This window comes from Rhodococcus sp. P-2 (assembly GCF_016598535.1).
Taxonomy (GTDB): domain Bacteria; phylum Actinomycetota; class Actinomycetes; order Mycobacteriales; family Mycobacteriaceae; genus Rhodococcus_F; species Rhodococcus_F baikonurensis.
In genome coordinates, this window is the sequence record NZ_CP066779.1 from 3,765,296 (window position 1) to 4,226,668 (window position 461,373).

General features: G+C 62.8%; 414 protein-coding genes, 10 tRNA genes, 1 other RNA gene, 6 pseudogenes and 1 riboswitch (2 of these 432 only partly in view). Of the genes and pseudogenes, 245 read left to right on the forward strand and 186 right to left on the reverse strand.

Translation table 11 applies throughout. From position 1 onward, the window contains the following. The 3 genes in view from I7X09_RS17890 to I7X09_RS17900 are tightly spaced (at most 45 nt apart) and all read right to left on the reverse strand, a layout consistent with a single transcriptional unit that may run on beyond the window. On the reverse strand, positions 1-758 hold the beginning of the coding sequence (locus I7X09_RS17890; RefSeq protein WP_200313173.1) for an AMP-binding protein. Its footprint begins 886 nt before the window's first position; the window shows 758 of its 1,644 coding nt (coding positions 1-758); the start codon lies at positions 756-758; the stop codon falls past the left edge of the window. 14 nt (positions 759-772) lie between these two features. Then, entirely contained in the window at positions 773-1,651 is an 879-nt protein-coding gene (locus I7X09_RS17895; protein ID WP_200313174.1) for a crotonase/enoyl-CoA hydratase family protein, read from the reverse strand. Positions 1,652-1,696: 45 nt separating this feature from the next. Beyond that, positions 1,697-2,290 carry a TetR/AcrR family transcriptional regulator gene (locus I7X09_RS17900; RefSeq protein ID WP_095972387.1) on the reverse strand — a complete coding sequence of 198 codons (594 nt, stop codon included), beginning with the start codon at positions 2,288-2,290 and terminating at the stop codon, positions 1,697-1,699. A gap of 123 nt (positions 2,291-2,413) precedes the next feature. Between I7X09_RS17900 and I7X09_RS17905 the strand changes: the two genes are divergently transcribed. Further along, positions 2,414-3,067, forward strand: coding sequence for a nucleoside/nucleotide kinase family protein (locus I7X09_RS17905; RefSeq protein WP_200313175.1), 654 nt, complete (start codon positions 2,414-2,416; stop codon positions 3,065-3,067). 257 nt (positions 3,068-3,324) lie between these two features. Here the strand turns inward: I7X09_RS17905 and I7X09_RS17910 are convergent, their stop codons facing one another. The 4 genes from I7X09_RS17910 to I7X09_RS17925 are packed head-to-tail and all read right to left on the reverse strand — an operon-like array spanning position 3,325 to position 8,186. After that, the gene (locus tag I7X09_RS17910; RefSeq protein ID WP_200317907.1) at positions 3,325-4,752 is read right to left on the reverse strand and encodes an aminobutyraldehyde dehydrogenase; all 1,428 of its coding nucleotides are present in this window, start codon (positions 4,750-4,752) and stop codon (positions 3,325-3,327) included. 14 nt (positions 4,753-4,766) lie between these two features. Beyond that, a complete protein-coding gene (locus tag I7X09_RS17915) occupies positions 4,767-5,129 on the reverse strand; it encodes a cupin domain-containing protein (RefSeq protein ID WP_095972354.1) in 363 nt (120 codons plus the stop codon). Between the two features lies 1 nt (position 5,130). Next, complete coding sequence (locus I7X09_RS17920) at positions 5,131-6,735, reverse strand: N,N-dimethylformamidase beta subunit family domain-containing protein (protein WP_200313176.1); 1,605 nt, start codon at positions 6,733-6,735, stop codon at positions 5,131-5,133. Beyond that, entirely contained in the window at positions 6,732-8,186 is a 1,455-nt protein-coding gene (locus I7X09_RS17925; RefSeq protein WP_200313177.1) for an APC family permease, read from the reverse strand. Before I7X09_RS17925 ends, I7X09_RS17920 begins: the two co-directional genes overlap by 4 nt. A 253-nt stretch (positions 8,187-8,439) precedes the next feature. Between I7X09_RS17925 and I7X09_RS17930 the strand changes: the two genes are divergently transcribed. From I7X09_RS17930 to I7X09_RS17940, 3 genes are all read left to right on the forward strand, one after another. Continuing rightward, positions 8,440-9,486, forward strand: coding sequence for a LacI family DNA-binding transcriptional regulator (locus tag I7X09_RS17930; protein WP_200313178.1), 1,047 nt, complete (start codon positions 8,440-8,442; stop codon positions 9,484-9,486). 90 nt (positions 9,487-9,576) lie between these two features. Further along, entirely contained in the window at positions 9,577-10,443 is an 867-nt protein-coding gene (locus I7X09_RS17935) for an alpha/beta hydrolase family protein (RefSeq protein ID WP_234036620.1), read from the forward strand. A 168-nt stretch (positions 10,444-10,611) separates the two neighbouring features. After that, positions 10,612-11,145, forward strand: coding sequence for an ANTAR domain-containing protein (locus I7X09_RS17940; RefSeq protein ID WP_232508961.1), 534 nt, complete (start codon positions 10,612-10,614; stop codon positions 11,143-11,145). Between the two features lie 86 nt (positions 11,146-11,231). Here the strand turns inward: I7X09_RS17940 and I7X09_RS17945 are convergent, their stop codons facing one another. Beyond that, entirely contained in the window at positions 11,232-12,581 is a 1,350-nt protein-coding gene (locus I7X09_RS17945) for an MFS transporter (protein ID WP_054831673.1), read from the reverse strand. Beyond that, the gene (locus I7X09_RS17950) at positions 12,581-14,296 is read right to left on the reverse strand and encodes an amidohydrolase (protein WP_200313179.1); all 1,716 of its coding nucleotides are present in this window, start codon (positions 14,294-14,296) and stop codon (positions 12,581-12,583) included. The genes I7X09_RS17945 and I7X09_RS17950 overlap by 1 nt, the downstream gene beginning before the upstream one ends. Before the next feature lie 224 nt (positions 14,297-14,520). On the opposite strand from I7X09_RS17950, the gene I7X09_RS17955 reads away from it, so the two are divergent. The 7 genes from I7X09_RS17955 (at position 14,521) to I7X09_RS17985 (ending at position 20,788) form a co-directional block, all read left to right on the forward strand. Beyond that, complete coding sequence (locus I7X09_RS17955; protein ID WP_095972349.1) at positions 14,521-15,423, forward strand: Lrp/AsnC family transcriptional regulator; 903 nt, start codon at positions 14,521-14,523, stop codon at positions 15,421-15,423. 78 nt (positions 15,424-15,501) lie between these two features. Beyond that, positions 15,502-16,158 (forward strand): FadR/GntR family transcriptional regulator, encoded by a 657-nt coding sequence (locus I7X09_RS17960; protein WP_200313180.1) that lies wholly within the window; start codon positions 15,502-15,504, stop codon positions 16,156-16,158. Next, on the forward strand, positions 16,155-16,958 hold the full coding sequence (locus I7X09_RS17965; protein WP_200313181.1) for a class I SAM-dependent methyltransferase: 804 nt from the start codon (positions 16,155-16,157) through the stop codon (positions 16,956-16,958). The genes I7X09_RS17960 and I7X09_RS17965 overlap by 4 nt, the downstream gene beginning before the upstream one ends. A gap of 56 nt (positions 16,959-17,014) precedes the next feature. Beyond that, on the forward strand, positions 17,015-17,566 hold the full coding sequence (locus I7X09_RS17970; RefSeq protein WP_095972346.1) for an acyl-CoA thioesterase: 552 nt from the start codon (positions 17,015-17,017) through the stop codon (positions 17,564-17,566). Between the two features lie 46 nt (positions 17,567-17,612). Next, positions 17,613-18,893, forward strand: coding sequence for an NAD(P)/FAD-dependent oxidoreductase (locus tag I7X09_RS17975; RefSeq protein ID WP_234036621.1), 1,281 nt, complete (start codon positions 17,613-17,615; stop codon positions 18,891-18,893). 69 nt (positions 18,894-18,962) lie between these two features. Continuing rightward, positions 18,963-19,286, forward strand: coding sequence for a DUF6292 family protein (locus I7X09_RS17980; protein WP_095972344.1), 324 nt, complete (start codon positions 18,963-18,965; stop codon positions 19,284-19,286). Positions 19,287-19,366: 80 nt separating this feature from the next. Further along, positions 19,367-20,788 (forward strand): DUF2252 domain-containing protein, encoded by a 1,422-nt coding sequence (locus tag I7X09_RS17985; RefSeq protein ID WP_200313182.1) that lies wholly within the window; start codon positions 19,367-19,369, stop codon positions 20,786-20,788. 4 nt (positions 20,789-20,792) lie between these two features. Here I7X09_RS17985 and I7X09_RS17990 read toward each other — a convergent pair whose 3' ends face one another. Both I7X09_RS17990 and I7X09_RS17995 read right to left on the reverse strand, forming a co-directional pair. Next, positions 20,793-21,050, reverse strand: coding sequence for a WhiB family transcriptional regulator (locus tag I7X09_RS17990; RefSeq protein ID WP_095972342.1), 258 nt, complete (start codon positions 21,048-21,050; stop codon positions 20,793-20,795). A gap of 19 nt (positions 21,051-21,069) precedes the next feature. Beyond that, the gene (locus I7X09_RS17995) at positions 21,070-21,609 is read right to left on the reverse strand and encodes an HNH endonuclease (protein ID WP_200313183.1); all 540 of its coding nucleotides are present in this window, start codon (positions 21,607-21,609) and stop codon (positions 21,070-21,072) included. A 335-nt stretch (positions 21,610-21,944) separates the two neighbouring features. Between I7X09_RS17995 and I7X09_RS18000 the strand changes: the two genes are divergently transcribed. Beyond that, positions 21,945-22,955, forward strand: coding sequence for a threonine aldolase family protein (locus I7X09_RS18000; RefSeq protein WP_095972340.1), 1,011 nt, complete (start codon positions 21,945-21,947; stop codon positions 22,953-22,955). Between the two features lies 1 nt (position 22,956). Here the strand turns inward: I7X09_RS18000 and I7X09_RS18005 are convergent, their stop codons facing one another. Both I7X09_RS18005 and I7X09_RS18010 read right to left on the reverse strand, forming a co-directional pair. Continuing rightward, complete coding sequence (locus I7X09_RS18005; RefSeq protein ID WP_200313184.1) at positions 22,957-23,811, reverse strand: LLM class flavin-dependent oxidoreductase; 855 nt, start codon at positions 23,809-23,811, stop codon at positions 22,957-22,959. Beyond that, positions 23,808-24,671: a patatin-like phospholipase family protein gene (locus I7X09_RS18010; RefSeq protein WP_200313185.1), complete on the reverse strand. Its 864-nt coding sequence runs from the start codon at positions 24,669-24,671 to the stop codon at positions 23,808-23,810. Before I7X09_RS18010 ends, I7X09_RS18005 begins: the two co-directional genes overlap by 4 nt. A 54-nt stretch (positions 24,672-24,725) precedes the next feature. Here I7X09_RS18010 and I7X09_RS18015 point away from each other — a divergent pair, with 54 nt between their 5' ends. Next, entirely contained in the window at positions 24,726-26,411 is a 1,686-nt protein-coding gene (locus I7X09_RS18015) for a dihydroxyacetone kinase family protein (protein ID WP_200313186.1), read from the forward strand. A gap of 101 nt (positions 26,412-26,512) precedes the next feature. Further along, positions 26,513-28,135, forward strand: a complete 1,623-nt coding sequence (locus I7X09_RS18020; RefSeq protein WP_200313187.1) for a long-chain fatty acid--CoA ligase — start codon at positions 26,513-26,515, stop codon at positions 28,133-28,135. An 87-nt stretch (positions 28,136-28,222) separates the two neighbouring features. Here I7X09_RS18020 and I7X09_RS18025 read toward each other — a convergent pair whose 3' ends face one another. The 5 genes from I7X09_RS18025 to I7X09_RS18045 form a co-directional block, all read right to left on the reverse strand. After that, positions 28,223-28,849 (reverse strand): TetR/AcrR family transcriptional regulator, encoded by a 627-nt coding sequence (locus I7X09_RS18025; protein ID WP_200313188.1) that lies wholly within the window; start codon positions 28,847-28,849, stop codon positions 28,223-28,225. 13 nt (positions 28,850-28,862) lie between these two features. Further along, entirely contained in the window at positions 28,863-29,624 is a 762-nt protein-coding gene (locus I7X09_RS18030) for a 3-hydroxyacyl-CoA dehydrogenase (protein ID WP_200313189.1), read from the reverse strand. Positions 29,625-29,653: 29 nt separating this feature from the next. Next, entirely contained in the window at positions 29,654-30,847 is a 1,194-nt protein-coding gene (locus I7X09_RS18035; protein ID WP_095972333.1) for a thiolase family protein, read from the reverse strand. Positions 30,848-31,155: 308 nt separating this feature from the next. Next, on the reverse strand, positions 31,156-31,806 hold the full coding sequence (locus tag I7X09_RS18040) for a hypothetical protein (RefSeq protein WP_200313190.1): 651 nt from the start codon (positions 31,804-31,806) through the stop codon (positions 31,156-31,158). Between the two features lie 28 nt (positions 31,807-31,834). Then, the gene (locus I7X09_RS18045; protein ID WP_200313191.1) at positions 31,835-32,332 is read right to left on the reverse strand and encodes a hypothetical protein; all 498 of its coding nucleotides are present in this window, start codon (positions 32,330-32,332) and stop codon (positions 31,835-31,837) included. Positions 32,333-32,629: 297 nt separating this feature from the next. Between I7X09_RS18045 and lanKC the strand changes: the two genes are divergently transcribed. The 3 genes and pseudogenes from lanKC to I7X09_RS18060 all read left to right on the forward strand — a co-directional run bounded on the left by lanKC (position 32,630) and on the right by I7X09_RS18060 (position 37,961). Continuing rightward, positions 32,630-35,248, forward strand: coding sequence for a class III lanthionine synthetase LanKC (gene lanKC, locus I7X09_RS18050; protein ID WP_234036622.1), 2,619 nt, complete (start codon positions 32,630-32,632; stop codon positions 35,246-35,248). A gap of 427 nt (positions 35,249-35,675) precedes the next feature. Continuing rightward, positions 35,676-36,659 (forward strand): hypothetical protein, encoded by a 984-nt coding sequence (locus I7X09_RS18055; RefSeq protein WP_200313193.1) that lies wholly within the window; start codon positions 35,676-35,678, stop codon positions 36,657-36,659. Between the two features lie 62 nt (positions 36,660-36,721). Then, positions 36,722-37,961 (forward strand): annotated as a pseudogene (locus tag I7X09_RS18060) (DUF222 domain-containing protein). A gap of 81 nt (positions 37,962-38,042) precedes the next feature. On the opposite strand, the gene I7X09_RS18065 reads toward I7X09_RS18060, so the two are convergent. Further along, positions 38,043-38,930 carry an SDR family oxidoreductase gene (locus I7X09_RS18065; RefSeq protein WP_200313194.1) on the reverse strand — a complete coding sequence of 296 codons (888 nt, stop codon included), beginning with the start codon at positions 38,928-38,930 and terminating at the stop codon, positions 38,043-38,045. A gap of 232 nt (positions 38,931-39,162) precedes the next feature. Here I7X09_RS18065 and I7X09_RS18070 point away from each other — a divergent pair, with 232 nt between their 5' ends. The 4 genes from I7X09_RS18070 (at position 39,163) to I7X09_RS18085 (ending at position 43,804) form a co-directional block, all read left to right on the forward strand. Beyond that, the gene (locus I7X09_RS18070) at positions 39,163-40,170 is read left to right on the forward strand and encodes an AurF N-oxygenase family protein (RefSeq protein ID WP_124568020.1); all 1,008 of its coding nucleotides are present in this window, start codon (positions 39,163-39,165) and stop codon (positions 40,168-40,170) included. A gap of 33 nt (positions 40,171-40,203) precedes the next feature. Beyond that, complete coding sequence (locus tag I7X09_RS18075; protein ID WP_200313195.1) at positions 40,204-41,931, forward strand: FAD-dependent oxidoreductase; 1,728 nt, start codon at positions 40,204-40,206, stop codon at positions 41,929-41,931. Between the two features lie 212 nt (positions 41,932-42,143). After that, entirely contained in the window at positions 42,144-42,617 is a 474-nt protein-coding gene (locus I7X09_RS18080; RefSeq protein WP_095972327.1) for a Zn-ribbon domain-containing OB-fold protein, read from the forward strand. Next, complete coding sequence (locus tag I7X09_RS18085; RefSeq protein WP_020909545.1) at positions 42,614-43,804, forward strand: lipid-transfer protein; 1,191 nt, start codon at positions 42,614-42,616, stop codon at positions 43,802-43,804. The genes I7X09_RS18080 and I7X09_RS18085 overlap by 4 nt, the downstream gene beginning before the upstream one ends. A gap of 31 nt (positions 43,805-43,835) precedes the next feature. Here I7X09_RS18085 and I7X09_RS18090 read toward each other — a convergent pair whose 3' ends face one another. Then, positions 43,836-44,642: an alpha/beta fold hydrolase gene (locus I7X09_RS18090; protein WP_095972325.1), complete on the reverse strand. Its 807-nt coding sequence runs from the start codon at positions 44,640-44,642 to the stop codon at positions 43,836-43,838. A gap of 168 nt (positions 44,643-44,810) precedes the next feature. Between I7X09_RS18090 and I7X09_RS18095 the strand changes: the two genes are divergently transcribed. Beyond that, positions 44,811-45,758: a helix-turn-helix domain-containing protein gene (locus I7X09_RS18095; protein WP_200313196.1), complete on the forward strand. Its 948-nt coding sequence runs from the start codon at positions 44,811-44,813 to the stop codon at positions 45,756-45,758. On the opposite strand, the gene I7X09_RS18100 is transcribed toward I7X09_RS18095, so the two are convergent. Genes I7X09_RS18100 through I7X09_RS18115 form a run of 4 tightly spaced genes read right to left on the reverse strand, consistent with a single transcriptional unit; the run spans position 45,743 to position 49,375 of the window. Next, a complete protein-coding gene (locus I7X09_RS18100) occupies positions 45,743-46,516 on the reverse strand; it encodes an ankyrin repeat domain-containing protein (protein ID WP_200313197.1) in 774 nt (257 codons plus the stop codon). The genes I7X09_RS18095 and I7X09_RS18100 overlap by 16 nt on opposite strands. A gap of 38 nt (positions 46,517-46,554) precedes the next feature. Continuing rightward, entirely contained in the window at positions 46,555-47,490 is a 936-nt protein-coding gene (locus I7X09_RS18105; RefSeq protein WP_200313198.1) for an NAD-dependent epimerase/dehydratase family protein, read from the reverse strand. Then, entirely contained in the window at positions 47,487-48,554 is a 1,068-nt protein-coding gene (locus I7X09_RS18110) for an NAD(P)H-dependent amine dehydrogenase family protein (RefSeq protein WP_200313199.1), read from the reverse strand. The genes I7X09_RS18105 and I7X09_RS18110 overlap by 4 nt, the downstream gene beginning before the upstream one ends. A 38-nt stretch (positions 48,555-48,592) precedes the next feature. Then, on the reverse strand, positions 48,593-49,375 hold the full coding sequence (locus I7X09_RS18115) for an SDR family oxidoreductase (protein WP_124568011.1): 783 nt from the start codon (positions 49,373-49,375) through the stop codon (positions 48,593-48,595). Between the two features lie 88 nt (positions 49,376-49,463). On the opposite strand from I7X09_RS18115, the gene I7X09_RS29675 reads away from it, so the two are divergent. The 4 genes from I7X09_RS29675 (at position 49,464) to I7X09_RS18135 (ending at position 54,059) form a co-directional block, all read left to right on the forward strand. Then, a complete protein-coding gene (locus tag I7X09_RS29675) occupies positions 49,464-50,102 on the forward strand; it encodes a TetR/AcrR family transcriptional regulator (protein WP_200313200.1) in 639 nt (212 codons plus the stop codon). Further along, a complete protein-coding gene (locus I7X09_RS18125; RefSeq protein WP_200313201.1) occupies positions 50,099-50,389 on the forward strand; it encodes a cupin domain-containing protein in 291 nt (96 codons plus the stop codon). Before I7X09_RS29675 ends, I7X09_RS18125 begins: the two co-directional genes overlap by 4 nt. Positions 50,390-50,523: 134 nt before the next feature. Then, complete coding sequence (locus tag I7X09_RS18130; RefSeq protein ID WP_200313202.1) at positions 50,524-53,223, forward strand: LuxR C-terminal-related transcriptional regulator; 2,700 nt, start codon at positions 50,524-50,526, stop codon at positions 53,221-53,223. A gap of 14 nt (positions 53,224-53,237) precedes the next feature. Beyond that, the gene (locus I7X09_RS18135; protein ID WP_124568007.1) at positions 53,238-54,059 is read left to right on the forward strand and encodes a hypothetical protein; all 822 of its coding nucleotides are present in this window, start codon (positions 53,238-53,240) and stop codon (positions 54,057-54,059) included. On the opposite strand, the gene I7X09_RS18140 is transcribed toward I7X09_RS18135, so the two are convergent. The 3 genes from I7X09_RS18140 to I7X09_RS18150 are packed head-to-tail and all read right to left on the reverse strand — an operon-like array spanning position 54,051 to position 57,136. After that, entirely contained in the window at positions 54,051-55,751 is a 1,701-nt protein-coding gene (locus I7X09_RS18140) for a SulP family inorganic anion transporter (RefSeq protein ID WP_166809871.1), read from the reverse strand. The genes I7X09_RS18135 and I7X09_RS18140 overlap by 9 nt on opposite strands. Next, positions 55,748-56,461 (reverse strand): GAP family protein, encoded by a 714-nt coding sequence (locus I7X09_RS18145; RefSeq protein ID WP_166809872.1) that lies wholly within the window; start codon positions 56,459-56,461, stop codon positions 55,748-55,750. Before I7X09_RS18145 ends, I7X09_RS18140 begins: the two co-directional genes overlap by 4 nt. Positions 56,462-56,476: 15 nt before the next feature. Beyond that, on the reverse strand, positions 56,477-57,136 hold the full coding sequence (locus tag I7X09_RS18150; RefSeq protein WP_095972315.1) for a GAP family protein: 660 nt from the start codon (positions 57,134-57,136) through the stop codon (positions 56,477-56,479). Positions 57,137-57,394: 258 nt separating this feature from the next. Here I7X09_RS18150 and I7X09_RS18155 point away from each other — a divergent pair, with 258 nt between their 5' ends. Further along, complete coding sequence (locus I7X09_RS18155; RefSeq protein WP_095972384.1) at positions 57,395-57,607, forward strand: hypothetical protein; 213 nt, start codon at positions 57,395-57,397, stop codon at positions 57,605-57,607. A gap of 97 nt (positions 57,608-57,704) precedes the next feature. Here the strand turns inward: I7X09_RS18155 and I7X09_RS18160 are convergent, their stop codons facing one another. Further along, positions 57,705-58,121, reverse strand: a complete 417-nt coding sequence (locus tag I7X09_RS18160) for a DUF7144 family membrane protein (protein ID WP_020909554.1) — start codon at positions 58,119-58,121, stop codon at positions 57,705-57,707. A gap of 145 nt (positions 58,122-58,266) precedes the next feature. On the opposite strand from I7X09_RS18160, the gene I7X09_RS18165 reads away from it, so the two are divergent. Then, on the forward strand, positions 58,267-58,440 hold the full coding sequence (locus I7X09_RS18165; RefSeq protein ID WP_200313203.1) for a hypothetical protein: 174 nt from the start codon (positions 58,267-58,269) through the stop codon (positions 58,438-58,440). A gap of 41 nt (positions 58,441-58,481) precedes the next feature. Here the strand turns inward: I7X09_RS18165 and I7X09_RS18170 are convergent, their stop codons facing one another. Then, positions 58,482-59,153 (reverse strand): cation transporter, encoded by a 672-nt coding sequence (locus tag I7X09_RS18170; RefSeq protein ID WP_200313204.1) that lies wholly within the window; start codon positions 59,151-59,153, stop codon positions 58,482-58,484. After that, positions 59,153-59,497, reverse strand: coding sequence for an ArsR/SmtB family transcription factor (locus I7X09_RS18175; RefSeq protein ID WP_200313205.1), 345 nt, complete (start codon positions 59,495-59,497; stop codon positions 59,153-59,155). Before I7X09_RS18175 ends, I7X09_RS18170 begins: the two co-directional genes overlap by 1 nt. Before the next feature lie 128 nt (positions 59,498-59,625). On the opposite strand from I7X09_RS18175, the gene I7X09_RS18180 reads away from it, so the two are divergent. Beyond that, positions 59,626-60,396, forward strand: a complete 771-nt coding sequence (locus I7X09_RS18180; RefSeq protein WP_200313206.1) for an acyl-[acyl-carrier-protein] thioesterase — start codon at positions 59,626-59,628, stop codon at positions 60,394-60,396. Here the strand turns inward: I7X09_RS18180 and I7X09_RS18185 are convergent. Beyond that, positions 60,387-60,983, reverse strand: coding sequence for a CHAP domain-containing protein (locus I7X09_RS18185; RefSeq protein ID WP_200313207.1), 597 nt, complete (start codon positions 60,981-60,983; stop codon positions 60,387-60,389). The genes I7X09_RS18180 and I7X09_RS18185 overlap by 10 nt on opposite strands. A gap of 131 nt (positions 60,984-61,114) precedes the next feature. Between I7X09_RS18185 and I7X09_RS18190 the strand changes: the two genes are divergently transcribed. The 4 genes from I7X09_RS18190 (at position 61,115) to I7X09_RS18205 (ending at position 64,314) form a co-directional block, all read left to right on the forward strand. Beyond that, a complete protein-coding gene (locus I7X09_RS18190) occupies positions 61,115-61,630 on the forward strand; it encodes a toxin-antitoxin system HicB family antitoxin (protein WP_200313208.1) in 516 nt (171 codons plus the stop codon). Positions 61,631-61,694: 64 nt separating this feature from the next. Next, a complete protein-coding gene (locus I7X09_RS18195; protein WP_095972308.1) occupies positions 61,695-62,570 on the forward strand; it encodes a DUF4097 family beta strand repeat-containing protein in 876 nt (291 codons plus the stop codon). 14 nt (positions 62,571-62,584) lie between these two features. Next, positions 62,585-63,526, forward strand: coding sequence for an ATP-binding cassette domain-containing protein (locus I7X09_RS18200; RefSeq protein WP_200313209.1), 942 nt, complete (start codon positions 62,585-62,587; stop codon positions 63,524-63,526). Further along, entirely contained in the window at positions 63,523-64,314 is a 792-nt protein-coding gene (locus I7X09_RS18205; RefSeq protein WP_166809878.1) for an ABC transporter permease, read from the forward strand. Before I7X09_RS18200 ends, I7X09_RS18205 begins: the two co-directional genes overlap by 4 nt. Here I7X09_RS18205 and I7X09_RS18210 read toward each other — a convergent pair. Both I7X09_RS18210 and I7X09_RS18215 read right to left on the reverse strand, forming a co-directional pair. Next, positions 64,269-65,063 carry a 2-phosphosulfolactate phosphatase gene (locus I7X09_RS18210; RefSeq protein WP_200313210.1) on the reverse strand — a complete coding sequence of 265 codons (795 nt, stop codon included), beginning with the start codon at positions 65,061-65,063 and terminating at the stop codon, positions 64,269-64,271. The two genes, I7X09_RS18205 and I7X09_RS18210, sit on opposite strands and share 46 nt — an antisense overlap. Positions 65,064-65,076: 13 nt before the next feature. After that, a complete protein-coding gene (locus I7X09_RS18215) occupies positions 65,077-65,904 on the reverse strand; it encodes a transglutaminase domain-containing protein (protein ID WP_200313211.1) in 828 nt (275 codons plus the stop codon). A 61-nt stretch (positions 65,905-65,965) separates the two neighbouring features. On the opposite strand from I7X09_RS18215, the gene I7X09_RS18220 reads away from it, so the two are divergent. Next, complete coding sequence (locus I7X09_RS18220; RefSeq protein WP_200313212.1) at positions 65,966-67,006, forward strand: ABC transporter substrate-binding protein; 1,041 nt, start codon at positions 65,966-65,968, stop codon at positions 67,004-67,006. Here the strand turns inward: I7X09_RS18220 and I7X09_RS18225 are convergent. After that, complete coding sequence (locus I7X09_RS18225) at positions 66,981-68,273, reverse strand: MFS transporter (protein WP_200313213.1); 1,293 nt, start codon at positions 68,271-68,273, stop codon at positions 66,981-66,983. The two genes, I7X09_RS18220 and I7X09_RS18225, sit on opposite strands and share 26 nt — an antisense overlap. A gap of 132 nt (positions 68,274-68,405) precedes the next feature. Between I7X09_RS18225 and I7X09_RS18230 the strand changes: the two genes are divergently transcribed. After that, positions 68,406-69,527, forward strand: coding sequence for an endonuclease/exonuclease/phosphatase family protein (locus I7X09_RS18230; protein ID WP_200313214.1), 1,122 nt, complete (start codon positions 68,406-68,408; stop codon positions 69,525-69,527). On the opposite strand, the gene I7X09_RS18235 is transcribed toward I7X09_RS18230, so the two are convergent. Then, positions 69,498-70,577 (reverse strand): alpha/beta fold hydrolase, encoded by a 1,080-nt coding sequence (locus I7X09_RS18235; RefSeq protein ID WP_166809884.1) that lies wholly within the window; start codon positions 70,575-70,577, stop codon positions 69,498-69,500. The two genes, I7X09_RS18230 and I7X09_RS18235, sit on opposite strands and share 30 nt — an antisense overlap. A 106-nt stretch (positions 70,578-70,683) precedes the next feature. Between I7X09_RS18235 and I7X09_RS18240 the strand changes: the two genes are divergently transcribed. Beyond that, positions 70,684-71,286, forward strand: coding sequence for a TetR/AcrR family transcriptional regulator (locus tag I7X09_RS18240; protein WP_206029122.1), 603 nt, complete (start codon positions 70,684-70,686; stop codon positions 71,284-71,286). Here I7X09_RS18240 and pip (I7X09_RS18245) read toward each other — a convergent pair. Then, positions 71,274-72,233, reverse strand: a complete 960-nt coding sequence (gene pip, locus I7X09_RS18245) for a prolyl aminopeptidase (protein ID WP_200313215.1) — start codon at positions 72,231-72,233, stop codon at positions 71,274-71,276. The two genes, I7X09_RS18240 and pip (I7X09_RS18245), sit on opposite strands and share 13 nt — an antisense overlap. Positions 72,234-72,333: 100 nt before the next feature. Between pip (I7X09_RS18245) and I7X09_RS18250 the strand changes: the two genes are divergently transcribed. From I7X09_RS18250 to I7X09_RS18300, 10 genes and pseudogenes are all read left to right on the forward strand, one after another. After that, the gene (locus tag I7X09_RS18250; RefSeq protein WP_019745870.1) at positions 72,334-72,792 is read left to right on the forward strand and encodes a hypothetical protein; all 459 of its coding nucleotides are present in this window, start codon (positions 72,334-72,336) and stop codon (positions 72,790-72,792) included. Positions 72,793-72,796: 4 nt separating this feature from the next. Then, positions 72,797-73,393: a hypothetical protein gene (locus I7X09_RS18255; protein ID WP_124567990.1), complete on the forward strand. Its 597-nt coding sequence runs from the start codon at positions 72,797-72,799 to the stop codon at positions 73,391-73,393. An 84-nt stretch (positions 73,394-73,477) separates the two neighbouring features. Continuing rightward, positions 73,478-74,092 carry a TetR/AcrR family transcriptional regulator gene (locus I7X09_RS18260; RefSeq protein WP_200313216.1) on the forward strand — a complete coding sequence of 205 codons (615 nt, stop codon included), beginning with the start codon at positions 73,478-73,480 and terminating at the stop codon, positions 74,090-74,092. Between the two features lie 15 nt (positions 74,093-74,107). Then, on the forward strand, positions 74,108-74,968 hold the full coding sequence (locus I7X09_RS18265) for a 3-hydroxyacyl-CoA dehydrogenase (protein ID WP_095972294.1): 861 nt from the start codon (positions 74,108-74,110) through the stop codon (positions 74,966-74,968). 152 nt (positions 74,969-75,120) lie between these two features. Beyond that, positions 75,121-76,164, forward strand: a complete 1,044-nt coding sequence (locus tag I7X09_RS18270; protein ID WP_200313217.1) for a ParB/Srx family N-terminal domain-containing protein — start codon at positions 75,121-75,123, stop codon at positions 76,162-76,164. 182 nt (positions 76,165-76,346) lie between these two features. Further along, positions 76,347-80,871, forward strand: a pseudogene (locus tag I7X09_RS29445) (glutamate synthase-related protein). A 32-nt stretch (positions 80,872-80,903) separates the two neighbouring features. Beyond that, positions 80,904-82,694, forward strand: a complete 1,791-nt coding sequence (locus I7X09_RS18285) for a sulfite reductase subunit alpha (protein WP_200313218.1) — start codon at positions 80,904-80,906, stop codon at positions 82,692-82,694. A 46-nt stretch (positions 82,695-82,740) separates the two neighbouring features. After that, the gene (locus I7X09_RS18290) at positions 82,741-83,634 is read left to right on the forward strand and encodes a hypothetical protein (RefSeq protein WP_124567985.1); all 894 of its coding nucleotides are present in this window, start codon (positions 82,741-82,743) and stop codon (positions 83,632-83,634) included. 129 nt (positions 83,635-83,763) lie between these two features. Next, positions 83,764-85,383 carry an ATP-binding cassette domain-containing protein gene (locus I7X09_RS18295; RefSeq protein ID WP_200313219.1) on the forward strand — a complete coding sequence of 540 codons (1,620 nt, stop codon included), beginning with the start codon at positions 83,764-83,766 and terminating at the stop codon, positions 85,381-85,383. Continuing rightward, on the forward strand, positions 85,380-86,927 hold the full coding sequence (locus I7X09_RS18300; RefSeq protein WP_200313220.1) for an ATP-binding cassette domain-containing protein: 1,548 nt from the start codon (positions 85,380-85,382) through the stop codon (positions 86,925-86,927). The genes I7X09_RS18295 and I7X09_RS18300 overlap by 4 nt, the downstream gene beginning before the upstream one ends. A gap of 60 nt (positions 86,928-86,987) precedes the next feature. On the opposite strand, the gene I7X09_RS18305 is transcribed toward I7X09_RS18300, so the two are convergent. Next, positions 86,988-88,145, reverse strand: a complete 1,158-nt coding sequence (locus I7X09_RS18305; RefSeq protein WP_200313221.1) for an acetyl-CoA C-acetyltransferase — start codon at positions 88,143-88,145, stop codon at positions 86,988-86,990. A gap of 667 nt (positions 88,146-88,812) precedes the next feature. On the opposite strand from I7X09_RS18305, the gene I7X09_RS18310 reads away from it, so the two are divergent. Continuing rightward, positions 88,813-89,232: a hypothetical protein gene (locus I7X09_RS18310; RefSeq protein WP_124567981.1), complete on the forward strand. Its 420-nt coding sequence runs from the start codon at positions 88,813-88,815 to the stop codon at positions 89,230-89,232. Between the two features lie 96 nt (positions 89,233-89,328). Here I7X09_RS18310 and I7X09_RS18315 read toward each other — a convergent pair whose 3' ends face one another. Both I7X09_RS18315 and I7X09_RS18320 read right to left on the reverse strand, forming a co-directional pair. Then, on the reverse strand, positions 89,329-90,414 hold the full coding sequence (locus I7X09_RS18315) for an ABC transporter substrate-binding protein (RefSeq protein WP_200313222.1): 1,086 nt from the start codon (positions 90,412-90,414) through the stop codon (positions 89,329-89,331). Between the two features lie 72 nt (positions 90,415-90,486). Then, complete coding sequence (locus I7X09_RS18320; RefSeq protein WP_124567979.1) at positions 90,487-91,317, reverse strand: siderophore-interacting protein; 831 nt, start codon at positions 91,315-91,317, stop codon at positions 90,487-90,489. Between the two features lie 169 nt (positions 91,318-91,486). Between I7X09_RS18320 and I7X09_RS18325 the strand changes: the two genes are divergently transcribed. Then, positions 91,487-93,073 carry a helix-turn-helix domain-containing protein gene (locus I7X09_RS18325; RefSeq protein WP_200313223.1) on the forward strand — a complete coding sequence of 529 codons (1,587 nt, stop codon included), beginning with the start codon at positions 91,487-91,489 and terminating at the stop codon, positions 93,071-93,073. A gap of 20 nt (positions 93,074-93,093) precedes the next feature. Here the strand turns inward: I7X09_RS18325 and I7X09_RS18330 are convergent, their stop codons facing one another. Next, positions 93,094-93,741, reverse strand: a complete 648-nt coding sequence (locus tag I7X09_RS18330; RefSeq protein ID WP_200313224.1) for a TetR/AcrR family transcriptional regulator — start codon at positions 93,739-93,741, stop codon at positions 93,094-93,096. Between the two features lie 176 nt (positions 93,742-93,917). Here I7X09_RS18330 and I7X09_RS18335 point away from each other — a divergent pair, with 176 nt between their 5' ends. Genes I7X09_RS18335 through I7X09_RS18360 form a run of 6 tightly spaced genes read left to right on the forward strand, consistent with a single transcriptional unit; the run spans position 93,918 to position 101,695 of the window. After that, positions 93,918-95,306, forward strand: coding sequence for a flavin-containing monooxygenase (locus tag I7X09_RS18335; protein ID WP_200313225.1), 1,389 nt, complete (start codon positions 93,918-93,920; stop codon positions 95,304-95,306). After that, a complete protein-coding gene (locus tag I7X09_RS18340; RefSeq protein WP_200313226.1) occupies positions 95,303-96,457 on the forward strand; it encodes a serine hydrolase domain-containing protein in 1,155 nt (384 codons plus the stop codon). Before I7X09_RS18335 ends, I7X09_RS18340 begins: the two co-directional genes overlap by 4 nt. Continuing rightward, positions 96,454-97,494 carry an NAD(P)-dependent alcohol dehydrogenase gene (locus tag I7X09_RS18345; protein ID WP_095972282.1) on the forward strand — a complete coding sequence of 347 codons (1,041 nt, stop codon included), beginning with the start codon at positions 96,454-96,456 and terminating at the stop codon, positions 97,492-97,494. The genes I7X09_RS18340 and I7X09_RS18345 overlap by 4 nt, the downstream gene beginning before the upstream one ends. 19 nt (positions 97,495-97,513) lie before the next feature. Next, positions 97,514-99,175, forward strand: a complete 1,662-nt coding sequence (locus I7X09_RS18350) for a class I adenylate-forming enzyme family protein (protein WP_200313227.1) — start codon at positions 97,514-97,516, stop codon at positions 99,173-99,175. Continuing rightward, positions 99,172-100,917, forward strand: coding sequence for an N-acyl-D-amino-acid deacylase family protein (locus tag I7X09_RS18355; protein ID WP_124567970.1), 1,746 nt, complete (start codon positions 99,172-99,174; stop codon positions 100,915-100,917). The genes I7X09_RS18350 and I7X09_RS18355 overlap by 4 nt, the downstream gene beginning before the upstream one ends. Further along, positions 100,907-101,695, forward strand: coding sequence for an SDR family NAD(P)-dependent oxidoreductase (locus I7X09_RS18360; protein WP_200313228.1), 789 nt, complete (start codon positions 100,907-100,909; stop codon positions 101,693-101,695). Before I7X09_RS18355 ends, I7X09_RS18360 begins: the two co-directional genes overlap by 11 nt. Position 101,696: 1 nt before the next feature. On the opposite strand, the gene I7X09_RS18365 is transcribed toward I7X09_RS18360, so the two are convergent. The 3 genes from I7X09_RS18365 to I7X09_RS18375 form a co-directional block, all read right to left on the reverse strand. Further along, positions 101,697-102,176: a carboxymuconolactone decarboxylase family protein gene (locus tag I7X09_RS18365; protein ID WP_019745891.1), complete on the reverse strand. Its 480-nt coding sequence runs from the start codon at positions 102,174-102,176 to the stop codon at positions 101,697-101,699. Further along, positions 102,173-103,297, reverse strand: a complete 1,125-nt coding sequence (locus tag I7X09_RS18370; RefSeq protein WP_200313229.1) for an NAD(P)H-dependent amine dehydrogenase family protein — start codon at positions 103,295-103,297, stop codon at positions 102,173-102,175. Before I7X09_RS18370 ends, I7X09_RS18365 begins: the two co-directional genes overlap by 4 nt. A gap of 61 nt (positions 103,298-103,358) precedes the next feature. Then, entirely contained in the window at positions 103,359-104,039 is a 681-nt protein-coding gene (locus I7X09_RS18375) for an NUDIX hydrolase (protein ID WP_200313230.1), read from the reverse strand. A 79-nt stretch (positions 104,040-104,118) separates the two neighbouring features. On the opposite strand from I7X09_RS18375, the pseudogene I7X09_RS29450 reads away from it, so the two are divergent. Continuing rightward, positions 104,119-104,913: pseudogene (locus I7X09_RS29450) on the forward strand (ADP-ribosylglycohydrolase family protein); the annotation flags it as partial. Positions 104,914-105,531: 618 nt separating this feature from the next. Continuing rightward, positions 105,532-106,041, forward strand: coding sequence for an O-acetyl-ADP-ribose deacetylase (locus I7X09_RS29455; protein WP_042922970.1), 510 nt, complete (start codon positions 105,532-105,534; stop codon positions 106,039-106,041). Between the two features lie 98 nt (positions 106,042-106,139). Here I7X09_RS29455 and I7X09_RS29770 read toward each other — a convergent pair. Further along, positions 106,140-106,364: pseudogene (locus tag I7X09_RS29770) on the reverse strand (LuxR C-terminal-related transcriptional regulator); the annotation flags it as partial. Positions 106,365-106,563: 199 nt separating this feature from the next. Between I7X09_RS29770 and I7X09_RS18385 the strand changes: the two are divergent. The 8 genes from I7X09_RS18385 to I7X09_RS18425 all read left to right on the forward strand — a co-directional run bounded on the left by I7X09_RS18385 (position 106,564) and on the right by I7X09_RS18425 (position 117,437). Beyond that, positions 106,564-106,971, forward strand: a complete 408-nt coding sequence (locus I7X09_RS18385) for a hypothetical protein (RefSeq protein WP_200313232.1) — start codon at positions 106,564-106,566, stop codon at positions 106,969-106,971. A 1,203-nt stretch (positions 106,972-108,174) separates the two neighbouring features. Then, the gene (locus I7X09_RS18395) at positions 108,175-108,672 is read left to right on the forward strand and encodes a universal stress protein (RefSeq protein WP_200313233.1); all 498 of its coding nucleotides are present in this window, start codon (positions 108,175-108,177) and stop codon (positions 108,670-108,672) included. Between the two features lie 541 nt (positions 108,673-109,213). Beyond that, positions 109,214-109,357: a hypothetical protein gene (locus I7X09_RS18400; protein ID WP_200313234.1), complete on the forward strand. Its 144-nt coding sequence runs from the start codon at positions 109,214-109,216 to the stop codon at positions 109,355-109,357. A gap of 238 nt (positions 109,358-109,595) precedes the next feature. Beyond that, the gene (locus I7X09_RS18405; RefSeq protein ID WP_200313235.1) at positions 109,596-110,738 is read left to right on the forward strand and encodes an Ig-like domain-containing protein; all 1,143 of its coding nucleotides are present in this window, start codon (positions 109,596-109,598) and stop codon (positions 110,736-110,738) included. Between the two features lie 29 nt (positions 110,739-110,767). Then, positions 110,768-112,513 carry an Ig-like domain-containing protein gene (locus I7X09_RS18410; protein WP_234036623.1) on the forward strand — a complete coding sequence of 582 codons (1,746 nt, stop codon included), beginning with the start codon at positions 110,768-110,770 and terminating at the stop codon, positions 112,511-112,513. A gap of 104 nt (positions 112,514-112,617) precedes the next feature. Continuing rightward, positions 112,618-114,741, forward strand: coding sequence for a phosphocholine-specific phospholipase C (locus I7X09_RS18415; RefSeq protein ID WP_200313237.1), 2,124 nt, complete (start codon positions 112,618-112,620; stop codon positions 114,739-114,741). Positions 114,742-114,822: 81 nt separating this feature from the next. Then, positions 114,823-116,292, forward strand: coding sequence for a cellulase family glycosylhydrolase (locus I7X09_RS18420; RefSeq protein ID WP_200313238.1), 1,470 nt, complete (start codon positions 114,823-114,825; stop codon positions 116,290-116,292). Between the two features lie 83 nt (positions 116,293-116,375). Next, positions 116,376-117,437, forward strand: coding sequence for an alpha/beta hydrolase (locus I7X09_RS18425; protein ID WP_200313239.1), 1,062 nt, complete (start codon positions 116,376-116,378; stop codon positions 117,435-117,437). 7 nt (positions 117,438-117,444) lie between these two features. Here I7X09_RS18425 and I7X09_RS18430 read toward each other — a convergent pair whose 3' ends face one another. After that, positions 117,445-117,771, reverse strand: a complete 327-nt coding sequence (locus I7X09_RS18430; RefSeq protein ID WP_200313240.1) for a winged helix-turn-helix transcriptional regulator — start codon at positions 117,769-117,771, stop codon at positions 117,445-117,447. A 56-nt stretch (positions 117,772-117,827) separates the two neighbouring features. Here I7X09_RS18430 and I7X09_RS18435 point away from each other — a divergent pair, with 56 nt between their 5' ends. Next, positions 117,828-118,712, forward strand: a complete 885-nt coding sequence (locus I7X09_RS18435; protein WP_200313241.1) for an SDR family oxidoreductase — start codon at positions 117,828-117,830, stop codon at positions 118,710-118,712. 61 nt (positions 118,713-118,773) lie between these two features. Here the strand turns inward: I7X09_RS18435 and I7X09_RS29600 are convergent, their stop codons facing one another. Together I7X09_RS29600 and I7X09_RS18440 are read right to left on the reverse strand one after the other, a co-directional pair. Next, positions 118,774-118,902, reverse strand: a complete 129-nt coding sequence (locus tag I7X09_RS29600) for a hypothetical protein (RefSeq protein ID WP_003943237.1) — start codon at positions 118,900-118,902, stop codon at positions 118,774-118,776. Between the two features lie 179 nt (positions 118,903-119,081). Beyond that, a complete protein-coding gene (locus I7X09_RS18440; RefSeq protein ID WP_200313242.1) occupies positions 119,082-119,654 on the reverse strand; it encodes a TetR/AcrR family transcriptional regulator in 573 nt (190 codons plus the stop codon). Between the two features lie 53 nt (positions 119,655-119,707). Between I7X09_RS18440 and I7X09_RS18445 the strand changes: the two genes are divergently transcribed. Beyond that, positions 119,708-120,145, forward strand: coding sequence for a DUF2867 domain-containing protein (locus tag I7X09_RS18445; protein ID WP_200313243.1), 438 nt, complete (start codon positions 119,708-119,710; stop codon positions 120,143-120,145). Here I7X09_RS18445 and I7X09_RS18450 read toward each other — a convergent pair whose 3' ends face one another. The 3 genes from I7X09_RS18450 to I7X09_RS18460 are packed head-to-tail and all read right to left on the reverse strand — an operon-like array spanning position 120,146 to position 124,047. Next, positions 120,146-121,774: a cation:proton antiporter gene (locus I7X09_RS18450; RefSeq protein ID WP_200313244.1), complete on the reverse strand. Its 1,629-nt coding sequence runs from the start codon at positions 121,772-121,774 to the stop codon at positions 120,146-120,148. Between the two features lie 39 nt (positions 121,775-121,813). Next, the gene (locus I7X09_RS18455; RefSeq protein ID WP_124567166.1) at positions 121,814-122,479 is read right to left on the reverse strand and encodes a YoaK family protein; all 666 of its coding nucleotides are present in this window, start codon (positions 122,477-122,479) and stop codon (positions 121,814-121,816) included. A gap of 14 nt (positions 122,480-122,493) precedes the next feature. Continuing rightward, on the reverse strand, positions 122,494-124,047 hold the full coding sequence (locus I7X09_RS18460) for an MBL fold metallo-hydrolase (protein WP_200313245.1): 1,554 nt from the start codon (positions 124,045-124,047) through the stop codon (positions 122,494-122,496). A 244-nt stretch (positions 124,048-124,291) separates the two neighbouring features. On the opposite strand from I7X09_RS18460, the gene I7X09_RS18465 reads away from it, so the two are divergent. After that, positions 124,292-125,269: an ABC transporter substrate-binding protein gene (locus tag I7X09_RS18465; protein WP_095972266.1), complete on the forward strand. Its 978-nt coding sequence runs from the start codon at positions 124,292-124,294 to the stop codon at positions 125,267-125,269. A 2-nt stretch (positions 125,270-125,271) separates the two neighbouring features. Here I7X09_RS18465 and I7X09_RS18470 read toward each other — a convergent pair whose 3' ends face one another. Further along, positions 125,272-126,150 (reverse strand): alpha/beta fold hydrolase, encoded by an 879-nt coding sequence (locus I7X09_RS18470; RefSeq protein WP_124567169.1) that lies wholly within the window; start codon positions 126,148-126,150, stop codon positions 125,272-125,274. A gap of 114 nt (positions 126,151-126,264) precedes the next feature. On the opposite strand from I7X09_RS18470, the gene I7X09_RS18475 reads away from it, so the two are divergent. Next, positions 126,265-128,205, forward strand: coding sequence for an AfsR/SARP family transcriptional regulator (locus I7X09_RS18475; RefSeq protein WP_200313246.1), 1,941 nt, complete (start codon positions 126,265-126,267; stop codon positions 128,203-128,205). Positions 128,206-128,215: 10 nt separating this feature from the next. On the opposite strand, the gene I7X09_RS18480 is transcribed toward I7X09_RS18475, so the two are convergent. The 4 genes from I7X09_RS18480 to I7X09_RS18495 form a co-directional block, all read right to left on the reverse strand. Next, complete coding sequence (locus tag I7X09_RS18480; protein WP_200313247.1) at positions 128,216-129,793, reverse strand: carboxylesterase/lipase family protein; 1,578 nt, start codon at positions 129,791-129,793, stop codon at positions 128,216-128,218. 26 nt (positions 129,794-129,819) lie between these two features. Further along, complete coding sequence (locus tag I7X09_RS18485; RefSeq protein ID WP_200313248.1) at positions 129,820-130,497, reverse strand: GAP family protein; 678 nt, start codon at positions 130,495-130,497, stop codon at positions 129,820-129,822. Positions 130,498-130,571: 74 nt separating this feature from the next. Further along, complete coding sequence (locus tag I7X09_RS18490; protein WP_200313249.1) at positions 130,572-132,260, reverse strand: two-component system, sensor protein; 1,689 nt, start codon at positions 132,258-132,260, stop codon at positions 130,572-130,574. Further along, complete coding sequence (locus I7X09_RS18495; RefSeq protein ID WP_166809926.1) at positions 132,257-132,916, reverse strand: response regulator; 660 nt, start codon at positions 132,914-132,916, stop codon at positions 132,257-132,259. The genes I7X09_RS18490 and I7X09_RS18495 overlap by 4 nt, the downstream gene beginning before the upstream one ends. 173 nt (positions 132,917-133,089) lie before the next feature. On the opposite strand from I7X09_RS18495, the gene I7X09_RS18500 reads away from it, so the two are divergent. From I7X09_RS18500 to I7X09_RS18510, 4 genes and pseudogenes are all read left to right on the forward strand, one after another. Then, on the forward strand, positions 133,090-134,550 hold the full coding sequence (locus I7X09_RS18500; RefSeq protein ID WP_200313250.1) for an MFS transporter: 1,461 nt from the start codon (positions 133,090-133,092) through the stop codon (positions 134,548-134,550). Positions 134,551-134,732: 182 nt separating this feature from the next. Beyond that, positions 134,733-134,810, forward strand: a pseudogene (locus tag I7X09_RS29680) (hypothetical protein); the annotation flags it as partial. Continuing rightward, positions 134,811-138,023 (forward strand): ATP-binding protein, encoded by a 3,213-nt coding sequence (locus I7X09_RS18505; protein WP_325100588.1) that lies wholly within the window; start codon positions 134,811-134,813, stop codon positions 138,021-138,023. Between the two features lie 119 nt (positions 138,024-138,142). Beyond that, positions 138,143-139,528, forward strand: coding sequence for an FAD-binding oxidoreductase (locus I7X09_RS18510; protein WP_200313251.1), 1,386 nt, complete (start codon positions 138,143-138,145; stop codon positions 139,526-139,528). Here I7X09_RS18510 and I7X09_RS18515 read toward each other — a convergent pair. After that, the gene (locus I7X09_RS18515) at positions 139,509-140,837 is read right to left on the reverse strand and encodes a diacylglycerol/lipid kinase family protein (RefSeq protein WP_200313252.1); all 1,329 of its coding nucleotides are present in this window, start codon (positions 140,835-140,837) and stop codon (positions 139,509-139,511) included. The genes I7X09_RS18510 and I7X09_RS18515 overlap by 20 nt on opposite strands. A 143-nt stretch (positions 140,838-140,980) precedes the next feature. On the opposite strand from I7X09_RS18515, the gene I7X09_RS18520 reads away from it, so the two are divergent. Genes I7X09_RS18520 through I7X09_RS18535 form a run of 4 tightly spaced genes read left to right on the forward strand, consistent with a single transcriptional unit; the run spans position 140,981 to position 142,956 of the window. Continuing rightward, entirely contained in the window at positions 140,981-141,415 is a 435-nt protein-coding gene (locus I7X09_RS18520) for a hypothetical protein (protein ID WP_200313253.1), read from the forward strand. Continuing rightward, a complete protein-coding gene (locus I7X09_RS18525; RefSeq protein WP_124567178.1) occupies positions 141,412-141,675 on the forward strand; it encodes a hypothetical protein in 264 nt (87 codons plus the stop codon). The genes I7X09_RS18520 and I7X09_RS18525 overlap by 4 nt, the downstream gene beginning before the upstream one ends. Beyond that, entirely contained in the window at positions 141,663-142,307 is a 645-nt protein-coding gene (locus tag I7X09_RS18530) for a TetR/AcrR family transcriptional regulator (RefSeq protein ID WP_124567179.1), read from the forward strand. Before I7X09_RS18525 ends, I7X09_RS18530 begins: the two co-directional genes overlap by 13 nt. Positions 142,308-142,317: 10 nt before the next feature. Continuing rightward, complete coding sequence (locus I7X09_RS18535; protein WP_200313254.1) at positions 142,318-142,956, forward strand: DUF5701 family protein; 639 nt, start codon at positions 142,318-142,320, stop codon at positions 142,954-142,956. Here the strand turns inward: I7X09_RS18535 and I7X09_RS18540 are convergent. Then, positions 142,953-144,386: an amidase gene (locus tag I7X09_RS18540; protein ID WP_095972381.1), complete on the reverse strand. Its 1,434-nt coding sequence runs from the start codon at positions 144,384-144,386 to the stop codon at positions 142,953-142,955. The genes I7X09_RS18535 and I7X09_RS18540 overlap by 4 nt on opposite strands. Positions 144,387-144,454: 68 nt before the next feature. Between I7X09_RS18540 and I7X09_RS18545 the strand changes: the two genes are divergently transcribed. The 5 genes from I7X09_RS18545 (at position 144,455) to I7X09_RS18570 (ending at position 148,679) form a co-directional block, all read left to right on the forward strand. Next, positions 144,455-145,087 carry a TetR/AcrR family transcriptional regulator gene (locus tag I7X09_RS18545; protein ID WP_234036624.1) on the forward strand — a complete coding sequence of 211 codons (633 nt, stop codon included), beginning with the start codon at positions 144,455-144,457 and terminating at the stop codon, positions 145,085-145,087. After that, positions 145,084-145,938, forward strand: a complete 855-nt coding sequence (locus I7X09_RS18550) for an alpha/beta fold hydrolase (RefSeq protein ID WP_200313255.1) — start codon at positions 145,084-145,086, stop codon at positions 145,936-145,938. Before I7X09_RS18545 ends, I7X09_RS18550 begins: the two co-directional genes overlap by 4 nt. Positions 145,939-145,996: 58 nt before the next feature. Further along, on the forward strand, positions 145,997-147,214 hold the full coding sequence (locus tag I7X09_RS18555; RefSeq protein ID WP_234036625.1) for a DUF222 domain-containing protein: 1,218 nt from the start codon (positions 145,997-145,999) through the stop codon (positions 147,212-147,214). Between the two features lie 100 nt (positions 147,215-147,314). Then, positions 147,315-147,677 (forward strand): DUF3817 domain-containing protein, encoded by a 363-nt coding sequence (locus tag I7X09_RS18565; protein WP_020908283.1) that lies wholly within the window; start codon positions 147,315-147,317, stop codon positions 147,675-147,677. Between the two features lie 105 nt (positions 147,678-147,782). Further along, positions 147,783-148,679 (forward strand): tetratricopeptide repeat protein, encoded by an 897-nt coding sequence (locus tag I7X09_RS18570; protein WP_200317917.1) that lies wholly within the window; start codon positions 147,783-147,785, stop codon positions 148,677-148,679. A gap of 18 nt (positions 148,680-148,697) precedes the next feature. Here I7X09_RS18570 and I7X09_RS18575 read toward each other — a convergent pair whose 3' ends face one another. The 3 genes from I7X09_RS18575 to I7X09_RS18585 are packed head-to-tail and all read right to left on the reverse strand — an operon-like array spanning position 148,698 to position 154,371. Further along, the gene (locus I7X09_RS18575) at positions 148,698-150,146 is read right to left on the reverse strand and encodes a neutral zinc metallopeptidase (RefSeq protein WP_095973024.1); all 1,449 of its coding nucleotides are present in this window, start codon (positions 150,144-150,146) and stop codon (positions 148,698-148,700) included. Then, positions 150,146-152,347 (reverse strand): 1,4-alpha-glucan branching protein GlgB, encoded by a 2,202-nt coding sequence (gene glgB / locus I7X09_RS18580; RefSeq protein WP_200313256.1) that lies wholly within the window; start codon positions 152,345-152,347, stop codon positions 150,146-150,148. The genes I7X09_RS18575 and glgB overlap by 1 nt, the downstream gene beginning before the upstream one ends. Continuing rightward, positions 152,347-154,371 carry an alpha-1,4-glucan--maltose-1-phosphate maltosyltransferase gene (locus I7X09_RS18585; RefSeq protein WP_095973096.1) on the reverse strand — a complete coding sequence of 675 codons (2,025 nt, stop codon included), beginning with the start codon at positions 154,369-154,371 and terminating at the stop codon, positions 152,347-152,349. The genes glgB and I7X09_RS18585 overlap by 1 nt, the downstream gene beginning before the upstream one ends. Before the next feature lie 225 nt (positions 154,372-154,596). Here I7X09_RS18585 and glgP point away from each other — a divergent pair, with 225 nt between their 5' ends. Next, complete coding sequence (glgP, locus tag I7X09_RS18590; RefSeq protein WP_200313257.1) at positions 154,597-157,197, forward strand: alpha-glucan family phosphorylase; 2,601 nt, start codon at positions 154,597-154,599, stop codon at positions 157,195-157,197. A 67-nt stretch (positions 157,198-157,264) separates the two neighbouring features. On the opposite strand, the gene I7X09_RS18595 is transcribed toward glgP, so the two are convergent. From I7X09_RS18595 to I7X09_RS18605, 3 genes are read right to left on the reverse strand one after another with little or no spacing between them, the layout of a single operon-like run. Next, on the reverse strand, positions 157,265-159,313 hold the full coding sequence (locus tag I7X09_RS18595) for an ATP-dependent DNA helicase (RefSeq protein ID WP_200313258.1): 2,049 nt from the start codon (positions 159,311-159,313) through the stop codon (positions 157,265-157,267). A gap of 9 nt (positions 159,314-159,322) precedes the next feature. Continuing rightward, the gene (locus I7X09_RS18600) at positions 159,323-159,970 is read right to left on the reverse strand and encodes an isochorismatase family protein (RefSeq protein ID WP_200313259.1); all 648 of its coding nucleotides are present in this window, start codon (positions 159,968-159,970) and stop codon (positions 159,323-159,325) included. Further along, the gene (locus I7X09_RS18605; RefSeq protein ID WP_442800600.1) at positions 159,967-161,232 is read right to left on the reverse strand and encodes a nicotinate phosphoribosyltransferase; all 1,266 of its coding nucleotides are present in this window, start codon (positions 161,230-161,232) and stop codon (positions 159,967-159,969) included. The genes I7X09_RS18600 and I7X09_RS18605 overlap by 4 nt, the downstream gene beginning before the upstream one ends. Before the next feature lie 196 nt (positions 161,233-161,428). Between I7X09_RS18605 and clpS the strand changes: the two genes are divergently transcribed. The 7 genes from clpS (at position 161,429) to rdgB (ending at position 166,509) form a co-directional block, all read left to right on the forward strand. After that, on the forward strand, positions 161,429-161,740 hold the full coding sequence (gene clpS, locus I7X09_RS18610) for an ATP-dependent Clp protease adapter ClpS (RefSeq protein WP_029255695.1): 312 nt from the start codon (positions 161,429-161,431) through the stop codon (positions 161,738-161,740). Positions 161,741-161,795: 55 nt separating this feature from the next. Further along, a complete protein-coding gene (gene aosR, locus I7X09_RS18615) occupies positions 161,796-162,386 on the forward strand; it encodes an oxidative stress transcriptional regulator AosR (RefSeq protein WP_003945318.1) in 591 nt (196 codons plus the stop codon). After that, positions 162,383-163,450, forward strand: a complete 1,068-nt coding sequence (locus tag I7X09_RS18620; protein WP_200313261.1) for a P1 family peptidase — start codon at positions 162,383-162,385, stop codon at positions 163,448-163,450. The genes aosR and I7X09_RS18620 overlap by 4 nt, the downstream gene beginning before the upstream one ends. Positions 163,451-163,543: 93 nt before the next feature. Next, the gene (locus I7X09_RS18625; RefSeq protein ID WP_200313262.1) at positions 163,544-164,203 is read left to right on the forward strand and encodes a rhomboid family intramembrane serine protease; all 660 of its coding nucleotides are present in this window, start codon (positions 163,544-163,546) and stop codon (positions 164,201-164,203) included. Positions 164,204-164,300: 97 nt separating this feature from the next. Further along, positions 164,301-165,059, forward strand: a complete 759-nt coding sequence (locus I7X09_RS18630) for a cyclic nucleotide-degrading phosphodiesterase (RefSeq protein WP_166813671.1) — start codon at positions 164,301-164,303, stop codon at positions 165,057-165,059. A gap of 52 nt (positions 165,060-165,111) precedes the next feature. Then, positions 165,112-165,897: a ribonuclease PH gene (rph, locus tag I7X09_RS18635; protein WP_003945332.1), complete on the forward strand. Its 786-nt coding sequence runs from the start codon at positions 165,112-165,114 to the stop codon at positions 165,895-165,897. Positions 165,898-165,900: 3 nt separating this feature from the next. Continuing rightward, positions 165,901-166,509: an RdgB/HAM1 family non-canonical purine NTP pyrophosphatase gene (rdgB, locus tag I7X09_RS18640; RefSeq protein WP_095973031.1), complete on the forward strand. Its 609-nt coding sequence runs from the start codon at positions 165,901-165,903 to the stop codon at positions 166,507-166,509. A 62-nt stretch (positions 166,510-166,571) separates the two neighbouring features. On the opposite strand, the gene I7X09_RS18645 is transcribed toward rdgB, so the two are convergent. After that, positions 166,572-166,952: a DUF3817 domain-containing protein gene (locus I7X09_RS18645; RefSeq protein WP_003945334.1), complete on the reverse strand. Its 381-nt coding sequence runs from the start codon at positions 166,950-166,952 to the stop codon at positions 166,572-166,574. Then, complete coding sequence (locus I7X09_RS18650; RefSeq protein WP_021333455.1) at positions 166,949-167,356, reverse strand: hypothetical protein; 408 nt, start codon at positions 167,354-167,356, stop codon at positions 166,949-166,951. Before I7X09_RS18650 ends, I7X09_RS18645 begins: the two co-directional genes overlap by 4 nt. A 293-nt stretch (positions 167,357-167,649) precedes the next feature. Between I7X09_RS18650 and I7X09_RS18655 the strand changes: the two genes are divergently transcribed. Beyond that, on the forward strand, positions 167,650-168,369 hold the full coding sequence (locus I7X09_RS18655) for an aspartate/glutamate racemase family protein (protein ID WP_200313263.1): 720 nt from the start codon (positions 167,650-167,652) through the stop codon (positions 168,367-168,369). A 56-nt stretch (positions 168,370-168,425) separates the two neighbouring features. Here I7X09_RS18655 and I7X09_RS18660 read toward each other — a convergent pair. Beyond that, positions 168,426-168,507 (reverse strand) — tRNA-Leu (locus tag I7X09_RS18660). 73 nt (positions 168,508-168,580) lie between these two features. Beyond that, entirely contained in the window at positions 168,581-169,297 is a 717-nt protein-coding gene (locus I7X09_RS18665) for a hypothetical protein (protein ID WP_200313264.1), read from the reverse strand. Positions 169,298-169,716: 419 nt separating this feature from the next. Here I7X09_RS18665 and I7X09_RS18670 point away from each other — a divergent pair, with 419 nt between their 5' ends. Both I7X09_RS18670 and acpS read left to right on the forward strand, forming a co-directional pair. After that, positions 169,717-179,058 (forward strand): type I polyketide synthase, encoded by a 9,342-nt coding sequence (locus I7X09_RS18670; protein ID WP_200313265.1) that lies wholly within the window; start codon positions 169,717-169,719, stop codon positions 179,056-179,058. Positions 179,059-179,068: 10 nt separating this feature from the next. Beyond that, entirely contained in the window at positions 179,069-179,467 is a 399-nt protein-coding gene (gene acpS / locus I7X09_RS18675) for a holo-ACP synthase AcpS (protein ID WP_021333452.1), read from the forward strand. A gap of 59 nt (positions 179,468-179,526) precedes the next feature. Here the strand turns inward: acpS and I7X09_RS18680 are convergent, their stop codons facing one another. Next, positions 179,527-180,228 carry a TetR family transcriptional regulator gene (locus I7X09_RS18680; RefSeq protein ID WP_019749142.1) on the reverse strand — a complete coding sequence of 234 codons (702 nt, stop codon included), beginning with the start codon at positions 180,226-180,228 and terminating at the stop codon, positions 179,527-179,529. Positions 180,229-180,519: 291 nt separating this feature from the next. Here I7X09_RS18680 and I7X09_RS18685 point away from each other — a divergent pair, with 291 nt between their 5' ends. Next, a complete protein-coding gene (locus tag I7X09_RS18685; protein WP_200313266.1) occupies positions 180,520-181,863 on the forward strand; it encodes a dipeptidase in 1,344 nt (447 codons plus the stop codon). Between the two features lie 2 nt (positions 181,864-181,865). Here the strand turns inward: I7X09_RS18685 and bcp are convergent, their stop codons facing one another. Beyond that, a complete protein-coding gene (gene bcp, locus I7X09_RS18690; protein WP_007733290.1) occupies positions 181,866-182,339 on the reverse strand; it encodes a thioredoxin-dependent thiol peroxidase in 474 nt (157 codons plus the stop codon). A 145-nt stretch (positions 182,340-182,484) separates the two neighbouring features. Between bcp and I7X09_RS18695 the strand changes: the two genes are divergently transcribed. Next, positions 182,485-182,706, forward strand: a complete 222-nt coding sequence (locus tag I7X09_RS18695; protein WP_003945299.1) for a DUF3618 domain-containing protein — start codon at positions 182,485-182,487, stop codon at positions 182,704-182,706. A gap of 66 nt (positions 182,707-182,772) precedes the next feature. On the opposite strand, the gene I7X09_RS18700 is transcribed toward I7X09_RS18695, so the two are convergent. From I7X09_RS18700 to I7X09_RS18710, 3 genes are all read right to left on the reverse strand, one after another. After that, positions 182,773-182,845: transfer RNA gene (locus I7X09_RS18700), tRNA-Lys, on the reverse strand. A gap of 93 nt (positions 182,846-182,938) precedes the next feature. Beyond that, positions 182,939-184,369, reverse strand: a complete 1,431-nt coding sequence (locus I7X09_RS18705; protein ID WP_200313267.1) for an amidase — start codon at positions 184,367-184,369, stop codon at positions 182,939-182,941. 111 nt (positions 184,370-184,480) lie between these two features. After that, positions 184,481-184,553, reverse strand: a tRNA-Lys gene (locus tag I7X09_RS18710). Between the two features lie 368 nt (positions 184,554-184,921). On the opposite strand from I7X09_RS18710, the gene I7X09_RS18715 reads away from it, so the two are divergent. After that, positions 184,922-186,091, forward strand: a complete 1,170-nt coding sequence (locus I7X09_RS18715; protein WP_378504792.1) for a L,D-transpeptidase — start codon at positions 184,922-184,924, stop codon at positions 186,089-186,091. Positions 186,092-186,225: 134 nt separating this feature from the next. Here I7X09_RS18715 and I7X09_RS29460 read toward each other — a convergent pair whose 3' ends face one another. Together I7X09_RS29460 and I7X09_RS29465 are read right to left on the reverse strand one after the other, a co-directional pair. Further along, positions 186,226-186,465 carry a hypothetical protein gene (locus I7X09_RS29460; protein ID WP_234036626.1) on the reverse strand — a complete coding sequence of 80 codons (240 nt, stop codon included), beginning with the start codon at positions 186,463-186,465 and terminating at the stop codon, positions 186,226-186,228. A 183-nt stretch (positions 186,466-186,648) separates the two neighbouring features. Next, positions 186,649-187,188: an SDR family NAD(P)-dependent oxidoreductase gene (locus tag I7X09_RS29465; RefSeq protein WP_234036627.1), complete on the reverse strand. Its 540-nt coding sequence runs from the start codon at positions 187,186-187,188 to the stop codon at positions 186,649-186,651. A gap of 54 nt (positions 187,189-187,242) precedes the next feature. On the opposite strand from I7X09_RS29465, the gene I7X09_RS18725 reads away from it, so the two are divergent. Next, the gene (locus I7X09_RS18725; protein WP_200313268.1) at positions 187,243-187,653 is read left to right on the forward strand and encodes a MerR family transcriptional regulator; all 411 of its coding nucleotides are present in this window, start codon (positions 187,243-187,245) and stop codon (positions 187,651-187,653) included. A gap of 238 nt (positions 187,654-187,891) precedes the next feature. On the opposite strand, the gene I7X09_RS18730 is transcribed toward I7X09_RS18725, so the two are convergent. After that, positions 187,892-187,964, reverse strand: a tRNA-His gene (locus tag I7X09_RS18730). 84 nt (positions 187,965-188,048) lie between these two features. Then, entirely contained in the window at positions 188,049-188,648 is a 600-nt protein-coding gene (orn, locus tag I7X09_RS18735; protein WP_024487359.1) for an oligoribonuclease, read from the reverse strand. 121 nt (positions 188,649-188,769) lie between these two features. On the opposite strand from orn, the gene I7X09_RS18740 reads away from it, so the two are divergent. Then, on the forward strand, positions 188,770-190,509 hold the full coding sequence (locus I7X09_RS18740) for a helicase HerA-like domain-containing protein (RefSeq protein WP_166811329.1): 1,740 nt from the start codon (positions 188,770-188,772) through the stop codon (positions 190,507-190,509). A gap of 19 nt (positions 190,510-190,528) precedes the next feature. Here I7X09_RS18740 and lysA read toward each other — a convergent pair whose 3' ends face one another. The 5 genes from lysA to I7X09_RS18765 all read right to left on the reverse strand — a co-directional run bounded on the left by lysA (position 190,529) and on the right by I7X09_RS18765 (position 196,075). Next, a complete protein-coding gene (gene lysA / locus I7X09_RS18745; protein WP_200313269.1) occupies positions 190,529-191,872 on the reverse strand; it encodes a diaminopimelate decarboxylase in 1,344 nt (447 codons plus the stop codon). Positions 191,873-192,024: 152 nt separating this feature from the next. Then, positions 192,025-192,462 (reverse strand): hypothetical protein, encoded by a 438-nt coding sequence (locus tag I7X09_RS18750; protein WP_200313270.1) that lies wholly within the window; start codon positions 192,460-192,462, stop codon positions 192,025-192,027. 172 nt (positions 192,463-192,634) lie between these two features. Beyond that, the gene (gene cmrA, locus I7X09_RS18755; protein WP_200313271.1) at positions 192,635-193,438 is read right to left on the reverse strand and encodes a mycolate reductase; all 804 of its coding nucleotides are present in this window, start codon (positions 193,436-193,438) and stop codon (positions 192,635-192,637) included. 19 nt (positions 193,439-193,457) lie between these two features. Beyond that, complete coding sequence (locus I7X09_RS18760; RefSeq protein WP_200313272.1) at positions 193,458-195,488, reverse strand: NADPH-dependent 2,4-dienoyl-CoA reductase; 2,031 nt, start codon at positions 195,486-195,488, stop codon at positions 193,458-193,460. Continuing rightward, positions 195,485-196,075 carry a PadR family transcriptional regulator gene (locus I7X09_RS18765; RefSeq protein WP_020970016.1) on the reverse strand — a complete coding sequence of 197 codons (591 nt, stop codon included), beginning with the start codon at positions 196,073-196,075 and terminating at the stop codon, positions 195,485-195,487. The genes I7X09_RS18760 and I7X09_RS18765 overlap by 4 nt, the downstream gene beginning before the upstream one ends. A gap of 128 nt (positions 196,076-196,203) precedes the next feature. Between I7X09_RS18765 and I7X09_RS18770 the strand changes: the two genes are divergently transcribed. Continuing rightward, the gene (locus I7X09_RS18770; protein ID WP_166811337.1) at positions 196,204-197,565 is read left to right on the forward strand and encodes an MFS transporter; all 1,362 of its coding nucleotides are present in this window, start codon (positions 196,204-196,206) and stop codon (positions 197,563-197,565) included. Here the strand turns inward: I7X09_RS18770 and I7X09_RS18775 are convergent. The 3 genes from I7X09_RS18775 to I7X09_RS18785 form a co-directional block, all read right to left on the reverse strand. After that, complete coding sequence (locus tag I7X09_RS18775) at positions 197,555-198,376, reverse strand: acyl-CoA thioesterase (protein WP_200313273.1); 822 nt, start codon at positions 198,374-198,376, stop codon at positions 197,555-197,557. The two genes, I7X09_RS18770 and I7X09_RS18775, sit on opposite strands and share 11 nt — an antisense overlap. Positions 198,377-198,451: 75 nt before the next feature. Beyond that, positions 198,452-199,291, reverse strand: a complete 840-nt coding sequence (locus tag I7X09_RS18780; RefSeq protein ID WP_124570049.1) for an alpha/beta fold hydrolase — start codon at positions 199,289-199,291, stop codon at positions 198,452-198,454. A gap of 35 nt (positions 199,292-199,326) precedes the next feature. Beyond that, the gene (locus I7X09_RS18785; RefSeq protein WP_095973057.1) at positions 199,327-200,022 is read right to left on the reverse strand and encodes a TetR family transcriptional regulator; all 696 of its coding nucleotides are present in this window, start codon (positions 200,020-200,022) and stop codon (positions 199,327-199,329) included. A 168-nt stretch (positions 200,023-200,190) separates the two neighbouring features. On the opposite strand from I7X09_RS18785, the gene I7X09_RS18790 reads away from it, so the two are divergent. Genes I7X09_RS18790 through I7X09_RS18800 form a run of 3 tightly spaced genes read left to right on the forward strand, consistent with a single transcriptional unit; the run spans position 200,191 to position 202,791 of the window. Further along, entirely contained in the window at positions 200,191-201,324 is a 1,134-nt protein-coding gene (locus tag I7X09_RS18790; protein ID WP_166811345.1) for a ferredoxin reductase, read from the forward strand. A gap of 35 nt (positions 201,325-201,359) precedes the next feature. Continuing rightward, positions 201,360-202,532, forward strand: a complete 1,173-nt coding sequence (locus I7X09_RS18795; protein WP_095973059.1) for a fatty acid desaturase family protein — start codon at positions 201,360-201,362, stop codon at positions 202,530-202,532. A gap of 13 nt (positions 202,533-202,545) precedes the next feature. Beyond that, positions 202,546-202,791: a hypothetical protein gene (locus tag I7X09_RS18800; RefSeq protein WP_124570053.1), complete on the forward strand. Its 246-nt coding sequence runs from the start codon at positions 202,546-202,548 to the stop codon at positions 202,789-202,791. 180 nt (positions 202,792-202,971) lie between these two features. Here I7X09_RS18800 and I7X09_RS18805 read toward each other — a convergent pair whose 3' ends face one another. From I7X09_RS18805 to gdhA, 4 genes are all read right to left on the reverse strand, one after another. Then, the gene (locus I7X09_RS18805) at positions 202,972-203,139 is read right to left on the reverse strand and encodes a hypothetical protein (RefSeq protein ID WP_003945367.1); all 168 of its coding nucleotides are present in this window, start codon (positions 203,137-203,139) and stop codon (positions 202,972-202,974) included. A gap of 243 nt (positions 203,140-203,382) precedes the next feature. Continuing rightward, positions 203,383-203,526, reverse strand: coding sequence for a hypothetical protein (locus tag I7X09_RS18810; protein WP_003945326.1), 144 nt, complete (start codon positions 203,524-203,526; stop codon positions 203,383-203,385). A gap of 363 nt (positions 203,527-203,889) precedes the next feature. Next, positions 203,890-205,149, reverse strand: a complete 1,260-nt coding sequence (locus I7X09_RS18815; protein ID WP_095973061.1) for a PucR family transcriptional regulator — start codon at positions 205,147-205,149, stop codon at positions 203,890-203,892. Positions 205,150-205,635: 486 nt separating this feature from the next. Next, the gene (gene gdhA / locus I7X09_RS18820) at positions 205,636-206,979 is read right to left on the reverse strand and encodes an NADP-specific glutamate dehydrogenase (protein WP_095973062.1); all 1,344 of its coding nucleotides are present in this window, start codon (positions 206,977-206,979) and stop codon (positions 205,636-205,638) included. Between the two features lie 270 nt (positions 206,980-207,249). Here gdhA and I7X09_RS18825 point away from each other — a divergent pair, with 270 nt between their 5' ends. Beyond that, on the forward strand, positions 207,250-208,584 hold the full coding sequence (locus I7X09_RS18825) for a DUF4185 domain-containing protein (protein WP_124570055.1): 1,335 nt from the start codon (positions 207,250-207,252) through the stop codon (positions 208,582-208,584). A gap of 82 nt (positions 208,585-208,666) precedes the next feature. On the opposite strand, the gene I7X09_RS18830 is transcribed toward I7X09_RS18825, so the two are convergent. Beyond that, positions 208,667-210,844, reverse strand: coding sequence for a glutamine synthetase III family protein (locus I7X09_RS18830; RefSeq protein ID WP_200313274.1), 2,178 nt, complete (start codon positions 210,842-210,844; stop codon positions 208,667-208,669). A 225-nt stretch (positions 210,845-211,069) separates the two neighbouring features. Here I7X09_RS18830 and I7X09_RS18835 point away from each other — a divergent pair, with 225 nt between their 5' ends. Continuing rightward, positions 211,070-211,339: a putative quinol monooxygenase gene (locus I7X09_RS18835; RefSeq protein WP_234036628.1), complete on the forward strand. Its 270-nt coding sequence runs from the start codon at positions 211,070-211,072 to the stop codon at positions 211,337-211,339. A gap of 161 nt (positions 211,340-211,500) precedes the next feature. Here I7X09_RS18835 and I7X09_RS18840 read toward each other — a convergent pair whose 3' ends face one another. The 6 genes from I7X09_RS18840 to I7X09_RS18865 all read right to left on the reverse strand — a co-directional run bounded on the left by I7X09_RS18840 (position 211,501) and on the right by I7X09_RS18865 (position 220,425). After that, the gene (locus tag I7X09_RS18840) at positions 211,501-211,653 is read right to left on the reverse strand and encodes a hypothetical protein (protein ID WP_095973066.1); all 153 of its coding nucleotides are present in this window, start codon (positions 211,651-211,653) and stop codon (positions 211,501-211,503) included. Position 211,654: 1 nt separating this feature from the next. After that, positions 211,655-212,470 (reverse strand): class E sortase, encoded by an 816-nt coding sequence (locus I7X09_RS18845; protein WP_124570059.1) that lies wholly within the window; start codon positions 212,468-212,470, stop codon positions 211,655-211,657. A gap of 27 nt (positions 212,471-212,497) precedes the next feature. Continuing rightward, on the reverse strand, positions 212,498-212,641 hold the full coding sequence (locus I7X09_RS18850; RefSeq protein ID WP_166811358.1) for a hypothetical protein: 144 nt from the start codon (positions 212,639-212,641) through the stop codon (positions 212,498-212,500). A 126-nt stretch (positions 212,642-212,767) separates the two neighbouring features. Continuing rightward, entirely contained in the window at positions 212,768-217,375 is a 4,608-nt protein-coding gene (locus tag I7X09_RS18855; protein WP_200317921.1) for a DUF5979 domain-containing protein, read from the reverse strand. Positions 217,376-219,103: 1,728 nt separating this feature from the next. Then, complete coding sequence (locus I7X09_RS18860) at positions 219,104-219,262, reverse strand: hypothetical protein (protein ID WP_003945304.1); 159 nt, start codon at positions 219,260-219,262, stop codon at positions 219,104-219,106. A 404-nt stretch (positions 219,263-219,666) separates the two neighbouring features. Then, complete coding sequence (locus I7X09_RS18865) at positions 219,667-220,425, reverse strand: hypothetical protein (RefSeq protein ID WP_124570061.1); 759 nt, start codon at positions 220,423-220,425, stop codon at positions 219,667-219,669. 342 nt (positions 220,426-220,767) lie between these two features. Between I7X09_RS18865 and I7X09_RS29775 the strand changes: the two are divergent. Beyond that, positions 220,768-220,892 (forward strand): annotated as a pseudogene (locus I7X09_RS29775) (chloramphenicol efflux MFS transporter); the annotation flags it as partial. 152 nt (positions 220,893-221,044) lie between these two features. Here I7X09_RS29775 and I7X09_RS18870 read toward each other — a convergent pair. Further along, entirely contained in the window at positions 221,045-221,515 is a 471-nt protein-coding gene (locus I7X09_RS18870) for a GNAT family N-acetyltransferase (protein ID WP_234036629.1), read from the reverse strand. 138 nt (positions 221,516-221,653) lie between these two features. Then, positions 221,654-221,917: a hypothetical protein gene (locus I7X09_RS18875; protein ID WP_124570062.1), complete on the reverse strand. Its 264-nt coding sequence runs from the start codon at positions 221,915-221,917 to the stop codon at positions 221,654-221,656. Positions 221,918-222,447: 530 nt separating this feature from the next. Here I7X09_RS18875 and I7X09_RS18880 point away from each other — a divergent pair. Continuing rightward, entirely contained in the window at positions 222,448-222,867 is a 420-nt protein-coding gene (locus I7X09_RS18880) for an SMI1/KNR4 family protein (RefSeq protein ID WP_200313275.1), read from the forward strand. Between the two features lie 302 nt (positions 222,868-223,169). Here I7X09_RS18880 and I7X09_RS18885 read toward each other — a convergent pair. Beyond that, positions 223,170-223,242, reverse strand: a tRNA-Arg gene (locus tag I7X09_RS18885). Between the two features lie 97 nt (positions 223,243-223,339). Here I7X09_RS18885 and I7X09_RS18890 point away from each other — a divergent pair. Beyond that, complete coding sequence (locus I7X09_RS18890; protein WP_200313276.1) at positions 223,340-225,490, forward strand: cytochrome c oxidase assembly protein; 2,151 nt, start codon at positions 223,340-223,342, stop codon at positions 225,488-225,490. A 181-nt stretch (positions 225,491-225,671) separates the two neighbouring features. Beyond that, positions 225,672-226,085 (forward strand): single-stranded DNA-binding protein, encoded by a 414-nt coding sequence (gene ssb, locus I7X09_RS18895; protein WP_007733347.1) that lies wholly within the window; start codon positions 225,672-225,674, stop codon positions 226,083-226,085. Positions 226,086-226,089: 4 nt separating this feature from the next. Here the strand turns inward: ssb and I7X09_RS18900 are convergent, their stop codons facing one another. Next, complete coding sequence (locus I7X09_RS18900) at positions 226,090-226,548, reverse strand: MarR family winged helix-turn-helix transcriptional regulator (RefSeq protein ID WP_095973080.1); 459 nt, start codon at positions 226,546-226,548, stop codon at positions 226,090-226,092. 105 nt (positions 226,549-226,653) lie between these two features. On the opposite strand from I7X09_RS18900, the gene I7X09_RS18905 reads away from it, so the two are divergent. The 7 genes from I7X09_RS18905 (at position 226,654) to I7X09_RS18935 (ending at position 238,056) form a co-directional block, all read left to right on the forward strand. Further along, positions 226,654-228,471, forward strand: coding sequence for an ABC transporter ATP-binding protein (locus I7X09_RS18905; RefSeq protein ID WP_200317923.1), 1,818 nt, complete (start codon positions 226,654-226,656; stop codon positions 228,469-228,471). Positions 228,472-228,565: 94 nt separating this feature from the next. Further along, complete coding sequence (locus tag I7X09_RS18910) at positions 228,566-229,744, forward strand: acyl-CoA dehydrogenase family protein (protein ID WP_200313277.1); 1,179 nt, start codon at positions 228,566-228,568, stop codon at positions 229,742-229,744. A 166-nt stretch (positions 229,745-229,910) separates the two neighbouring features. Beyond that, the gene (gene ettA / locus I7X09_RS18915) at positions 229,911-231,590 is read left to right on the forward strand and encodes an energy-dependent translational throttle protein EttA (RefSeq protein WP_007730925.1); all 1,680 of its coding nucleotides are present in this window, start codon (positions 229,911-229,913) and stop codon (positions 231,588-231,590) included. Positions 231,591-231,594: 4 nt separating this feature from the next. After that, positions 231,595-232,014, forward strand: a complete 420-nt coding sequence (locus I7X09_RS18920) for an acyl-CoA thioesterase (RefSeq protein WP_003944475.1) — start codon at positions 231,595-231,597, stop codon at positions 232,012-232,014. Between the two features lie 99 nt (positions 232,015-232,113). Beyond that, positions 232,114-236,961 carry an NAD-glutamate dehydrogenase gene (locus I7X09_RS18925; RefSeq protein ID WP_200313278.1) on the forward strand — a complete coding sequence of 1,616 codons (4,848 nt, stop codon included), beginning with the start codon at positions 232,114-232,116 and terminating at the stop codon, positions 236,959-236,961. 41 nt (positions 236,962-237,002) lie between these two features. Next, complete coding sequence (locus tag I7X09_RS18930) at positions 237,003-237,377, forward strand: acyl-CoA thioesterase (protein ID WP_042450296.1); 375 nt, start codon at positions 237,003-237,005, stop codon at positions 237,375-237,377. Then, a complete protein-coding gene (locus tag I7X09_RS18935; protein WP_200313279.1) occupies positions 237,370-238,056 on the forward strand; it encodes a hypothetical protein in 687 nt (228 codons plus the stop codon). The genes I7X09_RS18930 and I7X09_RS18935 overlap by 8 nt, the downstream gene beginning before the upstream one ends. Before the next feature lie 66 nt (positions 238,057-238,122). Here the strand turns inward: I7X09_RS18935 and I7X09_RS18940 are convergent, their stop codons facing one another. Continuing rightward, the gene (locus I7X09_RS18940; protein WP_200313280.1) at positions 238,123-239,721 is read right to left on the reverse strand and encodes a glycoside hydrolase family 13 protein; all 1,599 of its coding nucleotides are present in this window, start codon (positions 239,719-239,721) and stop codon (positions 238,123-238,125) included. Positions 239,722-239,827: 106 nt separating this feature from the next. Here I7X09_RS18940 and I7X09_RS18945 point away from each other — a divergent pair, with 106 nt between their 5' ends. Next, the gene (locus I7X09_RS18945) at positions 239,828-240,319 is read left to right on the forward strand and encodes a cupin domain-containing protein (protein ID WP_166811399.1); all 492 of its coding nucleotides are present in this window, start codon (positions 239,828-239,830) and stop codon (positions 240,317-240,319) included. 4 nt (positions 240,320-240,323) lie between these two features. Here I7X09_RS18945 and I7X09_RS18950 read toward each other — a convergent pair whose 3' ends face one another. After that, positions 240,324-240,731: a globin gene (locus tag I7X09_RS18950; protein ID WP_003944464.1), complete on the reverse strand. Its 408-nt coding sequence runs from the start codon at positions 240,729-240,731 to the stop codon at positions 240,324-240,326. A 182-nt stretch (positions 240,732-240,913) separates the two neighbouring features. On the opposite strand from I7X09_RS18950, the gene I7X09_RS18955 reads away from it, so the two are divergent. From I7X09_RS18955 to I7X09_RS18965, 3 genes are all read left to right on the forward strand, one after another. Next, positions 240,914-241,612, forward strand: coding sequence for an HNH endonuclease (locus tag I7X09_RS18955; protein WP_172436519.1), 699 nt, complete (start codon positions 240,914-240,916; stop codon positions 241,610-241,612). Positions 241,613-241,758: 146 nt separating this feature from the next. After that, positions 241,759-242,022 (forward strand): aa3-type cytochrome oxidase subunit CtaJ, encoded by a 264-nt coding sequence (gene ctaJ / locus I7X09_RS18960; RefSeq protein WP_007730943.1) that lies wholly within the window; start codon positions 241,759-241,761, stop codon positions 242,020-242,022. After that, the gene (locus I7X09_RS18965) at positions 242,009-242,488 is read left to right on the forward strand and encodes a DUF5130 domain-containing protein (RefSeq protein WP_095969711.1); all 480 of its coding nucleotides are present in this window, start codon (positions 242,009-242,011) and stop codon (positions 242,486-242,488) included. The genes ctaJ and I7X09_RS18965 overlap by 14 nt, the downstream gene beginning before the upstream one ends. Before the next feature lie 71 nt (positions 242,489-242,559). On the opposite strand, the gene pepN is transcribed toward I7X09_RS18965, so the two are convergent. After that, positions 242,560-245,139 (reverse strand): aminopeptidase N, encoded by a 2,580-nt coding sequence (gene pepN / locus I7X09_RS18970; protein ID WP_200313281.1) that lies wholly within the window; start codon positions 245,137-245,139, stop codon positions 242,560-242,562. A gap of 65 nt (positions 245,140-245,204) precedes the next feature. After that, positions 245,205-246,440, reverse strand: a complete 1,236-nt coding sequence (locus tag I7X09_RS18975; protein ID WP_095969713.1) for an NAD(P)/FAD-dependent oxidoreductase — start codon at positions 246,438-246,440, stop codon at positions 245,205-245,207. 166 nt (positions 246,441-246,606) lie between these two features. Between I7X09_RS18975 and I7X09_RS18980 the strand changes: the two genes are divergently transcribed. Next, the gene (locus I7X09_RS18980) at positions 246,607-247,230 is read left to right on the forward strand and encodes a DsbA family oxidoreductase (RefSeq protein WP_200313282.1); all 624 of its coding nucleotides are present in this window, start codon (positions 246,607-246,609) and stop codon (positions 247,228-247,230) included. Here I7X09_RS18980 and I7X09_RS18985 read toward each other — a convergent pair. Continuing rightward, a complete protein-coding gene (locus tag I7X09_RS18985; RefSeq protein ID WP_166811405.1) occupies positions 247,218-248,096 on the reverse strand; it encodes a M48 family metallopeptidase in 879 nt (292 codons plus the stop codon). The genes I7X09_RS18980 and I7X09_RS18985 overlap by 13 nt on opposite strands. Positions 248,097-248,196: 100 nt before the next feature. Between I7X09_RS18985 and I7X09_RS18990 the strand changes: the two genes are divergently transcribed. Together I7X09_RS18990 and I7X09_RS18995 are read left to right on the forward strand one after the other, a co-directional pair. Next, complete coding sequence (locus I7X09_RS18990; protein ID WP_003944571.1) at positions 248,197-248,670, forward strand: ribose-5-phosphate isomerase; 474 nt, start codon at positions 248,197-248,199, stop codon at positions 248,668-248,670. 15 nt (positions 248,671-248,685) lie between these two features. After that, on the forward strand, positions 248,686-249,483 hold the full coding sequence (locus tag I7X09_RS18995) for an Fpg/Nei family DNA glycosylase (protein ID WP_095969715.1): 798 nt from the start codon (positions 248,686-248,688) through the stop codon (positions 249,481-249,483). Here I7X09_RS18995 and I7X09_RS19000 read toward each other — a convergent pair. After that, positions 249,480-250,268, reverse strand: coding sequence for a DUF1542 domain-containing protein (locus I7X09_RS19000; protein WP_200317927.1), 789 nt, complete (start codon positions 250,266-250,268; stop codon positions 249,480-249,482). The genes I7X09_RS18995 and I7X09_RS19000 overlap by 4 nt on opposite strands. Before the next feature lie 193 nt (positions 250,269-250,461). Further along, a tRNA-Gly gene (locus I7X09_RS19005) sits at positions 250,462-250,535 on the reverse strand. 407 nt (positions 250,536-250,942) lie between these two features. Here I7X09_RS19005 and I7X09_RS19010 point away from each other — a divergent pair. The 5 genes from I7X09_RS19010 to clpX all read left to right on the forward strand — a co-directional run bounded on the left by I7X09_RS19010 (position 250,943) and on the right by clpX (position 255,659). Next, positions 250,943-251,016: transfer RNA gene (locus I7X09_RS19010), tRNA-Pro, on the forward strand. A 114-nt stretch (positions 251,017-251,130) separates the two neighbouring features. Continuing rightward, entirely contained in the window at positions 251,131-252,504 is a 1,374-nt protein-coding gene (tig, locus tag I7X09_RS19015) for a trigger factor (protein ID WP_095969716.1), read from the forward strand. A 216-nt stretch (positions 252,505-252,720) separates the two neighbouring features. Then, positions 252,721-253,308, forward strand: a complete 588-nt coding sequence (locus tag I7X09_RS19020; protein ID WP_007730960.1) for an ATP-dependent Clp protease proteolytic subunit — start codon at positions 252,721-252,723, stop codon at positions 253,306-253,308. Positions 253,309-253,356: 48 nt separating this feature from the next. After that, on the forward strand, positions 253,357-254,019 hold the full coding sequence (locus I7X09_RS19025; protein WP_003944539.1) for an ATP-dependent Clp protease proteolytic subunit: 663 nt from the start codon (positions 253,357-253,359) through the stop codon (positions 254,017-254,019). 359 nt (positions 254,020-254,378) lie between these two features. Then, positions 254,379-255,659, forward strand: a complete 1,281-nt coding sequence (gene clpX, locus I7X09_RS19030) for an ATP-dependent Clp protease ATP-binding subunit ClpX (RefSeq protein ID WP_003944582.1) — start codon at positions 254,379-254,381, stop codon at positions 255,657-255,659. Between the two features lie 87 nt (positions 255,660-255,746). Here clpX and I7X09_RS19035 read toward each other — a convergent pair whose 3' ends face one another. From I7X09_RS19035 to I7X09_RS19045, 3 genes are all read right to left on the reverse strand, one after another. After that, positions 255,747-257,084, reverse strand: coding sequence for an MFS transporter (locus I7X09_RS19035; RefSeq protein ID WP_200313283.1), 1,338 nt, complete (start codon positions 257,082-257,084; stop codon positions 255,747-255,749). Positions 257,085-257,287: 203 nt separating this feature from the next. Further along, entirely contained in the window at positions 257,288-259,510 is a 2,223-nt protein-coding gene (locus I7X09_RS19040; RefSeq protein ID WP_200313284.1) for a glycoside hydrolase family 3 C-terminal domain-containing protein, read from the reverse strand. Positions 259,511-259,581: 71 nt separating this feature from the next. Continuing rightward, complete coding sequence (locus I7X09_RS19045) at positions 259,582-260,256, reverse strand: TetR family transcriptional regulator (RefSeq protein WP_166811411.1); 675 nt, start codon at positions 260,254-260,256, stop codon at positions 259,582-259,584. Between the two features lie 127 nt (positions 260,257-260,383). Here I7X09_RS19045 and aroQ point away from each other — a divergent pair, with 127 nt between their 5' ends. Genes aroQ through I7X09_RS19060 form a run of 3 tightly spaced genes read left to right on the forward strand, consistent with a single transcriptional unit; the run spans position 260,384 to position 263,618 of the window. Continuing rightward, positions 260,384-260,833 carry a type II 3-dehydroquinate dehydratase gene (gene aroQ, locus I7X09_RS19050; protein WP_200313285.1) on the forward strand — a complete coding sequence of 150 codons (450 nt, stop codon included), beginning with the start codon at positions 260,384-260,386 and terminating at the stop codon, positions 260,831-260,833. Next, positions 260,833-261,711: a shikimate dehydrogenase gene (locus I7X09_RS19055; protein WP_200313286.1), complete on the forward strand. Its 879-nt coding sequence runs from the start codon at positions 260,833-260,835 to the stop codon at positions 261,709-261,711. Before aroQ ends, I7X09_RS19055 begins: the two co-directional genes overlap by 1 nt. Then, on the forward strand, positions 261,708-263,618 hold the full coding sequence (locus I7X09_RS19060; RefSeq protein ID WP_200313287.1) for a sugar phosphate isomerase/epimerase and 4-hydroxyphenylpyruvate domain-containing protein: 1,911 nt from the start codon (positions 261,708-261,710) through the stop codon (positions 263,616-263,618). Before I7X09_RS19055 ends, I7X09_RS19060 begins: the two co-directional genes overlap by 4 nt. On the opposite strand, the gene fdhD is transcribed toward I7X09_RS19060, so the two are convergent. Both fdhD and I7X09_RS19070 read right to left on the reverse strand, forming a co-directional pair. Continuing rightward, complete coding sequence (gene fdhD / locus I7X09_RS19065) at positions 263,572-264,438, reverse strand: formate dehydrogenase accessory sulfurtransferase FdhD (RefSeq protein WP_095969722.1); 867 nt, start codon at positions 264,436-264,438, stop codon at positions 263,572-263,574. The genes I7X09_RS19060 and fdhD overlap by 47 nt on opposite strands. Before the next feature lies 1 nt (position 264,439). Continuing rightward, complete coding sequence (locus tag I7X09_RS19070) at positions 264,440-266,749, reverse strand: FdhF/YdeP family oxidoreductase (protein WP_200313288.1); 2,310 nt, start codon at positions 266,747-266,749, stop codon at positions 264,440-264,442. A gap of 120 nt (positions 266,750-266,869) precedes the next feature. Here I7X09_RS19070 and I7X09_RS19075 point away from each other — a divergent pair, with 120 nt between their 5' ends. From I7X09_RS19075 to proB, 12 genes are all read left to right on the forward strand, one after another. Next, positions 266,870-267,877, forward strand: a complete 1,008-nt coding sequence (locus tag I7X09_RS19075; protein ID WP_095969724.1) for an iron-siderophore ABC transporter substrate-binding protein — start codon at positions 266,870-266,872, stop codon at positions 267,875-267,877. A gap of 47 nt (positions 267,878-267,924) precedes the next feature. Then, the gene (locus I7X09_RS19080) at positions 267,925-268,539 is read left to right on the forward strand and encodes a GNAT family N-acetyltransferase (protein ID WP_095969725.1); all 615 of its coding nucleotides are present in this window, start codon (positions 267,925-267,927) and stop codon (positions 268,537-268,539) included. A gap of 12 nt (positions 268,540-268,551) precedes the next feature. After that, positions 268,552-270,585 (forward strand): S9 family peptidase, encoded by a 2,034-nt coding sequence (locus I7X09_RS19085; RefSeq protein ID WP_200313289.1) that lies wholly within the window; start codon positions 268,552-268,554, stop codon positions 270,583-270,585. A gap of 947 nt (positions 270,586-271,532) precedes the next feature. Further along, positions 271,533-274,214, forward strand: a complete 2,682-nt coding sequence (locus I7X09_RS19095) for a valine--tRNA ligase (protein ID WP_166811424.1) — start codon at positions 271,533-271,535, stop codon at positions 274,212-274,214. Beyond that, on the forward strand, positions 274,211-275,650 hold the full coding sequence (folC, locus tag I7X09_RS19100) for a bifunctional tetrahydrofolate synthase/dihydrofolate synthase (RefSeq protein WP_003944455.1): 1,440 nt from the start codon (positions 274,211-274,213) through the stop codon (positions 275,648-275,650). The genes I7X09_RS19095 and folC overlap by 4 nt, the downstream gene beginning before the upstream one ends. Then, complete coding sequence (locus I7X09_RS19105) at positions 275,647-276,117, forward strand: DUF4233 domain-containing protein (RefSeq protein WP_200313290.1); 471 nt, start codon at positions 275,647-275,649, stop codon at positions 276,115-276,117. Before folC ends, I7X09_RS19105 begins: the two co-directional genes overlap by 4 nt. Before the next feature lie 18 nt (positions 276,118-276,135). After that, positions 276,136-276,555 (forward strand): nucleoside-diphosphate kinase, encoded by a 420-nt coding sequence (gene ndk, locus I7X09_RS19110; RefSeq protein WP_003944527.1) that lies wholly within the window; start codon positions 276,136-276,138, stop codon positions 276,553-276,555. Positions 276,556-277,004: 449 nt separating this feature from the next. After that, positions 277,005-280,262 carry a translation initiation factor IF-2 N-terminal domain-containing protein gene (locus tag I7X09_RS19115; protein ID WP_200313291.1) on the forward strand — a complete coding sequence of 1,086 codons (3,258 nt, stop codon included), beginning with the start codon at positions 277,005-277,007 and terminating at the stop codon, positions 280,260-280,262. Positions 280,263-280,580: 318 nt separating this feature from the next. After that, complete coding sequence (gene rplU, locus I7X09_RS19120; protein ID WP_003944533.1) at positions 280,581-280,892, forward strand: 50S ribosomal protein L21; 312 nt, start codon at positions 280,581-280,583, stop codon at positions 280,890-280,892. Positions 280,893-280,934: 42 nt separating this feature from the next. After that, positions 280,935-281,204: a 50S ribosomal protein L27 gene (gene rpmA, locus I7X09_RS19125; RefSeq protein ID WP_003944532.1), complete on the forward strand. Its 270-nt coding sequence runs from the start codon at positions 280,935-280,937 to the stop codon at positions 281,202-281,204. 209 nt (positions 281,205-281,413) lie between these two features. Next, entirely contained in the window at positions 281,414-282,865 is a 1,452-nt protein-coding gene (gene obgE, locus I7X09_RS19130; protein ID WP_019749068.1) for a GTPase ObgE, read from the forward strand. A 44-nt stretch (positions 282,866-282,909) separates the two neighbouring features. Then, a complete protein-coding gene (proB, locus tag I7X09_RS19135; RefSeq protein WP_166811430.1) occupies positions 282,910-284,013 on the forward strand; it encodes a glutamate 5-kinase in 1,104 nt (367 codons plus the stop codon). Here the strand turns inward: proB and I7X09_RS19140 are convergent. Then, a complete protein-coding gene (locus I7X09_RS19140) occupies positions 283,986-284,843 on the reverse strand; it encodes an NAD-dependent protein deacetylase (RefSeq protein WP_200313292.1) in 858 nt (285 codons plus the stop codon). The two genes, proB and I7X09_RS19140, sit on opposite strands and share 28 nt — an antisense overlap. Positions 284,844-284,893: 50 nt before the next feature. Between I7X09_RS19140 and I7X09_RS19145 the strand changes: the two genes are divergently transcribed. Next, a complete protein-coding gene (locus tag I7X09_RS19145; RefSeq protein ID WP_200313293.1) occupies positions 284,894-285,415 on the forward strand; it encodes a VOC family protein in 522 nt (173 codons plus the stop codon). Between the two features lie 44 nt (positions 285,416-285,459). On the opposite strand, the gene I7X09_RS19150 is transcribed toward I7X09_RS19145, so the two are convergent. The 9 genes from I7X09_RS19150 to I7X09_RS19185 form a co-directional block, all read right to left on the reverse strand. Continuing rightward, the gene (locus tag I7X09_RS19150; protein WP_200313294.1) at positions 285,460-286,392 is read right to left on the reverse strand and encodes a D-isomer specific 2-hydroxyacid dehydrogenase family protein; all 933 of its coding nucleotides are present in this window, start codon (positions 286,390-286,392) and stop codon (positions 285,460-285,462) included. Between the two features lie 9 nt (positions 286,393-286,401). Beyond that, positions 286,402-286,800, reverse strand: a complete 399-nt coding sequence (locus tag I7X09_RS19155; RefSeq protein WP_095969734.1) for an ectoine synthase — start codon at positions 286,798-286,800, stop codon at positions 286,402-286,404. Between the two features lie 15 nt (positions 286,801-286,815). Then, positions 286,816-288,078: a diaminobutyrate--2-oxoglutarate transaminase gene (gene ectB, locus I7X09_RS19160; RefSeq protein WP_234036631.1), complete on the reverse strand. Its 1,263-nt coding sequence runs from the start codon at positions 288,076-288,078 to the stop codon at positions 286,816-286,818. Between the two features lie 48 nt (positions 288,079-288,126). Then, positions 288,127-288,642 carry a diaminobutyrate acetyltransferase gene (ectA, locus tag I7X09_RS29470; RefSeq protein WP_234036632.1) on the reverse strand — a complete coding sequence of 172 codons (516 nt, stop codon included), beginning with the start codon at positions 288,640-288,642 and terminating at the stop codon, positions 288,127-288,129. A gap of 160 nt (positions 288,643-288,802) precedes the next feature. Then, positions 288,803-290,902, reverse strand: coding sequence for a RecQ family ATP-dependent DNA helicase (locus tag I7X09_RS19165; RefSeq protein WP_200313295.1), 2,100 nt, complete (start codon positions 290,900-290,902; stop codon positions 288,803-288,805). Between the two features lie 39 nt (positions 290,903-290,941). Continuing rightward, a complete protein-coding gene (locus tag I7X09_RS19170; RefSeq protein ID WP_200313296.1) occupies positions 290,942-291,763 on the reverse strand; it encodes a MerR family transcriptional regulator in 822 nt (273 codons plus the stop codon). A gap of 69 nt (positions 291,764-291,832) precedes the next feature. Continuing rightward, entirely contained in the window at positions 291,833-292,723 is an 891-nt protein-coding gene (locus I7X09_RS19175; RefSeq protein ID WP_200313297.1) for a ribokinase, read from the reverse strand. Further along, positions 292,720-294,162, reverse strand: coding sequence for an MFS transporter (locus tag I7X09_RS19180; RefSeq protein WP_095969738.1), 1,443 nt, complete (start codon positions 294,160-294,162; stop codon positions 292,720-292,722). The genes I7X09_RS19175 and I7X09_RS19180 overlap by 4 nt, the downstream gene beginning before the upstream one ends. Positions 294,163-294,405: 243 nt before the next feature. Further along, positions 294,406-295,509 carry an NADH:flavin oxidoreductase/NADH oxidase gene (locus tag I7X09_RS19185; RefSeq protein WP_200313298.1) on the reverse strand — a complete coding sequence of 368 codons (1,104 nt, stop codon included), beginning with the start codon at positions 295,507-295,509 and terminating at the stop codon, positions 294,406-294,408. 241 nt (positions 295,510-295,750) lie between these two features. Between I7X09_RS19185 and I7X09_RS19190 the strand changes: the two genes are divergently transcribed. The 11 genes from I7X09_RS19190 (at position 295,751) to holA (ending at position 307,268) form a co-directional block, all read left to right on the forward strand. Further along, complete coding sequence (locus I7X09_RS19190; RefSeq protein WP_200313299.1) at positions 295,751-297,037, forward strand: glutamate-5-semialdehyde dehydrogenase; 1,287 nt, start codon at positions 295,751-295,753, stop codon at positions 297,035-297,037. Between the two features lie 41 nt (positions 297,038-297,078). Then, the gene (locus tag I7X09_RS19195) at positions 297,079-297,960 is read left to right on the forward strand and encodes an AAA family ATPase (protein ID WP_200313300.1); all 882 of its coding nucleotides are present in this window, start codon (positions 297,079-297,081) and stop codon (positions 297,958-297,960) included. Positions 297,961-297,968: 8 nt separating this feature from the next. Next, positions 297,969-299,438 carry a vWA domain-containing protein gene (locus I7X09_RS19200; protein WP_200313301.1) on the forward strand — a complete coding sequence of 490 codons (1,470 nt, stop codon included), beginning with the start codon at positions 297,969-297,971 and terminating at the stop codon, positions 299,436-299,438. Between the two features lie 63 nt (positions 299,439-299,501). Then, positions 299,502-300,176: a nicotinate-nucleotide adenylyltransferase gene (nadD, locus tag I7X09_RS19205; protein ID WP_234036962.1), complete on the forward strand. Its 675-nt coding sequence runs from the start codon at positions 299,502-299,504 to the stop codon at positions 300,174-300,176. A gap of 46 nt (positions 300,177-300,222) precedes the next feature. After that, positions 300,223-300,669, forward strand: coding sequence for a ribosome silencing factor (gene rsfS / locus I7X09_RS19210; protein ID WP_003944502.1), 447 nt, complete (start codon positions 300,223-300,225; stop codon positions 300,667-300,669). Further along, positions 300,666-301,340, forward strand: a complete 675-nt coding sequence (locus I7X09_RS19215; RefSeq protein ID WP_095969743.1) for a histidine phosphatase family protein — start codon at positions 300,666-300,668, stop codon at positions 301,338-301,340. The genes rsfS and I7X09_RS19215 overlap by 4 nt, the downstream gene beginning before the upstream one ends. Then, positions 301,327-302,109, forward strand: a complete 783-nt coding sequence (gene octT, locus I7X09_RS19220) for a diglucosylglycerate octanoyltransferase (RefSeq protein WP_064689237.1) — start codon at positions 301,327-301,329, stop codon at positions 302,107-302,109. Before I7X09_RS19215 ends, octT begins: the two co-directional genes overlap by 14 nt. 4 nt (positions 302,110-302,113) lie before the next feature. After that, positions 302,114-302,956 (forward strand): DegV family protein, encoded by an 843-nt coding sequence (locus I7X09_RS19225; protein ID WP_124569245.1) that lies wholly within the window; start codon positions 302,114-302,116, stop codon positions 302,954-302,956. 81 nt (positions 302,957-303,037) lie between these two features. Further along, complete coding sequence (locus I7X09_RS19230; RefSeq protein ID WP_200313303.1) at positions 303,038-303,937, forward strand: ComEA family DNA-binding protein; 900 nt, start codon at positions 303,038-303,040, stop codon at positions 303,935-303,937. Next, entirely contained in the window at positions 303,934-306,294 is a 2,361-nt protein-coding gene (locus I7X09_RS19235) for a ComEC/Rec2 family competence protein (protein WP_200313304.1), read from the forward strand. The genes I7X09_RS19230 and I7X09_RS19235 overlap by 4 nt, the downstream gene beginning before the upstream one ends. Then, complete coding sequence (gene holA, locus I7X09_RS19240; protein WP_095969746.1) at positions 306,291-307,268, forward strand: DNA polymerase III subunit delta; 978 nt, start codon at positions 306,291-306,293, stop codon at positions 307,266-307,268. The genes I7X09_RS19235 and holA overlap by 4 nt, the downstream gene beginning before the upstream one ends. A gap of 140 nt (positions 307,269-307,408) precedes the next feature. Here holA and rpsT read toward each other — a convergent pair whose 3' ends face one another. Continuing rightward, positions 307,409-307,669 carry a 30S ribosomal protein S20 gene (gene rpsT / locus I7X09_RS19245; protein ID WP_003944567.1) on the reverse strand — a complete coding sequence of 87 codons (261 nt, stop codon included), beginning with the start codon at positions 307,667-307,669 and terminating at the stop codon, positions 307,409-307,411. A 197-nt stretch (positions 307,670-307,866) separates the two neighbouring features. On the opposite strand from rpsT, the gene I7X09_RS19250 reads away from it, so the two are divergent. The 4 genes from I7X09_RS19250 to I7X09_RS19265 are packed head-to-tail and all read left to right on the forward strand — an operon-like array spanning position 307,867 to position 312,192. Then, a complete protein-coding gene (locus I7X09_RS19250; RefSeq protein ID WP_166811456.1) occupies positions 307,867-309,492 on the forward strand; it encodes a circularly permuted type 2 ATP-grasp protein in 1,626 nt (541 codons plus the stop codon). Positions 309,493-309,548: 56 nt separating this feature from the next. Continuing rightward, on the forward strand, positions 309,549-310,520 hold the full coding sequence (locus I7X09_RS19255; protein ID WP_095969748.1) for an alpha-E domain-containing protein: 972 nt from the start codon (positions 309,549-309,551) through the stop codon (positions 310,518-310,520). A gap of 8 nt (positions 310,521-310,528) precedes the next feature. Next, a complete protein-coding gene (locus tag I7X09_RS19260; RefSeq protein ID WP_200317929.1) occupies positions 310,529-311,359 on the forward strand; it encodes a transglutaminase family protein in 831 nt (276 codons plus the stop codon). A 59-nt stretch (positions 311,360-311,418) separates the two neighbouring features. After that, complete coding sequence (locus I7X09_RS19265; RefSeq protein WP_042952240.1) at positions 311,419-312,192, forward strand: aquaporin; 774 nt, start codon at positions 311,419-311,421, stop codon at positions 312,190-312,192. Positions 312,193-312,222: 30 nt separating this feature from the next. Here the strand turns inward: I7X09_RS19265 and I7X09_RS19270 are convergent, their stop codons facing one another. Further along, positions 312,223-312,756: a type II toxin-antitoxin system PemK/MazF family toxin gene (locus I7X09_RS19270; RefSeq protein ID WP_030536620.1), complete on the reverse strand. Its 534-nt coding sequence runs from the start codon at positions 312,754-312,756 to the stop codon at positions 312,223-312,225. Between the two features lie 72 nt (positions 312,757-312,828). Between I7X09_RS19270 and lepA the strand changes: the two genes are divergently transcribed. From lepA to I7X09_RS19285, 3 genes are all read left to right on the forward strand, one after another. Next, positions 312,829-314,721 (forward strand): translation elongation factor 4, encoded by a 1,893-nt coding sequence (gene lepA, locus I7X09_RS19275; protein WP_003944564.1) that lies wholly within the window; start codon positions 312,829-312,831, stop codon positions 314,719-314,721. A gap of 6 nt (positions 314,722-314,727) precedes the next feature. After that, entirely contained in the window at positions 314,728-315,657 is a 930-nt protein-coding gene (locus I7X09_RS19280; protein ID WP_200313305.1) for an NAD(P)H-dependent flavin oxidoreductase, read from the forward strand. An 80-nt stretch (positions 315,658-315,737) separates the two neighbouring features. Then, on the forward strand, positions 315,738-316,718 hold the full coding sequence (locus I7X09_RS19285) for an ABC transporter substrate-binding protein (protein WP_234036964.1): 981 nt from the start codon (positions 315,738-315,740) through the stop codon (positions 316,716-316,718). A gap of 56 nt (positions 316,719-316,774) precedes the next feature. On the opposite strand, the gene I7X09_RS19290 is transcribed toward I7X09_RS19285, so the two are convergent. After that, on the reverse strand, positions 316,775-318,733 hold the full coding sequence (locus tag I7X09_RS19290) for a glycoside hydrolase family 15 protein (protein ID WP_003944557.1): 1,959 nt from the start codon (positions 318,731-318,733) through the stop codon (positions 316,775-316,777). A gap of 82 nt (positions 318,734-318,815) precedes the next feature. Between I7X09_RS19290 and I7X09_RS19295 the strand changes: the two genes are divergently transcribed. From I7X09_RS19295 to I7X09_RS19315, 6 genes are all read left to right on the forward strand, one after another. Then, complete coding sequence (locus tag I7X09_RS19295; RefSeq protein WP_095969753.1) at positions 318,816-319,022, forward strand: hypothetical protein; 207 nt, start codon at positions 318,816-318,818, stop codon at positions 319,020-319,022. 123 nt (positions 319,023-319,145) lie between these two features. After that, entirely contained in the window at positions 319,146-319,235 is a 90-nt protein-coding gene (locus I7X09_RS29685; RefSeq protein WP_309599318.1) for an Ms4533A family Cys-rich leader peptide, read from the forward strand. Positions 319,236-319,432: 197 nt separating this feature from the next. Next, positions 319,433-320,464: a sulfate ABC transporter substrate-binding protein gene (locus I7X09_RS19300; protein ID WP_003944569.1), complete on the forward strand. Its 1,032-nt coding sequence runs from the start codon at positions 319,433-319,435 to the stop codon at positions 320,462-320,464. A 7-nt stretch (positions 320,465-320,471) separates the two neighbouring features. Next, positions 320,472-321,320 (forward strand): sulfate ABC transporter permease subunit CysT, encoded by an 849-nt coding sequence (gene cysT / locus I7X09_RS19305; RefSeq protein WP_200313307.1) that lies wholly within the window; start codon positions 320,472-320,474, stop codon positions 321,318-321,320. Further along, positions 321,317-322,123: a sulfate ABC transporter permease subunit CysW gene (gene cysW / locus I7X09_RS19310; RefSeq protein ID WP_003944503.1), complete on the forward strand. Its 807-nt coding sequence runs from the start codon at positions 321,317-321,319 to the stop codon at positions 322,121-322,123. The genes cysT and cysW overlap by 4 nt, the downstream gene beginning before the upstream one ends. Further along, positions 322,120-323,169 carry a sulfate/molybdate ABC transporter ATP-binding protein gene (locus I7X09_RS19315; protein ID WP_007731046.1) on the forward strand — a complete coding sequence of 350 codons (1,050 nt, stop codon included), beginning with the start codon at positions 322,120-322,122 and terminating at the stop codon, positions 323,167-323,169. The genes cysW and I7X09_RS19315 overlap by 4 nt, the downstream gene beginning before the upstream one ends. Before the next feature lie 125 nt (positions 323,170-323,294). Here I7X09_RS19315 and I7X09_RS19320 read toward each other — a convergent pair whose 3' ends face one another. The 7 genes from I7X09_RS19320 to I7X09_RS19350 form a co-directional block, all read right to left on the reverse strand. After that, positions 323,295-324,191, reverse strand: a complete 897-nt coding sequence (locus tag I7X09_RS19320; RefSeq protein ID WP_095969755.1) for a universal stress protein — start codon at positions 324,189-324,191, stop codon at positions 323,295-323,297. A gap of 55 nt (positions 324,192-324,246) precedes the next feature. Continuing rightward, positions 324,247-325,023 (reverse strand): DUF998 domain-containing protein, encoded by a 777-nt coding sequence (locus tag I7X09_RS19325; RefSeq protein WP_200313308.1) that lies wholly within the window; start codon positions 325,021-325,023, stop codon positions 324,247-324,249. 94 nt (positions 325,024-325,117) lie between these two features. Beyond that, the gene (locus I7X09_RS19330) at positions 325,118-325,873 is read right to left on the reverse strand and encodes a sirohydrochlorin chelatase (RefSeq protein ID WP_095969757.1); all 756 of its coding nucleotides are present in this window, start codon (positions 325,871-325,873) and stop codon (positions 325,118-325,120) included. Between the two features lie 4 nt (positions 325,874-325,877). Continuing rightward, positions 325,878-327,164 carry a sulfate adenylyltransferase subunit 1 gene (locus I7X09_RS19335; RefSeq protein ID WP_095969758.1) on the reverse strand — a complete coding sequence of 429 codons (1,287 nt, stop codon included), beginning with the start codon at positions 327,162-327,164 and terminating at the stop codon, positions 325,878-325,880. Further along, complete coding sequence (cysD, locus tag I7X09_RS19340; protein WP_020908199.1) at positions 327,164-328,099, reverse strand: sulfate adenylyltransferase subunit CysD; 936 nt, start codon at positions 328,097-328,099, stop codon at positions 327,164-327,166. Before cysD ends, I7X09_RS19335 begins: the two co-directional genes overlap by 1 nt. Further along, on the reverse strand, positions 328,096-328,809 hold the full coding sequence (locus I7X09_RS19345; protein WP_042924073.1) for a phosphoadenylyl-sulfate reductase: 714 nt from the start codon (positions 328,807-328,809) through the stop codon (positions 328,096-328,098). The genes cysD and I7X09_RS19345 overlap by 4 nt, the downstream gene beginning before the upstream one ends. Further along, positions 328,806-330,536, reverse strand: a complete 1,731-nt coding sequence (locus tag I7X09_RS19350) for a nitrite/sulfite reductase (protein WP_200313309.1) — start codon at positions 330,534-330,536, stop codon at positions 328,806-328,808. Before I7X09_RS19350 ends, I7X09_RS19345 begins: the two co-directional genes overlap by 4 nt. 518 nt (positions 330,537-331,054) lie before the next feature. On the opposite strand from I7X09_RS19350, the gene hemW reads away from it, so the two are divergent. Then, entirely contained in the window at positions 331,055-332,281 is a 1,227-nt protein-coding gene (hemW, locus tag I7X09_RS19355; protein ID WP_200313310.1) for a radical SAM family heme chaperone HemW, read from the forward strand. Between the two features lie 35 nt (positions 332,282-332,316). Further along, positions 332,317-332,937: a CG0192-related protein gene (locus tag I7X09_RS19360; protein ID WP_166811462.1), complete on the forward strand. Its 621-nt coding sequence runs from the start codon at positions 332,317-332,319 to the stop codon at positions 332,935-332,937. 26 nt (positions 332,938-332,963) lie between these two features. Here I7X09_RS19360 and I7X09_RS19365 read toward each other — a convergent pair whose 3' ends face one another. Next, complete coding sequence (locus I7X09_RS19365) at positions 332,964-333,287, reverse strand: type II toxin-antitoxin system VapB family antitoxin (RefSeq protein WP_003944521.1); 324 nt, start codon at positions 333,285-333,287, stop codon at positions 332,964-332,966. A 157-nt stretch (positions 333,288-333,444) separates the two neighbouring features. Between I7X09_RS19365 and hrcA the strand changes: the two genes are divergently transcribed. The 5 genes from hrcA (at position 333,445) to I7X09_RS19390 (ending at position 338,637) form a co-directional block, all read left to right on the forward strand. Further along, on the forward strand, positions 333,445-334,488 hold the full coding sequence (gene hrcA / locus I7X09_RS19370) for a heat-inducible transcriptional repressor HrcA (protein ID WP_003944583.1): 1,044 nt from the start codon (positions 333,445-333,447) through the stop codon (positions 334,486-334,488). A gap of 80 nt (positions 334,489-334,568) precedes the next feature. After that, positions 334,569-335,720: a molecular chaperone DnaJ gene (gene dnaJ, locus I7X09_RS19375; protein WP_003944460.1), complete on the forward strand. Its 1,152-nt coding sequence runs from the start codon at positions 334,569-334,571 to the stop codon at positions 335,718-335,720. Between the two features lie 2 nt (positions 335,721-335,722). After that, on the forward strand, positions 335,723-336,484 hold the full coding sequence (locus I7X09_RS19380) for a 16S rRNA (uracil(1498)-N(3))-methyltransferase (RefSeq protein ID WP_095969764.1): 762 nt from the start codon (positions 335,723-335,725) through the stop codon (positions 336,482-336,484). A gap of 123 nt (positions 336,485-336,607) precedes the next feature. After that, the gene (locus I7X09_RS19385; RefSeq protein ID WP_095969765.1) at positions 336,608-337,846 is read left to right on the forward strand and encodes a L,D-transpeptidase; all 1,239 of its coding nucleotides are present in this window, start codon (positions 336,608-336,610) and stop codon (positions 337,844-337,846) included. A 14-nt stretch (positions 337,847-337,860) separates the two neighbouring features. Beyond that, a complete protein-coding gene (locus I7X09_RS19390; RefSeq protein ID WP_200313311.1) occupies positions 337,861-338,637 on the forward strand; it encodes an alpha/beta hydrolase family protein in 777 nt (258 codons plus the stop codon). Here I7X09_RS19390 and I7X09_RS19395 read toward each other — a convergent pair. Further along, positions 338,629-340,233: an MFS transporter gene (locus I7X09_RS19395; protein WP_200313312.1), complete on the reverse strand. Its 1,605-nt coding sequence runs from the start codon at positions 340,231-340,233 to the stop codon at positions 338,629-338,631. The genes I7X09_RS19390 and I7X09_RS19395 overlap by 9 nt on opposite strands. Positions 340,234-340,361: 128 nt before the next feature. On the opposite strand from I7X09_RS19395, the gene I7X09_RS19400 reads away from it, so the two are divergent. The 5 genes from I7X09_RS19400 (at position 340,362) to era (ending at position 345,117) form a co-directional block, all read left to right on the forward strand. Continuing rightward, positions 340,362-341,057, forward strand: coding sequence for a TetR/AcrR family transcriptional regulator (locus tag I7X09_RS19400; RefSeq protein ID WP_019749021.1), 696 nt, complete (start codon positions 340,362-340,364; stop codon positions 341,055-341,057). 112 nt (positions 341,058-341,169) lie between these two features. After that, positions 341,170-342,258: a PhoH family protein gene (locus I7X09_RS19405; RefSeq protein ID WP_003944580.1), complete on the forward strand. Its 1,089-nt coding sequence runs from the start codon at positions 341,170-341,172 to the stop codon at positions 342,256-342,258. 48 nt (positions 342,259-342,306) lie between these two features. Continuing rightward, positions 342,307-342,849, forward strand: a complete 543-nt coding sequence (ybeY, locus tag I7X09_RS19410; protein WP_003944525.1) for an rRNA maturation RNase YbeY — start codon at positions 342,307-342,309, stop codon at positions 342,847-342,849. A 21-nt stretch (positions 342,850-342,870) separates the two neighbouring features. After that, positions 342,871-344,175, forward strand: a complete 1,305-nt coding sequence (locus tag I7X09_RS19415) for a hemolysin family protein (RefSeq protein WP_019749019.1) — start codon at positions 342,871-342,873, stop codon at positions 344,173-344,175. 24 nt (positions 344,176-344,199) lie between these two features. After that, the gene (gene era / locus I7X09_RS19420) at positions 344,200-345,117 is read left to right on the forward strand and encodes a GTPase Era (protein ID WP_003944451.1); all 918 of its coding nucleotides are present in this window, start codon (positions 344,200-344,202) and stop codon (positions 345,115-345,117) included. 49 nt (positions 345,118-345,166) lie between these two features. Here era and I7X09_RS19425 read toward each other — a convergent pair whose 3' ends face one another. Then, positions 345,167-345,721 (reverse strand): TetR/AcrR family transcriptional regulator, encoded by a 555-nt coding sequence (locus tag I7X09_RS19425; protein ID WP_019749017.1) that lies wholly within the window; start codon positions 345,719-345,721, stop codon positions 345,167-345,169. A gap of 4 nt (positions 345,722-345,725) precedes the next feature. Further along, positions 345,726-347,144, reverse strand: coding sequence for an amidase (locus I7X09_RS19430; protein ID WP_095969768.1), 1,419 nt, complete (start codon positions 347,142-347,144; stop codon positions 345,726-345,728). 329 nt (positions 347,145-347,473) lie between these two features. On the opposite strand from I7X09_RS19430, the gene kdpF reads away from it, so the two are divergent. Genes kdpF through I7X09_RS19460 form a run of 6 tightly spaced genes read left to right on the forward strand, consistent with a single transcriptional unit; the run spans position 347,474 to position 355,241 of the window. Further along, the gene (kdpF, locus tag I7X09_RS19435; protein WP_007731078.1) at positions 347,474-347,572 is read left to right on the forward strand and encodes a K(+)-transporting ATPase subunit F; all 99 of its coding nucleotides are present in this window, start codon (positions 347,474-347,476) and stop codon (positions 347,570-347,572) included. Beyond that, positions 347,572-349,257, forward strand: a complete 1,686-nt coding sequence (gene kdpA / locus I7X09_RS19440; RefSeq protein WP_200313313.1) for a potassium-transporting ATPase subunit KdpA — start codon at positions 347,572-347,574, stop codon at positions 349,255-349,257. Before kdpF ends, kdpA begins: the two co-directional genes overlap by 1 nt. Beyond that, a complete protein-coding gene (gene kdpB, locus I7X09_RS19445) occupies positions 349,254-351,359 on the forward strand; it encodes a potassium-transporting ATPase subunit KdpB (protein ID WP_095969770.1) in 2,106 nt (701 codons plus the stop codon). The genes kdpA and kdpB overlap by 4 nt, the downstream gene beginning before the upstream one ends. 6 nt (positions 351,360-351,365) lie before the next feature. Continuing rightward, positions 351,366-352,016: a potassium-transporting ATPase subunit C gene (locus tag I7X09_RS19450; protein ID WP_200313314.1), complete on the forward strand. Its 651-nt coding sequence runs from the start codon at positions 351,366-351,368 to the stop codon at positions 352,014-352,016. 7 nt (positions 352,017-352,023) lie between these two features. Further along, positions 352,024-354,564, forward strand: coding sequence for a sensor histidine kinase (locus tag I7X09_RS19455; RefSeq protein WP_095969772.1), 2,541 nt, complete (start codon positions 352,024-352,026; stop codon positions 354,562-354,564). After that, positions 354,561-355,241: a response regulator gene (locus I7X09_RS19460; RefSeq protein WP_003944545.1), complete on the forward strand. Its 681-nt coding sequence runs from the start codon at positions 354,561-354,563 to the stop codon at positions 355,239-355,241. The genes I7X09_RS19455 and I7X09_RS19460 overlap by 4 nt, the downstream gene beginning before the upstream one ends. 23 nt (positions 355,242-355,264) lie before the next feature. Here I7X09_RS19460 and I7X09_RS19465 read toward each other — a convergent pair whose 3' ends face one another. Together I7X09_RS19465 and I7X09_RS19470 are read right to left on the reverse strand one after the other, a co-directional pair. Then, the gene (locus I7X09_RS19465) at positions 355,265-356,245 is read right to left on the reverse strand and encodes a zinc-binding alcohol dehydrogenase family protein (protein WP_200313315.1); all 981 of its coding nucleotides are present in this window, start codon (positions 356,243-356,245) and stop codon (positions 355,265-355,267) included. After that, positions 356,242-356,703 (reverse strand): MarR family winged helix-turn-helix transcriptional regulator, encoded by a 462-nt coding sequence (locus tag I7X09_RS19470; RefSeq protein WP_200313316.1) that lies wholly within the window; start codon positions 356,701-356,703, stop codon positions 356,242-356,244. Before I7X09_RS19470 ends, I7X09_RS19465 begins: the two co-directional genes overlap by 4 nt. 122 nt (positions 356,704-356,825) lie before the next feature. Between I7X09_RS19470 and dinB the strand changes: the two genes are divergently transcribed. Then, complete coding sequence (gene dinB, locus I7X09_RS19475; RefSeq protein WP_234036633.1) at positions 356,826-358,109, forward strand: DNA polymerase IV; 1,284 nt, start codon at positions 356,826-356,828, stop codon at positions 358,107-358,109. Here dinB and I7X09_RS19480 read toward each other — a convergent pair. Beyond that, positions 358,106-359,386, reverse strand: coding sequence for an LLM class flavin-dependent oxidoreductase (locus I7X09_RS19480; protein WP_200313317.1), 1,281 nt, complete (start codon positions 359,384-359,386; stop codon positions 358,106-358,108). The genes dinB and I7X09_RS19480 overlap by 4 nt on opposite strands. Beyond that, positions 359,386-360,150: a 3-oxoacyl-ACP reductase gene (locus tag I7X09_RS19485; RefSeq protein ID WP_437127566.1), complete on the reverse strand. Its 765-nt coding sequence runs from the start codon at positions 360,148-360,150 to the stop codon at positions 359,386-359,388. The genes I7X09_RS19480 and I7X09_RS19485 overlap by 1 nt, the downstream gene beginning before the upstream one ends. Positions 360,151-360,167: 17 nt before the next feature. Beyond that, a riboswitch (TPP riboswitch) is annotated at positions 360,168-360,261 on the reverse strand. A gap of 138 nt (positions 360,262-360,399) precedes the next feature. Between I7X09_RS19485 and I7X09_RS19490 the strand changes: the two genes are divergently transcribed. Both I7X09_RS19490 and I7X09_RS19495 read left to right on the forward strand, forming a co-directional pair. Continuing rightward, on the forward strand, positions 360,400-360,837 hold the full coding sequence (locus I7X09_RS19490) for a DoxX family protein (RefSeq protein WP_095969983.1): 438 nt from the start codon (positions 360,400-360,402) through the stop codon (positions 360,835-360,837). A 104-nt stretch (positions 360,838-360,941) separates the two neighbouring features. Then, entirely contained in the window at positions 360,942-361,931 is a 990-nt protein-coding gene (locus tag I7X09_RS19495) for an AurF N-oxygenase family protein (protein ID WP_095969777.1), read from the forward strand. Here I7X09_RS19495 and I7X09_RS19500 read toward each other — a convergent pair. Continuing rightward, complete coding sequence (locus I7X09_RS19500; RefSeq protein WP_095969778.1) at positions 361,928-362,674, reverse strand: TetR/AcrR family transcriptional regulator; 747 nt, start codon at positions 362,672-362,674, stop codon at positions 361,928-361,930. The two genes, I7X09_RS19495 and I7X09_RS19500, sit on opposite strands and share 4 nt — an antisense overlap. 86 nt (positions 362,675-362,760) lie before the next feature. On the opposite strand from I7X09_RS19500, the gene recO reads away from it, so the two are divergent. Genes recO through I7X09_RS19515 form a run of 3 tightly spaced genes read left to right on the forward strand, consistent with a single transcriptional unit; the run spans position 362,761 to position 364,770 of the window. Next, the gene (gene recO / locus I7X09_RS19505; RefSeq protein WP_029255636.1) at positions 362,761-363,576 is read left to right on the forward strand and encodes a DNA repair protein RecO; all 816 of its coding nucleotides are present in this window, start codon (positions 362,761-362,763) and stop codon (positions 363,574-363,576) included. After that, complete coding sequence (locus tag I7X09_RS19510) at positions 363,533-364,351, forward strand: isoprenyl transferase (RefSeq protein ID WP_003944543.1); 819 nt, start codon at positions 363,533-363,535, stop codon at positions 364,349-364,351. The genes recO and I7X09_RS19510 overlap by 44 nt, the downstream gene beginning before the upstream one ends. Further along, positions 364,348-364,770 carry a YbjN domain-containing protein gene (locus tag I7X09_RS19515; RefSeq protein ID WP_019749000.1) on the forward strand — a complete coding sequence of 141 codons (423 nt, stop codon included), beginning with the start codon at positions 364,348-364,350 and terminating at the stop codon, positions 364,768-364,770. Before I7X09_RS19510 ends, I7X09_RS19515 begins: the two co-directional genes overlap by 4 nt. 33 nt (positions 364,771-364,803) lie before the next feature. On the opposite strand, the gene I7X09_RS19520 is transcribed toward I7X09_RS19515, so the two are convergent. Both I7X09_RS19520 and I7X09_RS19525 read right to left on the reverse strand, forming a co-directional pair. Continuing rightward, a complete protein-coding gene (locus I7X09_RS19520; protein WP_095969984.1) occupies positions 364,804-365,235 on the reverse strand; it encodes a Fur family transcriptional regulator in 432 nt (143 codons plus the stop codon). Between the two features lie 11 nt (positions 365,236-365,246). Beyond that, a complete protein-coding gene (locus I7X09_RS19525) occupies positions 365,247-365,630 on the reverse strand; it encodes an ArsR/SmtB family transcription factor (protein WP_003944457.1) in 384 nt (127 codons plus the stop codon). A 198-nt stretch (positions 365,631-365,828) separates the two neighbouring features. Between I7X09_RS19525 and I7X09_RS19530 the strand changes: the two genes are divergently transcribed. Together I7X09_RS19530 and I7X09_RS19535 are read left to right on the forward strand one after the other, a co-directional pair. Beyond that, entirely contained in the window at positions 365,829-367,220 is a 1,392-nt protein-coding gene (locus I7X09_RS19530; RefSeq protein ID WP_003944491.1) for a glycine--tRNA ligase, read from the forward strand. A 92-nt stretch (positions 367,221-367,312) separates the two neighbouring features. After that, on the forward strand, positions 367,313-367,906 hold the full coding sequence (locus tag I7X09_RS19535; protein WP_124569272.1) for a dihydrofolate reductase family protein: 594 nt from the start codon (positions 367,313-367,315) through the stop codon (positions 367,904-367,906). Here I7X09_RS19535 and I7X09_RS19540 read toward each other — a convergent pair. Then, complete coding sequence (locus I7X09_RS19540) at positions 367,882-368,364, reverse strand: MepB family protein (RefSeq protein WP_200313318.1); 483 nt, start codon at positions 368,362-368,364, stop codon at positions 367,882-367,884. The genes I7X09_RS19535 and I7X09_RS19540 overlap by 25 nt on opposite strands. A gap of 48 nt (positions 368,365-368,412) precedes the next feature. Then, positions 368,413-368,778 (reverse strand): nuclear transport factor 2 family protein, encoded by a 366-nt coding sequence (locus I7X09_RS19545; protein ID WP_095969781.1) that lies wholly within the window; start codon positions 368,776-368,778, stop codon positions 368,413-368,415. A gap of 138 nt (positions 368,779-368,916) precedes the next feature. Here I7X09_RS19545 and I7X09_RS19550 point away from each other — a divergent pair, with 138 nt between their 5' ends. Next, positions 368,917-369,723, forward strand: coding sequence for a helix-turn-helix domain-containing protein (locus tag I7X09_RS19550; RefSeq protein WP_200313319.1), 807 nt, complete (start codon positions 368,917-368,919; stop codon positions 369,721-369,723). On the opposite strand, the gene I7X09_RS19555 is transcribed toward I7X09_RS19550, so the two are convergent. Together I7X09_RS19555 and I7X09_RS19560 are read right to left on the reverse strand one after the other, a co-directional pair. After that, positions 369,698-370,435: a polyprenol monophosphomannose synthase gene (locus I7X09_RS19555; RefSeq protein ID WP_003944487.1), complete on the reverse strand. Its 738-nt coding sequence runs from the start codon at positions 370,433-370,435 to the stop codon at positions 369,698-369,700. The two genes, I7X09_RS19550 and I7X09_RS19555, sit on opposite strands and share 26 nt — an antisense overlap. Before the next feature lie 99 nt (positions 370,436-370,534). Further along, positions 370,535-372,601, reverse strand: a complete 2,067-nt coding sequence (locus I7X09_RS19560; protein WP_166811488.1) for a TPM domain-containing protein — start codon at positions 372,599-372,601, stop codon at positions 370,535-370,537. Between the two features lie 69 nt (positions 372,602-372,670). On the opposite strand from I7X09_RS19560, the gene I7X09_RS19565 reads away from it, so the two are divergent. Both I7X09_RS19565 and I7X09_RS19570 read left to right on the forward strand, forming a co-directional pair. Next, complete coding sequence (locus I7X09_RS19565; protein WP_095969784.1) at positions 372,671-373,360, forward strand: YdcF family protein; 690 nt, start codon at positions 372,671-372,673, stop codon at positions 373,358-373,360. A 4-nt stretch (positions 373,361-373,364) separates the two neighbouring features. Next, positions 373,365-374,663, forward strand: coding sequence for a deoxyguanosinetriphosphate triphosphohydrolase (locus tag I7X09_RS19570; protein WP_200313320.1), 1,299 nt, complete (start codon positions 373,365-373,367; stop codon positions 374,661-374,663). A 13-nt stretch (positions 374,664-374,676) separates the two neighbouring features. On the opposite strand, the gene I7X09_RS19575 is transcribed toward I7X09_RS19570, so the two are convergent. After that, positions 374,677-376,227, reverse strand: a complete 1,551-nt coding sequence (locus I7X09_RS19575) for a serine/threonine-protein kinase (RefSeq protein WP_200313321.1) — start codon at positions 376,225-376,227, stop codon at positions 374,677-374,679. 72 nt (positions 376,228-376,299) lie between these two features. On the opposite strand from I7X09_RS19575, the gene dnaG reads away from it, so the two are divergent. Then, entirely contained in the window at positions 376,300-378,219 is a 1,920-nt protein-coding gene (dnaG, locus tag I7X09_RS19580; protein WP_200313322.1) for a DNA primase, read from the forward strand. Position 378,220: 1 nt separating this feature from the next. Here dnaG and I7X09_RS19585 read toward each other — a convergent pair whose 3' ends face one another. Continuing rightward, a complete protein-coding gene (locus I7X09_RS19585) occupies positions 378,221-378,472 on the reverse strand; it encodes a hypothetical protein (protein ID WP_003941570.1) in 252 nt (83 codons plus the stop codon). 136 nt (positions 378,473-378,608) lie between these two features. On the opposite strand from I7X09_RS19585, the gene I7X09_RS19590 reads away from it, so the two are divergent. Then, positions 378,609-378,681: transfer RNA gene (locus I7X09_RS19590), tRNA-Asn, on the forward strand. Positions 378,682-378,737: 56 nt separating this feature from the next. Here the strand turns inward: I7X09_RS19590 and I7X09_RS19595 are convergent. Next, a complete protein-coding gene (locus tag I7X09_RS19595; RefSeq protein WP_234036634.1) occupies positions 378,738-379,361 on the reverse strand; it encodes an HAD family hydrolase in 624 nt (207 codons plus the stop codon). Positions 379,362-379,493: 132 nt separating this feature from the next. Continuing rightward, a complete protein-coding gene (locus tag I7X09_RS29475; protein ID WP_003941659.1) occupies positions 379,494-379,691 on the reverse strand; it encodes a hypothetical protein in 198 nt (65 codons plus the stop codon). A gap of 177 nt (positions 379,692-379,868) precedes the next feature. On the opposite strand from I7X09_RS29475, the gene I7X09_RS19605 reads away from it, so the two are divergent. Beyond that, a tRNA-Ile gene (locus I7X09_RS19605) sits at positions 379,869-379,942 on the forward strand. Between the two features lie 938 nt (positions 379,943-380,880). Further along, positions 380,881-381,477, forward strand: coding sequence for a hypothetical protein (locus tag I7X09_RS29480; RefSeq protein ID WP_234036635.1), 597 nt, complete (start codon positions 380,881-380,883; stop codon positions 381,475-381,477). A gap of 98 nt (positions 381,478-381,575) precedes the next feature. On the opposite strand, the gene I7X09_RS19615 is transcribed toward I7X09_RS29480, so the two are convergent. Then, a complete protein-coding gene (locus I7X09_RS19615; RefSeq protein ID WP_200313324.1) occupies positions 381,576-381,866 on the reverse strand; it encodes a hypothetical protein in 291 nt (96 codons plus the stop codon). A 49-nt stretch (positions 381,867-381,915) separates the two neighbouring features. Between I7X09_RS19615 and I7X09_RS19620 the strand changes: the two genes are divergently transcribed. Then, positions 381,916-382,434, forward strand: a complete 519-nt coding sequence (locus tag I7X09_RS19620) for a DinB family protein (protein WP_200313325.1) — start codon at positions 381,916-381,918, stop codon at positions 382,432-382,434. Here the strand turns inward: I7X09_RS19620 and I7X09_RS19625 are convergent, their stop codons facing one another. Together I7X09_RS19625 and I7X09_RS19630 are read right to left on the reverse strand one after the other, a co-directional pair. Beyond that, a complete protein-coding gene (locus tag I7X09_RS19625) occupies positions 382,435-383,907 on the reverse strand; it encodes a mannitol dehydrogenase family protein (protein ID WP_200313326.1) in 1,473 nt (490 codons plus the stop codon). Between the two features lie 7 nt (positions 383,908-383,914). After that, positions 383,915-384,925 (reverse strand): NAD(P)-dependent alcohol dehydrogenase, encoded by a 1,011-nt coding sequence (locus I7X09_RS19630; protein ID WP_200317940.1) that lies wholly within the window; start codon positions 384,923-384,925, stop codon positions 383,915-383,917. 139 nt (positions 384,926-385,064) lie between these two features. Here I7X09_RS19630 and I7X09_RS19635 point away from each other — a divergent pair, with 139 nt between their 5' ends. The 13 genes from I7X09_RS19635 to I7X09_RS19695 all read left to right on the forward strand — a co-directional run bounded on the left by I7X09_RS19635 (position 385,065) and on the right by I7X09_RS19695 (position 399,973). Further along, a complete protein-coding gene (locus I7X09_RS19635; RefSeq protein WP_095969792.1) occupies positions 385,065-386,063 on the forward strand; it encodes a sugar-binding transcriptional regulator in 999 nt (332 codons plus the stop codon). 63 nt (positions 386,064-386,126) lie between these two features. Beyond that, positions 386,127-387,479: an ABC transporter substrate-binding protein gene (locus I7X09_RS19640; RefSeq protein WP_234036636.1), complete on the forward strand. Its 1,353-nt coding sequence runs from the start codon at positions 386,127-386,129 to the stop codon at positions 387,477-387,479. Then, complete coding sequence (locus I7X09_RS19645; protein WP_200313327.1) at positions 387,476-388,426, forward strand: carbohydrate ABC transporter permease; 951 nt, start codon at positions 387,476-387,478, stop codon at positions 388,424-388,426. Before I7X09_RS19640 ends, I7X09_RS19645 begins: the two co-directional genes overlap by 4 nt. Further along, positions 388,426-389,292, forward strand: a complete 867-nt coding sequence (locus I7X09_RS19650; protein ID WP_003941600.1) for a carbohydrate ABC transporter permease — start codon at positions 388,426-388,428, stop codon at positions 389,290-389,292. The genes I7X09_RS19645 and I7X09_RS19650 overlap by 1 nt, the downstream gene beginning before the upstream one ends. A 27-nt stretch (positions 389,293-389,319) precedes the next feature. Further along, complete coding sequence (locus I7X09_RS19655; protein ID WP_200313328.1) at positions 389,320-390,414, forward strand: ABC transporter ATP-binding protein; 1,095 nt, start codon at positions 389,320-389,322, stop codon at positions 390,412-390,414. 95 nt (positions 390,415-390,509) lie between these two features. After that, positions 390,510-391,427: a carbohydrate kinase family protein gene (locus tag I7X09_RS19660; RefSeq protein ID WP_200313329.1), complete on the forward strand. Its 918-nt coding sequence runs from the start codon at positions 390,510-390,512 to the stop codon at positions 391,425-391,427. Between the two features lie 95 nt (positions 391,428-391,522). Continuing rightward, positions 391,523-393,739, forward strand: coding sequence for an MMPL family transporter (locus I7X09_RS19665; RefSeq protein WP_200313330.1), 2,217 nt, complete (start codon positions 391,523-391,525; stop codon positions 393,737-393,739). An 18-nt stretch (positions 393,740-393,757) separates the two neighbouring features. Beyond that, entirely contained in the window at positions 393,758-394,960 is a 1,203-nt protein-coding gene (locus tag I7X09_RS19670; RefSeq protein ID WP_200313331.1) for a sensor histidine kinase, read from the forward strand. Continuing rightward, positions 394,957-395,631, forward strand: a complete 675-nt coding sequence (locus tag I7X09_RS19675; RefSeq protein ID WP_200313332.1) for a response regulator transcription factor — start codon at positions 394,957-394,959, stop codon at positions 395,629-395,631. The genes I7X09_RS19670 and I7X09_RS19675 overlap by 4 nt, the downstream gene beginning before the upstream one ends. A gap of 72 nt (positions 395,632-395,703) precedes the next feature. Beyond that, positions 395,704-396,999 carry an HNH endonuclease signature motif containing protein gene (locus I7X09_RS19680; protein ID WP_200313333.1) on the forward strand — a complete coding sequence of 432 codons (1,296 nt, stop codon included), beginning with the start codon at positions 395,704-395,706 and terminating at the stop codon, positions 396,997-396,999. 330 nt (positions 397,000-397,329) lie between these two features. Then, entirely contained in the window at positions 397,330-398,457 is a 1,128-nt protein-coding gene (locus I7X09_RS19685) for an NDMA-dependent alcohol dehydrogenase (RefSeq protein ID WP_019748970.1), read from the forward strand. A 38-nt stretch (positions 398,458-398,495) separates the two neighbouring features. Then, entirely contained in the window at positions 398,496-399,335 is an 840-nt protein-coding gene (locus I7X09_RS19690; RefSeq protein ID WP_200313334.1) for a serine hydrolase domain-containing protein, read from the forward strand. Positions 399,336-399,463: 128 nt separating this feature from the next. Further along, positions 399,464-399,973, forward strand: coding sequence for a DUF3145 domain-containing protein (locus I7X09_RS19695; RefSeq protein ID WP_003941617.1), 510 nt, complete (start codon positions 399,464-399,466; stop codon positions 399,971-399,973). A 110-nt stretch (positions 399,974-400,083) separates the two neighbouring features. On the opposite strand, the gene I7X09_RS19700 is transcribed toward I7X09_RS19695, so the two are convergent. From I7X09_RS19700 to aceE, 6 genes are all read right to left on the reverse strand, one after another. Then, a complete protein-coding gene (locus I7X09_RS19700) occupies positions 400,084-401,517 on the reverse strand; it encodes an acyl-CoA carboxylase subunit beta (RefSeq protein WP_200313335.1) in 1,434 nt (477 codons plus the stop codon). Between the two features lie 108 nt (positions 401,518-401,625). Beyond that, entirely contained in the window at positions 401,626-402,876 is a 1,251-nt protein-coding gene (locus tag I7X09_RS19705) for a KasA/KasB family beta-ketoacyl-ACP synthase (protein ID WP_200313336.1), read from the reverse strand. 7 nt (positions 402,877-402,883) lie between these two features. Further along, positions 402,884-403,159: a meromycolate extension acyl carrier protein AcpM gene (gene acpM / locus I7X09_RS19710; protein WP_003941649.1), complete on the reverse strand. Its 276-nt coding sequence runs from the start codon at positions 403,157-403,159 to the stop codon at positions 402,884-402,886. 84 nt (positions 403,160-403,243) lie between these two features. Continuing rightward, positions 403,244-404,152, reverse strand: a complete 909-nt coding sequence (locus I7X09_RS19715) for an ACP S-malonyltransferase (protein ID WP_200313337.1) — start codon at positions 404,150-404,152, stop codon at positions 403,244-403,246. Positions 404,153-404,279: 127 nt separating this feature from the next. Continuing rightward, entirely contained in the window at positions 404,280-405,608 is a 1,329-nt protein-coding gene (locus I7X09_RS19720) for a PucR family transcriptional regulator (protein ID WP_003941635.1), read from the reverse strand. A 99-nt stretch (positions 405,609-405,707) separates the two neighbouring features. Further along, on the reverse strand, positions 405,708-408,563 hold the full coding sequence (gene aceE, locus I7X09_RS19725; RefSeq protein WP_095969802.1) for a pyruvate dehydrogenase (acetyl-transferring), homodimeric type: 2,856 nt from the start codon (positions 408,561-408,563) through the stop codon (positions 405,708-405,710). 311 nt (positions 408,564-408,874) lie between these two features. Here aceE and I7X09_RS19730 point away from each other — a divergent pair, with 311 nt between their 5' ends. From I7X09_RS19730 to I7X09_RS19755, 6 genes are all read left to right on the forward strand, one after another. Continuing rightward, positions 408,875-409,357, forward strand: coding sequence for a hypothetical protein (locus I7X09_RS19730; RefSeq protein WP_234036637.1), 483 nt, complete (start codon positions 408,875-408,877; stop codon positions 409,355-409,357). 177 nt (positions 409,358-409,534) lie between these two features. Then, a complete protein-coding gene (locus I7X09_RS19735; protein ID WP_003941575.1) occupies positions 409,535-409,960 on the forward strand; it encodes a DUF3052 domain-containing protein in 426 nt (141 codons plus the stop codon). A 35-nt stretch (positions 409,961-409,995) separates the two neighbouring features. Continuing rightward, positions 409,996-410,460: a peroxiredoxin gene (locus I7X09_RS19740; protein WP_003941619.1), complete on the forward strand. Its 465-nt coding sequence runs from the start codon at positions 409,996-409,998 to the stop codon at positions 410,458-410,460. A gap of 32 nt (positions 410,461-410,492) precedes the next feature. Then, positions 410,493-410,564 (forward strand) — tRNA-Val (locus I7X09_RS19745). Between the two features lie 92 nt (positions 410,565-410,656). Then, positions 410,657-410,881, forward strand: coding sequence for a hypothetical protein (locus I7X09_RS19750; RefSeq protein ID WP_081558012.1), 225 nt, complete (start codon positions 410,657-410,659; stop codon positions 410,879-410,881). Positions 410,882-410,946: 65 nt separating this feature from the next. Further along, positions 410,947-411,966 (forward strand): cobalamin biosynthesis protein, encoded by a 1,020-nt coding sequence (locus tag I7X09_RS19755; RefSeq protein ID WP_200313338.1) that lies wholly within the window; start codon positions 410,947-410,949, stop codon positions 411,964-411,966. Here the strand turns inward: I7X09_RS19755 and I7X09_RS19760 are convergent. Genes I7X09_RS19760 through I7X09_RS19770 form a run of 3 tightly spaced genes read right to left on the reverse strand, consistent with a single transcriptional unit; the run spans position 411,907 to position 414,058 of the window. After that, on the reverse strand, positions 411,907-412,836 hold the full coding sequence (locus I7X09_RS19760) for an SURF1 family cytochrome oxidase biogenesis protein (RefSeq protein WP_200313339.1): 930 nt from the start codon (positions 412,834-412,836) through the stop codon (positions 411,907-411,909). The two genes, I7X09_RS19755 and I7X09_RS19760, sit on opposite strands and share 60 nt — an antisense overlap. Before the next feature lie 48 nt (positions 412,837-412,884). After that, positions 412,885-413,376 (reverse strand): low molecular weight protein-tyrosine-phosphatase, encoded by a 492-nt coding sequence (locus I7X09_RS19765; protein ID WP_325100589.1) that lies wholly within the window; start codon positions 413,374-413,376, stop codon positions 412,885-412,887. Next, entirely contained in the window at positions 413,363-414,058 is a 696-nt protein-coding gene (locus I7X09_RS19770) for an HAD hydrolase-like protein (RefSeq protein WP_019748958.1), read from the reverse strand. The genes I7X09_RS19765 and I7X09_RS19770 overlap by 14 nt, the downstream gene beginning before the upstream one ends. Positions 414,059-414,114: 56 nt before the next feature. Here I7X09_RS19770 and cobC point away from each other — a divergent pair, with 56 nt between their 5' ends. The 4 genes from cobC (at position 414,115) to I7X09_RS19790 (ending at position 418,246) form a co-directional block, all read left to right on the forward strand. Beyond that, the gene (gene cobC, locus I7X09_RS19775; RefSeq protein WP_200313341.1) at positions 414,115-415,149 is read left to right on the forward strand and encodes an Rv2231c family pyridoxal phosphate-dependent protein CobC; all 1,035 of its coding nucleotides are present in this window, start codon (positions 414,115-414,117) and stop codon (positions 415,147-415,149) included. 23 nt (positions 415,150-415,172) lie between these two features. Then, the gene (locus I7X09_RS19780; RefSeq protein WP_442800601.1) at positions 415,173-416,279 is read left to right on the forward strand and encodes a Nif3-like dinuclear metal center hexameric protein; all 1,107 of its coding nucleotides are present in this window, start codon (positions 415,173-415,175) and stop codon (positions 416,277-416,279) included. 108 nt (positions 416,280-416,387) lie between these two features. Next, positions 416,388-417,125 (forward strand): zinc ribbon domain-containing protein, encoded by a 738-nt coding sequence (locus tag I7X09_RS19785; RefSeq protein ID WP_019748955.1) that lies wholly within the window; start codon positions 416,388-416,390, stop codon positions 417,123-417,125. Beyond that, complete coding sequence (locus I7X09_RS19790) at positions 417,122-418,246, forward strand: bifunctional RNase H/acid phosphatase (RefSeq protein WP_166810546.1); 1,125 nt, start codon at positions 417,122-417,124, stop codon at positions 418,244-418,246. The genes I7X09_RS19785 and I7X09_RS19790 overlap by 4 nt, the downstream gene beginning before the upstream one ends. Positions 418,247-418,275: 29 nt before the next feature. On the opposite strand, the gene I7X09_RS19795 is transcribed toward I7X09_RS19790, so the two are convergent. Continuing rightward, entirely contained in the window at positions 418,276-419,511 is a 1,236-nt protein-coding gene (locus I7X09_RS19795; protein ID WP_200313343.1) for an SLC13 family permease, read from the reverse strand. A 28-nt stretch (positions 419,512-419,539) separates the two neighbouring features. Further along, entirely contained in the window at positions 419,540-420,067 is a 528-nt protein-coding gene (locus I7X09_RS19800; protein ID WP_200313344.1) for a DUF1697 domain-containing protein, read from the reverse strand. A gap of 54 nt (positions 420,068-420,121) precedes the next feature. On the opposite strand from I7X09_RS19800, the gene rnpB reads away from it, so the two are divergent. From rnpB to I7X09_RS19815, 3 genes are all read left to right on the forward strand, one after another. Next, an RNA gene (gene rnpB / locus I7X09_RS19805) (RNase P RNA component class A) lies at positions 420,122-420,536 on the forward strand. Positions 420,537-420,858: 322 nt separating this feature from the next. After that, positions 420,859-421,044, forward strand: a complete 186-nt coding sequence (locus tag I7X09_RS19810) for a hypothetical protein (protein WP_007735457.1) — start codon at positions 420,859-420,861, stop codon at positions 421,042-421,044. Between the two features lie 76 nt (positions 421,045-421,120). Then, positions 421,121-422,530: an RNB domain-containing ribonuclease gene (locus I7X09_RS19815; protein WP_095969812.1), complete on the forward strand. Its 1,410-nt coding sequence runs from the start codon at positions 421,121-421,123 to the stop codon at positions 422,528-422,530. A gap of 4 nt (positions 422,531-422,534) precedes the next feature. Here I7X09_RS19815 and pip (I7X09_RS19820) read toward each other — a convergent pair whose 3' ends face one another. The 3 genes from pip (I7X09_RS19820) to panB are packed head-to-tail and all read right to left on the reverse strand — an operon-like array spanning position 422,535 to position 424,888. Beyond that, complete coding sequence (gene pip, locus I7X09_RS19820) at positions 422,535-423,527, reverse strand: prolyl aminopeptidase (protein WP_075833467.1); 993 nt, start codon at positions 423,525-423,527, stop codon at positions 422,535-422,537. Further along, the gene (locus tag I7X09_RS19825) at positions 423,527-423,967 is read right to left on the reverse strand and encodes a hypothetical protein (protein WP_172436525.1); all 441 of its coding nucleotides are present in this window, start codon (positions 423,965-423,967) and stop codon (positions 423,527-423,529) included. The genes pip (I7X09_RS19820) and I7X09_RS19825 overlap by 1 nt, the downstream gene beginning before the upstream one ends. A 51-nt stretch (positions 423,968-424,018) precedes the next feature. Continuing rightward, positions 424,019-424,888: a 3-methyl-2-oxobutanoate hydroxymethyltransferase gene (panB, locus tag I7X09_RS19830; protein WP_095969815.1), complete on the reverse strand. Its 870-nt coding sequence runs from the start codon at positions 424,886-424,888 to the stop codon at positions 424,019-424,021. Positions 424,889-425,095: 207 nt separating this feature from the next. Between panB and I7X09_RS19835 the strand changes: the two genes are divergently transcribed. From I7X09_RS19835 to I7X09_RS19845, 3 genes are all read left to right on the forward strand, one after another. Continuing rightward, the gene (locus I7X09_RS19835; protein WP_200313345.1) at positions 425,096-426,667 is read left to right on the forward strand and encodes an alpha/beta hydrolase; all 1,572 of its coding nucleotides are present in this window, start codon (positions 425,096-425,098) and stop codon (positions 426,665-426,667) included. 107 nt (positions 426,668-426,774) lie between these two features. After that, the gene (locus tag I7X09_RS19840) at positions 426,775-428,115 is read left to right on the forward strand and encodes a glutamine synthetase family protein (RefSeq protein WP_003941637.1); all 1,341 of its coding nucleotides are present in this window, start codon (positions 426,775-426,777) and stop codon (positions 428,113-428,115) included. Continuing rightward, positions 428,112-431,126 carry a bifunctional [glutamine synthetase] adenylyltransferase/[glutamine synthetase]-adenylyl-L-tyrosine phosphorylase gene (locus I7X09_RS19845; protein ID WP_200313346.1) on the forward strand — a complete coding sequence of 1,005 codons (3,015 nt, stop codon included), beginning with the start codon at positions 428,112-428,114 and terminating at the stop codon, positions 431,124-431,126. The genes I7X09_RS19840 and I7X09_RS19845 overlap by 4 nt, the downstream gene beginning before the upstream one ends. A gap of 9 nt (positions 431,127-431,135) precedes the next feature. Here I7X09_RS19845 and I7X09_RS19850 read toward each other — a convergent pair whose 3' ends face one another. Continuing rightward, positions 431,136-431,996, reverse strand: coding sequence for a spermidine synthase (locus I7X09_RS19850; RefSeq protein WP_200313347.1), 861 nt, complete (start codon positions 431,994-431,996; stop codon positions 431,136-431,138). A 166-nt stretch (positions 431,997-432,162) separates the two neighbouring features. Here I7X09_RS19850 and I7X09_RS19855 point away from each other — a divergent pair, with 166 nt between their 5' ends. The 4 genes from I7X09_RS19855 to I7X09_RS19870 all read left to right on the forward strand — a co-directional run bounded on the left by I7X09_RS19855 (position 432,163) and on the right by I7X09_RS19870 (position 435,915). After that, positions 432,163-433,290, forward strand: a complete 1,128-nt coding sequence (locus tag I7X09_RS19855; protein ID WP_095969992.1) for an NDMA-dependent alcohol dehydrogenase — start codon at positions 432,163-432,165, stop codon at positions 433,288-433,290. Between the two features lie 188 nt (positions 433,291-433,478). Continuing rightward, positions 433,479-434,300: an alpha/beta fold hydrolase gene (locus I7X09_RS19860; protein WP_095969819.1), complete on the forward strand. Its 822-nt coding sequence runs from the start codon at positions 433,479-433,481 to the stop codon at positions 434,298-434,300. 43 nt (positions 434,301-434,343) lie between these two features. Next, positions 434,344-435,375, forward strand: a complete 1,032-nt coding sequence (locus I7X09_RS19865; RefSeq protein WP_200313348.1) for a cupin domain-containing protein — start codon at positions 434,344-434,346, stop codon at positions 435,373-435,375. Positions 435,376-435,393: 18 nt separating this feature from the next. Further along, positions 435,394-435,915 carry a hypothetical protein gene (locus tag I7X09_RS19870; RefSeq protein ID WP_200313349.1) on the forward strand — a complete coding sequence of 174 codons (522 nt, stop codon included), beginning with the start codon at positions 435,394-435,396 and terminating at the stop codon, positions 435,913-435,915. Positions 435,916-435,961: 46 nt separating this feature from the next. Here the strand turns inward: I7X09_RS19870 and I7X09_RS19875 are convergent, their stop codons facing one another. After that, the gene (locus I7X09_RS19875; RefSeq protein WP_200313350.1) at positions 435,962-436,648 is read right to left on the reverse strand and encodes a GntR family transcriptional regulator; all 687 of its coding nucleotides are present in this window, start codon (positions 436,646-436,648) and stop codon (positions 435,962-435,964) included. Positions 436,649-436,776: 128 nt separating this feature from the next. Between I7X09_RS19875 and I7X09_RS19880 the strand changes: the two genes are divergently transcribed. Genes I7X09_RS19880 through I7X09_RS19890 form a run of 3 tightly spaced genes read left to right on the forward strand, consistent with a single transcriptional unit; the run spans position 436,777 to position 439,696 of the window. After that, positions 436,777-437,697, forward strand: a complete 921-nt coding sequence (locus tag I7X09_RS19880) for a sulfurtransferase (RefSeq protein ID WP_200313351.1) — start codon at positions 436,777-436,779, stop codon at positions 437,695-437,697. Positions 437,698-437,741: 44 nt separating this feature from the next. Next, a complete protein-coding gene (gene thiM / locus I7X09_RS19885; protein ID WP_200313352.1) occupies positions 437,742-438,587 on the forward strand; it encodes a hydroxyethylthiazole kinase in 846 nt (281 codons plus the stop codon). Then, complete coding sequence (locus I7X09_RS19890; RefSeq protein WP_124569303.1) at positions 438,587-439,696, forward strand: LLM class flavin-dependent oxidoreductase; 1,110 nt, start codon at positions 438,587-438,589, stop codon at positions 439,694-439,696. The genes thiM and I7X09_RS19890 overlap by 1 nt, the downstream gene beginning before the upstream one ends. On the opposite strand, the gene I7X09_RS19895 is transcribed toward I7X09_RS19890, so the two are convergent. Together I7X09_RS19895 and I7X09_RS19900 are read right to left on the reverse strand one after the other, a co-directional pair. Next, positions 439,689-440,039: an inorganic pyrophosphatase gene (locus I7X09_RS19895; protein WP_200313353.1), complete on the reverse strand. Its 351-nt coding sequence runs from the start codon at positions 440,037-440,039 to the stop codon at positions 439,689-439,691. The genes I7X09_RS19890 and I7X09_RS19895 overlap by 8 nt on opposite strands. A gap of 2 nt (positions 440,040-440,041) precedes the next feature. Next, positions 440,042-440,821: a helix-turn-helix domain-containing protein gene (locus tag I7X09_RS19900; protein ID WP_234036638.1), complete on the reverse strand. Its 780-nt coding sequence runs from the start codon at positions 440,819-440,821 to the stop codon at positions 440,042-440,044. A 56-nt stretch (positions 440,822-440,877) separates the two neighbouring features. Here I7X09_RS19900 and I7X09_RS19905 point away from each other — a divergent pair, with 56 nt between their 5' ends. Continuing rightward, positions 440,878-441,270: a VOC family protein gene (locus I7X09_RS19905; RefSeq protein WP_124569305.1), complete on the forward strand. Its 393-nt coding sequence runs from the start codon at positions 440,878-440,880 to the stop codon at positions 441,268-441,270. Positions 441,271-441,342: 72 nt separating this feature from the next. Here the strand turns inward: I7X09_RS19905 and I7X09_RS19910 are convergent, their stop codons facing one another. From I7X09_RS19910 to I7X09_RS19930, 5 genes are all read right to left on the reverse strand, one after another. Continuing rightward, positions 441,343-442,371: an alpha/beta hydrolase gene (locus tag I7X09_RS19910; RefSeq protein ID WP_200313355.1), complete on the reverse strand. Its 1,029-nt coding sequence runs from the start codon at positions 442,369-442,371 to the stop codon at positions 441,343-441,345. Positions 442,372-442,521: 150 nt separating this feature from the next. Next, a complete protein-coding gene (locus I7X09_RS19915) occupies positions 442,522-442,833 on the reverse strand; it encodes a DUF3349 domain-containing protein (protein WP_095969827.1) in 312 nt (103 codons plus the stop codon). 11 nt (positions 442,834-442,844) lie between these two features. Then, entirely contained in the window at positions 442,845-443,171 is a 327-nt protein-coding gene (locus tag I7X09_RS19920) for a DUF3349 domain-containing protein (protein WP_234036639.1), read from the reverse strand. Positions 443,172-443,205: 34 nt separating this feature from the next. After that, positions 443,206-443,487 carry a hypothetical protein gene (locus I7X09_RS19925; protein ID WP_003941641.1) on the reverse strand — a complete coding sequence of 94 codons (282 nt, stop codon included), beginning with the start codon at positions 443,485-443,487 and terminating at the stop codon, positions 443,206-443,208. 14 nt (positions 443,488-443,501) lie between these two features. Next, positions 443,502-444,689, reverse strand: a complete 1,188-nt coding sequence (locus I7X09_RS19930; protein ID WP_003941590.1) for an inorganic phosphate transporter — start codon at positions 444,687-444,689, stop codon at positions 443,502-443,504. A 187-nt stretch (positions 444,690-444,876) separates the two neighbouring features. Here I7X09_RS19930 and I7X09_RS19935 point away from each other — a divergent pair, with 187 nt between their 5' ends. From I7X09_RS19935 to I7X09_RS19960, 6 genes are all read left to right on the forward strand, one after another. Next, entirely contained in the window at positions 444,877-445,272 is a 396-nt protein-coding gene (locus tag I7X09_RS19935) for a PPOX class F420-dependent oxidoreductase (RefSeq protein ID WP_166810532.1), read from the forward strand. A gap of 96 nt (positions 445,273-445,368) precedes the next feature. Further along, positions 445,369-445,827, forward strand: coding sequence for a DUF5994 family protein (locus I7X09_RS19940; protein WP_124569307.1), 459 nt, complete (start codon positions 445,369-445,371; stop codon positions 445,825-445,827). A gap of 782 nt (positions 445,828-446,609) precedes the next feature. After that, on the forward strand, positions 446,610-446,822 hold the full coding sequence (locus tag I7X09_RS19945; protein WP_200313357.1) for a hypothetical protein: 213 nt from the start codon (positions 446,610-446,612) through the stop codon (positions 446,820-446,822). After that, positions 446,809-447,771 (forward strand): SMI1/KNR4 family protein, encoded by a 963-nt coding sequence (locus I7X09_RS19950; RefSeq protein ID WP_200313358.1) that lies wholly within the window; start codon positions 446,809-446,811, stop codon positions 447,769-447,771. Before I7X09_RS19945 ends, I7X09_RS19950 begins: the two co-directional genes overlap by 14 nt. Positions 447,772-447,877: 106 nt before the next feature. Beyond that, entirely contained in the window at positions 447,878-449,005 is a 1,128-nt protein-coding gene (locus I7X09_RS19955) for a hypothetical protein (protein ID WP_325100590.1), read from the forward strand. A gap of 327 nt (positions 449,006-449,332) precedes the next feature. Next, positions 449,333-450,559: an MFS transporter gene (locus I7X09_RS19960; RefSeq protein ID WP_200313359.1), complete on the forward strand. Its 1,227-nt coding sequence runs from the start codon at positions 449,333-449,335 to the stop codon at positions 450,557-450,559. A gap of 129 nt (positions 450,560-450,688) precedes the next feature. Here the strand turns inward: I7X09_RS19960 and I7X09_RS19965 are convergent, their stop codons facing one another. From I7X09_RS19965 to glnA, 4 genes are all read right to left on the reverse strand, one after another. Then, positions 450,689-450,982 carry a hypothetical protein gene (locus I7X09_RS19965; protein WP_200318149.1) on the reverse strand — a complete coding sequence of 98 codons (294 nt, stop codon included), beginning with the start codon at positions 450,980-450,982 and terminating at the stop codon, positions 450,689-450,691. Continuing rightward, positions 450,879-451,307, reverse strand: coding sequence for an IS110 family transposase (locus I7X09_RS29780; RefSeq protein ID WP_200313360.1), 429 nt, complete (start codon positions 451,305-451,307; stop codon positions 450,879-450,881). The genes I7X09_RS19965 and I7X09_RS29780 overlap by 104 nt, the downstream gene beginning before the upstream one ends. Positions 451,308-451,394: 87 nt before the next feature. Next, complete coding sequence (locus tag I7X09_RS19975) at positions 451,395-451,946, reverse strand: hypothetical protein (RefSeq protein WP_200313361.1); 552 nt, start codon at positions 451,944-451,946, stop codon at positions 451,395-451,397. Positions 451,947-452,130: 184 nt separating this feature from the next. Continuing rightward, positions 452,131-453,567 carry a type I glutamate--ammonia ligase gene (glnA, locus tag I7X09_RS19980; RefSeq protein WP_003941609.1) on the reverse strand — a complete coding sequence of 479 codons (1,437 nt, stop codon included), beginning with the start codon at positions 453,565-453,567 and terminating at the stop codon, positions 452,131-452,133. Between the two features lie 213 nt (positions 453,568-453,780). On the opposite strand from glnA, the gene I7X09_RS19985 reads away from it, so the two are divergent. Then, positions 453,781-454,254 (forward strand): RDD family protein, encoded by a 474-nt coding sequence (locus I7X09_RS19985; RefSeq protein ID WP_124569331.1) that lies wholly within the window; start codon positions 453,781-453,783, stop codon positions 454,252-454,254. A 72-nt stretch (positions 454,255-454,326) separates the two neighbouring features. On the opposite strand, the gene I7X09_RS19990 is transcribed toward I7X09_RS19985, so the two are convergent. The 5 genes from I7X09_RS19990 to sucB form a co-directional block, all read right to left on the reverse strand. Next, positions 454,327-455,082 carry a DUF4191 domain-containing protein gene (locus tag I7X09_RS19990; protein ID WP_003941625.1) on the reverse strand — a complete coding sequence of 252 codons (756 nt, stop codon included), beginning with the start codon at positions 455,080-455,082 and terminating at the stop codon, positions 454,327-454,329. Between the two features lie 76 nt (positions 455,083-455,158). After that, entirely contained in the window at positions 455,159-456,169 is a 1,011-nt protein-coding gene (gene lipA / locus I7X09_RS19995) for a lipoyl synthase (RefSeq protein ID WP_003941610.1), read from the reverse strand. Positions 456,170-456,220: 51 nt separating this feature from the next. Further along, positions 456,221-456,982 (reverse strand): lipoyl(octanoyl) transferase LipB, encoded by a 762-nt coding sequence (gene lipB, locus I7X09_RS20000; protein ID WP_200313362.1) that lies wholly within the window; start codon positions 456,980-456,982, stop codon positions 456,221-456,223. Positions 456,983-457,011: 29 nt separating this feature from the next. After that, positions 457,012-457,899: a TIGR01777 family oxidoreductase gene (locus tag I7X09_RS20005; protein WP_200313363.1), complete on the reverse strand. Its 888-nt coding sequence runs from the start codon at positions 457,897-457,899 to the stop codon at positions 457,012-457,014. Positions 457,900-458,019: 120 nt separating this feature from the next. Then, positions 458,020-459,786 carry a 2-oxoglutarate dehydrogenase, E2 component, dihydrolipoamide succinyltransferase gene (gene sucB, locus I7X09_RS20010; protein WP_200313364.1) on the reverse strand — a complete coding sequence of 589 codons (1,767 nt, stop codon included), beginning with the start codon at positions 459,784-459,786 and terminating at the stop codon, positions 458,020-458,022. Positions 459,787-460,151: 365 nt separating this feature from the next. Between sucB and I7X09_RS20015 the strand changes: the two genes are divergently transcribed. Then, positions 460,152-460,502 (forward strand): hypothetical protein, encoded by a 351-nt coding sequence (locus I7X09_RS20015; RefSeq protein WP_003941713.1) that lies wholly within the window; start codon positions 460,152-460,154, stop codon positions 460,500-460,502. Positions 460,503-460,557: 55 nt separating this feature from the next. On the opposite strand, the gene I7X09_RS20020 is transcribed toward I7X09_RS20015, so the two are convergent. Further along, positions 460,558-461,373: the 3' portion of a leucyl aminopeptidase gene (locus I7X09_RS20020; protein WP_095969848.1), read on the reverse strand. The gene runs 702 nt beyond the window's last position; the window shows 816 of its 1,518 coding nt (coding positions 703-1,518); its start codon lies beyond the right edge, outside the window — the gene reads right to left on this strand; its stop codon occupies positions 460,558-460,560.

Below are 461,373 nucleotides of genomic sequence, written 5' to 3' on the forward strand. Positions count from 1 at the left end.
GCCGCGCCGAGAACCAGGATGCCGCACCCGGCGGTGTGGAACAGCGGCATGGCCGAAACCACCGAACCGCGTTCGGGGAATTTGCCTCGCCGACTGACGAAATCGGCATTGTTGACCAAACCTCGGTGGTGCAGCAGCGCCCCCTTGGGCGCGCCGGTGGTCCCCGACGTGTACTGAATCTGCGCATTGTCGTCAGGAGAGACTTCGGGCAGTACGCCCCGTTCGCCCGCCCAACCTCGAACCTGACGATCCCAATCCTCGAAGTTGACTGCGAGAACTTCCTCTCCCGAAATCGAAATCGCCTCGGATGCAACGGCCGTCATATCGCCGCCGCGGAACTTTCCGGTGTGGAAGAGCCCGCGAGACTGCGATTGCGACAAGACGTACGCCAGCTCCTCCGCACCCAACGCAGGATTGGCAGTCACCAGAACCATCCCGGCGAGCGCAGCGCCGTATTGCAGAATCATCCATTCCGGAACGTTCGGTGCCCAAACGGTGATCCGGTCGCCGCGGTCGAACTGCGACAAGAGGTAGTGCGCACATCCCTCCGCTTCCGCCAGAAGTTCGGCGAAGGTCCAGGTGCGATCTGTTTCAGCGGCCCCGGACAGCGAATGCGATTGCGCCGGAACCACTTCTCTGATTGCTGTCAGGTTCGGCGAGTCCGCGGCGCACTCTCGCAGCAGCCCACCCACCGTTTGTTCCGCAATCGGGTCCGACACGTCAGCAGGGAAGTACGACGTTTCGAGAACACTGCTCATCTCACATCCACTTTCTATCGAGGAGGGGTGTCGGATGCGGGGAGCGGCCCGCCTCCGTCTGGAATCTTGCGGCCGGAATCGCGGTACTTCACCGCGGCGTGGAATCCGTCACGTTCGGCAAAATCCTTGAACCAGCGCCCTTCCGGAGAGTGACGCGTGATTCCGTCGAACAGGGTTGCCAGCACCTGGGTGCCCTGCAATCCCATGTTGTCGTATGCCTGATTGATCATCATCTTCTGCATTGCCAATTGATTGAGCGGGACACCGGCGATGCGATCCGCCAAGGCCTCCACCGCAGCGTCCAATTCGTCGGCGGGCACCGATTCGAGTGCCAACCCCCAATCGGCGGCGGTGACACCGTCAATGGTGTCTCCCGTCAACAACATTCGCTTGGCACGTTGGGCCCCGAGGCGGTACACCCACATCGCTGTTGTCGGGCAACCCCAGACACGCGCGGGTGGATACCCGATGCGGGCGTCGTCGGCCATGATCAGCATGTCGCAGGACAGCGCAATGTCGCTCCCGCCGGCGATCGCGTATCCCTGGACCTTGCAGATCGTCGGCTTGAGCGATCGCCAGAGCGTGAAGAAGTCGTCGGTATTCTGCTTCATCCCGCGAAAGTCCTTGATGGGATCCCACACCGGGCCCTGGTTCCACTTTCCGTCGAGATCGCCCTCGGCAAACTTCTTGAGGTCGTATCCGGCACAAAACGCCGTACCCGCACCTTGCAAGATGATCACGCGAACATCGTCGTCGTCATTGGCCGCTGCCACCGCATGCCGAATGTCCGACGGCATTCGGTCGTCGATCGCGTTGAGCCGGTCGGGGCGGTTGAGCGTGATATATGCCTTACCGCTCGAGGTCTCGTATTTCAGAGTCGCAAAATCCGTCATCTTCGGTCCTGTCGACAGAGCGCACCTCGATCGAAACGAGTTGCGCTAGTTCTGGGTGAGGAGCAGGCGAACGACGCCTGCCCATTGACTGATCGAACGACGCGCAGATGCGTCGCTCTTCTGCACTGCCCGGGACAGCGCCAAACCACGGAGCATCAGCACCGTCAGATCTGCAATCTGGGAATAGTTCTCGGAAGCAACAATTTCGGGACCGAAAGCGTCGTGGACAACTCGCCGTAGATCCCGTCCGGCGATTCGCTCCGATTCCCGGAGTACCTCCGCCAAGACCGGATCCGTGCGAGCCGCCGACCACAGTTCGAGTTCCGCTTGAAACGGCGGCTGAGTCAACGCCGAATACAGAGCGGAGATCGAGTTCTCGATCGTGTCCACCGACGAATCCTGCCGAGACATGGCAACTCGTACCGCCGCCTCGTTCCGCACGACGATATTCGACACCAACGCCGCAGTGAGCTCCTGCATGTTCGGAAAGTGGTGGAGCAGAGCGCCCCGACTGACTCCGGCAGCGGTTTGCACCGACTGCGTCGTCAGCGACGAATACCCGTCCGCTATCAATAAATCCGTTGCCGCATCGAGAATCCGGTGGCGCGTCGCTTCGCGCTGCGCATCGCGCAGGGTCACGGTCTCACCTCCAACTTCTCGAGTGGCATGGCTCACAGTTTCACAGTCCATTCAGACTGTCAACGGTCGAAACCTCCGGCGTACCCTCGATGCACCCGTCCTTCGGATTGATCGGAGCAACAAGTGAGGACCTCACCGCCGACCGTCTCGCTGACGCTCGACCAACTTGCTTCGCGCGCTGCTTCCCTGATCACCGACGACGGCCCGAGAATCCTCGGCATCACGGGCGCACCGGGAGCCGGAAAATCGACGGCATCACAGGCCATTGTGCGGAGATTGGGTTCTCGTTGCGCCATCGTCGAGATGGACGGTTTCCATCTTGCCAATCGGGAACTCGACAGACTCGGCAGGCGTGAGCGCAAAGGCGCACCGGACACCTTCGACGTCGGCGGGTACGCGGCTCTACTACGCCGACTCCAAGCCTCGAACTCGACGGTCTACGCTCCCGTCTTCGATCGCGAGTTCGACGAATCGATAGGCAGCACAACGGCCGTCGATCCACGTACACCGCTGATAGTCACCGAGGGGAACTATCTCCTCCTGCCGAGTGGTGGATGGCCGGAGGTGCGAGCAGCACTCGACGAGGTCTGGTATCTCGACGTTCCGGAAGCAACTCGCACGAAGCGATTGGTGAAACGCCACAGCCGCTTCGGAAAGAGTTCCGAAGCGGCTGAAGAGTGGGTGAAACGGGTAGATCAACCGAACGCCGAATTGATCAGCGGAGTCAGGTCACGCGCGGATCTGATCATCAAAATCGAACGGTCCGAGCGTCAGTGATGTCAGCCGAAAACCTGAGAACCGCCGCCGGTTCCGAGAAAGGTTGCCAGCCCGGCGACTCCGGCGATTCCGCCGAATATCGCCGCTAAGGCACCAGCGACGGCGATAACGCTGTCGAGCGCTTTGAGATCGGTGTCGGATGAACCCGTGGCAGTCTCCTGGAGTCAGAATTCAACAGCTTGCAGATCCCCGAGTCACGACGACGGCCACCGGCCCGCAGCGCGGACAGGTGGCCGTCGTTGCGTATTGCCGAGGAGTCAGGCTCCCGTCACATGCATGACGTGCTTGACCCTCGTGTACTCCGCCAATGCAAATTCGGACAGGTCCTTGCCGTACCCCGAACTTCCGAATCCTCCGTGGGGCATCTCCGCCGTCAGCGTTCCGTGCGTACCCACCCAGACGCAGCCGAAGTCCAGTTCTGCCGTCATTCTCATCGCAGTTCCATGGTCGGCGGTCCATACGCTCGAGGCCAGCGCATACTTCGTCCCGTTCGCAAGCTCGATCGCTTCGGCTTCAGTGGAGAAAGCTTGGACGGTGACGACCGGCCCGAAGAGTTCCTCCTGAACCAACTCGTCGTCCTGCTCGACCCCGGAGATGACCGTCGGTAGGTAGAAAAACCCAGGTCCTGCCGGTTCCCCTCCTCCAATACGTACGTTCGTATTGATCGCTCGCCGGTTGACCATTTCCGCCACCCGGTCACGATGGGCTCGACTGACGAGAGGGCCGAGGCGATCAACCGCGTCAGGACCTCCCAATCGCAAGTCAGCCACCGCCGCAGTCAACCTCGCGGTGAACTCCTCCACGATCGGGTCTTGCACCAGAATCCTGGTCGCAGCAGTGCAGTCTTGACCGCTGTTGTAAAAGGCGCCGGCAACGATCCCCGCAACTGCGCCGTCGAGGTCCGCGTCGGCGAAAACAACAGCGGGGGCCTTGCCCCCGAGTTCCAGATGCAGCAGTTTCGTGTCCTCCGCCGCAGCTTTGGCCACCGCAACACCCGCCCTCGTCGACCCCGTCAGTGCAATCATTCGGGGCACTGGATGAGCAACAAGCGCGGCGCCCGTATCGCGATCACCGCACACCACGTTGAGCACTCCGGGCGGATAGATCTGCGCAGCAAGCACACCCAGCATCACCGCGGTTTCCGGAGTCTCCTCGGCCGGCTTGAGCACGAGAGTGTTCCCGGTTGCGAGTGCCGGCGCGATCTTCCAGACCGCCATCATCAACGGATAGTTCCACGGTGCGATCGAACCGATCACGCCGATCGGTTCACGCCTGACATACGATGTCGCGCCCTCGGCGTACTCCATTGCGGCTGCACCGGGCAGCGAACGGGCAATGCCCGCAAAATACCGCAGGAAGTCGACACACTGAGGAATCTCGTCGTTCCGGACTTGCGCCAAAGGTTTTCCCGTACTACGACATTCGACCTCCAGAAAATACTTCGCGTTCGATTCCAGTGCGTCCGCGAGCGCAAGCAGCAACTCTTGACGTTGCGCCGGCGTCGCACGACGCCACTTCCTCGAAGCCGCCGCCGAGGACCGACAGGCCCGATCGACCACGTCTGCCGTACCTACGGCCGCACGCGCGTACACGTCACCGGTCACAGGATTCACCAGTTCGGACTGATGCCCGACCGGTGTCTCACAGACGCCGTCGATGACGTGGCCGAAGACCTCCACGCTCATGGTCGAGGCAACACTCACGAGCGTGCTCCCGGCAGTGCGATGAAATACTTCTTGGACGGCTCGACGGTTTCCCAGACTCCGCAGAACGACTTCGGAACGAAAAACGCATCACCGGAAGTGAATTCGCGACGATTTCCGTCGAGGTCGATCAGCGCCACCCGGCCGCTGATCATGATGCAGACCTCGTCGTACGGGTAAGGATCACACAAGAGCGTCCCGGGCTCACCTTCCCAACCGCCGCCGAAGTATTCACCGTTCGAATCCCCGAACGACCGCCATTCGGATTCCGACCAGTTCGGGCTCGCATCGTCTCCCCACTCCGGGACGAACCGCGTCCCCAGCCCTGGCCCGAATGTTCGAATGTCGTTGACACTCATGTCAGTTTTCCTTCGTGTTGGAGCTCGAAATTTGTGCAGCAAACAGATTCAGTACGTTCGTGGTTATTTGTTCGGTGAAGGGATCGTGATGGATCAATCCGTTCACCCATTCGGTGGAACCAGCGTTGAACACCGTCCCGAGGCCTCGCTTGTGACAGGCGACCATTCCCGATCCGTATTCGAGGTCACGGAGATGCTCGGGAGGCTCACTGCCGTAGAAGCATTCGATGATTCCCTGTACCTCGGCAAAGGGCGCGCCGATCGGGACCGCCCCGTTCCACTTATCCCGTGAACCGCTCACCGCCGGTGCCATCGCGATGATCTCCAGGTCCTCGGGGGCACCGTCGACTCCGGTCGCATACGGCTGCCCCTTGCGGAACGTGAAATCCACACCGTCCATCTCGAAACCGGCCACACACATCGGCGCGCTTCCGAAGTTGTCTCCGTAGTACAGATCCGTTCCGTTCAGCGCCCAATGGTCAGGCCGGTACACCGTGAACCCACCGGACGACCTGGGAGTTGTTGCTCCGTAACGACTGTAAACACCGGCCATGCCGGTCAAACCCATCGTCCACGCTCCCGGCCGGTCGACCTCGGGCGAATCCCATGCTGTCGTCACCCGCGTCGGGTCGACTTCTCGCATCGGATCTTCGAACGGATTCTTGTAGCAGACCTGTGCGTCACCTTCGATGCGTACCTGCCACAGGAAGTTACCGCCGAATCGCGCCAGACCACCCCCCTCTTCGACGAAGGCGTCGATACGATCACGCATTTCCCACGACCAGTACTCGTCGTGGCCGACGATGACCGCACATGAGTATCCCTGCAGCGCTGAAGGATCCTCGTGCAGATCGTGTTGGGTGATGTGGTGGACGAGGAATGCCTGCTCTTCCGCCCACACCGTGAACGGGCGTTCGTATGTGGCCCAGAAGGCGTCCGCATGGTGACGCGAGTAGCCGTTCACCCACGCCCATTCGTACGGTGGGTGACGCGGAATCCATCCGATTCCCGGTGTGTCGGTGTGAATGTTGCGCGCTGCACCCTCGGGTTTGCGCAGCATCCCCCGCGCAACGGGACGTTGCGTCGAGGAAATCGGTGTCGGCACATCTCCGGAGCCGTCCGGAACGCCCCGGTAGTGGTTGGCCCCACCCCAGTCGTTGTAGGCCAACATCGTGCTGGTGGTGTGAATGAGAACGAAGTCGGCAGGCTCTGGTTCGCGCGCCTTGACGACGAAGAAGCCCTCCCGCTCGACAACCACACCTTCGTGGCGCATGCGCACCAGGACCAAATACATCCCCGACGCCCAGTTCGGTGCAACGGTGAGGGCAACGGATTCAGACCAATCGCAACCGACTGCATAGACGTCGTCGGGCGTGAGCTGTTGTTTGCCCGGCAAACCGAGGTATTTGACGATGCTCTGTGGACGTGCGCCGTCGCGCACCACCTCGAGGTCGTATTCGTCTGCTGTGGTGTGAACTCGAAGAGAGACGGTTTCACCGGCGAAGTACGAGAACTTGTCGGCGTACACCCAGATTTCCGGCTCTCCTGGAACCGATCCCGGCCGTTCGACCAAACCGCCGGGGACCGACCATGCGTATTCGCTCATGCTGACAACACCTCGATCGAGTGGTTACGAACCCACAGGCTCCGAATGGCACCTACCGCGAAAGCAGCGATCAGTGGCGCCACGAACAGCAGATTCTGACCCGCGGTCAATCCAGTCATGGTGCCCATGTTCACTTGCAGGAATCCGAGAGCCACGACGAGTGCAACGGCAGCGAGGGAGGGTGCGATCAGCCTCTGCCACAACCCTTCTCCCCGAGCTCCTGTCGAGAAGAATCGGACCACGGCAATCGAGGTCAGGATCTGCAGAGCAAGTACGGCGATGATGGTGGGGGTATTCGTCCACAGAACAACCTCCGTGTACGGATCTGCCGGGGTCAACGCAAATCCTGCGATCGCTACGAACACCAGAACGCCCTGGACGATTCCGGCGACGCTGGGCGTACCGGTCGTCGGTGACACCTTCGCCAGAACCACGGGAAAGATTCGCGCTCGGCCCATGGCCAGTAGATAGCGACTACACGCGTTATGGAGTGCCAGGCACCCCGCGAAAAAGCTTGTCACGATGAGCAGGTGCATGACGTTCGTCATCGCCTCGCCGGCGAATTCACTGTTGAGGTCGAAGATCAGTTCCGAAGGATCACCGCCGAGGAAGTCGACCATCCGACTCGGTCCCACGGCCTGCACGATCACCCAGGCGCAGAAGGAATAGACAACTGCCAGGATGATCACCGCCGTGTACGTCGCGCGGGAGACAGTGCGCTTGGAATCGACGACCTCCTCGCTGTAGATCGCCGTTTGCTCGAAACCGACGAACGACGTGAATGTCAGAACGAAGACGCTGGCCAAGCCGGCGGTCAGGAAGGTCGACGGCGAGAAACTGGTCAGTGAGAGCCCTTCGTGTCCGCCTTTGACCAAGACCGCGATGCAGAAGACGGCGAGCACACCGAGCTCGAGTGCCATCAGCACTGCGAGAACCTTGGCACCGATGTCCACCCGGTTGTATCCCACGACAGCGACCAGAACGGCGATTGTCAGTGCACATGCGTAGACGGGCACGGATATGTCGAACAGACTGTCCAAGGTGGCCGACGTGAAGATGCCGCAGGCGACGACGAACCCGATCTGGCCACCCAGGTATCCGATGTAAGCCACTACGGAGGATCCCGCGCCGACGATCGCGCCGAGCCCTTCGGTGATGTAGGCGAAGAAGGCGCCTGCGCCTCGGATATGCCTGCTCATAGCGGTGAATCCGACCGCGAACAGCAGATAGATGATTCCCGGAATGATGTAGCCGACCGGAAGTGCAGCGCCAGTGGTCATCAGTCCGAGCGGCGCGAAACCGGCCAAAATGGTCAGCGGAGCTGCGGCGGCGATGACGAAGAAGACCAGGTGTCTGCTGTTGATCGTCCCCTTACGAAGCCCCGGAGTATGTCCGGGCGGATGTGGGTCGGGAGCTGTGCCCACCCTTCGTGGGGCGGTTTTGTCGGTCATGGAGTGACTCCGTGCGTTATCGCAATTATGCGCTTGGACTGGAACGAGGGCGCCATGTGTGTCCAGGAAATTCATTCGGCGTTCGACTGGCGTTCCATGAGCGTGCCGAATCGTTTCAGCAGTGTCAATAGCTGCGGTGAAACGATTCGGCACTTGCATTTCTTCAGACAACCGTCCACCAACTGCAGCAGCGCCCGATGTTCGAGCGTTACCCTTGGGTAGAAACCGACCGGCGAGTAGAGGAACGACCCCGATGTCCATGCCGAACACTCCGACGCTTCGCGATGTCGCGAGCGCCGCCGGCGTCGCGGTGTCGACGGTCTCCTATGCGCTCAACGGCAAGGGCCGAGTCGACGCGGCCACGCGAACTCGAGTTCAAGAGGTTGCCGACCGCCTGGGATACCGGGCCAATCGCTCGGCACAGAATCTTCGAACCGGCCGTACCGCCACCCTGGGGCTCATGCTCCCCGCTCCCGACCAACTGTCATCGGCCGAGTACCTCAATTTCGACTGGTACGGGCGCGTGGCTACCGCCGCGACCCAGGCCGCATTCCACGGCGATCACTCGCTCCTGCTGCTGCCGTCGATGAAAGATCCGAATGGACTACGCCGCATCGAGATGGACGGCGTGCTGGTCGTGGACCCGATGACGCACGACCCACGTGTCGACGTCTTGAAGAAAATCGGAATCCCCGCTGTCGCAGTCGGTCCCGGAAACCCCGACCAGTTCGAATGGAGCATCTCACCCGATCTCGTCGCCACTACCGAAACGCTCTTGAACCACCTCACCGAACAGGGTGCGACGGACATACTCATCCTCAACCCCGGCATGGGTTCGGCATGGACCCGGGCAACGAACACCGCATACCTCGAGTGGTGCCGGACCCACGGAGTGACGCCCCGCGCCGCCGATGAACCGACGCCGTTCGAGGGCGTCGATACCGTCGAAAAAATGGTCGCCACGGCGTACGCATTGACCCACGAAGCCTTGACGTCCGAAAATCCACCCGACGCGATCCTGTCGGTCATCCTCGGTTGCGCCCCCGCAGCCGCGAGGGCAGCACTCGACCTCGGGCTGTCGATCCCCGGAAACGTCTTGATTGCGCAGGACAGCGACGAACCCGCTCTGCTGACCGCCGACCCCCCGATCACTGCGGTCGATTTCTTCCCGGAAGAGCAAGCTACATTGGCTGTCAATGCGCTACTGGCCCTGATCGACGGCGACGTACCCGCTGTTCAGAGCCACACTCGCAGTGAACTACGCGTACGAGCAAGTACGGCCCGTTCGCTCACACCATAAATTCACCTGGCACCGATAGACTGATTTCCGAACAATCATCCGTCGCTCGCCGAGAGGAATCAGGTCATCGCGCACCGCTCCCGCGACCGCTTGGCCGGGTATCTCGCCGTAGTGCTCGTCTGTGTACTCGCCCTCCTCGCATCCGTCAGCAGCGCAACCGGCCTCGACCGCAACGTCGCTCCGGTGCGTATCGCATACGCCGCCGCCGCAGACACTTTCGGCGATCTGTATCTTCCAGCCGGGTCGGAGGACGATCTGCCGGTCGTCGTATTGATCCACGGCGGCGGCTGGGCGCAGAAGAGCAATCTCGAGTACGCGGGTGCGTGGGCAAAAACGCTGACCCCCTACGGAATTGCGGTCTGGAACATCGAATACAGACGCATAGGCGGCCAGGGTGGTTGGCCGACCACTCTCTCCGACACCGTTGCGGCTACCAACGCTCTGGCCGACATCGTTCAGGAAAAGGCTTCCGGGCGACTGGATTTGGGCCGCGTGCACATCGCCGGATACTCCGCGGGCGGACAACTGGCCGCCTGGGTCGCGTCGCGACCACAACAGGACACGGATGCTCCCGCGCCTGAACTCACCGTGCCGGTTCGCTCGGCGACGATCATGGCCGGCGTCTTCGACATGACGCTCGCCGCAACCGCGGGCAAAGATCGTTTTGTTCGAAATCTTCTGGGCGGCATGCCTACCGATCATCCTGATCGCTACCGCATCGCATCACCGATCGAACACCTCCCCACCGGCCTCCCTGTCACAGCGATCCACGGGCTCGGAGACAAGGTCGTGTCGATCGAACAGAGTCGGCGCTACGCCCGTGCAGCCCGAGCAGCAGGCGACGTGGTCGACCTGATCGAACTACCCGGCGTCGGCCACGGCGAATTCGGCAACCCGACAAGCGACGCCTGGGCTATCACCAAGCAAGCAATAATCGACCACGTAAACACTCCCTGAGCAGGTGAAACCGCCTACTGTGAGCACGATCGCCCGCAAAAGGATTAGCTGAAACCAACTCCATGACGTACGGTGGGGTTATCAGAGGGCAGCCGTCAGTCAGGCAGCCGGTCGCTTCGCCCGGGACAACAGTTCCAGTATTCGTTCCAGGGGCAGACTTCCAGTTCGGTGCAAACCCGCGCCTTTGATCACTACGCACTTTCATCAGTCCCGCAGATTGTTGACCAGGCCGAAGACTCCGACGGAGTCCGCCGCCAATCGCGTACCGACTGCACCAGTATCAACATGCGCTACACACCGCACGGGCCCAAAACCCATGCGGTTCAAAGGAATACCTTGATCAACACCATGATTCACCCCAACGACACGAACAACCAGGCAAACGGCAACTCGACGAACGGTCTTCGGATCCCGACTACTTCGGGCCGGATCCGCGAGCGCGCCATCGAAATCGTCTGCACCCTCTACCGTTGCAGCACCGACGAAGCCGCCGAGCTGTTGGTCCGACATTCTCAGACCAACAACCTCAAGGTCACCAGCCTGATCAAAGCGCTTGTCGCCCTGATCGACGAGGACACGTCCGGCACCGGCTATGGAAGCAACAACGCGCTGGCGTCTCACTTCTGGCTGCGTGAGATCAGAAATCTCAGCCAGGCGCACCGCCGCAGCGATCATTTTCATCGCCATCTCGTCGGCGCGTAACAGGCACTGAACGACAACTGACCTGAAACGACAGCTGGGGCAGTACACGGAAATCGTGTACTGCCCCAGCTTCGTGTTTTCAGTTGTCAGGCAGAAGCCGATTCCTTGTTCAGGCCCTGCGGGTTCTGGTTCTGCGGAACGCCGTCGGTATCGGTCGCTTCGTCCACGTGCTGCGGAGCGAAGAGCAGGCAGACGATGCTCAGGATGCACATGCCGATCAGCAGTGCGATGACCGGCCAGATGCTGCCGGTTGCCTTGTACATCAGCGTCGACACCAGCGGGGACAGTCCGCCGAAGATCGCGCCTGCACCCTGGTACGCCAACGAGATGCTCGTGTAACGAGCCTGCGGCTTGAACATCTGCGACAGTACGGCGGCGATCGGACCGTACGTGGCCGCCAGCACCAGTCGCATGACAGCGAAGGTCAGGAAGATCAGGAACACGGATCCGGACTTCAGCACCAGGAACTGCGGCGCTGCGAGTATTGCGACCGCAGCAAGACCCCAGATGACGACGCGGACGCGTCCCACCTTGTCGCCTAGCCACGCCACTCCGAGAGTCGCGATCAACTCGACCACGGCAGCAACACTGAGCGCGTTGAGAATCAACGTCTCGGACAAACCGACATCGGGATCGGTTGCGTACGCCGTGATGAACGTCGTGACGAGGTAATAGCCGCCGACTGCGACGGGCAGAATGCCGATGCCCAGGACGATCGGGCGCCAGTTGGTCACCAGCGCGTACTTGAGCGGCAGCATTTCCGGTACGTCCGCGGACTTCACCTCGGACTCGAACACCGGAGACTCTTCGACCTTGAGGCGAACGACCAAGCCCACCAGAATCAGCAGCGCAGAGCAGAGGAACGGCAGACGCCAAGCCCACTCGCGCAGAGCGTCGTCGCCGAAGGTGGAGAGAATGCTGAAGAAACCGGTGGCCAGAAGAGCACCCGCAGGATTGCCGAGCTGGGCGAAACCGCCGTAGAAAGTCTTCTTGTCCTCGGGAGCATGCTCGACGGCCATCAGGACCGCGCCGCCCCATTCGCCGCCGACGGCGAAGCCCTGGACGAAACGGAGCAGAACCAGCAGCAGCGGCGCCCAGAACCCGATCGACGCGTAAGTGGGCAACATGCCGATGAGGAAGGTGCCTGCACCCATCAGCGTCAGCGTGACGACGAGTGCGGTGCGCCTGCCCATCTTGTCACCGACATGGCCGAACACGATTCCGCCGAGCGGGCGAGCGAAGAACCCGACGGCGTACGTCGCGAACGCCGCCGCAACACCGGTCAGGCGATCGGTTCCGGGCGGGAAGAAGATGTCACCGAACACCAGGGCGGCTGCCGTGGCATATACGTAGAAGTCGTACCACTCGATAGTTGTACCGACGAAGGCTGCAAATCCCGCCTTGCGGGCCTTCACGATCTGTTGCTCTCGGTTCATTACTTTTCCTCGGTGGTCGAAGTGCTCGACAATAGGTGGTTATGACCTGAATGTGCGAGTTCGCCGTCGATCCAGGTCTCCCGGACCTCGATCTGCGCAATCGCGTCGGCCGGAACCTCGAGGGGGTCCGCGCCCAGAATGACGAAGTCGGCCCGCTTGCCGACCGAGATGCTGCCCAGCTCTGCTTCACGGCCCAGCGCACGCGCACCGTTGAGCGTGTGAGCCTGCAATGCCTGGTCGGCGGTGATGCGGAGTGCATCGGAGCCGAGCTGATGGCCCTGACGCGTCACACGAGTCACGGCTGCCTGAATTGCTTCGAGCGGCTTGGGCTCGGCGACGGGGGCGTCGGAGCTGATGGTCACCGGAACCTCGGCAGCGATGAACTCGCCGAGGGGGTTGAACCGCTCACCCGGAGTACCGATCGCAGCAGTGACGCCCTCGCCCCAGTTGTAGTAGTGCTGCGGCTGGTTCACCGGGTAGACGCCGGCCAGGTTCATCCGGGCGATCTGCTCGGCAGTCGGGAGACCGCAGTGCTCGATGCGGTGACGAGCGTCGGCGTCGGGGTGAGCCTTCTGCGCAGCTTCGATGGCATCGAGCACCATGTCGATGGCGGTCGGAGATTGAGCGTGCGTGGCGGTCTGCAGACCCACCGAGTGCGCCTTGGCAATCAGATCCGAGTAGTCCGCCGGCTCGTGATAGAGCTGCCCGGTGCGGCACGGGTCGCCGACGTAACCGTCGGGGAAGTATGCGGTCCAGCCGCCGAGAGTGCCGTCGGCGTAGAACTTGATGCCGCCGAACGCGAGCCGCGAATTGCCGAAGGCGCCGTGCATTCCCGTGTCGATGACGTGATCGAGGAGGTGGCTGAGCATGTACATGCTGACGCGGGTCTTGAGTTGATCCTGCTCGGCCAGACGCAGGTACATGTCGAATTCACGACGGGTCACCTGGCAGTCGCCGATGGTGGTGACGCCGCCGGCCAGGAACTTGTCCTGAGCGACCGAGAGCTGACGAAGGTGTTCTTCGGGCTCGTCCTCGAGATGGAAGTTGGGTCCGTGATGACCGACCTTCACTCCGTTGACGCCGGTGAGGATGTTGCACGCGGCATCGGAGAGCTCACCGGTGAGTTCACCGTCTGCATCTCGGAAGAACTCGCCACCGGCCGGATTCTCGGTGCTCGCGTCAATGCCGTGCTTGTCGAAAGTGAAGGAGTTGACGACGCCGCCGTGACCGCTCGCGTTCATGAGGTAGACCTCGCGATCGGTGGCCACCTGATCGAGCTCTTCCTTGAGTGGATGGCGCCCTTCGATCAGGTTGCGGTGCTCGTAGCCGTAGCCGCGAATCGGGACACCCGCAGGAGCCGTGAGCGCCGCTTCCTGAAGTAGCGCAATGATTCCGGGGATGGAATGTGCCTTCTCCGGCCCACAGTCCACCCAGCTGAGCATCTGCCCGTACATCAACGGGTGTGCATGCGAATCGACGAAGCCGGGGACGACGGTGGCGCCGTCGAGTTCGACCACCGCGGTCGTGCGAGTGCTCAGCCGACGCGCCTCGGTGCGGCATTCCTCGAGTGTTCCCACCGCGGCAAAGCGGTTTCCGAACACCAGGAACGCTTCAGCGCCTGCCGTGTTGTCGTCAACGGTGTGGATCTTGGCACCGGTGAAGATCGTGCCGGTGGCGTCGAGAGGCGAGGCTTCGTGCGTGTGCAACTTGCGCATGGTGGTCCTTCGTCGAGATGGTGGTGCAGGTCACTGCGTGTTGAGCGAAAACTACGCCCTGACCTGGCGCTATGCAATGCATCAAAGTTTCAGACCAGGCGGTACACAACTTTTTTGTGCGAGTTTTCGAGCATTTCTGCACTTATCCGCATCATTCATAGCCACATGCGACTGTTCTAATAGGAAGCTCATACAGAAAAATCTCTGGAAAAGTTGGGGCAACCATGACGGTCGATCTCGATTCCAAGCTCATTGCCGCACTTCAGCGCAACGGGCGAGCGACGTACCGCGAACTGTCCGTGGCGGTCGACGCACCACGAGCGGCGGTGTCCACCAGAGTGCAGGCGCTACTCGACTCGGGAACGGTGTCCGTAGTGGCCGTCGCACACCCCGAACTTCTCGGACTGAAGGCGCTTGCACACGTCTCGATCGCAGTGTCCGGACCGATGACTCCGGTACTGGACGCGTTGATCGAATCCGAGGCCGCCGTCTACATCTCGGCAGTCAGCGGGCAGTACAACGTGATTGCGGAACTTCGGGTGCCCAGTCACGACGACCTGTACCGTGCCATCGCCGAACTCCGCTCACAACGTGGCGTTCGATCGGTGAGCACGCTGGTCTACGTCGACGTCATCAAGGGAATCTTCATGCCCGAGAGCGCTTTACAAGCCGATATCCGCCTCGACTCGACGGATGTCGCGTTGATCGAACTACTCGAACGCAACGGGCGCATGCCGTTTCTCGAACTGGCCGAACACACCGGACTGTCACCGAGTGCCGTACGCAACCGGGTCAATCACCTGATCGCGAGCACGGCGCTGCGCGTCGGCGCCGTCGTCAAGCGGCGAGGCGGTGGCCGGACGTTGGCGATGGGCATCGGCGTCAATCTGGGCTCACGGGACGACAACGCGGTATCGGAGATCGAATCCCTGCCCGGAATCGAATTCCTCGCCCGGACCCTGGGACGATACGACGTGATCGCGACGGTTGCTGCCAACTCCTCGAGCGACCTGCATGCGCTGTCCGAACGAATCCGCGGGATCGACGGCGTCAGCGGCTTGGAATCCTGGGCACATCTCGAGGTATTCAAGGAGCACTACGCCCGCAGCCTGGACGTACGCGGGTAATTTCCAAGTCATTGACCCACTTGGTCGGACGCGCTAACCTCGGTCAAGTCATTGACCCACTTACCTGAGGTGGCACACATGTCCGATTCCGGGCGCAAGGTAGACATCGTCGCCGCGGCGATCGAGGAGGCGATATCGACCGGTCGATGGCCCGTCGGATCAAAACTCCCGCCGGAGACTGCACTGGTCGAGGAATTGGGAGTTGCCCGAAACACCATGCGCGAAGCGGTACGGGCGCTTGCACACGCCGGAGTTCTGTCCGTCCGTCACGGTGGCGGCGTGTACGTCGTGGCGGCGTCGCCGGTCGAAGGACTACTCGGGCGCCGACTCGCCAGAAGCGACGTTCTCGACGTACTGAGCTTGCGACGAGGACTCGAGGTCGAAGCCGCGCGCCTCGCAGCACAGCACCGCACCCCCGAAGATCTCGCGCGGATACACGCCGCCTGGAACGCCCACCCCGGACACGTCGGCGGCTTCACTGTCGAAGCCGGCATGGCCCTGCACCTTTCGATCGTCGAGGCGTCCCACAATTCCACACTGATCGACGTCTACCGGGGAGTCCTTGCCGCCGTGGCGGATTCACTGTCCACCGTGAGCATCGGTCCGGGATTCCACGTCGACGAGCACCGCGCCTTGATCGCAGCCATCGAGGAAGGCAACCCCGACGACGCGGCGCGTGCGGCCGGCGCAGCGTTCGACACGGTCATCGACACAATTGAGAGGAGCTTGTCGTGAATCGGGGAAAATGGAACGGTGCAACGTATTCCCCTCTTGCCGAACAACTCTCACCGGCGTCGATGGAGGCACTGAGTGCGATCGGACACGTCAGCACGGTGTACGACGTCTGCGCAGGAACCGGGAACTTTGCGCTGCCGGCGGCCCGGTCCGGCATCACAGTCCACGCACTCGATCTCTCCGCCAGCCAGCGCGAGGTCGCGCGCGAACGCTGGATTCCCCACCCCGGCACCACCGAACCCACCTTCACGGTCGGCGATGCACAGTCTTTGCCATGGCCGGATTCGAGCGCCGACGCCTGTGTCAGCATCTTCGGGATCATCTTCTGTCCCGATCCCGCGATCGCCCTCTCGGAAATGATGCGGGTGACCCGGCCGGGCGGAAGCATCTGTGTCGCAACGTGGTCGAAGAACGGGTGGGCAGCAGCACTCCGCAGGGAGGCCGCCTCTGCGTGGAATGGCATCACACCACTACCGACGACATGGTCGAACTCGAGCGAATTCGAGAAGGCGGCAGCGGGATTGGTATCGGTGCGTTCGACCTCTCACGTGCTCGAATGGCACCTACCTGCCGGATCGGACCCCGTCGAGGAACTGTGCGACCAGGCACCGGCGTTGAAGGACTTTCGCGAGACCGTTCGACGCGCAGGGAATTGGGCTTCGATGTCAGCGCACCTCCGCTCGACGCTCGCGCCCTATCTCAGGTCGAGCGCGGCCAGTCCCGTCGCCACCAGCGAATACATCCTCCACGTGGGCACTGTCCCGAACGCTGATACCGCACCATTCCGAACGCGCGGGTAACCAGCTTTGCCGGATACGGTCTCCTCACCGTCCAACGACCCGAAGAGGCCCGCTCGATGTCTGAATCGACCTCCCTGCCCGAATCGACGCAAGCATCGAAGCGAGCGTCGAAACACACCCTGTCCATGACCGTCCTCATGACGCCGGACATGTCCAACTTCTCGGGCAACGTTCACGGCGGAACGATTCTGAAGTTTCTCGACCAGGTTGCCTATGCGTGCGCGAGTCGATACGCCCAGACGTACGTCGTGACCCTGTCGGTGGATCGTGTGGTCTTCCGTGAACCGGTGCACGTCGGAGAACTCGTCACGTTCAGCGCTTCCGTCAATTACACCGGTCGCACGTCGATGGAAATCGGAATACGCGTCGAAACCGAAGACATTCTTCTCGGAAAATCTCGACACACCAATAGTTGCTACTTCACGATGGTCGCAATGGGAAGCGACGGAAAACCGGCTGAGGTCCCCCAACTCCGGCCGACCGAAACAATCGCGAGGCAGCGATTCGAGGCCGGGCGTCGGCGTCGTGAACTGCGCAGAGAGAACGAGCTTCGTGAACAGTCCATTCGCGCCGCAGTTCGGGACTTAACGCCCGAACACGATGACTAAATCCGGTCATATTTAAGTTATAACCTTATGCATTAAACTTGTCGGCGTGACTTCGAAGGCACGGGCAAAATATGACGTCGTGATTGTCGGCGCGAGCATCGCTGGATGCGCGGCCGCAATCATGTACGCGCAACAAGGTCTGCGGATAGCGCTTCTCGACGCTCGCTCCGACGTCCGGGCGCACAAGGTCCTGTGCACTCACCACCTACAACCGTGCGGTGCCCCGATCCTGCAACGACTGGGCGCCACGGAAAAACTGCTCGCCCTGGGAATGGTGGAAACCGTTCCGAAGTTCTGGACCCCATGGGGATGGATTACCCCTGACACCGCAGACGACTCGTCGCCACCTGGGTTCAACGTCCGAAGGGAAACGCTCGATCCCCTCCTGCGCCAACTCGCGAACGACTACCCGAACGTCGACCTTCTTCTCGGACATCGTGTTTCCGGGTTGCTGACCGAGAACGGCGCTACTGCAGGCGTCTACGGAACCGCACAGGGTTCGGCCTTCACTGTGGAAGCACGATTGACCGTCGGAGCAGACGGCAAGGATTCGACCGTCGCACGATCCGCGCATTGCGACTCCGTGACTGCATCCAACGGACGTTTCAGCTACTTCGCCCAACTCTCCGGACTCGAACGACGCGACGGAGAATCTTCGCTGTCGTGGTTCATGGATCCCGACGTCGCCTATCTGCTCCCCAACGACGGCGGAATCAGCGTGCTGGTCGTCTTCCCCGCCCTCGACAAGCTCGGCTCGTTCACCGGCGACCTGTCTACCGCTTTCCTCGAATACGCCAATGCATTACCCGGCGCTCCACTGATTCGCCGCGAGCACATCGTCGGGAAGATCGTTGGTACCAAGCACTTCTCCACAACTCTCACGGAACCGGTAGGTAACGGGTTCGCACTCATCGGCGACGCCGCGGCAACCAACGACCCGTTGTGGGGCATCGGATGCTCGTGGGCACTCGAGACCGCACAGATGCTGGTCGACGCCACCGCGCACATGCTGACGGAGACGACGGCGCACACACTCGACTCACATCGGAACGTGAACGCTGCCTTGACCGAATACCGCAGTGCCAGAGCGAGTATGACGAGCCATATCGACTACATGAGCGGGTACGCCGGTGGGCGAAAGTTCACCGCGATCGAACGTCTGCTGATCTCCGCGGCCACCCATGACAAAGACGAAGCTCGAAGGTTCTACTTGTTCGGTTCCCGGTTGATACCGGCCGAGCAGTATCTCTCGGCTCGCTCGGTGGCGCGGGCAGCACAAAAACATCTCAGGCACCGTCTGCGTCGTAGATCTGTGGCCGGGACGTAATCTGCCAAGCGTTTTTTCGGCGCCGGCAACGGGGAACCCTCCGATCGCAACCGAGCCGGAGGAGCGACCATGCGTGCACACATCGCCATTCCGAATGAATCGACTTGTCACAGGTACGTAGTCGCGGTCGCCAGCTCCACCTTCGCCGAATCGGTCATCTGGTGCGACGGCCCCGCGTTCGACGCAGTACTCGTTCTGGGCAGCGAGATTCCGCAGCACAGTGGCCACCGAGCCGTACTCGCCTGGAACCACTACTTCGGGTGGGCGCTCGGCGTGGAAACCACACCGGATGCGTCGTTCGCCGTTGTCGAATGCCTCGGTATCGGGAGAATGCCGGATCCGGAACTGTGCGCCGACCGCGCTGTCGAGTTGATTGCCCAGGCGGGTAGTTAAGGAACTCGTCGCGCGGCGCGCAATCCGGCGGGCATAAGATCGAGCGCGAGTTTCGCACGCCCGACGAAAGAGAGCCCGACATGGACCCGCTGAGCAGGCCTGCCGGTCAGTTGGCTCTCGAGAACGAACCGGACGGCAGGGCGACGCTGCGGGCGCGTCAGACGCCTCGCAGTGAGCGTCGCAAGATCGGGAAAGGTCTGCGTAAGCGAGTAGCGCGCTCGTCGCTCGGTGACTGGACGCCCCCACCCGACCGACGTGACCCGGTCGATCAGGTCAACACGGCACACGAGGGAAGACTCGACTGGTTGGTTCCGATTCGGGTGGGACGCATGGTCGCTTCACCGTACGGATTTCTGCGCGGTACTGCCGGATTGATGGCCGAGGACATGGCGCAGCTCCCGTCCACCGGCATCACACCCGTCATCTGTGGGGATGCGCACGTCGGAAACTTCGGGTTCTACGGATCCCCGGAACGCGAACTTGTCATAGACCTCAACGATTTCGACGAAGCACATCCCGGCCCCTGGGAATGGGATCTGCGAAGGCTGGCCGCGAGTATCTGGGTGGCCGGGCGGCAGAACGGTCTCACCGAAGCTCAATGCGAAACAGCAACAACCTCGTGTGTGTCCGCGTATCGCCTCCACCTGGCAAAGCTGTCCGAACGTCCACTGTTCGATCGCTCCTTCGACCGGGTCGATCTCGACGGACTCACCGACCACGTCACTGATCCCGGATTGCTGGCGGAGATCCGACGCGCCGCGGAGCGCGCACGACGACGGACGAGCGATCACGCAGTGCCACGGTTCACCATCGAGGATCACGGGCGACGCCAGCTACTCGAGAACCCGCCGCTCACAACACGACTCACACCGCAGGACACCGACTTCCTCCTGGAAGGCCTGGATGAGTATCTCGAAACCCTTGCACCGCACTGGCGCCGCGTGGTCTCGGGATACAACGTCATCGACGTCGCGCACCGGGTCGTCGGAGTCGGAAGCGTCGCTCTGCGTGCCTATGTCGCACTGTGCGAAGGGAGCATCCCGGACGACGTCATCTTCTTACAGCTCAAACAGGCTCGCCGATCCGTGGTTGCGCCCTTCGTGCACGGCGACTCCGCCTGGCACGATCACCAAGGACGACGCGTCGCGGAATATCAGCAGGCTCTCCAGACGGTCAGCGATCCACTGCTCGGTTGGTGCACCGTCGACGACCACCAGTACTACGTCCGTCAGTTCCGGAACATGAAAGGTTCTGTGGACCTGAACAATATCGACGCAGCAGCGCTGACCGACTACGTCGCGATCTGTGGTCGTCTGTTGGCGAAGGGGCACGCCCGAACCAGTGGTGCGTCACTGATTTCCGGTTACCTGGGAAGCTCGGACGCGGTCGATACCGCCCTCACCCGGTTCGCTCGGCTCTATGCCGATCAGACCGAACGTGACCACGACGCTCTGTGTCGGGCGGTATCGGCCGGCACGATCGCCGCGGAGCCCGGAATCTGATCTCTCACGCCGCGACGATCCTGCCCTGCTCGAATTTCACTCCACCCCAGATTCCGGTCTGACCAGTGACAGAGGCGAATTCACGACACGAAGTCGCGATCGGGCATCTGTTGCACACGTCGGTCGCGTAGTCGTATCCCTCTGACGGGAAGGGAAACCAACGGTCCGGCTCGGGGTCTCCTCGGCATTCCGCCTGCCACCAGGTCCGTCCGTCCGAGATCGGCAGAAGCTCAGCCAGATTCGAGATTTCGTCAGTGCTCATTCCTTACTCCCTTCGACCGTCACGTCCGACTCAGTTCACGCCAGATCTTCTGCTGCACCTTCTCGATGCGTCGAGGTGCCTTCGGTTCCCACAGCAGCCGCATACCGGCCTCAGCCGGTGTGCGGTCCGCTTTGCGCTGATTGCAGGAACTGCAGCAGGCCACCAGATTTCCCCACGTGTTCGGCCCGTTGCGGCTTCGCGGCTGGACGTGGTCGATGGTCGTTGCCCGGTCGGCGCAGTACGCACATTGACGACCGTCCCGGTCGAAGATGCCGGCGAACGTCGCCCTGCTGGAATCGGTGACCGTGACCCGGTGGGCGACATACACGTACTCGGCGAGCAGGATTGTGCGCGGCAGTGGGATCTCGACGTGCTTGGAGCGCACCGGAAATATCGGAATCACGTCTTCGGTGGAGCGCGCGGAACCGGTGGCGATGAGGACCACCGCACGATCGGCGCTCACTTCACCGAGGTACTCGTACGTGGCGTTGAGAACACGGACGGGTCGGTTCATCCAGCTGTGAGGGCCGCCGGTAGATGCGCGGTTCAGGTTCCGCATGGGAAGTCTCAGTTCATGTCGAGGAGTGGAACTCCTGGACACGAAGACTGGTCAGGAGCAAGTGCGATAACTGGGGAACGGCATATATCCAGCGCCACTCTGTTCCCCGAATGCGGGACGGGAAATGCCGCGGGGTGAGTGCCCGCGCAGGTGCAACGCTTGCTTCCAGTCGCGCATGCCTGTCCCCTTCCACTTCTTGTTCGCTTCACCGGCGAATGCCGGCGCCCATCATCACACGGGAGATGCCCTTCGCGGTATCGATTTATCAGGTCGGAACAGTCGTCCTGAAAACATCGCGGTTTGACGCCGGATCGCGCAACTTGATCGAATGAGCCATGACTTCGTCGTACATCGACCTACGTTCGGACACCGTCACCAAGCCTGATGCGGAAATGCGCAAGGCCATGGCCGACGCCGAGGTCGGTGACGACGTCCTCGACCACGACCCCACCATGGCGGCGCTCGAGGAAGAAGTGGCGCACACTCTGGGGTTTCCGGCGGCGCTGTGGGTGCCGAGCGGATCGATGGGCAACTTGATCGCGCTGATGTTGCACCTTCGCCGCGGCGATCAGTTCCTGGCACCGGAACACTCTCACGTCTTGGGTTCCGAGTTGGGCACCGCCGCCTGGCTCGCCCAGGGAATGCCGGTGGCGCTGCCGCACGACGGCGGACCGGGACGTCCCAGCCCGGAGACCGTCGTGAAGGCGGCAGGCTCCCCCGGCCCGTACTTCACGTTGAACACCACGCTGCTCTGCCTGGAAAACACGCACAACTTCGCCGGTGGCGCCGTCATGAATCCAACCGAATGGACGACGCTGGTCGACGCGGCGCGATCACGCGACTTGAAGGTTCACCTCGACGGCGCCCGTCTCTGGAATGCCGCTGCTGCACTGGACGTTTCGCCTACCGAGTTGACTTCCGGCGCCGATACCGTCCAGGTGTGCCTGAGCAAGGGACTCGGTGCGCCCGTCGGCTCGATACTGGCCGCATCACCCGAATTGATCACCGAAGCCCGAAGGATCCGCAAGATGCTCGGCGGCGGCGTTCGCCAGGGTGGCGTGCTGGCCGCGGCCGGCATAGTCGCGCTTCGCTCACAAGCTCGATTGTCGGACGATCACGACAATGCGCAGCGCCTCGCGTCGGGCCTTCGTGAGCGCGGCTGGGCTGTCGACGAACCCGCCACCAACATCGTTCTCGCTGCCACGGCCGATCCGTCGGCCACCGTCGCTCAGCTGGCCGCTGTCGACGTCGGCGCGGTCACCGTTGCCGGGAAGGTTCGGTTCGTGACACATCGAGACGTGAGCACTGCCGACATCGACGCCGTTCTGTCCCGAATAGCCTCCTGAACTACGCCAGAAACGGTTGAACCTCCTGCGCGACAAGGCGAATGAACTCTCGGACGTCCGGCTCGTCAACGGTCGGTTGGAGTACCACGGTGGTCGCACCCGCGTCCGCCCATCGCTGCGCTGCTGCCGCAACGTCGGCCGCAGTGCCCACGGCAATCGCTTCCTCCGGCGACTCGCACCCGGACCCCAAGGCTTCGGCAAGGGCGCGCTCACGACCGCCAGAACCAAACGCACAGATGACGTAAACGACCACCTCGTGATCCTGCGTTCCGATGTGAGCGATCGCTCGGCGCACGCCGTCCGGGGTCGTCCCTCCCGAGAGCACGGTGCCCTGAGCCAACTCGCCACTGAGCGCCAAAGTCTTTGGCCCCGTGGCACCGACGAGCAACTGCGGCACCTTCTCCGGGGGCCACGCCAGCTCGACGTCCGTGAGATTGACGTATCGACCGGAAACCGTCACCGACTCACCGCGCAGTAGCCGCTCGACTGCTCCGAACTGCTCCCGGAGGAGGGTCAACGGCGATTCGGCCTTGGCGCCGATCTGCCGCATCCAACTCTGCACGCCGTGACCGAAGCCGACCCGCAGTCGATCCGGATGAGCTCTGGCCAGCGCCGAAACCTCCATCGCCGTGATCGCAGTGTTGCGCATCGGGGTCGGCAGCACACCGATCGCCACTCCCAGACGTTCGGTTGAAGCCAATACAGTTGCAGCAGTGGCAATTCCTCCGCCGAAGAAGCAGTCCTCCCACAGCCAGACCTCCTCGATACCCACTTCGTCGGCATACCTCGCATGCCGAACCAGATCCTCCGGGGACTGCTCCGGGCGCACGACGACGGCGATCCGTGGGGCGCTCATGCCGTCACCAGAAACGCGGCGATCTCGTCGGCTGTTCGTCGGCCCTGTTCGCGGCCGAGTTCAGCTGCCGGACGTCTGGTTGTCGGCGAGAGGGAGTTGGTTCCGATCGCTTCGACGACGGCGTCGTCGGCGAAGATCGGCAGCACGCGCTTGGGCGCCATCACATCGATTTCCTCTCGTAGACTGCCGCCGAGAAGATTCGGGGCGGGGTCGGCTGCAGGTGAAAGAACCACGATCACATCGCAGTCGGCAGCCAACTGAACATTCGAGCCACTTGCCATTCCGCCGTCCATGTACCGCTCGCCGTCGATCGTGACTACCGGCCACACCCCGGGGACGGCGCAACTCGCTCCGACTGCGTCGACCAGGTCTACGCCGTCGGCATTGCCGAACACCCTCAACTCACCGGTCCGTGTGTTGATCGCCGGGATGCGCAACTCGCGATCGGGCCACACGCGATTGCGCAGCCTCGCCTCGATGACCGCACGACGCTCGGCGGGTTCGACGGTGTCGGCGTCCGTCGCCGCCTCGCCGAGCGCACGGAGTTGCTCGGCCCGGTCCTGCGATCCTGCAATCGCGTCGACGAACATCTGACCGAGAATCTCGACATCGATCTTCGGGTCGAGCTCCCCGGTCGCCTCCGCTGTTTGAGCGTCGAAAAGTTCCTGCAGTGTTGCACCGCCCGCAATCTGAGCGCTCACCGTGGAACCTGCTGATGTGCCGATCAACACGTCCGCCGTCAGCAACGCTGCGGCAGCGTCCGGAGATTTTTCCTGAACGCCCAACAGAAAACCTGTTTCCCAGGCAATTCCTGCTACGCCGCCACCGGCAAGTACCAACCCCAATTTCACGCCGTCCACCTCTCGTCGATCGTGATCCGTGCCCGAAGTCGACGTTAGACCTACTCTGAAGTGATGTTCATGCGCAGCGCAAAGACATTTGTTCCCGACGCACTCCGCGGGTTGATCGCATCCACCGACGACATCGCGTGGAATCCCGACCCGGGATACCTCACTCGCGCGACACCACTTCCCCGCGGACGTGTCGCACTCGTCTCCGGTGGCGGTTCCGGTCACGAACCCATGCACGCCGGATTCATCGGCGAAGGAATGCTCACGGCCGTCTGCCCCGGTTTGGTCTTCAGTTCACCCAATGCACTTCAGATCCACGAGGGATCCAAGGCTGCCGATGCGGGCGGCGGCGTTCTGCACGTCGTGAAGAACTACACCGGCGACGTGATGAACTTCGGCATCGCGCGAGAGTTGCTACGCGAGGACAAGATCGACACAGACGTCGTGCTGGTGGACGACGACGTCGCGACGGAACGCGCGGACGGCAGCGGCCCGGGGCGACGCGGTACTGCGGCAACCATCGTGGTGGAGAAGGTCTGCGGCGCTTCCGCCGCCCGCGGCGACGACCTGGCCGAGGTGACCCGGATCGGACAACACGTCGCGCACTCCGCACGAAGCATGGCCGTCGCTCTGCGCCCGTGTACTTTGCCGGGGGCTGACGAGCCGTCCTTCGACCTACCGGACGGCCAGATGGAACTCGGTATCGGAATCCACGGCGAACGCGGCACAGAACGCGTGGACGCCCTGCCCGCACCGGAATTGGTGCAGCGGCTGACGGACCCGATCATCAAGTCCCTGAGTCTCGCCGAAGGTGATCGCGTCATCGCCGTCGTCAACGGTCTCGGTGCAACCCACCCGCTGGAGTTGCAAATACTGTTCGCCGAACTCGGAGAATATCTGGACGAACAGGGAATTCACATCGAGCGGACATTGATCGGAACGTTCGTCACTGCATTGAACATGGCCGGGGCATCCATCACCCTTGTTCGCACAGACAAAGAAATCCTCGAATTATGGGACGCACCAACAAAAGCGCCCGCCTGGCCGAATGCTATGGCGCGTGAGTACACCGGTGTCGGCAAGCGCGAATCATTCGGTCCCACATTCACAGCCGACACCTCACGCACGGCCGAAAGCAGCTTCGTCGGCAGCTGGATTGCGGACTGGGCCGAAAAGGTACTGGAGCAGGAGCCGGCACTGACCGATCTCGATCGACGCGCGGGCGACGGCGATTTCGGAACCAACATGGTGGCCGCACTGGATCAGCTCGACATCTCGGCGATCCGTGACACATATTCCACCGCAACGATATTCGATGCAGTCTCACAGGCGTACCTCGGCCATGCCGGTGGTACGTCCGGCGCGTTGTTCGGCATCTGGTTCCGGCATTTCTTCCGCGTCGCCGCAGACTCGGCGGACTCCGAACTCGGCCTCGGTGCGATCGCGGCTGCAGCGCGGGCGGGGCTCGACAACATCACCTCGCTCGGCGGCGCACGCGTCGGCGACAAGACGATGGTCGACGCGATAGTTCCGGCGGTCGAGTCGTTGGAACAATCCGTGACCGCAGAAGCGGATCGGGACACTGCTCTGGCGAGCGCAGCGGACGCGGCAAGGGCCGGGGCTGAGTCGACCGAAACCATGCTCGCGAACCGCGGACGTGCAAGTTATGTGGGCGAAGCCGCTCGCGGAGTGGTCGATCCGGGGGCGCTACTCATAGCGTGGTTCTTCGCCAGTGCAGTGGGTCACTAGCGAGCACTTCGGAGCTGTGACTAATCTGGCAGCCACAGCACATCGTTTGTGACGGCCCGTGGGCAAAAGCACCGGTCTCACTCACCACACAGGAGCAGCCCATGCTGAGCACCATGCAAGACGCCCCCCTCTCCATTGCTCAACTTCTGCGCCACGGCGCCTCCGTTCACGGCGCCTCCGAAGTTGTCACGTGGACCGAGTCAGGCCCGCGCCGTGTGTCCTACGCTGACGTCGGCAAGCGCTGCGCACAGCTCGCACACGCCCTGCGCGGACTCGGGGTCGAGGGTGACGAGCGAGTCGCCACGTTCATGTGGAACAACTCCGAGCACCTCGAGGCGTACCTGGCGATCCCCTCGATGGGCGCCGTGCTCCACACGCTGAACATTCGCCTGTTCCCGGAGCAGTTGATCCACGTCGCCAATCACGCCGAGGACCGCGTGATCATCGTCGATCCGTCTCTGATTCCGCTTCTCTCCCCGCAGCTTCCGTCACTGACGACCGTCAAGCACATCATCGTCACCGGCTCCTCCACTGCAGGGCTCGAAGCTCCCGAGGGCGTGCAGGTTCACACCTACGAGGGCTTGATCGCCGATCAGCCCACCGAGTTCGACTGGCCAGAGGTCGACGAACTCAGCGCTGCCGCAATGTGTTACACGTCCGGTACCACGGGCGACCCCAAGGGCGTCGTTTACTCCCACCGTTCGATCTACCTGCACTCCATGCAGGTCTGCATGAGCGACGGCCCCAACCTCGCACAGGGCGATCGTGCACTCGCCGTGGTACCTCAGTTCCACGCCATGTCGTGGGGACTCCCCTACGCCGCATTCATGATCGGTGCTTCGCTGATCATGCCCGACCGCTTCCTCCAGCCTGCCCCGTTGGCAGCGATCATCGCCAGCGAGAAGCCGACGTTCGCCGCAGCCGTACCCACCATCTGGCAGGGCCTGCACCTCTACCTCGAGCAGAACCCGCAGAACATCTCCTCGATGCGCGAGGTTCTGATCGGCGGGTCCGCGGTACCGCCCGCACTCATGCACGCGTTCGAAGCCGATCACAACGTCTCGGTCCTGCACGCCTGGGGCATGACCGAAACCTCCCCGCTCGGATCCGTTGCCCGCCCGCCGGCCGGTGTCACCGGCGACGCGATGTGGAAGTACCGCTACTCACAGGGCCGCTTCCCGGCATCGGTCCAGGCACGTCTCATCGACGACGACGGTAAAGTTGTTGCACACGACGGTGTTTCCGTCGGCGAACTCGAAGTGCGCGGACCCTGGATCACCGGGTCGTACTACGGCGTCGATGCGGAAGACAAGTTCAACGACGGCTGGCTCAAGACCGGCGACGTCGGATCCATCACGGCCGACGGCTTCCTGAGCTTGTCCGACCGCTCCAAGGACATCATCAAGTCCGGCGGCGAATGGATCTCATCGGTCGACCTCGAGAACGCCGTGATGGGTCACCCCGACGTCACCGAAGCTGCCGTCATCGGCGTGCCGGACGAGAAGTGGGACGAGCGCCCGTTGGTCGCGGTTGTTCTTCGCGCCGGTTCCGAGACCACGATGTCCGAACTGCAGCAGTACCTTTCGGACAAGGTCGCCAAGTGGCAGCTCCCCGAGAACTGGGCTGTGGTTCAGGAAGTCCCGAAGACGAGCGTCGGCAAGTTCGACAAGAAGCGCTTGAGGGCCGACTACCACGAGGGCGGACTCGAAGTCACGCGACTCTGACCCGGGTTGGGATCCTGAAGTACGAATACCGAAGGTGGGCAACAGGTTTTCGACCTGTTGCCCACCTTCGTTCAGGCCGAGACACTTTTACGGACGATACCCGACCGTGTGAAATGTGATGTCGACGTACTTCTGCGCCAATTGCGACGGTGACATCGGGCCGCCGGTCTGAAACCAACGCGGTAGCGACTGGGCCATGCCGAGTATTGCCCGGACAGTCTCTTCGGTGTCGGCGACCGAGAAATCTCCAGATGCCACACCGTCGTCGACGATCCTGCGCATGAGCAACTCGAGCCGCTTACGACTGGCGGCGTATCGGCTGCGGCTTTCCTGTGAGACATGCCGGATCTCGGTGTCCAACGCAGCATGCCGCGATCGGTGGGTCATGTAGAGAACGATCGCCTCCACCACCAAGGCGAAGCGTCGTACCAGGTTTTCGCCGGCTTCCGCCTCTGCCGCTTCGGTTCTGGTATTCAGCTCACTCATCGAGATCTCGAACAGAGCGACGAGGACTGCCTCTTTGTTCGCGTGGTGATAATAGAGCGCGGGAACGGTTACCCCGACACGATTGGCGATCTGCCGCACCGTCGTGCCGTGGTAACCGTTCTCGTCGAACAACTCGAGCGAAGCCGTCAGGATGTCGGTCATCACCAGCGGCGGGAAGGACCTCCAGTCCACGGCCACCGAATTCACCGACTCCACCTCGCCAGTCATGTATTGGCCGAAATTACCGCGGTGCCATACGGATTGCACCGTCGAGGCGAATCGTCTCACCGTTGAGCATCGGATTGGAGACGATGTGCGCAGCGAGCGCGCCGTACTCGCTGGGATCGCCCAGACGAGAGGGGTGGGGCACCTGCTGCCCCAGCGACGCCTGGGCGGCTTCAGGCAGTCCTGCCAGCAACGGGGTCTTGAACAGGCCGGGAGCAATGGTGTTGACGCGGATCAGCAGCGACGCGAGGTCACGGGCGATGGGGAGCGTCATACCGACGACGCCACCCTTCGATGCGGAGTACGCAGCCTGTCCGATCTGACCGTCGTACGCTGCGACCGAGGCGGTGTTGATGATGACGCCGCGTTCGCCGTCGATGGGTTCGATCTTCGAAATACGTTCCGCAGCAAGACGAAGGACGTTGAAGGTGCCGATCAGGTTGACGTCGACGACCTTCTTGAACGCGTCGAGCGGGAAGGCGCCCTTCTTGCTGACCGTCTTGACTGCGTTGCCGATTCCCGCGCAGTTGACTGCCACGCGCAGGGGCCCGAGTGACTCGGCCACGTCGAGTGCAGCGGTGACCGCGGCCTCGTCGGTGACGTCTGCCGCCGCGAAGCGGACTCGGTCGCCGAGTTCCTTGGCGATGGCTTCACCGTTCGACGACGGAAGGTCGATGATGACGACGCTGGCGCCGTCGGCAAGAAGAGCTTTGGTGGTGGCCAGGCCGAGGCCGGATGCTCCACCGGTGACGACGGCGACGCTGTCGTTGACGATCATGAGAGTTCCCTTTCGAAAGGTTATGTGTTTCAGATGCGTTCGATGATGGTGGCGTTGGCCATGCCGGCGCCCTCGCACATGGTCTGCAGTCCGTAGCGTCCGCCGGTGGCCTCGAGATGGTTGACCATCGTGGTCAGCAGACGAGTACCCGAGGACCCCAGGGCGTGTCCGAGGGCAATGGCGCCGCCCCACGGGTTGAGCTTTGCCGGGTCGGCGCCGAACTCGTGAGCCCAGGCGAGCGGCACCGGGGCAAATGCCTCGTTGACCTCGTAGGTATCGATGTCGTCGATGCTCAGACCGGCGCGAGCGAGCACCTTGTGGGTGGCCGGGATGGGCGCGGTGAGCATGAAGATCGGGTCGTCGCCCGCGACGGAGAAGGAGTGGAAGCGTGCTCGCGGGGTCAGCCCCAGCTTCGACGCCATTTCTTCGCTCATGATCAGTGCCGCGGATGCGCCGTCGGTGAGCGGCGACGAGTTGCCGGGAGTGATCGACCATTGCGCCTCGGGGAAGCGCTGCGCGTACTTCTCCGAGTAGAACGACGGCTTCAAGCCGGCGAGGCCCTCGGCGGTGGTGGACGCGCGAACCGTCTCGTCGACGGTGTGCGAGACGGTCTCACCGGCGGCGTTGGTCACCGAGATCGGCAGGATCTCCTTGTCGAAGAGTCCCTTCGCCGCTGCCTCCGCTGCCCGCTGGTGGGACTGCGCGGCGAATGCGTCGAGAGCCTCGCGGTCGAACTTCCACTTCGCGGTGATCAACTCCGCGGAGATGCCCTGATTGACCAGGCCTTCGGGGTACCGAGCCGCGATGCCCGGACCGGACGCGTCCTTCCCCATCGTCGTGGTGCCCATCGGGACACGACTCATAGATTCGACGCCCGCCGCGATCACGATGTCGTAGGCTCCGGCGATCACGCCTTGCGCCGCAAAGTGCGCAGCTTGCTGACTTGATCCGCACTGGCGATCGATCGTGGTGGCGGGTACCGACTCGGGGAACCCTGCCGAGAGGACCGCGCTGCGGGTGATGTTGAGCGCCTGCTCACCGGCCTGGCCGACGCAACCGCCGATCACGTCGTCCACCAGGGCGGGGTCGAGGCCGTTTCGGGAAGTGATGGAACGCAGAACGTGGGCCATCAGTTCGACAGGGTGCGTCCCGGACAGTGCTCCGCCCGGCTTCCCCTTGCCGGACGCGATCCGGACTACATCGACGATCACTGCCTTGGTCATCTTCGTTCCCTTCGAGGACGTGCATTGCTGGGGCGGTCCGGCACCCGAGTTTCGTGGCGCCGGGCACCGGACCGAGATCGAGGGAGCACCCTGACTTAGCGCTCGCTAAACAACTACCATCCTGCCAACACGCCCGTCAAGGGAAACCACAGCCACGAGGTCACAAAACGGCAATAAAGTCACGAAATGAAGAAGTCGCCCCACACCCGGACAGGCGTGGGGCGACTTCTCACCGAGCATTACGACGCTTCATGTTCAGCGCACGCTGGGGGTCACATCGACTCGGTGTGCGGTACCAGCGCCGCCAATCACGGGTGCAGGTTGGCCGCTCCGCCGTTCGGCGTCAGAACGGAACCGATATTCGAGTCGGTCCGCGGAGTGACATCCGTTGCCAAGCACATCGTCGGGGCGTACTGAGTTCCGAACAGTGTCGCCTTCGACAGGAACGTCATGTAGTTCTTCGGGTTTGCGTACTTCCCGGCATCACCGTCGGTGTTGATGTAAACCGCCGGGTTGGAGGACGTCGTGACAACTTGGACCGAAGGCAGCGTGAAGGTGGCGCCGGCAAGCGCGGTCAAACCCGCATCAGAGGTATTCGAGCCGCCCGGACTCGCACCCGCAATCGTTGTTCCGACTCCCCCGTTGAGGGAAAGGTAGGATCCTGCAGCGTCCGCGGCACCACTTGCGTTCACTCGAGTGACCACCGGAGTACCACTGAATCCACTACCCGTCCCGGAGACGATGGACGCCGACGTGAAGGTCACCGGATCGATCTTGAATACGAGGTTCAATCGATTCAGGTTGACAACCGTGGCACCACCGCCACTGGTCGGAACAGTCTGCGAGCCTGGCTGAATCGTGTAGGTGCCCGGCGTCGACGACGAGTGCGCAACCGACATGGAATGAGCCTGAAGCGGCTGATGAACATTGCCCGCAATGGATGAATTGGGGTCACCCATGCAAGCATTGTTGTAATTCGTCGTCACGTTATGGGCGGACGCCGGCACCGTTGCCGCAAACACCAATCCAAATGCTGCCGCAGAGATCGCAGCAGTAGTTCCGGCACGCCGAGCGAGAGATACAGTCATTTTGAACCTTTTCTTTCGTTGAGAAACGATTGACGTTCAACAAGATGAAATGTCGCAATCGATTTCGAATCGCGACATCATCGCAAAGAAAATCTCCTCCTCCCTGCACGTTGTCAGAACGAAAACTCGGATACAGCGCCATGCCGGGGAGACACATCCCGAAGGCGAGACAAATTCGAATACCGTTGCAGGACAGCCTGATAGCAGATTTCAGCTCTGCAAAGTCCACACATGGCCGGCGGTAGACATCGATATAGGGGTAAGCCTTCGCAGCAATGCAGAAGAATCGCATCCTGCGTCCAGTGCCGGCGAGAAGAGTTCTCGCATCCCGAAACCCTAGAACAGGTACCAGTTTTCCCGCTTTGTCGAAAAAGTCAAGAAAAGGCAGATAGTTCATACTTTAGACGCAACGCCAGGGCGATTTACCTCGACTGGAAGTCGGAAAACCGGTCGAGCAGTCGAATAATATTGACAGACAACGTAAACAAATTGGATCAACGAGGCTGCGACGCTCCCAACGCTCGTGCGCTGCACGCGACAATTGGTTCGACCGCGCGACACAACCTGGCCGTCCGGACATCCCTTAGTACTTTTGGATGATAGTTTGCAAATCTCGCCCGAAATGTCCGAAATCGGATAATCTTCCGCCACAAGCAATTCAAGCCACAGGGGATTCGGGGCGTGGCACCAATCGATGACAACCGCAGGGGGACTGACCGGGAGGTTGAGCGTGGACCTGCGATACGTTGCCTTCACACGTGCCGACTCGCATTTCTACGACCGAATCAGAACGGTCACCCGAGCTGATACATCGAGTGACCAGCACTTTATCCCCGCAAAGTCGGTGGATTGGTCGCTCTGGCGGCGCGGCCCCCAAAGCGGGCCGTGGAACTACTTCCAACCGACCGACGGTCTGCTGCCAGAACAAGGATGGAAGATTCACTGCTCCGCTACCCAAGCCAACGCGCAGGAGCTGCTCGACACCGTTTCCGCGTATTGCGGCCGCAATCACGTGCCGTTCAAATTTCTTCGGACGGCAACAGACCTCATGTTATCCAACAGCAAGCAGGCCAATCGAACATCCAGCGGAAAATTCATCACGATTTATCCGACGGATGGCGTTGCCACACAACGTGTCATCATCGAACTGGACGAGCTTGTCACCGGTGCCGACGGGCCGTACATCCTCAGCGATGTGCGATGGAACCGGGGACCGCTCTACTTACGGTACGGCGCATATCTGCCCATGCAGACCTACGATTCATTCGGCGATAGCGTCCCGGCAATTCGGCGTCCTGACGGATCGCTCGAACCCGATGTGCGCGGCACTTCCTTCAGAACTCCGGACTGGGTACAAATCCCGGACTTTGTTCGCGCACAGCAAGACAAGCTGAAATCACGCGACGCCTTCCCCTATTCGATCAGTGAAGCCCTGCACTTCAGCAACAGCGGAGGGATCTACACTGCACAGGGTGACGCCGGCATCGATCTGGTCATCAAAGAAGGCCGACCCTTTACCGCCCCGGACGCCAACGGCCGATACGCAATCGACCGCATTCGTAACGAGTACGACAAGCTGACTCACCTTGCCGACAACCCGTACTCACCTTCTGCGACCAGCCTGTTCGAGCGCGAAGGCCACCACTTCCTTGTCACCGAGCGCGCTCCCGGTACACCCCTGAATCAGGAAATCGCGATCCGCTATCCGCTCATCCGTGCCGACCAGACACTCAGTTCCCGAACGGAATACAGGACCTGGGCGCTCGACATCGCACGACAGTTGACCACCGCGGTCGAGAGCTTCCACAGCGCCGGAATCGTTCATGCCGACCTTCACCCCGGCAACGTCCTGTGCTCACCCTCGGGTATTCGGATAGTCGACTTCGAGATGGCACACAACATCGACGAGTATCCGCCCCGGTCCACCGGAGCACCCGGATACACCGCACCGCCACAGCTGAAAGGTGTCGATGCGGACCGCTACTCCTTGGGATGCATCGAGCTGGGACTCTTTGTCCCACTTACTACATTGTTCCCTCTCGATCACAACAAGATTCCCGAACTCATCGACTACGCGGTGTCTCGATTCGATCTACCTCGCACCTTCCGGGCCTCGCTCTACTCGATGCTCGACGTACACACGCCGGAACCGGAGAACCGCCGTCATCGTTGGGACACGTCGTCGAGGGAATCTCTGCAGCGTACGGACGCTCGATTGCGTTGCGGCATCCTCGCCTCGCTCGATCTCTCCCGCTCTGATCGACTCTTTCCCGGAGACATCGCCCAATTCGAAGTGAACGGCTACTGCATTGCGCACGGCTCGTGCGGAAACCTGCTCGCCGATGATCTGCCCACCGACACCTTGGAGTCAGTTCTGGAATGGACTGAACACCAGGTTGATTCGGATACGCAGCCACAGTTCGGATTCTTCGACGGACTCGCGGGTGCGGTGCACACCTTTCGGCAACTAGGACGACACTCGACTGCCGACAGATGGGTCGAGACTTTGTGTAAAGCTCCACTCGACGAGCTCGATTCCAGCCTCTTCCAAGGCCTTTCCGGAATCAGCTGCCTTCTACTCGAGGAATCGGAGTCATGTCCGGCGGCGTCGTCAGCGCTCGCTCTCGTCACCGAGACTCTGCGGGATCGCCTTCCGGAGGCTCGCGCACATGTTCGCTCCGACGACGGAATAGCCTGGGCGACAGCGGGTCGCGGCGGCTTGATGAGAGGGCCGAGCGGGCAAGCGTTGTTCTGGACTCGCCACTACGAACGGACCGGCGATCCTCGATCACTGGAACACGCACGACAGCTTGTCGACATCGACCTGTCCGTGATGCAGATGTGCCCTGACGGTTCGATGCAGCTGAGAGAAGAGCGCCGGACAATGCCGTATCTGGGATCGGGATCCGTCGGTGTGGGCCTGGTGCTTCTACAACTAGTGCGACATGTCGACGAACCGCGCTATGCGTCTGCCCTACTCGCCATAGCCCGCGCTGCCGCCGTCGAATTCACTGCCCAAGCCGGACTACTCAACGGGAGAGCCGGGCTGATTCTCTTCCTCGGCGAACTCTCCAAGACTCCATATGCCGGCGCCGATTGCGAACAGACGCTTGCGCAGCAGTTCCAGCTTCTGGGCTTGCACAGCCTCGATCACGCAGGAGGCCTTTACTTTCCAGGCGAGCAGAATTTGAGGCTCTCGACAGACTGGGCAACCGGATCTGCGGGAATTCTCGCATTGCTCCGAGATACCGGATCGGCACCTCGCCGACCGTCGTTCCCACTGATGTGTGCGTCGAACTGCCACATCACCTGATTGTTCGACAGTTATCACCCACGGCAGATTGGAGCACGGAAGTATCAGGCCAAGAACCTGAAATGGAATCAGCACCGCAAGACAATTCGATCGATGACATCCATCGGCAAGAACGCCGATCAACAAAGGAAATGACAATGGACGCTATTCTCTCCCTTCAAGATCTGTCAGTCGCCGCCGGCAATGTCGGAGACGCCGGCCAGCTCGAGCAGAACGCGGCAATCAGTTCGCTCAGTTTCTTCTGCCTCTGACCTCGGGCCGATACCTCGGAGCAGGTCCGGGGTATCGGCTTTCGAAGTCCAGGCGGATTACCAAACGAACAGTATTGTTTCATCATGGAACGCATCCACACTTCACCGAGCTGCATTCGCCGATGATCTACGCGACCTGGAGGCAATGTCGAGGGCAGATCCTATGGTCGTTGGCGGTGATATTCCTCCTGATATTGACAGCCGCCGTTTCAGGCTGGTTCGTTCAGCGTTCGGGCGAGAGTTGGGACTTCGGGGACATCTGCTCGCGCTGGTACGACGGAGGCGGCGGTTGCCGCGCCGACACCGCTCTCACCTTGACGGCGCTTCTTGTTCTTCTTCTTCCGTTTGTCTCAGGAATGCTGGTGGGTGTCACCACTTTCTCCCGAGACTTCGAGCAGGGCCCCGAGAATCTCGACCTTCGCGAGTCCACCGGCCTTGTTCGATGGTATTTCCTTCGAGTCCTGGTGGCCTTCGTTCCCATCACACTTGCGATGACAGTCCTGGGCCTGGTGCTCGGCTGGACCCATACACTGGGCCGGGGACAGGCAACAGATGAAGCCACCTCGTTTTCCTTGATGGAGTTCCCCAATTTTCAAACGACGGGAATCGCCGTCGGCGCCTACGCCTTTCTGGCGATGAGTACCGGCAGCGCAGCCGCATTGCTCATCCGCAACACCGTCGTCGCAATGGTCACGACTCTCCTCGTGTTCTTCATCGTGCCCGTCGCACTGAGCGCGATGGTCCGCGAGTATTACACGGCCCCGGACATTGACGTCCAACCCATCGACGGACTGGCCCGTGCAGCGGAATACGCACCGTCGCCGTATAGAAATCTCGACTCGAGATGGGTCATCGGAGCCGGCTTCGCCGATACGGACGGCAACATGATCGACGCCGACTACACAATATGCTGGGGCTCAGACAATTCCGATCGCCAGCAGCAAGCCCTCGAAGTCGACAACTGCCTTCGAGAACAGGGAATCGATCACTATGCCGTGGTCTATCACCCGCAGAGCCGGTACTGGCATTTTCAGTTCATCGAGACTGCCGTGATGCTGTTGTGCTCCGGGTTGATGATGGCGCTCGCACTCGTCGGCGCACACGGACTGCGTCGGCAGCCCGCCGAGAACCGAATGTCCGAAATGTCGAAATCGGTTTAACATCAGCAGTTTTCGATCAATTTCTTCTTGCGTTCGAATTTTTGTTCGAATATGATTGTTGCATGGACAGTCGGGATGCGTGGCAGCTGGATGGTGAGGACCTCAAGGGTGAGGTTCTGGATCTGGTGCGTGTCCGTCACGAGTTGCAGTCGCGGATGGTGCTGTTGATCGTGGAGATGTTTTCCCGGGATGTTCTCGGTGGGGAAGGGGTTTCGGGCGATCGCGCAGTGGTTGCATGGTTCGACGAATCTGGAGATCGGTGAGTGCAGTCTGCTGGTGGGGTTGGCGCGGTTGTTGATGCTCGAACCTGTGGTGGGCGATGCGTTTCATCGGGGTGATGTGGATGCGTTGAAGGCGCGTCAGGTGGCGTCGTTTTGTCAGCATCCACCGAAGAACATGACCCTGGCGGATGTGGAGAAGGCCCGCAGGATTCTGCTTGATCTGGCGTCGAAGAACATTGCCGATTGTGATGCGGTGCGTGCGGCGATTCGGCGGATCGAGAAGCAGTACGGCAACCGTGAGGACGGTGTTCCGGTCGGGGAAGACTCTGAGCGGAATGAGTTCTACGCCTCGAAAGGCTTGTACGGGCGGGTGACCGTGAAGGGTGATTTGGATGCGGTGAACGGGGCGCGGTTGATCACGTTGTTGTCGAGCCTGTCGGCTCCGACGCCGGAGAAGGACGGTGTCAAGGACACTCGTACGCCGGCTTTACGGCGCGCGGACGGGTTCTGCGAACTGCTGCGGCGGTATGAGCGGGCGGGGTTGGGTCCGATCGAGGGTGGGGTGAAACCGCACATCACGGTAACGGCCAGTGCGAAAGACATGACGGATCTGAAAGCTCTGAAAGATCTGTTGCCGTCCACTGAGGAACTGGGGTTCGCGTGGGCCGATTGGGTGGGCCCGATCAGTATCGACACGGCCCGGATGCTGGCCTGCGACTGCACCGTCACCCGAATTTTGTTGGATGAAAATGGTGTTCCGCTCGACTGCGGTAAGGAAGCGAGAACGGCGACCGTTCCGCAGCGGCGGGCGTTGGCAGTTCGTGATGGCGGGTGTGCGTTTCCGGGGTGTGGGACGCCATCGGGGTGGTGCGACGCCCATCATATCGTTCACTGGAACGATGGTGGCCCAACAGATCTCGACAATCTGATCTTGTTGTGCGGCCACCATCACCGGACACTGCACCACACGGAATGGAGAGTGGAGATCGGAGCGGATCGGAAGTCGGTGTTCTATCCGCCGATGTCGATCGACCCGTATCAACAGCCGATCGGCGGGAACAGCCCACCCACAGCGGCGTGAATCGCGACAATTGAATACATCAGTACCGGGGACGAACCATGCCCCGGTACTGACGCGCGTTTTTGGTCAGATCCCAACCCTTCAAATCCCAGCTCTACGCACGAGTGCATCTGTAGCCGAGGGAGATACGACGTCGATCGCTCGTAACAGCCCCGCGTACCGCGGATACAGCTCGACGGGACGCGTATTGATCGCCCGCAAGATCCACGATGCAGCTTGATCGGCCGTCAGCGCCGGCTGGCTCACGTAATCCGCCGTCGGCGCGATCATCGGTGTTCGTATGAGCGGGAATTGCACTGTGGTGACGTCGACGCCAGTGCCGTGACATTCCGCGCCGAGGCTTCGGCCGAAGGCACTGAGCGCAGACTTCGACGCGTGGTAGGCGCTGAACCTCGGCATCACCCCGGCAGTGACTCCCCAGGTTCCGACGTTGATGATGTGCCCGGCCTTCGCCTCGAGCATCGCGGGCAGCAGACGCAACGTCAGTCGTGTAGGTCCGAAGTAATTCAGCGCCATGGTGCGCTCGTAGTCGTGGAATCGGTCGACCGAATCCAACGCAGTACGCCGGATCGAGCGCCCCGCATTGTTGACGAGGATGTCGATCGACCCGAATCGATCCGCGATCGTCTCCGCGAGTTCGTCGACAGCTTCCCCACGGGATAGGTCCGCAGGCACGATGTGCGCCCATCCGCCCTTGCGGTGGATCTCGTCGCGTACGTGTTCGAGGTTTTCCTCACCGCGCGCAACCAGGATCATCTCGGCCCCTCGGCGGGCCAAGAGATGAGCAGTCGCCTCACCGATCCCCGAGGAAGCTCCTGTCAGAACGATCGTCTTGTCGGAGAGTGTGACGCCACGCGACGGAACAAGAGAGCGCAAACGCGTCGGCGGACTCAAGGCAATATTGCTGAGCAGCGTTCTGATCACATCGGCCTCGGTTCGATCTTCACGTGCGTTTCGGTGCGAACCCATCCCTGAACAGCCAACTTCGAGCGCACCGCGGAAATTACTCAAAAGTAAGTTATGGCGCTGTTTCGACCGTGTCAAGAATTCGTCGAGATCCAGGAGTATCTGCCACTAGCTTTTCCTGATACCTCGAGTTACATTAAATCCAGACCGAGTGCCAGCGATCACACAACCGGCCCTCGATTCCACCGAACACCGCGAGAAATACCAGCGGTGACCGAAACGAAGAGGAGACGCCATGACGCTCACATCGCCGCTCGACAAGCGCGGAGAAGCATCCGACGACTCGTACAACGAGACGCTTCGACTCCTGTCCGAGGGCTCGGTGCACAAGCACTTCGACCCGTACCTCGACATCGACTGGGACTCCCCCGAGTTTGCCGTCGTCCCGAACGATCGCCGTTGGATCCTCCCGGCCGAGACTGACCCGTTGGGTGCACACCCCTGGTACCAGTCGCAGTCCGAGGCCAAGCAGATCGAAATCGGCATGTGGCGCCAGGCCAACGTCGCGAAGGTCGGTCTCCAGTTCGAGAACATCCTGATCCGCGGCATGATGCAGTACGTCTTCTCGCTGCCCAACGATTCGGCCGAGGCGCGCTACTGCACGCACGAGTCCGTCGAAGAGTGCAACCACACGATGATGTTCCAGGAGATGGTCAACCGCATCGGTGCCGACGCTCCCGGCATGAGCCGTCCGATGAAGATGCTTGCACCCTTCATCCCCCTTGCTGCGGGTCCGTTCCCCGAACTGTTCTTCGTCGGTGTCCTCGCCGGTGAAGAGCCGATCGACCACATTCAGAAGAGCATCCTGCGCGCCGGCGGCCAGATCCACCCGATCATGCAGTCGGTCATGGCCATCCACGTAGCCGAGGAAGCACGTCACATCTCGTTCGCTCACAAGCTTCTGAGCCGTCGCATCCCGCTGATGTCACGCCCGAACCGGTTCGTCCTCTCGCTGCTGTTCCCGATCGTCATGCGCATTCTCTGTGACGCCATCGTCATCCCGCCGAAGTCCTTCTGGAAGCAGTTCGACATCCCGAAGTCCGTGAAGAAGGACCTGTTCTGGGATCTGCCCGAATCGCGTCAGACCCTGCGCAACTACTTCGGTGACGTCCGCATGCTGGCCACCGACACCGGCCTGATGAACCGTGCCTCGCGCCTGGTGTGGAAGGCCTGCAAGATGGACGGCCGCGCATCACGCTTCCGCAGCGAACCTCACCGCAGCTCGCACAACGCCGCCGCGTAGCTCCCGGACAGTCGAGATCGGACTCATAGCGCCATGCCACACGTAGTCACGCAGTCCTGTTGCAGCGACGCCTCGTGCGTCTACGCCTGCCCGGTCAACTGCATCCATCCGACGCCGGACGAGCCGGACTTCCTCACCGCCGAGATGCTGCATATCGATCCGCAGGCCTGCGTCGACTGTGGCGCATGCGTCTCGGCCTGCCCGGTCGATGCCATCGTCCCCGAGTCGAAGCTGACCGACCCTCAGCGGGTATTCCTGTCCATCAATGCGGACTTCTACAAGGAAGAGCGGCCCAGGCCGCTTCTCGCCAAGGTCATCCCGGCAGCGCACGTCGACAAGGGCCGACCGCCGTTGCACGTTGCGATCGTCGGTTCCGGACCGTCGGCGATGTACGCCGCGGACGAGTTGCTGACCCAGCCTGACGTGCAGGTCAACGTCTTCGATCGCCTTCCTGTGCCTTACGGCCTGGTTCGCGCCGGCGTTGCTCCGGACCATCAGAAGACCAAGCAGGTCACTCGCTTGTTCGACAAGATCGCCGCACAAAAGGGTTTCGAGTTCTACCTCAACGTCGAGATCGGCAAGCACATCTCGCACAGCGAATTGCTCGAGAATCACCATGCGGTGCTCTACGCGGTCGGCGCATCGTCCGATCGTGGCCTCGGCATCCCCGGTGCTGATCTGCCGGGCACGGCCTCGGCCACGGACTTCGTGGCCTGGTACAACGGCCACCCCGATCACGCCGACGACGTCTTCGACCTCTCGCATCGCCGCGCCGTCATCATCGGAAACGGAAACGTCGCCCTCGACGTCGCTCGCATCCTGACGGCCGATCCCGAGAAGTTGGCGGGTACCGACATCTCCGCTCACGCACTCGCCGCTCTGCGGAAGAGTCGCGTCGAAGAAGTTGTCATCGTGGGTCGACGCGGAATCGCGCAGTCCGCGTTCACAGTCCCCGAGTTCACCGGCCTGATGGCACTGCCGGACATCGAACTGTCCGTCGGCCCCGACGACATGGTGCTCGACTCGGCCACCGAAGAACTGGCAAAACGCGGCGAGCTCCCGCATGCCGTCGAGCAGAAGTTGCGGCTACTCGAAACCCTGAAGAACCGCGATCACGTCGACGTCGGCAACAAGCGCATCACGTTGCGCTACCTGCTCACACCGACCTCGATCACCGGTGATGATCAGGTCAGCGGAATCGAGTTCGCTCGCAACGCCCTTGTCGACGGCAACGGAACCGTACAGATCGAGGCGACCGGCGATACCGAGACCATCGATGCCGGTTTGGTCCTCACCTCGATCGGCTACCGCGGAGTGCCCATCCCCGGCGTCCCGTTCGACGAGCGGGCTTCGGTCATTCCGAACGAGAACGGCCGCGTCCTCGAAGCTCCGAACGGCGATCCCGCCACCGGCGTCTACGCGACCGGTTGGATCAAGCGCGGACCGAGTGGGTTCATCGGCACCAACAAGTCCTGCGCGCAGGAAACGATCAGGATGCTCGTCGACGACTTCAACGACGGCCGCCTGACCAACCCTGTCGCCGACGACTCCGCAGTCGATCGTCTGGTCCGGGCGCGACAGTCCGACGTAGTCGACCGCGAGGGCTGGCACGCCATCGACAAGGCGGAACTGGAACGCGGCGCTGCGCACGACCGTGTCCGCGAAAAGGTTCTGGATCAGGTCGAGATCACCTCCATCCTCGACGCTGCGGCCCGGGTGAAACCGGCGCGTCGATTCGGTCGACCCGTTCGCGCTCGCTGATCCGCTACAGGTAAACAGCTACTTTCACGCACACGGCCCCGCCTGCAGACTCGTCTGCCCGGCGGGGCCGTCTGCGTTCCGGCAGCGTCCCACTCAGCGAAAATTTTTGCCCGTCAGCGGCCGAAATCGTGTAATACTGCAACCTGTTCCAGTAAGCGGCACAGCGGGCCCACGATCCCCCGGATCAGGCTCGCCAACCAGATGAGGATTGCATGAGCGAGACTGCAACGCCGGCGCCGAACGGGAGTGTGACGCCTGCAGTAGAGGGTTGGTTCACCACCGGCGACGAACCTGCTCTGATCGGCACGAAGTGCCAATCCTGCGGCACCATTTCCTTCCCTCGTGAGGCGACGTTCTGCAAGAACCCGAGCTGCTTCAGCGAGGAGTTCGACGACGTGGAACTCTCCCGCCGCGGCACCGTCTGGTCGTACACCGACGCGCAGTACCAGCCCCCGCCGCCGTACATCCCGCGCTCGGATCCGTACGAGCCCTTTGCTCTCGCAGCAGTCGAGCTGCCCGAGGGGATCGTCATCCTCGGCCAGGTGGCCGACGGATTCGGCGTCGACGATCTCAAGGTCGGCAATACCGTCGAATTGGTTGTCGAGCCGCTGTACACGGACGAAACCGGAGTTCGTACGACGTGGCGCTGGAAGCCTGTCGCCGCCGATCAGGAGTCGAAGTCATGAGCAAGGACGTCGCAGTACTCGGTGTGGGCATGCACCCCTGGGGCAAGTGGGGGCAGTCGTTCGTGAAATACGGCGTTGCCGCCGCTCGCGCCGCGCTCGCCGATTCGGGTGTGAATTGGCAGGACGTCGACTTCATCGTCGGCGGCGAAACTGTCCGCAACGGATACGGCGGATACGTCGCCGGAGCCACGTTCGCTCAGGCCCTCGGCTGGAACGGCGCTCGCGTCGCCACGTCGTACGCAGCGTGCGCGACGGGAGCCCAGGCACTCGACACAGCTCGCGCACGAATCCTGGCCGGCCTCAGCGAAGTTGCCCTGGTCGTCGGTGCCGACACCACCCCCAAAGGTTTCCTCGCCCCCGTCGCCGGTGAGCGTTGGGACGACCCGGACTGGCTGCGCTTCCGCCTCATGGGTATGACCAACCCGGCGTACTTCGCGCTCAACGCGCGTCGGCGCATCGACCTCTACGGCGCCACCGCGGAGGACTTCGCCAACGTGAAGGTCAAGAACGCCAAGCACGGGCTCAATAATCCGAATGCGCGCTACCGCAAGGAAGTCACCGTCGAGAACGTGTTGGCCTCCCCCGTGGTGTCCAATCCCCTTCACCTGCTCGACATCTGCGCGACGTCCGACGGCGGCGCAGCAATCTTGCTGACGTCGATGGAATACGCCCGCAAGATGGGCATCGCGGAACCTGTTCGCATCAAGGCTATTTCGACGGTCACGCCGACTTTCCCGCAGACGATCATGGACATGCCGAACTTCTCCACCGATTCCAGCTCTGCCGTCCCCGCTCCGGAGCGCACGTTCAAGGAATCCATCGGCTACGCCGCGTACGAGGAAGCCGGGATCTCTCCCGAGGACGTCGACGTCGCCGAGGTCTACGACCTCGCCACCTCGGTGGAACTGGACTGGATCGAAGACCTCGCGCTGTGCAAGCGGGGCGAGGCGGAGCACCTTCTGCGTGCGGGTGACACCAGCATCGGCGGCCGCATCCCGGTCAATCCGTCCGGTGGACTCGCGTGCTTCGGCGAAGCCGTTCCCGCACAGGCACTTGCGCAGGTCTGCGAGCTCACCTGGCAGCTTCGTGGACAGGCCGAAGGCCGCCAGGTCGAAGGTGCTCGCATCGGAATCACCGCCAACCAGGGCCTGTTCGGCCATGGCTCCTCGGTGATCGTGTCCGCCTGACCCTGGTTCTTCTCTCGTGGCGGTCGCTCACTCATCCGTGAGCGGCCGCCACGATCACGTCTGCCACTGCCCCCGGCTGTGAAACCAGCGATGCATGCGACGTCGGGAGTTCGCTCGTGTTCGCTCCCATCCGATTTGCCATGAACCGCTGCGCCGTCGCAGGGATCACTCGGTCTTCACCGGCGACCAGATACCAACTCGGTGTGTTCGCCCACGACGGAGGCCCGCCGAGCTCGAGGTTCGCCCACAGAGCCGCGGACTTCTGATGCGCCAACATCGTTGCCGCTGTCTCGTCGGAAACGTCCTGAGCGAAGACGGAATGGAAATACTCGTCCGTGACATAGCCGTCGACGTTCTTACCGCCGATCGCGTGAGGATCGTCCACGATCTTCAATCCCAGAGCCGGCGGCAGCAATTGGCTGCCCGGGAATCGAATCGGATCGATCGTGATCTGTACCGGTTCTCCCTGAACCGGAGCAAACGCCGCGATGTACACCAACGACTGCACCTTCGGATCGTGGACGTTGGTGATCACCGCTCCGCCGTACGAGTGGCCCACTAGCACGACGGGTCCGTCGATGTCCGCAACCGTCTTCTCGATCACGGACGCATCGTAAGCGGGTCCACGCAGAGGATTGTCCGGTACCACGACTCGATAGCCGCGCGAACGTAAGTCGGCGGCGACGCCGTCCCAACTGGTCGCGTCGGCAAAGGCGCCGTGAACCAGAACGACAGTCGGCTTGGGGCTTGCCACCGCGGCACCAGAGCCGAAGATCAGTCCGGCCGCGACTGTCATGAGCATTGCCAGAACTGCTGTGAATACACGTGAGATCTTCATGCGTTTCCTTCACTCTCGTCGAAAAGCGAGAAACTGCGGTAAGCCGGGACATGCCCGTTTCGATCCTAGAAACACCGGGTGCGACGGACATGACTGTCCGTGCAGACTTCTGGGCTCACACTGCACAGCTTCTGGTTGAGCGTCCGCATCGCGGGGTATCAAGCCTGCATGGCTTTGCTCCTGGATACCTCCGTGTTGGAGCCTGACCAACGCACGGACGCCTTTGTCGACGCGATGGGTCGCGCCTCGGTTCCGTGCGCAATCCACATGGAGAACCCGGATCGGGTGAGCGCAAGAATGAACGTGTGGAATCTGGGCGCTGCATCACTGTTCCGCTCCGAGTCGACCGGGATGCGATTGACCCGTGCCCCACACCACGTCCGGTCCACATCGATGCCCGTTCTTGCGATTGCTCTGCAGGAGAGTGGAATCGGCCATCTCGACCAGTACCAATCACAGCGCAGGGTCCCGGCCGGTGAACTCCTCATGACGGACCTGACCTCGACCTACGATTTCTCCTGGTCGGGAACGGGCGCTTCCCAGTGCCTCTACGTTCCGATGGATCGGCTGGGATTGCCGATCGACACCGTCCGCGACGCAGCTACCCGGCCTCATCACAGCAACCTGTACCCCTTGATGATTGCGCACGTTCGCGAATTGTTCCGTGGCGCCGACCTACTGGACACCGATCCTGCGGCCGAACAACTGGGTGAGGCTTCGATCGAACTCGCGCGCGCGTTGGTCACCTCGATCGCGCATGCGAATCCCCACGTGTCGACCCCGAGATCGGCACTCGCCATGACCTCGATCCGTCGATACATCCGCGAACACCTTCACGATCCGGCGCTGCATCCCGCACGAATTGCCCACGCCCACAACATCTCACTGCGACAGCTGTACAAGATCTGCTCGGACAACGACTTTCGGATCGAACAGTGGATCATCACCCAGCGTCTGCGGAAGGCTCGTGAAGAACTTCGTGGACCGGCCACCGCCGACCTGCCGATCGCGGCCATCGCCCACCGGGCAGGCTTCGTCGACGCCGGCCACTTCAGCCGACGCTTTCGGCAGGCTTACGGAGTCAGCCCGACTCGTTGGCGTCAGATCCGCGATTGAAGCAGCGCCACAACGTCTGCCTGACCACGACTTTCGGCATTGTCCAACGCCGTCTTTCCCGACGCATCCCGGATCGAGGGATCTGCCCCTGCGTCGAGTAGCTGGGTGATCACATCGACATAGCGCGCGGATCCGTCACCGTAGACGACAGCTTCGAGTAGGGCAGTCCACCCTGGATCATTGACGTGATCGACCGGGACCCCGGCAGCGATCAGCATCCGGACCGTCTCGACATGCGCGTGTTCACTCGCGGGAATCAGAGCCGTACCGCCGTAACGGTTCACGCTGTCGACGTCCGCGCCGTGGGTGAGCGTGAGCGCCAGAATCTCGTTCAATCCCTCGGCTCCGGAATACAGGAAAGCCGAATCCTGCATGGAGTCCTTCGCATTCACGTCTGCCCCGGCAAGAATCAACGTCGACGCCGCGGCGACGGCGTTGTTCTTGGTGGCCTCGACGAGCGGAGTACGTTCATCTTCGCCGCGAGCTTCGATGTTCGCGCCGGCGCCCAAGGCAGCGGTGATCGCTGCCGGATCATTGCGGTCCACAGCGTCGAAGAGGGCGCGTTCGGATTCCGGCGTCGATGGTGGCAAGGCACTCGTAGGCGGTACACCCGTAGGCGGTACGGCTGCCGTGGTAGTCACAGACGACGAGGTAGTCGGCGCCACCGAGGTGTCGGAAGAACTGCAGCTCGTCACAGCTCCGGTCACCGACGCCGCGATGATTCCGCAAGAAAGGACAGTTCTCGACATCCGCTTCATGGAACCAGTCTTCCACAGCCGGCCGAATGGACTGACGATCAAAGATAGGGCGACATCTTCAGCATCGATCTTCTCACCAACGGTTTGACCGCCGGAATGATCCACCGTTTCCAGCCGAGCGTGGCTGCGATGTCGGCGGTGATGTCGTCGAAACTTCGGCTCTGATACCGCAACAACCGCTGACTTTCCTCGGTGTCCACCCAGTCGGTCACGTACTCCTTGCCACTGAAGGCACTATCGGGCAACGGTTCCAACCCCATTGCCCGCAGCATTCTCGCCAGATATTCGCGATAGGTCACCTGACAAGACTCACCACCACCGACGAAGAGCACCCGGCCCCACACCTGCGGCGTCTCCAGCGCGTTGGCAAGTGCGACAGCAGCGTCGTCGGGGTGCAGCACTTCGATCCTGTTGTCCAAACCGATCTCGAACATGATGGGATCGGCTCCACGCGCGCCGATGATCGGAACGTCGGCTAACCGCGGTATGAACCACGTCAGACCGGACTCTCGCACTATGCGTTCACCCTCGATCTTGTGGGCGGTGTACCCATCCGTCGCCTCGAGTGGATCATCCACTCTACGAGGAGGTTTCCGATGCATCGTTCGGCCGTGAACATCGAATGTCGATGCAAAGACAAGTTTGGGCGGATCACTCTGCGACAGCGCTGCCGTGACGACGTTACGGGTTCCCTCGACGTTGACCTTCTCCGCACCAGCAACATCGAGCTCGCTGGCGGGCGGAATGACTGCAGCCAAGTGAACTACGACCTCGATACCCGCCACTGCAGCCTCGACCGTCTGGTAGTCACGAATATCTCCCCAGACCGTTTCGACGGCGCGAAAGGCACTCGCCCGCTTGCGATCCTCGGGAGTTGCCAGCGCAAGACAACGAACATCGTGGCCTCGGCGCACGAGCTCCGCCAGAACGTGCGAACCGATGTTCCCGAAGGCTCCGGTCAAGAGCACCTTCATGATCGGATGGTGCCTCGCCCGGCGACAAGGGGGAGATCCAGCGCCGAAACGAGCCCGGCCTCGATCCCGTCGAGCATCGGAATGGCATTGATCGCTCGCATTCCCGTCGCCAGGCACCCTCCGGTGATCGGATCCCCGTCGAGCGCTCCACGGAACGCCGTTTCCTGCGTGATGTCCGGACTACCTTTGATGATGACGCGATAGACGTCGTTCTCCACGGAAGTTGCTCTGGGCCAGTGCGTTGCTGCGTCGTTGGTGATGCGGTTGACGTGCTCGATCACGATCTTCGCGTCGTCTCCCACCCAACCGCGGATCTCGAATCGGACTGCGGCACATTGGCCAGGCTCGATGACTCCGAACGGATACGTGATCGGTTCGGTAGCCGCCCACTTCTCGTACACGGTGTCGATGCGGTCCAACTTGACCCCGACGGCGTCGGCGATCATCGGAATGGTGTGACCCCATGCGAAGATCAGCACCTCGGGAATCTCGAGTACCGCCGGCGTATCCACCGAGACGCCGATTCCCATCGTCGAACTGTAGTCACCTGCGTAGTTCGCATAGTCCAACAGTTCCTGCACCCGTACGCTGTCTACGCGGCCACACACCCCCATGAGCGTCAGCGGGAAGAGATCGTTGGCAAATCCCGGATCGATTCCCGTGGTGAAGCACGACTTTCCGCTTTCGCGACACGCCTTTTCGAGGTCCGCGAGCATTTCTTCGGGGCAGGCCTTCGGGTAGACCAACGGCGTCATCGACGTCGACACCACGTGCTTACCCGACAGCAGGGAGCGCGACATGTTCGCGATGTTCTCGACGGCGAACTCCGCAGTCGGACCGAAGTATGCAACGGCGTCGGCATCGACGGCCAGGGCTGCCTCACTGTCGATCGTGGCTACCAGCCCCACCGGCTCGACTCCGATGAGCGTGCCGACGTCGACGCCGTCCTTGTCGGGGTTGTGCACGATCACGCCGACCAGTTCGAATTCGGGATGATCGAGCAGTTCGCGGATGACCAACTTGCCCACGACGCCCGTACCCCACACGATGACCTTGTGTTTCATTGCAGTGCAGTCCTTTCCGGAACAGAGCCGATAGACGGTCAGCGAAAGAACTCGCCGCCGTTGACGAAAAGCGTCTGCCCGGTCAACATCCGGGCGCGATTGGAGGCGAAGAAGACCACGGCGTCCGCTACGTCGTCGTCTGCCGGGATTTCACCGAGCGGCATGTTCTTGCTGATCTCGGCGATGATGTCTTCTTCGGGGACCCGACGGTCGGCGGCCGCGAGCCCGACGTACAGCTGTACCGGCGGTCCCCACATCCAGGTCGGGACCACGGTGTTGACTCGGATTCGATACTGTCCCAGTTCTTTTGCCAGCGACCACATCGCTGCATACAGCGCACCTTTGGACGTCGCGTATGCCGATTGCGGCAACTGAGGATGAAACATGGCCTGCGAGCCGATCATGACGACGGCGCCGCCGCGCTTCTTCAATTCCGGTAGCGCCGCCTGCGTCAAAGTGAGAGTTCCGATGACGTTGACGTCCAACATGGCCTTCCAGGCACTCAGATCGGCACCTTCGAGCCCACCGAACACGTCCTCCTTGGCTGCGACGTTGACCAACGCGTCTACTCGCCCGAAACGTTCTGTGGCGGTGGCGATCAACCGTGAGCACGACTCCGGATCGGCGATGTCCGTCACCGAGTAGGCGACGTGAGCACCGGTCGGATCGATCTCCTCACAGACGGATTTCAAATTCTCTTCGGTTCTCGCGCCGAGTACTACGTTGGCCCCGTCACGGACTGCAGCCAATGCGATTTCACGCCCCAGGCCGGTTCCGACGCCGGAAATCACCACGGTCGAATCTTCGAGCAATTGAGTCATGACGCGCACCTCCACAGGGCACCCGATGGATAACGTAACGCCGTGTTACGAATATGGAGAAACGTAACACTGCGTTACGCTATTCACAATGGATTTCGAAGAAGTCGCCCCAGACAACCTCACCCCGGACGAGGACACCGAACGGCTACGCGGAAGGCCCCGCGATCCCGCCATCGGTGATTCAGCCCTGGCCGCGGCACGCGAGTTGCTCGCCGAGGTCGGCTGGGACAAGACGACGATGGTGGCGATCTCCGAGCGCGCAGGCGTCGGCAAGCCCGCTCTGTACCGTCGGTGGCCGTCCAAGACTCACCTGGTTTTCGAAGCAGTCTTCGGCTGGGTCGACGAGTCTCCGCCCGTCGCAGACGCCACAGATCCCGAAGAATGGGTACGGGCCTCGTGTAACTACACCCTGGAACTCTTTGCAAAGCCCGAGGTGAAGGCTGCACTGCCCGGCCTGCTTTCCGCATTCGCGGAGCGCGGCGACCTGCCGTCGACATTGTGGTCGGAGTTCGGTGGCCCCGGCATCGCCATGCTCGCGCAGATGCTGAACCGTGGCGGCGGTGATGCCGACGCGATGCGGGACGCTCAGGCAACGATGCTGTTCATCGTCGGCGGCACGATGGTCCTGAGAATGCTGATGCCCGAAACCGACTCCGCTCCCCTCGTCGAACGGATGCCGGACATACTTCTGCACGGCGTCACACCGAAGGAGCAGAAGGACACATGAGCGCAGCAGAACCGACCATCGGTCTCGACGACGATCGTGTGCGCGTCACCTCGTGGCGCTTTCCGGCCGACGGCAGTGCCACCGGACGCCATCGACACGAGTACGACTACATCGTCGTGCCGGTCACCGGCGGCCGATTCGTCGTGTCCGATGCCGATGGTTCCACCCGCGAGATGACTCAAACTCCCGGTCAGTCGTACCAGGGAACCGCGGGCACGGTGCACGACGTCACCAACGCGTCGGGCGCGGAAGCCGTCTTCGTGGAGATCGAACTCAAGACTCGCTAAATCAGGGACTTTGGTCCGAATTTCTTACTTGGGCGCTTATTTGGTGTCCGAATTGGGTAGTTTCACATCATCTAACTCGTTCAAAATTTCGATCCAGCGGTCACGTCCAGTGGAGCCAGTCGAACAGGAGTCGGATGAGCAGCCCATTTCGTGATGCCGCTGCAGTGACGCTCGATGCGTCTTCGCGCGGTGAGCGTGCGCGCGTGCCCGGCGCCCCGATCAACGGTCGCTTTCACCCGCCGTCGGCCGTTAAAGGACTGGTCCCGCGTCCGCGCCTGCATCGCAAACTCACCGCGTCCACCGCTGCCGATGGCGTCGGCCCTGGACCCGTGGGGTTGCTGTCCGCCCCGGCCGGTGCCGGGAAGACCTTGCTGCTGGCGGATTGGGCGCGCGAGTATTCTCGCGCTTCCCCCGATGCGGACCTGGCCTGGTTGACTCTCGCCGAGCGCGACAACAACGTTTCGGTGCTGTGTGAATCCCTGGCCGAAGCAATCGCCACGCCTATCGATCCGACCGGCCGGAGGCTTCCCGCGCAAACGGGATCCAGGCGACCGGTGGAGCAATGGCTCGCGCATTTCGCCGAAACTCTCGAAACGCACGATCGTCGAACGACGCTGATCCTCGACGACGTTCACACACTTCACGATCCACTGTCGATCAGTCTTCTCGATCGGATACTCACTCACACCCCAGGCAATCTGTCGATCATCGTCGCCGCACGATACGAACCACCTCTCACGTGGCATCGTTTGGCTCTGGACGGCCGACTCACCCGCTTCGCATCCACCGATCTCGCTTTCGACCGGTCCGAGATCACTACGATGTTCGGTGAATACGACATCATGTTGGGCGAAGACGAGTTGGCAATCGTCGAAGACTTCACCAAGGGGTGGGGTGCAGTCGTTCGCCTCACCGCAGCGTTTCTGGCCGGCCGCAATGACATCGCCGACGCGCTGGACGAATTCACGCACACACCACGGCCGATCGCCGATTTCCTGGTCGACGAGGTGCTGACGTCCTTACCCGAACACATCACCTCGTTCATGCTGCGGACATCGATAGTCGATTCGTTCTCCGCTCCACTGGCGGAAACTCTGACCGATTCGAACGCACGATCCGAGATCGACTCTCTGATTCAGTTCAACTTCCCCGTGACCCGTACCGATTCCGCCGACCACACGACCTGGTTCAGCTATCACCCGCTACTGCGCGAACACCTTCGGGCAGAGTTCCGCCGCGTCGATCACGTCGAGAGGAAGCGCGCACACGTGCGCGCAGCAACCTGGTACGAAAGCCATCATCTCGAACTCGAGGCGCTCGAACTCAAGGTGTCGATCGGAGACCCGTGCCGCATTCTCGCGTTTCTCGAACGCTGCGGGCTGGGGCTCGTGCTCGACGGTCACAGCGGTGACGTCGTGCGAGTCCTCGAATCCGCCCCGACGCAGGTCTCGGAATCCCCGATCACCCGACTGATTCTGGCAGCGGCTGCCCTCCATTCCGGTGACGTGACCTCGGCTACGACATGTCTCGACCTCCTCGAGGCAACTCATCCCCCCATTGCAGACGATCCGCTGTTCCTGGCGATGAGCCTGGAAATCTCCTGCGTTTCGGCAACTTCCGACAACCAACCATTGGTGTCACGCCTGCAGCGACGCCCGAACAGCACCCACTCCGACGTCGAGGCGTACGTACACCTCGAATTGGCGACGGCGCACTTGCTCCGGCGCGAGTTCGAAAAGGCGACTGTCGAGTACACCCAGGCCGCAGCCCTCGGGGCGCTACGGGGCCGGTCGCGATTCGTCCTGAAGTCACTGACCGGATTGGGGTATGTCGCTTCCCTCAGCGGCGACATCGGGGCGATGAGAGCGCATTCCACCTACGCTCTCGACTACGCGATCGAACACCGAATCACGACGACAGCGGAATACGAGTTGTCCGCGTCGGTGGTCGCCTTCGCGGCGTACCTCTGCGCCACGGGTGATCTTCCGTACCGCATCCCCACCATCGGAAACTACCGGAGCACAGACGTTCTCGGCGCCAGCGCGCCAGTGTTCGGTTGGCATACCGTCGTGACCTTCGGGCTTCACAGCCTCGACGACGCGGCCGACCGACGGTCGACTGCCGCCGACATTCGCGACGCCATGCTCAGTGCTGTCGAACTACGCACCTTCGCGATGGCGACCCTCGCACTCCTACCGCCCGTGGTCAACGCCTGCTTGTCGGTCGGCGAAGTGGAATGGGCCGGCCGACTCGTACGCGATGCGGCCGAGCGGTTCGGCGAGACCTCCGAGATACATCTCGCACGAGGTGCCGTCGCGTTCTCTGCCAACAAGTTCGCAGAAGCCCTCGCCGAAGTCTCCGAAGCTCTCGCAACCTCCGAAGCGCCGCTGCTTGCGCATCACGTCTACGCCTGGACACTCGAGGCGGGGATCCACGCCGCAACAGGTCACGAACGCAAGTCTTTTCGCTCTCTTCACAAAGCTCTCCACGCCGCAGAAACCGGTGGCCTCCTGCGGCCCTTCCTCGACTACGGAACAGCCCTGCGGCCGATATTCGACGAGTTCAGTGGACATTTCGGAGATCAGGAAGTTTTTGCCGAACAGGTACGCAATCGAGTACGCCCACAAGAGCTGGTGAGTGCGCCGGTCCTCACCCCGGGTGAGTACACCGTGCTACGCGAACTGGCTTCGGGAGACACCACGGAGTCGATCGCCGACACGCTGTTCCTCTCGGTCAACACGATCAAGACGCACCTTCGCGGGATCTATCGCAAGTTGGAAGTGAGCAACCGACGCGACGCGCTCAAGGCTGCGCGACGCGGCGGTCTCATCTGAGCAAGACTGCTTCCATGCTCCCGAAGCTGTACTCCGACTCGCGCGATCGCTTGATGGTGTGGGCAAGACGCACACCGAGCCGTCGCCTGGCGACCGATGCAACCGTCGATGTTTTCGAAGTCGGTCTCGTCGACAGCGCCATGACTCTGGCAGCTCAAGCCTTCACGTCCTTGCTCCCGGTCATGATCGCGGCGTCCACCCTGGAGAAACTGAAGCCGTTGGCCGACGCCGCCAAGGACGACCTCGGGGTCCAACTACCCGACGCCCAAATCATCAACACCTCCACTGCGGCCGCGTTCGGAATCGTCGGTTTGCTCATGCTGCTGATCAGTTCCACGTCCTACGCTCGCGCTCTCGGCCGGATGTACGGGCGCATCTGGAGCGTGCCGACTGCGACGCTTCGTCAGGCGTGGCGTTGGATAGCGGTCGTGTTCGTCGTGGCGACATCGGTGGTCGGGGCGGCCCTGTGCCGAGAACTGAACGGTGTGCCGGGGGTGGGCAGACTCCTGGAATTTGTTGCGGTCTACGTGGTGTGGGCGCTCGTCTGGACTGCCGTGCCGATGCTGTTGACCGCTAATCGCATGACCACTCGTATGTGCGTCGGGTCCGGGTTGCTCACCGCGACGGGTCTGAGCGGACTGCACGTGGCAGGCACCCTTTTCCTGCCCCGTATGACCAAGACCTCTCAGGACGAGTTCGGCCTCCTGGGCGTGATGTTCACCGTCATCGGCTGGCTGTTCGTCTTCTCGGCCATCGTGGTTGTCGCGTCGTCGATCGTCGGATCGGTGGCCAAAGATTCCGGCCCGCTGGGCATCTGGCTCCGAACCTCACGCTGAGGTGCCGCCTCCACCGGCAAGCGCCTGCGACACCGTCGGATAGACGTCGACCTTCAGCGCGCCCCGGTCAGCACCGGACAGAACGTCGCGGAACTGTCCGATGTCTCGGGCTACACGGAAGCTCACGTTCTTGCGAGCCAACGAGTCTCGAAGCTGAGCCAACATCTGGGCCGCGCTGACGTCGATGAACGGTGACGTTTCGGCGTCGAGCACCACCATCGTGGTCCCCGCGGTCACCAGGCCGGTGATCTGATCACGCACGTGATCGGCATTGGCGAAGAACAGCCCGGATTCCACCCTGACCACCACGATGCCGTCGAGTGTCCTCAGATCGGGGTGACCGCTGGCGTCGACCCAGCGCGTGCCGTCCTTGGCCAGAGCTGCCACATGCGGTTTGGAGACTCGATAGAGGAGCAGCAACATCGAGACGGCAATTCCGATGATCAAACCGGGCAAGGTGTCGAACAGGAGAACTCCGAACATCGCCGCGATCGCTGCGGCGAAATCGGCCCGCGCGGCGTGGCCGTAGATGCTGCCCAACCTCTTCGTCCAGACCCGGTACAGCGCTGCGAGAGAGGAGAAATCGACCAGCTCGATCACGGCGGCGATGACCACGGCGGAGAGCGTCGCCTCCGGCAACTTCTCGAACAAGCCGGTCAGAAACAGCAGTGTCAACAGTGTCAGTGCAGCGACCACCAGTCCGCTGACCTGAGATTTGGCGCCCGCGCCCCCGTTGACAGCGGTCTTCGAGAGGCTGCCGTTGACCACCATTCCGGAGCACAGACCCGATCCGAGATTGGCCGCACCCAGTCCAGCGAGTTCACGATTGGCGTCGATCGTGTACCCCGCCTTGGCCGCGTATGTTTTTGCAGCACCCAGACCTTCGGCGAATCCGATGAGCAGAACGCCGACTGCCGGTCCGACCAGATCGAGATAGTCCTCGGCTCCCACACCACTCGGCAGACCCATCGACGGCAGTCCCGAGTCGATGTGCCCGACGATGTCGATGCCGCGATCGTCGAGGCCGAACAACGCGACTGCGGTGATGCCCAGCAGCACGACGAGGAGCGAACCCGGTACCAGCGGAAGCCATCGCTTGACGCCCAGGACCATTGCCAGGCTGAGCAATCCGATGATCACCGTCGGTCCGTCGACCTCACCCAGTTCCTTCACCACTGTCCACGCCTGGACGAAGAAGTTTCCCTCCCCCTTCTCCACGCCCAGAAGTTTGGGTACTTGACCGATGATGATCGTGAGCGCGAGACCCACGATGAATCCCTTCAGAACCGGCTCGGAGATGAAGGAGGCGATGAAGCCGAGGCGCATGAATCCTGCCAGCAGACCCACGAGCCCGGTCACGATTGCCAATGCGGCCGACAGCGCGATGAATCGGCCGTCGTTTCCCGAAGCCAGTGGCGCGATCATCGCCGCGGACAACGCTGCGGTCGCCGACATCGGCCCGACGATCAGGTGTCGCGAACTACCTGCTGCTGCATACAGAATCAGTGACGGAACTGCAGCATAGAGCCCGACTACCGGCGGAACTCCGGCGATGGTGGCGTACGCGAGCGCTTCGGGAACGAGGACGGCCCACACGGTGAGGCCGGCAATGATGTCGGGGCGGAGCCAGCCGCGCTGGTAGTCGGAGAGCGATCCGAAGACCCACCACGTCCGTGTGTGCGGAGCACTCATAGTCCTTGCACCCCTTTACTGATCTGCATCGCCGCGATCAGGACGAGAAGCCCGACGTTCAGCAAGTGCGTGTTGGTGGCTATCCAGGTGCGGATCTTCTGCAACGGTTCGGTTGCCTCGTCCTTCTTGATCAGAAGGAGGGCGACGGGCACCGCAACCGAGGTCACGGACACCAGCGAGAAGATCACGGCCGAGACGATCTGCGACGTGGGTTCCACAGTGCTGAGCCGCAGATTCATGGCGGCGGCGATGGCACATGACATGTCGATGGGGTTGAGGACGAACAGCGCGAAACCCAACGCCCCTGATCGCATCGGCCGGAAATGCTCTACCGACTGGAGCATTTTCGGCAGCTGCGGGGCGGCGGCGACCACGTCGCCGGGTGCGACGGCCGCCGCCATGGCCTGGACTCCGCGGCGGCTGCGTGTGTAGACGAACCAGGCTCCCGCCAGCAGAGTCGCGCCGAGAACGAGATGGAGGATGGGCACCCACAACGGGGGGTGAGTTCGCTGGTGCACTTGAAGGGCCGTCAAAATGATGTATGCGCCCGCCAGCGCGACAACTATTCCGAGATACCACCCGATCAGGTACGCGATGCTGTTGATCCGCGCTCGTTCGGAAAAGAGCACGGCAACAACGGCAACCACCGCCAGCGGGCTCATGATGATCCCGAGCGCCAGCGGGATCTGTTGCAGTAGCAACGATCCCATACCTACCTCCAGTTGTCAGAGACCGCCGATGCCCTTACCGATGAGAACAACACCGATAACCAGGATCAACACACTCATCACCGTGGCGTTGTTGTCCTGCAACCACACCTTCAGCTTGGCCAGCGGACCGCGCAGTCGCTCCGCGGCAACGAGGTAACCGATCACAGGCACACACACTGTCGAGGCCGCGATGATCGTGAAAACCAGAATGGCGACAACAACTTCTCCGGATCCAAGCGAAGCGGATCCGATCGAGATTCCGGCCGCGATACACATCATCAGATTCTTCGGATTGATCGCAGCCAGAGCGAAGCCCAAGCCGAGGCCTTTGGCAGCGGTCATGTCGTCGATGGCTTGCATCCACTTCGGGGTTTCGTGCTCGCCTCCGCGTCCGCGCCATTGCTTCGCTCCGAACGCAAGAAGTAACACTCCCAACGCCAGCTTGATCCACGAGACCGTCGCCGACGGATCACCTTCGGAGTCGCCGAGCTTGCTGGACAAGAGCACGAAGATCACAGTGGCGACAACGATTCCGAGTATCCAGCCCAGAGCGAACCCGACGCTCGTGCTGCCGGCTCGCTTGGACAACAACATCAAGATTGCAGCGATGATCGGGATCGGCGATACCGCGACGCCGACCGCGAGGGGTAACAGATCCCCGATGACAGATCCCATGCCGACCTCTTCTCTCTCCCGGTCGACACTAGGGGCGGGGGCCCTGCGCAGCCTCACACGAAAAGGATGAACAGAACCGTGGCGACATTCACCCGTAGGGGATGAAGCCCGAGGAGCATGCGCGAGTAAGACTGGATCTCACGGATGCGGAGTCCTGGATCGAGCAGCGACGCCGATTGCACTTGACGACACCTGTTTTCGAGACTCGGCGCGGGGCGGGTCCGAACCTCACGGCCCTACGAAATGGAGCGGACACTGATGAATGCTCCCACTCGGTATCAATTCCTCATCGACGGCGAAGTGTCGGACCGTGTCAAGGCCGCATTTCCCGACCTCAGTGTTGCCAGTGCGGCCGGCGGATTCACCAGTTTGTACGGACCCGTCGCGGACCACACGGCCATGCGAAGCATCATGGCCCGCCTGGATTCCCTCGGGTTGACCGTCGCCGAACTGCGAAGGCTCCCGGACTGATCCGAGCCGCCCGTCCGTCGGATCGTCTCCGCGCACGAGCGATGGTCCCGACCGAGTCGATTCGGTCGGGACCAACTGCCCTCGAGTTGTTCGGTGCCTAGACTCTGTCTGTATCCCAAGTAGCGACGGCCCAGATCACAACGACATCGAGCGCGATGACCAGGATCGACCACAACGGGTAGTACGGCATCCACAAGAAGTTGGCGATGATCGAGAGCGACGCAATGACTATTGCCGCCGCCCTGGCCCACACTGCACCCGTGAAGAGGCCCAGAGCCACCACGATCCCGATGATGCCCAAGATGATGTGGATCCAACCCCACGTCGTGATGTCGAACTTGTACGTGTAGTTGATACCCACGACAAACAGATTGTTGTCTGCGACAGCCGCGATGCCCTGAAGCAGAGCGACAATGCCTGCGGTGAGCAGCAGAATCGCTGCTGCAAACGTCGTACCTACCGCGAAACCCTGCCGGACAGGGTGATTCGCGGGTTCCCGCGGTGGAGCAGTCATCAGCGTTCCTTTCGACAGAATGCACTTCCCTTACTCAGTCTCGAGGGGCTGGAAAGCGAAAGCATCACCCGTCGCGGATGAACCGCAGGTCATCGGCCCGTACCCGCTTGCCGGCGTCGCAAACCAACATTGGCAGACTGGCACTGTGCAGCACACCGTAGTCGTGATCACCGATATCCACGCTCCACCTGCGGTGATCTTCGATCTCGAACTCGACATGGACGAACACTCGGCCTCGCTCCGAAGAACGGACGAGGTGGCCGTGACGAGTACGGGTAGAAGCCGACACCCCTTTCATCGAGTGAGCACCCTCTGCTGAAGCAGCGCAGAGTGTGTTCACTCGACAGAACCCGTGCTCACTCAACAACAGTCGCACTCGTCACCGCTCTCGGGCACCGCCACAACCGGGCAGCACGGATCGCCCTTCCACGCGTTGATGCCTTCTTTCACCGCGATGACGGCGATCACCAGTGCCGCAATCGGATCCGCCCACGACCAGCCGAGCACCGAGTTGAGCAGCAAACCGACCAGCAAGACCGCAGAGAGGTACGTGCAGAGCAGAGTCTGCTTCGAGTCCGCGACCGCCGAAAGGGAACCCAGCTCCCGACCGGCTCGGCGCTGCGCGTAGGACAGGGCCGGCATGATCGCCAAACTGACTGCAGCCAAGACTATTCCGACGGTGGTGTGCTCGGCCTCCCCCAGACCGAACAGCGACCGAATCGCGTCGAACGAGACATACGCAGCGAGCCCGAAGAACGAGAATGCGATCACGCGTAGCGCCGTCTTCTCGCGGCTCGCGGGATCCGGGGCCGAAAACTGCCAGGCAACCGCTGCCGCCGAGGATACTTCGATCACGGAATCAAGACCGAACCCGAACAGGGCCGCAGACGACACCCGCGTGCCCTCCGCCAGCGCAATGATCGCCTCGACGACGTTGTAGCTGATCGTGATCGCCACGAAGATGCGTATTCTTCTCGACAACAGCGCTCGTCGGGCAGTCGAGAGACCGACACCGTCAACGGGCGTAGCCATCAGCAGCACCCCTCTGATTCGCTGTCCGGGCAGAACGACGGATCCACGGCGAGTACGACCCCGAGTAGGTCGTCGAGCGCCTGACCGATATGTGCGTCGGCGAGTTCGTATCGCGTGCGACGCCCTTCCGGGACGGCCACCACCAAACCACAGCCGCGTAGACAGGCCAGATGGTTGGACAGCTTCTGCCTGGTCACCTCCAGCGTGTCGGCGAGGTCCGACGGATACCGGGGCGCGGTCTTCAGCTCGAGCAGTATCCGTGTTCGAGTCTCGTCGGACAGTGCATGCCCGAACCTCGCAAGCACCGCCACATTGGTCACCACATTCATGCCCTCGACATCCATACGAACGACAGTACATCGAAAGCTGTATTCAGAAAAGAGTGAACTCCAATGGTTCAAGATCCAGCCATCGGGTAACGCAAGCCTGGAACGACACCGACCAGACTTCGATCAGCGGGAGCCCGCATCCGATGAACCGTACAAAAGCCGACGATCACATAGCGATGCCGGAGTTGCCGGAAACCGGCAGCGTCTTCCAAGTCTCGTGGCCGGTGCGAACAGGAGACATTCACACCGACAGAAGCCTGCGCCTCGACGCGATCGCGCGTTACCTCCAAGACGCAGGCTTCGACAACCTCGTCGACCGCGGCGCCATGGATACCCATCCGCTCTGGATGGTACGAAGAACGGTGATCGACGTATTCGAACCGGTCGTCTGGCCGGATCGAGTTCATTTGCAGCGTTGGTGTTCCGGCCTGTCGAGCAAGTGGTGTTCGATGCGAGTTCGCATCAGGTCCGACGGCGGCGGATTGATCGAAACGGAGGCGTTCTGGATCAACATCGATCCGAAGACGGGAATGCCGGCCACCATCAGTGAAAAGTTCACCGCCGCTCTTGCGTCGACGGCCGTGGACCAGCATCTCCACTGGCGTCGGTGGATCGACCCGGAATCCACAACGACACCTTCGACGGAGACGCCATTCCCGTTACGCTCGAGCGATTTCGACCCCTTCGATCACGTGAACAACGCGATCTACTGGCAACCCGTCGAAGATGTGCTGCCCGACGAACTACGAAGCGGACCCTTTCGCGCAATCCTCGAGTACACCCAGCCCATCAAGAGGGGAGAGCAGGTGAGCGTGCAAACCGGCACGAACACGCTGCACATCGACGCCGGCGGCGAGGCACGTGCATCAGCTCGATGGTTCGCGCTGGCCCCGAACAGCAACGATCAGGGGTGAAGTTTTCCGAATCCCACGACGGCGGAGTCGGACTGCCAGTCCAGATCATGCACCCGCACCTTGCCGAACTCGTTGCCGCCGACCGTGATCGCCGAGCCACCATCCACTGCCACAACGATATTGGTGTGCTGGCCGACCCATCTCGAACTGTCGTAGATCACCACATCACCCACGTTCGGTGTGTACCCACTGCCGTTCTCGGCGTACGCGCCGATCCCCTGGTAGTACTCCTGCAACGTGTACACCCCCGGGATGCGCCAGCTTCCGGAGTTCGGGTTCGACAACGGTCGACCCGCTTCCCTCATGATCCAGCTGACAAAGTCTGCGCACCACTCTTCGTCGATACCGTCGGAATAGAAGGTGCCCGGCCGGTCATTCTCGTGCTCGGACCGGAGTAGGTCGAGCACACGAGCCTGATCCGAAGTCACCGCACCGGCATCGACCGTCGGGAACTCGGCGGTGTCCCAGGGCAGATACCGCGAAGGCGCGACTGCGACGGCAACCGCACCGACCACGATGACGAAGCCGAGCACCCCGGCAATCCAAAGCACGATACGGCGGCGACGTTTGGTTTCGGCAGGACTCACCCTTACAAGTGTGCCAGTCTGCCGAGAATCGATCCGCAAACCACCTCGATGACCTGCCACTTCTCATCAAATCCACACGAATGTGCCATCAAACTATTGTCATGGCACCAAAGTGGTGCCATAGTGGTGCCATGGACTTGACACCGTACGTAGACAACCTTCGCCACGAACTCGCGGTGGCGGCCGAAGCGGGCGGGGAAGACGCAAAGGCACTCGCCGATCGTCTGACCGCACCGTTGGAATCAGCGGTGCGCCTCACCCTCCTCGACGCATTGTCCGCAGCGGCTGCCGAGATCACGCGTGACCTCGCACCGGGCTCGGTGGACCTGCGCCTGCGGGGACGCGAACCCGAATTCGTCGTGGCACCGGCCATCAGTGAACCGGCTCCGGCCCCCGTCGAAGAGGAACCGACTCCGGCACCGCGGCTCGTCACGGAGTCCGACGACGCCTCGATGACTCGAATCAACCTGCGGCTGGGGCAAGACCTCAAAGACCGGATCGAGGCGGCGGCCCGGGAAGCCGGGATCTCCGTCAACGCGTGGCTGGTTCGCTCGGCCGCGACGGCTCTGGAAGGCGGCACACACAGAAGCTCTCCGCGACAACGCGCATCCCAAGGTTCCGAGAGCTTCACCGGCTGGGTGCACTGACACCGGATCCAACTTTCGCTCGACCCCTTTCATCAACCGAGACAACCTCATCGGGAGTATCACCATGCCCACATACAGCACACCTGACCCCATCACCTTGAACTTCGACGTAGCAGTCGGACACATCCGGATCGCAGCGAGCGACCGCAACGACACTGTCGTGGAAGTGTTGCCCAGCAACTCGTCTCGCGAGGTCGACATTCGAGTCGCCGAACAAACGCGCGTCGAATTCGCGGGTGGCCGGCTGCAGATCAAGACTCCGAAACAGCGTGGCCTCGGAATTTTCGGGAAGACCGGATCTGTCGACATCTCCGTTCAGCTCCCCTCGGGCTCGGGACTCGAAGGTACTGCCGCAGTTGCCAGCCTGCGTACCGACGGCACCCTCGGCCGCTCACGCGTGAAGGTCTCGGCCGGCGATTGCACCCTGGACACCACCGGACCGCTCAACGTCAGCACCGGGGCCGGGGCGATCACCGTCGAGCACGTCGCCGGTGACATCGACACGAGCACCGGGTCCGGAAGCATCCGCATCGGCCGCGTCGACGGCAACGCGGAGGTCAAGAACTCCAACGGCGACATCAACATCGGTACGATCACCGGCGCGCTGAAGGCCAAGACCGCCAACGGCAGCGTCGCCGTGGAGCACGCAGAATCCGACGCTAGCGCCGCAACTGCCAACGGCGACATTCGTTTCGAGAGCATCGAGAGTGGAGTCGTATCCGCAAAGACGGCCGCCGGACGAATCCATATCGGTGTTCGATCCGGAACGGCCGCGCGATTCGACGCTCATACATCCTTCGGTCGTGTGGACAACCAGATGAATGCCACACACGGTCCGGCGTCGTCCGAACGCCGAGTGGACGTCCGGGCACAAACCAGCTACGGCGACATCGTCATTCGACGTTCGGAGCCTCGAGAAGAATCCAACAAGAAGATCTAGCGAAAGGAACGCTGATGTCCCGTAAACCAGCCATCACCGCGACGGGCCTGAAGAAGGCCTACGACGACAAGACGGTACTGGACGGAATCGACATCTCCGTCGACCGCGGAACCGTCTTTGCGCTCCTCGGACCCAACGGCGCCGGCAAGACCACCATCGTGGAAATCCTCTCGACCCTCGTTCCCGCCGACGGCGGCGACATTCGCATCGCCGGGTACAACCCTTCCGACGATCCCGACGCGGTGCGTTCACGCATCGGCGTCACCGGACAGTTCTCGGCGGTCGACGACTACCTGTCCGGCGAGGAAAACCTTCTCCTCATGGCCGACCTTCACCATCTCGGCAAGGATGAACGCCGAACGCGCACTGACGAACTCCTGAAGAAGTTCGACCTGGTCGAATCCGCGGAGAAGCTGGCCTCGACCTACTCGGGCGGAATGCGCCGACGGCTCGACCTGGCAATGACCTTGATCGGACGACCGGAGATCATCTTCCTGGACGAACCCACCACCGGCCTCGACCCCCGGAGTCGACGCACGATGTGGCAGATCATCCGCGAGTTGGTCAAGGGCGGTGTCACCATCTTCCTCACGACGCAGTATCTCGAGGAAGCCGATCAGCTGGCAGACCACATCGCCGTCCTCGACCAGGGACGGATAGTCGCCCAAGGCACTGCTGCGGAACTCAAACGACGCATCCCTGGCGGCCACATTCGTCTTCACTTCTTCGATCGAGACCAACTCGATTCTGCTGCTACTGTTTTCGACGAGTCTTCACGTGACGATGCCGCCTATGTCCTCCAGGTCCCCAGCGACGGGGGTGTCCGCTCACTACGTTCTCTTCTCGACCAACTCGACGCTCACTCGATCGACGTCAAGGAACTCTCGGTGCACACACCGGACCTGGACGACGTGTTCCTGACTCTGACCGCCACCGAAAGGACCGAAGCGCGATGACCACCATGACGCTTGCCTATCAGGACTCGAAAACCATGCTGCGTCGCAGCATTCGACACATCCTTCGATATCCGTCGATGACGGTGATGCTTGTCGGGATGCCAGTCGTCTTTCTGTTGCTGTTCGTCTACGTGCTCGGCGGGACGCTCGGGAACGGCCTCGGCCCAGGCGGTGGTGGCCGAGCCGAGTACGTCAACTACGTTGCACCGGCGATCATTCTGATGACCGTGGCGTCAGCGGCACAGGGTACTGCCATCTCTGTCGCAACCGATATGACCGCGGGGATCATTGCACGATTCCGCACGATGGCGATCACGCGTACGTCCGTCCTGACGGGTCATGTTCTCGGCAGTCTCCTTCAGACGATCGTGAGCCTGGTAGTCGTCATCGCCGTGGCGATAGCCGTCGGATTCCGGCCTACGGCAGGCTTCGTGGAGTGGGTCGCGACGTTTGCCCTCCTCATCCTGGTCTCAATCGCCATGATCTGGTTGTCAGTTGCCTTCGGCCTCGTCAGCAAGAGCGTCGAGACGGCAAGCAATCTCCCGATGGTGTTGATCCTCTTACCTTTCCTGGGAAGCGGATTCGTCCCCACCGACTCGATGCCGACCGTATTGCGATGGTTCGCCGAGTATCAGCCGTTCACTCCGATCATCGAGACCCTTCGAGGACTGCTTCTCGGCGAAGCGATCGGGAACAACGCGCTTCTCGCGATCGGATGGTGCGTCGCGATCACTCTCCTCTCCTACCTCTGGGCGCGGAGTTTGTTCAACCGACGCCCGGTGCGCTGACCTCGAAACACACGATCTTCGAGAACAGGTACGGTGTCGCTGTCGTCGAGTTCCGAGGCGATGGCGACGTCGTGTGGAAACCCGAGGACAATCAATTCGCGTCCTGAGGCGCAGTCCCGCAGGCGGTCCTCGTACGAATCCGACACCGCCGCCCAGGCATCCGCCGCCATCCGCGCCTCGGGCGATACGTGGCCGTCCCAGCCGGCCGCGGTCAGTGCGGCCACGACAGCACCAGCGCCCCACAGATCTTCAACCGCAGGACGCAACTCTCCACCGGGCCACTTCTCCCCGGAAGCGACAATGGCCACTCGGGATCGCGGACCATGCTCGTGCACAATCCAATCGGCGACGGCGGAAGCGTTCCTCAACGAAGCGCCGACACACACCGCAACCTGGGACGCCAACGCAAACGCGATAGTCGACCCGTTCGGCGAAGGCAGTACCAGCCGACTCGGCGCCTCGGCCTCGCGAATCGTCCTGGGAGACAGACTGATCTGCCCTTCCCTGGCCACACTTCGTCGTACTGCCAGGACCGCATCGGCATCACGTGCGTAGTCGACTGCACTCTCGTCGTTCCAGGAATAGGGAAGTACGTCGATTCCCGCGTCGGCGGCGACGCTCAGCGTCGTCGTGAACGAGAGGACGTCGATCACGACGGCGGTATCGACTCCCGCAGCGATCGCCTCGGCGCCACGCAGGCCCCAGTCGAATCGAAGTCCGTACTCGAGTTGGCGGTGCTCCTGATTCATGCAGGCAAGTCTCTCAGAAAGTAAGCAGCTTCTCCGGCACGCGTAAATCCTCGTGCTCGTACAACGCTCGCACGGCCACGGGATCGTCAGTGGCGCAGACGTCGGCGATGTCGTCGAGCAGTACGTCGTACTCCGCACCGGCCTTTCCGTCGTAGGCGTCGGTCATGCGGCCCCACTCGTCCCATGGCAGGGTTTCGACTTTGTTCATCGCGGCAAGGTCTTTCACGGCGTTGCCGCGGATCTCGGCGGCTCCCCAGTTCTGGGTTCCGTACACCCCGAACTGGGAGGCGTCGATCTCGCCGCGTCGATACGCCAACCACGCCTCGCCGCCACTGAGGAATTCTCCCGGCTGCAGATCGTGGGCGTGAGGAAGCACGTTCTGTCCGAGGATCTCCGAGTCGATGCGGATCCAGCGCTTACCGGCGCCGTCCCAGTACTCGGTGATCCAGTGGTCGACGCCCTGTCCCGGTTGAAAGTAGGTGGCAAAACCACAGCGGACCCGCGCGGCAAAACCGCGATAGCGCAGAAACGCACAACTCAAAACGGCAAAGTGCCGACAGGTTCCGACGACCCTCTTGTCGGGCTCTCGGGCGGAGGTCACCGGTGCGGGATCGAGCGAGAGCAGCCTTTCGAGCAGAACACTTGCCGGCCGGATCTGGTTTTCGTCGAATCGGTCGGTGGTCAGATTCAGCGACTGCGCATCGGCGGGTTGAACGACCAGGTACGGGACCACCCGGCAAATGTCCACGGGATCGGCGGAGAGCGGCTCGATGGCGAGCAGATCCACCCCGTCGACGCGGGTGAACGGTCCTGCTGATGTGTAGTCGAGAACCGCCGTCATGAGCGGAGACTAACAAACACTGCGGACACAACCACTCCACTATGGTTAGGGTCCCGTAACCATGAAACCCGAGGTTGCCGTGAACCCCATGTTGAGCCGCCGTGCCATGCTGTCCGTCACCTTCGCCACGGCAGCAGGTTTTGCCCTTGCTGCCTGCGGCGACAGCGCGGAAGACGAATCCACTCCCGGCACCGAAGGTGGTCACGCCGAGGCCAACGCCTTCCCGGTGACGATCGACCACAAGTTCGGTTCCACCACCGTCGAGCAAGCACCCAGCCGCATCGCCGCGGTCGGTATCGGCGACGCAGACGTACTGCTCTCCCTCGGGCTGACACCTGTCCTGGTCCCGGTGTGGAAGGGATCGACCGACGACGGACTCGGCGTCTGGGCCGACTCGGCAGTTCAAGGCGCCGAGCCGACGCCGTTGGCCAACGCCACCACCGATTTCGACATCGAAACGATCGTGGCCGCAGCGCCTGACCTGATCATCGCCGTCAACAATGCGATCGACGAGGATCTGTACAAGCAGCTCAGCGCCATCGCGCCGACGGTGCTTCACGCGGCCGATCAGACGGATTGGGTTCTGCCCTGGCAGGAGGTCACGACCCGCATCGGTACCGCTGTGGGTGTTCCCGCGCAGGCACGGCAGGAGGTCCAGCAAGTGGAGGACCTCATCGTTCGTACCCGCGCGGAGAACCCCCAGTTCGAGGGCAAGACAGCAGCTCTCGTCATTCGCTGGAGTGACGGGAATCTTCGAGCGTTCAGCCCCGAGGCAGCGCGCGCTCAGCTGCTCACACAACTGGGGTTCACGGCGCCTGTCGCACTGAAGGATCGGTTCGCGGGCAAACTGAACTACGAGATCTCCGCCGAGAACTACGACCTCCTCGAGTGCGACTACCTGCTCTTCGACAACTACGAGAAGGCTCGTCCCGAGATGGAGACGCAGCCGGCGTTCACCAATCTGAACGTGGTCAAGACCGGCGGCCTGATCAGCTTGGACCCCATCGTCAGTGACGCGGTGTCCATGCCCAATCCGCTCACCATTCCGTTCGTGCTGGAAGATTTCGTAGCAAAGATCAATCAGACGATCGCGGGTCGATAACCTTCGTTCGACCGGACCACACCCACAACACCACAGCCGACACGGCCACGCAGACCGCAACGATCACCCATGGTGACGCCGGCGCTGCGTGGCCGTTGTCGACGAGGTCGTATACGAATCCGACTCCCACGGTTCCCAGGAGGGCGAGCAGACCGCCGATCGTGTTGAGCATGCCGAAGTGCGCTCCCAGATTGCTTTCGCGACCGAGGATCGCGATGGTGTCTCGCATCGGCGGCACCATCAACATCTGTCCCAGGTGCAGCAGCCCGATCCACACCGCAAGACCGACTATCTGGGTCGGCGCCGAAGTCGCGGCGCTGACGCCGGTGACCAGCGGAACCAGGAACGACACCGAAATGAGCACGAGCCCGAAGGTGATCGCGCGTCGATGCCCGATGCGGTGGGCGACCGCGACCGTCGGCCCCTGCCCGACGATCACCAAGACCGCTGCACCCACGTAGAACCACCCCAGCGCCGACTGTGAACCTATGCCGCGCTCGAGCTGTTCCGGAAGCATCAGGTACAGCTGGCTGTACGCAACCAATTGAAAACTGCAGAGCGTCGCGAAGAGTAGAAAGTTGTTGTTGGTCAGCACGCTTCGCCAGACGTCACGCAGCGTATAGGTCGAGACCTGACCCTCGTGTGCATCACCGGGCCGGGGGAACCAGATGAAGAACCCGACCCACATGATCGCGAAGAGCAACGCCGCACTCGACGCCGTCCACGAGAACGGAAACATCAGGAGTGCGGCACCCAGCGCCGGGCCGATCACGGTTCCCAGTCGGCTGCACATCTGTTCCACCGCAAACAAATCGGTACGACGCATAACTCCGGCGGACTCGAGTTCGCGTCCGTATTCCGCATTGGCCGACTCCACCGCGGGCGCGAAGAGTGCGGCAGCAAAACCGACCAGAAGCACGCCGACGATGACGGCCGCCATACTCTCGGCCAGTCCGAGCATCAGGAAGCCGACCACCCGAACGGCTATGCCCAGCAGGATGATCGGGCGCTTGCCGAACCTGTCGGCGAGGCTTCCACCGATGAAGAACATGCCCTGTTGGCTGAACATCCGGAGCCCGAGGACCAGGCCGACAACCCAGGCCGCGAATCCGAGATCCTCCGAAAGATGCACCGCGAGAAAGGGGACAACCAGGTAGAACCCGATGTTGAACAGCACCATCGAGAGCAGGAGCAGTTTCACCACCGGCGGCAGGACACGAACCTTCGCAAAGGTCTTGTTACCGGGGAAACGCTCATTGAGTACCACGATCAGAAGACTATTGCCCGCACGGCGTTCTGTGGAAATCTGCCATTTTGCAATTGGTTAACTGTCCGTTTAGGTAGCGATGGTAATCATCTTCCGGGGGTTCGAGCACACAACAACGAGAGCCGGGATTTGATGAATGGATTGACGCGCCGCCAAATGGTCAAGGCGATGGCGGTAGCCGCGGGCACAGTCACCGCGAGCGCATTTACATTGGGTGCCAATACTTCCGTCGCGGGGGCGAGTCCCGCGCAGGAAATCAAAGTGCTCTCGCTCAATACCTGGCACGGCGGAACCAAGATCAACGGTGGCTTGCAGCTGATCGCCGACATGATCATCTCGACCCAGGCGTCGATAGTTCTCCTGTCGGAAGCCGGCACTGCTACAACTGCATTGGCCGAGATGCTGACCGAATCGGGTAACACGTTCTACGGAGCTGCGTCCTCCGACGTGGGGATTCTCTCCAAGTTTCCGATCGAGGAAACAGCCGAGCTGAACTCGATGATCAAGGCAGTCGTGACGGTCGACGGCAAACAAACCGCTGCTTACTCGGCTCATCTGGCGTACACGTCCTACGCGACCTACCTGCCCCGCGGATACGGCGCGGGCGTTCCCAAACCTGGCGAGTTCTCCGAGTTCGGCTGGAACAAGATGCCGTCAGGCCCCGTCACGGATCCCGAGACGGTTCAGCGCGTGAACGTCAATTCGGGACGCCCCAAGGCAATTTCGACGTTTATCGACGATGCAGCACAAGAACGGGCCAAGGGCAGATCCGTCATACTCGGCGGCGATTTCAACGAACCGTCGGCCCTGGACTGGACCGACGGCACGCGAAATCTGTTCGACCACAACGGTGTCGTCATTCCGTGGGAATCCACCCGCCTGCTCGACCGAGCCGGATTCGTCGATGCATACCGCAGTCAGTACCCGAACCCGGCCACACACCCGGGCTTCACCTGGCCGTCCGACAATCCCGACGTCGACACCTCACAGCTCACCTGGGCACCCGAGGCAGACGAACGCGATCGGATCGACTACATTTTCGCCGACCGCGCGTCGGACCTGAAGCTGGGGGCCGTCGGAATCGTCGGTCCACGAAAGACGATCGTGCACAACAAAAGAGTGGAAGAGAACTCCCAGGACAACTTCATCGCTTCGCCGACGCCGTGGCCGACCGATCACAAGGCCGTTCTCGCGACGTATCGGTTTGCCGGCTTCGGCGGCGGGTCATCGACCGGTTCGTGGAGCGGTTCCTGACAGGGCATCTCGTAGCCAGTCGATCATCATCGGCGTCAACTCGGGCAGCTTGGTCACTGCGCAGTGCCCCGCATCCGGGATGACGTGTACCTGCGTGTTCGGACGCTCTTCGAAGAGTGTCGTGTCCGAGAGCGGAATGTGAACGTCGTCGGCCCCGTTGACCACAAGCATCGGGGTCCGGCCGTCGTCGGCGGCCATCAAGTCACTGCGATCGAAGGCCAGGAGACCCTGCACCAGCGCCTCTTTGGTTGCCGGCGCATCGAAACCCAGTGCGTTTCCGACGATGTCGCCCATACCGTAGACCAGGCGCTCCGCGTTCGCGGTCTCGAACGCACCCTTGACCGGTGCACCGATGTTGATCACGGCATCGACCGCGCCGGTCAGTCCCGACCGCACGGCGAAGTTGCCACCGAAGGAGACTCCCAGGTGCGCCACCTGCCCGTTGCCGAGAGCGCGAGCCGTCGATACGAGCCCGTCGATCACCTCGTCGCCGAAAGCATCAAGAGGAATGGGTGATTCACCGGTTCCCGGCTGATCGAAAGCAACTACCGTCACTCCGGCATTCTTCGCGAACGCACTGGCCAACGGATGCATGTCCATCTTCCAGCCGTCGACGCCGCCGCTGAGCAACAGGACGGGTGCGTCTTCGTACCTTCCGTCCACGGAGAGGATGTGTACCGGTAGCTCGATCTCGCCGGATCGGTAGGGCAGGGAGAGGATTCGACGCTCGAATTCGAGCCCGAATCCCGGTGCGGCCTTGACGTATTCGTCCACCTGATTCTGCAGGGCCCGACGTCGCGACTCGTTGGCCAGGACGGGGAACTTGGCGATTCCGTAGATCATCGCCGCGAGTGAATGATTGCCGTCGGCGGAGTACTTTGCTGCCAGCGCGGACCATTCGTACGACCAACCACCCGGCGCGTCGGCCCACGTCGAGTTGATGGACGCACGCAGTTCCTCGAGATCCGAGACGGGGAGCCCGAAGCTCAGAAACTGACCTGTGCGTTCTTCGAAGAGGCCTCGGTGATCGACAGGAAATTCGTATGACATGGGAAAACACCCCTCAATTCATCTCTAATGCAACGATCAGTTGCATTAGCCCAGTGAACCATGCGGTCACAACTAACACAACACCTTGTTGCGATAAGGTTGGCCCATGACCTCGACACCACAACGGCCCGGAGGGCGCAGCGCCAGGGTGCGTGAGGCAGTTCTGGCGGCCACCGCGGCCGAACTGTCCGAACGCGGATTCGCGGCGATGACCATCGAGGACATAGCCGCCCGTTCCGGAGTCCACAAGACCACGATCTACCGGCGATGGAGCACCTTGTCTCAACTCGTAGCCGACGCGGCCGTCGAAATATCGGCAACCACCGTTCCCATCCCGGACACCGGCTCCATCGAATCCGACCTGCGCGAGATGGCCAGATCGATAGTCGCACTGGTGACCAGCGAGTCGGGCGGCGCATTGGTGGCCGCACTGTTCTCGGACGCAGTCCGCACACCCGAGGTGGCGAGACTCAAGCGCGAGTTCTACTCCGCACGTTACGAACTGGCAGACATCGTGGTCCGCCGAGCAGTCGAACGCGGGGAGATCTCCGAGAAGGTCTCAGCCGCTGATCTTCTGGCGGCCGTAGCCGCGCCCATCTACTATCGCCTGTTGGTCGCCGATCTACCCGTCGACCGGTCGGTTGCCGATCGTGCTGCTGCCGGCGCGCTCGCCGCGGCCCACGCCGGAGCACTCGATCAGACCGAATGAGCCAGTGAATTCAGCGCTTCCACGATTGCCTCGTTGAATCCACCGCCGCCATGCCCGGCGCCGTCGAGTACCACCAATTCACTGCCCGGCCACCGCTGGTGGATCGCCCAGGCAGTGTCGAGTGGCCCGGAAATGTCATACAGTCCGTGCACGAGAATCGCGGGAATCTCGGCAAGACGGTCCATGCCGTCCAGGATCTGATTCGGCGCCAGGAAACAATCGTTGGCCCAGTAGTGCGTGACCAGCCTGGTCATCACTCGGCGGAAGTCGGGATTCTGGTATCGAACACTCGGAGTCCACCCCGGCATCAGCGACACATGCACGTCTTCCCAACGGCACCACTGCAACGCAGCGTTTTCCCGCACAACAGGATCCGGATCGGCGAGCAGTCGCGCGTAGGCCGCGGGGAGGTTTCCGTCACGCTCTTCCACCGGAAGCGGCGCGACGAACTCCTCCCATTCACGCGGAAATATTCTGCCCATGGCACGGGTGATCCACTCGATTTCGAGTCTCGTCCCGCCGGTGACCGCGCCCAATGCCATCGCGATCACCCGCCCGGGAAACGCTTGGGCGTACACCAGACCCAAACTGACGCCCCACGAAAGGCCGGAAACGAGCCATCGTTCGATACCGAGATGTTCACGAAGACGCTCGATGTCGTCGAGGATGTGCGCCGTCGTGTTCACGGTGAGATCGACGTCCGGGCCACTCGCGAGAGGAAGGCTGCGCCCACAGCCTCGTTGATCGAACAGAACTGCGCGAAAGGATTCGGGATCGAAAAAACGCCTGGCACCGACAGTGCATCCGGAACCAGGGCCACCGTGGAGATAGAGAACCGGGATGCCGGCCGGATTCCCGACGGTCTCCCAGTAGAGGCTCTGACCATCCGACACTTCCAACAACCCCGACTCGTATGGTTCGACGGCCGGGTACAGGACAGCGCTCATAGGCGGTAATTCTTCCATCAACCGACGTGTCCGGTAAGCAGCACGCGTGCGGGCTATGGCCTAGCGTGGACAGGACACCTCTGCGACGGGAGTACACCAGATGCGTGACGGGTTCAGGTTGCCGGGGTACGGCGGCGCCGCGGTCTTCCTTCGCAGTCATGCGGTTCCTGCCGCTGTCTTCGAATCCGACGTACCCACACTCGTTTTCGACGTGGGCCTGCTCAGCCCCGATCGATTCAATCAGTATCTCAGCAGACACACCGACGAAGGATTTGTCGAACGGCTGGCGGCGTTCTTCTTTCACGCGGCCGCAGACTTTCATCCCGAGAAATCTCTGCCGGCGTTCACCGACGAACGACTCGGACTGATGATCTCGGTCTGTTCCAGCACCGATCGGGAGGTGGAACTCGACTTCTCACTCGCCGAGGATCCCGAATCGGAGGACACCGAACGCGACGAGATGACCTTCGAGACAAGCCGAGTCGTCCTCGCGACCTCGGCGCAAACAGTTTCTCGACTCACCGGTGGAGTAACCACCCACTTCGACGGAGAGTGGTGACGACATGGGTTTCCTCTTCGAGGTTCTCGATTTTCCCGACGGCAGTCGGATGACCGACCTGTGGAACAACACGTGGGCCGAACCGGCAACCGGAGAGGAGATCGCTTCCGGTCACTTCATTCACCTGGGAGACGATCAGCACGTCGACGTGGAGACCGATTTTCTCAGTAGCCACCTCCCCTTCAACGTGGCAGGCTTCGGCGGAGTCTTTCCCGACGGCAAACCCTGGATGTTCGTCATGCAGAAGGCACCGGCCGACCTCGCGACCAGGCTGCGCGGCGAGGACGATCCACACTCACTTCTGCGCGGATCACTCGACCGCGCCATGTCTTTCAACCCCGATGCACTGGTGGCCGAGGAATTGTCCTGGAGGCATGATGATCTGCTGAAGGTGTACGAGGAAGAGGGAATCCCGGCGGTATCCGTTGCCGGTTGGTCGGCTGCAGATCTCCTGCGCGGTCTCTTGGCGCAGTGTTGCAACGTCGAACTCGCCGCCGTCGTCGCCGGATACCCCGAATGCGCCTACCCCCAATCGGTGCACGCATGCGAAGCCGACGTGTTCGCCGACGTGTTTGCCGGTTGGGTCAGCGGACTGCGGTGATGTGACGGAGGAGACGTCATCCTCCCGCAATTTCGGAGTAGACTCATTTATGAGCGTGATCCGAAATGAGACGAGGTGAGCGGGATGACGAAGCCGGACCAAGGGCTGGGCCGTCGCGAACGCAACAAGCTCGAAAAGCAGACACGCATCTTCGACGCCGCGGCCGAACTGTTCGAGGAAAAGGGCTACAGCGCGGTCACCACTCAAGAGATTGCCGACCGCGCCGATGTAGCCGGCGGAACCCTCTTTCGTTACGCCGCAAGCAAAGCCGAGCTGCTGCTCATGGTGTACAACGCGGAGTACCGTAAGCAGATCGAACTGGGAGAAGAGCGTGAGGCCAAGTCGGCGGACACAGAAGCTCGTGTGCTCGAGCTGGTTTCACCCCTGCTGATCGCAAGTCGCCGAAACGACGAGAACACCGGCATCTACCAACGCGAGGTGTTGTTCGGCGAGCCCAGCGAATGCTTCCGGGCCGAAGGCCTGGAGCTCTCGCAACGCCTGCAAACGCGGATTGCACAAATCCTGCACGAGGGTCACCCCCACCACACCACACGAACCACCACTGCAGCGCGAACGATTTCCAACGTGCTGCACTTCGAAATAGCCCGCGCGGCATTGGACCGGATCACGGCTGACGAACTCACGAACATCGTTGCAGCACAGGTACGATTGACGCTTGCCGGACTACCCACCGAATAGGATTGAGGATCGAAAATGACTGAATTGAAGCAGATCACCGTTCTGGGTACCGGAGTCCTCGGCTCACAGATCGCCTATCAGAGCGCCTATCACGGCTTCGACGTCGTCGCGTACGACATCAACGCCGAGGTCATCGAGAAGGCCAAGGCTCGGTTCGACTCGTTGGCCGCGGCCTACAAGGCCGAGAACGTCGAGGGCGCCAAGGAAGGTAAGGCCGACGAAGCACTGCAACGTATTACGTACTCGTACGATCTCGCCGAAGCCGTCGCCAAGGCCGATCTTGTCATCGAGGCAATTCCCGAGGACATCGCCATCAAGCGCGACACCTACGAGAAGCTTGCCACGGTAGCTCCTGAGCACACGGTGTTCGCAACCAACTCGTCGACGCTTCTCCCGAGCGACCTCAAGGAGTTCACCGGTCGACCCGAGAAGTTCCTCGCACTGCACTTCGCAAATCACGTGTGGGTCAACAACACTGCCGAGGTGATGGGCACCGAGTCCACCGACCCCGCCGTGTACCGCGAGGTCGTCGAGTTCGCGAAGAACATCGGCATGGTGCCGATCGAGCTCAAGAAGGAGAAGGCGGGCTACGTACTCAACTCGCTACTGGTCCCGCTCCTCAATGCAGCATCCGATCTGCTGATCGACGGCATCGCCGATCCCGACATGGTCGACAAGACTTGGCGTATCGGCACCGGAGCCCCGTTCGGCCCCTTCCAGATCATGGACGTCGTCGGGTTGACCACCGTCTACAACATCTCCTCCCAGGGCGGCGAGAAGCAGCGCGAATTCGCCGACTACATCAAGAAGAACTACATCGACGAGGGCAAGCTCGGCGTCGCTGTCGGCGAGGGCTTCTACAACTACAAGAGCTGATCAACCAACCGGCTCACCGCGCGGTGGCTACGACGTGAATTCACGTGGTAGCCACCGCGCGGACGTCTGTTGTCAGTAAGTCCGAAACCACCCTGAGCGATTGTGACGCAAGCTTCCTCACGTGCGAACCCACCCTCAGGAGAGATCCCCACATGCGTCGTTCCGCCATCTCGGCACTCACAACACTGGCACTGCTCGGCGCCGGAACATTGGCGGGCACACCCGCCGTCGCCGCTCCCCTCGCGTGTGGCGGCATCTCCACCGGTTCGTTCTCAGGCTCCGCCGGCGGCTCGGAGTACCTGTGCGCCAAGGAAGGTGACCTTCTGGACGTTCGCATCGGCGACGTTCACGCGACACAACCTTCCCTCGGCTACGACGAGGTGTACTACAAGCTCGGGCGCTACACGCTCGGAAAAGACACGATCAACAAGAAGTTCGACGACTGGTGCGAGGCGAACGGCCAGATCCAGGCCGCGACCGCTACTGCGGCGTCGACACTGAAGGACCCGTCGTCCTTCACCTGCCAGATCCCGGTGGGTCAGGAAACCGCTGAGAGCATCGCGCCCATGAAGACCGTGGTCGTCGGCCCCCGCGGCGATCTCTACCTGACCGACGGTCACCACACCCTCACGTCCTTCATCGAGACGGCCGACGGAGGTCCTGACCTGCACGTGCGACTCCGAGTTCTCGGCAACCTCAGCGGCCTGACCGAAGGCGCCTTCTGGACGGAGATGGAAAAGAACAAGTGGGTCTGGTCGCGTGACGTCGTCGGAAACCAGGTGCCGGTCCAGTCCCTGCCGAAAAGCGTCGGCCTGGCGAACTTCGCCGACGACAAGTACCGCAGCCTGATGTATTTCTCCCGCGACATCGGATTCGCTGCAGGCTCGATCCCGTTCCAGGAGTTCTACTGGGGCGCGTGGGTCCGCGACACCGCGCCCGTCGACCTCACCAACTGGAATCGCGATGATCTCTCCAGCTACCTGAGCACGGTGAAGTCGGTGACCAAAGCGCAGACCGCGTTGGCGGGCGATGCGGTCGTCGACAGCGGATTCACTGCCACCGATCTTGGTGTCCTGCCGGCCTGGAACGATGGCAAAGCGGAGTCCAAGGGCGAGTTCGCAAAGCTCTCGAAGCCGTACACAGACGACAAGCCGGGCAAGATCGCTTACGCCCTCGCCTACAAAGCAACCCTCTGACCTGCTCAGATCCAAGTCACACCCAGCAGACTTGACTAAGGTAAGCCTCTACTCAGTAGTCTGATCCCATTCGGGTGCCGCTTCATCGAAGCAGCGACGCCCTGCCCTGACGGAATACATGCCGTCGTATCTGCCCGGTCGAACAATCTCCGGGCAACCAGGACAGGGAGAAGGTTGCTGCAGTGAGTACGTCCATCGTCGGTTTGTACGACCCCGCAGATGACAAGAGCAGTTGCGGGGTCGGGTTCATCACGCGCAAGGACGGCGTGCAGACCCACGATGTCCTGATCAAGGGCCGCGAAGCACTCTGCTCGGTCCCGCACCGCGGCGGTATGTCCTCCGAGGGTGTCGGCGACGGTGGCGGCGTCTCGGTGGACCTCTCCCTCCGGTTCTTCCGCAAGGTCACCGGGCGCTCCGACCTCCGTGCCGGCCGCTTCTGCGTCGGCAACTTCTTCCTTCCCGACGACGACGCCCAGCATGCTCGTGCAGCGACTCTGGTGGAACGCGAACTTCTCGACAGAGGCTTCACCACCCTCGCAGTGCGCGACATCCCGGTCGACAACTCGTCGATTCGGCCGGCCGCGATCGCGCATCAGCTTCCGATCAGGCAGTGGATCTTCGAGGTCCCCACTCCGCGTCCCGAGCCCGCGGTAGTCGATCGCCTCGTGCACGAGGCGCTGCTCGCCATCGAAGCCATCGCGTACAACACGCCTGCGCTGCGCGGGTTGTACCCACTCTCGCTCAGCGCGAGAACACAGGTTCTCAAGGGCCGCTTGAACTCCGACGAAGTGATCCCGTACTTCCGCGACCTGGTCGACCCCGATCACGCCGTACACACGATGTACTTCCACACGCGGTTCTCGACCAACACGGACCCGCATCCCACGATGGCGCAGCCGTTCCGGTTCATGGCTCACAACGGAGAACTGAACACGGACAAGAAGAATCGGCTTTCCGAAGCTGCCGTCGCCAGCGCGAAACGACGCGCGATCGTCCGTCCGCCCGGCCAGTCCGACAGTTGCCGACTGGATCAGACCCTGGAAGCTCGCGTCATCGAGGACAGTGTCGACCTGGTGGCGGCTGTGGTCTCGATGATGCCGCCGGCCTGGGAAAACGACACCACCCTCTCCCCTGCGGTGCGGGCGATGTTCGAGTACTTCTCGCTGTACGAGGAGAAAAACGACGGACCGGCAGCGCTGGTCTTCGGCGACGGCACCATCATCGGTGCACGCCTCGATCGCCTCGGCTTGCGTCCACTACGCACGATCGAGACCCACGACTACGTGTGCGCATTCTCCGAAGCCGGACAGATCGCGTTCCCACCCGAGACGGTGATTCACCGTGGCCGCGTCGAAGCCGGCGGAATGCTCTACTTCGATCATCGAGATCGCCACACCTACACTGCCCGCGAGGCCCTGGAAAAGATTGCTGCACAGCGTGATTACCAGTCTCTGGTGGAGCAGTCACGAATCCTGATCGAGGACATTGCCTCCGTACCTGCGGAGAAGGTGAGCTCACCGACGCGCTACAACGGAACCTTCGAGGTTCATCAGCGCTACATGGCGTACTCCCTGGATCAGGAGAGCTTCAAATTCCTGATGGATCCGATGCTCACGCACGGAGCCGAGAAGGTCTCCGCCATGGGCTACGGCAACGCCATCAACGCGTTCAGCGGGAACAGAACAATTCGAGGCTCTGCGTCTCCTTCCCCTCGGACGGCTCGACGACGCCTTCCGCCTCGACGCCGGGGCATACCGGGCGACGAGCTTCGACCGGTTGACCACCGAACAGATCGACGACTTCGACATCACCGCCGGGTACCGGAACTTTTCTACTGTCATGGCTGCGGAACGATTGCGTCGTCCCGCCGCGCTGCGCGACGTCATCTCCGTTCCCGGCGATGTCACATTTGCGGTGACGACAGCCGAGTTCGCCGAGCAGATCAGCCGATTCTCGGTACACGGCAATACGACGATCGTGATGCGTGGAATCCAGTGTGAATCCGCCGCAGACCGCGGGTACACACTTCGCCTGGACGGACCACTGGCCGACGACGCCGCACGCCGGGCAGCACTCGGAAACGCTCTCACCGCTATCTTCTCGGGCGATATCTCCATCGAAGCCACCGCACCGGATCTGGTTCTGAAGGCAACCGGTATCGGGGCCCAGTTCCTGTCCAAGTTGCGGGTCGCACAGGCAGGTGTTCCTCTCTCCGAGGTGCAGAGCGCCAGCGACATCACTCCGAAGTTGGCGTCGGGAGCCATGAGCCACGGCGCGCTCAATGCTCCGGCACACGAAGCCGTCGCGCATGGCACGAACATGGTCGGCGCGATGTCCAACAGCGGTGAAGGTGGTGAACACCTGTCCCGTTACAACACAATTCGAGCATCGCGTATCAAGCAGTTTGCATCCGGTCGATTCGGAATCTGGGCGGGATACCTCGCCGACCCGATGCTCGAAGAGATCGAGATCAAACTCGGCCAAGGTGCAAAACCCGGCGAGGGCGGCCAGCTTCCGGCAGCCAAGGTCACCGTCGACATCGCTGCGGCCCGCGGTGGAACCCCCGGTGTCGAACTGGTTTCACCGCCGCCTCACCATGACACGTACTCCATCGAGGACCTCGCTCAGCTCATCCACGACTGCAAGGCAGCGCGCATTCGGGTGATCGTGAAGTTGGTGTCCTCGGAAGGTATCGGCACCATCGCCGTCGGAGTCGCCAAGGCCGGCGCTGACGTCATCAACGTCGCCGGAAACACCGGTGGCACCGGCGCCGCTTCCGTGACCAGCCTCAAGTACGCGGGCCGCGCGGCCGAGGTCGGTATCGCAGAGGTCCATCAAGCTCTGTGCGCCAACGGTCTTCGTCAGAAGGTCGTTCTTCGATGCTCGGGCGCACATCAGACCGGCAGCGACATCATCACCTCGGCACTACTCGGCGCAGACAGCTTCGAGTTCGGCACATCGGCGCTGATGATGATGGGCTGCGTCATGGCCAAGAACTGCAACATCAAGTGCCCCGCAGGCCTGACCACCAACCCGGAACTGTTCGACGGCGATCCCCGTGCCATGGCGCAGTACCTTCTCAACATCGCTCACGAAACTCGGGAACTGTTGGCAAATCTGGGAATGCGATCCCTCCAGGAAGCGCGAGGACGAACCGACCTCCTGCATCTGATCGATCACCCGTCCATCGTCGGCAATCTGAACCTGGGCGCGATGTTCGCGTCGGCGCCGGACATCACCGTCGACAATCCCGTGTACCTCGAGCGTGAGTACGCGCTCGACGAGAAGATCATGGACGAGGTTCGCACGGCACTCTTCGACCGTGGCGAGGCCTCGGTCACCTTGTCCGGACCCGAATTCGCCGAAGGTGCACTGCACCTGGGGAACCGGAACAAGAGCGTCGGCGGGCAGTTGGCGGTCGACCTCGAACGCGAACTCAACTACGGAGCGGCCGGGCTTCTCGCTCCGGGAGTGCTGACCGACGAACGTGGGCGACGGTACTTCGCTCCGGGCAGCGTACGCGTCCTGACGACCGGATCTGCGGGCCTGTCGTTCGGCGCATTCTGCAACGACGGCATGCACCTGGAGCACACCGGGACATGCAACGACGGCGTGGGAAAGAGCATGAGCGGCGGCGTGATCGCCGTGCGCAGCCCTGGCGGCGGCTCCAGTGACGCCGGCGGAAACGTGTTGATCGGCAACTTCGCTCTCTTCGGCGCCACCGGTGGGCGAGTGTTCGTCGAAGGTGAAGCAGGCGATCGCTTTGCGGTTCGCAACTCCGGAGCCAGCGCTGTCGTCGAAGGCGTCGGCGACTTCGCCGGCGAGTACATGACAAACGGTGCCGTCCTGAATCTCGGCGAGTTCGGTAAGGGCGTCGGCAACGGCATGAGTGGTGGGTTCTTCTACCAGTACGACCCTCGCGGCGAGCTTGCACTGCGAGCGAGCACCGACTCCGTGCTGTTGGGGTCGATCACCGCTGCGACCGACCCTCTTGCCGCCGTCCACAACCACGCAGTGCAACTCCTTCTCGAACTGCATGTGGAGGCAACGGGATCCGCGCTCGGAACCCGATTGCTCGAGAACTGGGAAGTCGAACAGCACTCGTTTGTCTACGCGATGCCCAAGGCGCTGATGCTCTACCAGGACAGCGACGCCATCCTTGCCGCCAAAACGCACAAAGAACTTCTCGATGAGTTGGCTTCCGCCATCGCGGCGCGGCAGGTACGCACCTTCAAACTCGCGGTACGAGACGAGCATCCCGCACTCGGCGGCGCAGTCCCCGGTTACGGAGAAACCGATACCGCAACGATGTACGCACTCCTCAGCGAGTACACCGTGCTTCACTTCGCCCAACAACTCGCCGCGGCCCGCACCCCGAATGCGTCGGGACCCGACGATCCAGCAGTTCAGAAGGCAGCTCGCAATCTGGTGCTGACCGAGGACTTCGCCCTCGTCCAGCACCTGGTGAAGTACTCGAAAGAGATTCTGGCCGACTACGACGACGAACAGTTGGCCGCGCTGATTGCAGCCAAGCGGGTCGACGACTACAAGCAGGCGTTGAGTCTGCGCAACGTGCTGGCGATGGACAGCCCGGCGACGTACGGGTGGATTCTTTTTCAAGACAACAAGAACCGGGACAAACTCGGATCCCTGCCGAACTTCGACGAGTTGTTCGCTTCACGTGCGATCCCCGACCTGGTGTCCTGACCTCTCCCCCGAACGTAGGTGAGCTTCAAATCATGGAAATTCCGTACATTCCCGAATACGCACCGTTCACCGGCGACCAGCGAGCGTGGCTTTCCGGATTCCTGGCCGGTCTTCACTCACGAACCGTCATGCCCGGTCAAACCGGTACTGCAACAGCAACTGTGGAAAGAACTGCTGGCGCGGCCGTGCACATCCTCTTCGGGAGCCAGACCGGAAATGCGGAGTCCGTGGCCGAAGACGCGGCCGCTGCTGCTCGTGCCCACGGTCTCGAACCACTTGTCGCGGGTCTTGACACCGTGGATATCAACGCACTTTCCGCCATGCGCCGGGTACTCGTGATCACCTCGACCTACGGCGAGGGCGAGATGCCTGACAACGCGCAGCTGTTCTGGGATGCAGTCGAATCCGAGAGTGCGCCCCGGCTGGAGGGCCTCTACTTCGGCGTACTCGCACTCGGTGACACCAGCTACGACGGCTACTGCCAGTCCGGCAAGAACATCGATGCTCGCTTCGAAGCGCTCGGCGGGACCCGCGTTGTCGACCGCACCGATTGCGACGTCGACTACGAGGATGACGCGGCCGAGTGGATCGTTCGTGCCGTCGCTGCGGTGGCCGGTGTGGACGGTGATGCCGGTCCGGGCGGTGATACAGGCGCTGCGGTGGCGCCGGTTGCATCCGGTTCGCTGAAGACCAAATCCCAATGGACGCGCAAGAACCCCTATCCTGCAACTGTTCTCGCCAATCGACTGTTGTCCGGTGAGGGCTCCGCCAAGGAAGTCCGCCACTTCACCTTTGCGCTCGGCGAGGATGGTCTGGACTACGAGGCCGGAGACGGATTGGGAATCCGCCCGATCAACGACCCCGCTCTCGTCGACGCCATCATCCGTCAACTCGGGGTGAGCGGCGATTGCGTCGTCACGGCGAAGGACGGCTCGTCCGTGCCGTTGGACCAGGTGTTGACCAGCGATTACGAGATCTCGATTCCCTCTCGCGATCTGATCGACGACATCGCCCGACGCAGCGGAGACGCCGAACTGCAGCATATTCTCGACACCGAAGATCGGGAAGCGCTCGACGCGTGGCTGTGGGGCAAAGATGTGCTCGATCTTCTGCAGCTGGGCACCAGCGTTCGCCTGAATCCCGAAGAGTTGCTTGGTCTTCTGCGCCCCCTTCAGCATCGGGTCTACTCGATCTCGTCCAGCCCGCTGGCCCACGCCGGCACCGTGCATCTGACGGTTGCGAGTGTGCGCTACCGCTCGGGCGAGCGGGATCGCGGTGGCGTCTGCTCGACGTATCTTGCGGACCGGGTAGGCGAGGGAGACCGGGTCGGAGTTTTTGTCTCCAAGAACAATTCGTTCCGCCTGCCCGCCGATGATGCTGCTCCCGTCGTGATGATCGGACCCGGAACCGGCATCGCACCCTTCCGCGCTTTCCTGCACGAGCGTCGGGCGCGGAACGCGTCGGGGCAGAATTGGCTCTTCTTCGGCGATCAGCATCAGTCGAGCGATTTCATCTACGAGGACGAGCTCAACGGCCTGACCCGTGACGGTGTCCTGACGCGTCTCGACCTCGCCTTCTCTCGTGATCAGTCCGAGAAGATCTACGTCCAGACACGTATGCGCGAGCAGGGCCGAGAGTTGTTCGCCTGGCTCGAGAAGGGCGCGCACGTGTACGTCTGCGGCGATGCCACCCGGATGGCGAAGGACGTCGACGACGCATTGCACGAGGTGGTCGCCGAGCACGGCGGGTTGGATGCGGATGCCGCCGAGGACTACGTCAACAACCTCAAACGATCGAAGCGGTACCTACGGGATGTCTACTGAGATGTGTCCCCACCGTGGTGAATGCCGTTGCGCAGCTGTGGCGCGCATGTCGGACCTGGACGCGCTGCTTGCGCGTCCAGGATTCCGCGGTGGACTGATCGACACGGTACCCGGGGTAGTCGGCGAAATGTTGTCCCTCTTGGGCGATGTCGTCGCGATCACCGTTGCGGGGCCAGTGGCTGTCAACGACTCGGGAAAGTACGCCGTTCCCACCGTTCCCGGTGATCCGCTGGTCTGCACGCCAGGACTCGTCTCTCTGCGTTTGAACCCTTCCGCCCTCGGTTCGGTGGTGACCACTGATGCAGAGCAGCACCTTCCGCCGACGCTCCGGATGTTCGACACTCACGGATCGAGTTCGCACACCACCTATTTGACCCCGGCCTCGGATCGTCTCGCCTTCGAAGCGATACGAAACGCGGCCGACGCTTCGAGGGAAGCCAACCCTCCCATCCAGACGTCGAATACGCCCGCATTCTGGGCCGAAGCCGATCAGCTGACACAACTCGACTTCATCCTCGCGGACAGGGGCAGCGAACGCCGCAACGGTTTGGTCGCTCTGGGCGCCCTCGGCTACCGGAGAATCGATCCTCACCTCATGGCTGCCGGGATGGAGCACCTGTCCTACCAACAACTGCCCGTCACGACGGTTGTCGCCGGGAACGGCTGCCTGCAGATTCATCGCGGTGATCTCGACGCGGCAGCCATGTTCGGCGGAACGCTGACTCTAGCCTCGGACACCTGCCGGACGATGATCGACCTGAACGGCGTCGCGGAGTGCTGGCTGACCCGCACGCACGGAGTTCACGGACTGACCAGCTCGATCGAGATGTACGACTTCCGCCGAAAATGCGTGGCAGTCTTCACCCAAACAGGTCCAGCCGAACCCGCAGTCATGGACATGTGGGAAGACGTCATGAGTTCCATTTCGGCCGCATCCTGACGCCGACGGCTGCCAATCGAGTGTAAGAAATCGGCGTACTGCGATAACCAAGAGTGGCAACCGAAGCCTAACCTCAGGTTTCGGTCACTTGTCGTGCCCGCACCCTGACGCTGATTCAAGGAGTTATCCATGCCCCGCCCTCTCGTCGAACCATCGCTGGTCCCGGCCTTGCGCCCGGCGCTGCCTGCATTGGCCGCCGGGGTGGTCGCGGCGGCTGCGTCGGGGGTCGCGATGCTCGGAGCGCTCTGGTGCGTCGTGCAACTCATCGGTGAACCGTCCATGAGTTGGGCCGAATGGGCATGCGGGCTCTGGCTCGTCGGCGTCACGCTCGCCGCCACGTCGTCGTGGCTCTCGCACCACGCCGAGGCGCTGTTCGAGGCCAGGCTCAGGCGCCAGCTCGCTGCCCACCTCGTCCGGTTGCCGGCAAGCACGCTGTCCCGCTACAGCGGGGACGCGCTGAGAAGGCTCGTCTCCGACGACATCTCGGCGCTGCACCATATGACTGCGCACCTACCTGCCGAGTTCGCGACGCTCGTGGTGGTCCCGGCGCTCACGATCGCGGCGCTGGCCGTCTCAGCCGGCCCGGTGGCGCTTCTCGCTCTGGCTCCCGGCATCGTGGCAGCACTGTTCTATCTGATCGTGATCCCTCGAATGGCTGCGCGGTACAGCGCTGAACGTGCGGATGTCATGGGCGACATCGTGACCGCCGTGGACGACTATGCCCGCGGCATCCGCGTCTGCCGGATCTACGGCGCGCAGACCGGTGCTGCCGCTGACTATGCAGAATCGACAGCACGGTTCACTCGGGGAATGCAGGAGCGCGTTCGACTCGTGGCGACCCCTGCGGCCGTCGCCGTTTCCCTCATGCAGGCGACGGCAACGTTTGCGATCGCCTATGCCGTCGGATTTCGCTGGGATGCACCGACATTGGCCGCCACCATTCTCTTCAGTCTCGCAATCGTGACACCGGCCCTGCGGCTCGGGCACGGCCTCGACTACGTCGCGGCTGGACGCTCTGCTGCAGTCCGACTCGCCGCAGCGCTGGAGGAAGCCACCCTCCCGGCTGGTGAAGCATCAACCGTTCCGGCCGCCAGTCCCTCCGATCGACTGGAGATCCTCGGCCTGACTGTCACGATCGCGGACCGCAGAGTCATCGACGGCGTCACGCATGCATTCCGCCCGTCCGCAATCACTGCGATCACGGGACCGAGTGGAGCGGGCAAGTCGACGCTGCTGAAAGCACTGGCCGGCTTCGAAATCCCGGATCTGGGTACCGTCCGCTACGCGGGCCAGAGCGTCGACACCATCGACGAGAACCTGCGGCCACGGTCCATTCTGCTCACGCCTCAGGGCGCAGACGTATTGCCTGCCACGGTGCGCGAGAACATCGCGCTGGCCGCCCCCGACGCAACAGACGCGGAATACGCCGCAGCGCTTCGCCGGGCACAGATCGACGTCAGCCTCGATGCCGATGCCGCTTCACTCTCCGGCGGAGAACGTCAGAGAGTCGGGCTTGCTCGGGTATTCCTTTCGCCCGCAACAGTACTGCTGCTCGACGAGCCGACCAGCGCACTCGACGATCGGACAGCGGCCGAACTGTTGAAAGAACTACGACATCTCGCACACGACGAAGGAAAGACGATCGTGATCGTCACCCACGACCCCGCTCTTGCAGACGACGCCGACGATCGGCTCGACCTCCGGAGTCTCATCGCATCCGATGCTGCCCTGACTGGAGCCGAACAATGAACAGCACCACTGCAGCCCGTCGACGCTTGATCACCATCGGACTCGGTTGGGTGTCCGTCGCGGTCCTCGAGGCGATCGCGTACACCACTCTCGCGCTCTCGATCGCCGATCACCGGCCGCCGGTTCTCGTCCTGGCCACGGCCGCAATCGCCCTCTTCGTGACCGTCCTGGTCTCGCGGGGCGGATATTTCACCGGGGCTCGACTCGTCGGCGATCTCTACGACGCGCTCGGGGATGCCTTCGCCCGCGCGAAGCTGTCCTGGTTCACCGACGACAACCGGGCTCTGCTCGCCACCGTCACCGGGCGCGGGATCCCGTCGCTGATGAGTGTTCCCGCACACCAACTTCAGACCTTCCTCGTTGCACCGCTGATCCCGCTGCTCCTGCTTCCTGGAATCGCGGTCGTCGCGGGACCCGGAGTCATGCTGCTCGTCGGGGGACTTCTCGCGGTGTCGCTCGCAGCTCAGACGCTGGCCCAACGCGCTCTCAGCCGAGCGGACGAGCGCCGGCACGAGGTTGAACTCGCTGCGACGCAGTCAACTCTCGAGCTCACCGACCATCTCGAATTACTGCGTACAGCAGCGGGTCCCACTCGTTCCGTCGAACGGATCGAGCGAAGCTGGCGGGATCAGGAAACCGCGCTTGCACGGACCAATCTCGCCGCGGCGCCAGCGACATTCATCTCGGCGATCGCGGCGATCGTGCCGCTGGCAGGTGCAGTAATCTTCCTCGCCGCCACCGGATTCGACGATCCTGCAGCCGCTCTCGCGCTCGTCGTCCTCACCGCCCGCGCCGCCGCCCCGCTCGACGAACTCGCACTGGCCGGAATCGGAGTCAATGAACTGCGCGCGACGGTTCGCGACTACCGCACCGCGACTTCAGCTCCCGCGCTGCCCGAGCCTGAACCCCAGGACGCAGGTCGCCCGGCAGGAACCGACATCAAGATCGTCGACGTGGATCACGCGCCAGTTCTGCGCGGCATCAACGCGCAGATCCCCGCTGGTGATCGCGTGCTCGTAGCGGGACGCTCCGGTACCGGGAAGAGCACACTTCTCGGGCTGCTCATGCGCTTCGACGACCCGGACGAAGGCAGCGTCACTCTGGGCGGAGTTTCATTGCGCGACTTGCCCTACGACGACCTGGCCGCGCACATCGGCTACGTGTCGCAGGATCCACTCATGTTCTCCGGCACCCTCGGGGAAAACATCGGACTGGGAAGACCTGGGGCTACCGAAACCGAGATCGAGGACGCCGCCAGGCGCGCTGTCCTCGGCGCCGTTCTCGACCGCTCGACGCTCGGCATTCATCAGGACGTCGGACACCAAGGGTCCGCTCTCTCCGCTGGCGAACGTCAGCGAGTGGCGATCGCTCGCGCCTTCCTCAAAAACGCACCCGTGCTTGTGCTCGACGAGGCCACTTCGGCTCTCGACGAGGGCACCGAGCGGCGCATCGCCGGCGCTGTGCAGGAATTGGCGGCCACCGTCTTCGTCGTCACCCACCGCGACCCCTCCATCTGGGAGCCGACCCGCACGATCACGCTCTGACATCACCTACCCGACAGAGCGCTGCAACAGAGCGGCTCCAATGCCGCCCGATTCTTCCTTTCAGCTCAGCCGCTCGATGACAGTGACGTTCGCGGTTCCGCCACCCTCACACATGGTTTGGAGTCCATACCGTCCGTCAATGCGTTCCAGCTCGTGCAGCATCGTGGCGAACAGCTTGGTTCCGGTGGCTCCAAGAGGGTGACCCAATGCGATTCCACCACCGTTGGGGTTTACTCGGGAGGGATCTGCACCCGTCTCGATCAGCCAGCTCAGAACTACCGAAGCGAATGCCTCGTTCATCTCTACGGTATCCATCTGGCCGATCGACATGCCTGACTTCGCGAGCGCAAACTTGGTCGCTGGTATGGGTGCCGACAGTTGCAGCATCGGATCGTCGCCGCGCACGCTCATATGATGAATACGCGCCCTCGGCTTCAATCCATGAACCTCGAGCGCCTTCTCGGAGACGATCAAGGCCGCTGACGCGCCGTCACAGATCTGCGAGGCCACAGCAGCTGTCAGTAACGAGCCTTCCCTCAGCGCGGGCAATGCAGCCATCTGCTCCAAGGATGTCTCTCGTGGGCATTCGTCAACGACGCAGTGACCCAGTGACACGGTCTCACGCTCGAATCGCCCGTCGGCGATGGCAGCACGGGCACGCTGATGCGATTGCAGTGCCCATTCCTCCATGTCCTCACGGCTGATACCCCACTTCTTGGCAATCAGGTCGGCACCGACGAACTGTGAGATTTCGGCCTCGCCGAATCGAGCAGCCCACCCCCGTGACTTACTGAAGGGTGTGTCGAATCCGTATTCGTTGCCGGCACGCATCGCCGCCGAGATAGGAATCGCAGACATGTTCTGCACACCGCCGACAAGCACCACATCTTGGGTCCCACTCATGACTGCTTGTGCTGCGAAGTGGATGGCTTGCTGTGAAGATCCGCATTGTCTGTCGACTGTCGTTCCCGGGATATCCAGCGGTAAGCCTGCTGCAAGCCAGGCGGTACGGGCGATGTTGCCCGATTGCGGCCCGATAGCGTCGACACAACCGAAGATCACGTCGTCGACAGCCATCGGGTCCAGTTGGGTGCGGTCGAGAATCGAGGTGATGACATGGGCTCCCATGTCCGCCGGGTGTTCCCCGGCGAGCGAGCCGTTCCGTTTACCCACCGGAGTGCGGACTGCATCGACTACATAGGCCTGGGGTGCAACCATACGAACTCCTTCGAAATCGAGCTTTTGTCGGGCGTTTGGATGTCCACACTCTAACGATCAAGCATTTGCTTGGTATGCGAAGCGTGATTTTGACACCCACCCTTACCTCCGGACCAGAGGTCGCCGAGTCCGAACGTGCCCCTAGACGACCAACCCGGTGTCGACAGGCCTGACCTTCGCGATTCCGTCCAACGAAATCCACTGCTGTCGAAAATATTCGACCAGTCGACGCTCGACCTCCCAACGTCACACAGCAGCCCGCGCCGTGTCAACCGCACGTAGATGTGAAGCAGCAGAAGTTGCGAGAACACCTGCGGGCGTTCAGCTTCTAGCGAAGCGAGTACACCATTCGCATCCATCGCCTCCACTGTAGAGACATTCAACCCGTCTCGCGAGCGGCACCAAGTTGCTCGAGCTACACCACCTGCCGGCCGGCCGAAGCATGAAAAGTTAGTACTTTCGGTGGAGCCCAATGAGATAGGGCAGTTCGCCGCGCATTAAAGGGCTCGTTTACCGATACTCGCTGCAGGACAACGATTCTACCGACAGTAGTGCAATCGGTGATTCGCAAACCGTCACTGACCTGAAACGTGGATCCCCTTGCGGCAATTGCACTCCGAGTACAGTATGAGCACCACACCGTCTTCGATTACCGGAGGTTACCGTGATGAGTCTCGTACGCCGATTGACCGCCTGCGCATCCGTCGTTGCCGTTTCGGTTCTGGCACCCGCAGCCATCGCCTCCGCGGCAGTCACAGTTCCGTTCCAAATCAACCCGGCACCGTTCGGGAACCCCAATGGCAGCTTCGACGCGCCTCCTGTCCGCTGCGTGGCGGTAGTCGGCGAACAACCTGGCACGGTGACGATCACCGGCGCCCCAGACGCCCGGTGGGGATGCATGCTGTCGACCGAAGTGCGCTGGCTGAACCTCTCGACAGGGACCTCCGGCACCGGTCGGCTTTCGGGCGACAACCAAGGAACCCCGGGTGAGACCACCCTGCAGACCGGGGCCGGGCAAGTTGCGGTCACCATATTGCCTGCCGCCGGACCGGTCACTCCAGGTTTCGCAACCTTTTTCGTGCCATAGGCAACCCCGAAACCCGGGGTTCTTGCTGTACGGACAACCCGCCGCCACACAATCATGTGACGACGGGTGAGCGCTTTCCGTTCTCCAGTTGTCCGCCTACAGCTTCTCGCTGATGAGCGGAACGACATGCTCAGCCGCCCACATCGTTCCGATCGGACCACCACTCGTGATCGCCCACAGCACGTCCCCACCGTCGGCGGTACGAGGAGGCAGAGCGACCCAATGCCCGGATGACACAGCTCCCAGCGCCTGGAAGAGCTTTCCATCGGTCAGCTTGTCGAAATCCTCTTCGCTGCCGGCAGCGCTGCGGCCGATCAGCAGGAAGTCCGCATCGATGTTCTCGAGAAGTTCCTCGCCGACGGTGCTCTGGGTGACGAATTCCTTTGCGCGCGGGTTCTCGGCGAAGCCGAGCTCACCCAGGAATGTTGCCGGAGCCGAACCGGGTGCTGAAAGATACTGCAGCCCATTGCCGGTTCCGTAGAAGATCGCCCAGGTTGCAGTCAAGCCCGCGAGTTGCGGGTTCTCCTGGCGCACGTTCGCGAAATACCGGTCATGGTCGGCCACGATCTTTTCGGCCGCCTTCGAGAGGTCGAGGGTCTCGCCGAGTACGCGAATCGATTCCTTCCACGGGACGAGCATCCGCGATTTCGTGTCGGGACTCGTCACCACCGGTGCGATGGAGGACAAACGCTCGTAGTAGTCGCCCATGGACAAACCACCAAGGCCGTCAGCCCAGCCGACGGCAACGATGAGATCAGGCTCGCTCGCGGCGATGGCTTCGACGGGAAGTGTTCCGCCCATCGCGAACTCGAAAGTGTCGAGATCCTCTGCGTCGTAAGGCAACAAGTACGACTGGGAAGCCGATTCCTTCACCATCGACGAGGAGAGGACCGGTTTGACGCCGAGGGCGAGAAGCATTTCCGTGTCGACAGCATTGGGCACGATCGCGGCGATACGCTCCGGTCGCTTCTCGAGAACGCTTGTACCGTAAGGCGATTCCAGGGTCAGCGGGTAGGTGGTCGTTCCTTCCGCCGCGGGAAGGGCACCTCCTTCCGAATTGGGGGAGGATGCCGTTTCCGAGTCTTCGGCCGGGGCCGAGCACCCGGTTACGAGGAGCGCTGCGGCGAGCGCGGTCCCGATCAGACCGGTGATCCGTGATCGTCTGGTGCGCAGGACTGTCATTTCTGCCTTTCGGTGTTATCGAGCACTGTCGGTCTTACTGAGTACAGATGTCGGGTGAGCGATGGAGCCAGGTCAGGAATCTGCACGTACGGCCTCGCCGCGTTTCCAGTAGCCGGTGAAGTCGATGTCGGTCTTCGCAATTCCTCGATCACGAATGAGGTACCGACGAAGCGATCGAACCGTCGCCTGTTCGCCTGCAAGCCAAGCGAATACGCGTGCGTCACACCATTCGGCGGCAGTGACCGCGTCGAGTAACAAAGAAGTGGTGCCGGGCTCGGCCCCCTCGCGCGGCAACCACGTGACACTCACCCCGGGCAACTCGCGCACCGATTGAATGTGAGCTGAGTCCGCAATTTCGACGAACACCTGCCCCCTGGCATCGGCGGGCAATCCTTCGAGCAGACGCGCGATCGCAGGTAGCGCCGTCTCGTCACCGACGACCAGCAGATGCTCGCAATCCTCCGGAAGTCCCTGCGATACAGAGGGACCCGCGATGTGCATTCGGTCGCCCGGACCGGCGCCGCGTGCCCAGGCGGTAGCCACTCCACTGCCGTGAACGACGAAATCGACCTCGAGTTCCCTTGTTCGCGGATCGTAGCGACGCACGGTGTAGGCGCGGGCAAGTGGGCGTCGCCCCGCAGCGAAAGTCACACTGCCGTCGACCATCACCGGTAGGACGGGGTCGGTTTCGCCAGGGTAGGCGAACAGCAACCGAATGTCGTCATCGAAGCCCGTGCTGGTGAAGGCAGGCTCGACGTGACCGTCGGCGTTGGTAAAGGTTTCGAGCTGGGTGCCGGTGAGCGTTACTCTCCTCATGCCCGGCGTCACGTCTGCCACCCGACATACCTCGAGTTCACGCAAGGTGACGGGGTACGCCGTTGTCGGACGGGTGTTTCGGGGCACGGAAAGACTCCTCGGAAGCGCACAGACGGGGGTTCGGCCCACGTTCGATCACGGCGAGACGGCCAGTAATTAAAGCTAGCCTGCCCTAATCGGATACGGTTATCCGTGCGTGCCGACTTCTTACACTCATCGGTCGCCTGTGCGAGAAGGCATCTACATTGGGGGCATCGTGGGACCACGGTTGGTGTTCTCTGCGGGAGAAGTCCCCGAAATCCCTGCCGCTCGACTCGCCTCGATCGCGAATGAACGCGAGCCGCTGCTGTTCTGGGTACACACCGGACGCGCAGAACTGCAGATCGGCGATCGCGTCCGCAACGTGCCCGCGGGGGCCGCAGTGTGGGTACCGGCGGGAATCGCGTACAGCATTCGAGTGGACCCGGAGGCGGTCGCATTTCCCATCCCGATGCCCGCTGCCGACCTGCCTCCCACGTTGAACCGAATCATCGACTTCGAGATCCCGGCCGCCTGGCAGGACTGGCTCGTCCACCAGTTCGCACACAACTTGGGATTTCTGCGCGGTGGGACGGCCGTGGGTGCCGGGCTGCTCGAGCTGGTCGCGGGAGCCCATGCCAAAGAGTCGGGCGCTTCGGTGCCGTACTCCCCGCCGAGATTGCCTCGCTCGGCCGAAACCCTCGAGATCGCTCGCACACTTCTTCGGACACCAGCCGACGACACCGAACTTTCCCAGTTTGCCCGGCAACTCAAGATCGGTGTCCGCACCCTGCAGCGCCGATTCACCGAGGAGACTGGGTTGTCTTTCGTGCGTTGGCGTACCTCGGCCAGGATCGCGGCAGCAACCGCATACCTGGATGCCGGTCGCGAAATCGGTTGGACGGGTGGACAGGTCGGATTCGCGACGCCCGCGGGATTCACCCGCGCCTTCCGTGAACACACCGGAATGACACCAAGTGCCTACGCACGTGCACACCGAGGTTCGGCGCCGATCCATGAGAACGAAACGTTGGCACAGAGCGTCGCGCTGTTGTCCGAGGAAGGCACCCAACCACGCTCGGCACCGATACCGCCGACGATCCCCACAAGCGGAACATGGGCTAGGGTCAACGACTTTCACGTCGTCGTCTGGATCTATCGAGGCTCCGCCCGGGTTACTTTCGGCGACCGAACGTGGAATCTGAGGCGGGGCGACGCGATGTGGCTTCCAGCGGGAGTTCGCAACAGTGTCGAGATCGCGGAAGGCTCTCTACTACTTCCCCTCGGGTCCCAGCCGGGCGCCTCTCCGGTCGCCGCACCGCCGCCACGTGTGCTGCACTTCGCGCGCGAAGCGGAGAGGTATCTGTTGCACACGGTGGTCGCGAATTACACCCACCTGCGCCCCGAGATCCACGACCCGGCGCGGATCTCGAGGCTGGTCCGCAGCTCTGCGGCGGCTCGTCCACACGGCAGTCGTCAGAGCGATCCAGTCGAGACGATCCTTGGCGCGCTTCGGGCCGACCCCACCGATTCGCGCACGCTGTCGGAGTGGAGCTCTCGACTCGGCGTCGACGAGAACTTGCTCCACCAAGGCTTCACTGAGGCCACCGGCCAGAGCTACCCACGCTGGCGTGCCCAATTACGTATGACCCTCGCCCGTGCTCATCTCGAGGAGGGTCTCTCGGCCGGAGAGACTGCCCGCCGACTCGGCTACGCGCACGCCTCCGGCTTCACCAAGGTCTTCATCGCTGCCCACGGCATGTCGCCGCGGGCTTACCAGCGCCGCGGTTGGCGGGGCGCGGCCGAAGGTCTCATCGACTCGTGACCCGCCGTCGGGATTCACACCTACCGTTCGTCGGCGCCCTTCGATTCCGGCGACAGGGCCGGGAACCATATATCGGTCAGAACCTCGGCCGCTTGAACCCGCGTCACATCGATCGTCCCCTGCACGGCCCAGCGTGTGAAGAATCGCTCCAGCTGACTCACGAGCAGTTCGACGCGCAACCTCGCCTCGTCGTGCTGTTCCACCGGCCACCGGCCCAGATACTTGGGCATGGCGTTCGGTAGTTCGGTCATACCGTCCCGAGCTGTCTCGCGGAACTCCGGTTCGAGTGCAACGGCCTCGTCCCACGCCGGCAGCAGGCGCTTGTTCTCGTCGAACCAGTCGAAGGCACGTTCCAGCCATGCGGTGAACTCCACGCGAGAGTTCGTGTCGAGAACTCGATCGAGATCGATGTAGAAAGCGAACGCACTCGCCGCCATCCCGGCCGCGCCGATCGTCCTGAGCATGTCCACCTTGCTGGCGAAATGCACGTAGAACGTGGCTCTACTGCATCCGACGACCGAGGCGATGTCGTCGACCGTGACTGCCGCATATCCCCGCTCTTCGAACAGGGTGCGTGCGGCGTCCACGAGTTTGGCCCGCGTCGCGCGTTTCTGCTCGTCGCGAAGGGTCCCCCGCCTGTTCTTCGGGCCATCGGTAGTCGTGCTCACGTCGCCAACCTTGCTCGCATTTCGACCTCCTGGCAAATCACCGACTCGCCGTCATCAAAAAACATTGCGTCATTCATTGACACATCGTCAGCGAATGGCGCACTATGACTCAAGTCACTTCTCGGGTTTCGATTCTTCTCCTCGCACACCCGAGACAGAACAGAAAGCGATGGCGAATGAGCCCCTCCCCCTTGCCGAGCGTGTGCATCATCGGCGCCGGGCCCACCGGAATCACGACGGCCAAGCGAATGAAGGAATTCGGAATACCCTTCGACTGCTACGAAGCGTCCGACGAGGTCGGCGGAAACTGGTACTACAAGAACCCCAACGGAATGTCGGCCTGCTACCAGAGCCTGCATATCGACACGTCGAAGTGGCGCTTGGCATTCGAGGACTTCCCGGTCTCCGCCGACCTTCCCGATTTCCCCCACCACTCCGAACTCTTCCAATACTTCAAGGACTACGTCGAGCACTTCGGCCTGCGTGAGTCGATCATCTTCAACACCAGTGTTGTTGCAGCAGAACGTGATGCAGACGGACTGTGGACCATCACGCGCTCCGACGGCGAAGTTCGCACCTACGACGTCCTGATGGTCTGCAACGGACATCACTGGGATCCCAATATCCCCGACTACCCGGGTGAGTTCGACGGCGTGCTGATGCACAGCCACAGCTACAACGACCCGTTCGATCCGATCGACATGCGAGGCAAGAAGGTTGTCGTAGTCGGAATGGGGAACTCCGGCTTAGACATTGCTTCCGAACTGGGGCAGAGATACCTCGCCGACAAGCTCATCGTCTCGGCGCGCCGCGGCGTGTGGGTGTTGCCGAAATACCTGGGCGGCGTGCCGGGAGACAAACTGATCACCCCGCCCTGGATGCCTCGGGGTCTGCGCCTGTTCCTGAGTCGGCGATTCCTCGGCAAGAACCTGGGAACCATGGAGGGCTACGGACTACCCAAGCCAGACCACCGTCCGTTCGAGGCCCACCCGTCGGCCAGCGGCGAGTTCCTGGGACGCGCCGGGTCCGGCGACATAACCTTCAAGCCTGCGATCAGCAAACTCGACGGAAAGCAGGTTCACTTCGCGGACGGCACTTCCGAGGACATCGACGTGGTCATCTGCGCCACCGGCTACAACATCAGCTTCCCCTTCTTCAGCGATCCGAATCTTCTGCCGGACAAAGACAACCGATTCCCGCTCTTCAAACGAATGATGAAACCCGGAATCGACAACCTCTTCTTCATGGGACTGGCGCAGCCCATGCCGACGCTCGTCAACTTCGCCGAGCAGCAGAGCAAGCTCGTCGCGGCCTACCTCACCGGTAAATACCAACTGCCGTCCGCCAGTGAGATGCAGGAGATCACCAAGGCCGACGAAGCGTACTTCCTCGCTCCCTATTACAAGTCACCGCGACACACCATCCAACTCGAGTTCGATCCCTACGTCCGCAACATGAACAAGGAAATCGCCAAGGGCACCAAGCGCGCAGCGGCCTCCGGAAACAAGCTCCCCGTTGCGGCCCGTGCAGCAGCACACGAACTCGAGAAGGCGGACCGCGCATGAGCACGGTGAACGGTCACTGCAACAACGAGTTCGACGCCGTCCGCACCGCCTTCGAGGCTCAACTCGAATCCGGCGAAGAACTCGGCGGGTCCATCGCCATCACCGTCGCCGGAGAATCCGTGGTCGATCTCTGGGGCGGGTACGCCGACGAATCCCGTACCACTCCTTGGGGTCCGGACACCATCGTCAACACGTTCTCCATCACCAAGACCATGACAGCTCTGTGTGCGCTCATGCTGGTCGAACGCGGCCAATTGGATGTGTTCCAGAAGGTCGCTCATTACTGGCCCGAATTTGCGGTAAACGGCAAGGAAGACATCGAAGTTCGCCACCTCCTCTCGCATACGTCCGGAGTCTCCGGCTGGGAACGCCCGATCGAACTGAAGGACATCTACGACCTCGAGGCGTCCACCACCCGCCTCGCTACGCAGAAGCCGTGGTGGACCCCCGGTACGGCGTCGGGCTATCACGCGATCAACTACGGCCATCTCGTCGGTGAGGTCATTCGTCGCATCGACGGGCGGACTCTCGGCAGGTTCTTTGCCGAAGAGCTCGCCGGTCCACTGGGCGCCGACTTCCACATCGGCACGTCCGCAGAACACTTCGGCCGAATCGCCACTCTGGTTCCGCCGCCCGCATTGGAATTCGACCTGTCTACTCTCGACCAGGACAGCATCTTCATCAAGACCCTGACCTGCCCATTGCTCGACTATCCCGAGGTCAACACCGCGCCCTGGCGGGAAGCTGAAATCGGCGGAGTCAACGGTCATGGCAACGCCCGTTCGATCGCTCGGGTCCAATCCTTGATCTCGAACGGTGGTGTGCTCGACGGCCAGAAGTTGCTCTCGCAGAGCACCATCGACCTGATCTTCGAGATCCAAGCCGACGGTATCGACCTCGGGATCATGACTCCACTCAAGTTCGGCATCGGCTACGGACTGCCACACCCGGATACCGCACCCCTGGTTCCCGACGGACGCGCCTGCTGGTGGGCGGGAATCGGCGGCTCGATGCTGGTCAACGATCTGGACCGTCGGATGACCTTCGCCTACGTCATGAACAAGATGGCGCCGGGTCTGATCGGATCCGATCGCAGCAACGCGTATCTGAGTGCCGCATACAACTCCGAGATCAGCGAGGTCAACTCATGAAGGCAGCTCAGCTCATGGGGCCTGGTCTCCTCGAGATCAACGACGTGCCGGTCCCCGAGATCGGCCCGTCAGAACTACTGATTCGGGTTGGTGCAGCGGGAATCTGCCACTCCGATCTCCATCTCCTGCACTTTCCGTACAAGATGCGCGAAGAGCCGCTGACCATCGGCCACGAGATCGCCGGCACCATCGAAGCGGTCGGGACCGGCGTCGACGGTCGCTCGGTCGGCGAACGCGGCGTCGTCTATCTGTGCTGGTCGTGTGGACAGTGCCGAGAATGTATGAGCGGCAACGAGAACATGTGCCTCGCCGCTGGACGCACCGCGATGCCACCCTGTCCCGGGCTCGGTCCCGAAGGCGGTATGGCCGAGTACGTGAAAATTCCGGCCCGCTCGTTCGTTCCCATCGGAGACCTGGACTTCCTGCAGGCAGCACCACTCGCCGATGCGGCCCTGACGAGCTACCACGCCATTCGCGGCGCCCGCGAACATCTGCAACCCGGTGCCACCGCGGTGGTGATCGGCATCGGCGGACTCGGTCACGTTGCAGTACAGATACTTCGGGCGATCAGTGCCGTGCGCATCATCGCTGTCGACGTCGGACAGGATCAACTCGATCTCGCCAAACGCTGCGGCGCCGACATCACGCTCGAATCGGGACCGGACACCGCGCAGCAGATCCTCGACCTCACCTCGGCCAGAGGCGCAGAAGTCATCTTCGACTTCGTCGGTGTCGATGCAACTGCTCAGATGTCAGTTCAAGCGGTTGCGCCGAACGGCGCGTATCGCATGGTGGGTCTCGGAGGCGGAAACCCCGGGATCACCGCCGAAGCTGCCGGTGGACCGGGCTGGCCGTGGGGCGCATCGATCCGGAAGTCCTATGGCGGCACCAGAAACGACCTCGTCGATTCCATCGCCCTGGCACAGGCCGGTCTGGTAACGGTAGAAGTAGCCCGCTTCGACCTCGCTGATGCCCGCGACGCACTCGACCGTCTCGAACACGGCAAGGTCACCGGACGCGCAGTGCTCGTACCCTAATCTTCGAAAGGCGCTTCACGTGACCACTTCCGCTGATACACAAGCATTCATCGCGTCCGTCATGGCTGGGCTGACCGGCCCCGGTGGTCCTTTCGAGATGCAAGTCGAGGATGTACTTGGCAGCTCGATGCCCGTCATGAAGAACCGTGACAAGGCACTCGGCGACGTGCTCGCTGCGTCCTTCGACTACGGATCACGCGACTACCTGGTGACCAAGGACCGACGCTTCAGCTACCTCGAGCACGGCGAGGCCGTAGCAGCATTGGCCACGGCACTGCGCGAGCGGTACGGCGTCCGCAAGGGCGATCGGGTGGGCATCCTCGCCGCCAATACGCCGGAATGGGTGATGACCTTCTGGGCGGCTCAGGCGCTGGGTGCGATCGCAGTAGGGTTCAACTCGTGGTGGGTGGCGCGTGAGGTGCAGTACGGAATCGATCACACCACTCCTACTGTCGTGATCGCCGACGCCAAACGCGCACAAGTTCTTTCCGAGATGAACACCGATGTTCCCGTGCTCACGATGGAGGAAGATCTACCGGCTCTGATGGAGAAGTACTCGGGATCGCCACTCCCCCGAACCACGGTCGACGAGGACAATCCGGCTGTGATCCTGTATACGAGCGGAACCAGTGGGCGCCCGAAGGGGGCAGTTCACACTCACCGAAACGTGTTGGCCGTCATCGACTACCACCGCTACAGCGATCGCCTCGCTGCGGCGTTCACCGGAAAACCCAGCGATGGCAGACCAAGCGACCTGCGGTATCTGCTGACCGCACCGCTGTTTCACATTGCAAGCCTGCATAACCTGGCGATCCCACGACTCGCAACGGGCGGGGCCGTGGTCATCCACCAGGGCGCCTTCGACGTCGACGAGGTCCTTTCCCTCGTCGAACGCGAGAAGGTCACCAACTGGGCGGTGGTCCCCACCATGGCAACCCGACTCCTCGAACACGGCGATATCGAGAAGTACGACCTGAGCTCACTGAGCGCCTTTGCATTGGCGTCAGCGCCGTCGTCCCCGGCCTTGCAGGAACGCCTGCGCGCACGCCTGCCTTTTGCGCAGCACACTTTGGTAGACAGCTACGGGCTCACCGAATCCTCTACTGGCATTTCGGTTGCCACGCCACCGGAACTTGCCGCGTTCCCCGGAACTCTCGGCCGGCCGATCATCGGTGTGAGCGTGGAGGTCCGAGACCCCTTCGGGAGTGCAGTCCCCGACGGGGAGGAGGGTGAAATCTGTGCGCGAAGCCCCTACGTGATGTTGGGATACTGGAACGACGAGACCGCGACGGCTGCCGCTATCGGTCCTGATCGGTGGCTCCGAACCGGCGACTTCGGAGTTCTCGAAGACGGCCGGCTCCGCCTGACAGGCCGCCGGTCCGACCTGATCCTGCGCGGCGGCGAAAACGTCTACCCCGTCGAAATCGAGCAGACCATCGACGAGCATCCCGCAGTCCTCGAATGCGCTGTGATCGGGATTGATTCGACAGACCTCGGCCAGGAAGTGGCGGCCGTTGTCGTTCTTCGCAACGAGGGAGCGGCGACCGAAGAAGAACTACGCGACTATGTCGCCGAAAGGCTCGCCTACTTCAAGGTGCCGGTGAAGTGGAAACTGAGCACAACTCCTCTGCCCCGCAATGCAACCGGGAAAACCATCCGCGCAAAGGTGGCTATCTCATGACCTATGACGCCGTGATCAACAACGGTCTGTGGTTCGACGGCACCGGGGCGAAACCAGCTGTCCGCAATCTGGGCATCCGAGGCGGGTTGGTCACCGCCATCTCGCTCGATCCACTCGACGAAACCGGCTGTCCCCGTGTCATCGACGCGCGGCGCAAATGGGTCATCCCGGGCATCGTGGACATCCACACTCACTACGACGTCGAAATCCTCGAAGGGCCGGCGCTCAGCGAATCTCTCAGACACGGAGTCACGTCGATCTTTGTCGGATCGTGTTCCCTGTCCACCATTCACGCCAGCCCGTCGGACGCCGGCGATCTTTTCGGCAGAGTCGAGGCGATTCCGCGCAAGCACGTTGTCGATGCACTCACGCGGGCCAAGACCTGGAACTCCGCGCGTGAGTACATCGCGGCGCTCGAGTCACTTCCGTTGGGACCCAACGTCGCAGCATTCATCGGGCACTCCGACATGCGAGCCGCGGAGATGGGATTGGACCGTGCAACGCGGAAGGATGTGCACGCCACCGACTCCGAACTCGCGTCGATGGAAGCACAATTGACCGAGGCGCTTGACGCCGGATTCGTTGGGATGTCCAGTCAGCAATTGTTGTTCGACAAACTCGACGGCGAAACCTGCCGCTCACGCACACTGCCGTCGACGTATGCAACCACGAAGGAACGACGTCGACTCAATGCGATTCTCCGCCGTCGGGGACGGGTATTTCAGGCTGGACCTGACCTCTCCAACCCCATGAGTACCGGAGCGATGGCGTTCTCCAGTGCTGGCCTGTGGCGCAAGCGACTCAAGACGAGCATGCTCTCGGCGGCTGATATCAAGTCCAACAAGTTGGCCGTGGTGATCCTCGGTCCGCTGGCGCATCTGGTCAATCGACTCGGCGGCGACCTGCGCTGGCAGCACCTACCGGTTCCCTTCGAGGTGTACGCCGACGGCATCGACCTGGTTGTCTTCGAGGAGTTCGGATCCGGCGCTGCAGCACTGCATCTGACCGACGAGATGGAACGCAACGTTCTGATGCAGAGTGAGGAGTACCGGCGACAGTTCCGCAAGGACTACGACCAAAAGTTCGGTGTCAAAGTCTGGCATCGCGATTTCTTCGACGCCGAAATCGTTTCCTGCCCCGACGAATCCCTGGTCGGCAAGAGTTTCGGACAGGTCGGCGTCGAGCGCGGAGGCCTCCACCCGGTCGACGCCTTCCTGGATCTGGTCCTCGAGCACGGCACGAAGGTGCGCTGGCGCACAACCATCTCCAATCACCGGCCGGAGATTCTGGACAAGTTCGCCCAGGACAACGGTGTCCAACTCGGGTTCTCCGACGCCGGAGCACATTTGCGCAACATGGCGTTCTACAACTTCGGCTTACGACTACTCCGACGTGTCTACGACGCTCAAAAGGTCGGGCGGCCGTTCATGACCGTCGAGGCAGCCGTGCATCGTCTCACCGGTGAACTGGCCGAGTGGTACGACGTGGATGCCGGGCACCTTCGATTAGGTGACCGCGCCGACCTGGTTGTGATCGATCCCGCCCACCTCGACGATTCACTCGAGACCTACGCGGAGAGTCCAGTTGTGGAGTACGACAATCTCTCCCGCATGGTCAATCGCAACGACCAGACTGTCACCGCAGTGTTCGTCGGCGGCGAGTACGTCTTCGGAGACGGAGAAGCAGCACCCGTTCTCGGCAACCGCCGGACCGGAAAGTTCTTGAAAGCAGGTGCTCATTAACACGTCCAGATTCGCCGGAAAAACCGCAGTCGTCACTGGCGCAGCCTCGGGGATCGGCGCGGCCATCGCACTACGACTTATCAGCGAAGGCGCACGGGTGGCCGGAATAGACATCGCGGCAGAGGGTTTGAAGGAGACAGCGTCCCAGCACGGCGCGTCTTTCCTCGCCGTTCCCGCTGACGTCACCAAGGAATCCGATGTCGCCGAGGCTATTGCCTCTGCGGCAGCGGAATTCGGCGGTATCGATCTGGCTTTCAACGTTGCCGGGGCGTCGAGGGTGGGTCAGATCGTCGACCTCGACGAGGCCGACTGGGACTTCACCATCGACCTGGTGCAGAAGGGCGTCTTCCTCTGTACCAAACATGAAGCTCGACATATCCGAGAGCACGGGCGCGGCGGTGCGATAGTCAACGTTTCCTCCCTCAACGCGCACGTACCGAGCCCTTACGGGAGCGCGTATGCGACGGGTAAGGCCGGGGTCGAGATGTTCAGCAAGAATGCCGCGATCGAACTGGCGGCGTCGAAAATTCGGGTCAATGCAGTTCTGCCCGGCCTGGTCGACACCCCGTTGGTCGCACCGGTCATGAACTACGAGCCTGCCCGCGACATGTTTCTGAGCCGAATCCCCATGTCCCGAGCGGCAACTCCCGACGAGATCGCCGGACCGTGCCTCTATCTCGCCAGCGACGACGCCTCGTACATCACCGGAACCAGCCTGGTCGTCGACGGCGGCTGGGAGGTCTCGAACTACCCGGATCTGACGACGCTGGGCAACTAGTTCAGTTGCCGGGCAACACACATTGAGTGTCGAGGCCGAGGACGTGGTTGAGCCGGCCGAAGGCCAACCACGATCCGAGGCACATGCTCAACTCGACGATTTCTCGCTGGGAGTAGTGAGCTGTCATACGTTCCCAGAACTCGTCGTCGAGTCCGTGGTGGTCGAGAGCGTATCTCTCGGCGTATTCGGCAGCGAGGCGTGTCCTGTCGTCGAAGGCATCGGTGGTGCGCCAGTCCGTGACAGCCTGATCGAACGTCGACTCCACTGTCTCGCCGTCACGCTCGGTGCGCCAGTCCTGACAGAAGATGCATCCGTTGATCTGAGCGATCCGAAGCCTGGCCGCCTCGAACTCGCGGAGTCCGAGAGTGCCGTCCGTGTAGACCTTTTGGGAGAACCCGGCGGCCGCGGGCCCGATGCCGGGAACCATCTCGCCCCACACGTAGCCGATCGGGTTCTTGCCTTCGGGTATGTCGATGTTCATGTGAGTACCTCCGAGTTTCGGGCACCGAGCTTGCCGACGCCGGGTGTGAGCGGAACGTCCAGCGCGTCGTAGAGACCGGGTTCGGCCTGACGAAGCCACGGAATTGCATTGACGAGACGTCCTACAGCCGTGGCATTTCCGCCGGCTGCGCGATTTCCACCTTCATCGGTGGCCTCGACGTTGATCTCGATTCGTGGTCGTCCATCGACGATCACCTTGTGCGCACCATCCCCGCCGTCGGGCGGAAGCGGCCAATCGCGGGCACAGGACGGATGAATACGCGTGACGTGTTCGATCACGATCAAGGGTTCCCCGCCGACGATCCCCTGAACCTCGAATCGCAGTGCGCCCTGGGTGCCGGCCGCGAACTCCCCCATATGGTCGGTCGACACGGTTTCCTCGAGCGGACGGCGCAGCAAGGTCTCGCGGATCTCGTCGAGTTCCACCCCGAGCGCCCGGGCGATGAGCCGAATCTGGCCGCCCCAGACCATGGTGGGCACACTCGGCGCGACCATGGGAGGTTCGTAGTCCATCGGCTGACCCATCCCGATGAGGTAGCGGACCGAATCCGGCTGTTCGTAGGTCGTGTAGTCGAAGATCTCCTGACACCTGATCTGGTCGATTGTCCCCGCGAGCCCGCTGACGAGAATCGGCAGGATGTCGTTGCCCCAGCCTGGGTCGATGCCGGAGACGAACAGAGCGCCGCCGCCTGCCTTGGCTGCAGCTTCGACGGGATCACGAAGCTCGGGGGGTGCAGATTTCGGGTCGTACAGCGCGTATACGGACGGCGTGACCACCACGGCTCCGGCTGCCAGCGCCCGAATGATGTCTGCAACCGCGTCATCGGGCCGAATGTCACCGGAAGCCGCGTAGACCACCGCGCCCGGGGACCCTGCGAGCACGCCATCGGCATCATCGGTCGCCGCGACGCCCAGGTGCACTCCCAGATCGGCGAGGTCACCGGCGTCTCGTCCGACCTTCGCCGGGTTGGCAACGATGACGCCGACGAGTTCGAGGGCAGGATTGGCTGTCACAGCGCGAATCGATGCACGCCCGACATTGCCCGTACCCCACACGACGGTCGGAATCTTGGACTCGGCTTCATTCGAAACTGCACCCATCAACCGGACATTACCCAGCTCAGCGCGTCAGGTCAGCAGAACTGCAAGAATTCGTTTCACTTCATCCGGTCAAAAATGCCATTGCCTGCGCAGTCAGTGCGCCGTCACCCCGCCTCCGGTACGTCTCAGCGGGTCGGCCGTTACCTGGTCTGCTCATCTCGCCGGTACTTTCGAGCGCGTCGAATACCTGCCGACGGAAGCTGTCCTTCTGGAACGGACGATCGAAGATCACCTCGTACAGTCCCCGAAGTTCGGCGACGGTGAACGTCCCGCCCGACAATCCGTCCGGATCCACGTACGACGCATACCTCGTGCGTAGGTCCGTGACCGCGAGTCGCACCATGTCGGCGTGATCGAACGCGAGTCCACTCACTGCCTCGTCGTCGTACACATCGACGAGAAGCGCCGAATCGGGCAGTGCCGATTCCGGTAGGCAAGCGGTGTGTGCGACCGACAAAACCCATCCACGGTCGTCGCGGTCCGGTCGGTCGAAGATCGCCAACTGGTGAAAGCTCGTCTGGGCCAACTCTGCCTTGACCGACAGGGCACGATCGGCTGCGGCCGTGAGCAATTCGCGTTCGTGCAGAAATGTTCCCGGTAGCGCCAGCGCACCGAGACGGTGCCGAACCACCAGAACTTTCAGAGATCCACCGCTGTACGTCAACACCGCGACGTCCACTGCCACGGACGGACGCGGGTAGTCCGATAATGCCCTGCCGCTCGTGTCTGTCCATTTATTCACCCTTGCATGTTATCTCAAACATGATCTATTGTTAGCGCAAAGTTGATCAAACGATCTCCGCGAACTTGAAAAGGTGGCTATGAAACTCACCGCACAGCAGTCCGATCGAGCGGCCGGTGTTCTGCTCGGCACCGCAGCAGGCGACGCACTCGGCGCCGGCTACGAATTCACCTATCCGAACACCGAGGTCACTATCGACATGATCGGCGGCGGCCCGTTCAACTGGGCGCCGGGAGAATGGACCGACGACACCTCGATGGCAGTTTCAATCGCCGAGGTGGCCGCGACAGGAATCGACATCGGAGGCTCTGACGGCCTCGATGCCATTGCAGCACAGTTCATCCGGTGGTACGACTCGAAGCCTGCAGACATCGGCAACCAGACGCGAGCGGTATTGTCTACCCGCTCCGAAAGCGCAGCCGCCATGGCGGATCGTGCGCGGGCGATCAGCGGCCGCAAGGCCGGGAACGGCTCGCTCATGCGCACCGCTCCCGTCGCCCTCGCCTACTTGGACGACGCAGAGCGAGCCGGGTCGGCCGCGCACCGGATCAGTTCACTCACGCATGACGACCCGCGCGCCGGACAGGCGTGCGAGTTGTGGACCCACGCCATCCGCCATGCCGTTGTCGCCGGCAACTTCGAGGGGGCTCGCGACTTCCTCTCCGTCGCCGATCAGGAGGTCGCCGAATACTGGGGCCCGCTGCTCGATCAGGCCGAAACCGGGAACCCTCAGGACTTCTCCAAGAACGGTTGGGTGGTGCATGCGCTTCAGACCGCTTGGTGGGCCATCACTTCCACGGACAATGCCGATGCTCGCCACCTCCAGTACGCGCTGGAAGCAGCCGTGCGAGCCGGCGGGGACACCGATACGACTGCGGCCATCGCGGGTGGCCTCCTCGGCGCCCGTTGGGGAGCGTCGGCGGTTCCCGCCCGGTGGCGCCGGATCATGCACGGCTGGCCGGGGTACCGTTCGTCCGATCTGGTTCGCCTGGCGATCAAGACTGCTCGCGGCGGCACCGACGACAAGAACGGTTGGCCGTCGACGGCAGAACTCGATTACTCGCGGTTCCGCGGAACCCACCACCTGACCACGCACCCGCACGACGACGGCGTCCTGCTCGGCGGCGTCGATGCGGTGTCCACTGCGGACTACGACGCTGTGGTCAGCCTGTGCCGCATGGGAACACGGCAGGTCTGCTCCGATCACGTCGAGTTCTGGTTGGTCGACGATGGTCCCGATTCCAACGCCAACCTCGAGTTCGTCCTCGACGACGCCGCGCGCACCGTCCAGGCGTTGCGGGCTGAAGGCAAGCGCGTACTCCTTCATTGCGTTCAGGCACACAGTCGCACACCGTCGGTTGCGGCGCGATACTCGATGTTGATCGGACGTGACCCCTACGACGTACGCTCGGCTATGCCGTGGGCTCGCCCCAAGCGTGAACTCTGGAACACGGCTCTCGGAAACACGGCCGTTGGAAACACAGGAGGATCCATGCCCGCTATTACCGTCGTCGAAGGCGACATCACGACGCTGACCGTCGACGCCATCGTCAACGCGGCCAACTCCAGGCTCCTCGGCGGCGGCGGTGTCGACGGCGCGATCCACCGCGCCGGCGGACCGGAGATCCTGAAGGCTTGCGAGGTATTGCGCAACACCAGCCTCCCCGACGGCCTGCCGGTGGGTGCGGCCGTAGCCACCACCGCGGGAAAGCTCCACGCCAAGGCCGTGATTCACACCGTCGGCCCGAGGTATTCACGATCCGAGGACCGATCCGGATTGCTTCGGTCGGCGTACACTCGCAGTCTCGCCGTTGCAGACTCGATCGGCGCACGAACCGTCGCCTTTCCGTTGATCTCGGCAGGGGTCTACGGCTGGCCGAAGGAAGATGCGGTCCGACAGGCCGTTTCAGCGATTCGCGCGGCGAAGACCGAAGTCGAGACGGTCACACTGGTCGCATTCAACAAGGAGACGGCAGACCTGATGCGCCGCGCGATCGCTTGAACACCAGCGGCGCAGTCACGACACTCAGCCGTGCACCTGACGTGGACCAACTCGGTACGTGAATGCACGCTCGACTTTCGATACAAGTGCTGCACGTGGCTTTTCACGGTCGAGACGCCGATGAACAGCGCACAGGAGTTGTCGATATTGCTCACACCCTGTACCAGCAGTTCGACGACGTCGCGCTCCCGAGCAGATAGTTCCAATGTTCGGTCACTGCAGAAGAATCCGGCGCACTGGGCATACGATCCAGCATGCAGTAGGACTGTTCGACGAATCCGTGAAGCTTCTCCAGAGATTGATTCCTTCCCTCGAGAAGTCACCGCCGCGAACTTGTACCAGCAACTGTCATCGACACGGTGTCGCAGCTGCGCCAATCAAAGCGGTGACCAAGTGCGAATCCAGCGCCACCCGAGACGAGTTGCAATCTGGGCGATGGTGCGGGCTGACTCCAACAGATCAAGGACTTCTGAAATGCGAAACGACACCGGATGGCCGGTCACGCGACTAGCGTCGAATCGTATGACTGCACTCAACGCTATTTCCCGGATCGGTGTCACTGCCTTTGCGGCCCTTACGATCTCCGGCGTGATGATGCCGGGGACCGTGGCAGCGGCGCCGAGCACGGTTCCGTTCCAGATCGATCCTTACATCCCGCTCGTCGACTTGCCCACGCCCCACCTAGGAGCGATCGTCGGCGAAGAGTCGGGCGTCGCCGTGCTGCACGTGCGCCGCGCGCCCGGGGACGGAAACCCGCACTCCGCGGTCGTCCACTGGCTCAGTCTCGGCACCGGAGCGTACGGATCCGAGTCATTTCCGACACTGGATGCTCAACCCGTCACCATTCGTCCGGGCTCGGGTCAGGTTGTCGCATACGTCGATCCCCAGGCGATCGGAACACCGGGGTTCGGAACCTTCTTCGTCCCGTGACACCTACGTGTTCGCCAGACCGCGCCCTCTGCGCCGACAGGACAATGTCACGTCGTTGAACATGAGGACTCCTGCGCACGGTTGGACAGCGCGAGTATGAGAGCTTCGGACGCTCTACCTGCCATCGCTACGATGTCCTTGTCTAAGCGCGTGTGCGAGAGTCCGAGCACGTATTCGTCGATTCAGTTCGAACTCGGAATGCGATCGAAGCGGCCCGCAAGGACGATGTCTTCTCGGCCCAACTCGACCAACCCGTGAGGATACTCGAGCACTCGCTCATAAGATGGGCATACCTCACGCACAAACTGTTTCGCACCCCCCGGGGAGCGCGGTTTCCAACTCCGCCACGCGCGGTAACTCTTCCGCCAGGACCCCGAACCATCCATCCATGCCGAGGGCCGGTCGATTATCTTCGGCCTGGATCTCGCCCAGCGTACGTCCGGTGACTGCTCGTAGAACACCATCGATCAAGTGACCATAGGTGCCGACATGCTCAGCAAGCGCTGAATCCCGGCAGACCCGCACGATGGGTGAGGACGTCCCGCAACGCAGTGCAGGCTCTCCCTTGGTTCCGCACTCTGTCCAGTAACGACTCAGTGGTTCATCGAGTTCGAGGGCCCTGCGCGACTGCTGCCAAAGTGTCGAGTGAGGCAAAGGGTTTGGAGGTTGAATACGCGAACTCCAAGGTGTCGGAACGCCACTGCTGACTATGACCCCGCTCCGCCCAGCCTCCAGACAAATTCATCACCTCGCACCCGCCGATACCGACACAGCACCTCCCACCGAACTGACACTCCGGCCCAATCGACCTCAAGTAGTCGTGCTTGACACCAGTACCCCCTCACCGCCTAGTCTATACCCCCAGGGGGTATCGCCAATTCCCCGAGAAGGGAGTCATATGTCTACCCATCCGAAAAACTGACACACGTCCAGCGCCATCTTCGGTAGCGGTCGGAGGTTTGCGCGGAGCCCCTGGTCGGATTCTTTCCGAGATAGAGCCGAGCCCGACGAAATCTGAAGCGCACGACCCAGGTGATTGCCAAGCCACCGGCATCGATTCCCGCGGCCGGCGAAACGATCTCGGTGAGGCGACCGGACGGGAAGTGCGGGCTGTTCTTTCTCTCCCGTCAATTCACCCCTTCGGCCAGACAGCCGGCCGAATGTTGTTCAGCCCGAACGTCAATGACTAGAAAGGAAACACCGATGTCCACTCCAAAACTCCTCATCGCCTACGACGGGTCACCGAACGCGCGTGGCGCGATGCAAACCGCTGCAGGACTTTTCCCCGGCGCTATTGCAGTGTTGCTCTACGCCCGCCAACCGCTCGAAGGCTTTGCTGCGCACCTTGAAGGCCATCCGGCTCTGGAGAAACTGCAAGGCCTCGACGCCGCGGCATTAGACGTCTCGGAGAAAATTGCCACCGATGGCGCGGAGCTGGCACGCAGCTTCGGCCTTGTCGCGGAGCCCCTGATCTCGTCCACGATGGCCACAGCGTCTGAAGCTATCGTGGAGGCCGCCGAGGAACTGGACGTCGATGTCATCATCCTCGGATCCCGCGGCTTGCGGGGCTTCAAGGCGACGCTACTAGGAAGCACGTCTGCGAACGTCCTTCACCATGCCACTCGTCCCACTCTCGTAATACCCTCGGACGCAGTAGCTTTGGCACGCCGAAACAATCGGAGAACAGCAGACGCAGAATAATCACGCCCGAACAGCATGCAGAACAAACTGACTGGCCGATCTCGCAATCGGGATCGGCCGTCAGTGCGTTGTCAACGAAGACAATTACTACATCGATACTTCACGCAGGTCTTTGCCACAATCTGCCGACGGCCCCGAGGAGGCACCTAGGCGACTCCAATACAGCCTGAGGCGGTCGCGAAGATCAACGACGCACCCCGCGCCTGGTCCACTCGGAGAATCAAGCCCTGAGCGCCTTTCTGTGGCTTCGAGAGTCGATTCAGCCCCTCGGTAAAGCGGAGAAGAAATCCGACTGCGCAGCGTGGCAATTCTGCATGACCATTGCGGAATTCACACCGACCAGGTCGGCGTGGTCATTGCCAGTAGCCGGTGTTCGCACCTCTGATCGACAGCTGCTCGTTGCTCAGGATCGTTCACTACCCCGTGTCTGGACACATTCGCCTGTGCCTGGTGTGATCGATATCGAAGCACTACACCAGTTCCGCGTCAAAAACCTGAACTCCAATTGCTCAAGGAGTTCCGCACCGAACTCTTCCGTCGTATGTACGACGAACCGATTCATGCTGCAAACCTGAGGCTCGAGCGTGATCCCGATTTCCATGTCGAAGCCGACGAGATCTACCGGGAACCGGCGTACGACTTTCCGCCGCGCGGACACCACACCACGTTGAACACACCACGTTGAAGCGCTGGAAACGGGCCTGGCGAGTGGAGAAATTTCACCGGTTGGACGTTTGTCCAACAATTTGTCCGATTCGCATATTTCGCGGCGCGCTCTGTGTTCTACTCCTCTCCAGGGTTTGAGCTGGTGGTGAGCAAACGACAAAGACGTATTCGCTTCTCTGTCAGCTCGAGGCCGGTTCCCGGACCCGGCTTCAAGCCGAGAGCTCGATTTTTTCGAGCGCTACTCAAGGAGAATGTGAATGGTGTCGACGTTGATGCGCCGAGGAGTGGGGGTGGCTGCGTCCTTGACCGGATGCGTTGCCCTGGTCGTCGGCGGAGCGGGAGTGTCATCCGCCGCTGATGTGAACCTTCCGTTCACGGCGTCGTGTCACGGGTGGCAGTTCCCCGGCCCGATCACACACAACGAGACACGCGATTCCGGCGTCACGATCAGTGCCCCGACCGTGGTTCCGCCGAACTCCACCTTCACCTACCGCCTTGCCCCCAAGCCGATGACGGTCCCCAAAGACGGCTACGACCTCAGGTCGGTCGTGAACTGGACGCGTCTCAAGTTCGATTTCGACATTCCTGCGGGCACCACCTTCGTGGGAGCGCAGATCGTGGCCGGGACCAGCTCGAATCTGGGTGGGGTCGCTCCCTCGGTCACTCGTGTGAACGATGCCGGTTCACCCGATCCGAATGGGACGCATCTTCGTATCTCGGGCAACAACATCACCGCGGGCAACGGACCGAATACCGACGACAACGGCGGCGGCGGAATCGAAGTCGGTGGAGGAAAGACGTTCCAGCTCCCGGCAGTCGACGTCACCGTCACGTCCGGGGCCGTCGGCACCCAGATCAAGCCCATGCTCCGCGTTTCCGATACCAACTCGGGTTCCTACGACAGTGCCGCCAACTACCTGACCTTCCTGCAACAAGAGACCCTGCTCGGCGGCGTCAAGTACTGGCTGACCACCAATTGCTCACCACGCGACAACCGTTCGGCCGGATTGAACGCAGGCGGCCAGCCACTCGCCGTGATCAATGTCGACTCCAGCCTCGCCCAGACACAGACGCGAATCGACGCACCCGGTAAGGCTGTCGTCGGCGACTCCGTCGAGTTGACGGCAACGGTCACTCCTTGGCCGTCGGGAGGAACGGTGCAGTTCCGTGACGGAGGGGTCGATCTCGGCGCTCCGGTGGCCGTCGTCAACGGCGTCGCGAAGGCCAACCGCACGATGACAACAGCGGGCGACCACAACATCACGGCGTACTACACGGGATCTGCAGGCTTCATGGAATCGATGTCGGGCGCCGTGACGATCAGCGTCGTCGAACCGTCCGAGCCCGAGCCTGGCACCGGTAGCCTCGGCAGCCTTGGTACCCCTGGATTCGGGTCGTGAAAACTGTGAACAGAAACCAGGATTCGTCGATGAACTCGAAACTGCTACGCGGCTCTGCGATTGCAACAGTCTCGGTACTGGCAGGCGGATTGTTCTCCATCGTCGGCGGCGGAATCGCCTCTGCTGCCCCCGAGACCAAGAGCGTGGCCTTCACAACTGCATGCCATGTGCGCGAGATGGACGGTGTGGCAAGCCCGATCACGTTCAACGAGACGCTCGGTTCGGGAGTCACCATCACTGCGCCGACCACCGCGGCACCGGGTGCGACCGTCACCTACCGCGTGCAGCCGAACGAGATGAAAGCAAACAGCGGCGGCCATGCCAGCCGTGGAGTCGTGCATTGGGCCCGAATCAAGTACGACTTCGACATCCCGTCGGGCGTCGAATTCGTGAGTTCCCAGCTTGTGGCGGACAGTGCGTACGGCCTCGGATCCGACAGTGCCACTCCAACAGTCACACGGATCGACGACGGCGGTAATCCATCGACATCCGGAACGCACCTGCGTATCTCCGGATCGAATCGGACCACCGGAAACGGTCCGTCCTCCGCGGTTCGATCGAGTGACGGCATCATCGTCGGCGCCAACACCAAGTTCCGACTCCCCGCAGTCGACGTCACGGTCAAAGCCGGCGCGGCCGGTAGCGAGATCAAGCCTTCGCTGAGGGTTTCCGATCCCGGCTCCGCCAACTACGACGACGACCGCAATGCGCTCACCTTCGTCCAGCGCGAAAAGGACGTCTTCGGCGTCAACTACTGGGAGCGCTACAACTGCTCCCCGCGGGACAACCGGAACTCCGGCCTCAACGCCGGCGGGCAGGCTCTGACGACGATCTACGTCAGCCAACCGACAACGACCACGATCCAGATGCCCGGCTCGATCCAAGCCAGCACTCCGACAGAGCTTGTCGCGAAGGTGGATCCGGCTCCGGTCACTGGAAACGTTCAGTTCAGGGTGGACGGCGCTGACGTCGGTACACCTGTCACGCCCGGTGCCGACGGCACTGCCCGGCTACCGCATACCTTCTTCACCGCCGGAACCGCGCGGGTCTCCGCAACGTTCCAGGGAGTCAACGGATTCCAGAGTTCCAACTCGACAGAGGCGATGGTCACGGTGACTGCCGCCCCTGTCGTCAAGCAGACCGACACTGCCGTGAACGTTCCTACCGATGCAAAGACGGGCGTATCGGTGTCGCTGAGGGCGCAGGTCACGCCGACACCCACCGGCGGCACTCTCCAGTTCAAGGACGGCGCTGCTGATATCGGTGCTCCGATCCCAGTGGGCGCTGACGGCAAGGCCACTCTCGAACATGCTTTCACCTCGGCAGGATCTCACGCAGTGTCGGCCTACTACTCCGGCGCAACAGGTTTCATGCCGTCGATGGCATCGGCCCAAACGGTCACCGTGTCCGATCCCGCGCCGTCCGATGTCACCACCTCGACCTCACTGGCAGCACCCGCGACGGCCAAGCAGAATGTCGCAACAGAGCTGACCGCGACGGTCGCTCCCAATCCGGGCGGAGGCTCGGTTCAGTTCTTCGACGGTGACCAACCCATCGGACAGCCCGTTGTCGTCGGAGGTGATGGTGTGGCGCGACTGACCCACGCTTTCGCATCGACTGGTGATCATCGGATCACGGCGTCTTTCGCGGGGCGAAGTGGATTCACACAGTCCGCGTCCGACGAATCCGTCGTCAAGGTCTCTGCTGCGCCTGACGATGGCGGGAACGGCGGCTCGGGCAGCCTCGGTTCACTGAGCGGTCTCTTCGGTTCCTGATCGTATTTCGCTCGACACTGTTGCCGCTGCACCGATTCGGAGCAGCGGCAACAGCATGTCACGGCTGTAGTCATAGCACTGATTGATTTATCGATGGAGCACAGGTGTCCAGGAATTCTCTTTCTCGACGGTCCTTTCTCGCCGCCGGGGTCGGTGCGACTGCAGTCGCCGCCGCTTCCCTTCTGCCACCGTCCCTTCAGCGCGCACTGGCAACGCCCGCAAACTCCGGTGGGCTCAATTCGATCGAGCATGTTGTCCTTGTCATGCAGGAGAACCGATCTTTCGACCACTACTACGGCGCACTGAGGGGTGTTCGCGGGTTCGGGGATCCGAATGCGTTGCGTCTACGCAGCGGTCACAGCGTCTTCGAACAACCCGGGCCTACCGGTCCTGTGCTCCCCTTCCCCATCCGCGATTCCGCTGCGGCACAACGCATGGACACCCAGAACGTCACCGGGCTGGATCACAGCTGGGCGGGCGGACATGCCGCACTCGCCGACGGCTGGCACGACGGCTGGGTAGCAGCAAAGACCAGCACGACGATGGCCTACTACGACCGGCAAGACATCCCATTCCATTACGAACTGGCGGACGCGTTCACGATCTGCGATGCCTACCACTGCTCCGTGCCGACCTCGACGAGCCCGAACCGGAACTACTGGGTCTCGGGATACTCCGGATACGAGCCACTTTCGCCCAATCCAACCGAGTCGATCCTGCCCTCGGATCCACCCGGCCCCGAGGGAAGAGCTGTCACCAACGCGGCCTACAACCCCTGGCACGCCGGCTATGGATGGACGACGGTCCCCGAGCGGTTGCAGTCCGCCGGCATTTCCTGGAAGACCTACCAGGAGTGGGACAACTTCGGAGACAACAACCTCGAATACTTCACTGCCTTCAAGAAAGTGGCGGCAGGGCTGCTTGGCCGACCGAGCCTGCTCCCTTTCGAACTGCAGACCCTGGCCGGGTTCTATCTCGCGCTGCCGTCGATGCCGGCTCCGGTCCAGGATGCAGCGGTACTGGCCCTCGAGGATGCCGCAGACCAACTGTCGGCTGCTGATCGCCAACTCTACGATCGCGCGCTGTACCGATCCCGGCCCGGCACACTGGCCGCCGAGTTCAGGAAAGACGTCGAGTCGGGTCGACTGCCGCAAGTCAGCTATCTCGTTCCGTCCGAGGTGGATTCGGAGCATCCGTCGGGATCGTCACCCGCGGCGAGCGCAACACTGCTCTACCAAGTGCTCGACGCCGTCGCCTCCGATCCGGATCTGTGGGCCAAGACGGCCGTGATCGTCAACTTCGACGAGAACGACGGTTACTTCGACCATGTACCGCCGCCCCGACCGCCGCGCTCGATCGAAACCGAATGGGTCGGCAATCAGCCGCTCGGTCTCGGCCCGCGGGTGCCGATGACGATCATCTCGCCGTGGACTGTCGGCGGTTTCGTTTGTTCCCAGGTTTTCGACCACACGTCCGTCACACAATTTCTGGAGAAGCGGTTCGGAATCACGCAACCGGAAATCGACCCGTGGCGACGCACGGTGAGTGGTGACCTGACGTCGGCGTTCGACTTCGCCAACCCGCGTAGCCGACCGACCGTGTCCCGTCCGCAACCCACCCCACCACTGGAACCGCGCTGGACGCCAACCCCACCCACCGAACAGAAAATGCCCCTGCAGGAGAGCGGTACTCGACCAGCGCGGGCACTTCCCTATCAGCCCGACGCTCACATGAGCGTAAACCCTGGCGCCGGCTCGTTGACGCTCCATCTGGCCAATACCGGTGCCGCGTCCGCACACCTGGCCTTGTACCCGTATGCGCGAGAGTTCGACGAGCCGCGACATTACGACGTCGAGGGCGAGATCGACGACACCGTTGCACTCAGCGATGGCGTCTACAACCTGACCCTGTTGGGTCCCAACGGGTTCAGACGAGAGTTCGGCGGAGCGACCGACAGCGCGGCGGCCGCGCTCGACGTCTCCACCACCGTCGACGCAGGGTCGCGCACTCTCATGCTGTCCGCGACAAATTCCGAAAGTCGTGCACTGTCTGTCAATGTGGACGGGGACCGACGAAAACTCGCTGCCGGGGCACGCGGCCAGTGGACGGTGACGTCGGTGGACGGTTGGTATCAGGCCACCGTGACAGTCGACGAAGATCCTGAATTCAAGCGCGTACTCGTCGGACACATCGAAAACGGGCGGACCAGTGTCAGCCAACCGACGTGAATCAACACCCAGCGATCGAGTCCAGACCCGAATTTCCAGTGGAACAAGTCAATCCATCCACACTCTTGTAGGAGGCTATCCGTGCGTCGCATCCCGCTCTCGGCACTGATCATCGCAGGCTCGCTGGTTCTGGGCAGCGGCATCGCCGCTGCCGAAGGTAGCCTGCCCATGCCCGGCAGTGCCGGTGGCACGGACGTGCCGCCGTCATATCTGACCGACGACGCCGGCCGCTCTCTGATCCTGCGAGGGTTCAACACGGCGTCGAGCGCAAAAAGCGCTCCGGACGGCATGCCGAAGTTCACCGAAGCCGACCTCGAGCGCGAACACGCGGACATGGGAACAAATTTCGTGCGGTTCCTGATCTCCTGGCGATCGGTGGAACCCGAACCGGGACAGTACGACCAGGAATATCTCGACCGCGTCGAAGACCGGGTCAGCTGGTACGCCGACCGCGGCTACAAGGTCATGCTCGACATGCATCAGGACGTCTACTCCGGCGCGATCACTCCCGAGGGCAACAGTGGAAACGGCGCCGGCAACATCGGCAACGGCGCACCGGCCTGGGCGACCTACATGGACGGCCTTCCGGTCAGCCCTCAAGACCGATGGGAGCTGTACTACATCCAACCCGGTGTGATGCGTGCATTCGACAACTTCTGGAACACCACGGGCCAACACCCCGAACTGGTCGAGCACTACGCGAATGCCTGGCGGGCGGTGGCCGAGCGCTTCGCAGGCAATGACACCGTCGTGGCCTACGACCTGATGAACGAGCCGTGGGGCGGTTCCCTGCAGGGCCCCGCATTCGAAGGTGGACCACTCGCCGCCCTGTATCAGCGAACCACCAACGCCATCAGGGAAGTTGATCAGGACAGCTGGGTATGTGTGGCTCCGCAGGCGGTCGGCGTCAACCAAGGTGTTCCCAGCGGGCTCACCAAGATCAACGATCCACGTGCCGGCGAGCAGCGCATCGCCTACTGCCCGCACCTGTATCCGCTGCCCCTCGACCTCGGTGACGGATACTCGGGCCTCTCACGCACTCTCACCGACGCGACCATCGACACCTGGCGCGACAGCGTCGAACACATTGCGGGCAACGTACTCGGCGGCGCTCCGATCATTCTCGGCGAATTCGGCCTCGACACAACACTGCCCGGCGCAGGCGACTACATCGACCGCGTCTACACAACCGCCCGAGAACTCGGCGCGGGCGTGTCCTACTGGTCGAGCGATCCCGGGCCCTGGGGTCCGTATCTCCCGGACGGAACGCAGACGATCCTCGTCGACACCCTGAACAAGCCGTATCCCCGCGCTGTCGCGGGCACACCCACCGAATGGTCCTCGGCCGTTGACCGCCTCCAGCTGACGTTCGCTCCGGACCCCGCGGTGACGGCACCGACCGAGATCTATCTACCTGAGAGCGGCTTTCCCGGCGGCGTCGACGTCGCGGGTGCCGACATAGTGAACTGGGATCCCCAAAGCCGCCTCCTCACAGTGGAAACCGCGGACGACACGGGCCTCGTCACAGTCACGGTCACTCCGGCGGCCTGACCTCGAGAGTCGAAGTTCCTGGATATCCGTCCCGTTCTTTCGTAACGTACACACGACGGGTGATCCGCCGACGGAAGGCGAGTATGTCCACGGAGAAGATGTCTGTCCAAGATCGTGTTGCGCGGGTGGTTCTCGATGTCGTCGGCGCCTTACCGACCGGCGCGCAGCGCATTCTCGGTGGCAAGCCGAAGGAGATCGACGGGCAGACTCTGCACCCCGAGATCCAGCTTGCGCTGCGATTGCTCTCGGCAGTGGAAGGTACGAGCTTCGAGCATCTTCCGGTCGAAGAGGGACGCGCTCAGATCGACGCCGAATCACGGCTGTTCGGCGGTACGCCCATCGACATCGAGACGGTTCGTGACCTCGAGATCCCGGCCGGGGATCACGCGATTCCGGCTCGGCTGTATCGCCCGGCCGGAGTCTCCACGCCCGCTCCACTTTTGGTGTACTTCCACGGCGGCGGGTTCGTCCTCGGCAGCCTCGAAAGCGGCGACAGTGTGTGCCGCTTCCTGGCCCGACACGGCGAAATCAGCGTGTTGTCGGTGGACTACCGGCTTGCGCCCGAGTTCCCGTTCCCGGCCGGGGTCGACGACGCCGTCGCCGCCTTTCGGTACTGCGTCGAACATGCCGCAGAACTGGGCGCGGATCCGAGATCCATTGCGGTGGGCGGAGACAGCGCCGGCGGGAACCTGGCTGCCGTCGTCGCGCAGTCCACGACCGAAGACGCCGTCAAGCCCGTCTTCCAACTGCTCTTCTTTCCCTGGGTCGACCTCTCGTCGAAGCGTCCGTCGCACAGGATGTTCGGCACCGACTTCTTTCTCACCGACGCCCAACTCGATTGGTATGCAGCCCATTACCTGTCGGGCGGTGCTTCGGCTCTCGACCCGCGAGTCTCGCCGCTGCTCACTCCGGACCTGGCCGGACTGCCGCCCGCGTACGTTGCGGTAGCCGGTTTCGACCCACTACGCGACGAGGGCGAGGCGTATGCGAACCGGCTGCGAGAGGCCGGAGTTCCGGTTGCGCTGAAGCGTCACAGCGGATTGATCCATGCCTTCGTCAACACCACCGGCGTCGGCCATACCGGGCAAGACGCGATGTTCGAGGCCTGCGGCGCTCTACGGGTGGGACTTTCGGGCCCACATTGACGGCGGATCAGGAAACGGGGAGAGCCAGATCCGCCCACTCGACCATCGCTTCGAGCACGGAGCGCAGTTCCATCCCCGTCGCAGTGAGTTCGTACTCCACTCGCGGCGGCACCTCGGCGTAGGCAGTCCGGGTCACCAGGTCGAACTCCTCGAAACGTTTGAGCCTGGCCGACAGTGTCCTTGGACTGATGCCGGGCAATGCGCGTCGTAGTTCCGTGAAGCGCATGGGGCCGTGCGTGAGCTCACGAACGATCAGTGTCGCCCAAGGTCCGTCCAGGACCAGCAGGAAGCGCGCGACGCCACACTCCGGAAGCTCGTGACCTGTTTCACTCATCGATTCCCCATTAGTTCACTTGAAGTAACTGGTTCCCGATCTGAACTATAGGCGTCATGACTTACACAGTGCATGGCGCCACCGGCGCACAGGGTTCTCCCGTTCTCGCGGGATTGGTCGCGGCTCTCGCCGAATCGACAGGCGCAGAGGTCCGAGCAATCACTCGTAACCCTGACCAGACGTTCGAGGGTGCGAACACCGTCGTCGCGGACAATGCGTCAGTCGACGCTCTCGCCGACGCTTATCGCGGGGCGGACGGGGTGTTCTTTCACCTGCCACTCGCCGGCGACACCGAGACGCTTGCGGGTTACGCCCACAACGTTCTGGCAGCAGCGAGAGTGGCACGCCCTTCGCGCTTCGTGATCTCTACCAGCGGCACGGTCATCGGCGACGCCACTTCGCCGCTTGCCGGTCCCAACGCCCCCGTTCTCTCCGAGCTCGTCGACGGACTTCGCGCCGAAGGCATCGCGGTGACCGTCCTGACCCCACGCTTGTTCCTCGAGAATCTTCTTCTGCCCACCGTTCTGTCGGGGGTGAAAGACGATGGCGTCCTGCGTTACCCACTGCGGGCCGATCTCGCGGTCGCATGGAGTTCACATCTCGACGTCGCTGATGCAGCCGTCGCGGCCTTGACTCTCGACGGGGCCCCGGACGCGGTCGACATCGGACAGATTCCGGCGATCACCGGCACCGAATTGGCCGAGGCATTTTCTCAACACTTCTCGCGCGCAGTAACTTTCGAAGCCGTGACACCCGACGCCTTCGGTGCGTCGATTGCACCGATCATCGGAGCGGGCGCAGCGGCCGGGGTTTCTCAGCTCTACACGGGGCTTGAGTCCGCCGACAACGTCGCGTTCGACTCGGCGACGGGTTCTGCTGCCGCCTTGGGTATCACTGCCCGCAGCACCCGGGCCTGGCTGGCAGATCTCGGGGTGAGCTGAACGGAGCAACGCAAACGGCCGGCTCCGCGAAGCATCGCGTGGAGCCGGCCGTTTTCCGGGGTCACCGGTGCGTGCGGGTCTTCAACTGGCGGTTCAGCTGCCGACTCCCGAAGTCCAGACCGGCACCGTCACTGGTGGCCAGCACGGTGAGTCCAGCGGCGACCAGCAACGAAATAAGCACAACGCTCATGGTGAGTCACCTTTCTTCCTGTCGTGAAACGGTTTTGCGCCTCCGGGAAATGTCGACATATCCGGCACCCCACTTCAGCTGACCTCAAAGTATCTGTAACTATCGGTTACGCGCAATGTGTGGTCCCTCACCTGAAAGCGCAGGGTGATGCGCAGATCACGCTGCGCTCGTTGGCGGATTTACCCGGCCAGAACCATGTTCACGAACTCGTCGGCGAGTGCATGACGGTCCGCATCGCTGCGAGGAACCGCATCGGGCGCACTGTGCACCAGTTGCATCTGCCCCAGGTACATCGAATACGCAAGTACGCCACGATATTCCGCCTTCTGCCTGTCCATACCCAGATCGATCAACAACGTCACGATGTAGGCGACTCGGCGCTCGGTGACACGTCGAACCGCCGCCGAAACCAAAGGATGGCCGATCCCGGCAAGCAGTTCCGATTCCGCACGGCGTCCTGCCAGTCCGGTCGTGACCGCCTCGACCAGGCGACGCAATCTGACCTCCGCCGGTTCACCGGACGACTCGACGGACGAGATCAGACGCTCGGTTGCCAGGACCTCCCATCGATCGAGAGCAGCCTGCAGTAATTCGTCGCGGCTCGCAAAGTGCCAATAAAAGGAACCCTTGGTCGATCCGAGCGTGCGCGCCACCTTTTCCACGGCTACTGCATCAGGCCCATGGCTGGTCAGAGCCTGGAAAGCTGCATCGATCCACTGGTCGCGAGAGAGTCGGGCGCGGGCATTCGTCACCTCCGTACGGTACCGTATGGATAGGTTCCATACGGCACCGTACGGAGGACGAAATGACACTCGCTTTCAAGGCCATGCCTGCACCGGACTGGGCAGAAGCCACCACGATCACCATCCCGTCTGTTCCGACCCATACCTCCGAGGAGTGGGCGCAGGCAGTCTTCGACGTCAAGAATGTCCCCGCGCCAGTCCTCGCGATGTTCTGGCTCAGGGAGCGGGTAGTCGGACTGCTCGGCATCGCCCAGGGACGCCCAGACACCTTTGCCGTCGACAAGATCGCCGACGGCGAGGCCCTCATCGAAGCGGACGAGAAACACCTACGATTCGTCGCCTCGGTTCAGGCCGACAACGACGCCGGTCTCCTGCACGTCGTCACTGCAGTGGAGCTGAAGAACCGCGCAGGCCGAGTCTACTTCGCACCCGTTCAGGTACTGCACGGCGTGATCACGCGGGCAATGATGACGTCCGCACGAAAGAGACTGTGCACGTGATCAACCGTCCGGACCGCCCTTGAGTTCCAGACTGATCTGATCGGCATCCAGCGCGGCAAGTGCCGATCCGAGCATCCGGGCGTCAAAGAGCCCGTCGTCCCGCGCATCGAGGAGCGCTTGACGCTGGGCGTCGATCACGTCGAGCTGGGTCGTCTTCTTCGACTGCCCTTCCGGTGGAACGAAACCCGCAGAAGCATCCTCGAGGAGAGCGAGCAATCGTCGATGTTCGTCGAGTTCGGAACTGGTGAGGTCCTGGTCTGCCGGGCCGACCGCTACGACGACGCGCTTCAACGTCCCGCCCTGCAGTATCAATGAGCCCGCAGCCACCAGGAACGCAACCAAGATCAGGAGTGAGCGGCTCGGGGTGTCTTCCGGAAGAGTCTGCGCGGCAGCCAGAGTGACCGCTCCGCGCATACCGGCCCAGATGACGATCGTGCCTTCACGCCATCCCAGAGGCGCGGCAAGGTAGTAGTCGATATCGGCAACCGTCCGCCGAACCCGAATCTTGAACCGTTCCATCTGATTCGCCGAAGGCTCCCGACGCCTACTGCGGCGTCGTTCGTCCGGTGGGTAGTCCTCGGGATTGTCGAGGCGATTCGCGATGTCGGAGAGTCTGGGCTTCATGCGTTCTCGAAACTTCGCCCGTGCTTGGAGTGCTCGCAGGAGCGGGGCCACGTACAGAGCCCGCACCAAGATCGTGAGGAACAGTGCACCCGCCGCCACGAACACCGCCGTGGATATGCCCTCGTGGTCGACCCGGACGTCGTCGACTATCGACGAGAGTTCGAGGCCCATCACCAGGAAGATCGCACCTTCGAGGACCAGTTCGACTGTGCGCCAGTTCTGGGAGTCCGACAACCGATGACTCGGCGACAGCTTCCGGGGAGCGTCGTAGCCGGTGACGAGCCCGGCCACGACGGCAGCGACCAACCCTGACGCACCCAACTCTTCGGCGGGGATCGCCGCCAGAAACGGCACCGTGAACGAGATGACCGTGTTGACCGTCGAGTCGGTGACACGGGCGCGAACCATCAGGTTGACCTTGCCGACGACCACACCGATGACCGCTGCCACGACCACGGCAAAAGCGAACTTGCCCAACACACTCCACAGCGACACCGACGCGGCCGCCCCGGCGATGGCAGTACGCAGCAGAACCAGAGCGGTGGCGTCGTTGAGCAGGCTTTCGCCTTCGAGGATCGACACCACCCGCGGCGAGACCGGGAGTTTCTTGACGATGGACGTAGCGACGGCGTCTGTCGGGCTCACGATCGCGCCGAGTGCAATGCCCCACCAGATGCCGAGTCCTGGTATCACCCAAGAGAAGAACGCACCGAGAACAAGCGCACTCACCACCACGAGCAGAACGGAGAGCCCACCGATAGCACCGAACTCACGCCGAAATTCCATCGACGGCATCGAGACCGAGGCGGAGTAGAGCAGCGGCGGAAGCACACCTGCCAGAATCCATTCCGGATCGATGTCCACCGCGGGGACAAAAGGTAAGAGGCTGACAACGATCCCGGCCATCACCAGAATCAGCGGTGCTGCGACTCCGATCCGTGCTCCGAGCGTCGAGGCCGCGACGATACCGAGCAGACCGAGCACCACGATGATCAGAGCATCCACTGCTTCCCCCCACACCCCGGATTTTGTGTCTCGCTCTTTCTACACCTGCGCCGGCGCCGGGGGCGAGACCTGCCAGGCGACGGCGATCAGAACAACCGTGAATGCCGATGCAGGCCACAGAGCGTGAAGACCGATCCATCGATGAACCAACGCACCGATTACCGCTCCGGCGATCAATCCCGCGCACATCCCGAAGTGTTGCAGCCACGCCCACTTCGGGCCGCCCAGGAAGGCTCCGGTCAGACGCTGGCCCATCTTGACCAGCGCACCGGTCATGTACGTGACGCCGATCGTCACCTCGCCGTCGCGCTGGAACACCGAGTTGACGGCTCCCATTGCCAAAGCCATTGCCGAGATCGCGCCGGGGGTGACGTCGAGGCTGCTCATCACCGAACCGATGGCAAGCAGCCCGGCCACAACCGCGAGCACCGTGACCTTGCGAGCCCGGACGGAATAGCGCTCCGTGAAGTGGGTGACGACGGTTCCCAGCGCGATTCCCAGGAGGAAGAGCACGATGATCCCGCCGGCCACCCGCGCGGTCGACCACACCCCGTCCGCAAATGCGACGCTCGCCTGCGTCATGTTTCCGCTCATGAACGAGACGAAAGGCCCTCCGAGCGTGATGAATCCGAGCGCGTCGACGTAACCGGCCAGCCCGGCGAGCGCTGTCGCCAGGCCGATCAGCGACCTGCTGTATCCCGTCACCCGACGAGCTCGGTTCAGCTCAGCTTGCTGGTGCGCAACTCGTGACCCTTGGACGTCTTGCAGCGGCCGGTCTCGAGATCCCACTGCCAGCCGTGCAGATCGCAGGTGAGGTTGGTGCCGTCGACGACACCGAACTTCGACAGGTCGGCCTTGAGGTGGGGGCAACGACGCTGAATCTCGTACCCGCCCAACTCGATCGACGCGCTGTCGTCGTGGGCCTCGGCGAACCAACCGTCGGCGTAGGCGATGCGTTCGTCGGTGAGGCACTTGAAGAACGTGTAGAGGAACTCGTTGTAGCCACCGATGCGCCACGCCGTGAACCGCGTCGACAAGAAGATGGTGTTGACCCAGTCGGGCTCGTCGTCACGCAGAACAGTGCGAACCAGTTCGGGAGCGATGCGGAAGCCGTAGCGGTACTTGCCTTCTCCGTCGATGGGCTCGCGAACGATCCGCTTCGGGAAGTCGAGGACGACGGTCTCCTCCCCCATCACGAGTCCGACGGGGTAGCCGATTCCGTCGCAGATGAGATCGGACTGAGCCATGATCGGCTCGAACTTGGCCTTGAGACCTTCGAGCAGCGGCTCGCCTTCCGCCGGAGCCCACGTGGCTTTCTGCGCGGCGATGACCGGTGCCATCTTCTGAGCCATCTTCTCGATGTATTCGGCCTTGTTCGAGAAGATCTTGTCGACGTCCGCGTCCGGGATGGGATGCGTCAGGGCGACCTTCTCGCTTCCCCGAAGTTCGACGGCCGAGCCGGGGATCATCAGCAGACCACGATCGTTGCCGTTGATGCGCATCTGCTCGAGGAACGTGATCTGGTCGGGGAAGATGTTTCCCTCGTCACCGTGATCGTCGTTGAGGTAGCGCAGGTCGTCGTCGAGGAAGACCGGAGGGCCGGCCGACGGGACAACCCAGGCAGCGTCGACCTGGGAGATGTAGTTGCGGCAGCGGTCCATGCCGCGCTGACGCTTCTGCTTGCCGAAGTTGCGCTTGGTGCCCTTCGGGATGTCGTAGACCATCGGGTACCAGATCGCGCCCGAGTACTGCAGCAGATGGATGTCGACCTTCCCGAAGGCGTCGGTCAACGGGTCGAGGTCGACGGGCCTGGCGTCGTTCATGTTGAAACAGGTGGTTTCCCCGTCCGAGACGACGAGGCCCGAGTCACCGATCGGACCGTCCGCGGGAGCGCGTAGAGCGATGATCATGATGTCGAGGTCGCCCTTGGGGCCACTGACCGTGTGCTTGACGGAATCCTCGGTCTCGAAGAACTTGTGGAAGCCGAGCTTCTCGAGCTCACGCTTGAGGTCCGGCACCGGGTAATCGGGGAGCAGGACGGTGGCGTCCTTGTTGACGTGCGCGATCAGATTCTTCGGATCGAAGTGGTCCTTGTGCAGGTGCGAGACGTAGAGGTAATCGCAGTTGCCGAGCGCGTCCCAGTCCAATTCGGTGTTGTCGGGGAACGGCACCCAGGACGCGAAATACGTCGGGGTCACCCATGGATCACACAGGATGGATCCGGCCTCTGTCTGGATGTGAAATCCTGCGTGGCCGACGCTGGTGATCTGCATTGCAACCTCCGAAATCGTACTGCTGGTCAACTCAGCATAGTCGGCGCGATCAGGGCCAAATCGCGATCGAGGAGGCGGTCGGTTGTGACGTCATGCACGTCAGAGGTCGAAAGTGGGTTGTGGATCAGACCGGCCGGTGACGCGGACAACACTCCCTGCGCTGGCGTGTTCGCCGTATTTCTTGGCGCTCGCGGGAGCTGTTTCAGCATTCCCGGAGACAGCCTCTAAGGCTAACCTAACAAGCATGACTCGACTCCTTTCTCCCTCCACGACCGATCGCGACTACTGGGCGATCGTGGACAACCTGACGCGACGCGGTTTCTTCGGCGTCGGCGCGGGCGTCGCTGCGACCGCGTTTCTCGCGGCCTGCGGCAGCACGGAAAGCTCGACGCCCGACAACGCGGAGACCTTCGAGTTCACGCGCGGCGACGAGAAGCTGATCATTCCCACGGACCCCCGGAATGTCGTTGCCCTCGATCCACGCGATGGCCTCGAATTGTCGATCCTCGCCGGATACCCGGTGACCGCCTACCCCACCGGCGCCGCCGAACACCTGCGCCGTGAGGTCCCGGATGCCACGGGTGTCGAGATCTTCGCCGAAGGTGCTTCGGATCCCAACTTCGAATACATCTCGACCCTCGGCGCAGACCTTCTCGTCCTCAGCGCCGGCTGGTGGGACACCGGGTCGTACGGCAACGACCGGATGCAGCAGATTGCACCGGTCCTCCCCGTCGGCAAGGACTTCACCCCGGAGTGGCGGAAGGTCATGTCGGACTTCCTCACCGGCATCGGGCGCAGCGATCGCGCCGAGGAAGTCCTCGCCGAGTACGACGCCCATGTGGCGCAGGTCCGCCCGACCGTCGAACCGCTGATGGCCGGCAAGAAGGTTGCCTTCGTTGCCGCCGCAGAGGATCAGATCGCGTGGTTCCAGAACGATTTCCGCACCGCCGTCGCCGAGGACCTCGGGTTCGAGGTGCTCCGTGAAGGCCCCGACCTCCGCGTGATGCTCGGGTCGGAGCAGTTCAACCGCCTCGAAGAAGCCGACGTCATCTTCGCCTTGGATCGCAGCGCCTCCGGCAGCGTGTACACCTCGCCGACGTGGCAGCGCCTGCCCGCCGCGCAGGCCGGTCGCGTCATTCCGTTCGACTACTACAAGGCCGCGGGATACGCCTTGACCGCCAAGGTCCTGGTCGACGACTTGGCTGCCGGGGTCAAGCGCTAGAACTACCTTTTCAGTAAGGTGCGGATCGTTTCGACCACTTCGGCAGGCGCCTCTTCTGCCATGAAGTGACCAGCGGACAGCGTGCGGTGTTCGAGATCGGGCGCCCACGCTTTCCACAGGGCCTCGGCGTCGTAGCCGAGCATCGAACCCCAGTCCTGCTGAATGACCGTGACCGGCATGTGCAGTTGGTTGCCCGCATCGCGATCGGCCTGATCGTGTTCGACGTCGATGCCTGCCGACGCCCGGTAATCGGCAACGATCGACGGCACCGCCTCCCGTGAGGCGCGCAGGTATTCGGCCCGCACGTCTGCCGGAATCGCTTCGCGGTTCTGCGTCCACACGTCGAGAAAGTACTCGAAGAATGCGTCGGCGCTGGCGCTGATCATCTGCTCGGGGAGACCGGGTGGCTGAGCCATGAGATAGAGATGAAATGCCACAGCAGCGTTCGATCCGTGCAGGATGTCCCACATATCCAAGGTGGGGAGCACGTCCAGCGAACCGAGCTGCGTGATCACGTTCGGATGATCCAGCCCCGCTCTGACGGCAACCAGTGCGCCACGATCGTGGCCGACGAGGGCGAACTTCTCGTGTCCCAATTTCCTCGCCACCTCGACGATGTCGGCAGCCATTGTTCTCTTGGAGTAGGTGTCCGGGTTTTCCTCGACCGGTTTGTCGCTGGCCCCGTATCCGCGGAGATCCGGGCAGATGACGGTGTGATCCGACGCCAATGCAGTGGCTACGTGACGCCACATGAGGTGAGTCTGGGGGAAGCCGTGCAGAAGGACGAGTGGTGTTCCGCTTCCACCGACCGCGACATTGAGTCGCACGCCGTCCGTGGCGGAAATCTGCTGGTAGTCGAAGTCTGGGATGGTGATCGTCATCGGTTGCTCTCGTTCGTCGGGGTGATGGCAAGTCGGGGTGATGGCAAGTCGGGGTGATGGCAATCAGCTTCGCCGCAGTCGATGAGCATTCGATGAGCGCGATAGCGTGGGGAAATGCGAGACCACACAGCTATCGGAGTTCTCGGACCCGTGGTCGCGTGGAACGATTCGTCAGGGTTGATCGATCTGAAGGGCCCACGACACAGAGCGGTCCTCGCTCGTCTGATCATCGCCCGGGGACGTGTCGTTCCGGTGGACGTGATTGTCGACGACCTCTGGGTCGATCCTCCGGCCGGGGCGACCAGCGCAATACGTACGTTCGTTTCCGCACTGAGGCGCTCACTCGAGCCGGATCGTGCGCCGCGAACGAAGCCGAAAGTCATTGTCACCGACGGGCCTGGCTACGCCTTTCATGCTGCACCCGACGCCGTCGACGCCTGGGAATTCGAAAGACTGGTTCGTGAAGCCACCCACTCGACGCCCGCGCAATCACTCGAACTGCTACGAACCGCGCTCCAGTTGTGGCGAGGACCGGCGTACGCGGAGTTCACCGAAGAACCTTGGGCTCGATCCGAGCGGTCACGCTTGGAGGAACTGCGTCTGACTGGTGTCGAAGGCTTGGCATCCGCGCTCCTCGATCTCGGGCGAACCGCCGAAGCAATTCCCGAACTGGATGCCCACGTGACGGAACACCCTTGGCGCGAGGATGGTTGGCGGCTACTCGCTCTCGCGCTGTACCGCACCGACCGTCAAGGCGATGCTCTGGCAGTCATCCGTCGGGCACGAAAGTTACTCGCCGAAGAGTTGGGTATCGATCCCGGTCCACGACTGACCGATCTCGAGTCCGACATTCTCCGCCGCGAGACTCACCTGAATCCTGTAGCAGCAGAACAGATCTTCGCTCAGGTTTCGGCAGCGTACGACCGGACCGTAGCGGCAGGATCGAAATCGAGATTGGAGTCCACAGTCGGCCTCCTCCGAAGTCTGGCAGTTGCGGGTGGAAGCGGACTGGAGACTGCCCGAAACCAGCGACTGACCATCATCGGCGCCGCTGAACAAGTGGACGATGTCGAACTCACCGCACGGATCATCGGCAACTACGACGTGCCCGGAATCTGGACACGATCCGACGATCCTCGGCAGGCTGCGCAGATCGTCGAGGCCGCTCAGCGCACCCTCGATCGACTTCCGGTCGGCAACGAACTCGCTCGGGCCAGACTGTTGGCAACAATCGCACTCGAATCGCGCGGACTATCCGGTCATCGCGGACTCGAATATGCCCGTGCTGCAGTGCAGATCGGTCGCGCTCTCGATGATCCAGGGCTCCTGGCCTTCGCTCTGAACGGGTTGTTCATGCAGACGTTCTGGACTACCGGTCTGGCCTCTGAGCGCGACGGTATCGGTCGTGAACTGGTAGACCTCTCCGTTCGACACGGCTTGTCCACCTTCGAGATCCTCGGCCATCTGATCCGCATGCAAGCCCTCAGTGCACTGGGGCAATTCGATGCAGCAGAGCTACACGCCGAGACGGTTGATCGATTGGCCGGACGTCACGAGCGACCGTTGGCAGCGGTGTTCACCACCTGGTTTCGCGCTATGCGTACTGCCGCTACCGGCGCGGAAGCGGCGCACTGCGAGAAGCTGTACGAAGCTGCGGCGGTGAACCTTTCCGATTCCGGTATGCCCGGCCTCGAGGACGGCATACTCCCTCTCGCAATTCTCGCCCTCCGCGTATGGAGGGGACTGCCGGCGGCTTTCGACCCGACTACGCAGTGGGGCCCGTACGAACCTTGGGCCCGGCCGCACCTCCTTCTCGCGCAAGGGCAGGTCAGCGAGGCCGCCCGGGCAGTCGAGGCAATGCCGGACCCACCCAAAGACCTGCTCTCCGAGGCACTGTGGTGCCTGACTGCCGCAGCGGCCACTGCAGTCGGCGACCGTCGAGTCGAGGAGCGTGCGCGAGCGGCACTCCTACCTGCCGCCGCCGAAATAGCCGGCGCCGGAAGTGGAATGCTCACTGCGGGTCCCGTCTCGCACTATCTCACCAAACTGCAGTAGACCGGAACCATCAGGTGAATGCGATCACCGTGTCACCCCACGCCTCCCGGATCTCGCGGTCGAGATCAGCGACGACGGCGTCGTGCTTGTCGATCAACAGTGTCGAGCGTGTGTCGGTGCCATAAGTGGGCCACCCCGGAGCCGTACCCAGTTCGCGATCGGACTCGGACTCGTAATCACCTGCAGCTCTGGCGAAATCCAGCCACCTCGTCTGCATACGCTCCGATACATGACGCGCCGCGCTCAGTCCTCCCAACTTGTAGGTGATGTCCCGTGCTCCGTGGTTGATGTTGCCGAAGACGTAGGCGAGTTCGGTACCGTGCGTCGCACCGATCTTCAGCGCCCTGAGCATCGGCGGCGCGTAGTCGAAGCGGTACAACCATGTCGGCGCAATCTTGCTGTGCGCCTCGGCAATCCACAAGGTCGGCAGACGGAATCCGAAGTCACGGGTCAACCCGAGACCGGCACCGAGCTTGGACAGTCCCGAATACGCACCTTCGATCTGAGAATGATCGGGCAACTCGAGCCCTGGATGCTCGTCGGCGATCTCTGCGAACATCGACGTGATCACGACGGGATCGATCGGCATCAACGGCGACTTCATCATCCGGAAGAGCGAAGACTCGTCCTTGTTGGTTCCGATGATCAGCGGAATTGGGTGTGCGTTGCCGTGACGGAACGCTCGCACCGGGTAGTCGGGGAGCAGATCACCGTCGACGATCGGTGCGAACGCCAGAGTTCCCGGTGTCTCCTGCGGAACCCGTGCGAACAGTTCGTCCGAAGGCCCGAGAAGGTCCTCGGCGGCAGTGGTTCGCAACAGCCCCAGATCGGCCTCGCCGCCGCTGAAGATCTCGAGAAACAGCTTCGCGACGATCTCGCCGCGTTCACTCCCGTACACCGAAGTGGCGGGCGAACTTTCGGCGATGGCGCGATGAAACAATCCGCGGGCGGACGGGACGGTCATCAGCGTCGTCACGGCGCCGCCGCCTGCCGACTCACCGAACAGCGTCACTCGATTCGGGTCACCACCGAAGGCTGCGATGTTGCCTTGAACCCATTGCAGCGCTGCAATCATGTCGCGGAGAGCGACATTGGGCTCGAAGGTATGTTCACTCGAATTGAAGGACGAGAAGTCGACGAAGCCGAAAACACCGATACGGTAGTTGATCGAGACGACGACAACGTCACCGTTCTCGGCCAATGTGGTTGCGTCGAAAAGTGGTTGGCTGGATGCTCCGCGGAAGTACGCTCCGCCGTGAATCCAGACCATCACCGGTTTACCCGGCGCATCCGCACCGACCGGGCGCGGCGCCCACACGTTGAGGAACAGGCAGTCCTCGTCCATCGGAACGTTCTCACCGAGCGGAATCATCGCGAGTCGACTTTGCGGCTCACACGGCCCGAATTCTGTTGCGTCCTGAACCTCGGTCCACGGCTGCGGCGGAACCGGCGCGCGAAATCGCAGTGGACCGACAGGGGGTGCCGCGTAACGAATCCCCTTCCAACTCGACACCGAGCCTTTCGTCGATCCTCGAACCGGCCCGTACGTTGTCTCGACTACCGGCGCTTCGCTGGGTGTGATCGTCATTCGATTTCTCCTCGAAAACAAAGTGGCTACTTCGACAGGGCTTCGACAACGTGCGAGAGTTCCAATGCTGCCAGCATCAGGAACAAAACGGTCATGATTGCCGCATTGTGGTGGATCAGAGTGCTTTTGGTGGAGCTCAGCGCATCGGTCACCTTCGCTGAGGGCACGGCAGCCAAGGCAGACAACACGATCAAGGCAATCGACGCTCCGGCCGCGAACAGTACCGAGTACGCGATCACCGTTATCCAAGTGAAGTGCCCGCCCCCGATGATCGAACCTGCCTTGAGTTCGAGCGGCAGGTTCTTCGCGTTGGGTACGGTCAGCAACAGTCCCAGGACGGCAGCTTTGGCCGGTTGCATCGAGTCGATCTGCGCCAACCACGACGGCATCGCCGGCTCGGCATCGTCTTTCGGGCGGCTACGCCAACTCGAGTACGCGAGCGCCAGGAAACCGACGGTGAACACAACGGCGAACAACGTCTGGACGGTATGCGCGCCGCCGCTGGACTTCGATTCCACTCCGGTGGTGGAGAGTGCCGTGGCTGCCGTAACCGCAGCTGCAGCCAGGAGGATGCTCGCGGTGTACGCGAAAGCATTTGCCTTCGCCCGAGCCGACAGCAGGATCGCGATGATCGCAACCAGAGGAATCGGGCTGATGACGACGCCAGTGGCGAGTGGGATGAGCTGCGCGGTAATCGATTCCATTTCTGCGACCGTACAAGTCGCAAATCCGGCCACTGGCGAAATGTTCGGTCTCCACGACATTGCCACTCACGGTGTCACAGAAGCACGGCGGTGAGAACCACCTGGTCTTCCTCTTCGACAAGTTCGAGGGACGTTACCGTACCGGCGAGCGATTCAAGCCCGATCCCCGAATCCCGTGCCGCCGGCAGCCGACCCGGCGAACTGATTCGCACTACTACAGCCCGAGCATCGGAAAGTGTCACCTCGAGGAAGACGGGCCCTTCTTCACCGTGTTTCACGGCGTTGGTCAGTCCCTCCGACAGGATCTCCACCACGCTGTCGAGCCGAGCGGAGCCTGATCCGATCACGGGCCAGACTTCGTCGTCGACGTGACTGACGAGCGGAATTGCGTAGCGCCACACCGTGACCAGATCATCGATGCGCTTTCGGGCATCGGAGTCAGCCGGCTGATCAGAAGACGCAGACAGGTCGCTTTCCAAGCCGTCGAGAATTCGGGCAATGGTCTCTGCAACATCGACACCGCTATCGGCCCCTGAAGTCCATGCGGCCGCTACGAGTTCGCTCTGAACCGACGAATGCAACAACCTGGCTAGTCCACGTCGGGTGTGCATGAGCTCGGAATGGATACGAGCTGCATCGAGCGCTTGCCGACTCAGGGCGCTGCGGAGTTGATGCTCCTCGTCCTGACGCTGCGTATCCGCAGCCCTGATCAGACAGACGGATAACGCAACCAACGGGTAGACGGCCATCGACGAGAGGTAGAAAGTAGGGACATAGCCGAACGCAAACAGGAGCAGACACGTCGCGGCACTGCTGATCAGCGCACTCGAGCAGTACACCGCGGCAAGAGTTGCAATCCGTCGTAGGGGGCCGTCTCCGTTCCGAACGATGCGCCGGGCGCACACATTGCCACCGACAAAGATCCAGAAACCGGCGCCGAGCTGGACCGCCGTGAACGTCACGCCGTAAGTCGCGAGCAGGTAGACGGTCACCAGTGCCGTGTACGCGAACACCGGTACGTACAGTGGCGCCGGTTCAACGCTGCGTACGACGCCGATCAGTCGATCTCTCGCCGTCAGCCGCACACCCGGCGTCGGTGATTCGATCGGGGGAATCTCCCGGAACAGTCGATGACTCATCGGGCGAACCACGTCGTCGGAGATTCGCTTCAAGAGAGCGGCCCCTCGCACTCCCTCGAGTTCCGTTTCAGCAACCGTGTGCATGACTGTCTCGATACTGCGCTCGAGCTCTCTCCGACACTGCGCACGGGTCTGGTCGAGGCGAAATCGATCGCGGGTCTCTTGGAGCTGGACGGCGGCCCCGGCAACCTTCAAACTCCGTTGCCGCGCGATGCGGTCACGGAGAGCACTTACCAGTACGGCGGTCAACGACAAGAAGACAACGCTGCACACGACGTTGAGTGCCACCCGGACGAGCATCGGTCTGGGGTCGACGGGGAGTTCGAGCGCGCGGGTGATCGCGTCGAGGACGAACGGGCGGATCGCGCCGATCACTGCGAACAGGGCCAGGGCTGCGAGCTGCGATCGGTGTGCTGCAAGGACAGCCCTCGCAATCAGCAGCATCACCCCGACAATGCAGTGGGTCGCACAGGCGCCGACTGCCATCACGCCGACCTCGCGCACCCCGGTACACAGGTAGTAGTTGGCCATCACGGTCACCGCGAACGGCAGCGTCAGAATCCAGGACCACGTGGTGACGATGTTCCGATCACCGAGTCGAAGCCACCACTCCCGCGGGTTCACACCGAGTCGGTCACTTCGGGTACACCGAAATGGCGGATGAATATGCTCGCAGCAAGCACTCTCGGATTGGTGGACGAATCGTGCGTCAATCCCAGGCTCTCGAGAGTGCGCGCGATGAGCTTCTCCACCCCTCGGATCGAGGACCCGCGATGCGCCGCGATCGCCCTGTTCGACCAGCCGAGCGAGATGTAACGCAGAAGATCGAGCTGTGATCTGGTGAGGCTCGACAAAGCGGAATCCGGATCACTCCCGAGCGTCGGTGGCTCGGTTTCCGTCAACGCGGCCTCCACTACGCCGATCAACTGATCCGCCGACTTGACAGCCGCTTTGTCCACGAACAGCGATTTCGGCGGCACACCCGCAGAACCTGGCGCTGTCGATGCGTTGGGGTAGTTCGTCAGGAACACGATCGCGCAATGCGGAGCCTTCACCGTGACGATATTCGCGAGATCGACGCCGTTCGGCCGCACGCCAAGGTCGATGTCCGTGACCAAGAGGTCAGGATCGAAACCGTCGAACTCCGTGAGCGCTTCGACCGCCGATCCGGCCGTATGGACCACGAACCCGGCGTGTGTGAGCGTGTCACCTACGAGCGCACGCATCAGTGGTTGGTCTTCCACCACCAACACCCGTCGCACCCACTGGCTGGTCTCCATGACCAGAGATTAACCGTTGGGAGAGTGCGCATTCGACCGAACGGGTAGTGACCGATCCCGAGTAACACGGCAGTTATCGACCATGTGGGTTCCAAGCATTTCGCCCGATATGTCCCAAGCGTCGGAGCGCAGGGTGTTCCGAGTACACACCCCTTCGACCATCAGGACGGGCCATGACCGCACCGATCACCACGAAGAACACCGCAGTACGGAACACCGCAGTACGCCGAGCCACTCTGCTGGCAGTGTGCGTGAGCACCGCGATGCTCATGCTCGACATCGCCGTCGTCAACACCGCCCTGCCATCGATCGCATCCGATCTCGACACCGGTGTCAGCGCCCTGCAATGGGTGATCGACGCGTACACGCTGGCATTGGCGACCGTGGTTCTCAGTGCCGGATCGTGGGCAGACCGACGGGGTCGACGCCATGTCTTCATCATCGGCATTCTGTGGTTCACCACGGCATCTCTGTTCTGCGCGCTCGCGCCGAACATCTGGGTGCTCGATCTCGCGCGGGCCGCTCAGGGCATCGGCGGTGCCGTACTCTTCGCCTGCTCACTTGCTTTGCTGGCGGACGTGTTCGCGAAGGGCCCGCAGCGCGCAACGGCTTTGGCTGCCTACGGCGCCACGATCGGTGGCGCGTTTGCCGTCGGCCCATTGGTCGGCGGACTACTCACCGAGTTCTTGGATTGGCGCGCAATCTTTTTGATCAATGTTCCGATCGGGTTGATCACCCTGGCGCTGACGGTGCGGTGGGTTCCGGAATCACGCGATCCTCGACCTCGGGGCGCGGACGTGCTCGGGCAGATTCTGGTGTCCACCGGCCTGGCAGCTCTGGTGTTTGGTTTGTTACGCGGCAACGAGGCCGGGTGGTTCGAGCCGCAGCCGGTAATCGCCGCAGTGATCGCCACCGCTGCCCTGATCGGTTTCTACCTACACGAGCTTCGTACCACCGAGCCCATGCTGCCCCCGCATCTGCTCGCCAATCGGGCCTTCGCCGGAGCGCAGATCGCAGCGTTCTCGATCTCCGCTTCCCTGTTCGCGGTCTTCGTCTACACGACGATCTACCTGCAGAACGTGCTGCATCTGTCCCCTGTGGACGCAGGCCTGGTGTATCTACCGGCGACGATAGCGATGTTCGTCGTCGCCGGTGGCACCGCGAAATTGGACGGACGCATCCCCGTCTCAGTCTCATTGACGTGTTCGCTACTACTCGTCTCCATCGGTCTGGTCATGATGACCGTCGTCGACGTGACCAGTTCGCCGCACGCGATACTTCCCGGATTTGTTGTCGCGTGTGTGGGGGCCGGGGTGTTCAACCCCGTCATGAGTGGGTTGGTTCTGGGCGAAAGCACTTCGAACCATTCAGGATTGGCCGCAGGGATCAACGACGCGTTCCGACAGACCGGCATCGCGGTTGGGGTTGCCCTGCTCGGTGCCTTCCTACCGGCGCAGTCGATACTGCCCGGCGGATCACCGGACGACTTTGTCAGTGGACTCCGATTGGCACTGTTTGTCGCTGCCTTCATCGCGGCTCTCGGTGCGTTGGTCTGTGCGGCGACGCTGCGCACTACCAGGGTCAACCAGACTCTTTCCGAGGAATCCGAGCAGGTGTTGACGAGAACTAGTTGACCGTTTTGTCCTGCATGTATGAATTTCACTCCTTAGAATCGAACCGTCCTGCGTCCGCAGGTACGAGGGGAAACGGATGATCTATCGACTGCTCGGGCCGTTGGAGGTCGCACGCGGGCCGGCGACGAGCGACGTGATCGATCTGGGCCCTCGAAAACAAACGATCGGTCCTTGCCGTCCTACTGCTCAACCGTGGTCGCGTCGTCTCCACCGACCGCCTGATCGATGCTCTCTGGCACGACGACGCACCGGCGAGTGCGATGGCAAGCATCCAGGCGTACATCTCCAACCTGCGCCGAGCACTGCGCGTCGAAACCGGTACGGCGTCACCGATAGTGCGTCAATCGCCTGGCTATGTCCTCGACGTCGCTCCGGCAGACGTCGATCTGTCGGTGTTTCTCGACGACGCCGAAACCGCGCGACAACACGCTGAGAACGGACGGTGGCAGGAGGCATTGACGACCGCTGACCGTGCCCTCGCCTCGGTCCGGGGGCAGCTTCTGGACGACCTGAACGACGCGCACTGGGTGGAGGTGGAAGCCGCAGCCTTCGAGGAAGTGCGGACCGAGTGCCGGGAGACCCGGATAACGGCGCTTCTGGCTCTCGGGCGCCTGGCACCCGCGCTGGTCGAAGCTGCTCAACTCTGTAGCGAGTACCCGTTCCGCGACCGGACCTGCTGGCTCCGAATGGTTGCCCTGCATCGGGCGGGTAGGTCACCGGAAGCCTTGGAACAGTTTCGATTACACGCGTCTCGGCTCGACGCCGAGCTGGGACTGGAGCCCGGCGGGGAGCTGACAGCACTGCAAGGCGCGATCCTGCGCCACGAACCGGGATTGGCCGCTTGGCCGCGCACTCCGGGATGGACGGGAGCCGAACAAGTTCCGGTCCCGACTTCACCCCCAGCGGTAGCAGCCATATCCGAGACTGATTCCTCACGCTTGTTCGTCGGGCGCGAGGACCAGACGGTCGTCGCCGACAAGATGTTCGACGACGTTCGCCGGGGCTCGCCTCGCTGGTTGATCTTGACCGGCCCCGCCGGTATCGGGAAGACACGATTAGCCGAGGAGTGTTCGACAAGAACAACATCCATCCAAGGAGCCGCCGTATGGGCACGTTGTCCGGAGGACGACGGAACACCGCCGTGGTGGCCGATCCGCCGACTGGTTCGCGAACTCGGTGTCGACGCCGACGTCGTACTGACGCCGCCGACCGGCGCCGATCCGGACGCGGCGAGATTCGCCGTCTACGAACGGGTGCGCACCACCATCGAAGCCGCGGCGACAGATGCACCGTTGACCGTCGTCATCGACGACATTCAATGGGCTGATCCCACCTCACTTCGTTGCCTGACCTATCTGGTCGGCGCAATGACCAGTGCCAGCGTCTGGTTCGTGTCGACGCTCCGAGACTCGGAAGTCGTTCCGGCAGTGCGCAAGTTCGAGGAAGCCGTACTCCACGGCGAAGGAAACCGAACCATGATTGTGCCGGCGCTCGCGCAGGCCGAGGTTGCAACACTCGCAAAGTGTGTCTCCGGGGACACGCTCGACGACGCGGAGGCGCGAACCCTGGCGGAACGAACCGGCGGCAACCCACTGTTCGTCTCGGAGTACGCCAGGCTTCCGAAGAACGAGCGACTCGGCGACAGCATCCCCCTCGCGGTTCGGTCTGTCCTCGGTCGCCGGCTTTCCGCAGTGGAACCGGCAGTGTTGCAAACTCTTCAGGTTTCCGCAGTTATCGGCGACGGCATCGAGGTGTACACGCTCGCCGCAGCCACCCGTCTCGATGTCGACACTCTCGCCGATTATCTCGACGCGGCTGCTGATGAACGAATCATCGTCGCGGACTCGGCAAACGGCGGTTACGTCTTTGCTCATGGCCTTCTCCGAGACGAAGTCCTCGAAGCGATGCCCACGCTTCGTCGCCGGCGGATACACGCCCGAGTTGCCGAAGTGCTCGAACACTCTTCCGATCCGGACCGGCTGAGCCGCCGCGCGCAACATCTGATGTCTGCACTTCCCCTGGTCGATCCACTCGTTGTTCTGGAGGCGTGCACGGCTGCGGCGCAGGACGCAACCGATCGTTGGAGTTCCGAAACTGCAGCCGAGTGGTGGGAGGCCGCGGTCCGCGCGTTCGACCTACTTCCGGCATCCCGGCAATTGGCCGCCGATCGGGATGACCTGCTGGTGGCCAGAGTCGAGGCTCTTGCCCGAGCCGGTCGAGGGCAGACGGTTCTCGACGTCGTCAATGCCGGTCTCCTCGAGGCTGTTCGGGAAGACCGAACTTCCGCAGTCGGGCGATTGGCAGGCGCACTACTTCGCGCAGCCGGAGCCTGGCCGTGGGTTTCGTACGGTCGTGATCCAGGGCCACTGCTCGAACGGCTCGCGGCGGTGGAGCCACTGATCGAGAACGACAGAGCAGCTCACGCAAGGGTTCTCGCTGCACTGGCGGTGGGCAGTTGTTACCACCCCGATGCCGAGATCCCGAATCGATGGAGTGCCCGCGCTCTCGACATCGCCCGCGAACTCGACGATCCAGATGTGATCGCCGACGCCTTGCTCGGACGGATTCTGCTTTTCTCCGGAGTCGCGGTGCACAGCGTCGAATCGATGCGCCTACTGCGCGAGCTTTTCGAACTGCCGCACCAACAATTGCGTGTCGACAGCGTCGTCGCACACGCCGTCGCGAGCATGACGGAGATGAATCTGGCCAATGTCGATGCCGCCGTCAAACACCTCAGGCAGGGGATCATCGGATGCGAGCTACTGAAGCTCCCGGTGGTTCGCGTCCAATTACGCTGGATGGAAGCAACTCTCGCCGAATGGCACGGAGACTTCGCGCAAGCCCGGCGGCAGTACGAGACGGCCAGGCAAATCCACCTGCAAACGGAGCTGTACACGGCAGGTAGCGCAGACCTGGCGTTCAACACATTGGAATGGGAGCGAGGTGCGTTGGCAGAATCCGACCCTGGTGTGGTGGAACCTGATTCGTGGATCATCGCCATCGACGCCGCCCGAGGCGAGCTCGAGGCCGCTTCTGAAGGCATCAGGAAGTGGCTGATCAATCGTGGGCCGCAGACATGGACAACACTCGGGCACCAGACACTACTCGCACGGATCGTCGCAGATCTGGAGTTGGTCGACTACGCCGACACGTTCATCGACCTTCTCGAGCCGCACACCGGCCGCATCGCAACGGTAGGCCATGTCGGCGAACTGGGCTCGGTCGCCGAAGCCTCCGCACGATTACATGCCCTGCTGGGTCGCATCGAGCAGGCATCGACTCTTCTGGATCGGGCCGAGAAGGTCGCCGGCGGTTCCAGAGGAGCACCGACACTGCTGCGATGCCGACTGCTGCGGGCCCAACTTCGGGAGCCGTCGACCGAGCGTGAACGGGAGCTGACGGAGGTTGCGACGGAATCGGAGGCACTCGGCATGCTCGGTGTAGCTGCCCGGGCGCGATCGACAACGCCCTGAACAGCAAAAAAAACGTGCTTGGACAAAACTTGGATTCGTTCGAGTACGCACGTCAAGAACCACCCAAGCGCGTTCGGACATCCTTCCCTTGACCGAAGACGGATGAGGAAAGGAAAGCCATGAACCTTCAGACCCCCACGCTCGACGCCGCGGCCGAATCACTGCGCGCAGAGGTGACCGGCTCCGTCGCCCTGCCGGGTGAAACGGGATACGAGTTGGCGACTCCGTGGAATGTTGCGGTCCCGGTCACTCCCGGTGCCGTGGTGGCTGTCGAGAACGCGCAGGACATTGTTGCGACTGTGCGATTCGCGGCGAAGCTTGGCCTGCGCGTCGGTGTTCAGCGCACCGGCCACGGCGCGGTACCCCTCGGCAACGACGTTCTGCTCGTTCACACCGGCAGGCTCACGGAGTGCGTCATAGATCCCGAAAACCGCACTGCCCGAATCGGCGCCGGCTTGATCTGGCAGGACGTCATCGACGCCGCCGCTCCCCATGGCTTGGCGCCCCTGGCAGGTTCTTCACCCACCGTCGGAGTCGCCGGCTTCCTCACCGGCGCCGGCATCGGCCCGATGGTGCGCACGTACGGACTGTCCTCCGATCACGTCCGTTCATTCGACATCGTCACCGGCAGCGGTGAACTCATTCATGTCACTCCCGACGAACATGCCGAACTGTTCTGGGGGCTACGCGGAGGAAAGGCCACTCTGGGCATCGTCACAACCATCGAGATCGACCTATTACCCATCACTCACTTCTACGGCGGCGCGCTCTATTTCGACGGCGCAGAAGCAAGCGTGGTTGCCCACGCGTGGCTGGATTGGTGCGCCGACTTGCCCGAACACAGCTCGACCTCGATTGCCTTTCTGCAACTTCCGCCCCTTCCACAGGTTCCGCCGCCGCTGGCCGGCAGGCTCACCTTCGCTGTCAGATTCGCAAGTCTTGCCGAGGAATCCGATGCCACGCCACTGATCGACCGAATCCGTTCAGTCGCAACACCCCTCATCGACGCAGTCGGCGTGCTTCCGTACGCCGCGGTCGGGGCAGTGCATGCCGATCCTGTCGACCCGATGCCGACGCACGAATCCACGGCATTGACCACCGACCTGTCACACGAGGCTGTCGACGCACTGCTGGCCGCTGCCGGCCCCGGGTCCGGTTCACCGCAAACAGTCGTCGAACTACGTCTTCTCGGGGGCGCCCTCGCACGAGAACCGAAGCACCGCAGCGCCTTCTGTCATCGCGATGCCGCTTTCACGTTGTTCACGGTCGGCGTTCTCGCCCCACCGATGTCGGACGCGGTTGTCCCACACGCCGAGGCACTCAGTCGCGCAATGGCGCCCTGGACGAACGGGTGCGCTCTCCCCAACTTCGCACCGAGCGTCGACCCGGAGAAGATCGCCCGCACCTACGACGAGGACACCGCTCACTGGCTCAGCGCATTGGCGAACACGCATGACCCACAGGGAGTTCTGGCCGTCGGCCAGGTCATGCGCCGGATTTCGTGAACTTCGCCAACTCTCGCAATCGGACCAGATCCCAGGCATGCCTGGGGCGGCGCACCCCGGGACGATCTTTCGGGACGCGGACGCGGAGTGCCTGCGGGCTGACCGTGCACCGAACCGGAGTGCGCATCACCAGAGCTTCGCCGTCGACGCCGACCGGAATCTCGTCGGTGTCGGCGTCGACGATCACCTCGAATCCGGTGCCCTGAGCCAGACCGTGTTGATGTGCCCGATGGAGCAACCCGACGGCCTGGCGGGCGCTGCCGACGGAGATCGCGACGATGCCGAGAGTGCCCCGGTCCAATCGCGGCCGATGGCCGAGCCCCGCCAGGTCGTTCATCTCGTACGGTCCGTTGCTGACCAGCACAGCCTGTGGGCCCACGGCAGACAGGCTCGCGGAGCGCGCGGTCAGCACCGCTCCCGCACGTCCGGCGAGCAGATCCGGGAGTTTCTGCAGAAAGGTGCTGGTCTTGGCGTCGCGGTACTCCGGACTCTGGACAACTTCGGCGTATGCCCCGAACGATGCGTTGTTGACGAAGGTTCGACCGCCGACATTTCCCAGATCCACGGTGACCTCGACGCCGTCGACAAGAGCGTCGAGGCACCGTGACGGATCGTCGAGGTCGAGACCCAGATCCGCGGCGAAATGATTGCGCGTCCCGGCGCTGACGACCAGGAAGGGCAGGTCGTGTTCGGCCGCAACAGCGGCAACCAACCCCTGAGTTCCGTCGCCACCGGCAACACCGAGTAGGTCGGCGCCGTCCGCGACCGCTTGCCTGGCCAGGGCCGTCACGTCGATCTTCTCCGGCCCCTCGAGCAGTGCGACCGTGGCTCCCCGTTCCTCGGCCTTGCGTTTCAAGTCGAACTTCTCGACCTTGCCACCGCCGGAGTTCGGGTTCATCACGAAGAACGGCTTGACGGGCGGCGGCGCCGGTCGCTCGACTACCGGCAGTTCCTTCTCCTCCCCCTCCAAAGCGGTGCGAGCGCAAATACCGGCTATGACGAACAACCCGATCGAGAGCAGCACCACCCACAGGAGTCGTTCTCGGACCAGGAAGGCGAGCACCACGATCGGTGTCAGAACCGCCACGGCCAACGAGATCCAGCGGAGGAATCCGCGGGTGGTCAGAAACCAGTACACCGCTACGACGCACACGACCACCCCACCGATCCCCAGGATCAGCATGGTCAAGGTTTTCAGTCCGGCGAAAATCAGGAGCACCACGACTGCAAGAACCAGCGCCGCAAATGCCGCACGTGCCAACCAACTCTGTTTCGACGAGGGCCGATCCGTGTGGGCAGGGGTCGTCATCGAACCACCTCCCCGCGATTGTCATTTCGGCCGGTACTTCGACGCTATCCCTTCGACGCAGGCCAGTCACCTACCGGAAGGAAACCCACTTTTCATGCGCTGATACTTTATGACGACACCTCGTCATAAAAAGGAGAAGGCCCGTGACAACACCGACGTCCGCAGCATGGGGATCCTCGGAGGAGCCTCTGACCCTGGCGCGGAAAGCCGGTCTTCACGGGCTGCGATGGATGGCCTGGCTGGCCGGCGCGACTGGCCTCGCACAATTGGTGTCGACCGGGCTGAACTTCACCGACACCGTCCGCGGAGTCGCGCCGGCCACCTACCCGACGGTGGACGTGGTGTGCAGTGTCGTGGCGCTCGTTCTTCTGGTCAGCCTGCTTGTCGGCCGACCCGACGGCCCCGCGATGTTGTCGGGTCTCGCCCTCCTCATGGCCATGCTGATGGCGCCGACTCTCCACAAACATGCACCCGAGTCGCTCTGGCTGGCGGCGGCACACGCCGTCGCGGTCGTCGCCGTCATCATGCTGTCCGTGATGACTTCGCGGTTCTCCAGTGCCGAGTTGGATCGGCCGTGACACCGGATTCACCCCTCGCGCTTGCGGCCGAAGAATGGATCACTGATCTGACTGCCGCGGAGATGGAGCGATTGCGCAAACGCACGACCCTCACCGCCGCCGAAGAGCAAGAGGTCTGTCGATCCGTGCGCTCGATCGCGCAGCAGATGATGCTCGTACCCGTCTCGATGTGGCAGGGTGATCCACGCCTTGTTGCGGATCTGTTCGACCTCCCCGTGACCGTGAATCAGACACAGGAGGAACGACCATGCCGAAGCTGACCGGTGGCGCGACAACTGCGGAGCACAAGATTGCTACCCGAGAAGCCATGTTGGACGCGTTCATTCACGAACTTCACGAGCAGGGCTGGCAGAACGTGAAGCTGCAGACCGTGGCTCAGGCAGCCGGCGTCTCGCGGACAGCGGTGTACAACTACTTCCCCGACAAATCTGCATTGCTGCTTGCGTGGTCCACCCGCGAGATGGATAGATTCCTGCTCCTGGCCGAACGAGAACTCGCGGATCGCGAGAATCCTGTCGACCGAATCGAGATCCTCGTCAAACTGACACTCGTCGAGTTCTCACTGCAGCGATTCACGGGAATCGCTTTGGCCGAATTGTTGTCAGCGCAGGATCGCGAAAACTTCCTCGAACATATTGTCCCCCTGTCTGATCTGGTCGAACAACTCGTCCAGGAAGGTATCGACGCTGGCACTTTTGTCGATTCGGACGCCGGCGCTACGGCGCAACTCATCCTCGCCTGCGTGGAGAGCCGACGGCCGATGCTCATGGCCGGTGACCGAGTGGACAGCGTCGTGGCAACCACCGTCCCGTTCATCATGCGCGCGTTGGGCGTCTCGTGGCCGACTTCCCTCACCGCCGATCCCACCGATCGGCCTGCTCACGATCGGTAGGATCGCAGGTATGCACTTCGACCTCCCGCCCATCGATCAGCAGGCCGAGCGATTGATCGAACTCGGGGTACACGAAATGGCCGGACTTTCTGCGGGCGACGTCAGGGCAGCCGCCGCAGCCGGACAGGGCGATGTGGGACTGCTTACCGTGCACGAAAGACTCGCTCCAGCTTCTGTTTTGGCTTCACTGCTCGAACACAAGAACAAGCGGGGCTTCATCGTCGTCGACATGGCCGACGTCGATCTGTTCGCTCCTACCGAGCCTGCCGCGTTGCCTGACACCGCAATGTATCTGCTCGGTGAAGTCGACCGCGGGGATCACCTGGCCAATTGGAGCCCGGACGAAGCACTGCCTGCAATCGTCGAGGCGGACCGGACGCCGCTGACACTCACCGAAGGCATCCACTGGCTGCTGCAGCGCCCCGACATCCTCGAACGCGGAAAGTGCTTCATGACGATCGGTTCCCGGTTGCGCAAGCCCGATGGATCTTTCGACACCAGGACTCCCGCCGTGTGGATCAGCAACGGAACCGGTCGCGACGGCAAAGACAACCGCAACGCCCCGAAGGTCGGGTGGTGTTGGTGGGGCAACCGCCACACGTGGTTGGGGTTCGCATCGGCGAGCGACCGGATACCGCTCCCGAACTAGAGCACGGTTGCGCGGTCGAATCGGTACCGATCCTTCCACGGCATCTCGGCCTCGAGCATTGCAGCAGCAGAGAGCAATTCCGCGTCGCAACCCCACTTCGCCGAAATCATCACACCGAGCGGAACGCCGTCTTCCGTCCAACCGAGTGGCAGACTGATCGACGGGAAACCGGTTGCATTGGCGACGACGGTGTTTCCGGTGAATGCAACCATGTCGATCAATTCGGTCGCGGGATCTTCGTCGTTGCGCAACTCCCCGATCGCGAGCGGAGGCTTCGTCACCGTCGGGGTGACTACAAGGTCGGCGTCGGCGTAGTCGAGGCTCCATCGCCGCGCCCAGGCTTGAACAATTCCGATTGCCGCGGCCAGATCGCCCGACGGCACCCCGCTTGCTTGAACTCGCAAGTGCTGCACTATCGGACGGAGAAGGTGCTCGTACTCCTCCGGGATCGGCTTGGTGCCGGCCAAGGACGAGAACATCTTAACGAACGCATCGACGAAAACATCATCGCGGGCTTGAGGTCGCTCGAACACGTTGTGCCCCAGGCTCTCCAAAACACTGCCGACCTTCGATACAGCGTCCGAGAGTTGCGGATCCACGACTCCGCCGGAGACCGATCCATGCGCTAGAGCGACGGTCAAGGGCCGAGCGCGCACTCCCCCAGCCTGTACGACGAACTCTTCGAACGACTTCGGCCGCGCCGGGTGGATAGTTCCGGCGCCAGGTCGCGTCGCCAGAACGTCCAGCAGCGCAGCGGTATCGCGAACCGTCCGGGCGATCGGCCCTTTGCTCGCAAATCCGAAGTTGTCATGCCCCGCCACGCCCATCGTGATCAAACCGCGGCTCGGCTTGAGGCCAACCACTCCGCACGTACTCGCCGGAGAACGCAACGACCCCGCCGTGTCGCTTCCCTGCGCAAACGGAACCAGACCAGCTCCGACGGCGGCTGCGGCGCCACCACTGCTGCCGGCAGCACTTCGTGTGCGATCGAACGGACTGCGGGCAGGCGGAGCAACTTCCGGCTCGGTGTAACAGGCTGCCCCGAACTCGGGCACCGTCGTCTTACCGATGTCGATCAGTCCACCTTCTCGGATCGCCTCGACGATCTCGTCGTCAGCGTCCGGCACGAAGTCGCGAAAGAGCGCCGATCCGAAGGTCGTGCGAATGCCGCGAGTAGCGTCAAGGTCTTTGATTGCCGTCGGAACGCCGAACAGGCGCGGAAGGGGCCCGGCGTCCCGCTCGTCCAACCTGCGCTGTGCTTGTTCGGCGAGGGCGACTGCGTGCTCCCCGGCGATCGTCGTGAAAGCACCGACGTCGTCGGAAGTGGTCGCACGGTCGACGAAGTACCTGGTGACTTCGGGAATCGAGACCTGCTTGGCGGCGATCACACCGGCAAGTTCGACGGCGGACAGTTGGTGGAGATCAGTCATCGGGCAGCGCTCCTCGTAGGTCAATAGACACTTGTAATTTCGATACGCGTATCGCTATTGTTGTCAGCATGGTATCCGAATCCGCCAGCTCTGCAAGGGCCGGTCGACCAAAAGCATTGAGTCACAGACAGATTCTCGATGCCGCGGCAGAGATCGCCGATACGGGGGGCCTGGATGCGGTGTCATTTCGAGTGCTCGCCGAACGACTCGGCATATCGCCGATGTCCGTCCACCGCACAACTGGTGGCATCGACGCCTTGAGGCGAGATCTGATCTCGACTCTCGTAGGCGAAGCCGTCTCGTCGATCGACTGGCCGACCGACTGGCGCGGGGTTGCCCGCACGTTCGCCTACGGCCTCCACGATCTCCTGATGCGCCATCCCCTGGTCCTGGAAGCCCATCGGCAGGCATCACTGGAAGCACCCGGGGCCGACGATACTGCCCACCGAGTCGTGAACGCCCTTTCCTTGGCCGGCCTCGAGGACGAACAGGCCACGTACGCGTACGGCGCGCTACACGATTTCGTCACCGGACACGTCGCAATTCAATTGGGACGCGGCACTTTCGACAGTGCACCGGCCGATCGGCGCGAGGCATCGGTGTTCGCGCTTCATCACGATCCCACCCGAAGGTTCGAGTTCGGAGTCGCCGTCATCCTGGACGGTGTGGCGTCGATCGCGCAGCAAGGAAACACACCATGACGAGCAGCGTGACCACAACCGAAATTCTCGACGCCTCGGGGCGTCGCATCGCATTCTGCGAGTACGGCGATCCGACTGGCCACCCGGTAGTCGTGGCCCACGGATCACCTGGCAGCCGATACGAGGGGCTCTCACTCCACAACGCGGCTGCGACGGCAGGCATACGGCTGATTGTCCCTGATCGACCCGGCTTCGGACGCACGGATCCATACACGGACAAGGGATTTCATTCCTGGGACGACGACTACGTCACCCTGATCGATCACCTCGAGGTGGACTCGGCCACATTGATGGGTTTCTCCGGAGGCGGCGGTTACGCGCTCGCAGTCGCTGCAGCCGTTCCCGAACGAGTCTCGAAACTGGTGCTGGCGTGCGCGATGATCCCCGGGGCGCCGCGAGATACCGTGCGACGCAGAATAAAACTGGTATCCGCGCTGTATTTTGCCGCCAACTGGGCTCCCCGCATGGCCGGCGCAATGCTCGCGGGAACCGGAGTGTTCTCCAAGCTACGCAGCGACTCCGTCTCGATCTGGCCGGCCGCCGATCAAGCTGTCATGACCGACGAGTCGCAGCGTCCCGCTCTCCAATTGGATTCATCCGAAGGGATCGCGCAGGGCGGGTCAGCTGCGGTTGTCGACTTGGCTCGGTATCGCCACGAGATGCCAGGATTGTTTCAATCCATCTCGGTACCAACGGTTTTCCTACACGGAACCGAAGACGGAAACGTACCCATCGAAGTAGCCCGCTGGGCACACTCTTTGATCTCCCACTCACGCCTCGAAGAAGTCAGCGGGGGCGGTCATCTGTTCGTAGTCGCGGACCCCACCCCACTGATTCGCGCCCTCAGATAATTCCCCTTGACTCGAACGCATGTTCGAGTATGCTTTGGGTAGGGGATCGGGGGATTCAATGAGTGTCTATCTGTCGGACGTGGTGTCTGGTTCTGCGGTGGGGTTACGCGGACGCCTTTGGCAGTTGACGGCTGCTGAGTTGCGGGCTGCTGCGGTGTCGGCGAGCGCGGAGATTCTGCGTCTCGAGGCGGTGCGGGTGGCGGTGGTGGACGAGTTGTCGGTGCGTCCCGATGATCAGGTGATCGCCAGCCGCGGAGTCGGTGCGTGGTTGGCGTCGAACACGATGCTGCAGGTTCGGGACGGGAAGAAGATCGCCGCGTTGGGTGCTGCGCTGCGGCCGTTTCCGGCGGTGGCGGCTCGGTTCGATTGCGGGGATTGCTCGTTCGAGCACGCCGCGTTGATCGTGGCGTTCTGCGAGTCACCACCAAAGGGAATGCCGGACGAAGCGCTACCGAAGTGCATCGACTTGTTGTTGGCTGCCGCGTCCGGTGTGGAAGCAACGACCACGAAGGTCCGGAACGTCATCGCGACGTTGGAGCGAATCTTCGAATCCGATGAAATTCCACCCGCCGAAGACGTCGACCGCAACGAGTTGAGGATCGCCTCGACGTTGAGTGGTCGAGTGGTGGTGCGTGGCGATTTCGATGCCCTCACCGGCGAAATGCTGTTGTCGGCGTTGTCGAATCTGACGATGCCCACCCCGGCACCCGATGGGACGCCGGATTCTCGGTCGGCGGCGAAGCGGACTGCGGACGGGTTCACCGAACTGATCCGCCGGTATCTGGACTGCGCCAAGACCGGCATGGATGGTGGTCAGCGGCCGCACGTGAACGTTCACATCAATGCCCGGGATCTGGCCGAGCACCGGGACTGCGCCGCAACACCAACTGGTGATGGCGGGTCTGTGTCGGATCTCGATGTGGGGCACATGCCCTGGCTGGGACCACTCTCGGTATCGCAGACCAGGCTCCTCGGGTGCGACTGCTTCCTCTCGACCGTCTTGCTCGATGATCACGGGGCGCCGTTGGATGTGAAACCCGGGAAACGGTTGGTCACCGCCGAACAGAGAGTGGCATTGATCGCGAGAGACAAAGCCAAGGTCAACGTCAACGGCGGCGCCATCGCCGTCGGACACCCCCTCGGCATGTCCGGCGCCCGCATCGCCCTGCACCTCGCCCTCGAACTGCAACGCCGCGGCGGCGGCATCGGCGCAGCAGCACTCTGCGGCGGCGGCGGACAAGGCGACGCACTCATCATCCGCGTCCCCAAGGCCTGAGCGTCTCAATACACCTGAACCAGTGCTCTCGCTCAGCGGCGCCCCGTGGTTTTCCTCACACAACTACGGGGCGTCGTAGTTGTTCGGGCACAATGGCCTCATGGCGAACATCTTTGACGTATCCACTCCCGCGAAACGCTTCCGTCTGGTGGCGTGGTGGGAAGCTGTGACCTGGGCGGCTTTGCTGGTTGCCATGTTCTTCAAGTGGGTCCTCGGACACGAAGAAGCGATTCGCATCCCCGGAATGGTCCACGGAACCGCCGGCTTCCTGGTGTTCATCGTTGTTGCCCTCCTGACCGCGTGGTCGCTCAAGTGGGACATCAAGACCACGATCCTTGCGCTGATCTCGAGCGTTCCGCCGTTCGGCACCGTCATATTCGAGCGCTGGGCAGTGCGAAACGGCAAGCTCGGCGAACTGTCCACGGAGTTCGAGGCATCCAAGGGAAACGCTGCGCTCGTCTGAGTGCTGCATCCCTCTACGTAGCTCCGCGCGACTCGTGACAAACTGGGAGTCGTGACTCGACCAGGTTCCAGGCCCCCCGCGCGTTCGTCCGCAGTTGCTGCCGCCATGAGCGGCGCAGTCGACTTGTCCGCCTTCAAAGAGCGGGCCACGGCCCCACCACCGCCGCGTAACACCAGCGGCGACGGGGCCGTTTCTGCTGTCTCCGGGGCAGTGATCGAGGTGACCGAGGAGAACTTCGAAAGCGAAGTCCTGCTCAAGTCGAGCCAGGTGCCGGTCATCGTCAACATCGGTGGCCGCGCATACGAGCCCTCGGTCGTGTTCACCGAAGTTCTCGAATCATTGGCCGCGCGTGCCGGCGGCAAGTGGATTCTTGCCAACGTCGACGTCGACGTGAGCCCTCGTATCGCGCAGGCGTTCGGCGTCCAGTCGGTGCCGACGGTTGTTGCCGTCGCGGCAGGTCAGCCATTGGCCGATTTCCAGGGCGCTCAGCCGGAGGCGCAGCTCAGTCAGTGGTTCGACGCAGTGCTCCAAGCTGTCGAGGGCAAGTTGAGTGGGCCTGTGCCCGACGGTGACGAGCCGGTGGAGGACGTCGAGGATCCTCGCTTCGTCGCAGCTGAAACCGCGCTGGACGAGGGCGATCTCGACGCCGCCATCGCTGCGTACCAGGTGATTCTCGACGCCGAACCCAACAACGTGGAGGCCAAGAGCGCTGTCCGCCAGGTGAAGTTCATGGCTCGGGTTCAGGGCGTCGATCCCGAGTCGATTGCGGCCGCGGATGCTGATCCGTCCAATCTCGAATTGCAGTTCGCTGCGGCCGACCTGGAAATGTTCGCCCAGCAACCCGAGGCGTCGTTCGCCCGCTTGATCTCGGTGGTCTCGCGAACTGCCGGCGACGACAAGGCTGCTGCTCGGACGCGCTTGCTCGAACTGTTCGAGCTGTTCGATCCGGCAGAACCGATCGTCATAGCGGCCCGACGTAAGTTGGCTTCCGCTCTCTACTGACGTGTGGACCGGCAGCCGCTACTCCGTGTAGCGGCTGTCGCACACTTCCCGGCCGCCGAGTACACCGGTCCGGAACGCGTCGACGCGCGCAAACCCACTCGGAACCGTCTCACCGTTGACGTCACTGGCGGCGAGGCCGTCGGTCAGCAGCCCCGATACGGCTTCGTCGAGGTCGCCGGGGGAGAGTGTGACCTGTGCGCCGGACGCCGCCGCGTTGGTGGGACTGAGCGCTGCGGTGATGACGCCGGACAGGCAGGCGGCGCGCAAGGCAGTCTGCGGGGTGTCGAGAGATTGGCCGTTCTCCTTCTGCATCGCGAGGGTGTACCTCGACGCGAGCAGGACGTAGGCGTTGTAGTCACCGGTGATGTTGGTCTGGATCAACTCACGTCGCCCGACGCGACCCGGCGTGCCGCGCTCGGCAAGGTCGTCGACGCTGATTCCGATGGTGTTCGTCGACGGGCAGTAGGACACGGGTTCGGTCGCAACGGCATCGCTGCACCCGGTGTCGGCGCCGGTGAACACGACCTTCGGCGGCTCAGGTAGATCGAAGATGGCCTGGAAGGTCTTCACGAACTCGTCGAGAGTTGCCTCGGTGACGGGCAGTTCTCCGGAATCGTTGCCTTCGGCGAACTGCTGTGGGAGGTCTGCGCGTCGTGACTCGATTTCGTCGGCGTCCATCTTCGCGCAGGCACCGGCGCCGTCGGTGAAGCCGATCTGAGTGGCGGTGACGCGCTCGAAAGCCGAACCATGATGGCTCTCAGGATCATTAGGGTCTTCGTCGCGGATGGCGACGGCCGACGCCAACACCTTGTTGAGTCCGTCGGAGGTGTTCATCGTGAAGTGTGCGGCCTTGTCCTCCGCGACGTGCCGCAGGAAGGCACCACCGAAACAGTCGGCTTGCTGTTCTCGCACCAGGGCCGCATCTCGTTTACCGCCGACGATCCCGGCTTTGCGTTGAACCGCGTGGCCGTACTCGTGCGCAAAGATGAACGCGACGGCCACTTCGCCGAACTTCTCTCGAACCTCGGGCAGCAGCAGTTCGCGATCCCAACCGATGGTGTGATCGATGCTGCAGTACCCGGCGTTGATGAGTTCTTCGGTGGTCTCCTCGCAGAAGTCCGGTCCGTTCGATTCGGTGGGGTCCCACGAGATCAGCTCGTCGACCGGCTCGAAGGGCTTGTCGAACAGAGCCGGGTACTCGGCGGCCCAGTAGGTTTCGATGTCGGTGATGGCGTTGGCCGCCAGGGCGTCGATGTCCCCGCCGTCGGTACCGGTAATTGCTCGGTCGGCATTGGGGGCTCCCGGACGCAACCCACTTGGTCCCGCTGTCGCGTCGAGTCCGGCAACACGGAACGGGTCGTGATAAATCGAGACGGCGTGACCGTTCGTTCCGCCGGCACAACCGGCGAGCAGTGCGGCCACTGCCAACAGTGACGACGTGACAATGACTACTCGCCGGCCGACCATCAACGCTCCAGACATATCCAAATCGCTCCAGCAGCTGGCAGCGCCACCTGTGCGGAGGCTGGCCGACCGTGCCACGAACGCGACGTTGCCGTGACCGCTCCGAGGTTCCCGACTCCGGAGCCGCCGTACACCTCGGCATCGGTGTTGAGAATTTCCACCCATCGGCCGGGCTCTGGTAGCCCGACGCGGTAGCTCGAGTGCTCACTGCCCGAAAAGTTGAACAGGCAGGCGACAATCGAACCGTCAGTACCGTAACGCAGAAAACTGAGGACGTTGTTCTCGGTGTCGTTGGCGTCGATCCAGGAGTATCCACCGGGCGAGGTGTCGAGGGTCCACATTGCCGGATGGCGTCGGTACGCGGAGTTGAGATCGCCGACCAGTCGCTGGACGCCGCGATGGAGAGTGCCGGTGTACTGATCGTCGAGCTGCCACCAGTCGAGGCCGCGTTCTTCGGACCATTCCGCGCTCTGGCCGAACTCCTGTCCCATGAACAGCAGTTGCTTGCCGGGATGCGCCCACATGTACGCAAGCAGTGACCGAAGACCGGCCGCCTTGGCGAAGTCGTTGCCGGGCATCCGGGTCCACAGAGTCCCCTTGCCGTGCACCACCTCGTCGTGGCTGATCGGTAGCAGGTAGTTCTCGCTCCACGCGTACATCAGCGAGAAAGTGATCTCGTGATGGTGGTAGGTCCGGTGCACCGGGTCGTGACCGAGGAACCCGAGGGTGTCGTGCATCCACCCCATGTTCCACTTCATGTTGAACCCGAGGCCACCGACATTGGTTGCCCGAGTGACTCCGGGCCACGCCGTCGACTCCTCGGCGACGGTGACGACACCTCGATGGTTCTTGTGGACGGTTGCGTTCATCTCCTGCAGGAACGCAACGGCTTCGAGATTCTCGCGGCCACCGTGAATGTTGGGAGTCCACCCACCTTCCGGACGTGAGTAGTCCAGGTACAGCATCGATGCGACGGCGTCGACGCGCAGTCCGTCGATGTGAAACTCCTCGAGCCAGAAGAGCGCGTTGGCGACGAGGAAGTTCCGGACCTCGCGGCGGCCGAAGTCGAATACGTATGTGCCCCAGTCCAACTGCTCGCCGCGTCGCGGATCGGCATGCTCGTACAGGGGAGTTCCGTCGAAACGGGCCAGCGCCCACTCGTCCTTGGGGAAATGCGCGGGTACCCAGTCGACGATGACGCCGATTCCTGCGGCGTGCAGGTGGTCCACGAACCACCGGAAATCGTCGGGCGTGCCGAAGCGGGACGTCGGTGCGTAGTACGACGTGACCTGGTATCCCCACGATCCGCCGAACGGGTGCTCGGAGACCGGCAGCAGTTCGACATGGGTGAATCCGGTTGCGGTGACGTACTCCGCCAGCTGTTCGGCCATCTGCCGGTAGTCGAGACCGGGGCGCCACGATCCGAGATGCACCTCGTACACACTCATCGGCGACTGCGAAGGGTCGACACCTGCACGGGTTTCCAGCCAGGCAGCGTCGTTCCACACATGGGAACTGGTGGTCACCCGCGAGGCCGTCGCCGGTGGAACCTCGGTACCGAACGCCATCGGATCTGCCTTGTCGCGAACCGAGCCGTCGTGTCCGTGGACTCGGAACTTGTACAGCGAACCGACTGCGATGTCGGGCAGGAAGATCTCCCAGACTCCGGTGGAGCCGAGGACGCGCATGGGAGCGAATTGCCCTCCCCACCCGTCGAAATCGCCGACGACGGTCACACCGCGGGCGGCCGGAGCCCAGACGGCGAACGAGGTACCGTCGACGGGTCCGTCCGGCGTTTCGTAAGAACGCGGGTGTGCACCGAGGATGTCCCACAGGCGTTCGTGTCGACCCTCGCCGAACAGGTGTAGGTCGAGTTCGCCGAGGGTTGGCAGGAATCGGTACGGGTCAGCCGCGAGAACGGTGTGTCCACCCGGGTACGTCACCGAATAGCGATAGTCGATCAGGTCGGGATAGGGGACCAAGGCAGCGAAGATGCCGTTCGAAACATGTTCGAGGGGAAAGCTTTTGCCGCCGATGACTGCGCTGACGGACTCGGCGTGGGGACGCAGCGCTCGCAGAACGGTCCCGTCGGCGTGGGGATGTGCGCCGAGGACGCTGTGTGGATCGTGATGTTCACCGCGTGCCAGCAGATCCAGATCGTGACTGTCCGGGGCGATACCCGAAGGGGACTTGTCTGTTGGCATCACTTGCCTCCACTCGCGCGGTGCGCGTTGCGTGCTTGGTAGGCCAGAGAGATCCGGGCCGGATACGGAACGGGTGGGAGCGCGAGGATGTGCGCCACCGAACGCCAGGGCTCGAGCCGGACGAAATTGGCCTGGCCCCAATTGAACTGCTCACCGGTTACTTCGTCGAGCACGGTCATGTGGTCGTGCCACTCGCGTCCGAGTGCCGGCATGTCCAACCAGACGGTGCCCTCCTCCGCCGCGAACGGGTTGAGGTTGATCACCGTCAGGACGGCGTCGCCGGTCGAGGCGTCGAACTTCGAGAACGCGATCAGTGCGTCGTTGTCGATGTGGTGAAAGTGCAGGTTCCGCAGCTGCTGCAGTGCGGGGTGTGCACGCCGGATGCGGTTGAGCGCGGTGATCCACGGTTCGAGCGATTCACCTCTCGCTGCTGCTTCGGCGAAACGGCGCGGACGGAGTTCGTACTTCTCGGAGTCGAGGTATTCCTCGCTGCCGGGGCGAACGGCTTGGTGTTCGTAGAGTTCGTAACCGGAGTAGACGCCCCACGTCGGCGCCAGCGTAGCGGCGAGAGCTGCTCGTAGAGCGAACATTCCGGGCCCACCGTGCTGGAGGGATTCGTGCAGAATGTCCGGGGTGTTCACGAAGAGGTTCGGTCGGGCTTCGTCGGCCTTCGCCGCCAACTCGTTGCCGAATTCGGTGAGTTCCCACTTCGCCACTCGCCAGGTGAAGTACGTGTACGACTGGGTGAATCCGCGTCGCGCCAGGCCGTACATGCGTGCCGGACGGGTGAATGCCTCGGCGAGGAACAGGACGTCGGGGTCGGTCTTCTTGACCTCCGAGATCAGCGTCTCCCAGAAGTTGGGCGGTTTGGTGTGCGGGTTGTCGACCCGAAAGATCTTGACACCGGCGCTGATCCAGTGACGGACGACTCGCAGGATCTCCTTGTCGAGGCCGCGAGGATCGGTGTCGAAGTTGATCGGGTAGATGTCCTGATACTTCTTGGGTGGGTTCTCGGCGTAGGCGATGGTGCCGTCGGGAAGGACGTTGAACCACTCCGGATGCTTCTTGGCCCACGGATGATCCGGGGCGCACTGCAGTGCGAGATCCAGTGCCACTTCGAGATCGAGCTTGCGAGCGGTGGCGACGAAGGCTTTGAAATCCTTGAGGGTGCCGAGCTGAGGGTGGACTGCGTCGTGCCCGCCGTCGACCGAGCCGATGGCCCAGGGCGAACCGACGTCACCGGGCTCGGGGGTGAGGGTGTTGTTGCGCCCCTTGCGATTGATCTCCCCGATGGGATGGATCGGCGGTAGGTAGACGACGTCGAAACCCATTGCGGCGATGCGGGGCAGGTCCTCGGCCGAGGTGCGGAACGTGCCGTGTTGCGGGACCCCGTTCTCGTCCCAACCACCCGTCGAGCGGGGGAAGAACTCGTACCAGGAGCCGAACAGTGCACGGTTGCGATCGACGACGACGGGGTGGGACTCGCCCTTGGTGACCAGCTCTCGGAGCGGAGTGGCGCGGAGCAGTTCGGCCACGTCGGAGGCGAAGGCCGGAGCGACGCGAGCAGTCAGCGCCTGATCGCTGCGCAGCGACGCCGTGACGGCCTCGAGTCGGGACCTGTTGCCCCGCGGCACCTCGTGCGCGGCCTGTTCGAACAGGCGCGCACCGATTTCCAGGTCGTTGGCCAGCTCGACAGCGCCCTGCCCGACGGCCAGCTTTGCTTCCACCGCGTGCTTCCAGGTGGCGATGGGATCGCTCCACGCCTCGATCCGGAACGACCACATGCCTTCGGCGGACGGCGTGAACACCGCGTCGACGGTGTCCGGTTCGGTGCCGGGATCCATCGGAATACGCAGCGGCTTGGTTCCGCGCGGACCACGCACCACCAGAGTTGCGGAAATGGCGTCGTGGCCTTCTCGCCACACGGTGGCATGCACCGGAAAGACTTCACCGACCACGGCCTTTGCCGGATAGTTACCCGAGATCTCGGGTACCACGTCGTCGATACCGAGGCGTCCTGACACGGGAAGCTCCAATTCTGGTGATGGATCGCGGTAAAACTTTCTTTCGCCGGTTCAACCGTAGTGGGTGTCGCGCCACGGTGCTGATAACGGCGAAGCCGCCAGGCTGATAACGGCGAAGCCGCCGGAGCGCTGATAACGGCGAATTCGGGTCCGTCGGTGGTCAGGTCGGCTCGGACGTGAGGTTCCACCAGACAGAGTGCAAGGAACTCGACTAGGGTTCGCGGGGTGAAAGCCTTGCGTCGGTTCACTGTCCGAGCCCACCTTCCGGAGCGCCTTGCCGCGCTCGGCCCCCTGTCCACCAACCTTCGTTGGTCGTGGCATCCCGAGACACAGGATTTGTTCTCGCGACTCGACCCCGAACTCTGGCAAGCAGTCCAGTTCGACCCGGTCCGGATGCTCGGGGAAGTCGACCCCGCCCGGCTCGACGAACTCGGCAGCGACGAGGCATTTCTCGGTGACCTCGACACTGCAGCAGCCGATCTCGACGCTTACCTGAGTACGCCGCGCTGGTATCAGTCCCAGCAGGCCAAGGGCACGTCGTTGGCCGGCGGAATCGCGTACTTCTCCATGGAGTTCGGGGTCAGTGAGGTTCTGCCCAACTACTCCGGTGGATTGGGCATCCTTGCCGGTGATCATCTCAAGGCCGCGTCCGATCTCGGGCTGCCGCTCATCGGCGTCGGACTGCTCTACCGATCCGGGTACTTCCGCCAGTCGCTGACCGCCGACGGTTGGCAGGCCGAGCACTACCCACCCCACGACCCTCAAGGGTTGCCTCTTCGTTTGCTGACGGACGCAGGCCCGGCCTCCGACGACGGATCTCCGGTCGTCATTCACGTGGCCATGCCCGGTGGCCGTGTGCTTCGTGCGCGAGTGTGGATCGCTCAGGTCGGCCGAGTGCCGTTGCTGCTGCTCGATTCCGACATCGCCGAGAACGACGTGGACCTTCGCGGCGTCACGGACCGCCTCTACGGCGGGGACCAGGATCACCGCATCAAGCAGGAGATCCTCGCGGGTATCGGCGGCGTGCGCGCGGTCCGCGCCTACACCGCGGCTTACGGATTGCCCGATCCCGAGGTGTTCCACATGAACGAGGGGCATGCCGGATTCCTCGGTATCGAACGGATTCGCGAACTTGTCACCACCAGTGGTCTGGACTTCGATTCCGCTCTGGCCGCGGTTCGTGCCGGAACCGTCTTCACGACGCACACCCCGGTACCTGCCGGAATCGACCGCTTCCCGGCAGATCTGGTCCGTCATTACTTCGGCGGCACGAACGGCGAGAACGAATCGACGTTGCTTCCTGGCCTGACCGTCGACCGCATCGTCGGGATGGGGCGCGAATCCGATCCGTCGATCTTCAACATGGCGCACATGGGCCTTCGTCTGGGGCAGCGCGCGAACGGCGTCTCGAAGTTGCACGGCATCGTCAGCCGCGACATGTTCAACGGACTCTGGCCGGGATTCGACGCCGACGAGGTGCCGATCGGTTCGGTCACCAACGGTGTGCACGCACCGACGTGGGCGGCGCCGGAGTGGATGGACGTGGCCAGGCGGATCGTCGGGCAGGAGCAACTCGAAGAAGCGCGCGGGTGGGAGCGCCTGCACGAGTTGTCGGCCACGGAACTGTGGGAAACACGTAATGCGTTGCGCGGTAAGTTGGTCGACGAAGTTCGTCGTCGCGTCCGGGCATCGTGGCTGGAACGCGGCGCGACCGAGGCTGAACTCGGCTGGACCACTGGAGTTTTCGATCCCAACGTTTTGACCGTCGGATTCGCCAGGCGCGTTCCGACGTACAAGCGGTTGACGCTCATGCTGCGTGATCCCGAGCGTCTGCGTGCGATGTTGCTCGACGAGCAGCGTCCGGTGCAGTTGGTGGTGGCCGGTAAGTCGCACCCCGCCGACGACGGTGGCAAGGCACTCATTCAGCAGGTCGTACGGTTCGCCGACGAAGCGGATGTCCGTCACCGCATCGTCTTCCTGCCCGACTACGACATGTCCATGGCCCGCTACCTCTACTGGGGCTGCGACGTGTGGCTCAACAACCCGCTTCGCCCACTCGAGGCATGCGGTACTTCCGGCATGAAATCAGCGCTCAACGGTGGACTCAACCTCTCCATTCGTGACGGGTGGTGGGACGAGATGTACGACGGCGAGAACGGGTGGGCCATTCCGACGGCCGACGGTGTTCTCGACGACGTGCGGCGTGACGATCTGGAGGCCAGCGCCCTCTACGAACTTCTCGAGCACGCGGTGCTGCCGACGTTCTACGACCGTGATGCAGCCGATCTGCCGACGCGCTGGGTCGAGAGGGTTCGCCACACCCTCGAGAATCTGGGCCCGAAAGTGTTGGCATCACGCATGGTTCGTGACTACGCGGTCGACTACTATGCCCCTTCGGCGGAATCAGCTCGAGCGGCAGTGGCGGATGATTTTGCCGGTGCGCGTGAGGTGGCCGAGTTCCGTCGCCGCATCGAATCGCAGTGGCCGTCGGTCGCCGTCGAGCAGGTGGACGGTTCCGGCCTGCCGGACACTCCGGAGATCGGTGCGACCATCTCGTTGACGGCCAAGGTCCGCCTCGGCGGCTTGTCGGTCTCGGATGTCGAGGTTCAGGCAGTTCTCGGACGCGTCAGCCCGGGCGAGGAACTCACCGACGTGGTGACGTTCCCGATGACACACTTCGGTGCCGAGGACGGAACCGAGATCTTCGAAGCCGAGGTCGCCCTTCCGGTCTCCGGCTCCGTCGGCTACACCGTACGGGTTCTGCCACATCACCGGTTGTTGGTCAATGCGTCCGAACTCGGATTGGTGACCACACCGAACGTCTGACGTTGTGCTTTCTGCCCCGGGCCGTTCGGTCGGTACCGGGGCAGAATTGTGCCCGGGTGAAACTCGGTCAGGGACGCGAGTCGCGGATGCGGGTGAGTGCCTTGCGGACGACTTCGGGGTTGGTCGTCTCCCAGAACGGAGGCAGTGATGCGCGAAGGTAACCCGCGTACCTCGCCGTGGCCAGACGCGGATCGAGCACGGCGACCACGCCCTTGTCGTCGGTGCTGCGAAGCAGACGGCCCACGCCCTGTGCCAGGAGCAGCGCCGCGTGATTGGCCGAGACGCTGAGAAAGCCGTTACCGCCATGGGATTCGATGGCTTGCTGGCGGGCCATCAGCAGTGGGTCGTCCGGGCGCGGAAACGGAATCCGGTCCAAGATGACGAGGCTCAGCGACGGCCCCGGAACATCGACGCCCTGCCACAGGGACAACGTGCCGAACAGTGACGTGGGTTCGTCCTTGGCGAAGGCCTTGACGAGGGTGCCGGTGGCGTCGTCGCCCTGGCACAGGATCGGTGTGTCGAGGCGTTCGCGCATGGCCTCGGACGCGGCTTTGGCGGCGCGCATCGACGAGAACAGTCCGAGGGTGCGTCCGCCCGCAGCCTCGACAAGTTCGGCGATCTCGTCGAGATAGACCGGGGAGAGGCCGTCGCGGCCGGGCGTGGGCAGGTGGCGGGCAATGTAGATGATGCCGGCCTTGGCATGGTCGAACGGCGACCCGACGTCGAGCGAATTCCAGCGGAAAGCCGAAGCGTCGGAAGGGGCTTCGGTTCCGATGGCGGTACCCGAGTCGGGGCGCGCGGACGATTCGGCGGGGAGACCCCAGTTGACGGCGAGCCCGTCGAACGATCCGCCGACGGTCAGTGTCGCGGAAGTGAGAACGACGGTGGATTCGGCGAACAGTCGTGAGCGCAGCAACCCGCCGACCGAGAGCGGAGCCATCCGGACGGAGCGCCGCACCGATCCGCGGAACTCGTCCGAGGACAGCCAGACGACGTCCGTGCGCTTGGCCGGGTCGGGTTCGTCGAAAGCAGTGAGAATGCGCACGGCGCTGTCGTGGACGTCGTCGACGGACGAGAGCGCGGCGTTGCGGGCGGCAGCGGCTTCGGGGTCTGCGGCCGCCATACCCGGTTTGGCCGGGCCGATAGCGGTGCGCAGCGACCAGGCCGCGTCGCGGATCGCGGCCAGTGCGGGCGCCGCCCCGTCCGGGAGGCCTTCCCATCGACCTGGCCGTAATTCTTCGAGGAGCCCCGCCCAGCCCTCGCCGGCAGCTTCGAGTCGGTCGGCGTCCTGTTCTTCGGCGATCTTGCCGCAGCGCCTGGCCGCGGCACTGATCGAGGCGGCAGTGAGATCAGCCGTGGCAACGCCGGTGACGCGGTCGACCAACTCGTGGGCCTCGTCGATCACCACGACGTCGTGGTCAGGCAGGATCTGGATGCCGGTGATGGCGTCGATGGCGAGCAGTGCGTGGTTGGTGACCACTACGTCGGCCTTCGACGCCTCGACTCGGGCACGCTCGGCGAAGCAGTCCTCACCGACCGGGCACTGGTTCTTGCCGATGCACTCGCGGGAGGTGACGCTGACCTGCCGCCACGCCTGATCGGACACGCCCGGCACCAATTCGTCACGATCACCGGTTTCGGTGTCGGAGGACCATTCGGTGAGGCGTACGACCTCCCGGCCGAGACGCGAGACCGTGAACGGATCGAACAACTCGTCCTCGGGTGGCTGCTCGGACGCGCCGGTGTGGATCTTGTTCATGCACAGGTAGTTGTTGCGGCCCTTGAGGATTGCGAACTCGGCGCGTCGGCCGAGTGGCTTCTTCAGTGCGTCGGCGAGCCGCGGCAGATCTCGATCGACGAGCTGACGCTGAAGCGCGATGGTGGCGGTGGACACGACCACGGTGCGTCCCGATTCGACCGCGTGGCGCAGGCTCGGAACGAGGTAGGCGAGCGACTTACCGGTACCGGTGCCGGCCTGGACGGCAAGATGCTCGCCGGTGTCGATCGAGTGCGCCACGGCGGACGCCATCGTCAGCTGACTGGTTCGTTCGGCACCGCCGAGCGACCGCACCGCTGTCTGGAGCAGTTCGGGAACGTTCGGGAGTTGATCGGCCACCCACGAAGGTTAATGGATCCCTACGTCAGAAACGTCCACGGATGATTCCCGGGGTAGTTCCCCGGCATTCGAGTCTTCTTCCGACGACGCCTCGTCTCGCCCGATCAGCTGCACTCCCGCCTCCTGCATCTGCACCAATGCCGACTCGATCGTGGCGGTCGACACACCAGCGGTGAAGGGGAGAAGAACTGTAGTGGCGAACCCCGCGCGCGCGGCGTCGACGGCCGTGGCCTTGACACAGTGATCCGTGGCGATGCCGATCACGTCGACGTCGGTGATCTCGTGGTCGCGGAGCCAGTCCTCGAGCGTCGTGCCGTCCTCGGTTACTCCCTCGAAACCGGAATAGGCCGCGCTGTAGGCGCCCTTGGAGAAGATCGCCGAACCGGCGACAGAGGCGTCGAACGCGGGATGGAACTCGGCGCCGGCTGTCCCGACGACGCAGTGAACCGGCCAACTGTCGACGAAGTCGGGAGTCTCGGAGAAATGCGCCCCAGGGTCGATGTGAAAATCGCGAGTCGTGACTACGGCGTCGTACTCGTGGGAGTTGACGAAATCGTTGACGGCCGCTGCAACCGCAGCACCGCCGTCGACAGCGAGAGCGCCACCTTCGCAGAAATCATTTTGAACGTCGACGACGATCAGTGCTTTTGCACTCACCGGTGCTCACCTCCGGAGAATCGAACGGGCACTGCCGAGTCTCCGCGCGAGAGCTTGAGTCCTTCCCACGGCAGGCTCACGAGCCCAGCCTTCAGAACTGCGCGGCTCTCTTCGAGCGTCGGTGCGCTCTCGACGACTTTGCCTTCGCGAACCAACGGGATCAACAATTCGGTCGCGCCGTCCGCCTCGGAAACCGGAGCGGGCGAGCCGGCGGGGTAGATGACTTCCTCGACGATCGTTCCGGTTGGACGCAGCACGCGCAGTGCCTTCTTGGCGCCGCCACGAGATGCCTTGTTGGTGCTTCTCTTCTCGACGGCGATCCCGTCCACCTCGACCAACTTGTAGACCATGCCCGCTGTGGGCGCGCCCGATCCGGTGACCAGCGAAGTGCCGACGCCGTACGAGTCGACGGGTTCGGCCCGCAGGGCCGCGATGGCGTACTCGTCCAGGTCGCCGGAGACGACGATGCGCGTCTTGGTGGCACCGAGGTCGTCGAGTTGTTGGCGTACCTGGCGAGCCAGGACGCCGAGATCACCGGAATCGATGCGAACTCCGCCCAGTTCGGGACCGGCAACGGCGACAGCCGTTTTCACACCCTCGGTGATGTCGTAGGTGTCCACCAACAAGGTGGTGGACACGCCCAGAGCGGCGACTTGACCGCGGAATGCCGCAGCCTCGTCCGGACCGTCCTCGGTGGTGTGCAGGAGAGTGAAAGCGTGTGCACTGGTACCTGCGCTGGGTACGTCGTGACGCCGCGCGGCTTCGAGGTTGGAGGTGGCGTCGAACCCGGCGAGATAGGCGGCACGTGAAGCGGCGACGGCTGCCTGTTCGTGTGTGCGACGCGAGCCCATCTCGATCATTCGTCGGCCACCCGCTGCGCTCACCATGCGGGCTGCGGCCGAAGCGATCGCGCTGTCGTGGTTGAGGATCGAGAGAATCAAGGTTTCGAGGATGACGCACTCGGCGAAAGTTCCGCGGACCGAGAGAATCGGTGATCCGGGGAAGTAGAAGTCGCCCTCGCGGTAGCCGTCGATGTCACCGGAGAATCGATAGTTGCGCAGCCACTCGACCGTCGTGTCGTCAAGGAATTTCGCAACGATCGCCAGTTCCGGTTCACCGAACCGGAACTGCTCGAGTGCGTCGAGCAGGCGTTCGGTACCGGCGACGACGCCGTAGCGACGACCGTCGGGCAGCCGCCGTGCGAATACCTCGAAACTGCAGTTACGGAAGGCAGATCCGTCGGCGAGAGCCGCCGAGAGCATGGTCAGTTCGTACTGATCGGTGAGCAGTGCGGTGCTGGCACCGGCGTCGCGGATGTCAGAAATTTGCGTAGGCACGCACACAACTCTATGCGCGAGACGACGTGGGTGGGTGTTGTCGCCTCTCGTCGCGCCGTACCCTGGATACATGGTTTTCGGCGGCGCGACCGTGTCCGGCACTTACTCGGCGAACGTAACGATGAGAGGCGCTACGGCTTCCTCTCCTCAAGCCACGCCCGAGCAGTCGGAGGCTGTGGCGACCATCGAAGCCGCCGATCGGCCCTGGGTGACCATCGTCTGGGACGACCCGGTCAATCTCATGCACTACGTGACCTACGTGTTCCAGAAGTTGTTCGGTTACAGCAAAGCCAAGGCCACCGACCTGATGATGCAGGTCCATTCGGAGGGCAAGGCCGTGGTCTCGAGCGGATCGCGCGACAAGATGGAGGCCGATGTCCGTCGCCTCCACGCGGCCGGTCTCTGGGCCACGATGCAACGCGACGACACCTGAGAAAAGCCCTTTTCGACCGATTTGTTCGCCTAACTCGTAGACGGGAGTCCGACGCGTGCGGACGTGGAGTAGGAAGAGTTCACTTGGCGGAGTCAAGTTCAAGTCCGAGATGGACGGCCACGAGGCGGCAGTTCTGCGCTCGCTCGTGGAGTCGGTGACCGGGCTTCTCGACGAGCGTGCGTCTTCGGCGCCGCAGGACGAGCTCGCCGCGCTGACGGGCCTTCGCACCGGAAATTCGGAGACCCCGGACAATCCGGTGTTGGCACGTTTGCTTCCCGACTTCCAGCGCACCGATCCGGACAAGGTCGCTCCGGACAGTGACGATCTCGACGACGCGGGTGCCAATGTCAACGGTGCGCTGCGAAGTTTGCACGAGCCCGAGATCATCGACGCCAAACGTGAGTCCGCTCGAATGCTGTTGGCTTCGCTTCCCGAGGCAGGCGGCAAGGTCGTTCTCACGCAGGAACAGGCCGACGCCTGGCTGTCCTCGCTCAACGACGTCCGTCTCGCGCTCGGCACCAATCTCGGCATCGACGCCGACACCCCGGAGAGCCTCGAACCCGACGACCCGCGAGCCCCGCATCTCGACGTCTATCACTGGTTGACGTGGATGCAGGACTCCCTCGTCCAGGCGCTCATGCCATGACCACGACGCGGACCGGGCCCACTGATTCACTGACAGATGTCGCCGGCCTCGCAGTCGGCCATCACCACAAACTCGACGAGGGCGCCACACTCGGAAGCGGCGCGGCCACCGGCTGCACGGTCGTGCTCGCGTCGGCCGGTGTGGTGGCGGGGGTCGATGTCCGCGGCGGCGGTCCGGGTACCCGCGAGACCGACCTGCTCGACCCGAGCCATTCGGTTCAGCAGGTCAATGCCGTGCTGTTGACCGGCGGCAGTGCATACGGACTTGCCGCGGCTGACGGAGTGATGCGCTGGCTCGAGGAACACGATCACGGGATCGCGATGGGGGCTCCTGGTCAGGTCGTACCGATCGTGCCCGGCGCCGTGATCTTCGATCTGCCGGTTGGCGACTGGAACGTTCGTCCGACCGGAGACTTCGGATTCCTCGCTGCCGACACCGCTTCGCGCGAATTCGCCACGGGCACGGTCGGCGCCGGGGTAGGTGCCAGAGCCGGAGCGCTCAAAGGCGGCGTGGGAACGGCCAGCGTCGTGATCGCCGACGGCCCCGCCGAGGGGACGACGGTCTCCGCCTTGATCGTGGCCAATCCGGTGGGTTCGGTCTTCGATCCGCGAACAGGTTTGCCGTGGGGCGTCGGCTCGGACGGCGCGGAATCTTTCGGACTCAGGCCTCCCGACGCGTCCGAACTCGCGGCAGCCAACGCCGTCGCGGCCAAGGGAACCGTCCTCAACACCACGATCGGTGTGGTCGCCACCGACGCCGCCCTGACCAAAGCCGGGTGCCGACGCGTCGCTGTCGCAGGTCACGACGGTCTGGCTCGTGCGATTCGGCCCGCACATTCGCCGCTCGACGGCGACACGATCTTCGCCCTCGCTACCGGTGATCACAAGCCGAATTCGGAGATCGCGGTTCCGGCCGCCTTCCCGAACGATCTGCCCGTACTCGACGCGGTGTGCGCAGCTTCGGCGCAGGTGGTCGAACGTGCGATCGTCACAGCGATTCTGGACGCCACGTCGGTGGCCGGAATCCCGAGCTACCGCGAACTCTTCCCGTCCGCATTTCTCTAGGCAGCACTCCTGGTGTCGGCGGTAATCTCGAATTGAGCCTGGTCGCCAGTGAGCGAATCAGAAAAACCGGATCGACGGTGGAGGACGCACACGATGACGATGGATTTCAACAATCCGGACTTCGGCACCCGGACGCCGGCACCGAAATCCGGTCCGCCCTCGGTGTGGAAGCAGTCGGCCGTATTGGTGGGCGGCTTCGCGATCCTGCTCTACGTGATCGAGATCGTGGATGTCATCTCCGGTCAGAATGTTCAGAATGCCGGCGTCACCCCGCGCACGCTCGACGGTCTGTGGGGAATCCTGTTCGCCCCGGTACTTCACGACGACTGGGGCCACCTGATCGCCAACACCATTCCGGTGCTGATTCTCGGATACCTCGTGCTGGTGACGGGAATCGCGCGCGGACTCGCGGCGACCGGCATCATCTGGGTGATCGGCGGTGTCGGGACCTGGTTGTTCGCCGGCTCGAACTCGAAGCACGTGGGTGCGTCCGTGCTGATCTTCGGCTGGGTCACCTACCTGCTGGTGCGCGGGTTCTTCACGCGCAGCTTCACCCAGATCCTGATCGGCGTTGCTGTTTTCGTCGTGTACGGCGGAGTGCTGTGGGGCGTACTGCCGAGCGATCCACGGGTTTCCTGGCAAGGACATCTGTTCGGAGCGATCGGCGGCGTGGTGGCCGCGTGGGCGCTGACGTCGGGGGAGAGGGCCAAGCGCGCAGGGTCGACGCCGGCCGTTCGACCACCGAGTTTCTGAACGGACGTGGGTCACACCCTCACTGCGGTGTGACTTCGACGCGCCAAAACCACCAAGAGCTTTTTCCCAGACGGGTAGACGTGGCAGCATGACCGGTATGCGCATGACCGTCCTGGGGTGTTCCGGCAGCGTCACGGGTCCGGATTCACCGGCTTCGGGATACCTGCTCACGGCACCGGGAACTCCGCCGCTCGTGATCGACTTCGGCCCGGGAGTTCTTGGGGCGTTGCAGCGATACGCCGATCCGGGCGAGGTGACGATCCTGCTTTCGCACCTTCATGCGGACCACTGTCTGGACATGCCCGGCCTGCTCGTCTGGCGTCGCTATCACCCCAACCCGCCGGTCGGACGGGCTCTGGTTTACGGCCCCACCGACACCGCGTGCCGCATCGGAGTGTCCTCCGCCGAGTGCGCCGGCGAGATGGACGACATCTCCGACACCATCGACGTCCGGCTCTGGGCCGAGAACGATCCGGTGACGTTCGGAGAACTGAGCGTCGTCGCCCGTCGGATGAATCATCCACCCGAGGCTTATGGATTCCGGATCACCGGCGCCGACGGCCGCGTGCTCGTCTATACAGGCGACACCGGTATGTGCGACAACGTCGTCGAACTCGCGCGTGGTGCAGACGTGTTGCTCTCCGAAGCGTCGTGGACCGACAGCCCCGATCGACCTGAGGGAGTCCATCTCTCCGGCAAGGAAGCCGGCCGTGTGGCTGCGCTCGCCGGCGTCAAGGAACTTCTCCTCACCCACATCCCGCCGTGGACATCGCGTGAAGACGTGATCGCCGAAGCGAAATCCGAATTCTCCGGACCGGTTCATGCCGTCTCCGCCGGAAGTGTCTACGACATCTGATTCCCCTCACATTCGATGCAGCGCCGACCGGGCGACCGCTAGGCTCACGAAGGTGACTACACGAGAAGACGGTAGGGCGGACGACGAGCTCCGCACGGTCAAGATCACCCGCGGGTTCACCAGTCATCCGGCCGGATCCGTTCTGGTCGAGTTCGGGAACACACGCGTCATGTGCACGGCCAGTGTCGAAGAAGGTGTACCCCGCTGGCGCAAGGGCTCCGGCTTGGGTTGGCTGACAGCCGAATACGCGATGCTTCCGGCCGCCACGCACACACGCAGTGGCCGCGAATCGGTCAAGGGCAAGGTCGGCGGACGCACGCAGGAGATCAGTCGACTCATCGGCCGGTCACTTCGGGCGTGCATCGATCTCGCGGCAATCGGTGAGAACACCATCGCCCTCGACTGTGATGTCCTCCAAGCCGACGGTGGCACTCGCACCGCGGCAGTGACGGGGGCATACGTAGCCCTGGTCGACGCCGTGACGTACCTGCGCGCAGCCGACCTGCTTTCCGACCCACAGCCCATCTCGTGTGGCATAGCGGCCGTCAGCGTCGGCGTCGTGGACGGACGAGTTCGTCTCGACCTTCCGTACGAAGAGGATTCGCGTGCCGAGGTCGACATGAATGTCGTGGCCACCGATACCGGCACGCTGGTGGAAATTCAAGGAACCGGTGAGGGCGCCACCTTCCCGCGCTCGACGCTGGACAAGCTGCTCGACTCCGCTCTGGCGGGTTGTGAGCAACTTTTCGAGATACAGCGTCAGGCGTTGGCCGAGCCGTATCCCGGGGTGCTCCCCGAACCGAAGAATCCGGAACCCAAGAAGAAGTTCGGTGCCTGAGCTGTGAGCGTACGAGTATTGGTTGCCAGCCGAAATGCCAAGAAACTGAAGGAACTTCATCGAGTTCTCGACGCCGCCGGAGTCAACGGAATCGAACTGGTCGGGCTCGACGAGGTTCCGCCGTTCCCCGAAGCCCCCGAGACCGGAGCGACGTTCGAGGAGAATGCGCTCGCCAAAGCCCGTGACGGGGCCGCTGCAACCGGAATGGCTTGCATCGCAGATGATTCCGGTGTCGAGATCGATGCACTCAACGGTATGCCGGGTGTGCTGTCCGCGCGGTGGTCGGGCACTCACGGGAACGACGGCGCGAACACCGCTCTGGTACTGGCTCAGCTGGGGGACGTGCCCGACGAGCGGCGGGGCGCGGCATTCGTCTCCGCCTGTGCACTGGTGATCCCCGGCGGCGACGAGACTGTCGTGCGCGGCGAATGGCGCGGGGTGATCGGCCGAGAACCGGCCGGCGACGGCGGATTCGGATACGACCCCATCTTCCGTCCGGACGGCGACACCCGCTCGGCCGCAGAACTCACCCCGGCCGAAAAGGATGCGGCGTCACATCGAGGGCGCGCGCTCGTACAGCTCGTTCCGGCATTGGCCGCACTGGCCGGCTGAACCGAATCCGAAAAGTAGAGCCCTGAACGCGTCTGCGTTCAGGGCTCTACTTTTCGACACTCTCAGAGCTGATAAGCCTGCTTCACCTGGGCGGTTCGCTTGTGCTCGAACACGAACGACAGGAAGGGGATCGTGCCGGCGAGCGCAGTGGCAACCGTCGTCCCGGGCTTCCACCGGGCCTTGATCGCCAAGTCGATCGTGAACACGAGGTAGAGCATGTAGAACAGGCCGTGGATCTGACCGATGTAGAACAACCACGACGGTGCGTCCGCGGAATTGTCGAGAATCAGGTACTTGTAGACCATCTCACCGGTCAGGAACAGCAGCCAGAGGCCGGTGATCCAGGCGAGGACGCGGTATCGGACCAGCGCCGACGCAACCTTCTTCTGTTTTTCTGCGTTGACTGCGGGGGTAGCGATGCTCGCTTCCGAACCGGTACTCACGTCGTGCTCCTATCGGACTCGCGAGCGGCGAGCTGCGCAAGGTAGTCGTTGTATTCCAGCATTTGGCGGGCTTCAGGATCGTCGACGTCGAGGTTCACATCGTCGAACTCGGCCTGCGGGCGTTGCGGCAAGAGGTCGGCGGGAATCTCACGCGGCTCCGCGGCGGCTTCCTCGGCCTCGGCCTCTTCGGGGTCCACGTCTTCGAGCTGAACGAACTTGCGATACGCGTACACGACAAACGCCGCGAACAGCGGCCACTGGAACGCGTACCCGAGATTCTGTCCGGACCCTCCGACGGCTTCGAAGCGCTCCCACTGCCACCAGCCGAGCGCGAGGCAGCCGGCGGCTGACACGATGACCAGCAGAATCAGCGCAGGTCGGCGTTTCGTAGCGTTCTTGGACACACTAAGACGGTACCTGAGAGCTATAGTGCCTCGCCCTGCGATCTCCGACACGGTGTCGTAGAGGCCGTGCCACGGCGTGTCGTAGAGGCCGTGCCACGGCGTGTCGTAGAGGCCGTGCCACGGCGTGTCGTAGAGGCCGTGCCACGGCGTGTCGTAGGAGCCGTGCCACGGCGTGTCGAAGAAGCTGCATGTGCGCTACGCCCATCCTCGACCGCACCGTCGGGCATTGAACACATTCTCCCGGCTGAACTGCATCGATAACCTCGGGCGTATCCGACAACAGGGGAGCGTTCATGCACATCAGAGTGATTCGTCCGGTCATCGACACCACACTCACGCCTGCTGTGACAGCCGAGGTGGAGCACTGGGCAGCGCCCGGTACGAGGGTCGACGTCGTTTCGCTGCGTTCCGGAACGGAGAGCATCGAGAGTGAGTACGACGAGGCGCTGGCCGGCCCCGGGATCGTGCAGAGGGTAGAAGAGGCGGCCGCTGACGGCGTCGACGGTGTATTCATCACGTGTTTCGCCGATCCCGGAGTGCATGCCGCCCGAGAGATCATCGACGCACCGGTGGTCGGCGGCTTCGAGCCGTCCTTCCTGACGGCGGTGAGTCTGGGCGATCGGGTCGGCGTCGTGACCATCCTGCCCAATGTCGTGCCGATGCTTCGATCGCTCACTCGGCGATACGGGCTGGACAATCGGCTGGGCAGTATTCGTGTCGTGGACATGCCGGTGCTCGGACTCACCGATCGGGAGGTTCTGATCGATCGACTGGCCGATCAGGCGTCTGCGGCCGTGGAGAACGGGGAGGCGGACTCCATTGTTCTCGGTTGTACCGGCATGCTCGGTGTGACCGGCGCAGTCCGAGACAGGCTGCATGACACAGGGATTCATGTTCCAGTTGTGGATCCGACGGCAGCCGCGATCACGTGGTTGGAGAGCTCGGTCCGTCTGGGGCTGACGCCGAGTCGGACGACGTACATGACTCCACCGGTCAAGGATCGAAAGCGCTGAACGTGATCAAGAACTGAAAAGCCCCGCCGGATCAGATCCGGCGGGGCTCTTCGTTGTGCGCGAGGGGGGACTTGAACCCCCACGTCCTGAGACACTGGAACCTAAATCCAGCGCGTCTGCCAATTCCGCCACTCGCGCGCGGAATTCAAAGGATACGCGAGTGGAATCGCTCGCGGGAACACCACCCTGGTCGGGATGTGCCCGCCTGCTCTCAGGCCGATTCGGCGAGCGGATCCGCTGCCGGCGAGGTGGTGGTTTTCTTCGATCGGCGCGGTTGTTCAGCGGTGCGTTGATACCGCCACGCAGCGTGGGTGAGTGTCCGAACATCGACGTCGAGGTGTTCCGACACCGCAACAAGCAATTCGGTTGCGTCGGTGCTCGACAACAATTCCTCGCTGCTGCTCGCCTCGGTGGCGAACCGTGCAAGCAGATCTTTCGAGGCTGCCGACAACTTCCCGGACAAGAACACCAGCGTCTCGAAGGTCCTGGGGCCGAGGCCCGGAACGGAGACGACTGCCGAGCGGAGGCTTTCGGTGTCCTCGACGTCGGCACTGGACCGGCAACCGGCGTCGACGAGCGCCTTGGCTGCGCGAGCTACACCTTCGGCTTTGGTGGAGTAGTTGCCCGGCACGCGCTGGCGATTGCCGAGAACCGTTGCGAGTTCGTCGCCACGGTCGGTGAAGGCGGCGAGAGCGGACAGGTTGTCGAGATGTTCGCCGGCGGTTACCGAGCGGTGTGTGCGCCAACGGTCGACGACGGCGTGGACTCCGGTCTTCGGCGTTCCGTAGGCGGCGCGCGACGAGAAGATCGCGTCGAGAAGGGCGGCTTCGGACTCGCGCGGCCAACCCTGATTCCAATGCGGCCACGCCTCGCGCGGAAGTTCGGCGGCGATGAATTCGACCGCTCTGGCTACGTCTGTGTCTTTCATGATTTCTCCCCCCGAGAAGTTGTCCTGTGTGGACGCGCTGAACGTAGCGAGAGGGTCCGACAGATTGTGGCCGCGAACGCACGGGATCGGTCGTCCGTCAAGGAGGTCACGAATTGGTAACAATAAATATGAGGGGTTCCTCAGGTTTCTGAAAATCCCGGTAACAGTCCCAGGCAGGGCGTTCGCGACCTACTCACGAGTCACTTTCTCGAAGTCTCGTGAGGAAAATCACGGCCCCGAAAGTCCAGATTTCCAGGGCGCCGACAAACGTGAGGAAATCCTCATGATTCTGTGTAAACCTTGTCTTGCACGAACGCCCTGACTCCGTCGATTCTCTCGACGAATTCGCGAGCACTTCAGCCGGGCAGCACACCGCAAATCCCACCTCGCCGCAGAGGTGACCAGGAGAGGACGTACGCGTGACGATCGATGACACGACACCTACAGGAAACGGACGCGACTCGAAGGGTGGGCGCCGTTTCGGCGTCGATGGGGGACAGTCCCGCACGACCAGTAAAGGTGCCCTCGTCGATTCGCTGAACAACGGCGTTTCCTACGCAATCGCTTTCGGTGGTCAGGGCGCTCCCTGGCTCACCTCGCTCGAGGAGCTCAGCCGTGACAACGGCCTGGAGCCCGTTCTGACCGATCTGGTCAACGACGCAGCCGCACGCCTCACGCCCGTTGCACAGGATCTTCTCGTGGTTCGCCCGGTCGGGTTCGATCCGATCGCGTGGATGCTCGAAGCCGAGATCGTCGACGAAGAAGAAGGCGAGAAGTCGGCGGGTCCGTCCGCTGCAGCGCTCACCGCAGCTCCGGTGTCACTCCCCGGCGTCTTCCTCACGCAGCTTGCGGCGTTGCGTGCACTCTCCGCTCAGGGTCTGGATGTAGCCGGTAACCCGCCAGCCGCCGTCATCGGCCACTCGCAGGGTCTTCTGGCCACGGCTGCCGTAGCCGCGCAGGGCAACGACGACGGTGAGCTCCTCGCCGTCGCGCAGCTCGTCGGCGCCGCTGCCAGCCTCGTCGGCCGTCGCCGTGGCGTCATCGCCGGCGCCTCCGCGAAGCCGATGGTTGCGGTTTCGGGCGTCGATCCCGAGCGTCTCGCTGCCATCGTCGCCGAGCTTGCCGAGGGTGTGGCGCCCGAGCGCGCGGCTGTCCTCGCTATTCGCAACGGCCGTCGCCGCGTCGTCCTTGCCGGGCCGCCCGCTCAGCTGGCACGCGTGCAAGAACGCTGCGAGCAGATCGAAGCCGAAGAAGCCCGTGAGCGTGAGGGCAAGAAGCGTGGCGGTTCCGTCTTCGCTCCGTCCTTCGATCCGCTCGACACCGAAATCGGCTTCCACCACCCCGCATTGGCCGAGGCCGTCGAACTTGTCGGCAGCTGGGCAACCCGTTGCGGTCTCGACGCGGACCGTGCGCGTGAACTTGCGCAGGGTGTCCTCGTCGATCCGGTCGACTGGGTCGAGGCTGTCGACGGCGCAATCTCCGCCGGCGCCAAGTGGATTCTCGATCTCGGACCCAGCGATCAGCTGACCCGTATGACGTCCTCTTCGCTGCGTGGACAGGGCATCGGCATCATTGCCGCCGCCACCCGTGGTGGACACCGCAATCTGCTCACTCCCGGCGCTGCGCCCGAGGTCTCACGTTCGTGGTCCGAGTTCGCGCCGAAGCCCGTTGCGCTTCCCGGCGGCCGCATCGGCGTCGAGACCGCGTTCACGAAGCTGACCGGTCGTTCGCCCATCCTGCTCGCAGGCATGACGCCGACGACGGTCGACGCCAAGATCGTCGCCGCGGCAGCCAATGCCGGTCACTGGGCCGAGCTTGCCGGTGGTGGACAGGTCACCGAGGAGATCTTCGAAGACCGTGTCGCAGAGCTGAAGATGCTGCTCGAGCCGGGCCGCGCGGTCCAGTTCAACTCCTTGTTCCTCGACCCGTACCTGTGGAAGCTGCAGCTCGGTGGCAAGCGTCTGGTGCAGCGTGCCCGTACTGCCGGTGCTCCCATCGACGGCGTCATCGTCACCGCCGGTATCCCGGAACTCGAAGAGGCCGTTGCCCTCATCGACGAGCTGTCCGAGATCGGGATCACCAACATCGCGTTCAAGCCCGGCACCGTGGCGCAGATCCGTTCCGTGATCCGTATCGCCAACGAGGTTCCGAACTTCCCGGTCATCGTCCACATCGAAGGTGGCCGCGCCGGTGGACACCACTCGTGGGAAGACCTCGACGACCTGCTCCTCGACACGTACGCCGAGCTGCGTACACGTCCGAACCTGGTCATCTGCGTCGGCGGTGGCATCGGAACACCGGAGCGCGCAGCCGATTACCTGACCGGCCGCTGGTCTGCCGCGGCCGGTTTCCCGGCCATGCCCGTCGACGGCATCCTGGTCGGCACCGCAGCCATGGCGACTCTCGAGGCCACCACCTCTCCCGAGGTCAAGCAGCTTCTCGTCGACACACCCGGTACGCCGGACTGGGTCGGTGCCGGTACCGCTGAAGGTGGAATGGCCTCGGGCCGTAGCCAGCTCGGTGCCGACATCCACGAAATCGACAACGCGGCTTCGCGTACCGGACGCCTCCTCGACGAGGTTGCCGGTGATTCCGAGGCAGTGGCCGAGCGCCGCGAGGAGATCATCGCCGCCCTCGACGTCACCGCCAAGCCGTACTTCGGCGACGTCGAGACCATGACGTACGCGCAGTGGCTGCGTCGCTACCTCGAGCTGACCGTCGGCATCGACGCCGCGAAGGAATTCGACTGCGGCGCAGATCTTCAGGACGCCATCGTCGAGGCGACCTCGAGCCCGTGGCTCGACATCACCTGGCGTGCTCGCTTCGGTGAGATGCTCCAGCGCACCGAGGCGCGTCTGCACCCGGTCGACCGCGGCCCGATTCCCACGCTGTTCGGCGACGCCGAGACTCTCGAGCGCCCCGAGGCTGCGATCTGCGCACTGCAGGCGTCGTACCCGGACTACTCGACGACCGTTCTGCATCCCGCAGACGTCTCGTTCTTCATCTCGCTGTGCAAGACGCCGGGCAAGCCGGTCAACTTCGTTCCCGTCGTCGACGGTGACGTGCGTCGTTGGTGGCGCAGCGACTCCCTGTGGCAGGCTCACGATCCCCGCTACACCGCCGATCAGGTTTGCGTCATCCCCGGCACCGTTGCCGTCGCAGGCATCACCCGTGTCGACGAGCCGGTCGGTGACCTGCTCGATCGCTTCGAGAAGGCCACCTACGACGAATTGGTCGCTGCCGGAACCACTCCGATTGCACTCGCGAGCCGTCGCCACCAGGATTCCGCACCCGGACTTCTCGACGCCGTCCTCTCGGCTCCCGACCTCCAATGGGCCGGCCGCCTGACCCAGAACCCCGTCCGCCGTCTCGGCGACCTCGACGAGTGGAGTGCAGAGTCTGCCGACAAGGCAGTTCACGGCACCACCGGTTCCAGTCTGACCGTCGTCGATTCCTCGCACGTGCTGCTTTCGGTTCCGTTGGTGGCAGACAAGTCCGTCGACATCACGATCACGATCCCCGAGTCCGTCGTCGACGGCGGCGCTCCGGTCGTCACCGAGGCAGACGCCGAAGGTGCGATGTCCGCGCTGCTGGCAGTTGCTGCCGGACAGGAACTTCCGGCAGTCAAGAACGGCAAGGCCCGCCTCAACGTCGCGTGGGTTCCCGATCGAATCGCCGATCACGCCGGTGTCACAGGTTCCGGCCTGCCCGCCACGCTCAGTGTCAGCGGCAAGGCTGTTCCGGACGTCGTCGTCGGAGCATGCTGGCCCGCCGTCTTCGCGGTCCTCGGCGCAGCCAAGCTCGACAGTCTTTCCGTCATCGAAGGCATGCTCGACCTGGTCCACCTCGACCACACCGTCGACTTCGTCGGTGAGCTGCCGTCCGAGACAAGCATTCTCGTCGTCAACGCCGAGGTCGCCTCGGTTCTCGACACCGACCTCGGTCGCGTCGTCGAGGTCAAGGTCGAGGTCGGTGCCATGCTCGGCGAGGGCCTCGACGCCCCCGCAGTCGTCACCATGACCGAGCGTTTCGCGATCCGCGGACGCACCGGCGCAGGCGAACTCGCCGACCCGGCTCGCGCCGGTGGATCGATCAGCGACGCGGCTGTCGACACCTCGCGTCGTCGTCGCCGTGACGCGAAGATCCTCGCGCCGGTCAGCATGGGCGCCTTCGCTCAGGTTTCCGGTGACCACAACCCGATTCACACCTCCGACAACGCCGCTCTGCTGGCCGGCCTCGGAACCCCGATCGTGCACGGCATGTGGCTCTCCGCCGCAGCGCAGCAGGTTGTCACCGCAGTCGACCCGGCCGAGACCCGCGTCCCGCCGCGCCGCCTGACCGCCTGGACCGCCCGCTTCCTCGGGATGGTTCGCCCCGGCGCCGAGATCGACGTCCGCGTCGATCGTGTCGGTATCGACCAGGGTGCCGAAATCGTCGAGGTCGGCTGCCGCATCGACGGTGAACTGGTCATGGTTGCCACCGGCCGCACCGCTGCGCCGAAGACCGTCTACGCCTTCCCCGGCCAGGGCATCCAGCGCCCGGGCATGGGCCTCGACGCTCGGGCTCGCTCCAAGGCCGCCCGCGACGTCTGGGAGCGCGCGGACAAGCACACCCGCAAGGCACTCGGATTCTCGATTCTCGCTGTCGTGCGCGACAACCCGGTGACCGTCAAGGCCCGTGGTGTCGAGCACAGGCATCCCGACGGTGTCCTGCACCTGACGCAGTTCACCCAGGTGGCCATGGCCGTTCTCGGTGTTGCCCAGGTTGCCGAGCTGCGCGAGTCCGGAACCTTCATCGAAGATTCCCTTCTGGCCGGTCACTCGGTTGGTGAGTACAACGCACTCGCTGCCGTCGCCGAGGTCTTCCCGCTCGAAGCACTTCTCGAGGTCGTCTTCCAGCGTGGCTCTGCGATGCACCAGCTCGTTCCCCGCGACGAAGCCGGACGCTCCGACTACCGCATGGCCGCTATTCGCCCGTCGCAGATCGGTGTTTCCGACGACGACGTGCAGGACTTCGTCGCCGGTGTGGCCGAGGCTTCCGGAGAGTTCCTCGAAATCGTCAACCTGAACCTGCGCGGCAGCCAGTACGCCATTGCCGGTTCGGTAGCCGGTCTCGACGCTCTCGAGGTCGAAATTGACCGTCGTCGAGCAGAATTCGGTGGCAAGCGGGCATACATCCAGGTCCCCGGCATCGACGTGCCGTTCCACTCCACGGTCCTTCGCGGCGGTGTGGCGGACTTCCGCGTGTGCCTGCAGGACTTGCTCCCGCACGACATCGACCCGGACATCCTGATCGGCCGCTACATCCCGAACCTGGTTCCGAAGCCGTTCTCACTGCGTCGCGACTTCGTTCAGGAAATCGCCGACCTGGTGCCGTCCGAGCCGCTGCTGGAAGTCCTCGCAGACTTCGACAGCTATGCAACGCGCACTCACGAGTTGTCCCGCATCATCCTGATCGAGCTGCTGGCTTGGCAGTTCGCCAGCCCGGTCCGTTGGATCGAGACGCAGGACTTGCTCTTCAGCGACGAGTCCGAAGGTGGACTCGGAGTCGAGCGCTTCGTCGAGATCGGCCTCGGCGCTGCCCCGACCGTGGCGAACCTCGCGTCGCAGACCCTCAAGCTGCCGGGTCGCTTCGGCTACCCGGTCGAGGTTCTCAACGTCGAACGCGAAGCCGCGATCGTCTACGGCACCGACGTCGACCCCGCTGTCGATGACGACGACGAGATCGAAGCCCCTGCCGCGCAGGCCGCGCCGACCGCCGCAGCCGCTGCTCCGGTTGCCGCTGCCGCTCCCGCTGCACCCTCGGGCGGACCGCGTCCGGATGACCTCACCTTCAAGGCACCGGATGCCACGAAGGTCCTGATCAGCCTGTGGACCAAGCTCCGTCCCGATCAGGTCGGCCCCGCCGACACGATCGAGGCACTGTGCGACGGCGTCTCCTCGCGTCGTAACCAGCTTCTGGTCGACCTCGGCTCCGAGCTGTCCCTCGGCGCCATCGACGGTGCCGCGGATGCCGACATGGGCTCCTTGGGAGCAACCGTCGACAAGCTCGCCCGTACGTACAAGCCGTTCGGACCGGTGCTCTCCGATTCGATCAACGATCACCTGCGCAAGGTCTTCGGCCCCTCGGGCAAGCGTCCCGGCTACATCGCCGACCGCGTCAAGAAGGTCTGGGAACTGGGCGACGGCTGGGCACACCACGTCACCGCAGCAGTGGCTCTCGGCACCCGCGACGGCGCCAGCATCCGCGGCGGCGACCTCGGTGGCCTGAGCTCCGGCGCACTGGCCGACGCTGCAGCAGTGGACGCAGTCATCGACAGCGCAGTTGCCTCGGTCGGCTCTGCTCGCGGAGTCAGCGTCTCGCTGCCGGCCACCGGTGGCGGAAGCGGCGGAACCGTCGACGCAGCCGCTCTGGGCGAGTTCACCGAGAACATCACGGGCCGCAACGGCGTTCTGGCCTCGGCCGCCCGCCTGGTGCTCGAGCAGCTCGGACTGAACGAAGAAGCAGCAGTCGCGACGGTCGAGGACACCGAACTGGTCGACCTGGTCTCGGCTGAACTCGGCTCCGACTGGCCGCGTCTGGTTGCTCCGGCATTCGACGCGCAGAAGGCGGTCCTGCTCGACGACCGTTGGGCAAGTGCGCGTGAGGATCTCGCTCGCATCTGGATCCGGTCGAGCGAAGCGAGGGGTGGTGTCTCAGGTGACACCGCGTTGTCGGTCGAGAACTTCATCGGTGCCGGTTCCACTGTCGCCGCACAGGCGAAGTGGTGGGCCACCCGCGCGACCGACGAAGGCCGCACGGCGCTCGCCGAGGTCTACACCCGCATCGCTGATGCGGCTGCGGCGGCAGAATCCGACGCACCTGAGTGGGCAGGCGAGGTCGCAGTAGTGACCGGCGCCAGCAAGGGCTCCATCGCGGCAGCGGTCACGGGCAAGCTCCTTGCCGGTGGCGCAACGGTATTCGTGACCACCTCGCGACTCGACGGTCAGCGCCTCGGCTTCTACCGCGACCTGTACCGCGAGAACGCTCGCGCCGGTGCAGCCCTCTGGGTGGTTCCCGCGAACATGGCGTCGTACACCGACGTCGACGCACTGATCGACTGGATCGGCAACGAGGCCACCGAGAACGCAGGTGGCGCAAAGAAGCTCATCAAGCCGGCCATGACGCCGACGATGCTCTTCCCGTTCGCAGCTCCCCGTGTCGGCGGTGAACTCTCCGACGCCGGCGCTCGCGCCGAAATGGAAATGCGCGTGCTGCTCTGGTCGGTGGAGCGTCTCATCGGCGGTCTGTCGAAGATCGGTTACGACAGCGACGTCGACACCCACCTGCACGTAGTGCTGCCCGGTTCGCCGAACCGCGGAACGTTCGGCGGCGACGGTGCTTACGGTGAGGCCAAGGCTTCGCTGATCGCCGTGGTCAACCGTTGGAAGGCCGAGCGCAACTGGGCCGAGCGGGTGACGTTGGCACACGCGGTCATCGGTTGGGTTCGCGGAACCGGTCTCATGGGTCACAACGATCCGATCGTCGACGCAGTCGAAGCTGCGGGCGTCCGCACCTGGTCCACCCAGGAGATGGCCACCCAACTGCTGAAGACGGCAACCCGCGAATCGCGACGCGCCGCTGCAGAGGCTCCGCTCGAGGTCGACCTGACCGGCGGACTGTCCGAGGCCAACCTGGATCTGGGTGCTTTGGCCAAGGAAGCTGCCGAGGTGGCCGAGATCGCCGAAGCCGTTGACGAAGCCGTCGACGAGTCCAGCATCCTGGCGTTGCCGGCACCGGCTCGTCTCGACGACTCGGTCAAGGCTCCGAGCTGGCCCGAACTGGACGTCACTCCCGCGGACCTCGTGGTCATCGTGGGTGCCGGAGAGCTCGGACCCTACGGTTCCTCACGTACCCGCTTCGAGATGGAGGTCGACGAGCAGCTCTCTGCCGCAGGCGTTCTCGAATTGGCGTGGAACACCGGACTCATCGTCTGGGAGAACGATCCCAAGCCGGGTTGGTACGACGTCGAATCCGGCGACCTGGTACCCGAGGCGGAAATCGCGGACAAGTACCACGATGCAGTCGTCGAGCGTTGCGGCATCCGTCGTTACGTCGACGAGGGCGCGATGATCGACAACACCGCTCCGCTGCTCACCTCGGTGTTCCTGGACAAGGATCTGAGCTTCGTGGTCGGCAGTGAGGCAGAGGCGCAGGCCTTCGTCGAATCCGATCCGGAGAACACGACGGCCACGGTTTCCGCCGAGTCCGGCGACTGGACGGTCACTCGCCGCGCAGGCACCGAGATCCGCGTCCCGCGCAAGATGAAGCTGACTCGTAGTGTCGGCGGCCAGATCCCGACCAACTTCGACGTCACCAAGTGGGGCATCCCCGCCGACATGGCGGATTCGGTCGACCGCGTCGGACTCTGGAACATCGTCGCAACGGTGGACGCCTTCCTTACCGGCGGCTTCACTCCGAGCGAACTGCTCCGTTGGGTACACCCGAGCCTGGTCGCCAACACGCAGGGCACCGGCATGGGCGGCATGACCTCCATGAGGAGCCTGTACATCGACACGCTGCTCGGCGAGAACCGTCCGAACGACATCCTGCAGGAAGCGCTGCCGAACGTCATTGCAGCGCACGTCGTTCAGTCGTACGTCGGCGGTTACGGCGCGATGGTTCACCCCGTCGCAGCCTGCGCCACGGCAGCAGTATCCGTCGAAGAAGGCGTCGACAAGATCCGACTCGGCAAGGCGCAGTTGGTTGTTGCCGGCGGGTTCGACGATCTGAGCACGGAAGGCATCATCGGCTTCGGTGACATGTCGGCCACTGCCAAGACCGAGGACATGCACGCCAAGGGCATCGAGGATCGCCGCTTCTCGCGGGCCAACGATCGTCGCCGCGGCGGCTTCGTCGAGTCGGCCGGTGGCGGAACGATTCTCCTCGCTCGTGGTGACCTGGCGCTCGAGATGGGTCTGCCCGTCCTCGGTGTGGTCGCCTGGGCCGGATCGTTCGCCGACGGTGTCCACACCTCGATCCCGGCACCGGGACTCGGAGCACTGGGCGCCGGACGCGGGGGAGCGGATTCGCAGCTCGCACTCTCGCTCAACGCTCTCGGCGTGAGCGCCGACGACATCGCCGTGATCTCCAAGCACGACACCTCCACGGCCGCCAACGATCCCAACGAGGCAGAGCTGCACGAGCGCCTCGCCGGGGCATTGGGACGCAGTGAAGGTGCGCCGATGTTCGTGGTCTCGCAGAAGAGCCTGACCGGTCACGCCAAGGGCGGTGCCGCAGCCTTCCAGTTGATCGGGCTCTGCCAGGTATTGAGCCAGGGCATCGTCCCGCCGAACCGCAGCCTCGACTGCGTCGACGACAAGATGGCCGAGTTCGAGCACCTCGTGTGGGCACGTCAGCCGCTCAAGTTCGGTGATCAGCTTCCGCTGCGCGCCGGTCTGCTGACCAGCCTCGGCTTCGGTCACGTCTCCGGACTGATCGCCGTCGTGCACCCGCAGGCATTCGTCGAGTCGGTTCCGGCCGACAAGCGTGCGGACTACGTTGCTGCGGCGCAGCAGCGGACGATCGACGGTCAGCGTCGCCTCGCCAAGGCGATGTGCGGTGGCGACAGCCTCTACGAGCGGCCTGCGGATCGTCGTCTCGGTGCCGACGGAACGCCGGCCAAGGCGTCGCGTCAGCTCGAAGCGGACATGCTGCTGAGCGAGGACGCACGACTCGGCGCAGACCAGGTGTATCGCTCGAATCTGCCCGGCTGCAAGTAATAATCACGGTATGGGAGTTCTGGGTATCGGCTTCGACCTCGTGACGGTGTCGGAGTTCGCCGAGCAATTGAACAGGCCGGGAACGGCAATGCTCGACAACTTCACACCGGGCGAGCGTCGAGACGCCGCTACCCGGAGCTCCGAACCGGCACGACACTTCGCCGCACGGTGGGCGGCGAAGGAAGCAGTGATCAAGGCGTGGTCGACTGCTCTCTTCGCCAGCCCGCCGGTGCTGGGGGAGATGATCCACAATCAGATCGAAGTCGTCTCGGACGCCTGGGGGCGCCCCGGCATTCGGCTTCGTGGTGACGTGGCCAAACACCTCACCGGCGTGAAGATTCATATCTCGCTCACCCACGACGGGGACATGGCCGGCGCGTTCGCGGTCATCGAATCCGACCCGGAGTAACTCCGCCGGACACGAAAGAGCCGGTCTCCCAAGGGGAGACCGGCTCTTTCGTCGTTCGACTAGTCCTTCGTGCGGGACTCCTTCTCGGCGACGAGAAGATACGCGATCATCAACCTTTTCAGTTCGGCGACGGCGTCGGCATGCGACTGGCCGTCCTGAACCGAGAAATTGAGCATCGAATACACCACGTGGACAAGAACTTCCGCCATCATCAGGCGGCGATCTCGCCGAGTACGAGGCGTCAGCGGACCCAGCATCTTCGCGACGGTCTCGGCGAACTGCTTCTCGTGAATGACTCCGGTGGCCCGCGTGGACGGCGTCGACTGCATCGCCAACCAGACTTCGCGACGCGACGGATCAGACGTCCACAGCCCGGCCATGTGATCGACGAAACTGTTCAGGAACCGCAACCAGTCGAGTGATGGCACCTCGCCGCCGAACTGCGCAAGCTCGTGCTGGACCCCGACGAGGTCCTGGCGGTTCAATTCGCACACGATGACGTACTTGTTGGCGAAGAACTGGTAGAGCGTCCCGATCGGGACGTCGGCTCGTGCCGCGACCTCTTCGCAGGTGAACGATTCGAATCCGACATCGGTGAGGAGTTCGCGTGACGCCGCCAGGAGTGCGTCGAATTTACGCTGGCTGCGCTCTTGCGTCGGACGCTTGCGCGGCAGCAGTTCCTGCGGTTCTTCGAGGCTCTGGGGATTCTCGAGTGCCGGGTCGACTCGTCGCCGCGCGCGGTTACGAGTCGTGGGCTGCACGTCTTCCAGGCTATCGGTGTTTTCTGTCGAATTTGGGACTTGTGCATTATCCGGTGTCATTGGCCACCTACTTCGGCGGTCGTGATCGGTCGACACGCACCGCGCAGGTGCGCGCACACGAGTACCGATGCTGTTGCCACACCTCGATACTAGGTGACCACCTGTCCAGTATCCGAAGAGGTTGCTGTGCGGTGTGGCGAAAGCGGCGATCCTCCCGACTCCCTACGTCCGATTCGGGCACACTGAGATTCTTCGGGCACACCGAGATTCGATGCCGAGGAAAGGGAGACGATGACGGAAGAACTGCGAACCGCGGTACGTGGACTCATGCCGCGTGCCCGTGAAGATCTCAGCGCACTTGTGGCGATGAAGTCCGTCGCCGATGCACGGCAGTACCCGCCGGAAGAATGCGCGGCCGCAGCACATTGGGTCCTGGAGGCATTCCGCGATCAAGGTTTCGCCGACATCGAGGCGATCGAGACCTCCGACGGCTCGGCCGCCGTCGTCGGCCGGCGACCAGGTCCGGCCGGTGCCCGGACGGTTCTGCTGTACTGCCACTACGACGTTCAGCCGCCGGGAAACGAAGAGCTCTGGGGCTCGCCGCCTTTCGCACTCACCGAGCGCGACGGGCGGTGGTACGGACGTGGCGCTTCCGACTGCAAGGGCAACGTCGTCATGCATCTGACGGCGCTGCGTGCGCTAGCCGCCGCCGGTGTCGATCCGAGCGCACATCTGACGATCGTCGCCGAAGGTTCCGAGGAGATGGGCACCGGTGGCCTCGAGGATCTGGTGCGAGAGCGGCCCGAACTTTTCGCGGCCGACATGATTCTGATCGCCGATACCGGCAACACCGAGGTGGGGGAGCCGACGATCACGACGTCACTGCGCGGCATCGCCAACGTGGTGGTCCACGTGTCGACACTCGAGGGTGAGATTCACTCCGGCGTCTTCGGTGGGCCGGCGCCCGATGCGATCACCGCGCTGGTGCACATTCTCTCGACCCTGCACGACGGCGCCGGAAACACCACCGTCGAAGGCTTGACCAACGACCAGGAATGGGCCGGGGTCAGCTACGACGACGATCAGTTCCGTTCTGATGCGGGAGTGCTCGACGGCGTCCAACTGACCGGTTCCGGTTCGGTGGCAGAACAGGTGTGGGCTCGTCCGGCGCTGACCATTCTGGGAATCGACTGCCCGCCGGTGGTCGGTTCGGCGGCGGCGATCACGCCGCGCGCGTCCGCACGTCTGAATCTTCGCGTCCCGCCCGGCACGGATCCGGCGCAGGCACAGAAGTTGTTGACCGACCACCTCCGCGCAGCGGCGCCGTGGGGCGTCCACATCGAGGTCGTACCGGAATCGACGGGTTCACCGTTCTCGTCGTCGACCGAAGGAACGGGGTTCGCGCAACTGAAGTCTGCGCTGACCGATGCCTACGGCCGGGAAGTGGGATTTGCCGGCCAAGGCGGATCGATCCCGCTGTGCAGCGCGCTGGCCGAGCAGTTCCCCGACGCGGAGATCGCATTGATCGGCGTCGAGGAACCGCAGTGCCGCATTCATGCGCCCGACGAAAGCGTCGACCCGTCGGAGATCGAGAATCTCGCTTTCGCGGAGGCGCTGTTCTTGAGCAGATACTGAAGTCAGACCGACAAATCGCGTCGTAGCTTGGCGACGTGACCGGTGGCCCGGACGTTGTACTGGGCCACCTCGATCTTGCCTTCCTCGTCGACGAGGAACGTCGAGCGGATGACGCCCTGCACCGTCTTGCCGTACATCTTCTTCTCACCGAATGCGCCCCAGGCTTCGAGCGTCGCTTTCTCGGGGTCGGAGAGAAGCGGGAAGGTCAGTTCCTCGGTATCGCGGAATTTGGCGAGTTTGGCGGGCTTGTCCGGCGAGATTCCGATGACCTCGAGGCCGGCGCCGTTCAGTTCGGCGAGGCTGTCACGGAAGTCGCAGGCCTGCTTGGTGCACCCCGGCGTGCTGGCCGCTGGGTAGAAGTACACGATGACCTTGCGGCCGCGGTAATCGTGGAGTGAAACCTCGTTGCCGTCGGCGTCGGGGAGCGTGAAATCCGGCGCGACGTCGCCGGCGGACAATCTACTGTTCTCGGTCACGGGAATCGAGGTTAGTCGAGAAATTGCGCGGCAGGTGGGCGCGAGGGCATTCTGCTCCTCTACGGTAGAGCGAAGTGTCGGCGCGCTGCGTCCGCACAGCAGACCCGCACACAGAGCAGCAGAACACAGACAAGTTGGAGGACACGTGCCCAGGGACACCGAGAGCATCGAGCGCGAGATCGAGAAGGCGCGTAATCAGCTCGCGAGCACACTCGACGAACTGACGGTCCGCACCAACCCGAAGCGGCTGGTCGAGAACACCAAGAAGACGGTGCTCGCCAAGCTCAACGAGCCGGCAGTGAAGTACGCGCTGATCGCAGTCGGTTCAGTGGTGGGACTACTCGTGGTCCGGAAGATCATTCGCTGACCCGAGTCGTCGAAGACAGAACATGAAGAAGGCCCCCACCTGGTGAGGTGGGGGCCTTCTTGCAAGTGCGCCCACAGGGACTCGAACCCCGGACCCAGTGATTAAGAGTCACTTGCTCTACCAACTGAGCTATAGGCGCTCGCTCTTGCGAGACAGAACATTAGCCGACAGGCTCAGGAGTTTGCAAAACGCGTGTTCATCGTGGTGACGATGGTTACATCGCTTCCGTAATTCAGGAGTGTGGCGGGCGCGAATCCGGCCAGCGGACGGTGCTTTCCAACTGCTGTGCTAGGGCGAGAATCGTCGGTTCACCACCGCTGCGCGCGACCAGTTGGACGCTCAGGGGGAGCCCGCGTTCGGAGAACCCGGCGGGTACCGCGGCCGCCGGGTTGCCGCAGACATTCCAGATCGAACAGTAAGCGGCGATCGGCAGTGCCTTGCGGACTGCGGAGAGAAGGCCGGTTCCTTCGAGTTGTCCGATCGGGCGAGGCAAGGCAGGCGTGGTCGGCATCAGGACCAGGTCGAAGGTGTCGAAGACCTGGTTGACCGTCGCTGCAATTCGCTCGCCTTTGCGGTAAGCGAATTTCCCGACGCGCGCGGGAGCGGCTATCCGGCCGATCGACGCGAGTGCTCGTGTGCGCTTCTCCAGGAGTGCTGGCTGGTCGACGCGCACTGCTTCGTCGCGGACGCCGCCGAGCACCTGCGGGAGAAAAGCGGCAGTGGCATCCGGGTACTCGGGATCGTGTTCTTCGACGTGATGTCCCAACGCGCTCAACATCTCTGCGATCGAGAGCACCGCGGCAACGATCTCCGCTGACGGGCGGACGCCTCGGACCGGACTCCGGGTGGACACCGCGATGCGAAGCGGCCCGGGCGCCGACACGGCCGCGTCGGCAAAGCTGGTGCGGATCGTTTCGGCTGTGTAGTCGTCGGTCGCGGTGGTGCCGGTGATTGCGTCGTATACGAGTGCGCTGTCCTCGACCGAACGAGTGAGAGGCCCGAGCGTGCCGAGTCCGCGCCAGAGGTTTCGGTTCGGCGCGGTGCTCACCCGACCGCGTTGCGGCTTGAGGCCGAACAACCCGCAGAATGCCGAAGGCAATCGAATGGAACCGCCGCCGTCGCCGCCTATTGCCGCCGCGACCATTCCCGACGCGACGGCCGACGCAGATCCTCCGCTCGATCCGCCGGTGGATATGCCGGTGTCCCAAGGGTTTCTCGTGTAGCCGTTTGCGGCAGTCTCGGTGAAGGGCCAGATGCCGAACTCGGGCATCGTCGTCTTGCCGACGATCACCGCACCCGCCTCGCGCAACCGGCGGACAACCTCTGAATCGGCCGGTGCGATGCGCGTTGCTGCCGCACCGCCGTATGTCGTGGGCGTTCCGGCGACGTCGTTCTCGTCCTTGATTGCAATCGGGACTCCGTGCAGCGGGCCCAGGGTTTGGCCGTCGGCCTGACGTTGATCGAGCCGCGTCGCCTCGTCGAGTGCTTCGTCTGCGAGAACTCGCACAAATGCATTGAGCGTCGAATCGAGGCGTTCGATCCGGCGAAGTGTGTTCTCGGTGAGTTCGCGGGCCGACAATTCTCCGGACCGGATCAGAGCTGCCTGACCTGCCACCCCGGCAAATGCCAGCTCGCTGTCAGGTGTGGTTCCGCGCTCAGTCATCAGTCCTCCAGGCCGTGGTTCCGGTAACTGTGAAGTCTATTCACCACAACCTGGTCACCACGACACAAAGAAAAATCCCCACCTTCCGAAGAAGGTGGGGACCTTTGCAAGTGCGCCCACAGGGACTCGAACCCCGGACCCAGTGATTAAGAGTCACTTGCTCTACCAACTGAGCTATAGGCGCTCGCTCTTGCGAGACAGAACATTAGCCGAATCGCCGGTTCGGGAGCAAATCGCCAGGTGGAGGCGTCGCCGCCGTAGTCCGATCGGAGGAAATCCGCTGAAAGCGGTAACAAAACGGACGGTTCGGAGCGATTGATACTTGAACGTTACTGACGGCGTGGCCCTTCATGACCGTTGGTAACGAGCGCGCCTGGCATCATTGGTGCAGCGCAGTCATACCGCAAGTCCCACTTGCCTTCCGGTAAGTGGGATTCGCATGTGATGCGGAAGTTAGTCGGAGAAATTGTGAAGCGGAGTCGAACGATGAGTCGTCAAAGGTGGGGTCTGTCCGTGCGCGGGGGGAACGGTCGAGCGTCGAAGAGCGCGGCGATGATCGCGGTGTCTCTCGGTGCTCTCGTTCTGATGACCGCGTGCACGTCGGGCGGCAAGGACGTCAGCACCGAAGGGTCGGCGCCGATCGATTCCAATCCGCTCACCGAACTCATCAAGCCGAAGCTCACCTCGACCGCTGCCGACGGCGCTGTCGGATTCTCCCCGGGCGACCCGGTCAAGATCAACGTCGCCGACGGCGCCCTGTCCGACGTGACGATGGTCAATCAGGACGGCAAGGCAGTTGCCGGCGCGATTGCTGCCGACGGTGCGTCGTGGACGACCACCGAACCTCTCGGCTATAACCGCAAGTACAAGATCGAGGCCCGCGCATTCGGGTTGGGTGGCGCCAGTACGACGGTCACGTCCTTCACCACCAGCGCACCCGGCAACGTCACCAAGCCGTACGTCTTGCCGAACGAGGGCGACGTGGTCGGCATCGGTCAGCCTATCGCCGTGCAGTTCGACGAGAACATCCCCGATCGCAAGGCTGCCGAAGCTGCCATCACCGTCACCACGACTCCGGCCGTCGAAGGTGCGTTCTACTGGGTCAACAATCGTGAGGTCCGTTGGCGTCCGGAGAACTACTGGGCACCGGGCACCAAGGTCGACGTGAGCGTCAACGTGTACGGGCGCAATCTCGGAAAGGGAGTCTTCGGGCAGGAAGACGCGAAGAGTTCCTTCACCATCGGTGATGCCGTCATCGCCACGGCAGACGACAACACCAAGCAGGTCACTTTCCAGGTCAACGGTGAGACCGTCATGACCATGCCCACCTCCATGGGCAAGGACAGCACTCCCACCGACAACGGCGTCTACATCATCGGTGACCGCTTCGCGAACATGATCATGGACTCGTCCACGTACGGCGTCCCGGTCACCTCCGCTCAGGGCTACAAGACTCCCGTCGACTGGGCGACCCGAATGTCCTACAGCGGCATCTTCTTCCACTCGGCGCCGTGGTCGGTCGGGCAGCAGGGCTATTCCAACACGAGCCATGGCTGCCTCAACCTGAGCCCGTCCAACGCCAAGTGGGTCTACGACAACACCAAGCGCGGGGACATCGTCGTCGTCAAGAACACCGTCGGCGGCACGCTCTCCGGCACCGACGGCCTCGGTGACTGGAACATCCCTTGGAGCGTCTGGAAGACCGGCAACGCGGACGTCTGATCGCGTCCCTGAAGCACTGAACGCCAGAATGCCCCCGACCGTCCGGTTGGGGGTATTTCTGCATCTGTATTCCTTTTGTGAGCGAAAGTGCCTCTCGGTCTATCTGAGGCGACGGGAGGTACGTTCGCTCGGTGTCAGCGCCGACCGAAGGCGTCCACTCCGGTCATTTCAGCGGACAGTGCCCATAGTCTGCGTGCGTCGTCGCGATCGGTAGCCCAAGGCTTCACGCCGCCGACGCTCATGTCATCCGTCTGCGCAACGTCCGCGATGTTGCAGTCTTGGAGGTACGCGCCGGCGTGATCGGCGAGTATCGGCGCCGTCGCCGCCCACACCGCTGTAGCGGCGCCCTGGGCGGGAGTCTCGAATCCCGGCACGGCGTCGCCATTCGACGTAGTCCATCCGAGTTCGTGTTTCTCCGATGCGGAGAAGTGACGTTGAAGGGGAGTGAGGATGCTCCCGGGATGGACGGAGAACGCAGTGATTCCGCGTGAAGCACCGGCGCTCGCCAGCTGTACAGCGAAGAGAGCATTTGCAGTCTTGGCCTGACCGTACGCAAGCTATCGGTCGTAACCGTTGCGAAAATGTATGTCGTCCCAACGCACCCCCGACAGAAAATGTCCCGCCGACGAGACAGCGACCACGCGAGAACCGTTTGCGGGCATGGCAGGCACAAGCAGGTTCACCAGTACAAAGTGCCCGAGGTGATTGATCGCGAACTGTGATTCCCAGTCAGACCCGACTCGGATCTCCGGGCAGGCCATGATTCCCGCATTGCAGACGATGATGTCCGGACTGATCCGGGAATCGAGAATTTCTCGCGCACACGATCTGACACTGCTCGGGTCCGACAGGTCGCACGCTCGCACTTCGATACCTGGAAAGTCGGCCACGGCACCCCGTGCCGGTTCTGGTCGGCGGGCAAGCACCAGCACTCGCGCGCCGGCCGACGAAAGCGACCGCGAAATCTCGAATCCGAGTCCGGAGTATCCGCCAGTGACCAATGCGGTGGTGCCGGTCAGGTCTCGCCCGGCAAGTACGTCGTCGGCGGTGGAGGTTCGGGCGAATCCGGTGTTGATCTTGCGCTGAATCGAAATCATGGCAGCACCGTAAAATCTGGAGTGCACTCCAGGTCAAGGAAAGGTCGTCAGGCAATGCGTGAACTGTCAATCGGTGAGGTCGCTGTCGAGACCGGAATCAGCATCGATTCCCTTCGATACTTCGAACACGAGGAACTGTTCGTTCACGAGGTTGCACGCTCGGCAGGTGGGCGTCGGGTCTACTCCGAAAGCGATGTCACTTGGTTGAAGCAGTGCAATCGCTTCCGAGACTCGGGTATGCCGATCGCCACGATCCGTGAATTCGCCGCACTCGTCAGGTCTGGTCCGGGAAACGAGAAGGAACGGCTTTCACTTCTACAACAGCATGAGGTGTTGATTCGATCCAGGATTTCTGCGATGCAGGACAACCTTGCCGTCATCCACGGCGAGGTTTCGGCATACGAGCGACACGTGAGGGACGGGACCGTAGTGGGCGTCTGGGAGCCCGGCCCGCGGCCCGAGTGATCGACGGCTGGGCCATTTGTCGCGATCTCCAGTTACCCCGATGTGAGCGAAAGTGGCTTTCGGTCTATCTGAGGCGACGAGAGGTACGTTCGCTCGGATAGGGGTGGGGTGGGCGGCGCGGATAGGGATCGGGGTGGGTGGGGGTGTAGACGACCAGACGTGCAGGGGCATTCGGGCTGGCTCACAAACCAAAAGAACCCCCGAGAATGTCTTTCAACATTCTCGGGGGTTCCGCTTGGGTGAGCGACGGGACTCGAACCCGCGACAGCCAGGATCACAACCTGGTGCTCTACCAACTGAACTACGCCCACCATTGCCTCGGCCACCGGTTTGACCCGGCTGCTTTGACGAAAGAGATACTAGCGCGAAAGTCGGTCAGGAAGCCAATCGGCAGGTCAGGCGGGACCCAAGCCCTCTACGACGGCTGCGATCTCCGCGCTCGACGGTCCGGGCGCCGCGACGAATGCGGTGCCGCGGTAGTACTTGAGTTCGCGGATGGATTCCTTGATGTCGGCGAGCGCTCGGTGGGCGAGACCTTTTTCGGGCTGGCCGAAGTAGATCCGCGGGTACCAGCGGCGCGAAAGTTCCTTGATGGAGCTCACGTCGATCATCCGGTAGTGCAGGTAGGTGTCCAGTGCCGTCATGTCGCGTGAGATGAATCCGCGGTCGGTGGCGATGGAGTTGCCTGCCAGGGGCGCCGTACCGGCGACGGGAACGTGCTTGCGGATGTACGCGAGCACTTCTTTCTCCGCCTCGGCGAGGGTGACCGTCGACTTCCGGACCTCTTCGGTCAGTCCCGACTTCGCGTGCATCTTCTTCACGACGTCGGGCATTGCCGCCAGAGCGTCGTCGTCGGCGTGGATGACGATGTCCACACCTTCGCCCAAGATGTTCAAGTCGCTGTCGGTCACCAGAGCCGCAATCTCGATGAGTTTGTCCGACTCGAGTCGCAGCCCGGTCATTTCACAATCGATCCATACCAATTTGTCCTGCACCAGGAACACAGTAGTGCGCGCGGCCGCGGGATAAGGTCTGCGGTGGAAACTCGGGTGCGTGCAGGACGGTGCTCGGGTGATGACAAGATCTTCGCCGCACTGCAACGAGGAGGGCTTTTCGATGACCGTGGATCCGAAGGACGGAGCCGCGCCGCTGACGCCGGCGGAGAAGGCGAAAGCTGCAAAGGCCGCCGCTGCCGAAGCCGCTCGGATTGCAGCTGAAGCCGCCGCAGCAGCCGAGGAAGCGGAGAAGGAAGCGGCTGCCGCTGAAGCCGAAGCATCTGCAGGTGCTACCCCCGCCGCCCCGGCGCCGTCCGGTGCTGCAGCTGAAATCGCGGCGGGCTACTCATCCGAAGGTCGAGCACTCGAGCTGGGCTCGGTGGTGATCGACGGAGTGGCAGATCCCACCGCGCGGGTGCGGATTCCGTTGGCGACGATCAACCGTCACGGCCTGATCGCCGGTGCGACGGGTACCGGCAAGACCAAGACGTTGCAGGGCATCGCCGAGCAGCTGTCTGCCGCGGGTGTGCCAGTGGTGATGGCCGACGTCAAGGGCGATCTCTCGGGTCTGTCGAAGGCAGGGGAGCCGAGCGAGAAGATGAAGGCTCGCGCAGTCGAGACGGGTGACGATTCGTGGACTCCCGCGGGGATGCCCGTGGAGTTCTTGTCGTTGGGTACTGACGGAATCGGTATCCCGGTGCGCGCGACGATCACCAGTTTCGGGCCGATCCTGCTCAGCAAAGTGTTGGGCCTCAACGAGACACAGGAATCGACTCTAGGGCTGATCTTCCACTGGGCCGACACTCAGGGCCTCGCTCTGCTGGACCTCAAGGATCTGCGTTCGGTCATCGCCCACCTGACGAGCGCTGAGGGCAAGGCGGATCTGAAAGGTATCGGTGGAGTTTCCTCGGCAACCGCCGGAGTGATTCTGCGCGCCTTGGTCAACCTCGAAGCCGACGGCGGTGACACCTTCTTCGGCGAACCGGAACTCGAGACCGAGGACCTGTTGCGTGTCGTCGGCGGTGCCGGCGTGATTACGCTGTTCGAACTCGGCGCTCAGGCGGCACGCCCGGCGATGTTCTCCACCTTCCTGATGTGGGTGCTCGCGGACCTGTTCCAGACGCTGCCGGAGGAGGGAGATCTGGACAAGCCGAAGCTCGTGTTCATCTTCGACGAGGCGCACCTTCTGTTCGCGGACGCGTCGAAGGCCTTCCTTCAGCAGGTGGAACAGACGGTCAAGCTGATTCGTTCCAAGGGCGTCGGCGTTTTCTTCTGCACGCAGCTTCCGACCGACATTCCCAATTCGGTTCTGTCGCAGCTGGGCGCGCGGGTTCAGCACGCCTTGCGTGCCTTCACGCCCGACGATCAGAAGGCACTCAACAAGACCGTCCGCACGTATCCGAAGACCGAACACTACGACCTGGAAAAGGCACTGACTTCACTCGGTATCGGTGAAGCGATCGTGACCGTGCTGTCGGAAAAGGGCGCGCCGACGCCGGTGGCCTGGACCAAGATTCGGCCTCCCAGGTCGCTGATGGACACCATCGGCAACGACGCGATCAAGGCGGCCGCGTCGTCGAGCCCGCTGAATCAGAAATACGGCCAGACCATCGACCGCGAGTCGGCATACGAGAAGTTGACGGCGAAGGTTGCCGGTGCTCCGACGGCGGATCAGTCCCTCGATCTTCCGTCGCTTCCGGATCTGCCGCCACCGCCGCCGGCCGAACCGGAGGGCCCCAACATCGCCGAGCAGATCTTGGGTAACTCCGCCGTCAAGAGTTTCCTGCGATCCGCGGCTTCGGCTGCGGGACGGGAGATTTCGCGAAACATCTTCGGCACCGGTAGTCGCCGCAAGCGCTGACGCTTGGGCGCCCGCGAGGTCAGATGCCGACCTCGCGGGCCAGGAGGTCGTTGATCGATTCGCGCCTGATCAATGGCCGCGCAATCCCGCCGAGCACAGCGACGACCGGTGGCCGGCCGACGCTGTTGTAGGTGGAGGCCATGCTGTGGTGATAGGCACCCGTGCACGGCACCGCCAACAGGTCCCCTTCGTGCAAGTCGGCGGGAAGGCTTGCACCGACGGCGATTTCGTCGCCCGATTCGCAATGGCGGCCGGCGACCGTGACTTCCTGGAGCGGCGCAGTCGAATGTCGATTCACCAGTTCGACGTCGTAGTGGCTGTCGTACAACGACACCCGAGGGTTGTCGCTCATCCCACCGTCGACGGACACGAAGGTTCGCCCGCCGCTGATCGTCTTGATGTTCTGTACGCGATAGAGCGTGACTCCGGCCCGCGCAGCGATCGCTCGGCCGGGTTCGAGAACGATTTCTGGTCGAGGGAAGCGGTTTCGGGTGCACGCGTCGTCGAGAGTTTCGTCGATGACGTGGGCAAGGCGGGTCAGATCCAGTTGGGCGTCTCCCGGTACGTACGCGATCCCGTGGCCACCGCCGAGATCGAGTTCGGTGAGGATGATTCGATGCGTGCGTCGTATGTCGTCCATCTGCGCGATCATCGTCTCGATCGCGGGGCGGAAGAGTTCGGGATCGGTGATCTGGGAGCCGAGATGACAATGCAGGCCGATGAGTTGCAGGTGCGTCGCGTTGGCGACGACGGATACCGTACGTTCCAGTTCTTCGGAAAATGCCGGTAGTCCGAACTTTTGGTCGAGTACTCCGGTCGACACTGCCTTGTGCCCGCGAATATCGATGCCGGGTGTGACTCTGATCAACACCTTCTGCCGGTGGGTACACACCGACGCGAGCCGTACCGCTTCGCTGGGGGAGTCGAGGACGATCCGGCCGACGCCCGCGTTGACCGCCGCCCTCAGTTCGGAAACCGATTTGGCATTGCCGTGCAGAATGATTCGTTTCGGGTCCACGCCGGCGGCAAGCGCGATGGCGAGTTCACCGGCGGAACAGACATCCACCCCGAGTCCCTCGTCGGAGACCCAGGTAGCCATCGCTCGAATCATCAGTGCCTTGCCGGCATACACGATCTCCGAGTCGGGGAAGATCTCTCGATACGTGCGGCAGCGGTGCCGCACGTCCGCCTCGTCGACGACGTACGTCGGTGTGCCGTACTGGTCCGCGATCTCTTCGAGGGAGACGTCGCCGATGCAGACACGCCCGCTGTGGTCGTGGCGAGTACTGATGGGCCACAACGCAGGATCCATACGCGGTGTCATTGCGCCGCGTAGGGAGGGGAAGATTTCGAGTAGCGTCACGTCGATCTCCTGAAGGTGACCCGCCGTGTTGCGGGCTACCTTCAGATCTACTCCCGAAGATCACCCGTGGTGCGGTTCTTGACGCTTACTTGACGCGCCGCCGAACGAGGTTGACGCGGCCCTGACGTCCTCGACTTACTGTGCCTGTCGACTCACTGTGCTCGCCGCCGCTTCCATCCGAACCAACCGAGCACCGCGAGCAATGCCACCGCGGCGACTCCGCCGATGACCGCCGATCTGTCGGCGGACACACCAACGGACGGAGTTCCGCCGGCTCTCGGGGCGTAACCGTCGCCGTACACCGACTCGACCGCCGCTTGGACGTCGAAGTCGGTCCCGGTGTAAGGCTCGCAGCCGAACCCCTCGTGCTCGGCGTCGACGTCGTACGGCGCCGAAACGAACATCAGCCGCTCGGTACCGAGCACGTAGCTTGTGCCACAACCGTTCCCGTTCGCGAGTGTCCCCACCGACGTCACCGATGCCAGATCGCCTTTGTAGACCCGGCTGACGTCGAACAGGTAGGTGTCCTCGAACCCGTCCGAAGTTTTCTCCGTCGGGGTTCCGAGGAAAACAGTGCTGGATACGCTCACGGCTTCTTCCGGGGACGCAAAAGAAGCGCACGAGCACGCATTCGCTGCGGTAGGCAGCAGTAAGGGCAACCCTCCGGCCAAAAGAAGGATTGCCCCGACTGCCAGTGTTCGTCGCATCGCCATTAACCGACTTTACGGTCTGCTATGGCCTGCTCTGAGAAGTTTGCGTGAATCAGCCGCCGAGCTTCTTGTAGAACGTGCCCACGATGGGCGCAACGACGGAGCGCGGGCTGTAACCACCCGCGACTGACATCGCCTTGCTCAAGATGCCTGGTACGACGCGCATCTTGTTCTCGGCCAGGCCGTCGAGCGAGACCTTGGCGGTGTACTCGCTCGAGATCCAGAAGAAGTCCGGAACGAGTTTGTCGACGATCGACGCTTCGGCCGGGTCCGGAGTTTCGGTGCGTACAGGGCCTGGGGCGAGCAGGGTGACGTTCACTCCGGTGCCCTTGAGTTCACCGCGCAACGATTCCGCGAAGGTGTTCACGAACGCTTTCGTGGCGGCGTACGTCGCGTTGTTGGGGATCGGCATATTGCCGGCCGCGGACCCGACCATCAGGATGGCTCCGGACTTGCGTGCGAGCATGCCCGGAAGCACGGCCAGCGTGAGGTCGTGCACTGCAACGGCGTTGAGCTCGACCTGGTCGCGCTCGTATGCCGGGTCCAGCTCGGCGATCGGCCCGAAGGTGGCGATACCGGCGTTGTTGCACAGGATGCTGATGTCGCGGCCACCGAGCTCCTCGACGAGAACGGCACGCGCCGCGCTGTCGGAGAGGTCCGATGCACGGACCTCCACCTCGACGCCGTGCGCGGCGCGAAGCTTCTCGGCGAGGATCTCCATGACCTCGCCGCGACGGGCGACGAGAATCAGGGAGTGTCCGCGTGATGCCAGATCAGCGGCCAGTGCCTCTCCGATGCCGGAGGAGGCGCCGGTCACGACGGCGCGGGCTGTGGTTGTGGGTGTCGGCAGGCTCACGATCAGTCAGCGTAGCCGGTCAGATCTTCGCGGCCAGTCGTGTGCCCTGTTCGATGGCACGCTTGGCGTCGAGTTCTCCGGCCACGTCGGCGCCGCCGATGATGTGGGTCACCACGCCCGCGACGGTCAGCTCGTCCACGAGGTCACGAACCGATTCCTGCCCGGCGCAGATGACGATGGTGTCGACCTCGAGGAGTCGGGGCTTCTCATGCTTCTCACCGAACGTGATGTGCAGGCCGGAGTCGTCGATGCGCTCGTAGTTGACGCCCGAGAGTTCGTGCACGCCCTTGTTCTTGAGTGCTGCTCGGTGGACCCAGCCCGTGGTCTTCGCGAGTCCGGCGCCGATGCGCCCGGGCTTGCGCTGGAGGAGGTAGACCTCACGTTCGGAGAGCTCCGGTACCGGGGTGGTGAGAGCACCCGGCGCCATCTCGGGTTCGGTGACGCCCCATTCCTGCTTCCACTCCTTCAGGTGAAGGGTGGGGGAGGTCGGGTGGGTGAGGAATTCGCTCACGTCGACGCCGATGCCGCCGGCACCGATGACGGCCACGGACTTACCGACCGGCTTGCCCTCTCGGACGACCTCGGCGTAGGTCAGCACCTTCGAGTTGTCGATGCCGGGGATCTTGGGAACGCGCGGCGTCACGCCGGTGGCAACCACGACTTCGTCGAAGGAGCCGATGAGGTCTGCCGGTGCGACGCGGGTTTCGAGCTTGACCGTCACTCCGGCCACGTCCAGCATGCGGGTGTAGTAGCGAATGGTCTCGGCGAACTCTTCCTTACCCGGAATGAGCTGTGCGATCCCGAACTGTCCACCGATCTTGTCCGAAGCCTCGAACAACGTGACCGCATGACCTCGCTGAGCAAGGTTGAGTGCTGCCGAAAGTCCTGCAGGGCCGGCACCGACGACGGCGAGGTTCTTGGCCCGCCGGGTGGGGGAGAGGATCAGCGTGGTCTCGCGGCCCGCGCGCGGGTTGAGCAGGCAGGAGACCTGCTTGTGCACGAAGGCGTGGTCGAGGCAGGCTTGGTTGCAGGCGATACACGTGTTGATCTCGTCGGATGCTCCGCGCTCGGCCTTGTTGACCCAGTCGGGATCGGCGAGCATCGGCCTTGCCATCGAAATCAACTGTGCGTCACCGCGGTTGAGGATCTCTTCGGCAGTCTCGGGCATGTTGATCCGGTTCGAGGCGGCAACGGGAATGTCGACGTGCTTCTCGAGCTTGCTCGTGATGTCCACGAAGGCTGCTCGGGGGACCGAGGTGACGATGGTGGGCACCCGTGACTCGTGCCACCCGATGTCGGTGTTGATGATCGTGGCGCCGGCGGCTTCGACTTCCTTTGCCAGTGAGACGATTTCATCCCAGGTCTGGCCGCCCTCGACCAGGTCTGCCATCGACAGCCGGAACACGATGATGAAGTTCGGGCCGACGGCCTTGCGTGTGCGTCGCACGATCTCGACTGCGATGCGTCGACGGTTCTCGGAGCTGCCACCCCACTTGTCGGTCCGCTTGTTCGTGCGCTCGCAGAGGAACTGGTTGATGAAGTAGCCCTCACCGCCCATGATTTCGACGCCGTCGTAACCGGCGGACTTGGCCAGACGCGCGCAGCGAACATAGTTGCGGATCTGCCATCGCACGCCGCGGCCGGTCAGCTTGCGCGGACGGAACGGATTGATGGGCGCCTTGATCGACGACGCGGACACACTGAACGGCTGATAGCTGTAGCGACCCGCGTGCAGGATCTGCATGGCGATCTTTCCGCCCGCGTCGTGAACCGCCTTGGTGATCCGGCGGTGACGGCGCGCTTCGATGCGGTTGGTCAGCTTGGCACCGAAGGGCAAGAGCCAACCGGTGCGGTTGGGCGCGTAGCCGCCGGTGATGATCAGACCGACACCGCCACGTGCGCGTTCGGCGAAGTACTCGGCCAAGCGATCGGTGTCCTTCGCGCGATCTTCGAGGCCGGTGTGGATCGATCCCATGACGACGCGGTTCTTCAGCGTCGTGAATCCGAGGTCGAGCGGTTCGAGCAGGCGGGGGAACTGTGTATCCGTCATGACTGAAGATGTCCTTCCGTGGCGTACTCGCCAGTGTCTTCGATGGCGTACTCGCCAGTGGGCAATGCGTCCAGAACTTCCTGGCACCAGTCGGTGAATCCTTCTTCGACGCGAATACCGCCGCGAAGTACGAGGTATTGGTGCAGGGAAGAGCCGGAAAGTGCTGCTGGATTGGGGAAGTCACGCTTTTCGATGAGTCGGTAGACGTCGAGGCGAGCGGCGTGGCCGTCGCGGTGGCGAGCGACTTCGCGGCGTAGAGCGGGGAGATCGGCGTGCGCTGCGGCCCTGATCTTGATGGCCAACTCGTTGCGCAGGTGGTTCGGCTCGGACGGCTCGGCGATCCATCGGGTCAGTTCGGCGCGGCCCGCGTCGCTGACGCGGTACATCTTCTTGTCCGGGCGGCCGTCCTGCGCGATGGCCTCCACCTCCACCCAGCCTGCCTCGTCCATTCGCTTGAGGACTCGGTAGATCTGCTGGTGCGTCGCACTGTGGAAGAAGCCGATCGACTTGTCGAACCGGCGTGTGAGGTCGTATCCCGACGCATCCTGTTCGGACAAGGAGACGAGCAACGCATGTTCGAGAGCCATGGAAAAAGTATTTATGCACTCAGGTGCGTATGCAACTAAGTGCGTACTAACTCGGGTGCATAGAACGTCCTGTATGTCGATCTCGGAGAGAGGCGCCGAGTCGCCCGCGCGCAGTTAGGCTTCGCCGTATGAGCGCCGAGTCCACCAGCACCCAGGCCGAGCCACCCGCAGGCATCGGTGGTGCGGCCACGAAGAGTCAAGTGATCGCGTGGGGGCTGTGGGACTGGGGATCGGCCGCGTTCAATGCGGTGATCCTCACGTTCGTCTTCTCGGTCTATCTCACCGACGCGGTCGGCGACGACCTGCCCGGCTCGATATCGGCAACTACGTGGCTCAGTTGGGCCCTCGGAATCGCCGGCTTCTTCATCGCGATACTCGCACCGATCACCGGACAGCGTTTCGATGCGTCGGGTAAACGCAAACTCTCGCTCGCGATACTCACCGGCATCACCGTGCTCTCGATGGCGGGTCTCTATTTCGTCGAAGACAACTACCGCTACCTGTGGCTCGGATTGGTTCTGCTCGCAATCGGCTCGGTGATCTTCGAGCTGGCCGGCGTTCCCTACAACGCCATGATGCGGCAGGTGTCGACGCCGGAAAATCTGGGTCGAGTGTCCGGCTTCGGCTGGGCCATGGGATATTTCGGCGGAATCGTGCTGCTGTTGCTGTGCTACTTCGGCTTTATCGTCGGAGACGGCGACACTCGAGGATTCCTGGGGTTGACCACCGACGGCGGCATGAACATCCGGATGGTGGCACTGCTGGCCGCAGTGTGGTTCGCGGTCTTCGCGATTCCGGTGTTCTTCAAGGTTCCCGAGTTGCCCAGCCCCGCCGTCGATCCGGGAGCGTCGAAGGCCGGGTTCCTCGACTCCTATCGGGTGTTGTGGCGCGATCTGCGCGAACTCTGGAATGTCGACAGGCGCACGATCTGGTACCTGATCGCGAGCGCACTCTTTCGTGACGGTCTGGCGGGCGTGTTCACCTTCGGAGCCGTGCTGGCTGTCAACGTCTACGGAATCAGCGCGGCCGACGTCCTGCTGTTCGGTGTTGCCGCCAACGTGATTTCCGCAATCGGTGCATTGGTTGCCGGACGCTTCGACGATCGGATCGGACCGAAGCAGGTCATCACCGTCTCTCTCGCGTCGATGATCGTCGTCGGCGCGATACTGATCGCGGTGTCCGGGCCGGTGATGTTCTGGATCTTCGGACTCGCACTCTGCCTGTTCGTCGGGCCCGCCCAGTCTTCGGCACGAACCTTCCTGGCGCGCATCACCCCGCCTGGGCGTGAAGGTCAGATGTTCGGCCTGTACGCGACCACAGGCCGAGCAGTGTCGTTTCTGGCGCCGACACTGTTCGGCCTGTTCGCCTGGCTCTTCGGTGCAGACCGCGCCGGCATCATCGGACTGCTGGTGGTTCTCGGCGTGGGCCTTGCCGCGCTGTCGATGGTGAAGGCGCCGGAAGGCGACAGCGCGCTGCCCGTCAATCCTTGAAGTAGACCAACTGGTGAGTCGTAGCGAGCAATGCGCCGTCAGTGCCCCAAATTTCGGCCGACTGATCGAAGTACCCGTTGCCGAACCGTTGAGTACGCGCGGTTCCCAGGACGGACTTGTCTGCCTGTTCGGTCAGTGCCGGAGGGTCGGCGTGGAAGTAGATGGTCATCGAGACCGTTCCGGCCGGTGCCATCTTGCCTCGGCGCAAGAAGACCCGGGGGAAGAAGACATCGCACAGTGCGGTGAGTGACGTGAAGTCGAGAGCGCGTGGCGGCTGGTCGCGCACCCAGAGTGTCGTGGTCGAGTCGGGATGCTCGCCCGACTCCAGATCGGGGATCGCACCTTCGACAAACCGCATCTCGTAGTTCTGTGCCCAGGCGATGAACTCGGGGAACGGCAGCAGTGCAACGTTGTCGGCCGACGGAACCTCCGGCATCGTGATTTCGGTCGACGACCAGGTTTCACGCCTGGTACCGAACACTGCCGTCGCGGTGGTGGCGACGGTTCCGTCCTGCGACAGTTCGATGGACCAGTGCTGCGTCGAGCGGTTGGTGCGCACCGGCCGGGCGGAGATCTCGAAAGCGCCTTCGGTGATCGGACCGGCAAAGTTGACGGTCAACGACAGCGGATCGCCGAGGCGTTCGGGGTGCTTCAGCACGGATTCGAGCAAGGTGGCAGCGGTGACGCCGCCGAACGGGCCGACCATGTTGTTGTACGCCGGATTGGTTTCGCCTGTCGACAAGCCGGCGGTGAGCGACGTCAATCCGACAGCAGCGTCAAAAGGATGGGGTGGTGCAACGGTCTCGGTCATCGCAGAACTCCTGGTGGTGGAATCAATTCGGCTCTATGTATGACAACATACATAGAGCCGAATTCCACGCGGCGATCAGGATCCTGCACGCGCGAGGATTGCCTCGGCCAGCTCTTCGGCTCGCTCTTCCGGAATCCAGTGACTTCCGCCCTCGAGCACGACGAACTCGTAGGGTGCGTCCACGAATTCACCGCAGCGCTCTGCGCCTGCACGGCCGAGCGCTGTGTCGCCGGTGCTCCAGACGTACGTGGTCGGGACGGTGGTGCGATCGATGTCGCCGAAGTCGCGGGTCATCGCGCGGTACCAGTTCAAGGCGCCGGTCAGCGCGCCCTCACCACTCAGGACACGAATGTGCTCGTCCGCGAATTCAGGATCGATCTGTCCGTCGAACATGGCCCGCAGCCGGCGGAAGTTGTCCTCCGACAACACTTCCTCGGCCTTGCCCTCCTGCCGGAGAAGTCCGATGTACGACGAGCGCTGCTTCTGGTCCTCGTCCTCGCGGAGTGCCCAGCCGAAGGCGGTGGGGTGGGGGACCGAGATCGCGGTCAGGCTGCGGATCCGGTTCGGATGGCGACCGGCGACCTGCCAGGCGACCGCCGAACCCCAGTCGTGACCGACAAGATGCGCGTCGGGCAGGCCGAGCGCGTCGAGCAATCCGACGACGTCGGCGACCAGGTGCTCGATCTTGTAGGCATCCACCCCTTCGGGGCGTGCGCCGGCGGAGTAACCGCGCTGATTCGGTGCGATCACGCGGTAACCCGCCGCGGTGAGCAGTGGTGTGACCTTGCCCCAGGATGCGGCGCTCTCCGGGAAGCCGTGCAGCGCTACCAGTGGAATGCCGTCGTCCGGGCCCGAGATCAGTACGTCGAAGGTGAGGTCGCCAACGGGGATTTCGAATGTACTCGTGGAAGACATGACTCTCACCGTACGTCGAAAAGGTGAACCCGAGGTCAGTTTCGAGGTGGATTCCAGGTGGCCATTCCGAGCATGATGATTCGCAGTTGCTTCTCGGCTCGCGTGATGACGGCGGCTTCGTCGCGATACCCGGCCGTCCCGGCGTCCAGCAGTTCGACGACAGCACTGAACATCGTCGAGACGATCAGGTCGGCAGACATTTCCAGATCGTCCGACGACCAGCTTTCCAGCCCGGTAATTCTGGAGAGGTCGATGGTCAATTCGCTGACGAACAACCGCATTTCGGTGGCTATCGCGCGTCGCACCTCACTGACGCCGCTGTAGCGTTCACGGCAGAGGAACCGAAACTGCCGCTCATGTGAATGTACCTGTCGCACAAGGATCTCCAGCGACGTGGTGGCGTCCTTGGTGCTGGGATTGCGCCGTGCGTCGCGAAGCATCTGGCGCAGCATGCGCATGCTTTCCTCGACAAGGACAACGCCGACGTCCTCCAGTGAAGCGAAGTGGCGGTAGAACGCCGTCGGAACGATCCCGGCTTCCCGGGCTACCTCTCGCAAGCTGATTCCGGCGAAGCCGCGATCGGCCGAGAGGTCCATGGCAGTGTCCAGGAGCGCTTGGCGTGTGCGTTCCTTCTTGGCGGCACGACTTTCCGGTTCCCTGTTCTCAGGTTCCCTGCGCTCCGGGTTCACCGGTCCGGCCTTCGTCACGACGTCGAGTGTAGGTACAGGCATTCCGGCTCCTTTCGGCAACTCGTGTAACTCGGATCACATTCTTGTTGACATGTACTTGTGTGCACCTGTCACACTATCTTCGGTGAACATTTGTACACTGAATTCACGCAGTCGGGGGAAGTTAGCTCAGCAATCGATACACCCGGCAATCGAAGTACGAGGAGGGTCATGACAATCGCATCAGCTCCTGAGAACACGACACCGAAGTCCACACCTCGGCGTGGACTGTCCTTGGTGGGACTCATCGAAGCCATGGCCGCTCCACATCAGATCGACCGCTACCTCGAGTTGGTCAACCCGATGGCGACCGTTCGTGACATCCGCGCGCAGGTTGTCGCCGTCGACCATCCGACCGCTGACTCCGTCACTCTGACGCTGCGCCCGACTCGCCAGTGGCGCGGTTTTCAGGCGGGCCAGTTCGTGCAGTTGGGCGTGGTGATCGACGGTGTTCGTCACACTCGGTGCTACTCACCGGCCGGGGGCGCGTCTACGCGCAGTGGGCTGATCGAGCTCACCGTGAAAGCGCATCCGGGTGGCCTGGTGTCGCAGTATCTGTACGCCAACGCCGCGCCCGGACTCGTTGTCAGCCTCTCGCAGGCAGACGGTGTGTTCTCCCTTCCCGTCGACCGCCCGCGTCGGGTGTTGTTGATCAGTGGCGGCAGTGGAATCACCCCGGTCATGTCGATGCTTCGGACGCTGGTGGAGGAGGAGCACTCGGGCGAGATCGTGTTCGTGCACTACGCGAACACCGACGCGGACGTGGCGTATGCACGCGCTCTGAAAACCATCGCGGAGCAGAACCCGAACGTGAAACTGGTACTCGTGTACACCGAAAGCGGTGGAGGTGACCTCGAAGGTTTCTTCGATCGTGGGCACCTCGACGCGGTGGCGCCGTGGATCGCCGATCCGGACACGATCGACGCCCAGACATATCTCTGCGGGCCTCCCGGACTGATGCGGGGAGTGCGTGAGGTATTCCGTGAGGTCGACGTCGAGCACCTGCTCAACACCGAGGAGTTCGCGCCGGCGGTGGCCGAACCGGGTGAGGCCGGCGGCGAGGTGTCCTTCACCAAAAGTGGGGTGGCGGCCGAGAACTCCGGCGAAACTCTTCTCGAACAAGCTGAAGCTGCGGGCCTCAATCCCGAATACGGATGCCGGATGGGAATCTGCTTCTCCTGCACCTCCGTCAAGAAGGCTGGTCGCACTCGCAACGTTCGCACCGGTGAGACAGACGACGAGCCGGACAAGAAGATCCAGCTGTGCGTCAGCGCTCCCGTCGGCGACGTCACCGTCGACATCTGAAGTCCCATTTTCCACACGACTGTCTGGAGACCGACATGTTTGGACTTTCACTTCCCACCCTCCCGTTCCTCGGCAACGGTTCCGATGCGAAGGACGATGCTCCCGTCGTCCTGACATACGAGCAGGTCGAGGAGATCGGCCGTGAGTTGGATGCATTGCGTGATCGCACCGTCGCCTCGCTCGGTGCGGAGGATCGGGAGTACATCTACAAGATCATCAAGGCTCAGCGTGGTTTCGAAGTCGCCGGTCGCGGCTTGATGTACCTCGGCTTCCTACCGCCGGTGTGGCTCGCGGCAGTCGGTGCACTGAGTGTGTCGAAGATCCTCGACAACATGGAGATCGGCCACAACGTCATGCACGGTCAGTACGACTGGATGCGTGAACCCGGGCTCAATTCCGAAGTCTTCGAATGGGATACGGTGTGCCCGGCCGACCAGTGGCGCCACTCGCACAACTACATGCACCACACGTACACGAACATCCTCGGCAAAGACCGCGACATCGGATACGGAATCCTGCGTATCGACGACGCGCAGAAGTGGAACCCCTATTACCTCGGTAATCCGGTCTGGGCCTTTGCCTTGATGGTGCTCTTCGAGTGGGGCGTGATGATGCACGACCTCGAGATCGAGAACGTCATCCAGGGCAAGCGCAAATGGCACGACGTCAAGCCGCTCCTGAAGGGCTGGTGGAACAAGGCGGGCAAGCAGGTCCTCAAGGACTACGTCATCTTCCCGGTTCTCACGGGGCCGCTGTTCGTGACCACTCTGGCGGGGAACGTCACTGCCAACCTGGTCCGGAACGTGTGGACGTATTCGATCATCTTCTGTGGCCATTTCCCCACCGGCGTACAGAGCTTCACCGAAGACGAGACGGCCGACGAGACTCGCGGCCAGTGGTACGTACGCCAGATGCTCGGCAGCGCCAACATCGAGGGGAGCCCGCTCTTCCACATCATGTCGGGCAACCTCTCGCACCAGATCGAGCACCACCTCTTCCCGGACCTGCCTGCGCATCGTTATCCGGAACTGGCTCCTCAGGTGAAAGAATTGTGTGTGAAGTACGGTTTGCCGTACAACACCGGTGGGTTCTTCAAGCAGATCGGTTCGGTGTGGGGCAAGATCTTCAAGCTCGCTCTTCCGCCCGGTTTGGTCAAGTCGAAGACCCCTCCCGGTGTTATCGTCGAGCGCCAGCGAACAGCAGCCTGAGAGGCACACACTGATGGTCGGGAAATTCGAACGCCGCAAGGACACGGTCCAGGAACTGACCGAAAGTGCAGCCAACCACGTGGGCTCGATCGCGATGATCATCGCCGGGGCTGTTCGAGACGTGACGCGCGAGATCGGTGACTGGGTGTCCGACGGAATCGAGATGCGTGAGGCAGCGAAAAAGGCTGCGGCTGACGATCGTTCGGAGTCCGTGACCATCGAGCACGACGACACTGATCCGCCCAAAGACTGGCGTTGATTCCAACTCTTCGATCGCCGAGACAGTAAGGCCGACGACCGGATCGCCCAACCGCGAGCCGTTTCGCCCGAACGACCACGTTGCCCTCCGTCATCGATGACGGAGGGCAACGTGGGTTTCATGGACTGTTTCGGCGATCGAAGACGCGGATCGAACACCGATCCGATCACAAGTGAGGTCCTAAGCAGCGCTTCCGAGGCTCGCCGAGTCGAAGCTGCCGAGCCCGGTGCTACCGAGACCGCTGCTACCGACCCCGCCCAACGCGAGCGCATTGCTGCTGCCCGCGCTCAGAAGCTGGACGATGATGTTGATGACGATGGGGTCGCCGGTGAGCGGAATTGTAGGCACAGGGGGACCTGCTTTCTGTTTCGAGATGTGGTGAGGATGTGAGCGGCGACGGGATCGTCGACGTGGTCGGGAAGGCTGTTTCAGGCACTTCCGGTGCTGCCGAGCGACACGATCGAGCCGTTGCCGAAGCCGAGTGCTCGGGAGAGTGAGCCGAAGTCGATGACCAGGCTGCCCAGGGTGTGCTGGTTTATCACGGTGGTTCCTGTCTGTACCGCGACTTGGTGATGCGAGCGGATAAGTCGATCAGGGAGCAGGCGTCGTGGGAGTTTCGCCGCCGCCGCCGATCGGAGAGTTGTCGGTGTAGAGGAAACTGCTGCCGGCGTTGAACATCTGTAGGACGGTGTTCAAAACGACGGCCAAAGCGCCTGTGGTTGGTGCGGCGATCATGTGCTTGCTCCTGGTTTCAGCGGTGGCGACGTGGTGGTCACCGTGGTCACCGCCCTCACAGTGTCAGGCGGCTTGGAGCGGGCCCTGTGCGAGAGATTCTCTCGCACAGGGCCCGAGATTCGTCCTAGGAGACGCCGCCGCCATCCGTCGAGCCCGTGCCGGTGCTGCCCGCGTTGAACAGCTGCAGGATGGTGTCGAAGAAGGCACCGAGGAGAGCGTTATCCTGGCCGTTGATCATGTTTTTCCCCTTAATTGTTACTGGTTTGCGCGGTGATTCGCACCACACTTTTATAGCCCGGCTCGATACGAAAAAGTGGGGTCGAGGCTCTATGCGTGGACAGCTAATAGCGAGGATGTGAGTGTTCACACTTTCGCTGGACGATTGTCCATATCAGTGCTGGCGAAGGTCAGAGAGATCATGGCAGCGCGCAGTTTGAGCAGCTCAGAGGGTAGTGCCGGATCCAATCCGGTCAGGGTTGCGATGCGCTTGATGCGGTTGTCGACGGTGTTCGTGTGTAGACCGAGCGCCGACGCGGTGCGCTGACGGTGCTGGCCGTTGGCGAGGTGGATGGACAACGTCTGCAATAGTTCTGGATTTCCGTCGAGCGGCTTGAGGAGATTGATCAGGCTGTCGCGGCCTGCGCCACTGCGAGTCAGTTGATACTCGAGCGCGAGGTCTTCCATTCGGTACGACCGCGCCGGCAGTCTGAGCCGCCGCACGAGTTGCGCCAATTCGTGAGTGGTTGCTTGGGCGGCGGCGATATCACCGACGGCGGCGCTCTCGGCGATCGCTGTGATCTCCACCCCCACAGTCGCGCGCGCACGTTGGATGACCTCGCACACCGTTCTCCAGTCGGGCGTGCCTTCGATCAGGACCAGACCACGTTGCGGTGCGGGCGCTTCGAGCAGTGCCGACCCGAAGTGGGCCGCGATCTTCGACTGAGCGACGGAGAGGTCACGATAGGCCTGTATGCGCTGGTGATTGCCATTCCGGGCTCCCGGACGAGTGGGCGGCAGGTTCACCAGGAGCCGTAGGACGAGATAGCGGGGTGCGAGTTCGATGCCCATCTGCAACGCAAGTTGGGTGGGATCGTCGCCGTCCAACATGGCTTTCACGAGCGCGCCGGCGGAGTATTCCCCGAGTTGGGAACCGGCTGGAAGAGCCGAGAGATAGCTGATCGAGATGAACGAGTGAAGCCGCTGCGCGAGTGCGAACAAGAACTCGTTGAGATCCCCGAGATTGTCGGAGTCCTCGGCGTCGGCCCTGCTGAGGATGAGGGTGCGAAAAGTGCTGATGCCCTCGTTGGTCAAGTTGAGGATCGCGCTGAGTGGCACCCCTTTCAATGCCTGTTGGACGGTCATCGTATGAATGCCGTCCAACTCTTGGTCGGTAGGGAGTTTGCGGTGATCCAACAGCTGGATCCCCACTTGGAGCCCCTGCACGATCACCGCAATCAATTCCCGACGTACTGCCTCCGTTTGGAGGGAAGTCAACGTCGGGTTGGCACGGGACAGGTGATCTACGAGATCGCTTGCCAGTGGGATGACGTCGTTGACCGCTGTGGAGGCGGGCTTGCCTCCCAACATGAGCGGTCCCGGGTTGTTCAGCAGCGCTGGGGACATGGGGTGGCCTCCTCTTGACAGGTGCGTCGCCTGGCACAGGCACCCGGAGGCTCGGCGCGTCACGAAGCGGGATACACGCTGAGGCCTTGTTCGGGGGCATACTCGCCGCTGAAATTTGCGGATCGAATTGCGCCAGGCGTTGTGATTTCTACCACATGAACGACTGTCCAACTGTGAAATGGACAAATGTGAAGATAAGTCCATATGCCCCACGCGCTCCGGACCTAAACAATCGTCCACTTACGCTGTTTTTCGACGTCAGAGCGGAAAACGATTCGGCAGACACCACGAGTCCCGTCTGGCATCATTGCCGGCGCCAACGGTGATCGTCGCGGGTGATTTGCTCAGATCGAGCTCGAGGGCCCTGGGTCCTCGAGGACCCAGGGCCCTCGAGGCCTAGGTGGTGATTCGACCAGTCCGACGTACGGGAACCGGATCAGGGTGAAGTCACCCTTTTCTGTACTGCTGTCTGTGTTGCGGAAATCTCTATATGACGCCCAGCGAAATCATGGCGTCGGCCACCTTCACGAAGCCGGCAATGTTCGCGCCGTGCACGTAATCGCCAGGCTTGCCGTACTCGGCAGCGGTGTTGATGGTGCGCTTGTGGATACCGCGCATGATTCCGGCGAGGCGCTCGTCGGTGTACTCGAAGCTCCAGGAATCACGCGAAGCGTTCTGCTGCATTTCGAGAGCAGAGGTTGCCACGCCACCGGCGTTGGCTGCCTTGCCGGGTGCAAAGGCCACGTTCGCGTCACGGAAGAGCTGGATGCCGCCGGGGGTGGTGGGCATGTTCGCGCCTTCGGCAACGGCCTGAACGCCGTTGGCGATCAAGGTCTTTGCGGCATCTTCGTCGAGCTCGTTCTGAGTCGCGCAGGGGAGTGCGACATCGCACGGCACATCCCAGATGGATCCGTCGGCGATGAACTCGGCGTGCGGAACTGCGTCGGCGTACTCGCTGATGCGGCCGCGGCGAACTTCCTTGATCTCCTTGAGGAGGTCGAGATCGATGCCCTTCTTGTCCACGATGTATCCCGAGGAGTCCGAGCAGGCGATTGCGACGCCGCCGAGCTGGTGGATCTTCTGGATGGCGTAGATGGCGACATTGCCGGATCCGGAGATCACGACGTTCTTGCCCTCGAGGCCTTCGCCCTTCGCCTTGAGCATTTCGGCGACGAAGTACGCGACGCCGTAGCCCGTGGCCTCGGTGCGAACCTGTGATCCGCCCCAGGTGATGCCCTTGCCGGTCAGGACGCCCGACTCGTACGTGTTGGTCAGTCGCTTGTACTGGCCGAACAGGTAGCCGATCTCACGACCGCCGACGCCGATGTCACCGGCCGGAACGTCGGTGTATTCACCGATGTGGCGCTGCAGTTCGGTCATGAAGGACTGACAGAAGCGCATGACCTCCGCGTCGGTGCGACCCTTGGGGTCGAAGTCCGAGCCACCCTTGCCGCCGCCGATGGGAAGACCGGTGAGGGAGTTCTTGAAGATCTGCTCGAAGCCGAGGAACTTCACGATGCCCAGGTTGACGCTGGGGTGGAAACGCAGGCCGCCCTTGTAGGGGCCGAGTGCACTGTTGTACTGCACGCGGAAGCCGCGGTTGACGTGAACATTGCCCTCGTCGTCGGTCCACGGCACGCGGAAGATGATCTGGCGTTCCGGCTCGCACAGCCGCTCGATGAGTCCGGCGTCGGCGTAGCGCGGGTGGCGTTCGAGTACTACGTGAAGAGACTCGAAGACCTCTGCGGCGGCCTGATGGAATTCGGGCTCTCCTGCATTGCGAACCAAAACCTGATCGTAAATCTGCGCTACGCGGTCACGTACGGACACCGCTCACCTACCTCGTTGTGAGAACTCTTTTACATTTCCGTTACATACTAGGCGCCTTTATTGCTGTATCGGACAACTGTCCTGTGAAGGTGAAATCGGACACAGCTGCCACTTGTGTCAGTTGAACGGGCGATTTATAACAATTTGCTCAGCTTTCACTCTCTTAACACAGTCCAAATGGTTTGCTTCTGCGGTCGGGGATCACTGTGCCTGTGGTCCGAACGCGAGTCGAAATGATCAGAGGGGCTGCACGTGCGTAAAAAACACTCCATGTCGGCGATGTTGTCGATAGGCGTCGTCACGATTGCCGCGACGATCGCCGCAGCACCGTCTGCGTCGGCGATCGGTGGACCGTGTGGTTCGGGAGGAAGTGGCTCCGCCGGATCGATGACGGGTTCGCTCGGATCCCTGACCGGATCTCTCGGCAGTGGTTCAGCAGGTACGGGATCCCTCGCCAACGCGTTGCCGTGGATCACCGGCGCTCCCAACGGCGCTCTACCGGTGCTGACCGGCCGGACCAAGGCAATCGAAATGGTCACCGGCCCGGGCAGCCCGAACAACACCATCGAGCGGTTCAACGTGTCGGGAACCGACCTCGGAATCATGTGGGACAACGGTCTTTCAGGGCCCGATCACGACGTTCTGATGGCCTTCGGCGACACGGTGGGTGATTGCGACACCCCAGGAGACGACTGGCGCAGCAACGTGTTGTTCCGCAGCAACGACACCGCCATTGCCGACGGAATGAAGATCGACAGCTCACCTTTGGACGGACCCAATCATTCCAAGGAGATCATTCCGGGATTCGGTATCCCGGGGGAGTTCACGACCATCCCCACAGCTGGAATCTCCTACGGCGGTGTGCAATACATCAGGTTCATGTCTGTTCGGTCCTGGGACGAACCCGGTGCCTGGACCACCAACTACTCGGCCCTGGCTTTCTCGACAGACAACGGTGAGAACTGGGAACTCGATCCCGCGACAGTTCGCGCCAATACGGAAGGACTCGGTATTCCGGGGATTCCGGCAGTATCTCCGATCAATTCCAACTTCCAGCAGAGCGCCTTCCTCGACGGCCGGGACGGCTACATCTACGAATACGGAACTCCCTCAGGTCGTTTCGGCAAGGCGATCCTGGCGCGGGTGGCCGGAGCGGACATCAGAAACCTCGGCGCCTACGAATACTGGGACGGATCCGGTTGGAGCCCACGCGATACCGATGCCGTTCAGGTCATCAAGGCACCCGTCAGTGAGCTCGCAGTGCAATGGAACGACTACCTGAACAAGTACGTCGCCATGTACACCAGCGCCGAGGGCAATCTCGTGATCCGTCAGGCTGATCAGCCGCAGGGACCGTGGAGCGGTACCCAAACTCTGCTGAGCGGAATCACGTTGCCCGCGTTGTACGGCGGATTCATGCACCCGTGGGCGAGCGGACAGTTCCTCGAATTCGTTGCTACGACGTGGGACCGTTACAACGTCATCTACATGCGGACCGATTTGAACGGACTCAAGATGGCGTCGTCCGATTCTCGCGATCGGCCGGACCCGGCGACGACCGGCGAGGCACGCGTCCTCGAGGTCACGATGCCGGAAGACCGCTAGCCGAGCAAGCTTCGACAACTATGGCCTGCAACTCGATCGAGTTGCAGGCCACAGTTTTGTGGGCGTTGATTTTCGGTGATGCTCAGAGAATGAACAGCATCTCCTGATATGTCGGGAGTGGCCAGTGATCGTCGGCGACGATGGTTTCGAGGAAGTCGGCCGCTGCACGTACTTCGGCCATCGCGGGCAGGAGTGCGTCCTGGGCGTGCTTGGCCTGATCGAACGGGGACTCGCCGGCGTCGGCGTCGATGGCTGCACGCAGGGTCGCCAGCGCAGCTCGTAAGGCCGCAACGGGCGCCGACACTTCTTCGAGCGGAGCTGAATCCGGTTCGAGGCCGGCGGACTTCAGCGCGACGAAGTTTTGAGCAACTTCCGTCTGGTGGCGCACTGCAGCCGGAAGGATCAGCGTCGTACCGATTTCGGCGGCCAAGCGTGCCTCGACGCCGATGCTCAGTGCGTACTGTTCGAGTCCGACCTCGTAGCGACTGTGCATCTCTCGGTGGTTGAAGACCTTGTACTTCTCGAAGAGTTCCATCGAGGGCTCGGTGATCAGTTCAGGCAGCGCGTCCAGCGTTGTGCGAAGGTTCGGCAGGCCGCGAGACTCGGCCTCGATCTGCCAGTTCTCCGAGTAGCCGTCGCCGTTGAAGACAACCGCACCGTGATTGGTGATGATTTCGGTGAGCAGATTCTGGACGGCGGTGTCGAAATCGGCGCCGTCTGCGACTGCCGATTCCAGTTCGGTGGCCATGTAGTCCAAGGCCTCGGCCATGATCGTGTTGATGGTGACCATCGGACCGTTGACCGTCTGCATCGATCCCGGTGCGCGGAACTCGAAACGGTTGCCGGTGAAGGCAAACGGGCTGGTGCGGTTGCGGTCGCCCGGATCGGTCGGTAGGACGGGAAGGGTGTCGGCACCGATCATCATGGTGCCCTTGTCCTTCGACGACGTCGCCGCGCCCTTGGCGATCTGCTCGAAGACGTCGGCCAGTTGATCGCCGAGAAAGATCGAAATGATGGCCGGGGGAGCCTCGTTGGCACCGAGACGGTGATCGTTGGTTGCCGAAGCGACAGATGCGCGCAGGAGTCCCGCGTACTTGTGGACGGCCCGGATGACTGCGGCACAGAAGACTAGGAATTGCGCATTGTCATGCGGATTGTCGCCGGGGACAAGCAAACTACCGAGTTCGGAGTTGCCCAGGGAGAAGTTGACGTGCTTGCCGGAGCCGTTCACGCCGTCGAACGGCTTCTCGTGGAAGAGGCATTCCATGCCGTGCTTCTTGGCGATGGTCTTGAAGGTGGTCATCAGCAACTGCTGGTGATCGGCGGCGATGTTGCCGCGCTCGAACATTGGGGCGATCTCGAACTGGCCGGGCGCAACCTCGTTGTGCCGTGTCTTGGCGGGGATGCCAAGTTTGAAGAGTTCCCGCTCGGTGTCCATCATGAATCCGAGCACACGTTCCGGGATCGCCCCGAAGTAGTGGTCGTCGAACTCCTGGCCCTTGGGCGGCTTTGCGCCGAAGAGTGTTCTGCCGGCGTTCAGTAGGTCGGGGCGCGCGAGGAAGAAGTGTCGATCGATCAGGAAGTACTCCTGCTCGGGACCGCAGAACGACACGATGTGCTCGGGATCGTTGTGCCCGAACAACTTCAGGATTCGTTCGGCGTGGTAACCCATGGCCTGCTGTGAGCGCAACAGGGGAGTCTTGTGGTCGAGTGCTTCGCCGGTCATCGAGACGAACACAGTCGGGATACACAGTGTGTTGCCGTTGGGGTTTTCGAGTACGTAGGCCGGGCTCGTGACATCCCAGCCGGTGTATCCGCGGGCCTCGAACGTGTTGCGCAGCCCACCGTTCGGGAAACTCGAAGCGTCGGGTTCACCTTGGATCAAGGTCTTGCCGGCGAACTCGGCCAACGCACTGCCGTCGCCGACCGGTTCGAGGAAGCTGTCGTGCTTCTCGGCCGTCAACCCGGTGAGCGGATAGAAAACATGGGCGTAGTGGGTCGCGCCCTTTTCCAGCGCCCAGTCCTTCATCGCGGACGCGACTGCGTCGGCGACCATGGGATCGAGTGGTTTGCCTTGCTCGATCGTCGCCATCACCGACTTGTAGACGAGCTTGGGCAGCCTCTTCTGCATGACCACCTTGTTGAAGACGTTGGCTCCGAACACCTCGCCGGGAGTTTCATCGGTCGTGAAGCTGACCACCGGCGGTGTGTAGGCCTCGACGTCCTTGATCGCTTGCAAGCGAACTGCATTTCCACTCATGTGCTTACCCCTCGCCCGGGCCCAGGGCTGCGCTGCTGATTGCGAGCCCGACTTCGGCAAACCCTACGAACCTTCGGTATCGGGGGTGTTTCGTAGATATTGCGCCTGTCCGCAAACTTCGAGTCACAACGGAAATCTTGATCTGTCGGGGGTCTACGGCAGACTTCGAGCGGAGGGGTCAATGCGGGACAGTGGAATCGGAGAGTCTTTGTGATCAGGGTTTTGGTGCCAACCACAGTGGCGCAGGGTGATCTCGCGGAAGTGCTTCGGCTGTACGACGAACTTGTCACCGAGACCCGAAAAGAAGACGGCTGCATCAATTACGAGTTACTGCAGCGCACCGACAATCCGTGCGAGCTCGTGTTGGCTGAGGAATGGGAATCGCAGGAGCACCTCGACGCCCACACCCATACCGAGCACTTCGTAAGGTTGGTTGCGGCACTGGACAAGCTGGAGACGGCAGCGCCGGCGCAGATCTTCACGAAGGTTCTGTAGCGGCGGAGTCAGGTTTCAGTGCTCGCTCAGGTCGTTCCGACACGTGGAAACTGGTTCATCGGCACGCCGGAATCATCGTAGGTCCGTCGATTCCGATGTAGGACAGCGCCTTCGGGCTCCAGCCGAGTCTTGTGCCGGTGCGGCCGACCTGCACGGGCGCTTTATACGGTGACGTCGGAATAGGGCATGTGCTCTGACACCCAAGGAAATACGACTTCCATGAGTAGCAGCACGACCGCAACCACGAGAACGATCGCCAGCAGGGCCTTCACTGGTCGGGGGCCGGGGAGCGCGCCCCAGAGGTAGCCGTACATTTCATTGCTCCTGGAGTGCCGCGGGAATGGTGCCCGAAGTCTTCGAGATTGTTTCGACGAGAACAGCATGGACGATCATGCGTTCGCTGTTCGAGTAGAGCGGATGGCACGTGGTCAGTGTCAACATGCTTTCCAGTGTGGTGTCAGGCTCTGGCCAAGGTTTGCCGGGGAGCGGGTTGACGACCGCAACATCCCCCGGCGCGGTGATGTGCCGCCCGAGGAGATGTGCGTAGTCGCCGTCGGACACGCGGTCGGCTTGCTCGGGGCTCAAGCAGGCTTGCGCCGCTGTGCGACGTTCGGGCGAAGCCTGGTCGAGTGGGAGTAACCGGTACGTCATCCACTGGAACTCGGTCTCCACGACGACGGCATCGCACGCATCGAGTCGATCCAAGTGTTGGAAGACTGCGCCGAATCCGATGCGATGCCCGGCGAGCGCGAAATTTCCTGCTTCGCCGGGCATCTGCGATTCGGGGTAGTGGCCGGGGCCGGCCCGTAGGTCCTCGTTGCGTGTGCCTTCGACGACGGCGGATACGACGTCGGCACCGAGTGTCGGGAGGTACACGCGCGCGAATCCCTCGCCGAGCACCGGGGCCGGCGGTGCAACAGGGTTACCGGCCGCAACCTGGTCTTTGTCCTTGCCCCACGATTCCTCCAGTTGGGCGTTGACCTCGTCTTGCAGTCGCCCCGAGGTGATATTGGTCCAGAACGCCTCGTAGACGACGAAAAGCAGGATGAGGACCCCGGCCGTGAGGAGCAGCTCACCGATGACCTGGCCTAACCGCGGCCGCCCAGGAACCGGATGCTGTGAATCTCTCATGGACCGGGACTCCTCTCCGTCGTCGGACTAGTTGCCCGCGCTGATCGTGGCGCTTCCGGTACCTCCGAGAAGGTCGTACAGGAGTACGGACAGGCGACCGAGGCCGTCGATCGCCGCAGAACCGGTGGTCTGGATGTCCTTGATGACGATCGGGAACGGGAGGATGGACATGGTGTTTCTCCTTCGAGGGATGAGCCGCAGGGGCGGCCGCGAGATAGATACGTCGTGACGGTGAACAGGGCGGGTGCGACCAGGTGTAGGTCGCACCCGCGCTGTTTCGGTATTCCTGGTTGGGAGTTACTCCTGGCCGGGTGCACGCTTGCGGTTACGCAGGGCGAGCCACGTGCCACCGCCGATCAGTGCCAGCGCCAGACCGGCGAGCCAGATGACGTTAGCGCCGGTTACCGGCAGGGACGATGACTGGTCCGGTTTGGCCTGAGCAGGATTTCCCGGAGCAGGCGTGCCCGGAGCACCGTTGTGTCCACCACCGTTATTGCCGGGAGTGTCGTTGCCGGGAGTCGACACGTCAGTGCCTGGTCCTCCGGGTACTTCGGAGCCCGGCCATGTCGGGATTTCCCACGGCGGCAGCGGGATCGGAATCGGGATGATGATCAGCCCATTGCTGCTGGTTTTGTTCTCGAGTCCCAGAACCACTGACTTGTTTGCTTCGCTGGTGAGCTTGACGGAAGCTCCGGTCGGTTCACCCACGATCTTCGAGACGTCCGCCTTGCCTTCCTTGACGTCCCAGATCACTTCACCCCACTTGACGTTGGTGACGTCTGTGTGAGCACCGGTTTCGACGAAAGTGATGTCAGTGTCCAGCGGGAACTGGACCCGGCCGTCGATGACGGCCGCGTCGCACTGGGCGGTCGGAGTGACCGAAGCGCCCGGTTTGACATCGAGCACGCACGAACGCGCCTCGTCGTCGATGTCCGTCCATGTAGCCGTGACCTGGAAGATCGTGGATCCGTCCTTGGCCACCTGGCTGCCCTTGGGGCCGGTCACGATCTTGTCGATGTCCACGTCGGTGGTCGGTATCGGGCGGTTGTGGATCTCCACCACAGCCTGCTCACCGGCCACCACCTTGACGGTGTTGCGGTGTTCGGCGTCTCCGGCATCCGCGGACACGTAGTAGTACGGCCGCGCCCAGTCGATACCGGCCAGGGGCTTGGGGTCGACCTCGGAGAAGGTGATCACGGTGTTCCGTGGAACAACCTCGCCGGACGTCCAACTCCAGTCGTTTCCGGCATCGAGGGTGATGGTCTGGCCCACTGCCGGGAAATCGGTTCCAGCGGGGAGTGGCGGGTCGATTCCGTCGATACGGACATCGAACGTCGCGCTGTCGGGTAGGTCGGCCTCGGGAGCGCGGACGGGATTGCCGTCAGCGTCGAGGATGAACTTCGTGAATTCGACCGAGCCGAACTTCCACAGCGCCTCGTTCGACAGCGTGATCAGTCGACCGTCGGTCGGGTCGTCGGAGACTATGCCCGTTGCGGTTCCGTCGAGGTTCGAGTGCAGCCACGATTCGCCTTCCGGGCTGGTGCCCCAGGAGATCGTGCCCCATTCGACTCCGGCGACATCGGGACGGCCGGTCTCGGTGAAGGTCACCTCGGTGCCGACTGGGAGGTCGACGCCCAGCGGTGTGGTCTGTCCCTGCTTGACGCTCAGCACCTGGGTGCGGTAGTCCACACCGTCGCGCCAACGCGCCTCGACCGTGAACTCCACGTCATCACCGACAGCCTCGGCGGCCTCGCCGCTGACCTGCTTGGCGACGCGCAGAGTGCCATCGTTGATGTCGACGAAGTTCGACACCTCGACCTTGCGCAAATCCTTGCCGATGGTCACCACGGCAGCGTTGTCCGCATTGATCCGGATATTCCCGGAGTATGCGGGCACGCCGTAGGCGAGACCGTCACCGTTTGCCGGAACCAGTTCGGTCAGTGCAACTTCGGTGCCGCCGGGCAGGTACTCACCGAACGGAACCGAGGTGCCGTCGGACGGGAGCGACAGCGTCTTGCTCTGTGGGTTGTCGTCCGTATCGAGCCAGGTGGCAATCACGTCGAAGCTGGCCGGTACGGCCTTGTCGGACGCCTTCGGGCCCGTGAGCTTCTTGCTCACTTCGAAGGTGCCTTGCGTGATCGTGGCCTCGTTGGTGACGGAGACCGCGTTCGCCGACGCGTCTGTGCCGATGGTGAGCGTCTTCGGGCTGATCACCGGCTGCGACCACGTCACGAGGTCGGTGTTCGTCGGTTGGACCTCGGTGAAGGTGACTTTCGCTCCGATGGGCAATTTGCCCAGGTCGTAATGCTGGCCGTCCTTCAGAGTGAATTGACGCAGTTCGTTGCCGGCGTCGTCGTCACCGAAGGCGATCTCTGCGTTGACGACGAAAGCCTCGAGTCCCGTGCGCGCTCCGTCGCCGATGACGGACTTGGTGATCCTTGCCGATCCCAGGCTCGCTTTGTTGAGCAGTGTGACACCGACATTGCTCTTCGGCGTGATGGTCACCAGCGCCTCGGTCCGGTCCACGTTGAGCGTCACACCCTCTGACGGGCGGAACGTTCCTCGCTCGAAGTACACACCGTCAACGGTCGGGAGGTTGATCTCGGACAGGCGGATCTGCCAGCCGGTTCCGCGGGGGTTGATCCCACTGACCGGTGTCCCGTCAGCCTTCACCTTGATCTCGTAGGAGCTCACCGGGGCGTCGGTCGCTGGATTTTGCCCGGGGGCGAACTCTTCGACTTTCACAGTGAACTCGGTGTCTTCCGGGAATTTCTCGGAGAAGGGAGCGATCTCCTTCAGAAGCGAGAACGAGCCCCGTGACACGCCTTGGCCGGTACCGCCGCCGCCCCATTCCTGCTTGACGCTCTGCGACAGCGTCTGCTTGCCGGCATAGGTGAGGGTGTTGGAGTATTCCGTGTCGCGCTGGTCCAGTCCGCCGCTGCTGGTGCACAGGGTGTAGCTGACGAGGTACTTCGTCTGACGGCTGTAACCGTCCGCGTCACGCGGGAGAGTGAGATCGAAACCGCCGTCGGCGCGCGCCACCGATGTGGCATCGGTGATATCGCGTTTCTTGTTGCCGTCGAAGAAGTCTTGCGCGACGACCTTGAGATTGAGGTTGCTCTTGAGATCGCCGCCGATTTCACACACCGTCATGTTCGGTGAGAACCTGTCGTTGATGACCGCCGGTTCCGTAAGGCCCTCGAGATCGTGTCCGGAGATTTCCACGGTCCAATTGAGGGTGGTGCCTGCCGGCTGCTCCACGCCGCCGACAGTTTGCGACGTGGTGTTGATCGCGCCGTTCTTGCCGCTCGTGAACCTAGGCCCCTCAGTCTTTCCCGTGATCGACGTCTTGTTGACGACCGCCGAGTTGGTGAGATGGTCCTCGGAGTCTGGCACCTCGGTGGTGGTCAGGCAGGTCCGGTACGTGACGTAGTAATACTGCTCTTCGTTGAACGTGTCCGGGTTATCCACAGTGATCGCCGCGGTGAAGGTACTCGCGCCGGCTACTGCGCCGATGGGAGCAATGGTGAATCCTGCGGCAGGAGTGCGGTAGTTGGGTTCGTTCTCCCGCCCTGGGAGGTAGTCAGACTTCTCGATGACTACCTGCACGCCCGAGGCACAGACCGCATGGGGGCCGCCGAAGGTGTCGGTGATGTCGATCTTGTGGTTGTTGGCGGCAATGTCGGTGCCCGGAACCACAATCGTCCAGACGGCTTCCATATTGCGCTTACCGCCGTCGAGGTAGCCACCCTTCCAGGGCTTGGTCTGCGGCGCATAGTCCTGTCCCACGCCATCCGAAGCCACCGTGTTGTCACCGATCGTCACGGAGTTGGTGTACTGAGTCCCCTCGAGATCCACCACGCCGCTGGTCGTGCATGAGGTGTACTCGATGCGGTAGAGCTTGTTGCTCTCGAAGGGCGCGCCGTTGTCGATGTTGATGGTGACCTGATCACCCGCGTCGGGTTGGGTGACGGTGACGCCGCCGGGGGTCTCTTTGAGATCGCCCGGGCGACCGGACCACAGCTTCGCGTTGAGCAGGCTGCCCGCACACACCTTCATGTTGTCGGAGAGCTCGTCGCTCAGGGTCACCGAACCGGTGTTGCCTGCATCCAACTTGGCCAGATCGGCGCCGGGGATGTCGATGGTCCACCGCACTGACTGCTTGTTGTCCTGGAGTTTTCCGGACTTCGTCGACTCGCCGATTACGCGGCCGTCGGTGATGCCGCCCGTGCCGGGCAGGTCGACCGGCGTGACCTTGTTGTTGATCGTGAAGTCCACAGTCTCTGACGTGGTGTACTCGACCGCCTTCGTGTAGACGAAGAAATCGCCCTTCACCTCGTCCGGCCGATCCGCCACAGCGTCGGAGAGCACGCACGTCATGAGATTGGTGGAAGCAGCCAGATCGCATGTGCCCCAAACCGTCCCATCGTCGCCCTCCAGCGCGATCATCGGGTTGGACTGTAGCTTCAACTCGTCAGGGAATTGAATCGTGAACTGGTCGCCCGGCAGCGGACTCGCGCTTGACGCGTCCCAGGTGCCCCGCACAGTGACGGAGTCACCGACCGTAATCTGCTGGTCGTTCTTTCCCTCGACCTGGATGTCTGTGATTTTCACATCGATGCCGGGATTGACTCCGCGTGCGGCCAGTCGCTGCGCCGCCACAGAAGTCGTAGACGGGGGCGCCGTGGTGGTGATCGGCGGTTTCGCAGACGTGGGTGACTCCGACGTGGAAGTAAGCGGCGCAGTCGTTTTCAGCGGCGCCTCCGTCGTAGTTGCGGGCGGCTTCGTTGTGGTCGGAACTGTTGAGGTCGGAACTGTGGCGGTCGAGGTCCCGAGGTCATCTGCTGAGGCAACCTGGACGAATGAGAACGACGATACGACCAGCGCCAGGACCGCAACGATCATCCCCAAAGCTGCCCACCGAGACACCACCCCCTCCCCGGCACGGCGCGGGAAGACACGGTTACGCATGACGAACACCTTTCGTTCAGAAACACATGATTCAGGCCCCGTTTCCGGGGCCGTCGAATAGCGAAACGGGACCTTTGAGCAGCTCTGGAGTCTGGATGCGAGCGTTGGAGATTCTCAGGCGACCTATTGCGGAGCCGAACAGTTGGTAATCGGACCCGGCTGGCGCCAGCGCAGACCGACGGCCCGCTCTGGGTAGGCCAGGAAGTTCCAAGAAAACTCAAGCGCCGGTATTACCTAACGCGATGACCTACGAGGCACTAAAGGCTGCGGCTGAGGATCTTTTCTGCGCGATTCAGTGCAGTTCGGGCATGAGCACCATCCCGGATAGCAATAGCAACAGTGCGATGGCTCCGAGGGGGAGTCTTCGTGCTGCGTGCTTCGCTGCCGTGACGGTTTTCATGAAATTCCTTTCTCTGGCACAACGTGAAGAAATTTGCGCGGGGCCGTTCGCGAGAAGACGCAAATTCCGCGCAAACAACGCAGAAGGCGCAAACCGGGCGATGCGCAACCAGGAATCTAACACGAGCAAATCGCATAGCTGAACACGCCATGGACGTCCGTCCATGCAAGAAAAACTCCGTTTACCTGGCTATATGTATCTTCCGTTGATTTCTGTCAAGGTAACTGGCTGGTTCATCACAATTCGATCTCGACGATCAGTTGCATGCCTGTCTTGGACCTTACCGACAATCGGTGAGCGGCCGAGCCGAGTCGGCGCTGCTGTACCGAATGAGCCTTTATGCAGTTCACTGCCCCTTATTTGCTGTCGGAACGACAAGGTGTGGAGCGAATTATCTGTGCACACACGCTCGACATAAATGCAAATCAATTTTCTGCGTATAGGAGGAGGGTGAATTAGGGGGTGAATTCAGTCGCGGGTCATAGAAACCCCTGTTCTGAAAGGATCCAGAGATAGGGGTCACATTAGATTCGTTTTTCTTAGCAGATTGGATTCCGGCCTGAGTTAACCGTCGATAATGCTTCGGCGGCCGACATGGCATTTCGAGACAAAGAATCGCCCGGCTTTTCGTAGAAAGCCTTCGGTACGGTTACGTCAGTCCAGCTGATCACGCGCCGCAGCGACTTTTGGCGTCGCTCGTGTGCGCACGGATGATGCACTACCTGGGATGAGTGTGGATCTCGGAAGATGCCATGCCGGAGGTTTCTTCGAAGATCTCGAGACCTCGCAAGTTCAGGTCGTTCTCGCGCACCTCGGCACGATGAAATGGCTTACTTTTCAAGCGCTTTCGATGCCCGGAGTCAAATGGTGACGGTCGTTGCGTAGTCGCTGACGGCGGATGCGGCCGGTTCGATCGGTGCGCAGTCGCCACATCCGAGCAACCGCACCGAGTAGCCGCGAGGTCCCACAGCCGGTACTTTTCGCAGCTCTCTGGACATTTCGCGAAATCGGACCTTCGAATCGAGTTCTTGCGCAACCATTCTGACGCAGCTTGTGTCAATGGTGCTACACCCACGGCTGCCCGCAAGGTTCGACTGCCCCGGCGGCTTTTACACCTCTGGGCTCCAGAGCCCAGAGGTTCTGTGACACTCGCGGCCGCTCTGTTTAGCGCGGTGCATGCGGCTCAGCCGGCATTGGCGGGCAATTGCCTACCGGCTCTCGTCGTAGAACTTTGTGAGACGGCCTTTGTCGCAAGGGAAGGGCTACAACGATTGGTCTGGCCCGGTCAACGACGCGGGACCGGTCGTCGGTTGGTGTGCGCCGGTGAACCGCTCGACGACGGATACCACGACGATCGCGAGTGCCAGGATTCCAACAGTTCGGGCGAGTGACTTCAGGGTCTTCGGAAGTGCCTTCTTCATGCGTGGCAGACTACTGCGGACGGCACGCAATTTGTGGGCTAGGTTTCGATCCGAATGGGATCGGTCTGCACAGATACCCGAATCTGGAGGCCGATCCCGTGTGGAAGTCGCCCAACCCGGCTTCCGAAAATAGTTCGAAGATTACGGATACCATCGCAGGACTTCCGGATGGCAACTATGTCGCCGGAATCTACTGCGTCAGTGACGGACCCACCCCGGCCGGATACAACCAGACTCACAACTTGGTTGAGCTTCCGTTCACTCTCCCACAGGCGCCTGCGAAGCCGGGCGGGGGATTCGGATCCATCCAATTCCCCGCGTTCGGCTCGAAGAAACTCACGACAAAGCCCCCAACTTCGCAAGGAGGTTGGGGGCTTTCGTCATCTGCAGAAGGACTGTTGCTGCTAGCTGCCGAAGATGTCGCCGAGTGAACCGAGTGAACCGGTGCCTGTCTCGGGCTTCGGATCCTTCTTGGCGAAGTTGGTGGTGCAGCCGTTGAACTTCACGGCGTCGACGAAGACGCTCGAGGCTTCCGAGCCGGTGCCGACGCTCACGCCGTAGTGCTCGACTTTTGCACCGGGGTTGGCTGCCACGATGGCATCGAGTGAGGTGGGCTCGCCCTTGACTGCACCGCCGATGGTGCGGGTGCTCCACCAGAGTCCGTCCTGGATGTTCTCGTGCTTGACCGCAGCGTCCGTCACGGATGCGCCGTTCTGGCTCGGCACCCACACCAGGGTGGTGAAACCGTTGTTGTCCGGGTTCGTGGTGCCGGTCAAACGCAGCTGGAACGCAGCGCTGGTGGTTACGGCGCGCTCGGAAAACCCGATTTCCTTGGCAGCTGCGTCGGCCAGTTTGATGCTGCCTGCCGCGTGGTACGACACGGAGCGGTCCTTGACGTCGGTGACTTCGAGTTTGAGTGAGCCGTCCTTGTCGAAGACATTATCGGCCGCGTAGGAGGCGGTCTGGTCCTTCTCGTCGGTGAACGGGATTCCCCAGCCGTTCGCGGTGGTTTCGGTAGACGTTGTGGAGCAGTTGAAGCCCGCTTCCGGCTCTGCGGAACCGAGTGAACCAGTGGGCGCTGCGCCCGCGAAAGCCGGTGCAATCAATGCAGCGGAGCCGACAAGTGCGGCAACGATTCCGGCGCGGCGGGTGGCTTGAGACATGCGTGATGAACCTCTCGGAGGGTAAAACGGGGGTGAAGGTCTGTAAAAAATAGCACAGACTGTCCGGTTTGTGAATGTTGAGGATGGGAAACGATTGCCCAAAGTCGTCCAGGGAAAATGCTGGCAAGTAACGCATTTCGGTTTTCCGCGCGATTTACGATCGCAGCATCGGTGAATCGGCACTCGTGATTTCTCAGTAAGTGAGAACGAGCTACCTCGTCGTCGAACCCCGCAAGAACGGCACCGCAGTGTCCGGCACATCGACCACGATCGGACGGTGACCTACTCACTGTGTATGTGACCGGCGTTGGAACATCCCCCGGCAAGGGTCTGGTCGCCGACCTGGAAGGACTCGTGCCACCCGCGATCGCGACCGAGCTGGGGTCTCGGTTGGCACTGCGGGCCTGCTGTCCTCAGCATTTGCGGTCGGTACGGTCATCGGTGCGACAGTGATGGCGGTCTTCTCTGCGGTGCCAGGCTGGCGCGTTTCCTTTCGCGGCCAAGACTTCGAACGCATTAGCAGTACTCCGAAAATAAGTGCACGCAAGCCTGTGCGCCGAGCACCACCGCAACGCCGTCACGCGAACGTGCCACTACCCAACCGAGCCACGGCCTCCCCTCAGCGCCCGCTCGTCGGAGCTTTCGTTGCGCCGGTTGCGAATTGGTGCATCCCATCCGCGTCGAGCCCTCGATGCGCCCAACCGAGCTCGCTGAAGAAGCGGTAAGCGGGCTCGTTCCTCTGGTCAACGAACGCAACCCACCCCGTCGTCGGCGGGTGCTCGGGCCACGAACGGACGCAGTCGATCGTTGCCCGGCCGAGCCCGTTCCTGCGCCGGCGCGGATCGATCGCGAGATCAGTGATGCCATGCTCGTGTCCGTTTGGGTCCCAAGCGCAGCCGACGAGCGCGACCGGATCGACACCGTCGAGCACCACAAGCTGCACACCCGAGTGGGTGGCGAGGACATACTCGAGCCACTCGTCGTCAAGCGGACCCAGCTCACGGTCTAGCGTCTCATCCTCGTACCAGCGCTGGATCCACGGCCAATCGGCACGGGTCATTAGCCGCGCCGCGAGGGTCTGCTCAGTCATGAGGTCTATTCTCTCGTTCTCGTTCTCGTTCTTTTTCAGGGCTTACTCTCATTCGGCGTTGGCAGCAGCTTGATCACGCGTGTGCCGTATGCAGCACAAGAATGCCGCCAGCCTCACCCGAGATAAGGGAGACGCGCCCTAGTCAAGTTTCGCTGGCGGATAGTCCCCGTAGACGCCTTCGTCGCGGCAGGCTAAGTACTGCTGATGCTGCAGATTCGTGCGCTCGTCGAGGCCTTTGTAGTAGTCGGTCTTCACCTTGCGCATGTCGGCGCGGTACTCGCGAATGAACTTGAAGCCTTCGTGCGTCATCGGGATAACGAACGCCGCGATTACAACCCACAGCAGGATCCACAGCAATGTCTGCCAGTAGTTCGTAATGAAGACAATCAGCAAGAATGCCACGATGAATCCGACGAGGGCGTCCGTTATTTCGAGATGTATTCCGCGAAAAGTTCTTTATCTGATCGTGCATCGCAATCGTACGCGTGAGTACGGCGACCGTCATCGGTCGTGCGTTTCATGATTCGCATCGATGCGTCAGTTCGCTCTTCCAAGCTTGAACCCTTGTCGCTAATAGTCTTTTGGTCCGCTTGAGTCTCCAGATATCCGGGCGTCAGTTCGGCGAAACCCGCACACTGAGTTGCCCTCACTTCCTCGGCGGTGGGACCCGCGGGCTCGCTACTGCATCCGCTGATGAGTAGCGCCGCTCCGATAGCCGCGACTGCGGCGAACGGCATTTTCATGCCGGAATAGAACCAGACGGACCGGTCGTAACTGACATTTGATCTGCCTCAGTTGGTAGTAGTCTTCGGCTCCAGCGGCTTCCTGTTCGGCGACCCATGCGGGTGCGACACTCTTGCGACACTCTTGCGCCCGACGCACCGGCGTCCGAGTTCGAAGCTAGTGTCCCGCGCCGGTAGTAAGTTTCCGATATGGCTCTCGGAAACGGGTTGGTCGCTCGGATCGAGCGGACCGTGGACTTCTACGGTCCCGGCCGTCCGATTCCGGCAGACGAGCTTCACGCGCGATTGCATGCGCTCGACATCGTCCCGGACAAAGACTTCACCGAGTTCGTGGGACGTTGGGGTGGATGCTTCGCGGGCGTGTCAGTGCACGCATGGGACAACGCCGAGCTTATCGGTCGTGAGACATGCATCGAGCTGACCATTGAGGCGCGTGACGCATACGGTGCCCTCATCGACGGGGTGGTGTTCGCTGACGACGGGTCGGGGAATCCGATCTGGATCGCTGCGGACGGAAGCGTGTGCTTGGTCGACCATGACAACGGGAACACAGTTGTCCGACTGGCGGCCAGTTTCCGCACGCTGTTGGAGGAGAACGTCGACGACTGACTCGCGCGACTAACCCTTCCTCGGGGGTCGGATCTTCTCGGCTTACTTGGTCCAGATGAACGGCTTCGGGCTCTCATTCCATCCCTTGACCCCTGCCGTTGTTCGGCAAGATTGTCGACGATGAGTCGGAATTCGGCGCCTAGCTTGCGTCGAGAGACGTACATGCTCACCTGCGAACCGCTCAACACTTACTCAACACTTTGGTCGGGATTGCGCGGGATAACGCAGGATTATTGCATTGGTCGTATCTGCGTACATGCTGGCCTAGAAGGTATTGAGTCCTGCGTAAACGGTACGAAAAGTGCCCCCGGCAGGATTCGAACCTGCGACCAAGAGATTAGAAGGCTCTTGCTCTATCCCCTGAGCTACGGAGGCGCGTGGAACATCATACTCGAGGGTTCGGGATGTGACGCGCACCGCCCAACTCCGACGCGTTGTCGTAGTCGGTTCGCGAAGGTCCTACCCTTGAGGTATGGCTACACCCGACCTCGCGCCGACAGATTCCCCACCGGAGTCCACTCCGCACAGCGGTGCACCCGCTTCTTCGACCGCCATATTCGTGGTCAGTGGACTCATCGCAGGGCTCACCGCAGCCATCGTGGTGGGATTCTCCGCGTCGCAGGCACTGACTCTTCTGGGTATCCCTGATCCAGGTCCGATCACTACGTACGGCCTGCCCGCGATGCGCGCACTGGGGGAGATCGCCGCGGTCATCGCGATCGGGTCACTGCTGTTGGCCGCTTTCTTCGTGCCACCTCAGAAGTCGGGCGTCCTCGACGTCGACGGCTATCGAGCAGTCCGAACCGCATCGCATGCCGCGATCGTGTGGGCGATCTGTTCGTTCATGATGGTGCCTCTGACGCTCTCCGACACCTCGGGTCAGCCGTTTGCCGAAGCGATCAAACCGGCAAACCTCTGGTCGGGACTCGATCAGGTGGAGATCGCCGGCGCCTGGCGCTGGACGGCCATCATCGCGGTTGTTCTGGCGATCCTGGCCCGGTTGACACTGCGCTGGTGGTGGACTCCGCTCCTGCTGCTGGTCGGTCTACTCGGACTGATGCCGCTCGCTCTCACCGGTCACTCGTCTTCGGGCGGCTCGCATGACATCGCTACCAACAGCCTGATCCTGCACCTTGTGGCGGCTTCGCTCTGGGCGGGCGGCTTGTTCGCGCTACTGGCCCACGCGCGGCGCGGCGGCGATTACACCGACGTAGCGGCTCGACGCTTTTCGACGGTCGCATCCATCTGCTTCGTCGTCATGGGATTCAGCGGTGTCATCAATGCGATTGTCCGTCTACCTCTCGACGACGTGTTCACCACGACCTACGGACGATTGATCGTCGCCAAAACAGTTGCACTGATCATCCTCGGGTTCTTCGGTTGGGCTCAGCGGAGTCGGGCGCTGCCGGCGTTGGCGGAGAACCCCAAGAGTCGCTCCGCGCTGATTCGTTTTGCCGGCGCTGAAGGCATCGTGATGGCGGCGACCATCGGTCTCGCGATCGGCCTCGGTCGGACCCCACCGCCCCCGCCGCTGTCGATTCCCTCGATCCCCGAGGTCGAACTCGGTTACAACCTTCCGGACCCGCCGTCGTTCATGGCATTCGTGACGGACTGGCGATTCGACCTCATGTTCGGCACTGCCGCAATCGCTGCGGCGATTCTGTACGGAATCGGCCTGCGCAAACTGGCCAAGCGTGGGGATTCCTGGCCCGTCGGCCGAACCATCGCTTGGATGAGCGGTTGTGCGGTGCTCTTGATCGCCACGTCGTCCGGTGTAGGCAAGTACGCGCCGGCAGTCTTCAGCGTTCACATGGGCGCGCACATGGCGCTGTCGATGTTGGGCCCAGTCCTGCTGGTTCTGGGTGCGCCGATCACTTTGGCTCTGCGGGCCCTCGATCCAGCAGGCAAGGACGGCGTGCCAGGCATCCGCGAGTGGATTCTGACCGCCCTGCACAGCCCGTTCTCGCGTTTCATCACCCACCCGATCGTGGCGGCCGTTCTCTTTGTCGGCGGCTTCTACGCGCTCTATCTCGGCGGAATCTACGGCGCGACGGTCGACTCGCACAGCGCGCACTTGCTGATGAATCTGCACTTCATCCTGAGCGGCTATCTCTTCTACTGGGTGGCGATCGGAATCGACCCGTCACCACGTCAATTGCAGCCGGTGACCAAGCTGGCAATGGTCTTCGGTTCGCTTCCGTTCCACGCGTTCTTCGGTGTGGCCTTGATGAGCACCACCGCCGTCATGGGTGGCGCCTACTTCCGTTCGCTCGGCCTTGGCTGGAACAACGATCTGATCGGCGATCAGCAGTTGGGGGGCAGCATCGCCTGGGCGACCGGCGAGATCCCGCTCATGGTGGTCATGCTTGCGCTTCTGGTTCAGTGGTCGCGCAGTGACGGCAGAACGGCGCGCCGAACCGACCGTGCGGCTGAACGTGACCACGACGCCGACCTCGCCGCACACAACGCGATGTTCGCCGAATTGGCCAGGCGGGACCGCGAGGGGTGGAAACCCCGAGAGGCGGCTGACGCGGAGACTGCCGACGAGGACACTGCCGACGAGGACACTGCCGATGGGGCGCCGAGCGAGAAGAAATCCGACGAGTCCTCCACTAGCACTTAGCACCGACACTGCCCGGGCCGTTTGGCTCGGGCAGTGCTGTTTCTCCACAGCGGTCCCTCCGATGCACAGGTGGAAATCGAAATCCCGAGCCAGGCGTTTGCCGTTCCACAATCGAAACTGCCGACGCAATGATCGGCCCCGCGGCAGTTGGCGGGATCTGAAGTTCGAAGGGGGATCGGACATGTACGAAACGCATGCAACCGTTGTCGGAACCGTCATCACCAATCCGGTGAAGCGGCAGACCACCAATGGTGAAGAGGTGCTGAGCTTTCGGATGGCGAGCAATACTCGTCGCAAAGACGCGGTGACCGGAGAGTGGACTGACGGTGCGACCCTGTATCTCACGGTCAGTTGCTGGCGGCGGTTGGTCACCGGCGTCGGCGCATCCATCATGAAAGGTGATCCGGTCATGGTGGCGGGGGAGTTGCGCACCAACGAGTACACGACCAAAGAGGGTGTGCCTCGTTCCGATCTCGAGTTGCGGGCGACGGCAGTTGGCGCGGACCTTGCTCGTTGCATCTCGAAGATCGAGCGTCAGAGCAAGCCGACGTCGGCGGAGAATGTCGAGGACGCAGTCGACACCGTCGCTGCGTGAGAACTCAGATCGAGGGTGTCGGGCAGTCGCGGGGCCGAGAGTCGTGCCCCGCGTCCACTCGCTCGAGAAGTTCGGTGAGAGTTGCTCGCTCCGACTCGTCGAGGTCGTCGAACACATCCGAGGATTCGCGTCTTTGAGCTTTCGCGACGTCGGCGGCCAGCGCAGCGCCGGCGTCGGTGAGCTCGAGTAATACAGCGCGGCGATCGTTCGGATCGGGAGTGCGGCGTACCCATCCGGCATCTTCGAGGGAATCCACGACGTCGGTTGCCGACCGCGGAACGATGCGCAATCGCTCGGCAAGAAACCCGAGTCGAACCGGTTCGCCTACTCGGGTCAGCACTCGCAGTGCTCGGCTTTGCGACGGCGAGAGGCCGAATGGTTCCAGCGCTGCCACCTGGCGTCGGCGGATGAGCCGTGCCACGGACATCACGACATCGGTGAGTTCGCGCTCTCGGGAATGCATGGCGTCAGTCTAGCGTTGTTGGTGTCAGCCTCATAGTGAGGTAACCTCATTAATATGAAATTAGGGTGAGAAAGCCTCCAGGAGGTAAACGTGAAACCAGATCACATGCGAAACATCGAACGATCCGCTGTCGAGATCACTCCGGCGGAATCCGTACCGGCAAAGCGCGTACTCGGGCTGTTCGCGCCGTATCGAACTCAGATCGCCATCGTCACTGCGGTCATCACACTCAGCGCGATCGTCGCGTTGGGCAGTCCGCTGCTCCTGCGCGAAATGCTCGACAAGGCGATCCCGGACAAGAACCTCGGACTCGTCAGCGTTCTGGCCATCGGCATGATCGCCATCGCCGTGATCACGAGTTGTCTCGGCGTGGCGCAGACCTGGATGTCCAACAGCATCGGCCAAAAGCTGATGCACCAACTGCGCGTGCGGGTCTACTCGCACCTGCAGAATCAGTCGCTCGGATTCTTCGCTCGAACCCGAACCGGAGAAGTTCAGTCGCGCATTGCCAATGACATCGGCGGTATGCAGTCGGTGGTCACCAACACGGCAACGTCCATCGCGCAGAATGCAACGACCGTGGCGGCCACCATTGTTGCTCTGTTCCTTCTGGATTGGCGACTCGCCATCTTTTCGCTGGCGATCTTGCCGGTGTTCATCCGAATCGCACGCAAGATCGGTGACGAGCGCCGCAAGATCTCGGGCAAGCGGCAGAAGTTGCTCAGTGATCTGTCGGTCCAGGTGGAGGAATCTCTCTCCGTCAGTGGCATTCTCCTCGGAAAGACGACCGGCGCGAAGTCGGCTCTGACGGATCGATTCACCGAGCGTTCAGCGGAAGTCGCGGACGTCGAACTCCGGGCCATGATGGCCGGCAAGTGGCGCATGGCGACCATGTCGATCACTTTCGCGGCCATGCCCGCACTGGTCTACTGGTTTGCCGGTTTCACTCTCGATCACGGAAACACCATCACCGTCGGTACTCTCGTCGCATTCACCACACTGCAAACACAATTGTTCCGACCCACCATGATGCTGCTCAACACGGGCGTCGAGGTGCAGAGTTCGATGGCACTGTTCAGTCGCGTGTTCGAGTACCTGGATCTGCCGATCGACATTGCCGATCCGGAAGAGTCGAAGAGCTTCGATCGCACCACGATGTCCGGCGAACTTCGGTTCGACCACGTCGACTTCTCGTATCCAGGAACCGACAGCAAGACTCTCGACAACATCGACCTCACGGTCCCAGCCGGCGGAACCTTGGCGCTGGTCGGCTCCACCGGTTCAGGCAAGACCACTCTGGGATACTTGTCCGCACGTCTGTACGACCCGACTGCGGGATCGGTGAGAATCGACGACGTCGATCTGCGGGACCTCGATCTGGCGACGGTCTCCGATCTGGTGGGTGTGGTCTCACAGGAGACGTATCTCTTCCACACGACCATTCGTGAGAACCTTCGGTTCGCGAAACCTGACGCCACGGACGCAGAGATCGAGCAGGCGGCGCGCATTGCGCAGATCCACGAGTTCATTTCCGGTCTCGACGACGGGTACGACACCATGGTCGGCGAGCGCGGCTACCGATTCTCCGGCGGTGAGAAGCAGCGCATCGCGATCGCGCGCACAGTCCTGCGGAATCCACCGGTCCTCGTCCTCGACGAGGCGACGAGCGCCTTGGACAATCGCACCGAACGTGCGTTGCAGGACGCGCTCGACGAGCTGATGGTCGGGCGCACCACTCTTGTTGTAGCGCACAGGCTTTCCACGGTTCGAAATGCGGACCTCATTGCGGTGCTCGACCGGGGCGTGGTTGTGGAAAAGGGCACCCACGACGAACTTGTGCAACAAGGTGGGCGGTACGCACAGCTGCTCGCGGCTTCCGGTAGTGACGCGGTCGACCTCCCGTCGGAACTACAGACCGTCTGAGTGCAAGAAACATCGACCATTCACTTCCGCAAATTTCTAGAACGTGTTCTACTTTAATGGTAGTTGGGCGACTATCAGTGGAGGCGGGAAGATCATGGGTCAGGTTCTGGACAACATCTCACAGTTCGCCGACGAGATCCGCGCCGACGGAGTCGAGGGCGACAAGCTGATGCGCTTGACGGACGGCAGCGCGAAGCGACTGCGCGACGCGGGCGTCATCCGGATGTTGCAGCCGAAGGAATTCGGAGGCCTCGAGGCGCATCCGCGTGAATTCGCCGAGACGGCAATGGCTATCGGCGCGATGGACGGTGCCACGGGTTGGGTCAGCGGCATCGTCGGTGTGCATCCGTGGGAGCTTGCGTTCTTCGACCGCAAGGCTCAGGAAGAGGTGTGGGGAACCGATCCTGATACGTGGATGGCGTCGCCGTATGCGCCGATGGGCGTTGCGAGGCCGGTCGAGGGTGGGTACATCCTCAACGGCCGCTGGTCGTTCTCCTCGGGTACCGATCACTGTGACTGGATCATGATCGGCGCGATGGTCGGTGACGAATCCGGTAAACCGTTGATGCCGCCGAAGATTCTGCATGTACTGCTGCCGCGCTCCGATTACGACATCGACCAGGACAGCTGGAATGTCGTGGGCCTGCGCGGTACGGGGTCGAAGGACCTGATCGTCAAGGACGCATTCCTGCCCACCTACCGCACGATCGACGCCGGAAAGGTGTTCGACGGGACGGCGTGGAAGGAAGCGGGCCGTACGGAGACGTTGTACAAGTTCCCGTTCTCGTGCATTTTCCCGTTGGGGATCACTTCGTCGTTGATCGGTATCGCGGAGGGTGCGTTGGCGTGCAACATGGCTGCGCAGCGTGAGCGTGTGACGGTCAGTGGTGTTCCGATCAAGGAAGATCCGTACGTGCTGTTCGCGATCGGTGAGGCGGCGGCCGAGATCGCTGCTTCTCGGGCTGCGATCTTGGAGACGGTGGATCGTTTCTGGGACATGACCGAGAAGGGGCAGGAAGTCTCGTTCGAGCTTCGTGCGATCGGTCGGCGTACGCAGACTGCTGCGGCGTGGCGGGCGGTGCGGGCGGTGGATGAGATCTTTGCTCGTTCCGGTGGTGGCGCGTTGCAGTTGAACACGCCGATGCAGCGGTTCTGGCGTGATGCGCATGCCGGTTTGGCGCATGCGATTCACGTGCCTGGTTCGATTTTCCATTCGTCGACGCTCTCGCAGCTCGGTGGCGAGCCGAAGGGCATCCACCGGGCAATGATCTGAGCCGTCCTGGGGACACCCGGAGGTGTCCCCATCGCGGTTTTCGTGGGGGGCGAGAAGCATGTCGGTGAATCTGGTCGGTGACCTCGGACTGTCCGCAGAACCCGCATCGGAGTGACGGCCAACGCGCAATGTGGGTTATAGGACAAACACCGATAGGCTGGCGGTCATGGCTGAGTTCATTTACACGATGAAGAAGGTGCGCAAGGCGCACGGTGACAAGGTCATCCTCGATGACGTCACGATGAGCTTTTACCCCGGCGCGAAGATCGGTGTCGTCGGACCGAACGGCGCTGGTAAATCCAGCATCCTCAAGATCATGGCCGGACTGGACCAGCCGGGCAACGGCGAGGCATTCCTGGCTCCGGGCGCGACCGTCGGCATCCTCATGCAGGAGCCGGAGCTCGACGAGACCAAGACAGTTCGCGAGAACGTCGAGGACGGCCTCGGAGAGACGATGGTCCAGCTCAAGCGGTACAACGAGATCGCCGAGCTGATGGCCACGGATTACTCCGACGAGCTCATGGAAGAGATGGGCGAACTGCAGGAGAAGCTCGACCACGCTGACGCGTGGGAGATCGACTCGCAGCTCGAGCAGGCTATGGACGCCCTGCGCTGCCCCCCGCCGGAAGAGATGGTCACCCACCTTTCCGGTGGTGAGAAGCGACGCGTTGCGCTCTGCAAGCTGCTGCTGAGCAAGCCCGACCTCCTGCTCCTCGACGAGCCCACCAACCACCTCGACGCCGAATCTGTCCTGTGGCTCGAGCAGCACCTCGCTGCTTACCCCGGCGCAATCCTCGCCGTGACCCACGATCGTTACTTCCTCGATCACGTCGCGCAGTGGATCTGTGAAGTCGACCGCGGACGCCTGTACCCGTACGAGGGCAACTACTCCACCTACCTGGAGCAGAAGGCTGCACGCCTCGAGGTTGCCGGCAAGAAAGATCAGAAGCTGCAGAAGCGCCTCAAGGACGAGCTCGCCTGGGTACGTTCCGGCGCCAAGGCTCGCCAGGCCAAGAACAAGGCTCGTCTCGATCGCTACGAGGAAATGGCGAACGAGGCCGAGAAGACCCGCAAGCTCGACTTCGACGAGATCCAGATCCCGGCACCGCCGCGCCTGGGTGACGTGGTCGTGGAGGTCTCCAACCTCGACAAGGGCTTCGACGGCCGCGTGTTGATCAAGGATCTCTCGTTCACGTTGCCGCGCAACGGAATTGTCGGCGTCATCGGCCCCAACGGTGTCGGTAAGACGACGCTGTTCAAGACCATCGTGGGTCTCGAGGAGCCTGACGCCGGTGAGGTCAAGATCGGTCAGACGGTCAAGCTGAGCTACGTCGACCAGAACCGTTCCGGCATCGACCCCAAGAAGACGGTCTGGGAGACCGTGTCCGACGGGCTCGATTTCATCGTCGTCGGCCAGACCGAGTTCCCGTCGCGTGCGTACATCAGCTCGTTCGGTTTCAAGGGCCACGATCAGCAGAAGCCGGCCGGCGTTCTCTCCGGTGGTGAGCGCAACCGCCTGAACCTGGCGATGACGCTCAAGCAGGGCGGCAATCTGATCCTGCTCGATGAGCCGACCAACGACCTGGACGTCGAAACCCTCGGCTCGCTGGAGAACGCTCTCGAAGAGTTCCCCGGTTGCGCCGTCGTGATCTCGCACGATCGCTGGTTCCTGGACCGCACGTGTACTCACATCCTCGCGTGGGAAGGTGGCTTCGGTGACAACGAGGCTGCTTGGTACTGGTACGAAGGCAACTTCGAGGGCTACGAGGCGAACAAGGTCGAGCGACTCGGCCCCGACGCCGCGCGCCCGCACCGTGTGACGCACCGCAAGCTCACCAGGGACTGATCCGGTGTCCGACGTATACACAGCGCAGATCCAGGTCCGGTGGGGCGATTCCGACCGGTTGGGTCATGTCAACAACACGCGTTACGTCGAGTACATGCAGGAAGCTCGCATCCAGTTCCTGGAAGCGAAACTGGCGCCGCTCGGCGGCCGGCCGGGGTACCTCGTGGTTCGAAAGATGACCGTCGAGTTCCTCAAGCCGGTCACCGACCGGTCCGGTCCGTTGAACGTGGAGATCTTCACGACTCACGTCGGGACTTCCTCGTTCACGGTTCGGCACGTCATCCGTGACAACGCGGGTGTCGAATGCGCATTCGGTGACGCGTTGATGGTCGGATTCGACACGGTGTCCGAGAAGTCCAGACCGCTGGCGGACAGCGAACGCGCGGTGCTCGAAGCATCGCTTGTTCAGATGACGACATCGTAGATTTCGTTTCTCAGTTCACCCTAGGTACTGGTTGCCGCGGCTAGTCTCGAGTCAGAGATTGGTCGCGGCGATCAGAACCCACAAGGATGTGAGCCAGGAATGACAGACCGTGTACGGCAGCAGGGCACAGGCCTCGACGAAGCGACGTTGTTGACGCGTCTTCGCGAGGCCTTTTTCACGCACATCGACGAGGGTGACAGCGACGACGTCATCAACGGTCGGTCGGATCGAGTCCTGCTCGCGCATCTTGCGCTCGGGAGGCGGCGGACGCCGGGCACGGCCGTATGGCGTGTGTACCGCCCGTCAGGATCCGAGAGTCTCGGCGCTGCCGTCCAGATCGTCACCGACGACATGTCGTTGCTCGTCGAGTCCGTTACCGCGATGCTCAACCGACAAGGTGTGGGAATCAGTCAATTCGCCCATCCGATTCTGACGGTTGATCGCGACGACTCCGGCAATCTGATGTCCTTGGGCGACAGCGGTATCCAAGAATCCTGGATGCATGTCCAATTGGACTCCGAAGTCGAGGATTCCGCTCTCGACGCGATCGAGGCACACCTCGGCAAAGTGCTCGCGGACGTCCGTCAGGTGGTTGGTGACACCCCGGACATGAAGGCACTGCAACTGCGCATTGCCGACGAGTTGGCGAGTGCCGCAGAAACTGCCTCCGGGAGGATCACCCCCGAAGAATTCTCCGACACCGCTCGACTGCTGCGGTGGATGGCGGACGGAAACTACGCCGTACTCGGATACCGGCGATTCGAGGGCACGAAGGACGGCTCACGCACGGTCGCCGGCAGTGGGCTCGGCGTGCTGCGTTCCGACGCGGTCACCGAGGGCCCGATGAGCTTGCCTCCCGTTGCGGACCTCCCGGATCGACCCCTTCTGGTCCTGACGCAGGGATCGTTCCCCGCCACGGTGCACCGCGCTGTCTACCCGTACTTCGTGGGTGTGTCGATCCTCGACGACGAGGGAAACATCGTGGGGGAGCACAGGTTCCTGGGTGTGTTCACCGTGGTCGCTCTCCACGAGAACGTCCTCGCGATTCCTCTGATCGAGCGACGCGTACGCGAAGTCATCGCGCGTGCCGGTGTCGACCTGCATTCGTACTCCGGTCAGGCGATGCTCGAGGTCATCCAGTCGTTCCCGCGCACCGAGTTGTTCTCGAGCGATGCCGAGACCCTGTTCGAGACCGTGCACGCCGTGCACAGCATCGGGCTTCGCCGCCAGGTGCGACTCTTCGTCCGTGAGGACACGTTCGGCCGCTTCGTGTCCTGCCTGGTGTATCTGCCTCGCGACCGGTACACGACGCGAGTTCGACTCGCGATGCAGCATCTACTCTGGCGTGAGTTCGGTCCGGGCACAGTCGATTACACCGCCAGAGTCACCGAGAACGACCTCGCGTTGCTGCACGTGACCATCCGGCGCGATCCGGACAGCGAACCGGTTCGTCTGGATGTTTCCGAGGCCAATCGCGAGCGCGTTCAGGCACTGCTGACCGAAGCCAGTCGTAGCTGGGACGACCGCATCACCGATCTTGTTCGCGAAAGCCCGGGTGTGGATCCGGAACTGGTGCAGCGGTATTCGCGGGTGCTGCCGGACGGATACAAAGAAGACTTCGAACCTTCGCGTGCGCTCGCCGACATCGCCAGGCTCGAGGCGTTGGCACCGGGTGCGATCGACGTTCTGCTCTATCGCGCTGTGGACTCCGCGCCCGGTGCCTGGCGCTTCACGCTCTTCGTCGGCGGCGACGGTATCTCGTTGAGTCAGGTGCTGCCGGTGCTGCAGTCACTCGGCGTCGAAGTTCTCGACGAGCGGCCGCACGTCGTGCAGCGCCTCGACGGCGTTCAGTGCTGGATCTACGATTTCGGACTGTCGGTGCCGGCCGATCTTCGGGCGTCGGTGGAGGTCGATCTCGATGCGCAGGTGCCACTCGAGACCAGTACCGCCCCGCTGACCGAGGTTCAGAAGCGATTCACTGCTGCATTCGGTGCAGTCTGGTTCGGCCGGGCAGAAGCTGACCGATTCAACGAGTTGGTGCTGCGGGCCGGAATGTCCTGGCGGCAGGCCGTCGTGCTGCGTGCTTACGCAAAGTATCTGCGCCAGGCCACATTTCCGTACAGTCAGTTCCACATCGAAGGAATCGCGCTTACGCACCCGCAGACCGCGTTTGCATTGGTGCAGTTGTTCGAGGCGATGTTCGACCCCGAGAAGCAGGACGACATCCGCGTCGCCGAATTGGACGAGCAGTTGAGTGCGTCCATCGACGAGGTACTCAGCTTGGATGCCGATCGCATCCTGCGCGGAATGTTCTCCTTGGTGAAGGCGACCTTGCGCACCAATTTCTACGTCGTCGACGCCGATGACCGCTCTCGCGACTACCTGTCGGTCAAGCTCGATCCGTCACGGATCAGCGAGTTGCCAAAGCCGCGGCCGGCTTTCGAGATCTACGTGTACTCACCCGAGGTCGAAGGTGTCCACCTGCGATTCGGTGCGGTCGCGCGCGGTGGGCTCCGCTGGTCCGACCGGCGCGAGGATTTCCGCACCGAGGTGCTCGGCTTGGTGAAGGCTCAGGCCGTCAAGAACGCGGTGATCGTCCCGGTGGGGGCCAAAGGTGGCTTCGTCGTGAAGAATCCGCCTCTGCCGACGGGTGATCCCGTCGCTGATCGAACGGCGACGCTGGAAACGGGTAAGGCCTGCTACACCACGTTCATCTCCGGATTGCTCGACATCACCGACAATGTGCACGCTGCCACCGGAGAAGTTGTGACGCCGGATCGAGTGGTACGCAAGGACGATCAGGATCGCTATCTGGTGGTTGCCGCGGACAAGGGCACGGCGACGTTCTCCGATCTCGCGAATTCGGTTGCCGCCAAGTACGATTTCTGGCTCGGCGACGCGTTTGCCTCCGGTGGTTCCGTGGGATACGACCACAAGGGCATGGGTATCACCGCCCGGGGTGCCTGGGAAAGCGTCAAGCGGCACTTCCGCGAACTTGGTGTCGACACGCAGACCGAGGATTTCACGACGGTAGGCGTCGGCGACATGAGCGGAGACGTGTTCGGCAACGGAATGCTCCTCAGTCGGCACATCCGATTGGTCGGCGCATTCGACCATCGACACATCTTCCTCGATCCGAACCCGGATGCAGCGAGTTCGTTCGTGGAGCGTCAACGACTGTTCGAGTTGCCACGGTCGTCGTGGGCCGACTACGACAAGAGCCTGATCAGCGAAGGTGGTGGCGTCTGGGATCGCACGGTCAAGTCGGTTCCGATCGCCGAAAGCGTCCGGATCGCACTGGGTCTGGCCGAGGGCGTCACGAAGCTGTCGCCGCCGGAATTGATGCAGGCGATTCTGTCGGCACCGGTGGATCTGCTGTGGAACGGCGGAATTGGTACATACGTCAAGGCGTCGACCGAGACCAACGCGCAGGTCGGAGACAAGAGCAACGACGCCGTGCGTGTCGACGGTCAAGACCTACGAGTCAAGGTGATCGGTGAGGGCGGCAATCTCGGCGTGACTGCTCTGGGACGAATCGAGTTCAGCGCCAACGGTGGTCACATCAACACCGACGCCATCGACAACTCGGCAGGCGTCGACTGCTCCGATCACGAAGTGAACATCAAGATTCTTCTCGATTCACTCGTGCGCTCGCAGTTGCTGCCGACGCAGGAACGGAATCCGTTGCTGGCGTCGATGACCGACGACGTGGCTGCGCTGGTGTTGGCGGACAACATCGCCCAGAACGCGCTGCTCGGAATCTCCCGCGTGACCGCACCGCAGATGCTCGGTGTTCACCGCCGTCAGTTGACGGATCTGACCAAGGCACGTGGCCTGGACCGCAAGCTGGAGGCGTTGCCGACCGACAAGGAGATCGAGCGTCGACTCGAGGTCGGTGTGGGTCTGACATCGCCGGAATTGGCGACGCTGACGGCGCACGTCAAGCTTTCACTCAAGGACGATCTGCTCGCAACCGAGTTGCCGGACAACGATTTCTTCGCCCAGCAGATCCCGCAGTACTTCCCGACCGCTGTTCGTGATCGGTTCGAAACGGAGATCAAAGCACACCCATTGCGGCGGCAGATCGTCGCGACGATGCTCGTGAACGAAGTGATCGACAACGGCGGAATCACGTACGCCTACCGCTTGGCCGAGGAGACCGGAGCGAGCAGTACCGACTCGATCCGTGCCTACGCCGCTGTGCGAGAGGTCTTTGCGCTCGACGAGGTGTGGTCGCGAATCCGCTCGGCCGGCGTCAGCGCAGAGATCGAAAACGAGCTGATCGTGGAGTCCTGCCGCCTGCTCGACCGCGCGTCGCGCTGGTTCCTGGCCAATCGACCCCAGCCGATCGCCGTCGGCGCCGAGGTAGCGCGCTATTCGGCGGCGTATCGGGCGACGGCGCCTCTGGTTCCCGGGCTGCTCGCCGGCCATCAGCTCGACGATCTGCTGGTGCGGGCCCAATCCGTGATCGATCGTGGGGCTCCGGAAGCGTTGGCACTGGACGTGTTCCGACTGCTCGACGTCTACTGCCTACTGGACATCGCGGATATCGCCGACATCGCAGATCACGACATCACCGAAGTCGCGGAGCTGTATTACGCCTTGGATGCGCATCTCGGAATCGACTGGTTGCTGAGCGCCGTTTCGGGACTCGAGCGCGGCGATCGCTGGCACTCGCTGGCGCGGCTCGCGTTGCGAGACGACCTCTACAGTTCGCTTCGGCAGCTGACGATGGAGGTTCTGGCCGGCGGCGAGCCTGGGGAGTCACCACAGGAGAAGATCGACGAATGGGAATCGACCAACGCCTCGCGGCTGAGCCGAGCGAGGGCAGCTCTCGTCGAGATCTTCGAGTCTGGGACGCTTGACCTCGCGACGCTCTCGGTGGCGGCGCGTCAGGTTCGCAGCATGGTGCGCAGCATGGGCACCCGATCGGAGGTAGGACGTTGAGCGAAGGATTCCACGCCGAAGTCGTGGTTCGGTGGTCCGACATGGATGCCTTCCAGCACATCAACCACGCACGGATGGTGACGTTGCTCGAAGAGGCGCGGATTCCTTGGTTGTTCGAAGACTCGCGCCCGACGGTCACCCTGCGTGACGGGGCTGTGATCGCCGATCTCCATGTGCGGTATCGCGGGCAACTGCGGCACGACGATTCACCCCTCGACGTCTTCATGTGGGTGGAAAAGGTTCGCGCGGTGGACTTCACGATCGCGTACGAGGTTCGTCCCCGCGGTGCGGATCTCAGTGTCCCGCCGTCCATCGTGGCATCGACTCAGATCGCGGCCTTCGATATCGACACTCAACGTCTGCGTCGCCTCAGCGGGCCCGAGCGCGAGTACCTGGAGAGCTGGCAACGTGCATGAACGTGTACTGACCGTGCCCGAGGAGGTCGAGCGAAAGAACTTGGCCGGCTTCATCGGTCACGCCTTGCGTTTGGACGAGTCCGCGGTCATCCGAATGCGTCGACGCGGCGATGCGCACCTGAGCGTCTGGGCGTCAACGGGTTTCGACGCTCTCGCTACGCGAACCGTGGCGGGCACCATCAACCCTGACGACACCTCGGCTGCCGGCGATCAGTTGCTCACGGCGGTGGAGCAGGCAACGGGTGAGCTGATCGATCCGGGGTTCGCCATGGATTCGGCGTGGCGCGGGGCGTTGCCGCCGATGGACGGCTTCGAGCACCTGGACGACGTACCCGCCCGGGTGCTGATCGAACTGGCGCAGCGGGGCAACGCCTTGGCGCTGGAGCACGGCAGTAGTCACGGTCCGCCGGCGTCGTTGCTCGATCAGGACGTGCTCGAGGTCAGTGGTCCATCAGGCACGGTCGGGATCTCGATGCGAGTTATTTTCGCCTTGACCGCAATGGGATTCGTTCCGCACGCCGGATCCGAAGCGATGACCGCCGACATCGATCTCGAGCAGATCGACGCGTCGGAACTGGTTCGGGTACGGGCGAGTAGATCGTGGGTGCGCCTGGATGCACGGTTCGGTTCGATCTACCGCCATCGCGGTGGTTCGATACCGCTGATGGTTGCACGGTAGGAGTTCAGGCGGCGGCCACCACCAGTGCGATGGGGCCGCCGCCTGACGACGTGCGAGAGTGTTCGGTCAGATCAGCCACGCCGCAGCGTTGACGGGCAACTGACCGTCGACGAGTGGTGCGCTGCTCAACAGCAGCTGCCCGCTCGGCAATGCGATCGGCACCTCCGTGGTGTTGAGAGCACAGATCAGACCACCGCGTCGACGGAAAGCGAGGCAGCCGGGGGGACTGCCGTACCAATCGATGTCGGTGCCGGAAAACTCAGGCCTGGCGCTACGAAGTTCGAGGGCGGCGCGATAGAGCGAAAGCATCGAGTCCACGTCCTCGATCTGAGCCTCCACGGTGAGCGTCGACCACTCGGCCGGCATCGGCAACCAGGTGCTCGCACCGGTGGTGAATCCGAACGGGGGTTCGCTCCCTTCCCACGGAAGGGGCACTCGGCAGCCGTCGCGTCCTCGCTCCGCATGTCCGGATCGTTCCCAGACCGGGTCCTGTAGTGCGTCGTCGGGAAGCTCGACGTTCGGCAGGCCGAGTTCTGCGCCGTTGTAGATGAAGCTCGCGCCCGGCAGCGCCAACTCGACGAGAATCATCGCCCGTGCGCGTTGCGTTCCGATCTCGCCCCCGCCGTAGCGCGTGACTTCACGTTCGACGTCGTGATTCGACAGTGTCCACGTGGGCACACCCCCGACCTCTGCGACGGCCGCGAGGGAGTTCTCCACGGCCTCTCGGACGGACTCGGCCGAGAATTCGGTTTCTGCAAGCCGGAAGTTGAATCCGAGATGCAGCTCGTCCGGCCGGATGTATTCGCCGAACTTCTGGTTGTCCTTCACCCAGATCTCACCGACGGTCATCGCCTCCGGGAACTCGTCCATGACCTTGCGGATGCCGCGGTGGATTTCGTGAACTGCCGGGTTGTTGAACCGTGGGTCGTCGTCGGAATTGCGCATGAGCTCGTTGAGCTCCCAGTCGTGGTCCGGCAAACCGTCGGGCTTGGCCATTCCGTGAGCCACGTCGATGCGAAATCCGTCGATTCCGCGCTCGAGCCAGAAGCGCAGAGTCTTGGCGAGGTCGTCGAAGACTTCGGGGTTGTCCCAGTTCAGGTCTGGCTGTTCCTTGGCGAAGATGTGCAGGTACCACTGGCCGGGTGTTCCGTCGGCTTCGGTGACGCGGGTCCACGCCGGGCCGCCGAAGATGCTCGGCCAGTTGTTCGGTGGTTCGTTGCCGTTCTCACCTTTGCCGTCTCGGAAGATGTAGCGGGATCGCTCCGCAGAACCGGGCGCCGACGCCAGGGCAGCCTTGAACCACTCGTGCTGATCACTCGTGTGGTTCGGGACCAGGTCCATGGTGACCTTGATTCCGCGTTCGTGGGCTGACGTGATCAGCGAATCCATCGTCGCCAGATCACCGAACAGGGGATCGATGTCGCGAGGATCCGAGACGTCGTAGCCGTGGTCTGCCATCGGTGACTTCATCACCGGGCTCAACCAGATCGCGTCGATGCCGAGCAGTTCGAGGTAGCCGAGTTTCTCCTCGACTCCGCCGAGGTCGCCGATACCGTCGCTGCCCGAATCGGCAAAGGAACGCGGATAGATCTGATAGAAGACCGCCTCGTTCCACCACGGGGCTTCTGGCCGGCTTACAGAGGACGAATCCGCGGGGGTGCTCACAGCAGTTCATAGTGCCAAACGTCCGGCACTCTCACGACTTGGACACGGCAAAACCGTGACTCTTTACCTAGCCTTGGTGTACTTTGCATTGACGCGGTGATGCCATGTGGCAACTTTGGTGTTACTGCCGGGGGAGAAGTATCGAGAATTCAACCAAGGGGGCTTGGCCTTGACTTTGTCGGCAATCGAAGCGGTTAATTTGGATCACGTGTTACTCGACGAGGATCCGATCAACCGGGACTGGATAATCTCCGGCACACCGGTTGCGCGCTCGGCGCAGTGGTCGGTGAGTAAAGACGGAACCACGACCACGCACGTCTGGGATTGCACGAAGGGGCGCTTTCGCTGGTACTTCCACGCGGACGAAATCGTGCACATCATCGAAGGTTCGGTCACCGTTCAGGCCGACGGAATCGCGAAGCGAACCCTCGGAGTCGGCGATGCCGCACTTTTTCGTGCGGGCAGCTGGTCGGAGTGGGAGGTCGAAGAGTACGTGCGCAAGCATGCAATCTTGAGTTCACCCCTGCATCCCACGGTGTCGTTCGGGGTACGAGCAGCTCGTCGGGTCGCGCGCGTGTTCAGGCCGAAAGCGAAGTAAACGGTCAGATGGCGGAGTTGACCATGGACGCGGCAGCCATCTCCATGTAGTCGATCAACTGCTTTCGGTGCACCGGGCTCAGAGTCTTCTCGTCGATGGACGCGATGGCGACGTGCATGCACCGCAGCCACGCATCACGCTCGATCGGGCCGATCACGAATGGATTGTGGCGCATCCGCAGACGCGGGTGTCCACGCTCCTCCGAGTACGTGTGCGGCCCGCCCCAGTACTGCTCGAGGAACATCCGCATCCGCCGCTCGGCCGGGCCGAGATCGGCCTCGGGGTAGAGCGGGCGCACAACCTCGTCCTTCGCGACTTCTTCGTAGAATCGCGCGGTGAGCTTGTGAAACGTCTCGGCTCCGCCGACGGCGTCGTAGAAGGTCTGCTGCACGTCGTGCTGTACGTCATTCATGGCAACTTCCATTGTGCCTGACGGCCGTAGTGGTCGGTTTCCGGGTCGACGACGGTTGTATCGGGTCGGACTGCGTACCCATTCACCGGAAATTCACCGGCCGTCCTGGCAATTTTGTTCGAAATGGGAGTGCGTAACGCGATCATCCGTGGTCAACTTGGGGGCAGTCTCCCGGAGGTCGTATGAAGAACCGACATGCTGCACGCAATCACCGACAACTCCAGCCCACTAGCGCGCGGAACGACCACGCGTTAGGGGCTGTTCTGGAAGTTGTTCCTGACGGGTTCGCGCACACTGCCGACCCACTCTTTTCCGAAGAACGTTCTCACCTCGAGATGTTCCCTCCCGATCGCGTCGTGCCCGAGTGGGTAAAACGTCGGGTGCTACTGCTCAACGTCACGTACGAACCGCTGACCGCCCTTCCTGCCCGGCGCGCGGTCGTACTGATGGCCTGCGGCAAGGCCGATACCGTCCACGAGGACGAACAAGGCCCGGTAGTCCATTCTGCGGACTGGTCGGTGCAGGTTCCCTCGGTCATTCGATTGCGCACCTACGTGCGCGTTCCGTATCGCGCCCGTATCCCTATGACTCGTGCCGCACTGATGCATCGTGACCACTTCCGATGTGCGTACTGCGGAGCCAAAGCCGAAACCATCGACCACGTCGTTCCTCGCAGCAGAGGTGGCGGGCATTCGTGGGAGAACTGCGTCGCCTGCTGTGCCCCCTGCAATCACCGCAAGGCCGACAAGATGCTCAGCGAACTCGGATGGACTCTCCGTGCGGAACTGGTTCCGCCGTCCGGCCCGCACTGGCGTCTGCTCGCGGCGACCAAGGAATTGCATCCGGCGTGGATGCCGTATCTCGGCGTGGGCGCCGCCTGAGCTATGTGTCGGCGTGGGCGCCGCCTGAGCTATGTGTCGGCGTGGGCGCAGCCTGAGCCGCGTTCTGTCGTCACCGAAACGAAATTGCCCGAGAATTTGTGGCCCTGACGCTTTCCTTCCTGGCGTTCTGGGCTACGTTATCTGGTGTGAGCATTCTCGAGGTAGTACTGATATACGTTGGGATTCCGGCCTTGATCACCGCGTTCTTCGCGGCTGCGTCCTTCCTCGGGAAGAAGACGCCGGGACCGGTTCCGCCGGCGTTCCATCTCGGTGAGTCGTGGGATCACGCTCCCGTGCTGTGGAGTGCTGTCGACGAAGTCACCGTTCGCGGTGGCCATCACGGCAGTGCGCACGCAATCGAAGCCGGTTCGGCTGATCTGATCGGAGGGTCCGCAAGTGGCAAGTGGTGATCATTCGACCGCGCTCGCAGTAGCGCCCGAGGACCTGCCGGTCGGCAGCGTCGTCACGTCCAGCGGACGTGTTTCCGGTGTGCACCGCATCGGCGAGCCGTTCACCGACGATCTTCCGTTCGAGACCAGGGATCTGGTCGCGCTCGACGTCGCGATGACCGAAGCGACGCGCGCCACCAAGGTGCGATTCAACGCTTACATCGGTGATCTCGGTTCCGATCCGGCAGCGGGTGCCGACGCACTGTTCCCGACCACGCCCGAAGCCGAGCGTTCCGTGCTGATCGCTGTCTCGCCCAACCAGCGCACCGTCGAGGTACGCAGCGGGCGGGCAATCGCCGATCGGGTCACTGATCGCGTTACCCAGCTCGGAGCAACCGCAGCTGTCGCATCGTTCAGCGAAGGCAATCTGATCGACGGACTGATCAGCGCAATCCGCGTTATGGCAGCCGCAATCTCAGCGCCGTAACTTTTTGTCGGACAAAGGCCGGTGCCCGCGTCGATTCGTGAGAATCGACGCGGGCACCGGCCTTTGTCATGTCAGCTCGCGTCGAACTTCCGTGCGGCGAGCGAACGAACCACACCGGCCTGGCCTTCGACGACCAGACGACGCAGCGCGGGAGGGATGTCGCCTTCGAGGAATCGGTCTGCGGTCGCGATGGATTCTGCAGAGATCGACCACGACGGGTACAGCCCGATGACAACCGTCTGTGCCACTTCGCTCGAGCGTCGTTCCCACACTGCCGCGATGTCGGCGAAGTAGCGGGAGACGAAGGGTTCGAGCAATTCGTCCTGGCCTTCGCGAGCAAACCCGCCGATGATGGATCGCGCGGTGATGTTGGGCACCGAGTCGTCGCCGACGACCTTCGCCCAGACCTCTTCCTTGACAGCGGCCTGCGGACGTCCGGCCGCGGCAGCCGCGGCTTGACGAGCGCCCGCCGCGGTCGGGTCACGCTGGGCTTCGGCGTCGATGAACGGAGTTGCAGTTCCTTCGGCGTCGATCTCACCGGCAGCAGCGAGTGCCCCGACGATGCGCCAGCGAAGATCCGTGTCGACGATCAGGCCGTCGAGCCCAACGGTGGAAGGATCGGCGTCGAGCAATTCGCGCAGAACCTCGGTGTGCCACGGGGAGAGTGCGGCGCCGGTGAGTGCGTTGACGAATGCCAGCTGATGGTCGGACCCGGCCTCCGCCTCACGTGCGAGTTCGAGCAACCGATTGGCGAAGCTCGCCGCGCCTTCGGCCTCGGCCCAGGCAGGGTCTGCGTAGGAGCCGATGGCGGTCTGGGCCTGGAGCAAGAGACGTTGCACCACACCGACTTCGGTCTCCGAACTGATGCCGCGCTCGACCAGTGCGACGAAGTCGCGTGCCTTCAGTTCGGCCTGACGGGTCATTTCCCACGCCGCCGACCAGACCAAGGTGCGGGGGAGTGACTCGGTGATGTCGCCGACTCGCTCGATCGCGGTCGCCAACGATTCGGGATCGAGTCGCACGGAGCCGTAGGTGAGATCGTCGTCGTTGACCAACACGAGTGCACCGCGGGCGACGCCGACAAGTTCGGGGACATCGGTGCTCTCCACAGCATCGAGGTCGAGTTCGACGCGATGGCTTCGCACCAACTTGCCGTCGACGTCGTCGTAGATGCCGATGGCGATCCGGTGGATTCGACGCTCCCCGGCGCCGGGGGCGGCACCGTCCTGCAGGACGGCGAAGCGGGTGAACTTTCCGTCTGCGTCGACGTCGAAGTCGGGTCGCAGGATGTTGAGGCCGGTGGTCTTGAGCCACTGTCGACCCCAGTCGGAAAGGTCACGGCCCGAAGACTTTTCGAGTGAGCCCAGCAGATCGTCGAAGGTTGCGTTTCCGAATGCGTGCTCACGGAAGTACTCACGCAGTCCGGCGAGGAACGGCTCGAGTCCGACGTAGGCGACCAACTGCTTGAGTACGCTGGCGCCCTTGGCGTAGGTGATGCCGTCGAAGTTGACCTCGACGGCGGCCAGGTCCGGAATGTCCGCGGCAATCGGGTGCGTCGACGGCAACTGATCCTGGCGGTATGCCCACGACTTCTCGACGTTGGCGAACGTCGTCCACGCGTTCGTGTACTCGGTCGCTTCCGTCTGGCACAGGACCGAAGCGAAGGTTGCGAACGACTCGTTGAGCCACAGGTCGTCCCACCACGCCATCGTGACGAGGTCTCCGAACCACATGTGCGCCATTTCGTGCAGGACCGTCTCGGCACGACGCTCGTACGAGTAGCGGGTCACCTTGGAGCGGAAGACGTAGTCCTCCAGGAAGGTCACGGCGCCGGCATTCTCCATCGCGCCCGCATTGAATTCGGGGACGAAGAGCTGGTCGTACTTGCCGAAGGCATAGGGAACACCGAAGTTGCGGTGGTAGAAGTCGAATCCCTGCTTGGTCTCGGTGAAGAGCCGCTCCTCGTCCATGAACTCGGCCAGCGAAGAGCGGCAGAAGATTCCGAGGGGGATGTCGCCGTGCTCGTCGGAGTAGTTGTCGGTCCACTGCGCGTAGGGACCGGCGATGAGCGCCACCAGGTACGTGCTCATCTTCGGGGTGGTCCGGAAGACGTGCTGGCCGGGATCGGCGGCGAGGGTCTCGACGACAGCGGAGTTTGAGATGACCTTCCACGACGTGGGAGCGGTGACGCGGACATCGAACGTGGCCTTCAGATCGGGCTGATCGAAGCACGCGAACATGCGCTTGGCGTCGGCCGTCTCGAACTGTGAATAGAGATAGACGGCGTCATCGGTCGGGTCGACGAATCGGTGCAGCCCCTCGCCGGTGTGGGAGTAGATGCAATCGGCCTCGATGACCAGTTCGTTGTCGGCAGCGAGGTCGGGCAGGCTGATACCCGTCGACTCGTCGTAGTCGGAGACGTCGAGCGCGGTGCCGTTGAGGACCGCGGAATGGACTCGGGCCGCGACGATGTCGATGAAGCTGCTTGCGCCTGCCGTCGCCGTGAACGTGACGGTGGTCTTCGAGGAGAACGTCTCCTCGCCGGGTGCGTCGTTGCCGTCGGTGAGATCGAGTTCGATCAGGTAGTTCTGGACGGTCAGGATTGCCGACCGTTGCGCTGCGGTTTCGCGTGTCAGGTTAGGTGCGACCACAAAGATCTCCTCGTAGATGGTGCGGATCTATTACGTCCATCCCATCACGAAGAGAACGACTGCACTCAAGCGGACACTTCTGCCAGCGGAATCTCCGGATCGGCCAAACGCTCCGGATCGACGGGACCCGAAGACGCGACCAATTCCTTGATGGCGTCACCGGCGTCCCAAATGTTCACGTTCATGCCGGCGAGCACCTTGTTCGCGGAATCGAGCCAGAATGCCAGGAACTCGCGCTTGTCGACGTCGCCGCGAGTGACCACACGGGAGTAGCCGCCGTGCGGTGCGTGACCCACGTATTCCATCCCGAGGTCGTACTGGTCGGTGAAGAAATACGGCATGCGCACGTACTCGGCAGGCCGCCCCAACATGGTGTCTGCGGCCGTCTCAGGCTGGTTGAGCGCGTTTGCCCAGTGCTCCACCCGAATTCGTGAATTCAGAATCGGATGCTGTGCGGCCGCGATGTCGCCCACTGCGACGATGTCCGGGTCGCTACTCTGCAGACCGGCATCGACGAGAACGCCGTTGTCGACGTCGATACCCGCCTCCGACGCCAACTCGGTGTTCGGCAACGCGCCGACAGCGATCAACACGGCGTCGGCCGGAATCACGGTGCCGTCGCTCAAAGTGACGCCCGAGGCGTGATCGCCGTCGACAGAGATTGCGCTGACGTCCGTGCCGGTGCGCAAGTCGACGCCGTTCTGGCGGTGCAGAGCGGCGAAGACCTCACCCATTTCCGGGCCGAGGGTCGATTCGAGCGGAAGGCCGGCATGTTCGAGCACGGTGACGTCGACGTCGAAACCGCGGGCCGACGCGGCAATTTCGAGACCGATCCAGCCGGCACCGATCACGACGAGCTTCTTGTCGGCGGCCAGGGTGCGCAGCAGCGCAGCGGCCTGATCGACTGTTCGTACGTAGTGAACGCCTTCGGCGTCGGACCCCGGGATGTCGAGGCGCCGCGAACGTGAACCGGTGGCCAAGGCGAGCTTGTCGTAGCTGATCGTGGAACCGTCCGGAAGTGACACGGTGTGCGCAGCGGGGTCGATGGCCGTTGCCGTCGTTCCCGGACGAAGATCGATGTGATGGTCGCGGAACCACTCGCCGTCGTGGACGGTGAATTCGGGGAGTGTCTTCTTGCCCGCGAAGAACTCCTTCGACAGTGGCGGCCGCTCGTACGGGAGGTGGTCTTCTTCACTCAAAACGGTGATCTCACCGTCGAAATCTCTGTCACGCAGGGCTTCTGCGATCTTTGCGCCCGCGAGCCCGCCGCCGACGATCACGAATCTCCGGTTGGTGCTCATTACTGAACCACTCCTTCGTACTCGTTTCTTTTCGACACTACTGCGATCGGAAGGTAGTTCGGGGGAAAGCGCGGGAAGGATTGCGGGTTCATGATTGTTGGCAGAACGGGAGTATGTCCCCGAACTGATATGACCTGACCGACATGAACTGATAGGGAGTTTCTTCGTGAGCGCAACCTCGAGCAAGACCACGGACACTGCTGACTTCTGGTTCGACCCGCTCTGCCCGTGGTGCTGGATCACCTCGCGCTGGATTCTCGAAGCCCAGCAGGTACGCGACATCGAGGCCAAGTTCCACGTGATGAGCCTTGCGGTTCTCAACGAGGGCCGCGACCTTCCCGACGAGTACCGCGAGATGATGACCAAGGCCTGGGGCCCGGTCCGCGTCGCTATCGCTGCAGCGCAGTTGAAGGGTGACGAGATCCTGCTGCCGCTGTACACGGCCATGGGTACGAAGATTCACAACGAGGGAAACAAAGATTTCGCCGACGTCATCAAGTCGTCCCTCGCCGAGGTGGGCCTGCCCCCTGAATTGGCCGAGGCTGCCGACACCGACAAGTACGACAAGGCACTGCGTGAGAGCCACCACAAGGGTATGGACGCCGTCGGACCCGACGTCGGAACCCCGACGATCCATGTCAACGGCGTGGCGTTCTTCGGTCCCGTGCTGTCACGCATCCCGCGCGGCGAGGATGCAGGCAAGGTGTGGGACGGCGCTGTCGCGCTGGCCGGTTACCCCCACTTCTTCGAGCTCAAGCGGACCCGCAACGAGGATCCTCAGTTCGACTGAGCGGCAGTGAGCGCCGGATTTCGGTAGAGCTGACCGGGCCGGAAGAACAGATGCCCTGAGTGCGTGCGGTTGCGAAGCGCGGCCGCACGCCAGGTCAGCACCGGATGCGACGACAAGATGTTGACGAACCACGGGAAGAAACCGGATTCGAGTGTCGCGCGATCGGCGAGTTCGTCGAACCCGACCAGACCCACGAGATACTTTCCGGCGCCGAGGACACCCATGGCGCCCGGTGCGCCCTGCGGGCGCATGTGGAAACCGAAGTTGTCTGCCGTGTACTCCATGGAACGCGACAGCGAAGACCCGATCACCGGAATGTAGTTCGACGCGAACTGTCCCCACTGACGCCAGTACGACGCATGCCCAGCAGCGATGTGGCCGACCTCGTGGCCGATGATGAATGCGAGCGCATCGGGCTCGCGAGCCTGCCCACCGACTTCGAACAGGTCGCTGTAGACGACGACGAAACGGCGAAATCCGTGCCCCGACGCAAACGCGTTGATCCGTCCGTTCCCCAGCACGACGTAGGCATCCGGCGGAGTTTGCATGCCGAACCGTGCCGCAGCCTCGGCAACCAGCTGATACCCCTCCGGAAATTGTGAAGGCGTCATCTTGATTCCGTTGACCTGTTGCGATCCGTACAGCTGTCCTCGCGCGAGGAACAGCAGGATCGGAGCCGCGAGCACCACGAGGATCCATGTCGACAGATCACCCGCAGCGATCAGGACGATCGCCACCACATAAGTGACGACCGTCGTCAGAACGGCGAGCACGAGTAGCGGAATTTCCCACGGGTGGCGAACGGCGTCACTGCCCGGTGACACACGAACGGCGGGTGCAGCGGCCTGGCCGTTGACGGGGTACATGGGCACCACGATAGGTGCGCTCGCGCGGTGATGCGTGTTCCTGAAAGTGTGACGTCGACCCGGGTGCGCCCGGCTGGTCGGGCCTGAGAGAATTGTCGCCATGCGCGTATACCTGGGTGCCGACCATGCCGGATTCGAACGTAAGAACGAGATCATCGAACACCTGAAAGCGAACGGCCACGAGGCCATCGACTGTGGTGCTCACGAGTACGACGCCGTGGACGACTACCCGGCATTCTGCATCGAAGCCGCAAAGCGCGTCGTTGCGGACGAAGGCAGCCTGGGAATCGTCCTGGGCGGCAGTGGCAACGGCGAGCAGATCGCAGCGAACAAGGTCCCCGGCGCACGGTGCGCCCTCGCCTGGAGCGTCGAAACGGCGAAGCTGGCCCGCGAGCACAACAACGCTCAGCTGATCGGCATCGGCGGACGTATGCATTCCCTCGAGGAGTCGCTTGCCATCGTCGACGCTTTCCTCGCCACCGCATGGTCGGGTGAAGAGCGCCACCAGCGTCGTATCGACATCCTGTCCGAGTACGAGAAGACCGGCGTCGCACCGGCTCTGCCGCAAGCCTGATTCGAAAGTTGTTCCGTGCCTGAAGGTCATACCCTGCATCGGCTGGCACGGTTGCATGCCCGCAAGTTCGTCGGTTCACCGGTCCGCGTCCTCAGTCCGCAAGGCAGATTCGCCGAGGACGCGCGGTTGGTGGACGGACACGTACTCACGTCCTCGGATGCCTGGGGAAAGCACCTCTGGCACACCTATGACAACGGATTGACAGTTCACGTACACCTCGGGCTGTACGGAAAGTTCACCGACTCCGCCCTGCCGATGGAAGAACCGGTAGGCCAGGTCCGGATGCGAATGGTCGGTGCCGATTTCGGCACCGACCTTCGTGGTCCCACTGCCTGCGAAGTCCTGCTGCCCCCTCAGGTCGCCGCGATCGAGGCGAGACTCGGGCCGGACCCATTGCGCCGCGACGCGGATCCGGAGAAAGCCTGGTTGCGAATCTCCAAGTCCAAGAAGGCGATCGGCGCGCTGCTCATGGACCAGGCGGTCCTGGCGGGTGTCGGTAACGTCTACCGCGCCGAACTTCTCTTTCGTCACGGAATCAACCCTGAACGACCGGGGAATCTTCTCTCTCACGACGAATGGACTGCCATGTGGGCAGATCTTGTCGAGTTGATGAAAGTCGGTGTCAGGCGCGGGAAGATGCACGTCGTTCGCGCCGAGCACGACAACGGAGATCCGGCGTACGCGAAGGATCGTCCGCGGACCTACGTCTACAGAAGAGCAGGATCGCCGTGCCGCGTGTGCGGCACGCCGATCCTGCATTCCGTCATGGAGGCGCGAAACCTGTTCTGGTGCCCGGTGTGTCAGTCGGCTTAGAAGTCGAAGCCGCCGAAGTCCCCACCGCCGAAATCGCCGCCTCCGAAGTCCCCGTAGTCGCCGCCTCCGCCGTCTGCGGTGAAATCGGTGTTGTCGATACTTCCTTGGTCCGCGCCGGAGTCACCGGCGTCCATACCCTGATCTCCCGAGTCGCCGGAGTCACCCTGGTCTCCGGAGTCACCGCCGGCTCCCGTATCGCCACCCTGCGCGAAAGCTTCTGCGCTGTAAGGAACCCCGGCCATTCCGGAGAACATGGTCGAGAACAGCATCATCGAACCCAGACCCCACGCCCCGGCGACGAGGGCAGGCTTCCACCACGGCTCGGAGTACCAGCCGGCCGGGACCGGGCGTCCTGCGACTCGGCCGCCGGGGTAGTAGTTGGGTGTGTGCGACGACGGATTGGGTGATGCGGCGACCTTGCGGCCCTCGAATTCCACCTCGCGATCTTCGGTGACCGAACCCGCGGCCTTCTGTCCGTCGATGGAAGGAACGTCCGGTCCCGGATCCGTGCCCATCGCCACCCGTGCCGCGCGGATGTAGTAAAGCCCTTCCAGTGCAGTCTGTTTCGCGAGACGTGCCTGCACCGGCGTTGCGGCCTGATCGATCTGCGAGCCTGCGGCGTTGTATCGTTCGGCCGCGTCGGCGAGGGCTTGGCGCGACGCGTCGTCACTGCCGGTCAGGTTGTAGACCTGACCGCCGAGGCGTTCGATCGCCTGCCGGGCATCGGCTTTCGCGTCGTCGAGTTGCGTTGCGCTGTGGCCGGAACCGCGTTGCTGGCTTTTCATGACCAGAAATACGACTACGGCCAGAACGACGAGTATGAGAAGAATCGTGGTCACGAGTGGCCTCCCGAGCAGAATCGATCCGGACAACTCCAGGATACGGACTGCAGGGGAGTGGTCTGAGCGGGCAAAGTCTGAACACAAAAAAATCCGCACCGGCTGGGCCGGTGCGGATTTTGTGGAGTTTCCCTCCTGATGGAGGGGATGACGGGAATCGAACCCGCGTGATCAGTTTGGAAGACTGAGGCTCTACCATTGAGCTACATCCCCGTGCATACGACAACTCGGGATCGCCGTGTTCGTCGTCTGCGATACGAAACTGTACCCAATGCCCCACCGGATTTCATAATCGGGGGGTCGGAGAAGTTCGAGACCGTCGTTCACCTGGGTAATTTCGATTTGCCCGGCGAGTCGGGGTGTCTTTTCCTTCCGGCCCGGCCTCTGATTCCGGCTCGCATCACGGTTCAGGCAAAGCTGTATGTGGCGGCGGTGGATGACATAGTTGGATGACATACTTGCGGGGGCGGACAGCCGGGCCGTGTACAAACGGCGGTCGGGTTCGTGAGAGAGTAGTGAGCGCGATAGGGTTGTGCGCGGTCACCGATGGTGGCTGCCTTTGTGGCCCGCTGTCTTTGTGGCCTCGGATGGCCGTATCGTGTGTTTCATGTGATCGGAAACGGGATGTAGCGCAGCTTGGTAGCGCATCCGCTTTGGGAGCGGAGGGTCGCAGGTTCAAATCCTGTCATCCCGACAAGTACGTACATGGCACTCACCTCCAGCAACTACGGGAGTGGAGTGCCGCGCCAGACAGCAGTACCGATTCAACACAAGTTGTGAGCAAGACCAGACGAAGGAGCGAAGTTTCGTGAAGAGCACCGTCGAGCAGCTCAGCCCGACGCGAGTCCGTATCAACGTTGAGGTGCCCTTCGCGGAACTCAAGTCTGATTTCGACAAGGCCTACAAGGCCCTCGCGCAGCAGATTCGTCTCCCCGGCTTCCGCCCCGGTAAGGCTCCGGCCCGACTCCTCGAAGCACGTGTCGGTCGCGGCGCAGTGCTCGAGCAGGTTGTCAACGACGCTCTGCCGTCGCGTTACTCCGAGGCTGTCACCAGCGCCGGCGTGAAGGCCATCGGCCAGCCCGAGATCGAGGTCACCAAGATCGAAGACGGCGAGCTCCTCGAGTTCACCGCCGAGGTCGACGTGCGCCCCGAGATCGAGCTTCCCGACTTCAGCTCCATCAACGTCGAGGTCGATCCGATCGAGATCACCGACGAAGCCATCGAAGAGCAGCTGCTTTCGCTGCGTCAGCGTTTCGGCACCCTCACCGGCGTCGACCGCGCAGTCGAGGACGGCGACTTCGTCTCGATCGACCTGTCGGCCACCGTCGACGGCGAGAACGTTGCCGAGGCAACCGCGAGCGGACTGTCGCACGAGGTCGGATCGGGCCAGCTCATCGAGGGCCTCGACGAAGCCATCGTCGGCCTCAAGGCGGGGGAGTCCAAGGACTTCACGTCGACGCTGGTCGCCGGCGAGTACGCGGGCAAGGAAGCTGTTGTCACCGTGACCGTGCAGACGGTCAAGGAGCGCGAGCTTCCGGCTGAGGACGACGAGTTCGCTCAGCTCGCCAGCGAGTTCGACACCCTGGAAGAACTGAAGGCTGACCTCCGTGAGCGCGTCGCACGCGTCCGCAAGGTCGAGCAGGCCGGTCAGATCCGCGACAAGGTTCTCGAGCAGCTGCTCGAGACCGTCGAGGTTCCGTTGCCGGAGGCCGTTGTCAAGGCTGAGGTCGACGCTGCACTGCACGACGCCGTTCACGGTCTCGATCACGACGAAGAGGCACTGAACAAGCTCCTCGAAGAGCAGGGCAGCAGCCGCGAAGAGTTCGACAAGGATGCACAGGAAGCCGCTGAGCGCTCCGTCAAGACGCAGCTCTTGCTCGACTCGATCGCCGATGCGGGCAACGTCACCGTCGGTCAGGACGAGCTCACCGAGCGCATCCTGTTCCAGGCGCAGCGTTACGGCATGGCTCCCGAGCAGTTCATCCAGCAGATCCAGCAGGCAAACCAGCTCGGCGCCGTCTTCGCAGACGTTCGTCGTGGCAAGGCTCTCGCGTCGGTCGTCGAGTCGGCCGGTGTCAAGGACACCTCCGGCGCAGTCGTCGACACCGCTGAACTGTTCGGCAGCAGCGAGGACGAAACCGAAGCGGATGCGTCTGATTCCGCCGAGAGCGAAGACAAGTAAAAACGCAGGCGGACGGGTGTTTTCACCACGATCGACTGCACTGAGTTTTCCGCTTTGAGCGAAGTAGGGCGGCACCGGGACTCCGGTGCCGCCCTACTTCGTTACTGTCTGTGTCAGTAGAAGTGTTTCGCATAGACGATCCACCGCACAAGTAGATCCACATAGAAGGCAGGTACCGTGACTTCCAATCACCTGGAGACTTTGCAGAGTCCCGCCATGACTTCAGCGACCGCTGGGTTGAACCTCAGCGACTCGGTGTACGAGCGCTTGCTGCGAGAGCGCATCATTTTCCTCGGTACCCAGGTCGACGACGACATCGCCAACAAGCTGTGCGCACAGATCCTGCTGCTCTCGGCCGAGGACCCGACGCGAGACATCTCGCTCTACATCAACTCGCCCGGTGGATCCGTGACCGCAGGTATGGCGATCTTCGACACGATGCAGTTCGCCGAGTGCGACATCGCCACCTTCGGCATGGGCCTTGCGGCGTCGATGGGTCAGTTCCTGCTCTCGGCAGGCACCAAGGGCAAGCGTTACGCACTGCCGCACGCTCGCATCATGATGCACCAGCCGTCCGCCGGTATCGGTGGTTCCGCCAGTGACATCGCGATCATGGCCGAGCAGTTCAAGCACACCAAGCGCGAGATGGCCGAGCTGATCGCTCAGCACACCGGCCAGACGGTCGAGCAGATCACCGCGGACTCCGACCGTGACCGTTGGTTCACGGCGAAGGAAGCTCTCGAGTACGGCTTCGTCGACCACGTCGTCTCCCGTGCGAATCAGGCCGGCGGCACCGGCAACTGAGCCGGTTCGTCCATCCTTTCGCTGCCCAATTCATACTTTGGAGAACTGATGACCAATCTTTTCGGAGCTAACTCGCTGGGCGGCCAGGCGCCGTCGGGCCCCCAATCGCGTTACATCCTGCCCCAGTTCACGGAGCAGACCAGCTATGGCGTCAAGACGTCCGACCCGTACAACAAGCTGTTCGAGGAGCGCATCATCTTCCTCGGCTCGCAGGTCGACGACGTCTCCGCCAACGACCTCATGGCCCAGTTGCTGGTTCTCGAATCGCAGGATCCGGACCGCGACATCACCATGTACATCAACTCGCCCGGTGGTTCGTTCACCGCGCTGATGGCGATCTACGACACGATGCAGTACGTCCGTGCCGACATCTCCACTGTCTGCCTCGGTCAGGCTGCTTCGGCAGCTGCTGTGCTTCTCGCCGGTGGTACGCCGGGCAAGCGCTTCGCGCTTCCCAACTCGCGCATTCTGATTCACCAGCCGGCCACGGGTGGCATCCAGGGTCAGGTTTCCGATCTGGAGATCCAGGCTGCGGAGATCGAGCGTATGCGTCGGCTCATGGAGAGCACGCTGTCGCTGCACACGGGTAAGGATCCGGAGACCATCCGCGTCGACACCGATCGCGACAAGATCCTCACGGCCGAGCAGGCCAAGGAGTACGGCATCATCGACGACGTGCTGGCTTACCGGAAGCTCAGCGCACAGAAGTAGTCGATTTCCGCCTCGTGTCGAGGATCTGTATCGCGATTCCCGACACGAGGCGGACACGTCGAGAAGTGCCTGGTGGAGCGCTCGCCAGGCTGAAATCTCGACTCTTTTCTTTTTTATCCGCAGGCGAAACGCCGAGAACAGGTCGACCCCGTTCGGGATCTGCGGGTACCGTCACTTCACGGGCTGGTTCTCGACCGGCGTTCTGCGATTGTTCGACCAGATTTGTTCGATCAGTTTGTTGATCAGTTTGTCTGATCTGACAACTACCGATCTGACAACTACCGACGTACTGCGGAGCGTCTCGGCCGATCGAGTGGCGGCGAGTGCACGTACATGATGGAAAGTAGGGACCTCACGAGATGGCACGCATCGGCGACGGCGGGGATCTGCTCAAGTGCTCTTTCTGCGGTAAGAGTCAGAAGCAGGTCAAAAAGCTCATTGCAGGACCCGGGGTGTACATCTGCGACGAGTGCATCGACCTCTGCAACGAGATCATCGAAGAGGAATTGGCCGAGTCGAGCGAGGTAAAACTCGACGAGCTTCCCAAGCCTGCGGAGATCCGAGAATTCCTCGAGAACTACGTCATCGGTCAGGACTCCGCCAAGCGGACGCTGGCCGTCGCCGTCTACAACCACTACAAGCGCATTCAGGCCGGAGACAAGGGCCGTGATGCGCGGGGTGAGACGGTTGAGCTCGCAAAATCCAACATCTTGATGCTCGGCCCCACCGGCTGTGGCAAGACGTACCTCGCTCAGACTCTCGCGAAGATGCTCAACGTCCCGTTCGCCATCGCCGATGCGACGGCGTTGACCGAGGCCGGTTATGTCGGCGAGGACGTGGAGAACATTCTGCTCAAGCTGATTCAGGCTGCCGACTACGACGTCAAGCGCGCCGAGACCGGAATCATCTACATCGACGAGGTCGACAAGATCGCGCGTAAGAGCGAGAACCCGTCGATCACGCGTGACGTGTCCGGCGAAGGTGTTCAGCAGGCGTTGCTGAAGATCCTCGAAGGTACGCAGGCGAGCGTCCCGCCGCAGGGCGGTCGTAAGCATCCGCACCAGGAATTCATTCAGATCGACACGACGAACGTGCTGTTCATCGTTGCGGGCGCGTTCGCAGGTCTCGAGCGGATCGTCTCCGATCGTGTCGGCAAGCGCGGTATCGGATTCGGTGCCGAGGTTCGGTCGAAGGCCGAACTGGATACGGTCGATCGTTTCGCCGAGGTCATGCCGGAGGATTTGATCAAGTTCGGTCTGATTCCGGAGTTCATCGGCCGACTGCCGATGATCGCGTCGGTGACCAACCTCGACAAGGAATCGCTGGTTCAGATCTTGTCGGAGCCCAAGAACGCTCTCGTCAAGCAGTACCGTCGTCTCTTCGACATGGACGGCGTCGAACTCGAGTTCACCGAAGAGGCTCTGGATGCGATCGCCGATCAGGCGATCTTGCGTGGAACCGGTGCTCGTGGCCTGCGCGCCATCATGGAAGAGGTTCTTCTTCCCGTGATGTACGACATCCCCAGCCGTGACGACGTCGAAAAGGTGGTCGTCACCGCGGAGACCGTCAACGACAACGTACTTCCGACCATCGTTCCGCGTAAGCCGGAACGTGGCGAGCGCCGCGACAAGACGGCGTAGAAAACTTCAAAACGACTGTGGCCCGGCATCTCTCGCGAGAGATGTCGGGCCACAGTCGTTCGTACAGGGCGTCTGTGGGGTGTTCGACTAGATCGGGTTGCCGAGTTCCTTGAGGGGAGTGCGGAACGTCTCCTTGGCGGTGAACGCCGAGATCGCGCAGATGACGCAGGCCACCGACGTCAGAATGGCAACGGGCATCCAGTGTGTCTTGTCGCCGCCCATGAGGGCGTTGCCGATGGCGGGCGCAAAGCCTGCGAGGGCGAAGCCGACCTGGGTGCCGATCGCGATGCCGGAGTAGCGGACCTTGGTGTTGAACATCTCGGAGTAGAACGACGGCCAGATGGCGTTCGGTGCAGCGTAGAAGACGGACATCAATCCGATTGCGGCAAGAAAGATCAGGGGAACGTTGCCGCTGGCGATTGCGCCGAAGTACACGTAGATGAACACCGCACTACCGAGGGCGCCACCGATGAACAGCGGCCTGCGACCGATCCGGTCGGAGAGCATCGCCCAGGCGGGCTGACTGAGCAAGGCCACGGCGTTGGCTGCGATGGCCACCCAGAGCATGGTCGACTTCGGAATCCCCACTTCCTCGGTGGTGGCGAAGGCGAGTCCGAAGACGGAGAAGATAGTGGAGACGACGGCGATGAAGGCGCAGCAGATCACGCGAATCAGATTTGCGCTGTGGGTGCGAAGAAGATCGGCGACAGGCAATTTGGCGACGGCCTTCGACTCCTGCTGCTCGGTGAACTCTTCGGGCTCTTCGAGCTTGAGACGCATGATGTATGCCGCCACGAGAACGATCAGGCTGCCCCAGAACGGGATTCGCCAGCCCCACGTGTAGAGGATGTCGTCAGGGAGTGCGGCGATGGGCAGGAAGACGAGGCTGGCGAGGATGAAGCCGGCCTGGGTGCCGTTGAGGGTCCAACTGCAGAAGAATGCGCGTCGACCTTCGGGAGCATGTTCGAGTGTCAGTGAGCTGGCACCGCTCTGTTCACCAGCGGCGGAGATGCCCTGGGCGATTCTCATCAGGACGAGAAGTATCGGTGCAAGAACTCCGATCGAATCGGCGCTGGGAATACATCCGATGAGGAACGTTGCCGCGCCCATCATGATGAGGGTGAGCAGCATGATCTTCTTGCGGCCGACGCGGTCACCGAAATGGCCGAGGACTACAGCGCCGAGGGGCCGCGCGACGTACGCGACACCGAAGGTGGCCAGCGAAAGCAGTGCCGCATGTCCGCTGTCCGGGAAGAACACGGTGGGGAAGATGAGCGCAGCGGCGGAGGCGTAGATGTAGAAGTCGTAGTACTCGAGCATGCTGCCGAGAAACGACGATGTTGCGGCGCGCTTGACCTTGGTCGTATCCGGCCTGGCCAAGGACCGTGCCTCGGGCCCGGATGGTGTAACCGTGCTAGCTGACATGCTCAACTCCTGGGTGGAAGCGTCGTGGAGGCTCTACATCCGCCGATTATGTTTGTCGATGATGTTCGTATCGAGAACGTCTGTGCGGAGAGCGATACAAGGAATGTAACCGACGCCACAGCAACTACACAAGATTATTAACCAAATAGTTCATAAAAATCTACTGGCGGTCACGCCGCGCGTCGAAACCGCAGTTCAGGGAGTTAAGAGGCCGGCTGTGCTGCCGCCGCCACCAACTGCTCCACCTGTTCCTCAGTGATCCCGAGGCCGAAGGTGGCGAGCTTTCCGAGCGGCATCGAACCGGCGAGCGCCATCATTTCGGGGCTGACCGATTGCGCACCTTCGCCCGCTGCGGCAGACATGGCGGCGCCGAGAACGGCACTGCCTACGGGATGGGCGAGCCATTCGCCGATGGTCGACATGGCGTCGAGCGTGCCGACGCCGACGTTTCCGGCCAGAGTGATGGTGTCGGTTCTCGCGATGTCCCGAGACGAGAAGCCGACGCGGATCTCGTAGTCGCCAGGTTCGATCGCCCAGTCCTGCGCCGCGACGGACCAATAGGCAAATGCTCTGGTGTCGAGAGTGATGTTCACAGTCGCAGATTCGTCGGGGTCGAGGTGGACCTTGGCAAAGCCCTTCAGTTCCTGCTCGGGACGGTCGATGCTTTCCGAGGCGTCGTGGACGTAGACCTGCACGACGGTGCTGCCCGATCGGTCGCCGCTGTTGCGCACGGTGACCGTCACTTCGGCGGAGTTCTCACCGGCCTCCACAGACATATCGGTGATGTCGAAGGTGGTGTAACTCAGCCCGAACCCGAACGGGTACGCCACTTCGCGCAGAGCGGAGTCGTAGTAGCGGTATCCCACATACAGTCCTTCGCCGTATCGGACGTGCTGCTGCGATCCGGGGAAGTGTAGATACGACGGATTGTCTTGGAGGCGAAGTGGAATGGTCTCCGTCAGCCGGCCGGACGGATTCGTGATGCCGAACAGCAGATCGGCGATCGCCGATCCACCCGCCTGGCCGAGTAGCCACCCTTCGAGGATTGCGGCGGCGTGGTCCTTCCACGACGCGATCGAAACCACGCCGCCGTTCGCGAGCACGACGACGGTGTTCGGGTTCGCACCGTGGACCGCTTCCAGCAGGGCGATCTGGTCAGCCGGCAGTTCGATGTCGGTTCGATCGAATCCTTCGGATTCGGTGGCGGACGGTAGTCCGAGGAAGAGCAGCGCGACGTCGGCGCGGCGCGCAGCGTCGACGGCCTCGGTGACCATGTCGTCGTCCGGAGTGCCGTCGAAGGTGAAGCCCGGTGCGAAGGTGACCCGGTCGGCGCCTTCGAGGTCGAGGATCGCGTCCAAAGCATTGTCGAGCTTGGTGGGCACCACCTGTGAACTACCCGCCCCCTGGTATCGCGGGCTGCAGGCGAATTCTCCGATCACCGCGACAGTTTGCCCGCCGGGGGTCAGAGGCAGCAGTTCTCCGTCGTTCGCCAGCAAGACAGCCGACTCCGCTGCAGCTGTCCGCGCCAACTCGTGATGGCGCTCGGCGTCGTACGTGTGGCCTTCGGTTCGCGCGGCAGCGGTGCGTTGCACCAGCGTCGAGAGTCGTTCGGCTGCAGTCGTGAGCACTGATTCATCGAGGTCGCCGCCGCGAACGGCGTCGACGATCTGCGTATCGGTTCCGGTCGGCGGCATTTCCAGGTCGAGCCCCGCGACGAGTGCCGCCACGCGATCGTTGACCGCCCCCCAGTCCGAAACGACGAGGCCGTCGAAGCCCCACTGTTCGCGCAGTACCTCGGTGAGCAGCCAGTGGTTCTGGCTCGAATAGACCCCGTTGATCTTGTTGTACGAGCACATGACCGTAGTCGGGGCCGCAGTCTTGACGGCGTATTCGAAGCCGGCCAGATAGATCTCGCGTAGCGTCCGTTCGTCGACGTCGGCACTGACTCTCATCCGGTCGTGCTCTTGGTTGTTGGCAGCGAAGTGCTTGAGCGAGGTTCCGACGCCGCGTGACTGGATGCCGGTGATCAGCGCTGCCGCGACGCGGCCGGAGAGGAACGGATCCTCGGAAACGTATTCGAAGTTCCTGCCGCACAACGGTGATCGTTTGATGTTGATGCCGGGACCGAGGAGAACCGAGACCTGTTCGGCTTTGGCTTCGTCGCCCAGAGCCTCACCCACGCGGCGGATGAGGTCGAGGTTCCACGACGAGCCCAACCCGACTGCCGGTGGAAAACACGTCGCGGGAATGCTGTGGCCGAGTCCGAGTGCGTCGCCGCCCTCGGGTTGTTTCCGAACCCCGTGTGGGCCGTCGGTCAGCAGTATCGACTCGATTCCGGGGACGGACTGGCTGTGCCAGAAATCCGAGCCTGACGTCAACGACGCCTTCTCTTCGAGTGAAAGCCCGTTTACGTAATTCTCGGTCACGTCAATCCTCCCGGTGGCAGCTGTGAGTTCCACTCACCACCGTAGGGGGATTTTTCGGACTTCGGGGTGGGTCAGGACGGCGTCGGTGAGGTCAGAAATGCAACAACCATGTCGCCGAGCATGGTTCGTAGATGCTCGCGATGCGACGAGTCGGTCAGATCGCGGTCGAAGAGCGCTTTGAAGGTGTATCGGTTGGCGATCCGAAAGACGCAGTAACTGCTGATCAGCATGTGAATGTCGAGAGCATCGACGTCGGAGCGAAATACTCCCGCCTGCTGCCCGTCGTGGAGAATCTGCGAGACGAGATCGGCGGCAGGGGCGCCGAGGCCACTGAGCAGCTCGGACTTCTCGATGTGCTCACCGCGGAGCATGTTCTCGTTGGCCACCAGCCGAATGAAGTTCGGGTGCTGTTCGTGGTGGTCGAAGGTGAGTTCTGCCAAGGCGCGGACTGCTGCGGTGGGGTTCAATCCCTCGAGGTCGAGTTCACGTTCCTGCGCACGAATGACGCTGTACGCATGCTCGAGGACGGACTTGTACAGCCCTTCCTTGTCGGTGAAGTAGTAGTAGATCATGCGCTTGGTGGTGTGAGTCTTGGTTGCGATCTCGTCTACCCGGGCGCCGGCGAATCCCTTGTCGGCAAACTCCTCGGTGGCGACGGCGATGATGTTCACCCTGGTCAGATCGCTGTTTCGGCGTCGCTTCTCCGGCTTCGACACCACGGAGTTCACTGACTGCTCGGAAACCATGTGCTCACTCTATCTGTCAGCAGTTTGTCGACTTTGCTTGTCGAGTTCGCGTCGGGGGAGTAACGTCCAGTGAACTAACTCACTAGTTCGTACATTAGTTTCGAGCGTCAACCCCGAGGTGCCCCTGATGACTTCATCTCTACCGGTTCTGGTCCTCAACGGACCCAACTTGAATTTGTTGGGACAGCGCCAACCGGAGTTCTACGGGAGAGGCACCCTGGACGACGTGGTTTCCCGTTGTGAAGCGGCGGCTGAGAAGTTCGGAGCGGTGGTCGAGGCAAAGCAGTCGAACCACGAGGGTCAACTGATCGATTGGATCCACGAGGCCAGGGGAAAAGTCGCGGGCATCGTGATCAATCCCGGTGGGTACTCCCACACCTCGGTTGCGTTGCGTGACGCTCTGGTCACACTCGATGCCCCCGTCGTGGAGGTGCACATCAGCAACATCCACAGCCGCGAGGATTTCCGTCACCACTCGTACGTCTCCGGCATCGCCGACGCTGTCATCTGTGGGTTGGGAATCGACGGCTACAGCGCCGCAGTCGAATTCGTCTGCATCCGAGAAGGGAAGAACTGATGAGTGATTCGATCCTCTGCGGTCTGATCGGCACCGGTATCGAGGCCTCCTTGACCCCGGTCATGCACGAGGAGGAAGGGCGCAGACAGGGCCTGCCGTACGTCTACCGCATCCTCGATCTCGACGTGATGGGAATGGTGCCGTCGGACATCGGTGAACTTCTCACCTATGCACGACGTTTCGGTTTCCGCGGTCTCAATATCACTCACCCGTGCAAGCAGTTGGTGATCGAGTATCTCGACGAACTCTCGCCGGATGCAGACAGGCTCGGGGCGGTGAACACGGTTCTCTTCGACTCCGGCAAGGCGATCGGACACAACACCGATTGGTCGGGCTTCGGCCGGAATTTCGACGACGGGCTTCCCGGAGCACAGCTCGATCGTGTCGTCCAGCTCGGTGCGGGTGGAGCCGGTGCGGCTGTTGCCTATGCGGCACTCACCCGCGGCGTGGGGACGCTGACGTTGGTCGATTCGAGCCTGGCTCGTGCGGAAGAACTCGCGCGGACTTTCTCGCAGCAGTTCCCGGCGCAGATCGTCGAGGCGCGCCACACGAGTGACCTCGCCGAAGTGCTCGGCAATGCAAACGGTTTGATCCACGCGACGCCGATGGGGATGGCGGCCCATCCTGGGATGGCATTCTCGCCGGATCTGCTCCGTCCTGATCTGTGGGTGGCGGAAATCGTCTACCGTCCGCTCGAAACGGAGCTGTTGCGTCAGGCCAGGCTGATCGGGGCGCCGACGCTCAGCGGTGGCGGAATGACCGTCTTCCAGGCCGTCGACGCGTTCCGGATCTTCACGGGCATCGAACCCGACAGTAAGAGGATGCTCGCTCACATGACCGAACTGGTGCACGGCGAACAGACTGCGGCAGCGCTGTGAGTGGCCCGGTCCGGACGTCGATCGCGACTGTATCGCTCAGCGGCACCCTCGAGGAAAAGCTCGACGCCATTGCTGCTGCCGGCTTCGACGGCTTCGAGGTGTTCGAGCCGGATTTTGTCGCTTCTCCCTGGTCGCCCGTGGAATTGCGAACGAGGGCTGCGGATCTGGGGCTGAGCCTGGACCTGTATCAGCCGTTTCGTGACTTCGACACGGTGGACGAGGCCCAATTTGCTCGGAATCTTGTTCGAGTGCAACGCAAATTCGAGCTGATGGATCAACTGGGGTGCGAGACGCTCCTGGTGTGCTCCTCGCCCCTGCCGACAGCAAGTCACGACGACGGTCAGTTGACAGAGCAATTCGGAGCTCTCGCCGAACTGGCGTCCCAGCACGGCAAGAAGGTTGCATACGAGGCGCTCGCGTGGGGTGCCCACGTCAACACGTACGGTCATGCATGGAAGATCGTCGAGGGAGTCGATCACGTAGCGCTCGGAACCTGTTTGGACAGTTTCCACATCCTCTCGCGCGGTGACGATCCTGCCGGAAATCGCGAGATTCCCGGAGAGAAGATCTTCTTCCTCCAGTTGGCGGACGCACCGTTTTTGGCGATGGACATCCTCCAGTGGAGCCGGCATCACCGAAATTTCCCGGGGCAGGGCAGTTTCGATCTGAGCGCGTTCGCTCAGCATGTGTACGCCACCGGTTACGACGGACCGTGGTCGCTCGAGATCTTCAACGACGTATTCCGCCGCGCTGACACCCAGCGGACGGCAATCGACGCTCATCGGTCGCTCCTCCATCTGGAAGAACAGGTCGCTGCCGCGAACCCTGCCGCCGGTGGACCCACGCTGTTCACCGCCCCGGAGCGCACCCCGCTCGAAGGAATCGTGTCTTTGCGAATCGCTGCGGGTCCGGCTAAACAGGACCAGGTCCACTCGATGCTCTCCCGTGTCGGTTTTCATCTGGTCGGACGGCACCACGATCACGACCTGCAGCTGTGGCGGCACGGACCGCTGACCGTTGCCGTCGACGCGACAGCGGGCACGGTGTGGACGGCGCCCGGGCTGCCCGCAGATCTGCCGGTTCTCACTCAGATCGGCATCAGGGCAACCGAACCCGAAGTGTGGGGAGAGCGCGCTCTGGCTCTCGAAGTACCGGCGACGCGAGTGCAGTTGCCCGGTTCGAGTGACGAGAACTTCGCCGTACCGGACGTCGTACGCCTGAAGGTCACCGATGCGACATCGATCGACCTTCGTGGCCCCGGCAGCGCTGCGGCGTGGGAATCGGCCTTCGAGATCTACCCGCTGCCCGCCGAGCGCAATCGTGAACAGGGCGCAGTGTTCACCGGGATCGACCATGTGGCACTGGCAGTTCCGGCCGAGAGCTGGGACGGCATCATGCTGCTCCTGCGGTCCGTGTTCGAGATGCAACCGCACGAGGGGCAGGACGTCACCGATTCGGTCGGCCTCATGCGGAGTCAAGCGCTCACGCTTGTTCAAGACGGTGACGGACATGCCCTGCGTATCTCGCTGAACATGGTGGAGGGCAGTCGAAGCGGGCTGCCGACCGTCCGCCGCGGCGGCGTCAGCCACGTCGCCTTCGCGTGTGAGAACATCTTCGGTGCCGCTGCGTCCATGCAGGAGTGGGGGTTTGCTCCGCTACCCATTTCCCCGAACTACTACGACGATCTGGACGCACGTTTCGGGTTGAACTCCGAACTGCTCGACCGGATGCGCAGCGCCGGAATCCTTTACGACGCGGACGCTCACGGCGAGTTCTTCCACCTGTTCACCCCGACGGTCGGGGGAGACCTGTTCTTCGAGGTCGTGCAGCGAGTGGGTGGGTACGAGGGCTACGGGGAGGTCAACTCCGCTGTGCGACTGTCGGCTCAACTGCGCGCGAGTTCGTGACCTCGACTCGGTGCGGGTGCGAGTAGACGTTCATCGAATCGCCGCGGATGAAACCGACGAGCGTCAACCCCGATTCCTGTGCCAGTTCCACGGCCAGCGACGACGGCGCGGAGACGGCACCGAGTACCGGAATGCCGGCCATGACGGCCTTCTGGACGAGTTCGAACGACGCCCGCCCACTGACGATCAGGATCGTGTCGTAGAGGGGCACTCTGCCGTCGGTGATGGCCCAACCGATCACCTTGTCGACGGCGTTGTGACGGCCGACATCCTCGCGCAGTGCCAGGAGTTCTCCGGTGGCGGTGAACAATCCGGCCGCGTGCAGGCCGCCGGTGCGCTCGAAGATCCGCTGGCTCTCCCGCAGCGTGACCGGCATGGCCGACAGGACGGTGGAGGTGACGGAAGTCGTGTCACCGACCAGTGGATGCCGCGTCGTGGTGCGGACGGCATCGAGTGACGTCTTCCCGCACACTCCGCACGCGGAACTGACGACGGTGTTGCGGTCGGTGGTGTGATCGGGCAACGGCACTCCGGGAGCGAGCGCGATGTCGAGGACGTTGTACGTGTTCGCGCCGGTTTCGTCGACGCCGTCGCAATACCGGACGACGCTCACGTCGTCGCGGGTGCCGATGACTCCTTCACTGAGAAGGAATCCGTGGACGAGGTCGACGTCGTTGCCGGGTGTTCGCATCGTCACTGCCAGCACCTGACCGTCGACTCTCATTTCGAGTGGTTCCTCGACGGCCAGCGTGTCGGGGCGCGTGACGACCCGATCGCCCGAGATTCGAACGACCGGCGTGCGGGCGGTGACTCGTCCCATCTCAGGCGCCCGATGCCTCGAGTCGAACGGTGACGGCCTTCGAGACCGGCGTGTTCGACTTGGCTGCAACGTGTTCGAGGGGAACGAGGGGATTTGTCTCGGGGTAGTACGCTGCCGCGTTGCCGCGCGGGGTGTCGTAGGCGACGATGCGGAATTCGGTGACCCGACGCTCTTCGAGTGTGCCGTCGGGTGTTGTCCACTCGGACACGATGTCGACGAGATCACCGTCGCGGAATCCGAGTGCGGTGATGTCTTCGCCGTTGACGAGGATGACTTTGCGGCCGCCCTTGATGCCGCGGTATCTGTCGTCGAGGCCGTAGATCGTGGTGTTGTACTGGTCGTGGCTTCGCATGGTCTGCAGAATCAGGCGCCCGCTCGGAGTGGGTATCCAGTGCAGGTCGTTCACGCCGAAGTTGGCTTTGCCGGTGTGCGTGCGGAATTCGCGGGAGTCACGTGGCGGGTGCGGGAGTTGGAATCCATCCGGCTGACGGACCCGGGTGTTGTAGTTTTCGCATCCGGGCACCACCCGTGAGATGGAGTCACGGATCAGGTCGTAATTGCCCTCGAAGGCCGACCAGCGGACGGAATGATCGTTGCCGAGTAGTTCGCGGGCGAGTTGGCAGATGATGGCGACTTCGCTACGCAGGTAGGGGCTGACCGGAGTGAGACGTCCGCGGGACAGATGCACCATGGACATCGAATCCTCCACGGAGACAAGCTGCTTTCCGCCGGCCTGGACGTCGAGGTCGGTGCGTCCGAGGGTGGGGAGGATGATCGCGGTCTGCCCGTGGACCACGTGACTGCGATTCAGCTTGGTGGAAACCTGCACGGTGAGTTCGCATTGACGCAACGCTGTTTCGGTGGCTGCGGTGTCCGGGCTTGCCTGGATGAAGTTGCCGCCCATCGCCATGAAGAAGCTTGCCTTGCCCGCGTTCATGGCGCGGATCGCATCGACGGTGTCCCAACCGTGCTTGCGGGGGCTCGAGATCGAGAACTCGGTGTCGAGCGCGGCCAGGAACTCTTCCGGCATCTTCTCCCAGATACCCATCGTGCGGTCACCCTGGACATTGGAGTGCCCTCGCACCGGGCAAACCCCGGCACCGGGTTTGCCCATCATCCCGCGCATGAGCAACAGGTTGACCGCTTCTTCGATGGTGGCGACGCCGTGGGTGTGCTGAGTGATCCCCATGGCCCAGCAGGTGACGGTTCGCTCGGACCGGGCAAGCGCGGCAGCCGTTTCCTCGAGCTGCGCCATCGACAGACCCGTCGCCTCGAGTACCGTGTCGAGATCGACCGCACGGACGTGCTTCTCGTATTCGTCCCAACCGGCGCAGTACCGGTCGACGAAGGCGCGATCGACGACGGTGCCGGGAGCGCGATCCTCCAGCGCGAGCAGCAGCTTTCCCAGGCCTTGGAACAGCGCCATGTCGCCGCCCAGCCGAATCTGGAGGAACTCGTCCGCGATGTCGACTCCGTGCCCGATCACGCCGGACACCTTTTGTGGATCCTTGAACCTGCGCAATCCCGCCTCGGGCAGAGGATTGATGGCGATGATCTTGGCGCCGTTGCCCTTTGCCTTCTCGAGCGTCGAGAGCATTCGAGGGTGGTTGGTACCGGGATTCTGTCCGGCGATGAGGATGAGATCGGCGTTCTCGAGGTCGGGAACCGTCACCGAGCCTTTGCCGATGCCGATGGATTCGGTCAGTGCACTTCCGGACGACTCGTGACACATGTTGGAACAGTCGGGCATGTTGTTGGTGCCGTAGCTGCGAATCATCAACTGGTAGAGAAATGCTGCTTCGTTGGACGTACGACCGGAGGTGTAGAACACGGCTTCGTCCGGTGAGGCGAGGCCGTTCAGATGTTCGGCGATGAGTGCGTACGCGCCGTCCCAGTCGATCGGCTGGTAATGGGTTGCTCCCGGGGTCAGGACCATCGGGTGCGTCAGTCGACCCTGTTGGCCGAGCCAGTAATCGGTCTTGCCTTCGAGGTCGGCGATCGAGTGCTCCGCGAAGAATTCGGGTGTGACCGTGCGAAGCGTTGCTTCCTCGGCAACGGCTTTCGCTCCGTTCTCGCAGAACTCGGCGGGCTTGCGATGCCCGGGAGTCTCCGGCCACGCACACCCCGGGCAGTCGAAGCCGTGACGCTGGTTGAGCCTGGTGAGCGTTCGGGCGGTCCGCAAGGCTCCCATCTGCTCGATTCCTCGTTGCAGTGACACCAGAACGGCCGGTACTCCGGCGGCGTAGTCCTTGGGGTGCGTGACTTCGAGATCGGATTCGTCGATGTCTTTCGAGGGGCCCTGGCGCGTCATGTCTCCATAGTGGCCCGAACGAGCCGGTACTGCCATCGAATGGGCCGGTCGAACTCACCGGAATGCGACATTCATCGGCTAGCCTTACCTACCGAACCAGCGGACTTAAGGGGTAAGAGCATGGATCGAACGGACGCAGGTCGGCTGACCCGGCGCGGATTTCTGATCGGCACGTCGGGAGCGTTGTTGGCATTCGCCGCAGCCTGCTCCAGTTCGAACGACGAGGACACACCCCCCAGCGGTGACTCTGCGGGATCGGTCACCCACAAGTTCGGGTCTACCGAACTGCCCGAGGATCCGCAGCGGATCGTCAGTGTCGGATACAACGATCAGGATGCGATCCTGGCGCTCGGTGGGACCTTGGTCGGAACCTTCGACTGGTACGGCGATTACCCCTACGGTGTGTGGCCCTGGGCGCAGCCGCTGCTGAACGGGGCGACTCCCGAGATCATCGGAACCGCGGGCACCACCATCCAGATGGAGAAGGTCGCTGCCACGACACCCGACCTCATCGTCGGCACCTACTCCGGACTGACCCAGGCGCAGTACGACAAACTCAGTGCCATTGCGCCGACGGTGGCGCAGCCGAAGGAGTTCGCGGATTACGGAATCCCCTGGCAGGACCAGACGACCATCCTGGGCGAGGCCTTGGGCCAACAGGGCAAGGCCACCGAGTTGATCGCCGGTGTCGATCAGAAGTTCGCCGACGTGAAGACCGCCAACCCGGCGTTTGCCGGCAAGACTGTTCTGGTCGGCGCGTTGAAGGGGCCGGGGCAGTTCGGGGTCTACGGACCGGAAGACCCCAAGGTGCGGTTCTTCACCGAACTCGGATTCGTGAATCCGCCTGTCACCGATCAGATCACAGGTAACTTCGCCGAGATCAGCACCGAGCAACTCTCGCTCGCGGACGTCGACGTACTCGTCTGGTATGCCGGTGGTGGCTACGGCGACAAGCTCCGCGCGGAATTGGACAAGACCCCGATCTACCAGGAACTCGACGTCGTGAAGGACGGCCGCGCGATCATTCTGGAAGACGCTGCTGCCGAGGCCATGACGTGGAGCACCGTACTGAGCTTGCCGTATGCACTCGAACAGATTCCGCCGCGGATTGCGAGCTTGCTCGTCTGATCGGTTCACCGACCGGGAATTCGGACGGTCGGCGGTACCCTCACCTCATGGGTGTACACGTGCGGCCGGCTGTCCGATCCGATATTCCGGCACTGTCGGCAGTGTTGGCCGAGGCGTTCGAGGATGATCCCTTGATGGCCTGGATGTTGCCGGACGAGGACTCCAGGGCTGAGCGCCTGTCGAAACTGTTTGCCGCAGAAGCTCGTTACCACCACTTTGCCGGTGGCGGTGTCGAGGTGGCCACCGATGACAACGGCGTGATCGGCGGGGCAACTCTGTGGGATCCGCCGGGGCGATGGAAGCAGTCGTGGATTTCCGGGCTCGTGAGCCTGCCGGCCATGGTGCGTGTCTTCGGCAGGGGGCTTCGACATGCGGCCGAGGTCAGCTCCGTTCTCGAAGGAGCACACCCGAATTCGCCGCACTGGTATCTCGCGACGGTCGGGACCGGCAGCGCGGCGCGCGGTGGGGGATACGGCAAAGCACTACTGAACTCCCGGTTGGAGCGTTGTGACCGTGAACATGTCGACGCTTACCTCGAGAGCAGCAAGGAATCGAACATCCCGTACTACAACCGCTTCGGTTTCGAAGTGACCCGCGACATCGTGATGCCAGGCGGCGGGCCGACGATCTACGCAATGATGCGTCAACCGCGGGGCGCGTGATACCAACTAGTGGTGACCCAGATTCCCGAGCTCCACGCAGGTACACCGTTCGACGAACTCGACGACTACATCGCTCTGGCCAGGTTGTCCGGCCTGGTGTTGTCACCTGACGGCTCGCTGCTGATCTGCGCGCGCGCCGTTCTCGACGACAAGCGCGCCGAATACGTGTCCTCGTTGTGGGAGATCGACCCGGAAGGTCGGCGTCCTGCGCGTCGGTTGACCTGGGGTTCGACCAGCGAGTCCGGTGCCGCCTTCGCGTTCGACGGCGACGTACTCTTCACTGCCACGCGAGCCGTGCCGGGCGAGAATGATCCGCAACCAGCACTCTGGCGCCTACCCGCGGCGGGCGGAGAAGCTCAGCTGTTGATCTCGCGTCCCGGTGGTGTCTCGTCGGTATCAGCGGCCAAGGCGGCGCCGACGTTCGTGGCACAGACGTCGGTCATGGCCTCGGCGATCAGCCTCGACCAGGACGATCAGGTGCGATCCGCGCGCAAGGACAAGAAGGTCACGGCGATGCTGCACACGGGGTATCCGGTGCGGCACTGGGACCACGACCTGGGCCCCGATCATCCGCATCTGGTTGTCGCCGAGACGGATTCGAAGGACTCCGTCGAATTGCGGGACATCACACCGACGGCAGGCGCGGCGCTGCGGGAGACGTCGACCACGATTTCCGACGACGGTCTCTTCGTCGTGACCACGTGGGCTGTCGGTGCGGCTAGTGCCGCCCGCCGATCGACGTTGGTTCGGATCGACACGGTGACCGGTGACCGAACCACCCTTGTCGACGAGGCCGACGCGGACGTCTACAACCCGGTGCTCTCGCCGGACGGAACCAAGCTCGCGTTCATCCGGGAGACCCTCACCACGCCGGAGTCTGCGCCGCGAATGACTCTGCAGCTCTACGACTTCGGATCCGGTGCTGTGACCGGCGTCGCCGACGGCTGGGATCGATGGCCTACCTCACTTGCCTGGCTACCCGACGGATCCGGGCTGGTGGTCACCGCTGACGACGGCGGCCGCGGTCCGATCTTCACCATCGACCTGTGGGGTCAACCAGTGCGCCTGACAGCCGACGACGCGGCGTACACCGACGTTCGAGTGGCGCCGGACGGTGAGTCGATCTACGCGTTGCGGGCTTCGTACGAAGCGCCCCCTCACGTGGTGCGGGTGGATCTGCGATCCGGTGAGATCACCGCACTTCGTGGACCCGACGCATTGCCGGAGCGGCCGGGAACACTGACCGAGATCACCGCTCGCACCGAGGACGGTTCGACGGTCCGTAGCTGGTTGGCGCTGCCGACCGGCGCCGCACCGCACGCACCGGTGCCATTGCTCCTCTGGGTCCACGGTGGCCCACTCGGTTCGTGGAACACCTGGTCCTGGCGGTGGAATCCGTGGCTGCTCGTCGCCAAGGGCTATGCAGTACTGCTGCCCGATCCCGCACTCTCGACCGGCTACGGGCAGGATTTCGTTCAGCGCGGGTGGGGTCAGTGGGGCAAGGCGCCCTTCACCGATCTGATGGCGATCACCGATGCTGCCGTCGCGCAGCCCGAGATCGACCCCAAGCGGACAGGCGCGATGGGTGGGTCGTTCGGCGGTTACATGGCCAACTGGATTGCCGGACATACCAACCGTTTCGACGCGATCGTCACCCACGCAAGCCTCTGGGCGCTCGATCAATTCGGCCCGACGACGGACGCGGCCTGGTACTGGCAACGGGAGATGTCGCCGGAGATGGCCGTCGAGAATTCGCCGCATCTGTACGTCGCAGACATCACGACTCCGATGCTGGTCATCCATGGCGACAAGGACTACCGGGTGCCGATCGGTGAGGGCTTGCGACTCTGGTACGAACTGCTTGCAGAGTCAGGTCTGCCCGCCGACGACGACGGGAAAACGGACCATCGCTTCCTGTACTTCCCCGACGAGAATCATTGGGTGCTCAAGCCGCAGCACACCAAGATCTGGTACGAGGTGGTCACCGCGTTCCTCTCCGAGCACGTTCTCGGCGAAGATGTCGCGGTGCCGGAGATTCTGGGTTGACCGCGCGTGCCTCGTTCGGCTGAAACAACCGAACGAGGCACGATCTTCCTCGCGGATCCGGACTGGAATCAGGCGCCGGGGCAGCGAACGGTGTACGCCCACTCGGTGTGGTCGGGGCCCGTGACGCGAACCAGCACGGACGATGCACCGCCGGGGGGGGGGCACGTTGACGACCGCCGAACCGGTTCCCTCGTTGATGTCGTCGCCGATGTATCCGGTGCTGTGGATCAACCGTCCTTCGTAGTACACCTCGATCAGGTCCGGGATGTCCTCGGTTTCGTAGCCGAGTACGAACGACGTCGGTCCGCCGCGGCCGAGCTCGTGCTTGGTGCTGGTGATTCCTGCGCCGCCGGAGACCGTCGAGGCGTCACATCGCTGCGTCGGAGCAAACGATCCGCCGCCGCCGCTGCCGCTGGCCAGCCCACTGAGAATGTCCCTGACATTGCCACTGGCCAGGCCGTTGACGATGTCCGTCGCGCTGGTCGAGCCTGCGGCCAGGCCGCCGATGACGTCGTTGAAATTCCCGGTGGCGATTCCGCCGACGATGTCGCCCACGCTGCCGCTGGCGATGCCGTTTGCGATGTCGTTCCCGATGTCCCCGACACTCCCGTTGATCGTGGCGCTGCCACTGTCGATGCTTCCTTGCACACTTTCTTCGATGCCGGGTGCAGCGGACGCAGTCGCCGGAAGCACGAGGGCAACCGCCGCTCCGATCGTCGCGGCCGCCGCCAAGGTTCGAACGCCGGGACGGCGAGAACTCCAGTTGTTCAACATATTTGCTCCACAGGTCGTTGGTCGGTCGTCCTTCAGAGCGATCCTGTCAGCGGAGCGGATCGGTGAATATCGTTTGTTCGGCTGACCCCGGACCAAGGGGACTGTCGTTCGTGCCCACCGCAGCCCTCGACGGGCGAATTCGTTCGCAGCGGGGGAGTCATTAGGATCAAGTGGTGACCAGTGCAGCTCCAGAGAACCCCCAGACCCCCGCCGACGCCCTACCCAAGAGCTGGGACCCCAGCGCGGTAGAGGCCGATCTGTATCAGGGCTGGGTAGACGCCGGGTACTTCCAGGCCGACGCGACCAGCGACAAGCCCGGCTACTCCATCGTGCTGCCGCCCCCGAACGTCACCGGCAGCCTGCACATGGGCCACGCCCTCGATCACACCCTCATGGACGTCCTCAGTCGCCGCAAGCGGATGCAGGGCTACGAGGTGCTGTGGCTGCCGGGCATGGACCACGCCGGTATCGCCACGCAGTCCGTCGTCGAGAAGCAACTCGCTGCCGAGGGCAAGACCAAGGAAGATTTCGGCCGCGAGCTGTTCATCGACAAGGTCTGGGACTGGAAGCGCGAATCCGGCGGAACCATCGGTGGCCAGATGCGGCGCATCGGTGACGGCGTCGACTGGAGTCGTGATCGTTTCACGATGGACGAGGGCCTCTCGCGCGCCGTCCAGACCGTCTTCAAGCGCATGTTCGACGAGGGCTTGATCTACCGCGCCGAGCGTCTCGTGAACTGGTCGCCGGTGCTGCAGACCGCGATCTCCGACATCGAGGTGAAGTTCGAGGATGTCGAAGGTGAGCTGGTCTCCCTGCGCTACGGCTCGCTCGACGACAACGAGCCGCACGTCATCGTCGCGACCACTCGCGTCGAGACGATGCTCGGTGATACCGCAGTGGCGGTCCACCCCGAAGACGAGCGCTACAAGCACCTCGTCGGCACCACCCTCGATCATCCGTTCACCGGACGTCAGATCCCGATCATCGCGGACGACTACGTCGACCCCGAGTTCGGAACCGGCGCTGTGAAGATCACGCCGGCTCACGACCCCAACGACTTCGAGATGGGCCTGCGGCACAACTTGCCGATGCCCACCATCATGGACAAGACCGGCAAGATCGCCGACACCGGAACCGAATTCGACGGTATGGACCGCTTCGAGGCTCGCGTCAAGGTTCGCGAAGCCCTCGCCGAGCAGGGACGCGTCGTCGCCGAGAAGCGCCCGTACCTGCACAGCGTCGGGCACTCCGAGCGCAGTGGCGAGGCCATCGAGCCTCGTCTCTCGTTGCAGTGGTGGGTCAAGGTCGAGACGCTCGCCAAGGCTGCGGGTGACGCGGTTCGCAACGGGGACACCGTCATTCACCCGGCGAGCCAGGAGCCACGCTGGTTCGACTGGGTCGACAACATGCACGACTGGTGCATTTCCCGTCAGCTCTGGTGGGGTCACCGCATTCCGGTCTGGTACGGCCCCGAGGGTGAAGTTGCGTGCTTCGGTCCCGACGAAACGGCACCGGAAGGCTGGGTCCAGGATCCCGACGTCCTCGACACCTGGTTCTCCTCGGGACTGTGGCCCTTCTCGACGATGGGTTGGCCCGACAAGACGCCCGAACTCGAAAAGTTCTATCCCACCAGCGTTCTCGTCACCGGCTACGACATCCTGTTCTTCTGGGTCGCCCGCATGATGATGTTCGGCACGTACGTGTCCGAGGACGAGTCGATCACCGCCGGTCCGGGTAAGTCGGGCGCGCAGATGCCGTTCAAGGACGTGTTCCTGCACGGACTGGTTCGCGATCAGTACGGCAAGAAGATGTCGAAGTCTCGTGGCAACGGTATCGACCCACTCGACTGGGTCGATCGTTTCGGCGCCGACGCCCTGCGATTCACACTCGCACGCGGCGCCAACCCGGGCAGTGACCTGTCCGTCGGTGAGGATTCGGCGCAGTCCTCGCGCAACTTCGCGACCAAGTTGTTCAACGCGACCAAGTTCGCTCTGATGAACGGCGCTGCTCCCGCGCCGCTGCCCGCTCGAAGCGAACTGACCGACGCCGATCGTTGGATCCTCGACCGTCTCGACACGGTCCAGGCCGAGGCGGACGCCGCATTCGATCGCTACGAGTTCAGCAAGGCGTGCGAAGGCCTGTTCCACTTCGCGTGGGACGAGGTCTGTGACTGGTACCTCGAACTCGCCAAGGTGCAGTTCGCCGGCGACGAGGCCGTCGCCGCGAACACCCGCGCCGTGCTCGGCAACGTTCTCGATGCATTGCTCCGCCTCCTGCACCCGGTCATTCCGTTCGTGACCGAAACCCTGTGGAAGGTGCTCACCGGCGGCGAGTCCGTCGTCGTCGCCGACTGGCCCACGTTGTCCGGCGTCGCAGTCGACGCCCAGGCCGCCACCAGGATCGAAGACACGCAGAAGCTGATCACCGAGGTGCGACGTTTCCGAAACGATCAGGGACTCAAGCCTTCCCAGAAGGTCCCGGCGCGTGCGTCCGGGCTCTCGGAGGCAGGCATGGACGGCCAGTTCGCCTACGTGGCGGCGCTTGCCAAGCTGACCGAACCCGAAGAAGGATTCACCGCGTCGATCTCCGTCGAGGTGCGTCTGAGCCAGGGAACCGTCACTGTCGACATCGACACCTCGGGCACCATCGACCTCGGCGCCGAGAAGAAGCGGCTCGAAAAGGACCTCGCGGCAGCGCAGAAGGAACTCGTCACCGCTGACAACAAGCTGGCGAACGAGGCCTTCCTGGCGAAGGCGCCCGACGCCGTCGTCGACAAGATCAAGACACGTCGCCAGATCGCCGTCGAAGAGATCGAGCGCATCACAGGACGTCTGAAGGAGTTGGCCGACAAGTGAGTTCGTACGAGCCGTCCCAATTCGACGCTCAGAGTTCGGTTCCGACTCCGGTCGACATCGCCGAACTGGCGCTGGTGGAAGCAGAACTCGACAAGCGTTGGCCCGAGACCAAGATCGAGCCGTCACTGACTCGTATCGAGGCGCTCATGGATGTCCTGGGCTCGCCCCAGCACAACTATCCGTCGGTGCACGTCACGGGAACCAACGGCAAGACGTCGGTGACGCGCATGATCGACTCGTTGATGACGGCTCTGCATCGTCGTACCGGCCGAACCACCAGCCCACACCTGCAGATCGCGACCGAGCGGATCAGCATCGACGGTCATCCGATCTCACCGCGGCTCTACGTGGACACGTTCCGCGAGATCGAGCCGTACGTGCAGATGATCGACGCACAGTCCGAGGAAGCCGGGGGACCGGCGATGAGCAAGTTCGAAGTGCTCACCGCCATGGCCTATGCGGCGTTCGCGGAGGCTCCGGTCGACGTCGCCGTCGTGGAGGTCGGACTCGGCGGACGATGGGATGCCACCAACGTGATCGACGGACAGGTCGCGGTGATCACGCCGATCAGTCTCGATCACGCCGAGTACCTGGGAACCGATCTTGCCGGGATCGCGGAGGAGAAGGCCGGGATCATCAAGAAGGGCCGCGAGGACCTGGTTCCGGTGGACACCGTCGCGATCATCGCCGAGCAGACTCCCGAGGTCATGGAGGTATTGCTGCGGCGAGCCGTCGAGGTCGAGGCCGCAGTCGCTCGCGAAGGCTCCGAGTTCAAGGTGCTCGCTCGCCAGATCGCGGTAGGCGGACAGCAGCTCGAACTTCAGGGCCTGAGCGGTGTGTACACCGACATCTTCCTGCCGCTTCACGGCGAGCATCAGGCGCGCAACGCGGCGCTTGCGCTCGCTGCTGTCGAGGCGTTCTTCGGTGCCGGTCCGGATCGACAACTCGATCAGGACGCAATCCGCAACGGGTTCGCCTCGATCGTCAATCCTGGTCGCCTCGAACGTGTTCGGAGTGCGCCGACCGTATTTCTCGACGCCGCCCACAACCCTGACGGTGCACGCGCACTCGCGGCCGCACTGGCCGCGGAGTTCGATTTCCGCAAGCTCGTGGGAGTGGTCAGCGTCATGGCGGACAAAGACGTCGACGCCATCTTGACCGCATTCGAATCCGTCTTCGACGAGATCGTCGTCACCCACAACGGGTCACCCCGGGCGATGGACGTCGAGGAGTTGGCGAACATTGCCGTCGCGAAGTTCGGCGACGAGCGCGTCGTCGTGGCGCCGGTGCTTGCCGACGCCTTGGAAGTCGCGATCGAAATCGCCGAGCAGGTGGCCGAACCCGGCGAAGCCGTATCAGGGGCAGGTGTCGTGGTGACGGGATCCGTCGTGACCGCAGGCGCTGCCCGCACGCTGTTCGGAAAGGACCCCGCGTGAGTACCCCGTCAGATGCCAATCCCGAGTCCGGCGACCACGAGTCCGGAGACCACGAGTCCGGAGACCACGAGTTCGGAGACACTGCCGGCGAGTTCGGGCCTCCGACCAAGGACCCGTGGAAAAGTTTCCGCGGAGTAATGGCCGGAACCCTGATCCTCGAGGCGATCGTCGTGCTGCTGGCTTTGCCGGTCGTCGCGGTCGTCGGTGGTGGTCTCACCGCGGCCTCCGCGGGATTCATCATCGGGTTGGCGGTGCTGATGATTCTGGGTGCGGGCATCCAGGGCAAGCCGTGGGCGATGGGGTTCAACGTCGCACTGCAGGTGATTCTTCTGTTCGGTTTCTTCGTCCACCCGTCGATCGCCGGTGTCGCGATCACCTTCGGGATCGTCTGGGGATACCTCGTCTACCTGCAGAGAGACATCAAGCGCCGAATGGACAAGGGCCTGCTTCCCGGTCAGCGGGACTGACCATTTAGGCTGTCCGCTGTGACTGAGCGCACCCTCGTACTGATCAAGCCCGACGCCGTTGCCCGTGGATACGTAGGAGAAATCCTCAGCCGTATCGAGCGCAAAGGCCTGACAATTGCAGCACTCGACCTCCGCGTAGCTTCCGAAGAGGTGGCTGGTAGCCACTACGCAGAACACGCCGAGCGCCCGTTCTACCCGAGCTTGTTGGAGTTCATCACCTCCGGTCCGCTGGTGGCCGCAGTGCTCGAAGGCCCCCGCGCCATCGCTGCTTTCCGTCAGTTGGCCGGCGGAACCGACCCGGTAGACAAGGCTCTTCCGGGCACGATCCGCGGCGACTTCGGACTCGAAGCGCAGCAGAACCTCGTTCACGGCAGTGACTCCGTGGAGTCGGCAGAGCGCGAAATCGCTCTGTGGTTCCCCGCGCTGTCGTCCATCTGAATCTCCGATTCGGGCCTCCGGCCCACATGAACGGGCCTTGGGCCCACATCTCCACAGCGAATTCTCGGCACGTATCCCACATCGGTGCGCCCTTTGCAGTTGCAGGCGCATTGATGTGGGATACTGCTTTCAGTTGAACCGCAATTTGTTTTACGCACGTTCAACCGGATGACACCTAGGTTCGATGCCCTTTCATCGCTGCTCCAGGTCAACAGGAAATCCCTGGACCTCTGCACGCTGGATGATCAGGCGCTCGCGCACAGGACAACGGCCATCCAGCCAGGCACTTCATGTGCTCGCAGTGAATAACGGGCACTGCGATCCATGCGGAGCGAGACCTTACAATCTCGCACTCACTTCTGGGTGCGAGTACACACAGCACGCTCCCGCGTGGCCGCGTGACAACTCGACTTCTGGGTTGGACGCGCCCGGGGGCTGAGGAGACTTACGTGGCCGATCAATCCCCAACCGAATCAGATTCCAGCACCACCCCGGAATTTCCCGACAAGATGCGCGTACACGCGCTGGCGAAGCTGCTCGGTGTCACCAGCAAGCAGGTCCTTGCCGAAGCCGCAGCGCTCGGTACCGAGTTGCGTAGTGCGCAGTCGAGTCTCCAGCGTGACGTTGCCCAGCGGATTCACGCGTCGCTGACTTCCGCGGCCGAGGCCATCGAGCCGGTCGTCGCCGAGCTCGACACCCTCATCGACCCGGTTGTCGAGGCGCCTGTTGCCGAGGAGCCTGCTGCAGAAGCCCCCGCGGAGGCTCCTGTTGCAGAGGCTCCGGCCGAGAAGCCCGTGAGGGCTCGTCGAACCCGCAAAAAGGCAGTAGTTGTCGAAGAGCCGGCAGCCGAAGAAGCGGTGGATCCGGCTGTCGCCGAGATCAGCGCTGGACTTGACGCCGCTGCTGCGCTGCAGAGCAAGGAAGCCGAGCAGTCCGATCTGTTCACTTCCTTCGAGGCACCGCAGACCCATCAGCCCGAGGCGGCCCCCGCCGCGCCGCAGGTCCCGCTGTTCTTGCAGCCGGATCTCGAAGCAGCCGAGGCAGCTCCGCGTCGCCGTCGCGCTCGCCGCGAGCCCGCAGCACCGGCAGTCGTCGAAGAGAAGCAGACTGCGGAAACCGAAACAGTCGCACCCGAGGCCTCGCCGGTTACAGTTCCTGCCGTCGAAGAGCCGGCTGTGACCGCTCCGCAAACCGAGGGTGAGAGCGCCGAGTCCGATGACGAGGACGACGATCAGCCGCGTCGCCGTCGTCGTGGACGCCGTGGACGTGGCCGTGGCCGCGGAGAACAGGGTGGAGATCAGGGCAGCGAGCAGGGTTCGGACGAAGAGTCGGATACCGCTACCGACTCGGAGCAGGAATCTGCCCCTGTGGCAGTCGAGAAGCAAACCGAAGACGTTGCCGGCGAAGAATCCGGTGAGAAGTCCGAGTCCACCGCGGATGCGGATTCCGAGAACGCCGACGATTCCGATCTCGACGCCGACGGATCGAGCCGCCGTCGCCGTCGCCGTCGCCGTCGCAAGACCGGAACCGATGGAGCCACCGACGCGACTGCGACGTCCGAGGACGATCCGCCGAACACCGTCGTTCACGAGCGCGAACCTCGCAACAAGACCCGCGTCAAGGACGAGGTCCAGGGCATCAGTGGTTCGACGCGTCTGGAAGCGAAGCGTCAGCGTCGCCGCGACGGTCGTGACGCGGGCCGTCGTCGCCCGCCGATCCTGACCGAGTCGGAGTTCCTCGCCCGTCGTGAGGCCGTCGATCGCGTCATGGTTGTGCGCGATCGAGCAGACAGCGGTCAACCGCATGCGACTACACAGGTGGCAGTCCTCGAAGACGGAGTGCTGGTCGAGCACTTCGTCACCAACTCGGCATCAGCGTCGATGGTCGGCAACGTGTACCTCGGACGTGTTCAGAACGTGCTCCCCAGCATGGAAGCTGCGTTCATCGACATCGGACGTGGCCGCAACGGTGTTCTCTACGCCGGTGAGGTCAACTGGGAGGCCGCCGGTCTCGGTGGCAACTCGCGCAAGATCGAGCAGGCTCTCAAGCCTGGCGATCAGGTGCTCGTTCAGGTCAGCAAGGATCCGGTCGGTCACAAGGGTGCTCGACTGACCACACAGATTTCGCTTGCCGGTCGTTTCCTCGTCTACGTGCCCGGTGGTACGTCCACGGGTATCAGCCGCAAGCTTCCGGACACCGAGCGCAAGCGTCTCAAGGAAATCCTGCGCGACATCGTTCCCGCCGACGCCGGCGTGATCATCCGCACGGCGTCCGAGGGCGTCAGCGAAGAAGAGTTGGCGCGGGACGTGACTCGTCTGCAGGCTCAGTGGGCCGGCATCGAGGAGCAGGCCGCGGCTGCGGACACCGGCAAGTCCGGCAACCCGCAGGCGCTGTACGAAGAGCCTGACATGCTGGTCAAGGTCATTCGTGATCTGTTCAACGAGGACTTCTCCAAGCTGGTCATCGAGGGCGAGAAGGCGCATACGACGGTCGAGAACTACATCAACTCCGTTGCGCCCGACCTGCTTCCGCGGCTCGAGAAGTACACGCCGAACAACGGTATCGACGTCTTCGCGGCTCGCCGTATCGACGAGCAGTTGGCCAAGGCGCTCGATCGCAAGGTGTGGCTGCCGTCCGGCGGCACCCTGGTGATCGACCGCACCGAGGCCATGACTGTCGTCGACGTCAACACCGGCAAGTTCACCGGAGCCGGCGGAAACCTCGAAGAGACCGTCACTCGTAACAACCTCGAAGCAGCCGAGGAGATCGTTCGCCAGATGCGCCTGCGGGACATCGGCGGAATGATCGTCGTCGACTTCATCGACATGGTCCTCGAATCGAACCGGGACCTGGTTCTGCGTCGGCTCACCGAATGCCTGGGTCGCGATCGCACGCGCCATCAGGTGTCGGAGGTCACGTCACTCGGACTCGTGCAGATGACTCGCAAGAAGTTGGGTACCGGATTGGTCGAGGCCTTCTCGACTACCTGTGAGCACTGCCACGGCCGCGGCATCATCGTCCACTCCGAGCCCGTCGAGGTGAAGTCCTCGGACGACGGCGGATCGCGTTCGGGCTCGCAGCGCAGTGATTCCGGTACCTCGCGCAAGAACAAGCGTGGCCGCGGGGACAAGTCGGCTTCGACCGAATCCAACGGACAGGAAGCTCCGGCGCCGGAGGTTCCGGCCGTCGACGCGACGGTCAAGCGGGCTCATCCGGTGGCATTGGCGATGGCCTCGCATCACCACGAGGACGACGAGACCGTCGCGGCCGACTCGATCGAGTCCGATTCCGCTGGTACGTCTTCGGGGGACGATGCATCCAAAAGTGCCGATCGGCAACAGGATCGGCCGATCGATACTCCTGCTGCTACTGAGCGCCCTGACGTTTCTGTTGTGGACTCTGCTGCGGAAGAAGCTCCCGCAGTGGACAACGAGTCGGCTGCAGCTTCGGCCGAAGCAGCTCCGCGAGGTCGTCGGCGTAGTCGCCGGGCGTCGCGGGCAGCGTCGGCACCGGTTGCCGAGGCGGCTCCCGAGGTGGGCACGGTCTTCGTGATTCCGACTCCGGAACCCGCAGCGGAAGCGGTCGTGGAGAACGTCCAGGCTCCGGCCATCGAGGTTCCGGCCGAGGAAGAAGTTGTCGTCGTCAAGCGGCCTCGTCGCAGGCGTGCAGCAGCACGTCCCGCGGGTCCGCCGGTCGACGGAGAGTAAGAACTATCGGTTTCGGTCGGTTGGATGTCCTGGCGATGAGCGAGGGCATCCAACCGTTATCCGAAGTTTCAGCTGGTAGAAGCAGTACAGAGTAGTGAGCACCACCCCTCGGCGGGGCGGTTTGACCCTGACGGTTGCTTTCCCGTAACCTTGGAGGGTCGCCACCCGGCGGTAGAGATTCCGTGTGCCTAGAGTGCGCGTGAATGTCCCGGTACGTCAGTACCGAGCCGAGGTGACATAAACCAGACCAGTCGCGATGCATTTGAAGCCTCAGGCAGCAGCGCGAGCAAGTTCGAAGAAGCAAGGGGTAGCCCTCCGATGGCAACGTACGCGATCGTCAAGACCGGCGGAAAGCAGTACAAGGTCGCTGTTGGTGACCTCGTCAAGGTCGAGAAGATCGAGGGTGAGCCCGGCACTGCTGTCTCGCTTGCTCCCGTTCTCGTGGTCGACGGATCTGACCTGACCACCGACGCGGCCAAGCTGGCCAAGGTCGCAGTCACCAGTGAGATCGTCGAGCACACCAAGGGCCCGAAGATCCGCATCCACAAGTTCAAGAACAAGACCGGTTACCACAAGCGTCAGGGCCACAGGCAGCCGATCACGGTGCTCAAGGTCACGGGCATCAAGTAACCAGTTCTTTCTAGCTAATTTCACCCGAGGAGGGTCAATAGCATGGCACATAAGAAGGGTGCATCCAGCTCCCGTAACGGTCGCGATTCAAACGCCCAGCGCCTCGGCGTGAAGCGCTTCGGCGGCCAGTCGGTCAGCGCAGGCGAAATCCTGGTTCGCCAGCGCGGCACGCACTTCCACCCCGGCGTCAACGTCGGCCGTGGCGGCGACGACACCCTGTTCGCTCTCGCTGCCGGTGCAGTCGAGTTCGGTCAGAAGCGTGGACGCAAGACCGTGAACATCGTTCCGGCCGTCGTTGCGGCTGAGGTCTAGTCTTTCTCGCTAGTTGTGCGTCACCGGTTCTACTTTCGGTAAGAGAGTGACGCGTTCCAAGCTCCCGATAGGGGCGGACCAGGGTTGAAATAACCCGGTCCGCCCCTATCGTTTGTTTAAGCAGTACCTGTTTTCCCGAGCAACCCTGCTCACCAGAGTTCAGCTCATCGCGTGAGACCCGCAATTGACTGAGGAAGGATCCGGCAGTCATGTCCCGATTCATTGACCGTGTTGTGCTGCACGTCAGCGCTGGAAAAGGCGGCAATGGTTGCGCCTCCGTACACCGCGAGAAGTTCAAACCGCTCGGCGGTCCGGACGGTGCCAACGGAGGTCGCGGTGGCGACGTCATCCTCGTGGTCGACGAGAACATCCACACCCTCCTCGACTTTCACTTCCATCCCAACGCGAAGGCGACCAACGGCAAGCAGGGCGCCGGCAGTAACCGCGAGGGTGCAAACGGTGAAGATCTCATCCTCAAGGTTCCGGATGGAACTGTGGTTCTCGATACCGACGGCAACGTGCTGGCCGACCTCGTCGGTGTCGGCTCGCGCTACGACGCTGCTCAGGGCGGCCGCGGCGGACTCGGCAACGCGGCGCTCGCCTCGAAGGCCCGCAAGGCTCCCGGTTTCGCCCTCCTCGGTGAAGACGGTGTCGAACGTGACCTGGTTCTCGAACTCAAGTCGGTAGCCGACGTCGGTCTGCTCGGATTCCCCTCTGCCGGTAAGTCTTCGCTTGTGTCGGTTCTCTCTGCGGCCAAGCCGAAGATCGCCGACTACCCCTTCACCACTCTGGTCCCCAACCTCGGCGTCGTCTCGAGCGGTGACACCACGTTCACCGTCGCCGACGTGCCCGGGCTGATCCCCGGTGCCAGCGAAGGCCGCGGTCTGGGCCTGGACTTCCTGCGCCACATCGAACGCTGCGCCGTGTTGGCACACGTGATCGACTGCGCCACTCTCGATCCGGGACGTGACCCGATTTCCGACATCGACGCCTTGGAAGCGGAGCTGGCTGCATATACGCCCGCGCTCTCCGGCGACTCGGGACTCGGCGACCTCGACAAGCGTCCGCGGGTCGTCATCCTCAACAAGACTGACGTTCCCGAGGCAGCAGAGTTGGCCGAAATGGTCACGCCTGAGATCGAAGCGCGCGGGTGGCCTGTCTTCACCATCTCGGCGGTGAGCCGAGAAGGTTTGCGACCGTTGACTTTCGCGCTGGCGAAGATGGTCCGTGACTACCGCGAGGCTCATCCGAAGCCCGAGCCGAAGCGTCAGGTCATTCGCCCGGTCAAAGTCAAGGATTCCAGCTTCACCATCGAGAAGGATCCCGATATTCCCGGTGGGTTCGTCGTCCGCGGCACCCGCCCGGAGCGGTGGATTCGTCAGACCGCCTTCGACAACGACGAAGCCGTTGGTTACCTCGCCGACCGTCTTGCACGCTTGGGCGTCGAGGACGCATTGGTCAAGAAGGGTGCTCAGCCAGGAGCTTCCGTCACCATCGGTGACGTCAGCTTCGAGTGGGAGCCGATGACGCCGGCCGGTATCGATCTGACCCGTACGGGTCGCGGAACCGACCCGCGTCTCGATCAGGTGGAGCGAATCGGCGCAGACGAGCGCAAGCATGCTCGTCGCGTCCGCCGCGGCCTGCTCGACGAAGACGCCTGACTCACGCGATTTCAGGACGAAAACCGAAGAGAGGGAACGGGACTGTGCTCGGGTCCACCAGGGAGTCGATAGCGTCGGCTCACAGTATCGTCGTGAAGATCGGGTCGTCTGCACTCACCAGTCTGGTGGCGGGACTCGATACTCACCGACTCGATCTGTTGGCCGATGCCATCGAGGCACGCATGCGTGCGGGTTCCGATGTCGTCGTCGTCTCGTCCGGTGCCGTCGGCGCCGGACTGGCGCCGCTGGGACTGACCAAGCGACCGCGCGATCTCGCGACCAAGCAGGCTGCGGCCAGCGTCGGTCAGTTGGCGCTGGCTCACGCCTGGGGTACGTCGTTCGCCCGGTACGGGCGCACCGTCGGGCAGGTACTTCTCACGGCGGACGACATCGCTCGACGGACGCAGCACCGGAACGCTCAGCGGACGCTAGATCGTCTGCGGGTGTTGCACGCAGTCGCGATCGTGAACGAGAACGACACAGTTGCCACCACCGAACTTCGATTCGGTGACAACGATCGGCTGGCCGCTCTGGTTGCTCATCTCGTCGGCGCCGACGCGTTGATCCTGTTGTCGGATGTGGACGGCCTGTACGACGGCGATCCCCGAAAGGGCGATGCCACACTGATTCCCGAGGTCAACAGTCCCGAGGATCTCGACGGAGTCGTTGCCGGTTCGGGTGGCGCTCTCGGTACCGGAGGCATGGCGTCGAAACTCTCTGCAGCACGCCTGGCCGCTGATTCCGGAGTGCCGGTGCTGCTCGCGGCAGCCTCGGACGCTGCGCAGGCACTCAGTGGTGCCGACGTCGGGACGGCATTTGCGCCCAGGCCCACGCGATTGTCGGCCCGCCGATTCTGGGTCCGCCACGCCGCGGACACATCGGGTGACCTTCACCTGGACGAAGGCGCCGTTCGCGCGGTGGTGTCCAAGCGTCGAAGCCTGTTGTCGGCGGGCATCGTCGGTGTGTCCGGCGATTTCCATGCGGGCGACGTCGTGTCGCTGATGGGACCGGGGGAGAAGCCCGTCGCTCGGGGTGTCGTCGCATTCGACGCTGCGGAGATCGAGGAGATCCTGGGGCGCTCCACCGCCGATCTACCGGCAGACATGCAGCGTCCCGTGGTTCACGCGGACGACTTGGTGGCGCTGTAACTGTCGTGCTCGACCAGGGCGGAAAGTGCTTCAGCACAACCGACTTCGAGCTTGAGGTCGGCGAATTCGTCGCCGCGCGTCGTGCCACGATTCACGATGGCGATCGGCTTCCCAGCCTTGGCGGCATGCCGGACGAAACGTAGGCCGGACATCACCGTCAACGACGACCCGGCTACCAACAGTGCGTCGGCTTGGTCGACGAGTCCGTACGCCCTGGCAACACGTTCCTTCGGGACGGATTCACCGAAGTAGACGATGTCGGGTTTGAGTAACCCACCGCATACGTCGCAATCCACGACGCGAAAGTGTGCGGTGGATTCGATCACGGCATCTGCGTCGGGTGCGATCTCGACTCCTGTTGCAGCAGAGACTGTTTCGGCGAATCCAGGGTTGGCTTCTTCCAATCTCTCCGCGAGAGTGGTGCGGGAGATCAACCGCTGGCAGCTCAGGCATCGAACCTGCGCGTATGTGCCGTGGAGGTCGATGACGTTTCGAGCGCCGGCCTTGGTGTGCAGGAGATCGACGTTCTGGGTGATCACGCCGACAGCACGCCCTGTTCGCTCGAGTGTCGTGACGGCCCGGTGGCCCTGGTTGGGCCGCGAGCTGTCCATGTATCGCCAGCCGATGTGGTTGCGCGCCCAGTAGTGCCGTCGAAACGCCGCATCGCCGATGAACTGCTGGAACGTCATCGGATTGCGCGGTGGCGAATCAGGGCCGCGGTAGTCCGGGATTCCGGAGTCGGTGGAGATTCCTGCGCCGGTCAGAATTGCCAGGCGACGGCCGGCCAGGAGCTCGGGAAGGGCGTCGAGGCGGCTGTTGTCGGTAGGCACCGTTCCAGGATAGGCGCGTGTGCGAGACGGAGGCACGGAGGAAGTCCGAAATGTTCAATAGAACACGTGTGCGATCCCCAATACTCGTACGCATGAGCACAGTGAACCCAATCCCCGCTGGTTACCGCACGATCACTCCCTACCTCGCGGTGCCGGACGGTCATGCCGCACTCGACTACTACAAGCGAGCACTCGGAGCTGAGATTGTCGATGCGATGAACGCTCCTGACGGCTCCCTCATGCATGCGGAGATCCGGATCGGCGATTCGATGCTGCAGCTCTCGCAGGAGATGCCGGACTTCGGACTCAAATCACCACAGGACGGCTGGGTGCATTCGTCGATCGTCGTCTACACCGAGGACACGGACGAGTTTGTCGCTAGGGCCGTTGCTGAGGGAGGCACGCTGGTCACGGCTGTCGCCGATACGTTCTCGGGTGACCGGCATGGCGTTTTTCTCGATCCGTTCGGTCACCGATGGGCAGTCTGCACGAAGGTCGAGGACGTACCAGCCGAGGAAGTCGCTCGCCGGGCGCGGGCGCTCTTCTTCCCTGATACGGAGTCGCCACAGTAATTCGTGGTAACCGTCGTCTGAGCATTCGAGCTTCGACGGCGTGCTCAGTATCCGGCGACCGGGTCCACGAGGGCAGCCAGCGCCTCGCCCTTCGCGAAGCGGGTCACGTTCTTGGAGACGTGATCCGCGAACGCGGCGGGGCGAACGCCCGGCGGATTTGAATCATGGGGTGTGATGATCGCATTCGTCAGATCCCACAGAGGGTGACCGTCCGGGAGGGGTTCGGGATCGGTGACGTCGAGACCAGCGCCGCCGATCCGTTCCGACTCGATTGCCTCGACCAGCGCGTCGGTGTCCACCAGTGATCCGCGCGCGACATTGATCACCCAGGAATGGGGTTGCATCTCCGCCAACTGCGCACGGCCCACGAGGTGACGGGTAGCCGGGGTGGCGGGCGCTGCGATCACGAAGTGATCTGCGCGAGAATATATTTCATCCATCCTGGATGCGGGGTACGTCGAGATCGCCCCGGGGACAGGGCTACCGGAACGATTGACTGCGATGCTGTCCGCCCCCTGCGCGGCCAGCATCGGAATCAGCGCGCGGCCGATACCGCCTGCGCCGATGATCGCAACGGTCGAACCACGGAGTGTGCCGATCTTGGGAAAGAACTCGAACTGACGCCACGTTCGAGCCTCGATGTGCGCAGGCAGGTGACGAACTCCGGCCAACAGCAGCATGAGCGCGTGCTCGGCCACCGATGGCGAAAACGCGCCGGCCGCCGAGGTCCACGTGATATCGGTGTCCTTCGGAATCACACCGGAGTCGAACCAATCTTCGATTCCGGCCGACGGCAGCTGCACCCACCTGACCGACGCCGGTAACTCCGACGGAAAGGTTTCGGGTGAGCCCGCCCAGATCAGGGCGTCGGCAGTGTCGATCGGACTGATCAGACCACCGCCCCGAAGCACCGCGCTGTCGAGCAGTGCATCGGGGACGGGGCCGATCGCTACGCGTGGAGAGGTGTCAGTCGCCATGACTAGACGCTACGCGGGGACCTCCACCAGTGGGTAGACACCGTTCTCGTCGTGTACCTCACGCCCGGTGACCGGCGGATTGAACACACAGAGCATGCGCATCTGCGTATCGGGCTCGACGCGGTGACGCTCGTGGCCGTTGAGCAGGTACATCGACCCCGGCGCGAGATCGTATTCCTCGTTGTTGTCCAGGTCGATCAGCTTGCCGGTGCCCTCGACGAGCCAGACCGCCTCGACGTGGTTGGCGTAGTGGAACTCGTTGACCGAGCCTGCCTTGATGGTGGTTTCGTGGAACGAGAACCCGACGCGGTCGCCGCCGAGGACGATGCGCTTGCTGCGCCAGTTTCCGTCCTCACTCGTGATGTCGCGGTCGGTGTCGGTGATCTCGGTGGTGGTGCGAACGATCATGGGAGAGTCCTTCCTCTAGCTGCAGACCTTGAGTGTCGCCTCGGCCAGGATGGAGAGGCCGTGCTCGAGCTCGTCGTCGGTAATCGTCAGTGCCGGAAGCAGTTTCACAACCTGGTCAGAGGGTCCGGAGGTCTCGGCGAGCAATCCCTCGTCGAATGCCAGTTGGCAGACCTTGCCGGCGCGCTCGGGCTGTTCGAAGACGAGGCCCTGAACCAGGCCGCGTCCACGGTGCGAGACCTCGCCGGGGAACTGATCGGAGAGATTGGCGAAGCATTCGCTGATGCGTGCGCCCTTCTTCAACGTCGTCTTGGTGAGTGCGTCGTCGGACCAGTAGTGATCGAGTGCCACCTTGGAGGTGACGAACGCGGGGTTGTTGCCACGGAAGGTGCCGTTGTGCTCACCCGGGCCCCAGACGTCGAGTTCACGCTTGAACAGCGTGAGCGCCATGGGCATTCCGTAGCCACCGATCGACTTGGACAGTGTGACGATGTCGGGAACGATTCCGGCCTCTTCGAAGGAGAAGAACGGGCCGGTGCGACCGCAACCCATCTGGACGTCGTCGACGATCAGCAGGATGCCGCGGTCCGAGCACAGCGTTGCCAGTGCTCGAAGCCATTCGGGACGAGCGACATTGACGCCGCCTTCACCCTGCACGGTTTCGACGATGACTGCCGCGGGACGGTTGATTCCACTGCCGGAATCGTCGAGAACGCGAGAGAACCACTGGAAGTCCTCGGTGACGCCGTCGAAGTAGTTGTCGAAGGGCATCGGTGTCGTGTGCACAAGGGGGACACCGGCGCCCGCGCGCTTCATCGAGTTGCCGGTCACGGAGAGTGCACCGAGTGTCATCCCGTGAAATGCGTTGGTGAAGTTGATGACTGCCGAACGTCCGGTGACCTTGCGGGCCAGCTTCAGTGCAGCCTCAACGGTGTTCGATCCGGTCGGGCCGGGGAACTGGACCTTGTAGTCCAGGCCGCGCGGCTCGAGGATGTTGCGTTGAAAGGTCTCGAGGAACTCACGCTTGGCGACTGTCGACATGTCGAGGCCGTGTGTGATGCCATCGCTCATGATGTAGTCGACCAGTGCAGATTTGAGCACCGGGTTGTTGTGACCGTAATTGAGGGCGCCGGCACCGGCGAAGAAATCGAGGTAGTCGCGCCCGTTTTCGTCACGAATCCACGATCCGGATGCGCTGGTGAACACTGCAGGCCAGTCACGGCAGTAGCTGCGAACCTCGGACTCGAGGGTTTCGAAAATGCTTGCTTCGTTGATATTCATATCTTCTTTGTTCCTCCGGGGCATGCTGTATGCCGAGCGCGAAGTGCGCTAGGCGCCGATCGTGTAAAGATCTTCGGCTTCGTGTCCATCGGGAAAATCATTGGGCGAGAACAAGTTCTGCCTGGTTATCGGTACTTCGCGCCGACGTGCGAGCGCGGTGAAGAGTGCGATCGAAGCCTCGTTGTCGGGGCTGATCGTCGTCTCCAGATGTGTAACACCCAGCGGGGCAGTGCGATCCATCAAGTCGGACAGCATGCGGGCAGCAATTGCCTTGCCGCGCTGGTCTTCGTCGACCGCAACTTGCCACACGAACAGGGTTTCCTGTGCGCTGGGGCGGGTGTAACCGGAAACGAATCCGACTACACGGCCGTCCACCTCTGCGACGATGGACGTCGCGCTGAAATCCCTGCACCACAACAGGTATGCATAACTCGAATTGAGGTCGAGCACCTTCGAATCACGTGCGATCTCCCAGAGCCGGACTCCGTCATCGATCTGTGGGCTTCTGAACAACACCGCGTCCGGCGCGGTGGTCGGGATAGCTCTCGTATCAACAGGCTTCATCGGTCATCTGAACGTAACAATCATTGCTGTCGAAGTCATGCAGATGTCCGTTTCGGGCCGTGCGGAACCCGTTGCGCCCCAGGTGAGGACATGAATGTGATGGTGCTCACATTATGTAACTTTTGCCGTTGTCCGAGCGACTATTTCGGGCAAAAACTCGCTATTTCGGGCTCGCGAGCGCCAATGGAAGTACCGAATGGGCGCCGGCCTGCCGAAGTGCGCGTGCGGCCATCGTGAAAGTCCAACCGGTGTCGGCGATTGCGTCGACAAGAAGTATTGGTCCCTGATGAGTACTCATGTCCGGGACTTCCCAAACATCGACCAGTCCGGACACGCGATAGGCGGAGTTCGCTGCTGACACCGGAGGGTGGTCGGGTCGCAAGCGAAGGGTGCCGAGGTCGGTCAATCGCCCGACCTCGGCCAACTTGGCGGCCAGGCTCGACACCAGCAACGGATGCGTCGTGGATTCGAGGGCCATGACACCGGTGGGGCGCTCGGCCCAATTCCAGGCCGCCAGAACACTGATACACGCGCTGACCACCGCATCGGGCACCTCGGCGTCGGGGCTGTCGAAAAGCGCGCGGAGACGTTGGCCCCAGCCCAGATCCGACATCCGTCCGAGAATGCGCCCGGTTTCCGGACCCTCGGTGATCTTCCCGGACAGCTTGACACCCAGCTTGCTCAGGCCGGTCGGCCACATCTTGCGCGGCTCCAGGTCGAATCCGGGCCGCTGCAGGCGCGCCCGAGTCTCGTCGAGGGCGGTGGTGTCGACAGTGGTGTCGTAGCGATTGCCGGTGCAGTTGTCACAGCGACCGCACTGTGAGTTCTCCGACGTCAGGCCCGGATCGTCGAGTTGTTCACGCAGGAAGGTCATTCGACACGTCGTGATGCTCTGGTACTCCACCATTGCGGCCTGCTCGGCCTGGCGAGCGTCGTCGAGTCGGCCGTAGCGCTCGGCGTCGTACACCCAAGGTTCTCCGGTGCTGATCCAACCACCCTTCACTCGTTTCACCGCGCCGTCGACGTCGAGGACTTTGAGGACCATTTCGAGACGGGTGCGATTGAGTTCCACCAGCGGTTCGAGTGCCGGTGTCGACGTGGCCTTTTCGGTGTCGAGGTGTTCGATGACGCTGCGGACCAGGTGCTCGCGGGGGAAGGCGACCGAGGCGAAGTAGCTCCAGATCTGCTTGTCCTCGGCGCCCGGCAGGAGGATTACGTCTGCTCTGTCGGTGGACCGACCGGCGCGGCCCACCTGCTGGTAGTACGAGATCGGCGACGACGGTGCGCCCAGGTGGACGACGAACCCGAGATCGGGCTTGTCGAAGCCCATCCCGAGGGCCGAGGTGGCCACCAGCGCCTTGACGCGATTGCCCAACAAGTCCTGCTCGAGGGATTCACGTTCAGTGGGATCGGTCTGGCCCGTGTAGGCGGCGACGGTATGGCCGCGCTCGGAGAGCAGGCTTGCGAGGTCGCGAGCGGCCGAAACCGTCAGCGTGTAGATGATGCCCGATCCCGGCAGCGTCTCGAGCATGTCGGCAAGCCAGGCAGCGCGCGCCGTCGCCTCCGGAATGTGGACTACAGAGAGGTGAAGTGACTCGCGTTCGAGCCCGCCGCGAAGGACGAGGGTTTCCTCGCCGCCGACGCCCAGCTGGGCGGACACGTCCTCGACAACGCGGTTGTTGGCCGTTGCCGTGGTCGCGAGGACGGGAATGCCCTCGCCGAGTTCGGCGATCAACGTCCTGATGCGCCGGTAGTCGGGACGGAAGTCGTGTCCCCAGTCGGAAACACAGTGAGCCTCGTCGACCACGACCAGGCCGGCGTCGGCTGCCAGGGCCGGGAGCACCTGATCGCGGAAGTCGGGGTTGTTCAGGCGCTCTGGGCTGACCAGAAGTACGTCGAGATCATTGGCTGCGACGCGGGCGTGGATGTCGTCCCATTCGGTGACGTTGCCCGAGTTGATGGTTGCGGCTCGCACTCCGGCACGCTCGGCAGAGCTGACCTGGTTTCGCATCAGGGCCAACAAGGGCGAGACGATGACCGTCGGGCCGTGACCTGTTGCCCGGAGCAGCTTCGCCGAGATGAAGTAGACCGCCGACTTGCCCCAGCCCGTCCGCTGGACGACGAGGGCGCGTTTGCGTTGCACCACCAAGGCCTCGATGGCAGTCCACTGGTCCTCGCGTAGGCGGGCATCCGGCCCCGCGAGTTCGCGGAGCAGCCGCTCGGCTTCGTCGCGCATGGCTGGGGCAGTGGCGGTGGTCATGGACCCCATGGTGCACGACCCTGCCGACACGTGCGGGCTTCAGGGCTTGGCAACAGGTTCCTGCAGCTCGGTGACCCAGCCGTCGACGTCCTCCGGGCACGCCAGCGTCACCTCACGGCTGGGGCCGGCATTGCGGTATCCCGCTGCGTCGATCCACTGAGCCAAGGCCTGATATGCGGGCAGGCAGTTGTCCATCGACCCCTTGTGCAGCAGCGAAGCCACCTGAGCTTGGGCCTGCAGGTCGACGACCGCGAACTCGTAGTCGCCCTCGGGGTCCGCGTCGACCGGCAGCGCGGCATGCACCACGACGTTCTCGTCGTCGCCGGCATCCTCGTAGTACGCGAGCGCAGGTCCGATCGGGACGACACCGGCACGATCCAAACCGGTACACAGCCGCTCGTACAGCCCGCGAACCACCGGGCCGATCGACGACGGATCCATCGTCTTGGCGGTACCGGTCAACTCCGCGACCCGCAGCGCCGGAACGGACTTGATCACAACCTCGTATGCGGACATCTGTCCCTCACTTTCGATGATGCGGAGGCGCGCCTGCACGTGCGCCAGTCGCGCGGTGTCTTCCTGGATTCGGGTCTCGAGTTCTGCTCGGCGAAGCATGAGCATCCCGCGGATCTCGTCGACCGTGACCGCCGACTCCACCACCTGCTGGACCTGGGCCAGGGTCAGGCCCAACTCCTTGAGCGCGACGATGCGGTTGAGCGACGCCAACTGGCCGGCAGTGTACGAGCGGTACCCGGTGGAGGCGTCGACCCTCGCCGGTGTGAGCAGGCCGATGGCGTCGTAGTGGCGGAGCATGCGCACCGACACACGACCTGCTCTCGCGAAGTCTCCGATGCTCAACATGGTTGCTCGCCCCGTTTCTCCCTCACCAACCCGATACCTACAGGTTTAGAACCTCACACGGTGTCAGAGTCAAGCCGAGTTTGCTGTGTCAGAGTCAAGCTGTCGGTTCAGGACTTTTTCGATCGCAGCGCGAGTAGGCGACGACACCGAGGCGCCGCGAACCGTCGTCGCCAGGCTTCCCGCCGTGGCCGCAAACTGCAGGGCGCGGTCCTGGTCCTGCACCCACTCCACGGCGAAGGCCCCGGTGAAGGCATCGCCTGCGCCGGTGGTGTCGACGGGTGTCACGGTAGGGGAGTCGGCGTGGACGGTCACATCGCCGGACCGAAGATCCGCGCCGCCCGCTCCGAGCGTCGTGACGAGGTGCGCGACGCGACCTGTGACCGCGGCCAACTGCTCCGACTCGGTCTGGTTCACGATCAAGATGTCGACTGCATCGATCAGTGGATCCGGAAGTTCTTGAACGGGAGATGGATTCAGGATGACGGTCGTTCCGTTGTCGTGCGCGTGCTGGGCTGCTGCGGTGACCGTGTCGAGTGGTATTTCGAGTTGGCACAGGAGAACGTCGGCGTGTGCGATCGCGGCGAGGTCTGCTTCGGACAACGAGGTGATCGAGGAATTGGCGCCCGGGACGACGATGATGTTGTTCTCCGCGTCTTCGCTCACGGTGATGGCCGCGACGCCACTCGGGCCGTCGACGTCCCGTAGCAGTGCGGTGTCGACCCTGGCGTCTTGCAGGGTCTCGCGCAACTGGGTGCCGAAACCGTCGTCGCCGACCGCGCCGATGAAGGACACGTCCCCACCGGCCTTCGCGGCGGCGATGGCCTGGTTACTGCCTTTGCCTCCCGCCGTGGTGGCAAAGGCAGTGCCGAGCAGTGTTTCTCCCGGAGCGGGAAATCTGGCCACTGACGTGGTCAGGTCCATGTTGATACTGCCGACGACGACGATTCGAGGCGTGCTCATACCTCGAGGTTATCGGCCTTCATTCTCTTTCGGCGAACCTTCCGGATGATCCGGCGTGCTTCCTCGTCGGTGGCGACGGCGGGTGGCGAACCGTCGAGTGGCTTGCGTGCCGTCTCGGGGATGAGCAGTACCGCGATACCGCCGATCACTGCGGCGATCATCATGTACATCGGCGCGACCAAGTTGCTGCCCGTTGCACTTTCGAGAGCTGTCAGCACCAGGGGAGTGGTCCCGCCGAAGATGGAGACCGCGAGGTTGTATCCGATTGCCAAGCCGCCGTACCTGATTCCGGTCGGAAAGAGTGCGGGAAGCACGGACGGGAACACTCCGACGAACAGCAGGAGCAGGCCGCCGAGAATTGCGAGTCCCAGGAAGACCGTCACGTAGTTGCCGACGCCGATCAACAGGTAAGCGGGCAGGGACAGGACGAAGAATCCGATGAAACCGCTGAGCAGCAAGGGTTTACGCCCGACGCGGTCCGAGAACTTTCCGACGTAGCTGATTCCCATCATCATCACGATCATGACGATGATCATCAGAACGAGTCCGTGGGACTCGTCGTAACCCAAGGTGTTGGTCAGATACGTGGGCATGTAGCTGAGCAGGCCGTAGTGAGCGATGTTGTACGTGGCCACCAGGACGATGCACAGAACAAGGGGACGCCAGTTGTCGACGAGAGTTTCGCGCAGTTTCTTGCCGGTGGATTCGTCTGCGAGGGAGCGCTCTTCGGCCTGCTCCATCATCTGGAATGCGGGAGTTTCTTCCAGGCGCAGACGAAGGTACAGGCCGATGAGACCCAGCGGGCCGGCAATGAGGAAGGGGATTCGCCAGCCCCACTGGAGGAGATCCTCGGCGCTGACGACGGTCTGGATGATCGTCACGATGCCTGCTGCCGCCACATATCCTGCCAGAGTCCCGAATTCGAGGAAGCTGGCGAAGAAACCGCGCCGCTTGTCCGGTGCGTATTCGGCGACGAACGTACTGGCCCCGCCGTATTCGCCGCCTGTGGAAAAGCCCTGCAACAGGCGTAGGAGTACCAGCAGGATCGGGGCGGCGATACCGATGGACTCGTAGCTCGGGATGAGGCCGATGGCGAAGGTGCTGCCCGCCATCAGAATGATCGTGGTGGCCAGGACTTTCTTGCGCCCGATGCGGTCACCGAGTGGGCCGAAGAACAGTCCGCCGAGAGGGCGGACGATGAAGGCTGCTGCAAAGATTGCAAAGGTCGAGAGGAGTTGAGCGCTGCCGCTCGCCTCCGGGAAGAACACTTTTCCGATAGTGGTAGCTAGATATGCGTAAACGCCGAAATCGAACCACTCCATGGCATTTCCGAGCATCGTCGCCTTGACAGCGCGTTTGACGGACGCATTGTCGGTGACGCAGACATCGGGTGATTCGGCCACTTCGAGAGCGCTGATCGAGTTCTCTGGTGTAGTCATGACATGCGCTCCCCAGCGCAATCATCGAACCGAGCGGGGCACGTACCTGATGCACGCATCTTTTCGTTGCCCACTCGCCGATGAGCCGGTCGGGAAATCGAGCGTCCGCGTGCCCTGTGGCTCGTTGCGACCCCCGTCGCACGGCTCTGGCCCGCGGCAGTGTCCGGAGCCCACAGGGCTCCGGACTACCGGCAAGTAAGACGCTTACGCTATCAAAGTTGGACGCGGGAGCCGATTTTCGGGCTAGAAGGCGCGGGCGTACTGCGACGGGATATGTGGTCCCACCTCGGCGTTCAGTTCCCGGGCCGCCCGGCGCGCCCAGTACGGATCACGCAAGAGTTCGCGGCCGAGGAGCACCGCCACGGCGCTGCCGTCCTCGACGATCTTCTCGGCCTGTTCGGGTTCGGTGATGAGGCCGACGGCGGCGGCCGGCAGCAGGCTTTCGTTCTGCAGGCGACGGGCGAACGGAACCTGGTATCCCGGCTCCACCGGAATCTGGGCCGCCGGTGAATTACCGCCGGTGGACACGTCGACGAGATCGACGCCGTAGTCGGAGAGGATGTTGGCGAGGGCAACGGTCTGATCCGCGGTCCAGCTGTCGACCTCGAGCCCACGTTCTTCCGTGAGCCAATCGGTCGCCGAGACCCGGACGAAGAGCGGTAGCTCGGCCGGCCATACCTCGCGGACCGCTGTCAGGATTTCGAGGAGCAACCGGATGCGGTTCTCGAAGCTGCCGCCGTAGCGGTCGGTCCGCTTGTTGCTCTCGGGAGAGAGGAACTGATGGATCAGGTATCCGTGGGCCGCGTGAATTTCCACGACCTTGAATTCGGCCTTCAGTGCGCGGGTTGCCGCCGCTGCGAAGTCCGCGACGACCTTCTCGATGCCTTCCGTGGTCAACTCGACCGGATCGGCAAGGTGACCGAACGGAACCGCGCTCGGGGCAACGGTCTGCCAGGCGAGTCGGTCGTCGGAGGGCAGGCTCTTGCCGCCGCGCCACGGAACCTGCGTCGACGCTTTGCGTCCGGCGTGAGCCAACTGAATCCCGGGCACTGCGCCGAAGTACGCGAGTTGCGCGTTGATCTCGGCGAAGGCTTGTGCCTGCGTGTCGTTCCAGATCCCCAGATCGGCGGCCGAAATTCGGCCTTCGGGGCTGACGGCGGTCGCCTCGGTGAGAATCAGGCCGGTGCCGCCGATCGCGCGGCTCACCAGGTGCGTGCGATGCCATTCGTTGGGCACTCCGACCTGGTCGCCGATGACGTCAGCCGAGTACTGGCACATCGGTGCCATCCAGACGCGGTTCGGGATGGTGACGCCGCGCAGGGTCAAAGGCTCGAACAACACACTCACGGATGGCTCCTGACTCGAAGAAGAAGGTCGGTGGGTGCAACAGTGTCGCGCGCCGGAATTGTTCCCCGGCGGTGCGGCGAAATGTTCCTCGGCGGTGCGGCGAAATGTTCCTCGGCGGTGCGGCGAAATGTTCCTCGGCGGTCCGCCGCAATGTTCCTCGGCGGTCCGCCGCAATGCTCTCGGGTGGTCACAGCCTCGTTCCGCCGAGCAGGCCGCCACGGTGGGTGGTTAATGTGTATTCATGACCGCTGTGACTTCCGACGCAGAAACCGTCGACTCGAACGCGTCCGACACCAAGACCGTCGTGCACGACGCCGCACGCCGAGCTCGCAAGGCTTCGCGCGTCCTGGCTCTGCTGACCACGGCGCAGAAGGATGCTGCGCTCCACGCCGCAGCTGACGCAGTACTCGCGGCGAGTGATCGGATTCTCGCGGCCAATGCTCTCGATATCGACACCGCGAAGGCGGGCGGTACCGAGGAATCACTGCTCGACCGTCTTCGGCTGACCGCTGACCGCGTCGAGGGCATCGCGTCAGGTTTGCGCCAGGTTGCCGGACTACCCGATCCGATCGGCGAAGTTCTTCGCGGCTCCACTCTGCCGAACGGTCTGGAGCTGCGCCAGCAGCGTGTTCCGCTCGGCGTCGTCGGAATGGTCTACGAGGCTCGACCCAACGTGACCGTCGATGCCTTCGGGCTGACCCTCAAGTCGGGAAATGCTGCGCTGCTTCGTGGTTCGTCTTCGGCGGTCAAGTCCAACGAAGCATTGGTGGCGGCCCTGCGTGCGTCGCTGGTCGCTCAGGGACTGCCCGAGGACTCCGTTCAACTTCTGCCAAGTGCGGATCGCTCCACGGTCACTCATTTGATTCAGGCCCGTGGCCTCGTCGACGTCGTCATCCCGCGTGGTGGCGCCGGCTTGATCAGCGCCGTCGTTCGCGATGCCACCGTTCCCACCATCGAGACCGGTGTCGGTAACTGTCACGTCTATGTTCATTCGGCCGCCGATCTGCTCATGGCCGAGAAGATTCTTCTCAACTCCAAGACTCGTCGGCCCAGCGTGTGCAACACCGCGGAGACGGTGCTGGTCGACGCCGCTATTGCCGAGACGGCCGTGCCGAAGTTGCTGCAAGCACTTCAAATGCACGACGTCGTCGTGCACGGCGATCTGCCGGGACTGGTTCCCGCGACCGAGGACGACTGGTTGAAGGAGTACCTCACACTCGACGTCGCCCTCAAGGTCGTCAAGGACTTGGACGCTGCCGTCGAGCACATCGACCAGTACGGAACCGGTCACACCGAAGCCATCGTGACGTCCGATCTTTCGGCTGCCCGCGAGTTCACCGCTCGCGTCGATGCCGCCGCCGTCATGGTCAACGCGTCGACTGCCTTCACCGACGGTGAGCAATTCGGGTTCGGCGCCGAGATCGGCATCTCCACCCAGAAACTGCATGCGCGTGGCCCGATGGGGTTGCCGGAACTGACGTCCACCAAGTGGATCGTCTGGGGCGACGGGCACACCCGACCCGCCTGAAAAGTTCACCAGACTTGCCCCACCCTTTTTAGGAGTTAACCGTGGACCGAGCTCTTCCCGATACAACACCGTTCTTCTCGAGCGTCGACGACGTGATCGAGCGTTTGGCCGAGACGGGTTACCTGTCCGACAAGGGCACTGCAACGGCAGTGTTCCTTGCCGACCGACTGGGCAAGCCCCTGCTCATCGAGGGACCGGCCGGTGTCGGTAAGACCGAGTTGGCGCGCGCGGTAGCCCAGACGACAGGCGCCGAGTTGGTGCGCCTGCAGTGCTACGAGGGCGTCGACGAGGCTCGTGCGCTGTACGAGTGGAATCACGCGAAGCAGATTCTTCGGATTCAGTCCGGCTCCGACCACAGCTGGGACTCGACGAAGGCGGATGTCTTCTCGGAGGAGTTCCTGCTCGCACGTCCACTGCTCAAGGCCATTCGCCGCGAGGACCCGACGGTGTTGTTGATCGACGAGACGGACAAGGCCGACGTCGAGATCGAAGGTCTGCTCCTCGAAGTGCTCAGCGACTTCGCGGTCACGATCCCCGAGCTCGGAACTATCACCGCCACCCGCAAGCCGTTCACGGTGTTGACGTCGAATGCCACTCGCGAACTCTCGGAGGCTCTGAAGCGTCGTTGCCTCTTCCTGCATCTCGATTTCCCGGACGCGGACCTCGAGCGTCGCATTCTCGCAAGCCGGGTGCCGGAGCTTCCTGAAGCGATTGCCGAGCAGCTGGTGAACACCATTCGTGTTCTTCGCGGAATGCAGCTCAAGAAGGTCCCTTCGGTGTCCGAGACCATCGACTGGGGACGCACCCTTCTTGCTCTGGGCATGGACACTCTCGACGACGATGCCGTTCGCGCCACGCTCGGCGTGATCCTCAAGCACCAGTCGGACCAGGTGCGTGCCGCCGCTGAACTTCGGCTGAACTGAGGTCTGACATGGCTCCCGCAGGATCGACGTCGCCGCTCTCGCCTGGCGGCCTGGCAGCGCCGCACGGGATTCCCGGTCACCTCGTCGATTTTGTCGAGGCTCTGCGACGCCGCGGAATCATGGTCGGCCCGTCCGAGACCGTCGACGCCGGTCAGGTCATGTCCGTTCTCGACCTGCTCGATCGTGAGGCTCTTCGTGAAGGGCTGGCATGCTCGCTCCTGCGTCGACCTACCCACCGGGCGACGTTCGACGCCGTCTTCGACCTGTGGTTCCCCAAGGCGATCGGTGACCGTGCGGTCGGCGACGTCGACGTCGACGTCACGCTGCCGCGCAAGCCAGACGGCTCGATCGACCTACAGGCATTGCGTGAGCTGATCGCCGAACTGCTGACAGACGGCAGCGACGAGGCGATGGAGATGACCGAACTCCTGACCGCCGCGATGGTCGAGGAACTCGGGCAGTACCAGTCGAGCAACGGCCCGTCGTTCTCCGCCTACCAGGCACTTCGCGACGTCGCCCCGGAGACGTTGCTCAACAAGATTCTGCAGGGCCTGCTCGGCAACCAGGAGGGCTCCGGGTCCGAGGGCAAGGACAACCCCGACTATCAGTCCGAGGTCGCCAAGCGCACGGCAGCGCAGCGCATCGCGGACTTCCGCAAGATGGTCGAGAAGGAAACGCGTCGACGCACAGCCGAGAATCTGGGTAAGGAACGCGTCGCCACGTACGGCGTTCCGAAACTCGCCGAGGAAGTCGACTTCCTGCGGGCCTCCGACGCAGAACTCACCACGCTGAAGAAGAACGTCGCACCCCTGGCTCGTCTGCTGGCCAGTCGACTCGCCGTGCGTCGTAGGCGCTCCCGCGCGGGTTCGATCGACCTGCGTCGCACGCTGCGCAAGTCCATGTCGACGGGCGGAGTGCCGATCGATCTGGTGCAGCGCAAGCCGAAGCGAGCGCGGCCGGAACTTGTGGTGATGTGTGACGTGTCGGGTTCGGTAGCGGGGTTCAGCCACTTCACCCTGCTGCTCGTCAATGCGTTGCGTGAGCAGTTCTCGCGAGTGCGGGTATTCGCGTTCATCGACACGACCGACGAGGTCACGCGGTTCTTCGACTCGAACGCCGACCTCGGATCCGCGATGTCACGCATGGTGCGTGAGGCCGAACTGATCACCTACGACGGCCACTCCGACTACGGACACGCATTCGGGGTGTTCCAGGAGAAGTTCGCGCAGTCCATCACCAGCCGTACGTCGCTGCTGGTACTCGGCGACGGTCGCAACAACTACCGCGATCCCAACCTTCAGTCGCTGTCGCAGATGGTTGCGGTAGCCAAGCACGCGCACTGGCTCAACCCCGAGCCGAAGGGGCAATGGGGAACGGGTGACTCCGCGGCGAAGGTCTACAACGAGGTCATCAGCATGCACGAGTGCCGCTCGGCCCAGCAGCTCGCCGACGTCGTGTCCAGACTGCTGCCGGTCTGACCCGTAAGCTCGACACTCGTGCAGAAGGGACTATCGGTGGAACGTGCTCGACGCCTCGGAGTGATGGGTGGCACCTTCGACCCCATTCACCATGGCCACCTCGTTGCGGCCAGTGAGGTCGCCGACCGGTTCGGACTCGACGAAGTGATCTTCGTCCCCACCGGACGGCCCTGGCAGAAGGAGGGGAGAGGCGTCAGTCCCGCCGAGGACCGATACCTCATGACGGTCATCGCCACCGCCTCCAACCCGCGGTTTTCCGTCTCTCGGGTCGACGTCGACCGTGAAAAAGTCACGTACACCGTGGACACCCTGCGAGACCTCCGGGCCTACCATCCTGACGCCGAACTCTTCTTCATCACCGGTGCCGATGCGCTGGCCAGCATCCTTTCCTGGCAAGATTGGGAAGAGTTGTTCGCATTGGCGAAGTTCGTCGGGGTATCGCGACCGGGTTTCGATCTCAATGCAGAACACCTGGCCGGTCACCTCGACACCATGCCCGCCGACGCGGTCACGTTGATAGAGATTCCGGCACTTGCCATTTCGTCGACCGAATGTCGTCGTCGGGCAAGTGAAGACCGCCCCGTCTGGTACCTGGTGCCGGACGGAGTGGTGCAGTACATCTCGAAGCGGAACCTGTATCGACCTGTCGACGCGGAGCGCCGCGACGGAGCTACAACGATGTCGGAGCCTGCACCGGGGAAGTCGGAAGCCGTCCCGGGCGCAACCGACTCGAGCTAGCCGAGAACAACAAGTACTTTCTGAAGACGAAACTGGAGAACATCGAGTGAGCGCAAACACCGAAGCCATCGACATGGCACGCATCGCGGCCTTGGCAGCCGACGAGAAGCTGGCCACCGAAGTGGTGGTGCTCGATGTGTCCGAACAGTTGGTCATCACGGACTGCTTCGTGATCGCATCTGCGACCAACGAGCGTCAGGTCAACTCGATTGTCGAGAACATCGAAGACCGACTCCGCGAAGCGGGACACAAGCCTGTCCGCCGCGAAGGCACCCGCGAGGGACGCTGGGCACTGCTCGACTACGCCGACATCGTCGTCCACGTCCAGCACGACGAGGAGCGCAACTTCTACGCTCTCGATCGACTGTGGAAGGACTGCCCGACGGTCGAGGTCGAAGGCCTCGGACAGAACCGTCCCGGCCCCGCCGATGCCAACACGGTGTTCGAGACCGACACGGTTTCCGAGCCGGACGCGCAGGATCCCTCGCTGTGACTTCGTCGGCGCCCAGTGCGGCGTCGAACCCTGTCCGCCGGCTCATCCTGCTGCGTCACGGACAGACCGAATACAACGCCGACTCTCGGATGCAGGGGCAACTCGACACCGATCTGTCGGAGTTGGGACGCACGCAGGCCAAGAGTGCAGGTCCGGTGATCGCCGATCGCAGACCGTTGACGATCGTGTCCTCGGATCTGCGTCGCGCATATTTCACAGCCGTCGCTGTCGGTGACGCCGCCGGACTTCCGGTCCTCACCGACACGCGTCTGCGTGAGACACACCTGGGCGAATGGCAAGGCCTGACTCATCACGACGTCGACGAGCGCACTCCCGGTGTGCGATCTGCCTGGCGGGCGGATGCCACGTTGGCGCCGCCCGGTGGCGAAAGCCGAATCGACGTTGCACATCGCAGTCTTCCTGTCGTTCACGAATTGCTCGAGACGCACCCGGACTGGGCAGAGCGGCCCGTGGTTCTGGTGGCGCACGGAGGCTTGATCGCGGCTCTGACGGCGGCATTGCTCGACCTGCCCATAGATCGCTGGGCCGTCCTCGGCGGATTGGGAAACACCAGTTGGGTGCAACTCAGCGGACATGGTGACGTCAAGTCGATCGAGTGGCGACTCGACGTATGGAATGCTTCTGCGAGTGTCGCAAATGACGTCCTCTGAAAGTGCCGACGGGCAGCGCCCCGTCCTCCTCGTACTCGCGGATTCGCTGTCGTATTTCGGCCCCAAAGGCGGCCTCGCGGCAGACCACCCACGGATCTGGCCCAACATCGTGGCCGACGAACTCGGCTGGGACGTCGAGCTGGTCGCCCGTATCGGCTGGACGTGCCGCGACGCGTGGTGGGCACTGACTCAGGATCCTCGTGTGTGGGCGGCGGTGCCGCGGGCCGGCGCCGTCGTGTTCGCGGTCGGCGGTATGGACTCGCTACCGTCTCCGCTGCCTACCGCGCTCCGCGAGACCATTCGCTACGTTCGGCCACCCGCGCTTCGACGCGTGGTGCGCGAGGGTTATCAGTGGCTGCAGCCACGGCTTGCACCACTGGGCCGCCCGGTCGCGCTTCCGCCCAAGCTGAGCGTCGAGTATCTGGAAAGCTCGCGAAATGCGTTGGAGTACATGCGGCCCGAACTGCCGATGATCGCGACCCTGCCGTCGGTGCACCGCAGTGATGCCTACGCCAGCGTGCATGCCGGACGGCCGGCCGCGGTGTCCGCGATCACCGAGTGGGCTACGGAGAAAGACGTTCCCGTAGTCGATCTCGCGGATGCAGTGCGTGACAACGTCTTTTCCGAGAACGGTAATCCCGACGGAATTCACTGGGGTTGGGACGGTCACGTCGGTGTAGCCCGCGCGATGATCGCTGCGATTCGCGGGGTCGAGTCGCAGAAAACGGTTTCGCCGGAACTGGTATCACCGCCGAGCGAAGTCGGGTAGCAGAATGCCGGTCGTCGTCGTCACGGATTCCTCCGCCTGCATCCCGCAGGAGTCGGCCGACGCATGTGGCATTCAGGTGGTTCCGCTCCATGTACTCCGTGACGGCTGCGACTTGCGAGAGGGCGTCGACGCAATGCCGAACGACCTGTCGGGAGTGACAACGGCCGGAGCGTCACCCGCCGAGTTGTCCGAGGCATATGCACGCGCCCTGAAACTGAGCGACGGCGACGGCGTCCTCGCCGTTCACATTTCACGACAACTCTCGGGAACGTGGGAAGCCGGACGAGTCGCAGCCCAGGAATTCGGTGGCGCCGTCCGCATCGTCGATTCACAGTCCGCCGGAATGGGTTTGGGCTATCCCGCTCTCGAAGCTGCACGCCTCGCCGAGAAGGGCGCGTCACTCGAAGAGGCATACGGCCGGGCGGTCGACGTAGCGAGCCGTGGGCGCTGCTACATCGTCGTCGACAAACTTGATCAATTGCGTAGGGGCGGACGAATCGGAACCGCCGCTGCGTTGCTGGGTACTGCATTGGCGATGAAGCCGATCCTGCATCTGGTGGACGGCAAACTGGTGCTCGGCGAGAAAACACGTACCACCACCAAAGCTCTTGCACGCTTGGTGGATTCGGCAGTCGAACGCGCCGGTCTCGGCCGCGTGGCGATAGCCGTGCATCACATGCGAGCGCGAGAGCGTGCCGACGGGATAGCGGAACAGTTGGCCGAGCGCATTCCCGATGTAGCGGAATCCGTGGTTACCGACTTCAGCGCGGTTATCGGAGCGCACGTCGGTGTCGGCGCGATCGGTGTTGTGGTGTGCCCGTTGCCGGAGATCGACGCGAACACCTGATCGGTTCTCCACAATCCCCGAGTTCTCCACAGGTCGAAATTCATCGTCTTCGGTGGCATGGTCCCTCGTTAGCGTGCAGTCATGAGGATCAGCGAGGAGCGCGAGCGGGCGCGTGATCGCCTCGCGGCGATGGACGAAAACTACAGGCAGCGACAAGCCGTCGACGACTTCGAGGATTCAGTGTCTTTCGGGAGGTCCCCCGAGTGGCTCCAGGACTTCGACGAGGACGAATACGAAGTTCCGCCTGACTCGTCCAGGTTCGATCGCCTGCCCGAGCGCTGGCGCGGAACGCGTTGGCGCCCGAGCCGATCGGCGACTTGGGTGTTGGCGATCGTCGCAGCACTGGCCACGGCTATCGGCTTGTTCACCGTGTGGTGGGACTCTCCGAGTTTGCAGGCGGTCCCACCGTTGCCCTTGCCCCAGAATGTGACGGCCCAGAATGTCACGGAGCAGAGTGTCACTGCCGGCGATGGTGAATCAGCGGGTCCCGTACCGACCGCCGTCGTAGCGGAGCAGGCGCCCGAGGCTCTGGTGGTCAGTGTCGTCGGACTCGTGCGCACGCCTGGGCTTGTCAACCTGCATTTGGGCTCGCGCATCGCGGACGCGCTCGCTGCGGCAGGTGGAGTGCTCGACGGAGCGGAGACGGTAGGCCTGAACCTGGCTCAGAAGCTTGCCGATGGTGATCAGATCGTGGTGGGTGCGGCCGATCAGTCCGGTGGTGTTTCAGCGAGTTCGAGTACCACTGCGGGAGGGACCAGCCCCGCCGCTGCGGGGGAATCCGGCGGGGCTGGGCTGGTGAACCTCAACACCGCCACCGAAGCCGAACTGGACGGGCTTCCCGGGGTAGGGCCGGTAACAGCGGCGTCGATCATTTCCTGGCGTACGTCCAACGGGAAATTCACGGACGTAGAACAATTGGGGGAAGTCGACGGTATCGGCCCGGCAAGGTTGGCGAAGCTGCGAGTGCTGGTGTCGGTGTGAACGAATCGGAGGTCCGGCCCGTTCTCGACGCTCGACTGCTTCTGTCGGCCGTCGCCGCGTGGGGAAGTAGCGCGGTGGGGATCCTGTTCGGCGCGGTCGCCGCGTGGGTACTGGCGGTGGCGTGCGCTATTCCAGCGGCAATCCTGGTTGTCGTGGTTGTACGCCGGACATCTGCGGTGTGGGCACGAATCATGTTGGTTGCATTGCTGTTCGGTGCCGGGTGTAGTGCCGTCAGCGGATGGCGGGCGACCGAGGTCGAGGGGCACCCACTGACCCGGGCTGCCCTCGAAGGAGCCTGGGTGAGTGTCGACGTGGAACCAACTGAGGATCCGCACGTGGTCTCCGGCGCAGTGGGGCAAGGTCAGGTCTTCTTCAGGGCAACCGTCAATTCGGCGACTGCCCGGAATCACAGGTACTCCGGAGGTGGATTGGTCACGATCCGGGCGCCCAGTTCGTCGTGGCTCGAAGTTGTTCCAGGGCAGAGCCTCACGGTTCGCGGCCGGGCGAGTCAGCCATGGCGTAGCGATTCCACGCTCGCCGTGATCACGTCCGAAGGGCCTCCCGTCGCGGTGGGAGAAGTGCCCTGGTATCAGCGATGGGCGAGTGTGGTGCGCATTCGTTTCGCCGCTGCGTGCTCGGCTGCGCTCCCGCCGGATCAGGCAGGTCTGCTGCCTGGCCTGGTCGTCGGAGACACGTCGTCGCTGTCGCCGGTGGTGAAGGACAACTTCACCGTTGCCGGGCTTTCCCACCTCACTGCGGTCTCCGGCGCCAACATCAGCATTCTGCTGGGGGCCGTTCTGCTGGTGGTCAGAGCGGCGGCACTGAGCCCGCGGGTCGGCGCCGCTTTGGCGCTGGTGGCCCTCGTTGCGTTTGTTGTCGTCGCGAGGCCGTCGCCGAGTGTGCTGCGTGCCTCGGTGATGGGCCTGATCGGCCTGCTCAGTCTGGTCACCGGTCGACGTAAACAGGCGCTGCCTGCTCTTGCCGCAGCCGTCATCGTTCTGGTTGTCGTGATGCCCGAGCTTGCCGTCGACTGGGGGTTTGCGTTGTCGACTACTGCCACGGGCGCGCTGGTGATCATCGCTCCGGTGTGGGTGGACGTGCTTCGCCGACGGGGTTGGCCCCGTTGGTTTTCGGAGATGACAGCTGTCTCGAGTGCTGCGTTTGTCGTGACTGCTCCACTGGTGGGCGCCATGGCGGGAACCTTCAGCGTGGTCACGATTGCAGCGAACATGGCGGTGGCGCCCGTGATCGGACTTATCACGGTATTCGGTGCGATGATTGCCCTGTGCGCGCTGATCTGTCCACCGATCGCGGTGTTCGTCGCGCCACTGGTCCGGCCGCCGATGGGGTGGCTGTTGTACGTGTCCGAGCGGGCGGCGGCTCTTCCCGGAGCGTCGGTGGTGGTGCCGTCGGGGCTCATCGGCGCTCTGGTCGTCGTGGGCGTCTTACTGGCCGCGGCCATGACGCTGTGGAATCGGATTTCGAGGTGGGTGGTCGGCGTCCTCGTGTTGGGAGTCGTTCTAGCCCTGATCTTTCAGCACGTGTTCGGCGGAAGCCGCATTGCGCCGGGGTGGGTACTGGTGATGTGCGACGTAGGCCAAGGGGACGGTCTTGTGCTCTCGACCGGAGACGGCAGGGTGATCGTGATCGATGTCGGTCCTGATCCCACGTCGATGGATCGTTGCCTGAACATGTTGGACGTCAACGACATCGCTTTGCTGATGATCAGTCATTTTCATGCCGATCACATCGGAGGATTGGAAGCGGTCCTGGCTGGGCGTTCGGTCGCTGCGGTCGGAGTCGGGTCGATGTTGTTGCCGGAGTCAGGTTTTCGGGCGGTGAAGGATGCCGCCGAATCGCAGGCCGTTCCGGTTGTCTCGTTGCGTGCAGGTACCGAGTTGACGTTGGGATCGGTGAAAGTGGAGGTTCTCGGTCCGTTGGTTCCGGCTCCCCGCGATGCGAGGGACGGCGCGGGCGCCGCCAACGATCAGTCGCTGGTGGTGATGGCACACACGGACGCGGGTCGAATTCTGTTGACGGGAGACGCCGAAGTTGCGGGGGAGGAGGCCATTCTCCGATCGGGAACGGACGTGAAGGCCGATGTGTTGAAGCTGCCCCATCACGGTTCCCGGACCACGTCGTCGGCATTTCTGGAAGCGGTGCGTCCGAGGTTGACGATGATCAGCGTCGGCGCCGGCAACGGTTTCGGGCACCCGAACGCCGAGGTTCTCGACGAACTGGATTCGTTGGGCGGGGCGGTGGTTCGGACCGACGTCGACGGCACCGTCGCCGTGTACGGCGGGGGCGGCGGGTCTGTGTCGATCGTGTCGGTTCCTCGTGGGACCATCTTCGGGTGAGTAATCCGTCTGGAGTCGATCCGCTGCATCTTGTTCTCGGGGACGACGAGTTCCTGATCGACCGCACGGTATCGCAGCTCATCAGAGCTGTCCGCGGTGACCGCGGCCAGGGTATTTCCGATCTCCCGGTCACCAAGATGCGTGCCGGAGACACCAATGCGCCGGAGTTGGCGGAGCTGCTCAGCCCTTCTCTTTTTGCCGAAGACCGTGTGATCGTCCTGGAATCGGCGGCGGAGGCAGGCAAAGATGCCGTAGCTCTTGTCCTCGAAGCGGCACGCGAGCCTGCGGAAGGCGTCGTTCTGATCGTCGTGCACTCGGGTGGTGGCCGTGCGAAGGCGTTGGCGCCGGCGCTGGAGAAGCTCGGCGCGACGGTTCATGCCTGCGGAAAACTGAACAAGAGTCAGCTTGTCGACTTCGTCCGCGGTGAGTTTCGGACCGCAGACGTCAGGGTTGCGCCCGATGCGATCGCCGCGATGATCGAAAGCGTCGGCTCCAACCTCCGCGAACTTGCGTCGGCCTGCTCACAATTGGCGGCAGATACCGGCGGCAAGATCGACGTCGATGCGGTCCACAAGTACTACTCGGGCAAGGCCGAGGTTTCCGGATTCGATGTGGCCGACAAGGTCATCGTCGGCGATACCCGGGGTGCGCTCGAGGCCCTGCGGTGGGCTGATCAGATCGGAACGGCGCACGTTCTCCTCGCGGATGCCCTCGCTGATGCAGTTCATACCATCGCGAAGGTTGGCCCGTTTGCACGGGGCGGTGACCCGTTCCGGTTGGCGTCGGATCTCGGTATGCCGCCGTGGAAGGTCAAGAAGGCTATCAAGGAAGTCGGCGGTTGGGATCCCACGTCGATCGGCGCTGCGATGCAGATCGTCGCCGCTCTCAATGCCGACGTGAAGGGCGCCGCAGTCGACTCGTCCTTCGCGCTGGAGATGGCAGTGCGCAAAGTGTGTGCACTGCGGAAGAACTGAGGGCTCGATGTCCCGGTGTGCCGGCGGCCGGCACTAGTTCGGCGTCGGTCCGATCGGACACGCAAAATAGCCGCCTGGTCTTTCGACCTGGCGGCTATCGAGACGAACCAATATGACGGTGAACCGTCACAGTGGAAACGTCAGAGCTTGTTGGCAGCCTGCGAGAGTGCAGACTTCTTGTTGGCGGCCTGGTTGGCGTGAATGACGCCCTTGCTGGCTGCCTTGTCGAGCTTGCGGCTGGTGGAGACGAGGAGCTCGTTGGCCTTGTCCTTGTCACCGGCTGCCGCAGCCTCGCGGAATGAACGGATCGCGGTACGCAGCGAGGACTTCACCGACTGGTTACGGAGTCGGGCCGCCTCGTTGGTACGGATTCGCTTCACCTGGGACTTGATGTTGGCCACGCGTAAAATCCTTGTCGTCTTTAGCTGGTTACGGTCGAGAAAGCTGTGGGCGCACTGATGCACCGACTGGCAAGATTACCAGCCGAGGGCCCAAGAACCCAAACCGTCGCACGTTGCGTCTGTCGAGAAGAGTACACCGAGCGCCCGATTTCTCGCCGCGCTGCCGAATAGCCCCACTTGTAGCAGCATGTTGCCCTATGACGCCGCCGCCTTCGAAAAGTTCGAGTAAAACAGGTTCGACCACCACCCGAGCGCGTCCTGCTGCAGTGTTCGACGGATATTCAGACATCGGTCGCTACGAGTTGGCTTTCGACGAGATGTTCGAGCCCGACGGCTCGGTGCGTGCTCCGTACAAGGGCGTGTACAAAGCCCTGGCGCCGACGAGCAGCGCCGACCTCGCCGCGCGCGCAGACGCGCTCGGACGCGCATTCATCGATCAGGGCGTGACGTTCTCGCTGTCCGGGCAGGAACGACCCTTTCCGTTGGATCTGGTGCCACGCGTCATTGCCGCGCAGGAGTGGTCGCGCCTGGAAAAGGGCATCAAGCAGCGTGTGAAGGCACTCGAGCTGTTCCTTGCGGACATCTACGGCGAGCAGCGAATCCTGCGCGATCACGTCCTGCCTCGCCGCCTGGTCACCTCGTGTGAGCACTTCCATCGTGAAGCGGCGGGCATCGTTCCGCCCAACGGTGTGCGTATCCACGTCGCGGGTATCGACCTGGTCCGAGACGAGGCCGGAGAGTTCCGAGTTCTCGAGGACAACCTGCGATCTCCGTCCGGCGTCTCCTACGTGATGGAGAACCGTCGCACGATGACTCGGGTGTTCCCGGATCTGTTCATGTCCCACAAGGTGAGGGCGGTCGGTGATTACGCAACACACTTGCTCAGGGCGCTGCGTGCGGGTGCTGCACTCAACGAAGCGGACCCGACAGTGGTTGTTCTCACACCGGGTATCGCCAACTCCGCCTACTTCGAGCACTCGTTGCTCGCTCGTCAGATGGGCGTGGAACTCGTCGAAGGTCGCGACCTGTTCTGCCGCGACAACATGGTCTATATGCGCACGACGGAGGGCGAGCGCCAGGTAGACGTCATCTATCGCCGCATCGACGACGAGTATCTCGACCCGATGCACTTCCGTCCGGATTCGATTCTCGGCGTCGCCGGCCTGCTGAATGCGGCCCGAGCGGGCAACGTGGTGATCTCGAGCGCCGTCGGCAACGGAGTCGGTGACGACAAACTCGTCTATACCTACGTTCCGCAGATCATCGACTACTACCTCGGCGAGAAGCCGCTCTTGCAGAACGTCGACACATTCCGCTGTTGGTTGGACGAGGAGTGCGAGCAGGTCCTCGACCGCGTCTCCGAACTCGTCATCAAGCCGGTGGAAGGGTCTGGCGGCTACGGAATCGTCTTCGGGCCCGACGCGAGCCCCAAGGAACTGGCTGCGATCACCCGCAAGATCAAGGCAGACCCGCGCGGGTGGATCGCGCAGCCTCTCGTGCAGTTGTCCACGGTGCCGACCAAGATCGACGACGTTCTCTCGCCGCGACACGTGGACTTGCGACCCTTCGCGGTCAACGACGGTGAGGACGTGTGGGTGTTGCCCGGCGGCCTGACCCGGGTGGCGCTTCCGGAAGGTTCGCTGGTGGTCAACTCGAGCCAGGGCGGCGGAAGCAAGGACACGTGGGTGCTCGCAAGCCGCACCTCCGACGAGGATCCTGAGCTCTCCGGTGAGGAACTGGTGTCCGAGCCCCCGGAATCCGCGGAACCGGTGCAGGGCCCCGAACTGAGCACATCTCAACAACAACAGCAGCAACAGCAGTGAACACCTCAGAAGTGCCCAGCTACCAAGAACTATCAGCGAACGGAGCGTGGTGACCGATGCTTGCTCGCAACGCAGAGTCCCTCTACTGGATCGGCCGCTACGTCGAGCGCGCCGACGACACCGCTCGAATCCTCGACGTCGCCGTCCACCAACTGCTCGACGACGCCACCGTCGACCCGGACCGCACGTCGCGTCTGCTCCTGCGTGTCCTCGGCATCGAAGCGCCGGAGGAGAAGCTCGACGTACGCTCGCTCACCGATCTGGTTGCGTTCAGCCGCAATCAGGTTGGTTCGATCGTGGACTCGCTGGCAAGTGCGCGGGAGAACGCGCGCGGAGCGCGTGAGGTGACGTCGAGTGAGATGTGGGAGTGCCTGAACACCACGTACAACGGACTGGCCGAGCGTGAACGCGCGTCGCGCAGGCTGGGGCCGCACGAGTTCTTCCGCTACGTGGAGGAACGCGCAGCGATGTTCGCGGGCCTGGCGGATTCCACGCTCAGCCGCGACGACGGTTATCGGTTCCTTCTGCTTGGCAGGTCGATCGAACGTGTCGACATGATCGTGCGGATGCTCCTGGCGCGCGCCGGTGACCGCCCGTCCTCGCCGGCGTGGGTCAGTGTGCTGCGCTCGGCGGGTGCGCACGACACATATCTGCGTACGTATCGCGGAGCGCTCGACGCCAATCGGGTGGTCGAGTTCATCTTGTTGGACAGGCTCTTTCCGCGCTCGGTGTTCCACTCGATCAGGCAGGCCGAGAAGTGCCTGCAGGAACTAGACCCCCAGCCGGGCAGTCGTGTCGGAATCCGGGCTGAGGCGCCGCGGCTTCTCGGCCGCGCGCGCAGCGAGCTGGAGTTTCTGCCGCAGGGCGTGTTGCTCGAGGATCTGCAGGGGCGATTGCTCGGTTGGCAGGAAACCTGCCGCGAACTGGGTGAGGCAATTGCATTGCAGTACTTCCACGCTGCGCCGTGGGTCGCATGGACGGATGCCGGCGCCGCGTATGCGGATTCGACGGTGGAGGGAGAGCTGTGAGCTGGCGAATGAGGGTCGTGCACACCACGGGATATGCGTACGACGCCCCGGTGACGTCGTCGTACAACGAAGCGCGTTTGACGCCTCGCGGTGACACCAGGCAGACGGTGATTCTCACGCGCGTCGAAACGCAACCGGCAACGCGGTCCTACAGGTACACCGATTACTGGGGTACCGCGGTGACCGCGTTCGACTTGCACGCACCGCACACGGAGCTGGAAGTGACCGGACTGTCGGTAGTGGAGACGGAACCGTTCGTTCAACCCGAGGAAACCGTCGGCTGGGATGAATTGTCGGGTGAAGCGATTAAAGATCGATTCAACGAGCAACTGAGTTTCACGAGATATGTTCCGCGTGATCGGAAGCTGGCGACAATTGCCAAAGAATTGCGCAAAGATAAATCACCTGAAGATGCAGTAGTCGCTGCGTCGCAATGGGTTTACGGCGAAATGTCATATGTTCCGGGTACGACCGGAGTGCACACGTCGGCGGTCGAGGCCTGGTCGGCCAGGAAAGGTGTCTGCCAGGACTATGCGCATCTGACCTTGGTATTGCTTCGAACGATGGGCATACCGTGTCGTTATGTTTCCGGCTATCTCCACCCCAAACGTGATGCGGCAGTCGGGGACACGGTGGTCGGGGAATCGCACGCGTGGATCGAGGCGTGGACCGGCGCGTGGTGGGGATACGACCCGACCAATGCGATAGCTGTGAATGAACAGCACGTCTCGGTGGGAATAGGAAGGGACTATTCGGATGTGCCACCTTTGAAGGGAATCTTTTCCGGCGGTCGCTCCACAGATCTCGAAGTTGTTGTGGAGATCACCAGGCTTGCGTAAAGTCCGGCAAATCTAGGCGCGTGAGCATTACTACCGTTCGATGAGAAGAAGGTGGGAATATGTCTCCAACTGCACAGGAATTGACTGAGATCGAACCGATCTCGGATGTGAAGAAGTATGCGGCCGAAGCGGTGGGAACATTTGTGCTCGTGTTCTCCGCAGTCGGAACTGCCGTCTTCGCAGGAGCGAAAGTCGGCAATCTCGGAGTTGCCTTCGCATTCGGCTTGACCCTGCTGTTCCTCGTATATGCGATCGGACCGATTTCCGGTTGCCACGTCAACCCGGCAGTGACTCTCGGCCAATTCGTGATCGGGCGCATCTCGGCCGTCAATGCGGCGATTTACGTTGTCGCGCAGGTGATCGGCGGCTTGGTCGCCGGCGTCGTGATCTACACGGTTGCGAACAGTCTCCCGGCGTACAACCGTGCCGCAGACGGACTGGGCGCAAACGGTTGGGGCGCGCACAGTCCTTCGGCCGAGAAGAATCTTCTCGGACAGGTGGTTTCCGACGGTTACGGCATCGGTGCCGCCATGATCATCGAGATTCTCCTGACCGCTCTGCTCGTCTTCGTCGTTCTCGCGTCGACCGATCAGATCTCGGACGTACCGCTTGCCGGAGTGTCCATCGGCTTCACCCTGGCCGTGATCCACCTGATCTCGATCCCGATCGACAACACCTCCGTCAACCCCGCTCGAAGCCTCGCTGTCGCGCCGTTCCAGGACGGCGCACTGGGTCAGGTGTGGTTGTTCATCGTGTTCCCGCTGATCGGCGGCGCACTCGGTGCACTCATCTATCGAGCACTCTTCGGACGGTTCAACCGTATGGACAGCTGATCGAGACTGCTTCCATCCTTCGGGTCGGCTTCAGCTCCAGCTGAAGTCGGCCCGAAGTTTTGCCGCGACCGCGTCGAACTTCTTGTGATCCATGACGGCGCCCTCCCGGCGTATCCCGCTCTCGGGAACATCGAGCACTCGGTCGAGCCGAACCCAGCTTGGCCGGCCTTCGCCGTCCCACGGGCCCGAACCGATTGCGAGCCAGTCACGTTCACCCTCGCGCTTGCTCTGTGAAGACAACATCAAACCGAGCAGCGTGTCGCCGTCGCGGCCGACGACCAGCACCGGACGGTCTTTGCCCTGGGTCGGATCCTCTTCGTAGGCAACCCAGGTCCAGACGATCTCGCCGGGATCGGCCTTGCCGTCGAGGTCGGGGGAGTACTCCACCTTGCGGGCGCGATGCGCGGTCGGAGACGTCCGCGCGGCGATCGGGCGGCCCGACGGACCCGGCTTCGAGGCAGACGACTGAGACGTGGACGACTGCAACTGGCGCAGCAGTGCAGGCCCCTTCTCCACCGCGAGGGCGCCGAGGGTTCTGCCGATCTGCTTCCACATGCTTGCCATAGCGTTCGAGCATAATCACCCGCCCGTGGGAACCCCTGGTACGGCGGCGCCGAGACTTGGATATCCTGAGGGTTGACAGTGGCCCGGATCCGGGCCGGTGCCGGTCCGACTAAGGGGTCTCCCATCAGCAGCTTCGCCGACAAGACGTTCACGGATCCTGCGCAGATCCGGAACTTCTGCATCATCGCGCACATCGATCACGGTAAGTCGACGCTGGCAGATCGCATGCTTCAGCTCACTGGTGTGGTCGAAGAGCGGGCGATGCGTGCGCAGTACCTGGACCGAATGGACATCGAGCGTGAACGCGGCATCACCATCAAGGCCCAGAACGTTCGTCTGCCCTGGACCGTCGACGGCGAAGAGTTCGTCCTCCACCTCATCGACACTCCCGGCCACGTCGACTTCACGTACGAGGTCTCCCGTGCGCTCGAAGCGTGTGAGGGCGCAATTCTGCTGGTCGACGCTGCTCAGGGCATCGAGGCTCAGACGCTGGCCAACCTCTACCTGGCGATGGAGAAGGATCTCAAGATCATTCCCGTCCTCAACAAGATCGACCTCCCGGCCGCGGATCCCGACCGCTATGCCGAAGAGATCGCGCACATCACGGGCTGCGAGCCCGGCGATGTCCTGCGCGTCTCGGGCAAGACCGGCATGGGCGTCAAGGAACTGCTCGACGAGGTCATCAAGCAGGTGCCCGCGCCCGTCGGCGACGCTGACGGTCCCGCTCGCGCGATGATCTTCGACTCCGTCTACGACGCGTACCGCGGCGTGGTCACCTACGTGCGTGTGGTCGACGGTCGGATCCGTCCCCGCGAGAAGATCACGATGATGTCCACGGGCACCACACACGAACTGCTCGAGGTCGGCATCATCTCGCCCGAGCCGAAGGCCAGTATCGGTCTGGGCGTCGGCGAGGTGGGCTACCTCATCACGGGTGTGAAGGACGTCCGCCAGTCGCGCGTCGGTGACACCGTCACCACAACCCGCAACGGCGCGACCGAACCGCTGGTCGGCTACCGCGACCCCAAGCCGATGGTCTACTCCGGCCTCTACCCGATGGACGGCTCGGACTACCCGGTTCTGCGTGACGCTCTCGACAAGCTCCGTCTCAACGACGCGGCCCTGGCGTACGAGCCCGAGACGTCGGTTGCCCTCGGATTCGGCTTCCGCTGCGGCTTCCTCGGCCTGCTGCACATGGAGATCACCCGCGACCGCCTCGAGCGCGAGTTCGGCCTCGAACTGATTTCCACTGCACCCAACGTCGTCTACCGCGTCGTGATGGAGGACGGGGCCGAGGTCATCGTCACCAACCCGTCGTACTGGCCGGAAGGCAAGGTTCGCGAGGTCTACGAGCCCGTCGCCAAGTGCACCGTCATCGCGCCGAGCGAGTACGTCGGCGCCATCATGGAGCTGTGCCAGTCCCGTCGCGGTGAGCTCGGCGGTATGGACTACCTCTCCGAGACTCGCGTCGAACTGCGCTACGAACTGCCCATGGGCGAGATCATGTTCGACTTCTTCGACGCCCTCAAGTCCCGCACCAAGGGATACGCCAGCCTCGATTACGAGGAGGCCGGTGAGCAGCAGGCTGACCTCGTGAAGGTCGACATCCTTCTGCAGGGCGAGGCCGTCGACGCGTTCTCGTCGATCGTGCACCGCTCCAACGCCGGTGCTTACGGCGGACGCATGACGTCGAAGCTGCGTGAGCTGATCCCGCGCCAGCAGTTCGAGGTTCCCATCCAGGCCGCGATCGGCGCCAAGATCATCTCGCGCGAGAACATTCGCGCGATTCGCAAGGACGTTCTTGCTAAGTGCTACGGCGGCGACATCAGCCGTAAGCGCAAGCTGCTCGAGAAGCAGAAGGAAGGCAAGAAGCGCATGAAGACCATCGGACGCGTCGAGGTGCCTCAGGAAGCATTCGTCGCAGCCCTGACGTCGGAATCGGTCGGCGAGAAGCCCAAGAAGTAGGAGCGCATGGTCACCACCTGGTTGTCCCGAGAGTTCGGAATCGATATCCCCGTTCTCGGGGCACCCATGGGTGGCCGCGCGGGTGGCGCGCTCGCCGGAGCCGTGTCGGCGGCCGGCGGTTTGGGTCTGCTGGGCGCGGCCCGGTACAACACGCCGGAGTGGATCGAAGCGGAAGCCGAAGTCGCTCGGACCGCCGCCGGAAAATTCGGCGTCGGCCTGATGACGTGGTCGCTGCCCGAGAACGAGTTGATGCTCGATGCGGCAATTGCCGTCGAGCCGACCATGATCACCTTGTCGTTCGGTGATCCCGCCGCGTATGTCGGACGTATCCACGAGGCGGGCATTCCCGTTGTGTCCCAGATTAATACGCTCGAGGACCTTCGCATCGTCGAGGCCGCAGGTGTCGACGCGGTGATCGCACAGGGCGGTGAGGCAGGCGGCCACACCGGCCGGATCGGAACCTTGCCGCTGCTGCAGGAGATCCTCGAAGCGACGTCACTTCCGGTTCTGGCAGCCGGTGGAATCGGGACCGGCCGCGGTTTGGCCGCGGTTCTGGCTGCCGGCGGCGACGGCGTGATGATCGGAACGGCGCTGCTCGCCAGTCCGGAGACGGTCGGCCCGGGATATGCCCGCGACCGCGTCGTCGAAGCCGGAAGTGCGGACACCGTCTACACCTCCGTTTTCGACCGTGCTCGCAGTCAGCCGTGGCCCTCGCAGTGGGGTGGCCGTGCTGTGGCCAACGAGTTCACCGCAGCCTGGGACGGAGTCGACGCCGACGACGAAACGCTGGCACAGGCGTACGACCCGTCGGACCCGCACAGTGGAGTCGTCTATGCCGGAGAAGCAGTCGGACTCGTGCACGGAGCCCATCCTGCCGGAGACGTGGTTCGACGCATCGGCGCCGATGCGGAGCGTCTGCTCGCTCGTTTTGCCTGAAAGCAAGGTCGGACACGGCCGGGTCCCATATGAGAAGGTAAGCCTCTACTAACTAGTGGAGGAGTATTTTCGTGCGTGCGATGAAGTTCTCGGCAGTGGCGCTCTTGGGAGCACTGGTCGTGGGTATCAGCGGTTGTTCGTCTTCGGACGCCGACGAGATCGCGGACGGTCGGGTCACCACGATCGATCACAAGTTCGGCGCCACCACGATCACCGGGACGCCGACGCGCATCGTCGCGGCCGACACCCAGTGGCTCGACGCTCTGCTCGAGCTGGGAATCCAGCCGGTGGGTTACCTGTCCGCCGGACCGATGGGCGACGAGCGTGGCCTGTTCCCGTGGGAAAGCGGCGTGGACGCGTCGGCGAAGGAACTCGATCGCTCGGCGATCCAGCAGTTCGGTGTCCCGCTCAAAGCCGAAGAAATTGCAGCCTTGGATCCCGATCTGATTCTCGGCGGGTTCTCCGTCGCCGATCAGGACGATTTTGATCAGTTGAGCAAGATCGCTCCGACAATTGCGGGTCTGTCCGAGGTCCAGGTCGATCCGTGGCAGGACCAGGTGGAGATTCTCGGTCGAGTTCTCGACAAGGAGTCGCGAGCCGACGAGATCGTCGAGGCGACAAACGGGCAGATCGACGCGCTCGCACAGCGACTTCCCGGGCTGAAGGGTAAGACCGCTCTTTTGTCGCAGTACGTCTTCCCGACGTCGCAGTTGGTTATCGTCGCCGATCCCAAGGACGGTGCATCGGGACTGTTCACGCGCCTGGGAATGTCGTTGCCGCCCAAGCTGGTCGAAGAGGCCGGCGTCACCGGTGGACGACTGATGCTCAGCCCGGAACGAGTCGACGCGCTGAGTGCCGATGTAGTGGTGCTGCTGCCGAACGGCGGAACGCTGGACGACATGATGAAGTTGCCGGGGTTCGCTGACCTCCCCGCAGTCAAGAGCGGCGGTCTGGCCATCGTGGACTATCCGACTGTTGCCGGGCTGAACACTCCGTCGTCGCTGTCGGTGAAGTACTCACTCGAATCGATCACGCCGCAGCTCGAAGCGGTCGCCGGCTAGACCCGCTGTGCGCCTTTATTAACCGCGGGCGGTTAATAAAGGCGCACAGCAGGGGTCTAGGTTGCGTTGTGCGCGGGCTGGAAAGCTCCGGCCTCGGCAGCTTCCTCGGCACGGATCACGTGGACCACGGCGTTGATCAGCGCCAGGTGTGTGAACGCCTGCGGGAAGTTACCCAGATGACGACCGGTATGGGCGTCGATCTCCTCCGCGTACAGCTTGAGCGGGCTCGCGAACCCGAGCAGGCGCTCGCAGAGATGCTTTGCCCGATCCAGCTCGCCGATCTCGACGAGGGCGGAGACGAGCCAGAAGGAACAGATGGTGAACGTGCCCTCCTCGCCGCTCAATCCGTCGTCGGTGGTGTCGACGCGATAGCGCAGGACCAGCCCCTCCTCGGTGAGCTCGTCGGCGATCGCCAGCACTGTCGCCCGGATACGCGGGTCGTCGGCCGGCAGGAAGCGCAGCAGCGGTGCCAACAGGAGCGACGCGTCGAGTGAATCGTGTCCGTAGCGCTGCGTCAGAACTCCACGCGAGTCGACTCCGTGCGCAAGGATATCGGCCTTGATCTCGTCCGCGATGGCCGTCCATTGCTGCGCAAAGCTCTTCTCGCCCTGCATCTCTGCGAGCTTGGCACCGCGATCGAGTGCAACCCAACACATGATCTTCGACGACGTGAAGTGCTGCGGTTCACCGCGCACCTCCCAGATCCCGCGGTCGGGTTGGCGCCAGTGCTTGATCGCTTCCTCGACCTGCTTCTTGAGCAGAGGCCACAGTGCTTCGGGGACACGCTCGCGGGTACGGATGTGGAGGTACACCGAGTCGAGCATGGTGCCCCAGATGTCGTGCTGCTGTTGATCGAACGCCCCGTTGCCGATACGCACCGGACGGGCGCCGTCGTAGCCGGACAGATGGTTGAGTTCGGATTCCTCGAGCGTGCGCTCGCCGCCGATCCCGTACATCACCTGCAAGGGGTGCGGCTGACCGTTGTCCGAACTCGACACGTCGTAGATGAAGTTGAAGAAGTCGTTGGCCTCACGGTCCAACCCGAGTGTGTAGAGGCCCCACAGTGCAAAAGTGGAGTCGCGAACCCACGCGTAGCGGTAGTCCCAGTTACGTTCTCCGCCTGGTGTTTCCGGTAGCGAGGTCGTCGAAGCTGCGAGGAGGGCTCCGGTCGGTGCGTAGGTGAGGCCCTTGAGCGTGAGCGCACTGCGCTGCAGGTATCCGCGCCACGGGTGATCGGGGAACTTGCCGATCGTCACCCACTCACGCCACGACTTGGATGTCTGCCACATCTTGTCGGCGGCCTCGTCGAACGTCTGCGGCGCGGGAAGATCCGACCACGAGAGCGCGACGTAGACGTTGTCGCCTTCGACCAGCCGTGTTCGGGCCCTTGCCTCACGACCTTCCAGACCCAGTCGTAGGTCGGTGGTCAAGCGCAGAGTGGGATGGTCTCCAGGCTTTGCGGAGCGACACGTTGCCGTCGCCTCTTCGTAGACCTTTCCGGTGTACTCCCAATTCGCCGTGCCGCGGTGATAGTCGAACGCGGGCTCGCAGCTCATCTCGAGTTCGACGGTGCCGCTGACACATTTGACCGTACGGAGAAGGGTGTGTTCGGCATCCCAGTCCGTCGGTGTGCGCTTGTGGGTGTTCGATCGCTTGTCGACGTTGTGCCACGGGCCGAGAACCAGGGCGTCACGGACGACGAGCCAGCCGGTCTCGGTCTGCCAGGTGGTCTCGAGGATCAGTCCACCCGGGAGATAGCGTCTTGCCGCGGGCACGTTCTGGCCGTAAGGGCCGATACGGAAATGGCCTGCGCTGCGGTCGAGGATGGCACCGAACACGCTGGGGGAGTCCGGGCGGGGAACGCACATCCACTCGACAGATCCGTTGCGGGCAATCAGGCACGAGGTTTCGCAATCGGAAAGAAACGCGTAGTCGTCGATCGGGGGAAAGTTGCTTCGATGGTGACCCGTGGAGGCGGGAGGAATCGTCTGCACCACTTCGTCGTCAGCACTCATTCGGCCATCATCCGGCCAGAATCGACACACGTCCAATCCACACGCTGTCGGGACCTCGTCGCCCGAAGGATAGGGTGTTGGCGTGGAACGGATAGCGGATTGGTGGGACAGCTTCGAGCTGTGGATGGCGGGGCTCCCGTTCATCCCGCAGGTCGCGTTGGTCCTGATCGTCGTCGTTCCGCTGTGCCGCCTGGTGGCCATCGGTCTGGATCGCGCGTTGGCCGCCGTGCTCGCTCTGCCGCTCTTCGGCTGGTTGCGTAGGAATTCTCGAGAAGTAGAGGAAAGCTGATGCCCCGCTCACGGGTCACTCTCGCCCTGATCGCCCTGATTCTCCTCGTGATCGTCGCGTGGCTTCTCACCCGTTAGTTCTCCCGATTAGAGCGGTCGCCGGTGCTCTGCTAAAGTCCACCGCGTGTCCGAAGCAACAGCTCCCGTAATCCGCCACCAGTTGGCGTTGATTGCTGTCGGCATGCTCGACGTCGCTGACGTCGCCTGTTGTTGATTTCCTGAGTTCGACCTCTCCGGTGGTGCTGCGCACCCCACTCGAACTTCTCCGCGTGTAACTCGCGCCCCCCGATTCAGGGCTCTTTGCCCGTCGGCTCTCCATGTCTGAACGTCCCGATGGAATCAGCCCCAGAGGTCTCGGACTTGTCGTTTGCTCAACCCTCGTTTGTCAGTCCTTTCAGGAAGGTATCTGCAATGAAACGCCGTTCCCGCACACTTCTCACTGCTATCGCGACCATGGGGGCCGTGGTACTCACAGCGTGCAGTGGTGGCTCGAGCGACACCGTGGGTGGTGACAGCGCCGCCAGCGACGGTAGCGCCGGCACGATCAACCTGTTCGCCTACGCCGTGCCGAAGCCCGGCTTCGACAAGCTCACCGCAGCCTTCCAGGCCACCGACGAGGGCAAGAACGTCAACTTCAATCCTTCGTACGGCGCCTCGGGTGACCAGTCGCGCAAGGTGAAGGACGGCGCCGAGGCCGACTTCGTCAACTTCTCCGTCGAGCCCGACATCACCCGTCTGGTCGATGCCGGCCTGGTCGATCAGAACTGGAACCAGGACGCCTACAACGGAATTCCGTTCGGATCGGTAGTCACCATCGTGACTCGTCCGGGCAACCCGAAGGGCATCAAGGACTGGGACGACCTGCTCCAACCCGGCCTCGAGGTCGTCACGCCGAACCCCTTCAGTTCCGGCTCGGCCAAGTGGAACCTCTTGGCGCCCTATGCCGCCAAGAGTGACGGTGGCAAGAACCCGCAGGCGGGTCTCGACTACGTCACCGCCTTGGTCAACGATCATGTCAAGATCCAGCCCAAGTCGGGACGCGAGGCTTCGGAAGCCTTCCTGCAGGGCAGCGGTGACGTTCTGATCAGCTACGAGAACGAGGCACTGTTCATCGAAGGCAACGGCGACCCGGTCGAGCACGTCACCCCGCCCACGACCTTCAAGATCGAGAACCCCGTTGCCGTGATCTCGAACAGCAAGGTCCTCGACAAGGCGACCGCGTTCAAGGACTACCTGTACACGACCGAGGGCCAGACGCTCTGGGCCGAGGCAGGATTCCGTCCCGTCGATCCCGCAGTCGCTGCCAAGTTCACCGACAAGTTCCCCGAGCCGACCAAGCTGTGGACGATCGCAGACCTCGGTGGCTGGAAGGCCGTGGACAGTGCCCTGTTCACCAAGGACACCGGTTCGATCGCAGTGATCTACGACAACGCGACCAAGTAAGACTGACGTGACTGACACTATCGACCCCACCCCCGTGGCTCGTCGGCGAAAACTCGCGCGGGTCACGGGGAGTGTGGGGCCGCTCGGAATCGGTGTCACCACCCTGTGGCTCTCCGTGATCGTTCTGCTTCCGCTCGCCGCGTTGACCGCCACGGCGTTCGACGAGGGGATCTCCGGATTCTGGGACGCCGTCACCGCACCCGTTGCTTTGGCGTCGCTGCGCGTGACGTTGTTCGTCTCGATCATCGTGGCACTGATCAACGTCGTGATGGGCACGATCATCGCGTGGGTCCTGGTCCGGGACGAGTTTCCGGGCAAGCGCATCGTCAACTCGATGATCGATCTGCCGTTCGCTCTGCCGACGATCGTGGCGTCGATCGTGTTGCTGTCCCTATACGGACCGCAGTCGCCGATCGATATCCACCTCAACGCAACCCAGCCCGGACTGATCGTGGCTCTGGCTTTCGTGACCTTGCCGTTCGTCGTCCGTTCGGTGCAGCCGGTGCTGATGGAGGTCGACCGCGAAGTCGAGGAGGCAGCTGCGTCCTTGGGCGCTTCCAACTGGACGATCTTCCGCTCGGTCGTCCTTCCGACGCTGGCGCCTGCCGTCATCTCCGGCGCGGGACTCGCGTTCGCCCGCGCGATCGGTGAATACGGTTCGGTCGTCCTGATCGGCGGCAACATTCCGCGCGTGACGCAGATGACGTCGCAGTTCATTCAGCAGCAGATCGAGATCGATCGGCCTACCAACGCCGCCGCCGTCTCGGTAGCGTTGCTGGCCATCGCATTCGTGACGCTGTTCGTCCTGCGAATCTTCGCTTCGCGGGGACAGCGACGTGAGGAGAGTTCCCGATGAACGTGTCCAGAGGATCGAAAATCGGTCTGCGGACCATCGCTCTCGTCTACCTGTTCGTGTTGTTGGTCGTGCCGATCGGCGTGATCCTGACGCGAACGTTCGAAAACGGAATCGGCCCGTTCCTCGAATCGATCACGACGCCGGCAGCGATCTCCGCGCTGAATCTTTCGCTGATCATCGTGGCGATCGTGGTCCCGATCAACGTCGTGTTCGGTGTGGTCACGGCTCTGGCGCTCGTGCGTGGGCGTTTCCCGGGGCGGGGCGTACTGCAGTCGGTGGTCGACCTGCCCTTCGCAGTCTCGCCCGTCGTCGTCGGTGTGTCGTTGATCCTTCTGTGGGGTGCCAACGGTTGGTTCGGCGGCATCGAATCGTTGGGGTTCAAGGTCATCTTCGGTTTGCCCGGCATGGTGATCGCGACGATTTTCGTGACGCTGCCCTTCGTCGTCCGGGAAGTCGAACCCGTACTTCACGAGATCGGCGACGAGCAGGAACAAGCTGCCGCGACGCTCGGTGCCTCGGGCTGGCAGACGTTCTGGCGGATCACCTTGCCCGCGATCCGCTGGGGCCTGACATACGGAATCGTGTTGACGGTGGCGCGTTCGCTCGGTGAATTCGGCGCAGTCATCATGGTCTCTTCCGGCTTCCCCGGGGTATCCCAGACACTGACATTGCTGGTGCATTCGCGATACATCGACGACCACAACACCTTTGGTGCGTATTCGGCGGCAACGCTGCTGATGGGCATCGCCATCATTGTCCTGTTGCTGATGACGCTGCTGGACCGTAAGAGGAGCACCACATGATCACAGTGACCGGGGCCCGCAAGAACTACGGTGATTTCGCGGCGCTCGACGACGTGACGGTCAACATTCCCTCGGGTTCGTTGACGGCATTGCTCGGGCCCAGTGGGTCGGGAAAGTCGACGTTGCTGCGTTCGATCGCAGGGCTCGAAGAACTCGATTCGGGAACCATCACCATCGCAGGCAAGGACGTCACCGGCGTCTCGCCGCAGAAGCGAGACATCGGTTTCGTGTTCCAGCACTACGCGGCGTTCAAGCACATGACGGTGCGGGACAACGTGGCGTTCGGGCTCAAGATCCGCAAGCGCCCGAAGCCGGAGATCGAGAAGAAGGTCAACGAACTACTGGGGATCGTCGGCCTCGACGGCTTTCAGCATCGGTACCCGGCGCAGCTGTCCGGTGGTCAGCGTCAGCGCATGGCGTTGGCGCGCGCTCTGGCTGTCGACCCGCAGGTACTTCTGCTCGACGAGCCCTTCGGCGCGCTCGACGCGAAGGTTCGTGCCGACCTGCGCACCTGGTTGCGTCGTCTGCACGACGAGGTGCACGTCACCACCGTTCTGGTCACCCACGACCAGGAGGAGGCTCTCGACGTGGCAGACCGTATCGCGGTGCTGAACAAGGGTCGGATCGAGCAGATCGGCGAACCAGCCGACCTGTACGACCGCCCGTCGAACGACTTCGTGATGTCCTTCCTCGGATCCGTCGCGAAGCTCAACGGGCAGCTGGTTCGTCCGCACGACATCCGCCTCGGCCGCGATCCGAGCATGGCTCTCGCTCAGGAGTCCGGAACGGCCGAGTCCCTGGGCGTCACACGCGCCACCGTCGAGCGCGTCGTCTACCTCGGCTTCGAGGTTCGAGTGGACCTGCGCAACGAGGCAACGGGCGAGCTCTTCTCGGCTCAGGTCACGCGCGGTGACAGTGCAGCGCTGCACCTCGAGGCGGGGGAGACGGTGTACGCCCGGGCAACCCGGGTGCCGGATCTGCCGGAGACTCCGGTGTCGACGCCGGTGCAGGAGCCGGTCACGGTGAGTGTCGTCGGCCAGGTATGACCCGCTCGCCCTGATTGCCCAGTTCTACCCCCACCCATAGCTGAGCGAACGGCACTTTCGGTCTCCTGATGGCGCCGAACGTGCCGTTCGCTCAGAAACCGGGGGTCGGGAAACAGCGAAAGAGTTCAGCCCTCGCGGCAGACGAGGACCGGGCACTGGGCGTGGTGGATCAGGCTCTGACTGGTCGATCCGACGATCGACGCCATGAACGGGCTGCGGCCATGGCTGCCGACGACTACGAGTTGCGCCTCCGCCGAATGCTCGAGCAGCGCTTTCATCGGTCCGCTGCGTTGGACACTGCGGGTGACGTCGACGTCGGGGTACTTCTCCGTCCACCCGGCGAGGCACTCGGACAACAGAGCGTGCTCGTGCTGCTCGTACGGCCCCCAGTCCACGAAGCGCCTGGCTTCGGAATACCCGCCCAGCGAGGCGTGCTCGTTCCACGTGTGGACCGCAACCAACGGTGCGCCGAGGAACGCGGCAAACTCGAAAGCGTGTGCCACGGCTAGTTCACTGAGCTTGCTTCCGTCGACGCCGACGACGATGGGCCTGGTGTCGGCTGTCGCGTGATCACCGTTGCCGCGGAAGACAGCCACGGGACAGTGTGCCCGGTTGACCACCCGAATGGTGTCGGACCCGAGAAACACCGATTGCATCTCGCTCGTACCCGCCTGACCCAGCGCAACGATGCGGGCGGATTTCGACAGCTCGACGAGTGTGGTTGCGGGAGTGCCGGTCACGAGGCCGCGTTCGATGGTGACGTCGGTGTGGTCATCGCGGATGGCGTCCTCGGCCTCGTCGAGAAGTTTGGCACCCTCGACGCGAAGGTGGTGGTCGAACATCTCTTCGTCGGTGACGTTGGTACCGCCACCGGACTCGGGTTGTCCTGGCAGCACGTGGGTCAGCCGCAGTGGTTCGTCGAATCTCTTTGCAGCCGATGCTGCCCACCTCGCGGCATTGACCGCGCTTGCCGAGCCGTCGATACCGGCCACGATTCCGTGTCGAACAGATGCACTGGTCATGGAAGTCTCCTCGCGTCGCCTCCCTACCAGTGTGTCCCTGCTCACCCCAGGTTCGCTACAAACTGGTCAGCTCCCGTGTGGCGAGAACGTCGGTAGGTACCGCTGCGCGAGATCGACGCGGGCGCAACGACAACAGAGCGGTGATGAATCCGTTACCAGGCAGTGTCAGTTCCACGTTCTTCAACACGGTTCGGCGCATCAACGCGAGCAGAGCTGCGACGCCGGTGACAGCCATCCACATCGGTAGTGGGTACAGCGTCAGGCGTTCACCCAAGCCGAAGGTGAGGGTTCGTCCGAGAAGCAGTACGGCGCCGACGATTCCGGTTGCTGCGCACAGTCCTGACCACACTGCGATCCACTTGCTGTGCTTCCAGAACTGAATTGCCATGAGTACGAGTACGGCATGACGGGCGACGAAGCCCGGAAGTACTGCGGTCCAGTGAACGAAGGTCCCGTCGTTGGCCGGGAAGAGTCCGGTAGCCGCGGTGCTCAATGCAACGACGACGGCAAGACCGAGAATCCACTTTTTCGCACGACCGTCCGGAATGTACTTGTGTAGCAAGGCCGCACCGAGGATGGTGAGCGCACCGAGGATCATGAAAGCCGCGTTCATGACGTCGTGCATCGGCGAACACGAATCCACGCTGCATGTCGTCACACCCAGTGAACTGATGGAGTCACGCGCGAAGCTGTACGGCGTCTTCCAGGCTCCGGCCGTGAAGATTTCGACAAGCAGGTAAAGCACCGACAGGACCCATGCGATGCCGGCTGTGCCGAGGCGAAGATTGTGAGTGATGGTGTTCCCTCTCGCGGCGCTCTGAGGGGATTGCACCCAAAGATCTGTTTCGCAGGCGAAGGAGGTACCTTCGCGGGCTGGACAGATCCAACACTACGGTAACAATCTGATAACGGCCTGTGAAACCGGATCAGGCGGAGCGGACCAGACGGTCGGGTAGTGCATCAGCGACTTGTCGGTAACGGTCGATCATCGTTTCGATCAGTAGAGAGTGCCCACCGATCGTGTCGGCGAAACGCGCGCGCGGACACGCCGTTGCTGCGGCAGCGCTGAGTCGATCGGTCAGCAGGCCGGGAGCCAAGAACCACGGTGCGACGACAACGCGTTCTGCGCCGTCCTGCTCGAGAGCGGAGATCGCCTGGGCAACTGTCGGTTCCGCAGACGTGGCGAAACAGATTCGAACACCCGACCAGTTGGTTCCGGTCAGAAGCGTGGAGGCCAATTCTGAGGTCGCGGCATTGGCGCGCGCGTCGGACGAGCCGACTGCCGCGAGAGCGACACCGACCGACGGATCATCCGGCCGTGCACCTGCTTCGAGAATTCGCTCGCGCACCGCTTCGATCAGCCGAGCATCGCGACCCAGTACGTCTGCTTGGAACACGGTCAGTTGGGGGTGGCGCACCGCGGCAGCGGCCAAGAGCCCCGGCAGATCTACCCGAGCATGGAAGGCGTTGCCCAGCAGCATCGGAACAACAACGGCGTGAGTATGGCCGTCGTGTGCAACTCCGTCCAGGACCTGATCGATGGACGGTGCATTGAGATCGAGAAACGCCAGCCGGACATCGAGGTCTGGCCGGGCTTCACGAAGAGCCGCTACGGCAGCCGTGATCACCCGAGCAGAACGGGGATCACGGCTGCCGTGAGCAACAGCAATGAGCGGAACCATCGTCTTAGACGCGCTCGCCCAATTCGACAGCGGAAATGACGTCGCCGACGAGGCCTGCGGCGAGAGTGTTTCCACCGGCGGGATCGATCAGCAGGAAGCTGCCGGTGTGGCGATTGACGGCGTAGTCGTCGGCCACGATCGGCTCGGCCACCCGGATCGAGATCTTGCCGATCTCGTTGAGCTCGAGCGTTTCCGGGCCCTGATCCGTGGTGAGATCCTGCTCGTTGAATCGCTCCACCAAGCTGCCGACGATGGCCTGCGTCGTGCGCGTGCCGTGCTTGAGCAGCAAGCGTGCACCGGGGCGCAGCGGCTTCTCGGCCAGCCAGCAGACGGTGGCGTCGAATTCGCCGATCGGCTCGGGTGCGTCAGACGGTGAGGCGATGGTGTCGCCGCGGGATACGTCGACGTCGTCGGCCAGGATCAGTGTGACACTGCGCCCGGCGTGGGCGACGTCCAGTTCACCGTCGGCCGTGTCGATACGAGTAACGGTGGTGCGCGTACCCGAGGGCAGGATCACCACTTCGTCGCCGGGTACGACGGAACCGGCAGCGACCTGACCGGCGTATCCCCGGTAGTCGAGGAACTCGGCGGTGCGGGGGCGGATCACGTACTGCACCGGGAAGCGCAGGCCGACGCGATGCGGCTCGGCGTCGACCGGAATCGACTCGAGGTGCTCGATCAGCGTGGGGCCGGTGTAGTACGGGGTCTTGTCGGAGCGGATGGCGACGTTGTCACCGTGCAGTGCCGACACCGGGATCTCGACGACGTCTTCGCTTGCCCAGCCCAGTGAGCTGGTGAGTTCGTTGAACTCGGCGGAGATCGAGGTGAAGACCTCTTCCGGGTTCTCGACGAGGTCGATCTTGTTCACGGCGAGGACGAGCTTCGGGACACCGAGCAACGCCAGAACCGCTGCGTGCCTACGAGTCTGCGCGATGACACCCTTGCGGGCATCGACCAGCAGGATCACGAGCTGAGCCGTCGAGGCACCGGACACCGTGTTGCGGGTGTACTGCACGTGGCCCGGTGTATCGGCCAGCACGAAGGTGCGCTTGGGGGTCGCGAAGTAGCGGTACGCCACGTCGATGGTGATGCCCTGCTCACGCTCGGCGCGCAGACCGTCCACCAGCAGTGAGAGGTCAGGGGTGTCGAGACCGCGGTCCACCGACGCACGGGTCACGGCGTCGATCTGGTCGGCGAGAACGGATTTCGTGTCGTACAACAGGCGGCCCACGAGGGTGGACTTTCCGTCGTCGACACTGCCGGCAGTTGCCAGTCTGAGCAGATCGCTCATCAGAAGTAGCCCTCTCGCTTGCGGTCTTCCATGGCCGCTTCGGAAACTCGGTCGTCGCCACGGGTCGCGCCGCGCTCGGTCAAACGTGATGCTGCAACCTCGGCGAGAATCGCTTCGTTGTCAGCCGCATCGGAGAGAACAGCACCGGTGGTCGAACCGTCGCCGACGGTGCGGTAACGCACCGAAAGGGTCTGCAGCTCTTCGCCGTCAGCCGGACCACCCCAGACTCCGGGGGTCATCCACATGCCGTCGCGCTGGTACACCGGACGCTGGTGGGCGTAGTAGATGCTGGCGAGTTCGACGTTGTCGCGAGCGATGTAACGCCAGATGTCCAGCTCCGTGAAGTTGCTGAGCGGGAAGACGCGCACCTGCTCGCCGGGGGAGTGGCGACCGTTGTAGAGGTTCCACAGTTCCGGGCGCTGCTTCTTGGGGTCCCACTGGCCGAAAGCGTTGCGCAGCGAGAAGATCCGCTCCTTGGCGCGGGCGCGCTCCTCGTCGCGGCGAGCACCACCGAAGACGGCGTCGAAGCGGTTCTCGGAAATCGCGTCCAGCAACGGAACGGTCTGCAGCGGGTTGCGAATACCGTCGGGGCGCTCGGTGAGGCGACCGTCCGCGATGTACTCCTCGACGCTCGCCACGTGCAGGCGCAGGTTGTACTTCGCCACGACGTGGTCGCGGAAGTCGAGAACTTCCTGCAGGTTGTGGCCGGTATCGACGTGCAGCAGGGTGAACGGCAGCGGCGCAGGCCAGAAGGCCTTGATCGCCAGATGCAGCAGCACGGTGGAGTCCTTACCGCCCGAGAAGAGAATGACCGGGCGTTCGAACTCGCCGGCCACCTCTCGGAAGATGTGGATCGCTTCGGACTCGAGGGCGTCGAGAGTATCGAACTGTGTGCCGTCGAGCTGAGGACGTGAAAGTGTCAAGTCAACTGTCATGATGCGTGCAACCCGCATTCTGTCTTGGAGGCACCGGCCCAACGACCGCTACGCGGATCGCTGCCGGGGGCTGGCTTGCTGGTGCAGGGTGCGCAGCCGATGGACGGATAGCCCTCGTCGACAAGAGGATTGACGAGGATGGAATTGGTGTCGATGTAGTTCTGCATCTCCTCGTCCGACCACGGAGCGATCGGGTTGATCTTCACGAGTCCGAAGGCCTCGTCGAAGGAGATCAGGGGAGCGTTGGCGCGGGTGGGCGCTTCGACGCGGCGGATGCCGGTCACCCACGCGCTGTAGCCGGACAGTGTCTGCTTGAGGGGCGCGACCTTGCGCAATGCGCAGCAGCGGTTGGGATCACGGGCGAACAGATCCTTGCCCTCGGCGACATCCTGCTCGGCAACGCTCGCCAGCGCGCGTGCATTGATGACGTTGACGCCGTAGACCTGCTCGACCGCGTCACGCGTGCCGATGGTCTCGGGGAAGTGGTAGCCGGTGTCGAGGAAGAGTACGTCGACGCCCGGATGAACTTGTGCGGCAAGGTGAACCAGCACCCCATCCTGCATGTTCGACGCAACAATGTAAGAGTCACCGAACGTGTCCTCGGTCCACTGCAACAGTTCCTGTGCGCTGGCGCCGTCGAGTTCCACGGCACCGCGCTCGGCGATGGACCGAAGCTCGTCGGCAGTTGCTCGCGAAATGTCCACTGTCATCGCAAATCTCCTTCGTCTGCGCGCACTGCCCATTCGGCGAACCGTTCACCTTCGTTGCGGTTCTTCACGAACTGACGTACGACGCGGTCGATGTAGTCACCCATCTCGACGCTGGTGACCTTGTGCTGGCGCAGCTTGCGTCCGAAGGCGCTGTCGAATCCGAGGCTGCCTCCCAGATGAACCTGGAAACCCTCGACTTGATTCCCCTCACCGTCGTCGACGAGCTGGCCCTTGAAGCCGATGTCGGCGATCTGCGAGCGAGCGCAGGAGTTGGGGCAACCGTTGATGTTGATGGTGATCGGCACGTCGAGCTGGCTGTTGATGTCGGCGAGACGCTGCTCGAGTTCGGGCACGAGCACCTGCGAACGCTTGCGGGTCTCGGCGAACGAGAGCTTGCAGAACTCGATGCCGGAGCAGGCCATCAGGTTCTTGCGCCAGTGCGACGGACGGGCGGGAAGGCCCAGCGCGTCGAGATCGGCGATGAGCGGCTCGAGCGTCTCGTCTGCGACGTCGAGGATGATCAGCTTCTGGTACGGCGTGAAGCGGATCCGGTCGCTGCCGGCCTTCTCGGCGGCGTCGGCGACCTGAGCCAGGATGTCTCCCGAGACGCGGCCGGCGATCGGAGCGAAACCGACTGCGTTGTGGCCGTTGCGGGTCTTCTGGATGCCGACGTGATCGATCGGGCGCTTGGGCTTCTCCGGCGCGGGGCCGTCGATGAGCGGGCGCTTCAGGTACTCGGTCTCGAGAACCTCGCGGAACTTCTCGATCCCCCAGTCCTTGATGAGAAATTTGAGCCTTGCCTTCGCGCGCAGACGACGGTAGCCGTAGTCACGGAAGATCGAGACGACACCTTCCCAGACATCGGGGACCTCGTCGAGCGGAATCCAGGCGCCGACGCGCTGCGCCAGCATCGGGTTGGTGGACAGTCCGCCGCCGACCCAGAGGTCGAGGCCCGGGCCGTGCTCGGGGTGGTTCACGCCGATGAAGGCAATGTCGTTGATCTCGTGAACGACGTCCTGCTGACCGGAGATGGCGGTCTTGAACTTGCGCGGCAGGTTGGAGTACTTGGGGTCGCCGATGTAGCGGCGCACGATCTCGTCGATCGCCGGGGTGGGATCGAGGACCTCGTCGAGCGATTCGCCGGCCAGGGGAGAACCGAGGACGACGCGGGGGCAGTCACCGCACGCTTCGGTGGTCTTGAGTCCGACGGCTTCGAGGCGCTTCCAGATCTCCGGGACGTTCTCGACCTCGATCCAGTGGAACTGGACGTTTTCGCGGTCGGACAGGTCGGCGGTGTTCCGGCCGAATTCCTTCGAGATGCCGGCGATGGTGCGCAGCTGCTCGACGTTGAGAGCGCCGGCGTCGCAACGCACGCGCATCATGAAGTATTTGGCCTCGAGCAGGTCGATGTTCTCGTCGCCGGTGAAGGTGCCGTCGTAGCCTTCTTCGCGCTGGGTGTAGAGACCCCACCAGCGGAAGCGGCCGCGAAGGTCGCTCTTGTCGATGCTGTCGAAGCCCTGCTTGGAGTAGATGTTCTCGATGCGGGCCCGAACGTTGAGCGGGTTGTCGTCCTTCTTGGCCTGCTCGTTGGCGTTGAGCGGCTCGCGGTAACCGAGGGCCCACTGACCTTCGGCGCGACGCTTGGCGGGACGCGCAGCGCGTGCAGGCCGGGCTTCGGCGGGTGCTGCCGAATCGGCGGGTGTGGCGGCGTCGGTGGTCGACGTCATCGATGAACTCCTGGATCTGGGCGGTTGATCGGCACGCGGCACGCACTTTCGACGAACTGTGGCGGTGTCTGATCGGGACGCACCGGTCCGTGTCGGAAATCGAGGGGGCTGTCCTCGGTCTCGGAAAGCTCGCGGCCGGCAGGTGTGCTCACTAAAACGAACAGCTGGAGAAGCTGCGTCCCTGAAAAGGCATGTCCCTGAAAAGGCATGTCTCTGCAGAGAGTGTTTTGGCGAAGCAGATGGAGATGAGCGGGAAAGGCTGGAAGATCAGTGAAAGATCAACAGCTACACAGGTGCAGACACGACGAGCTGCACACACGCTTGAAGTCGACATGGCGACGCGCCACAAGTCGCACTCCGAGTCCGGTCATGCGGACCATTGTGCCACGTCAACTCGATAATTCCGACTCGGGCGTATATTTCCACGAAAAACGGGGGAAATATCGAGTTCAGGCCACGCGCCGACCTGCATCGCAGGCTGAATAGGTGTGCGTTCCGGATGCTGGGACACTGGAGGCGTGAATGCCACCAGCACGACTCCCACTCGACAGAGCGAGGCGACGCCCTTCGCCTTGCCCGCGCGATCGCTCGAGGGTGTCGGGAAACGGCCGTTCGGGATCTACATCCACGTCCCGTTCTGTGCCACCAGGTGTGGGTACTGCGATTTCAACACCTACACAGCCGGTGAGCTCGGAAGCTCGGCGTCGCCGCAGTCGTGGTTGGAGGGCTTGCGACACGAACTCGATCTCGCGGCCGAGATGACGGGCGCCCCGGCAGCGGAGACAGTGTTCGTGGGCGGTGGAACGCCGTCGCTGCTCGGCGGCGACGGGTTGTCGGACGTGCTGTCGGCGGTGCGGAGCAGCTTCGGCCTGGCGTCCGGCGCCGAAGTGACGACGGAATCGAACCCCGAATCGACGTCGCCGGAATTCTTCGGTGCTCTCCGCAGTGCCGGATTCACTCGGATTTCCCTCGGTATGCAGTCTGCCGCCCAGCACGTTCTGAAGATCCTCGACCGCACGCACACTCCCGGCCGCGCCGTTGCGGCCGCGAAAGAGGCTCGTGCAGCTGGTTTTTCGCACGTGAACTTGGATTTGATCTACGGAACGCCGGGGGAGCGCGACCAAGATCTGGACGCCTCGCTCGATGCGGTTCTCTCGGCCGACGTCGACCACGTCTCGGCCTATGCGCTGATCGTCGAGGACGGCACCGCCATGGCTCGAAAAGTTCGGCGCGGCGAATTGCCCGCCCCGGACGACGACGTGCTGGCCTCGCGATACGAACGAATCGATTCACGCCTGTCCGAGGCAGGCTTGCAGTGGTACGAGGTCTCCAACTGGGCAAAGGCGGAAACCGCGGACTCCGGTGACACCCGCTGCCGTCACAACCTCGGCTACTGGGACGGCGGTGACTGGTGGGGCGCCGGTCCGGGCGCGCACAGTCACGTCGGCGGAGTGCGGTGGTGGAACGTCAAGCACCCGGCGCGGTACGCGGAACAGTTGGCCCTCGGTGAACTTCCCGTCGGCGGCAGTGAAGAACTGACCCCCGAGGACGAACACATGGAGCGCGTCATGTTGACCGCACGGTTGCGTACGGGACTTCCGTTGTCGGAACTGTCTGCATCCGAACGACTTTCGGCCGAACAGGTGGTAGTCGACGGGTTGGCCGTGATCGAGAACGATCACGTGGTTCTCACCGACCGTGGTCGTCTACTTGCCGATGCGGTGATCCGCACGATCCTGACCTGACGCGCCTCCATCCTTCGCCGCGTAGCGTTACCGCGGTGGCCATCATTCATCGTGCGCAGTTGAATCCGTCCAAGAACGACCTGCTCCGAGCGTGGGTGCCCAAGCAGCCATGGATCGGGTCGGTCGACTGTTCGTCGCTCGAACGCGTCGACGCCTATCGTTTCGACGACCCGGACGGTGAGGTCGGAATCGAGACGCACCTGATGCGCTCGGCCGACGGACGATTTCTTCAGGTCCCGCTCACGTATCGTGGCGCTCCGCTGGACGGGGCGGAGAATGCGCTGATCGCGACCATGGATCATTCGGTACTCGGCGAGCGGTGGGTGTACGACGCGTGCTGCGATCCGGTCTACGTGAGCGCGGTGGCAACCGCGATTCTGACCGGTGGGGCCGGAGTCGATCTGGTTTTCGCGGACACCGCCGATCACATCCCGGTGACGGCTCACGTAGTAGGCAGCGGTACGGCCGGCGCGTCGGTACCGGCAGTCGAATCCGTGACCTGCTCGACAGTCGGCACCGACACGATCGTCAGCGCGGGAGATCTGGAATTGACCGTGGTGAGAGTGATCGACGCAGACCGAGTGTCAGGCTCGGCGACGCTCACCGGAACCTGGCCGGGGCAGACGAATCCCGCATTGCTCGCGTTCGTCGGTTGAGTCTCGGCGCCTGAGCCGCGTGAGCGTCAGCGGACGCCCTCGATGACACCGGGCATCGCGTCGAAGTCGAAGACACGCGCGTGCAGCACGACGCGGTTTCGCAGGGCCGAACGAACCGCTCGGTGCAGGCCGTCTTCGAGGTAGAGAGTGCCGCGCCACTGCACTGCGTGAGGGAACAGATCGCCGTAGAAGGTCGAGTCCTCCGACAGCAGGCGATCGAGTTCGAGGACCTTCGTGGTGGTCACGATCTCGTCGAGTCGAACCTGACGTGGAGGGAACTTCGACCAGTCGCGTAGAGACAGTCCGTGATCGGGATACGGTTTGCCGTCCATCACGCCTTTGAAGATCATGTGCCGCCTTGTCCATGGTTGTGCGATCGACCTTTCGCCGATCTCACTCCACAGTAAGGGCAACAGCCGTCTCTGGCGCTCGGGCGATTAGACTGCCAGTGGGAACCGATGTGTAAATGTCGGTGTTCGTTCTGTTCAGGAAACGGAGGTGGCAACGATGTCGAGTACCGACGACAGGCGTTTCGAGGTCTTACGTGCAATCGTGGCCGATTACGTCTCCACCCAGGACCCGGTGGGATCCAAGGCCCTGGTCGAGCGTCACAACCTCGGAGTGTCGAGCGCCACGGTGCGCAACGACATGGCATTCCTCGAGGCCGAGGGCTACATCGCCCAACCTCACACCAGTTCCGGGCGCGTCCCCACCGACAAGGGATACCGCGAATTCGTCGATCGCATCGCCGACGTCAAGCCCATGTCCGGGCCGGAGCGTCGAGCGATTCTGGAGTTCTTGGAGTCGGGGGTCGACCTCGACGACGTTCTGCGTCGCGGTGTGCGACTGCTGGCGCAACTGACCCGTCAGGTCGCCGTCGTCCAGTACCCGTCGTTGTCCGCGTCGTCGGTTCGGCACCTCGAGGTGGTCGCGCTGACGCCCGCGCGTCTGCTCCTCGTTCTCATCACCGATTCCGGCCGCGTCGATCAGCGAATCGTCGAGCTCGGTGACGTCCTCGAAGACGAAGACCTTTCCCGGTTGCGCACGCTTCTCGGCGGTGCCCTGGAAGGCAAGCGCCTGGCCGCCGCGTCGATTGCCGTCGCGGAACTGGCCGACGAGTCACCGGCCGACCTACGCGACGCCGTGATCCGGTCGGCAACGGTTCTCGTCGAGACCCTGGTCGAACATCCGGAAGATCGCCTCGTCCTGGGCGGGACCTCCAACCTCACGCGCAACGCCGCCGATTTCTCCGGTCTGGCCGGCTTCCCCGGTTCACTGCGCGCAGTGCTCGAAGCACTGGAAGAGCAGGTAGTGGTCCTCAAACTGCTCGCTGCGACGCAGAATTCCGGCACGGTCACCGTTCAGATCGGTGAAGAGACGCAGGTCGAACAGATGCGCGGAACCTCCGTGATTTCGACTGGCTACGGCGCGGCCGGTACCGTTTTCGGTGGTGTCGGTGTGCTCGGACCCACTCGGATGGACTATCCGGGAACAATTGCATCGGTTGCCGCCGTTGCCAGATACATCGGCGAAGTTCTCTCCGAGCGATGACGGACGTCGACATTCGTCGGCACGCCTCCTCGCGAGGACTGAGGAAAACCTAGAAGTAAGAGAAGGACGAGAGACTCAACGTGGCACGGGATTACTACGGATTGCTCGGCGTCGACAAGAACGCGACAGACCAGGAGCTCAAGCGCGCTTACCGCAAGCTGGCACGCGAACTGCACCCGGACGTCAACCCTGACGAGGCGGCGCAGGCCAAGTTCAAGGAGATCTCGACGGCCTACGAGGTCCTGACCGACCCGGAGAAGCGTCGCATCGTCGATCTCGGCGGAGACCCACTCGAGTCCGGTGGCGGCGGCGGTGGTGGCTTCGGCGGCGGATTCGGTGGCGGTGGCCTCGGCGACGTCTTCGAAGCATTCTTCGGCGGCGGTGGCGGTGCAGGTCGTGGCCCGCGCGGTCGTGTTCAGCCCGGCGCCGACTCGTTGCTTCGCACCAAGCTGACCCTCGCAGAATGTGCGACGGGAGTCAGCAAGCACGTGACCGTCGAGACGGCCATTCTGTGCGACAGCTGCACCGGCGCCGGAACCAACGGCGACTCCAAGCCTGTCCGCTGTGAGACCTGCAACGGTGCCGGCGAAGTTCAGTCCATCCAGCGCTCTTTCCTCGGCCAGGTCATGACTTCGCGTCCCTGCCCGACGTGCCGCGGTGCCGGTGAGACCATCCCGGATCCCTGCCACAAGTGTGGCGGCGACGGCCGAGTTCGGGCCAAGCGCGACATCACGGTGAAGGTCCCGGCGGGCGTCGCCGGTGGCATGCGCATCCGTTTGACTGCGCAGGGTGAAGTCGGCCCCGGCGGCGGACACCCCGGCGACCTCTACGTCGAGATCGTCGAGCAGCAGCACGACGTCTTCGTTCGAGACGGTGAAGACCTGCACTGCACCATCCGCGTTCCCATGGTCGACGCAGCACTCGGTACCACCGTCACCGTCGACACCATCATCGACGGCCCCAAGGAAATCACCATCGAGCCAGGCACCCAGCCCGGGCACGTAGCTGTTCTTCGCGGTCATGGCATGCCGAAACTGCGGTCGGGAGTGCGCGGCGACGTGCACGCTCACCTCGAGGTGGTCATCCCGAGCCGTCTCGATCACAAGCAGTCCAAGCTGCTCAAGGAATTCAAGCTGCTCCGCGATCGTGACGAGGCCGAGGTTGTCTCGACGGCCTCGCAGAACAGCGGTGGACTGTTCTCGCGTCTTCGCGAAGCATTCAGCGGCCGCTGACGGTGGCCGCAACGGTCTTCTTTCTCGACCCGGTTCCCGGCGTCGGTGAAATCGCAGTTCTGGACGGGCAGGAGGGTCGCCACGCGGCCACTGTCCGCCGGATCGGTGTCGGCGAGCGACTGGTGTTGGCCGACGGTCGTGGCCGGGTGGCCGACGCCGAGGTGACGAGTGTCGGCAAGGATCGCCTGGAGCTGTTGGTCAGTGACGTTCAGGTTCTCGAGCAGCCCAAGCCGTTGGTGACCCTGGTTCAGGCACTTCCCAAGGCCGAGCGCTCCGAGTTGGCTGTCGAACTTGCCACCGAGGCGGGGATCGACGCCGTGATTCCGTGGCAGTCCCTGCGTTGTGTCGCCAAATGGGAAGGCCCGAAGCTCGCCAAGGGCGTCGCTCGCTGGCGAAGTGCGGCGGTGTCTGCGGCAAAGCAGTCCAGACGCGCGTTCGTTCCGGAGATTGCGGAACTGCACAAGACGCCGGCGGTGATCGCGTTGGTTCGCGACGCCGTTACCCGCGGCGCTGTGGTTGCGGTGCTTCACGAATCGGCGACGACGCCGTTGGCCGGCTTGCCGCTGGCGAGCGCAGACGAGGTATTTCTGGTTGTCGGTCCCGAAGGTGGGCTGGACGATTCGGAGATCAGTGCGTTGTCGGAGGCCGGGGCCACTCCGGTGCTTCTCGGCCCGACGGTCCTGCGCACGTCGACCGCCGGGGCTGTTGCTCTGGGCGCGATCGGAGTGCTGACCGATCGCTGGGGACCACGGCCACTGCACTGATCGTGCTGTGATCCCGGGCTGAATCGGATCCGGCGCTCAGCGAAGTGTCAGATTTGCGCACTATCGTAAGGACGTCGGGGGTCGCCTTCGGCGTGAGTTGGTTCGGGGATTTCAGGAGGCCAGATGTTGTCACGTGCGCATATGCGAATCGTTGGAGCGGTGTGTGCCGTGGCGGCGATGATGCTCGTCGCGGGGTGCACAGTCTCCACGGGAGACAATCCGGGTTCCTCCAGCAGTGCCGTCACCACTACACCGACCAGCGAGGCTCTCGTCACCGTCACGCCGGCGGACGGCGGAACCCCGGTGAGTCCACTCGACCCCATCGAGGTCCAGGTCGCGAAGGGAACACTGACGACCGTCGCGCTGACCAATCCCGAAGGTAAGGAAGTCGCCGGTATCACGACGCCGGACAAGACGTCCTGGAAGCCGAGCGAGCCACTCGGGTACGGCAAGACCTACAAGTTGGTCGTCGACGCCGTCGACGCGAATGGTGTTGCCACGACCAAGAACACGACGCTGACCACCGTCGCGCCGAGTAATCAGACCCGCGCGTACATCAACACCACCGGTGGCGCCTCGATTTCGGACGGTGGCACGTACGGTGTCGGCACCGTCGTCGCCGTACATTTCGACGAGTTGATCGGTGACAAGGCCGCGGCCGAGAAGTCTCTGCTGGTCACCACCAATCCGCCCGTACAGGGATCGTGGTACTGGGTCGACGGTCAGAACGTTCACTGGCGACCGCAGAACTACTACGCACCAGGCACGACGGTCTCGGTGAACGCGAACATCTACGGCAAGCAGCTCGGCAACGGACTGTACGGCCAGCAGGACGACACCGTGTCCTTCAAGATCGGCGATTCCCACGTCTCTGTCGCCGACGACAACACCAAGATGGTGACCGTCTACGAAAACGGTCAGGTGATCAAGGAAATGCCGACCTCGATGGGAATGGGCGGCACCGAAACGATCGGCGGCACGACGCTCTCCTTCTGGACCCAGCCCGGGACGTACACCGTGATGGACAAGGCCAATCCCGTCATCATGGATTCGTCGACCTACGGTCTGCCGATCAACTCGCGCCTGGGCTACAAGGAATCCATCAACTGGGCCACCCGCATCAGTACGGACGGTATCTATCTTCACGAGTTGGAGAGCACCGTCTGGGCGCAGGGAAACACCGACACCTCGCACGGTTGCCTCAATCTGAGTGCGGCCAACGCCAAATGGTTCTTCGATTTCTCGCAGCCGGGAGATGTCGTCGAGATCAAGAACACCGGCGGCGCTCCGCTGGAGGTGTGGCAGAACGGCGACTGGACCCTCTCGTGGGCAGACTGGGCCGCAGGCAGCGCCCTCGCCTGAGATAGATTTCCTCGGTGCCTCGATTCAAGATTCCGTACGGCCGACACGAGCAGCAGTTCGGGCATCTCTACGTTCCCGACGGAGTCGCTGACGGCCCGATCCCGATCGTCATGCAGATCCACGGCGGTTTCTGGAGCGGGCAGTACGGATCGACTCTGGGCACCGCATTTGCCGTCGAACTCGCGCGGCACGGTGTCGCGGTGTGGAACATCGAATACCGCCGCCTCGGAGCGGGCGGTGGTTGGCCGGAGATGTCCGCCGACGTGAAAACGGCGTACGACGAGATCCCCGGACTGGTGGCCGCGAAGTCCTCGGCCGAATTGGATCTGAATCAGATTCGCCTGCTCGGGCATTCGGCCGGCGGACATCTTGCAGTGTGGCTGGCGGGGGAGAAGGACACGTTCACCAGACCTGAACGGGTCATCGCCCAGGCTGCCGCACTCGATCTGGCGTCGGCAGGCGAGCGTGGACGACGGATCAGTTTCATCGAGGATCTGTTCGGCGTTCCGTTCGACGCGGACCCGGATCTGTATCGCGGTGCTTCGCCACAGCATCGACTGCCGATCGGCGTCCCCGTTGTCTGCGTCACGGGTGCGTTGGATCTGCAGGTGCCGGCCAAGGTGAGCTCCCGATACGCGAAAGCCGCGGAAGCGGCTGGTGATCCCGTGGCACTGCGTGTGATCGAGGGCGAAGGACACGACGCATTTCTCTCACCCTCGACCGAGTCATGGCGGGTCTCCCGCGAGTTGGTTCTCGCCGAAGACCCGCTCGCGCCGGGCACGTCAGACTGACACAGGGCCTTGCTGCACCGGGGCCTTCTTGCCCGGCAGGATGAACGCCACGACAACTGCCCCCACGAACAGTGCAAGACCGCCCGCCCAACTGGCCGCCGAAATCGCGTCGGCGTACGCACTGCCGGCCGCATCGAGCAACGGCCCTGCCTGAGCTGCCGCCAAGGGATTGGCTGCCATCTCTTCGGCGACCAACGAAGCGCCGCCGACGGATTCTCCCGACACCTCCATCGCGTACGCAGCCTGTTGCGCCAGCTCACCTGTCAACTGCGGAACCTGCATGCCGCCTATGAAGCCTGCGATCGAATCCTTGTAGCTCGCAGCGAGGATGGAGCCCAGGATCGCGATTCCCAGCGAGCCGCCCAGTTCGATGGCGGTGTCGTTGAGGCCACCGGCGGCGCCGAGATCGTCCTCGGAGAAGTTGTCCATGATGGCGTCGGTGGCCGGCGGTTCACTCAAGCCGATGCCCAGGCCGAGCAGGATCAGTGGGACGGCGAACATCCAGTAGCCCGAATCGCCGTCTACCTGCGTGAGAATCAGAACACCGACCGCGGCGACGACCATGCCGCCGACGATGGATGCCCGGACGCCGATCAGCGGAGTGATCCGGCCACTGACCACGGCGCCGATCGAAACGGCAATTGCCAAGGGCAGCAGACGAACACCGGTTTCGAGTGCGCCGTAGCCGAGGATGAACTGGAACTGCTGTGAGATGAAGTAGATGGCACCGAACGCGGCCAGGAACAGCAGAAGTACGGCGAGCGTCGCGCCGCCGACCATGCGCTGGCCGAGCTTACGGACGTCGAGCAGTGGTTGCGGGTGACGCAGTTCCCAGACGACGAACGAGACGAGACCGATCGCAGCGAGTGCGGCGGCGCCGATGGGCCCGCCGGTCCACCCGAAGTGGAATCCGTTGATGATCGAGTACACGAGCGAGCCGATGGTGACCACCGAGAGTGCGCCGCCGATCCAGTCGATCCGGCCCAGGTGCTCCGCCTTGCTCGGCGGTACCAGGATTACGGCGGCGACGGCAGCGACTGCGGCGATCGGGACGTTGATCAGGAAAGTGATGCTCCAGGAATGGCTGTCGAGAATCCATCCGGCCAACAGCGGGCCGAGTGCGATCGCCAAGCCCGACGTCGCCGCCCACGCCGCGATGGCTCGTGATCGCTCCGCTTTGGGAAAGGTGGCGACCAGAAGCGAGAGTGTCGCGGGCATGATGATCGCGGCGCCGACGCCCATGATCATTCGTGCCGCGATGACGGCGTTGGTGGTGTCCGCGATACTGCCGAAGACGGCGCCGCCGGCGAACACTGCGAGTCCGGCGAGAAGTGCTCCGCGGCGGCTGTACTTGTCACCGATCACGCCGAACAGCAGCATCAGTGCGGCGTAGGGAACGGTGTAACCGTCGATGACCCATTGAAGTTGCGTGCTGGTGAGGCCGAGGTCTCTGGTCATGTCCGGTGCCGCGACGATCAGCGCGGTATTCGCCATCACGACGATCAGCAGACTCAGGCACAACACCCCGAGCGCGGCCCATCGTCGTGAGTACGGCTGGTCCATATCCGAGACAGGTTTGCTGATGAGTGTCGTCATGACGCGACTCCGTTCCTGATGATCGAAGAGACTCCTCGATCTATTTGCACACTGATGTGTAAGTTAATAACTTGCACACCGATGTGCAACTATGATTGATCTAGATCACAGTTGGGCAGTCGAAAGAGGTGGAACGCGCGTTGACGCACTCGGGCACAGTCGTTTCGGGAACTGCCGAATCGGGCGGACGGCAGCGTCGTAGTCAGGCCGCGGCGAATCGCAATCGCATCATCGAGGCGGCGATCACGGCGTTCGCTGCTGACCCGGATGCGAGCATGGACGACGTCGCGAAGGCCGCTGGTGTGGTCAGGCGAACCGTGTACGCGCATTTCGACAGCCGTGAGGCGCTGATCAACGGCATCGTGGACGAGGCGTCGACCGATCTTGTTGCTGCGCTGAGCCAAGCCGGTGAGCCGCCCGAGCGCCCGGATCTGGCGACCGCCGTACTGGCATTGCTGTCATGGCCGGTCGGCGATCGATTCCGGATGCTGCTCAGCTTTGCTCGCAAAGAGTTGGGGGAGCAGCGGATTCTCGATTTGATGGAGCCCGCGCGCGCCGTGAGTATCAGCGTCGTCGAGCGCGGTCAGCGTGACGGAACCTTCTCGACATACCTGCCGGCCGAGACTCTGGTAGCGATGACCGAGGCGATCACGATCACTTTGTTCGATCAGGCCAACAGTGGGCTCATCACGGACTCCGGCGAATCCTTTGCCGCCGTGTGCCTGGTCATCGCGGGTATCAGTCCGGACAGAAGTGCCGAGATCGTCGCCGAGGCGTCGGAATGGATCCGAGAATCGCTGCCGTCCGGTCGCCGCGAGGATTGAGCCGCGACGATTAACAAGTGGGCCGTGTCCGACTCTGGCGCTAGACTTCGAAGTATCGAGGCTCACGAGTCGAGTGGGCTGATCGGACCAGAAAGCAGGCCATATTCACCACGTGAGTGAACACAGTGAACTCGACGGGAACCGTGTAACCACCATCACCGAGCGCGCTCTGCCCGCAGAGCGCACCGTCCGTTCGAGTATGGATCTGGCGCCGGAGACCGTGCGTCAAATCCTGGGGGCGACGGACGAGAATCTCACCGCGATCGAACGTGAGCTTCGTGCCGACATTCATGTACGTGGCGGAACCATCTCCCTGTCGGGGACGGCTGCAGACGTTGCGCTGGCAGAACGTGTGTTCAGTGAATTGGCGTCGCTGGCCGGTCGGGGGCAACCCATCGCACCGGACGCTGTTCGACGAACCATCGGCATGCTCACCAACGAGGTCGGCGAGTCTCCGGCCGAGGTGCTCTCCCTCGACATTCTTTCGCGTCGGGGCAAGACGATTCGGCCCAAGACCCTCAACCAGAAACGCTATGTCGACGCCATCGACGAGAACACAATCGTGTTCGGAGTCGGCCCGGCCGGTACCGGCAAGACCTACCTCGCCATGGCCAAGGCCGTTCAGGCGTTGCAGGCCAAGCAGGTCTCTCGGATCATCCTGACCAGGCCGGCCGTCGAGGCCGGCGAGCGACTGGGCTTTCTGCCCGGCACGCTGCACGAGAAGATCGATCCGTACCTGCGCCCGCTGCACGACGCATTGCACGACATGATGGATCCCGAAGCGATCCCGAAGCTGATGCAGGCCGGAGTCATCGAGGTCGCTCCGCTCGCCTACATGCGTGGACGGACGCTCAACGACGCCTTCATCATCTTGGACGAAGCGCAGAACACCACGGCCGAGCAGATGAAGATGTTCCTGACCCGCCTCGGGTTCGGTTCCAAGATCGTGGTCACCGGAGACGTGACCCAGGTCGATCTGCCGGGCGGGGCCCGTTCGGGTCTGCGTGCGGCGTCCGAAATCCTCACCGGGATCGACGATATTCATTTCGCCACCCTCGACAGCAGCGACGTCGTACGTCATCGGCTGGTCTCCCACATCGTCGACGCTTACGAGCGTCACGAATCGGATCGGTCCGGCGAGTTGGCGGTCGGAAACCGGGCGCAGCGCCGCGCTGCACATGCTCATTCACCGCGGCGGTAGGCTGATCGACGCATCAACCCCTACTTTTCCCAGGAAAGAGCGTCGCACATGAGCATCGAGGTCTCGAACGAATCGGGCATGGACATCTCCGAACCGGAGTTGATCAGCGTTGCCCGTTTCGTGATCGCTCGGATGGATGTCCATCCGGCGGCCGAGCTGTCGATGGTTCTCGTCGACTCCGCGACGATGGCGGATCTGCATGTTCGCTGGATGGACCTGCCGGGCCCGACCGACGTGATGTCGTTCCCGATGGACGAACTCGAGCCTGGTGGACGTCCTGATTCCCCCGAGCCTGGACCGTCGATGCTCGGTGACATCGTGTTGTGTCCGTCTTTTGCTGCCGATCAGGCCGACAAGGCCGGGCATTCACTGGCTCACGAACTGGCATTGCTGACCGTTCACGGTGTGTTGCACCTCCTCGGCTACGACCACGCGGAGCCGGAAGAGGAGAAGGAGATGTTCGGCTTGCAGAACAGCCTCCTCGAAGAGTGGTACGAAGACCTTCGCCGTATCGACCGCGAAGCAGCACTGGCCGAACGCGATCAGAAGCTGCTCGGCAAAACCGGTTTCGTCGACGGAGTGGACCGATAACAGTCATCCGGGGGTTCTGTAGTGAGTAGCGCCATAGCGCTCTTTGTTCTGGCGATTGCTCTTGTCCCGGTCGGTGGTGTCTTCGCGGCCGTCGACTCGGCGCTCAACACCATCTCGTCGGCGCGCATCGACGAGATGGCCAAGGAAGAGCGAGCCGGTGCCGCGCGAGTGCAACGCATCCTGACCGATCGTCCGCGATACGTGAATCTGATGGTCCTGCTTCGCATTCTGTGCGAAATCACGGCCACCGTCGTACTCGTGGGCGGCCTGATCGACATCCTCTCGCTGGGCTGGGCGCTGACCGTCACCGCGGTGATCATGGTTCTCGTCTCGTACGTGGTCATCGGTGTCGGACCGAGAACACTTGGGCGCCAACATGCGTACTCCATCGCGATGGCCGCGTCGTTGCCCCTGCTGTGGATCGGTGTTCTGCTCGGGCCGATCAGTCGCGTCCTGATCCTCGTGGGTAACGCATTGACCCCGGGTAAGGGCTTCCGTAACGGTCCGTTCGCTTCGGAAATCGAGTTGCGTGAACTCGTGGACATGGCGCAGGAACGCGGCGTCGTCGCCGACGAAGAACGCCGAATGATCCAGTCGGTCTTCGAACTCGGAGACACGTCGGCACGCGAGGTGATGGTGCCCCGCACCGACATGGTGTGGATCGAGAACGACAAGAATGCCGGGCAGGCAACGTCGTTGGCAGTGCGCAGTGGTCACTCTCGCTTGCCGGTCATCGGGGAGAACGTCGACGACGTGCTCGGAGTCGTCTACCTCAAGGATCTGGTCAAGCAGACCTACCACCTGCCCGACGGCGGCCGGAACGTCAACGTCTGCGACGTCATGCGGCCCGCGGTGTTCGTTCCCGACTCGAAGCCGCTCGACAGCTTGCTGGCCGAGATGCAGCGCGACCGCAACCACATGGCGATCCTCGTCGACGAGTACGGCGGAATCGCCGGGCTGGTCACGATCGAGGACGTCATCGAGGAGATCGTCGGTGAGATCGCCGACGAGTACGACGAGGACGAGACTCCGCCCATCGAGGACCTCGGGGACGGAATGTTCCGCGTATCCGCTCGGCTTCCCATCGAAGACCTCGGTGAATTGTTCGATCTCGAACTCGAACTCGACGAGGTCGAAACCGTCGGCGGGCTGATCGGATACGTACTCGGCCGAGTTCCACTTCCCGGTTCCGAAGTGGAGTACGACGGTTTGATCCTGCGCGGCGAGGGAACCAATACGGGCCGAGGACGAGTACGCATCAGCACGGTGTTCGTGCAGCGCATCCCGCGGTCCGAAGACGAAGAGACAGAAGACACCGATGACTGAGCGAGTGTTCAGCGAGGAGCAGTTATGAGCAAGAACGAATTCCGGTCAGGCTTCGTGTGTTTCGTGGGTCGACCCAATACGGGTAAGTCCACGCTGACCAACGCGTTGGTCGGCAGCAAGATTGCGATCACGTCCTCGCGCCCGCAGACGACGCGCCACACGATTCGCGGCATCGTCCACCGCGAGCATGCGCAGCTGATCCTGGTGGACACCCCAGGACTGCACAAGCCGCGCACACTGCTCGGGCAGCGCCTCAACGACCTGGTGCGTGACACCTACTCCGAGGTCGACGTCATCTGCCTGTGCATCCCCGCCGACGAGGCCATCGGGCCCGGCGACCGCTGGATCGTGCAGCAGGTCCGTCAGATGGCGCCCAAGACCAAGCTGGTCGGCATCGTCACCAAGATCGACAAGGTCAGCCGCGACGCCGTCGGCAAGCAGTTGCTCGCGCTGTCCACCCTGCTCGGCCCCGAATCCGAGGTCGTCCCGGTCTCCGCGAAGTCGGGTGAACAGGTGGAGATACTGGTCGACGTCCTCGCCGGCCTGATGGACGAGGGCCCCGCCTTCTACCCGGACGGCGAACTGACGGACGAGCCCGAAGAGGTGCTCATGGCCGAGCTCATCCGTGAGGCTGCGCTCGAGGGTCTCGGCGAAGAGTTGCCGCACTCCTTGGCCGTGGTGATCGAGGAGGTCATCCCCCGCGAGGGACGCACCGAGAAGCAGGGCGAGATGCTCGACGTCCATGCGTTGCTCTACGTCGAGCGGCCCAGTCAGAAGGGCATCGTCATCGGTAAGGGCGGAGCGCGTCTGCGGGAAGTCGGCACCAGCGCTCGGCTGCAGATCGAGAAGCTGCTCGGGGTGCGGATCTTCCTGGAGTTGCACGTCAAGGTCGCCAAGGACTGGCAGCGGGACCCGAAGCAGCTCGGACGCCTGGGCTTCTAGGGCCTCCGGCCCCGTGAGCGGTTAAGGAGTCCAGGGACTGCCTAACCACTCACAGGGGCCGGAGGACCCTGAGAATCGCCGCGCCGATGTCCTGCTCGTCGACGCCCGTAGCGAGGCGTCGGAGTTGGAGTCCGGTGATGACGGCGACAAGCGTCGATGCAATCGACTCCGGATCCGGTACGCCGAGTGCCGTCAGGATCGTGACGGTCAGATCGTCGTAGGCGGCAAAGCATTCCACCGCCACCTCATGAAGTTCGTGGTCCCGGCCGGCTGCGATGTACATCTCGAACGGTGCGATCCGCTCGGCGGAGAACGACAGGTCTCGCGTCACCTTCTCGGCGATCGCCGCAGCGTCCTCGACGCTCAGACCTTTGTCGCGGTACTCCTCGGCCAAGGCACGCAGGCGCGTCGTCTCGTCGGTCACGAAACGAGACAGCGCAGCCCGAAGCATGTCCGACTGGCTGGCGAAGTGATACGTGATCGATCCGAGTGAGACGCCGGCCTGCGCGGCGATGCGCCGGTTGCTCACACCAGGGATGCCGTCGGTACCGACGACGTGCAGAACGGCGTCGAGTATTCGCTCGCGAACGTCCCGGTTACTCATCGAATCACCACCACGGCTCGGGGCGAACCTGATCCCAACGCAGGACCGATTCCAATTGTGACGCGAGCGAGACCAACAGCGGTTCGGTGTTTTCGTTGCCCATCAACTGCGCACCGATGGGCAGGCCGGCCGTGCTGAATCCGGCGGGTACGTTGACCGAGGGCCAGCCGAGGACGTTCCACGGCCACGCGTACGGGCAGGCTCCGGTCATGACCTTGTCGGTGTCCCAACCACCGATGCCGTCGATCGCGGTCGCCATGATCGGTGGAGTTGCCGTCGTGGGTGCCAGGACGACGTCGTAGGTGTCGAAGATCGCTCCGATCCGCTTTCGCATCCGCGGTTCGGCGGCACGGGCCGCGCGCAGAGGTGCGCCGCGAAGTAGCTTGCCGCTGTGTGCATTTCCGCGCGTTCGGGCGTCGACCAGTGTCGGATCGGGAACGCGTCCGAGCCAGTCGTGGACCCCGACGAGTGAGCGGGGCAGAAAGTTCAGGCCGAAGATCAGGCCGTAGGCGGGATCGTCGACGACGACATGGTGTCCGAGTCCGCGCAGCGTGTCGGCGATCGAATGAACAGCCAGGCGCACTTCCGGGTCCAGCTTCACGGGAGTGGCGGTGAACGGATTACGAAGGGAAAGAGCGATTTTCAGCTTTCCGGGGTCGCGTCCCACTGCGTCGCTGACGGTAACCGGTGCCGGTTTGTGGAGATCGCCGTCGTGGTTGCCGGCAGCGACGTCGAGCAGCAGTGCCGCATCGGCGACGGTGCGAGCGAGCGGGCCGTTGACCGTCAGGCCGTAGAACGCTTCGGCGTCGGGCCAGGTGGAGATGCGCCCGCGCTGCGGTTTGATTCCGACGAGGTTGGTCCAGGCCGCGGGAATCCGGATGGAACCGGCTCCGTCGGAACCGATTCCGGCGCTGACCAATCCGGCAGCGACTGCCGCGGCGGTGCCGCCCGACGATCCGCCGGGAGTGTGGTGACGCGACCACGGATTGCGCGTGTAGCCGAAGGCCGAACCGCTCGTGAGCGGCCACTGGCCCAGTTCCGGGCTGTTGGTCTTGCCCACGATCACTGCGCCGGCGTCGCGGAGGCGTCGAATCATCTCCGAGTCCTCGGTCTTGGCCGGGAAATCGCCCGGGCAACCGAAGGCGGTGGGTTCGCCGGTGATGTCGACGTCGTCCTTCACTGCGATCGGCACGCCGAGAAGCGGTAGGCGCTCGCCGAGTGCGAGACGTCTGTCGGCCTCGGCAGCTTCCTCCAGCGCCTTCTCGCGCCGCACGATCTTGAACGCGTTGAGGTGAGGCTGAGTGGCCTCGATGCGGCTCAGCGTTGCCTCGGTGGCCGCGACGGACGAGGTAGCACCCGAGGCCAGACTCGCAACCTGGTCGACGAGACCGGGGGCGAGATCGTGGTCGGTTCGAGAAGTCATCAGGTTCCCTTCGCAAAACTGTTCGTTCGAACGAACAGTAACTTGTTTCAGTATTAGCGAACTTCGGTTTCGCGTCAAGATCGCGTCAAGACGCCAGGTCAGTGCGTAAGTGGATCGTCAGAGACGCGGAATCAGCCTCTCTGGAGGTCGAAGCTGAGAGAGCGCATCCGGTCGAGGGCGACCGAGCGTCATGGCTGCGATGCACAGCAGCACGGCAAAAGATTTCGAAGAGGGAAGCTCATGGCCGATCTGGCCTACGTTGCTCTGATTCTCGGCGGTTTTCTCGTGTGCGCGCTGGTACTGCGCGCCCTACAGGCGAGCGCTCCCAAATGACGGTTGCCGGTGTGGTCAGCGTGGTTCTGATCGCCGTCGCCGCGGCATTGGTCATTTATCTGCTCGTTGCACTCGTAGATCCTGAGAGGTTCTGATGTCGCCCGCTCTCGCAGCCGGCCTGCAGATTGTCTTTGTCCTCGTCGTTCTGGCAATCGCCTACGTTCCGGTGGGCGACTACATGGCACGTGTTTACTCGTCGACGCGAGATCTGCGGGTCGAGAGTGTGATCTACCGCGTCGGTCGGATCGACTCGCGGGCCGAGCAGACGTGGTACGGCTACGCCGCGAGCGTTCTCGGATTCTCGTTGGCGAGCGCATTGTTCCTGTACTTCCTGCAACGGATTCAGGGAGTACTGCCGCTGAATGACGGACTGTCCGGCGTCAGCCCAGCCGTTGCCTTCAACACCGCGATTTCCTTTGTGGCGAACACCAACTGGCAGTCGTACACGCCGGAAACGACGATGAGCAACTTCGTTCAGCCCGTCGGTCTGGCGGTGCAGAACTTCGTCTCGGCCGCAGTCGGCATGGCAGTGGCAATCGCCTTGGTACGTGGTTTCATTCGAGTGGCCAGGGGCGGTGAGATCGGCAACTTCTGGGTCGATCTGACGCGTGGTTCTCTGCGCATCCTTCTCCCGTTCTCCTTCGTGATCGCCCTGATCCTGTTGAGCCAGGGAGTGATCCAGTCGTTCCACAGCAGTTTCGCCTCCACCGGCCTCGACGGCAATGCGGTGACCAATGCACTAGCTCCCGTCGCGTCCCAGGAAGCGATCAAGGAACTCGGCACCAACGGTGGCGGGATCTTGGCTGCCAACTCGGCGCACCCGTTCGAGAACCCCACCCCGCTGAGCAATATCGTCGAGATTCTGGCGATCCTGTTGATTCCGGTCTGCCTCACCCGGACATTCGGAACTCTCGTCGGGGATCGTAGGCAAGGCCTCACCCTGCTGGCAGTGATGGGAATCCTGTGGAGCGGACTGCTCGCGGTGACGCTCGCTGCCGAATCCGGCGCACGCGGTGTTGCCGCCACAGCAGCTGGTTCGATGATGGAGGGCAAGGAAGTTCGCTTCGGAATCCCCGGATCGGCATTGTTCGCGGTGGCGACCACGGGAACGTCGACGGGTGCGGTGAACTCTGCCCACGACAGCATGTCGCCCCTCGGCGGAGGCGCGGTCCTGCTCAACATGTTGCTCGGCGAAATCGCGCCGGGTGGAGTCGGAACCGGCCTCTACGGGATTCTTGTGCTCGCACTGATCGCGGTGTTCGTCGGCGGACTGTTGGTCGGTCGCACCCCCGAATACCTCGGCAAGAAGTTGGGTCGACGCGAGATCACCCTTGCAGCACTGTCGATTCTGGTCATGCCCGCACTTGTCCTGATCGGTACCGCCATCACCGTGATCCTCGGATCGACCACCGGTTATCAAGGCAACGGGGGAGATCCGGGCACGCCGGGATCGATCCACGGGTTCAGTGAGGTGCTCTACGCCTTCGCTTCCGCCTCGAACAACAACGGCAGCGCGTTCGGCGGTCTGACTGTCACCAGCGACTGGTTCCAGTCGTCCCTCGGAATCTGCATGCTTCTGGGCCGATTCCTGCCCATCATCTTCGTTCTCGCTCTGGCCGGTGCCCTGGCCTCGCAGAAGAAGGTGGCGCCGACGGCGGGCACCCTCCCCACATCCGGTCCGATGTTCACCGGCTTGTTGACCGGCACCGTCGTTCTTGTTGCTGCACTTACATTCTTCCCGGCCCTCGCGCTGGGCCCGCTAGCGGAGGCTCTTCAATGACCGTGCGTATCAGTGAGAAACCCGTGGTAGCGCAAGACGCTGCCGACAAGGTTGATCCAGGGCAGTCCCGTCAAGTACACGCAGGCGTATTCAACCCGCGGCAGATGATCACCGCGTTGCCGGGGGCCGTACGCAAACTCGACCCACGCCACTTGGCGCGTAACCCGGTCATGTTCGTGGTGTTCGTCGGTTCCGTCATCACCACCGTCATGGCGATCGCCGATCCCTCGGTGTTCTCCTGGGTGATCACCCTGTGGCTCTGGTTCACGGTGATCTTCGCGAACCTCGCCGAATCCGTGGCCGAAGGGCGAGGCAAGGCCCAGGCGGCCAGCTTGCGAAAGGTCAAGCAGGACACCACCGCACATCGGATCACCATGAGTGGTGCGATCGAATCGGTGTCCGGCACCGAACTGGTGGTCGGGGACCGGGTGATCGTGGTTGCGGGCGAGGTCATCCCCGGCGACGGCGACGTGGTCGAAGGTATTGCCTCCGTGGACGAATCGGCGATCACCGGTGAATCGGCACCGGTAGTCCGTGAATCCGGTGGCGACCGCTGTGCCGTCACCGGTGGTACGACGGTTCTCTCCGACCGCATCGTCGTGGAGATCACCGCGGCACCGGGCAGTTCGTTCGTGGACCGGATGATCGCGCTCGTCGAGGGTGCTTCGCGTCAGAAGACACCCAACGAGATTGCGCTCAACATCCTGCTCGCGTCGTTGACCGTCATCTTCCTCCTCGCCGTCGTTGCCATCGGCCCGATGGGCTTGTACGCAGGGCACGAACAGGATCCGATCAAGCTGATCGCACTCCTCGTCTGCCTGATCCCGACGACCATCGGAGCGCTGCTCTCGGCGATCGGTATCGCGGGGATGGACCGGCTCGTCCAGCGCAACGTTCTCGCGATGTCGGGGCGTGCCGTGGAAGCTGCGGGCGACATCGACACCCTGCTGATGGACAAGACCGGAACCATCACCTTCGGTAACCGTCGGGCGACCGCGCTCCATCCGGCGCCAGGTGTAACCGCCGACGACCTCGCTGCGGCAGCACGCTTGTCGAGCCTGGCCGACGGAACTCCCGAGGGACGGAGCATCGTCGAGTTGTGCGCAGCGGAGTTCGGTCTCGCTGCCGAGCCGACGCTGGACGAGGAACGCGCCGAGTTCGTTCCCTTCACGGCACAAACGCGGATGAGCGGACTCGACCACTCCGGACGCCACATCCGAAAGGGTGCAGCAGATGCGGTGATGAACTGGGTCGTCAGTGGCGGTGGACACGCAGAGACCGCGGTGACCGACACCGTGAACGACATCGCGCAAGCCGGCGGAACACCACTGGTAGTTGCCGTCAAGAACGGTGAGAGCACTTCGATACTCGGCGTGATCGCGTTGTCCGACGTCGTCAAGCCGGGAATGGCTGACAGATTCGCCGAACTCCGGGCGATGGGTATTCGCACGATCATGATCACCGGCGACAATCCGTTGACCGCGAAGGCGATTGCCGACGAGGCGGGCGTCGACGACTTCATGGCGGAAGCCACCCCGGAAGACAAACTGGCCCTGATCCGGAAGGAGCAGGAAGGCGGACGTCTCGTCGCGATGACCGGTGACGGGACCAATGATGCTCCCGCCCTTGCCCAGGCGGATGTCGGGGTCGCGATGAACACGGGAACCTCGGCAGCCAAAGAGGCCGGGAACATGGTCGATCTCGATTCCGATCCCACCAAGCTGATCGAGGTGGTGGAAATCGGCAAGCAATTGCTGATCACCCGCGGCGCGTTGACCACATTCTCGTTGGCGAACGACCTGGCGAAGTATTTCGCAATCCTGCCGGCATTGTTCAGCGGCATCTACCCGCAGCTGGACGCGTTGAACATCATGCGGCTCGCCACCCCCGAATCGGCGATCGTCTCGGCCGTGATCTTCAACGCCTTGGTGATCATCGGTTTGATTCCGTTGGCACTCAAGGGTGTTCGATACCGACCGTCGACGGCATCGCAGTTGCTCGGACGTAACCTGCTCGTCTACGGTCTCGGCGGTGTGATCACGCCGTTCGTCGGTATCTGGTTGATCGATCTCGTCGTACGTTTGATTCCTGGAATTGGGTGACCTGACATGCGTTTCACTATCGGTTTTGCCAAACAGGTGTGGGCGGGTCTGCTCGTATTGCTCGCGCTCACCGTCGTTCTCGGTGTGATCTACCCTGCCGCCGTGTGGGGTGTCAGCCGAATCAGTTCGGGATCGGCCGAAGGCTCACCGGTCACCGACGCCTCCGGTTGTGTGGTCGGCAGTGCCTGGGTGGGTGTCGATCCGCAGGTTGCCGAAGGGCAGCAGGACCCGTTCTTCCACAATCGTGTCGTCGGATCGGTTTCGGACGAGGATCCGTTCGCCACCGGTGATCCCGCCGCGGCACTGCCGTCCAACCAGGGGCCGAGCAGCGAAATTCTGGCCGGATTCATCATCGAGCGTCGGGCGGCCATCGCGGCACGTGAGGGCGTCGACCCGGCATCGGTTCCCGTCGACGCCGTCACCGGCTCGGGCTCGGGTATCGATCCCCACATCAGTCCGGCGTACGCCGGACTGCAGGTCGCGAGGGTGGCGGCGAACAACGGCATCTCGGAAGATCAGGTGCGAGAGTTGGTGGCCGAGCACACCGACGGTAGGCAACTCGGATTTCTCGGAGCCGAGCGAGTCAACGTCCTGGAGTTGAACCTGGCACTCGGATTGACGGCACCTACGTGTGCTGCGCCGACGACTGGTGGATGATTGTCACGTGAGTTCTTCGGAGAAGGTCGGTCAATCTTTCGGTAGGGCACGCAAACGCGGTGAATTGCGTATCTACCTCGGCGCTGCCCCCGGCGTCGGAAAGACCTTCGCGATGCTCGGTGAGGCTCATCGGCGTCGAGATCGTGGCTGTGACGTGGTCGCGGCCGTCGTGGAGACACACGGCCGCGCCCGCACGGCGGCGCAGATCGGGGACCTCGAGATCATTGCGCCGAAGCTGGTGGACTATCGCGGAACACGGATGCCGGAACTGGACGTCGAGGCCGTGTTGGCTCGGCGGCCGGCCCTTGTCCTGGTGGACGAGTTGGCACACACCAACACGCCGGGGAGCAAGAATCACAAGCGCTGGCAGGACGTACAGGAACTGCTCGACGCCGGAATCGACGTCCTGTCCACGGTCAACGTGCAACACCTCGAAAGCCTCAACGACGTTGTCGCGCACATCACCGGCGTGGTTCAGCAGGAGACGGTTCCGGACGCGATAGTGCGTAGTGCGGCGCAGGTCGAGCTGGTCGACATCACCCCGGAAGCGCTGCGCCGCAGACTTTCTCATGGCAACGTGTATTCACCGGAACGCGTCGATGCGGCATTGGGTAACTACTTCAGGCGCGGAAACCTCACGGCGCTACGCGAACTGGCTCTGCTGTGGGTGGCCGATCAGGTGGACGCCGCACTGGCGAAATACCGCGCCGAGAACAAGATCACCGACACCTGGGAGGCGCGCGAGCGCGTCGTCGTTGCCGTGACCGGGGGACCGGAGTCGGAAACCCTGGTACGACGCGCATCTCGAATCGCGTCGAAGTCGAGCGCCGAACTGATGGTGGTCCACGTCGTGCGCGGTGACGGACTCACCGGGGTCTCGGCCCCCGAGATGGGCAAGGTGCGTGCGTTGGCCGTCGGGGTCGGCGCGACGCTGCACACCGTTGTCGGTGACGACGTACCGTCGACGCTCCTCGAGTTCGCCCGGGAGGAGAACGCCACACAGTTGGTGTTGGGAACGTCGCGGCGTTCTCGCCTGGCCCGCATCCTCGACGAGGGGATCGGCGCCGCGGTGGTTCAGCAGTCCGGCGGTATCGACGTTCACATGGTCACGCATGAGGAAGCAACGACGCGGCGACGCATTTCGGTGCTGGGGCGCTCGGAGCGCCGAGTCCTGTCGTGGATTGCGGCGATCGTCGTACCTTCGCTCGCGGCGGCGATCATGGGTCTGGTCGACCGAATTTCCGGGGTCAACGGGGAGAACGCATTGTTCTTCGTCGTGGTCGTTCTGGTTGCCCTCCTCGGCGGCGTCGGCCCGGCGATACTGTCAGCCCTGATTTCGGGACTGCTGCTCAACTACTTCTTCACCGATCCGCGGTACAGCTTCACCATCGCCGAACCTGACAACTTCATCACCACTGTCGTGCTGTTGATCGTGGCTGTGGCAGTTGCCGTTCTGGTCGACGCCGCAGCAAAGCGCGCCCGAGAGGCGAAGCGCGCCTCCGAGGAAGCCGAACTGCTCACCTTGTTCGCCGGATCAGTTCTCCGCGGAGCAGACCTGTCGACACTTCTGGCGAAGGCACTCGAAATCTATCGCCAGCGAGGGGTTTCCGTCATCCATCACGACGACGGCGTCATTGCCGCCGTGGGAACGCAGCCGCCGACCACGGACGACGAAGCGGATACGGTCTGTGAGGTCAACGACGGGGAATACGCGCTGTTGTTGGCTGGACCCGACCTGAGTGCGCGGGATCGACGAGTGCTGACGGTGGTGGCTCACCAAGCCGTCGGAATGATCCGCCAGGAGAAACTGACCGTCGAGGCGAGCAAGGCTGCCGCGCTCACCGAGGCTGATCAACTGCGTCGAGCCCTGCTGTCAGCGGTAAGTCATGACCTGCGAACGCCTCTCGCCGGAGTGAAGGCTGCGGTGTCGAGTCTGCGCAGCGACGACATCGAGTTCTCGCCCGAAGACACCGCTGAATTGTTGGCAACCATCGAGGAGTCGGCGGATCAGTTGACGGCACTGGTCGGGAACTTGCTCGACTCGTCCCGCCTTGCCGCCGGCGTGGTGAAACCCACGCTGCGGCCGGTGTATCTGGACGAGGTGGTTCACCGCGCGTTGCTGGGCCTCGGCATCGGCGGACGCTCGGATTCGCGAGCTCGCAGCGTAGTCGTCGACGTGGGTACCGTTGCAGTGCAAGCAGATCAAGGCCTGCTCGAGCGGGTGATCGCGAACATCGTCGACAACGCTCTGCGCTACGGGGGAGAAACCCCGGTGCGAGTCGGGGCGGCGCAACTCGGTGATCGTGTGGTGATCAGTGTCGCCGACACCGGCCCGGGTGTTCCGCGAGGTGAGGCCGAAACGATGTTCCAACCGTTCCAACGGATGGGCGATCGTGACAACACCGGTGGAGTGGGCCTCGGGCTTTCCGTGGTGCGCGGATTTGTCGACGCCATGGGCGGAACGGTCAGCGCCACAGACACACCCGGTGGGGGATTGACGATGATCGTGGAATTGGCTGCGGCCGGTACGAATGGGAATGGATCATGAGTCGAATCCTGGTAGTGGACGACGAACCGCAGATTCTGCGGGCTCTGCGTATCAATCTTTCGGTGCGCGGGTACGAGGTGGTGACGGCGTCGACGGGCGCCGGCGCGTTGCGGGCTGCTGCCGAGCGTCCACCGGACGTCGTGGTGCTCGATCTCGGACTGCCGGACATGGATGGCACCGAAGTACTTGCGGGCCTGCGTGGCTGGTGCACGGCGCCGGTCATCGTTCTGTCGGCGCGCACGGACTCCGCGGACAAGGTCGAGGCGCTCGATGCGGGCGCCGACGATTACGTCACCAAGCCTTTCGGGATGGACGAGTTTCTGGCCCGCGTGCGAGCTGCGGCGAGGCGGGGAACCTCCGCGGCCGATACCTCGGAACCGTCGGTCGAGACCGCGTCGTTCACGGTCGACTTGGCTGCCAAAACGGTGAGTCGGCGCGGTGAACAGGTGCACTTGACGCCGACCGAGTGGGGCATGCTCGAAATGCTTGTGCGCAACCGCGGAAAGCTGGTCGGGCAGAAGGAATTGCTTCGGGAGGTGTGGGGGCCGGCGTATGACACCGAGACCCACTATCTGCGTGTCTACCTTGCTCAGCTTCGTCGCAAACTCGAGGACGACCCGGCCAACCCCAAGCATCTGATCACCGAGGCGGGAATGGGCTATCGATTCGTGGTGTGAGAAACCAGGTGTGAGAAGCCAGGTCAGAGCATCACTACCAATTTGCCACGAGCCGTACCGGCTTCCATCTTGGCATGTGCTCGCGCGATGTCCTCGAACGCGAACACCTCGTCGATCGGTACCACCGCCTCGCCGGACGCCACAGCGGAGAGGAAATCTTGCAGGACGTCGGCAGGCAGGTCGGACGCATCCCCGCCGTACGAGGTCAATCGCACTCCGCGTGGAATGTAGTCGATCGGATAGAAGTCCTTGACTGTCCACTCGTTGGACAGCATGCCCGTGAAACACACGGTGCCGTGAACGCGAGTGGCGCGCAACGTGTCGGGAAGTGTTGGTGTTCCGACCAATTCGAGGGCCAGATCAACACCGCCCGGGAGAATGTCTCGAACCTGTCCGGCCACAGCACCGTCGTCGACAACAACGTGGTCAATTCCGATCGCGGTCAGTGACGCCGCCTTGCGCTCGTCTCGGGTGGTTGCGAGAACTGTGAGTCCCCACCGCTTCGCCAGGACTGCCGTTGTCATGCCGACCGAGGAGGTTCCGCCTCGAATCAGTAGGGATTGACCGGATTTCGCATCCAGTCCCACCGTCAGCGAGCCGTACGACGTCTGCAGCATCTCGGGAACAGCTCCCAATGTCGACCAGTCCAGGTCGCTGGTGAAGGGAACGACCTGGCTGACGGGAACGCACGTGTACTCGGCATATCCGCCGTCGAAGGCTCGACCCATCCCGCCCATCATGGCAGCGACCTGCTGGCCTTCGGTCAGCTCCCCACCGGGGCAGTTCACCACTTCGCCGATGGCTTCGATGCCCAGCACCCGCGGAAAAGTGACGCCTTCGGCGAGGCCGAGGCGGGTGTGAAGTTCGGATCGATTGAGACCGAAGGCCTTCACCCGGACCAGTACCCAGCCCGCAATCGGCACAGGTATCGGAATCTCCCTGATGGTCAATGCTTCTGGCGGGCCGGGGGCGTCGACCACGATTGCGCGCATTGTGTCGGTCATGCTTTTTCCTTCGTAGTCGGTGTCAGGCTTCGGTTGGCTTCACGCAGCGTGGCCAGTGTGGCGCCGAACCGATCGAGAGCGTCGGGCGTCAGCACGGAACCGAGACGGCGTTCCAGTTCGTCGTCGAACGTGGCCTTCGCCCGCCGCAACAGCTCATTTCCCTCGGGGGTCAACTCGATGAGTGAGGATCGTTTGTCTGCCGGATTGGATTGTCGACGGCAGTGCCCCGAGGACTCGATCCGATCCACCAATTTGCTCGTGCCGCCGACGGTGATCGCGAGGGCCTCGGCAATGTCGAAGACCCGACAAGATCCGAGTCTGTCGATGATCTGCATCGGCTCGAATCGACTCAGCGGCAGGTCGTGCTCGATTCGGAGTCTCTGGTCGAGGGCCGTCCACAATTCGGTTTCGAAGCGGACAAGGTTGTCGAAGTGACGGCTCAGGGCTGATCTGGTCACGAGCAGACACCGAGCTGATATGCATTCCGTGGAATCATTCTTTCAGCGTACGCACGATCCGTGATTAATTCCACGGAATCTATTCGCAGGCCTTCCGCGGTGTCGGTGGCGCATGGGAACATATGTTCGTGCCGAATGAACCGCTGGATCGAGAAACGCCAGGTAATCACCCTGGCGGTGCGCATTCTGGGGGTCTCCGACCTACGGGTGACGCAACGATCCTGCACGCGGACCTTGATTCGTTTTACGCATCGGTCGAGCAACGCGACGACCCGACTCTGGCGGGCAGGCCGGTCATCGTCGGTGGTGGAGTGGTCTTGGCGGCAAGCTACGAGGCCAAGGCATTCGGGGTTCGCACCGCCATGAGTGGTGGTCAGGCTCGATCACTGTGTCCCCAGGCGATCGTCGTTCCTCCGCGGATGTCGGCGTACTCGCAGGCGAGCAAAGACGTGTTCGACGTCTTTCACGACACGTCGCCGCTGGTCGAAGGAATCTCCATAGACGAGGCCTTTCTCGAGGTCGGTGGCCTCGCCAAGATCGTGGGAAACCCGCTGCAGATCGGAGCCAACCTCAGACGCGACGTGGCCGAGCAGGTGGGACTTCCGATCACGGTCGGCATCGCTCGCACCAAGTTCCTGGCCAAGGTCGCGAGTGCATTCGCGAAACCCGACGGATTGCTGCGAGTGCCGCCGGAGGGTGAGACCGAATTCCTGCATCCGTTACCTGTCGAGAAACTGTGGGGTGTCGGCAAGATCACGGCCCAGAAGTTGCGAAACTTCGACATCGTGACGGTAGGTGACATCGCTCGTCACGACGAATCCTCGATCGTCTCGATTCTCGGGGGTGGCGCCGGTCGCCATCTCTACGCGCTCTCGCACAACCGAGATCCACGCCCCGTCCGCGCCTATCGTGGCCGCAGTTCGATGGGTGCTCAGCATGCGCTGGGTCGCGGATCCCATTCCCGCGCAGAACTCGATGCGTCGTTGATGTCCCTTGTCGACCGTGTCAGTCGGCGGATGCGTTCGGCGCAGCGGACGGGGCGCACGATCACGCTCCGGCTCCGCTTCGCCGATTTCACGCGGGCCACTCGTTCGCACACGCTGCGCCGATCCACGGATGACACAGCGGAGCTGCTGAACGCCTCGATGGTGCTGCTGGATGAAGCGATACCGACAATCTCGGACAAAGGCATCACGTTGATCGGGGTAGCAGTCTCCAACCTGGATCGTGACGGTGCCCAGCAGCTCGAATTGCCCTTCGACGGTCCAGGATTCGCGAGCCCGGACACTGCGGCCCTCGACTCGGCGATGGACAGTGTCCGGAAGAAGTTCGGCTCCGCGGCCCTCACGAGGGGAGTGCTCCTGGGGCGTGACCCCGATCTGTCGGTGCCGCTGCTTCCGGACTAGGTGAGGTTTTCTCGCAGAGTCGCTCCCTCGTATTCGCGTCGGAACAACCCACGAGCCTGCAATACCGGAATAACGTGGTCGACAAAATCTTCCAGTCCCTGGGGATAGGTCGGTGGCATCAGGTTGAAGCCGTCGGCGCCGCGACCGCGCAACCAGGATTCGATCTCGTCGGCAATCGACTCCGGTGTGCCGATCATCGTTGCGTGACCACCACCTGCAGCCAGCGTTCCGAGGAGTTCCCTCACAGTCGGTGCGTCCTTCTCGACGATCCGCAGAATAGTTGCGTAGCGTCCCTGCGGCCCGGTGAATGCTTCGAGTGGAGGCAACGGAGGCACGGACCCGTCGAGATCCCAGTTATCGCAATCCTGCCCGGTGAACAACGAGAGTTGGCGTATCGATTGTTCGGTGGGCAGCAGGAGATCAAGTTCGGCCTTCTTCGCCCGTGCCTCGGCGACGGTGCTGCCGACGTAGGTGACCAATCCCGGCATGACGGCGACCGAGCTCGAATCCCGGCCGGCGCGCTCGATTCTCGATTTCACGTCCGCGTAGTAGCTCTGTGCGCTGGGTAGGTCGTAGGCAACCGAATAGACTGCCTCGGCGCGTCGCGCCGCCAGATCGCGCCCCTGCTCGGACGCCCCTGCCTGGAACAACACCGGCCTACCTTGCGGGGAGCGCGGAACCGTCAACGGCCCGTCCACCCGAAAATGTTTGCCGTCGTGATCGATTCGAGAAATCCTGCTTGCGTCGGCAAAACGCCCCGACCGGTCGAGAATCAGCGCGTCTTCCGACCATGAATCCCACAATGCGAGGGCCACGTCGACGAATTCGTCGGCTCGTTCGTATCGGGACGCATGATCGGGCATCGCCTCGAGGCCGTGGTTGCGCGCTTCCTGGTCGAACATCGAGGTCACGACGTTCCAACCGGCCCGTCCGCCGCTGATGTGGTCGAGCGACGCCAGCAGTCGTGCTGCGTGAAACGGCGTGTAAAAGGTCGTGGAGATGGTGGTGACCAGGCCGACGTTCGCCGTCGCTCGTGCCATGGCAGTCAATGCGGTGATCGGTTCGAGAAACCACGACGCACCAGACTCGGGTTCTCGAACACTGTGACCGTCCGCGAAGAAAACGGCGTCCAGCTTCCCGCGTTCGGCGATCTGGGCAAGCGACTCGTAATACGTGATGTCGCCGAGACTTTCGACGGGTGAGTCGCGGTGTCGCCACGCCGCACTGTGGTGTCCGCAACCGAGCAGGAACGCACCTATCCGTAGTTGTGCGCCCATCAGTTCTTGACGAGTCCGCCGTCGACAACCAGGTTCTGGCCGGTCACGGCCCGCGACCAGGGTGAGGCGAAAAAGAGTGCGGCGTCGGCAAATTCGTCCGGTGTGGTGACTCGGCGCAGGGGAGTGCTCGCCGCGATCATGTCGAAGACGGCTTCCGGTGTCGCGGCACTCGCATCGGTGGTACGGAGCAAACCGCCGGAGACCATGTTGACTGTGATCCCGTCCGGACCGAGGTCGGCGGACAGTGTCCGTGTCAGTGCCAACAGTGCAGCCTTGGCGGCGGTGTAGTCGTGGTACGGAACTACCGGATTCTGGACCAGATTGGTTCCGACAGTGATGATTCGGCCGAAGCCGAGTTCGCGCATGCCGGAGAGTGCCGCCTGAGTGGTGTTGAGTGTGCCTGCAACGGCTCCGCGTAGTTGAGAGTCGAAGTCGGCCCAGGTGATCGTGTCCGCGTTCGGCCGGGCATCGCCGTTGAACGAGAAGTCGACGAGTGCATTGTCGACCACGGTCGAGATCGGTGCGTCGAATCGCTCGCGTGCGGCGGTGAACAACTGGTCTACCGAACTGCGGTCCGTCACGTCCGCCTGGACTGCGTAGGCGCGATCCTCGCCCAGTTCGGTGACCAGGGCCTCGGCGGCATCACGGCTCTTGTTGTAGTTCACGATCACCCGGGCCCCCGAGCGGGAGAAGGCTCGGCTCAGTGCGGCGCCGAGCCCGCGGGCGCCGCCGGTGATCAGAACGATCTGCTCGTCCAGGTTCAATGCGCGCTGAAATTGCTGTTCGGTCATGTCGACATCCCTCCGCCAGTGCTAACTGGTCAGGTTCATCGGGTCTGATCTCAGCCGACTTTTTCGGCACCCCGTGTCGCCGTCCATCAGACCACGAGAGGTGAATCGTCCTGAACGCCGGGTGCGTAGTAACGACGGGCGCGATGAGTTTTCGATCGCTCGGGAGTCGTAATTGCAAGCGAAGTGGCAACCGGCCGCTCGCCTTCGCCCCGGGAGATTCCGATGACCACCCAGCCTGCCCACCACGACACCCTTTCCGGTAACGGCACGACGACACCTTCGGCCACGGCTCGCAAGGTCGGATACGTGCTCAGTGGCCTGTTCGTCCTTTTCATGCTTTTCGACGGCATCATCCACATTCTCAACCTTCAGACCGTCAAGGATGCCTCGGCCGAATTGGGGCTGCCGGACTCGCTGGCATTGACGGCCGGAGTTGTGCAGCTGATCTGCCTTGCGCTGTACGTGATTCCGCGAACGTCGATATTCGGCGCGATTCTGCTCACCGGTTATCTGGGTGGCGCTGTGTTGACCAACCTTCGAGCTGAACAGCCTCTGCTGAGCACAACCTTGTTCGCCGTCTACACCGGGATCGTCATGTGGGCGGGACTGTATCTCCGAGACGAGAAGGTTCGCGAGATCATCCCGGTGCGGCGGGCCTGAAATCAGACCCCCGAAGGGGTTGCGTGGGACGCGGTGTCCCATTATGTTTGACCTCATTCAAGTCCGTCGACTGCAATCGACGGACTGGCCGTGAGGAGACACCGATGGCTCGGTCAGCGTCGATCGAAGTGGAAAAGCCGTACCACGAGGTACTGCAGACTTTGTCCGAGGGCTCAGTTGCCCGCAGTTTCGATCCCTATCTCGACATCGACTGGGATTCAGCAGAGTTCGCGATCGATCCACATGATCCGAGGTGGGTACTCTCGTCCGTCTCGGACCCGCTCGGAGCGACGCAGTGGTACCAGGATCAGTCGTTGGAGCGTCGAATCGCCATGGGAATGTGGCGACAGGCGAACGTGACCAAGGTGGGTTCGGCCTTCGAGAGCATCTTGATCCGGGGAATGCTGCAGTACATCATGGCGCTGCCCAACCAGTCGCCGGAGTTCCGCTACTGCTTGCACGAGATGACCGAAGAGTGCAATCACATCCAGATGTTCCAGGAACTCGTCAATCGCATGGACATCGACGTGCCGGGTATGCGTCCGATGTTCCGGCGACTCTCGCCCGTCATCGGAGTACTGGGTGCCAAGTTCCCGGTCATCTTCTTCATCGGCATTCTGGCTGGTGAAGAACCGATCGACCATTTCCAGAAGGACTTGATCCGCGAAGGCAAGGACACTCCGCCGGCGATGCTCCGCACGATGGAGATTCACATCGCCGAAGAAGCGAGGCATATTTCGTTTGCGCACGAGTTCTTGCGTAATCACGTCCCGAGGCTCAGTCGTACGAGTCGGGCGGTTACGTCGGTGGCCTTCCCCGCTACGATGCGTTGGCTCGCGGGCGAAATCATGTCACCGCCAAAGGAATTCGCCGAAGAGTTCGGCATCCCGGACGAGGTGATGAAAAGCGCCTTCTGGGGAAGCCCGCATTCACGCCGCATCCTGGGTAACTACTTCGGTGAAATGCGAGCCCTGGCAGACGAACTCGGATTGATGAACCCGGTGTCGAAGCGCGCGTGGCGAAAGCTACGCATCGACGGCGACTATGCACGCTATCGCGGCGAGCCCAAGCGCTCCGACAAGTCCCGGAACTAGTCGGGCCGCGACTGTGCGTCGGAGGACACCAGTTCAGCGATGAGCGTGGACAATTCGACATGAGGATCTATCGTGAGTCCGCTCGAGCGGGCCACGCCGTCGAACATGTACCAGGTGTACTTCGCGAGATCGGCGACGATCTCGTCGCGACTCGGTTTCGGATCGGCGCTTCGGACCCAGTGGGTGAGGGTGCCCTCGACCATCGTCACCACGGCAAAGGGCAGTGAATCGAAGGGGGAGGAATCGATCCCCACGGATCGACCGACTTCGGTGATGGTGGCGCGGGCCGAGTCGGCGATCGTCGCCTTCAGGCTGCTGATCGCGTCGATGCTCTCGTCGTCGTAGTCGGTGGGGCCGGTACCCATGAACTCGTGAATCCGAGGATGTTCGGTGATCCACTCCGCTACGGCACTGATGGTGCGAGTCAGGATCTCGTCGAGAGTGCCGACCGAAATGCTCATCGACGCATCCAGGGCAGCCGCGAATTGGCCGAGCACAAACGCGCGGACTCGTCGATCGAGGTCGTCTCGTCCGCTGAATTGCCGGTACACCACCGACTTGGCGAGGCCGGCACGGTCGGCGATCTGCTGAACGGATACTTCGGCGCCTGCCGCCCGCTCTTCGATCAGTTCGACTGCCGAGGTGAGTATCCGTTTCTGGCGCTCGGAGTTGTGCCGCTCCCACCGAGCTTCGCGACCGGTCAACTCTGCAGTGGCAGGTTGCGCAATTGCGTCGCTCGGCATCGGGTCAGTCTATCCGGACACCATCCAGCTCGGGATCGGGCGCGGCATCGAGCGTTCACGTCGGTACAACGTGGGACACTGGACCAGTGAGGTTGTATCGAGACACGGCGGTGGTGCTGCGCCTGCACAAACTGGGCGAGGCCGACCACATCGTCACGTTGCTCACCCGCCAGTTCGGGTTGGTGCGTGCCGTGGCCAAGGGTGTCCGCCGAACCACCTCCAAGTTCGGCGCCAGACTCGAACCGTTTGCTCACATCGACGTGCAACTACTTCCGGGCAAGAATCTCGACATCATCACCCAGGTGCAGACGGTCGATGCATTCGCCACCGACATAGTCGACGACTACAGCCGTTACACCACGGCCTGCGCCGTACTCGAAACTGCCGAGCGGTTGGCCGGTGAGGAACGCGCGCCGGCCCCGCAGCTTCAGCGATTGACGGTGGGAGCACTGCGCGCGATCGCCGAGCAGGCGCGGCCGGTCGAGTTCGTGCTCGACGCGTTCTTGTTGCGAGCCATGGGCTATGCGGGTTGGGCGCCGGCCCTCGAAGAGTGCGCCCGCTGCAGCGCTCCGGGACCGCACCGTGCATTTCATGTCGCCGCCGGCGGAGCCGTGTGTACCTACTGTCGCCCGGCAGGTGCTGCGACGCCGTCGCCCGGAGTGCTCGACTTGATGGAAGCGCTGCTCCGAGGGGAGTGGGAGGGCACCGATTCGGCGCCCGCGACGCTGCGGACGCAAGCCAGCGGACTGGTCGCGGCGCATCTGCAGTGGCATCTCGAGCGTCAATTGCGGACGTTGCCGCTGATCGAGCGTTCGAGGCCGCATGCAGCCGTCGAGGTCGACTTGCCCGTGAGGCAGGATGGAACACGTGATTCGACGACGCGAACCGCGAACTCCGCTTGACTCTGCTGCTGATCGGGTGATCCGGCCACCGGACCCACATCCGTCCGGAGCGACCCCGCCGATCCTGCAAACCGAACTCATTCCGCGCCACGTCGCGCTGGTGATGGACGGCAACGGACGGTGGGCGCAGGAGCGCGGTCTGCCGCGAACCGCCGGGCACGAACGCGGTGAAGCGGTCTTGATGGACACGGTGTGCGGGTGCATCGAGATGGGTGTCGAGTGGCTCTCCGCCTACGCCTTCTCCACCGAGAACTGGAAGCGCAGTCCCGACGAGGTTCGATTCCTGATGGGCTTCAACCGTGACGTCATCCGCCGCCGACGCGACGAGATGAACGAAATGGGTGTGCGGGTTCGCTGGGCCGGTCGTAAGCCGCGCCTGTGGGCCAGCGTGATCAAGGAACTCGAGATCGCCGAAGAACTGACCAAGAACAACACAGTCATGAACTTGACCATGTGCGTGAATTACGGTGGCCGGGCCGAAATTGCCGATGCGGTAAAGGAAATCGCGAAGCGTGTCGCGGCCGGTGAGATCAACCCGGACAAGATCACCGAGGCGACGGTGGCGAAGTACCTCGACGAGCCCGACATGCCCGACGTCGATCTCTTCCTGCGTCCGTCGGGGGAGCAGCGGACGTCCAATTTCTTGATCTGGCAATCCGCTTACGCCGAAATGGTGTACCAGGAGAAGCTGTTTCCCGATTTCGACCGCCGCGACCTGTGGGCCGCCTGCGTCGAATACGCCTCACGCGACCGTAGATTCGGTGGCGTCAAATGACAGGGGAGAACATGACCGACACCACCGACGAAGCAGCCCGCCTTCAAGAACGCGCGGCCGCCTCGCTGGCGCATTTCGTGACGGTCGATGTGGCTGCGGACGGCTCGCTGGGTTTCCAGTACTCCGGCGCGCTGTGCTCGATCCAGGCAATGAACCTGTCGGAGGGTCTGGACGTGCTGTCCATGACGTGTGTTCTCGCGTGGGACCGACCGGTCAGCGCGGCATTGCACCGCAAGGTGGCCGAGCGGAACCGGACCATCCAATTCGGTTCGATCGCGGTATTCGGCCACGGCAGTCTGGCGGACGTCATTCTGCGGTACACGTTCCCGGCGGCCGGACTGGACGACGAGGCACTGACCACGATGTTGCTACTCGCGCTCACCGGCGCCGATACCGCGCGTCAGGGTTTGATTCCCTGACGCGTTCGGGTGGGGTTCCATTCTTCGACGCGCTCAGTTGCCGGCGCAATCGCGGCAGGTGCCGAAGATCTCGACGGTGTGACTCACTTCGGTGAAACCGTTGTCCTCGGCGATGGTCTGTGACCACTGCTCGACCGTCGGACCCTCGACCTCGACGGTGAATCCGCAGTTGCGGCACACCAGGTGATGGTGGTGCCCGGAGGAGCAGCGTCGGTAGACGGACTCACCCGTGTCGGTGCGGAGGACGTCGATGGTTCCGGCGTCGGAGAGTGCCTGCAGCGTGCGGTAGACGGTGGTAAGGCCGATGCCTTCACCGCGCTTGCGGAGTTCGTCGTGCAGTTCCTGTGCCGATTTGAATTCGTCGATGTCGTCGAGCAGGGCGGAAATGGCGCTGCGCTGTTTCGTGGAACGAACGCCGACGGTGGCCGGTCCACGTTTCGAGGTTGTACTGCCCGGAGTGTTCATGCGGTGGAATCTCATCCTTCTTCGGCGTGGGCGACAGCGTCGACGACGATGTGTGCGAGGTGATCGTCGACGAGTCGATAGAGAACTTCTCGTCCGTTGCGCTCGCCGCGGACGACGCCCGCTGCTTTGAGTACGCGCAGATGCTGGCTGATGAGTGGCTGAGTGACACCGAGGGCGCCGACGAGTTCGTGTACGCAACGCTCCGACTCGTGCAACTGAAGCACGATCGCGATGCGAACGGGTGCAGCCAGTGCCCGCAGAATTTCGCCGGCTGCCGCCAGGGTTTCCTTGGGCGGCACGGGCGCGGGAGGTGCGGCTTCGAACGGATCGTGCGTGTGTCCGAGGTCGGAATGATCATGGCTTTTGTGGAGATCGCCGGTATCCGCAATGCTCACAGCGAGGCTCCTTCGAGGGGTAGATCATGATGTCCGGGCATAGCCATCTCACCACATTATTGCAAATCACTTTCATTTTGATATGCACAAGTATGCATGTCAACCTTGGACGGAAGTGCGTGGCAGCCGCCAGATAGGCTGATGGTGCGAAAAGCGCACGAAAATCATGCATCTATTACCCAGATGGAGAGCAATCGAGTGGCACCCAAGTCCAAGATCGAAGCCGTTGTCAATCTCGCCAAGCGGCGAGGCCTGGTCTACCCCTGCGGTGAGATCTACGGCGGTACCAAGTCCGCATGGGACTACGGCCCATTGGGTGTCGAGCTCAAGGAGAACATCAAGCGTCAGTGGTGGCGCAACATGGTCACCAGCCGCGAGGACGTCGTCGGCCTCGACTCCTCGGTGATCCTGCCCCGCGAGGTGTGGGTCGCATCCGGTCACGTCGGTGTCTTCAACGACCCGCTCGTCGAGTGCCTCAACTGTCACAAGCGTCACCGTCAGGATCACCTGCAGGAGGCGTACGCGGAGAAGAAGAAGCTCGACAACCCGGACGACGTCTCGATGGATGTCATCGGTTGCCCCGATTGCGGCACCGTCGGCCAGTGGACCGAGCCGCGCGACTTCAACATGATGCTCAAGACGTACCTCGGCCCCGTCGAGAGTGAAGAGGGTATGCACTACCTTCGCCCCGAGACCGCACAGGGCATCTTCGTGAACTTCGCCAACGTGCTGACCACCTCGCGTAAGAAGCCGCCGTTCGGCATCGGCCAGATCGGCAAGAGCTTCCGCAACGAGATCACCCCCGGCAACTTCATCTTCCGCACCCGCGAGTTCGAGCAGATGGAGATGGAATTCTTCGTCAAGCCGGGTGAGGACGAGCAGTGGCATCAGTACTGGATCGACTACCGCCTCGACTGGTACACGGGCCTCGGCATCAACAAGGACAACCTGCGTCTCTACGAGCATGCCCCGGAAAAGCTTTCGCACTACTCGAAGGGCACGACCGACATCGAGTACCGCTTCCACTTCCAGGGCAGCGAATGGGGCGAGCTCGAAGGCATCGCGAACCGTACCGACTTCGATCTCTCGACGCACTCCAAGCACTCGGGCACCGAGCTGAACTACTACGACCAGACGACGGGCGAGCGGTACACGCCGTACGTCATCGAACCGGCGGCCGGTCTCACGCGTTCGCTGATGGCCTTCCTGGTCGACGCGTACACCGAGGACGAGGCACCCAACTCCAAGGGCGGCGTCGACAAGCGCACGGTGCTGCGCCTGGATCGTCGACTTGCACCCGTCAAGGCCGCAGTTCTGCCGCTCTCGCGTAACGCGGACCTGACGCCGAAGGCAAAAGATCTTGCAGCGCAGCTGCGTCAGAACTGGAACGTCGAGTTCGACGACGCCGGCGCCATCGGTCGTCGTTACCGTCGCCAGGACGAGATCGGTACGCCGTTCTGCATCACGGTCGACTTCGACACTCTCGAAGATCAGGCTGTGACGGTGCGTGAGCGTGACTCGATGGCGCAGGAACGCGTCGCTCTCGATCAGGTGGAAAGCTACCTGGCTGCACGGCTGATCGGTTCCTGATTCGTTCGAAGCTGACGGGCGGTCCTTCTCAATCGAGAAGGACCGCCCGTTTTCTCTATCCTTGACGGATCTTCAGGCGCAGGATCGAAGCTATGAGAAAACTCAGCGTGACCAACAGCGTGACTCTCGACGGTGTCATGCAGGCACCTGCTGGGCCGGACGAAGACCGTCGTGGCGGATTCGAGCACGGTGGATGGGCGGCGCCCTTCAACGATTCCGTCATGGCACAGAAAATGGGGGAGGGGATGGCGAAGAAATCGGAGTTGCTCTTCGGACGTCGAACCTACGAGAACTTCGCCTCCTACTGGCCGTTTCAGACCGACAATCCGTTCACCGAGGTGCTCGACAACACGCAGAAGTACGTAGCGTCAAGAACTTTGGGTGAACCGCTGCCGTGGAAGAACTCGACATTGTTGAAAGGTGATGCCGCCGACGCGGTCGCCACGCTCAAGGAAAGCGAGGGCCCGGATCTGGTGATTCTGGGCAGCGGCGACTTGATCACGTCTTTGGCCGAACGGCGACTCGTCGACACCTACACTCTGCTGATTCATCCGCTGGTTCTCGGAACCGGGCGCAGATTGTTCCCCGACGGAGCTGCGCTCGCTCAGTTCACCCTCACCGAAAGTGCCCCTACGACAACAGGCGTCATCATCGCGACGTATCAGTTGAGCTGGAACAGCAGTTGAGCTGGAACAGCAGCTGAGCTGAACACATCGGGGAACTCGCCGAAATGCCGGCTCTGCCAGCGCTGAGTTCTGACTGCTTGCGTGCTGGTCGGCGTAACCCAGGGCGCATAGACCCGGATGGCGCGCTTACCACCTGAGAAGTTCGTCGACACGATGTCGTGTTCGACGAGGGTTTCGGTGGGAAAGACGAAGTGCCCCACATGCTCTTCGTCGTAGACCTTCACCACGAACAGCATCACGCCGTCTCCGGTGTCGAAGGGGCGGATGGGCCCGGCCTCGGAACGGCGCCACAGTGTGACGAACTGACCGAGCTTGGTCGGCGTCGTCTTGGCGGTTCGATAGACGGTGGGGAGGCCGTTGACGGTCAGCGTGTGAGCGCTGTATTCCGCACCCTCGGGCTCGGGAATCGGTGTGGACCAGGTAAATGCGTCGGCGTTCATCGGGGCCGATGATGCCACGGACCACCGACAACCTTCGTGACGAACGCTGTCGGTGGTAGTCCCGCTTCAGACCGTAGGCACCTTGTCGAGAAACCCGAGGACGAGCGTCACCCGGCCGTCATCGTCGCGTTCGAGTACGTCGAACCCGTCGATCAGTGACCCGGCCCCCGCCGGGCCGAGAGCCCAGCCGAATCGAGCCTGTCGGTGATGCGCGTCCACCGGTCCGACGAGGGTGAAGTGCATGCCCGGAAATTGTTGCTGCACAGCGTTGATCATCGCGTCGATCTGATCGTGTCCGGTGACGTCCGCGAGCGGATCGGTGTAGCGACCGTCGGGTGCGAACAGTTGCTCGATCCGTGCTTTACGGGCGGTGGTATCGGTTTCGTTCCACATGTCGATATAGGCGTCGGCGATTGCGTCGAAGTCGCTCATGGTCGCTCCCTTGATCAGTGTCCAGTGGTGAAGATCCGGCGGTCGCGCCGGCTGAGACCACTGTTCCTCCGAAACTGTTTCGGGTCGATTACCTCGGAGGTCATGGCCTCGGCTACCTCGGGTCGCTAACTTGAGAGAATGACCTTCGAGACGATGGACGTGGGCACCGAACTCAAAAGATGGCGGGAGCGGCGAAGGCTCACTCAGCTAAGTCTCTCGGCAGCGGCAGGAGTGTCGACAAGGCATCTGAGCTTCATCGAAACCGGCCGCTCCAAACCCAGCCGGGACATGATTCTTCACCTGTCCGAATGTCTGGATGTTCCTCTACGACAACAGAACACGCTTCTGCTGGCAAGTGGTCATGCGCCGGAGTACTCGCAGAAGTCGTTGGCGGAAGCGCCGATGTCAGCGGTGAGTGAGGCCATCGATCGCATCATCGAAGCTCATGATCCGTATCCGGCCGTGGTGGTCGATCAGCAGTGGGAGATGGTCGCCGGGAACCGTGCCGTGGGGATCCTGACCGAGGGCGCCGCTGCATTCCTCCTGGAACCACCGGTCAACGTATTGCGACTGAGCCTGCACCCCGAGGGCATGGCGCCGCGGATCGTGAACCTCGCGCAGTGGCGTGTCCACCTGCTCGCACGGCTGGCTCGGGAAGTGGAAGTCAGTGCCGACGAACAATTGTCGTCGCTGCTCGACGAGTTGCGCACGTATCCGAGTGGAGGGGAGTGGCACGACGACCGCGCGAATTCCCTGCTGGTTCCGTTGCGGGTACGCGCCGGCGACACCGAACTGGCGATGTTCAGCACCACCACCGTGTTCGGTACGCCGCGCGACGTCACGCTCGCAGAGATCGCGATCGAATCGTTCTACCCGTCGGACATGCAGACGGCCGACTACTTCCGATCGGCCGCACAGGTCACAGAGACTTCTTGCCGAACTTGAGCTTCCACGGCACCAGCGCCGACTCCAGCTGAACCGAGAGACTCATCTTGGAGACACCTTCGGTGCGCTCCTCGAAGCGGATGGGAGTTTCGGCGATCTTCATGCCACGCTGAACAACTCGGTAGTTCATCTCGACCTGGAATGCGTAGCCGTTGCTCTGCACCGATTCGACGTCGATGTCGCGCAAGGTCTTTGCATGCCACGCCTTGAAGCCGGCAGTTGCGTCCTTGACGTGCAGTCGCAGAATTGCGTTGACGTAGAAGTTCGCCCAGGCGGACAAAGCCTTGCGATGCCACGGCCAGTCACCGGCCACTGCGCCACCTTCGACGTAACGGGAGCCGAGAACGACTGCCGCATCGGTCGTGGTGAGGATCTCGATCATGGCGGGGATCGCTTCGGACGGATGCGAGAGATCCGCGTCCATCTGAATGACGATGTCGGCGTTCTCCGCCAGAGCCCGGCTCATGCCCGCGACGTACGCACGGCCGAGTCCGTCCTTGACCGTGCGGTGAAGCACTCCGACCGGGATGGGACCATCGATACCCAACTTGTCCGCAACCTCGCCTGTGCCGTCGGGGGAGTTGTCATCCACCACGAGGACGTGCAGGTTCGGGATCTTCAACGCGGCGAGGCGATCGACGAGCTTTGGCAGGTTCTCACGCTCGTTGTATGTAGGTACAACGACGGTTATCTGCGGGGCGACGCTTTCCATAACACCTTCGTATGATCTGTGATCCCGACTTGCCGGATGAAGCGTACGACGAGTGCGGTCGTGAACAAAGTAGGGATTTTACTACCTCGACGGGATCCGTCAGAACCGGCCGCCGCCGCCTCGACTGGTGCGGCCGCCACCACCACCGCCGAAACCACCGCCGCCGCCACCGCGACCGGAGCGTCCGCTGCTGCTCGGTCCGCCGTACGAACGGGGCCCTCCGCCACCTCGCAGAATGCTGTTGATCAGGATGCCGCCGAGGATCGCTCCTGTCGCATCGCCGCCGCCACCGCGGGGTCGTTGGTTTGCTTCCCACGTGTTGACGTCGTTCTGCGCTGCGCGAAGCGAATGCGTCGCCAGGGTGGTCGCGGCCTGGGCGTGTTGCAGTGCTTTCGACGGATCCGAAGCCTGCAATTGCTGGGCGGCCTGCAGGTGCCGCTGAGCTTCTGCGTAGCGAGTGCGGGCCTCGGCCCCGATCGCGCCGCGCCGGGTTCCGAGGAAGTCACCTGCAGCGGTCACCTGAGCCTGCGCGGCCAGAATGTCCTGGGCGAGGCGCTGCTGTGCACGTTCGAGCTGCTGCTTCTGTTCCTGAGCGTCGGCAAGCAGCGCGTCGAGTTGGGCGTCGGCCGCGACGATCTGGTTGAAGGCTGTCAGCGGATCACTGTCCTTCGACGTCTGAGCATTCGCCAACGCTGCCTGGGCCGCGGACTTCGCGTCCGCCAATTTCTGCCCGCCCTGCGCCAGGTAAGCATCCGCAGTGGTGATGCCCTGCTGGACGTCGTCCATCGCGGACGGAAGTGTCGCTATGGCGTTTCGGATGTCGTCGGCGGCGTGATCGACCCCGTCGAGTAGTTTGCGTGCCTGATCGAGAGCCGCTTCGGCAGTGCGAATCGCGGTGACGGCAGCGCCTTGCTTACCGGCGGGCAGCGCCGTCGCGTCTCGGCCTTCCTCGATCGACTTCTCGGCGAGCGTCAGGCGTTCGCTGGCCATCGTGACGTTGTTCACGACAGATGCCAGCGTCGGCGCGGGGAACTGATCCTTCAATTTGGTCAGAATCGCCTCGGATTCGGGCAAGCGCACGCTGAGAGAAACAACACTCTGCGTCAACGCATCGAGACGTGCGGGGGCGTTGATGAGAAGGTCACGAAGCCCGTCGAACTCCTCGACGCGAGCTTCGAGTTCTTGGTCGGCTCGACCGCACGAGGAAATGATGTCGATCAGCATCTGCCGGCGTTGATCGGGAGTTTCCGGGATGGCGTCGTCGAGTCGCTGCCTGATCGCGAAGGCGTCCGCGAGAGTCGCCTTGGCCTTGTCGAATGCGGCGGAGAAGGGCGCAACTGCGGAATCTCCGAACTCGCTGCGAGCCAGATCGAGTTCCTCCTGGCTGCCGGCGATCGCGTTGTCCGTCTCGACGAGGATCTCCTTCGCCCGCTCGTCGAGGGTGGGCAGCGGAAGCGCGTTGAGGCTGGCGAAGTCGTCGGGGGCGATGTTCTTCGCGGCTTCGACGCTTGCCTTGTTCTTGTCGTTCTTGCGCTTACGTGAGTACAGGACCACGCCACCTGTCCCGACCACCACAGCGCCGCCCGCGATGAGGAGTGTTCCGACTCCCATTCCGCCGCTCGTGTTGTTCGCGTCGCCGAGTGCTCCAGCTGCGGCGATTGCCGCGCCGGTCCAATCATCCTCGGCGAGAGCTGGTTCCACGGCGTCGGTATTGATCGATTCGATGTCGGAATCCGTGATGTTGCTCAGCTCGGCCGGGACGTCGAGGTAGTAAGCACGCTCTGCCGTGGCAACGGCAAGCAGGACGGACTTGGTACTCAGCGTCGACTTCGTGGCGGTCTGCTGTGCCCATGCCTGGCCACCCAGGTTGTTGAAATCGGGGACGAACGCGACCCACAGATCGATCTGGTGGTCCTCGCTGAGTTGATCGATCGCGGCTTGGATATCGCTGCGTTGCCCGGCGTCGAGGACCCCGGAGGTGTCGGTGATGTGATTCGGCAACACCATCGGGGCGTCCGCCGAGGCGAGCGCGGGACTGAAGACGAGCGCCAGCAAAGCGAAAATCGCAGCGACGGCTGCGGCGCTTCCCCGACGCCGAACGGGTCGGGTGGTTGTCCGACTCTGCTCTACCGAGGACAACTGCGCGAAGTGTGGTGCGAGGGCCATGACGCAAATCTATCCGTTGTGGCGCGTCGGCATCGGAGGTGATCGCCGCGAACTGGCAGAATTGCGGGAGTGAAACCTGCTTTCGGTAACCGCCCCCACGACCCATCACCCTCACGGGCGGGCGGCTTCGGGGCAGGATTGGCTCGCTGGACGCGCCGACTGATCGCCGGTGCGCTGTTGATCGCCGTGGTTCTGGTCGGGGGTACTGCGTTCCGGGTGTGGCAGGTGGCACGTATCGACGACACACGACCGGCCGACGCGATAGTCGTTCTGGGCGCGGCGCAGTATTCCGGCACTCCGTCGTCCGTGTTCGAGGCCCGACTCGAGCAGGCGTACAAGTTGTACAAGCGCGGAGTGGCTCCGCAGATCATCACCGTCGGCGGTAAACAAGAAGGTGACGAGTACACCGAAGCGGCGTCGGGAAAGATGTATCTGACCGATCGCGGAATTCCCTCGAGTGCGATCACCGCTGTGGAGACCGGTTCGGACACGCTGCTCAGCATCGACGCGGTGAGTGCCGAGATGTCCTCGCAGGGAATCAATTCCGCTGTCCTGGTCAGTGACCCGTGGCACTCCTTGCGAACACGGACGATGGCCCGCGACACGGGACTCCAGGCGTGGACCGCCCCTACCCGTCAAGGCCCGGCTGTCTTCACCCGCGAATCCCAGTTGCACGGAATCGCTCGTGAAACCGGCGCGCTGCTCTGGTATCAGCTCACGCACTTCTCGGCAGACTTCCCCTACACGGCAGGGCAATAGAACCATGACAGCTCACACCACCTATGGAGGCGGCACCTACTCCGAACACGACCTCGAACGTCGTGTCGTCGAGGCGCCGAAGCGTGCGGGGTTGCCGGGTTCGCAGATCGCAGCGGCGCAGCATCGTTCGGACTTCTCGCGAGATCGGGCGCGTGTCCAACACTCCGCGGCTTTGCGGCGGTTGGCCGACAAGACCCAGGTTGTCGGCCCGCGGGACGGTGACACACCTCGCACGCGGTTGACGCACTCGATGGAGGTCGCACAGATCGGGCGAGGGATCGCCGACGGACTCGGGTGCGATCCGGACCTGGTGGACCTCGCCGGTCTCGCGCACGACATCGGGCACCCGCCGTACGGTCACAACGGCGAGAAGGCCCTGGACGAAGTCGCCAAGGACTGCGGAGGTTTCGAGGGCAACGCGCAGAATCTGCGGATACTGACCAGCCTCGAACCCAAGATCCTGCGCCCCGACGGTCTGAGTGCCGGCCTCAATCTCACCAGGGCATCACTCGACGCAGCCATCAAGTACCCCTGGACCCGGCCGCAGCCCGGCGCGAAGTTCGGGGCATACGACGACGACGCAGAGGTGCTCGCCTGGGTTCGAGAGGGGGCGCCCGAGCGTCGGCAATGCCTGGAAGCTCAGGTCATGGACTGGGCCGACGACATCGCGTATTCCGTGCACGACGTGGAGGACGGCGTGATCGCAGGCCGTATCGACCTTCGCTCGCTTGCCGATCCGTCCGAGCAGCGCGCACTGGCAGAACTGGGGGCCTCCGAGTTTCGGGGGTTGGTAGTCGACGATCTGATCGAAGCCGCTCAACGGTTGTCCGAACTCCCTGTCGTACGCGGGGTCGGAAGTTTCGACGGAACGCTCGGAAGTTCCGTCGCGTTGAAGAATCTCACGAGTGAATTGGTGGGTCGCTTCGCCACCGCGGCGATTGCCAGCACCCGGCTGACACACGGTGACCGACCCCTCTCGCGGTATCAAGCCGACCTCGACATACCCGAGGCCGTCGCATCCGAGGTGGCATTGCTCAAGACCGTGGCGCTGTACTACGTGATGTCCGACGCCGGACACAAGGCGCGTCAGGATCGGCAGCGTGATCGTGTTCATCGCGTCGCGGAATGGCTGTTGGCAACCGCGCCGGCCGGGCTCGATCCGATACTGCTGCCCGCGTGGGAGCGAGCCGCGGACGACGGCGCTCGGGTCCGGGTAGTGGTGGATCAGATCGCGTCGTACACGGAGAGTCGGCTGGAACGGGTGGACAAAGCGAGCCTGGGCGCGCAGGCCAGCTGGGGCTGAGCCGCTCACGCCCTCAGCAGGTCATCCGCGTCGACGGGTCGGTAGTGGTATCGAGCCACTTGCCGTAAGCGTCGCCGCCTGCTGCGCGAACGTCCTTGCAGATCTTCGACTCGGTGTTCCCGGATTCGCGATACACCGTGTAGATCGCCGTCCCCGAATCGGAGACTTGACGCAGTGACGGGCAGGACTGGTCTGTGCGTAAGTATTTCGAGCCGGGGAACGCGTCGAGGTAGTTCTGGATCTCGCTGGCGTATGTTGCCGGATCGGTGGCATTGGCCAACACCACGATTCCGGTTCCTTTGCATGCGGGGACGGTGATCGGCTTGCTCACCCCGAGGTCGCCGTTTCTCGCGGACGGGTTCGACGCCCGAGTGGTTGTGGTCGCTTGCAGTCCGGCGGTGGGTAGCGGCTCGAGCTTCGGCGTTCCGACCGGCTCCTGAATGGGTTCCTGTGTCGACGTAGCGGTGGAAGCCGCTGCAGTGGTTGGTGATTCCGGTCCGGAGTCTGTGAGCACCGCCCACGTCGCTGCGCCGCCCGCCGCCAGGATGAGGGCAAGACCTACTGCACCGACGACGATCGGCGCTCGATTGCGCTTGGTCTTTGTCGCGATGTGCGCGTAGGTCCCGTGAGCGGGATTCGCCTTGGTGTAGGTAGGCGGGCCGACGATCGTGGGGTGCAATCCGCCCGCCGCACCGGGGGTGTGGTTCGTCGAGAGGGCCTGCCGCGCTTGGAGTGCGAGCGCTCCCGTTGTCGGATAGCGGTGTGCGGGATCCTTTGCCATTCCGCGAGCCACGATGGCGTCGAAACCTTGCGGCAGCGAGGGAACCGTCAGCGTGGGGCGTGGCGGCGGAGCGTTCAGGTGCGAATTGACCAGGTGCTCGATGCTTGTGGTGTTGAAAGGTGTTGTTCCGGTGAGTGATTGGTAGAGGACGCAAGCCAGAGAATAGACATCTGCTGCGGCCGTCGGTGTTTCGATTCCGAACCGCTCCGGCGCCATGTATGCATACGAACCGACTGCGCTTCCCTCGGTAGTGATCTTCGTGTCCGTCTGTGAGTATGCGATTCCGAAGTCGACGAGGTAGGCGAAGCCGTTGTTCGTGAGAATGATGTTGTCTGGTTTGACGTCACGATGGATGAGCCCGCGGGCATGTGCGGCGTCCAACGCCGACGCGATTTGCGAGACGATGTCGACGGCTCGTGCAGGCGTGAGTCGGCCGAACTCGGCCAACTCGGCTCGCAATGTGTGGCCTTCGACCAAGCGCATGTCGATGAAGAGGACTCCGTCGATCTCGCCCCAGTCGTGCACAGGGATCACGTGAGGTTCGTTCAAGGCGGCGGTGGTGCGAGATTCTCGGCGGAAACGAGCTTGGAATGACGGGTCGGCCGCAAGCTCGCGATGGAGCAACTTGAGTGCGACCAGGCGATCCTTCGAGGTGTCGTACGCCTCGTACACTTCACCCATTCCGCCTCGGCCGAGGAGGCGACGCAACTCGTAGACGCCGAATCGGGTTCCCGATCGCCCTTCGTGCGAGCTCGAGGCGTTTTCAGTCATCGTCGGTCCCATCGCTGCGGTGCAGAGTCGGCCATCAACATATCGTTGTCAGGAGGTGTCGGGGGACCGCCTAGACTGATGTACGTGGCGGGCCGAATTTCTGACAGAGACATCGCGGCCATTCGCGAACGCACTCGCATCGAGGACATCGTCGGTGAATACGTTTCACTCAAGCGTGCCGGTGGCGATTCGATCAAAGGTCTGTGTCCCTTTCACGACGAGAAGTCGCCGTCGTTCCACGTGCGACCCAACCACGGCCTCTACCACTGCTTCGGCTGCGGTGAGGGTGGGGACGTGTACTCGTTCCTGCAGAAGATGGACCACATCAGCTTCGTCGAGGCTGTCGAGCAGTTGGCCGATCGACTCAGCTACACGATTTCGTACGAGGGCGGTGGGCCGTCCGTTCAACGCGATCGAGGCACCCGTGCACGCTTGATCGCAGCAAACGCGGCGGCTCAGGAGTTCTACGCCGCTCGTCTGCGCGAACCCGATGCCCAGGCGGCGCGCGACTACCTCACCGAGAGAAACTTCGACGGCGCCGCTGCACTGCAGTTCGGGTGTGGATACGCGCCCGAAGGTTGGGACACTCTCACAAAACACTTGATGTCCAAGGGCTTCGAGTTCAAGGAACTCGAAGCAGCCGGGCTGTCCAAAGAAGGCCGACGAGGTCCGATCGACCGGTTCCATCGCCGACTTCTGTGGCCGATCCGCAGCGTCGCCGGTGACGTCATCGGCTTCGGTGCCCGCAAGCTTTTCGACGACGACACCATGCCGGGTAAGTACGTCAACACGCCGGAAACGATTCTCTACAAGAAGTCTCAGGTCTTGTTCGGCTTGGACCTCGCCAAACGCGACATCGCCAAGGGGCACCAGGCGGTAGTCGTCGAGGGTTACACCGACGTCATGGCGATGCACTTGGCCGGCGTCAAGACCGCCGTCGCTTCGTGCGGAACCGCCTTCGGTGAGGAGCACCTCGCGATGCTCCGCCGACTCCTGATGGACGACAGCTACTTTCGCGGTGAAATCATCTACACCTTCGACGGTGATGCCGCGGGGCAGGCCGCTGCGATGAAAGCGTTCGAGGGTGATCAGAAGATGGCCGGGCAGACGTTCGTCGCTGTCGCGCCCGACGGGATGGACCCGTGCGATCTGCGTCTGAAGTCCGGTGACGCCGCCGTTCGCGACCTCGTGGCGCGGCGCACTCCGATGTTCGAGTTCGTGGTGAAGTCCATCCTCACCGAGCATGATCTGGAGACCGCTGAAGGTCGCGTCGAGGCACTGCGTCGTACCGTCCCCGTCGTCGCGCAGATCAAGGAATCAACTCTGCGCGACAGCTACGCAAATCTGTTGTGCGGATGGGTCGGTTGGGACGATCTTCCGTCGGTTCGACGACGCGTGCGTGACGAAGCTCGCAAAAGGGCTTCGACGCGCGGATCTTCACCGGCGCCCAAGCGTCGTCAGGTTGTCGACCCACCTGCTGCCGATGCGCTTGCGCTGCCGATCGGAATCTCCAGGCCCCGGCCCAACGATCCGGCGCTCTCGACGCAGCGAGCTGTCCTCAAGGCCGCATTGCAGCACCCTGGCATCGCCGGCAGTGTCTTCGACTCGTTGCCGCCCGAGACATTCACCCACCCCGCTTACGTTGTCATCAGACAGGCAATGGCTGACGCCGGTGGAACGAGCAAGGGGTTCGGCGGCGCCGAGTGGATCGAAGTCGTCACCAAGGGCGTCGAAGACATGACGGTGGCCTCGGTTGTGTCGGAGTTGGCCGTCGAACCGATGCCGTGCGACGAAGACACGGTTCCGCGCTACATCAACGGAGTGCTCGCACGACTGCAGGAAGCGTGGGTGGGCGAGCAGGTTGCCGACCTCAAATCCAAGCTTCAGCGCGTCTCACCTGCCGCGGCCCCCGAGGAGTACAACTCACTGTTCGGCGACCTCGTGGCCCTGGAGCAGTATCGCCGACAGCTGCGTGAGCAGGCTGTCGGCGACCAAAGCGTCTGACCTAGCGGTTTTTCTTCAACTGGTCGTGAGGGACCAGAATCGTGGTCTCCTCGTTGATCGGCTTCATCGGCTCGAGCTTGGGCTGAGTACTAAGTGAGTCGGCCAGCTTCTGCCGTGACGCGTCCAACACCTTCTTGGTGGCCGGACTAGTGGCCACCGCCTTCGCGGCCCGGCTGATCTGCTCGTATCGTGCGCGGCCCGCTTTGGTTCCCAGGACGTACCCAGCTGCAACACCGATCAACAAACGCATCATTCCTGCTTCCCTCCAGCACCGATCGTCCTGACTCCATCCTGCCTGATGACTCGCTGGGCAGGCGATTTGGTACTTCGGTGGAGGATTCGCTACAGTTTCTCAGGCAACGCCGGAACGGGCGAAGCGAGCAAGACAATCCCCTGTAGCTCAATTGGCAGAGCTTCCGACTGTTAATCGGACGGTTGCTGGTTCGAGTCCAGCCGGGGGAGCAGCAAAGCCCCTCACCTGAGAAATCAGGTGAGGGGCTTTCTTGTATTCGTCTGACCTAGTGCGCTCGCAGCAGGTCCACCGATCGAAGTGCCGATTCGACGTCTGCCGCGTTGTTTGCTTGTTCTGCGAGAATTCCCAGCCGTCGAGCGCTGAGGACGTTCACCGGGTTGTCGTCGACGAAGAAGGTCTGCTGTGGACGCGCATCGAGAAACTCCAGCGCAGCCACGAAGGCCGCAGGGGCGGGTTTGGTAGCTCCGAGCATGCAGGAGAAAACATGCTTGTCGATTGCCGATGGAGTTACAACACTTTCGATGGCGGCCAACAGGACAGGTCCATTGTCGGAGAGCGTGGCGACCACGACGCCCTCGCTTCGAAGCGCGATTGCGAGAGCGATGACTGCGCGGTCCGGGACGAAGGCTGTCGCCCAGGCTCGGCGTAGGTCGTCGCGGTCACCAGAAAACCCGAGCCGTCGAAAACGTTCCAGGATCGCAGTTTCGGAGTGAAGGCCGAGATCGCATTCCTGGTCGAACCCGGACGCGAACACGAGTGCACGGACTTCGTCTTCAGTGACGCCGATAGCCGTTGCCAGTTCTGCGGCGCGACGATCGGGCTCGAATCGACACAGCACACCACCCAAGTCGAACAGAACGAGTTCGGGTCGTCCGCTGCCGTTCGCCATGTCGTAGAGGGTAGGCGTCATCAGTGCCGGTGAACGCGACTCGAAGATGCCGGCGACCAATACGCCGAAAGCCCGACGAAAGTGCTTGCGTCGGGCTTTCGGCGAAACCGTCGAACTGTTCGGCCGGTGCGCTTACTTCGCTGCGCGATCCGAAGGCTCGAATAGTCGGATGATGTGGCTGGGGTTGATGTAGTAGACACCGTTCGGAGAATTGAGAACGAGAGTGTCTTCGGTGAAATCGGTGACGGTGCCGTTCAGCTTCGCGCCGTCGGACATGATGATCCGGATCGTGGCCTTCGAGTTCTTGAATTCGGTCAGTGCAAGCTTCATGTGGTGATCCTGTTCCGTGGGGTGTGCACTCCCACGGTATCGGCTCATCGCGCCTGTGCCGACCAACCTTGGAAGACTCGACTCGAAAGAGTGCAACGCGTCACCGCCTGCCCGATTGTGATCCGCGTCGGATGTGCCGGTAACATTCGGATTCGCCGCGATGCATCGCATCCGGATGGGGCGGTAGCTCAGTCGGTTAGAGCCGTGGACTCATAATCCATTGGTCGCGGGTTCGAGCCCCGCCCGCCCCACGTTCGGGCGCCGTGAGCCCTGTTGCTCCGACTTCAATGACACTTGTCGAAGACCAGAATGCAAACGCAAGGGCAGTTGCCCACTGGTTGTCGGGCTTGAATCGCGAGGCACGCGCCTACGGTGCGATTGAGTGATCCTTGGTAGTTACCCAAGGAAATGTCGCACCTTCGTCGATCCCAGGCAAGGTGAAGGTCTCGGAACCGGATGCGCAACCCCTGACAGCGTCGGAGGATCAGTGCCATTAGGTGAGACCGAGGCAGCGACATGTCGGACGATGAAGGAAAGCAGGTACCTATTCAGGTATTTCGGCGTATGTGCTCAACGTGCCGAAGTGTCACGCTTTCGATGTGCCTACCGGTGTAGGTACAAGGCAGTCGAGCCGTCCCCCCGCGGCTCGGCTGCCCCCAACAGGCGGCATCGGGCCCGAATGGCCGCGTTAGAACTGGCGACTGCAAGTTCCGACTCGGGGTTGGATGCGACTCGGGATCGTAGGTGTAGCTACAGCTCGGTTGTCCGACGCCACAGGTGTGATCACCGGCCCCATCATGGACAGCCGACTTCAGTCCGAGACTGCGTTCAACGTGAACGATCGAAATCCGTTCGACTGCCGAGCAATACACGCTACGTTTCATCGACGCGTTGACCGGGAGCAGACCGTCGGTACCCACTCAATGCGAGGAATAGAAACGGAAATGGGCCCCGCAAGTGCGGGGCCCATTTCCTTGTCTGAAAAGCGTTGTCGGACGAGGGCTTTCAACGTCGAGGACTTTGTGCTCGGTCTCGTTCAGTTGTTTGATCAGGGTGACGGGAAATATTTCTATGTTCCGATTCCATCCTTGTGTACTTCGGTGGTGACTCGGGCTCGATTGTCGTTTTTCCGTGCTCCGTCAATCGTGGAATCCACAGTCCGCGAGCGCTCAGTAGTTACCTCGATCGGATGCAAAAACCGGGCAATCGGAACAAAACACTTGTCGAAGAGTTACATTTGTTGATAAAGTGTAACGACATGCTGATAGTCAACAGCAACTTCGAGGCCGCATTACCGGACGCCGACGGGCGCCGGGGGATATCGGTGTGCTGTCGATGGGTGGTGACGCCGCTGTGCGCCGCAACACGGATTCGGCGAACTGTGCCGGGTTGGACCCCTGATCCCACGGACCAAAGTAACGGAGAACGTACTGTGAAAATCAAGAACTCGATCGCGCCTGGTTTTATGGACGATCACGGAAACAGGCTGTTCAGCAACACGATTCGATCAGCTGAGGGTGAGGCTCTGGTCGAGCGGCTGAATACCATGTTCGAGCAAGCGAACAGGACAGGTCGGGTTGTCGATCAACGAGAACTCTCGACCGTGCTTTATGCGCAGCGATCCGAGGATTCGGCGGGTGACCGGTCGATTTCGGCGCCCGAAAGGTTGCTGCGTGCAACCGAGGGACTCTCCTACGAATCCTTCTCCCTGTTGATCTTGGCGGCCGAACATTTACTGCGTTCCGAAGGGAAATTCGTCGACCCGCTTCCCTCTCACGAGGGTTGACGAGGTCAGTGGGAGCGTCGTCCACAACGACACAGGCTCGCCCAGGCGAGCGTCGAGCCAGGTGCGTGTCACGAGAGCCGGTGGCAGCCGATCACGGATCAACACGTACCTCGCGCCGCCGCATGAAGTGAATTGACGACCACTGTCTGCTGTCGCGGTGTGTACATAGCCCACATGCTGGCTGAATCAGCGAGAGCCGGTACGTCGTTCCATCCAGGGCTCTGCAGCCGTGTCAACGTCGCTTCCACGGTTCCGAATGCCTCGAGCAATGCATACGCGTCGTCACACGTAAAGGCGAGTTCGCGCGGCTCGGCGTCACCCCCGTCCCCGCCACACGCAGTCAGCGTGAGCGCAAGTGGAATCGCGATACCGAGCATGATTCGCTTCATCGGCCAATCAGAGCAGACCGACTCTGCCCTGGCGGACTATTCTCGATCCATGCCGATCACCCCGGATACAAAGAACTGGACCTGGGTCCTCGAACGCCCCTGCGCCGAGTGCGGGTTCGATTCCTCCACCGTCGCATTCACGGATGTTCCTGATCTGGTGCGTGGCAACGCCACATCGTGGGTTGAGGTGCTGGAACGCGAGAATGTGACGGAGCGACCGGACAGTGAAACATGGTCAGCGCTGGAGTATTCCGCCCACGTGCGCGACGTGTTCAGGATCTTCAAGGTGCGGTTGGAACAGATGCTCCAATTCGACGATCCGACATTCGAGAACTGGGATCAGGACGCAACAGCTGAGTCCGAGCGGTACAACGACCAAGATCCGGCAACGGTCGCATCGGAGTTGGCGGACGCCGCGGCGGAGGTCGCGAACGCCTTCGAAACCGTGCCGGAGGGCAGCCGCCTACGACGGGGTCTCCGCAGTGACGGATCGGCGTTCACCGTCGAATCGTTGGCGGCATACTTCATTCACGATCCGATCCATCACTTGCACGACGTCTCGGCGTAGTCAGAGCCCGCGTACCTCCTCGAGGGTTCTTCTGGCTCCGACGGAGTGCAACGAGTCGAGGGTCTTTCGGAAGCTTGCGACAAATCGGCGATCGTCCACGAGATCGCCGAACACTTGGCGGTACCCGATGAACGCCAACGGGTCGCTCGACTGCTTCCGGGCGAGCGGCACCAGAGTGTCCGACAGTTGATCGACGACGGTGATGGGGTCACCGTTCTCGTCTGTGCCCTCGGCGTAGCGGGCCCAGCTGGCGACTATGGCGGTGGACAGGTTGATCGGTCCGCCAGTGTCGAGTTGGGTCCGGATGACGGGCAACAGCCACTTGGGAATTCGATCGGACGACTCGGCACACAGACGTGCAATCGTGTCGCGGACCTGGGGGTTCGAGAATCTTTCGATGAGGGTCTTCTTGTACTGATCGAGATCGACGCCGGGCACCGGATCAAGGGTCGGCGTCGCTTCGAGATTCATGTAGTCGAGCAGGAACCCTGACAAGAGTTCGTCCTGGCACGCCTCGTGAACCAGGCGGTATCCGGCAAGGTAACCGAAGTACGCGATGCCTTGATGGCTGGCATTGAGAAGTCGCAGTTTCATCAGTTCGTAGGGGCGAACATCCGGCACGAGATTGACGTCGGCATTCTCCAGAGGCGGCCGGCCTGAGGTGAACTCGTCCTCGAGGAACCATGCGGTGAACGGCTCGGCCGCGACCGGCCACTGATCGTCCACGCCAAACGTTTCGGCGATCTCTGCGGTCACCTCGGCTGTCGTGACGGGTGTGATCCGGTCGACCATGGAGTTGGGGAAGGCGCCGTTCTCGTCGATCCACTCCGCAAGTTCGGGATCCTTCAGGGCGGCGAAGGCTCCGACGGCCGTCCTCGCGACTGATCCGTTGCCTTCGATGTTGTCGCAACTCATGATCGTGAATGGTGGCAGGCCGCGGTCTCGACGGAGTGCGAGGGCAGCGCACATCAAACCGAAGGTGGTGCGGGGGAGCGCTCCCGGCTCGAGATCGTGCACCACATCGGGATTCGACGCGTCGAACTCACCCGTGGTGTGCGAGATGTTGTACCCGCCCTCGGTAATGGTGAGTGAGACGATCTTCGTCGATTCGGCCGCCATCTTCTCGATCACCGCCTCCGGATCGTCTGGAGCGAACAGGTACTCGACGATCGATCCGATGACCCGGCCCTCGAGGGTGCCGTCCGCATGCTTGAGCGCCAGTGTGTAGAGGCCGTCCTGCGCGCGGAGTGCGTCTTTCATTCGCCTGTCCGACGGCATCACTCCCACTCCGCAGATTCCCCAGTCGAAGCCCTCACCGCGTCGCAGGAGACTATCGATGTACATGGCCTGGTGTGCGCGGTGAAAGCCTCCGACCCCGAAATGCACTATGCCGGTGGTGACTTTGCTCCGGTCGTAGTTCGGCACTTCGAGTGCAGCATCGAAGTCGAGCAAGGTCTTCGTGTTGAGTTCCATGAAAGTTCTAGTCTCCTTCGGCGACGATGACTACGGCTTTGATGCTGCCGGGAATGCGATCGGCCACCAGGGCCTCTTGCGACTGTTCGAGTGAAAAGCGCGCTGTGACCATCGAATCCAGGTCGACGCGCCCGGCAGCGACCAGTGCGGCGGCGATCGGCCATGTGTTGGCGTATCGGAACACTCCGGTCAGCACCAGTTCGCGATTCTGAATGATCGGGACCGGCAACGGTATCTCGTCGGCACCCATCCCGACCAGAACGACGGTCCCAGCGGGCCGAACTGCGTGAATCCCGTCGATCACGGCGGCCGTGGCACCCGAGGCGTCGATGAAGGCGTCGACGGCCAGCGAGCGTACGTCGCTTTCGCGGGGGTCCACGACGGTTGTTGCGCCGAATTTCAGTGCCACATCACGCCGGGCCGCATCGATGTCCGAGACGATGACCTCCGTCGCGCCGAATGCCTTGACCACCTGCGTCGTCACGATCCCCACCGGGCCGGCGCCGGCGATCAACACACGAGAGCCCGCCGTGATTCCCGCCTTCTGGGCTGAGGCAATCCCCACGGAGAGTGGCTCGAACAGCGCAGCTGCCTCGTAGGACACGGAATCTGCGATGGGATGGGCGAAGTCGGCACCGATTGTGACGTAGTCGGTCAGTGCTCCGTCGATCGGCGGCGTCGCGAAGAACTCCATATGGGGGCAGAGGTTGTATCTGCCTGCCTTGGATTCGGGGCTTGTCGGATCAGGTTTCTGAGGCTCGATGGACACGCGCTGCCCGATGCGTCCCGGGTCGACGCCGACGCCGACTGCGGCGATGCGTCCCGATGCCTCATGTCCGAGAACAAGGGGCGCGTCGACCACGTAAGGGCCGATGCGACCTTCACGAAAGTAGTGCGCGTCCGACCCGCACACGCCCACGGCATGGATGCGAACGAGGACTTCGCCGGACTTCGGGGACGGTCGTGGTCTCTCGACCATCTGCATCTTTCCGGTTTCAACGAGGACGTTTGCCCGAATTGTCGCAGGTAGATCGATGGATTCTCCGGAAACTGTTGTGTGGGTCACAACCTAGATGTTAGCTTAATGAGCATAAGAACATCTAGTGAGCATTTGCTCACGATCGAGAAACTTTGAACCCGATGCACAAGGAGACCGCGTGAACCAGTCGGCTCAGCCCGCAGGACTCAAGTCGTCGAAGTTGCCTGCTTCCGAGGATGTGCGGCTCGCGTTGCGAGCGGCGACCATGTATCACCTCGAAGGCGCTACTCAGGCGGAGATCGCAGCGAAGTTGGGTGTCTCGCGGCCTACGGCTGGGCGACTGTTGGCCAGGGCGCGGACCCAAGGTTTGGTCAGGGTCGAGATTTTGGTACCGCCCGAGCTCGAAGGTTCGGTGAACACGGAGTTGGAATCGAAGCTGGAGAAGCACTTCGGGTTGGCCGAAGTGTTGATTGTGCCCGAAGCGAATTCGGACTCGGACGATCCGGACTTCGACGCGCTCGGCCGACGAGCAGCGGAAGTTCTGGTTCGTCGTCTGCAGCCATCGAGTGTTCTCGGGTTTACCTGGGGCCCGGAAACCGTTGCGGTTGCAGGATCTTTGCCAGACAAGGCGGCGAAGTGCTCGGCTGTGGTACAACTTGACGGCTCCATGACGGTGACCGACTACCAAACCGGTGTCGACTTCACTATCGGCCGATGTGCACAACAGTTGCAGGCCAATCCTATTCGCCTCAATGCTCCGCTGTATGCCGACCCGGCGACTGTGGAGTCGATGCGAAACGACTCGGTCATCTCGAAGGCGCTGAAAGCTGGAACTGATTCCGACATCATGGTTTTCGGAGTCGGTGCCGTATCGACTGCCACGACCTTGTTTGCCGGTAGCTTCGTCGACTCGACCATGCTGGACGAGTTGGAAAGTCGAGGCGCTGTCGGTGAAATCGGCGGCCGTTTCTACACGATCGACGGCAATCCAGTGGAGGGGCCACTGCCTGAGCGAACGGTCTCCGTATCGCTCGACGCAGTGAAAGCCTGCGATCAGACGATTCTGATTTCGGGGGGAACACACAAACGCCAGGCCGTTCTGGGCGCATTGCGCGGAGGTTTGGCAAACGTACTCGTCACCGACGTCGAGTGCGCCCAGTGGCTGCTCGAAGGCTAGCGATCTCACGAGTTTCGCTGTCCGAGCGCGCGACTGACACGCAAGTGTGAAGGAAGGTAATCCGTGAAAACAGGAAGACGAGTGTGGGGCGCTGCCGCGGCGGCGCTCTGCCTCCTGGTGTCGGGATGTGCGGGCGCTGGTGCGCTCGGTGGTTCCGGCGAACGAACAGTCACCATCGCGATGGTGTCGAACTCGCAGATGCAGGACGCCATCAAACTGGCGCCGGCTTTCGAAGCCGAGAACCCTGGCATCGACCTCAAATTCGTCAGCCTTTCCGAGAACCAGGCGCGCGCCAAGATCACGGCGTCGACGGCAACCGGCGGCGGTGAGTTCGACGTCGTGATGATCAGCAACTACGAGACACCTCAGTGGGCCGCCAACGGTTGGCTCACGAACCTGTCCGAGTATGCAGACAAGACGCCCGGTTATGACGAGGACGACTTCATACCGTCGATCAAGACTTCTCTGTCGTACGAGGACAGTATGTACGCGGTCCCGTTCTACGGGGAGTCGTCGTTCCTGATGTACCGCAAGGATCTGTTCGATCAGGCGGGGATAACAGTTCCCGAGGACCCGACGTGGCAAGAAGTTGCGGGTTGGGCAGCGCAATTCGACAACCCAGACGCCAAGATGGCGGGAATCTGCTTGCGTGGAAAGCCTGGCTGGGGTGAGGTACTCGCACCGCTGAACACCGTGATCAACACCTTCGGCGGACGCTGGTACGACGAGAACTGGAATGCGCAGTTGACCAGTCCGCAGGTCGAGGATGCGGTCCAGTTCTACGTGGATACTGTCAAGGAGCACGGTCAGCCCGGTCCTGCCACAAGCGGATTCGGTGAATGTGCAACACAATTCGCGCAAGGGAACACGGCGATGTGGTACGACGCGACTTCGGCTGTGTCGGTTCTCGAGGACCCTGCGTCGTCGAAGGTAGTCGGCAACATCGGATACGCGAAGGCGCCGAAGGTCGAGAAGTCCGATCCTGGTTGGCTCTACACCTGGGCGCTCGGAATCCCGGAGTCGGCACAGAACAAAGACGACGCCTGGAAGTTCATTTCCTGGATGACGAACAAGGACTACATTCAGAAGGTCGGAACCGAACTCGGCTGGTCGAGAGTTCCTCCGGGAAGTCGCCTTTCGACCTACGAGATTCCGGAGTATCAAGAGGCCGCACAGGCATTCGGTCCGATTACTCTCGAATCGATCAACAATGCAAATCCGAAAAACCCGACAGTGCAACCGGTTCCGTACACCGGCGTCCAGTTCCTCACCATCCCTGAGTTTCAGGACCTGGGCACTCGCGTCAGCCAGCAGATCAGTGCTGCCATCGCGGGTCAGAAGAGCGTGAAAGAAGCACTCGAACAATCCCAGCAGTATGCCGAGGTGGTCGGCAAGACCTATCAGGAGAACCGATGACTACGGTTGCCGAACCCAGCACCACGGTGGACGACGCGCCACCGGTCCGTGTCGAAAAGAAGATCTCCCGCGCCGAGGGTTGGCGTCGTAGAGGTCCCCTGTTGCCGGCGTTGATCTTTTCGATCGTCGTCACCCAGATTCCGTTTCTGTTCACCCTCTACTACTCGACGCAGTCGTGGAACCTTGTCCGGCCGGGATCGCGGCACTTCAACGGGTTCGACAACTACATCGAGGTTTTCAAGGACAGTCAGTTTCGGGAAGTCGCGGTCAACACGGTCATCATGATCGTGGGTACGGTCATCGTTTCGGTGATCCTCGGACTCGCGTTGGCACTGCTACTCGACAGAGCCTTCCTCGGTCGCGGGATCGTGCGGACACTGCTGATCACGCCATTTCTCATCACCCCCGTCGCTGGCGCATTGCTCTGGAAGACAACAATGTTCGACCCGGTATTCGGTATCGTGAACTTCGTCCTCCAGCCTTTCGGTGTCGGCCAGGTCGACTGGGTCAGCAAGTTTCCGCTCGCCGCCGTCATGATCAATCTGATCTGGCAGTGGACGCCCTTCATGATGCTGCTCATTCTGGCCGGCTTGCAGTCCATGCCCCGAGACATCCTCGAAGCCGCACGGGTGGACGGAGCCAAGCCGTTTGCGATGTTCCGCGAACTGACGTTGCCGCACCTGCGCCGCTTCATCGAACTCGGTGCAGTTCTGGGTGCGATCTACCTCGTGAACACCTTTGACGCGGTGTACATGATGACCTCGGGTGGGCCCGGCGTGGCCAGCTCGAACCTGCCGTTCTACATCTACCAGCGCGCGTTCCTCGGCTTCGACGTAGGTCAAGCTGCGGCGATGGGTGTCGTGACAGTGATCGCGACCATCATCGTGTCGACACTTGCGCTCCGATTGATCTTCAAGAGCTTTACCGGCAACGAGGAGGCGGCGTGATGACTGCCGTAGAGACGACAAGCGCGACGGCCGACAAGCCCGTCGTCAAGAAAAAGAAGAGCAGCAAGTTCAGTCCGTGGTCCGTTGTGGCGTGGATCGCCGCTCTCGGGTTCTTCTTCCCGGTCTTCTGGATGGTCCTGACCGCGTTCAAGACCGAGGCAGACGCCTACACGGATCCGCCGAAGCTGTTCTTCACTCCCACCCTCGAACAATTCCGTGCCGTCCTCGACTCCGGTCTCGGCACGACGCTGGCAAACTCTGCATTTGCAACGGCCATGTCGACGATTCTTGTTCTGCTACTCGGCGTTCCGGCTGCGTTTGCATTGTCGCTTCGCCCGGTTGCCAAGACTCAGGATGTTCTGTTCTTCTTTATCAGCACCAAGATGCTCCCAGTCGTCGCCGCAATCGTGCCGCTGTACGTGATCGTCAACGACATCGGATTGCTCGACAACATCTGGGCGCTGGTCATCTTGTACACATCGATGAATCTGCCGATCGCAGTGTGGATGATGCGTTCGTTCTTTCTCGAAGTCCCCGGAGAACTTCTCGAAGCCGCCAGCATGGACGGCGCGAGTTTGTGGACTTCCGTTCGCGAGGTGATACTCCCGCTGATCTCGCCCGGAATTGCTGCGACTGCGCTGATCTGCGTGATCTTCTCGTGGAACGAATTCTTCTTCGCTGTCAATCTGACAGCTGTTCAAGCGCAGACGATTCCGGTCTTCCTGGTCGGGTTCATCACGGGCGAGGGCCTGTACTGGGCTCGGCTCTCCGCGGCAGCGACCATGGCGGCATTGCCCGTCATCCTGGCCGGTTGGTTCGCCCAGAACAAACTGGTGCGTGGCCTGTCCTTCGGTGCAATCAAGTAATTCTCCTCACCCTCTCAGGAGTTCGTCATGGCTGAAATCTCGTACCAGAAAGCGTCTTGCATCTACGAAGGTGCTGGGACCCTCGCTGTCGATTCACTCGATCTTGATATCAAGGACGGCGAGTTCATCGTGCTCGTCGGTCCGTCAGGTTCCGGAAAGTCCACGGCCTTGCGCATGTTGGCAGGGCTCGAGGACATCGATTCCGGGGCGATCACCATTAACGGCAAGGACATGACCGATGTCCCGTCGAAGGATCGCGACATCGCAATGGTCTTTCAGAACTACGCGCTGTACCCCAACAAAACCGTCGGCGAAAACATGGGGTTCGCGTTGAAGATGCGCGGTGTGCCCGTCGAGGAGCGTAAGAAGAAAGTTGCCGAAGCGGCCAAACTGCTTGACCTGACGGAGTATCTCGACCGCAAGCCGGCCAAGCTTTCCGGTGGTCAACGGCAACGAGTTGCCATGGGCCGCGCCATCGTTCGCGAACCACAGGTGTTCTGCATGGACGAGCCGCTCTCCAACCTCGACGCAAAGCTACGCGTGCAGACCCGAACGCAGATCGCGGCGTTGCAGCGTCGTCTCGGAACCACCACCGTCTACGTCACGCACGATCAGGTGGAAGCGATGACGATGGGTGACCGCGTGGCAGTGCTCAAGGGCGGGAAGTTGCAACAATTCGCCTCTCCCACAGAACTTTACGATCGGCCGGCCAATGCTTTTGTTGCAGGCTTCATCGGATCTCCAGGGATGAACTTGGTAACGGCGCCGGTCAGTTCGGGTGGGGTGCGTTTCGGTGACGTCGAGGTTCCGCTAGACCGCGAGCAGATGGCGGCAATCGCCGCGGCCGGTCTGGCCTCGGTCACAGTGGGAATTCGGCCCGAGCAATTCCAGGTGGTCGCTGCCGGAGACGGAATCGCAGCTCAGATCGACCTGGTAGAGGAACTGGGTAACGAGTCGTACATCTACGCACACGTGCCTGGTACCGAAGCCGACCCGATTTCGCTCGTTGCCCGCACCGGCGGGCGATCGAAGTTGCAGTACGGCCAGACGCTGGGCTTCGAGCGGGTGGACGGTCCTGTTCACCTCTTCGACCCGACTACGGGTGACCGCGTGGGTAGCTGAATCCCACCACAATCGTGACCTGCTCGGCACCCGAACTCGTTCGTGCCGAGCAGGTCACATCCATCTTCGACTGGTGAGAAGGTTAGGGTCTACCGATGAGTGATACACGCGAACGATCCGTCGTGGTGTGTGGTGAGGGACTGGTCGATCTGGTTCCGGTGGGGGAGAACTTCTCACCCAAGTTGGGCGGTGGACCGTTCAACGTTGCGATCGCACTGGGGCGACTGGGATCCGACGTGGGATTCGTCTCGCGCTTGTCCCTCGACGCGTTCGGAGATCGGATGATCGACTCGCTGGCCGCGTCGAATGTCGACACAGCCGGAGTCGAGCGTGGGCCAGAGCCGACAACTCTGGCCGTCGTGAACCTTGCAGCGGACGGAGGTGCGCGGTATTCCTTTTACCTCGAGGGAACGGCGGATCGACAGTTCGCGCTGCCGAAACTTCCCTCTGCTCGGGCGTTCTCGTTCGGGACGCTGTCGCTGGTGCTCGAGCCCGGGGCCTCCGCTTACGAAGCGATGCTGCACGAAGCGCACTCTCGCGGTCGACTCACCATGGTGGACCCCAACATTCGTCCGGCGGTGATCTCCGACCCGGACGCATATCGACGACGGTTTCGATCGTGGTTGCCCGCCATCGATATTCTCAAAGTGAGCGACGACGACGCGAAGTGGTTGGGTTCGGTCGACGGCGCCGAGTGGCTCGACGAAGGCGTCGGCGCCGTCCTACTCACCCGTGGCGGCGATGGATTGAGGTTGATCACCAAGGAACTCGATGTTTCGGTTCCGGCGCCCGCGGTCGACGTCGCGGACACGATCGGTGCGGGCGATACGGTACACGGAGCCCTGTTGGCCTATCTCGATCGTCACGACGCACTCGACGCCGCCGTTGTGCGTGGGTTCTCCGAGGCAGATTGGTCGGCCGCATTGACCTTTGCGGCACGCGCGGCAGCCGTTACCGTGTCACGACCCGGGGCGGATCCGCCGTGGTCAAGGGAGTTGGGCCTGCCCGTCTAGCCCTGGGGACCACCGCCCTACTGCGAGCGCAGTACGTCGAACTGCCTACCTGTGCACGATGTGCGACGGGCCCGTGTATCGGCACAGTGATACGCATGTCGATATTCCTGTACAAACTCTCGCGATTCGCGTTCCGTCGCCGCTGGGCAATGGTGGGCTTCTGGGTTGTCCTGCTGGTGGCGGGTGGAGTAGGCGCAGCAACGCTGTCCGGCCCGACCGTCAATACATTGTCGATTCCGGGAACCGAATCGCAAGCTGCGCAAGACCTTCTGGCTGAACGGTTCCCGGAATCGTCCACTGGTGGAGCCAGTGCTCGCATCGTCTTCGAATCTCCCGCGGGCACAACGCTCGCCGATCCGGCCATTCAACGATCTGTCGGTGAATTGGTCTCTGCGCTCGGGAAGGACCCCGAGGTTGCAGCGGTGTCGGATCCGTATGCCTCCGGCGGTGTGTCGCCGACTGGGACGATCGGATACATGCAGGTCTCCTATACTGCCGACTCGATGGACTTGCCGGACAGTTCGAAGGAACTTCTCGAGTCTGCTGTCCATGACGCCTCGGATTCAGGACTGGCAGTCGATGTTGCCGGCAACGTGCTGATGGAAAGCAGCGCCGAATCCATGGGAGAGGTGATCGGAGTCGCGATCGCCGCGGTGGTGCTGACGGTCACCTTCGGTTCGTTGGTGGCGGCAGGGCTTCCGTTGATCAGCGCGCTCATCGGTATCGGTATCGCGATCTGCACGATCACCATCGCAACGGGCTTCATCGAATTGGGTTCGAGCACAACCGTCCTGGCAATGATGCTGGGGTTGGCAGTAGCGATCGACTACTCGCTGTTCATCGTCTCGCGTTACCGCGCGGAACTACGTGACGGGCACGATCCCGAAATCGCAGCGGGCCGTGCAGCCGGGACAGCGGGTTCGGCAGTAGTGTTCGCGGGATTGACCGTGCTCATCGCCTTGGCGGGATTGTTCGTCGTGAACATCCCGTTCCTGACGAGCATGGGTCTGGCTGCAGCGTTCGCAGTTGCTGTTGCAGTGGTCATTTCACTGACTCTGCTACCGGCCACGCTGGGTTTTGCAGGATCGCGCGTTCTGAGTCGCTCCGACCGTCGATTGCTTGCATCCGGTGGGCAGTTGACGCATCGCAAAACGAAAGAGGGCGCAGGATCGCGATGGGCCAAGTTCGTGATCCGGCGTCGAGTTCCGGTTTTGCTCGCGTCGGTCCTCGGGCTGGGATTGCTGGCGATCCCCACCTTCGGCATCAACCTGAGCCTGGCGAGCCCACCTGTCCCCGATACCACTGCGGCCCGAGCCACCGACCGACTTTCCGAGGGATTCGGTGCCGGGTTCAGTGGTCCACTCATGGTGGTCGTCGACGTTGCCGACGCTGCGGATCCGGCATCGGCATTGAGTGGGGCCCAGGAAAAACTCGGTGCTCTGCCCGACATAGCAGCAGTGACGCCGCCGGCACTCAATCAGGCCGGTGACACAGCAGTCATCACGGTGGTTCCGTCGAGCGGCCCCGAAACCGAGGCAACAAAGGCGCTCGTCGCAGATATACGTGAGGTTGCCGGATCGCTGACCGACGAGACCGGGGCCACGATGTCGGTCACCGGGCAGACAGCGTTGACGATCGACGTATCGGACCGTCTTGCCGATGCCCTCGTTCCCTACCTCGCATTGGTCGTCGGCCTCGCCTTCGTTCTCCTCATGTTGGTGTTCCGCTCGATCTTGGTACCGCTCAAGGCAACTCTCGGATTTCTGCTCTCCATCGGCGCGACGTTCGGTGTGCTGGTTGCCATCTTCCAGTGGGGCTGGTTCGCCGGCATTCTCGGAATCGAAGGTCAAACCGGGTCAGTTGTCGCGATGTTGCCCATCTTCATGATCGGCATCGTCTTCGGGTTGGCGATGGACTACCAGGTGTTCCTGGTGACCAGAATGCGTGAAGCGTTCGTCCACGGTGACGGACCAGACGAAGCAGTCGTGAAGGGCTTCGACCAGGGCGCCCGAGTGGTCACGGCCGCCGCGCTGATCATGATCGCCGTTTTCGCAGGTTTCATCTTCGGTGGCGACGCCTTCATCATGCAGATCGGACTCGGACTCTCGTTCGCGGTTCTGTTCGACGCCTTCGTGATTCGTATGACCGTCGTGCCCGCCGTCATGTCGCTGTTGGGCTCGAAGGCATGGTGGTTCCCCGCCTGGCTGGACCGGTTGGTCCCGAACGTGGATGTCGAGGGGGAGCAGTTGACTGCGCTGCTCGCCGATTCGAGGGAATTCAGTGAGCCTACGAGCGACAAGCTGTCGGTGTGACCCGGATACGGTAGATCGATGACTTCGACATCGACGTGGGGTCGATGGTGTGCGGAACACCCGCGCACCATCGACCTGGCACTGACGATTCTCGTGCTCCTTGCCACGTGGACGGCGCACCGCATCGCGCTCGATGGCAATGACACCCGCGAAGTAACAGTTATGGGAGTCTTTGTAACAGTGATCGCAGCGGCAACCATCGTGTTCCGCAGGCGCTATCCGTTCTCGGCGCTGGCGGTGGCAGTACTCCTCGGTGTGTTGATGATTGCACTGTCAGCGCCGCCGAATGCCGGTACAGGTTCCGCAGCGATGGTGTGCCTCTATTACGTTGCCAGCACGAGCGACCGCCGGACGACCTTTTTCGCAGCGGCGAGCACCGTCAGCTCGCTGATGCTCGTCACGATCTTCCTGGGAGTCGGGAACAATCTGCTGCAGGAGGCCCTGGGGCTGTTGGCTTGGTTGCTGATGGCGAGTTTTGCCGGCGCCGAGGTCCGTTCTCGCCGCGCCTATCTGGAGTCCGTCGAGGCGCGCGCGGTGCAAGCGGAAAGAATGCGCGAGGACGAGGCCCGACATCGCGTCGTGGAAGAAAGGATGCGGATTGCGCGGGACCTGCACGACGTTGTCGCGCACCACATTGCCTTGGTCAACCTGCAAGTCGGGGTCGCGTCGCACTTGATCGGGAAAGACCCGGAGAAGGCGACGACTGCACTGCGCGGCGTGGAGGAAACGTCCAAGGCGGCACTCGATGAAATTCGGGCCACGGTTGGAGTTCTCCGTGATGCTCAGGACAGCGATCGCTCGATGAAGCCGGCCCCAGGGCTGTCGGATCTACCGGCGCTGGTGGATCAATTCGTGAGTGCAGGAATGGAAATCGACGTGCGCGCTGTGGGTTCGCTGCGCCCTCTCGGGCCCGCGGTAGACCTCACGGCGTACCGAATCATCCAGGAAGCACTCGTGAATGCGAGCAAGCACGCGCTGCCCGGTGCCGTCACCGTGACGTTGTCGTACGAAGCCGAGGTTCTGGTCCTGACGGTCGAAAACGCCGGAACGGCAGTGCCTTCGACTTCGCCACCCGGGTACGGACTGCTGGGAATGAAGGAAAGGGCGCAAGCGATGGGAGGCGAGGTTTCGGCAGGATTCCGCGCGGACGGGGGATTTCGTGTGGATGCCCAACTGCCGCTTGTCTCGGTGTCAAGCGGTTCGGAGCGTGAGGAGTCGTGAGTATTCGGGTGGTGGTGGCAGACGATCAGGCACTCTTCCGTCAAACGCTTGCGCTGCTGATCGGTTCGGAAGACGACATGGAGGTGGTCGCCGAGGCAGCAGACGGAGAGCAGGCATTCCAGGCGGCGCTCGCGCACCGACCCGACGTCGTACTGATGGACATTCGCATGCCGGGCACCAGCGGCGTCGAAGCAACGGCAATGATTGCCGATCATCCGGATCTCTCCGACGTACATGTGTTGATCCTGACGACCTTCGAAGTGGACGAGCATGTGGCACAGGCGATTCGGGCGGGAGCCAGCGGGTTCATCGGCAAAGGAATCCGGGCTGAAGGCCTGCTCGATGCCGTGCGAACGGTCGCGAGTGGGAACTCCTTGTTGTCGCCGATTGCGACCAGTGCGTTGATTTCTCGATTCCTTTCCACCCCGTCGCGGGCCGACTCGACGTCTGGGATTTTCGGTCAATTGACCCCACGTGAACTCGAAGTGGTAACTCTCGTTGCCCTGGGGATGTCCAACGACGAAATCGCCGCGGAGTTGGTGATCAGCGCTGTCACCGCAAAAACGCACGTGAACCGGGCGATGACGAAACTGGATGTCCGTGACCGCGCGCAACTGGTGGTTCTGGCCTATCAATGCGGTTTGGTCGTTCCAGGACGTTCGGTGGATTGACTCGAGAAACTCTTGACTCGAACGCATGTTCGAGTACTCTTTGTGTAGGGGATCGGGGGATCGGGGGATTCAATGAGTGTCTTGTTGTCGGGTGTGGTGTCTGGTTCTGCGGTGGGGTTGCGTGGACGTCTGTGGAGGTTGTCGGCTTCTGAGTTGCGGGCTGCTGCGGTGTCTGCGAGCGCCGAGATTCTGCGTCTCGAGGCTGTTCGGGTGGCGGTGGTCGACGAGTTGTCGTTGCGTCCGGATGATCAGGTGATCGCGAGCCGCGGGGTGGGTGCGTGGTTGGCGGCGAACACGATGTTGCAGGTGCGGGACGGGAAGAAGATCGCCGCCCTCGGCGCGGCTCTACGCGCATTCCCCGCTGTGGCGACAGGATTCGATTGCGGGGATTGTTCGTTCGAGCACGCCGTGTTGATAGTGGCGTTCTGCGAGTCACCGCCGAAGGGGATGCCGGAGGAAGCGCTACCGAAGTGCATCGACTTGTTGTTGGCGGCCGCGTCGGGTGTGGAAGCAACGACCACGAAGGTGCGGAACGTCATCGCGACGTTGGAGCGAATCTTCGAATCCGATGAAATTCCACCCGCCGAAGACGTCGACCGCAACGAGTTGAGGATCGCCTCGACGCTGAATGGTCGGGTGGTGGTGCGTGGGGATTTCGATGCCCTCACCGGCGAAATGTTGTTGTCGGCGTTGTCGAATCTGACGATGCCGACCCCGGCACCCGATGGAACGCCGGATTCTCGGTCGGCGGCGAAGCGGACCGCCGACGGGTTCACCGAACTGATCCGCCGCTATCTCGACTGCGCCAAAACCGGCATGGATGGCGGCCAGCGGCCGCACGTGAACGTACACATCAACGCCCGTGATCTCGCCGAGCACCGCGATTGCGCCACGACCCCCACTGATGGTGGGTCTGTGTCGGATCTCGATGTCGGGCACATGCCCTGGCTCGGACCACTCTCGGTATCGCAGACCAGGCTTCTCGGGTGCGACTGCTTCCTGTCCACTGTCCTACTCGACGATCACGGAGCGCCGCTCGATGCGAAACCCGGGAAACGGTTGGTCACCGCCGAACAGAGAGTGGCGTTGATCGCGAGAGACAAGGGTTGCGCGTTCCCCGGCTGCACATGCGTCCCCGCGTGGACCGATGCGCACCACATCCGGCACTGGGCCAATGGCGGCCCGACGGTGATGAACAACCTGGTCCTGCTGTGCCGTTCACATCATCGGTTGATGCATCGCAAATCCGGGTTCGTCGGAAAGTGGGAGATCCGGATCGGCGTCGACAACAAGCCGTGGTTCATTCCGCCGCCGTCGATCGATCCGCAGCGGCACCCGCGGCCGGCGAACACCACCTTCACAACCTGAGGACGAACCTCAGGCACAACAGAACACGGCCAGGCTCCGCGTCCGACTTATCTGTTGGAGGCGGAGCCCAGGTGCCTTCGTTGGGGATTGCTTTCAGTGGGGCTGTGCGGGGTGCCGTGCTTTCTGAGGTGCCGTGCTTTCGGGGAGTGACAGTGCAGTTGTCCCACTCAGTGGGTCGTTATTTCATCCTCGCCGCGCCGATTGTGCCAGGTCATTTGGACGTCTGACCTGCAGTGCAAAATCTTTCGTTAGAACACGTTCCAATTTCGCGGATTTGTGGCTATGGTCACAGAGATAGATGCGGGTGTGCGAATGAAAGGGTGAAGTGACGTGAAGACCAAGGGTGCAATCCTGTGGGGCCTCAACGAAAAGTGGTCCGTCGAGGAGATCGAGATCGGCGAACCGGTAGCCGGCGAAGTTCAAATTCGCATGGAAGCGGCCGGAATGTGCCACTCCGATCACCACATCGTCACCGGCGCGACTCCGATGCCGTCGTTCCCTGTCATGGGCGGGCACGAGGGTTCGGGCGTCATCACCAAGCTCGGCCCGGAGGTCAAGGGCCTGGAGGTCGGCGACCACGTCGTTCTGTCCTTCATTCCGGCTTGTGGAACCTGTCCGGCGTGTTCGGCCGGACATCAGAATCTGTGTGACCTCGGGATGGGCCTCCTCAGCGGCCAGGCCATCAGCGACGGCACGTACCGGATCCAGGCTCGCGGCGAAAACGTGATCCCGATGTGCCTGCTAGGGACGTTCTCGCCCTACATGGTCGTGAACCAGTCGTCAGTGGTGAAGATCGACAAGGACATCCCGTTCGAGGTTGCCGCACTCGTCGGTTGCGGTGTTCCCACCGGTTGGGGATCGGCAACCCACATCGCTGATGTGAAGCCGGGCGAAGACGTGGTGATCATGGGTGTCGGCGGCGTCGGTATCAGTGCCCTGCAGGGTGCAGTTGCCTCGGGTGCTCGGTACATCTTTGCCATCGACCCGGTGCCGTGGAAGCGTGAGCAGGCTCTGAAGTTCGGTGCAACGCATGCTTTCGAAAGCGCCGCCGCGGCCATTCAGCCGATCATCGACGCTACGTATGGACGCATGGCGCAGAAGACGATCATCACCGTCGGCGAAATGAAGGGTGAGTACGTCGAAGAAGCGATGATTCTGACGGCCAAGGCTGGCCGTTGTGTTGTCACCGCAATGGGGCATCTGACGGACATGGATGTGAAGCTGAACCTGTTCCTGATGTCGATGCTTCAGAAGGATCTTCAGGGCAACATCTTCGGTGGTGGCAACGCTCGCCAGGACGTCCCGAACCTTCTCGCGATGTACAAGGCGGGCAAGCTGAACCTCGACGACATGGTCACTCGGACCTACACGCTCGAAGGCGTGAACGACGGCTACCAGGACATGTTGGATGGCAAGAACATCCGCGGCGTCATCCGCTACACCGAAGCTGACTGGTGATCGGAAGCTCGCAACTCTTGTGCCAGTAGTCTGATCGGGTGCCCAGTACTCACAGTCTCGACGTAATCCAGCAGTGGCCGGTCGACAACGCGGCAGCGGTCGTCCTCTCCGGGAAGAATCCGGTTGAGGGCGACCGCGTTCGTGGTTTCAGCGGCGACCAGTCGCACGTTTTCCCCCTGGCTTCGGTGACAAAACTGTTGTGCGCCTACGCGATTCTCGTGGCAGTGGAGGAAGGGGCGGTCGAGCTGGATGGGCCGGCCGGGCCCGAGGGGTCGACCGTTCGTCACCTCCTCGCGCATGCCTCGGGGTTGGCATTCGCCGAACGTGTCGTTCAGGCGCCGGTGGCGTCGAAGCGGATTTATTCGAGTGCGGGTTTCGAAGTTCTTGCCGAGTTGGTTTCCCGGGAGACCGAGATCGAGTTTGCCGATTATCTGGCCGAGGCGGTGTTCGCGCCGTTGGGGATGACCAGCGCCGCTCTTGTCGGTCCGGCCGGCCACGGTGCGCAGGCATCGGCAGACGACTTGGCCAAGTTCGCGGCCGAACTGCTCTCGCCGACGCTGATCTCGACGCAGACGTTCGCAGAGGCGACATCTGTTCAGTTCCCGGGGCTCAACGGAATTCTTCCGGGTTACGGCTCTCAGCGCCCCAACGACTGGGGACTCGGATTCGAAATCCGCGCCGACAAGCGTCCGCACTGGACGGGGCTCGAGAACTCGGCTGCAACCTTCGGTCATTTCGGCCAGTCGGGGACGTTCCTGTGGGTCGATCCCACGATCCATTCTGCGTGCGTCGTGCTGACCGATCGTGATTTCGGTGATTGGGCCAAGCCTTTGTGGACTGAATTGTCCGATGGTGTGATCGGCGAAGTTTCCCGATAGAGCACAAATTTCTCTCCTTCCACTGGCGCAACACGGGTAACACAAGGCACACTGTTCAATCGAGCGTGCTGCACGAACTCGACAGAGGTCGTTGGGGAAGACGTCCCTCGTCGAAGCAGGAGGCTCGAGTGCGCGAAATGAATCAATTCGCGGACGTGACGACTGGTGTGGTTTACATCCACTCGTCGCCCGCGGCGCTGTGCCCGCACGTGGATTGGGCTTTGTCCGCCACGTTGGACAGCCCTGCCAAGCTCAGATGGACCTCACAGCCTGCCTACGACGGACTTCTGCGTGCGACGACGGACTGGACAGGTCCCGTCGGAACCTGTGCCCGCCTGGTCGATTCGCTACGGGCGTGGCCGATGTTGCGCTTCGAGGTCACCGAGGACCCGAGCCACGGCGTCGACGGCGAACGGTACAGCCATGTGCCCGGTCTGGGCTTGTGGCGCGGATCCACCAGTGCGAACGGTGATGTCGTCGTTGGGGAGATGAAACTGCGGTCCATCATGAATTCTGGTGGAGACATCGCCGCGGAGATCGATCGGGCGATAGGCGCACCGTGGGACGAGGAACTCGAACCCTTCCGGAGTTCCGGCGAAGGCGCCGAAGTGACCTGGCTGCGAAGGCGTGTCAGCTGACCGAGGTCCATCCTGAACCCTGAGTGCTCTCGCGGATTGAACGACAAAGACTTGAATGACAAAGGTGGGCCCCGCCGTATCGGCGAGGCCCACCTTGCTGTCCGGGGTTGTCAGAGCGGAATGTTCTTGTGGCGCGCGCGGACAGATGGTGCAGATGCGAGCGCAGCGGTCACGATGCTGCGAGTCTTCGCCGGGTCGATTTCCTCGTCGACGACGCCGATTTCAACCGCGCGGTCTACGCCGCCCGCGATCGCCTCGTGTTCGGCGGCGAGACGGTTGTGCAATGCCTCGCGCTCGTCGTCCGGTGCCGCAGAGAGAGCCCGCTTGTGCAGGATGCCGACCGCGGCCTTCGCGCCCATCACGGCTACTTCGGAGTTGGGCCAAGCGAATACGGCCGTGGCACCGAGTGCTCGCGAGTTCATTGCTATGTAGGCGCCGCCGTAGATCTTTCGAGTGACGACGGTGACGCGGGGGACAGTTGCCTCGGCGAAGGCGTGAAGCAACTTTGCTCCGCGCCGAACCACGCCTTCCCACTCCATCGACACGCCCGGCAGATACCCGGGAACATCGACGACGACCACGAGCGGCACGCCGAATGCGTTGCACAGTCGCACGAATCGAGCGGCCTTCTCGGCGCTTTCGGAGTTCAGGCACCCGCCGAGTCGGAGTGGGTTGTTCGCGATGACACCAACGGTGCGTCCGGCCATCCGACCGAAACCGGTGACGATGCTCCGGGCGTAATTACCTTGCAGTTCTTCGAAACTCGACTCACCTTCGACGTTGTCGAGCATTTCGTGAACGATCGGACGAACGTCGTATGCACGTTTTGCGGATGCAGGCATCATGGCGCGCAGATCACTGTCGCCGAGTTCCGCTGCCCGCTGATCGAATTCGCCCTGCTCGCACATCATCGAGACCAGGCGGCGCGCGCGGTGCAATGCGTCGGCCTCGTCGTGTGCGGCGATGTGCGCGACACCCGACTTCTTGGTGTGTGTGTCCGGGCCGCCGAGTGACACCATGTCTACCTGTTCGCCGGTGACACTGCGAACTACGTCTGGGCCGGTGACGAACACTCGGCCTTCCGGCGCCATGATCACGACGTCGGTGAGGGCTGGACCGTACGCGGCTCCACCGGCGGCAAAGCCGAGCACGACCGAAATTTGAGGTATGAGACCCGACGCGCGGACCATGGCCTCGAAGACAAGTCCGACGGCGTGGAGCGCTTCGACGCCTTCAGCCAGACGCGCGCCACCGGAGTGCCAGAGGCCCACGATGGGGGACTCTTCCTCGATGGCGGTATCGATGGCTTTGACGAGGTGTTTGCAACCGTCGACGCCCATGGCGCCGCCCATGACGGTGGCGTCGGAGCAGTATGCGATGGTGCGCACGCCGTCGATGTTTCCGGACGCAGCGAGCACGCCGGACTTGTCGCGGGCGTGGAGCGGCACTGTCGTGCCGGGGTCGAACAGATTTTCCAGGCGCGCAAGAGGATCGCGCGGGTCTGTCGATGATTCGGACTTTGTCACGGGGGCCAGGATGGTCATCGCGTCCTCCTTCAGTACGAGCCTTGGGTGGAACGAAAGGTCGGTGTTGTCCGCGGGTGACGTTGTGGTGCAACGACACCCGCGGACAGGTGCAAACCGCGGTTCGGGCTAGGCCCGACCGAAGGCGAGCGCGACATTGTGCCCACCGAAACCGAACGAGTTGTTCAGTGCGAAATCGAAAGAGCCGGTTCGGGGTTCACCCTTGACGACATCGAGATCGATTTCTGGATCCTGTCTGTCAACGTTGAGCGTCGGCGGGATGATCCCGTCACGCACTGCCAGAACCGTCAGGACTGATTCGAGGGCGCCGACAGCGCCGATCGAGTGTCCCAGCGCGGATTTCGGGCCGTACACCGCAGCGTGATTGCCGACCGCTGCGTTGATTGCCTTTGCCTCTGCGATGTCACCGATCGGCGTCGCAGTGGCGTGGGCGTTGATGTGCTTGATGTCGGACTTCGTCAGTCCGGCCATCTCGATTGCTCGGGTCATGGCTCGCGCCGCGCCCAGGCCTTCCGGATGCGGTGCCACGATGTGGTACCCGTCCGAAGTGATTCCGGAACCGAGCAGGCGGGCGTGAATCGTTGCCCCGCGTGCCTTTGCATGTTCCTCGGTTTCGAGGATCATCAGTGCGCCGGCTTCGCCGAAGACAAATCCGTCGCGGTCCTTGTCGAAAGGACGTGAAGCTGCGGCCGGATTGTCGTTGTTGGTGCTCATCGCACGCATCATGGCGAAGCTCGCGATCGGAACCGCGTCGATGAAGCTCTCGACTCCACCGGCCACAACCATGTCCGCGTCACCCATGACAAGCATGCGGTGAGCGTGAGCAATTGCCTCGGATCCCGACGAACATGCCGAAACCGGGGTGATGACGCCACCGCGGGCCCCGAGTTCGAGCCCGACCGTTGCGGCTGGTCCGTTGGGCATGACCATCTGCACCGAGAACGGGGACACCTTGCGGTATCCGCCGCCACGGAGCTTGTCGACGGCGTCGATGAGCGTGTCGCCGCCGCCGAGTCCGGTGCCGATGACAACCGCGAGGCGGTCCTGATCGACTTCGGGGCTGCCGGCGTTGCTCCAGACCGTGCGACTCAACGTGAGGGCAAGGCGTTCCACCCAGCTCATCCGTCGAATTTCGACGCGGGACAAGCCCTCGTCCGGTGAAACCTTCAGGTGCCCGCCGATGCGAATGGGAAGGTCGAACTCGTCGATGAACGGGTCATCGAGGATTCCGATGCCGCTTTCGCCGGCGAGTAGCGCCTTCCACGTGCCATCCACATCACCAGCCACCGAGGTCGACGTCGCGAGGCTCGTGACGACGATGTCGGGGAATTTCCCTTTGCGGGTAGAAGCGGAAGTCACGGTCGGCTCACTCTGCGTTCTTGGCTTCGGCGCCTTCGGCTTCGAGCTTCTGGATGTACGCGACGATGTCGCCGACGGTGCGCAGGCCTGCGAGATCCTCGTCGGGGACCTTCACGCCGTACTTGTCTTCGGTCTGAACAGCGATCTCGACCATGGACAGGGAGTCGATATCGAGGTCGTCCACGAAGGACTTGTCAACGGTGACCTCGGAAGGCTCGATACCGGTGACCTCCTCCACGATCTGGCCGAGTTCCGCGATGATTTCTTCCTGAGTGTGGGCCACTGGTGTGGCTCCCTTCTTGATCGATTGAGGTGGGGTGAAACGTCCGGCCGCCGTTCGGGCTGATCGGCCGGGTGGGCGCCCGAGCTAGGTGAGCTCGGACAGTGCGGAGATATCCTCCGGGTTCTTGAGGGCCACCGTCGGTGTGCCACGCATTTCGCGCTTGGCAATTCCGACGAGGGTTCCGGCCGGCGGGAGTTCCACGATCGCGGTGACTTCTGCTGTCCGCAACGACGCGGAGCAGAGGTCCCAACGAACGGGGCGGGTTACCTGCGCGGCAAGTTTGGTGAGGGCGTCGGCGCCCGAGGAAACAGGTGCGCCGTCGGAGTTGGAAAGCAGCGTGCGCGTCGGATCGGACGGGGTGATCTTGGCGGCAGCAGCTGCGACGGCATCCTGGGCAGGTGCCATGAACCGGGTGTGGAAAGCGCCGGCGACGGGCAGTGCGCGGACGCGGGCCTTCTCAGGTGCGTTTGCTGCGAGTTCTTCGAGCGCGGTGAGCAGTCCGGCAGCCACGATCTGGCCGGCCGCATTGCGGTTGGCCGGTTCCAATCCGAGTTCTTCGAGTCGTGCGAGCACTTCGGCTTCGTCGCCACCGAGAACGGCTGACATGCCGGTGGGCTCGAGCGCACAAGCCTTGGCCATCTCGGCGCCGCGGAGGGCGGCAAGCGCGACGGCGTCGTCGGCGGAAATGACACCGGCGACCGCAGCAGCGGCAAGTTCACCCACCGAATGGCCGGCAGCGATGACGTCGGCGCCGAGGAGCCCACGTGATTCGATTTCCTCGTATGCCAGCAGAGCAGCGGCAACGACGAGGGGCTGGGTTACCGAGGTGTCGGTGATTTCTTCGGCAGTTGCGGTCGTGCCGAGTCGCACGAGGTCCAGGCCGGCTGCCTTCGACCACACTTCGAGGCGGTCTTGCGCTCCGGGCAGTGCCAGCCAGGGGCTGAGCATGCCGGGTGTCTGAGAGCCCTGTCCCGGGGCGAGCAACGAAATCACTTATTAAGAGAACACCGCCGCGAGTGACCTGCGAGATGTCGGTCGCGATGAACTCTGGCGAAGTGTTTTGTAGGGTTCCCACAAAATCCCACGTCGCGCTCGGCCATCGAAATTGGACGCTCCGGGGTTACAGGTTTGTTTGTCCGGATGTTAAAGATGTGACTGAAGTAACCGAATTGTTCGATTTGAGATCGATTTGTGTCAATCGACCCACGGTAGCGGCGATTCGTAGTACGTACGCGTCGCGTGGATTCGTAGGATCCCGGCCGGTAACTTCGGCGATCCGCTTCAAGCGGTACCGAACGGTATTTGGATGAACAAACAGAAGGCGTGCACAAGTCTCAACCGCACCTCCACAGTCGAGATAGCTGTCTAAAGTATCGGTCAAGACTGTGCCGGATTCAGCTAAAGGTGCGACCAGGAAATCGCGGAGAGCCTTTACGGCAGCGGCGTCTCCCAGTAGTGCCCGTTCCGGGAGTAGTTCAGTCGCAAAAACCGGACGAGGTGCGCCGCGCCACCCGGCGACGGCCTTGATTCCCGCCAGAGCTTCGGATGCACTGAAGTGTGCGGCGCTCAACGAGGGCGTGGTCGGGCCGATCACCACCGGCTCGTCGGCGAAACTCATGAGCAGATCCTGAAGGAATTGGCTGCCCTCCGTCTTGCTGCTCAGCTCGCCGCTGACGATCATCACCAGTCGCGGACCCTGCACCACGGCAAGAACAGCGCGCCCGTGCGCGGCGGCGGTCGCGTGGACGGTGCCGGCAACCGAGACGCGCTCGTCCGGCGGGGGAGACCCGACGATGACGGTGGCCGGAGCCGTCGCATCCCAGTTCAACGTCGCGGCACGGGAAAGCATGTCCGATCCGGTGTCTCCCTGCACGACGGCGTCGACGACGAGCGCTTCCAGTCGTGTGTCCAGCGCGCCACGAGATTCGGCGGCGCTTGCGTACACCGTCGCCGCTGCGAAGCCGAGTTCACGCCCGTAGCGCAGGACGGCTTCTGTCAGCGCGATCAGCTGTTGATCGTTGCGGGCGAGAGCCGGTAGCCACTTCTCGAAGAACTCCATCGCCACCCGGACCATGTCGACGGTCTGGCGCAGCGTGAGTTGTCGAGCAAGATCCTGAGGGATGACCGGAAAAGACTCGTATCCGAAGCTGATCTCCGAGTCGAGTTGCCGCAGCCATTCGAGGAAATTCACCACCGACGTCTGAACCAGGAGCTGAACGTCGGCACGTTGCGAAGCGTCGAGACTGTCGAAGAACGGAAGTTGCTCCTCCATCACGGTCACGGCCTCGGTGGAGAGCCGACCGGAGAACTGTTTGACGCGGCGGAGCAAGGCCTCGGGAAGTGGATCGCGAACCTGACGACGGCGGGCGAGGACAGCCTGCAACCCGGACGACTGTGGTCGAGTGCGGCGTACGCCCTCTTCGGGTTTCTCGGGATCAGGTTCGGGCATGAGAAAAACCTACGCCCATCGCCGCAGCGGATGTCGAGATGACACCCGCGGCGATGGGCGTAGGTCTGTTTTCGATCGCTGGGACTGTTGCCCTACGACTTAGGCGCTACCGGTGTCCCCGGTCTGCTCGGGAGCAGCATTCACGTCGTCGATGCGGTATCGGCTCGCGGCTTCGACGGCCTTCGACCGCTCGATCGATCCTTCCTTTGCCAAACCGATCAGCACGGCAACGACGATGGACTCGGCATCGACGTTGAAGTAGCGACGCGCTGCAGTGCGGGTGTCGGAGAATCCGAACCCGTCCGTGCCGAGCGTGGTGTAGTCGCCGGGAACCCACTGACGAATCTGATCCGAGACCGCCCGCATCCAGTCCGAAGCCGCGACGACAGGGCCCTGCGCCGAGGACAACGCCGTGGTGACGAAGGGAACGGGAGCATCCTCGGACGGATTGAGCAGCGCCTGACGTTCACACTCGACGCCTTCGCGGCGCAGCTCACCCCAAGACGTGACCGACCAGACGTCGGCCGAGACGCCCCATTCGTCGGCGAGCAGCTTCTGCGCACGCAGACCCTCGGGCATCGCGACACCGGAGACGAGGATCTGTGCCTTCGGGCCGGTTGCTTCGGACGTCTTGTAGAGGTAGATGCCCTTGAGCAATCCCTCCACGTCGAGACCTTCGGGCTCGGCCGGCTGAACGTACGGCTCGTTGTAGATGGTCAGGTAGTAGAAGATGTTCTCGCCACCGAAACCGTCGACGCCCTCGGTGCCGCCGTACATGCGGCGCAAGCCGTCCTTGACGATGTGCGCCAACTCGTACGAGAACGCGGCGTCGTACGTGACAGCGGCCGGGTTGGTCGATGCCAGCAGCAGCGAGTGTCCGTCGGCGTGCTGGAGACCTTCGCCGGTCAGGGTGGTACGACCGGCGGTCGCGCCGAGAACGAATCCGCGAGCCATCTGGTCGGCGGCTGCCCACAGGCCGTCGCCGGTGCGCTGGAAACCGAACATCGAGTAGAAGATGTACAGCGGAATCATCGGTTCACCGTGGGTGGCGTACGACGTGCCGACTGCGGTGAACGAAGCCGTCGAACCTGCCTCGTTGATGCCCTCGTGCAGGATCTGGCCGATCGGGCTCTCCTTGTAGGCGAGCATGAGTTCGGCGTCGACGGAGGTGTAGAGCTGTCCGTTGCGGTTGTAGATCTTCAGTGAGGGGAACCACGAGTCCATACCGAAGGTGCGAGCCTCGTCCGGGATGATCGGCACGATTCGCTTGCCGATCTCCTTGTCGCGCAACAGTTCCTTGAGGATGCGCACGATCGCCATGGTGGTGGCGACTTCCTGCTTGCCCGAACCCTTGCGGATGACGTCGTACGTCTTGTCCTCGGGGAGCTTGAGCGGAGCAGCGTCGGTGTTACGGGACGGCAGGAATCCGCCGAGTGCTTTACGACGGTCGAGCATGTACTTGATCTCGGGAGCGTCCGCGCCCGGGTGGTAGTACGGAGGCAGGTACGGATCCTTCTCGAGCTCGGCGTCCGAGATCGGGATGTGCTGCATGTCGCGGAACGCCTTGAGATCGTCCAGAGTCAGCTTCTTCATCTGGTGTGTGGCGTTGCGGCCCTCGAAGTGCTTGCCGAGGGTGTAGCCCTTGATGGTGTGCGCGAGGATGACCGTCGGCTGGCCCTTGTGTGCCATGGCGGCTGCGTAGGCGGCGTGGACCTTGCGGTAGTCGTGGCCACCACGCTTGAGGTTCCAGATTTCCTGGTCGGTGAGGTCCTTGACCAGTTCCTTGGTGCGGGGGTCACGTCCGAAGAAGTGATCGCGTACGAACGCGCCGTCGTTGGCCTTGTACGTCTGGTAGTCACCGTCCGGCGTCACGTTCATCAGGTTGACCAGTGCGCCGTCGCGATCGGCGTGCAGCAGTGCATCCCACTCGCGACCCCAGACGACCTTGATGACGTTCCAGCCGGCACCGCGGAAGAACGATTCCAGTTCCTGGATGATCTTTCCGTTGCCGCGGACCGGGCCGTCGAGGCGTTGGAGGTTGCAGTTCACGACGAACGTGAGGTTGTCGAGGCCTTCGGTTGCCGCGACGTGAGCGAGGCCGCGTGATTCGGGCTCGTCCATTTCGCCGTCGCCGAGGAACGCCCACACATGCTGATCGGTGGTGTCCTTGATGCCGCGGTCGTTGAGGTAGTGGTTGAACCGGGCCTGGTAGATGGCGTTCATCGGGCCGAGACCCATCGAAACCGTCGGGAATTCCCAGAAGTCGGGAAGCAGTCGTGGGTGCGGGTAGGACGGCAGTGCGCCGCCGAAGTCCGCGTGCGACTTCTCCTGACGGAATCCGTCGAGCTGTTCCGCGGGGATGCGGCCCTCGAGGAAGGCGCGCGCGTAGATGCCGGGGGAGGCGTGACCCTGGATGAAGATGTGGTCGCCTCCGCCCGGGTGGTCCTTGCCGCGGAAGAAGTGGTTGAAGCCGACCTCGTACAACGCTGCCGAGGATGCGTAGGTGGAGATGTGACCGCCGACGCCGACGCCCGGTCGCTGGGCGCGGTGGACCATGATCGCGGCGTTCCAACGGATCCAGGCGCGGTATCGGCGCTCGACCTCTTCGTCGCCGGGGAACCACGGCTCGTTTTCGGTCGGAATCGTGTTGACGTAGTCGGTCGAGGTGAGCGCGGGGAGTGCGACGTGCTTCTCACCGGCGCGTTCGAGCATGCGGAGCATGAGGTAGCGGGCACGCGTGGGTCCGGATCGATCCAGAAGTCCGTCGAATGATTCGAGCCATTCGGTGGTCTCGTCCGGATCGATGTCCGGCAGGTACGACGCAACACCTTCGCGAATGACGCGAACGCGACCGTCGGTTCCCCCCGGCGTGTTCGATGCGGGCGAACCCGACTCGCCGGCGGCGCCGGAATCGGCGTTCTGCCCGGACGCGGGACCCTGGATCAGGTCAGACAACGTGTGCTCCTCATTGGTTTGGGGACGCGTGGTGGGGCGTCCTTACATAGGTGATCGAGGCCTTGTTAGGTCCGACGCACTTCCATCGTGAATATGGCGCGTACCTCATCTTTCACCATCCCGGTCGGTCCGGCACACCTCGCCTCTGGTTACTCTCGGGTAGCGTTTTTCGGCGTGACGCAGGGGTGTGATGGTTCCCCGTAGTCACAGGCTTGGGGGATCGATCGGAACGTATGAAGGGGTGGGAAAAAATAAACAAAGAAATCAATTACGGCAGGGTCGGGGCGTGGGTATCGATCGGATCGATCGCGGTGGGACTGTCAGTGATCGTGGGGTGCTCGGCGGAGGTGACCGGATCGGCGGTACCCAACGAAGCGCAAGTGGCTGCATACCGATCCGAGGTGAGTGTCTCGGTGGCGGCGGCGTCCTCGTCGAAAGCGGCGGCAGATGCGGCGGAGGCGGCTTTCGCGATCTGTGAGGAAGCGGTCTCTCGATCGAAGAACGACGTTGTCGCGTTCAATGCCTACGTCGACGCCGGAAATCACGGTGAGACGGACCTGAGGGCTGAAGCCGGCGCCGCTGCTTCGTCGGCACGCGATACCGCCTCGTGGTTCGACTCGGTCTCGAGTGAACTTCCGGCGCAACTTTCCGGACTGTTCGACGAATTGGCCGCGAACCTGCGTTCATCTGCCGTCGTCATCGAGAGTGATCATTCGGCGGATGAAATCAATTCGATCAGCGATACGAGCAATTCGATTCGCAAGTCGATCTTCGATGAATGTGGATCCCTGTGACCTGCGGTAATCCGCAGGCGTAAGGTTCGGCGTGTGTCAGAAGACGATCTTTGGTGAAAGTTTTCGGCGTGGTCGGCTTGCGCTAACGCCTCAGACCATGTTCGCTTTCCCTAATTGATCGTCAAACGGTAGGTGTGCGGGGTCGCCACACACCATCAACAAAAGGAGGACCCCACCGTGGTCGCCGCGGCGGATGCCCAGAACTACGCTCAGAAACTCGGGATTACCACTGACATGGTGGTGCAGGAACTGGGCTGGGATGAGGATACCGACGACGGCATTCGTGCCGCGGTTGAGGAAACCATCGGCGGGGAAATGCTCGACGAGGATTCCGACGAGGTCATCGACGTCGTGCTGCTGTGGTGGCGCGACGAGGACGGTGACCTGGTGGACGCCCTGATGGATGCCATCGGGCCCCTCGCCGACGAAGGCTTCGTGTGGGTTCTCACTCCCAAGACCGGTCTCGACGGACATGTCGAGCCCAGCGAGATCGCCGAATCGGCGCCGACTGCCGGCCTGACGCAGACATCGGCAGCCAACCTCGGTGACTGGTCGGGAAGTCGACTGGTTCAGCCGAAGGCTCGTCCGGCCAACAAGCGCTGACCCGGTCCTTTCCGCACTTTCCCAAGGAATCGCACATGCCTCTCGAAGTTGGTGCCCAGGCACCGGATTTCACCTTGAAGGACCAGAACAACCAGGAAGTTTCGCTCGCAGATTTCCGCGGTAAGAAGAATGTTCTGCTGGTCTTCTATCCGTTGGCCTTCACCGGGACTTGTCAGGGGGAACTCTGCAAGGTCCGTGACGAGCTTCCGAAGTTCGAGAACGACGACACTGCCATTCTCGCGATTTCTGTCGGTGCTTCGCCGACGCACAAAATCTGGTCGGCCGAGCAGGGGTACACATTTCCCTTGCTGTCGGACTTCTGGCCGCACGGTGAAGTCGCTCAGAAGTACGAGGTGTTCAACGACAAGTTGGGCTTCGCCAATCGTGGCACCTTCGTCATCGACAAAGACGGAATCATTCGTTTTGCCGAGATGAACGGCCCCGGAGAAGCTCGTGACCACGGACTTTGGGCAAACGCGCTTGCCGCGCTAGAGTCTTAGAGCACTCCCGGTGAGGGTCTCACCGGGAGTTCGGGCGTGTAGCTCAGTGGTAGAGCTCTGGTTTTACACACCAGCGGTCGGGGGTTCGAAACCCTCCGCGCCCACCGAAGAATTTGAACCCCGATCTGCATGTCGATGCAGATCGGGGTTTTTCGTTTTCGACAACGAATTGTCCGCAATACGCCATTCTGGACGCATGTCCAGTTCTGTGATCGAAGTAGCCGTCGACCCAACGCGCGTGCATCCCACCCGTCCGCACATACACATCGCCGAGATGCCCAGTCTCAGTGTTGCGTTGTTCGCGGGGCAGACGATCCGGGTTCGTTCCCAAAGCGACGCGCTGGCGACCGGGATCGCCCGTGTCTGGGAAATCAACCGAATGCACCGCTTGATCTATCTGACGATCGACTGGGACCGGTAGTGCTCAGCTCGGGCAGACACGTGACGGTTGGCCAGAGAACGAGCGTCGCTGCTACAACTACGCTCGTGCAGATTTCGGTTCGTTCGTCCCAATCTCGATTCAATGCGCGAGCCGCCGGGCTTCTGCTCGGCTACGTTGCGGATCGGGCATTCGCCGATCCGGGGCAGTTCCATCCCGTTGCCGGCTTCGGAACCGCAGCTATCGCGCTGCAGAAGATGTCCTACCGAGATTCGCGGACGGCCGGAGCGCTTCATGTCGCAGTGCTCGTGGCCGGCGCCGCTGGGCTCGGCCTCGCAGCCGAAGCAGCCTCGCGCCGGGCCGGTTGGATGGCCGTCACGGGTACGACGGCGATAGCCACCTGGGCCGTGCTCGGCGGGACGTCGCTTGCACGCACCGGCATCGACATGGCCGCTCGATTGGAGGCGTCACAGGTCGACGGCGACCTGACGAAAGCGCGTGAGCTTCTTCCTTCACTGTGTGGACGTGATCCCTCGGTGTTGGGCGAAGAGGGCCTCGCTCGAGCTGCGCTGGAGTCGGTCGCCGAGAACACCTCCGACGCCAGTGTCGGCGCAGTGTTCTGGGGCGTGGTTGCGGGTGTGCCGGGTCTGTTCGCCTACCGCGCGGTCAACACACTCGACGCGATGATCGGCTATCGCTCCGAGAAATACCTCAGATTCGGGTGGGCCGCGGCGAGGTTCGACGACCTGGTCAACATCATCCCGGCTCGGCTGACCGGCGCGCTGACGGCTGCGTGTGCACCGGTGGTGGGCGGCTCGGTGCACGAATCGCTGACAGCGTGGAAACGCGACGCAGCGGCTCATCCAAGCCCCAATGCGGGCGTCGCGGAAGCGTCGGCAGCAGGGGCATTGGGCATTTCGTTGGGCGGCCGGACCGAGTACGCACACGGGGTGGAGATGCGCCCCGTCCTCGGCAGCGGGCCCGTGCCGACGCCGAACGATCTGCGCCGCGCGTCGAGGCTCTCGTCGGCGGTGCAGATCAGTGCGGCAGTGGTGTCGGCGGGTATTTCAGCGGGTATTGCCGTATCGATCGGCAAGTTTGGCTTCCTGCGCCGTCAGGGGCACTGATTCCGGTTCCGGCTTCTTGCGACGGCTGAAGGTACGAGCCGGTTCGGCGGGGGGTGCGGTCGCTGCCGCATCTGGAGTCTTCTCGGTCGCGGCGTCGTCCGCTGCGAAGCCGTCGACAGCTGCTTGAGCCGCCTTTTCCTTGCGACGTTCGCGCCACTCCGCGCGGATGAAGTAGGCCAGTCCGAGCGGCGCCATGATGCCGAACGCCAGCCACTGGAACCCGTACGAGAGGTACGGGCCCGCGTCGAGTTGGGGGAGCGGAATCGTGCCGAGACCGCCGGGCTGGTCGGGTTCGAGCTGGATGTACGCGTCGATCAGGTCCGTTCCGATGAACTCGCCGATCGGTCGTGCGTCGATGGAGTAGACCTGTTTGGCGCCGTCCTCGAACATCGGAACTCGGCCGGGCGCAGTGCCTTCCGACAGGCGCACGCGGCCGTTGAGGGTGACCGGCTCGGTCGGCGGAGCAGCGATGGGCGGTGCCTCGGCGCCGTTGATCGGCCGAACGTATCCGCGATTGACGAGGATCGTGCGGCCGTCGTCCAGAAGGAAAGGCGTCAGGATCTCGTACGACGGTGCGCCCTCGATGGACTGCAGTCGTACGAGGATGTCGGCGTCGGGCAGATAGGTGCCTGCCGCGGTGATGTTTCGCCATTCGTCGTCCGGTGCGATCGTCGAATCGGCGATGACGTCACCGATCGGCACGGTCTCCGCGTTGATCGAGTTCGAGATCAGATCATTGCGATGCTCGGTCTTCGTGTTCTTGCCGAGTTGCCACGGAGCGAGCACGGTGAAGCACAGGTAGGCGAAGAGCCCGACCACAGCTGCCAGTACCAACCAACCGGGCCGCAACAGGAATTTCAGTCTTCGCACACGTCCACGGTATCCGTTGCCCGAACGGGAGTGAATTTTGCTCCGGGTTCAGGCTCGCTCGCGGATCCACTCGAGTATGTCGGGAATGGCCGCTTCGATCTGGTCTCGAACCAGTTCGAAGTCCTCCTGATCCCCGTAGTACGGGTCCGGAACCGATTCTCCGTCCGCCTCGGGGTCGAACGATCGCAGTAGGCGCCGGCGCTCGGTGGGCACGCCGAGATGAGCAAGCTCACGTTCGTGTCCCGTGTCGAGGGCGACGACGAGATCGGCTGCGAGATGATCTGCGTTGACCTGCGCGGCGCTGTGGCCCGTCGGATATCCGGCCGCTCGGAGCACGACGTTGGTCCGCTCGTCGGCGTCACTGCCGGTGTGAAAGCCCTCGGTACCGGCGCTGCTGACACGGACCCGGTCGGCGAGGCCTTCGCGGCCCAGATGCGCGAGCAAGATCTTTTCGGCCATCGGTGACCGGCAGATATTGCCGGTGCACACAAACGTCACATGGAGTGGTTCAGTCACGTGGAGTGGTTCAGAGGCGGCCATCGAGAAGTCCTCCCAGTTCGGATGCCGACGATACGGAGCGAAACGCTTGCCGCGCTTCCTCGGCGGAACCGTAGCCCCATTCGACGACGACGGTGGGGATGCCGTACTTCGCGGCGCCGAGGACGTCGTGATCACGATCGCCGATCATCAACACGTCGGGGGTTCCGCCGTCGGCGGCGAGGACGGGTGTGATCCCGAGTGAGGTCAGCGAGTGTGCGATCACATCGGGTTTCGCCCGTCGAGTTCCGTCGTCACTTGCGCCGCCGATGAACTCGAAGTGCTCGGCCAGACCGAAATGCTCGAGGATACGAATTGCGAACCGCTCCGACTTCGAAGTCGCGACGGCCAGTCGGGTGCCGCTCGCGCGAGCCTTACCCAGCACGACGTCCATGCCCTCGTACACCGAGTTCTCCTGCCACCCGGTCGCGTCATAGCGCTCGATGTACGCGGCGATCGCCCGGTCCACGTCCGCCGGGGCCATACCGAGTGACCTGAAGGTGTCGACCATCGGTGGGCCGATCACCGATGCCAACATCGCTTCCGTCGGCTCCGGATGGCCGACAGTTGCCAACGCATGTCGGAAGCCGCCGTGGATGCCGGGAGCGGAATCGGTGATGGTTCCGTCCAGATCGAACAGAACTACCGGAAAACGGTCGAGGGGTGGTGTCGTCACGGCACTCATTGTCCCGGACGGCAGGGGTGATGTCCGCGCACGGTGCTCGACCGTAGGCTGACCGGGTGAGTACCGGAACGGTTGACCTGGAGAGCTTGAGACATCACGGCGATGTCGAAGCGGAGCCCGGGTTGCTCGATTTTGCCGTCAACGTCCAAGGCTCCGGCCCACCGAAGTGGTTGCGGGATCGACTGGCCGCAGGGCTGTCGACGCTCGGTTCGTACCCGTCGGCCGCAGCGGAACTGAAAGCCCGCGAAACGGTCGCGCAGCGGCACGGGCGCCGGCCCGAAGAGGTGCTGTTGCTCTCGGGCGGTGCCGAGGGATTCGCGATGCTGCCGCGCCTGGGCTCTCGTTCGGCAGCGCTGATCCATCCGTCGTTCACCGAGCCGGAACTGGCGCTGCGAGAGGCCGGTGTGCCGGTGACGCAGGTGATTCTGGAGCCGCCTTTCGAGCTTCGGACCGCACAGATACCCGAATCCGCGGACCTTGTCGTTCTCGGCAATCCGACCAACCCGACGTCCGTGCTTCACCCCAAAGCCGATGTGTTGGCATTGCGTCGGCCGGGCCGGATCCTGGTGGTGGACGAGGCCTTCGGCGATGCGGTGCCCGGCGAAACGGAGAGCGTCGCCGGTGTCGAGTCGGCGGATGTACTGGTGCTTCGGAGCCTGACCAAGACGTGGGCGCTCGCCGGATTGCGGTGTGGGTACGCGATCGGCTCTCCGGATCTTCTCGCTCGACTCACTCACGGCCGAGCCCACTGGCCATTGGGCAGTCTGCAGATCGAGGCCATCACGGCATGCTGCGAACCGTTCGCGGTCGAGCAGTCGAGGGTCAAAGCCGAAGCGATTGCCGTGGACCGCCGAGACATGTCCCGGCGGCTGACCGAGATCGGGATTGCCGTGCACGAACCCGCTGCGGGGCCGTTCGTGCTCATCGACGTCCGTGACGGCGCCACGATGCGGGAGCACCTGCGTGCCCGCGGTATCGCCGTCCGCCGGTGCGACACCTTTCCCGGACTCGGCCCGGATCAGTTGCGTGTGGCCGTCCGTCCAGCCGAGCAGGTTTCGGTACTGATCGAAGCGATGAAGGAGATCTTGTGAGCGGCGCAACTCTTGCGGACGTCATGGCCGTGCTGGAATCCGCTTATCCGCCGGCCCTGGCGGAATCGTGGGATTCGGTCGGTCTGGTCTGCGGCGATCCGGCCGACGCGGTGACGCGAGTGGTTTTCGCGGTGGATCCGACCGAGGCAGTGGTCGACGACGCCATCGCCTCCGGTGCCGACCTTCTGGTCGTTCACCATCCACTTCTGCTGCGTGGGGTGGACACCGTCGGCGCTCACACGCCCAAGGGTGCGCTGGTCCACAAACTCATCAAAGCCGGGTGTGCGCTGTTCTCGGCGCACACCAATGCGGACTCCGCCGACCCTGGAGTGTCCGACGCGTTGGCGCAGGCTCTGGGCCTGACCGTGCTGCGCCCGATCGAACCCAAGCCGACGCAGCCGCTCGACAAGTGGGTCGTCGTGGTTCCGGTGGAGAATGCATCGGCCGTGCAGGATGCACTTTTCGAGGCCGGGGCTGGGCGGATCGGTGACTACAGCCAGTGCAGTTGGACGGTCACCGGTACGGGTCAGTTCTTGCCAGCCGACGGTGCGAATCCGACGATCGGGACTGTGGGCGCTGTGGAGCAGGTTCGCGAGGATCGTGTGGAAGTGATTGCCCCACGCGGAAAGCGAAGTGCGGTGCTGGGCGCATTGCGTGCCGCCCACCCGTACGAGGAACCAGCCTTCGATGTCTTCGAACTCGCAGCGTTCCCCAGTTCGCTCGGTCTGGGGCGGGTGGGTGAGCTCGAGCACCCCGAAACGTTGCGAGAGTTCACGGCGAGAGTAGCGCGCTCACTGCCCTCGACCGAGTGGGGTGTTCGCGCGGCCGGAGATCCAGACGCAACCGTTCGTACCGTGGCGGTGTGCGGCGGTTCCGGCGACTCGTATCTGGACGTGGTGGCGGCGCTGGGCGCCGACGTCTACGTCACTGCGGACCTGCGGCATCATCCCGCGGACGAGCATCTTCGTGCCGGTGGCCCGGCACTGGTCGACGTCGCCCATTGGGCTAGTGAATACCCGTGGTGTGCGCAGGCGAAATCGGTGCTCGACGCCGCGTTTGCCGACAATCCGGGGTGGGAAAGCCGGGTTTCGACAATTCGCACCGATCCGTGGTGTTTGAGTGCGCATTAGTGCAGCGCTCTGCAAGGTACGGTTGCACGAACAATTCAAGAGCAGTTCTTCGAGAGCCGTCCTTCGCGAGCACTGCCGACATCGGACTTACAGCAGGAGTTATACAGCGTGAACGTCGAACCACAGGTGCAATCCAAGCTTCTCGACCTCGCCGGGGTGGATGCTGAGCTCACTCGGATCACCCACCGACGCGGAGCGCTTCCCGAGCAGCAGGAAGTCGAACGTCTCGAGGCCGAGCGAATCAGCCGTAAAGACGCGTCCGTAGCCGTCGAAATCCAGATCGACGACATCGATCGCGACATCCGCAAGCTCGAAGGCGAGGTCGACGCTGTTCGTCAGCGTGAGGATCGTGACCGCACGCTGTTGCAGAGTGGGTCGGTCGGGGCGAAGCAGCTCACCGAACTCGAACACGAACTCGGCAGCCTGGTCAGGCGGCAGGGGCTCCTCGAGGACGAGTTGCTCGAAGTGATGGAGCAGCGTGAGGCATTGCAGGCCGATCACGATCACGCCGGTGCCCAGCTGTCCCAGGCCGAAGAAGAGCTGATCGACGCCAAGCGTCGCCGTGACGACGCCGTCGCCGATCTGGACAAGGCGCAAGAGCGTTGCGCCGCCGATCGCGAACGACTCGTCGGTGAATTCCCCGCCGATTTCCTTGCTGTCTACGAGAAGCAGCGCACCCTGGGCGGACCGGGCGCGGCGCTTCTGCAGGCACGCCGATGTGGCGCTTGCCGGATCGAGATCGACCGCGGCGAGATCTCCCGAATCGCCGCGACGCCCGCCGACGTCGTCGTTCGTTGCCCAGAGTGCAATGCAATCATGGTGCGTACCAAGGAGTCCGGTCTGTGAGTCCCACGCAGGTCATCGTCGAGGCCGACGGTGGATCGCGCGGCAACCCCGGCCCGGCCGGCTACGGTGCCGTGGTCTTCGACTCCAACCGCTCGGTGTTGGCCGAACGCAAGGAAAGCATCGGAATCGCGACCAACAACGTCGCCGAGTACCGCGGACTGATCGCAGGGTTGACTGCCGCCGGTGAACTCGGAGCGTCGACGGTCGACGTCCGCATGGACTCCAAGCTGGTCGTCGAGCAGATGTCCGGGCGATGGAAGGTCAAGCACCCGGACATGATTCCGCTGCAGCGACGCGCTGCCGAGTTGGCGACGCAGTTCTCGCGCGTTACCTACACGTGGATTCCGCGCGGCGAGAATTCTCATGCCGATCGTCTTGCCAACGAGGCGATGGACGCGGCTGCCGGCATCGAGAGCGCGGCCCCCGCACCTGTTGCACCCGCCGCGCCGTCCGAAGAGACATCGGAGCCTCAGATCGCCGGCTCTCCCGGATGGATCGCCACCACCGGCAAGCCGACACGAATGTTGTTGCTACGTCACGGACAGACAGCGATGTCGGTCGATCGCCGCTACTCCGGGCGCGGCAATCCGGAGCTCACGGAACTGGGCCGCGCGCAGGCTGCCGGCGCGGCCGGACGCTTCGGGAACCGCGGCGGTATCGACGCCATCGTCTGCTCACCCCTCGGCAGAACCCGTGAGACGGCAGAGGCATCGGCGCGCGTGCTCGGTCTTCCCGTCGTCGAGCACAAGGGTTTGATCGAAACCGATTTCGGCGACTGGGACGGACTCACGTTCCGCGAGGCAGCCGAGCGCGACCCGGACCTGCATCGCGAATGGCTCTCGGACACTTCGGTGCGTCCACCCGGCGGCGAGAGTTTCGACGAGGTGCGAGAACGAGTCGTCGCCGCGCGCGACGACCTGATCTCGACCTACGGCGGCGCGACGCTGTTGGTCGTCTCTCACGTCACCCCGATCAAGACTTTGGTGCAGTTGGCGCTCGATGCCGGGCCGTCGTTGCTGTACCGCTTGCATCTGGACCTGGCGTCGCTGAGCATCACCGAGTTCTACCCCGACGGGGGAGCCTCGGTCCGGTTGGTCAACGACACGTCACACCTTCGCTGAAAGAACCCTGACGGCTGATCAGCCTCTGATCAGATCACCAGCCACAGGGCACTCACGGCGGCGAGCAGCGTCAGTGGCGTCGTGATGATCCCGAGCAGAGTGAATGTCGCCAGCGTGGGCGGTGCGCCCGCGCTGGTGGCAACTCGTCGCCAGAGCATAGTGGCGAGAGAGCCCACGTAGGTGAGGTTGGGGCCGAGGTTGACGCCGATCAACATCGCGAGCACCAGAGCTGGAGGTGCCGCCGTTCCGAGCGCCGCGATCATCAGCAAGGTTGCCGGCAGGTTGTTGACGAGATTGGACGCAACCGCCGCTACCGCGGCGACAAAGAGCAGTGAGCCGTAGCTGGTGTCGCCTGGCAGGATCTGCGCAATCCATTCGCCCACCGGCCCGTTCGCGACGCCGGCGACGATGATCCCGAGAACCAGGACGAACGCGCAGAACCAGAGGTCGGCAGCGTAGATCATCTTGGCGGCGGTCGTACGGTGCCGAGCCAGAGCGATCGCTCCCAGGACACTCGCACCCACCACGGCGATCCAGGCGGGTTCGATCCCGAAGAAACCCGAAACCGCGAAACCGAGCAGCGTCAGTCCGATCAGCGTCAGCGGCAGAATCGGCGCAGGCGCAGATCTGGCTGCCGCAGGCGGATCTGCACTGTGGTCCCGCACGAGTTCCGAACGAAAGAACAGTCGAAAGATCAGATATTCGACAGCGATCGTCACGACCCACGGCAACGCCATCAATGCGGTGAAGTGCAAGAACGTCAAACCTGTTGCAGCAAAAGCGATGAGGTTGGTCAGGTTCGACACCGGCAGGAGCGTCGACGCCGAGTTCGACAGGTGCGCACTGGCATAGGAATGGGGCCGCGGACTTGCTCCGATGGATCGTGCGGCCGCGATCACTGCGGGCGTCAGCAGCACGACGGTGGCGTCGAGGCTCAGGACCGCCGTGGTCAGGGCAGCGGCGCCGAATACGTACATCAGCAACCGCTGCGGATCGGCAAGGGATTTTTGCTGCAGGATCTGGCTGACCCAGCGAAAGACGCCGAGTGCGTCCGCGGCATGAGCGAGAACCAGCACGGCAACCAGGAAGACGACGGTGGGTGCCATGCTCGTCAGTTCTTCGCGGGCTTCGTCGAGAGTGACGATGCCGGTCAGGAGAACGACGACGGCTGCCGGCCCGGCGATGACGATCTCGGGGAGCCCGCGTGGACGCAGTATCGCAAAGACGAGGACGAGGGCGACGAGCAGGATCGGTAGAAGAGTCACGCGTTGGTGCTCCGTGTCGGGGCGAGCGTCATTTGAGCAGTTTGTAGAGCGTGTTCAGATTTCGGGTTGTGGTGAAGGCCTTGAACTTCGGTTTTCCGGTGTTCCTGCCGAACGCGCTCTTGACGGTCTGCCCCTTCTCGACCTCCCAGTACAGGACTCCGTCGCCGGCCGCCACGCGTTCGACCGAGGCATCGAGTTGCGCTGCCGCAGCGCTCAATTCCTCGAGGATTTCAGGCTCGGAGGCAACCATCGCGTAAGCATGCCAACCCTCGCGTTCGCGCTCGAACGGGTAGTTGTCCACGATCGCTCGCAGTGTCGGAATGTCGAGGACGAATACCCAAGCCTCGTAGCCGAACTCGCGGGCAAGGGCGGATTCGATCTGTTTCTTCAACGACGGGATGTCGGTGCTCGGACTGTCGAACAGAACGTTGCCGGAGGCCAGGACGGTTTTCACGCCTTCGAATCCGAGGTCACCGAAGACTCTCGCCAGGTCCGCCATCTTGATGTTGATGCCGCCCACGTTGATACCGCGTAGCAGGGCCACGTACCGAGTCATAAGGTGACCATAGTGCCGACCACCGACAGGCGCCCGGTAGCATACGGGGGCGGACGAGTTGGCCGGGCGGCCGCGGCTTCTGGAACCAGCGTGTACCACGCACAGGCCTGGGGCCGAGGAAAGTCCGGACTCCACAGAGCAGGGCGGTTGTTAACGGCAACCCGAGGCAACTCGCGGGACAGTGCCACAGAAAACAGACCGCCTGCCTTTCGAGGCAGGTAAGGGTGAAACGGTGCGGTAAGAGCGCACCAGCACCTCGGGTGACCGGGGTGGCTAGGTAAACCCCGCCCGGAGCAAGGTTGAAGGTCGCATCGCCCGCGGTGCGGCTGCGCAGGTGTTCGAGGGCTGCTCGCCCGAGCCTGCGGGTGAACCGCTCGAGGCACCCGGCGACGGTGTGCCCAGATGGATGGTCGCCACTCGGCACTTCGGTGTCGCAGGACAGGATCCGGCTTACACGCCGACTCGTCCGCCCGCGATCTGCACGACAGTAAAAAGGAAGACCCCCACCGGATCGGTGGGGGTCTTCCTTTTTGGTCGAAAGCTGTCAGACAGGCTTGATGACCAGCAGCGTAGCCCAGTACGTTGCCGCGTCATGGCCCATGAGCGGGAGGAGGTAATCGTAAAGAATTGCGGACATGCGCACTCCATTTTCTGTTCGTAGCTTGTGTTGGGCATTCAAGCAGAACTCACCGTTCGAATGTCCGGTTCTCACCTGCCAGGCCAAGTAGAAAGAATATCAGTCTCACAGCGATCTACAAGCTTCTATCTCACTCTGATGTCACACTGTGGATATGACTGATGAAGATCGACTCTGGTACTTCGACGTGTCCGACGGTTCCGTCACGCAGGGAAAGGGCGCGTCCTCGCTGACGAGGATGGGGCCGTACCCTGATCGGGACTCTGCCGAACATGCATTGAAGATCGCGGCCGAACGCAACAAAGCCGCCGATCGGGCAGACGAAGACTGGAACAACTGAGGCTGGAACAACTGGGACCGGTACAGCTGCTGGACCGGCCCGAACCGATCATGGAGGACGCGTGCCCGCAGGTCGAATGATGGTGCAGGGAATCGACTTCGGAGTGGTTCGGGCGGAATTCGATTTGCCAGGAGCATTCTCGGCCGCGGCGCAGGCCGAGGCCGAGAATGCCGTGGATCGTTTCGGTGCCGGGCGTGTCGACGAAACGGGTATCGCCTTCGTGACCATCGACCCTCCCGGATCGATGGACCTCGACCAGGCAGTACACATCGAGAAGACGTCGACCGGGTACGTCGTGCACTACGCGATCGCCGACGTCGCGGCGGTGGTGTCGCCAGGTGGTGCGCTCGATATCGAAACCCGCAAACGTGGCCAAACCTTCTATCTCCCGGACGGTTCCGTTCCGCTGCATCCTCGGGCGTTGTCGGAGGGATCGGCGAGTCTGCTGCCGGACGTGGTTCGCCCCGCCGCGCTGTGGCGTATCGAGTTGGATGCCCAAGCCGAGCCCACGTCGTGGCAGGTGAGGCGAGCTCTGGTGAAATCTGTGGCGCGTCTGGATTATTCGACCGTGCAGCGCGACGCGGACGCGGGCACCTTGCATCCGTCGATCGCCGCACTACCGGAGTTCGGACGATTGCGCAGTGCCTCGGCGGTTGCCAGGGGCGCCATCGAGCTGAAACTGCCCGAGCAGTCAGTGGTTCGGGAGCAGCCGGAGGACGAGTCCTCGGTTCGCTGGCGGATCGAGTTGGAGCCACGCACCGAAGCGGACGACTGGAACGCAGAAGTGTCGCTACTGACCGGGATGTGTGCCGGCCGCATGATGATCGACGCAGGTATCGGGTTGCTTCGCACGCTGCCGCCCGCCGAGGAGTCCGCGGTTCGGACCTTGCGGAGAACTGCAGTGGCGCTGGGTATCACGTGGCCGGAGGGGGAAAGCGTCGGGCAGATCCTTGCCGGCCTCGACTCGGGCGAGCCGTCGACGATGGCGCTGATGTCGGTTGCGCCGTCGTTGCTGCGCGGCGCAGACTACGCGGCCTTCGACGGCCGATTACCGGAGTTGACGGTGCATGCGGGGATCGGAGCGCCCTACGCTCACGTCACGGCTCCGCTACGCCGCCTGTCCGATCGTTTCAGCACCGAGGTGTGTCTGGCGATCACAGCTGGTACGGCGGTACCGGAATGGGTGCGCACCGCCCTTCCCGAGTTGCCCGACATCATGAGTGGGTCCGACTCACTGGCGAACAAGGTCGACCGCGCGTGCATCGATCTGACCGAGTCCACGCTGCTCGACGGCCGGGTCGGCGAGGTCTTCGACGCGGTGGTGATGCGCGCCAAGGACGGAAAGCGCTCGGCGGAAGTGTTTGTCCCGTCGGTCGCCGTGATTGCGAAATGCGTCGGAACGCCCGACGACGGTGAGCGCGCAAAGGTGCGACTCACCGCCGTCGACACCGTCAAACGGACGGTGGAATTCACGTTCCCGGCGTAGGGAGCTACCGGTACGAATCGGTGGCTTCCACCAAGTGATGTGCGATGCCGGGCTCCATCGCGGAGTGTCCGGCGTCGTCGACGATCACGAGCTTGGATTCGGGCCACGCCTTGTGCAGTGCCCAGGCACTGGTGGCGGGGCAGACGACGTCGTAGCGGCCCTGGACGATCGTCCCCGGAATGCCGTGCAGTGCGGAGCTTTTGCGTAGGAGCTGACCCTCGTCGAAGAATCCGCCGTTGACGAAGTAGTGGTTCTCGATGCGAGCGAAGGCCAAGGCGAACCTGGTCTCGGAGTTCTGTTCGATCTTGTCCGCCTGTGGATACAGGTAACTCGTCGATCCTTCCCAGGCAGACCAGGCGATCGCTGCCCGGGCTGCGACGTCGGGGTCTTCGGAGTGGAGCAATTGGTGATAGACCGCGACGAGGTCTTCACCGCGCTGCGCCTCGGGCACCGGTTCGAGGAACTTGTCCCAGCGCTCCGGAAAGATGTTTCCGGCGCCGCCGTTGTAGTACCAGTCGATCTCGCTGCGACGCAGGAGGAAGATCCCGCGCAGGACCAGTTCCGTGACGCGCGTGGGAAACGTTTCGGCGTAGGCGATGGACAGCGTGGAACCCCAGGACCCGCCGAAGACCATCCACTTGTCGATCGACAGATGTTCCCGCAGGGCTTCGATGTCGGCCAGCAGCTTGTCGGTCGTGTTCACCGACAGGTCGGCGCCGTCGGCAACGTGCGGGGTGGATCGCCCGCAGCCGCGCTGGTCGAGGAGAACAATCCGGTATGCGGCCGGATCGAAGAACTGGCGCACCGCCGGTTGTGCACCGCCACCGGGGCCACCGTGCAGGAACACCACTGGCTTGCCGTCCGGATTGCCGCTGACTTCCCAGTACATGCTCTGGCCGTCACCGACATCGAGGAAGCCGGTGACAAAGGGCTCGATCGGGGGATACAGACTCCGAAGAGCCGACGGCTGCCCTGAAGTGGCTGACGTGTCGGTCATCAGAAGCCCACCAGTCCGGAGGCGAGATCGGGGATCTCGAGTGCGGAAATCGCGCCGCTCCGGACATCGGGGCACGCGGCCGAGGTTGCCGCGTCGATGCTTTCGCGGTTCTGGGCGAGATCGAGCAGGTTGATGCCGTTCTGCGTCGCCCACGTGATGACGATCGTATTCAGTCCACCCTTGCCGAGCGTCGGGGTGACGGTCCGCCAGTTCTGCAGCTGCCCTTCCATATCCGAGCACAACTGCTGGACCTGAGCGTCGGTGAACGTCGAACCGGACGCGGAGCTTGTTGCCGGCGCCGTCGTGGTGGAACTCGCGGGCGTAGTGCTGCTGGGCGCGGGAGAGTTGGTGGACCCTCCCGCGCATCCGCTCAGCACCGTGACGAGAGCTGCCGCACCGACTACAGCTGCGGCAGTAGAACTTCGACGGTTACCGATCATTGAACGCACCCCTGGCTGGTTGAGAGACAGGCGGCGTTCGCCGGTCTCGGATCAGAAACTGTGTTCTGCGGCCGGGAAAGCGCCAGTGCGAACTTCTGATGCATAGGCTGCGGCTGCGGAACGCAGTTCGTCACCGACGTTACCGAAACGCTTGACGAACTTGGCTGTCTTACCGCTCGTGTAACCCGCCATATCCTGCCAGACGAGTACCTGAGCGTCGCATTCGGAACCGGCCCCGATGCCGACGGTGGGGATGGTGAGTTTGCGGCTGACCTGGCCCGCGATCTCGGCCGGAACCATTTCCATGACGACGGAGAACGCCCCGGCTTCCTGGACTGCAATGGCGTCCGCCACAAGCTGCTCGGCCGCGTCGCCGCGACCCTGGACGCGGAAACCGCCGAGCGAGTTCACGCTCTGCGGGGTGAATCCGACGTGAGCCATGACGGGGATGCCGGCCGAGGTGATTGCCGCGATCTGCTTGCTCATCCGCTCGCCGCCCTCGAGCTTGACGGCGTGCGCGAGGCCTTCCTTCATGAACCGTGTGGCAGTCGCCAGGGCCTGCTCGGCGGAACCCTCGTAGGTGCCGAAGGGGAGATCGGCGACGACGAGCGCGTGCGGTGCGCCGCGAACGACGCCACGCACGAGCGGGAGCAGTTCGTCGACGGTGATCGGCACGGTGGTGTCGTAGCCGTAGACGACGTTGGCGGCCGAGTCGCCGACGAGCAGCACCGGGATGCCTGCGTCTTCGAAGATGCGTGCCGTGGAGTAGTCGTAAGCGGTGAGCATCGACCAGCGTTCGCCGTTCTGCTTCATCTCGGCGAGGTGGTGAATGCGCGTCTTACGCTTCGGCGCATCGGTAGAGCCTGCAGTGGGTACAGAAGCTGCAGTGGGTACAGAACCGTAGAGAGGTGTTTCGGACATCGTTGTCCCTTTCTGGCCTCGAGGCCCTGAGCGTTGATCGCCTTCGGGTCCCCGGGTGTGGGTGATGACGTGTTCAGTCTGCCACCGGACATCGCCGACACGAATAGTTGACGGGGTGCAATGGGTCACATCACCGCGCGCGTATCAGGTAGGTGCCGAGATGAGGCGAACCGCTGGCTACCGAGGTTTCCTGGCACCATCGATGGCATGTCGAAGTTCGTTCGCCTCTCCGGTGCCCTCGCCGGAAGCGCAGCAGTGCTCGTGTTGGTTGTCGGTTGCACCAGTTCGGAAGGCACTCCCGAATCGGTGGAACCCGCTGGTTCCGCCGCGTCCGCGGTGCCGTCCGGCCTGGAGAAATTCTACGAGCAGACGCTCGACTGGGGTTCGTGCGACCAGTTCGTCGAAGAAGGAACTGCGCCGCTGGGGCGAGGGGTCGACTGCGCAGAGGTGAGCGTTCCCGTCGACTACGCGAATCCGAGCGGCGATACCGCGAAGGTGGTGATCTCGCGTTCGAAGGCCACCGGTGACCGCCTCGGCTCGCTGTTGCTGAACCCCGGCGGGCCGGGTGGGTCCGGGCTGTCGATGGCCACGTCGGGTTCGGGCACCGAACTGCAGGAGCGTTTCGACATGATCGGCTTCGATCCGCGGGGGATCGGCGCGTCGACGCCGCAGGTTCGGTGTTTGACGCCGGAGGAGACCGACGCGGAGCGTGCGGAGGTCAACGTCGACATGACACCGGAGGGCATCGCCCTCGCCGAGGCGGACAGCAAGGACTACGCCGCCAGGTGCGCTGAGCGGACCGGTACGGAGTTCCTCGCGCATGTCGGTACCTACGAGGTGGTTCGAGACATGGACGTCATTCGCGGCGTTCTCGGCGATCCGAAGATGAACTACCTCGGGTTCTCGTACGGAACCCGGCTCGGATCCACTTACGCGGAAACCTTTCCGCAGAACGTCCGAGCGATGGTCCTCGACGGCGCGCTCGACCCCGAACAGGATCCGGTCGACGAAGTGGTCCTGCAAGGTCAGGGTTTCCAAGGCGCGTTCGACGCCTTTGTCGCCGACTGTGTCTCGCGAACGGACTGCCCGCTCGGTGACGATCCGGCGCAGGCGCAAGCGCGCTTTCAGGCACTCGTCGATCCGTTGATCGAGAAGCCGGCACAGACCACCGATCCGCGCGGACTGAGTTATTCCGACGCGATCACGGGCGTCCAGCAGGCTCTGTATTCGCCACAGTTGTGGACGCCGCTGCGTGGGGGTCTGTCGAGTCTGGCCGACGGACGCGGCGACTCGCTGCTCAATCTCGCCGACATGTACGAAGGCCGTGACGACGACGGCAGCTACTCCAACATCAACGACGCGTTCAACGCCATTCGCTGCGTGGACGATCCGGCAACCACCGACCGCGCCGAGGCCGGCGAGTCCGATACCCGGTACCGCGAAGCGGCCCCGTTCCTCGACGACGGCCGAGGGACCGGTCAAGCGCCGCTCGACCTGTGCGCGTTCTGGCCCGTTCCGGCAACCGGCAGCCCCCACGCGCTCGACCCCCAGGCCCTCGCGGATGCCGGCCTGCCTCAGCTGGTCGTCGTCTCCACGACGCAGGATCCGGCTACGCCGTATCAGGCCGGAGTGGATCTCGCGAAGCAGTTGGGCGCTGCCCTGATCACCTTCGACGGAACCCAGCACACGGTCGTTCTGGACGGAAACTCCTGCGTCGACGATGCCGTCGTCGACTACTTCGTGTACTTGAAGGCGCCGGAAGAGGGCCTGACATGTTAGTCGGCGCGGCGCCGTACGCTGCGCCTATTCGATGGTGACCAATCACTCTGTTAACCGGGACCACTGATGTAACACAGATTTAACGTGGCTTGCTTAGTCTCGCGTGCATGGATCGCCAAAAAGAATTCGTGCTTCGTACCCTGGAAGAGCGCGACATTCGGTTTGTCCGCTTGTGGTTCACCGACGTTCTCGGGTACCTCAAATCGGTGGCGATCGCCCCCGCCGAACTCGAAGGCGCCTTCGAGGAGGGAATCGGATTCGACGGTTCCGCCATCGAGGGATTCTCACGAGTCTCCGAAGCCGACACCGTCGCTCGGCCCGACGCCTCGACATTCCAGATCCTGCCGTGGGCCCACAAGGACGGTGCGCAGCATTCCGCGCGCATGTTCTGTGACATCACGATGCCCGACGGTTCGCCTTCGTGGGCCGATCCGCGCCACGTCCTGCGTCGCCAGTTGAGCAAGGCCAGCGACTTGGGCTTCAGCTGCTACGTCCACCCGGAAATCGAGTTCTTCCTTCTGGAGAACGGTCCGATCGACGGCACTCCTCCGATCCCGGCCGACTCGGGCGGATACTTCGACCAGGCAGTGCACGATTCGGCTCCGAACTTCCGCCGCCACGCCATCGACGCACTCGAGTCGATGGGCATCTCGGTCGAGTTCAGCCACCACGAGGCCGCGCCGGGTCAGCAGGAGATCGATCTGCGCTACGCCGACGCACTCTCGATGGCCGACAACGTCATGACGTTCCGGTACGTCGTGAAGGAGGTCGCGATCGGTGAAGGCGTCCGGGCGAGCTTCATGCCCAAGCCGTTCAGTGATCAGGCCGGCTCCGCGATGCACACCCACATGAGCCTGTTCGAGGGCGACACCAACGCCTTCCACAATCCGGACGATCCGATGCAGCTCTCCGAGACCGGCAAAGCGTTCATCGCCGGCATCCTCGAGCACGCCAACGAGATCAGTGCGGTCACGAACCAGTGGGTCAACTCGTACAAGCGACTCGTTCACGGGGGAGAGGCACCCACAGCTGCGTCGTGGGGCCCGTCCAACCGATCGGCTCTCATCCGCGTTCCGATGTACACGCCCAACAAGGCGTCGTCACGTCGCGTCGAGATCCGAAGCCCAGACTCGGCCTGCAACCCGTACCTGACTTTCGCGGTCCTGCTTGCTGCCGGTCTTCGAGGCATCGAGAAGGGCTACACCTTGCCGCCCGAGGCAGAAGACGACGTGTGGTCGTTGACCTCCGCCGAGCGTCGCGCCATGGGCTACAAGGAACTGCCGAGCAACTTGGACAGCGCTCTGCGCGAGATGGAGAAGTCGGAGCTGGTGGCCGAAGCACTCGGCGAACACGTCTTCGATTTCTTCCTGCGCAACAAGCGTCGTGAGTGGGAGGAATACCGCAGCCACGTGACGCCGTTCGAGCTCAAGACCTACCTCGGTCTGTGACGGTGAAACCGCCCGCTGCGAGATCAGCAGTCCCAGGACCGGGTCGACTCGGGCTGGTCGAGCCCACCGCTGCCGACGAGTTGCGTCAGCTCGGTTGGGTCGACGCCGAGAGTATCGAACTCTTGTGGTCGCTTTCGCGTGCCGCGAATGCCGACCTCGCTCTGCGCACCCTTGTCCGGATCAAGGACGGGCTCGACGACGGGTGGCGCGAGCTCGATCAGGCATTGCGCAAGGACAAAAGCTTGCGGGGCCGGTTGTTCGCACTGGTGGGTGCGTCTTCGGCCTTCGGCGATCATCTGGCCGCGGATCCGATCGGCTGGAAACTGCTCGACGGCACCGCTCTGCCTACCAAGGACGAGGCCACCGCAGCTTTGCTCGAGGCCGTGGGCGCCGCCCTCGACGAGGGCGCTACCGAAGGCTCGCTGACCTACCGCGCCACCCTGACCGGACCGGAAGCTGTTGTTGCTCTGCGTAAGAGCTACAAGGACCAGTTGATGCTGCTGGCTGCGGCTGATCTTGCAGCGACCGTCGAGAACGAGCCCGTAGTGCCGTATCAGACTGTGGGTCACCAGCTTTCCGATCTCGCGGACGCTGCCCTGACCGCCGCACTGGCGGTGGCTATCGCAACGGTGTGCCCCGAGGGCAGCTGTCCGATCCGGCTCGCCGTGATCGCCATGGGCAAATGTGGTGCGCGCGAGCTGAACTACGTCTCCGACGTCGACGTCGTGTTCGTCGCCGAACCGGCCGATGCGACGGCCAGCCGCGTTGCCGGTGAGATGATGCGCATCGGTACTTCCGCTTTCTTCGAGGTCGACGCTGCGCTGCGTCCCGAAGGCAAGCGCGGAGAGTTGGTCCGCTCCCTCGAATCCCACATCACGTACTACAAGCGCTGGGCCAAGACCTGGGAGTTCCAGGCACTGCTCAAGGCTCGTCCGATGACCGGCGACATGGAGCTCGGTCGCCAGTACTCCGAGGCGATGAGCCCGATGGTGTGGATCGCCTCCGAGCGCGAGGACTTCGTTCCCGAAGTTCAGGCCATGCGTCGACGCGTCGAGGAAATGGTTCCGCCCGAACTGCGCGAGCGTGAACTCAAACTCGGCCGCGGAAGTTTGCGCGACGTCGAATTCGCCGTCCAGCTCCTGCAATTGGTGCACGGCCGGGCCGACCGTTCGTTGCACGTCCAGAGCACGGTCGATGCACTGACCGCATTGGCGGCGGGTGGATACGTCGGCCGCGACGACGCCGCCAACCTGACCGCGTCGTACGAATTCCTGCGCCTTCTCGAGCACCGTCTGCAGTTGCAGAAGCTCAAGCGCACGCACACCCTGCCGCCGCCGGACGACGAGGAAGCGCTGCGTTGGCTGGCCCGCGCCGCGCACATGCGGCCCGACGGGCGTCTGGATTCCCTCGGAGTCCTGCGCGCCGAGATCAAGCGGAATTCACATCGTATTCGCCGCCTGCACGCCAAACTGTTCTACCGCCCGCTTCTCGAATCGGTGGCGCGGATGGACAAGGAAGCACTGGTCCTGGGACCCGAAGCGGCGGTTCGGCAGTTGGCAGCTCTGGGTTACACGGCACCCGAGCATGCACTCGGACATCTGACAGCACTGACGAGTGGCGCTTCACGTAAGGGTCGGATTCAAGCGCTTCTACTGCCGACTCTGCTCGAATCACTCGCTGACACACCGGATCCCGATGCAGGTCTGCTTGCATACCGTAGGCTCTCGGACGCGCTCGTCGACCAGACCTGGTTCCTGCGCCTGCTCCGCGACGAGGCTGCAGTCGCCGAGCGTCTGATGACCGTACTGGGCTCGTCGGCGTATCTACCTGATCTGCTCATCAAGGCACCCGACGTGATCCGTTTGTTCGCGGATTCACCGAGTGGTCCGCGCCTGGTCGAGCCGAAGCCCGAAGACGTCGCTCGCGGAATCCTCACCGCCTCCGGCCGACACAGTGATCCCAATCGTGCTGTGGCCGCGGCCCGCTCGCTGCGGCGACACGAACTTGCACGCATCGCTTCGGCCGACATCCTCGGCATGCTCGATGTGCCCGCCGTCTGCAAGGCGCTGTCCTCGGTGTGGGCCGCGGTGCTCAACGCGTCGCTCTCCGCGGTGATCAAGGCCAGCGTCACCGAACTCGGAACCGAGGCGCCGGCCAGCTTCTCCGTCATCGGCATGGGTCGACTCGGCGGCGGCGAACTCGGCTATGGATCCGATGCTGACGTGCTGTTCGTGTGCGAACCCCGTGAGGGCGTCGACGAGACCGTTGCGGTCAAGTGGGCCAACAGCATTGCCGACAAGGTGCGCAAGCTTCTCGGTGCTCCGAGTACCGATCCGCCGCTCGAAGTCGACACCGGACTGCGCCCGGAAGGTCGTAACGGACCGATGGTGCGCACTCTCGAGTCCTACGACGCGTACTACGCGAAGTGGGCTCAGGCGTGGGAGATCCAAGCGCTCCTACGTGCGCATCCGGTTGCCGGTGACCCTGAACTGGGACTGCGGTTCCTGCACATGATCGACAAGACCCGCTACCCCGAAGGCGGCGTCAGTGACGCGGCGGTGCGCGAGATCCGGCGCATCAAGGCGCGCGTCGATTCCGAAAGGCTCCCGCGCGGAGCCGATCCGGCCACGCACACCAAACTGGGTCGCGGCGGCCTGGCCGACATCGAGTGGACTGTGCAACTGCTGCAGCTGCGCCACGCCGACAAGATCGAGTCGTTGCACAACACGTCGACGCTGGAAACTCTCGACGCTATCGGGGCCGCGGAACTGCTCAGCGAAGGCGACGTCGAACTGCTGCGTGACGCCTGGATCACCGCGACGAAGGCACGCAACTGCCTCGTTCTGGTGCGGGGCAAGCCGACAGACCAGCTTCCCGGCCCTGGCCGTGTCCTCGCGGCGGTGGCGCAGGTCGCCGGATACGGCGACGACGCAGGGGAGTTCCTCGACAACTACCTGCGCATCACACGACGGGCAAAGGCTGTGGTGGAGAGGGTGTTCGGCGGCGAGTAGTGCCGTCGGTCAGTCCTGTCGAACCGGCGCGTTCGCGGCGAACTTGCGGACTTCGGCGTCCTGCCAGACGTGGGCGGGCACTCCGCCGCCGAGTAGTTCGCGCGCGAGCGACGGTTGCCCGCCGATCGGTACGTCGCTGCCGGCGATGATCATGTTGCCGTAGCGGCGGCCCTTGAGCATTGCGGGATCGGCGACGATCGCCATGTGTTCGAATTGGGCGCCGATGGTCGCGGCCTCACTGCGCGCGCCCTGTAGATCCGGGGTGTCGCCGCAGTTGACGATGTAGATGCCGCCCGGTGCGAGTACGCGCCGTACGTGGGTGCTGAATTGCGCCGTCGTCAGTGGTGTCGGAGTTGTGCTGCCGGCGAAGACATCTCGGATCACGATGTCCCGGGTGGACTCGGTGAGAGTTTCGGTGACGGCGCGGGCCTCGCCGACGCGGATGCGCAGCAGTGGTGCGCGCGGGAGATCGAACCAATCGCGCACGAGTTCGGCCAGGGCGCCGTCGATTTCGACAACCACCTGACGCGCGTCGGGGTAGGTGGCGGCGAAGTACCTGGCCATGGAGCAGGCTCCGCCGCCGAGGTGCAGAACCCGAAGGCGCTCGGCCTTGTCACGTTCGGAATCGACCAGATGCGCGATCCACCGCATGTACTCGAAATCGAGCACCGTCGGATCTGCGACGTTCACGTGGGAACTGGGCACTCCGTTGATCTGGATGATCCAGCTGTCGTCGGAGTATTGATCGCGGACGAGTTCGCACGTCCCGGTATCGATCGGGAAAGTGCCGGCGACCGGGCCGGACTCGACTCGCTCGGGAGTACTGCTGCGAGTTCTGGTCTTGCGAGTTCCCTTGGCCACTGTGTCCATATTAGCCGTGTGCCTTTCCGGTAGAGGCGGCTACCAAAAAGGCGCGCGGACCGGCGGTATTCTCGGGCTACTTCAGGCACACTCGTACATGGAGTGTGATCGGCAACACAAATGCCGGCGCGTTCTTTCGTCGTCCGTGCATCACGAAGATTTTCGAGGAGTGCAGGTGAAGGTCAAGGCAGCGGTAGTCAAGGCGCCAGGTCAGGCGTGGGAGATCGAAGAGGTCGAGCTGGGGGACCCGGTCTCGGGTGAGGTGCAGGTCCGACTCGCCGCATCGGGACTGTGCCATTCGGACGAACATTTGCGTACGGGTGCCAGCCCGCTGCCCTTCTTCCCGGCCCTCGGCGGGCACGAAGGTGCCGGAGTGGTGACGAAGGTCGGCCCGGGAGTCACGAGCGTCGAAGAAGGCGACCACGTGGTTCTCGCCTTCATCCCCGCGTGCGGACGTTGTCCGTCCTGTGCGAAGGGTCTGCAGAACATCTGCGACGAGGGAGCCGGCCTGCTGACCGGGCAGGCGATCTCCGACAAGACCTATCGCGTAACGCTCAACGACGAACCGGTCATCCAGATGTGCCTGCTCGGAACTTTTTCGCCGTACGTGACCGTCAACGAGGCGTCCGTGATCAAGATCGAGAAGGACATCCCGCTCGACAAGGCGGCCTTGCTCGGCTGCGGTGTTGCCACCGGTTGGGGATCGGCCACCGCGATCGGCGGAGCCAAGGTCGGTGACACGGTTGTGGTCGTCGGCGTCGGCGGCGTCGGAATCAACTCGGTGCAGGGCGCGGCGTCCGCTGGAGCGCGCTTTGTGATCGCGATCGATCCCGTCGAATTCAAGCGCGACAAGGCAAAGGAATTCGGCGCCACACACACGTTTGCCTCACTCGAGGAAGCGTTACCGGTGATCGGTGAGATCACCTGGGGCAAGATGGCCGACGTCACCGTGATCACCGTGGGAGAAATCCACGGCGACATCATTCAGCCCGCGCTCAGTGCGACGGGTAAGGGTGGTCAGGTTGTGGTCGTCGGAATGGGGCATTACGCGGATTCGCAGGTGACGCTCAGCCTCTTCGAACTGACCCTTCTGCAGAAGCGTTTGCAGGGAGCCATCTTCGGCGGAGTAGGACCACGGTCCCAGATTCCCAAGTTGCTCGATCACTACCGAAGCGGCGCACTCAAACTCGACGAGTTGGTGACCAAGACCTACAAGCTCGAGGAGATCAACGAGGGCTACGCAGACATGCTCGAGGGAAAGAACCTGCGCGGCATGATTGTCTACACGGAGGACGATTACTGATCGTTTCCCTCTGGCATAAGGGTCCGGCCCGGCACCACGCTTCGTGGTGCCGGGCCGCAGTCCTCTGCCCCCCCGCAGATTTCTGTCGATCGATGAGTCGACTGCCCCCGTAGTGGGCACTCGCAGAGTGCGGGTACCGGTCACCGTGTCCGGACCTCACTCCACGACTCGACAGAGAAGAGCAGAACATGCCCTACATCACCACCTCCGACGGAACCGAGATCTACTACACCGAGCACGGCACCGGCCGGCCGATCGTCCTGAGCCACGGGTGGCCGCTGAGTTCCGACGCGTGGCAGGTCGAGATGAAGCTGTTCGCCGACGCCGGATACCGGACTGTCGCGCACGATCGTCGAGGACACGGTCGCTCGTCGAAGACGTACACCGGCAACGACATGGATACATACGCCAAGGACCTGGCTGAGCTGATCGACACACTCGACCTGAAAGACCTGATCCTGGTGGGCCATTCGACCGGCGGCGGGGAAGTGGTCCGTTATGCGGCGCAGCACGGCAAAGGGCGCGTGGCCAAGGTGATCACCGCCGGCGCCGTTCCGCCGATCATGGTCAAGTCGGACGGCAACCCCGAAGGCACACCGATCGAGGTGTTCGACGGCATTCGTGAGGGAGTTCTGCGAGACCGATCGCAGTTCTACAAGGATCTCAGCGAGAGCTTCTACGGTGCGAACCGCGAAGGAGCCGACGTCTCGCAAGGCGCGAAGGACGACTTCTGGAGGCAGGGGATGTTGGTCAACCTCGCCGCGGCCTACGACTGCGTCAAGGCATTCTCCGAGACAGACCAGACTTCCGATCTCGAAGCCATCGACGTTCCGTTCCTCATCGCTCAGGGAGACGACGATCAGATCGTGCCGATCGGCGCGGCGGCGGAGAAGGCGATCAAGTTGGTGAAGAAGGGGACGCTGAAGGTGTATCCCGGCGCACCGCACGGCATCTACGGCTCATATCAAGAGACACTCGACCAGGACATTCTCGCGTTCATCGAGGACTGACGTCAGCGAGGCGGAAGGACCAGAGTCGAAAGGACCCACAGCCATGTCTACACACGTTGCCACGTTGCGCGATGGTCCCAGCGTTTTCGAAAACGAACTCGGATCGATCTCGCAGCTCGACTCGAGTTCGTTGCCCATCCTGTCCGGTCTGTCGATCAAACGAATTGTTCTCGGCCCCGGCGCGATCCGCGAACCACAATGGAACGTCAACGCGAACCAGATCGCTTACGTCACCAGCGGAACCGTGCTCGTCTCGTTGCTGGGCAATGCCGACGAGTTCGCCAGTTTCGTGGTGCGAACGGGGCAGATGTATCACGTCGAATCCGGCGCGATTTATCACATCGAGAATGTCGGAGAGGGGGAAGCGGAGATCATTGCTGCCTTGCGAACTTCTCTCCCGCAGCACTTTTCATTGCAGAGCAGCGTAAGCGCAATGTCGAACGCGGTGCTCGGCAATACCTACGACCTCGCCGCGTCGGCCTTTGACGTCTTCGGTAGGGCCGATGCGTCCCAGATAGTGCGGCGGGACGGCGCCGCCGTCGTTCCCGACACCGCCGGCTTTCCCAACGCGCATCTCTTCGACCTCGAAGGCCAGATCGCCCCTCTCGCTTATCCGTACGGACAGGCGAAGGTGGCTCGCAAGCAGTATTGGGCGGCGCTGGAGGATCTTTCGATGTACTCGTTGACTATTCGCGAGAGTGGGATGCGTGAGCCACACTGGCATCCCGTCACTGCTGAAATGGGATACGTGCATCGTGGTCACGGGCGGATGACGGTTCTCGATCCGGACGGGTCGCTCGACACCTATCTACTCGAGCCGGGTCAGGTGTATTTCGTTCCGCGTGCCTATCCCCATCATATCGAGGTTCTAGGTGACGAGGACATCAACTTCCTCATCTTCTTCGACCAGCCGACTCCAGGTGACATAGGCTACCGTGCAACGGCTTCCGCGTTCTCGCGCGGCGTTCTCTCGGCCTCGTTCGGTGTTCCGGAACGCGATCTGCCGGAATTTCCTTTCACCCCGATCGATCCGCTCATCGTCTCGCGGAACAATCCGATCGACCGCCAGCGCTGACCGGCAAGGACGCCCATGATGACCAGCACGCTCACCGTGACCGATCACGGGACGACGCTCGAATTCACGCACGAGGATGCTCTGCGCTATCACGGTCCGCAGGCTCCGGGAGGCGTGGCGCATGCTTACAAGGTTCTCGAGCGCGCACTCGAGGTGCTCGGCGGGGAGGGCTCCGTCGAGCGTCGTGACCTGGTCGTGGCCACCGCACATCGCGGACCAGGCGTGCGCGATGCGTTCGAGTTGGTCACGCGCGCGGTGACCGAAGGGCGGTACACCGTCGACAGCTCCCTGGCCCGGCCGGAACGAGGAAATACGCTCGCACTGTACGTCTTTCGAGTCGACTATCGTGGTGCGAGCGTCACGCTGACTGTTCGTGAGGGATTTGTCGTCGACGAGTTCATTGCTCTTTCCCGCAAGACTGACCGGACGGCCGAAGACGAAGCGCGGCTGACAGTGCTCAAGCAGGAGATGGCGGACCGCGTGATGTCGAGCCCGGCCGAGAGTGTGTACGACGTCGAGATCGGCCCGCTCCCCGCCTGACTGACGGCGGCGTAAGCGGCGGTGTGCAACTCTCGGCTGTCCGAAGTCAGCGGCTGGCGAACATCCTTATCCGCTGGTCGCGGCTGCGTTCGAGATGGTTGCGCATGTGGCCACGTGCGGACGATTCGTCTCTGGCGCGGATGGCGTTCAAGATCTCGTGATGTTCCGAATTGAGTAGGTCCGGTTCTCCGTAGTTCGACGGCGGGCCGCTGTCGTAGATTCGCAATTGGGTGGTGAGGCGGATCAGCAGTGAGGTGATGGTGGAATTGTGGGCGGCTTGCCACAGGGCCTCGTGAAACTTGAAGTTCCCGGAACGAACCTCGGTTCCTTCTGTTGCAGTGCAGCAGAAATCGTGCAGTCCGTCCAGGCGGGCAAGGTCGAGATCGCTGTGGCGGAGTGCGGCAGCACCGGCAGCTTCCGATTCGAGGGCCACCCGCGCTGCGTAGATTTCGATGACGTCCTCGGGTGTGCCGGAGCGGACACGAAAACCGCGGGCGGCTCGCTCGAGTAGACCGTCGTGCGCGAGCCAGTTGAGTGCTTCCCGGATCGGGGTACGCGATGCGCCGTACGATTCGCACAATTGAGTCTCGTGCAGCGGAGCGCCCTGGGGGAACTTGCCGGCCAGGATGTCGGCCCTCAGGCGCAGGTACTGCCTCGAAGTCTGATCGGACCGGCCCAGCGCAGCCTCCGGCACCAGCATATCGGTGGTGCTCGTATCGGCGTCGAGTTCCATGTGTCCCCATTCCTGTGCGTTCAAGTAGAACGCGTTCGATTATGCCATCGACTACGAGTGAGTACTTGCGTATACGCTAGTACTCATTTAGGTTCGTGGTTGTTCGTTTCCGAGGGAGAGGGTCCGAAGTGGCTGGAGAGACCGCGTCGCCGCTGGTGAGCGCCGCTGAACTCGACGCGATGCTGCGTGAGGGAGGCGTCGCTGCGCTCGACGCGACGGTTCATTTTCCTCCCGCGCGATTCGACGGTGACTACAGCCCGGAATCCGGGTACGACGGCTGGGTCTCCTCGCACATCCCGGGTTCTCGGCACATCGACCTCATGGACGTCTTCTCCGAAAGGGAAGCGGCGCTGCATTTCACACACCCGTCAACGGAGCAGTTGGTTTCCGATCTCCAATCCAGTGGTATCGAGCCTGGCGCGACAATCGTGATCTACGACCAGGGTTCGACCACCTGGGCGTCACGGCTCTGGTGGGTGTTTCGCAACGCCGGCATCGAAGCGAGAGTCCTCGACGGTGGCCTCGCCGAATGGACTCGACGCGGCTTCGCTCTCGCGAGCGGCGACGACGTAACCCACACGTCGGCTTCGGCGCGTTGGAGCGTGACGGACCTCGGCCTATGGGTCGATCTACCGCGCGTTGCCTCACTGTCCTCGGGAGAAGTAGCCGGCACGCTGGTGTGTGCTCTCTCGTCTGAGCAGTACGAGGGAACGGAGAAGACGCGATATTCGCGACGCGGGCATATCCCGTCGAGTGTGAATCTGTCCGCGAAGAGTCTTCTCGACGCCGATGCCAGGATGCTTCCGGTGGACGATCTTCTGTCGAGATCTGCCGAGGTTGTGCCTGCCGTCGCCGAACCTGTCGTGATCTATTGCGGCGGTGGCGTTTCGGCGTGCTTGACGGCGCTTGCGCTGATCCGCAGCGGCTACGAGGACGTCAAAGTGTACGACGGTTCGTTGGAGGAATGGACTGCAGTTCCGGCTTTGCCGATGGTTGTCGGCCGTGGGTCCGAAAGCGCGATTCCGGACGATCGATGTCAGCGATCCTGAATCGCCGTAGTCCCGATACCACCATCCGCTTTGAAGGAAATCTCATGTCTGACACTGTCTCTGTCGAAACCGTCGCCTCTGCGATCGACGCACTCCGCGACCAGGTGCCGCTCGTCCAGTCGCTGACCAACATCGTTTCGGCGAATTTCTTGACCAATGTTCTGCTCGCTGCCGGCGCAAGCAACGCTCACATCGACAATGTTCACGAGGCAGGTGGGTTCGCTGCCATCGCCGGGGGAGTGCTCGTCAACCTCGGAACGCCGGACGACGGAACGGCCGAAGCCTTCCTGGTAGCCGCTGAAGCGGCCCGAACTGCCGGTACGCCATGGGTTTTGGATCCGGTCGGTGTAGGTGGACTGCCCTGGCGGAGCGGTATTGCTGTGGACCTGCTGCGCTTTCACCCCAGCGCGATCCGAGGGAACGCGTCGGAGATCATCGCGCTGGCGGGACTCGGCGGTGACACCCGTGGCGTCGACAGTGCGTCCGACTCCGCCGACGCAGTGCCCGCCGCTCTGGCACTCCTCAAGCACGCGGACGCGGTGTCGGCATCAGGCCCGATCGACTACATCGTGGGCCGCGATAGTGGCGGTGGCATTCGGGGTGTCCGAGTTTCCGGTGGCAGCGCACTGTTGCCGCGCGTGACCAGTACCGGTTGCTCTCTGGGCGGCCTTGTTGCGGCCTACCTCGCCGTGACGCCGACCGCGTTGGACGGATTGCTTGCCGCGCACACGCATGTTGCCGTGGCGTCGGAGATCGCCGAGGAAAATGCCTCGGGCCCCGGTTCTTTCGCGGTCGCGTACCTCGACGCGCTCTACAACGTGAATGCAGACACCATCCGCTCGCGTGCCCGAATAGAATCGTTCGACCTGCCGGCTGGAGTGCAGAACTGATGGGCGTCAAGACATTCTGGTATCTCACCCAGGCCGACGGGGACTACCCGTGGAGCCCCGGCGGACTGTTCCCCGTGGACGGGGCCAGGCAGATCGAGCTCGCGAAGACGATCGACGACGGTGGATTCGAAGGTGCTCTTGTTGCCACCTGGCCGAACGATCCGTTCATCTCGGCGACCTGGGCTGCAGCGCACACCACGCGCATGAAGTTCCTCGTCGCCGTCTACGCGAACATGACGCCGGCGAGACTGCTGGCAGAGAAGGCGTTGACCTTCGACGCCTTCAGTGGTGGCCGACTGTTGATCAACTCGGTCAACGGACGCGAGAACATCCTGACCAAGTACGACATGAACGTGCCTCACGACGAGCGTTACGAGTTGGGGGAGCAGTACTGGGCAGACTTCCGCCGCATCTACTCCGAAGGGACCGAGTCGAACTTTCCCAACACACCACTGCGTATCGATGCGCCCACAGGGCATCAGGTTCCGCTGTGGGGTACCGGTGATTCGCCTGCAGGCCTGGCGAATTCAGGCAAGGTTCTCGATACCTACTTGGCGATGCTGCGCGAGACGTCGTTCATCGAAGACAAATTCTCTGCCGCACGGGCGGCAGCGGAGGCAGCCGGACGTGAGTTCACCGATTTCGGTGCGCTGACCGGTGTGATCGTTCGCCCCACCAAAGCGCAGGCGCACGACCGTTTCCGTTCGTTGTTCGAAAAGACGGGCGTCGAGCAGATCGCCCATGTCTTGGACAACGCAGTGCGTCGTCGTACTCAGGGGAAGCAGGACCTCAAAACTTTCACCGCCCGCGACGCACAGCGGCAGGGCTGGGCGGACAAGATTGCCTCCGGCCGACTTCCTGAACCAGAGGAGTTGTACGTCGGTGACGGGTTGTACGCGGGTATCACAGCGTGGTCACCCCTCGACATCTTCGGCACCGGGTCATCGGCGGTGTACTACGTCGGCGATCCGGATTCGATCACGGACTCGGTGCGCACGCTTCGCAGCCGAACCGGTTTGACTGCACTGATCCTGGCCGGTTGGCCTCTGATCGAGGAAGCGAAGTGGGTTGCGGAGCATCTTGTTCCGCGATTCGACGAACTCAGCTGACTTCGCGCCGCAAGACAGTGGCGCCGAGGCCTAAAGTGTCTCGGAGAAATGCTGCAGCAGTGCCGATTTCATCGGCAGTGCAGTCGAGAAGGATCTTGACTTCCACGTCCTTCTTGTCGATGTCGGCAATAACGGCCATGGCAACAACGCCGCTGCCGACGGCAGAGCCTCGGAACAGATCGATCCCGTCGCCGTCCGCGCTGACGGTCCCGTCGAGATAGCCGTAATCGAGCGGGTAAATCGCAGCGGGGTAACGCGGGTGTGCCGACCCTCGGGGGCGATCGATCACGACAGTTGACGTGGCAGCCAGGTGATCGAGGGCGGAGAACAGGTCTTCGCTCATCGTTACCGGTGCTCGCGCAGTAGCTGAGTCGGTGTCAGGCCTGTCAGCGCTCGCGTATCGCGCGCGAGGTGGGCTTGGTCGGCGTAGCCGGCGCGACCGGCCAGCGACGACAGCGTGAGATCAGCATCGCGGCTGAGGGTCAACACGTCCTGGATACGTTGCACTTTCTGAATCATTTTGGGGGACAGCCCGATCGACGACGTGATCGACCGTCGAAAATGACGTTCGGAAACACCGAGGTCTGCGGCGATCTCTCGTATCGGAGCCGAAGGGGAGGAGATGAGCGCGGAGTAACCGCGCTCGATTCCGTGGTCGGGTTCCAGTCCACGCCACAGCTCGCCCAGTAGGCGAGCGTCGACTGCTTCGTGACGGAGTGCGTCGGCAAGCACCCGCGCCTGTCTGGAAGTGAGGATGTCGTCGAAGGCGATCTTCGAATCCTGCACCGCGTCGGCCGCTGCGCCGAGCAGGCTCCGCAGAGCCAGTGGATTGATCCGGATGCCCCACATGGTTGTCCCGGCGGCGACCGAAACCAGATCGGCACTGGTGGCAGGTCCGACGAGCCATGACTTTCCGGTGCTGTCGACGATGAAGTCTGCGCAGAGATCGGGAAGAATTCGTTTTGCTTCCGTTGGCGTAGGGGCTTCGGTAGTGCTTTTCCACGTGCAACTGAAGAGGCCGGCCGAATCGGTGATCCGAGTTTCGACATAGGTGTGGCCGTTTTGTTCAAGACTCGACGCCATCGTCCGACTACCGTCGAGAGCGAGGGTGTCAGTGCCGGTCATCAGATCATCGTCACACACTCGCCGATCACTTCTCGACCCGAAACAGGAGAAATACCGTGTCCGTCTCTCCGAGACTCGATCTCGTCGGAATCGTCACCAACGATCTCGCTCGTTCCCTCGCGTTCTACCGAACGCTCGGGCTCGACATTCCGGAAACACCCGCTGACGCTCCGCATGTGGAGTTCACTTTCGACGGTGGCCTTCGGCTGGCCTGGGACGCGCTGTCCACCATTGCGAGCTTCGATCCTGACTTCGCGGTCGGGGAAGGTCGACACCCCGTCGCTTTGGCCTTCGATTTCGGGACACCCGCGGCCGTCGACGAGGCGTATCAGCGCATCACAGCCGACTTCCCCGGGCACAAGGCACCGTTCGATGCGGTGTGGGGCCAGCGTTATGCCGTTCTGCTCGATCCCGACGGCAACACCGTGGATCTCTTTGCCTCGCTCTGATTTCGAACGACGCAGGCCCCGACCGAAATTCGGTCGGGGCCTGCGATTGTCGGTGATCGAGTCGTTGTCAGTTCACCAAGCGTCGAGGGTGTCGAGGATCTGGCCTCGCGCCTTCCATAGTTCCGCGCCCCAGTACGGCCACGAGTGAGTGCCGTTGGCCGGGAAGCTGTACGTTGCCGGAATTCCCAGGGAGTTCATGCGCAACTGAAATGCGCGTGAGTTCATCAGGGCCAGGGCTTCGAGGCCGATGGCGCTACCGGTATTCACGAAGTCGACGGGACGACGCGGTTGATCGAACTGTCCGGGTAGGCCGCTCGCGGCGGAAATGTACAGGGAGAGCCCAGCCAATTCGGGTGCAAACACGAAGGGGTCGTTGCGGAGCCAAGCGGGGTTCCACGGCGGTCCCCACATGGCGTCGACATTGAAGGACCCGGCGCTGACCATGGCCACGCGGATCGCTTCACGCATGCCTGGAGCTGAGATGTTGAGGTACCCCGAGAGCGATCCGGCGAACTTGAACTGATCGCGGTGATAGGCGGCGAGCGTCAGGGCAGCGCTGCCACCCATGGACAATCCGAGCACACCGTTGTTGGTTCGGGAGACGCCACGCGATTCCAGATAGGCGGGAAGTTCCTGGGTGAGGAAGGTTTCCCATTTGTACGTGACCGGTTGGCGATTCAAATTGCTGTTCGCATACCAGTCCGAGTAGAAGCTGGACTGCCCGCCGACCGGCATGACCAGGGTGACGTTGTCGCCGCGATACTGCTCGAGTGCGTTGGTCTCGAAACTCCATGCGTTTCGGTCGTCGCGTGCTCGTAGACCATCGAGAAGATAGAGCGCCGCGTTGCCGCCGCGCGAAGCCCACTGGATCTGGACCTTGATCGGCCCCATCGAGGAGTCGACGAACACATCCTCGTAGCCACCGGCCGGGGCGGTACGCGCGGGCGCTGCGGTCGCCACTGATCCGCTGATCAGGCCTGCGGTAAGGGGGAGTGCGAGTGCTGTCGCGGCGAGGCCGAGGATCCGACGCTTGATTCGTTTCGAAATCTGCTTCTTCGAAGAATCTCGATTGTTTGCAAGGCCTGTGTGTATCTCGTGCATCAATCACTCCCGCCCCAAAGGTGCTTGCACACCGAAATCCGACCGAGCCCCCCGAGGCGCGGAATTCCTTATGACACTAAGTGGTCTGTATTGACCTCGACGGCACCGTTACCGGTTCGTTATCAAACTGGTCCGATTTACGAAGTGCCGTCAGGCGTCGTCAACCGGAGGCTGCGCCTCGATTTTCCAACCTCCACGAATCAAGTGTTCACGTACCCGTGCGACGTCTGCTTCGTGCGGAATATCGTCGGTGACTTTGGTGATGAGGACGCCGATGTCGATCGGATCGACGGGGACCGGAAACTCGGCGACGAGATCGTCGGCAAGAACGGCGATCTCGTCGTCGGACAGTTGTCGCCGGAGCAAAGCCATCAAAGGGACGTAGTCCTGCTCCGGCACACCGTTCGGATACCCGGCACGCAGCCAGCCGAGTATCGAAGCCAGAAGTGGTGGAAGACTCAACGAATCGAGCTTCAGTCGTTGTCGAGATCAGCGAGGGGCCACCCGGCGGCGGCCAGGACGGAGGCAACGCGCGCAATATCGTCGTCCGAGGGAGTCTGGCTCGTCAGATCGGCGATCTGAGCGCTGATCTCGTCGCTCGAGATCACCTGGTCGCTGTTGGCATCGCTCAGTTCTGCGAGCGCAGCGCCGATGGCAATGTCTCGAATTTGCGCGTCCGAGAGCTTGCGTCGAAGCAATGCGACCAGCGGAATGCGATCCTTGGGCGGTATGCCTTCGGGGTAGCCGGCGCGAAGCCATTCCAGAATGGATTGAGGAAGGGATGGAGTCGGTGCAGTCACGGTGATGTCTTTCCGCTCGTGAGGGCGCACGGGATCAGAAGATCTCGATGCCGAATGTGTGGCTGAGGAAGCCCTGCATGATGAAGAGGATTCCGGTGACGATCGCGATGAGCACTACTGCGAAGCACACCACTGCGCCTGCCACGGCCAAGGGGCTGCGAGCCGCTACGGCAGTGCTCCCGCCGCCACTGCCACGTTGCCCGGCGTCGAGGGACTTCAGGCCGATTGCGAAGATCGCGGGAAGTCCGGCGCCCAGCAGGAGGCCGACCAGTACGACCTGCCAGAGCGAGTCGACGGTGTTTTTCAAGATATCCATGTCGATTCCCTCTTTCAGGCTTTGACGTCGGTGGTGACGCGGGCGTCCGGACCGGGGACCTCTGCAGGCACCAGGCCGCCGTCCCACTCGGCGTTGACGTTGCTCGGATCGATGGGCTCCTTGCGGGAGCGCAGGTACATCCAACCGGCCAAGGCGATGAGCACAGCGAAGACGACCAGGACACCGGGCAGGCCGCCGACGATGTTGGCCAGGCCCCAGCACAGAGCGCCGACGATCGCAGCGGACGGGAGAGTGATCAACCAGGCGACCGCCATACGTCCGGCGACGCCCCAACGAACCTCGGCGCCCTTGCGTCCCAGACCGGTTCCCATGATGGAACCCGTCGCCACATGGGTGGTCGAGAGGGGAAGGCCGAGGTGGCTGGAGGTGAGAATGATTGCAGCAGAAGATGCTTCGGCCGCCATACCCTGGGGTGCGGCGATCTCGACAAGACCCTTGCCGAGCGTGCGGATGACTCGCCACCCGCCGAGGTAGGTTCCGGCAGCGATCGCGAGTGCGCACGTGAGCTTGACCCAGAACGGCATGTCCGCGTCGGCGGAGATGGTTCCGTGGGCGACCAGGGCGAGGAAGATGACGCCCATGGTCTTCTGAGCGTCGTTGGTGCCGTGGGCGAGGGAAACGAGTGAAGCCGAACCGATCTGGCCGAGTCGGAAACCCTTGTCCTTGGTTTCCTCACCGACGTTGGAGGTGATGCGGTAGATGAGCCAGGTTCCGGCCGCTGCAACCAAGCCGGCTACGACGGGGGCGAGAACTGCGGGGATGACAACCTTGCTGAGGACGCCGCTCCAGGCGACACCGCTCATTCCGAGGGACGCGATGGCGGCGCCGATCAATCCGCCGAACAGCGCATGTGAGGAACTCGAGGGGATGCCGAGCAACCACGTTGCCAGGTTCCAGATGATGCCGCCGACAAGGCCGGCGAAGACGATGGTGAGCAGCGCTTGGCCACCCACATTTCCGAGGTTCACCACGCCCTTGGCCACGGTGGCAGCAACCTCTACCGAGAGGAAAGCTCCGACCAGGTTCAAGGAAGCAGACAGAGCGACTGCCACCTTGGGCTTGAGGGCGCCGGTTGCAATCGACGTGGCCATAGCGTTGCCAGTGTCATGAAAACCGTTGGTGAAGTCGAACCCCAGAGCGGTTACGACGACGACGAGGAGAACGATGAGTTCCGCATTCACGAGAAGTCATGTTCCAACACCGGCGGGCCACAAATCGACCTGAGGCGGGGTCGTTCCGCGACATTTCCACCATTCGGCACCTGTTGTTCATCTTCGTCCGGATAATTGTCCGTTTTGAAACGCCTGGGGCAGAGAAAGTTCATTCGCGTGCGTGGTCGTCGAGTGTGTGGAGGCATACGCTCGTCTCATGTCCCTGGGCGAAGAGAAGACGATCTCGGTCACCACCTTCCGTAAGAGTGGTGACGGCGTGGCCACTCCGACGTGGGTCGTACCGCTCTCTGGCGGACGTATCGGCTTCTGGACATCCTCGAAATCGGGTAAGGCCAAGCGGCTGCGGAACAACCCACGCGTCACCGTCGTGCCGTGCAACAACCGCGGAAAGGTGACCGACGGTACGTCGCCGGTCGCCGGGACAGCTCAGTTGGTGAGCGGTGGAGCTGAATTCGACGAGATTCGCAGCAAAGTGAAAGCGAAATACGGTGTGATGGTGCCTATTTCGAAATTCTTCAACACTCTCGGCCACATCGGCAAGGGGCCGTTCCCGTACGGCGATACCGGCGTGATCATTTCCGTCGACGCGTAGTCGGTATTGCGCGTCGGAGTAGCCTGAAGGTATGGAACCCACGACCGGGCGCCTCTGCCTGACGGTTCCACGAATCCTCCGTTAAGGAGCGTCGTCATGGCGCACATCAGCACTCTCGACTATGCAACGGAAGCGCCGCAGCGCCATGTCGGGCAACCTTTCCCGTCGCCGACGCGGACTCCGCGATTCCTGCTTCGCGGTCAAGGTGCCGTCAAGGCATCGGTGGACGGCGCGTGGTTCCCGTGGACCACGAACGTCACGGCGGAGCTTCACGATCTGATATCCGCACTTTCGCTGAGGTTGGGGCCGATCGCGCGGGTTGCGTTCGACTGGAACACGATCAGCAGCGCCCAGCGACGTATCGACGAGGTCGACGGACTGGAAGTGCGGGGTCCGTACCCTGGCCAGCCTCACGATTTGATGTATCTCGACGACATCCACGGCCGTCAACTCGTTCTCATGATGATTCCGCCGTACACGGATCCGGACCGTGCGTACGAGATCATGCGGCGGTTGGTGGATCCTGGCCGCAGCGAAATCTATCGGGTGCAGTGAGATCTTTCTGACGGGTGGGATCGAATCTTTCGATTCCTGAACATGCGTCCAGTTTGTCTGGTTTGATGGTTCTCGTAACCACGATCTCAGGCGCATTCCTTCCGGTCAGCGCTTGGGCGCGGCAGCTTGACTCCCTGCCGTGTCGTCGATCCGGCATGCCCACCACCCTCCCACTGTGCGTGAGCGCCGGATCGAAGGAAGCCCCACCCTCCCCACGGGGGTGGGGCTTCTACTTTGTTCGGACTGACCGGCGTTCGCATCGCCGAATCTGCCGGGTTGTTCGGCCGTTCGGGACGCCTTGCTCCGTAGCATCGCCACTGTGAAGATTTCCCTACTCGGTGCGGCGGGGCTTCAGGACTGCGCCGACAGTGGAATGGACTGTATGGACGGATTTGGGGCGTTCGTTCTTCTGTACGTCGGCGGATTCATTCTCGCCTTGACATGGATTTCCCTGTGCCTTGTCGGAACAGCCGATGTGGTTTCCGTGTCCCGGCGAATCGGTGTGTGGCGCGCTGTCGCCTTCTCTGTCGGGATTTGGCTTGTGCCCATCGCCGGGTTGGGTGCGTGGCTTGTTTTCCGACGCTCTCGTTAATTCTCGACGGTGGAGCCGGAAGATAGCCGCGTTTGCGGAGCCCGGTAACTTGTTGTATCAGTATCGATTTGAAATCTGGCGAGATCGGAATTATTGGATCTCGCCCCTACACCAGTAACGAAATAGCGTGATGTCTGGATCGACGCTGAAGCAGTGCCACTGATCTCGACCGAACGCGACAGTTGCACCATTGCGTTGCTCCAGCGGCATCGCAGATGCCGCCGAATCCACCGGCACCACGTGGCCGTCCGAACTGATCGAGCTCTACGAACAGATCAACGGGTTGCCGTCTGAGGAGTTCGTTCAGCCACTTCCGAACCGTGAACTATTCGACCTCGAGCGGGTTGTCCAGGAGCGGGAGATGGAACTCGACCGGATACATTCAGGCGATGACTCTCACTGACGCATGGCTGCGGTACATGCAGGTTCTTCACCAGAAGGCTCCGATCACGGCAGGCGCGATGCGTCCGCCCCGGACACTCTCCGAGAGAGAAGATGCAGAACGCGCAACGGCGCCGTGGACTGCGGAGATTCGAGAGTTCTTCTCCCTTCACGACGGCCAAAAGAGGCCGACCGGCGGAGAAGCCTTCGTCGGGAGTGTGTTCCCGGGCTTCGAAATGCTCTGTCTCGACGAGGTCGTCACAGAGCACAGATACTTGCTAGAGCACCTTCATGACACCGAAGATTTGGGTGATGAGTGGGGAAGTATGGCGCGGCGGCAGCCGGCCGGGGAAGTCGCGCACATGTTTGTCGCCGAATACATTCCGTTCGCGGTGCACGGCTGCGGTGATCTGTTGTGCATCGACACGCGCGGTGGGCAGCGGCAAGGTTGCGTTCGCGAGTTCGGTTCGGAGGGTGCTGATGAATCTGATCCGGAGTCGGCGTCGTTGACGGATTACGTCGATTCGGTGCGGATCAGTGTCGAGTCGGGTACCGAACATTCCGGTCTTGTCCCGACTATCGAGGGCGGCGCCCTCGTCTGGGACGTCGACTTCAGTGACAACCCGGTGCAGGGGCCCGCGCCCGAGCCCAAGGTGATGATCCGTCTGCCGTTCGCTCTGACGTATTTTCAGCCGTCACAGATCGGACCGGACGATGACCTGATCGACCTCGGTGCCGTGCGGCAAGCGGTGTTGGACACAGCCCGATCGTTGCACCCGGGGGCGGCTATCGAAGGGGGCGAATCGGTCTTCCGTCGAGTGCCCCGTCAGCAGGGTGTCGGGATCAGCTGGCTCGTCGGGATCGACAGGCAGGCGGCCACTTTCGTGTCCGTTGTCACGGGTATCGGCAACGAAGTGATCGTTCACGAGCTACCAGCAGATGGCAGCGCCACCTTCGTGTTCGACGAGTGATGCCCGATCCGCTGGGGCTGCCGGGGTGTGTGGCCCAAGCGCACAACACCGATAGGTCGACACACTGGTACACACAGTCATGACGGAAATCGAGGAGCCTGAGGCAGTGAGCACAACGAGTACAGCAGATGCGTTGTTGTCGGGGCCACGCGGACGGCGGATGCTGCTTGACTACGTGATGGATGCCGAACGGATCCGGCGACCCGAGCCGCATGACGACTCGTTCCGTTCCGCGGTTTTTCTGGCGTCGCATCGCCTCGACCCCGATCGAGACTCCAGCGTGACGTACTCACGCGCGCACGAGTCCGGCGCTGAAGAGCCTCCTGAAGATCCCCTACGTGCCGTTGTCACTGCCGACGATGTGGCGCACCGCCTGTCCGAGGTACCGCTTCCCGAGGTGACCGAGGTTGCACTCCGCTCGGCCCTCGCCGCCGCGACGGACACAGCACGCTACTGGCAGGACCCCGACGGTGAAGACATCCTCGTCGCAACCGCACCGGTACGACGTGAGCTTCGACGAGTCGCCGAGCACATCGCACGATCCCCACACGCGCAGTGGTGGACGACCGCGCTCGCCGAGACCGACCAATGGGTGATAGTGAGCCGGGACGACGACAGCCCCGACACCTTTGAGTCGACGGCTGCAGAACTCCTGATCGACTGGCACGAGCACACTCTCGCAGCGGAAGCGCGAGCCGCTGACCGCCCGACCGATCCAAAGGCGAACTGGTCCGGTTACTGGTGGTCGAATCCGTCTGTTCGGTGTTCGACACGGACACTGTTCGACGGGACCCCGGCAGAATTGTGGTTCGTCGAAGACAGCATGGACTGGAAACGCATCGCCGTGCGACAAGTCGGCGCACCCGCCGGCGCTCGCATATACGAGATCGACGGCGCGCGGGCGTGGGCGGAACTCTGCAGACGGTTCCCCCTCGAGGTCACCGCGGAGAAACGACACGACTGGTACCGGACTACCGGACGATCAGGGCGATGGGTCATCCCCAACTGGCAGCTCGTCGCCGAGAGCTACACGGGCGTGCATCTCACTGTTATGGGATACCTGGCCGCGGCGGGAACCGCGATCGGAGTCGACGACGAGACGGCCAGCGTCATCGCCGGGTGGGCGCCCGACGCGACATGCTGGCTCACTGACCCCGACCGCCTCGGCGACGAGTCCCGTACCTGGGTGCTCGACGACAGCCGAGAACATCTCGACTGGGTCGAAGAAACGTAACAATGAGGGACCGCCAATCGTGTTCGCTGTGCAGTGTCCACCCTGAGAGCATCGCGGAGTGCAAGTCGAGACGGGTAACCCCACCTACGAGGACGAGGTGCGTGGCTCCGAGCTCGAACTTGTGGACGTGGTTGATGCCACGTAATTGGCCTCGGTGAGTGGCTGTGTCCGCTCCAGTCCTTGGTCCCGGTTGAGTGCTTCTATCAATCTCGCAATGCCAACAGCCTTCTCGTCCTCAGCACCGATATCGGGCGTGCTCGGTTACAGTGCCCTGCATGAGCGGGACAGACTGTTGAAGTCGGCTGTGTGGCGCCGTGGATGGCTGCGATGAGTGACGTTTCGCCGCCAAGTCACCGTTCATCGTTTCGACGCTTTCTCACGGCCGCGGTGATCAGTTCGGCCGGCTCGTCGGTGACAGCTGTGGCGATGCCCATTTTGGTAGTGCAGCTTTTGGACGCGACGCCGTTCGAAGTGGGTGTGGTGAACGCGGCGCAGTTCATCCCGTATGCGGTGCTCGGGTTGGTCGCGGGGGTTTATGTCGATCGGTGGCGGCGCAAGCCAATTCTCGTGTGGGCAAGCGTCGGTCGAGCGGTGGTGCTCGGTGCCGTCCCGCTCCTTTGGCTCGCCGGCCTTCTGCACATCTGGGTTCTGGTCATCGTGTTGCTGTTGTTCGGCTCCTTCTCGGTGTTCGGCTTCGCCGCGATGCAGTCCTTGTTGCCCCGGCTGGTTCCACGCAGCCAACTGGTGAAAGCAAACGCTCGACTCGACCAAGCTGACGCAGTAGCAACGACATTGGGACCAACGGTCGGAGGCGCACTCGTAGGCCTGCTCGGCGCTCCCGTGGTGATCGCCGTCGACGCAATCAGCTACGTCATCGATGCCGCACTCAATTTCGGGCTCGACGTCGACGAGCCTCGACCCGCTTCTCGCTCCCGAAACCTGATGAACGAAGTGCGTGAGGGTCTGCGATTCACGTATCGCCACCACACTCTCAACCCGCTCGCGATATCGACGCACGTGTGGTTCCTTGCCAACGGAGCTGCGTTGACTGTATTGTCGCTGTTCGCTCTTCGCTCGCTCGGGTTCAGTGCCTACACCTACGGTTTGCTGTTGACGACGTTCGGTGTCGCCAGCCTCCTCGGCACATCCTGCGCTCACGCGCTCGGCACGCGCATCGGATCAGGACGAGCAGTCATCCTGGCCCGCACGGTATACCCCGTCACCTGGCTTCTCGTGGCCTGCGCGACGGACACAGATGTCGGCCATGTGTTGCCGTTCGCAGCGCTGGGCCTGCAAGGGTTGGCAGCGGGCGCGGAGAACGCGAACGAGATGGGCTATTGGCAAGCTCTCACCCCCGATGAGCTTCTCGGGCGTGTCAACGCTGCCCGACGCTCCGTCAACCGCACCATGGCTGCCCTCGGCGCAGTGACAGCGGGTCTGCTGGTCAGCGCAATCGGTGAACGCCTAACCCTGCTCGGCGTCACTGTTGTGTTCGCCATCGCTGCAGCCACATTGGGGTTCTCTCCGATGCGACATCCGACGCGCGAACTCTGACCTCGAGACACGTACCCGCCGCGCCTTGGAACCGTTGTCGAACCCGCCCCGCGGGTGGATGCCCGGTAATCAATTCAATCCTTCAGCTGCGGGAGCCCCGGCAGTGAGCTCCGCTGAAGACTGCCCGAGTTATGCCGCAGCCGAATGTATTTCGCTGCACTGTCGTGAGTGCTCGAGCATTGGCACGCCCACGTCCGGTAGCGACGTCGAGATCGGACCAACCGGGTATTCGGCCAGGGCTTGATCGAAGCGTGCGGCCGTGTCGCGGCGGGCGACGCGGACGTCGAGCAGTTGACCGGCAAGGTGTTTGAAGAACAGATCAGCCTGTTCCGCGCCTGGGACACTGACGGTCTGCTCGCTGAGTGCACTGACGGTAGTGTTGTCGACCTTCTTCCACAGGTCGCGGCGCGAGACCTTCCGCATACGAGTCCAAGTGTCGTCGTGATGCGGCGGCGAACCCGACTGGTCCACCGAACTTCGCGAGCAATCCTGGTCCGACCGGGCAGTGCGTCTGCGCGTCGTTCGCGCGTCCGAGTGCCGGATTCACCGAAAACGGTACCGACCGCAGGCCGTTGATCAACCGGTTTTCGTCGACCGCCAGATCGGCGCCGAATTCGGACAGCATGCGTAGACCCTCGACTAGGTCGCTGGCCTCTCCGATCGGCAACAGCGTATCGGGGAGCGTGCGGGCGGCATGGGCGATGATGAAAGGATCTTTCGCGTCGGTCTTTCCGTTGCCGGGGTTCAAGGTCCGCGAAACGCCGCATCCGCAGCCCTTGCAGGTATGTCGACTACTCGCACTTCTCTACCGACCTCGGCACAGAAAACTACTGGATCAGGTAGCAGGGTCCGGAGCAGAACTGCGCTGTGGAGAGAGATGTTCCCGGCTACGATTTCCGGTAAACCGGTCTCGGTACTGGATGAGGTGCGGGCCGCCGAGTTGCTCCGGCCAGAGTTGGATGTGGAGTCGTATCTGCGGTTGGGCCTCCGGTGTCCGGTAGGCGTCCCAGTACTCAGTCCGTCCCCGTGCAAACACTCGCACTCGGCATGGGCCTGGCCTCGGATGGGGAATTGGATGCGATACCTCGCCTGAGAATCCGTCGAAGCAGAGTTCGTCGCTCTCGATGGTGAACGAACCCTCCGCGATGTCCTCCCACACTGTGAGTAGCGAATCCGTGAGCGGAGGGGCAGGTGTTTCGGTGGAGGTGACTGTCACGCGTACGAGCCCGCGTCCACCGGTGTGGATGACGAGCCGGCCTGGTCCACCGGTGACGAATTGGGGTTCGGTGGGAAACCAATCCGGCGCGAGTGGTTCGTAAACATCCGGTGAGCGCAGGACGATCGTGTTGTAGAAGGCGTCCACTTCGATTGCGAACGGATCCGGCATCTGTTGCTCCTCCCGCACCCAAGTCGGTATCGGTCGAATGTATACCCGATGTAACTCCGCTCAGTTGGGGCTGGGGACATGTGTGGCGGACACATTCGATCGGACCGAAACAAGTGCACCCGCCCCGCAGACGCGGGACGGGTGCACTCGAAACTCACAGGTCTGACTTACGTCAGGATGCGGATCACACGTCGTAGTAGAGCTCGAACTCGTACGGGTGCGGACGCAGGTTGACCGGAGCGATTTCCTGCTCACGCTTGAGCGAGATCCAGGTCTCGATCAGGTCGGTGGTGAAGACGCCACCCTCGGTCAGGTACTCGTGATCGGCTTCGAGGCGGTTGATGACCGTCTCGAGGCTGGTCGGAGCCTGCGGGATGTTGCGAGCCTCCTCCGGGGGAAGCTCGTAGAGGTCCTTGTCGACCGGAGCCATCGGCTCGATCTTGTTCTTGATGCCGTCCAGACCGGCCATCATCTGTGCAGCGAAGTTGAGGTACGGGTTACCCGAGGAGTCGGGTGCGCGGAACTCGAGACGCTTTGCCTTCGGGTTGTTGCCCGTGATCGGGATACGGACAGCTGCCGAGCGGTTGCGCTGGCTGTACACGAGGTTGATGGGAGCTTCGTAGCCGGGCACCAGACGGTGGTACGAGTTGATCGTCGGGTTGGTGAAGGCCAACAGCGACGGAGCGTGGTGCAGGATGCCGCCGATGTAGTGGCGAGCCATGTCCGAGAGGCCTGCGTAGCCCGACTCGTCGTGGAAGAGAGGCTTGCCGTCCTTCCACAGGGACTGGTGGACGTGCATGCCCGAGCCGTTGTCACCGAAGAGCGGCTTCGGCATGAAGGTTGCGGACTTGCCGTGCTGCCAGCAGGTGTTCTTGACGATGTACTTGAACAGCTGCAGGTCGTCAGCAGCTGCGAGCAGCGTGTTGAACTTGTAGTTGATCTCCTGCTGTCCGCCGGTGCCGACCTCGTGGTGGCCGCGCTCGAGCTCGAAGCCTGCGTTGGTCAGGTTGGTGGAGATCTCGTCGCGCAGGTCGACGTAGTGGTCGTACGGAGCGACGGGGAAGTAGCCGCCCTTGGCGCGAACCTTGTAGCCGAGGTTCGGGGAGCCGTCGGCGTTGGTCTCTGCGCCGGTGTTCCAGGAACCGGAGATGGAATCCAGCTCGTAGAAAGCGGAGTTCATGCCGGAGTCGTAGCGAACCGAGTCGAAGATGTAGAACTCGGCCTCGGCGCCGAAGAATGCGGTGTCCGCGATGCCGGTGCTGACCAAGTACTCCTCGGCCTTGCGGGCAACGTTGCGCGGGTCGCGGCTGTAGGACTCACGGGTGAACGGGTCGTGCACGAAGAAGTTGATGTTGAGGGTCTTCGCCTTGCGGAAGGGGTCGATCTGCGCCGTGGTGACGTCGGGAAGCAACATCATGTCGGACTCGTGGATCGACTGGAATCCGCGGACCGAAGATCCGTCGAATGCGAGGCCGTCCTCGAACACGTCCTGGTTGAAAGCAGACGCCGGGATCGAGAAGTGCTGCTGGACGCCGGGCAGGTCGCTGAACCGAATGTCGACGTACTCGATGTTCTCGTCCGCGATGTACTTGATGACCTCTTCGGCCGTGGTGAACGCCACGCTTGTGCTCCTTAAGTCGCTTCAGCCAAGTGATGTCGGTTGAATCCGTCGAGGCAGACGGTAGGGAGCTGGTGTTGCCCGCTCGTCAACCCTTTGTTTCGGCAGTGTTACGCGTCGCAGCATCCTGGGGATTTCCGAAGTCCATGTGACCGGCCACACAGTTAAAACCCGGCAAATCTGGACTACGGTGCTGCGACGCCTATCCTGGACAGCATGGCACGTATCACCGGAACTTGGCTCTCTGGGCCACAAGCAGCTTTGCCGAAGAGCGCGGACGGCCGTGAGCAGTCGTACCGTGGCGAGCTCCTCGGTTTCCCTCAGGAGGGTCCGGGTTCGCTGGTCGGTTCGGGCCGTCGTATTGCGGCACTGTTGGTGGATTGGGTGATGGCCGTGGGAGTGGCCTCGCTCATCACCGGTGACTTCTTCGACGGCATGACCTCGACGGTCACGCTGATGGTGTGGTTCGCCGTCGGTGTCGTCACCGTGGCGCTGTTCAACTTCACCCCGGGGCAGTTCGTCCTCGGACTTCAGGTCGCGCGAATCGAAGGCCCGATCCGAGTGGGCTTCCTGCGCGCGTTGGGACGTCAGGCGCTGCTGGTGTTCGTCATTCCCGCGACCATCACCGACATCGACGGTCGCGGTATGCAGGATCGCGCGACCGGCACTTTGCTCGTGAAGTCGCGCTGACACAAACTTCTCGAACGAAGAAAGACCCGGGTCCGTATGGGCCCGGGTCTTTCGTTTTGCTGTGGGGGAGTGTCAGCGACGACGAATGGTTCGCTGCATTCCCTTCATCTTCGCGCCTCCGGGCATCGGGCCCTTGGGAAGCGCTGCTCCGCCGCCGCGTGCGCTCAGCGCAGCGAGGCGACCTTCGATGTTGTCCATACGCTTTGTGTCGATGTTGCGAGGCAGCTTGTTCAGGTAACGCTGAAGCTGCGAGAGCGGAACTTGGCCCTCGTCGTTGCCGATGATGATGTCGTAGATCGGGGTGTCGCCGATGAGGCGAGCGGTCTTCTTCTTCTCCTGAGCGAGGAGGCCCTTGACGCGTTGCGGCGAACCCTCGGCGACGAGGATGACACCCGGCCGTCCGACGACGCGGTGAACGGCGTCGAGTTGGGTGGTGCCGGCGACGGCGTTCGTGACGCGCCACGCGCCCTGCATGTTGTCGAGGGCCCACGCAGCGGCACCGGCCTGACCTTCAGCTTTCTTGTACACCGATTTCTGGACGCGGCGACCGAAGATGATGAAGGCACCGAGGAGACCGAGAACGATGCCGATCGGCAGCAGGAACCACTGAAGGCCCCAGATGAGACCGACCAGGAAGAAGACCAGAGCCGCACCGACGAGGGTGCCGATCATCAGCGGCAGGAGGAGCTTGTCGTCCTTGCGCTGCATCTGGAATGCCTGCCAGAGCTGAGTTCTACGTTCCTTGGAAGCCTGCTTGCGGGCAGCCTTCGCTGCAGCCTTTGCCTCTTTGGTGGGTTTGCCCTTACCGGATTTGCTGCCGTTCGCCATGTACCCAGGATACGTCCATTGCTGTGCGCCTTTACTAACCGCCCGCGGTTAATAAAGGCGCACAGCAAAAAGTGGATCAGCGATTCAGGCGCGCCATGAGCGAGCTGGCTTCCTGGGAGGCGTCTCCGCCCTCGGTGAGATGACGCTGCGCTTCGGGAAGTTCACGGCCGTGATGTGCCATGGCCTGCGCATACAGGCGCCCGGCGCGGTACGACGAGCGAACCAACGGGCCGGCCATGACGCCGGCGAAGCCCATCTCTTCTGCAGCCTTGGAGTGTGCGACGAACTCCTCGGGCTTGACCCACCGCTCGACGGGGTGGTGCCGGGGCGAGGGGCGCAGGTACTGGGTGATGGTGAGGATGTCGCAACCGGCGGCGTGGAGATCTGCCATCGCCTCGGTGACCTCTTCAGGGGTTTCGCCCATACCGAGGATCAGGTTGGACTTGGTGACCAGTCCGTAGTCGCGCGCTGCGGTGATGACGTCGAGGCTGCGCTGGTACCGGAAGGCCGGACGGATCCGCTTGAAGATACGGGGGACGGTCTCGAGGTTGTGTGCGAGCACCTCGGGGCGTGAGGCGAAGACCTCGTCGAGCAGTTCGGGCTTGCCGTTGAAGTCCGGAACCAGGTTCTCGACGCCGGTGCCCGGGTTGAGTTCGTGAATCTTGCGGACGGTCTCGGCGTAGAGCCAGGCGCCGCCGTCGGGGAGGTCGTCGCGGGCGACGCCGGTGATCGTGGAGTACCGAAGTCCCATGGCCTGAACGCTTTCGGCGACGCGACGGGGCTCGTCGCGGTCGAGGGCTTCGGGCTTGCCGGTGTCGATCTGGCAGAAGTCGCAGCGGCGTGTGCACTGCTCGCCGCCGATCAGGAAGGTGGCTTCGCGGTCTTCCCAGCATTCGTAGATGTTGGGGCAGCCTGCTTCCTCGCAGACGGTGTGCAAACCTTCACGCTTGACCAGGCCCTTGAGCTCCGTGTACTCGGGGCCCATCTTTGCGCGGGTCTTGATCCAGTTGGGTTTGCGTTCGATGGGCGTCTCCGCGTTTCGGATCTCGAGACGGAGCAGCTTACGTCCTTCTGGGGCGATAGTCACGACAGTGATCCTACGCCCGGTGATTACTGCAACGGGGTTCGGGCGAGCCCGTCAGCTGTACTGAACGGTAGTAAAAGTCGGAGTAGGCGAGGCGCTTTCGTAGGTGACGCGCTCGACGTTCCGTTCGGTGACGGGCATGGTTCCGTCGAGAGCAGCGATCACTGCCTCGGTCACGGCGGGAGTGACTTCGTCCACGGTGACGTCGCGACCGAGTTCCTGCGACAGCGTTGTCACCCCGGCGTCACGGATGCCGCAGGGAATGATGTTGTCGAATCCGGTCAGGACCGAGTTGCAGTTCAGGGCGAAGCCGTGCAGTGCCACGCCCCGTTGGACGCGCACGCCGATGGCAGACACCTTGCGCTCGGGCTTCCATTGTCCGTTTGCAGTGTCGGCAGGCAGCCAGACGCCGGAGCGGCCGTCGATGCGCCCGCAGTTCAGGCCGAGGTTCGTGCACACGGTGATCAGTGCTTCTTCGATGCGTCGGACATATCGCACCACGTCGATGGGCTCGGCCAGTTTCACGATCGGATATCCGACCAGCTGGCCGGGGCCGTGCCAGGTGATCTTCCCGCCGCGGTCGACATCGATGACAGGTGTGCCGTCGACGGGACGATCTTCGGGTTCCGTGCGTCGTCCTGCCGTGTACACCGGCGGGTGTTCGAGGAGCAGTAGCGTGTCCGGTCCGATGTCGTCTGCCCGCGCTTCCGCGAGCTCACGCTGGCGGTCCCACGCGGCGTTGTAGTCGATCAAACCGAGTTGCTCGACGGCGATCGGCAGTTTCGAGAACCGGGCGGAAACGGCAGCGCTGCTCATGGACGTAGAGATTACGCCCGACTTCGGAATCATCCGAGTGCGGCCGCCAGCGCTTCGCCGATCGTGTTGTGGCGGAAGGAGAATCCCGCCTTTTCCAAAGCCGCGGGAATGGCTCGCTGGCCACCGAGGATGCCGCTCCTGGCGAATTCTCCGATCAACGCTTCGAGAGCGAACCCGGGAACGATCCAGGGAGCCGGTCGGTGGACCGCACGGGACATGGCGTCATTGAACTGGGCGTTGGTGACAGGGGCCGGACCAGTCAGGTTGACGGGACCGGAGAGTTCGGAATTCGTGAGCGCGAACTTGATCGCGTCGCACTCGTCCTCGAGTGAGATCCACGGAAAGTACTGGCGACCGTTGCCCAGTCGTCCGCCGAGACCGAACGAATAGATGCGTCGAAGCCGACCGAGCATGCCGCCGTGGGGTGAAATCACGACGCCCGAGCGCAGATTGACCACGCGGGCTCCCGCCTTGCGCGCGGGCTCGGTGGCAAGTTCCCAATCGCGACACGTCGTGGCGAGGAAGTCGGTACCTGCCGGCGAATCCTCGTCGACGATGTTGTCGCCGGTGTCGCCGTAATAGCCGACGGCGCTTGCGTTGGCGAGTACGGGAACCTTCTGACTTGCGACAGCTTCGGCCAGGACATCGGTCGCGACGATGCGGCTGTCACGAATCGCTTGCTTGTAGGAACCCGACCACCGTTTGTCGCCGATGCCGACGCCGCAGAGGTTCACGACGGCGTCAGCGCCTTGCAAGACGGAGAGGTCCAGACGGTCGTGGTCCGGGTCCCAACGCGATTCGTCGGGGCCGGCGGTCGACCGTCGCACCAGACGTACGACGTCGTGGTTGTCGGAGCGCAACGATGACACCAAGGCCGTTCCGATCAAACCGGACGAGCCGGCGATGACTACTCGCATTCGGAAAGCCTCCTTCGATTCAGCCTGCTTCGATATCCGAACGTATATATCCGACCGTACTGAAAAAGCCGGGGCGCCACCTCCTGATGGAGATGACGCCCCGGCCGGCCGAGCAGATGCTTACAAGCCCAGATCAGCTTCGAACGAGGCTTCTTCCAACCGCTGCTTCACAGTGGTGAGGAATCGGCCCGCGTCGGCACCGTCGACGAGACGGTGATCGTAGGTGAGCGGCAAGTAGATCATCGAGCGAACGCCGATGGACTCGTTGCCGTTCTCGTCGGTGACCACCATCGGACGCTTGACAATGGCGCCGGTTCCGAGCATGGCCGCCTGCGGCGGTACCAGGATCGGGGTGTCGAACAGCGCGCCCTGGCTGCCGATGTTGGTGATGGTGAAGGTTCCACCCGAGAGCTCGTCCGGCTTCAGGCCACCCGAGCGTGCACGCTTCGCGATGTCGGCGATGGCGCGGGCCAAGCCGGCAAGGCCGAGATCGCCGGCGTTGTGGATGACGGGGGAGAGCAAGCCCTGATCGGTGTCCACTGCGATGCCGAGGTGCTCAGCGTCGTAGTAGGTGATCTGCTTGGCAGCCTCGTCGTAGCTGGCGTTGATGTTCGGGTGCGACTTCAGCGCCTCGACGACTGCCTTGGCGAAGAACGGAAGGAACGTCAGGTTGACGCCTTCGCGCTCGATGAAGCCGGCCTTGGCGCGGGCCCGCAGGGCGACGATCTTGGTGACGTCCACCTCGAAGGTCTGCGTGAGCTGAGCGGTGTTCTGCAGCGACTCACGTGTCTTGGTGGCCGTGATCTGCCGAATGCGGTTGGCCTTCTGCGTGGTTCCGCGCAGGTGTGCCAGTTCCGGTCGGACGCCTGCGGCTGCGGTGGCCGCAGGTGCGGCCGCGGGTGCTGCAGCAGCAGGAGCAGCGGCGGCGGGAGCCTTCTTGGCCTCCGCAGCGGCGAGCACGTCCTGCTTGCGGATGCGGCCGCCGACGCCGGTGCCGGTGACGGTCGCGAGGTCGACGCCGTTGTCCGTCGCGAGCTTGCGCACGAGCGGGGTGACGTACGGGCTGCTGTCGCCGGAAGCTGCGGGGGCAGCTGCCGGTGCGGGAGCTGCAGCAGGCTTCGGAGCGGGTGCAGCCGGTGCGGCAGCAGGCTTGGGTGCTTCGGCCTTGGGTGCTTCGGCCTTGGGTGCTTCAGCCTTGGGTGCTTCAGCCTTGGGCGCCGGCGGTGCGGCCGGTGCAGCGGGAGCAGCCTTGGGCGCCGGAGCCGCGGCGGGTGCGCCGGATCCGACGACGGCCAGCTGGCCACCGATTTCGACGGTGTCGTCTTCCTGCGCATTGATCTCGAGCAGGATTCCGGCGACGGGAGACGGAATCTCGGTGTCGACCTTGTCGGTCGAGACTTCGAGCAGCGCCTCGTCGACGGCAACTTCGTCGCCGACGGCCTTGAGCCAGCGGGTGACGGTGCCTTCGGTGACGGACTCGCCGAGGGCGGGCATCGTCACGGCGGTGCCTTCAGCGGAACCACCGGAAGCAGCGGGTGCCTCGGCAGCGGGAGCTTCTTCGGCGGGTGCCTCGGCAGCCGGGGCTTCCTCGGCGGGAGCTTCTTCTGCGGCGGGAGCGGGTGCCTCTGCCTCGGGTGCTGCGGCTTCGCCGGCTTCACCGATCTGGGCGAGCTCGCCACCGATTTCCACGGTGTCGTCTTCCTGCGCGACGATCTTGGTCAGGACGCCGGCGACGGGAGACGGAATCTCGGTGTCGACCTTGTCCGTGGAGACTTCGAGCAAGGGTTCGTCGACTTCGACCGTGTCTCCTTCCTGCTTGAGCCACCGTGTGACAGTTCCCTCGGTGACGCTCTCACCTAGGGCTGGCATCTGGACGGAGAAGGCCATGTCTTTTGACTCCTCGACAGTTGTGTTCGGGTTGTTGAATTTTTGTCGACTTGTGGTCGTAATGCATTGTGCTCGAGTGGCGCGCGACGTGCGGCTACTTGTAGCTATTTTGCCGATGTCGACGCGCGGGCGCGGCGTCACCGTCGTTCATCTTTCCATTGATACGCCGGGCGTGTCCGATGAGGGGGATGCCGTCCGTTTCGGGTGTGTCGGCTACTGGCGAGTAGGTATGCGTCGGGGGTCCGACTGTAACGTCGTAAGCGGACCAAACGGTATGTCGTGCGCAGGCACAACGGACATCGCCTGGCAAACTTGACATATCGCCGGGGTGCATCCGCGGCGTCGGTACCGAGGAGGGTACGACCGTGGGACTGTTCGATCGTTTCAAGCGTCCGCCGAGTGCGGCTCAGGCCGCAGCGCAGAGTGATGCGGATCATCTGGCGAATTGGGCGCACTCGCACGAAGGCGTAGAGGCGTACGTGGAACCTCAGACGACGGTGACCGAGGTGACCGTCGTGCTCGTCGCGAAGGACGGGGAGTGGACTCGTCGCCGAGTCGGCGGCGAGCGCGGTGCCCGCAAATTGGGACAGGACTTGAAGATCCCGGTCTACGACGTCCGCAAAACGGGATATCCGCAGCGTATGCGCGATCACGACGAGCGTAAGCGCATCGAGCGCAAGCGTGCTCGCGAGCAGGAATTGCGCGACGGCGCCTGAACTGCTGTGCGCCTTTATTAACCGCGGGGGGTTGATAAAGGCGCACAGCAGGTGGTCAGCCGTTGACCGCGATGTCCTCCAGGACCGAGATCATGGTGCGAACCGGAACGCCGGTACCGCCCTTGCCGGTGTAACCCCACGGCCCTGACGTGTTGTACGCCGGACCTGCGACGTCGATGTGCGCCCACTGGACACCCTCGGGAACGAATTCCTTGAGGTAGTGAGCTGCGACCAGCATGCCGCCCCAGCGGTGCGGGGTGACGTTGGCCATGTCGGCGACCTTGGAGTCGAGATCTCCGCGCAGTTCTTCGGGCAGGGGCATGGCCCAGCCGTTCTCGCCGACGCTCTGCGAGATGGAGGCGACACGGTCACGGAACTCGTCCGTGCCCATGACGCCGGGGGTGCGGTTGCCGAGCGCGACCATCTGCGCACCGGTCAGGGTGGCGGTGTCGATCATGTAGTCGGGGTTGTCCTCACCCGCGCGGACCATCGCGTCGGCAAGAATCAAACGGCCCTCGGCGTCGGTGTTGACGACCTCGATGGTGATTCCGCCGTACTGGGTCAGCACGTCGCCGGGACGCTGCGCGGTCGCGGACGGCATGTTCTCGGCCATCGGAACGTATGCGACGACGTTGACGGGCAGGCCGAGCTTTGCGGCAAGCACGACGGTGGAGATGACGGCTGCGGCGCCGCCCATGTCCGAAGTCATGTTCTCCATACCGGCGGCAGGCTTGATGGAGATTCCGCCGGTGTCGAAGGTGATGCCCTTACCCACCAGCGCGACCTTGCGGGCGCCACGCTTCTTCGACGCGTATTCGAGGCGGACGAGACGAGGCTGGCGTGACGAGCCCTTGCCGACGCCGATGATTCC

Excerpts from the sequence above, each read along its gene's own strand:
- I7X09_RS19985 (WP_124569331.1), top strand. The coding sequence starts at position 453,781 with ATGGCACGTATCACCGGAACTTGGCTCTCTGGGCCACAAGCAGCTTTG.
- I7X09_RS17980 (WP_095972344.1), top strand. The coding sequence starts at position 18,963 with ATGCGTGCACACATCGCCATTCCGAATGAATCGACTTGTCACAGGTAC.
- I7X09_RS19700 (WP_200313335.1), bottom strand. The coding sequence starts at position 401,517 with ATGACCATCCTGGCCCCCGTGACAAAGTCCGAATCATCGACAGACCCG.
- I7X09_RS19620 (WP_200313325.1), top strand. The coding sequence starts at position 381,916 with ATGCCGATCACCCCGGATACAAAGAACTGGACCTGGGTCCTCGAACGC.
- I7X09_RS18335 (WP_200313225.1), top strand. The coding sequence starts at position 93,918 with ATGAGCCCCTCCCCCTTGCCGAGCGTGTGCATCATCGGCGCCGGGCCC.
- I7X09_RS18215 (WP_200313211.1), bottom strand. The coding sequence starts at position 65,904 with ATGACGGCGGTTCTCGACTACACATCAGCAGGACCGTTCACCCGCGTC.
- I7X09_RS29465 (WP_234036627.1), bottom strand. The coding sequence starts at position 187,188 with ATGATTTCGATTCAGCGCAAGATCAACACCGGATTCGCCCGAACCTCC.
- I7X09_RS19500 (WP_095969778.1), bottom strand. The coding sequence starts at position 362,674 with ATGCCGAGCGACGCAATTGCGCAACCTGCCACTGCAGAGTTGACCGGT.
- I7X09_RS18515 (WP_200313252.1), bottom strand. The coding sequence starts at position 140,837 with ATGACGACCCCTGCCCACACGGATCGGCCCTCGTCGAAACAGAGTTGG.
- I7X09_RS19000 (WP_200317927.1), bottom strand. The coding sequence starts at position 250,268 with ATGAAAAGCCAGCAACGCGGTTCCGGCCACAGCGCAACGCAACTCGAC.
- I7X09_RS19515 (WP_019749000.1), top strand. The coding sequence starts at position 364,348 with ATGACAGGGGAGAACATGACCGACACCACCGACGAAGCAGCCCGCCTT.
- I7X09_RS17970 (WP_095972346.1), top strand. The coding sequence starts at position 17,015 with ATGTCTGAATCGACCTCCCTGCCCGAATCGACGCAAGCATCGAAGCGA.
- I7X09_RS19680 (WP_200313333.1), top strand. The coding sequence starts at position 395,704 with ATGAGTGTCTTGTTGTCGGGTGTGGTGTCTGGTTCTGCGGTGGGGTTG.
- I7X09_RS18430 (WP_200313240.1), bottom strand. The coding sequence starts at position 117,771 with ATGAGTGAAACAGGTCACGAGCTTCCGGAGTGTGGCGTCGCGCGCTTC.
- pip (WP_075833467.1), bottom strand. The coding sequence starts at position 423,527 with ATGACCGACACGTCAGCCACTTCAGGGCAGCCGTCGGCTCTTCGGAGT.
- I7X09_RS19835 (WP_200313345.1), top strand. The coding sequence starts at position 425,096 with ATGTCGAAGTTCGTTCGCCTCTCCGGTGCCCTCGCCGGAAGCGCAGCA.
- octT (WP_064689237.1), top strand. The coding sequence starts at position 301,327 with ATGACGTCCTCTGAAAGTGCCGACGGGCAGCGCCCCGTCCTCCTCGTA.
- I7X09_RS18465 (WP_095972266.1), top strand. The coding sequence starts at position 124,292 with ATGACTCGACTCCTTTCTCCCTCCACGACCGATCGCGACTACTGGGCG.
- dinB (WP_234036633.1), top strand. The coding sequence starts at position 356,826 with ATGTTCGTGCCGAATGAACCGCTGGATCGAGAAACGCCAGGTAATCAC.
- nadD (WP_234036962.1), top strand. The coding sequence starts at position 299,502 with ATGGGTGGCACCTTCGACCCCATTCACCATGGCCACCTCGTTGCGGCC.
- I7X09_RS17960 (WP_200313180.1), top strand. The coding sequence starts at position 15,502 with ATGTCCGATTCCGGGCGCAAGGTAGACATCGTCGCCGCGGCGATCGAG.
- I7X09_RS19935 (WP_166810532.1), top strand. The coding sequence starts at position 444,877 with ATGTCCCTGGGCGAAGAGAAGACGATCTCGGTCACCACCTTCCGTAAG.
- ssb (WP_007733347.1), top strand. The coding sequence starts at position 225,672 with ATGTACGAAACGCATGCAACCGTTGTCGGAACCGTCATCACCAATCCG.
- I7X09_RS19825 (WP_172436525.1), bottom strand. The coding sequence starts at position 423,967 with ATGATCGGTAACCGTCGAAGTTCTACTGCCGCAGCTGTAGTCGGTGCG.
- I7X09_RS19020 (WP_007730960.1), top strand. The coding sequence starts at position 252,721 with ATGACTTCAGCGACCGCTGGGTTGAACCTCAGCGACTCGGTGTACGAG.
- I7X09_RS19480 (WP_200313317.1), bottom strand. The coding sequence starts at position 359,386 with ATGGGCGCACAACTACGGATAGGTGCGTTCCTGCTCGGTTGCGGACAC.
- I7X09_RS17985 (WP_200313182.1), top strand. The coding sequence starts at position 19,367 with ATGGACCCGCTGAGCAGGCCTGCCGGTCAGTTGGCTCTCGAGAACGAA.
- I7X09_RS18155 (WP_095972384.1), top strand. The coding sequence starts at position 57,395 with ATGAATGCTCCCACTCGGTATCAATTCCTCATCGACGGCGAAGTGTCG.
- I7X09_RS19155 (WP_095969734.1), bottom strand. The coding sequence starts at position 286,800 with ATGATCGTTCGCACCACCACCGAGATCACCGACACCGACCGCGACATC.
- I7X09_RS19595 (WP_234036634.1), bottom strand. The coding sequence starts at position 379,361 with ATGGCGAACGGCAGCGGACGACCCGAACTCGTTCTGTTCGACTTGGGT.
- I7X09_RS19230 (WP_200313303.1), top strand. The coding sequence starts at position 303,038 with ATGAGGATCAGCGAGGAGCGCGAGCGGGCGCGTGATCGCCTCGCGGCG.
- I7X09_RS19585 (WP_003941570.1), bottom strand. The coding sequence starts at position 378,472 with ATGATGCGTTTGTTGATCGGTGTTGCAGCTGGGTACGTCCTGGGAACC.
- I7X09_RS19990 (WP_003941625.1), bottom strand. The coding sequence starts at position 455,082 with ATGGCGAACGGCAGCAAATCCGGTAAGGGCAAACCCACCAAAGAGGCA.
- I7X09_RS18665 (WP_200313264.1), bottom strand. The coding sequence starts at position 169,297 with ATGAAAGACACAGACGTAGCCAGAGCGGTCGAATTCATCGCCGCCGAA.
- I7X09_RS18025 (WP_200313188.1), bottom strand. The coding sequence starts at position 28,849 with ATGACTGGCGAGGTGGAGTCGGTGAATTCGGTGGCCGTGGACTGGAGG.
- I7X09_RS19625 (WP_200313326.1), bottom strand. The coding sequence starts at position 383,907 with ATGGAACTCAACACGAAGACCTTGCTCGACTTCGATGCTGCACTCGAA.
- I7X09_RS17990 (WP_095972342.1), bottom strand. The coding sequence starts at position 21,050 with ATGAGCACTGACGAAATCTCGAATCTGGCTGAGCTTCTGCCGATCTCG.
- I7X09_RS19425 (WP_019749017.1), bottom strand. The coding sequence starts at position 345,721 with ATGAGTAACCGGGACGTTCGCGAGCGAATACTCGACGCCGTTCTGCAC.
- I7X09_RS18480 (WP_200313247.1), bottom strand. The coding sequence starts at position 129,793 with ATGACGATCACACCCAGCGAAGCGCCGGTAGTCGAGACAACGTACGGG.
- I7X09_RS17895 (WP_200313174.1), bottom strand. The coding sequence starts at position 1,651 with ATGACGGATTTTGCGACTCTGAAATACGAGACCTCGAGCGGTAAGGCA.
- I7X09_RS17995 (WP_200313183.1), bottom strand. The coding sequence starts at position 21,609 with ATGCGGAACCTGAACCGCGCATCTACCGGCGGCCCTCACAGCTGGATG.
- I7X09_RS18830 (WP_200313274.1), bottom strand. The coding sequence starts at position 210,844 with ATGAGTGGAAATGCAGTTCGCTTGCAAGCGATCAAGGACGTCGAGGCC.
- I7X09_RS18035 (WP_095972333.1), bottom strand. The coding sequence starts at position 30,847 with ATGACCAAGGCAGTGATCGTCGATGTAGTCCGGATCGCGTCCGGCAAG.
- I7X09_RS18220 (WP_200313212.1), top strand. The coding sequence starts at position 65,966 with ATGAAACCCGAGGTTGCCGTGAACCCCATGTTGAGCCGCCGTGCCATG.
- I7X09_RS18535 (WP_200313254.1), top strand. The coding sequence starts at position 142,318 with ATGCACTTCGACCTCCCGCCCATCGATCAGCAGGCCGAGCGATTGATC.
- I7X09_RS18105 (WP_200313198.1), bottom strand. The coding sequence starts at position 47,490 with ATGAAGGTGCTCTTGACCGGAGCCTTCGGGAACATCGGTTCGCACGTT.
- I7X09_RS19520 (WP_095969984.1), bottom strand. The coding sequence starts at position 365,235 with ATGAACACTCCGGGCAGTACAACCTCGAAACGTGGACCGGCCACCGTC.
- I7X09_RS18365 (WP_019745891.1), bottom strand. The coding sequence starts at position 102,176 with ATGAACATCGACATACCCGAAGGCAAGAACCCGATCGGCTACGTGTGG.
- I7X09_RS19260 (WP_200317929.1), top strand. The coding sequence starts at position 310,529 with ATGAGGGTCGTGCACACCACGGGATATGCGTACGACGCCCCGGTGACG.
- I7X09_RS19290 (WP_003944557.1), bottom strand. The coding sequence starts at position 318,733 with ATGAGTGCTGACGACGAAGTGGTGCAGACGATTCCTCCCGCCTCCACG.
- I7X09_RS18445 (WP_200313243.1), top strand. The coding sequence starts at position 119,708 with ATGACACTCGCTTTCAAGGCCATGCCTGCACCGGACTGGGCAGAAGCC.
- I7X09_RS19645 (WP_200313327.1), top strand. The coding sequence starts at position 387,476 with ATGACTACGGTTGCCGAACCCAGCACCACGGTGGACGACGCGCCACCG.
- I7X09_RS19070 (WP_200313288.1), bottom strand. The coding sequence starts at position 266,749 with ATGACGCGCCAGGGCCCCTCGAAAGACATCGACGAATCCGATCTCGAA.
- I7X09_RS19660 (WP_200313329.1), top strand. The coding sequence starts at position 390,510 with ATGAGTGATACACGCGAACGATCCGTCGTGGTGTGTGGTGAGGGACTG.
- I7X09_RS19750 (WP_081558012.1), top strand. The coding sequence starts at position 410,657 with ATGTCCAGTTCTGTGATCGAAGTAGCCGTCGACCCAACGCGCGTGCAT.
- I7X09_RS17950 (WP_200313179.1), bottom strand. The coding sequence starts at position 14,296 with ATGCGCAAGTTGCACACGCACGAAGCCTCGCCTCTCGACGCCACCGGC.
- I7X09_RS18565 (WP_020908283.1), top strand. The coding sequence starts at position 147,315 with ATGGCGAACATCTTTGACGTATCCACTCCCGCGAAACGCTTCCGTCTG.
- rpmA (WP_003944532.1), top strand. The coding sequence starts at position 280,935 with ATGGCACATAAGAAGGGTGCATCCAGCTCCCGTAACGGTCGCGATTCA.
- I7X09_RS18795 (WP_095973059.1), top strand. The coding sequence starts at position 201,360 with ATGTTTGGACTTTCACTTCCCACCCTCCCGTTCCTCGGCAACGGTTCC.
- I7X09_RS19865 (WP_200313348.1), top strand. The coding sequence starts at position 434,344 with ATGTCTACACACGTTGCCACGTTGCGCGATGGTCCCAGCGTTTTCGAA.
- I7X09_RS18475 (WP_200313246.1), top strand. The coding sequence starts at position 126,265 with ATGCGAGACCACACAGCTATCGGAGTTCTCGGACCCGTGGTCGCGTGG.
- I7X09_RS18355 (WP_124567970.1), top strand. The coding sequence starts at position 99,172 with ATGACCTATGACGCCGTGATCAACAACGGTCTGTGGTTCGACGGCACC.
- ettA (WP_007730925.1), top strand. The coding sequence starts at position 229,911 with ATGGCTGAGTTCATTTACACGATGAAGAAGGTGCGCAAGGCGCACGGT.
- I7X09_RS18865 (WP_124570061.1), bottom strand. The coding sequence starts at position 220,425 with ATGTCTCAAGCCACCCGCCGCGCCGGAATCGTTGCCGCACTTGTCGGC.
- I7X09_RS18345 (WP_095972282.1), top strand. The coding sequence starts at position 96,454 with ATGAAGGCAGCTCAGCTCATGGGGCCTGGTCTCCTCGAGATCAACGAC.
- I7X09_RS18135 (WP_124568007.1), top strand. The coding sequence starts at position 53,238 with ATGCTCCCGAAGCTGTACTCCGACTCGCGCGATCGCTTGATGGTGTGG.
- I7X09_RS18085 (WP_020909545.1), top strand. The coding sequence starts at position 42,614 with ATGAGCAAGGACGTCGCAGTACTCGGTGTGGGCATGCACCCCTGGGGC.
- I7X09_RS18160 (WP_020909554.1), bottom strand. The coding sequence starts at position 58,121 with ATGACTGCTCCACCGCGGGAACCCGCGAATCACCCTGTCCGGCAGGGT.
- I7X09_RS18570 (WP_200317917.1), top strand. The coding sequence starts at position 147,783 with ATGAGCGGCGCAGTCGACTTGTCCGCCTTCAAAGAGCGGGCCACGGCC.
- I7X09_RS19495 (WP_095969777.1), top strand. The coding sequence starts at position 360,942 with ATGGCTCGGTCAGCGTCGATCGAAGTGGAAAAGCCGTACCACGAGGTA.
- I7X09_RS18015 (WP_200313186.1), top strand. The coding sequence starts at position 24,726 with ATGTTCATGCGCAGCGCAAAGACATTTGTTCCCGACGCACTCCGCGGG.
- I7X09_RS19810 (WP_007735457.1), top strand. The coding sequence starts at position 420,859 with ATGACTGATGAAGATCGACTCTGGTACTTCGACGTGTCCGACGGTTCC.
- I7X09_RS18620 (WP_200313261.1), top strand. The coding sequence starts at position 162,383 with ATGACCACGACGCGGACCGGGCCCACTGATTCACTGACAGATGTCGCC.
- I7X09_RS18860 (WP_003945304.1), bottom strand. The coding sequence starts at position 219,262 with ATGAAGAAGGCACTTCCGAAGACCCTGAAGTCACTCGCCCGAACTGTT.
- I7X09_RS18305 (WP_200313221.1), bottom strand. The coding sequence starts at position 88,145 with ATGGTTGCACCCCAGGCCTATGTAGTCGATGCAGTCCGCACTCCGGTG.
- I7X09_RS18850 (WP_166811358.1), bottom strand. The coding sequence starts at position 212,641 with ATGTCCATCCTCCCGTTCCCGATCGTCATCAAGGACATCCAGACCACC.
- I7X09_RS17930 (WP_200313178.1), top strand. The coding sequence starts at position 8,440 with ATGTCCATGCCGAACACTCCGACGCTTCGCGATGTCGCGAGCGCCGCC.
- I7X09_RS18435 (WP_200313241.1), top strand. The coding sequence starts at position 117,828 with ATGACTTACACAGTGCATGGCGCCACCGGCGCACAGGGTTCTCCCGTT.
- ybeY (WP_003944525.1), top strand. The coding sequence starts at position 342,307 with ATGAGCATCGAGGTCTCGAACGAATCGGGCATGGACATCTCCGAACCG.
- I7X09_RS19285 (WP_234036964.1), top strand. The coding sequence starts at position 315,738 with ATGAAGTTCTCGGCAGTGGCGCTCTTGGGAGCACTGGTCGTGGGTATC.
- I7X09_RS19465 (WP_200313315.1), bottom strand. The coding sequence starts at position 356,245 with ATGACCGACACAATGCGCGCAATCGTGGTCGACGCCCCCGGCCCGCCA.
- I7X09_RS19150 (WP_200313294.1), bottom strand. The coding sequence starts at position 286,392 with ATGGCGACTGACACCTCTCCACGCGTAGCGATCGGCCCCGTCCCCGAT.
- I7X09_RS19395 (WP_200313312.1), bottom strand. The coding sequence starts at position 340,233 with ATGACGACACTCATCAGCAAACCTGTCTCGGATATGGACCAGCCGTAC.
- hrcA (WP_003944583.1), top strand. The coding sequence starts at position 333,445 with ATGTCGAGTACCGACGACAGGCGTTTCGAGGTCTTACGTGCAATCGTG.
- I7X09_RS18785 (WP_095973057.1), bottom strand. The coding sequence starts at position 200,022 with ATGCCTGTACCTACACTCGACGTCGTGACGAAGGCCGGACCGGTGAAC.
- I7X09_RS19560 (WP_166811488.1), bottom strand. The coding sequence starts at position 372,601 with ATGGCCCTCGCACCACACTTCGCGCAGTTGTCCTCGGTAGAGCAGAGT.
- I7X09_RS18900 (WP_095973080.1), bottom strand. The coding sequence starts at position 226,548 with ATGCATTCCCGAGAGCGCGAACTCACCGATGTCGTGATGTCCGTGGCA.
- I7X09_RS18780 (WP_124570049.1), bottom strand. The coding sequence starts at position 199,291 with ATGTCTTCCACGAGTACATTCGAAATCCCCGTTGGCGACCTCACCTTC.
- acpS (WP_021333452.1), top strand. The coding sequence starts at position 179,069 with ATGGGAGTTCTGGGTATCGGCTTCGACCTCGTGACGGTGTCGGAGTTC.
- I7X09_RS19345 (WP_042924073.1), bottom strand. The coding sequence starts at position 328,809 with ATGACAGTGGACATTTCGCGAGCAACTGCCGACGAGCTTCGGTCCATC.
- thiM (WP_200313352.1), top strand. The coding sequence starts at position 437,742 with ATGTCTGACACTGTCTCTGTCGAAACCGTCGCCTCTGCGATCGACGCA.
- I7X09_RS18140 (WP_166809871.1), bottom strand. The coding sequence starts at position 55,751 with ATGAGTGCTCCGCACACACGGACGTGGTGGGTCTTCGGATCGCTCTCC.
- I7X09_RS19225 (WP_124569245.1), top strand. The coding sequence starts at position 302,114 with ATGCCGGTCGTCGTCGTCACGGATTCCTCCGCCTGCATCCCGCAGGAG.
- I7X09_RS18425 (WP_200313239.1), top strand. The coding sequence starts at position 116,376 with ATGTCCACGGAGAAGATGTCTGTCCAAGATCGTGTTGCGCGGGTGGTT.
- I7X09_RS18270 (WP_200313217.1), top strand. The coding sequence starts at position 75,121 with ATGCGTCGTTCCGCCATCTCGGCACTCACAACACTGGCACTGCTCGGC.
- I7X09_RS18125 (WP_200313201.1), top strand. The coding sequence starts at position 50,099 with ATGAGCGCAGCAGAACCGACCATCGGTCTCGACGACGATCGTGTGCGC.
- I7X09_RS18905 (WP_200317923.1), top strand. The coding sequence starts at position 226,654 with ATGCGAAACATCGAACGATCCGCTGTCGAGATCACTCCGGCGGAATCC.
- I7X09_RS19025 (WP_003944539.1), top strand. The coding sequence starts at position 253,357 with ATGACCAATCTTTTCGGAGCTAACTCGCTGGGCGGCCAGGCGCCGTCG.
- I7X09_RS19665 (WP_200313330.1), top strand. The coding sequence starts at position 391,523 with ATGTCGATATTCCTGTACAAACTCTCGCGATTCGCGTTCCGTCGCCGC.
- I7X09_RS19315 (WP_007731046.1), top strand. The coding sequence starts at position 322,120 with ATGATCACAGTGACCGGGGCCCGCAAGAACTACGGTGATTTCGCGGCG.
- aroQ (WP_200313285.1), top strand. The coding sequence starts at position 260,384 with ATGACTTCATCTCTACCGGTTCTGGTCCTCAACGGACCCAACTTGAAT.
- lipB (WP_200313362.1), bottom strand. The coding sequence starts at position 456,982 with ATGAGCAGCGCTGCCGTTTCCGCCCGGTTCTCGAAACTGCCGATCGCC.
- I7X09_RS17955 (WP_095972349.1), top strand. The coding sequence starts at position 14,521 with ATGACGGTCGATCTCGATTCCAAGCTCATTGCCGCACTTCAGCGCAAC.
- I7X09_RS18880 (WP_200313275.1), top strand. The coding sequence starts at position 222,448 with ATGGCTCTCGGAAACGGGTTGGTCGCTCGGATCGAGCGGACCGTGGAC.
- I7X09_RS17945 (WP_054831673.1), bottom strand. The coding sequence starts at position 12,581 with ATGAACCGAGAGCAACAGATCGTGAAGGCCCGCAAGGCGGGATTTGCA.
- I7X09_RS18855 (WP_200317921.1), bottom strand. The coding sequence starts at position 217,375 with ATGATCGTTGCGGTCCTGGCGCTGGTCGTATCGTCGTTCTCATTCGTC.
- ectB (WP_234036631.1), bottom strand. The coding sequence starts at position 288,078 with ATGAATATCAACGAAGCAAGCATTTTCGAAACCCTCGAGTCCGAGGTT.
- I7X09_RS18460 (WP_200313245.1), bottom strand. The coding sequence starts at position 124,047 with ATGCAGATCACCAGCGTCGGCCACGCAGGATTTCACATCCAGACAGAG.
- I7X09_RS19650 (WP_003941600.1), top strand. The coding sequence starts at position 388,426 with ATGACTGCCGTAGAGACGACAAGCGCGACGGCCGACAAGCCCGTCGTC.
- I7X09_RS18630 (WP_166813671.1), top strand. The coding sequence starts at position 164,301 with ATGCGCATGACCGTCCTGGGGTGTTCCGGCAGCGTCACGGGTCCGGAT.
- I7X09_RS18065 (WP_200313194.1), bottom strand. The coding sequence starts at position 38,930 with ATGGGTTCGCACCGAAACGCACGTGAAGATCGAACCGAGGCCGATGTG.
- I7X09_RS19815 (WP_095969812.1), top strand. The coding sequence starts at position 421,121 with ATGATGGTGCAGGGAATCGACTTCGGAGTGGTTCGGGCGGAATTCGAT.
- cysD (WP_020908199.1), bottom strand. The coding sequence starts at position 328,099 with ATGACAGTTGACTTGACACTTTCACGTCCTCAGCTCGACGGCACACAG.
- I7X09_RS18825 (WP_124570055.1), top strand. The coding sequence starts at position 207,250 with ATGTCGGCGATGTTGTCGATAGGCGTCGTCACGATTGCCGCGACGATC.
- I7X09_RS18990 (WP_003944571.1), top strand. The coding sequence starts at position 248,197 with ATGCGCGTATACCTGGGTGCCGACCATGCCGGATTCGAACGTAAGAAC.
- I7X09_RS29675 (WP_200313200.1), top strand. The coding sequence starts at position 49,464 with ATGGATTTCGAAGAAGTCGCCCCAGACAACCTCACCCCGGACGAGGAC.
- I7X09_RS19450 (WP_200313314.1), top strand. The coding sequence starts at position 351,366 with ATGCGTTTCACTATCGGTTTTGCCAAACAGGTGTGGGCGGGTCTGCTC.
- I7X09_RS18315 (WP_200313222.1), bottom strand. The coding sequence starts at position 90,414 with ATGACAGTCCTGCGCACCAGACGATCACGGATCACCGGTCTGATCGGG.
- I7X09_RS18705 (WP_200313267.1), bottom strand. The coding sequence starts at position 184,369 with ATGACTGAGCGCGGAACCACACCTGACAGCGAGCTGGCATTTGCCGGG.
- I7X09_RS17915 (WP_095972354.1), bottom strand. The coding sequence starts at position 5,129 with ATGAGTGTCAACGACATTCGAACATTCGGGCCAGGGCTGGGGACGCGG.
- I7X09_RS18975 (WP_095969713.1), bottom strand. The coding sequence starts at position 246,440 with ATGAGCACCAACCGGAGATTCGTGATCGTCGGCGGCGGGCTCGCGGGC.
- I7X09_RS19890 (WP_124569303.1), top strand. The coding sequence starts at position 438,587 with ATGGGCGTCAAGACATTCTGGTATCTCACCCAGGCCGACGGGGACTAC.
- I7X09_RS19075 (WP_095969724.1), top strand. The coding sequence starts at position 266,870 with ATGGATCGAACGGACGCAGGTCGGCTGACCCGGCGCGGATTTCTGATC.
- I7X09_RS18205 (WP_166809878.1), top strand. The coding sequence starts at position 63,523 with ATGACCACCATGACGCTTGCCTATCAGGACTCGAAAACCATGCTGCGT.
- I7X09_RS19555 (WP_003944487.1), bottom strand. The coding sequence starts at position 370,435 with ATGGAAAGCGTCGCCCCGCAGATAACCGTCGTTGTACCTACATACAAC.
- I7X09_RS18890 (WP_200313276.1), top strand. The coding sequence starts at position 223,340 with ATGGCTACACCCGACCTCGCGCCGACAGATTCCCCACCGGAGTCCACT.
- I7X09_RS18340 (WP_200313226.1), top strand. The coding sequence starts at position 95,303 with ATGAGCACGGTGAACGGTCACTGCAACAACGAGTTCGACGCCGTCCGC.
- I7X09_RS18005 (WP_200313184.1), bottom strand. The coding sequence starts at position 23,811 with ATGAGCGCCCCACGGATCGCCGTCGTCGTGCGCCCGGAGCAGTCCCCG.
- I7X09_RS19385 (WP_095969765.1), top strand. The coding sequence starts at position 336,608 with ATGTTGTCACGTGCGCATATGCGAATCGTTGGAGCGGTGTGTGCCGTG.
- I7X09_RS18020 (WP_200313187.1), top strand. The coding sequence starts at position 26,513 with ATGCTGAGCACCATGCAAGACGCCCCCCTCTCCATTGCTCAACTTCTG.
- I7X09_RS18725 (WP_200313268.1), top strand. The coding sequence starts at position 187,243 with ATGCGTGAACTGTCAATCGGTGAGGTCGCTGTCGAGACCGGAATCAGC.
- I7X09_RS19035 (WP_200313283.1), bottom strand. The coding sequence starts at position 257,084 with ATGTCAGCTAGCACGGTTACACCATCCGGGCCCGAGGCACGGTCCTTG.
- I7X09_RS18395 (WP_200313233.1), top strand. The coding sequence starts at position 108,175 with ATGTCCACTCCAAAACTCCTCATCGCCTACGACGGGTCACCGAACGCG.
- I7X09_RS18080 (WP_095972327.1), top strand. The coding sequence starts at position 42,144 with ATGAGCGAGACTGCAACGCCGGCGCCGAACGGGAGTGTGACGCCTGCA.
- I7X09_RS18070 (WP_124568020.1), top strand. The coding sequence starts at position 39,163 with ATGACGCTCACATCGCCGCTCGACAAGCGCGGAGAAGCATCCGACGAC.
- I7X09_RS18685 (WP_200313266.1), top strand. The coding sequence starts at position 180,520 with ATGACGGAAGAACTGCGAACCGCGGTACGTGGACTCATGCCGCGTGCC.
- I7X09_RS18770 (WP_166811337.1), top strand. The coding sequence starts at position 196,204 with ATGAGCGCCGAGTCCACCAGCACCCAGGCCGAGCCACCCGCAGGCATC.
- I7X09_RS18110 (WP_200313199.1), bottom strand. The coding sequence starts at position 48,554 with ATGAAACACAAGGTCATCGTGTGGGGTACGGGCGTCGTGGGCAAGTTG.
- I7X09_RS19655 (WP_200313328.1), top strand. The coding sequence starts at position 389,320 with ATGGCTGAAATCTCGTACCAGAAAGCGTCTTGCATCTACGAAGGTGCT.
- I7X09_RS18090 (WP_095972325.1), bottom strand. The coding sequence starts at position 44,642 with ATGAAGATCTCACGTGTATTCACAGCAGTTCTGGCAATGCTCATGACA.
- I7X09_RS19570 (WP_200313320.1), top strand. The coding sequence starts at position 373,365 with ATGACAGCTCACACCACCTATGGAGGCGGCACCTACTCCGAACACGAC.
- I7X09_RS19460 (WP_003944545.1), top strand. The coding sequence starts at position 354,561 with ATGAGTCGAATCCTGGTAGTGGACGACGAACCGCAGATTCTGCGGGCT.
- I7X09_RS18260 (WP_200313216.1), top strand. The coding sequence starts at position 73,478 with ATGACGAAGCCGGACCAAGGGCTGGGCCGTCGCGAACGCAACAAGCTC.
- I7X09_RS19850 (WP_200313347.1), bottom strand. The coding sequence starts at position 431,996 with ATGGACACAGTGGCCAAGGGAACTCGCAAGACCAGAACTCGCAGCAGT.
- I7X09_RS18195 (WP_095972308.1), top strand. The coding sequence starts at position 61,695 with ATGCCCACATACAGCACACCTGACCCCATCACCTTGAACTTCGACGTA.
- I7X09_RS18285 (WP_200313218.1), top strand. The coding sequence starts at position 80,904 with ATGGAAATTCCGTACATTCCCGAATACGCACCGTTCACCGGCGACCAG.
- I7X09_RS19490 (WP_095969983.1), top strand. The coding sequence starts at position 360,400 with ATGACCACCCAGCCTGCCCACCACGACACCCTTTCCGGTAACGGCACG.
- I7X09_RS18230 (WP_200313214.1), top strand. The coding sequence starts at position 68,406 with ATGAATGGATTGACGCGCCGCCAAATGGTCAAGGCGATGGCGGTAGCC.
- I7X09_RS18075 (WP_200313195.1), top strand. The coding sequence starts at position 40,204 with ATGCCACACGTAGTCACGCAGTCCTGTTGCAGCGACGCCTCGTGCGTC.
- I7X09_RS18290 (WP_124567985.1), top strand. The coding sequence starts at position 82,741 with ATGTCGGACCTGGACGCGCTGCTTGCGCGTCCAGGATTCCGCGGTGGA.
- I7X09_RS19875 (WP_200313350.1), bottom strand. The coding sequence starts at position 436,648 with ATGGAACTCGACGCCGATACGAGCACCACCGATATGCTGGTGCCGGAG.
- I7X09_RS19965 (WP_200318149.1), bottom strand. The coding sequence starts at position 450,982 with ATGCGGAAGGTCTCGCGCCGCGACCTGTGGAAGAAGGTCGACAACACT.
- I7X09_RS19960 (WP_200313359.1), top strand. The coding sequence starts at position 449,333 with ATGAGTGACGTTTCGCCGCCAAGTCACCGTTCATCGTTTCGACGCTTT.
- I7X09_RS19940 (WP_124569307.1), top strand. The coding sequence starts at position 445,369 with ATGGCGCACATCAGCACTCTCGACTATGCAACGGAAGCGCCGCAGCGC.
- I7X09_RS18130 (WP_200313202.1), top strand. The coding sequence starts at position 50,524 with ATGAGCAGCCCATTTCGTGATGCCGCTGCAGTGACGCTCGATGCGTCT.
- I7X09_RS18715 (WP_378504792.1), top strand. The coding sequence starts at position 184,922 with ATGATCGCGGTGTCTCTCGGTGCTCTCGTTCTGATGACCGCGTGCACG.
- I7X09_RS18655 (WP_200313263.1), top strand. The coding sequence starts at position 167,650 with ATGCACATCAGAGTGATTCGTCCGGTCATCGACACCACACTCACGCCT.
- I7X09_RS18870 (WP_234036629.1), bottom strand. The coding sequence starts at position 221,515 with ATGACTGAGCAGACCCTCGCGGCGCGGCTAATGACCCGTGCCGATTGG.
- I7X09_RS18180 (WP_200313206.1), top strand. The coding sequence starts at position 59,626 with ATGAACCGTACAAAAGCCGACGATCACATAGCGATGCCGGAGTTGCCG.
- I7X09_RS29600 (WP_003943237.1), bottom strand. The coding sequence starts at position 118,902 with ATGAGCGTTGTGCTTATTTCGTTGCTGGTCGCCGCTGGACTCACCGTG.
- I7X09_RS18485 (WP_200313248.1), bottom strand. The coding sequence starts at position 130,497 with ATGGAATCGATTACCGCGCAGCTCATCCCACTCGCCACTGGCGTCGTC.
- I7X09_RS19265 (WP_042952240.1), top strand. The coding sequence starts at position 311,419 with ATGTCTCCAACTGCACAGGAATTGACTGAGATCGAACCGATCTCGGAT.
- I7X09_RS18235 (WP_166809884.1), bottom strand. The coding sequence starts at position 70,577 with ATGTCATACGAATTTCCTGTCGATCACCGAGGCCTCTTCGAAGAACGC.
- I7X09_RS18385 (WP_200313232.1), top strand. The coding sequence starts at position 106,564 with ATGACTGCACTCAACGCTATTTCCCGGATCGGTGTCACTGCCTTTGCG.
- I7X09_RS19165 (WP_200313295.1), bottom strand. The coding sequence starts at position 290,902 with ATGACCACCGCCACTGCCCCAGCCATGCGCGACGAAGCCGAGCGGCTG.
- I7X09_RS19170 (WP_200313296.1), bottom strand. The coding sequence starts at position 291,763 with ATGTTGAGCATCGGAGACTTCGCGAGAGCAGGTCGTGTGTCGGTGCGC.
- I7X09_RS18505 (WP_325100588.1), top strand. The coding sequence starts at position 134,811 with ATGGCAAGCATCCAGGCGTACATCTCCAACCTGCGCCGAGCACTGCGC.
- I7X09_RS18030 (WP_200313189.1), bottom strand. The coding sequence starts at position 29,624 with ATGATCGTCAACGACAGCGTCGCCGTCGTCACCGGTGGAGCATCCGGC.
- I7X09_RS18095 (WP_200313196.1), top strand. The coding sequence starts at position 44,811 with ATGGCTTTGCTCCTGGATACCTCCGTGTTGGAGCCTGACCAACGCACG.
- clpS (WP_029255695.1), top strand. The coding sequence starts at position 161,429 with ATGAGAGGCGCTACGGCTTCCTCTCCTCAAGCCACGCCCGAGCAGTCG.
- I7X09_RS18255 (WP_124567990.1), top strand. The coding sequence starts at position 72,797 with ATGGGTTTCCTCTTCGAGGTTCTCGATTTTCCCGACGGCAGTCGGATG.
- I7X09_RS19545 (WP_095969781.1), bottom strand. The coding sequence starts at position 368,778 with ATGAGCGACTTCGACGCAATCGCCGACGCCTATATCGACATGTGGAAC.
- I7X09_RS17910 (WP_200317907.1), bottom strand. The coding sequence starts at position 4,752 with ATGAGCGTGGAGGTCTTCGGCCACGTCATCGACGGCGTCTGTGAGACA.
- I7X09_RS18575 (WP_095973024.1), bottom strand. The coding sequence starts at position 150,146 with ATGGTCGGCCGGCGAGTAGTCATTGTCACGTCGTCACTGTTGGCAGTG.
- I7X09_RS18295 (WP_200313219.1), top strand. The coding sequence starts at position 83,764 with ATGCCCCGCCCTCTCGTCGAACCATCGCTGGTCCCGGCCTTGCGCCCG.
- I7X09_RS18210 (WP_200313210.1), bottom strand. The coding sequence starts at position 65,063 with ATGAATCAGGAGCACCGCCAACTCGAGTACGGACTTCGATTCGACTGG.
- I7X09_RS18815 (WP_095973061.1), bottom strand. The coding sequence starts at position 205,149 with ATGTCCCCAGCGCTGCTGAACAACCCGGGACCGCTCATGTTGGGAGGC.
- I7X09_RS18840 (WP_095973066.1), bottom strand. The coding sequence starts at position 211,653 with ATGTACGGCTACCTCTGGGGCGCGCTCCCCGGCCCCCGACCAGTGAAG.
- I7X09_RS18625 (WP_200313262.1), top strand. The coding sequence starts at position 163,544 with ATGACGATGGATTTCAACAATCCGGACTTCGGCACCCGGACGCCGGCA.
- I7X09_RS18405 (WP_200313235.1), top strand. The coding sequence starts at position 109,596 with ATGGTGTCGACGTTGATGCGCCGAGGAGTGGGGGTGGCTGCGTCCTTG.
- I7X09_RS17925 (WP_200313177.1), bottom strand. The coding sequence starts at position 8,186 with ATGACCGACAAAACCGCCCCACGAAGGGTGGGCACAGCTCCCGACCCA.
- I7X09_RS19510 (WP_003944543.1), top strand. The coding sequence starts at position 363,533 with ATGGAACACGTGATTCGACGACGCGAACCGCGAACTCCGCTTGACTCT.
- I7X09_RS18555 (WP_234036625.1), top strand. The coding sequence starts at position 145,997 with ATGAGTGTCTATCTGTCGGACGTGGTGTCTGGTTCTGCGGTGGGGTTA.
- I7X09_RS18145 (WP_166809872.1), bottom strand. The coding sequence starts at position 56,461 with ATGGGATCGTTGCTACTGCAACAGATCCCGCTGGCGCTCGGGATCATC.
- I7X09_RS18310 (WP_124567981.1), top strand. The coding sequence starts at position 88,813 with ATGAGTCTCGTACGCCGATTGACCGCCTGCGCATCCGTCGTTGCCGTT.
- I7X09_RS19900 (WP_234036638.1), bottom strand. The coding sequence starts at position 440,821 with ATGACCGGCACTGACACCCTCGCTCTCGACGGTAGTCGGACGATGGCG.
- I7X09_RS19180 (WP_095969738.1), bottom strand. The coding sequence starts at position 294,162 with ATGACTACACCAGAGAACTCGATCAGCGCTCTCGAAGTGGCCGAATCA.
- panB (WP_095969815.1), bottom strand. The coding sequence starts at position 424,888 with ATGTCCGAAACACCTCTCTACGGTTCTGTACCCACTGCAGCTTCTGTA.
- I7X09_RS20005 (WP_200313363.1), bottom strand. The coding sequence starts at position 457,899 with ATGCGAGTAGTCATCGCCGGCTCGTCCGGTTTGATCGGAACGGCCTTG.
- I7X09_RS18045 (WP_200313191.1), bottom strand. The coding sequence starts at position 32,332 with ATGAACTATCTGCCTTTTCTTGACTTTTTCGACAAAGCGGGAAAACTG.
- I7X09_RS18845 (WP_124570059.1), bottom strand. The coding sequence starts at position 212,470 with ATGAGAGATTCACAGCATCCGGTTCCTGGGCGGCCGCGGTTAGGCCAG.
- I7X09_RS19765 (WP_325100589.1), bottom strand. The coding sequence starts at position 413,376 with ATGGCCGCCTCTGAACCACTCCACGTGACTGAACCACTCCATGTGACG.
- I7X09_RS19350 (WP_200313309.1), bottom strand. The coding sequence starts at position 330,536 with ATGACGTCGACCACCGACGCCGCCACACCCGCCGATTCGGCAGCACCC.
- I7X09_RS18150 (WP_095972315.1), bottom strand. The coding sequence starts at position 57,136 with ATGGGATCTGTCATCGGGGATCTGTTACCCCTCGCGGTCGGCGTCGCG.
- kdpA (WP_200313313.1), top strand. The coding sequence starts at position 347,572 with ATGTCGCCCGCTCTCGCAGCCGGCCTGCAGATTGTCTTTGTCCTCGTC.
- I7X09_RS18910 (WP_200313277.1), top strand. The coding sequence starts at position 228,566 with ATGGGTCAGGTTCTGGACAACATCTCACAGTTCGCCGACGAGATCCGC.
- I7X09_RS18300 (WP_200313220.1), top strand. The coding sequence starts at position 85,380 with ATGAACAGCACCACTGCAGCCCGTCGACGCTTGATCACCATCGGACTC.
- I7X09_RS18100 (WP_200313197.1), bottom strand. The coding sequence starts at position 46,516 with ATGAAGCGGATGTCGAGAACTGTCCTTTCTTGCGGAATCATCGCGGCG.
- I7X09_RS18250 (WP_019745870.1), top strand. The coding sequence starts at position 72,334 with ATGCGTGACGGGTTCAGGTTGCCGGGGTACGGCGGCGCCGCGGTCTTC.
- fdhD (WP_095969722.1), bottom strand. The coding sequence starts at position 264,438 with ATGGGACGAGTCACCGCCCGCACGCCGGTCGTTCGAATCTCGGGCGAT.
- I7X09_RS19080 (WP_095969725.1), top strand. The coding sequence starts at position 267,925 with ATGGGTGTACACGTGCGGCCGGCTGTCCGATCCGATATTCCGGCACTG.
- I7X09_RS18930 (WP_042450296.1), top strand. The coding sequence starts at position 237,003 with ATGGATGCCTTCCAGCACATCAACCACGCACGGATGGTGACGTTGCTC.
- I7X09_RS18000 (WP_095972340.1), top strand. The coding sequence starts at position 21,945 with ATGACTTCGTCGTACATCGACCTACGTTCGGACACCGTCACCAAGCCT.
- I7X09_RS18040 (WP_200313190.1), bottom strand. The coding sequence starts at position 31,806 with ATGGGTGACCCCAATTCATCCATTGCGGGCAATGTTCATCAGCCGCTT.
- I7X09_RS18400 (WP_200313234.1), top strand. The coding sequence starts at position 109,214 with ATGTACGACGAACCGATTCATGCTGCAAACCTGAGGCTCGAGCGTGAT.
- I7X09_RS19190 (WP_200313299.1), top strand. The coding sequence starts at position 295,751 with ATGACCGCTGTGACTTCCGACGCAGAAACCGTCGACTCGAACGCGTCC.
- obgE (WP_019749068.1), top strand. The coding sequence starts at position 281,414 with ATGTCCCGATTCATTGACCGTGTTGTGCTGCACGTCAGCGCTGGAAAA.
- I7X09_RS18540 (WP_095972381.1), bottom strand. The coding sequence starts at position 144,386 with ATGACTGATCTCCACCAACTGTCCGCCGTCGAACTTGCCGGTGTGATC.
- ectA (WP_234036632.1), bottom strand. The coding sequence starts at position 288,642 with ATGAAGCCTGTTGATACGAGAGCTATCCCGACCACCGCGCCGGACGCG.
- I7X09_RS19740 (WP_003941619.1), top strand. The coding sequence starts at position 409,996 with ATGCCTCTCGAAGTTGGTGCCCAGGCACCGGATTTCACCTTGAAGGAC.
- I7X09_RS19770 (WP_019748958.1), bottom strand. The coding sequence starts at position 414,058 with ATGAGTGCCGTGACGACACCACCCCTCGACCGTTTTCCGGTAGTTCTG.
- I7X09_RS19250 (WP_166811456.1), top strand. The coding sequence starts at position 307,867 with ATGACGCCGCCGCCTTCGAAAAGTTCGAGTAAAACAGGTTCGACCACC.
- I7X09_RS19670 (WP_200313331.1), top strand. The coding sequence starts at position 393,758 with ATGACTTCGACATCGACGTGGGGTCGATGGTGTGCGGAACACCCGCGC.
- I7X09_RS18200 (WP_200313209.1), top strand. The coding sequence starts at position 62,585 with ATGTCCCGTAAACCAGCCATCACCGCGACGGGCCTGAAGAAGGCCTAC.
- I7X09_RS18500 (WP_200313250.1), top strand. The coding sequence starts at position 133,090 with ATGACCGCACCGATCACCACGAAGAACACCGCAGTACGGAACACCGCA.
- I7X09_RS29475 (WP_003941659.1), bottom strand. The coding sequence starts at position 379,691 with ATGAAGCTTGCACTGACCGAATTCAAGAACTCGAAGGCCACGATCCGG.
- I7X09_RS19840 (WP_003941637.1), top strand. The coding sequence starts at position 426,775 with ATGGATCGCCAAAAAGAATTCGTGCTTCGTACCCTGGAAGAGCGCGAC.
- I7X09_RS18510 (WP_200313251.1), top strand. The coding sequence starts at position 138,143 with ATGAACCTTCAGACCCCCACGCTCGACGCCGCGGCCGAATCACTGCGC.
- I7X09_RS18240 (WP_206029122.1), top strand. The coding sequence starts at position 70,684 with ATGACCTCGACACCACAACGGCCCGGAGGGCGCAGCGCCAGGGTGCGT.
- I7X09_RS18545 (WP_234036624.1), top strand. The coding sequence starts at position 144,455 with ATGGTATCCGAATCCGCCAGCTCTGCAAGGGCCGGTCGACCAAAAGCA.
- I7X09_RS19320 (WP_095969755.1), bottom strand. The coding sequence starts at position 324,191 with ATGACCAGTGCATCTGTTCGACACGGAATCGTGGCCGGTATCGACGGC.
- I7X09_RS18605 (WP_442800600.1), bottom strand. The coding sequence starts at position 161,232 with ATGCTCTCGGCGGCTCTCGCCGACGGATCTGCCTTCCGTAACTGCAGT.
- cysW (WP_003944503.1), top strand. The coding sequence starts at position 321,317 with ATGAACGTGTCCAGAGGATCGAAAATCGGTCTGCGGACCATCGCTCTC.
- I7X09_RS19535 (WP_124569272.1), top strand. The coding sequence starts at position 367,313 with ATGAGAAAACTCAGCGTGACCAACAGCGTGACTCTCGACGGTGTCATG.
- I7X09_RS19145 (WP_200313293.1), top strand. The coding sequence starts at position 284,894 with ATGTTCAATAGAACACGTGTGCGATCCCCAATACTCGTACGCATGAGC.
- rplU (WP_003944533.1), top strand. The coding sequence starts at position 280,581 with ATGGCAACGTACGCGATCGTCAAGACCGGCGGAAAGCAGTACAAGGTC.
- I7X09_RS19575 (WP_200313321.1), bottom strand. The coding sequence starts at position 376,227 with ATGGGACCGACGATGACTGAAAACGCCTCGAGCTCGCACGAAGGGCGA.
- I7X09_RS19365 (WP_003944521.1), bottom strand. The coding sequence starts at position 333,287 with ATGATCTTCAAAGGCGTGATGGACGGCAAACCGTATCCCGATCACGGA.
- era (WP_003944451.1), top strand. The coding sequence starts at position 344,200 with ATGAGCAAGAACGAATTCCGGTCAGGCTTCGTGTGTTTCGTGGGTCGA.
- lanKC (WP_234036622.1), top strand. The coding sequence starts at position 32,630 with ATGACAACCGCAGGGGGACTGACCGGGAGGTTGAGCGTGGACCTGCGA.
- I7X09_RS18955 (WP_172436519.1), top strand. The coding sequence starts at position 240,914 with ATGAAGAACCGACATGCTGCACGCAATCACCGACAACTCCAGCCCACT.
- I7X09_RS19975 (WP_200313361.1), bottom strand. The coding sequence starts at position 451,946 with ATGCCGGATCCGTTCGCAATCGAAGTGGACGCCTTCTACAACACGATC.
- I7X09_RS18760 (WP_200313272.1), bottom strand. The coding sequence starts at position 195,488 with ATGACGGATACACAGTTCCCCCGCCTGCTCGAACCGCTCGACCTCGGA.
- I7X09_RS19330 (WP_095969757.1), bottom strand. The coding sequence starts at position 325,873 with ATGGTTCCGCTCATTGCTGTTGCTCACGGCAGCCGTGATCCCCGTTCT.
- I7X09_RS19895 (WP_200313353.1), bottom strand. The coding sequence starts at position 440,039 with ATGAGCGAAGACCTGTTCTCCGCCCTCGATCACCTGGCTGCCACGTCA.
- I7X09_RS19280 (WP_200313305.1), top strand. The coding sequence starts at position 314,728 with ATGGTCACCACCTGGTTGTCCCGAGAGTTCGGAATCGATATCCCCGTT.
- I7X09_RS18800 (WP_124570053.1), top strand. The coding sequence starts at position 202,546 with ATGGTCGGGAAATTCGAACGCCGCAAGGACACGGTCCAGGAACTGACC.
- I7X09_RS19055 (WP_200313286.1), top strand. The coding sequence starts at position 260,833 with ATGAGTGATTCGATCCTCTGCGGTCTGATCGGCACCGGTATCGAGGCC.
- I7X09_RS18470 (WP_124567169.1), bottom strand. The coding sequence starts at position 126,150 with ATGACGATCACCATCCCAGACTTCGACTACCAGCAGATTTCCGCCACG.
- I7X09_RS18790 (WP_166811345.1), top strand. The coding sequence starts at position 200,191 with ATGACAATCGCATCAGCTCCTGAGAACACGACACCGAAGTCCACACCT.
- I7X09_RS19925 (WP_003941641.1), bottom strand. The coding sequence starts at position 443,487 with ATGGATATCTTGAAAAACACCGTCGACTCGCTCTGGCAGGTCGTACTG.
- I7X09_RS19720 (WP_003941635.1), bottom strand. The coding sequence starts at position 405,608 with ATGCCCGAACCTGATCCCGAGAAACCCGAAGAGGGCGTACGCCGCACT.
- I7X09_RS19255 (WP_095969748.1), top strand. The coding sequence starts at position 309,549 with ATGCTTGCTCGCAACGCAGAGTCCCTCTACTGGATCGGCCGCTACGTC.
- I7X09_RS19550 (WP_200313319.1), top strand. The coding sequence starts at position 368,917 with ATGACCTTCGAGACGATGGACGTGGGCACCGAACTCAAAAGATGGCGG.
- sucB (WP_200313364.1), bottom strand. The coding sequence starts at position 459,786 with ATGGCCTTCTCCGTCCAGATGCCAGCCCTAGGTGAGAGCGTCACCGAG.
- I7X09_RS17920 (WP_200313176.1), bottom strand. The coding sequence starts at position 6,735 with ATGAGCGAATACGCATGGTCGGTCCCCGGCGGTTTGGTCGAACGGCCG.
- I7X09_RS19430 (WP_095969768.1), bottom strand. The coding sequence starts at position 347,144 with ATGACTTCTCGAACCGACCACGATCTCGCCCCCGGTCTCGTCGACCAG.
- I7X09_RS29455 (WP_042922970.1), top strand. The coding sequence starts at position 105,532 with ATGCCCGCTATTACCGTCGTCGAAGGCGACATCACGACGCTGACCGTC.
- I7X09_RS19910 (WP_200313355.1), bottom strand. The coding sequence starts at position 442,371 with ATGCACGAGATACACACAGGCCTTGCAAACAATCGAGATTCTTCGAAG.
- I7X09_RS18765 (WP_020970016.1), bottom strand. The coding sequence starts at position 196,075 with ATGGCTCTCGAACATGCGTTGCTCGTCTCCTTGTCCGAACAGGATGCG.
- I7X09_RS19860 (WP_095969819.1), top strand. The coding sequence starts at position 433,479 with ATGCCCTACATCACCACCTCCGACGGAACCGAGATCTACTACACCGAG.
- I7X09_RS19045 (WP_166811411.1), bottom strand. The coding sequence starts at position 260,256 with ATGGTTTCCGAGCAGTCAGTGAACTCCGTGGTGTCGAAGCCGGAGAAG.
- I7X09_RS19780 (WP_442800601.1), top strand. The coding sequence starts at position 415,173 with ATGGCCGTGCTGGAATCCGCTTATCCGCCGGCCCTGGCGGAATCGTGG.
- I7X09_RS19175 (WP_200313297.1), bottom strand. The coding sequence starts at position 292,723 with ATGAGCACGCCTCGAATCGTCGTCGTCGGCAGTATCAACATGGACCTG.
- I7X09_RS18410 (WP_234036623.1), top strand. The coding sequence starts at position 110,768 with ATGAACTCGAAACTGCTACGCGGCTCTGCGATTGCAACAGTCTCGGTA.
- I7X09_RS19200 (WP_200313301.1), top strand. The coding sequence starts at position 297,969 with ATGGCTCCCGCAGGATCGACGTCGCCGCTCTCGCCTGGCGGCCTGGCA.
- pip (WP_200313215.1), bottom strand. The coding sequence starts at position 72,233 with ATGAGCGCTGTCCTGTACCCGGCCGTCGAACCATACGAGTCGGGGTTG.
- I7X09_RS18115 (WP_124568011.1), bottom strand. The coding sequence starts at position 49,375 with ATGACTCAATTGCTCGAAGATTCGACCGTGGTGATTTCCGGCGTCGGA.
- I7X09_RS18810 (WP_003945326.1), bottom strand. The coding sequence starts at position 203,526 with ATGATCGCCGCACCAACCACAGGCGCTTTGGCCGTCGTTTTGAACACC.
- I7X09_RS18265 (WP_095972294.1), top strand. The coding sequence starts at position 74,108 with ATGACTGAATTGAAGCAGATCACCGTTCTGGGTACCGGAGTCCTCGGC.
- clpX (WP_003944582.1), top strand. The coding sequence starts at position 254,379 with ATGGCACGCATCGGCGACGGCGGGGATCTGCTCAAGTGCTCTTTCTGC.
- I7X09_RS18775 (WP_200313273.1), bottom strand. The coding sequence starts at position 198,376 with ATGACCGAGACCGTTGCACCACCCCATCCTTTTGACGCTGCTGTCGGA.
- I7X09_RS18495 (WP_166809926.1), bottom strand. The coding sequence starts at position 132,916 with ATGGAGACCAGCCAGTGGGTGCGACGGGTGTTGGTGGTGGAAGACCAA.
- I7X09_RS18170 (WP_200313204.1), bottom strand. The coding sequence starts at position 59,153 with ATGGCTACGCCCGTTGACGGTGTCGGTCTCTCGACTGCCCGACGAGCG.
- I7X09_RS18175 (WP_200313205.1), bottom strand. The coding sequence starts at position 59,497 with ATGGATGTCGAGGGCATGAATGTGGTGACCAATGTGGCGGTGCTTGCG.
- I7X09_RS18550 (WP_200313255.1), top strand. The coding sequence starts at position 145,084 with ATGACGAGCAGCGTGACCACAACCGAAATTCTCGACGCCTCGGGGCGT.
- I7X09_RS18985 (WP_166811405.1), bottom strand. The coding sequence starts at position 248,096 with ATGTACCCCGTCAACGGCCAGGCCGCTGCACCCGCCGTTCGTGTGTCA.
- I7X09_RS19300 (WP_003944569.1), top strand. The coding sequence starts at position 319,433 with ATGAAACGCCGTTCCCGCACACTTCTCACTGCTATCGCGACCATGGGG.
- I7X09_RS18950 (WP_003944464.1), bottom strand. The coding sequence starts at position 240,731 with ATGAATGACGTACAGCACGACGTGCAGCAGACCTTCTACGACGCCGTC.
- kdpF (WP_007731078.1), top strand. The coding sequence starts at position 347,474 with ATGACGGTTGCCGGTGTGGTCAGCGTGGTTCTGATCGCCGTCGCCGCG.
- I7X09_RS18190 (WP_200313208.1), top strand. The coding sequence starts at position 61,115 with ATGGACTTGACACCGTACGTAGACAACCTTCGCCACGAACTCGCGGTG.
- I7X09_RS18370 (WP_200313229.1), bottom strand. The coding sequence starts at position 103,297 with ATGGGTGCAGTTTCGAATGAAGCCGAGTCCAAGATTCCGACCGTCGTG.
- I7X09_RS19950 (WP_200313358.1), top strand. The coding sequence starts at position 446,809 with ATGACTCTCACTGACGCATGGCTGCGGTACATGCAGGTTCTTCACCAG.
- I7X09_RS19270 (WP_030536620.1), bottom strand. The coding sequence starts at position 312,756 with ATGGCAAGCATGTGGAAGCAGATCGGCAGAACCCTCGGCGCCCTCGCG.
- kdpB (WP_095969770.1), top strand. The coding sequence starts at position 349,254 with ATGACCGTGCGTATCAGTGAGAAACCCGTGGTAGCGCAAGACGCTGCC.
- I7X09_RS19335 (WP_095969758.1), bottom strand. The coding sequence starts at position 327,164 with ATGAGCGATCTGCTCAGACTGGCAACTGCCGGCAGTGTCGACGACGGA.
- I7X09_RS18530 (WP_124567179.1), top strand. The coding sequence starts at position 141,663 with ATGCCGAAGCTGACCGGTGGCGCGACAACTGCGGAGCACAAGATTGCT.
- I7X09_RS19870 (WP_200313349.1), top strand. The coding sequence starts at position 435,394 with ATGACCAGCACGCTCACCGTGACCGATCACGGGACGACGCTCGAATTC.
- I7X09_RS29480 (WP_234036635.1), top strand. The coding sequence starts at position 380,881 with ATGCAAAAACCGGGCAATCGGAACAAAACACTTGTCGAAGAGTTACAT.
- I7X09_RS18925 (WP_200313278.1), top strand. The coding sequence starts at position 232,114 with ATGACAGACCGTGTACGGCAGCAGGGCACAGGCCTCGACGAAGCGACG.
- I7X09_RS19615 (WP_200313324.1), bottom strand. The coding sequence starts at position 381,866 with ATGAAGCGAATCATGCTCGGTATCGCGATTCCACTTGCGCTCACGCTG.
- glgB (WP_200313256.1), bottom strand. The coding sequence starts at position 152,347 with ATGCCAACAGACAAGTCCCCTTCGGGTATCGCCCCGGACAGTCACGAT.
- I7X09_RS18740 (WP_166811329.1), top strand. The coding sequence starts at position 188,770 with ATGACCGTGGATCCGAAGGACGGAGCCGCGCCGCTGACGCCGGCGGAG.
- I7X09_RS19800 (WP_200313344.1), bottom strand. The coding sequence starts at position 420,067 with ATGACTCGGTACGTGGCCCTGCTACGCGGTATCAACGTGGGCGGCATC.